Source organism: Bradyrhizobium sediminis (assembly GCF_018736085.1).
Taxonomy (GTDB): domain Bacteria; phylum Pseudomonadota; class Alphaproteobacteria; order Rhizobiales; family Xanthobacteraceae; genus Bradyrhizobium; species Bradyrhizobium sediminis.
Map to the genome: position 1 here is coordinate 3935227 of NZ_CP076134.1, position 455036 is coordinate 4390262.

At 63.5% G+C, this 455036-nt stretch carries 425 protein-coding genes, 2 tRNA genes and 4 pseudogenes (1 of these 431 running past the window's edge); 196 read left to right on the plus strand and 235 right to left on the minus strand.

Annotated elements, in window-relative coordinates:
- Positions 1-38: 38 nt before the first annotated feature.
- On the plus strand, positions 39-1553 hold the full coding sequence (locus KMZ29_RS18935) for an acetyl-CoA acetyltransferase (protein WP_215620649.1): 1515 nt from the start codon (positions 39-41) through the stop codon (positions 1551-1553).
- Between the two features lie 15 nt (positions 1554-1568).
- Here KMZ29_RS18935 and KMZ29_RS18940 read toward each other — a convergent pair whose 3' ends face one another.
- From KMZ29_RS18940 to ltnD, 5 genes are all read right to left on the minus strand, one after another.
- Positions 1569-3596, minus strand: coding sequence for a methyl-accepting chemotaxis protein (locus tag KMZ29_RS18940; protein ID WP_215624334.1), 2028 nt, complete (start codon positions 3594-3596; stop codon positions 1569-1571).
- A gap of 232 nt (positions 3597-3828) precedes the next feature.
- On the minus strand, positions 3829-5856 hold the full coding sequence (locus tag KMZ29_RS18945; RefSeq protein ID WP_215624335.1) for a methyl-accepting chemotaxis protein: 2028 nt from the start codon (positions 5854-5856) through the stop codon (positions 3829-3831).
- Positions 5857-6055: 199 nt separating this feature from the next.
- A complete protein-coding gene (otnK, locus tag KMZ29_RS18950) occupies positions 6056-7333 on the minus strand; it encodes a 3-oxo-tetronate kinase (RefSeq protein WP_215620650.1) in 1278 nt (425 codons plus the stop codon).
- Positions 7330-8112, minus strand: coding sequence for a 2-oxo-tetronate isomerase (gene otnI / locus KMZ29_RS18955; protein WP_215620651.1), 783 nt, complete (start codon positions 8110-8112; stop codon positions 7330-7332). The genes otnK and otnI overlap by 4 nt, the downstream gene beginning before the upstream one ends.
- 21 nt (positions 8113-8133) lie before the next feature.
- The gene (gene ltnD / locus KMZ29_RS18960; RefSeq protein WP_215620652.1) at positions 8134-9048 is read right to left on the minus strand and encodes an L-threonate dehydrogenase; all 915 of its coding nucleotides are present in this window, start codon (positions 9046-9048) and stop codon (positions 8134-8136) included.
- Positions 9049-9163: 115 nt separating this feature from the next.
- Between ltnD and otnC the strand changes: the two genes are divergently transcribed.
- Positions 9164-9823, plus strand: coding sequence for a 3-oxo-tetronate 4-phosphate decarboxylase (otnC, locus tag KMZ29_RS18965; RefSeq protein ID WP_215620653.1), 660 nt, complete (start codon positions 9164-9166; stop codon positions 9821-9823).
- Between the two features lie 317 nt (positions 9824-10140).
- On the opposite strand, the gene KMZ29_RS18970 is transcribed toward otnC, so the two are convergent.
- The 6 genes from KMZ29_RS18970 to KMZ29_RS18995 all read right to left on the minus strand — a co-directional run bounded on the left by KMZ29_RS18970 (position 10141) and on the right by KMZ29_RS18995 (position 15740).
- Positions 10141-10845, minus strand: coding sequence for an ABC transporter ATP-binding protein (locus tag KMZ29_RS18970; RefSeq protein WP_215620654.1), 705 nt, complete (start codon positions 10843-10845; stop codon positions 10141-10143).
- Positions 10829-11560 (minus strand): ABC transporter ATP-binding protein, encoded by a 732-nt coding sequence (locus tag KMZ29_RS18975; protein ID WP_215620655.1) that lies wholly within the window; start codon positions 11558-11560, stop codon positions 10829-10831. Before KMZ29_RS18975 ends, KMZ29_RS18970 begins: the two co-directional genes overlap by 17 nt.
- Positions 11557-12537, minus strand: coding sequence for a branched-chain amino acid ABC transporter permease (locus KMZ29_RS18980; protein ID WP_215620656.1), 981 nt, complete (start codon positions 12535-12537; stop codon positions 11557-11559). The genes KMZ29_RS18975 and KMZ29_RS18980 overlap by 4 nt, the downstream gene beginning before the upstream one ends.
- Positions 12537-13370 (minus strand): branched-chain amino acid ABC transporter permease, encoded by an 834-nt coding sequence (locus KMZ29_RS18985; RefSeq protein WP_249779961.1) that lies wholly within the window; start codon positions 13368-13370, stop codon positions 12537-12539. The genes KMZ29_RS18980 and KMZ29_RS18985 overlap by 1 nt, the downstream gene beginning before the upstream one ends.
- A 216-nt stretch (positions 13371-13586) precedes the next feature.
- Positions 13587-14831 carry an ABC transporter substrate-binding protein gene (locus KMZ29_RS18990; protein ID WP_215620658.1) on the minus strand — a complete coding sequence of 415 codons (1245 nt, stop codon included), beginning with the start codon at positions 14829-14831 and terminating at the stop codon, positions 13587-13589.
- An 84-nt stretch (positions 14832-14915) separates the two neighbouring features.
- Positions 14916-15740, minus strand: coding sequence for a putative hydro-lyase (locus KMZ29_RS18995; RefSeq protein WP_215602737.1), 825 nt, complete (start codon positions 15738-15740; stop codon positions 14916-14918).
- Positions 15741-15858: 118 nt separating this feature from the next.
- Here KMZ29_RS18995 and KMZ29_RS19000 point away from each other — a divergent pair, with 118 nt between their 5' ends.
- From KMZ29_RS19000 to KMZ29_RS19010, 3 genes are read left to right on the plus strand one after another with little or no spacing between them, the layout of a single operon-like run.
- Positions 15859-16776, plus strand: coding sequence for a LysR family transcriptional regulator (locus KMZ29_RS19000; protein WP_215620659.1), 918 nt, complete (start codon positions 15859-15861; stop codon positions 16774-16776).
- Positions 16777-16820: 44 nt separating this feature from the next.
- Positions 16821-18071 carry a Zn-dependent hydrolase gene (locus tag KMZ29_RS19005; RefSeq protein WP_215620660.1) on the plus strand — a complete coding sequence of 417 codons (1251 nt, stop codon included), beginning with the start codon at positions 16821-16823 and terminating at the stop codon, positions 18069-18071.
- Positions 18072-18097: 26 nt separating this feature from the next.
- Positions 18098-19012, plus strand: coding sequence for an NAD(P)-dependent oxidoreductase (locus KMZ29_RS19010; RefSeq protein ID WP_215620661.1), 915 nt, complete (start codon positions 18098-18100; stop codon positions 19010-19012).
- A gap of 56 nt (positions 19013-19068) precedes the next feature.
- Here the strand turns inward: KMZ29_RS19010 and KMZ29_RS19015 are convergent, their stop codons facing one another.
- Positions 19069-19779 carry an OmpW/AlkL family protein gene (locus tag KMZ29_RS19015; protein WP_215620662.1) on the minus strand — a complete coding sequence of 237 codons (711 nt, stop codon included), beginning with the start codon at positions 19777-19779 and terminating at the stop codon, positions 19069-19071.
- Between the two features lie 472 nt (positions 19780-20251).
- Entirely contained in the window at positions 20252-21331 is a 1080-nt protein-coding gene (locus tag KMZ29_RS19020) for a tartrate dehydrogenase (RefSeq protein ID WP_215620663.1), read from the minus strand.
- 184 nt (positions 21332-21515) lie between these two features.
- Between KMZ29_RS19020 and KMZ29_RS19025 the strand changes: the two genes are divergently transcribed.
- Positions 21516-22292, plus strand: a complete 777-nt coding sequence (locus KMZ29_RS19025; protein WP_215620664.1) for an SDR family oxidoreductase — start codon at positions 21516-21518, stop codon at positions 22290-22292.
- 94 nt (positions 22293-22386) lie between these two features.
- Here the strand turns inward: KMZ29_RS19025 and KMZ29_RS19030 are convergent, their stop codons facing one another.
- Positions 22387-23238 carry an alpha/beta hydrolase gene (locus KMZ29_RS19030; protein ID WP_215620665.1) on the minus strand — a complete coding sequence of 284 codons (852 nt, stop codon included), beginning with the start codon at positions 23236-23238 and terminating at the stop codon, positions 22387-22389.
- A 105-nt stretch (positions 23239-23343) separates the two neighbouring features.
- On the opposite strand from KMZ29_RS19030, the gene KMZ29_RS19035 reads away from it, so the two are divergent.
- Positions 23344-24765 (plus strand): amidase, encoded by a 1422-nt coding sequence (locus KMZ29_RS19035; RefSeq protein ID WP_215620666.1) that lies wholly within the window; start codon positions 23344-23346, stop codon positions 24763-24765.
- 136 nt (positions 24766-24901) lie between these two features.
- Here KMZ29_RS19035 and KMZ29_RS19040 read toward each other — a convergent pair whose 3' ends face one another.
- Positions 24902-25549: a TetR/AcrR family transcriptional regulator gene (locus tag KMZ29_RS19040; protein ID WP_215620667.1), complete on the minus strand. Its 648-nt coding sequence runs from the start codon at positions 25547-25549 to the stop codon at positions 24902-24904.
- Between the two features lie 172 nt (positions 25550-25721).
- Here KMZ29_RS19040 and KMZ29_RS19045 point away from each other — a divergent pair, with 172 nt between their 5' ends.
- The 6 genes from KMZ29_RS19045 to KMZ29_RS19070 all read left to right on the plus strand — a co-directional run bounded on the left by KMZ29_RS19045 (position 25722) and on the right by KMZ29_RS19070 (position 31296).
- Positions 25722-25931, plus strand: a complete 210-nt coding sequence (locus tag KMZ29_RS19045; RefSeq protein WP_215620668.1) for a ferredoxin — start codon at positions 25722-25724, stop codon at positions 25929-25931.
- 133 nt (positions 25932-26064) lie between these two features.
- Entirely contained in the window at positions 26065-27264 is a 1200-nt protein-coding gene (locus KMZ29_RS19050) for a cytochrome P450 (protein WP_369810140.1), read from the plus strand.
- Between the two features lie 70 nt (positions 27265-27334).
- Positions 27335-28000 carry a sulfite oxidase-like oxidoreductase gene (locus KMZ29_RS19055; RefSeq protein ID WP_215620670.1) on the plus strand — a complete coding sequence of 222 codons (666 nt, stop codon included), beginning with the start codon at positions 27335-27337 and terminating at the stop codon, positions 27998-28000.
- Positions 28001-28069: 69 nt separating this feature from the next.
- Positions 28070-29293: a bifunctional alpha/beta hydrolase/OsmC family protein gene (locus tag KMZ29_RS19060; protein WP_215620671.1), complete on the plus strand. Its 1224-nt coding sequence runs from the start codon at positions 28070-28072 to the stop codon at positions 29291-29293.
- A gap of 173 nt (positions 29294-29466) precedes the next feature.
- Positions 29467-30420, plus strand: coding sequence for a fatty acid desaturase family protein (locus KMZ29_RS19065; RefSeq protein ID WP_215620672.1), 954 nt, complete (start codon positions 29467-29469; stop codon positions 30418-30420).
- 9 nt (positions 30421-30429) lie between these two features.
- On the plus strand, positions 30430-31296 hold the full coding sequence (locus KMZ29_RS19070) for a hypothetical protein (RefSeq protein ID WP_215620673.1): 867 nt from the start codon (positions 30430-30432) through the stop codon (positions 31294-31296).
- A gap of 52 nt (positions 31297-31348) precedes the next feature.
- On the opposite strand, the gene KMZ29_RS19075 is transcribed toward KMZ29_RS19070, so the two are convergent.
- Together KMZ29_RS19075 and KMZ29_RS19080 are read right to left on the minus strand one after the other, a co-directional pair.
- Positions 31349-32419, minus strand: coding sequence for a YeeE/YedE family protein (locus KMZ29_RS19075; protein ID WP_369810034.1), 1071 nt, complete (start codon positions 32417-32419; stop codon positions 31349-31351).
- Positions 32420-32648: 229 nt separating this feature from the next.
- Positions 32649-33674 carry a quinone oxidoreductase family protein gene (locus tag KMZ29_RS19080; RefSeq protein WP_215620674.1) on the minus strand — a complete coding sequence of 342 codons (1026 nt, stop codon included), beginning with the start codon at positions 33672-33674 and terminating at the stop codon, positions 32649-32651.
- A 193-nt stretch (positions 33675-33867) separates the two neighbouring features.
- On the opposite strand from KMZ29_RS19080, the gene paaI reads away from it, so the two are divergent.
- Both paaI and paaK read left to right on the plus strand, forming a co-directional pair.
- Positions 33868-34332, plus strand: a complete 465-nt coding sequence (gene paaI / locus KMZ29_RS19085) for a hydroxyphenylacetyl-CoA thioesterase PaaI (RefSeq protein ID WP_215620675.1) — start codon at positions 33868-33870, stop codon at positions 34330-34332.
- A gap of 49 nt (positions 34333-34381) precedes the next feature.
- Entirely contained in the window at positions 34382-35710 is a 1329-nt protein-coding gene (gene paaK, locus KMZ29_RS19090) for a phenylacetate--CoA ligase PaaK (RefSeq protein WP_215620676.1), read from the plus strand.
- Positions 35711-35831: 121 nt separating this feature from the next.
- Here paaK and paaE read toward each other — a convergent pair whose 3' ends face one another.
- The 12 genes from paaE to KMZ29_RS19150 all read right to left on the minus strand — a co-directional run bounded on the left by paaE (position 35832) and on the right by KMZ29_RS19150 (position 46057).
- Positions 35832-36935 (minus strand): 1,2-phenylacetyl-CoA epoxidase subunit PaaE, encoded by a 1104-nt coding sequence (paaE, locus tag KMZ29_RS19095; protein ID WP_215620677.1) that lies wholly within the window; start codon positions 36933-36935, stop codon positions 35832-35834.
- On the minus strand, positions 36926-37429 hold the full coding sequence (paaD, locus tag KMZ29_RS19100; protein WP_215620678.1) for a 1,2-phenylacetyl-CoA epoxidase subunit PaaD: 504 nt from the start codon (positions 37427-37429) through the stop codon (positions 36926-36928). The genes paaE and paaD overlap by 10 nt, the downstream gene beginning before the upstream one ends.
- Positions 37423-38199: a 1,2-phenylacetyl-CoA epoxidase subunit PaaC gene (gene paaC / locus KMZ29_RS19105; protein WP_215620679.1), complete on the minus strand. Its 777-nt coding sequence runs from the start codon at positions 38197-38199 to the stop codon at positions 37423-37425. The genes paaD and paaC overlap by 7 nt, the downstream gene beginning before the upstream one ends.
- A gap of 189 nt (positions 38200-38388) precedes the next feature.
- Positions 38389-38676, minus strand: coding sequence for a 1,2-phenylacetyl-CoA epoxidase subunit PaaB (paaB, locus tag KMZ29_RS19110; RefSeq protein ID WP_215602761.1), 288 nt, complete (start codon positions 38674-38676; stop codon positions 38389-38391).
- Between the two features lie 17 nt (positions 38677-38693).
- Positions 38694-39689: a 1,2-phenylacetyl-CoA epoxidase subunit PaaA gene (gene paaA / locus KMZ29_RS19115; protein WP_215620680.1), complete on the minus strand. Its 996-nt coding sequence runs from the start codon at positions 39687-39689 to the stop codon at positions 38694-38696.
- 68 nt (positions 39690-39757) lie between these two features.
- Positions 39758-40627: a phenylacetic acid degradation operon negative regulatory protein PaaX gene (gene paaX / locus KMZ29_RS19120; protein WP_215620681.1), complete on the minus strand. Its 870-nt coding sequence runs from the start codon at positions 40625-40627 to the stop codon at positions 39758-39760.
- Positions 40628-40879: 252 nt separating this feature from the next.
- Positions 40880-41650: an esterase/lipase family protein gene (locus KMZ29_RS19125; protein ID WP_215620682.1), complete on the minus strand. Its 771-nt coding sequence runs from the start codon at positions 41648-41650 to the stop codon at positions 40880-40882.
- Between the two features lie 184 nt (positions 41651-41834).
- Positions 41835-43121, minus strand: coding sequence for a DUF445 domain-containing protein (locus KMZ29_RS19130; RefSeq protein WP_215620683.1), 1287 nt, complete (start codon positions 43119-43121; stop codon positions 41835-41837).
- Between the two features lie 214 nt (positions 43122-43335).
- On the minus strand, positions 43336-43812 hold the full coding sequence (locus tag KMZ29_RS19135) for a phasin (protein ID WP_215620684.1): 477 nt from the start codon (positions 43810-43812) through the stop codon (positions 43336-43338).
- A 171-nt stretch (positions 43813-43983) separates the two neighbouring features.
- Entirely contained in the window at positions 43984-44580 is a 597-nt protein-coding gene (locus KMZ29_RS19140; RefSeq protein WP_215620685.1) for a GNAT family N-acetyltransferase, read from the minus strand.
- Positions 44577-45674 (minus strand): alpha/beta fold hydrolase, encoded by a 1098-nt coding sequence (locus tag KMZ29_RS19145; protein ID WP_215620686.1) that lies wholly within the window; start codon positions 45672-45674, stop codon positions 44577-44579. Before KMZ29_RS19145 ends, KMZ29_RS19140 begins: the two co-directional genes overlap by 4 nt.
- Positions 45671-46057 carry a hypothetical protein gene (locus tag KMZ29_RS19150; RefSeq protein ID WP_215620687.1) on the minus strand — a complete coding sequence of 129 codons (387 nt, stop codon included), beginning with the start codon at positions 46055-46057 and terminating at the stop codon, positions 45671-45673. Before KMZ29_RS19150 ends, KMZ29_RS19145 begins: the two co-directional genes overlap by 4 nt.
- 189 nt (positions 46058-46246) lie before the next feature.
- On the opposite strand from KMZ29_RS19150, the gene KMZ29_RS19155 reads away from it, so the two are divergent.
- The gene (locus KMZ29_RS19155) at positions 46247-47167 is read left to right on the plus strand and encodes an alpha/beta fold hydrolase (RefSeq protein ID WP_215620688.1); all 921 of its coding nucleotides are present in this window, start codon (positions 46247-46249) and stop codon (positions 47165-47167) included.
- Positions 47168-47189: 22 nt separating this feature from the next.
- Here KMZ29_RS19155 and KMZ29_RS19160 read toward each other — a convergent pair whose 3' ends face one another.
- The 6 genes from KMZ29_RS19160 to KMZ29_RS19185 form a co-directional block, all read right to left on the minus strand.
- The gene (locus KMZ29_RS19160) at positions 47190-50423 is read right to left on the minus strand and encodes a bifunctional cytochrome P450/NADPH--P450 reductase (protein ID WP_215620689.1); all 3234 of its coding nucleotides are present in this window, start codon (positions 50421-50423) and stop codon (positions 47190-47192) included.
- Between the two features lie 240 nt (positions 50424-50663).
- The gene (locus KMZ29_RS19165) at positions 50664-51659 is read right to left on the minus strand and encodes an alpha/beta fold hydrolase (RefSeq protein WP_215620690.1); all 996 of its coding nucleotides are present in this window, start codon (positions 51657-51659) and stop codon (positions 50664-50666) included.
- 28 nt (positions 51660-51687) lie between these two features.
- Positions 51688-53235, minus strand: a complete 1548-nt coding sequence (locus tag KMZ29_RS19170) for a WS/DGAT/MGAT family O-acyltransferase (protein WP_215620691.1) — start codon at positions 53233-53235, stop codon at positions 51688-51690.
- A gap of 78 nt (positions 53236-53313) precedes the next feature.
- Positions 53314-54117: an esterase/lipase family protein gene (locus KMZ29_RS19175; RefSeq protein WP_215620692.1), complete on the minus strand. Its 804-nt coding sequence runs from the start codon at positions 54115-54117 to the stop codon at positions 53314-53316.
- Positions 54118-54122: 5 nt separating this feature from the next.
- Positions 54123-54389, minus strand: coding sequence for a DUF6489 family protein (locus tag KMZ29_RS19180; RefSeq protein WP_215602776.1), 267 nt, complete (start codon positions 54387-54389; stop codon positions 54123-54125).
- Positions 54390-54504: 115 nt separating this feature from the next.
- Complete coding sequence (locus tag KMZ29_RS19185; protein ID WP_215620693.1) at positions 54505-55758, minus strand: NAD(P)/FAD-dependent oxidoreductase; 1254 nt, start codon at positions 55756-55758, stop codon at positions 54505-54507.
- Positions 55759-55959: 201 nt separating this feature from the next.
- Here KMZ29_RS19185 and KMZ29_RS19190 point away from each other — a divergent pair, with 201 nt between their 5' ends.
- From KMZ29_RS19190 to KMZ29_RS19245, 12 genes are all read left to right on the plus strand, one after another.
- The gene (locus KMZ29_RS19190) at positions 55960-57555 is read left to right on the plus strand and encodes an ABC transporter substrate-binding protein (protein WP_215620694.1); all 1596 of its coding nucleotides are present in this window, start codon (positions 55960-55962) and stop codon (positions 57553-57555) included.
- Positions 57556-57661: 106 nt separating this feature from the next.
- Positions 57662-58642, plus strand: coding sequence for an ABC transporter permease (locus tag KMZ29_RS19195; RefSeq protein ID WP_215620695.1), 981 nt, complete (start codon positions 57662-57664; stop codon positions 58640-58642).
- A gap of 13 nt (positions 58643-58655) precedes the next feature.
- Positions 58656-59627 (plus strand): ABC transporter permease, encoded by a 972-nt coding sequence (locus KMZ29_RS19200; RefSeq protein ID WP_215620696.1) that lies wholly within the window; start codon positions 58656-58658, stop codon positions 59625-59627.
- A gap of 31 nt (positions 59628-59658) precedes the next feature.
- Positions 59659-60645 carry an ABC transporter ATP-binding protein gene (locus KMZ29_RS19205; RefSeq protein WP_215620697.1) on the plus strand — a complete coding sequence of 329 codons (987 nt, stop codon included), beginning with the start codon at positions 59659-59661 and terminating at the stop codon, positions 60643-60645.
- Positions 60642-61643 carry an ABC transporter ATP-binding protein gene (locus tag KMZ29_RS19210; protein ID WP_215620698.1) on the plus strand — a complete coding sequence of 334 codons (1002 nt, stop codon included), beginning with the start codon at positions 60642-60644 and terminating at the stop codon, positions 61641-61643. The genes KMZ29_RS19205 and KMZ29_RS19210 overlap by 4 nt, the downstream gene beginning before the upstream one ends.
- Positions 61644-61734: 91 nt before the next feature.
- Positions 61735-63540: a gamma-glutamyltransferase family protein gene (locus tag KMZ29_RS19215; protein WP_215620699.1), complete on the plus strand. Its 1806-nt coding sequence runs from the start codon at positions 61735-61737 to the stop codon at positions 63538-63540.
- A gap of 5 nt (positions 63541-63545) precedes the next feature.
- Positions 63546-64256, plus strand: a complete 711-nt coding sequence (locus KMZ29_RS19220) for a DUF1028 domain-containing protein (RefSeq protein ID WP_215620700.1) — start codon at positions 63546-63548, stop codon at positions 64254-64256.
- Positions 64253-65242 (plus strand): ABC transporter ATP-binding protein, encoded by a 990-nt coding sequence (locus KMZ29_RS19225; protein WP_215620701.1) that lies wholly within the window; start codon positions 64253-64255, stop codon positions 65240-65242. Before KMZ29_RS19220 ends, KMZ29_RS19225 begins: the two co-directional genes overlap by 4 nt.
- Complete coding sequence (locus KMZ29_RS19230) at positions 65239-66351, plus strand: ABC transporter ATP-binding protein (RefSeq protein ID WP_215620702.1); 1113 nt, start codon at positions 65239-65241, stop codon at positions 66349-66351. The genes KMZ29_RS19225 and KMZ29_RS19230 overlap by 4 nt, the downstream gene beginning before the upstream one ends.
- 26 nt (positions 66352-66377) lie before the next feature.
- Positions 66378-67889 carry an ABC transporter substrate-binding protein gene (locus tag KMZ29_RS19235; protein ID WP_215620703.1) on the plus strand — a complete coding sequence of 504 codons (1512 nt, stop codon included), beginning with the start codon at positions 66378-66380 and terminating at the stop codon, positions 67887-67889.
- A 28-nt stretch (positions 67890-67917) separates the two neighbouring features.
- Positions 67918-68859 (plus strand): ABC transporter permease, encoded by a 942-nt coding sequence (locus tag KMZ29_RS19240; RefSeq protein WP_215602788.1) that lies wholly within the window; start codon positions 67918-67920, stop codon positions 68857-68859.
- Between the two features lie 5 nt (positions 68860-68864).
- Complete coding sequence (locus tag KMZ29_RS19245; RefSeq protein ID WP_215620704.1) at positions 68865-69749, plus strand: ABC transporter permease; 885 nt, start codon at positions 68865-68867, stop codon at positions 69747-69749.
- Between the two features lie 42 nt (positions 69750-69791).
- Here KMZ29_RS19245 and cnbZ read toward each other — a convergent pair whose 3' ends face one another.
- The 5 genes from cnbZ to KMZ29_RS19270 form a co-directional block, all read right to left on the minus strand.
- The gene (gene cnbZ / locus KMZ29_RS19250; protein WP_215620705.1) at positions 69792-70535 is read right to left on the minus strand and encodes a 2-amino-5-chloromuconate deaminase CnbZ; all 744 of its coding nucleotides are present in this window, start codon (positions 70533-70535) and stop codon (positions 69792-69794) included.
- A 136-nt stretch (positions 70536-70671) separates the two neighbouring features.
- Positions 70672-73767 carry a MexW/MexI family multidrug efflux RND transporter permease subunit gene (locus KMZ29_RS19255; RefSeq protein ID WP_215620706.1) on the minus strand — a complete coding sequence of 1032 codons (3096 nt, stop codon included), beginning with the start codon at positions 73765-73767 and terminating at the stop codon, positions 70672-70674.
- A 17-nt stretch (positions 73768-73784) separates the two neighbouring features.
- Positions 73785-74978, minus strand: coding sequence for an efflux RND transporter periplasmic adaptor subunit (locus tag KMZ29_RS19260; RefSeq protein ID WP_215620707.1), 1194 nt, complete (start codon positions 74976-74978; stop codon positions 73785-73787).
- Position 74979: 1 nt separating this feature from the next.
- Positions 74980-75666 carry a TetR/AcrR family transcriptional regulator gene (locus KMZ29_RS19265; protein ID WP_215620708.1) on the minus strand — a complete coding sequence of 229 codons (687 nt, stop codon included), beginning with the start codon at positions 75664-75666 and terminating at the stop codon, positions 74980-74982.
- A 117-nt stretch (positions 75667-75783) separates the two neighbouring features.
- Complete coding sequence (locus KMZ29_RS19270) at positions 75784-75921, minus strand: hypothetical protein (RefSeq protein WP_249779732.1); 138 nt, start codon at positions 75919-75921, stop codon at positions 75784-75786.
- 57 nt (positions 75922-75978) lie between these two features.
- Between KMZ29_RS19270 and KMZ29_RS19275 the strand changes: the two genes are divergently transcribed.
- Positions 75979-77199 (plus strand): cytochrome P450, encoded by a 1221-nt coding sequence (locus tag KMZ29_RS19275; RefSeq protein ID WP_215620709.1) that lies wholly within the window; start codon positions 75979-75981, stop codon positions 77197-77199.
- On the opposite strand, the gene KMZ29_RS19280 is transcribed toward KMZ29_RS19275, so the two are convergent.
- The 7 genes from KMZ29_RS19280 to KMZ29_RS19310 form a co-directional block, all read right to left on the minus strand.
- Positions 77196-78575: an adenylate/guanylate cyclase domain-containing protein gene (locus KMZ29_RS19280; RefSeq protein ID WP_215620710.1), complete on the minus strand. Its 1380-nt coding sequence runs from the start codon at positions 78573-78575 to the stop codon at positions 77196-77198. The genes KMZ29_RS19275 and KMZ29_RS19280 overlap by 4 nt on opposite strands.
- A 13-nt stretch (positions 78576-78588) precedes the next feature.
- Positions 78589-78846, minus strand: coding sequence for a hypothetical protein (locus KMZ29_RS19285; RefSeq protein WP_215620711.1), 258 nt, complete (start codon positions 78844-78846; stop codon positions 78589-78591).
- A gap of 131 nt (positions 78847-78977) precedes the next feature.
- Positions 78978-79655: a nitroreductase gene (locus KMZ29_RS19290; RefSeq protein WP_215620712.1), complete on the minus strand. Its 678-nt coding sequence runs from the start codon at positions 79653-79655 to the stop codon at positions 78978-78980.
- Between the two features lie 120 nt (positions 79656-79775).
- Positions 79776-80663 (minus strand): glutathione-dependent disulfide-bond oxidoreductase, encoded by an 888-nt coding sequence (gene yghU / locus KMZ29_RS19295; RefSeq protein WP_215620713.1) that lies wholly within the window; start codon positions 80661-80663, stop codon positions 79776-79778.
- A 171-nt stretch (positions 80664-80834) separates the two neighbouring features.
- Positions 80835-82202 (minus strand): vWA domain-containing protein, encoded by a 1368-nt coding sequence (locus KMZ29_RS19300; RefSeq protein WP_215620714.1) that lies wholly within the window; start codon positions 82200-82202, stop codon positions 80835-80837.
- Positions 82203-83235: 1033 nt separating this feature from the next.
- Positions 83236-84081 (minus strand): VOC family protein, encoded by an 846-nt coding sequence (locus KMZ29_RS19305; protein ID WP_215620715.1) that lies wholly within the window; start codon positions 84079-84081, stop codon positions 83236-83238.
- Positions 84078-85337 carry a Glu/Leu/Phe/Val family dehydrogenase gene (locus KMZ29_RS19310; protein WP_215620716.1) on the minus strand — a complete coding sequence of 420 codons (1260 nt, stop codon included), beginning with the start codon at positions 85335-85337 and terminating at the stop codon, positions 84078-84080. Before KMZ29_RS19310 ends, KMZ29_RS19305 begins: the two co-directional genes overlap by 4 nt.
- Before the next feature lie 226 nt (positions 85338-85563).
- Between KMZ29_RS19310 and KMZ29_RS19315 the strand changes: the two genes are divergently transcribed.
- Together KMZ29_RS19315 and KMZ29_RS19320 are read left to right on the plus strand one after the other, a co-directional pair.
- The gene (locus KMZ29_RS19315; RefSeq protein ID WP_215620717.1) at positions 85564-86457 is read left to right on the plus strand and encodes a sugar kinase; all 894 of its coding nucleotides are present in this window, start codon (positions 85564-85566) and stop codon (positions 86455-86457) included.
- 22 nt (positions 86458-86479) lie between these two features.
- A complete protein-coding gene (locus KMZ29_RS19320; RefSeq protein ID WP_215620718.1) occupies positions 86480-87394 on the plus strand; it encodes a ribokinase in 915 nt (304 codons plus the stop codon).
- 1 nt (position 87395) lies between these two features.
- On the opposite strand, the gene KMZ29_RS19325 is transcribed toward KMZ29_RS19320, so the two are convergent.
- From KMZ29_RS19325 to KMZ29_RS19340, 4 genes are all read right to left on the minus strand, one after another.
- Positions 87396-88676, minus strand: a complete 1281-nt coding sequence (locus KMZ29_RS19325) for a TRAP transporter large permease (RefSeq protein ID WP_215620719.1) — start codon at positions 88674-88676, stop codon at positions 87396-87398.
- Between the two features lie 15 nt (positions 88677-88691).
- Entirely contained in the window at positions 88692-89264 is a 573-nt protein-coding gene (locus tag KMZ29_RS19330) for a TRAP transporter small permease (RefSeq protein ID WP_215620720.1), read from the minus strand.
- 168 nt (positions 89265-89432) lie between these two features.
- On the minus strand, positions 89433-90419 hold the full coding sequence (locus tag KMZ29_RS19335) for a sialic acid TRAP transporter substrate-binding protein SiaP (RefSeq protein ID WP_215620721.1): 987 nt from the start codon (positions 90417-90419) through the stop codon (positions 89433-89435).
- A 100-nt stretch (positions 90420-90519) separates the two neighbouring features.
- On the minus strand, positions 90520-91740 hold the full coding sequence (locus tag KMZ29_RS19340; RefSeq protein ID WP_215620722.1) for an NAD(P)/FAD-dependent oxidoreductase: 1221 nt from the start codon (positions 91738-91740) through the stop codon (positions 90520-90522).
- A gap of 275 nt (positions 91741-92015) precedes the next feature.
- On the opposite strand from KMZ29_RS19340, the gene KMZ29_RS19345 reads away from it, so the two are divergent.
- Complete coding sequence (locus KMZ29_RS19345) at positions 92016-92822, plus strand: enoyl-CoA hydratase/isomerase family protein (protein ID WP_215620723.1); 807 nt, start codon at positions 92016-92018, stop codon at positions 92820-92822.
- Positions 92823-92961: 139 nt separating this feature from the next.
- On the opposite strand, the gene KMZ29_RS19350 is transcribed toward KMZ29_RS19345, so the two are convergent.
- Positions 92962-94668, minus strand: a complete 1707-nt coding sequence (locus KMZ29_RS19350) for an IlvD/Edd family dehydratase (protein ID WP_215624337.1) — start codon at positions 94666-94668, stop codon at positions 92962-92964.
- Between the two features lie 170 nt (positions 94669-94838).
- Here KMZ29_RS19350 and KMZ29_RS19355 point away from each other — a divergent pair, with 170 nt between their 5' ends.
- Positions 94839-95531 carry a GntR family transcriptional regulator gene (locus tag KMZ29_RS19355; RefSeq protein WP_215620724.1) on the plus strand — a complete coding sequence of 231 codons (693 nt, stop codon included), beginning with the start codon at positions 94839-94841 and terminating at the stop codon, positions 95529-95531.
- 114 nt (positions 95532-95645) lie between these two features.
- On the opposite strand, the gene KMZ29_RS19360 is transcribed toward KMZ29_RS19355, so the two are convergent.
- Positions 95646-96464 carry an NAD-dependent epimerase/dehydratase family protein gene (locus tag KMZ29_RS19360; protein WP_215620725.1) on the minus strand — a complete coding sequence of 273 codons (819 nt, stop codon included), beginning with the start codon at positions 96462-96464 and terminating at the stop codon, positions 95646-95648.
- A 92-nt stretch (positions 96465-96556) separates the two neighbouring features.
- Between KMZ29_RS19360 and KMZ29_RS19365 the strand changes: the two genes are divergently transcribed.
- Positions 96557-97522 carry an SMP-30/gluconolactonase/LRE family protein gene (locus tag KMZ29_RS19365; protein WP_215620726.1) on the plus strand — a complete coding sequence of 322 codons (966 nt, stop codon included), beginning with the start codon at positions 96557-96559 and terminating at the stop codon, positions 97520-97522.
- 165 nt (positions 97523-97687) lie between these two features.
- Here the strand turns inward: KMZ29_RS19365 and KMZ29_RS19370 are convergent, their stop codons facing one another.
- Both KMZ29_RS19370 and KMZ29_RS19375 read right to left on the minus strand, forming a co-directional pair.
- Complete coding sequence (locus tag KMZ29_RS19370) at positions 97688-99118, minus strand: aldehyde dehydrogenase family protein (RefSeq protein WP_215620727.1); 1431 nt, start codon at positions 99116-99118, stop codon at positions 97688-97690.
- Positions 99119-99437: 319 nt separating this feature from the next.
- A complete protein-coding gene (locus tag KMZ29_RS19375; RefSeq protein ID WP_215620728.1) occupies positions 99438-101804 on the minus strand; it encodes a thiamine pyrophosphate-binding protein in 2367 nt (788 codons plus the stop codon).
- Between the two features lie 138 nt (positions 101805-101942).
- Here KMZ29_RS19375 and KMZ29_RS19380 point away from each other — a divergent pair, with 138 nt between their 5' ends.
- Positions 101943-102404 (plus strand): Lrp/AsnC family transcriptional regulator, encoded by a 462-nt coding sequence (locus tag KMZ29_RS19380; protein WP_215620729.1) that lies wholly within the window; start codon positions 101943-101945, stop codon positions 102402-102404.
- A gap of 261 nt (positions 102405-102665) precedes the next feature.
- Here the strand turns inward: KMZ29_RS19380 and KMZ29_RS19385 are convergent, their stop codons facing one another.
- The 9 genes and pseudogenes from KMZ29_RS19385 to KMZ29_RS19425 form a co-directional block, all read right to left on the minus strand.
- Positions 102666-103364: a class I SAM-dependent methyltransferase gene (locus KMZ29_RS19385; protein WP_215620730.1), complete on the minus strand. Its 699-nt coding sequence runs from the start codon at positions 103362-103364 to the stop codon at positions 102666-102668.
- A gap of 43 nt (positions 103365-103407) precedes the next feature.
- On the minus strand, positions 103408-103995 hold the full coding sequence (locus KMZ29_RS19390) for a zinc-binding dehydrogenase (RefSeq protein ID WP_369810035.1): 588 nt from the start codon (positions 103993-103995) through the stop codon (positions 103408-103410).
- 61 nt (positions 103996-104056) lie between these two features.
- Positions 104057-104578: pseudogene (locus tag KMZ29_RS27025) on the minus strand (hypothetical protein); the annotation flags it as partial.
- 188 nt (positions 104579-104766) lie between these two features.
- Positions 104767-105714, minus strand: coding sequence for a DMT family transporter (locus KMZ29_RS19400; RefSeq protein ID WP_249779963.1), 948 nt, complete (start codon positions 105712-105714; stop codon positions 104767-104769).
- Positions 105715-106067: 353 nt separating this feature from the next.
- Positions 106068-106907 carry an aldo/keto reductase gene (locus KMZ29_RS19405; RefSeq protein ID WP_215620732.1) on the minus strand — a complete coding sequence of 280 codons (840 nt, stop codon included), beginning with the start codon at positions 106905-106907 and terminating at the stop codon, positions 106068-106070.
- A 97-nt stretch (positions 106908-107004) separates the two neighbouring features.
- A complete protein-coding gene (locus tag KMZ29_RS27030; RefSeq protein WP_215620733.1) occupies positions 107005-107343 on the minus strand; it encodes an SDR family NAD(P)-dependent oxidoreductase in 339 nt (112 codons plus the stop codon).
- On the minus strand, positions 107228-107719 hold the full coding sequence (locus KMZ29_RS19415) for an SDR family NAD(P)-dependent oxidoreductase (protein WP_215620734.1): 492 nt from the start codon (positions 107717-107719) through the stop codon (positions 107228-107230). Before KMZ29_RS19415 ends, KMZ29_RS27030 begins: the two co-directional genes overlap by 116 nt.
- 44 nt (positions 107720-107763) lie before the next feature.
- The gene (locus KMZ29_RS19420; RefSeq protein ID WP_215620735.1) at positions 107764-108414 is read right to left on the minus strand and encodes a glutathione S-transferase family protein; all 651 of its coding nucleotides are present in this window, start codon (positions 108412-108414) and stop codon (positions 107764-107766) included.
- 21 nt (positions 108415-108435) lie between these two features.
- Positions 108436-108840, minus strand: coding sequence for an MAPEG family protein (locus KMZ29_RS19425; protein WP_215620736.1), 405 nt, complete (start codon positions 108838-108840; stop codon positions 108436-108438).
- 73 nt (positions 108841-108913) lie between these two features.
- Between KMZ29_RS19425 and KMZ29_RS19430 the strand changes: the two genes are divergently transcribed.
- Positions 108914-109993, plus strand: coding sequence for an AraC family transcriptional regulator (locus tag KMZ29_RS19430; protein ID WP_215620737.1), 1080 nt, complete (start codon positions 108914-108916; stop codon positions 109991-109993).
- A gap of 99 nt (positions 109994-110092) precedes the next feature.
- Here the strand turns inward: KMZ29_RS19430 and KMZ29_RS19435 are convergent, their stop codons facing one another.
- The 8 genes from KMZ29_RS19435 to urtA form a co-directional block, all read right to left on the minus strand.
- Positions 110093-111133, minus strand: a complete 1041-nt coding sequence (locus KMZ29_RS19435) for an aliphatic amidase (RefSeq protein ID WP_215620738.1) — start codon at positions 111131-111133, stop codon at positions 110093-110095.
- Between the two features lie 39 nt (positions 111134-111172).
- The gene (locus KMZ29_RS19440; protein ID WP_215620739.1) at positions 111173-111511 is read right to left on the minus strand and encodes an FmdB family zinc ribbon protein; all 339 of its coding nucleotides are present in this window, start codon (positions 111509-111511) and stop codon (positions 111173-111175) included.
- A 90-nt stretch (positions 111512-111601) separates the two neighbouring features.
- Positions 111602-112831: a formamidase gene (gene fmdA, locus KMZ29_RS19445; RefSeq protein WP_215615430.1), complete on the minus strand. Its 1230-nt coding sequence runs from the start codon at positions 112829-112831 to the stop codon at positions 111602-111604.
- A gap of 32 nt (positions 112832-112863) precedes the next feature.
- Positions 112864-113553 carry an urea ABC transporter ATP-binding subunit UrtE gene (urtE, locus tag KMZ29_RS19450; RefSeq protein ID WP_215620740.1) on the minus strand — a complete coding sequence of 230 codons (690 nt, stop codon included), beginning with the start codon at positions 113551-113553 and terminating at the stop codon, positions 112864-112866.
- A gap of 24 nt (positions 113554-113577) precedes the next feature.
- Positions 113578-114333 (minus strand): urea ABC transporter ATP-binding protein UrtD, encoded by a 756-nt coding sequence (gene urtD, locus KMZ29_RS19455; protein WP_215620741.1) that lies wholly within the window; start codon positions 114331-114333, stop codon positions 113578-113580.
- A 10-nt stretch (positions 114334-114343) separates the two neighbouring features.
- Positions 114344-115498, minus strand: coding sequence for an urea ABC transporter permease subunit UrtC (urtC, locus tag KMZ29_RS19460; protein ID WP_215620742.1), 1155 nt, complete (start codon positions 115496-115498; stop codon positions 114344-114346).
- Between the two features lie 20 nt (positions 115499-115518).
- Positions 115519-116445: an urea ABC transporter permease subunit UrtB gene (gene urtB / locus KMZ29_RS19465; RefSeq protein WP_215620743.1), complete on the minus strand. Its 927-nt coding sequence runs from the start codon at positions 116443-116445 to the stop codon at positions 115519-115521.
- A gap of 124 nt (positions 116446-116569) precedes the next feature.
- A complete protein-coding gene (gene urtA, locus KMZ29_RS19470; RefSeq protein ID WP_215620744.1) occupies positions 116570-117829 on the minus strand; it encodes an urea ABC transporter substrate-binding protein in 1260 nt (419 codons plus the stop codon).
- Between the two features lie 165 nt (positions 117830-117994).
- On the opposite strand from urtA, the gene KMZ29_RS19475 reads away from it, so the two are divergent.
- Positions 117995-121366: a hybrid sensor histidine kinase/response regulator gene (locus KMZ29_RS19475; RefSeq protein ID WP_215620745.1), complete on the plus strand. Its 3372-nt coding sequence runs from the start codon at positions 117995-117997 to the stop codon at positions 121364-121366.
- Positions 121356-122279 carry a response regulator transcription factor gene (locus KMZ29_RS19480; RefSeq protein WP_215620746.1) on the plus strand — a complete coding sequence of 308 codons (924 nt, stop codon included), beginning with the start codon at positions 121356-121358 and terminating at the stop codon, positions 122277-122279. Before KMZ29_RS19475 ends, KMZ29_RS19480 begins: the two co-directional genes overlap by 11 nt.
- Positions 122280-122299: 20 nt before the next feature.
- Here KMZ29_RS19480 and KMZ29_RS19485 read toward each other — a convergent pair whose 3' ends face one another.
- From KMZ29_RS19485 to KMZ29_RS19515, 7 genes are all read right to left on the minus strand, one after another.
- On the minus strand, positions 122300-125044 hold the full coding sequence (locus KMZ29_RS19485) for a nitrate reductase (protein ID WP_215620747.1): 2745 nt from the start codon (positions 125042-125044) through the stop codon (positions 122300-122302).
- Between the two features lie 13 nt (positions 125045-125057).
- On the minus strand, positions 125058-126275 hold the full coding sequence (locus tag KMZ29_RS19490; RefSeq protein WP_215620748.1) for an NAD(P)/FAD-dependent oxidoreductase: 1218 nt from the start codon (positions 126273-126275) through the stop codon (positions 125058-125060).
- Positions 126276-126284: 9 nt separating this feature from the next.
- Positions 126285-126710, minus strand: coding sequence for a globin family protein (locus KMZ29_RS19495; protein ID WP_215620749.1), 426 nt, complete (start codon positions 126708-126710; stop codon positions 126285-126287).
- Between the two features lie 89 nt (positions 126711-126799).
- A complete protein-coding gene (locus tag KMZ29_RS19500; RefSeq protein ID WP_215620750.1) occupies positions 126800-127591 on the minus strand; it encodes an ABC transporter ATP-binding protein in 792 nt (263 codons plus the stop codon).
- Between the two features lie 11 nt (positions 127592-127602).
- A complete protein-coding gene (gene ntrB / locus KMZ29_RS19505) occupies positions 127603-128514 on the minus strand; it encodes a nitrate ABC transporter permease (protein ID WP_215620751.1) in 912 nt (303 codons plus the stop codon).
- A gap of 60 nt (positions 128515-128574) precedes the next feature.
- Complete coding sequence (locus tag KMZ29_RS19510) at positions 128575-129891, minus strand: CmpA/NrtA family ABC transporter substrate-binding protein (RefSeq protein ID WP_215620752.1); 1317 nt, start codon at positions 129889-129891, stop codon at positions 128575-128577.
- Between the two features lie 317 nt (positions 129892-130208).
- Positions 130209-131120 carry an intradiol ring-cleavage dioxygenase gene (locus KMZ29_RS19515; protein WP_215620753.1) on the minus strand — a complete coding sequence of 304 codons (912 nt, stop codon included), beginning with the start codon at positions 131118-131120 and terminating at the stop codon, positions 130209-130211.
- Between the two features lie 142 nt (positions 131121-131262).
- Between KMZ29_RS19515 and KMZ29_RS19520 the strand changes: the two genes are divergently transcribed.
- Both KMZ29_RS19520 and KMZ29_RS19525 read left to right on the plus strand, forming a co-directional pair.
- Entirely contained in the window at positions 131263-132537 is a 1275-nt protein-coding gene (locus KMZ29_RS19520; protein ID WP_215620754.1) for a serine hydrolase domain-containing protein, read from the plus strand.
- Positions 132538-132672: 135 nt separating this feature from the next.
- Complete coding sequence (locus KMZ29_RS19525; RefSeq protein WP_215620755.1) at positions 132673-134181, plus strand: sensor histidine kinase; 1509 nt, start codon at positions 132673-132675, stop codon at positions 134179-134181.
- A 140-nt stretch (positions 134182-134321) separates the two neighbouring features.
- Here KMZ29_RS19525 and KMZ29_RS19530 read toward each other — a convergent pair whose 3' ends face one another.
- The 6 genes from KMZ29_RS19530 to KMZ29_RS19555 all read right to left on the minus strand — a co-directional run bounded on the left by KMZ29_RS19530 (position 134322) and on the right by KMZ29_RS19555 (position 138600).
- Complete coding sequence (locus KMZ29_RS19530; protein WP_215620756.1) at positions 134322-135056, minus strand: cytochrome c biogenesis CcdA family protein; 735 nt, start codon at positions 135054-135056, stop codon at positions 134322-134324.
- Positions 135057-135266: 210 nt separating this feature from the next.
- Entirely contained in the window at positions 135267-136532 is a 1266-nt protein-coding gene (locus tag KMZ29_RS19535; protein ID WP_215620757.1) for an allantoate amidohydrolase, read from the minus strand.
- Entirely contained in the window at positions 136532-137473 is a 942-nt protein-coding gene (gene puuE, locus KMZ29_RS19540) for an allantoinase PuuE (protein ID WP_215620758.1), read from the minus strand. The genes KMZ29_RS19535 and puuE overlap by 1 nt, the downstream gene beginning before the upstream one ends.
- The gene (locus tag KMZ29_RS19545) at positions 137474-137887 is read right to left on the minus strand and encodes a DUF3830 family protein (protein WP_215620759.1); all 414 of its coding nucleotides are present in this window, start codon (positions 137885-137887) and stop codon (positions 137474-137476) included. It lies immediately after the preceding gene.
- Between the two features lie 148 nt (positions 137888-138035).
- On the minus strand, positions 138036-138305 hold the full coding sequence (locus tag KMZ29_RS19550; RefSeq protein ID WP_249779735.1) for a hypothetical protein: 270 nt from the start codon (positions 138303-138305) through the stop codon (positions 138036-138038).
- Entirely contained in the window at positions 138298-138600 is a 303-nt protein-coding gene (locus KMZ29_RS19555; protein WP_215620760.1) for a hypothetical protein, read from the minus strand. The genes KMZ29_RS19550 and KMZ29_RS19555 overlap by 8 nt, the downstream gene beginning before the upstream one ends.
- 163 nt (positions 138601-138763) lie before the next feature.
- Between KMZ29_RS19555 and KMZ29_RS19560 the strand changes: the two genes are divergently transcribed.
- The 4 genes from KMZ29_RS19560 to KMZ29_RS19575 all read left to right on the plus strand — a co-directional run bounded on the left by KMZ29_RS19560 (position 138764) and on the right by KMZ29_RS19575 (position 143221).
- Complete coding sequence (locus KMZ29_RS19560; protein ID WP_215620761.1) at positions 138764-139813, plus strand: LysR family transcriptional regulator; 1050 nt, start codon at positions 138764-138766, stop codon at positions 139811-139813.
- 7 nt (positions 139814-139820) lie between these two features.
- Positions 139821-140216, plus strand: coding sequence for a helix-turn-helix domain-containing protein (locus KMZ29_RS19565; RefSeq protein ID WP_215602850.1), 396 nt, complete (start codon positions 139821-139823; stop codon positions 140214-140216).
- Positions 140217-140661: 445 nt separating this feature from the next.
- Positions 140662-141483, plus strand: a complete 822-nt coding sequence (locus tag KMZ29_RS19570) for an enoyl-CoA hydratase (RefSeq protein ID WP_215620762.1) — start codon at positions 140662-140664, stop codon at positions 141481-141483.
- A gap of 223 nt (positions 141484-141706) precedes the next feature.
- Positions 141707-143221 (plus strand): IS1182 family transposase, encoded by a 1515-nt coding sequence (locus tag KMZ29_RS19575; protein ID WP_215620168.1) that lies wholly within the window; start codon positions 141707-141709, stop codon positions 143219-143221.
- 862 nt (positions 143222-144083) lie between these two features.
- On the opposite strand, the gene KMZ29_RS19580 is transcribed toward KMZ29_RS19575, so the two are convergent.
- From KMZ29_RS19580 to KMZ29_RS19615, 8 genes are all read right to left on the minus strand, one after another.
- The gene (locus tag KMZ29_RS19580) at positions 144084-145163 is read right to left on the minus strand and encodes an isocitrate/isopropylmalate dehydrogenase family protein (protein ID WP_215620763.1); all 1080 of its coding nucleotides are present in this window, start codon (positions 145161-145163) and stop codon (positions 144084-144086) included.
- Between the two features lie 193 nt (positions 145164-145356).
- The gene (locus KMZ29_RS19585) at positions 145357-146421 is read right to left on the minus strand and encodes an alcohol dehydrogenase (RefSeq protein WP_215620764.1); all 1065 of its coding nucleotides are present in this window, start codon (positions 146419-146421) and stop codon (positions 145357-145359) included.
- Positions 146422-146538: 117 nt separating this feature from the next.
- A complete protein-coding gene (locus KMZ29_RS19590; protein WP_215620765.1) occupies positions 146539-147525 on the minus strand; it encodes an ABC transporter ATP-binding protein in 987 nt (328 codons plus the stop codon).
- Positions 147525-148520: an ABC transporter ATP-binding protein gene (locus tag KMZ29_RS19595; RefSeq protein WP_215620766.1), complete on the minus strand. Its 996-nt coding sequence runs from the start codon at positions 148518-148520 to the stop codon at positions 147525-147527. The genes KMZ29_RS19590 and KMZ29_RS19595 overlap by 1 nt, the downstream gene beginning before the upstream one ends.
- On the minus strand, positions 148517-149389 hold the full coding sequence (locus tag KMZ29_RS19600) for an ABC transporter permease (protein WP_215620767.1): 873 nt from the start codon (positions 149387-149389) through the stop codon (positions 148517-148519). Before KMZ29_RS19600 ends, KMZ29_RS19595 begins: the two co-directional genes overlap by 4 nt.
- On the minus strand, positions 149376-150326 hold the full coding sequence (locus KMZ29_RS19605; RefSeq protein WP_215620768.1) for an ABC transporter permease: 951 nt from the start codon (positions 150324-150326) through the stop codon (positions 149376-149378). Before KMZ29_RS19605 ends, KMZ29_RS19600 begins: the two co-directional genes overlap by 14 nt.
- Positions 150327-150332: 6 nt before the next feature.
- Entirely contained in the window at positions 150333-151874 is a 1542-nt protein-coding gene (locus KMZ29_RS19610) for an ABC transporter substrate-binding protein (RefSeq protein ID WP_215620769.1), read from the minus strand.
- A gap of 144 nt (positions 151875-152018) precedes the next feature.
- Positions 152019-153224, minus strand: coding sequence for a CaiB/BaiF CoA transferase family protein (locus KMZ29_RS19615; RefSeq protein ID WP_215620770.1), 1206 nt, complete (start codon positions 153222-153224; stop codon positions 152019-152021).
- 157 nt (positions 153225-153381) lie between these two features.
- Here KMZ29_RS19615 and glgA point away from each other — a divergent pair, with 157 nt between their 5' ends.
- A complete protein-coding gene (gene glgA, locus KMZ29_RS19620; RefSeq protein ID WP_215620771.1) occupies positions 153382-154839 on the plus strand; it encodes a glycogen synthase GlgA in 1458 nt (485 codons plus the stop codon).
- 37 nt (positions 154840-154876) lie between these two features.
- Here glgA and ccoS read toward each other — a convergent pair whose 3' ends face one another.
- From ccoS to KMZ29_RS19670, 10 genes are all read right to left on the minus strand, one after another.
- Complete coding sequence (gene ccoS / locus KMZ29_RS19625; protein WP_215620772.1) at positions 154877-155062, minus strand: cbb3-type cytochrome oxidase assembly protein CcoS; 186 nt, start codon at positions 155060-155062, stop codon at positions 154877-154879.
- Entirely contained in the window at positions 155062-157254 is a 2193-nt protein-coding gene (locus KMZ29_RS19630) for a cation-translocating P-type ATPase (protein WP_215620773.1), read from the minus strand. Before KMZ29_RS19630 ends, ccoS begins: the two co-directional genes overlap by 1 nt.
- A gap of 13 nt (positions 157255-157267) precedes the next feature.
- The gene (locus tag KMZ29_RS19635) at positions 157268-157768 is read right to left on the minus strand and encodes a FixH family protein (protein WP_215620774.1); all 501 of its coding nucleotides are present in this window, start codon (positions 157766-157768) and stop codon (positions 157268-157270) included.
- Between the two features lie 19 nt (positions 157769-157787).
- Positions 157788-159251, minus strand: coding sequence for a cytochrome c oxidase accessory protein CcoG (gene ccoG / locus KMZ29_RS19640; protein ID WP_215620775.1), 1464 nt, complete (start codon positions 159249-159251; stop codon positions 157788-157790).
- Between the two features lie 103 nt (positions 159252-159354).
- Positions 159355-160227: a cytochrome-c oxidase, cbb3-type subunit III gene (ccoP, locus tag KMZ29_RS19645; protein WP_215620776.1), complete on the minus strand. Its 873-nt coding sequence runs from the start codon at positions 160225-160227 to the stop codon at positions 159355-159357.
- A gap of 3 nt (positions 160228-160230) precedes the next feature.
- A complete protein-coding gene (locus KMZ29_RS19650) occupies positions 160231-160395 on the minus strand; it encodes a cbb3-type cytochrome c oxidase subunit 3 (protein ID WP_215602866.1) in 165 nt (54 codons plus the stop codon).
- A gap of 13 nt (positions 160396-160408) precedes the next feature.
- Positions 160409-161143, minus strand: coding sequence for a cytochrome-c oxidase, cbb3-type subunit II (gene ccoO / locus KMZ29_RS19655; RefSeq protein WP_215620777.1), 735 nt, complete (start codon positions 161141-161143; stop codon positions 160409-160411).
- Between the two features lie 11 nt (positions 161144-161154).
- Positions 161155-162774 (minus strand): cytochrome-c oxidase, cbb3-type subunit I, encoded by a 1620-nt coding sequence (ccoN, locus tag KMZ29_RS19660; protein ID WP_369810141.1) that lies wholly within the window; start codon positions 162772-162774, stop codon positions 161155-161157.
- A gap of 250 nt (positions 162775-163024) precedes the next feature.
- Positions 163025-163456 (minus strand): CBS domain-containing protein, encoded by a 432-nt coding sequence (locus KMZ29_RS19665; protein ID WP_215620779.1) that lies wholly within the window; start codon positions 163454-163456, stop codon positions 163025-163027.
- A gap of 40 nt (positions 163457-163496) precedes the next feature.
- On the minus strand, positions 163497-164324 hold the full coding sequence (locus tag KMZ29_RS19670) for a universal stress protein (protein WP_215620780.1): 828 nt from the start codon (positions 164322-164324) through the stop codon (positions 163497-163499).
- A gap of 310 nt (positions 164325-164634) precedes the next feature.
- Between KMZ29_RS19670 and fixL the strand changes: the two genes are divergently transcribed.
- The 4 genes from fixL to KMZ29_RS19690 all read left to right on the plus strand — a co-directional run bounded on the left by fixL (position 164635) and on the right by KMZ29_RS19690 (position 168086).
- On the plus strand, positions 164635-166155 hold the full coding sequence (gene fixL / locus KMZ29_RS19675) for a sensor protein FixL (protein ID WP_215620781.1): 1521 nt from the start codon (positions 164635-164637) through the stop codon (positions 166153-166155).
- Positions 166156-166157: 2 nt separating this feature from the next.
- Positions 166158-166775, plus strand: a complete 618-nt coding sequence (gene fixJ / locus KMZ29_RS19680; RefSeq protein ID WP_215620782.1) for a response regulator FixJ — start codon at positions 166158-166160, stop codon at positions 166773-166775.
- A gap of 112 nt (positions 166776-166887) precedes the next feature.
- Entirely contained in the window at positions 166888-167292 is a 405-nt protein-coding gene (locus tag KMZ29_RS19685; protein WP_215620783.1) for a response regulator, read from the plus strand.
- 104 nt (positions 167293-167396) lie between these two features.
- The gene (locus tag KMZ29_RS19690) at positions 167397-168086 is read left to right on the plus strand and encodes a helix-turn-helix domain-containing protein (protein WP_215620784.1); all 690 of its coding nucleotides are present in this window, start codon (positions 167397-167399) and stop codon (positions 168084-168086) included.
- A 126-nt stretch (positions 168087-168212) separates the two neighbouring features.
- Here the strand turns inward: KMZ29_RS19690 and KMZ29_RS19695 are convergent, their stop codons facing one another.
- Entirely contained in the window at positions 168213-170159 is a 1947-nt protein-coding gene (locus KMZ29_RS19695; RefSeq protein ID WP_215620785.1) for an alkyl/aryl-sulfatase, read from the minus strand.
- A 46-nt stretch (positions 170160-170205) separates the two neighbouring features.
- Complete coding sequence (locus KMZ29_RS19700; RefSeq protein WP_215620786.1) at positions 170206-171468, minus strand: acyl-CoA dehydrogenase family protein; 1263 nt, start codon at positions 171466-171468, stop codon at positions 170206-170208.
- Positions 171469-171617: 149 nt separating this feature from the next.
- On the opposite strand from KMZ29_RS19700, the gene KMZ29_RS19705 reads away from it, so the two are divergent.
- The 3 genes from KMZ29_RS19705 (at position 171618) to KMZ29_RS26895 (ending at position 173455) form a co-directional block, all read left to right on the plus strand.
- Positions 171618-172388: an IclR family transcriptional regulator gene (locus tag KMZ29_RS19705; RefSeq protein WP_215620787.1), complete on the plus strand. Its 771-nt coding sequence runs from the start codon at positions 171618-171620 to the stop codon at positions 172386-172388.
- Between the two features lie 78 nt (positions 172389-172466).
- Positions 172467-173078 (plus strand): Bug family tripartite tricarboxylate transporter substrate binding protein, encoded by a 612-nt coding sequence (locus KMZ29_RS26890; protein ID WP_215620788.1) that lies wholly within the window; start codon positions 172467-172469, stop codon positions 173076-173078.
- Entirely contained in the window at positions 173078-173455 is a 378-nt protein-coding gene (locus tag KMZ29_RS26895; RefSeq protein ID WP_215620789.1) for a Bug family tripartite tricarboxylate transporter substrate binding protein, read from the plus strand. The genes KMZ29_RS26890 and KMZ29_RS26895 overlap by 1 nt, the downstream gene beginning before the upstream one ends.
- A gap of 37 nt (positions 173456-173492) precedes the next feature.
- On the opposite strand, the gene KMZ29_RS19720 is transcribed toward KMZ29_RS26895, so the two are convergent.
- The gene (locus tag KMZ29_RS19720) at positions 173493-174674 is read right to left on the minus strand and encodes a GGDEF domain-containing protein (RefSeq protein ID WP_215620790.1); all 1182 of its coding nucleotides are present in this window, start codon (positions 174672-174674) and stop codon (positions 173493-173495) included.
- A 117-nt stretch (positions 174675-174791) separates the two neighbouring features.
- Between KMZ29_RS19720 and KMZ29_RS19725 the strand changes: the two genes are divergently transcribed.
- Positions 174792-175001 (plus strand): hypothetical protein, encoded by a 210-nt coding sequence (locus KMZ29_RS19725; RefSeq protein WP_215620791.1) that lies wholly within the window; start codon positions 174792-174794, stop codon positions 174999-175001.
- Positions 175002-175156: 155 nt separating this feature from the next.
- Positions 175157-175378: a hypothetical protein gene (locus KMZ29_RS19730; protein ID WP_215620792.1), complete on the plus strand. Its 222-nt coding sequence runs from the start codon at positions 175157-175159 to the stop codon at positions 175376-175378.
- 11 nt (positions 175379-175389) lie between these two features.
- Here the strand turns inward: KMZ29_RS19730 and KMZ29_RS19735 are convergent, their stop codons facing one another.
- From KMZ29_RS19735 to KMZ29_RS19755, 5 genes are read right to left on the minus strand one after another with little or no spacing between them, the layout of a single operon-like run.
- A complete protein-coding gene (locus KMZ29_RS19735) occupies positions 175390-176217 on the minus strand; it encodes a sugar phosphate isomerase/epimerase family protein (protein ID WP_215620793.1) in 828 nt (275 codons plus the stop codon).
- Positions 176214-177938, minus strand: a complete 1725-nt coding sequence (locus tag KMZ29_RS19740) for an FAD-dependent oxidoreductase (RefSeq protein WP_215620794.1) — start codon at positions 177936-177938, stop codon at positions 176214-176216. The genes KMZ29_RS19735 and KMZ29_RS19740 overlap by 4 nt, the downstream gene beginning before the upstream one ends.
- 27 nt (positions 177939-177965) lie before the next feature.
- On the minus strand, positions 177966-178349 hold the full coding sequence (locus tag KMZ29_RS19745) for a cupin domain-containing protein (RefSeq protein ID WP_215620795.1): 384 nt from the start codon (positions 178347-178349) through the stop codon (positions 177966-177968).
- A gap of 22 nt (positions 178350-178371) precedes the next feature.
- Positions 178372-179076 (minus strand): SDR family oxidoreductase, encoded by a 705-nt coding sequence (locus tag KMZ29_RS19750; protein ID WP_215620796.1) that lies wholly within the window; start codon positions 179074-179076, stop codon positions 178372-178374.
- A 60-nt stretch (positions 179077-179136) separates the two neighbouring features.
- On the minus strand, positions 179137-180939 hold the full coding sequence (locus KMZ29_RS19755) for a thiamine pyrophosphate-binding protein (protein WP_215620797.1): 1803 nt from the start codon (positions 180937-180939) through the stop codon (positions 179137-179139).
- 200 nt (positions 180940-181139) lie between these two features.
- Between KMZ29_RS19755 and KMZ29_RS19760 the strand changes: the two genes are divergently transcribed.
- The 5 genes from KMZ29_RS19760 (at position 181140) to hemE (ending at position 188800) form a co-directional block, all read left to right on the plus strand.
- Positions 181140-182045: an IclR family transcriptional regulator gene (locus tag KMZ29_RS19760; RefSeq protein ID WP_249779736.1), complete on the plus strand. Its 906-nt coding sequence runs from the start codon at positions 181140-181142 to the stop codon at positions 182043-182045.
- 147 nt (positions 182046-182192) lie between these two features.
- The gene (locus tag KMZ29_RS19765; protein ID WP_215620799.1) at positions 182193-183437 is read left to right on the plus strand and encodes an ABC transporter substrate-binding protein; all 1245 of its coding nucleotides are present in this window, start codon (positions 182193-182195) and stop codon (positions 183435-183437) included.
- Positions 183438-183622: 185 nt separating this feature from the next.
- Complete coding sequence (locus tag KMZ29_RS19770; RefSeq protein ID WP_215620800.1) at positions 183623-184498, plus strand: branched-chain amino acid ABC transporter permease; 876 nt, start codon at positions 183623-183625, stop codon at positions 184496-184498.
- On the plus strand, positions 184495-187035 hold the full coding sequence (locus KMZ29_RS19775; RefSeq protein ID WP_215620801.1) for a branched-chain amino acid ABC transporter ATP-binding protein/permease: 2541 nt from the start codon (positions 184495-184497) through the stop codon (positions 187033-187035). Before KMZ29_RS19770 ends, KMZ29_RS19775 begins: the two co-directional genes overlap by 4 nt.
- 718 nt (positions 187036-187753) lie before the next feature.
- Complete coding sequence (gene hemE / locus KMZ29_RS19780) at positions 187754-188800, plus strand: uroporphyrinogen decarboxylase (RefSeq protein ID WP_215620802.1); 1047 nt, start codon at positions 187754-187756, stop codon at positions 188798-188800.
- A 42-nt stretch (positions 188801-188842) separates the two neighbouring features.
- Here hemE and hemC read toward each other — a convergent pair whose 3' ends face one another.
- Together hemC and KMZ29_RS19790 are read right to left on the minus strand one after the other, a co-directional pair.
- Complete coding sequence (gene hemC / locus KMZ29_RS19785) at positions 188843-189814, minus strand: hydroxymethylbilane synthase (RefSeq protein WP_369810142.1); 972 nt, start codon at positions 189812-189814, stop codon at positions 188843-188845.
- 102 nt (positions 189815-189916) lie between these two features.
- Positions 189917-191152, minus strand: a complete 1236-nt coding sequence (locus KMZ29_RS19790) for an acyl-CoA dehydrogenase family protein (RefSeq protein ID WP_215620804.1) — start codon at positions 191150-191152, stop codon at positions 189917-189919.
- Positions 191153-191355: 203 nt separating this feature from the next.
- On the opposite strand from KMZ29_RS19790, the gene KMZ29_RS19795 reads away from it, so the two are divergent.
- The 5 genes from KMZ29_RS19795 to KMZ29_RS19815 are packed head-to-tail and all read left to right on the plus strand — an operon-like array spanning position 191356 to position 195882.
- Positions 191356-192600, plus strand: coding sequence for an ABC transporter substrate-binding protein (locus KMZ29_RS19795; protein ID WP_215620805.1), 1245 nt, complete (start codon positions 191356-191358; stop codon positions 192598-192600).
- A 7-nt stretch (positions 192601-192607) separates the two neighbouring features.
- Complete coding sequence (locus KMZ29_RS19800) at positions 192608-193327, plus strand: ABC transporter ATP-binding protein (RefSeq protein WP_215620806.1); 720 nt, start codon at positions 192608-192610, stop codon at positions 193325-193327.
- Complete coding sequence (locus tag KMZ29_RS19805; protein ID WP_215620807.1) at positions 193320-194024, plus strand: ABC transporter ATP-binding protein; 705 nt, start codon at positions 193320-193322, stop codon at positions 194022-194024. The genes KMZ29_RS19800 and KMZ29_RS19805 overlap by 8 nt, the downstream gene beginning before the upstream one ends.
- A 14-nt stretch (positions 194025-194038) precedes the next feature.
- Complete coding sequence (locus tag KMZ29_RS19810; protein ID WP_215620808.1) at positions 194039-194905, plus strand: branched-chain amino acid ABC transporter permease; 867 nt, start codon at positions 194039-194041, stop codon at positions 194903-194905.
- On the plus strand, positions 194902-195882 hold the full coding sequence (locus tag KMZ29_RS19815; RefSeq protein ID WP_215620809.1) for a branched-chain amino acid ABC transporter permease: 981 nt from the start codon (positions 194902-194904) through the stop codon (positions 195880-195882). The genes KMZ29_RS19810 and KMZ29_RS19815 overlap by 4 nt, the downstream gene beginning before the upstream one ends.
- A 30-nt stretch (positions 195883-195912) precedes the next feature.
- On the opposite strand, the gene KMZ29_RS19820 is transcribed toward KMZ29_RS19815, so the two are convergent.
- The 10 genes from KMZ29_RS19820 to KMZ29_RS19865 all read right to left on the minus strand — a co-directional run bounded on the left by KMZ29_RS19820 (position 195913) and on the right by KMZ29_RS19865 (position 205686).
- Positions 195913-196776: an HpcH/HpaI aldolase/citrate lyase family protein gene (locus KMZ29_RS19820; protein ID WP_215620810.1), complete on the minus strand. Its 864-nt coding sequence runs from the start codon at positions 196774-196776 to the stop codon at positions 195913-195915.
- Positions 196777-196780: 4 nt separating this feature from the next.
- Complete coding sequence (locus tag KMZ29_RS19825) at positions 196781-197236, minus strand: MaoC family dehydratase (protein ID WP_215620811.1); 456 nt, start codon at positions 197234-197236, stop codon at positions 196781-196783.
- Positions 197237-197274: 38 nt separating this feature from the next.
- Entirely contained in the window at positions 197275-198051 is a 777-nt protein-coding gene (locus KMZ29_RS19830; protein WP_215620812.1) for an enoyl-CoA hydratase/isomerase family protein, read from the minus strand.
- A gap of 26 nt (positions 198052-198077) precedes the next feature.
- Positions 198078-199283, minus strand: a complete 1206-nt coding sequence (locus tag KMZ29_RS19835) for a CaiB/BaiF CoA transferase family protein (protein ID WP_215620813.1) — start codon at positions 199281-199283, stop codon at positions 198078-198080.
- Between the two features lie 177 nt (positions 199284-199460).
- Positions 199461-200660, minus strand: coding sequence for a mannonate dehydratase (uxuA, locus tag KMZ29_RS19840; protein ID WP_215620814.1), 1200 nt, complete (start codon positions 200658-200660; stop codon positions 199461-199463).
- Positions 200661-200702: 42 nt separating this feature from the next.
- Positions 200703-201752: an L-idonate 5-dehydrogenase gene (locus KMZ29_RS19845; protein ID WP_215620815.1), complete on the minus strand. Its 1050-nt coding sequence runs from the start codon at positions 201750-201752 to the stop codon at positions 200703-200705.
- Positions 201749-203155 (minus strand): TRAP transporter large permease, encoded by a 1407-nt coding sequence (locus KMZ29_RS19850; RefSeq protein ID WP_215620816.1) that lies wholly within the window; start codon positions 203153-203155, stop codon positions 201749-201751. Before KMZ29_RS19850 ends, KMZ29_RS19845 begins: the two co-directional genes overlap by 4 nt.
- 4 nt (positions 203156-203159) lie before the next feature.
- A complete protein-coding gene (locus tag KMZ29_RS19855) occupies positions 203160-203738 on the minus strand; it encodes a TRAP transporter small permease (protein WP_215620817.1) in 579 nt (192 codons plus the stop codon).
- Between the two features lie 112 nt (positions 203739-203850).
- A complete protein-coding gene (locus KMZ29_RS19860) occupies positions 203851-204759 on the minus strand; it encodes a sialic acid TRAP transporter substrate-binding protein SiaP (RefSeq protein ID WP_369810143.1) in 909 nt (302 codons plus the stop codon).
- A 189-nt stretch (positions 204760-204948) separates the two neighbouring features.
- Positions 204949-205686, minus strand: a complete 738-nt coding sequence (locus tag KMZ29_RS19865; RefSeq protein ID WP_215620819.1) for a FadR/GntR family transcriptional regulator — start codon at positions 205684-205686, stop codon at positions 204949-204951.
- A 180-nt stretch (positions 205687-205866) separates the two neighbouring features.
- On the opposite strand from KMZ29_RS19865, the gene KMZ29_RS19870 reads away from it, so the two are divergent.
- The 4 genes from KMZ29_RS19870 to ppsA all read left to right on the plus strand — a co-directional run bounded on the left by KMZ29_RS19870 (position 205867) and on the right by ppsA (position 213303).
- Positions 205867-207324 carry a mannitol dehydrogenase family protein gene (locus KMZ29_RS19870; RefSeq protein WP_215620820.1) on the plus strand — a complete coding sequence of 486 codons (1458 nt, stop codon included), beginning with the start codon at positions 205867-205869 and terminating at the stop codon, positions 207322-207324.
- A 98-nt stretch (positions 207325-207422) separates the two neighbouring features.
- Positions 207423-208685: an efflux RND transporter periplasmic adaptor subunit gene (locus KMZ29_RS19875; protein WP_215620821.1), complete on the plus strand. Its 1263-nt coding sequence runs from the start codon at positions 207423-207425 to the stop codon at positions 208683-208685.
- Positions 208686-208717: 32 nt separating this feature from the next.
- Positions 208718-210835: an ABC transporter permease gene (locus tag KMZ29_RS19880; protein WP_215620822.1), complete on the plus strand. Its 2118-nt coding sequence runs from the start codon at positions 208718-208720 to the stop codon at positions 210833-210835.
- 56 nt (positions 210836-210891) lie between these two features.
- Entirely contained in the window at positions 210892-213303 is a 2412-nt protein-coding gene (gene ppsA / locus KMZ29_RS19885) for a phosphoenolpyruvate synthase (RefSeq protein WP_215620823.1), read from the plus strand.
- A gap of 195 nt (positions 213304-213498) precedes the next feature.
- Here ppsA and KMZ29_RS19890 read toward each other — a convergent pair whose 3' ends face one another.
- Entirely contained in the window at positions 213499-214836 is a 1338-nt protein-coding gene (locus KMZ29_RS19890) for a glycoside hydrolase 5 family protein (protein WP_215620824.1), read from the minus strand.
- A gap of 143 nt (positions 214837-214979) precedes the next feature.
- Here KMZ29_RS19890 and KMZ29_RS19895 point away from each other — a divergent pair, with 143 nt between their 5' ends.
- The 5 genes from KMZ29_RS19895 to KMZ29_RS19915 all read left to right on the plus strand — a co-directional run bounded on the left by KMZ29_RS19895 (position 214980) and on the right by KMZ29_RS19915 (position 219768).
- Positions 214980-216359, plus strand: a complete 1380-nt coding sequence (locus KMZ29_RS19895) for a GH1 family beta-glucosidase (protein ID WP_215620825.1) — start codon at positions 214980-214982, stop codon at positions 216357-216359.
- Entirely contained in the window at positions 216356-217336 is a 981-nt protein-coding gene (glk, locus tag KMZ29_RS19900; protein ID WP_215620826.1) for a glucokinase, read from the plus strand. Before KMZ29_RS19895 ends, glk begins: the two co-directional genes overlap by 4 nt.
- Positions 217329-218285 (plus strand): 1-phosphofructokinase family hexose kinase, encoded by a 957-nt coding sequence (locus tag KMZ29_RS19905; RefSeq protein ID WP_249779737.1) that lies wholly within the window; start codon positions 217329-217331, stop codon positions 218283-218285. The genes glk and KMZ29_RS19905 overlap by 8 nt, the downstream gene beginning before the upstream one ends.
- On the plus strand, positions 218282-219370 hold the full coding sequence (locus tag KMZ29_RS19910) for an SbmA/BacA-like family transporter (RefSeq protein ID WP_215620828.1): 1089 nt from the start codon (positions 218282-218284) through the stop codon (positions 219368-219370). Before KMZ29_RS19905 ends, KMZ29_RS19910 begins: the two co-directional genes overlap by 4 nt.
- Before the next feature lie 113 nt (positions 219371-219483).
- On the plus strand, positions 219484-219768 hold the full coding sequence (locus KMZ29_RS19915; RefSeq protein WP_369810036.1) for a YARHG domain-containing protein: 285 nt from the start codon (positions 219484-219486) through the stop codon (positions 219766-219768).
- A gap of 254 nt (positions 219769-220022) precedes the next feature.
- Here the strand turns inward: KMZ29_RS19915 and KMZ29_RS19920 are convergent, their stop codons facing one another.
- Positions 220023-220220: a hypothetical protein gene (locus tag KMZ29_RS19920; RefSeq protein WP_215620829.1), complete on the minus strand. Its 198-nt coding sequence runs from the start codon at positions 220218-220220 to the stop codon at positions 220023-220025.
- 217 nt (positions 220221-220437) lie between these two features.
- Between KMZ29_RS19920 and KMZ29_RS19925 the strand changes: the two genes are divergently transcribed.
- Entirely contained in the window at positions 220438-221235 is a 798-nt protein-coding gene (locus KMZ29_RS19925; protein ID WP_215620830.1) for an SDR family NAD(P)-dependent oxidoreductase, read from the plus strand.
- A gap of 76 nt (positions 221236-221311) precedes the next feature.
- Here KMZ29_RS19925 and KMZ29_RS19930 read toward each other — a convergent pair whose 3' ends face one another.
- Together KMZ29_RS19930 and KMZ29_RS19935 are read right to left on the minus strand one after the other, a co-directional pair.
- A complete protein-coding gene (locus KMZ29_RS19930) occupies positions 221312-222280 on the minus strand; it encodes an NAD-dependent epimerase/dehydratase family protein (RefSeq protein ID WP_305855113.1) in 969 nt (322 codons plus the stop codon).
- A gap of 228 nt (positions 222281-222508) precedes the next feature.
- Positions 222509-223582 carry a YeiH family protein gene (locus KMZ29_RS19935; protein ID WP_215620832.1) on the minus strand — a complete coding sequence of 358 codons (1074 nt, stop codon included), beginning with the start codon at positions 223580-223582 and terminating at the stop codon, positions 222509-222511.
- Between the two features lie 86 nt (positions 223583-223668).
- Between KMZ29_RS19935 and KMZ29_RS19940 the strand changes: the two genes are divergently transcribed.
- Positions 223669-224598 (plus strand): LysR substrate-binding domain-containing protein, encoded by a 930-nt coding sequence (locus KMZ29_RS19940; protein WP_215620833.1) that lies wholly within the window; start codon positions 223669-223671, stop codon positions 224596-224598.
- Here KMZ29_RS19940 and KMZ29_RS19945 read toward each other — a convergent pair.
- The 4 genes from KMZ29_RS19945 to KMZ29_RS19960 form a co-directional block, all read right to left on the minus strand.
- Positions 224588-224812: a hypothetical protein gene (locus KMZ29_RS19945; protein ID WP_215620834.1), complete on the minus strand. Its 225-nt coding sequence runs from the start codon at positions 224810-224812 to the stop codon at positions 224588-224590. The two genes, KMZ29_RS19940 and KMZ29_RS19945, sit on opposite strands and share 11 nt — an antisense overlap.
- A gap of 236 nt (positions 224813-225048) precedes the next feature.
- Positions 225049-225684: a TetR/AcrR family transcriptional regulator gene (locus KMZ29_RS19950; RefSeq protein ID WP_215620835.1), complete on the minus strand. Its 636-nt coding sequence runs from the start codon at positions 225682-225684 to the stop codon at positions 225049-225051.
- Between the two features lie 198 nt (positions 225685-225882).
- Positions 225883-226458 carry an NAD(P)H-dependent oxidoreductase gene (locus tag KMZ29_RS19955; RefSeq protein ID WP_215620836.1) on the minus strand — a complete coding sequence of 192 codons (576 nt, stop codon included), beginning with the start codon at positions 226456-226458 and terminating at the stop codon, positions 225883-225885.
- Between the two features lie 384 nt (positions 226459-226842).
- Positions 226843-226917 (minus strand) — tRNA-Gln (locus KMZ29_RS19960).
- A gap of 304 nt (positions 226918-227221) precedes the next feature.
- Between KMZ29_RS19960 and KMZ29_RS19965 the strand changes: the two genes are divergently transcribed.
- Entirely contained in the window at positions 227222-229006 is a 1785-nt protein-coding gene (locus KMZ29_RS19965) for an acyl-CoA dehydrogenase family protein (RefSeq protein ID WP_215620837.1), read from the plus strand.
- 873 nt (positions 229007-229879) lie between these two features.
- Here KMZ29_RS19965 and KMZ29_RS19970 read toward each other — a convergent pair.
- Together KMZ29_RS19970 and KMZ29_RS19975 are read right to left on the minus strand one after the other, a co-directional pair.
- The gene (locus KMZ29_RS19970; RefSeq protein ID WP_215620838.1) at positions 229880-230182 is read right to left on the minus strand and encodes a HigA family addiction module antitoxin; all 303 of its coding nucleotides are present in this window, start codon (positions 230180-230182) and stop codon (positions 229880-229882) included.
- A 190-nt stretch (positions 230183-230372) separates the two neighbouring features.
- Entirely contained in the window at positions 230373-230738 is a 366-nt protein-coding gene (locus tag KMZ29_RS19975; protein ID WP_215620839.1) for a hypothetical protein, read from the minus strand.
- A gap of 168 nt (positions 230739-230906) precedes the next feature.
- On the opposite strand from KMZ29_RS19975, the gene KMZ29_RS19980 reads away from it, so the two are divergent.
- Positions 230907-232060 (plus strand): IS3 family transposase gene (locus KMZ29_RS19980; protein WP_215620300.1). Its coding sequence is split into 2 segments (ribosomal slippage): positions 230907-231156 and positions 231156-232060, totalling 1155 coding nucleotides; the frame shifts between segments, so codons are not numbered across the junction.
- 385 nt (positions 232061-232445) lie between these two features.
- On the opposite strand, the gene KMZ29_RS19985 is transcribed toward KMZ29_RS19980, so the two are convergent.
- Entirely contained in the window at positions 232446-232793 is a 348-nt protein-coding gene (locus KMZ29_RS19985) for a hypothetical protein (RefSeq protein ID WP_215620840.1), read from the minus strand.
- A 331-nt stretch (positions 232794-233124) separates the two neighbouring features.
- Between KMZ29_RS19985 and KMZ29_RS19990 the strand changes: the two genes are divergently transcribed.
- From KMZ29_RS19990 to KMZ29_RS20030, 9 genes are all read left to right on the plus strand, one after another.
- A complete protein-coding gene (locus KMZ29_RS19990) occupies positions 233125-234213 on the plus strand; it encodes a TRAP transporter substrate-binding protein (RefSeq protein WP_215624340.1) in 1089 nt (362 codons plus the stop codon).
- Positions 234214-234360: 147 nt separating this feature from the next.
- A complete protein-coding gene (locus KMZ29_RS19995) occupies positions 234361-236031 on the plus strand; it encodes a bifunctional metallophosphatase/5'-nucleotidase (protein ID WP_215620841.1) in 1671 nt (556 codons plus the stop codon).
- A 98-nt stretch (positions 236032-236129) separates the two neighbouring features.
- Positions 236130-237059 carry a histone deacetylase family protein gene (locus KMZ29_RS20000; protein ID WP_215620842.1) on the plus strand — a complete coding sequence of 310 codons (930 nt, stop codon included), beginning with the start codon at positions 236130-236132 and terminating at the stop codon, positions 237057-237059.
- A 72-nt stretch (positions 237060-237131) separates the two neighbouring features.
- Positions 237132-237383: an exodeoxyribonuclease VII small subunit gene (locus tag KMZ29_RS20005; RefSeq protein WP_215602989.1), complete on the plus strand. Its 252-nt coding sequence runs from the start codon at positions 237132-237134 to the stop codon at positions 237381-237383.
- A 148-nt stretch (positions 237384-237531) separates the two neighbouring features.
- Complete coding sequence (locus KMZ29_RS20010) at positions 237532-238830, plus strand: hypothetical protein (protein ID WP_215620843.1); 1299 nt, start codon at positions 237532-237534, stop codon at positions 238828-238830.
- Between the two features lie 326 nt (positions 238831-239156).
- Positions 239157-241082 carry a 1-deoxy-D-xylulose-5-phosphate synthase gene (gene dxs, locus KMZ29_RS20015; protein WP_215620844.1) on the plus strand — a complete coding sequence of 642 codons (1926 nt, stop codon included), beginning with the start codon at positions 239157-239159 and terminating at the stop codon, positions 241080-241082.
- A gap of 133 nt (positions 241083-241215) precedes the next feature.
- Positions 241216-241767 carry a nucleoside 2-deoxyribosyltransferase gene (locus tag KMZ29_RS20020; RefSeq protein WP_215620845.1) on the plus strand — a complete coding sequence of 184 codons (552 nt, stop codon included), beginning with the start codon at positions 241216-241218 and terminating at the stop codon, positions 241765-241767.
- A gap of 50 nt (positions 241768-241817) precedes the next feature.
- Positions 241818-242525 carry a TlyA family RNA methyltransferase gene (locus tag KMZ29_RS20025; protein ID WP_215624341.1) on the plus strand — a complete coding sequence of 236 codons (708 nt, stop codon included), beginning with the start codon at positions 241818-241820 and terminating at the stop codon, positions 242523-242525.
- Positions 242518-243756 (plus strand): class I SAM-dependent RNA methyltransferase, encoded by a 1239-nt coding sequence (locus tag KMZ29_RS20030; protein WP_215620846.1) that lies wholly within the window; start codon positions 242518-242520, stop codon positions 243754-243756. The genes KMZ29_RS20025 and KMZ29_RS20030 overlap by 8 nt, the downstream gene beginning before the upstream one ends.
- Positions 243757-243773: 17 nt before the next feature.
- Here the strand turns inward: KMZ29_RS20030 and KMZ29_RS20035 are convergent, their stop codons facing one another.
- Positions 243774-244625 (minus strand): DUF1194 domain-containing protein, encoded by an 852-nt coding sequence (locus KMZ29_RS20035; protein WP_215620847.1) that lies wholly within the window; start codon positions 244623-244625, stop codon positions 243774-243776.
- A gap of 325 nt (positions 244626-244950) precedes the next feature.
- On the opposite strand from KMZ29_RS20035, the gene clpS reads away from it, so the two are divergent.
- A complete protein-coding gene (gene clpS / locus KMZ29_RS20040; protein ID WP_215620848.1) occupies positions 244951-245256 on the plus strand; it encodes an ATP-dependent Clp protease adapter ClpS in 306 nt (101 codons plus the stop codon).
- Positions 245257-245335: 79 nt separating this feature from the next.
- On the opposite strand, the pseudogene KMZ29_RS20045 reads toward clpS, so the two are convergent.
- Positions 245336-245988: pseudogene (locus tag KMZ29_RS20045) on the minus strand (adenylate/guanylate cyclase domain-containing protein).
- 213 nt (positions 245989-246201) lie between these two features.
- Between KMZ29_RS20045 and KMZ29_RS20050 the strand changes: the two are divergent.
- Positions 246202-246480, plus strand: a complete 279-nt coding sequence (locus tag KMZ29_RS20050) for a hypothetical protein (protein WP_215620849.1) — start codon at positions 246202-246204, stop codon at positions 246478-246480.
- A gap of 131 nt (positions 246481-246611) precedes the next feature.
- A pseudogene (locus KMZ29_RS27035) lies at positions 246612-246710 on the plus strand (VapC toxin family PIN domain ribonuclease); the annotation flags it as partial.
- Here the strand turns inward: KMZ29_RS27035 and aroC are convergent.
- The 3 genes from aroC to fabI all read right to left on the minus strand — a co-directional run bounded on the left by aroC (position 246707) and on the right by fabI (position 249419).
- Complete coding sequence (gene aroC / locus KMZ29_RS20055; RefSeq protein ID WP_215620850.1) at positions 246707-247795, minus strand: chorismate synthase; 1089 nt, start codon at positions 247793-247795, stop codon at positions 246707-246709. The pseudogene KMZ29_RS27035 and the gene aroC sit on opposite strands and share 4 nt — an antisense overlap.
- Before the next feature lie 168 nt (positions 247796-247963).
- Positions 247964-248563 (minus strand): histidine phosphatase family protein, encoded by a 600-nt coding sequence (locus tag KMZ29_RS20060; protein ID WP_215620851.1) that lies wholly within the window; start codon positions 248561-248563, stop codon positions 247964-247966.
- A gap of 13 nt (positions 248564-248576) precedes the next feature.
- On the minus strand, positions 248577-249419 hold the full coding sequence (gene fabI, locus KMZ29_RS20065; RefSeq protein ID WP_215620852.1) for an enoyl-ACP reductase FabI: 843 nt from the start codon (positions 249417-249419) through the stop codon (positions 248577-248579).
- A gap of 198 nt (positions 249420-249617) precedes the next feature.
- Between fabI and KMZ29_RS20070 the strand changes: the two genes are divergently transcribed.
- Positions 249618-250106, plus strand: coding sequence for an RNA polymerase sigma factor (locus KMZ29_RS20070; RefSeq protein ID WP_215603004.1), 489 nt, complete (start codon positions 249618-249620; stop codon positions 250104-250106).
- Positions 250107-250173: 67 nt separating this feature from the next.
- Complete coding sequence (locus tag KMZ29_RS20075; RefSeq protein ID WP_215620853.1) at positions 250174-250944, plus strand: anti-sigma factor family protein; 771 nt, start codon at positions 250174-250176, stop codon at positions 250942-250944.
- Positions 250945-251161: 217 nt separating this feature from the next.
- On the opposite strand, the gene KMZ29_RS20080 is transcribed toward KMZ29_RS20075, so the two are convergent.
- A complete protein-coding gene (locus tag KMZ29_RS20080) occupies positions 251162-252115 on the minus strand; it encodes a DnaJ C-terminal domain-containing protein (protein WP_215620854.1) in 954 nt (317 codons plus the stop codon).
- 199 nt (positions 252116-252314) lie between these two features.
- Positions 252315-252716, minus strand: coding sequence for an RT0821/Lpp0805 family surface protein (locus tag KMZ29_RS20085; protein WP_215603007.1), 402 nt, complete (start codon positions 252714-252716; stop codon positions 252315-252317).
- A 123-nt stretch (positions 252717-252839) separates the two neighbouring features.
- On the opposite strand from KMZ29_RS20085, the gene pdxH reads away from it, so the two are divergent.
- Positions 252840-253481, plus strand: coding sequence for a pyridoxamine 5'-phosphate oxidase (gene pdxH / locus KMZ29_RS20090; RefSeq protein ID WP_215620855.1), 642 nt, complete (start codon positions 252840-252842; stop codon positions 253479-253481).
- 23 nt (positions 253482-253504) lie between these two features.
- Complete coding sequence (locus KMZ29_RS20095; RefSeq protein ID WP_215603009.1) at positions 253505-254260, plus strand: SDR family NAD(P)-dependent oxidoreductase; 756 nt, start codon at positions 253505-253507, stop codon at positions 254258-254260.
- 88 nt (positions 254261-254348) lie between these two features.
- Here KMZ29_RS20095 and KMZ29_RS20100 read toward each other — a convergent pair whose 3' ends face one another.
- On the minus strand, positions 254349-254576 hold the full coding sequence (locus KMZ29_RS20100; protein ID WP_215620856.1) for a hypothetical protein: 228 nt from the start codon (positions 254574-254576) through the stop codon (positions 254349-254351).
- Positions 254577-254737: 161 nt separating this feature from the next.
- Entirely contained in the window at positions 254738-255718 is a 981-nt protein-coding gene (locus KMZ29_RS20105) for a magnesium transporter CorA family protein (protein ID WP_215620857.1), read from the minus strand.
- A 354-nt stretch (positions 255719-256072) separates the two neighbouring features.
- On the opposite strand from KMZ29_RS20105, the gene KMZ29_RS20110 reads away from it, so the two are divergent.
- Together KMZ29_RS20110 and KMZ29_RS20115 are read left to right on the plus strand one after the other, a co-directional pair.
- A complete protein-coding gene (locus KMZ29_RS20110; RefSeq protein WP_215620858.1) occupies positions 256073-256753 on the plus strand; it encodes a L,D-transpeptidase in 681 nt (226 codons plus the stop codon).
- A gap of 318 nt (positions 256754-257071) precedes the next feature.
- On the plus strand, positions 257072-257755 hold the full coding sequence (locus KMZ29_RS20115) for a L,D-transpeptidase (RefSeq protein WP_215620859.1): 684 nt from the start codon (positions 257072-257074) through the stop codon (positions 257753-257755).
- 251 nt (positions 257756-258006) lie between these two features.
- Here KMZ29_RS20115 and KMZ29_RS20120 read toward each other — a convergent pair whose 3' ends face one another.
- On the minus strand, positions 258007-258999 hold the full coding sequence (locus KMZ29_RS20120; RefSeq protein WP_215620860.1) for an extensin family protein: 993 nt from the start codon (positions 258997-258999) through the stop codon (positions 258007-258009).
- A 148-nt stretch (positions 259000-259147) separates the two neighbouring features.
- On the opposite strand from KMZ29_RS20120, the gene KMZ29_RS20125 reads away from it, so the two are divergent.
- Both KMZ29_RS20125 and KMZ29_RS20130 read left to right on the plus strand, forming a co-directional pair.
- Positions 259148-260776, plus strand: a complete 1629-nt coding sequence (locus KMZ29_RS20125) for a fatty-acid--CoA ligase (RefSeq protein ID WP_215620861.1) — start codon at positions 259148-259150, stop codon at positions 260774-260776.
- A gap of 324 nt (positions 260777-261100) precedes the next feature.
- Positions 261101-261949, plus strand: a complete 849-nt coding sequence (locus KMZ29_RS20130; RefSeq protein WP_215620862.1) for a DUF1499 domain-containing protein — start codon at positions 261101-261103, stop codon at positions 261947-261949.
- Between the two features lie 110 nt (positions 261950-262059).
- On the opposite strand, the gene KMZ29_RS20135 is transcribed toward KMZ29_RS20130, so the two are convergent.
- From KMZ29_RS20135 to KMZ29_RS20150, 4 genes are all read right to left on the minus strand, one after another.
- Positions 262060-262977 (minus strand): MBL fold metallo-hydrolase, encoded by a 918-nt coding sequence (locus KMZ29_RS20135; RefSeq protein ID WP_215620863.1) that lies wholly within the window; start codon positions 262975-262977, stop codon positions 262060-262062.
- Positions 262978-263131: 154 nt separating this feature from the next.
- Positions 263132-264346 (minus strand): acyl-CoA dehydrogenase, encoded by a 1215-nt coding sequence (locus tag KMZ29_RS20140; RefSeq protein WP_215620864.1) that lies wholly within the window; start codon positions 264344-264346, stop codon positions 263132-263134.
- A 172-nt stretch (positions 264347-264518) separates the two neighbouring features.
- Positions 264519-265595 carry a 3,4-dihydroxy-2-butanone-4-phosphate synthase gene (gene ribB, locus KMZ29_RS20145; RefSeq protein ID WP_215615289.1) on the minus strand — a complete coding sequence of 359 codons (1077 nt, stop codon included), beginning with the start codon at positions 265593-265595 and terminating at the stop codon, positions 264519-264521.
- Between the two features lie 154 nt (positions 265596-265749).
- Complete coding sequence (locus KMZ29_RS20150) at positions 265750-267480, minus strand: cation:proton antiporter (protein ID WP_215620865.1); 1731 nt, start codon at positions 267478-267480, stop codon at positions 265750-265752.
- Positions 267481-267538: 58 nt separating this feature from the next.
- On the opposite strand from KMZ29_RS20150, the gene KMZ29_RS20155 reads away from it, so the two are divergent.
- The 3 genes from KMZ29_RS20155 to KMZ29_RS20165 all read left to right on the plus strand — a co-directional run bounded on the left by KMZ29_RS20155 (position 267539) and on the right by KMZ29_RS20165 (position 270191).
- Positions 267539-268078, plus strand: coding sequence for a DUF3124 domain-containing protein (locus tag KMZ29_RS20155; protein ID WP_369810144.1), 540 nt, complete (start codon positions 267539-267541; stop codon positions 268076-268078).
- A gap of 63 nt (positions 268079-268141) precedes the next feature.
- On the plus strand, positions 268142-269383 hold the full coding sequence (locus KMZ29_RS20160; RefSeq protein ID WP_215620867.1) for an aminotransferase-like domain-containing protein: 1242 nt from the start codon (positions 268142-268144) through the stop codon (positions 269381-269383).
- A gap of 283 nt (positions 269384-269666) precedes the next feature.
- On the plus strand, positions 269667-270191 hold the full coding sequence (locus KMZ29_RS20165; protein WP_249779740.1) for a PAS domain-containing protein: 525 nt from the start codon (positions 269667-269669) through the stop codon (positions 270189-270191).
- On the opposite strand, the gene hpaD is transcribed toward KMZ29_RS20165, so the two are convergent.
- Both hpaD and KMZ29_RS26800 read right to left on the minus strand, forming a co-directional pair.
- Entirely contained in the window at positions 270176-271030 is an 855-nt protein-coding gene (gene hpaD, locus KMZ29_RS20170; protein WP_215620869.1) for a 3,4-dihydroxyphenylacetate 2,3-dioxygenase, read from the minus strand. The genes KMZ29_RS20165 and hpaD overlap by 16 nt on opposite strands.
- A 20-nt stretch (positions 271031-271050) precedes the next feature.
- On the minus strand, positions 271051-271332 hold the full coding sequence (locus KMZ29_RS26800; RefSeq protein WP_249779741.1) for a helix-turn-helix domain-containing protein: 282 nt from the start codon (positions 271330-271332) through the stop codon (positions 271051-271053).
- A gap of 147 nt (positions 271333-271479) precedes the next feature.
- Between KMZ29_RS26800 and KMZ29_RS20180 the strand changes: the two genes are divergently transcribed.
- Positions 271480-271932 (plus strand): hypothetical protein, encoded by a 453-nt coding sequence (locus tag KMZ29_RS20180; RefSeq protein ID WP_215620870.1) that lies wholly within the window; start codon positions 271480-271482, stop codon positions 271930-271932.
- A gap of 28 nt (positions 271933-271960) precedes the next feature.
- Here the strand turns inward: KMZ29_RS20180 and KMZ29_RS20185 are convergent, their stop codons facing one another.
- A complete protein-coding gene (locus KMZ29_RS20185; RefSeq protein ID WP_215620871.1) occupies positions 271961-272779 on the minus strand; it encodes an aldo/keto reductase in 819 nt (272 codons plus the stop codon).
- Positions 272780-272923: 144 nt separating this feature from the next.
- Between KMZ29_RS20185 and KMZ29_RS26900 the strand changes: the two genes are divergently transcribed.
- Positions 272924-273052 carry a hypothetical protein gene (locus KMZ29_RS26900; protein WP_256442490.1) on the plus strand — a complete coding sequence of 43 codons (129 nt, stop codon included), beginning with the start codon at positions 272924-272926 and terminating at the stop codon, positions 273050-273052.
- 33 nt (positions 273053-273085) lie between these two features.
- Here the strand turns inward: KMZ29_RS26900 and KMZ29_RS20190 are convergent, their stop codons facing one another.
- Complete coding sequence (locus KMZ29_RS20190) at positions 273086-273484, minus strand: hypothetical protein (protein ID WP_215620872.1); 399 nt, start codon at positions 273482-273484, stop codon at positions 273086-273088.
- Positions 273485-273763: 279 nt separating this feature from the next.
- On the opposite strand from KMZ29_RS20190, the gene KMZ29_RS20195 reads away from it, so the two are divergent.
- The 7 genes from KMZ29_RS20195 to KMZ29_RS20225 are packed head-to-tail and all read left to right on the plus strand — an operon-like array spanning position 273764 to position 281205.
- Positions 273764-274057 (plus strand): helix-turn-helix domain-containing protein, encoded by a 294-nt coding sequence (locus KMZ29_RS20195; protein ID WP_215603027.1) that lies wholly within the window; start codon positions 273764-273766, stop codon positions 274055-274057.
- Complete coding sequence (gene hyfB / locus KMZ29_RS20200) at positions 274054-276087, plus strand: hydrogenase 4 subunit B (protein WP_215620873.1); 2034 nt, start codon at positions 274054-274056, stop codon at positions 276085-276087. The genes KMZ29_RS20195 and hyfB overlap by 4 nt, the downstream gene beginning before the upstream one ends.
- Positions 276078-277034 carry a respiratory chain complex I subunit 1 family protein gene (locus KMZ29_RS20205; protein WP_215620874.1) on the plus strand — a complete coding sequence of 319 codons (957 nt, stop codon included), beginning with the start codon at positions 276078-276080 and terminating at the stop codon, positions 277032-277034. The genes hyfB and KMZ29_RS20205 overlap by 10 nt, the downstream gene beginning before the upstream one ends.
- Positions 277034-277696, plus strand: a complete 663-nt coding sequence (locus tag KMZ29_RS20210; RefSeq protein ID WP_215615279.1) for a hydrogenase-4 component E — start codon at positions 277034-277036, stop codon at positions 277694-277696. Before KMZ29_RS20205 ends, KMZ29_RS20210 begins: the two co-directional genes overlap by 1 nt.
- Complete coding sequence (locus KMZ29_RS20215; protein WP_215620875.1) at positions 277693-279144, plus strand: hydrogenase 4 subunit F; 1452 nt, start codon at positions 277693-277695, stop codon at positions 279142-279144. The genes KMZ29_RS20210 and KMZ29_RS20215 overlap by 4 nt, the downstream gene beginning before the upstream one ends.
- 19 nt (positions 279145-279163) lie before the next feature.
- On the plus strand, positions 279164-280675 hold the full coding sequence (locus tag KMZ29_RS20220; protein ID WP_215620876.1) for a hydrogenase large subunit: 1512 nt from the start codon (positions 279164-279166) through the stop codon (positions 280673-280675).
- 2 nt (positions 280676-280677) lie between these two features.
- Positions 280678-281205 (plus strand): NADH-quinone oxidoreductase subunit B family protein, encoded by a 528-nt coding sequence (locus tag KMZ29_RS20225; RefSeq protein WP_215620877.1) that lies wholly within the window; start codon positions 280678-280680, stop codon positions 281203-281205.
- Between the two features lie 62 nt (positions 281206-281267).
- Here the strand turns inward: KMZ29_RS20225 and KMZ29_RS20230 are convergent, their stop codons facing one another.
- The gene (locus KMZ29_RS20230) at positions 281268-281582 is read right to left on the minus strand and encodes a helix-turn-helix domain-containing protein (RefSeq protein ID WP_215620878.1); all 315 of its coding nucleotides are present in this window, start codon (positions 281580-281582) and stop codon (positions 281268-281270) included.
- Between the two features lie 217 nt (positions 281583-281799).
- On the opposite strand from KMZ29_RS20230, the gene KMZ29_RS20235 reads away from it, so the two are divergent.
- Together KMZ29_RS20235 and KMZ29_RS20240 are read left to right on the plus strand one after the other, a co-directional pair.
- Entirely contained in the window at positions 281800-282543 is a 744-nt protein-coding gene (locus KMZ29_RS20235) for a polyamine aminopropyltransferase (protein WP_249779967.1), read from the plus strand.
- Between the two features lie 269 nt (positions 282544-282812).
- A complete protein-coding gene (locus KMZ29_RS20240; RefSeq protein WP_215620880.1) occupies positions 282813-286292 on the plus strand; it encodes an indolepyruvate ferredoxin oxidoreductase family protein in 3480 nt (1159 codons plus the stop codon).
- A gap of 42 nt (positions 286293-286334) precedes the next feature.
- Here the strand turns inward: KMZ29_RS20240 and KMZ29_RS20245 are convergent, their stop codons facing one another.
- The 6 genes from KMZ29_RS20245 to KMZ29_RS20270 form a co-directional block, all read right to left on the minus strand.
- The gene (locus KMZ29_RS20245) at positions 286335-287234 is read right to left on the minus strand and encodes an alpha/beta fold hydrolase (RefSeq protein ID WP_215620881.1); all 900 of its coding nucleotides are present in this window, start codon (positions 287232-287234) and stop codon (positions 286335-286337) included.
- A 115-nt stretch (positions 287235-287349) separates the two neighbouring features.
- Positions 287350-288582 (minus strand): HlyD family secretion protein, encoded by a 1233-nt coding sequence (locus KMZ29_RS20250; RefSeq protein ID WP_215620882.1) that lies wholly within the window; start codon positions 288580-288582, stop codon positions 287350-287352.
- The gene (locus KMZ29_RS20255) at positions 288575-289033 is read right to left on the minus strand and encodes a hypothetical protein (RefSeq protein ID WP_215620883.1); all 459 of its coding nucleotides are present in this window, start codon (positions 289031-289033) and stop codon (positions 288575-288577) included. The genes KMZ29_RS20250 and KMZ29_RS20255 overlap by 8 nt, the downstream gene beginning before the upstream one ends.
- Before the next feature lie 111 nt (positions 289034-289144).
- A complete protein-coding gene (locus KMZ29_RS20260; protein ID WP_215620884.1) occupies positions 289145-289462 on the minus strand; it encodes a DUF1476 domain-containing protein in 318 nt (105 codons plus the stop codon).
- A gap of 67 nt (positions 289463-289529) precedes the next feature.
- Complete coding sequence (locus KMZ29_RS20265; RefSeq protein ID WP_215620885.1) at positions 289530-289940, minus strand: F0F1 ATP synthase subunit epsilon; 411 nt, start codon at positions 289938-289940, stop codon at positions 289530-289532.
- Positions 289941-290063: 123 nt separating this feature from the next.
- Positions 290064-290423, minus strand: a complete 360-nt coding sequence (locus KMZ29_RS20270) for a hypothetical protein (RefSeq protein ID WP_215620886.1) — start codon at positions 290421-290423, stop codon at positions 290064-290066.
- A 160-nt stretch (positions 290424-290583) separates the two neighbouring features.
- Here KMZ29_RS20270 and KMZ29_RS20275 point away from each other — a divergent pair, with 160 nt between their 5' ends.
- Positions 290584-291015, plus strand: coding sequence for a hypothetical protein (locus tag KMZ29_RS20275; protein ID WP_215620887.1), 432 nt, complete (start codon positions 290584-290586; stop codon positions 291013-291015).
- Between the two features lie 50 nt (positions 291016-291065).
- On the opposite strand, the gene KMZ29_RS20280 is transcribed toward KMZ29_RS20275, so the two are convergent.
- Together KMZ29_RS20280 and KMZ29_RS20285 are read right to left on the minus strand one after the other, a co-directional pair.
- Positions 291066-291299, minus strand: a complete 234-nt coding sequence (locus KMZ29_RS20280; RefSeq protein WP_249779968.1) for a hypothetical protein — start codon at positions 291297-291299, stop codon at positions 291066-291068.
- A gap of 110 nt (positions 291300-291409) precedes the next feature.
- Complete coding sequence (locus KMZ29_RS20285; protein WP_215620888.1) at positions 291410-291928, minus strand: MarR family winged helix-turn-helix transcriptional regulator; 519 nt, start codon at positions 291926-291928, stop codon at positions 291410-291412.
- 128 nt (positions 291929-292056) lie between these two features.
- On the opposite strand from KMZ29_RS20285, the gene badH reads away from it, so the two are divergent.
- From badH to KMZ29_RS20305, 4 genes are all read left to right on the plus strand, one after another.
- The gene (gene badH, locus KMZ29_RS20290; protein WP_215624343.1) at positions 292057-292824 is read left to right on the plus strand and encodes a 2-hydroxycyclohexanecarboxyl-CoA dehydrogenase; all 768 of its coding nucleotides are present in this window, start codon (positions 292057-292059) and stop codon (positions 292822-292824) included.
- A 22-nt stretch (positions 292825-292846) separates the two neighbouring features.
- Positions 292847-293629: a 2-ketocyclohexanecarboxyl-CoA hydrolase gene (badI, locus tag KMZ29_RS20295; protein WP_215620889.1), complete on the plus strand. Its 783-nt coding sequence runs from the start codon at positions 292847-292849 to the stop codon at positions 293627-293629.
- Between the two features lie 71 nt (positions 293630-293700).
- Positions 293701-294852 carry a cyclohexanecarboxyl-CoA dehydrogenase gene (aliB, locus tag KMZ29_RS20300; protein WP_215620890.1) on the plus strand — a complete coding sequence of 384 codons (1152 nt, stop codon included), beginning with the start codon at positions 293701-293703 and terminating at the stop codon, positions 294850-294852.
- A gap of 263 nt (positions 294853-295115) precedes the next feature.
- The gene (locus KMZ29_RS20305; RefSeq protein WP_369810037.1) at positions 295116-295277 is read left to right on the plus strand and encodes a hypothetical protein; all 162 of its coding nucleotides are present in this window, start codon (positions 295116-295118) and stop codon (positions 295275-295277) included.
- A 61-nt stretch (positions 295278-295338) separates the two neighbouring features.
- Here the strand turns inward: KMZ29_RS20305 and KMZ29_RS20310 are convergent, their stop codons facing one another.
- Both KMZ29_RS20310 and KMZ29_RS20315 read right to left on the minus strand, forming a co-directional pair.
- On the minus strand, positions 295339-296448 hold the full coding sequence (locus KMZ29_RS20310; protein WP_215620891.1) for a tetratricopeptide repeat protein: 1110 nt from the start codon (positions 296446-296448) through the stop codon (positions 295339-295341).
- A gap of 320 nt (positions 296449-296768) precedes the next feature.
- On the minus strand, positions 296769-297269 hold the full coding sequence (locus KMZ29_RS20315) for an SRPBCC family protein (protein ID WP_215620892.1): 501 nt from the start codon (positions 297267-297269) through the stop codon (positions 296769-296771).
- A 319-nt stretch (positions 297270-297588) separates the two neighbouring features.
- Between KMZ29_RS20315 and KMZ29_RS20320 the strand changes: the two genes are divergently transcribed.
- Entirely contained in the window at positions 297589-297915 is a 327-nt protein-coding gene (locus KMZ29_RS20320) for a DUF1330 domain-containing protein (protein WP_215620893.1), read from the plus strand.
- Positions 297916-298026: 111 nt separating this feature from the next.
- On the opposite strand, the gene KMZ29_RS20325 is transcribed toward KMZ29_RS20320, so the two are convergent.
- Positions 298027-299103, minus strand: a complete 1077-nt coding sequence (locus KMZ29_RS20325) for a tartrate dehydrogenase (RefSeq protein WP_215620894.1) — start codon at positions 299101-299103, stop codon at positions 298027-298029.
- A 67-nt stretch (positions 299104-299170) separates the two neighbouring features.
- Complete coding sequence (locus tag KMZ29_RS20330) at positions 299171-300160, minus strand: tripartite tricarboxylate transporter substrate-binding protein (RefSeq protein ID WP_215620895.1); 990 nt, start codon at positions 300158-300160, stop codon at positions 299171-299173.
- A gap of 146 nt (positions 300161-300306) precedes the next feature.
- Between KMZ29_RS20330 and KMZ29_RS20335 the strand changes: the two genes are divergently transcribed.
- Positions 300307-301212, plus strand: a complete 906-nt coding sequence (locus KMZ29_RS20335) for a LysR family transcriptional regulator (RefSeq protein WP_215620896.1) — start codon at positions 300307-300309, stop codon at positions 301210-301212.
- 698 nt (positions 301213-301910) lie between these two features.
- On the opposite strand, the gene KMZ29_RS20340 is transcribed toward KMZ29_RS20335, so the two are convergent.
- The 11 genes from KMZ29_RS20340 to KMZ29_RS20390 form a co-directional block, all read right to left on the minus strand.
- Complete coding sequence (locus KMZ29_RS20340; RefSeq protein ID WP_215620897.1) at positions 301911-302849, minus strand: hypothetical protein; 939 nt, start codon at positions 302847-302849, stop codon at positions 301911-301913.
- Between the two features lie 40 nt (positions 302850-302889).
- Positions 302890-304350: an MBOAT family O-acyltransferase gene (locus KMZ29_RS20345; RefSeq protein WP_215620898.1), complete on the minus strand. Its 1461-nt coding sequence runs from the start codon at positions 304348-304350 to the stop codon at positions 302890-302892.
- Positions 304351-304380: 30 nt separating this feature from the next.
- A complete protein-coding gene (locus KMZ29_RS20350) occupies positions 304381-304932 on the minus strand; it encodes a hypothetical protein (RefSeq protein WP_215620899.1) in 552 nt (183 codons plus the stop codon).
- A 110-nt stretch (positions 304933-305042) separates the two neighbouring features.
- Positions 305043-305609: a hypothetical protein gene (locus KMZ29_RS20355; RefSeq protein ID WP_215620900.1), complete on the minus strand. Its 567-nt coding sequence runs from the start codon at positions 305607-305609 to the stop codon at positions 305043-305045.
- Entirely contained in the window at positions 305606-305905 is a 300-nt protein-coding gene (locus tag KMZ29_RS20360) for a YgiT-type zinc finger protein (protein ID WP_215620901.1), read from the minus strand. The genes KMZ29_RS20355 and KMZ29_RS20360 overlap by 4 nt, the downstream gene beginning before the upstream one ends.
- A 67-nt stretch (positions 305906-305972) precedes the next feature.
- Entirely contained in the window at positions 305973-306944 is a 972-nt protein-coding gene (locus KMZ29_RS20365; RefSeq protein ID WP_215620902.1) for an alpha-ketoacid dehydrogenase subunit beta, read from the minus strand.
- A 68-nt stretch (positions 306945-307012) separates the two neighbouring features.
- Positions 307013-308230 carry a thiamine pyrophosphate-dependent dehydrogenase E1 component subunit alpha gene (locus KMZ29_RS20370; protein WP_215620903.1) on the minus strand — a complete coding sequence of 406 codons (1218 nt, stop codon included), beginning with the start codon at positions 308228-308230 and terminating at the stop codon, positions 307013-307015.
- A 446-nt stretch (positions 308231-308676) separates the two neighbouring features.
- Positions 308677-309045: a hypothetical protein gene (locus KMZ29_RS20375; RefSeq protein WP_215620904.1), complete on the minus strand. Its 369-nt coding sequence runs from the start codon at positions 309043-309045 to the stop codon at positions 308677-308679.
- A gap of 189 nt (positions 309046-309234) precedes the next feature.
- Positions 309235-309705 carry an aminoacyl-tRNA deacylase gene (locus KMZ29_RS20380; RefSeq protein ID WP_215620905.1) on the minus strand — a complete coding sequence of 157 codons (471 nt, stop codon included), beginning with the start codon at positions 309703-309705 and terminating at the stop codon, positions 309235-309237.
- Between the two features lie 945 nt (positions 309706-310650).
- Positions 310651-311190: a THUMP domain-containing protein gene (locus KMZ29_RS20385; protein WP_215620906.1), complete on the minus strand. Its 540-nt coding sequence runs from the start codon at positions 311188-311190 to the stop codon at positions 310651-310653.
- A gap of 77 nt (positions 311191-311267) precedes the next feature.
- Positions 311268-311747, minus strand: a complete 480-nt coding sequence (locus KMZ29_RS20390; protein ID WP_215620907.1) for a universal stress protein — start codon at positions 311745-311747, stop codon at positions 311268-311270.
- Between the two features lie 393 nt (positions 311748-312140).
- Between KMZ29_RS20390 and KMZ29_RS20395 the strand changes: the two genes are divergently transcribed.
- On the plus strand, positions 312141-312446 hold the full coding sequence (locus tag KMZ29_RS20395) for a CBS domain-containing protein (protein ID WP_215620908.1): 306 nt from the start codon (positions 312141-312143) through the stop codon (positions 312444-312446).
- Between the two features lie 144 nt (positions 312447-312590).
- Here KMZ29_RS20395 and KMZ29_RS20400 read toward each other — a convergent pair whose 3' ends face one another.
- Together KMZ29_RS20400 and KMZ29_RS20405 are read right to left on the minus strand one after the other, a co-directional pair.
- Entirely contained in the window at positions 312591-313412 is an 822-nt protein-coding gene (locus KMZ29_RS20400) for a universal stress protein (RefSeq protein WP_215620909.1), read from the minus strand.
- Between the two features lie 128 nt (positions 313413-313540).
- Positions 313541-314887: a nicotinate phosphoribosyltransferase gene (locus KMZ29_RS20405; RefSeq protein ID WP_215620910.1), complete on the minus strand. Its 1347-nt coding sequence runs from the start codon at positions 314885-314887 to the stop codon at positions 313541-313543.
- A gap of 191 nt (positions 314888-315078) precedes the next feature.
- Between KMZ29_RS20405 and KMZ29_RS20410 the strand changes: the two genes are divergently transcribed.
- Both KMZ29_RS20410 and KMZ29_RS20415 read left to right on the plus strand, forming a co-directional pair.
- Positions 315079-315501, plus strand: a complete 423-nt coding sequence (locus tag KMZ29_RS20410) for a DUF3775 domain-containing protein (protein ID WP_215620911.1) — start codon at positions 315079-315081, stop codon at positions 315499-315501.
- A 36-nt stretch (positions 315502-315537) separates the two neighbouring features.
- On the plus strand, positions 315538-315747 hold the full coding sequence (locus KMZ29_RS20415; RefSeq protein WP_215620912.1) for a ChaB family protein: 210 nt from the start codon (positions 315538-315540) through the stop codon (positions 315745-315747).
- Positions 315748-316054: 307 nt separating this feature from the next.
- Here the strand turns inward: KMZ29_RS20415 and polX are convergent, their stop codons facing one another.
- Positions 316055-317824: a DNA polymerase/3'-5' exonuclease PolX gene (gene polX, locus KMZ29_RS20420; protein WP_215620913.1), complete on the minus strand. Its 1770-nt coding sequence runs from the start codon at positions 317822-317824 to the stop codon at positions 316055-316057.
- 85 nt (positions 317825-317909) lie between these two features.
- Here polX and pncA point away from each other — a divergent pair, with 85 nt between their 5' ends.
- Positions 317910-318548: a bifunctional nicotinamidase/pyrazinamidase gene (pncA, locus tag KMZ29_RS20425; RefSeq protein ID WP_369810145.1), complete on the plus strand. Its 639-nt coding sequence runs from the start codon at positions 317910-317912 to the stop codon at positions 318546-318548.
- Between the two features lie 82 nt (positions 318549-318630).
- Here pncA and KMZ29_RS20430 read toward each other — a convergent pair whose 3' ends face one another.
- Positions 318631-319200: an HPF/RaiA family ribosome-associated protein gene (locus KMZ29_RS20430; RefSeq protein WP_215620914.1), complete on the minus strand. Its 570-nt coding sequence runs from the start codon at positions 319198-319200 to the stop codon at positions 318631-318633.
- 47 nt (positions 319201-319247) lie between these two features.
- Positions 319248-319901, minus strand: coding sequence for a BON domain-containing protein (locus KMZ29_RS20435; RefSeq protein WP_215620915.1), 654 nt, complete (start codon positions 319899-319901; stop codon positions 319248-319250).
- A gap of 779 nt (positions 319902-320680) precedes the next feature.
- Between KMZ29_RS20435 and KMZ29_RS20440 the strand changes: the two genes are divergently transcribed.
- Both KMZ29_RS20440 and KMZ29_RS20445 read left to right on the plus strand, forming a co-directional pair.
- Positions 320681-321133: a DUF2267 domain-containing protein gene (locus KMZ29_RS20440; RefSeq protein WP_215620916.1), complete on the plus strand. Its 453-nt coding sequence runs from the start codon at positions 320681-320683 to the stop codon at positions 321131-321133.
- Positions 321134-321357: 224 nt separating this feature from the next.
- Entirely contained in the window at positions 321358-322749 is a 1392-nt protein-coding gene (locus KMZ29_RS20445) for an MFS transporter (protein WP_215624345.1), read from the plus strand.
- Between the two features lie 368 nt (positions 322750-323117).
- Here the strand turns inward: KMZ29_RS20445 and KMZ29_RS20450 are convergent, their stop codons facing one another.
- Positions 323118-324968 (minus strand): AMP-dependent synthetase/ligase, encoded by a 1851-nt coding sequence (locus tag KMZ29_RS20450; RefSeq protein ID WP_215620917.1) that lies wholly within the window; start codon positions 324966-324968, stop codon positions 323118-323120.
- Positions 324969-325256: 288 nt separating this feature from the next.
- On the opposite strand from KMZ29_RS20450, the gene KMZ29_RS20455 reads away from it, so the two are divergent.
- The 3 genes from KMZ29_RS20455 to KMZ29_RS20465 all read left to right on the plus strand — a co-directional run bounded on the left by KMZ29_RS20455 (position 325257) and on the right by KMZ29_RS20465 (position 327397).
- The gene (locus KMZ29_RS20455; protein ID WP_215620918.1) at positions 325257-325676 is read left to right on the plus strand and encodes a CBS domain-containing protein; all 420 of its coding nucleotides are present in this window, start codon (positions 325257-325259) and stop codon (positions 325674-325676) included.
- A 69-nt stretch (positions 325677-325745) separates the two neighbouring features.
- Entirely contained in the window at positions 325746-326165 is a 420-nt protein-coding gene (locus tag KMZ29_RS20460; RefSeq protein ID WP_215620919.1) for a DUF3775 domain-containing protein, read from the plus strand.
- 146 nt (positions 326166-326311) lie between these two features.
- Entirely contained in the window at positions 326312-327397 is a 1086-nt protein-coding gene (locus KMZ29_RS20465; RefSeq protein ID WP_215620920.1) for an alpha/beta fold hydrolase, read from the plus strand.
- Between the two features lie 168 nt (positions 327398-327565).
- Here the strand turns inward: KMZ29_RS20465 and KMZ29_RS20470 are convergent, their stop codons facing one another.
- The 5 genes from KMZ29_RS20470 to KMZ29_RS20490 all read right to left on the minus strand — a co-directional run bounded on the left by KMZ29_RS20470 (position 327566) and on the right by KMZ29_RS20490 (position 330459).
- Positions 327566-328399: an MBL fold metallo-hydrolase gene (locus KMZ29_RS20470; RefSeq protein WP_215620921.1), complete on the minus strand. Its 834-nt coding sequence runs from the start codon at positions 328397-328399 to the stop codon at positions 327566-327568.
- 56 nt (positions 328400-328455) lie between these two features.
- Positions 328456-328764, minus strand: coding sequence for a GYD domain-containing protein (locus KMZ29_RS20475; RefSeq protein ID WP_215620922.1), 309 nt, complete (start codon positions 328762-328764; stop codon positions 328456-328458).
- Between the two features lie 132 nt (positions 328765-328896).
- The gene (locus tag KMZ29_RS20480; protein ID WP_215620923.1) at positions 328897-329721 is read right to left on the minus strand and encodes a CheR family methyltransferase; all 825 of its coding nucleotides are present in this window, start codon (positions 329719-329721) and stop codon (positions 328897-328899) included.
- A 12-nt stretch (positions 329722-329733) separates the two neighbouring features.
- The gene (locus KMZ29_RS20485) at positions 329734-329913 is read right to left on the minus strand and encodes a hypothetical protein (protein ID WP_215620924.1); all 180 of its coding nucleotides are present in this window, start codon (positions 329911-329913) and stop codon (positions 329734-329736) included.
- A gap of 90 nt (positions 329914-330003) precedes the next feature.
- Entirely contained in the window at positions 330004-330459 is a 456-nt protein-coding gene (locus tag KMZ29_RS20490) for a DUF3775 domain-containing protein (protein ID WP_215620925.1), read from the minus strand.
- A 373-nt stretch (positions 330460-330832) separates the two neighbouring features.
- Between KMZ29_RS20490 and amrS the strand changes: the two genes are divergently transcribed.
- From amrS to KMZ29_RS20515, 5 genes are all read left to right on the plus strand, one after another.
- Positions 330833-332719: an AmmeMemoRadiSam system radical SAM enzyme gene (gene amrS / locus KMZ29_RS20495; protein WP_249779742.1), complete on the plus strand. Its 1887-nt coding sequence runs from the start codon at positions 330833-330835 to the stop codon at positions 332717-332719.
- 88 nt (positions 332720-332807) lie between these two features.
- On the plus strand, positions 332808-333611 hold the full coding sequence (locus tag KMZ29_RS20500; protein WP_215620926.1) for an Fpg/Nei family DNA glycosylase: 804 nt from the start codon (positions 332808-332810) through the stop codon (positions 333609-333611).
- A gap of 101 nt (positions 333612-333712) precedes the next feature.
- Positions 333713-334117, plus strand: a complete 405-nt coding sequence (locus KMZ29_RS27040; protein ID WP_369810146.1) for an Mth938-like domain-containing protein — start codon at positions 333713-333715, stop codon at positions 334115-334117.
- A 345-nt stretch (positions 334118-334462) separates the two neighbouring features.
- Positions 334463-336265, plus strand: coding sequence for an adenosylcobalamin-dependent ribonucleoside-diphosphate reductase (locus tag KMZ29_RS20510; protein ID WP_215620928.1), 1803 nt, complete (start codon positions 334463-334465; stop codon positions 336263-336265).
- Complete coding sequence (locus KMZ29_RS20515; protein ID WP_249779743.1) at positions 336265-339123, plus strand: AMP-binding protein; 2859 nt, start codon at positions 336265-336267, stop codon at positions 339121-339123. The genes KMZ29_RS20510 and KMZ29_RS20515 overlap by 1 nt, the downstream gene beginning before the upstream one ends.
- A 39-nt stretch (positions 339124-339162) precedes the next feature.
- Here the strand turns inward: KMZ29_RS20515 and KMZ29_RS20520 are convergent, their stop codons facing one another.
- Complete coding sequence (locus tag KMZ29_RS20520; RefSeq protein WP_215620929.1) at positions 339163-340188, minus strand: ribonuclease Z; 1026 nt, start codon at positions 340186-340188, stop codon at positions 339163-339165.
- Between the two features lie 185 nt (positions 340189-340373).
- On the opposite strand from KMZ29_RS20520, the gene KMZ29_RS20525 reads away from it, so the two are divergent.
- Together KMZ29_RS20525 and KMZ29_RS20530 are read left to right on the plus strand one after the other, a co-directional pair.
- Positions 340374-340826, plus strand: coding sequence for a YbhB/YbcL family Raf kinase inhibitor-like protein (locus KMZ29_RS20525; protein WP_215620930.1), 453 nt, complete (start codon positions 340374-340376; stop codon positions 340824-340826).
- A gap of 130 nt (positions 340827-340956) precedes the next feature.
- Positions 340957-341385 (plus strand): universal stress protein, encoded by a 429-nt coding sequence (locus tag KMZ29_RS20530; RefSeq protein WP_215620931.1) that lies wholly within the window; start codon positions 340957-340959, stop codon positions 341383-341385.
- A 49-nt stretch (positions 341386-341434) separates the two neighbouring features.
- Here the strand turns inward: KMZ29_RS20530 and KMZ29_RS20535 are convergent, their stop codons facing one another.
- Both KMZ29_RS20535 and KMZ29_RS20540 read right to left on the minus strand, forming a co-directional pair.
- Positions 341435-342865: an RtcB family protein gene (locus KMZ29_RS20535; RefSeq protein ID WP_215620932.1), complete on the minus strand. Its 1431-nt coding sequence runs from the start codon at positions 342863-342865 to the stop codon at positions 341435-341437.
- A 12-nt stretch (positions 342866-342877) separates the two neighbouring features.
- Positions 342878-343324 carry an archease gene (locus tag KMZ29_RS20540; protein ID WP_215620933.1) on the minus strand — a complete coding sequence of 149 codons (447 nt, stop codon included), beginning with the start codon at positions 343322-343324 and terminating at the stop codon, positions 342878-342880.
- A gap of 125 nt (positions 343325-343449) precedes the next feature.
- On the opposite strand from KMZ29_RS20540, the gene KMZ29_RS20545 reads away from it, so the two are divergent.
- The 6 genes from KMZ29_RS20545 to KMZ29_RS20570 all read left to right on the plus strand — a co-directional run bounded on the left by KMZ29_RS20545 (position 343450) and on the right by KMZ29_RS20570 (position 350632).
- Positions 343450-343869, plus strand: coding sequence for a DUF2267 domain-containing protein (locus KMZ29_RS20545; RefSeq protein WP_215620934.1), 420 nt, complete (start codon positions 343450-343452; stop codon positions 343867-343869).
- An 82-nt stretch (positions 343870-343951) separates the two neighbouring features.
- Positions 343952-345043: a CapA family protein gene (locus KMZ29_RS20550; protein WP_249779744.1), complete on the plus strand. Its 1092-nt coding sequence runs from the start codon at positions 343952-343954 to the stop codon at positions 345041-345043.
- 446 nt (positions 345044-345489) lie between these two features.
- Positions 345490-345969, plus strand: coding sequence for a hypothetical protein (locus KMZ29_RS20555; protein ID WP_215620936.1), 480 nt, complete (start codon positions 345490-345492; stop codon positions 345967-345969).
- 144 nt (positions 345970-346113) lie between these two features.
- Positions 346114-347229, plus strand: coding sequence for an alanine dehydrogenase (ald, locus tag KMZ29_RS20560; RefSeq protein ID WP_215620937.1), 1116 nt, complete (start codon positions 346114-346116; stop codon positions 347227-347229).
- Between the two features lie 95 nt (positions 347230-347324).
- Positions 347325-349757, plus strand: coding sequence for a Lon protease family protein (locus tag KMZ29_RS20565; protein ID WP_215620938.1), 2433 nt, complete (start codon positions 347325-347327; stop codon positions 349755-349757).
- Between the two features lie 2 nt (positions 349758-349759).
- Positions 349760-350632, plus strand: a complete 873-nt coding sequence (locus KMZ29_RS20570; protein ID WP_215620939.1) for a hypothetical protein — start codon at positions 349760-349762, stop codon at positions 350630-350632.
- Here the strand turns inward: KMZ29_RS20570 and KMZ29_RS20575 are convergent.
- Positions 350629-351126, minus strand: a complete 498-nt coding sequence (locus tag KMZ29_RS20575; protein WP_215620940.1) for a 2'-5' RNA ligase family protein — start codon at positions 351124-351126, stop codon at positions 350629-350631. The two genes, KMZ29_RS20570 and KMZ29_RS20575, sit on opposite strands and share 4 nt — an antisense overlap.
- 342 nt (positions 351127-351468) lie before the next feature.
- Here KMZ29_RS20575 and KMZ29_RS20580 point away from each other — a divergent pair, with 342 nt between their 5' ends.
- The 5 genes from KMZ29_RS20580 to KMZ29_RS20600 all read left to right on the plus strand — a co-directional run bounded on the left by KMZ29_RS20580 (position 351469) and on the right by KMZ29_RS20600 (position 356440).
- Positions 351469-351726, plus strand: coding sequence for a hypothetical protein (locus KMZ29_RS20580; RefSeq protein ID WP_215620941.1), 258 nt, complete (start codon positions 351469-351471; stop codon positions 351724-351726).
- Positions 351727-351923: 197 nt separating this feature from the next.
- Positions 351924-352349, plus strand: a complete 426-nt coding sequence (locus tag KMZ29_RS20585) for a DUF2267 domain-containing protein (protein WP_215620942.1) — start codon at positions 351924-351926, stop codon at positions 352347-352349.
- 70 nt (positions 352350-352419) lie between these two features.
- Positions 352420-353484 (plus strand): IS630 family transposase, encoded by a 1065-nt coding sequence (locus KMZ29_RS20590; protein ID WP_215620943.1) that lies wholly within the window; start codon positions 352420-352422, stop codon positions 353482-353484.
- A 134-nt stretch (positions 353485-353618) separates the two neighbouring features.
- Positions 353619-355310, plus strand: coding sequence for a DNA topoisomerase VI subunit B (locus KMZ29_RS20595; protein ID WP_215620944.1), 1692 nt, complete (start codon positions 353619-353621; stop codon positions 355308-355310).
- The gene (locus KMZ29_RS20600) at positions 355307-356440 is read left to right on the plus strand and encodes a DNA topoisomerase IV subunit A (protein ID WP_215620945.1); all 1134 of its coding nucleotides are present in this window, start codon (positions 355307-355309) and stop codon (positions 356438-356440) included. Before KMZ29_RS20595 ends, KMZ29_RS20600 begins: the two co-directional genes overlap by 4 nt.
- A gap of 258 nt (positions 356441-356698) precedes the next feature.
- Here the strand turns inward: KMZ29_RS20600 and KMZ29_RS20605 are convergent, their stop codons facing one another.
- Positions 356699-357931 (minus strand): benzoate/H(+) symporter BenE family transporter, encoded by a 1233-nt coding sequence (locus tag KMZ29_RS20605; RefSeq protein ID WP_215624348.1) that lies wholly within the window; start codon positions 357929-357931, stop codon positions 356699-356701.
- A gap of 402 nt (positions 357932-358333) precedes the next feature.
- Between KMZ29_RS20605 and pdhA the strand changes: the two genes are divergently transcribed.
- From pdhA to KMZ29_RS20630, 5 genes are read left to right on the plus strand one after another with little or no spacing between them, the layout of a single operon-like run.
- Entirely contained in the window at positions 358334-359395 is a 1062-nt protein-coding gene (gene pdhA / locus KMZ29_RS20610) for a pyruvate dehydrogenase (acetyl-transferring) E1 component subunit alpha (RefSeq protein WP_215620946.1), read from the plus strand.
- The gene (locus KMZ29_RS20615; RefSeq protein ID WP_215620947.1) at positions 359392-360372 is read left to right on the plus strand and encodes an alpha-ketoacid dehydrogenase subunit beta; all 981 of its coding nucleotides are present in this window, start codon (positions 359392-359394) and stop codon (positions 360370-360372) included. Before pdhA ends, KMZ29_RS20615 begins: the two co-directional genes overlap by 4 nt.
- Entirely contained in the window at positions 360369-361460 is a 1092-nt protein-coding gene (locus KMZ29_RS20620; protein ID WP_215620948.1) for a dihydrolipoamide acetyltransferase family protein, read from the plus strand. The genes KMZ29_RS20615 and KMZ29_RS20620 overlap by 4 nt, the downstream gene beginning before the upstream one ends.
- A 13-nt stretch (positions 361461-361473) precedes the next feature.
- The gene (locus KMZ29_RS20625) at positions 361474-362580 is read left to right on the plus strand and encodes a Glu/Leu/Phe/Val family dehydrogenase (protein WP_215620949.1); all 1107 of its coding nucleotides are present in this window, start codon (positions 361474-361476) and stop codon (positions 362578-362580) included.
- Positions 362581-362608: 28 nt separating this feature from the next.
- Complete coding sequence (locus KMZ29_RS20630) at positions 362609-363199, plus strand: tyrosine-type recombinase/integrase (protein ID WP_369810038.1); 591 nt, start codon at positions 362609-362611, stop codon at positions 363197-363199.
- Position 363200: 1 nt separating this feature from the next.
- Here the strand turns inward: KMZ29_RS20630 and KMZ29_RS20635 are convergent.
- A tRNA-Pro gene (locus KMZ29_RS20635) sits at positions 363201-363277 on the minus strand.
- Positions 363278-363346: 69 nt separating this feature from the next.
- Here KMZ29_RS20635 and KMZ29_RS20640 point away from each other — a divergent pair.
- The 5 genes from KMZ29_RS20640 to KMZ29_RS20660 all read left to right on the plus strand — a co-directional run bounded on the left by KMZ29_RS20640 (position 363347) and on the right by KMZ29_RS20660 (position 367645).
- A complete protein-coding gene (locus KMZ29_RS20640) occupies positions 363347-364339 on the plus strand; it encodes an L-threonylcarbamoyladenylate synthase (protein WP_215620950.1) in 993 nt (330 codons plus the stop codon).
- Between the two features lie 43 nt (positions 364340-364382).
- Positions 364383-365813: an FAD-binding oxidoreductase gene (locus KMZ29_RS20645; protein ID WP_215620951.1), complete on the plus strand. Its 1431-nt coding sequence runs from the start codon at positions 364383-364385 to the stop codon at positions 365811-365813.
- Between the two features lie 2 nt (positions 365814-365815).
- Positions 365816-366271: a GNAT family acetyltransferase gene (locus tag KMZ29_RS20650; RefSeq protein WP_249779745.1), complete on the plus strand. Its 456-nt coding sequence runs from the start codon at positions 365816-365818 to the stop codon at positions 366269-366271.
- Between the two features lie 138 nt (positions 366272-366409).
- Entirely contained in the window at positions 366410-366991 is a 582-nt protein-coding gene (locus KMZ29_RS20655; protein ID WP_215620952.1) for an NUDIX hydrolase, read from the plus strand.
- Between the two features lie 15 nt (positions 366992-367006).
- Positions 367007-367645: an aspartate/glutamate racemase family protein gene (locus KMZ29_RS20660; RefSeq protein WP_215620953.1), complete on the plus strand. Its 639-nt coding sequence runs from the start codon at positions 367007-367009 to the stop codon at positions 367643-367645.
- Positions 367646-367825: 180 nt separating this feature from the next.
- On the opposite strand, the gene KMZ29_RS20665 is transcribed toward KMZ29_RS20660, so the two are convergent.
- Positions 367826-368590: an SOS response-associated peptidase gene (locus KMZ29_RS20665; RefSeq protein WP_215620954.1), complete on the minus strand. Its 765-nt coding sequence runs from the start codon at positions 368588-368590 to the stop codon at positions 367826-367828.
- 62 nt (positions 368591-368652) lie between these two features.
- On the opposite strand from KMZ29_RS20665, the gene KMZ29_RS20670 reads away from it, so the two are divergent.
- From KMZ29_RS20670 to KMZ29_RS20685, 4 genes are all read left to right on the plus strand, one after another.
- A complete protein-coding gene (locus tag KMZ29_RS20670; protein ID WP_215620955.1) occupies positions 368653-369165 on the plus strand; it encodes a hypothetical protein in 513 nt (170 codons plus the stop codon).
- 5 nt (positions 369166-369170) lie between these two features.
- A complete protein-coding gene (locus KMZ29_RS20675) occupies positions 369171-369596 on the plus strand; it encodes an NUDIX hydrolase (protein ID WP_215620956.1) in 426 nt (141 codons plus the stop codon).
- A 67-nt stretch (positions 369597-369663) separates the two neighbouring features.
- Entirely contained in the window at positions 369664-370041 is a 378-nt protein-coding gene (locus KMZ29_RS20680; protein WP_215620957.1) for a TIGR02301 family protein, read from the plus strand.
- 156 nt (positions 370042-370197) lie between these two features.
- Positions 370198-370464, plus strand: coding sequence for a hypothetical protein (locus KMZ29_RS20685; protein WP_215603116.1), 267 nt, complete (start codon positions 370198-370200; stop codon positions 370462-370464).
- A 135-nt stretch (positions 370465-370599) separates the two neighbouring features.
- Here KMZ29_RS20685 and KMZ29_RS20690 read toward each other — a convergent pair whose 3' ends face one another.
- Positions 370600-371934: a dihydroorotase gene (locus tag KMZ29_RS20690; RefSeq protein ID WP_215620958.1), complete on the minus strand. Its 1335-nt coding sequence runs from the start codon at positions 371932-371934 to the stop codon at positions 370600-370602.
- 208 nt (positions 371935-372142) lie between these two features.
- Between KMZ29_RS20690 and ygfZ the strand changes: the two genes are divergently transcribed.
- The 6 genes from ygfZ (at position 372143) to KMZ29_RS20720 (ending at position 378613) form a co-directional block, all read left to right on the plus strand.
- Positions 372143-373024 (plus strand): CAF17-like 4Fe-4S cluster assembly/insertion protein YgfZ, encoded by an 882-nt coding sequence (gene ygfZ / locus KMZ29_RS20695; protein ID WP_215620959.1) that lies wholly within the window; start codon positions 372143-372145, stop codon positions 373022-373024.
- On the plus strand, positions 373021-373647 hold the full coding sequence (locus KMZ29_RS20700; RefSeq protein WP_215620960.1) for a DNA-3-methyladenine glycosylase I: 627 nt from the start codon (positions 373021-373023) through the stop codon (positions 373645-373647). Before ygfZ ends, KMZ29_RS20700 begins: the two co-directional genes overlap by 4 nt.
- On the plus strand, positions 373644-374261 hold the full coding sequence (locus KMZ29_RS20705; protein ID WP_215620961.1) for a YfbR-like 5'-deoxynucleotidase: 618 nt from the start codon (positions 373644-373646) through the stop codon (positions 374259-374261). Before KMZ29_RS20700 ends, KMZ29_RS20705 begins: the two co-directional genes overlap by 4 nt.
- A 72-nt stretch (positions 374262-374333) precedes the next feature.
- Positions 374334-374840, plus strand: coding sequence for a tyrosine phosphatase family protein (locus KMZ29_RS20710; protein WP_215620962.1), 507 nt, complete (start codon positions 374334-374336; stop codon positions 374838-374840).
- A gap of 19 nt (positions 374841-374859) precedes the next feature.
- A complete protein-coding gene (locus KMZ29_RS20715) occupies positions 374860-375837 on the plus strand; it encodes an NUDIX hydrolase (protein ID WP_215620963.1) in 978 nt (325 codons plus the stop codon).
- Between the two features lie 76 nt (positions 375838-375913).
- The gene (locus KMZ29_RS20720; RefSeq protein ID WP_215620964.1) at positions 375914-378613 is read left to right on the plus strand and encodes a DUF2339 domain-containing protein; all 2700 of its coding nucleotides are present in this window, start codon (positions 375914-375916) and stop codon (positions 378611-378613) included.
- A gap of 66 nt (positions 378614-378679) precedes the next feature.
- Here the strand turns inward: KMZ29_RS20720 and KMZ29_RS20725 are convergent, their stop codons facing one another.
- The 6 genes from KMZ29_RS20725 to KMZ29_RS20750 form a co-directional block, all read right to left on the minus strand.
- Complete coding sequence (locus KMZ29_RS20725) at positions 378680-380830, minus strand: methyl-accepting chemotaxis protein (protein ID WP_215624351.1); 2151 nt, start codon at positions 380828-380830, stop codon at positions 378680-378682.
- 173 nt (positions 380831-381003) lie between these two features.
- Positions 381004-383031 carry a methyl-accepting chemotaxis protein gene (locus tag KMZ29_RS20730; RefSeq protein WP_215620965.1) on the minus strand — a complete coding sequence of 676 codons (2028 nt, stop codon included), beginning with the start codon at positions 383029-383031 and terminating at the stop codon, positions 381004-381006.
- Positions 383028-383204 carry a hypothetical protein gene (locus tag KMZ29_RS20735; RefSeq protein ID WP_215620966.1) on the minus strand — a complete coding sequence of 59 codons (177 nt, stop codon included), beginning with the start codon at positions 383202-383204 and terminating at the stop codon, positions 383028-383030. The genes KMZ29_RS20730 and KMZ29_RS20735 overlap by 4 nt, the downstream gene beginning before the upstream one ends.
- A 340-nt stretch (positions 383205-383544) precedes the next feature.
- Positions 383545-384144, minus strand: coding sequence for a hypothetical protein (locus tag KMZ29_RS20740; RefSeq protein ID WP_215620967.1), 600 nt, complete (start codon positions 384142-384144; stop codon positions 383545-383547).
- Positions 384145-384260: 116 nt separating this feature from the next.
- The gene (acuI, locus tag KMZ29_RS20745; RefSeq protein WP_215620968.1) at positions 384261-385247 is read right to left on the minus strand and encodes an acrylyl-CoA reductase (NADPH); all 987 of its coding nucleotides are present in this window, start codon (positions 385245-385247) and stop codon (positions 384261-384263) included.
- A 40-nt stretch (positions 385248-385287) separates the two neighbouring features.
- Positions 385288-386538, minus strand: coding sequence for an MFS transporter (locus tag KMZ29_RS20750; RefSeq protein WP_215620969.1), 1251 nt, complete (start codon positions 386536-386538; stop codon positions 385288-385290).
- A gap of 368 nt (positions 386539-386906) precedes the next feature.
- On the opposite strand from KMZ29_RS20750, the gene nadA reads away from it, so the two are divergent.
- The 3 genes from nadA to nadC are packed head-to-tail and all read left to right on the plus strand — an operon-like array spanning position 386907 to position 390576.
- Complete coding sequence (gene nadA / locus KMZ29_RS20755) at positions 386907-388016, plus strand: quinolinate synthase NadA (RefSeq protein ID WP_215620970.1); 1110 nt, start codon at positions 386907-386909, stop codon at positions 388014-388016.
- A 58-nt stretch (positions 388017-388074) separates the two neighbouring features.
- The gene (locus KMZ29_RS20760; RefSeq protein WP_215620971.1) at positions 388075-389682 is read left to right on the plus strand and encodes an L-aspartate oxidase; all 1608 of its coding nucleotides are present in this window, start codon (positions 388075-388077) and stop codon (positions 389680-389682) included.
- Positions 389683-389697: 15 nt separating this feature from the next.
- Positions 389698-390576: a carboxylating nicotinate-nucleotide diphosphorylase gene (gene nadC, locus KMZ29_RS20765; RefSeq protein ID WP_215620972.1), complete on the plus strand. Its 879-nt coding sequence runs from the start codon at positions 389698-389700 to the stop codon at positions 390574-390576.
- A gap of 7 nt (positions 390577-390583) precedes the next feature.
- Here the strand turns inward: nadC and KMZ29_RS20770 are convergent, their stop codons facing one another.
- The 4 genes from KMZ29_RS20770 to KMZ29_RS20785 form a co-directional block, all read right to left on the minus strand.
- Positions 390584-392035, minus strand: a complete 1452-nt coding sequence (locus tag KMZ29_RS20770) for a cell wall hydrolase (RefSeq protein WP_215620973.1) — start codon at positions 392033-392035, stop codon at positions 390584-390586.
- A 95-nt stretch (positions 392036-392130) separates the two neighbouring features.
- A complete protein-coding gene (locus KMZ29_RS20775; RefSeq protein ID WP_215620974.1) occupies positions 392131-392310 on the minus strand; it encodes a hypothetical protein in 180 nt (59 codons plus the stop codon).
- Between the two features lie 27 nt (positions 392311-392337).
- Positions 392338-395199 (minus strand): pyruvate, phosphate dikinase, encoded by a 2862-nt coding sequence (gene ppdK / locus KMZ29_RS20780; RefSeq protein ID WP_215620975.1) that lies wholly within the window; start codon positions 395197-395199, stop codon positions 392338-392340.
- Positions 395200-395290: 91 nt separating this feature from the next.
- Positions 395291-395446, minus strand: coding sequence for a DUF3096 domain-containing protein (locus KMZ29_RS20785; RefSeq protein WP_215603136.1), 156 nt, complete (start codon positions 395444-395446; stop codon positions 395291-395293).
- 239 nt (positions 395447-395685) lie between these two features.
- On the opposite strand from KMZ29_RS20785, the gene KMZ29_RS20790 reads away from it, so the two are divergent.
- The gene (locus KMZ29_RS20790) at positions 395686-396048 is read left to right on the plus strand and encodes a DUF1236 domain-containing protein (protein ID WP_215620977.1); all 363 of its coding nucleotides are present in this window, start codon (positions 395686-395688) and stop codon (positions 396046-396048) included.
- Between the two features lie 927 nt (positions 396049-396975).
- Here KMZ29_RS20790 and KMZ29_RS20795 read toward each other — a convergent pair.
- From KMZ29_RS20795 to KMZ29_RS20835, 9 genes and pseudogenes are all read right to left on the minus strand, one after another.
- Positions 396976-397447, minus strand: a pseudogene (locus tag KMZ29_RS20795) (DALR anticodon-binding domain-containing protein); the annotation flags it as partial.
- 24 nt (positions 397448-397471) lie between these two features.
- Positions 397472-398029, minus strand: coding sequence for a hypothetical protein (locus KMZ29_RS20800; RefSeq protein ID WP_215620978.1), 558 nt, complete (start codon positions 398027-398029; stop codon positions 397472-397474).
- Between the two features lie 230 nt (positions 398030-398259).
- Positions 398260-400371, minus strand: a complete 2112-nt coding sequence (gene glyS, locus KMZ29_RS20805; RefSeq protein ID WP_215620979.1) for a glycine--tRNA ligase subunit beta — start codon at positions 400369-400371, stop codon at positions 398260-398262.
- 5 nt (positions 400372-400376) lie between these two features.
- Positions 400377-400730, minus strand: coding sequence for an endonuclease domain-containing protein (locus KMZ29_RS20810; protein ID WP_249779746.1), 354 nt, complete (start codon positions 400728-400730; stop codon positions 400377-400379).
- Between the two features lie 155 nt (positions 400731-400885).
- Positions 400886-401818, minus strand: a complete 933-nt coding sequence (locus KMZ29_RS20815; protein WP_215620981.1) for a glycine--tRNA ligase subunit alpha — start codon at positions 401816-401818, stop codon at positions 400886-400888.
- A gap of 121 nt (positions 401819-401939) precedes the next feature.
- Entirely contained in the window at positions 401940-402131 is a 192-nt protein-coding gene (locus KMZ29_RS20820) for a hypothetical protein (RefSeq protein ID WP_215624352.1), read from the minus strand.
- 107 nt (positions 402132-402238) lie between these two features.
- The gene (locus KMZ29_RS20825) at positions 402239-403150 is read right to left on the minus strand and encodes a S49 family peptidase (RefSeq protein ID WP_215620982.1); all 912 of its coding nucleotides are present in this window, start codon (positions 403148-403150) and stop codon (positions 402239-402241) included.
- Positions 403151-403408: 258 nt separating this feature from the next.
- Entirely contained in the window at positions 403409-404176 is a 768-nt protein-coding gene (locus KMZ29_RS20830; protein WP_215620983.1) for a tRNA1(Val) (adenine(37)-N6)-methyltransferase, read from the minus strand.
- Positions 404169-404396, minus strand: a complete 228-nt coding sequence (locus KMZ29_RS20835) for a putative signal transducing protein (RefSeq protein ID WP_215620984.1) — start codon at positions 404394-404396, stop codon at positions 404169-404171. Before KMZ29_RS20835 ends, KMZ29_RS20830 begins: the two co-directional genes overlap by 8 nt.
- 134 nt (positions 404397-404530) lie before the next feature.
- Between KMZ29_RS20835 and KMZ29_RS20840 the strand changes: the two genes are divergently transcribed.
- Positions 404531-405541 carry a polyprenyl synthetase family protein gene (locus KMZ29_RS20840; RefSeq protein WP_215615222.1) on the plus strand — a complete coding sequence of 337 codons (1011 nt, stop codon included), beginning with the start codon at positions 404531-404533 and terminating at the stop codon, positions 405539-405541.
- 4 nt (positions 405542-405545) lie between these two features.
- A complete protein-coding gene (locus KMZ29_RS20845) occupies positions 405546-406178 on the plus strand; it encodes a LysE family translocator (protein ID WP_215620985.1) in 633 nt (210 codons plus the stop codon).
- Here KMZ29_RS20845 and KMZ29_RS20850 read toward each other — a convergent pair.
- From KMZ29_RS20850 to KMZ29_RS20860, 3 genes are all read right to left on the minus strand, one after another.
- The gene (locus tag KMZ29_RS20850) at positions 406175-407053 is read right to left on the minus strand and encodes a 4-(cytidine 5'-diphospho)-2-C-methyl-D-erythritol kinase (RefSeq protein WP_215620986.1); all 879 of its coding nucleotides are present in this window, start codon (positions 407051-407053) and stop codon (positions 406175-406177) included. The genes KMZ29_RS20845 and KMZ29_RS20850 overlap by 4 nt on opposite strands.
- 6 nt (positions 407054-407059) lie before the next feature.
- Entirely contained in the window at positions 407060-408841 is a 1782-nt protein-coding gene (locus tag KMZ29_RS20855; RefSeq protein ID WP_215620987.1) for a tetratricopeptide repeat protein, read from the minus strand.
- Between the two features lie 250 nt (positions 408842-409091).
- Positions 409092-410750: an electron transfer flavoprotein-ubiquinone oxidoreductase gene (locus tag KMZ29_RS20860; RefSeq protein ID WP_215620988.1), complete on the minus strand. Its 1659-nt coding sequence runs from the start codon at positions 410748-410750 to the stop codon at positions 409092-409094.
- A gap of 137 nt (positions 410751-410887) precedes the next feature.
- On the opposite strand from KMZ29_RS20860, the gene KMZ29_RS20865 reads away from it, so the two are divergent.
- A complete protein-coding gene (locus KMZ29_RS20865; protein WP_215624353.1) occupies positions 410888-411715 on the plus strand; it encodes a uracil-DNA glycosylase in 828 nt (275 codons plus the stop codon).
- Positions 411716-411815: 100 nt separating this feature from the next.
- On the opposite strand, the gene KMZ29_RS20870 is transcribed toward KMZ29_RS20865, so the two are convergent.
- From KMZ29_RS20870 to KMZ29_RS20885, 4 genes are all read right to left on the minus strand, one after another.
- Positions 411816-413324, minus strand: a complete 1509-nt coding sequence (locus tag KMZ29_RS20870) for a glycosyltransferase family 39 protein (protein WP_215620989.1) — start codon at positions 413322-413324, stop codon at positions 411816-411818.
- Between the two features lie 83 nt (positions 413325-413407).
- Entirely contained in the window at positions 413408-414151 is a 744-nt protein-coding gene (rnhB, locus tag KMZ29_RS20875; RefSeq protein WP_215620990.1) for a ribonuclease HII, read from the minus strand.
- A 135-nt stretch (positions 414152-414286) separates the two neighbouring features.
- The gene (locus KMZ29_RS20880; RefSeq protein WP_215620991.1) at positions 414287-414742 is read right to left on the minus strand and encodes a VOC family protein; all 456 of its coding nucleotides are present in this window, start codon (positions 414740-414742) and stop codon (positions 414287-414289) included.
- Positions 414743-414870: 128 nt separating this feature from the next.
- Positions 414871-416034 carry a PA0069 family radical SAM protein gene (locus tag KMZ29_RS20885; protein WP_215620992.1) on the minus strand — a complete coding sequence of 388 codons (1164 nt, stop codon included), beginning with the start codon at positions 416032-416034 and terminating at the stop codon, positions 414871-414873.
- A gap of 173 nt (positions 416035-416207) precedes the next feature.
- Here KMZ29_RS20885 and KMZ29_RS20890 point away from each other — a divergent pair, with 173 nt between their 5' ends.
- Both KMZ29_RS20890 and KMZ29_RS20895 read left to right on the plus strand, forming a co-directional pair.
- The gene (locus KMZ29_RS20890; protein ID WP_215620993.1) at positions 416208-416780 is read left to right on the plus strand and encodes a glycosyltransferase family protein; all 573 of its coding nucleotides are present in this window, start codon (positions 416208-416210) and stop codon (positions 416778-416780) included.
- A 137-nt stretch (positions 416781-416917) separates the two neighbouring features.
- Positions 416918-417847, plus strand: a complete 930-nt coding sequence (locus KMZ29_RS20895; RefSeq protein ID WP_215620994.1) for a bifunctional helix-turn-helix transcriptional regulator/GNAT family N-acetyltransferase — start codon at positions 416918-416920, stop codon at positions 417845-417847.
- Positions 417848-417966: 119 nt separating this feature from the next.
- On the opposite strand, the gene moaB is transcribed toward KMZ29_RS20895, so the two are convergent.
- Positions 417967-418530, minus strand: coding sequence for a molybdenum cofactor biosynthesis protein B (moaB, locus tag KMZ29_RS20900; protein WP_215620995.1), 564 nt, complete (start codon positions 418528-418530; stop codon positions 417967-417969).
- Positions 418531-418706: 176 nt separating this feature from the next.
- Complete coding sequence (gene ypfJ / locus KMZ29_RS20905) at positions 418707-419645, minus strand: KPN_02809 family neutral zinc metallopeptidase (RefSeq protein ID WP_215620996.1); 939 nt, start codon at positions 419643-419645, stop codon at positions 418707-418709.
- A gap of 258 nt (positions 419646-419903) precedes the next feature.
- Here ypfJ and KMZ29_RS20910 point away from each other — a divergent pair, with 258 nt between their 5' ends.
- Entirely contained in the window at positions 419904-421037 is a 1134-nt protein-coding gene (locus KMZ29_RS20910; RefSeq protein WP_215620997.1) for a site-specific DNA-methyltransferase, read from the plus strand.
- A 55-nt stretch (positions 421038-421092) separates the two neighbouring features.
- Here the strand turns inward: KMZ29_RS20910 and KMZ29_RS20915 are convergent, their stop codons facing one another.
- A complete protein-coding gene (locus tag KMZ29_RS20915; RefSeq protein ID WP_215620998.1) occupies positions 421093-422424 on the minus strand; it encodes a methyl-accepting chemotaxis protein in 1332 nt (443 codons plus the stop codon).
- Positions 422387-422923 carry a PAS domain-containing protein gene (locus tag KMZ29_RS20920; protein WP_215620999.1) on the minus strand — a complete coding sequence of 179 codons (537 nt, stop codon included), beginning with the start codon at positions 422921-422923 and terminating at the stop codon, positions 422387-422389. Before KMZ29_RS20920 ends, KMZ29_RS20915 begins: the two co-directional genes overlap by 38 nt.
- Before the next feature lie 292 nt (positions 422924-423215).
- Here KMZ29_RS20920 and KMZ29_RS20925 point away from each other — a divergent pair, with 292 nt between their 5' ends.
- Positions 423216-423902 (plus strand): glutathione S-transferase family protein, encoded by a 687-nt coding sequence (locus KMZ29_RS20925; RefSeq protein WP_215621000.1) that lies wholly within the window; start codon positions 423216-423218, stop codon positions 423900-423902.
- Positions 423903-424023: 121 nt separating this feature from the next.
- On the opposite strand, the gene KMZ29_RS20930 is transcribed toward KMZ29_RS20925, so the two are convergent.
- Positions 424024-424452 carry a nuclear transport factor 2 family protein gene (locus tag KMZ29_RS20930; RefSeq protein WP_215621001.1) on the minus strand — a complete coding sequence of 143 codons (429 nt, stop codon included), beginning with the start codon at positions 424450-424452 and terminating at the stop codon, positions 424024-424026.
- Between the two features lie 89 nt (positions 424453-424541).
- On the opposite strand from KMZ29_RS20930, the gene KMZ29_RS20935 reads away from it, so the two are divergent.
- Positions 424542-425465: a LysR family transcriptional regulator gene (locus KMZ29_RS20935; RefSeq protein ID WP_215624354.1), complete on the plus strand. Its 924-nt coding sequence runs from the start codon at positions 424542-424544 to the stop codon at positions 425463-425465.
- A gap of 149 nt (positions 425466-425614) precedes the next feature.
- Here KMZ29_RS20935 and KMZ29_RS20940 read toward each other — a convergent pair whose 3' ends face one another.
- A complete protein-coding gene (locus tag KMZ29_RS20940) occupies positions 425615-426235 on the minus strand; it encodes a glutathione S-transferase family protein (RefSeq protein WP_215621002.1) in 621 nt (206 codons plus the stop codon).
- Between the two features lie 133 nt (positions 426236-426368).
- Here KMZ29_RS20940 and KMZ29_RS20945 point away from each other — a divergent pair, with 133 nt between their 5' ends.
- Positions 426369-427658, plus strand: a complete 1290-nt coding sequence (locus KMZ29_RS20945; RefSeq protein ID WP_215621003.1) for a flavin-dependent oxidoreductase — start codon at positions 426369-426371, stop codon at positions 427656-427658.
- Here KMZ29_RS20945 and KMZ29_RS20950 read toward each other — a convergent pair.
- Entirely contained in the window at positions 427655-428110 is a 456-nt protein-coding gene (locus tag KMZ29_RS20950; protein ID WP_215621004.1) for a PaaI family thioesterase, read from the minus strand. The genes KMZ29_RS20945 and KMZ29_RS20950 overlap by 4 nt on opposite strands.
- A 132-nt stretch (positions 428111-428242) precedes the next feature.
- On the opposite strand from KMZ29_RS20950, the gene KMZ29_RS20955 reads away from it, so the two are divergent.
- Positions 428243-428554 carry a DUF1905 domain-containing protein gene (locus KMZ29_RS20955; RefSeq protein WP_215621005.1) on the plus strand — a complete coding sequence of 104 codons (312 nt, stop codon included), beginning with the start codon at positions 428243-428245 and terminating at the stop codon, positions 428552-428554.
- Here KMZ29_RS20955 and KMZ29_RS20960 read toward each other — a convergent pair.
- Positions 428532-429722, minus strand: a complete 1191-nt coding sequence (locus KMZ29_RS20960; RefSeq protein ID WP_215621006.1) for an A/G-specific adenine glycosylase — start codon at positions 429720-429722, stop codon at positions 428532-428534. The two genes, KMZ29_RS20955 and KMZ29_RS20960, sit on opposite strands and share 23 nt — an antisense overlap.
- Before the next feature lie 198 nt (positions 429723-429920).
- Here KMZ29_RS20960 and KMZ29_RS20965 point away from each other — a divergent pair, with 198 nt between their 5' ends.
- From KMZ29_RS20965 to KMZ29_RS21005, 9 genes are all read left to right on the plus strand, one after another.
- Complete coding sequence (locus KMZ29_RS20965) at positions 429921-430409, plus strand: DUF721 domain-containing protein (protein ID WP_215621007.1); 489 nt, start codon at positions 429921-429923, stop codon at positions 430407-430409.
- Between the two features lie 115 nt (positions 430410-430524).
- The gene (locus KMZ29_RS20970; RefSeq protein WP_215603169.1) at positions 430525-431181 is read left to right on the plus strand and encodes a DsbA family protein; all 657 of its coding nucleotides are present in this window, start codon (positions 430525-430527) and stop codon (positions 431179-431181) included.
- 235 nt (positions 431182-431416) lie between these two features.
- Positions 431417-434881 carry a chromosome segregation protein SMC gene (gene smc, locus KMZ29_RS20975; protein WP_215621008.1) on the plus strand — a complete coding sequence of 1155 codons (3465 nt, stop codon included), beginning with the start codon at positions 431417-431419 and terminating at the stop codon, positions 434879-434881.
- Between the two features lie 127 nt (positions 434882-435008).
- Complete coding sequence (locus KMZ29_RS20980; RefSeq protein WP_215624355.1) at positions 435009-436001, plus strand: small ribosomal subunit Rsm22 family protein; 993 nt, start codon at positions 435009-435011, stop codon at positions 435999-436001.
- Positions 436002-436073: 72 nt separating this feature from the next.
- Positions 436074-436454 carry a COG4315 family predicted lipoprotein gene (locus KMZ29_RS20985; protein ID WP_215621009.1) on the plus strand — a complete coding sequence of 127 codons (381 nt, stop codon included), beginning with the start codon at positions 436074-436076 and terminating at the stop codon, positions 436452-436454.
- Between the two features lie 204 nt (positions 436455-436658).
- Positions 436659-437219: a LemA family protein gene (locus KMZ29_RS20990; RefSeq protein ID WP_215621010.1), complete on the plus strand. Its 561-nt coding sequence runs from the start codon at positions 436659-436661 to the stop codon at positions 437217-437219.
- A gap of 123 nt (positions 437220-437342) precedes the next feature.
- The gene (locus KMZ29_RS20995) at positions 437343-438548 is read left to right on the plus strand and encodes a M48 family metallopeptidase (RefSeq protein ID WP_215621011.1); all 1206 of its coding nucleotides are present in this window, start codon (positions 437343-437345) and stop codon (positions 438546-438548) included.
- 278 nt (positions 438549-438826) lie between these two features.
- Positions 438827-439576 carry a P-loop NTPase family protein gene (locus KMZ29_RS21000; RefSeq protein ID WP_215615197.1) on the plus strand — a complete coding sequence of 250 codons (750 nt, stop codon included), beginning with the start codon at positions 438827-438829 and terminating at the stop codon, positions 439574-439576.
- Positions 439577-439634: 58 nt separating this feature from the next.
- Positions 439635-440303: a hypothetical protein gene (locus tag KMZ29_RS21005; RefSeq protein ID WP_215621012.1), complete on the plus strand. Its 669-nt coding sequence runs from the start codon at positions 439635-439637 to the stop codon at positions 440301-440303.
- Positions 440304-440478: 175 nt separating this feature from the next.
- Here KMZ29_RS21005 and KMZ29_RS21010 read toward each other — a convergent pair whose 3' ends face one another.
- Entirely contained in the window at positions 440479-441018 is a 540-nt protein-coding gene (locus KMZ29_RS21010; RefSeq protein ID WP_215621013.1) for an adenine phosphoribosyltransferase, read from the minus strand.
- A gap of 148 nt (positions 441019-441166) precedes the next feature.
- Positions 441167-443332, minus strand: a complete 2166-nt coding sequence (locus KMZ29_RS21015; protein ID WP_215621014.1) for an anthranilate synthase component I — start codon at positions 443330-443332, stop codon at positions 441167-441169.
- Between the two features lie 331 nt (positions 443333-443663).
- On the opposite strand from KMZ29_RS21015, the gene KMZ29_RS21020 reads away from it, so the two are divergent.
- Positions 443664-444662, plus strand: coding sequence for a VOC family protein (locus KMZ29_RS21020; RefSeq protein ID WP_215621015.1), 999 nt, complete (start codon positions 443664-443666; stop codon positions 444660-444662).
- Between the two features lie 145 nt (positions 444663-444807).
- Here KMZ29_RS21020 and KMZ29_RS21025 read toward each other — a convergent pair whose 3' ends face one another.
- The 3 genes from KMZ29_RS21025 to petA form a co-directional block, all read right to left on the minus strand.
- The gene (locus KMZ29_RS21025) at positions 444808-445482 is read right to left on the minus strand and encodes a dienelactone hydrolase family protein (protein WP_215621016.1); all 675 of its coding nucleotides are present in this window, start codon (positions 445480-445482) and stop codon (positions 444808-444810) included.
- Positions 445483-445713: 231 nt separating this feature from the next.
- A complete protein-coding gene (locus KMZ29_RS21030; protein ID WP_215621017.1) occupies positions 445714-447780 on the minus strand; it encodes a cytochrome c1 in 2067 nt (688 codons plus the stop codon).
- Positions 447781-447845: 65 nt separating this feature from the next.
- Complete coding sequence (petA, locus tag KMZ29_RS21035; protein WP_215603181.1) at positions 447846-448376, minus strand: ubiquinol-cytochrome c reductase iron-sulfur subunit; 531 nt, start codon at positions 448374-448376, stop codon at positions 447846-447848.
- A 277-nt stretch (positions 448377-448653) separates the two neighbouring features.
- Between petA and KMZ29_RS21040 the strand changes: the two genes are divergently transcribed.
- The 4 genes from KMZ29_RS21040 to KMZ29_RS21055 all read left to right on the plus strand — a co-directional run bounded on the left by KMZ29_RS21040 (position 448654) and on the right by KMZ29_RS21055 (position 451618).
- Complete coding sequence (locus KMZ29_RS21040) at positions 448654-449109, plus strand: tRNA (cytidine(34)-2'-O)-methyltransferase (protein WP_215621018.1); 456 nt, start codon at positions 448654-448656, stop codon at positions 449107-449109.
- Positions 449110-449121: 12 nt separating this feature from the next.
- Positions 449122-449754 (plus strand): 7-carboxy-7-deazaguanine synthase, encoded by a 633-nt coding sequence (gene queE, locus KMZ29_RS21045; protein WP_215621019.1) that lies wholly within the window; start codon positions 449122-449124, stop codon positions 449752-449754.
- A gap of 236 nt (positions 449755-449990) precedes the next feature.
- Positions 449991-450878, plus strand: coding sequence for an oxygen-dependent coproporphyrinogen oxidase (gene hemF, locus KMZ29_RS21050; RefSeq protein ID WP_215621020.1), 888 nt, complete (start codon positions 449991-449993; stop codon positions 450876-450878).
- 5 nt (positions 450879-450883) lie between these two features.
- Complete coding sequence (locus KMZ29_RS21055; RefSeq protein ID WP_369810039.1) at positions 450884-451618, plus strand: HAD family hydrolase; 735 nt, start codon at positions 450884-450886, stop codon at positions 451616-451618.
- Between the two features lie 247 nt (positions 451619-451865).
- Here the strand turns inward: KMZ29_RS21055 and KMZ29_RS21060 are convergent, their stop codons facing one another.
- Positions 451866-453380: an IS1182 family transposase gene (locus KMZ29_RS21060; RefSeq protein ID WP_215620168.1), complete on the minus strand. Its 1515-nt coding sequence runs from the start codon at positions 453378-453380 to the stop codon at positions 451866-451868.
- Positions 453381-453548: 168 nt separating this feature from the next.
- Here KMZ29_RS21060 and KMZ29_RS21065 point away from each other — a divergent pair, with 168 nt between their 5' ends.
- The 3 genes from KMZ29_RS21065 to KMZ29_RS21075 form a co-directional block, all read left to right on the plus strand.
- Positions 453549-453845, plus strand: a complete 297-nt coding sequence (locus KMZ29_RS21065) for a hypothetical protein (protein WP_215621022.1) — start codon at positions 453549-453551, stop codon at positions 453843-453845.
- Positions 453835-454407 (plus strand): type II toxin-antitoxin system VapC family toxin, encoded by a 573-nt coding sequence (locus tag KMZ29_RS21070; protein ID WP_215621023.1) that lies wholly within the window; start codon positions 453835-453837, stop codon positions 454405-454407. Before KMZ29_RS21065 ends, KMZ29_RS21070 begins: the two co-directional genes overlap by 11 nt.
- Positions 454408-454700: 293 nt before the next feature.
- The gene (locus KMZ29_RS21075; protein WP_369810016.1) for an IS630 family transposase occupies positions 454701-455036 on the plus strand (it continues 604 nt past the right edge of the window). Within the gene, positions 454701-455036 belong to an annotated coding region; the region does not span the whole gene.

The following is a 455036-nucleotide window of genomic DNA, read 5'->3' on the forward strand; positions in this document are numbered from 1 at the left end:
GATGAGCTCCGCGTTTTAGGAAGGTATCAAGAAGAACAATGGCAAACGCAGCGCAATCCGACGACCGCATCCCCGTCATTGTCGGCGTCGGCGAAATCACCGATCGACCGAAGGAAATCGCCGATGGCCTCGAGCCGCTCGCTTTGCTGGAACAAGCGCTGAAGCGCGCGGAAGCGGACTCAGGCGGCAAACTGCTCGGCGACATCGACTCGCTCGACGTCGTCAATTTCCTGAGCTGGCGCTACCGCGATCCGGAGAAACAGCTCGCCGGCCGTCTCGGCATCAAGCCGGCGCACCTCTATTACGGCCCGGTCGGCGGCGAAAGCCCGATCCGCTATCTGCACGAGGCCGCGCAACGCATCGCACGCGGCGAATGCAGCGTCGCCGCGGTCTGCGGTGCCGAAGCGCAGTCGACCGCAACCAAGGCGGAGCGCGCCAAGATCGAACTGCCGTGGACGCCCTTCGCCCATGACGTGGAAGAGCCGAAGCGCGGCGCCGCGTTCCAGAAACCAATGGCCGTGAAGCTCGGCGTGTTCAGGCCGATCACCGTCTATCCGCTCTACGAGACCGCGACCTCGGCGCATTGGGGCCAGACTCCGCGCGAAGCGATGGCGGAATCGGGCGCGCTCTGGTCGGTCTATTCAAAGGTGGCGGCGGAAAATCCCAATGCCTGGCTGAAGCGGCGTTTCAGCCCTGAGGAGATCACGACGCCGACGCCGGAGAACCGGCTGATCGCCTGGCCCTACAACAAGCTGATGGTGGCCAATCCGACCGTCAATATGGGCGGAGCGGTTCTCCTGACCAGCCTTGCCAAGGCGCGGGCCGCGGGCGTGGCTGAGGACCGCATCGTTCACGTCTGGGGCGGCGCATCGGCGGAGGAGCCGCGGGATTATCTCATCCGCGATCAGTTCTACGAGAGCCATCCGCAGAATGCCGTGCTCAAGGCGGTGATGGATCTGGTCGGCGGCAACGGCAGGACGTTCGACGCGATCGAACTCTACAGCTGCTTTCCCTGCGTGCCGAAAATGGCGCGGCGGACGTTGGGCCTGGGCCCCGACGTACAGCCGACGGTGACCGGCGGTCTCACCTTCTTCGGCGCGCCGCTCAACACCTACATGACGCATGCGGCCTGCGCGATGGTGCGCCGCTTGCGTAACGGCGCCAAACTCGGCCTGCTCTACGGCCAGGGCGGTTTTGTCACCAAGCATCACGGGCTGGTCCTGTCGCGGCAGGCGCTTGGGCACGCACTCGCGCAGGATACCAGCGTGCAGGCGGAAGCCGACCGGCATCGCGGCAAGGTGCCCCAATTCGTCACCGAGGCCAGCGGCAAGGGTAAGGTCGAAAGCTTTACCGTGCTCTATGGCCGCGGCGGCGAAGTCGAGCACGGCGTAGTGATGATGCGGACGGTCAATGATTGCCGCGCGCTGGCGCGGGTGCCCGCCAATGACGGCGCGACGCTGGCGCATCTAACCAACATGGACCGCACGCCGGTAGGCTCGCTTGGCGATATCGCCACGGCCGAAGACGGCGTGCTGGAGTGGCGGCACCCGTAACCGAGGCAAGCTCCGTCAGGCCGCCCGCACCGAGTCGAGGAATCTTCCGACCTCGAGCTTGAGGCGGTTGGAGTCGCCGGACAGCGACTGCGCCGCGGAAAGAACCTGCGAGGACGCCGATCCGGTCTCGCTGGCGCCGCGCTGCACGTCGGTGATGTTCGACGAGACCTGCTGGGTGCCGTGCGCCGCCTGCTGCACGTTGCGGGAAATCTCCTGCGTCGCCGCGCCCTGCTCTTCCACCGCCGCCGCGATGGTCGACGAGATCTCCGACAGTTTCTCGATGGTGCCGCTGATCTCCTTGATAGCGTTGACCGAGTCCTGGGTCGCGGCCTGAATGCCGGCGATCTGCTGGCCGATCTCGCCGGTCGCCTTCGCGGTCTGCTCGGCCAGCGCCTTGACCTCGGAAGCCACGACCGCGAAGCCTCGACCCGCTTCGCCGGCGCGTGCCGCCTCGATGGTGGCGTTGAGCGCCAGCAGGTTGGTCTGTCCGGCGATGGTGTTGATCAGTTCGACCACGTCGCCGATCCGCGCGGCCGCCTTCGACAATTCGCTGACCCGATCGGTCGTGGTGCGCGCCTGGCCGACCGCCTCGTTGGCCATCCGCGCCGATTCCTGGACCTGGCGGCTGATCTCGTTGACGGACGACGCCATTTCCTCAGTCGCGGAAGCCACCGACTGAACATTGGTGGAGGCTTCCTCGGAGGCAGCAGCGACCGCCGTGGTCAGTTCCTGCGCCCGTTCCGCGGTCGAGGTCAGCGTGCCGGCGGAAGCTTCGAGTTCGGTCGAAGCGGAAGACACGGTCTGGACGATCTCGCCGACCGCGCCTTCAAAGTCGTCGGCGAGCTTGATCATGTCGGCCTTGCGCTGTTGCGCTGCGATCTGGTCCTGCTCGATCTTGGCTTCCGCTTCGTCGCGGGCCTTCTGCTCGGCGTTCTCGCGGATGACGGTCACGGTCTTGGCGAGGTCGCCGATTTCGTCGCCGCGATTGGCGCCGGGAATCACCACATCAAGATTGCCGCCGGCCATCTCACCCAGCGCACCGTTCAGCCGCATCATCGGACGCGCAATGCCGAGGAAGGAGAAGATCACCGACGCGATCAGGGACAGGACAACGACGACGGTCATGATCAGGTTGATCCGGTTGGCCTGCACCGTCTCGGCAACGACCGCGTCCTTGGAAGCTTTCGCATCCCTTTGCGCGTTGGCGACCGTCGATTCCATCAACTCAACGGCGTCGGCGACAACCTTGACCGTGCGATTTGCAATGATATCGGCCTTCAATTCCTCGCTCTTGACGACCTCGTCATTGGCGGCCATGAAGCGCTTCACGATCTTGTCCATCGAGCTGATCACGCTCAGCAAGTCCCTGTCGTCGGCCTCGCCCCGCAGCTCGTTGAAATTGGCCTTGAGCGCGGCCTGGGTCTTCGCAATTGAGGCGCTCAAGCTTGAATCGCCGGTCGCCCCCAGCCGCCAGACCATGGCCTGCAGCGCGTTTACCTTGGCGTCGGCCTTATGCAGCAGCTTTTCGATCTCGGTGCGATTGTCCAGCTTGGCCAGCGCCGGCGAAGCCAGTTGGGCATCGATGGCCTTGGTCCATTCGACGGATATCTCCGAGCGCTTGTCAATCTGCGCGAGCAGCGTGGTTTGGGTTTTCGCCATATCTTCCATGGCGGACGCGAAACTGTCGATCAAGGACTTGATTTTCCCCAGTCGCTCCCTGGTTTCCAGCTCCTGAGCGCTCGTCAGCGCGGCATCCAGTTCCTGCGCTTCGGATGCCTTGAAGCGTTGCAGGTCGGCGACGATCTTTTCGACGTCGGCGGAGGTCCTTGCCAACCTGACATCGCGGGCGGTGAGTTGCATCTTCCGCAGGTCCAGATGCGCCCCGAGCGCGTTATCGGCCACCCGTTGCGACCGGTCGGCGCGTTCGGTTGATCCGGCTACCATCGATTCGGTCATCATCTGGTTGGCCGCCATACCGATCGCCAACAATACGCCGACGGCACCGGCCAGACCCAGCTTGTTTCCGATGCGATTGAGCTTGATCATCTCAAGGACCCCCTAGTTTGCCGAAATCCGGAATTGGCGATGGCAAACGGAAACCAGCGACCAACGCATGCAGGTAGCAACGATACCGTGCCTTAACCTAGGGCTGGTTAATTCCGGGTTTCGTGGGACCACGGAGCCATGCACCGAATGGCCGGGCGACATTTGCCCGACATAAAAAAGCCCGGTCCCTTCACGGGCCGGGCTCTTTGATTGCCGTCGGCGGTTGTTGTCAGGCCGCCCGCACCGAATTGAGGAACTTGCCAACCTCGAGCTTGAGGCGGTTGGAGTCGCCGGACAGCGACTGCGCCGCGGAAAGAACCTGCGAGGACGCCGATCCGGTCTCGCTGGCGCCGCGCTGCACGTCGGTGATGTTCGACGAGACCTGCTGGGTGCCGTGCGCCGCCTGCTGCACGTTGCGGGAAATCTCCTGCGTCGCCGCGCCCTGCTCTTCCACCGCCGCCGCGATGGTCGACGATATCTCCGACAGCTTCTCGATGGTGCTGCTGATTTCCTGGATGGCGCCGACCGACTCCTGGGTCGCGGCCTGAATGCCGGCGATCTGCTGGCCGATTTCGCCAGTCGCCTTCGCAGTCTGCTCGGCCAGTGCCTTCACCTCGGAAGCCACGACCGCGAAGCCGCGGCCGGCTTCGCCGGCACGCGCCGCCTCGATGGTGGCGTTGAGCGCCAGCAGGTTGGTCTGTTCCGCGATGGTATTGATCAGTTCGACCACGTCGCCGATCCGGGCCGCGGCCTTCGACAACGCGCTGACGCGGTCGTTGGTCCTGCGCGTCTGGTCGACGGCCTCATTGGCCATCCGCGCCGATTCCTGGACCTGGCGGCTGATCTCGTTGACGGACGACGCCATTTCCTCCGTCGCGGAAGCCACCGACTGCACATTGGTGGAGGCTTCCTCGGAGGCAGCCGCGACCGCCGTAGTCAGCTCCTGCGCCCGTTCCGCGGTCGAGGTCAGCGTGCCGGCGGAGGCTTCGAGTTCGGATGAGGCCGACGACACGGTCTCGACGATCTCGCCGACCGCGCCTTCGAATTCATCGGCGAGCTTGATCATGTCGGCCTTGCGCTGTTGCGCTGCGATCTGATCCTGCGCGATCTTGGCTTCCGCCTCGTCGCGGGCTTTCTGCTCGGCGTTCTCGCGGATGACGGTCACGGTCTTGGCGAGGTCGCCGATTTCGTCGCCGCGGTTGGCGCCGGGAATCATCACATCAAGATTGCCGCCGGCCATCTCACCCAGCGCACCGTTCAGCCGCATCATCGGACGCGCAATGCCGAGGAAGGAGAAGATCACCGACGCGATCAGCGAAATCACCACCACGATCGCCATCGCCATGCTGATCCGGTTGGCCTGCGCAGTCGCTGCCAGGACTTCCTCCTTTGAGGCATTCATATCCTTCTGCGCGCTCGCAACGGCAGCTTCCATCAATTCGCCGGCCTCGTTGACGACCTTGATCGTCCGATTGGTCGTGATCTCGGCCTTCGATTCCTCGGACTTGACGACATCGCCATTGGCGACAAGAAATTTCTTGATCACGGATTCCAGCGAGCTGATCCTGCCGTGGAATTCCTTGTCATCGGTCTGCTTGCGCGCGGCTTTCAAGGCATCCTTGACCGACCCTTCGGCAATCGCGATCGTCCCCAGCTGTTCGACGTCACCAGTGCCCCCGAACCGCCATGCCGCCGCCCGCATCGTATTCACGCTGCCATCCGCCTGATACAGCAGCTTTTCTATTTCCGGACGGTTCGGCAAGTCAGCCAGCGCCGGTGATGCCAATTCGGATTCGATCGCCTTGGTCCACTCATTGGAGATCACCGACCGCTTGCCGATCTGCGCGAGCAGATCGCCTTGGGCTTTCGCAAGCTCCTCGGTGCCGGAGGCGTAGTCGGTCATCAGCGACTTGATGTTCTGTAACCGCTGCCTGGTCTCGGGCCTTTGCGCGCTCGCCAATGCGGCTTCGATCTCCTTCATTTCGACCGCGCCAAACTGGCGCATCTCGGCGACGCCCCTGTCCACTTCGGACTGGGTGCTTGCCAACCTGATGCCGCGGGCGGCGAGTTGCACCTGCCGCATGTTGAGGTGCGCCGCGAGGGTGCTTTCGGCCACGCGTTGGGATCGATCAGCGCGATCGCTCGCTCCGGCCACCGTGGACTCCGTCACCATCTGATTGGCGACCATGCCGATCGCCAGCAAGACGCCGATAGCGCCGGCGAGACCGAGCTTGTTGCCGATGCGATTGAGCTTGATCATTTCATCCAACCTTCTTTTTCTTCTTGGAATCGGGATTTGCCCTGGCGAATCAAATCCCGCGCGCGGCCGGCGCTGTGACGCGAATACCGCTCAAGGTTGTTAGGTCCGGTTAATTTAAATTTCCGTGAAACTAGGGACCATCCGATCGAGCCTCGCCTGATCGGGGCGAACCGCGCGCGGAGCTTCATGTCAGCGCCTAACGCATCAGCTTGAGCGCGTCGGAGAAAAATTCCGTACCGCCGAAATTGCCCGATTTGAGCGCAAGCAGCATGTCGCCGCCCACGGCGCCTACAGCGCGCAAAACCGGCACTCCTGCAGCGATTTCCTCGCCAACCAGGAAGCCGGGAATCCGCAAGCGATCGACCACGGCGCCTGAAGTTTCGCCACCGGCAACGACCAGTCGCCGCACGCCGGACTGGACCAGTCCTTCCGCAAGGTCGGCCATGGCCTGCTCGATGGCATGTCCAGTTGCATCGCGGCCATGACGAGACTGCAGAGCCGCAACCTGATCCGGCGTCGAGCTGCTGGCGATCAGGACCGGGCCGCGAGCGAGACGCTCGCCGGCCCAGGCCAGCGCGCGCCGGACTTCATCCTTGCCCGCGACCACCTGACCGGGATCGAGGCGCAGCACCGGCATGATAGCTTCGGCGCTTGCGATCTGCTGCAGGGTCGCCTGCGAACAACTGCCGGCAAGGCACGCCGCCGGTCCGCCGACCGGTGCACCGGCAACCGCATTCGGCGCGTTCGACTTGACGCGGCCCGAGGCGACCAGCGCGCGGGCGAGGCCGAGCCCGATGCCGGACGCGCCGACGGAGAGCCGGTGGTCCAGCGCCACCGCGCCGATGGTTTCGAGGTCGCGGTCGAATACGGCATCGACGATGACAGCCCCGAGGCCCTTGCCGGCAAGATCGGCCAGCCGCGCCCGGACCGCATCGGGACCACGCGTCAGCACCGCCAATTCGACCAGGCCGATCCTGGTCCTGCTCTGCCGCGCCAGCACCCGCACCAGGTTGGAATCATGCATCGGGTTGAGCGGATGGTCCTTGAGCGGGCTTTCGTTCAGCGGCACGGAGCCCACGAACAGATTGCCCTGATAGACGGTGCGGCCGGTCTCGGGAAACGCCGGCGTCACCAGCACGATCGCGTCGCCGGAATCGGCACGCAGCGCGTCCATGACCGGGCCGATGTTGCCGGCGTCGGTGGAATCGAAGGTCGAGCAGATCTTGAACAGCACATGACCAGCGCCCCGGTCGCGCAGCCATTTTTCGGCGGCGCGCGAGCGCGACACCGCAAGCCCGGCCTCGATCGAGCGGCTCTTCAGCGACACCACCACCGCGTCGACCTCGGGCAATGCCAGATCGTCGGACGGGACGCCGATGGTCTGCACCGTACGCAGGCCGCAGCGGGTCAGCGTGTTGGCGAGATCGGAAGCGCCGGTGTAGTCGTCGGCAATGCAGCCCAGCGCCAGGGTCACGGCTTTGCTCCGGCGTAAAGCCTGAACCAGCCGAGGCCATCCGTCGTCTTGGCCCGCGGGTTGTATTCGCAACCGACAAAACCGCCATAACCGAGCCGGTCGAGCTCGGCGAACAGGAACGGATAGTTCAACTCCTCGCCATCGGGTTCGTTGCGCGACGGGATGCTGGCGATCTGGACATGGCCGATGATCGGCATCATCTCGCGCAGCCGCATGGTGACGTCGCCATGGATGATCTGGCAGTGATAGATATCGAACTGCAGTTTCAGATTGGGAATCTTCAGCTCGTTGATCAGGTCGCGCGCGAACGAGAAATCGTTGAGGAAATAGCCGGGCACGTTGCGCGAATTGATCGGCTCGATCACCACATCGAGGCCATGCGGCGCGAAGAACTCCGCGGTCCAGGCCACGGATTTGTAGAACGCCTCCACCGCCTTGGCATTGCTGCGGCTGGCAATGCCCGCCATCAGATGCAGCCGCTTGACACCGGTCGCCTGGGCGTAGGGCAGCGCGGCGCGCAGGCTCTGCTGCAGATCGTCGAACCGATCCGGCAGCGCCGCAAAACCTTTTTCGCCGGCGTCCCAGTTGCCCGGCGGCAGATTGAACAGCGCCTGGGTCAGGCCATTGGCACGCAGCCGCTTGCCGACCTCTTCGGCCGGATGGTCATAGGGGAACAGGAATTCGACGGCGGTAAATCCCGCTTTCGCCGCCGCCTCGAAGCGGTCGAGGAACGGGACTTCGTTGAACATCATCGAGAGATTGGCGGCGAAGCGGGGCATCGACTGTCCTCTTGTTGAATTCTACTTCGGCTCGCCCGGCAAATGCGTGCCGGTAACGCGGGCATACATCCGCGCCACCGAAGCGTCGTCGTCGCGGCCCATGCCGGAAGCCGATGTCATCAGGAACATCTGCAGCGCGGCGGCCGATACCGGCACCGGAAATTTCGCCGTGCGCGCCATGTCCTGGATGATGCCGAGGTCCTTGACGAAGATGTCGACCGCACTGCGCGGGGTGTAATCGCCGTCGAGCACATGCGGCATGCGGTTCTCGAACATCCAGGAATTTCCGGCCGACGCCGTGATCACTTCATAGACCTTGCGGATATCGAGGCCCTGCTTGGCCGCGAATGCGATCGCCTCCGAGGCGGCGGCGATATGCACGCCGGCCAAGAGCTGGTTGATCATCTTGAACGCGGCGCCCTGGCCGGCGGCATCGCCGAGTTCGTAGAGCTTGGCCGCCATCGCATCGAGCGCCGGCCTTGCTTTGGCGAAGGCGGCGGGACTGCCCGATGCCAGAATCGTGAGTTCGCCCTGCGCCGCGCGCTGCGCGCCGCCCGAGATCGGTGCGTCGAGATAGTGCCGGCCGCTGGCTTCCAACAGCTTGGCCAGCCGCCGCGCGACATCCGGGTCCATGGTGGCGGAGGAGATGAACACGCCACCTTTGGCCAGCGTCTCGGCGACGCCGTCCTTGCCGAACAGGATGGCCTCGGTCTGGGCGGCGTTGACGACGACGCTGACGGCGATGTCGGCGGATTTGGCGGCCTCGGCTGGCGTCTTCGCGCCCTTGCCGCCGTCGGCGACGAACCGCGCCACGCTGTCCGGCGAGACGTCGCAGCCGGTCACATCCAAACCCGCGCGCCGCAGCGAGGTCGCCATGCCAAACCCCATCGAGCCGAGCCCGATGACGGCGATACGCGGTTTTGCGGTTTCAGGCATGCGGCAGTCCCCTCGGCTTCCTCTTTGGCCGGCATCGTTGGCCGGCTTGGCCTCTGCGTATCACGGCTTGGCCGCGCTGCCAAAGCATGAGACAAGGCGGCAAAGAGGTGCTGCCATGACCGAAACCAGGGTTCGCGAGGAAATCTGCCGCCTTGGGCGCTCGCTGTTCGAGCGCGGGCTGACGCCGGGCTCCTCTGGCAATATCAGCGTGCGGCTTGACGACGGCGGCTGGCTGGTGACGCCGACCAATGCCTCGCTCGGCTCCCTGGACCCGGCGCGGCTGTCGCGGCTCGATGCCGACGGCCGGCTCGCCTCCGGCGATGCGCCGACCAAGGAAGTGCCGCTGCATACCGCGCTGTACCAGACCCGCCGCACCGCGCGCGCGGTGGTGCACCTGCATTCGACCCATTCGGTGGCGCTGTCGATGCTGCCGGAGATCGACCCCCGCGCCGCGCTGCCGCCGATGACGGCCTATTACCTGATGAAGTGCGGCTTAACCGCCCTCGTGCCGTATTATCGGCCGGGCGATCCGGCGGTGGCCGACGCGATCAAGGGGCTCGCCGGAAAGTATTCGTCGGTGCTCTTGGCCAATCACGGCCCGGTGGTCGCGGGCGAAACGCTGGAAGCCGCGGTCTATGCGATGGAAGAACTGGAAGAAACCGCAAAGCTCTATCTGCTGCTGCGCGGGCTGAACCCGCGTTTCCTGACGCCGGCGCAGATCGCCGATCTGTCAAAGACCTTCGGGCTGACGCTACCGGAGCACGGGCACGAGTAACTCTCCTTGTCATGGCCGGGCTTGTCCCGGCCATCCACGTCTATGTTGCGCACAACGAAAGAACGTAAGACGTGGATGCCCGGCACAAGGCCGGGCATGACGCGGAAAACCCACCGTGACAGCGAAAAGGATGGCGGAAATACGCTACGTTATTCCGCCTACGGACTGCCGGATATTCACGACCACACCTGGCCGGTCGCCATTGCGAATGAACGCTCCCTCCACGTCATTGCGAGCGAAGCGAAGCAATCCATTGGCACAACGGAAAAAAGGGTGGATTGCTTCGTCGCTACGCTCCTCGCAATGACGACCTCTGGCTACAGCCCCAGATACGCCTTGCGCACGTCGGGATTGCCCTTGATGTCGCTGGCCGTGCCCTGCATCAGCACGCGGCCGGTCTGCAGGATGTAGGCGCGGTCGGCGATGTCGAGGCATTCGGCCATGCGCTGCTCGACGATCAGCACGGTCATGCCGGCGTCGCGGATTCGTTTCACCGCGGCAAAGATCTCATCAACCAGTTTCGGCATGATGCCCTGCGACGGCTCGTCCAGCATCAGCAGCCGCGGCCGCGTCATCAGCGCGCGGCCGATCGCCAGCATCTGCTGCTCGCCGCCGGAGAGCGTTTCGGCGCGCTGCTCCAGTCGCTCCGACAGCCGCGGAAACAGCTGGAACACCAGCGCCAGCGGTTGGTCGCGGTCCGCCTCGTGGCGATAGAGATAGCTGCCGAGCCGCAAATTGTCGCGCACCGATAGCCGCGGAAACAGCCGGCGGTTTTCCGGCACATAGGCGATGCCGCGCGCGGTGATCGCATGCTGCGCCAGGCCGTCGATACGCGCGCCATCGAAGGTGACGGCGCCGGAGCGCGGACGTTCGTCGCCGGCGATGGACTTCAGCAGCGTCGATTTGCCGGCACCGTTGGCGCCGGCGACGCAGACGATTTCGCCCTTGGCGACATCGAGGCTGACGGCCGAGATGGCGACGAGTCCCTGATACGCGGTGGTGACTTCATGCACCGACAGCATGACGATCCCCAAGGTAGGCGCTGATGACTTTCGGATCGCGAACGATGTCGGCAGGCTTGCCTTCGACCAGCACCTTGCCGAGATCGAGCACGATGGCACGGTCGACCAGCGGCATCACGATCTCCATGACGTGCTCGACCATCAACACGGTGACGCCGGTGTCGCGTACCCGGCGCACCAGTTCGACGCCGGTTTGCGCTTCGATCGGGGTCAGGCCCGTGAGCACTTCGTCCAGCAGCAGCAATTTGGGCTCGGTCGCCAGCGCACGCGCGACCTCGAGCCGGCGTTTTTCCGACGGGATCAACTCGCTGGCCATCACATCGGCGCGGGCGGAGAGGCCGGCGAATTCCAGGACCTCATGGGCTTTGCGGCGCGCCTCGCGCATCACCGTGGTGCGGACCAGCGCGCCGACGATGACGTTGTCGATCACGGTCATGGTCTCGAAGCTCTTGACGACCTGGAAGGTGCGGCCGATGCCGCGCACGCAGCGCTCGGCTGCCGGCAGCCTGGTGACGTCCTCGCCGTCAAACCAGATCGAGCCCTGGGTGGGCGGCAGCACGCCCGCGATCAGGTTGAACAGTGTCGACTTGCCGGCGCCATTGGGACCGATCAGTCCGACGATCTCGCCGCGCCCGACGGAAATCGAAATGTCGCTGTTGGCGATCAGGCCGCTGAACCGTTGCCAGACACCGCGGGTTTCCAGCAAGGCTGTCATCGGACCGCTCCCTTGCGACGGCGCGAGAACAGTCCGACCAGGCCCTCCGGCCGCGCCAGCGAGATCAGCACGATCAGGGTGCCGTAGACGATCAGATCGACGCCGCGGCCGGAGCCGCCGATGAAGGAACGCGTCAGCTCGGTGAGCGGGATCAGGATCACGGCGCCGAGCGCCGGTCCCCACAGCGTACCGATGCCGCCTAGCACCGCAGGCAGCGCCATCAGCAGCGAGAACTGGAAACCCATCACGCTCTCGGGATCGATGTAGGATACGAACTGTGCGTAGAAGCTGCCGCCGACCGCGGTCAGGAATGCCGAGACCGCCGCGGCGCCCATCTTGGAATTGAACACCACCACGCCGAGGCTTTCGGCGGCGTCCGGATTGTCCTTTACCGCGCGCCACCAATAGCCCCATTTGGAATCTTCCAGCCACCAGGTGACAAACCAGGCGATGCAGGCCAGCGCCAGCGCGAAGTAGAAGTAAGGCAGCTTGCTGCGGGTGAATTGGAACGTCAGCCAGCTATCCGTGCGGACGGGAATATCGATGCCGAGCGCGGCGCCGGCCCAATCCCAGTTCTGAATCAGCAACAGCGCGATCTCGGCGATGACGATGGTGGCGATGACGAAGTAATGGCCGCGCAGGCGGAAACAGGGATAGCCGAGCGCCATCGCGATCACGGCCGAGATCAGCCCGCCGCCGATCATTCCGAACCACGGCAGCACGCCAAATTTGGTGAAGAGGATCGCGGTCGTGTAGGCGCCGAGCCCGAAATACAGCGCGTGGCCGAGCGAGATCTGCCCGCAATAGCCGGAAAGGATATTCCAGCTCTGCGACAGCGCCGCATACATCAGCGTCAGAACCATGATGTTCTGGACGTAGACGTCCTTGACGAACAGCGGCACCAGCGCCGCGACGAAGGCGAGACAGGCGGCGACGATCAGGTCGCGGCGGCGGCGCTGGGCGAAGGCCGTATCCATCACATCGATCCGAACAGGCCGCGCGGCCGGACAAAGACCACCAGCAGGTAGACCGCGTAGATGCCGACCGATTTCAGTGACGGCGGCATGATCAACGCGGTGGTGGCCTCAACGAGGCCGACGATGATGCCGCCGGCAAAGGCGCCGAACACGCTGCCGAAACCGCCCAATGCCACCGTGACATAGGCGATCAGCGCGAACGAGGCGCCAACGTCGGGATAGATGTAGAAGAACATCGCCATGACAGCGCCGGCCAGGCCGACCAGCGCCGCGCCGAGGCCCCAGCCCAGCGCGAACACCCTGTTCTTGTCGATGCCGACCAGCGCCACCGCGCCGGCGTCCTCACGCGTCGCCTCGAGGGCCCGGCCGAAATCGGTGCGGTTGATGAAGAAATACAGCGCGACGAACGCGGCGATCGCCACCAGCGCGCCGATCAGTTGCGGCTGAGGCAGGAAAATGCCGCCGACCGATATGGTTTTGCCGCCGAACCATGAATGGGTGACGCTGCGATAGTCCGGCGTGAAGAAGAACTGCGCCAGGCCCCGCATGACGATGGCAAGGCCGAAGGTGGAGAAAATCTGCACCATGCCGGCATTGGCTTTCGCCCTGACCGCAAAGCGGACGATCACGAGGTAGACCACCGCCCCGAATACGAACAGGGCGGCCGCGACCAGCGGCGCCGACAGCAAGGGGTCTATCGCGAAGAACGCGAACAGGAAGAACGTCGCATACATCGCGATCATGAGGAACTCGCCGTGGGCGAAATTCACCACGTCCATCAGGCCGAAGATCAGCGCCAGCCCCACGGCGATCAGGCCGTAGAGCAGCCCCATCAGCAGGCCGCTGGCAAGACTCTGGATGATGGTCTCGGCTGTCACCGGGATGTCCCCATCCTATGTCGTCCCTGCGAACGCAGGGACCCATAACCACCGGAATCGCGTTTGAATGAAGGACGTGAGGCCACGATGAAAAAGATACTCCTGGGCGTATGGGTCCCTGCGTTCGCAGGGACGACGATGCGTTTGTGATAAGCCTCCCAAGAAGATGGCTTACTTCATCGGCCAGAGGGCTTCGGCGATAGCCGCCTGCGCCGGGAAGACGGTGACGAACTTGCCGCCGACATATTGCAGCAGCACCGGATCGGCGTCGTTGTTCTGGCCCATGTCGTCGAACTTGACGCGCTTCCACGGCATGATGGTCTGCTCGCCCGGCATGTCGGTGGCCGCCAGCGCCGCACGGATCTTTTCGCCATCGGTGGACTTGGCGCGGTTGATGGCGTCGGCCATCACGATCAGGCCCATGAACTGCCGCGACGTCAGATCGTTGAAATCCTTGCCCGACTTTGCCTTGTACATGGTGTTGATGGTGCCGACGACCGGCCGCTTCTTCGCGAGATCGAGCGAGAAGCTGCCGCGCGAGATCACGCCTTCGAGCTTGTCGCCGACCGCGTCGTACAGCGCCTTTTCGGAGAAGCCGGCGTCCTGCGCGACGATCGCCTTCGGCTTGTAGCCGAGCTCCGCCATGGTCTTCACCAGGAGGATGCCGTCGGTGGTGTAGCTCGAGGGCATCAGCACGTCGGCGTTGGCGGCCTTGAGCTGCTGCACTTCCGCGGACAATGACGGCGAGTTGGAGCGGTATTTGATGTCGGCGACGATCTTGTAGCCGCGCTCCTTGGCGAGCTTGAGCTGGGCGTTGCCGGAATCGGTGCCGAAAATGGTATCCTCATGGAACAGCGACAATGTCTCGATCTTGGTGCCCTTCTTCTTCAGGGCGTCGAAGAAGTCGAACATCGCGGCCGAGAACATTTCGTCATGGGCCGCGGGGCGGAAGTAGAACTTGAGGCCGCGGCGATGCAGGCTGGGCGAGGAATTGTCGGCCGAAATGAAAGGAACCTGGTAACGCTCGCAGATCTGGCTGACGGTGACAGCCACCGAACTCTGGTAGGTGCCGATGACGGCGCAGACCTTTTCCTGCGTGATCAGGCGCTCGGCCTCGGCGCGGCCCTTCTGGGGATCGCCCTGGTGGTCGGCGAATACGAGCCGAACCTTGGCGCCGCCGAGGCCGGGCAACCCAACGCTCTTTGCCAGCGGCAGATCGAAATCATATTTGCTGTTGATGACGTCCGCCGCCGTCCCGTAGGCATGCTGCGCATCGACGCCGATCTGCGCGTTGGAGCCGGACAGCGGATAAGTGACACCGATCACCACTTCGGGCGCTTGCGCGCGACCCGCGATCGGCGCGAGGGCGGCGGCAGCGGTGGCTCCAAGCAATACGTTGCGGCGAGTGATGGTCATTGCAAATACCCCCTGTTGATCGCGGTTATCGATGAAACGGCAGAACGTTGCGGTAAAGCCTCAATGAGCGGCAAAGGCTGCCCATCAAAGCACAGCCAATTGCTTGTTCTTGAGATCGGTCACCAGCATCAATCCCGGCGCATGCGTGATCGCGAACGGCAGCTTCGCCGCTGCGATCACCGCTTGCGGCGTGACGCCGCAGGCCCAGAACACCGGAATCTCATCGGCTTCCACCGGCACCGGATCGCCGTAGTCGGGCCTTGCGATATCGGCGATCCCGATCGAATGCGGATGGCCGAGATGAACCGGCGCGCCATGCACGGAAGGAAACCGCGAGGTGATCTGCACCGCGCGGATCGCATCCGCCGGCTTGAACGGCCGCATCGACACCACCATCGGACCCGCGAACGGCCCTGCCGGGCGGCATGCAATGTTGGTGCGATACATCGGCACGCGCACCTTGCGCTCGATGTGACGGATCGGCAGATCGTCCGCCATCAGCGCCTCTTCGAACGAGAATGAGCAGCCGATCACGAAGGCGACCAGATCGTCGCGCCAATGCGCCATGATCTCGGCCGGCTCTTCCACCACCTCGCCGTCGTGCCAGACCCGGTAGCGCGGCAGATCGGTGCGGATGTCGAGATCGATCCCGAGCGAGGGAATATGGGGGTCGCCGACGTCGGACATGCCGATGATCGGGCAGGGTTTCGGATTGAGCTGGCAGAACCGGTGAAACGAAGCCGCGAGCTTCTCCGGCAGGATCACCAGATTGCCCTGCACGAAACCATTGGCCAGGCCGGCGGTGCTGGTGACGGTGCCGGTGCGGCAGGCCCGCCGGGCCGCCACGCTTGGCGACAGATCGGCCGCCTTGTCGTCCAACAGCCGTTCCGATCCTGCCAAGCCGGTCATCGTCGATCCCGCCCAAATTAGCTCGACAGCAATGGGCCATAGAGCTAACATAATGTCTAATCGTTGTTTTTGATCAAAATCGATAAATTGTATTTATCGATTTGGGAGCTTTGGAAGCATGGTTGATTTCAAGGCAATCGAGACCTTCATGTGGGTGGTGACGCTCGGCAGCTTTCGCGGCGCCGCGCAAAAGCTCAACACCACCCAGCCTGCGATCTCGCAGCGGATCGCGCAGCTCGAGCACGAGGTGGGGGTCAGGCTCCTGCAGCGCGACCGGCGCATGGTGCTGCCGACACCGAGCGGGCGGCAGATGATGGTGTATGCCGAGAAGCTGATCGGGCTGCGCTCGGAGATGCTGGCCGCGGTCGGCGATCGCTCGGCGATGCGTGGCGTGCTGCGGCTCGGCGTCGCCGAGACCATCGTTCACACCTGGCTGTCGCAACTGGTCAAGAGCGTCAATCGCGCCTATCCCAATCTCTCGCTCGAAATCGAGGTCGACATCACCTCGAACCTGCGGACACGGTTGCTGGCGCAGGAAATCGAACTCGCCTTCCTGCTCGGGCCGATAACGGCGCCGACCGTCAGCAACCGGGTGCTGTGCGACTATCCCGTGGGCTTTCTCGCCAGCCCTTCGCTTGGGCTGGGCCAGCGCAGGCTGACGGTGCACGATCTGGCGAAATTCCCCATGATCACGTTTCCGCGCAAGACCCCGCCCTATGAACTGGTGCGCTCGCTGTTCAATCGCCCGGACTTGCCGCCGATGCGCCTGCACGCCAGCGCTTCGATCGCCACCGTCGTACACATGGCCATCGAAGGCCTCGGCATTGCGGTCATTCCCACCGCGATCGTCGAAAACGAAATGGCGGACGGGCGCCTGCAACTGCTGTCGACCAATCTGCAGATGCCGCAGCTGACATTTGCGGCCAGCTGGCTCACTTCCCCCGACACCGTCGCGGTCGAACGCGTGGCCGAACTCGCCGCCAACCTCGCGCAGGGCAGCGCTGTCATTGACGCGCCGCTGCAGGCGCGTCATTGAAAACCCTCGAATATGCGCGGCTCCTGAATTCCGGAAATAGCTCCATGACCAAGATCGCCTCCAACCTGCAGATCGACTCCGCCCGGCTCTGGGACACGATTCACGAAACCGCGAAATTCGGCGGCACGCCCAAGGGCGGGGTGCGGCGGCTGACGCTGGGCCCCGAGGACAAACAGGTGCGCGACTGGTTCCGCAGGGCGTGCGAGGCCGCAGGCCTCGACGTGCATGTCGATGCGCTCGGCTCGATGTTTGGCCTGCGCAAGGGCCGCGACATGTCGAAGCCGCCGGTTGGTCTCGGCTCGCATCTCGATACCCAGCCCACGGGGGGCAAGTTCGACGGCGTGCTCGGCACGCTGGCGGCGCTCGAAGTGGTGCGTACCCTCAACGATGCCGGGATCGAGACCGAGGCGCCGATCTGCATCGTCAACTGGACCAATGAGGAAGGCTCGCGCTTTGCCCCCGCGATGATGGCCTCGGCGGCCTATGTTGGCGACTTCACCACCGACGATATCCTGTCGCGCAAGGACGCCGACGGCGTCACCGTGGCGGAGGCGCTGGACAGCATCGGCTATCGCGGCGAAGCCCCGGTCGGCACGCAGAAATTCGCAAGCTTCGTCGAGCTGCACATCGAACAGGGCCCGATTCTGGAAGCCGAGCACAAGACCATCGGCGTGGTCGATTCCGGCCAGGGCGTGCTGTGGTACGACGGCAAGATCACCGGCTTCGAAAGCCATGCCGGCTCGACGCCGATGCCGCTGCGCCGCGACGCGCTCGCCACCCTGTCGGAAATCGTGCTGGCGATGGAGAGCGTCGCCCGGAAACACGGACCCAAGGCGGTCGGCACCATCGGCGAAGCCGTGATCGCCAACCCCTCCCGCAATGTCATTCCCGGCGAAATCGCCTTCACGGTCGATTGCCGCAGCGCCGACGCCGCGATCATGGACGCGCTCGACAGGGACTTGCGCGCGGCGGTGGCCGAGATCGCCGCCCGCCGCAAGGTCGACGTCAAGCTCGATCTGGTCTGGCGCAAGCCTCCGACCCATTTCGACCCCAAACTGGTCGATGCGGTGGAGAACGCGGCCCAGGCGCTCGGCTATTCCAACCGGCGCATCACCTCGGGCGCGGGCCATGATGCCTGCAACCTCAACACCCGCATTCCCACCGCGATGGTGTTCGTGCCTTGCAAGGATGGCGTCAGCCACAACGAACTCGAGGACGCCACGCAGGCCGATTGCACCGCGGGCGCCAATGTGTTGATGCATACCGTGCTGGCGCTTGCCGGCGTCGCTTCCTGATCGTCAGCCAACAACCGGAGAATTCAGTGCGCGGAGTTTTTGTCGACGCCAACGAATCGCTCGCCGTCATCTTCGAGCGGCTGGAAAGACCGGGCGATCCCAAGGTCCGCATCCATCGCGACCCCGACATCACCCCGGAGCAATACCCCGAGGTGCTCGGCGACGCCGAGATCGCTATCGTCGATCACACTGCGCTGCCGACCGAAATCGCCAGGAAATGCACGGGCTTGAAGCACGTGGTGTTTCTGGGCACCGGCGCGCGCAGTTACATGAATCCGGAGGAACTCGCCGGGCTCGGCATCGAAGTGCACTTGATCAAGGGTTATGGCGACACCGCGGTGGCCGAATGCGCCATCGCGCTGATGTGGGCGGCGGCGCGCGGCATCGCCGAGATGGACCGCGAAATGCGCGCCGGCAACTGGCTGCGCGAGGACGGCATGCAGCTGACCGGCAAGACGCTCGGCCTGATCGGCTTCGGCGGCATTGCCGCGGAAGTGGCGCGGATCGCGCGCGGCAGCGGCATGCGCGTGATCGCCTGGAACCGGACTCCGAAAGAGCATCCCGGCGTCGACTTCGTCACGCTGGAAAAGTTGCTGACCGAAAGCGACGTGGTCTCGCTGCACCTCTTGCTGAACGACGAAACCCGCGGCTTTCTCTCGGCAAAACGCATCGCGGCGATGAAGCCGGGCGTGATCCTCGTCAACACCGCGCGCGGCGCGATGGTGGATGAGCAAGCGATGATCGACGCGCTGAAGTCGGGCCAGATCCGGCATGCCGGGCTCGACGTCTTCAACACCGAGCCGCTGCCGAAGGATCACCCGCTGACAAAACTGCGCAACGTGACGCTGTCGGCGCATTCGGCATTCCGCACGCCGGAGGCGAGCGAGAACCTGATTGGCGCCGCGTGGGAGCATTGCAGGAGGATCGCGGCGGGAGCCTGAGCGGCTTCGCTCAGTCTCCCCCGCCGCATCGGCCCCCGCCGAGATCCGGTCGGAGATCAGAACTTGTAGGTCAGACCGGTTCCGATCAGCCACGGATCGAGATTGACCTTGCCAGTGACCGGCACACCGCCGCCAAGCGTGCCGTCCCAGTTCGGGCGCAGCCAGATCTTCTTGACGTCGACGTTCAGGCCGACATGCTTGTTGATCATGTAGTCGAAGCCGATCTGCGCGGCCGGCGCCCACGTATTCTGCAGGTGGCTGTTGGTGACGATCACGCCCGCATTGTTGAAGGTGTTGCCGGCCGACTGGTTGTAGAACACCGTATAGTTCACGCCGGCGCCGATATAGGGCTTGAACGCGCCGAGATCGGTGAAGTGATATTGCAGCGTCAGCGTCGGCGGCAGCAGCCAGGCCCTGCCCACGTCGAGGCCGGCCGTGGCGGGAACGCCGGTGCCGGTCACTTCATGACGGGTGACGCCGAGAATGAGTTCGGCGGCGATGTTGCGGGTGAAGAAGTAGGAGATGTCCAGCTCCGGAACGATCGCATCCGAGGTCTTCAGGCCCGATCCCGGAACCTGGTCGACCCAGCCCGAATCACGGGTGACGACGCCGAGCGCGCGCAGGCGGATCATCCAGGGATTCCAGGCTTCGACCGCCGGCGCCTTGGTGTAGACCGGCAAATCAGCGGCTGAAGCGGCTGTCGCGAGTCCAAAGATCCCGGCAGCCAAAGCGAGCGACGAGATCGCAGTTCTTGTTCTTGTCTTCATGAAAATCCCCAATATTTGCCGGTACGAATGATTCCGCATCGACTGACCTTCACAAAATGCCTTCGCGCGATCCGAAAAATTGATCTGCGTCAAATCGTGTGTGCTCCGCACAAACCGCGCGCGACTGTTGCCGCGCCGCCACGGCACTCACTAATGCAAGTGAATCGCACGTCCGCGAATGACTGCCATCTGCAGGAGAGCGCGTTCGAGTGAGAACTATTATGAATAGTCAACGCAGTTGGCTGCATTCGGCGTTGCGCTCCGACGAAGCAAGCAAGAACCAAATCGCGGCTGCGTGGAAGCATTGCAACCGGATCGCGGGACAACCGAGACCGCCGCACACGGTGCCTCATCCCGAGGTGCGGCCACTTGGCCGCATCTCGAAGGATGAGGATAAAGGATGAGGATATTGCCCGGCCTCATGGTTCGAGACGGCGCTATCGCGCCTCCTCACCATGAGGGTCCGGCTTCGCTATTCCACCATCTCGGCGACCGCCTTGCCGCACGCCACCGTGTCGGCATTGCCGCCGAGATCGCGGGTCCGCAGCGTCCGTTCGCCGAGCGTGCGTTCGATCGCCGCCACGATCGAGGCCGCCGCCTGCTTCTCGCCGAGGTGCTCCAGCATCATCGCGCCGGACCAGATCATGCCGATCGGGTTGGCGATGCCCTGCCCCGCGATGTCGGGCGCCGAGCCGTGCACCGGCTCGAACACCGACGGGAAATGGCCTTCCGGATTGATGTTGCCCGAGGGCGCGATGCCGATGGTGCCGGTGCAGGCCGGGCCGAGATCGGACAGGATGTCGCCGAACAAATTGGAGCCGACCACGACGTCGAACCAGTCCGGATGCAGCACGAAATTCGCGGTGAGAATGTCGATGTGGTACTTGTCCCACTTCACCTTGGGATAGTTTTTCGCCATCGCCTCCACGCGTTCGTCCCAATACGGCATGGTGATGGAAATGCCGTTGGATTTGGTCGCCGAGGTCAGGTGCTTCTTCTGCCGCGACTGCGCCAGCTCGAAGGCGAATTTCAGGATACGGTCGACGCCGATCCGCGTCATCACGGTCTGCTGGGTGACGAATTCGCGGTCGGTGTCCGGGAACATCCGCCCGCCGACCGATGAATATTCGCCCTCGGTGTTTTCGCGCACCACCCAGAAATCGATATCGCCGGGCTTGCGGTTAGCGAGCGGCGACGGCACCCCCGGCATCAGCCGCACCGGACGCAGGTTGACATACTGGTCGAACTCCCGGCGGAATTTAATCAGCGATCCCCACAGGGAAACGTGATCGGGGATCTTCGCGGGCCAGCCGACCGCGCCGAAATAGATCGCGTCATGCTTGCCGATCCTGGCCTTCCAGTCCTCCGGCATCATCTCGCCGTGCTTCTCGTAATAGTCCCAGGAGGCGAAATCGAAATGATCGAAATGCACCGATACCCCGTGCTTCTTCGCAGCCTGCTCCAGCACCCGCAGCCCTTCCGGCGCCACTTCCTTGCCGATACCGTCGCCGGGAATGACCGCGATCCGGTATTGCTTTTTCTCGTTGCTCATCGGGAATTTCCTTATGGTCTTGAAGGGCCGGTAGCGCCGTTTGCTGGATCGGATTGCAATGGACCAAAGTCGGCTGCGGTGCAACGCTGCAGTGCAATGTTGACCGTCTCAGCGGCGGCGGCCTAACAATCCGGTCCCACCCGATGATCGGCCAGATGTTCCCCCATCACAGAGAGCAATCCCCATGGACCTGCATTTGCGCGGCAAGCGCGTCCTGATCACCGGTGCATCGAAGGGCATCGGTGCGGCCGCCGCCGAAGCCTTCGCCGAAGAAGGCTGCCACCTGCTGCTTGCGGCCCGCAGCGGCGATCAGTTGAAGGCGCTGGCCGAGCGGCTGCGCTCGGCGCATCAGATCGACGCCGCCACTGCCGTCGTCGACCTGCGCAAACCGGAGGACATTGCGAAACTGGTGAAGGACGCCGCCGATATCGACATCCTCGTCAACAATGCCGGCGACATTCCCGGCGGCTCGATCGACAAGATCGACGAAGCGACCTGGCGCCATGCCTGGGAGTTGAAGGTGTTCGGCTACATCAACCTCACCCGCGCCATCTACGCGCAGATGAAAGCGCGCGGCCACGGCGTCATCATCAACGACATCGGCGCCGCCGGCGAAAAAATCGACGCCAATTACATCTGCGGCAGCGCCGGCAATGCGGCGCTGATGGCATTGACCCGCGCGCTCGGGGGCAAGAGCCTTGCCGACAACATCCGCGTGGTCGGCATCAATCCCGGGCCGGTCGGCACCGACCGCCACGTCACGCTCTTGAAGACCCGCGCCAGGAACCAGTTCGGCGACGAAAACCGCTACAAGGAATTTCAGAAGAGCATGCCGCTCGGCCGCCCCGCGCATGCCCGTGAGATCGGCGACCTCATGGCCTTCCTCGCCTCCGACCGCTCCGGCTATACCTCGGGCGTGATCTTCACCGTCGATGGCGGGCATACGTCGGGTTGGGGATAGCCGCGGCCGTCGCCACCGTCATTGCGAGCGAAGCGAAGCAATCCACTCTCTTTGCGGCGCCATGGAATCTTCGCTTCGCTCGCAATGACGGGACTTAAACCGCCGTCCTTTCGAACAATTGCCTGATCAGCGTCGTCACCCTCCCCTTGGGCGACAGCATTTCGTTCATGATCGTAAAGTGATTGGCGCCGGGGATTTCCTCATAGGTCACCGGCAATCCGTATTTGACGCGGTGCCCGGCGAAGTCCGAAGTTTGCTGGCGCAGCAGCGGCAGTTCGGCGTCGCCCACCACCAGCGACAGCGGTTTTAGCGCGCCGCCGGACTGCATCATGGGCGAGTTGCGGCGCGACGTCGCTTCATCGAGCCCGAGCTTGACGTTGAGATAGGAGTGCCGGATCGGCTCAAGATCGTAGACGCCTGATATCGCCATGCCCGCGCTTACATTCGGATTCGACAGCGCCATCGAGGTCAGGTGCCCTCCGGCCGACCAGCCCGACACCACGATCCCGCGCCCGTCGCCGCCAAGCGCGGGCAACTGCCCGGCGAGATAATCGATCCCCTGATGGATTTCGCCGACGATCTGGTCGAGCGTCGCATCGGGCGCCAGCGTGTAACCGATCAGCGCGACATTGATGCCATGCGCCATCGGGCCTTCGGCAAACAGCGAAAAGACTTCCTTCGCCCGGTTCTGCCAATAGCCGCCGTGGATGAACAGCAGCGTCGGCGCCTTCTCCGCGGCCTTGAGGAAATCGATCCGGTTGCGTTCGCGCGGACCGTAGCGGAGGTCGAGATGCGAGGGGTGCCGCTTGCGCATTTCGGCGGAACGCTGCTCCCAGCCGGCGACCATCTCGGCGCTGCCGGCTACCGCAACGCCGTTGTTGAGGCCGAGGTCGCGCTCCTCCTGGCTCATCTTGCGCCAGTCGGGCGTATCTGAAGGCGTCAACATGCGGGAATCTCCGGGACGGCGGCGGGTATTTCCACTTTGCCGGAAAATGTTTTACAGCACTAGGCAATCCGTGGCTTCGAGCCGGAATGAACGGGAGAAATACGAGTGGCTGATCAGGGACTGGTAAAAGCGACGGCGTGCGCCATCGTCGACAAACTCAACAAGGGCGAAGTCACGCCGCTCGATCTGCTCGACGTGCTGGAGAAGCGGATCGCCGAGGTCGACGGCAGGGTGAACGCGCTGCCGACGCTGTGCTTCGACCGCGCCCGGGCGCATGCCAAAGAACTGATGAAGAAGCCGGCCGGGAGCCGCGGCCTGCTGGCCGGCATGCCGGTTCCGATCAAGGACCTCACCAACGTCGCCGGCGTGCTGACGACGCAGGGCTCCCCGATCTACAAGGACTATGTCCCCGCGCGTTCCGATATCCTGGTCGAACATCTCGAAGCCAATGGCGGGGTGATCTACGCCAAATCCAACACGCCGGAATTCGGCGCCGGCGCCAACACGTTCAACGAAGTGTTCGGCGCGACCCGCAATCCCTGGGATACGTCGCGATCGGCCGCCGGCTCCTCCGGGGGGGCTGCGGTGGCGCTCGCCACCGGCATGGCCTGGCTGGCGCATGGTTCCGACATGGGCGGCTCGCTGCGCAATCCCGCCAGCTTCTGCGGCATCGTCGGCTTGAGGCCGAGCATCGGCCGCGTCGCGCATACGCCCGCGGCCGCGATCGACCGCAATCTCGGTGTGCAGGGCCCGATGGCGCGCAATGTCGAGGATCTCGCGCTGCTGCTCGACGCCATGAGCGGCGAGCACCCGGCCGACCCGCTGTCGCTGCCGGTGCTGCCGATCTCGTTCCTGTCGGCCGCCCGTTCCGGCAACAAGCCGAAGCGCATCGCCTATTCGCCCGATCTCGGCATCACCCCTGTCGATCCCGAGGTTGCTGCCATCACCCGCAAAGCGGCGCAGCGTTTTGCCGAAGCCGGCGCCATCGTCGAGGAAGCGCATCCGGACCTGCGCGAGGCCCATGAATGCTTCCACGTGCTGCGCGCCTTCGACTTCGCGCTCAGCAAGGCGGCGCTGCTACGCGAAAAGCGCGATCAGCTCAAGCCCGAGGTAATCTGGAACATCGAGGAAGGCCTCAAGCTCACGGTCGAGCAGCTCGAGCGTGCGGAGGCCCAGCGCGTGGCGATGACCGCGCGCACGCTGGAATTTTTCAACAGCTACGATCTCCTGCTGACGCCGGCGACCATCGTTGCGCCGTTTCCGGTCGAGAACCGCTATGTCGCCGAATGCGCCGGCAAAAAATTCGACAACTACGTCGAATGGCTCGCCATCGTCTATGCGATAACGCTGGTGTGCTGCCCGGCGCTATCTTTGCCCTGCGGGTTCACCGCGTCCGGCCTGCCGGTCGGACTGCAGATGGTGGCGCCGCCGCGCGGCGAGGCAAAGCTTCTCGCCGGCGCCAAAGTGCTGGAGGATATTCTGGGCGTGCGCGGCTCGACGCCGATCGATCCACGGCCGCCCAGATAACATCTCCGTCATGGTGAGGAGGCGCCCTCCCGGCAGCGCGCTCTTGCGCTGTCCGATACGCCGTCTCGAACCATGAGGTCGGAGTGCCTCCGCTCATCCTTCGAGACGCGCGCAGAGCGCGCTCCTCTGGATGAGGCTAGCCCGCCACGCGCGCGCCAGCACCGGCGGCCTTGATGGCGACCGACAGCGCCAGTTTGCTCTGCTCCACGATCTCCTCGACCAGTTCCTCCCGGCTGATCTGGGCAACCTGGCCGGTGAGCAGTCCCTGCTCGGCCAGCATCACCACACCGTGCAGCGCGGCCCAGATTTGCAGGGCCTGCCGCTCGCGCAACAATCCGACGGCGGGCGCTTCCAGCGCTTCCAGCACGAGGCCGAACGTTTCAAAGGCTGCGTTGTGCAGCTCGCTGCCTTTCGACGCACAGGCCATGGTTCGCGACGCGAACATCAAGCGGTAGATCCCGTTGCGGCGCAGACCGAAAGAAAGCGTGGCCTGCGCGAGGCGCGACAGCTTCGATTGTTTCGACGGCCCGCTGATCGACTCCCGCAGCATGGCGGAAAATTGCCGGAAGGCCTCCGCCGTGACCGCCGCCAGCAAGGCCTCGCGGTCGGCGAAATGCCGGTACGGCGCCGGTTGCGAGACGCCGAGCTTTTTTGCGAGCGCCTTGAGGCTGATGGCTTCCGGGCCGCCCTGCTCCGCCTCGGCAAGTGCGGCCTGAACCAGGGCGTCGCGGAGATCGCCGTGGTGATAGGTATTGAGCGGTTTGCGGGCTAACCGAGGCGGCATCTGCGTCCTGATCTCTGACTTTTCACTTGACACCACAACCGCGGCACGAATGTAATATGCTATAATTTAACGGCGCAGCCAATACGGTCAGCGCCGTTAGAATAATAAGACAGCAAGTGGAAACGCAACACGGCAGCAAGGCTGCAGGTGAGTTTGGGGAGAAGCGCGTCAGATGGCCGGAAAACTCAAAATCCACATCGATCAGGATAAGTGTCAGGGCCATGCCCGCTGCAAGGCGCTGGCGCCCGAGCTGTTCGAACTCGACGAGTTCGGCAATGCGCACGAAACCGGCGACGGCTCCGTGCCCGCCGGGTTAGAGGACAAGGCATGGCTCGCCAAGGCCAATTGCCCTGAAATCGCGATTGAAGTCACCGAAGAGTAACTGCTTCACGCCTGTGGCGTCGATTTGAAGCTGCTGACCAATCTTTAGCGCAATCGTTGATCCAGCGAACGAACCAGAGGAATTTACCCTGATGTCCGATCCCGCCCGCGCCATTCCCGATGCCGCCCCCGCCATGCCCGAGCATCCTCCCGTCACCGATTGGGTGCACGATTTCGACCACACCGATCCGCACTGGACGGAAAATCCGTATCCGATCTGGGATGAATTGCGGGCGGCATCGCCGGTGGTTCATACCGACCGCTTCCTCGGCTGCTACATGCCGACCACCTACGAAGCGGTGAGGGAGATCGCCCACGACACCACGCATTTCTCCTCGCGCCGCGTCATCGTCCGCGACGTCCGGCCGCCGATTACCAACACCGCGCCGCCGATCACCTCCGATCCGCCGGAGCACAAGCCCGCCAAGCAGCTGCTGCTGCCGCCGTTCACGCCCGACGCGATGAAGAAGCTCGAGCCCCGGGTTCGCGCGATCTGCAACGAGCTGATCGACGAGTTCATTGCCGAGGGCAAATGCGACGCCGCGGCGCGCTACACCAAGCACATTCCGGTCCGCGCCATCGCCCACATGCTCGGCATCCCGGAAAAGGACAGCGACCAATTCATCAAGTGGATCCACGAAATTCTCGAGCTCGGCATCAAGGACGACGCCACCATGATGCGCGCGGTCCAGGAGATGACCGGCTATTTCCACGGCCATATCGAGGCGCGCAAGAAGAACCCCACCGACGACCTGATCACGACGATGATGAACGCCCGCGACAAGAGCGGCCAGCCGCTATCGGACGGACACGTGCTGGGCTCATTGCGGCTGTTATTGATCGCCGGCATCGACACTACCTGGAGCGCGATCGGCGCTTCATTGTGGCATCTGGCGAAAACGCCAGCGGATCGCGAGCGTCTCATCGCCGAGCCGGAACTGATGCCGACCGCGATCGAGGAACTGCTGCGCGCCTATGCGCCGGTAACGATGGCGCGCGAGGTGATGAAGGATACCGTGATCAGCGGCTGCCCGGTCAAATCGGGCAATATGGTGCTGCTGTCGTTCCCCTCTGCCAACCGCGACCCCGCCATGTTCCCCGACGCCGACAAGGTCGTGATCGATCGCAAGGAGAACCGCCACGCCGCCTTCGGACTCGGCATTCACCGCTGCGTCGGCTCCAACCTCGCGCGCATGGAAATGACGGTCGCGATCGAGGAATGGCTGAAGCGGATCCCGGACTTCGGGCTCGACCCGGCCAGTCAGGTCAGATGGTCGGAAGGCACCGTGCGGGGGCCGCGGCAGCTTCCGGTGCTGTTCGGGAAATCGGCCTGAGGCGTTCGCTTCTCCTCATGGCTCCATGCTAGACTTTCGGTTCCGATCAAAACGGAGCCGAAGGTCCGGTATGGCCGAACAGGACGAACCGCCTCCCGACAGCAAACTGACGCGCAGCAAGCAGCGCTGGGCGCAGGAGGGCCGCTTCCTCACCGGCATGCCTTCCCGTCCCGGGGAACAGCGCCTGCCGCCGGGGCAGCATCTGACCCGGGACTGGCCGACGCTCGACCTCGGCCTGACCCCGAATATCTCCAGGGAGCGCTGGCGCCTCGACGTCTACGGCGCGGTCGAGAATCCGCTGTTCTGGGATTTTGCGGAATTCACCGCGCAGCCGCAGGCGAAATTCGTTTCCGACATCCATTGCGTGACGACCTGGTCGCGTTACGACAACCGGTGGGAGGGGCTTTCGACCCGCGATCTGCTCGACGCCTGCCGGCCGCGCGACGAGGCGCGCTTCGTCGTGCTGCATTCCCACGACGGCTACACTACCAATCTCGCGCTGGAGGATCTCGCCGCCGAGGATGCCCTGCTCGCGCATAGCTGGTCCGACGCGCCGCTGGAAGCCGAACATGGCGGCCCTGTGCGGCTGGTGGTGCCGCATCTCTATTTCTGGAAAAGCGCGAAGTGGCTGCAGAGCATCGAGTTGCTGGCCGAGGATGCACCTGGCTATTGGGAAGTCCGCGGCTACCACAACCGCGGCGATCCCTGGAAGGAAGAGCGCTATTCCGGCGACTAGTTCGACTGCCAGCGTTCAACGACACCTCTCCCATCGGGAGAGGTGAAGACCAGCACATGGAGGCCAACCGTGCCGACTGAACGTTTCCAATTCACGAGTGAGGGCGGCCATCAGTTAGCGGCGTCGCTGGATTTGCCGGAAGGAACGCCGCTCGCCTATGCGCTGTTCGCGCACTGCTTCACGTGCGGCAAGGACGTGCTGGCCGCCAAGCGCATCGCGGCGGCGCTCGCCGCCAAGGGCATCGCGGTGTTGCGCTTCGACTTCACCGGCCTCGGCTCCAGCGAGGGCGATTTTGCCAACTCGACCTTCTCCTCGAACGTCGCCGACCTGGTGCGGGCCGCCGACCACCTGCGCGAAACCAGGAAAGCGCCGGCGATCCTGATCGGCCACAGCCTCGGCGGCGCCGCCATCCTCGCCGCCGCCGGGCAAATTCCCGACGCGAAAGCGGTCGTCACCATCGCAGCACCTTCCGACCCCGCCCACGTCACCGGCCTGTTCAGGGATCGCATCGAGGACATCCGCAAGCACGGCAAGGTGGAAGTCCAGCTCGCCGGCCGGCCGTTCCACATCACCAGCGAGTTTCTCGACGATATCGCCGGGCACAGCCTGATGGCGGAGGTGACGAATTTGCACAAGGCGCTGCTGATCATGCATTCGCCGACCGACGACACCGTCGGCATCGACAACGCCACGCATATCTTCGTGGCGGCCAGGCATCCCAAGAGTTTTGTTTCGCTGGCGGGCGCCGATCACCTGCTTTCCGGCAAGCGCGACGCGTCCTATGTCGCCGGCGTCATCGTCGCCTGGGCGGAACGCTATGTCGATCTCGCCCTGCCCGAGCAGCCTTCCGTTTCAGGCAACACGCCGCGCAGCGTCGTGGTGCGCGAGACCGGCACCGGCAAGTTCCAGCAGACCATTTCGGTCGGGCCGCATCGGATGGTCGCCGACGAACCCATTGCCGCCGGCGGCGACGACACCGGACCGGGACCCTATGATCTCGTGCTGGCCGGCCTTGGCGCCTGCACCTCGATGACCATGCGCATGTATGCCGACCGCAAATCGCTGCCGCTGGAACGCGTCACGGTGACGCTGAACCACAGCAAGATTCATGCGGAAGATTGCGCCGAATGCGAGACCAGGGCCGGCATGCTCGACCGGTTCGACCGGGTGATATCAATGGAAGGCGCGCTCGACGCCGAGCAGCGCGAGAAATTGATGGAAATCGCCGACAAGTGCCCGGTGCACCGCACCCTCACCTCGGAGATCCGTATCGTAACATCAGCGGCGGATTGACGAACAGTCGAGCGGGCGTATCATCAATTCCATGGCCTCGTGGTTCGAAACGCGCGGCGTTGCCGCGCTCCTCACCACGAGGGTCAGAGACCTCATCCTGAGGAGCATCGCGAAAGCGATGCGTCTCGAAGGATGAAGCCCCCGAGCCGAAAATTGCATTGAGAGAACTGCCCATGCCGATGGTGGCCCGCGTCGACCCCAAAACGGTCTTTACGCCGGAGGAGTGGAGCCGGCTGACGTCGCGCAGTTCGCCGCGCGGCATGTGGCTGGTGCTCCACGCCTGGGGCACCATCGCCGCGACCATCGCGCTGGTGATGCTATGGCCGAATCCACTGACCTGGCTGATCGCGGTAATGGTGGTCGGCACCCGCCAGTTGGGCCTCGCCATCCTGATGCATGAGGCCGCGCATGGCGGACTGCACGGCAACAAGGCGATCAATGAATGGGTCGGGCAATGGCTGTGCGCAGTGCCGGTCGGGGCCGACCTCGCCAGCTACCGCTCGTATCACTTGCAGCACCACAAGTTCACCCAGCAGCCGGAAGACCCCGACCTCTCGCTGTCGGCGCCGTTTCCGATCACGAAGGAGAGCTACACTCGCAAGGCGATCCGCGATCTCACCGGGCAAACTTTTGTCAAACAGCGGCTGCCGTTGTTCCTGTCGCTGTTCCGCCGCAAGGACGGCGACGATAAGGTGTCGCACGAAAGCTTCGTCTCCAGCGGTGCCGACAAGATGGCGCGTTTTCTTGGCGTGAACGCCTTGATGTTCGCGCTGTTCTGGCTGGCGGGCGCCGGCATCTGGTACTGGGCCGTGTGGGTGGTCGGGATGGCGACCTGGCTGCCGCTGGTGACGCGGATCCGCAACATCGCCGAGCACGCCTGCACTTCCACGGGAGAAGACCCGTTCAGCCACGCCCGCACCACGCTCGCGAGTCCGCTCGAGCGGTTACTGATCGCGCCCTATTGGGTGAACTATCACGCCGAGCACCATCTGTTCATGTACCTGCCGTGCTACCGGCTGCCGGAAGCGCATCGGCTATTGACCGAGAAGGGTCTGATCAAGCGGATGGAAGTGCGCCCCGGTTATCTCGAGGTGATGCGTCTGGCGACATCACGAGCGCGAGCTTGAGCTCGACCAATGTCACTCGTGATTGCCCATGCGTGCGACGACATCGGATTTATGGTTGGTGACACCCTTCTGAGCCACGAGCGCTTCCAGTTACGTGACGATATCGGCCCCGTGAATGGCGAATTCCACGGCCTGAAAATTCAAGTACTGAACGGAACGATAGCGGTCGCTTACGCTGGGCATTTTCAATCCGCGTACCGGACCATCTGCGACCTTTACGCAACCCTCAAGCGCACTCCGAGCCTCGATCCTGTTCAAGGGATCGTCGATAGGCCAAGCCTTGATCAGTGCGAATTTCTCGTCTTGTTAAACGAGTCCCACAAGAAGCAACTGTTTCGGATCGCTGACCACCAGGCACAACGATGCGAGCGCGCATATATTGGGGACCAAGATGAGTATCATCGATTTTCCGAGATCCGGAGGCCATATGAAGGGCCTCCCGTTCGTCACTCGCAGAACGCAGAGGGATCAGACGCCGCCGTTCCCGTTACCGAGGGAGAAAAAGAATTCGATGTTGTCTCGAATGCACTGGAAGCGTTGACACGTGAGAGGGTGGGACGAAAACATCCGACTGTTGGCGCCATCAGCGGTTGTGTCATTCGGGTTGTCGACGCAAGGATCTCAAGAGACCTTGAATACTTACAAGCAGTCGAGGTTTCTCATTTTCCTTGGGAGCCGCACTCAGGCTATACGCTCCTCGCCTCGAATACGGATCACCGTGGCGTCGGCATCTATTTTCGCTCCGGGCATCGTGGATTTGTGCTCCCCGTTTGTGGAGACGACACGTGTGTTGCCCTCTCAGAGCCGACACTAGACAGCTTTGTCGCGGCAGCGCGGGACCGGTTTGGAATGCATTTGATTGGGGGTACGTGGTAAAAGAGGAGCCGTTACGAACGTCCGGGGCAACTCACCCACGAACTAGAGAACGTCAACTCACATCCTGCGCCGGCACCAGCGGCTGCACGCGTAGCGCGCCGCGCAGGCCCGCTGCCGTCCCTAACAGAATCCCGGCGACTGCGACGAACGACGCCAGCGCCAGCGTCGACAGGCCGGTCAGGCCTTGCCCGATCGAGCAGCCATAGGCCATCGCGCCGCCCGCGCCCATCAGCGCCGCGCCGGCAATCGAGCGCAGCATGTGGCGCGGCGAATTGAAGCCTTCCCAATGGAAGCGACGCGTCGCCAGCGCCGTCAGCAGGCTTCCGGCGAACACGCCAGCCACCATGGCGACGCCGAAATTCAGCGTCAGCCCGGTCGACAGCATGACGTACTGCACGCCATCGGCGATCGGCGCGATGAAGGTCAGCGACGTCACCGCGGCGGGATTGAAATCGTCGGCGCCGAGAAAGCCGGTCGCGAACCATCCCGCGGTGGCCAGCAGGCCGACCGCGAGCCCGGCCGCGATCTGCCCCCAGGCGCGCTGGAACGGCGCATGCGCGAACGCAAAGATGATCAGGGCGCCTGAGATGGCGGACGCCGCCAGCATGCGGGCGAACGTCTCGCTGAGGCCAAACGCCGACAGCAGCGCCGGCAACGAGATGATCTTCGGCGCGGTCTGCGACATCTGCAGCACCGCGACGCGGGGCGGCGCGATCAGGCCTTTCAGCGTCATCTGTGCGGCGATGCCGAGCACGATCACCACCACGAACGAACGCAGATTGCCGCGCCCGAGCAGCACCAGCGCGCGCGAGCCGCAGCCGTTCGACAGCACCATGCCGTAACCGAACAGCAAACCGCCGGCGAACATCAGCGGCGCCGAGAACGACGGCTGCAGATAGATCGTCTTGCCGAGATCGACGACGCCGCCGGCGGCGAGAAGCTGCGTTGCCGCGATCGCGACGCCGAGCGCCAGCGCGTAGGTCCGGACCAGGCGGCTGTCGCCGTCGGCCCACCAGCCGCGCAGGCTACTGAGCAGACAGAAGCCGCTCAACAGGCCGACCGCGCCATAGGCGAGACCGATCGCGAGGCCGCTCACCACGACAATATTGTCCACGCCCTGCACTGGATTTTTCCCTTGGCTTTCGCGGCCAAAGATGGCCGGCACGGCTCAATTAAGCTGCAAAATCAGCCGTGCTATAGCGTCCGCCGCATGGGCCAGTCCACGGCTTGCAAACACAAAGAATGAAGCTGTCGCGTACCTCGCCACAGGGAGAATAAAACCTTCGCTCTCAATCGAAATGCGAATGGTTTCGTCCCCGCTGCGGAAGCGCGAAATGAAGGGATCGGATAGCTTATGCCGGCCGCAGGATAACGCGGTCGCGCGAGGAGCCGGCCACCGCGACATAGGCGGCCTTCGCCTGTTCCAGCGGATAGATCGCACTCGGCAAAATCGGGAACGGCTTCAGATGCCCGCTGGCGAAACCGGGACCGAGCTCCCGCAGCACCGCCCCGGTCGCGATCGATGACAGCGCCAGCGTATCGATGCCGACATAGGTGTGCTGGCCGCGATAGAACTCGAGGATGTTGAACTGCACGATGCGGTCGACCGCGGCGATCAGTATCTGGCGTCCGCGCAAGGCCAGCGATTTGTGCGCCGCCTGGAAATAGGGATCGCCGACGGTGTTGAAGACGATGTCGGCGCCCTTGCCCTCCGTCAGCTCGCGGACGCGCGCGGCAACGTCGCTTGCGGAAGCGTCGATCACTTCGACCTTGCCGTTGGCGTGGCCTTCGTACGGTTCGCTCTTGCGTACCACGCCGATCACATCGGCGCCGTGCCAGCTCGCGATCTGCACTGCGGCCTGGCCGACCTTGCCGTTGACGCCCATCACCAGCACTGTATCGCCCTGCTTCGGCATGCCGGCGCGGCGAAAGCCTTCGATCGCGGTGACGAAGGGTACGCCGATCCCGGCCGCCTCCTCCCACGAGATATTGCGGGGCTTGTCGACCACGGCCTCGGTTTCCACCTGGAGATGCGTGGCATGGGTGCCGTCGCGCCGGATCCCGAGATCGCCCGAGGAGCCGAATACTTCGCGCCCGATCCAGTCGGCCGGCCCGTCGATCACAACGCCGGCGTAATCGCGGCCGGGCGTGCGCGGAAACACCGCGTAAGCCATCAGGCCGGTAGCGGCCTTCACGTCGGAGGGATTGACCGCCGCCGCCTTGACCTCGATCAGCAGCTCGTTCAAGGCCCGCGACAGCGTACGCTGCTCGACCACCGGCGCCAGCGAGGCCGGATTGTCCGCCTTCGCCAGCAGCCGCACGCAGCGCGCCTCGACGGCAACCGGCGGGCCATTTGGTTTTGGGGGGGCGGGTATCATGGGTCTTCCCGATTTGTGGCGATTTCCAGCGATTTGACGCCCGCAGGGATCGTTGACACCATGGTGGCTTCGCATCATGACTAACCGACTGATCGCTGAGTTCAAGAGGCTTGTTGCAACAGGCCCGCAGCGGCCTTGAACCGGCCTTGGGGAGAACGCTCTTGCATCCGATCCTGCTCGCGGGGAACCCGCAGTGAACGTCAAGGCCACGCTGTCGCCGGACGATCTCGCGCGCGCCTGCGCGGACGCGATGTGGAAGGAAGACGACGCCAGCCAGGGTCTCGGCATGGAGATTCTGCGGATCAGGGCCGGCGAAGCCGTCATGTCGATGACGGTCAAGCCGCATATGGTCAACGGCCACGGCATCGCCCATGGCGGCTTCATTTTCCTGCTGGCGGATTCGACCTTCGCCTTTGCCTGCAACTCCCACAACGAGCGCGCCGTGGCGGCGCAGTGCAACATCACCTTCATCCGGCCGGGCAAGCTCGGCGACCGGCTGGTGGCGACAGCGCGGGAGATCTCGCGAACCGGCCGTTCCGGGATCTACGACGTGCGCGTCACCGTCGATGACACAGCGATTGCCGAGTTGCGCGGCCATTCCCGCACCATCGGCGGCGCCTGGGTGCCGGCCGCCGCCACGGACGCCAAGGCGCGATAGAGCGCCGATTTCAGGAAACCTGCCAGGCACAACTCCCAGGAACAATTCGATGGCTTCGACGAACCTTCAATCCAGGGGAAGTTATAGCGCCGAGCTGGACCAGGCCGAGCGGGCATCGCGCGACGAGATCACCGCGCTGCAGACCGGGCGCATGGCGTGGTCGCTGGCGCATGCCTACGATAATGTCGCGCATTACAGACGCGCCTTCGACGAGGCCGGGGTGAAGCCGGCCGATTTCCGGCAATTGTCGGACTTGAAGAATTTCCCGTTCACGGTGAAGACCGACCTGCGCGACAATTACCCGTTCAACATGTTTGCGGTACCGCGCGAGAAACTGGTCCGCGTCCACGCCTCATCCGGCACCACGGGCAAGCCGATCGTAGTCGGCTATACCCAGGCCGACATCGACATGTGGGCGGACGTGATGGCGCGCTCGATCCGCGCCGCGGGCGGCCGCAGCGGCATGATCATCCACAACGCCTATGGCTATGGCCTGTTCACCGGCGGCCTTGGCGTGCACTACGGCGCGGAAAAACTCGGCTGTACCGTGGTGCCGGTGTCCGGCGGCATGACCGAACGGCAGGTGCAGCTGATCAACGATTTCCGGCCCGACATCATCACGGTGACGCCGAGCTACATGCTTGCGATCCTGGACGAGTTCAAGCGCCAGGGACTCGACCCGCGCAAGTCATCCCTGAAGATCGGGATTTTCGGTGCCGAGCCCTGGACCAATGCGATGCGCACCGAGATCGAGCAGTCGTTCGACATGGATGCCACCGACATCTACGGACTGTCCGAGGTGATCGGCCCCGGCGTGGCGCAGGAATGCATCGAGACCAAGGACGGCCTGCACATCTGGGAGGATCATTTCTACCCGGAAGTGATCGACCCGGAGACCGGCGCGGTATTGCCCGACGGCGAAAAGGGCGAACTGGTTTTCACTTCGCTGACCAAGCAAGCGTTCCCGATCATCCGCTATCGCACCCGTGACCTGACCCGGCTGCTGCCGGGCACGGCGCGGCCGGGCATGCGGCGGATGGAGAAGGTCACCGGGCGCTCCGACGACATGATCATCCTGCGCGGCGTCAATGTGTTCCCGACCCAGATCGAGGAAGTGCTGCTCGGCACCGACTGGTGCGGCGGCCACTTCATCATCGAACTGACCCGCGAAGGACGCATGGACGAGATGACGGTGGTGGCGGAGGCGCGGCCGGAACTCTGGGACGAGAGCGGGCTGGTCGAGCACACCGAGCGCGTCACCGCCTATATCAAGAACACCATCGGCATCACCGCCCGGATCCGCGCCGTGCCGCCGGAGACGCTGGAGCGCTCGCTCGGCAAGGCCAGGCGCGTGTTCGACAAGCGGCCGAAGGATTAGTCCACCCACCGCCGTCATTCCGGGGCAGCCCGCAGGGCTGAATCCGGAATCTCGCGGCAATAACTTCCGGATTCCGGGTTCGCGCTAACGCGCGCCCCGGAATGACGGGGATGAGCACACGCTAAACGTGATCGTAATCCACCACGACCTTGTCCGTGGTCGGCCGCGCCTGGCAGGTGAGGATGAACCCTGCCTCGAGCTCCCACGGCTCCAGCGAGTAATTCACTGCCATCTCGGCCTTGCCCTCGACCAGCTTGGCGCGGCAGGTCGAGCACATGCCGCCCTTGCAGGCGAACGGCAGGTCCACGCCGCCGCGCAAGGCGGCGTCGAGAATGGCCTCGCCTTCGGCGACCGGCACCTCGCGGCGCTTGCCGTCGATGATGAGTGCAGCATGGGCCTTCGGCGGCGCGCTCGCCGGCACCACCGTCTTGGGACGCGGCTTGCCGCCGAGTCCGGAGACGAAACGCTCGACGTGGATGCGGTCGGCTGAAATGCCGATGTCGCGGCAGGTCGCCTCGACATCCTCGCTCATGCCGGTGGGACCGCAGATGAAGACGTGATCGACCGACGCCGCCGGGACCAGCGAACGCAGCAGCACCCTCACCTTGTCGCCGTCGAGCCGGCCGTGCAGGATCGGGATGTCCTGCTCTTCGCCCGAGATCACATGGAACACCGATAGCCGCTGCAGATAGCGATCTTTCAGCTCCTCCAGCGCCTCGCGAAACAACATGCCTGATGTCGAGCGGTTGCCGTAGAACAGAAAGAAGCGGCTGTCCGGTTCGCGCGCCAGCACGCCCTTGACGATGGAGAGGATCGGCGTGATGCCGGAGCCGGCGGCGAAGCCGACATAGACCCGTGCCTCGCCGGGCGCCGGCGCCACGCCGAAGCGGCCGGTCGGGGTCATGACATCGAGCTCGTCACCGGCCTTCAATTCGTCGGCGGCCCAACTCGAGAACGCGCCGCCGTCGACCTTCTTCACCGCGATGCGCAGTTCGCCGTCGTCGGGCCCCGAGCAGATCGAATAGGAGCGGCGCACCTCCTCGCCGTCCATCGTCGTGCGCAAGGTCAGATACTGGCCCGGTGAAAAGCTGTAATCGCCGGCGAGCTCCTTCGGAATCGCAAAGGTCAGCGACACCGCATCCGGCGATTCACGGCGCAGATCGTCGACGGCGAGACGGTGAAAACGGGGTGCGTGGGACAATGACGCCTCAACGATCAGTGACATTTGAAATAGTCGAACGGTTCACGGCAGCTCTTGCAGCGCCACAGCGCCTTGCAGGAGGTCGAGCCGAATTCGGACAGCACTTCGGTATTTGCGGAGCCGCATTGCGGGCACGCCACCTGCTGCACCCCGAACAGCGCGCGGCGGGAGCCTGCGGCTTGCGGCGGCGCGATGCCATACTCCCTGAGCTTGCGGCGGCCGTCCTCGCTCATCCAGTCGGTGGTCCAGGCCGGCGACAGCACGGTGCGCACTTTCGAATTGCGGAAACCTTCGCGTTCCAGCGCCATCTCGATTTCGAGCGTGATCATGTTCATCGCGGGGCAGCCGGAATAGGTCAGCGTGATCGCGACTTCGACCTGGCCATCGTTGATCGCGACGTCGCGGAGCACGCCGAGATCGGCGATGGTCAGCACGGGAATTTCGGGATCGACCACGGTCGCCGCGGTATCCCACGCGTGTTGCCGCAACCCGGCATCGCTGAATACAGTGCTCACCATGCGACCCCCGGAAAGGTCCGCTGCATCGATTGCAGCTCGCTGAGCAAATGCCCGAGATGCTCGCTGTGCCGGCCATCGCGGCCGCCCTGCTGCATCCAGTCGTTGCTGGGCAGAACCAGCGTCGCCTCGCCCACGACTCCGGAGACCGTGTCGAGCCATTGCGAACGCAAGCCCGCGGGATCGACGGCAATGCCGGCATCGAACAGGGCACGCTCGCCGGCATCCACCTCGAACATTTCGCCGGTGAAGGCCCAGAGATCGTCGACGGCGGTTTGCGCGCGGGCGTGGCTCTCCTCGGTGCCGTCGCCGAGCCGAACGATCCATTCCGACGAATGCCGCAGATGATAGGCGCTTTCCTTCTCGGACTTTGCCGCGATCGCCGCCAGCGTGGCGTCGCTCGACTTCATCATCGCGCGCCAATAGAGGTCGGCGAAGGCCGAGTAGAAAAGCTGCCGCACCATGGTGCGCGCGAAATCGCCGTTCGGCTGCTCCAGCAGCAGCAGATTGCGGTACTGCCTGACGTCGCGCAGGTAGGCCAGCTTGTCTTCGTCGTTACCCTTGCCTTCGACCTCGGCCGCGTAGGAATAGAGTTCGCGGGCCTGACCGAGCAGATCGAGAGCCATATTGGCGAGCGCCATATCCTCCTCGAGGATCGGCGCATGGCCGCACCATTCCGACAGCCGGTGCCCGAGAATCAGCGCATCGTCGGCACGGCGCAGCGTGTACAGCACCAGCGGGGTTTCGGAGACCTGGATAGAAGCGGTTGCCATATTGTCTAACCTGCTTGCGCTGACAGTATTGTCGTCATTGCGAGGAGCGAAGCGACGAAGCAATCCAGTCTTTCTTGGGCTATGGATTGCTTCGCGGAGCCTGCCATCGGGCGCGCTTTCGCGCGACCCGTTGGCTCGCAATGACGGCTTCAAAATCCGAAAAACGCGCCTCACCATGAGGATCGAAAGTCACATGTGCCCGACTTCCTCGGGCACCTCGTAAAACGTCGGATGGCGGTAGATCTTGGATTCCGCCGGCTCGAACATCATGGCCTTGTCGGCCGGATCGGACGCGGTGATCGCGCTCGACGGCACCACCCAGATCGACAGCCCCTCGCCGCGGCGGGTGTAGAGGTCGCGCGCGGCCTGTACCGCCATCGTGGCGTCGGAGGCATGCAGCGAGCCGACATGCTTGTGCGCGAGCCCATTGCGGCTGCGAATGAAGACTTCCCACAGCGGGGTATTCGGCGTGGACATGACGATCTCCCTCAACTCTATTCGGCGGCTTGCGCGACTTGCCGGCGCTTGCGTTTCTCGGCATAGGCCTGGGCCGCCTCGCGGACCCAGGCGCCGTCGTCATGCGCCTTGCGCCGCGCCGCCATCCGGTCGCGGTTGCAAGGGCCGTTGCCAGCCAGCACCTGCTTGAATTCTTCCCAGTCGATCGCACTGTATTCCCAGTGCCCGGTCGCCGGGTTCTGCTTCATGCCGGGATCGGGAATTGTCAGGCCGAGATACTGCGCCTGCGGCACGGTGGCATCGACGAATTTCTGGCGCAGCTCGTCATTGGAGAAGCGCTTGATCTTCCATCTGGTCGAGGTGTCGCTGTGCTGGCTCACCTGGTCGGGCGGCCCGAACATCATCAGCACCGGCCACCACCAGCGGTTCAGCGCGTCCTGCGCCATCGTCTTCTGCTCCTCGGAGCCGCGCGCCAGCGTCAGCATGATTTCGTAACCCTGCCGCTGGTGAAAGGATTCCTCCTTGCAGACGCGGATCATCGCGCGCGCATAGGGACCGTAGGAGCAGCGGCACAGCGGGATCTGGTTCATGATCGCCGCGCCATCGACCAGCCAGCCGATCACGCCGATGTCGGCCCAGGTCAGGGTCGGATAGTTGAAGATCGAGGAATATTTGGCCTTGCCGGCCAGCATCTGATCGACCAGTTCCTCGCGCGAGGCCCCTAACGTCTCCGCCGCGGCATAGAGATAGAGCCCGTGGCCGCATTCGTCCTGCACCTTGGCGAGCAGGGCTGCCTTGCGGCGCAGCGACGGCGCGCGCGTGATCCAGTTGCCTTCCGGCAGCATGCCGACGATTTCGGAATGGGCGTGTTGGGAAATCTGCCGCGTCAGCGTCTTGCGATAGGCCGCCGGCATCCAGTCGTTCGGCTCGATGCGCTCCTCGGCATCGATGCGCGCCTGAAACGCCGCCGCGTGCGCGGCGTCCTCGATATTGCGGTCATCAGCGTCGGACGTGTTGAGCGCCTGCGTGTACATGGCCGTCTCCCGGAAGATACTTAACATATATCAGAATATGCGGAACTCAAGCAATTCTTGTAACATAATTACACGTCGGTAAAGCGGCGCGCCAGATCCTTGCCGGCGCCGGGCAGCGGTCCGGTCTCGCAGGTTCCGTTCCGCTCAAGCCATTGTTCGGACGCGGGAAGCACCCCCCGATAGATCTCGCCGCAGAGCTTTCGGGCGGCCCGGCCCGGCCAGTCCGCAGGGAGCAACGCCGTCGGCAAGAGCGGGTCGCGCAGCACCACCCGCCGGTAATGATGGATCAGCAGGATCCGCGCGGTGAAGGCGTCAGCCTCCGCGAGGGCCTCGCGGCGGCCGGCCCAGTTCCGCAGCGGCTCGAAGGTCTTGATGAACTTCAGATAGGCGTCGGCGGTGCGATCAAGCGGCCAGCTCTCGCTCAGCAGGCGGCGGCCGCTGTCATCCTCGGCGGACACTTCCAGGCGGATCGCGGTTGCGGCTTCCTCCGGAACGGGAACGCCCGACGGCGCGACCCATACGCCCGGCAGCGGGCTGCCGAAGCCGGCATTCTTCAGCGCCTCGCGCGAGGCGTCGCGATCCTCGCCGTTGCCGATCAAGAGCAGCTCGAAGCGTCCGGTCCAGTTGGATGGCTGCGGATCGTAGATATGCCGGGTCGCGGCGTCGAAGGTCTGACGCCCTTTTCGCGCCAGCCGATAAAAGCTGTTGCGGCCGACCTTGTGGCGCTCGAGCCAGCCGTCGGCGGCGAGCCGCGACATCGCGGTGCGCACCACGCCGCTGTCGATGTCGAGCACCTCGAAGAATTTCAGCAGCGTGCCGAGCCAAACCGATCCGCCGCGCGGCACGATGGCATCGCCGAACACCGTGATGACGATGGAGCCCGTGCGCGACGGTTCGCGCTTGAGCTGAGAGATGATGCGGGCAAGCGGCTGCGGCATGCGTGATGCATAGCGCGATTTATGGAGTGGCGACAACGCTCACGACCCGGACTCTCATGGTTCGAGACGCGTGGCGGTGCCACGCTCCCTCACGAGGGTCAATAGGACTGAGTCAATCTGCGGCCTACGGGACAGCGTAAATTGGCAATGCTCGTCATGGCCGGGCTTGTCCCGGCTTCATCAAATCAAGAAAGACGTAGATGGCCGGGACAAGCCCGGCCATGACGAAAAACACTCGCGCTTGCGCCGATTCTAGCGGTGCGGATCGGGGTAAACGAGGCTGCGCCAGCCGTTGCGGTCGAACGGCGCCCATGTGCCTTCGGGCTGGGCCAGACGATCGGCCACGGCGTAGACCACCGCGGGATGATGGCCCATGCCGCAATGGCTGCTTTCGACCTCGATGCTTTCGGAGGTCGCGGAGGTCTTTTCCATGCAGCCCTGCCACGCGCAGATGCCGTCGGTACGGCTGAAGATCGCGGTGGTCGGCACCGGCGGCGTTTCGGAAAGCGCCCCGCCGAAGCGGTGATCCTCTTCCTCGGCGCTGCGGCCGCTTGCCATCTCGTAGACCCGCCAGGCGTTGGTCGCCTTCGGGCTGCCCGCGAACGGGCTGCCGAGCGTGATCACCGAGCGCACGCGATCGGGCATCATCTTGGCCAGCTGGCGCGCATAGAGACCGCCGAGGCTCCAGCCGACCAGGCTGATCTTGCGGCCGTGGGCATCGTTCAGTTCATGCACCAGGTCGACCATCGCGTGCTGCACGCCATGGCGCAGGCCGAGATTGCGGCCTTGCCGCCAGCCGCTGACGGCATAGCCACGGTTCTTCAGGAAGCTGCGCAAGGGCCGCGTCGAGGTGTCCGAGGCGACCAGGCCGGGCAACACCAGCACCGGATGGCCGTCGCCCTTCGGCGCGAGGCTGAGCAGCGGCAATGCGCCGAGAAACGCACCGAACTCATGGAGGGCGCGCCCTTCCAGAAACATCAGGGTTCTGGACGGCGGGCGCAGCGTCTGGGCAGTGGCGGACATCAGGTTTCCTCTTCAGGGCCGGAATCGACCCAATCGGTCAATTGAAAACGCGGCTCACGCACAATCGTTCCGCAGTGCAGCAATCCCTTGAAGGAAGCTATGGCACCGATTCCTTCATTCAAGCGGCTGCCTGCCGATGGGACAATGGGTCGACGCACTTAATACGGGCGCCGTGATCAAAAAGTCACAGCAGGCGAAGCAGTAATTCCACGGTGTAGAGCCCGAGTCCGGCAAGCCCGCCGATCAGCGCGCCGTTGAAGCGGATGTATTGCAGGTCCTTGCCGATGTTGATTTCGATCAGCGCAATCAGCTGCCCCATGTCCCAGGCCTTGACCTGATCGGAGATGAAGCTCGACACCCCGCTCTTCTGATCGGCGATGAAACTCCTGAGCACGGCGACGAGACCCTGGTTGATCTCGGCGCGCAGCTCGGCATCGGCTGCGAGCGCCTCGCCTGCTTTCACGAACATTCCGGCAAGATGCTGCTGCAGCACCTGGGTTTCACCGCTGGCGCTGCGCTCGATGAAGGATCGCGCGTTCAACCAGATGTTGCGCGCGAGGTCGCCGAGTTCGGGGCGCGCCAGGAGGTCGCGCTTCAATCCGTCGAGGCGATCGGCAAAGGCCTTGTCGCTGCCGAGCCGGTCGACGAACGACAGCAGCATGTGATTGAATTCGCCGCGGAACGGATGCTGCGGATCGTTGCGCACTTCCTCGAAAAACGTGGTCGCGGACGCCACGATTCGCTTCACCAGGAACCTGTCGGCGCGGTAGAGCTTCAGCAGCGTCGGCAATTCGTCGCGGATCTTCTCGCGGATCACGGCCATGGTTTCCGGCTGGGTCAGCGACTGATGCACCACGCGCAGGATGTCATCGAGCAGGCCCTGGTGCCTGCCCTCCTGCACGAAGCCGCGCAGCGTGCCGGCGGCGAGCGGCGCCAGATCGATCCCCTGCAACTGGGTGGTGATGCGCCGGGTGATGAATGTCATCAGGCCCGAGGTCTCCGTCGCCGACACCGCTTCCGGCAGCAGCCGCAGCGCAAAGCGGGCGAGATCGTCGCTGCGCTTGCGGTCGCGCAGCCAGTCGGCGATGAACGAGCCGAAATCGATCTGGCGCAGCTTGGCTTCCACGGGGGCTGCTTCGAGGAAGTGCACCTCGATGAATTCGCCGAGCTTGTCGGCGATGCGGTGCTGGTTGCTCTGGATGATCGCGGTGTGCGGGATCGGCAGTCCCAGCGGCCTCTTGAACAACGCCACCACCGCGTACCAGTCGGCGAGGCCGCCGATGGTGGCGGCCTCCGCGAACGCGGCGACGAAGCCAAAGACCGGATGCACATGCAGCAGCGACTTCGCCGTAATGAACAGCGCCAGCGTGGCCGCCAGCACCAGCGTCGCCAGCGCCTTGACACGCCGCAGCTCGGCCGCGCGTGCGGCGTCGCCGGGAGCGTCGAAAGAAAAGGTGACCGGGACGGTCATGGCGGCTTTCGCGTGTCGGGGCCCGATGATAGCAGCATCCGTCATTGCGAGCGAAGCGAAGCAATCCATCTCGCCGAGCAAGGAAAACTGGATTGCTTCGTCGCTAACGCTCCTCGCAATGACGGAGGATGCAATGATGATCTATTGACATGCCCGTCAAAAAGAAGGCCCGCCTAAGCGGGCCTTCGAACTGACGCTACTGACGCGATCGCGATCAGGCGGTCTTGTTGTAGACCTTGGCGAAGTTGTCCTGGGCGGTCTTGGCGCCGTCGGCGACGAGCTTGCCGAGATATTCGGTCGAGGCCTTCGCCCGCGACACCAGCACTTCGCCGCGCGCACGGACCATGTCGGACTGGATCTGCACCGCCTCGTTGAGCGACTTGGCGGAAGCCAGCTTGTCGATGCCGGCGAAGAACTCCTGGGCGTCCTGGTAGATCGCGTCCTGAATGTTGCGGCTGATCTTGGCGGCCTCGGAGACCGAACCGGCAACGGCGGTCTCGATCGCGGCGGTCACCTTCTCGGAGCCGGCATGAAGGTCGGCGGCGCGCTCCTTGGCGGTCTCGGTCTGCTTCTTCACGAACTCACGGGCGGCTTCCGGAACTTCCATGTTCTGGAGCTTGGTGAACGCCTCGGTGACGGGCGCGAAGGCTTCCTTGACGGTGTTCAGCACGGAATTGGTTTCGATGGTCATGGGGTTTCTCCATCCTCAGGGTTTGAGCTATGGGCTCACCCCGTCCGGATTTGGCCCGGGGCAAAGTCTGTATGACACGGTTAATGGTGCGCCGCAACATCAATGTTGCAGTGCGATATCGCGAATTCGTGATAGGAGCGCTTGCCCGGCAAAGCGGCTCGCCGGCGGTATTTAGTGCTGCACGGCCGCCGGCAGCCCGTAGGCCTCCAGCTGGGCCCGGACCTGGGCAACGTTGTGGCCGAGCACCACGATGTCGTGGGTCTTGCCATCCTTGTCCTTCACATGGTCGCGCAGCAGCGCCTCGGCCTTGAAGCCCAGGCCCTCGAAGATGGCGATGGCGCCGGACTGGTCGACCGTCATCTGCACCACCAGCTTCTCCAGGCCGGCGCTCAGCGCCAGCGCAAAGGTTTCCTGCGACAGCGCCCGGCCCACTCCCCGGCCGCGCACGTCCGAGGAGACCACGTTGCGGATTTCGCCGACATGCGGCGACCACGACCAGGGATCGCGCACCAGGGTGCCGCATCCGACCACCCTGCCCGCCTTCACCGCCAGGATGCTGGTGATGGCGCCGCGCTCGATCTCCTTGATCCAGGCACTTAGCACCTTGGGCTCGCTGATGTTGCGTGGCAGGAACAACAGATCGTGCACCGGCAGCTTCTGCGCAAAGTCGAGCACGGCGGCTTCGTCGGCCTGCGCCATCAGGCGGAATTCGATCTCGCCGGCCTCGGTCTGCACGCGGCGCGGATAGGTTCTGATATCGCTGCTCATATCGATCTCTCGCATAACCATGAATCGAGTTTCGGCCACAGCCGCTTGATGGCGTTGGCGCCGGCGACCAGGCTGACATGGCCGCCCTTCAGGATCACCTCTTCCTTGTCGGTCGAGCCGATCTTCTGAATCAGGGGCTTGGCCGCGTCATAGGGCACGATGTGATCGTGCTCGGCGACCGCGTGCAGGATCGGCACCTTGATTTTCGAAATATCCGCCTTTCGCCCGCCGACCGACATCGCGTCGTTGTAGAGCTTGTTGTCCCACATCAGGTCCCTGGTGATGGTACGGAAATATTCGCCGGCCAGCGGCAGCGTATCGGTCGCCCAGCGGTCGAACATGCGGTACGACTTGACGTATTCGTCGTTCCAGATGTTTTCCCACAACTGCACCTGGCTTGCGGCGCGCGACGCCGGCCGCAGCATCTCGAATGACGACAGGATCATCTCGGGCGGAACGTTGCCGGCGCTGTCGATCAGCCGGTCGACGTCGAAATAGCGCTTGTCGGAGAAATTCTGCAACAGCTTCATCTCGCGGAAGTCGACCGGCGTGGTGAAGCAGATCAGGTTCTTCATCGGCCCTTCGTTGAAGATCGACCCGTACAGCAGCGACAGCACGCCGCCGAAACAATAGCCGATCACGGTGACGTCGGTCTCGCCGGAATCCTGCTGCACGCGGCGGACGCAGTCTGGAATGAAGTCGAGGACGTAGTCCTCCATCCGCAGGCTTTTCTCTTCCGGCTTCGGCGCGCTCCAGTCCAGCATGTAGACGTCGTAGCCGCGCTTCAGGAGAAACTCGATGAAGCTCTGGCCCGGCACCATGTCGAGGATGTAGCCGCGGTTGGTGGTCGCCATCACGATCAGGATCGGCACCCGGTAAATCTCGTCCGCGACGGGGCGATAGTGATAGAGGTTCATGGTGCCGCGGACGGCCAGGATGTCCTTCGGCGTCGAGCCGAGCGACGGCCCCGAGGAGGAAATATATTCGACGCCCTTGATGCTGCGCTGGATCGCGCGCTGCACCTCGGACTGTATCCGGTCCGGGATCGAGGCCAGATCGAGGCCTGCGACATTCAAGCCAGCACTGGCGTTCATTTCTGCTCTCCGCCTGATGACGGCGGGCGTTTGGTGCGCGGCGGCCTGGGCGCCGCCGGATATCCGCTGTCCGGCGCGCCGGAATTGTTGTGGACCTGGTGCAAGAGCGCCTTGATCTCGTTGAGCTGGCCTTCGATCGACTGCAGCCGCTCGGCCATGCTGACCATCTGCGCCCGGCTCGGCAGGTTCATGCTGACGAGATATTTCTCCATGAGGTCGCCGAGCTGCTTCTGCGCCCCCGCCGTGACCCCGCCGACCTGATTGACGACCTTGGAAAATTCCGGCGACGCCATCGCCTGGTTGGCGAAGGAATTGAATCCCTTCTCCATCTCGCCGATCATGTTCTGCCAGATCGCGACCGGATCGTTGCTCTTGTCTGCCATTGGCGCCCTCCAGCATGATCACGAGGGCTTTTGCGCCCCGCTTGTTTTCGGCCATACCACACTGTTGCGACAGCACGGTCAACATCGCGAGGCTGATTTGTAAGTCCTTCTGCCGCACCGGAGCCTTCTGCGGCGCGAAAAACCATGCCATAGAGTTCCCCATTGCATTGCCATTCGAGGATTACGCAGGTGACTTCACTCGCCCACCAGCCGCCGCAGATCGCCCGGGCCAACGGCATCGATATTTGCTACGAGAGTTTCGGCGACGCCGGCGCCGAGCCGATGCTGCTGATCATGGGGCTGGGCGCCCAGATGATCCTGTGGGACGACGAATTCTGCCGTGAGCTTGCAAGCCGCGGATTCCGCGTCATCCGCTTCGACAACCGCGACATCGGCAAATCCAGCCACCTGTCGGGCGGCAAGCGCCTGACCCCGCTCGAGCTGCTCAAGCTACGGTTCCTGAAGATACCGGTTCAGGCGCCCTACAAGCTCCGCGACATGGCCGAGGACACCACCGGGCTAATGGATGCGCTCGGCATCAAGTCGGCCCACCTGGTCGGCGCGTCGATGGGCGGCATGATCGCCCAGGAAATCGCGATCTCGTTTCCGCACCGGGTGGGGTCGCTCACATCGATCATGTCGACGACCGGCAATCCGAAAGTGCCACCGCCGACCCGCGAGGCCGCGGCGATGCTGATGGCGCCACCCCCGACCACCAAGGAAGAATATCTCAAGCGCTTCGCCCAGACCTGGAAGGTGCTGCGCGTCGGCAGCTTCCCGCTCGACGAGGCCAAGGACCTCGAACGCGCCGAACGCACCTTCGCCCGCGGCCTCAATCCCAACGGCGTCGGCCGGCAGCTCCGCGCCATCCTGGCCTCCGGCAGCCGCAAGGAACGGCTACATGCGGTGAAGGCGCCGACGCTGGTCATTCACGGCACCGTCGATCCCCTGGTGCGCCCCGAGGGCGGCAAGGACACTGCGGCCTCGATCCACGGCGCCAGGCTCCTGATGATCGAGGGCATGGGCCACGCGCTGCCGATCCCGATGTGGCCGCAGATCATCGACGCGATCGACAAGCATGCCCATGGCGCGGCCGCGAGGGCGGCGTAAGCGCCGCTTACACCCGCCGAACCTATCCCCCCGCCCAGACGTCGAGCACGTAGCGATTCTTCGCGCCGAGCTCGTCGATCCAGCGCAGCCCCGCATCGGCGTCGACGCCCTTGCGCTCGCGATAGATCGCCACCAGCGCGGCCTTGACGTCCGGCTCCATCTTGCCGCCGTCGCCGCAGACGTAGATGATCGCGCCCTGCTCGATCAAGCTCCAGACGCGTTCCTTCTGCGCCGCCACCAGGTGCTGCACATAGGTCTTCGGACCGTCGGCGCGCGAGAAGGCGGTGTGCAGCTCGGTGATGTCAGCAGCGGCGCACGCCTTCAGCTCGTCGGCGTAGAGAAAGTCCTGGTCGGGATGCCGGCAGCCGAAAAACAGCATCGCCGGGCCGAGGCTGGCGCCCTTGGCTTTGCGCGCCTCGCGCTCCTGCAGGAAGCCGCGGAACGGCGCCAGCCCCGTTCCCGGCCCGATCATGATGATCGGCACACTGGGATCGTCGGGCAGCCGGAATCCGGCCTTGGTCTCGCGCACCGTGGCGTGAACGGTTTCGCCGGGCCGGCGGCTGGCGAGGTAGTTCGAGCAGATGCCCTTGTAGACGCCGCGCCCCGAACTCGCTGGACCTTCGACCACACCGATGGTGACGCTGCAGCGCGCGGGATCGACCGACGGCGACGACGAGATCGAGTAATAGCGCGGCGCCAGCAGCGACAGCATTTCGAGATAGGCGTGGAACGGCAGTTCACAGGCCGGGTGTTCCTCCAGGAGGTCGAACACCGATTTGCGCTTGCCGAGAACGTCGGAACGATAGCGCTCGGTGGCGCCGTCGTCGTCGCCGACATAGGCCAGCAATTTCGGCTTGGTCACCGGGCAGCGCGTGTGCTCGGCCATAATCTGGATCTGCTTGCGGGTCGCGACCTGCTGCAATTCGACGAAATCGGTCAACAGCCGGCCGACCGACACGACGTCGCCGACCGGCAACTGCGCGCGCCGGCCCTCCGCGACCTGTAGCCGGATCTGATCGGCAGGGAGAAAGCCGAAGCGGCGGGCGATGGAATCCACCAGCCCCGGATCGTTGCGCGGCACCACGCTCAAGTGATCGCCGACCCGGTAGCTGACGCCGGGAGGCAGCTCCACCTCGATGTGGCGGGTCGACCTGTCGGATGGATTGGCGCCCGATTTGTTCTGCAATTCGGTGTTGGCCAGCACCTTCATCGGCGCGGCGCCGCCAAGTGCCACGACCGCATTCACCGTGGTCGGCGCCACCGATTCGATCGCGTATAGCGGGGTGTCGTCGGCGCGGCTGAAACTGGAATCGACGCCGAACTCCTTCATCGCCGCCGGTGCGAGTTTTGCAAACCAGCCCTCGAATTCGCCGTCGAGATCGCTGCGGGCGTCGCCCTCGCCGCGCGCATAGACGGGCTTCGCGCCGTGGGCCGCCAGTTGCTCGTCGATCAGGCGCGGGATCGACTGATAGGTCGCGGACCAGTCGCTGTTGCCGCAGCCGAACACCGCATAGCGCAGCTTTGCAAAGGCATCCTTCGGCAGATCACTACCCAGCCATTTGACGAACTGGGCGGCGTTGTCAGGCGGCGCGCCATTATACGAGGCGCAGAAAATCAGTACGCCGCCCTGCTCCGGCAGCTTGCCCACGTACTCGTCGAGCGGCGCGAGTTTGGTCGCAAACCCGTTGACCTCGGCGAGGTCGGCGACGCGGGTCGCCAATTCCTCGGCAGTGCCGAGGTTCGATCCGTAGAGCACCAAGAGCGGCGTGTTGTGTCCCGGGCGCGTCCGCGTCGGCCGCGACGCCGCGGTCGAAGCCGCCATCGTCGTCGTTGCGCGGCCGGCAAAGGCGCCGCGCTCCTTGTCGGTCCGCGGCCGAACCTTGATCTTGAAACCATCCGGCTTGATCGTCAGCGTTTCCTTCAGATGCATCTGGTAGCGGTGGTGGTCGACCAGCTTGAAGCGCTGCAGGATCATGCCGATCGCGAGCGCCGCCTCATGCATGGCAAAGCCGCGGCCGATGCAGGCGCGCTGGCCGTTGCCGAACGGCTTCCAGGCGTTGACGGGACGCGCCGCCTCGGCCTCGCGGCTGAAATTCTCCGGGTCGAAGGCATCGGGATTCGGCCCCCAGACGCTGGGATCGCGATGCAGCGCCAGCACCAGCACGGTGATGAAAGTGTTCTTCTTCAGCTTGTATTTGCCGCCGATGGTCTCATCCTGGAGCGGCGAGATGCCATAGGCCGGCGCCGGCGGCCACAGCCGCAGCGCTTCCTTCAATATTTGCGTGATGTAGGTGAGTTGCGTCACCTGCTGATAGGTCGGCCTGGCGTCAACGTCCGGCCCGAGCACCCGGTCGACCTCCTCATACGCCTTCTTCAGAACCTCGGGATGCTTCAACAGTGCATACAGCGCGCAAGACAACAGGCCGCTGGTGGTCTCATGCCCCGCGATCAGGAAGGTGTTGATCTGGTAGCGGATGTTGACGTCGTCGAGCTGCTCGCCGGTCGAGCGGTCGACGCCGGTCATCATGGCGCCGAGCATGTCCTTCTTACCCTCGGCGGCCTCGGCGTTGCTGCGGCGCTCCGCGACGATTTCGTCGACCATCTTGTTCATGAAGGCGACGTCGCCCGCGAGGTCGCGCCGGCGCTTCTGCATCCAGAGATTTTCCAGCGGCAGGCCGCGGATCATCATGATGGTCTCGAGCGAGCGCACCAGCGACGCCACGAACGGATGGTAGTCGCGCCGGTAGAACGAGTTGAACCGGTAGTCGAAGCCGCACAGCCCGATGGTGTCGAGCGTCAGCGCCGTCATGTCGTGGACGACGTCGATTTCCTCGTCGGCGTTCAGCCGCTCCCACTTCTTCACCAGCTGTTCGGCGATATCGACCATGCTGGTGTGGTAGGACTGCATGGCGCGGTTGCCGAACGGCTGCACCAGGATGTTGTGGGCCTTGCTCCAGTTCGGCTCCGTGGTGTCGGCGGTGAACAGGCCGTCGCCGCCGATCGCGCGCACCCGGCGCAAGGGTCCGCGCACCGCCTTGTCGAAGCGTTTTTCGTTGCTGAGCTCATTGACCAGAGCGTGGCCGGAAACGATGACGATCGGCGCGCCCATCATGTCGAGCCAGAAGATCGGCCCCAGCTCCTTGGCAAGCCGCGCCAGATTCTGCACCGGCGCGGAGGAATCCAGCGACAGCATGTTGCCGACCACCGGTTTGGTCGGCGGATGTGGGATCGGGCTCAGTCGGTTCGTGGACGCCATCGCTTGAATGTCTCCTGCCTAGTCTTAATCCCAGCAACGAGCCCTGCTCTTACCCCGTCATTGCGAGGAGCCCTTGCGACGAAGCAATCCACGACTCGTCATTCCGGGATGGTCCGAAGGACCAGACCTCAGATGTGCACTGCACATCGGGGAATCTCGAGATTCCGGGTTCGATGCTTCGCATCGCCCCGGAATGACGTTTCGAGTCGCTTCGCTCGCAATGACGACAGTGCACGTTCGTCACCCAAACCGCCTTCTACGCCATTCGATCAGCTTGGCGCTGACCTCGTCCGGTTTTTCCTGCTGCGTCCAATGGCCGCTGTCCCGGACCAGATATTTCTCCAGATCGGGGATGATCTTCTCCATGCCGTCGGCCGCGGACGGCGGCAGCACGTGATCGTTTTCGGCCATGATCATCAGCGACGGCACCCGCACGGTGTGGTCGATCCCGGCGGAGCGCTGCCAGTTGCGCGACATGTTGCGGTACCAGTTGATGCCGCCGGTGAAGCCGGATTTTGTGAACGTGTCGACGAAAACCTTTTTCTCTTCCGGCGACAGGATCGGCGTCCGCGGGTCATGCCTGGCGTCGTAGGCGGCAATCATTTGCGGAAATGCCAGATTGAGCCGCGGTGAAGCTCCGACGCCGGCGACCACCTGCTCCGCCGGCGCCGTATCGCTGCGCGGCACCGGCTTGCGCATGAAGGCATCAAAGGTCTGCTCGACACGGCTGCCGAATATTTTGTCCGGCTCGCGCGCCGGGTCCTGGAACTGCACGATATACATGTGCTCGCCGAAGCGCTGCCGGAACAGCTCGATCGGATCGGCCGGCGCACGATTGGTGTGCGGCGTATTGATCCCGACCACACCGGCGACGCGATCGATGTGGCGCAGCGGCATCTGCCAGACGATGAAGCCGCCCCAGTCGTGACCGACGAAGATTGCCTTGTCGATCTTGAGATGGTCGAGCAGGCCGACGAGATCGCCGGTGAGGTGCTCGATGTCGTAGTCTTCGACGGGTTCGGGCCGGTCGGTCGCGCCATAGCCGCGCTGATCCGGCGCGATCACCCGGATGCCGGCTTCGCTCAGCGCCTTGATCTGGTGACGCCAGGAAAACGCGATCTCCGGCCAGCCGTGGCACAGGATCACCGGCGGCTTGTCGGTTTTGGGACCGGCTTCGTAATAGCCCATGCGAATGCCGTTGGTCTGGGCGAACTGCAGCGGCGGCATTTCTATCATCGCAGGTATCTCACTCTCGTCCTGGGCCTCAGCTTGCCGCGCTCGCCAGATCGGCCGGGGGCGCGTAGGCGGCTTCCAGTGCCGCGAATTCCCCCGGCAGCATGTCGCACAGAACCTGCACATGCGGAATGATGTTGGCGCCGGCGATGAATCCGAAATCGAGCTGGTCGCGATAGCTCTGCACGGTGATGTTGAGCGCCATCCCGTGGGTCGAGATCGACACCGGGAAGATGTGCAGCAATTCGGCACCCGCCGCATACAGCGTCTGCCGCGGCCCCGGCACGTTGGACACCGTGACGTTCGCCGCCGGCGGCAGCACGTCCGACAGGTTGGAGCGGCTGTACAGCAGCGCCAGGATCTGGACCAGGATCGGCGCGCCCAGCATCGAGATGTTGGAGACCTGCGGCATCAGGGCCCGCAGCGGATGCGACATCTCCTTCGACTTGGTTGATTGCGCGATGATCGCCTCCAGCCGCGCCTTGGGATCCTCGATATTGGTGGCGATCGAGCAGATCATGCCGAACACCTGGTTGTTGGCGTCGGTATTGCCCTCTTCGCGCAGCGAGATCGGCACCGCGGCCGTCATCGATTTGGTCGGCAGCGCGCCCTGCTCGAGCAGATAGCGCCGGACCACGCCGGAGGCGAGCGCCAGCACCACGTCGTTGAGCTTGCCGCCGGACTGCTTGGCCAGCGCCTTGGCGCGCGAGAGCGAGATCGAAACGCCGGCAAAGCTGCGCTCCGACGAAATCGCCTTGTTCAGGACGGTCGACGGCGACACCATGCTGGCGATGCTGTCGCGCGATTTCGGATCGGAAATCTTGCCTGCCACATCGGAGACGCTCTTCAGCATGGTGGGAATGCTGCCGGCGAACTTCACCGCGCTTTCGATCTGGAACATCGCATTGTCGAACAGGATTGAGCCGAGATCGCTTTTTCCCGAGCGCGGCAGGTCGATGCTCTTCGGCGCCGTCGCACCGTCGAACGGCTGGCGCCAGAGTTGCTGATAGGAATCGATCAGGTTGGCGGCGATGTCGCGCGGCTCCTGCCCGACCTTGGCGCGCGCCGTCGGCGGCTCGATCGTCCGCGGGATCGGCGTCACGTCGTAGATCATGTTGGTCAGCGCCGCACCGGCGCCGCCGTCGATGCAGGCGTGATGCATCTTGGAATAGAGCCCGATCTCGTTGTCCTTCATGCCTTCGAAGACATAGAATTCCCAGAGCGGACGGGCGCGGTTGAGCAGCTTGGCGTGCATCCAGCCGACGATCCGTTCCAGCGTCGCGCGATCGTGCGGTGCCGGCAGGCTGCCGCGGAAGATGTGGCGGTCGATGTCGAACTGGTCGTCCTCGACCCAGGAAGGGTGATCGATGTCCAGCGGCGCCTTTTCCAGGCGGGCCTTGAGGATCGGCGCGATATGCAGCCGCGAGGCGATCATCGCCTTGAAGTCCTCGAAGAAGTCGCCCTTGTAGTCGTCGGGCAGGCGGAAGATCGCCATGCTCCCGACATGCATCGGCATTTCCGGCGTTTCCAGATACAGAAACGACGCGTCCATCGACGACAGTTTCTTGGCGTCACTCATGTTTCCCTCCCGCAGATCACGCGGCGCCTTTCTTGGCGCTTCTTGCCGTTCAGGCGGTCCCTGTTGCCGGGACGCTAGTCAGGATTGTGATTGTGCATTTTCCGGAGGCGCATATGCAATGGCAAACGGCCCCGATCGGTCAAATTGCTTGAATTCGCCCTCGGCCTGGGCCAAACGATCCGCGACTGCCCATAGCGCCGCCGGATTGACGCCGAGTCCGATATGGCTGGCGAAATGGACCTCGATGTTCTCGGCGGTGCCGGAGGGACGCAGCAGGCAGGTTCGCCAGTTCACGATGCCGTCGGTGCGCGAATAGATCGACGTGGCCGGAACCGGAAGATCGCCTGATATCGCGGCGCGAAGCTCCGGGTCGTCCTCGACCCCCTCCCCTGACAACGCCTCATAGAGCCGCGTGGCGTTGGTCGCTGTCACGTCGTTTGCAAACGGGCTTCCCAGCGTCACGACCGATCGCACCATCTCGGGGACCTGCAGCGCCAGATCGCGCGCATAGACGCCGCCAAGGCTCCACCCGACGATGCTGACCTTGCGGCCGGTGGCGGCATGAATTTCGGCGAGCCGGCTGCGCAGCGCGGTTCGCATCCGCGACACGCCGCCGAGGTTACGGCCCATCCGCCAAGCATGGGCGTCGTAGCCGAGTTCCCTGAGATATCGCCGCATCGGCGCCATCGACAGATCGCTGGCGAGGAACCCCGGCAGCAGCAACACCGGATGGCCGTCGCCCCGTGGCGCGCGCATCAACAGCGGCGACAGTATCAGGCTGGCGTTGAGTTCAAAGATCCCTCTCGCCTCGGCCAGCAGCAGGCCGAGCGACGGCGGACGAAGCCGGCCGGTGGGCTGGGATTCGCTGCGGTCAGCCGGCATCGCTACTACTTGTCGCCGGACTTCTTGTCGGCGCCGCGCACACCGCCGAGGCCGGCCATGGTCACGAACATGTCCTGAAACCGCTCGGCGATTTTCGGATCGAAGGTGAACCAGCTCTGCACCAGCGCTTCCGGCGAAACCTTTTCGATGTTGGCCATCATCTGCTTCTGGAGATTCTCCATGACGGCCGTCTGCATCGGCTGCACGTCCGGAAGTCCGAAAAACTGCCGGGCTTCGAGCGGCGTGCAGTCTATCTCAACGTTTATCTTCATGTCGGCTCCTGACTGCTTCTTGACAGCTTGTCGCAGTATCGCCGCGACAGGCCGGGCGAAGCAAGCGGCCTGACCGGACCGAACCGCGTCTTCAGCCTTCATTCGGCGGATATGGTCAACCGAACCGCTCGACCGCAAAGGGCGCGGGATCGGCGAACGGGGTCTCGCCGGTCATCATCTCCGCCAGGAGGCGGCCGGTCGCGGGGCCGAGCGTGAGACCGTGGTGCTGGTGTCCGAAATCGAACCACAGCCCGGCATGGCGAGGCGCCTTCCCGATCACCGGCAGCATGTCCGGCAAACACGGCCGCGCGCCGATCCAGGGTTTCGCGTCGATCGCCTCCCCCAGCGGAAACAGCGCATGGGCCTGCGGCAGCGCGCGCTGCAGCTGAATGGGGGTCGGCGGCGCATCGCGGCGGGCGAACTCCACCCCGGTGGTGAGCCGGATGCCGCGGTTCATCGGCGCCAGCACGAAACCCTGATCCGCATCGAGCACGGGATGATTGAGCACGGCATTGCCGCGCGCCGCCATATGCAAATGATAGCCGCGCTTGACGCTGAGCGGGATCGCATAACCGAGCGGGCGAAATACCAGATCGGACCATGGTCCCATCGCCACCACGACTTCGCGCGCGACGGCAGCACCATTGGAGCCGCCAATGCGCCAACTGCCGGCGGATTGTTCGAGGGTCCTGGCATCGGCGACGAGAAAGCGGCCTCCCTTGCGCTCGAACAGCGCCGCATAGGCCTTGGCCAGTCCGCCTGGATCGGGAACGAATCCGGGCGCAGGAAAATGGATGGCGCCTGAAAACTCCCCGCTCAGATTGGGCTCGCGCGCCGCGATGGCCTTGCCGTCGAGAACATGGCCTGCGACGCCATACTGCCTGGCCCGTTCGAAATCGCTCAACGCATTGGCCAGCGTCGCATCCGAGCGATAGAGCTTGATCCAGCCGTCGCGCCGCAACAATTCCGGAACCCCGGCCTCGGCAATCAGCGCCTCGTGTTCGATGAGGCTGGCCCGGATCAGGGGCAATTCGGCCATCGCGCTGTGCAGCGCCCGCTCCGGCGAGGACGCCAGATAATAGCGCAAGATCCACGGCAGGAAGGCCGGCAGGTCGGCGAGGCTGTAGCGCACCTGCGGCGCGCGGTTCATGGCGTATCGCAGGATCTGGCCGAAATCCCGGGGAAACATGTAGGGAAAGACCGACGCGCATTCGATCAGGCCGGCGTTGCCGAAGCTGGTCCCTTCGCCGGCCAGTTCGTTCCGGTCGACCAGGATGACGTCGCGTCCCCGCTGCTGCAGGTGCAGGGCGGCGCCGACGCCGACCATGCCCGCCCCCAATACGAGAACATCGGCCTTGAGATCCGCCATCCCGGCGCTCCAATAGTTGAATGTTACGTTCCTGTTCCCGCTGCTTACAGTGAAGCTGGTTATTGCGGTAGCGGCGCGCAAACCGACCTGCCCCCGCGGAAATCGCGCTTGCGCGGCGGCCAAACTCTGGCAACAATGGATCAACCATGGCTGCCGTCATTGCAGCGATGAACAACGCGCCACAGCGGAGAACCTTAACAAATGTCGGTACGTCAAACCTTGTTCGCAGCGACCACCGTCACCCTCGTCGCCCTTGCGATGACCCCGGCATCGGCCCAGACCCTGCGCTACGCCAACCAGGGCGACCTCAAATCGCTCGATCCCTATACGCTCAACGAAAGCACCACCCATGGCCATCTCGGACAGGTCTTTGAAGGGCTGATCGCGCGCGACAAGGATCTGAAGATCATTCCCGGCCTTGCCGAAAGCTGGGAAACGCCGGAGCCGACGCGCTGGCGCTTCCACCTGCGCAAGAACGTCAAGTTCCAGAACGGCGACCCCTTCACCGCCGACGACGTGGTGTTCTCGGCCGACCGCGTCCGGGCCGCCGGCTCCAACCTGCAGACCCGCATTGCCAAGGATGCGAAGGTCGTCAAGATCGACGACTACACCGTCGATTTCATCCTGACGTCGCCCAATCCCATTCTGAATTCGCAATGGGATACCTGGTACATCATGAGCAAGAAATGGGCCGAGGCGAACAACGCCGTGGCCCCGACGCCGGCAGCGGCGACCTCGCCGAGTTTTGCCTCGCTCCACGCCAACGGCACCGGCGCCTTCATGATCGAGAGCCATCAGCCCGGCGTCAAAACCGTGTTCAAGGCGAACCCGAACTGGTGGCGCAAGCCCGAGCACAATCTCAAGGAGATCATCTTCACACCGATCAGTTCCGACGCCACGCGCGTGGCGGCCTTGCTTTCGGGCGAAGTCGACGTCATCGAGCCGGTTCCGCTCCAGGATATTTCGCGCGTGGACTCCAGCCCCAATGCGCAGGTCTTGAAGGGCCCGGAACTGCGAACGATCTTCCTCGGCATGGACCAGGTCCGCGACGAATTGCTGTTTTCGAACGTCAAGGGCAAGAATCCGTTCAAGGACGTCAAGGTCCGCGAGGCGTTCTTCAAGGCCATCGATGTCGAGCTGATCAAGAACCGCGTGATGCGCGGCCTCTCGACGCCGTCGGCGCTGATGATCGCGCCGCAGCTGTTCAGGCTCTCGGGTGATTTTACGCGTCCGAAGTTCGATCCCGACGGCGCCAAGAAGCTCTTGACCGAGGCGGGCTATCCCGACGGCTTCGAAGTCACGATGGACTGCCCGAACGATCGCTACGTCAACGACGCGGCGATCTGCCAGGCGGTGGTCGGCATGCTGGCGCGCATCGGGGTCAAGGTGAACCTGCTGGCGCAGCCCAAGGCGCAGTATTTCGCCAAGGTGCTGAAGCCCGGCGGTTACCAGACGTCGTTCTATTTGCTGGGCTGGACACCGGGAACCTCCGATGCCCATAACGTGCTCTACGACATCATGGGCTGCCGCGACGACCCGAAAGTCGCGCGTGGCGAAGCCAATCTCGGCGGCTACTGCAGCAAGAAGGTGGACGAAATCGCCCAGAAAGTGCTGCTGGAGACCGATACGGCCAAGCGCGATCTGCTGATCAAGGAAGCGTTCGGAATCGTCGCCAAGGAATTTGGTTATATCCCGCTGCATCAGCAGGCGCTGGCGTGGGGTGTGTCGAAGAAGGTGAAACTGACGCAGCGCGCTGACAATCAGGTGCTGCTGTATTGGGCGACCAAACAGGAGTAGGCAGCTTCGAGGCTCAGGGTCCCGGTGGCTTGACGCTCCCGGGACCGTTCTTTTTTGGGCTGGCCGCCGCGTCCGCGGCGTCGCAAGGCCACAGTGAAAGGATCACATGCTCGCTTTCACACTTCGCCGGGCCATCCAGGCCATTGGCGTCATGATCGCGGTCGGGATCATCTCGTTCTCGATGTTCCGCTTCGCGGGCGATCCGGTCAACCAGATCGTCTCGCTGGATACGCCGGCCGCCGAACGCGAAGCCGTGCGCAAGTCGCTCGGTCTCGACGATCCGGTGCCGCTGCAGTTTGCCCGCTATTTCGCCAACGCCGCGCAGTTCAAATTCGGCGTCTCCTATCAGTTTCGCCAACCGGTCTCGAGTCTGCTGATGGAGCGGATGCCGGCGACGCTGGAACTCGCCATCTGCGCCACCATTTTCGCGATGGTGTTCGGCATCCTGATGGGGGTCTATTCGGCACTGAAACGCGACACGGTTCTGGCCAAAATATTCCAGGCGGTGTCGCTGATCGGAATCTCGCTGCCGACCTTCCTGATCGGCATTCTCCTGATCTATCTGTTCGCCGTGGTGCTGGGCTGGCTGCCGTCGTTCGGCCGCGGCGACGTGGTGCGGATCGGCTGGTGGACCACCGGCCTGCTCACGGTGTCCGGCCTCAAGGCCCTGATCATGCCTTCGGTCACGCTCGGCCTGTTCCAGATGACGCTGATCATGCGGCTGGTGCGGGCCGAAATGCTCGAGGTGCTGCGCACCGACTATATCCGCTTTGCGCGGGCGCGCGGGCTGACGACACGGGCTATCCATTTCGGGCACGCGCTCAAGAACACGCTCGTACCCGTGATCACGGTCGCCGGCCTGCAATTTGGCTCGGTTATTGCATTTGCAATCATCACCGAAACCGTATTCCAGTGGCCGGGCATGGGACTGTTGTTCGTGCAAGCGGTGCAGAACGTCGATATCCCGATCATGGCCGCCTACCTGCTGATGGTGTCCCTGATTTTCGTCACCATCAATCTGGTGGTGGATATTCTCTATACGGTCGTCGATCCGCGGCTGCGCTCCACCATCAGCCGTCCGGCCTGAACGAGATCCCCCGATGTCCGACGCCGTCATCCCGCACCAGGCCGAACCGAGCGCACCGCGCGCGCATTCCGGCGGCGGCTGGCTTCGGCGCGCCCTCGAAAGCGACGTGTTCTATTCGTTCCGGCGCTCCAGGATGACGATGGTCGCGGCCGCCGTCACCTTGCTGTTCTTCCTGCTGGCGATCCTGGCGCCGCTGCTGGCCGTACAGAACCCGTTCGACCCGGCACAGCTTCAATTGATGAATTCGCGGATTTCGCCGCTGTGGACCGCCGACGGCCAAAGCCCGTTCCTGCTCGGTACCGACGAACAGGGCCGCGACGTGTTTTCCGCCATTCTCTACGGCCTGCGCATTTCGCTGACGGTCGGCATTCTCGGCGTGCTGTTCTCCGGCACGCTCGGCATCGTCCTCGGATTGATCGCCGGCTATGTCGGCGGCGCCGTCGACGGCCTGATCATGCGGATCGCCGACGTGCAGCTGACCTTCCCGGCGATCCTGATCGCGCTCCTGATCAACGGCGTCGTCAAATCGGTGTTCGGCAATCGCCTCGACGCCATGAGCACGCTGGCGGTATTGGTATTCGCGATCGGACTGAGCTTCTGGGTGCAATATGCGCGCACCGTGCGCGGCTCGGTGATGGTGGAAAAGAACAAGGATTACGTCGCGGCGGCGCAGTTGATCGGGCTGCCCGCGCCCGTGATCATGCTGCGCCACGTGCTGCCCAACGCGATGGGACCGATCCTGGTGATCGCCACCATCAACCTCGCGCTCGCCGTGATCACCGAGGCGACGCTGTCGTTTCTGGGCGCCGGCATGCCCGACACCATGCCCTCGCTCGGCACCCTGATCCGGATCGGCAACAATTATCTGTTTGCCGGCGAATGGTGGATCGTGGCCTTTCCTGGCCTCGCGCTGGCGTCGCTGATTCTCTCGATCAATCTGCTGGGCGACTGGCTGCGCGACGCGCTCAATCCGAAACTCCGATGATTGGCGCTGTAACCCCCAAGTATCCGACCGCATGACCGAACCCGTTCTTTCCGTGCGTAACCTTCAGGTGGAATTCGTCACCCGCCGCAGCACGCTGCGCGCCATCGACGGGGTGTCGTTCGACATCGCCAAGGGCGAGGTGCTGGGCGTGGTCGGCGAATCCGGCGCCGGAAAATCCGTCACCGGTCTTGCGGTGATCGGCCTGATCGATCCGCCCGGCCGCATCAGTGGCGGCGAGATCTATCTGTCGGGCATGCGGATCGACAACCTGCCGCCGGAAGAAATGCGCCGGATCCGCGGCAAGCGGATCGGCATGATCTTTCAGGACCCCCTCACCAGCCTCAACCCGCTGTACCGGATCGGCGACCAGATCGTCGAAACGATCAAGACCCACACCAACCTGTCGGAACAGGCCGCGCGCAAGCGCGCCATCGACCTGTTGGCCGAGGTCGGCATTCCCGCCCCGGAAAAGCGCATTGACGCCTATCCGCACGAGTTCTCCGGCGGCATGCGCCAGCGCGTCGTCATCGCGCTGGCGATCTGCGCCGAGCCCGAGCTGATCATCGCCGACGAGCCGACCACGGCGCTCGACGTCTCGGTGCAGGCTCAGATCATCTCCCTGATCAAACGCCTCGGACGCGACCACGGCACCGCGGTGATGCTGGTGACCCACGACATGGGCGTGATCGCCGAAACCTCCGACCGCGTCGCGGTAATGTATTCCGGCCGCGTCGCCGAGATCGGTCCGGTGCGCGATGTCGTGCAGGACCCGCTGCATCCCTATGCCAAGGGCCTGATGGGCGCGATCCCGACGCTCGCGGGCGACGCCGCGCGGCTGGTGCAGATCCCCGGCTCGATGCCGCGGTTGTCGGCGATCCCGCCGGGCTGCTCGTTCAACCCGCGCTGCGCGTTCGCGTTCGACCGCTGCCGGATCGAGCGGCCGGAACCGATCAAGCATGGCACGCAGGCCGTGGCCTGCCATCTCTACGACGCCGCCGCGAAGGATTCCGCGGCATGACCTCAGCGCCCTTCATCGATGTCAGGAATCTGCGCCGGACGTTCGACGTCTCGAAACCATGGCTCAACCGGGTGCTCGAAGGCGGCCATCTGGAATTCCTGAAAGCGGTCGACGGCGTCACCTTCGATATCAAGCGCGGCGAGACTTTTGCCCTCGTCGGCGAGTCCGGCTCCGGCAAGACCACGGTCGCCCGGATGGTGGTCGGTTTGCTGCCGCCGAGCTCGGGCGAAGTGATCATCGACGGCGTCTCGATGAGCGATGCGAGGCAATTGCAGGCGCGCCAGCAGCTTCGCCGGCGCATCCAGATGATCTTCCAGGACCCCTATGCGAGCCTGAACCCGCGCTTCCGGGTCGACGCCATCGTCGCCGAGCCGATCCGCGCCTTCGACCTGATCCAGGGCGAACGCAACATCCAGGCGCGCGTCGGCGAGTTGTTAAGTCTGGTCGGCCTGCACGCCGACGACGGCTGGAAATATCCGCACGAATTTTCCGGCGGGCAGCGGCAGCGGATCGCGATCGCGCGCGCGCTGGCGTCGGAGGCCGAATTCATCGTCTGCGACGAGCCGACCTCTGCGCTCGACGTCTCCGTGCAGGCGCAGATCCTCAACCTGATGCGCGACCTGCAGGACAAGTTCGGCCTCACCTACCTCTTCATCAGCCACAACCTCGCCGTGGTCCGGCACATGGCGAGCCGCATCGGCGTGATGTATCTCGGCCGCATCGTCGAGATCGCGGAGGGCCGCGAACTGTTCAGCAACCCGCGCATGCCCTATACCAGAATGCTGCTGGGCGCGGTGCCGGATCTGGCGATGTCCGGCCGCCAGCGCATTCCGGTCCAGGGCGAAATCCCCAACCCGATCGACCCGCCGCCCGGCTGCGCCTTCAACCCGCGCTGTCCGCTGGTGTTCGACCTCTGCCGCAAACAGGCCCCCGCGCTGATCGACGGCGTCGCCTGCCATGCCGTCAACAAGCCGGCCGATGCCGCCGTATCGGCCTGATCGCAGGCGGCAGCACTGCGTCGGACGCCGGTTGGCAGGCTGCCGTAGCTGTGATCAAGTGCGCGCGGCGTCGCCGCAATGATGGATACCCATGAGCAAAATCAATCCCGATCCCTTCACCACCCGGCCGGAAATCGAAGGCACTTTCGGGGTCGTGACATCCACCCACTGGATCGCCACCGCGGTCGGGATGGCCACGCTTGAGAAGGGCGGCAATGCGTTCGACGCCGGCGTCGCCACCGCGTTCACCCTGCAGGTGGTGGAACCGCATCTGAACGGTCCGGGCGGCGACGTTCCTGTTATCGTGCACGACACCAGGCGCGGCCGCACCGAGGTGATCTGCGGCCAGGGTCCCGCTCCAGCAGGCGCCACCATCGCGCATTATCGCAGCGAGGGCCTCGAAATGGTGCCCGGCACCGGGCTGCTGGCCGCCTGTGTACCCGGCACCTTCGAATCCTGGATGCTGCTGCTGCGCGATTACGGCACGTTGCGGCTGCGCGACGTGTTGGAGCCGGCGATCGCCTACGCCCGTGACGGCTACCCGCTGGTGGAGCGGGCATCGGCAACGATCAAGACGGTCGAGCAATTGTTCAGGAAGCATTGGACCACATCGGCTGCGGTCTATCTGCCCAACAATGAAGTGCCGGTCCCCGGCACGCTCTTCACCAACAAGACGCTTTCGGAGACCTACGCCCGCATACTGAAAGAGGCCGAAAGCGCCGGCTCCGATCGCGTTGCGCAAATCGAGGCGGCGCGAAGGGCGTGGTCGCATGGCTTCGTCGCGGAAGCGATCGACAAATTCTGCCGCACGCAAGACATCATGGACGTCAGCGGCTCGCCGCATCGCGGCGTCCTGCGCGCCGACGACATGGCGCGCTGGCAGGCAACGGTCGAAGCGCCGCTGACCTACGACTATGGCCGCTACACCGTCTGCAAGCCCGGCGTCTGGAGCCAGGGCCCGGTCATGCTGCAGCAGCTTGCGCTGCTCAAGGGGTTCGAACTCGACGGGCTTGATCCCGCGGGGCCCGAATTCATCCACCTGCAGATCGAAGCGGCGAAACTCGCCTTTGCCGACCGCGAGAAGTTTTATGGCGATCCGGACTTCAACGAAATCCCGATCTCTACATTGCTGTCGGACGCCTACAACGACGAGCGCCGCAAGCTGATCTCCAGGGATAAGGCCTCACTCGACTTCGTCCCCGGCTCGGTCGAAGGTTTTGGCTCGGTGGTCAAGCTGCGCCGGGCGGAAGGCCATCGCGAGGCAGTCGGCGCCATGGGCGCGGGCGAACCGACGGTCGGCCGCTTCGGCGAAGTGCGCGGCGACACCGTGCATTTCGACATCATCGACCAGGCCGGCAACATGATTTCGGCGACGCCGTCCGGCGGCTGGCTGCAGTCGTCGCCGGTGATTCCCGAACTCGGCTTCTGCCTCGGTAGCCGCGCGCAGATGTTCTGGCTCGAGGAAGATCACCCGGCCGCATTGGCGCCGGGCAAGCGCCCGCGCACCACCCTCAGCCCGACCATGTGCTTGCGCGACGGCGAGCCGTACATGGCCTGGGGTTCGCCCGGCGGCGACCAGCAGGACCAGTGGACCACGCAGTTCTTCCTGCGGCACGTTCACGCCAACATGAACCTGCAGGAAGCGATCGACGCGCCGGCCTGGCATTCCGAGCATTTCCCGATTTCGTTCTGGCCGCGCACCTCGCGGCCCGGCGTACTTGTGGTCGAGAACCGCGTGCCGACGGCGACCGTCAATACCTTGAAGAACCGCGGCCATATCGTGGAGACCGGCCCCGACTGGTCGGAGGGCCGCCTCACCGCGGCTTCGAAGGTCGGCCGCCGCCGCCGCGCCGCTGCCAATCCGCGGGGCATGCAGGGCTACGCGGCCGGACGGTGAGTCAAATGACCTGGTCAATCATCGCCCGCGACAGCGCCACCAGCCAGTTCGGCATCGCGGTGGCGACGAAATTCTTCGCCGTCGGCGCGCGCGTGCCGCATATCGCTGCCGGCATCGGCGGCGTCGCCACCCAGGCGCTGGTCAATCCCTATTACGGCATCGATGGCGTGAGGTTGCTGCGCGAGGGACGCGAGCCCCGCGAGGTCGTCGACGCCCTGATTGCGGTCGACAACGGCCGCGAGAGCCGGCAGGTTCACATCATGGATGCGAAGGGGCGTATCGCTTCCCATACCGGCCGCGATTGCGTCGACTGGTGCGGGCACGTCGCGGGTGACGGCTTTTCGATTGCCGGCAACATGCTGGCCGGCGCCCGCGTGCTGGACGACACCGCGCAAGCCTATCTCGCCCACCAATCCCTGCCGTTCGCGGAACGCCTGATCGCGGCGATGCGCGCGGGCGAAGCCGCCGGCGGCGACAAGCGCGGCAGGCAGTCGGCGGCGCTTTTGATCCACGCCGGGGAAGAATGGTCCGCGCTCGACCTGCGCGTCGACGACCATGCCGATCCGCTGGCCGAGCTCGAGCGGCTGGAAGCGGTTAGCCGCGAGCGCTGGGTGCATTTTCGCCCGTTCCTCCCCACCCGCGAGAATCCCGCCGGGATCACTGATCGCGCGACCATCGACGCCGGGATCGAAGCGGCGATTGCAGGCCGGAAATGACCGAGGACCCGCTGATCGAAATCAGGGATTTGCGGGTCATTTTCCATGGCGACGGCGGCCGCACCACCCACGCTGTCGACCGCGTCGACCTTGACGTCGCCAATGGCGCGACGCTCGGCCTGGTCGGCGAATCCGGCTGCGGCAAGAGCGTCACCTCGCTCGCGATCATGGGCCTGTTGTCGAAACACTCGGCCGAGGTCTCGGGCTCGATCCGCTTCGACGGCTTCGATCTGCTCGACGTGCCTGACCAGACCCTGCGCGATCTGCGCGGCAATCGCCTCGCAATGATCTTTCAGGAGCCGATGACCTCGCTCAATCCGAGCTTCACCATCGGCGACCAGATCATCGAGACCATCCTGCGCCATCGCGGCGGATCGCGGCGTCAGGCCCGCGAGCGCGCCATCGAACTGCTCCGCCGGGTTCACATTCCTTCGCCGGAACGCCGCATCGACGAATATCCGCACAAGCTTTCGGGCGGCATGCGCCAGCGCGTTATGATCGCGATGGCGCTGGCCTGCGATCCCCGGCTTCTGATCGCCGACGAGCCGACCACCGCCCTCGACGTCACCTTGCAGGCGCAGATCCTGGATCTGATGCGGGAATTGAAGGCGGCGAGCGGGGCTGCGATCATCCTGATCACCCACGATCTCGGTGTGGTTGCCGAAGTCTGCGACGAGGTCGCGGTGATGTATGCCGGCGAGATCGTCGAGCGCGCCCCGGTCGATGAGCTGTTCGCCAGTCCGCAGCACCCCTACACCGTCGGCCTGCTCGGCTCGATCCCGCGGCTCGACCGCCGCGCGTCGCATCTCGCCACCATCGAGGGCATGGTTCCGAACATGGCGAACCCGCCGTCCGGCTGCCGCTTCGCCGCGCGCTGTCCGTTCGCCGTCGAAGGCTGCATGGCGGCGCCGCCGCCGATGGTCGCGGTGAGCCATTCGCACTGGTCGCGCTGCATCAGGACGCCGCTGGAGGGCCTGGTGTCATGACCGCCCTGCTCGAGGTCGAAGGTCTGGTAAAACATTTCGTCGCCGACCGGTCGCTGCTTGGACGGCCGACCGCTTGGATCAAGGCGGTCGACGGCGTCAGCTTCCGCGTCGAAGCCGGCAAGACGCTGGCACTGGTCGGCGAATCCGGTTGCGGCAAGTCCACCGTGAGCCGGCTGGTATTGCGATTAATCGAGCCGGACGCCGGCAGCATCCGCTTCGAGGGCCGCGACCTGCTGGCGCTGGACGCCGACCAGTTGCGCGCTTTCCGCCGGGACGCGCAGATCATCTTCCAGGATCCCTATGCCTCGCTCAATCCGCGCATGACTGTCAGCCAGATCCTGACTGAACCGCTGGCGCTGCATGATCTGGTGCCCTCCGCACGCCGCCGCGAACGGGTCGAGGAACTGCTGCGGCTGGTGGGCCTCGAGCCCCGCTTCGCACGCCGCTATCCGCACGAGTTTTCCGGCGGCCAGCGCCAGCGCATCGCGATCGCCCGGGCGCTGGCGGTCGAGCCCAGGCTGATCATCTGCGACGAGCCGGTATCGGCGCTCGACGTCTCGATCCGCTCGCAAATTCTCAATCTGCTGCGCGACCTGCAGGACCGGCTCGGCCTCGCCTACATCTTCGTCAGCCACGACCTTGCGGTGGTGAAACACATCGCCGACCGCGTCGCGGTGATGAATCTCGGCGTGATCGTCGAGACCGCGGACGCGCAGGCGCTGTTTGCGGCCCCTCGCCACCCCTACAGCCGGGCGCTGCTGTCGGCGATCCCGGTGCCGAAACCGCGGGCCAAGCGCGCCCGCATCCTGCTGCAGGGGGAGATGCCGAGCGCGCTCGATCCGCCCCCGGGCTGCCGCTTCCACACCCGCTGCCCCTACGTGGTCGAGCGCTGCCGCGTCGAGCCGCCGCAACTGCTCGCCGACGGCGCCGGCCATTTCACCGCCTGCCACCGCACGGCGGAACTGCCGCCGGCCGATGCCGTGGTCCCCGCCGACGGCGGGTTTTCGCCGGCGCTGGAACGCCTGGTGGCGGCATTCAGCGGCGGCACGGAAGGTGCAGGCGTCTCCGGGGTTGCTATAGTCGGGGCTGCGCCGCCGGCACCAGTTTGAATTCGTCAGAGATGGAGACCAGTACGATGAGAATCCTGCGTTTGGCGGCCGCTTCGGCGGCGTTGTTGCTGTCGCTGGTGGCGGGCGTTCAGGCCCAGACCACGCTGCGCATCGGCCTGGCCGAAGATCCCGACATTCTCGATCCGACGCTGGCGCGGACCTATGTCGGCCGCATCGTGTTCGCGTCGTTTTGCGACAAGCTGTTCGACATCGACGAAAAGCTCAACATCGCGCCGCAGCTCGCGCTGTCGCACGAGACCTCCACCGACGGCAAGGAGGTCACGATCAAGCTGCGGCCGGGCGTCAAATTCCACGACGGCGAACCGTTCGACGCCGAGGCGGCGAAATTCTCGCTCGACCGCCACCTCACCCTGCCGAGCTCGTTCCGCAAGCCGGAGCTGGCCCAGCTCAACCATGTCGACGTCGTCGATCCCCTCACCATCAAGCTGGTGCTGAAGGCGCCGTTCTCGCCGCTGATCGCCCAGCTCACCGATCGCGCCGGGATGATGGTGTCGCCCAGGGCGGCCAGGGAAGCCGGCGACAAGTTCGGATTGAAACCGGTCTGCGCCGGCCCCTACAAATTCGTCGAACGCGTGCAGCAGGACCGCATCGTGTTCGAGAAGTTCGCCGACTACTGGGACAAGGACAAGATTTTCATCGACCGCATCGTCTACCTGCCGCTGGTGGATGCCACGGTCCGCCTCGCCAACCTCAAGTCCGGCGGGCTCGACCTGATCGAACGCCTGCTGGCCACCGACCTCAAGGAGGTGCAGGCGGACCCGAAGCTGAAGCTGTCGACCGCGATCGAGCTCGGCTATCAGGGCGTGACGCTGAACATCGGCAAGGACAAGGCCAAGGGGCCGCTCAGCCAATCCGCCAAGGTGCGCCAGGCGCTCGACCTCTCGATCGATCGCGAGGCGATCAACCAGGTCGTGTTCAACGGCGAGTTCAAACCTGGCAATCAATGGGTCAATCCGGATCATCCCTATTACCAGAAGGCTTTCCCGGTCCGACCCCGCAACATCGCCAAGGCCAAGGCGCTGATCAAGGAAGCCGGCGTCGCCGCGCCGATCCCCGTCGATTTCATGGTGCCGAAGGGCGCCGAAACCGAAGCTGTCGCGCAGGTGATCCAGTCGATGGCGGCGGAAGCCGGCTTCGACATGAAGATCAGGGTCACCGAATTCGCGACCTCGCTGAAGCAGGCCGAGGCCGGCGAATACCAGGCCTTCATGCTGGCATGGAGCGGACGGATCGATCCGGACGGAAATTCCTACGTCTTCCTGAAGACCGGCGCGCCGCAAAATTACAGCGCCTGGTCCAATCCCGATGCCGACAAGGCGCTCGACGACGCCCGCCTCGTCACCGATCAGGCGCAGCGCAAGGCTATCTATGAAAAGCTGACCAAGCTCGCGCTCGACGAAGAGCCGCTGCTCTACATCTACCACCGCAGGATCTTGATCGCACACAGCATCAGGCTCGAGGGCTACAAACAGATGCCGGACGGTCTGGTGCGCGTGATCGGGCTGAAGCTGAAGTGAGAGCAACCGCGCCCGGAAAACAAAGCCCATGCTGAACTTCCTCGGCAAGCGCATCCTGCAGCTGATCCCGACGCTGTTCTTCGTGTCGATCCTGATCTTCTCGCTGCAGCAATTGCTGCCGGGGGATCCGGCGCTGGTGATGGCCGGCGAGGAACGCGACCCCAACGTGATCGCACAGATCCGCGCGCAGTACCGGCTCGATCAGCCGGTCCCGGTGCAGTATGTCTACTGGGTCAAGGGCGTGCTGTCGGGCGACTTCGGCGAGTCCCTGCGCATCAAGGTGCCAGTGCTCAGCCTGATCAGGCAGAAGCTTCCGGTGACGCTGCAACTGGCATCGATGGCGATCGTGATCGCCTTTTTGATCGGCATTCCCGCCGGGATCGTGTCGGCGGTCAAGAAGGGCACGGCCTGGGACTACGGCGCCAATCTGTTCGCGCTGTGGGGCATTTCGACGCCGAATTTCTGGCTCGGCATCATGCTGATCTTTCTGTTCTCGATCGAACTCGGCTGGCTGCCGGCCTCCGGCTATGTGTCGCTGTCCGAAAACTGGCGCGCCAGCCTCGCCTCCACCATCATGCCGGCCTTCGTGCTCGGCAACGCCATCGCCGCGATCCTGATGCGGCACACCCGCAGCGCCATGCTGCAGGTGCTGGAAAGCGATTATGTCCGCACCGCCCGCGCCAAGGGCCTTTCCGAGCGCTCGGTGATCCTCAAGCACGCCATGCGCAACGCGCTGACGCCGGTGATCACGCTCGGCGCGTTGGAACTCGGCACGCTGCTGTCGGGCGCGGTGCTCACCGAGCAGATTTTTTCCATACCCGGCTTCGGCAAGCTGATCGTCGACGCCGTGTTCAACCGCGATTACGCCGTCGTGCAGGGCGTCGTCCTGGTAACGGCGACCATCTACATCACGCTGAACCTGATCGCCGACATCGCCTATATCCTCGTCAATCCGCGGCTGAGGGCATGAGCCGCATGACCGACGCAACACTCGGCGCCATCCCCATCGCCTCCGACGAGCTGGAAAGTCCGGCACGGCGCGCGCTACGCCGGCTGTTCCGGCGCAAGGGCGCGGTGGTCGGGCTCGCCGTGATCGCAGCCTTCATCGTGCTCGCGGTGTTCGCGCCCTGGATCGTGCCCTATGATCCGATCGCGACCAGCTGGACGGCCGTGCGCAAGGCACCCTCGGCGCTGCACTGGTTCGGCACCGACGACCTCGGCCGCGACATCTTCTCCCGCGTGATCCATGGCGCGCGCGCCTCGCTGATGGCGGGCGCGATCTCGGTCGGCATCGCGCTCGGAATCGGCGTTCCCTTCGGGCTGCTGTCGGGCTATCGCGGCGGCTTCATCGACGGCCTGATCAGCCGGATCACCGACGCCATGCTGGCCTGCCCGTTCCTGATCCTCGCCATTGCGCTGGCGGCGTTTCTCGGCCCGAGCCTCGGCAACGCCATGATCGCGATCGGCATTTCGACGACACCCATCTTCGTGCGCCTGACCCGCGGCCAGGTCCTGAGCGTCAAGGTCGAGGACTATGTCGAGGCCGCCCGCGCGATGGGCAATCCGCGCTGGCGGATCGCGCTGTTCCACATCCTTCCGAACATCATGCCGGCGCTGCTGGTGCAGGCGACATTGTCGATCGCCGCCGCCATTATAGCGGAAGCCGCACTGTCGTTCCTCGGACTCGGCCAGCAGCCGCCGGCGCCGTCCTGGGGCAGCATGCTGAATTCAGCGCAGCGCTTCCTGACCAATGCGCCGTGGATGGCGCTGTGGCCGGGACTGGCGATCTTCCTGGTGGTACTGTCGTTCAACCTGGTCGGCGACGGCCTGCGCGACGCGCTCGACCCACGGGAGAGATAATTGCCGACCGGGAGAGGTGAAAGCCCGTGCCCTTGCAGGCGGCTAAATCACGATCTCCCGCATCACGCGGCGGCAGTCCATCTCGTATTCGAGGTCGACCACCGGCGGCCTGGCAAAGTGCCAGATCAGGCCGGAGCGCATCACGCCGCGGCGGACCAGTTCGTCAGCGATCACCGGATGGAAGTCGTGCACGGTGTAAGCCTGTGCTGCGGTGGTGTCCTTCCAGCCGAACCCGAAGGCGGCGAGTCGGCTCTCCATCGATCCCACGGTGAAGCGGACTTTTTCCTTCAAGCCATCCGGGCTGAGGTCACGGTAGCGCACGGTGCGTTCGGAATAGGTTCCGGGCCCGTCGCGCGATTCGGCGCCGCCGGCGATGACGAAGGTCGGCGTGGTTGTCTTGCTCGGGCGCGTGAAGGAGAAGGCATAGAATGACGGCTCGGCCGGCGGATCGATTTCCGGACAGACATTGCTGCGCGCCACCGGATTGGTTGACCCGTCGAACAGACCCCACTCCCCCAGCGTCTTGACATAGTGCTGGTTGAATTTCAGGAATCCGTCTTCGGTAAATGCCGCCGGCGAGCGCAACTCGCAGGCGCAAAACGATGTCAGCGGCCTTCCCGCCGCCTCGATATACTTTTTGATCAGCGCAAAGCCTTCGGCCAGCGGCGGCATCTTGTCGAAGCGCACGCGCTCGACCTCAAAGCCGGGGTTGGCCGCGGCGCCGCTCGAATATTGAAACACCGCCGGAATGAACCGGTAATTGCCGGCCGGAAAGTCACGCGTCATGTCAGCTCCCCGATTTTCTTATTCTGGTTGCATGCGGACGCCCTTGGCGCCGTTGAGCAGGGAAAATAGCACGAGGTAAAACGAAAGCGACAGCGGCCGTCAGGTCCGCTGTCGCACAACAACCCATGACCTTCGCTCAGGTCGCCTTCAGCGCCTTCGAACCGACATCGAAATCTGCGATCTCCTTGGTCCGCTGCGAGTCGGCCTTGGCCCTGTGGTCGGTGGCGAGCGACACATAGACCGCCGGCAGCACGAACAGGGTGAACAGCGTGCCGATCGACATGCCCGCGACGACCACCAGACCGATCGAGAACCGGCTCGCCGCCCCCGCGCCGGTGGCAGTCAGGAGCGGGATCAAGCCGGTCACCATCGCCGCCGTCGTCATCAGGATCGGCCGCAGCCGAATGCGGGCCGACATTTCAATGGCGGAGCGCCGGTCGAGGCCCTCATTGAGCTGCAGCTCGTTGGCGAACTCGACCATCAGGATGCCGTGCTTGGTAATCAGGCCGACCAGAGTGAGCAATCCGACCTGGGTGTAGATGTTCATGGTCGCCATCCCGAAGAACAGCGGGATCAGCGCGCCGACGATCGCCATGGGCACGCTGATCATGATCACCAGCGGATCCCGCAGGCTCTCGAACTGCGCTGCCAGCACCAGGAAGATGATGATCAGCGCGAAACCGAAGGTGATCGCAAGCTGATTGCCTTCCTGCACATATTGGCGGCTATCGGCGAGGAAGGCGTGGCTGAAGCCGGCCGGCAGCTTCTTCGCCTCACCCTCGAGGAAGTCCACGGCCTGCCCGACCGTCACCCCCGGCATCGGCACCGCCTGGAAGGTCGAGGAATTCAGCTGGTTGTAATGCGTCAGCGAGTTGGGCGTGGTGGCGGTCTCGATCGACACGATGGTCGACAGCGGGACCAACTGACCGGTGTTGGTCGGCACGTAGAAACCGCCGAGCGATTCCGGCGACAGCCGCAGGCCGCGCGGCACCTGCGGGATCACCTGATAGGAACGCCCTTCGAGATTGAAGCGGTTGACGTAATTGCCGCCAAGCAGGGTCGACAGCGTATTGCCGACCTGCTGCATGTTGATGCCGAGATTGCTCGCCTTCGAGCGGTCGATCTTGATCCGCACCGTCGGTTGATTGAAGTCGAGATCGCTGTCGGAGACGATGAACAGGCCGCTCTTGCGCGCGGCGTCCTTCAGCTTCGCCATCTGTTCATAGACGGTCTGGAAGCCGGCGGTGGTGTTGATCACCATCTGGATCGGCAGGCCGCCCGGTCCGCCCGGCAACGGCGGCAGGTTGAACGCAAAGGCGTTGACGCCTTCGATCTTGCTCAATTGCGCCTGCACCAGCGGTTTCAGCTTGATCGAGGAGCGCTCGCGCTCGTCCCACGGCTTCAAGAGCATGCCGGCGATGCCGCCTTGCGGGCCGTTGATTCCGTTCAGCACGAAGCGAAGATCGGTCTCCGGGAAGCTCGCGAACACCTTGTCGAGCTTCTCGCCGTAGAAATCCGTATAGTCGATGTTGGCGTATTTCGGCGCCTTGGTCACCGCGAACACGATGCCCTGATCCTCCTCCGGCGCCAGTTCCTTCGAGGTGTTCGCGTAGAGGAACCCGACCAGCCCGAGGATCGTCAGCGCGAACAGCCCGGTGATCGGGCGATAGTCGAGCGAACGGTCGAGCTTGCGGCCGTACCAGCGCGTCATCGCGCCGAACACCCGGTTCACCTGCTTGGCGAAGCGTCCCTCTTCGGCGCTCTTCAGGAAGACCGAGCACATCATCGGCGACAACGTCAGCGCGATCACGCCGGACACGATCACCGAGCCCGCCAGGGTAAAGGCGAATTCGCGGAACAGCGAACCGGTAAGACCGCCGAGGAATCCGATCGGCGCATAGACCGCAGCCAGCGTGATCGTCATCGAGATCACGGGGCCGACGATTTCGCGCGCGCCCTGCAGCGACGCCTGCACCGGCGTCTTGCCCTCCTCGAGATGGCGATGGATGTTCTCCACCACCACGATGGCGTCGTCGACCACGAGTCCGATCGCCAGCACCATCGCCAGCAGCGTCAGAAGATTGATACTGAAGCCCATCACCAGCATCAGGCTGCAGACGCCGACCAGCGACAGCGGGATCGTCACCACCGGAATCACGACCGAGCGGAACGAGGCCAGGAACAGGAAGATCACCACCACGACGATCAGCACCGCCTCGCCCAGGGTCTTCGCGACCTCGTCGATCGACGACTGGATGAACCGGGTGGAATCGTAGGCCACCTTCATCTTCATCGATGGCGGCAAGTTGCGCTCGAGTTCCGGAAACAGTGCGCGGACGCCCTTGACCAGCGTCAGCGGGTTGCCCTGCGGGGTCGCCTGTACGCCGATGAAGATCGCGTGTTCGCCGTTGAAGGCAACGCTCGCATCCGAACTCTGCGCCGCCAGTTCGACGGTCGCAATATCCTCCAGCCGCACGATACCGCCGTCCCTCGACTTGACGATCATGTTCTTGAACTGGTCGAGACTGCGCAGATCGGTATTGGTCGTAACGTTGGATACGATGAAGTAACCCTTGGCCTGTCCGGCCGCGGCCTGGAAGTTGTTGGCGGCGATCGCCAGCGAAACGTCGCTCGGCGAGATGTTGCGGCCCGCCATCTTGACCGGATCGAGCCACAGCCGCATCGCAAAGGTCTGTCCGCCGAGGATATCGGCGGACGCCACGCCGTCGACCGTCGACAGCACGGGCTGCACGACGCGCGTGAGGTAGTCCGAGATCGCCGATCCCGACAATTCCTCGCTGGAGAAGCCGAGATACATCACGGCCGTGGTCTGGCCGGTGGTCTTGGTGACGATCGGGTCGTTCGATTCCTTCGGGATCAGGTATTTGACCGAGTTCACCTTGGCGAGCACTTCGGTCAGCGCCTGGTTCGGGTCGAAATTCAGCTTGATGAAGACCTGAATCGTGCTGGTGCCCTGCACCGAGGACGAGGTGATGTAGTCGACGCCTTCGGCGGAGGCCACCGCCTGCTCGATCGGCGTGGTGATGAAGCCCTGGATCAAATCCGCCGACGCGCCGGGATAGACGGTCGTGATGTTGACCACCGTATTCGACAGCTTCGGATACTGTCGGATCGGCAGGCTGGTCGCCGCGCGGAAGCCGATCAGGAGGATCAGCAGGCTGACGACGACCGACAGGACCGGCCGCTTGATGAAGATATCGGTTAAGGCCATTGCGATGGTCTCGCTTGTCAGTAGCGCGGCGGCTGCGCGGGCATCGGGGGCACCGGATCGGTGGAGATGGTGACGGCCGATCCGGACTGCAGCTTGAGCTGGCCGACCGCGACGACGCGGTCTCCGGCCTTCAATCCCTTCAGGATCTCGGCCCGGCCGTCCACCCGGTTGCCAACCTGCACGAAGGTGCGCACCGCGCTCAGGCTGGTCTTGCCATCGTCCTCTTTTTTCTCGGTCAGCAGGTACACCGAATCTCCGTACAGCGTGTAGTCGACCGCCGTTTCAGGAACGGTGACGACCGCCGGCTTGTCCGGCAATACGATGGTGGTGGTCGCGAACATGCCGGGCTTCAGGATACGATCGGGATTGGCGATCGTCGCCTGAACGCGGATGTTGCGCGTGTCGGTGGCGATCTGCGGTTCGATGGTCGTGATCTTGCCTTCGAACTTGCGGCCCGGATAGGCATCGACCGCGATACGAACGGTCTGGCCGACCTGCAACTGGGCGCTGTCCTTCTCGGTCACGGTGAAGTTCGCATACAGCGTCGACAGATCGGTCAGTGACACGATCTGGGTGCCCGCGGTGAGGAACTGTCCGACTTCGACCTTGCGGACGCCGAGTTCGCCGTCGAACGGCGCGCGCACCAGCTTCTGCGAGATGATCGCCTGGGTCTTGGCGATGCCGGCGTTGGCCTGGTCATAGGCCGCCTGCGCGGCATCCACCGTCGCCTGCGGGCTGAACTGGCGCGAGGCAAGCTGCTTGGCGCGCTCCAGCGTCAGCTGTGCTACCGTGGCCTGGGCCTTGAAGCTTGCCAGATCGCCCTGATCGGGGCCGTCGAACAACTGCACCAGCGGCGTGCCTGATGTCACGGTCGAGCCGGCGGTGAACAGGATGTCGGTGATGCGGCCGTTGACGTCGGAGGTGACGTTGACCTGATGCACGGCGGCGAGATCGCCGACCGCCGTCAGCAGATTCGGAATGACTTCCGACTTCGCTTCCGCAACGCTGACCGCAACCGGCGGCGGCTTGTTGTTGGCGAAGAACTGCGCGATCATCTTGCTTCGGAAGGCGTTGAAGCCGACGAAGCCGCCGACCAGCAGCGTCAGCAGCAGCCCGACGATGATGAACCAGCGCAGCATCCGCACCGGACGCTTGTGCGGCTTCTCGACAATCGGCTTGCCGGAAATATTGGCTTCGGTCACAACGTTCATTTCATGCACCTTCTGCGGTTACCTTCTGCCCCGGAAGGAGCGACAGCTCGCGGTCCAGATGGGAGGCAATAGCGGTTTCGTTCAGTCCAATTCCACGGAGAATGAATTCGCAGACCTGACGCTCGAGATCGGCGGCGTTGGCATAGGTCAGGCAAGGAACCGTTGGCAGCCGCGACAGCGCCGCCATCAACACGGTGTGATGCGCAAACCAGAACAGGTTGAGCGGCACGCGTCCGATCCGTGTCGCGTCCCCCGCCGCCACTGCCCGCTCCAGCGACGCGGTGAATACGGGTCCGATCAAATCTCCGATCTTCTCATACAGCAGCCGCGCGAATTCTCCGTCGTCGAGTTGGCTGGTCATCATCAGCCTGAGACGCTGGGCTTCCTCCTGGTCGGGAAGGTCCGACGCATGCAGGAAGTGGTGAACCATGCCGCGGATCAGAACGACGAGCGTTTCCGTCGACGGCTCCAGCCCGAGCAGCTCATGCAAGGCGGGATCGGCCTCGCACTCTTCAGCCAGAATCTCCGCATAGAGCGCCGACTTCGTCGGGAAGTGCTTGAACAGCAAACCCTCCGAAATTGAGGCGGCCGCGGCGACGCTCTTGGTCGTGGTTCCGGCAAAGCCATGGCGCGCAAAGCAACGCTTGGCGGCGCTGAGGATCAGCTGCCGCCGCAGGTCGCTGGTCATGCGAAGTGGGGTGCGCAATGGGGTACTCATGGTTGTGAGTAAGCACTCACCCCCGTAAAAGTCAAGCATTTTGCTGCGGTGCACACGGATGCGTGAGATTCCGTTTCAGCCTCGGCTTCAGATCAGGTGGAACCCCAGCCTGCCGCGGACGCGGTTGACGATGAAGGTTCCGTCGCGGCTTGACAGCACCCGCTCCGGATTGGTGCTGTCGATCTTGACGCTGGCAAAGCGCGCGGGCGGGAGAATAGAGGCCACCGGATTTTGCGATAGAGCGAAAACGGCATAACGGGCTCGACCAAAGGGGATGGCAACATGAATGCGGACGCGCGGGAGCTGGCGGCAAGTTTCGATATCGAGAAGCTGACGCCCGAATTCTACGAAAACCCCTACCCGATCTATCGTGCACTGCGGGAGCACGAGCCGATCAAGCGCATGCCCAACGGCTCCTGGTTCCTGACCCGCTATGACGACCTCGTCAGCGCCTACAAGAGCACCAAGGTTTTCTCCTCCGACAAGAAGAAAGAGTTTTTCCCGAAATACGGCGATTCGCTGCTCTACGAGCACCACACCGCCAGCCTCGTCTTCAACGACCCGCCCGCGCACACCCGGGTGCGGCGGCTGATCATGGGCGCGCTGTCGCCGCGCGCCATCGCCTCCATGGAGCCGGACCTGATTGCGCTGGTGAACCGGTTGCTCGATACGATGGCCGGCAAGGGTAACGTCGATCTGATCGACGACTTTGCCTCGGCGATTCCCATCGAGGTGATCGGCAATCTGCTCGACGTGCCGCAGGACGAGCGCGGGCCGTTACGCGACTGGTCGCTGGCCATCCTCGGCGCGCTGGAGCCGGTGATCGGACCCGAGGCCTTTGCGCGCGGCAACAAGGCGGTGAAGGATTTTCTCGCCTATCTCGAAATCCTGGTCGCGCGGCGGCGCTCGAAACCCGGCAATCCCGAGCGAGACGTGCTGACCCGCTTGATCCAGGGCGAGGACAATGGCGAGCGCCTGACCGAGAAGGAGCTGCTGCACAACTGCATCTTCCTGCTCAACGCCGGGCACGAGACCACCACCAACCTGATCGGCAACGGGCTGGTGGCGCTGTCCGGCCATCCGGCCGAGAAAAAGCGGCTGATCGACAATCCAGATCTGATCAAAACCGCGGTCGAGGAAATCCTGCGCTTCGAAAGTTCGAACCAGCTCGGCAACCGCATGACCACCGAAGAGGTCGAACTCGGCGGCGTCACCCTGGCCCCCGACACCTCGGTGACGCTGTGCATCGGGGCTGCCAACCGCGACCCCGCGCAATTCGTCGACCCCGAAACCTTCGACATCGGCCGCGCACCGAACCGGCATCTCGCTTTCGCTACCGGCGCGCATCAATGCGCCGGGATGGCGCTGGCGCGGCTCGAAGGCGCGATCGCGATCTCGCGATTCCTGGCCCGGTTTCCGGATTACGCGCTGGACGGCGCACCGGTGCGCGGCGGCCGCGCTCGGTTTCGTGGATTCCTGCGCGTGCCGTGCGCGGTCGGCTAGGGAAGTTCAGCCGCCGATGCCATCTGCCAGCGCCGAACCTCCAGCCGGCTGCGCCGGCCTTTCACGGAAATGACTTCAGCCGCACCGAATTCCCCATCGCCGGCAGCTGTCACGGTTTCCGCGTCGGCGACGATCTCGCCCCGTGAAGCGGCTGCGCACAGACGCGCAGCGAGGTTCACGGTATCGCCAATGATCGTGAAATCCATCCGGTCGGCAGGCCCGATAGTGCCGGAAATCACCTCGCCCGTATAGATGCCGATGCCGACGCCGCGCGGCAGATTGGCCTGGTCCAGCAGGCCCAGCGCCTCGCGTGCCGCGCTGATGGCGCGCGCCTCTGCCCGCGCACCGTGGAAGCGCGCCAGAACCGCATCGCCGATCAGCTTGTCGACATCGCCGCCTGCGCGCGTGATCGCACCGACCACGATGGTCATCGATTGGTTGAGAAAATGAACCACTTGTTCCGGTCCATTGGCCTCCGCGAATGACGTGAAGTCGCGAATATCGGAATAGAGAATGGTGCAGCGCGTTCGGCTCGAAGCGATGCCGCCGCCCACGCTGACCGCGTCATGCACCGCCTGGGATGCCGCGCCCGATAGCAGCCGTTCGAGACGTGTGCGCAAGTCAGCTACCAGCGCGGCCCGGTTGTTGATGTTTTTCTGCGCCAGCACGACCAGGCGCGTCATCCCAAGCATCAGTACGATCAGAATGACGCTCGGCACGCCGGCGGCAGCGATACTTGCACGCCAGAGCAGCGCATTCAGGTGGCTGACGGGCTCGTATAATTCGAAGATCACCGGTGATCCATCGGGCACGGCAACCAGGACATAGAGCTCATACAGCGCCGATCCGTCCGGGGCTGTCTTATATACTGCCGTGCTGGCCCCGCGCTCTGCGGCCGCTACGAATGCCCGGCTGCGGTCTTCCATTCCAATCTGGCTGCCATCCGTCGAATACTGGATGACTCCGCGGGAAGAATAGATCTTCAGATGCGTGAGGTCGAGTTCGCGTACTTCGCGGGTCAATTCGGCAAGCAGCGTCTGGCCAACGGCCTCGCCATAGACCGACGCTGGCGCCTCGCCGCGCTTGAGGCGGCGCCAATGATCCGGGGCTACTTCGGTCATCGCGCGGTCGATGACCTGCGCACGCCGTGTCGCCTGTTCAAGATAAAGTCCTTCGGCCAGTTGACGCGCGCCAACACCAGTCAGGAAAGCCGACAAGACCAGCAGGATCAGAAGTCCGGGGACGATGTAGCGCAGGAACAGGCGAAGCAGGGGATAAGGCTGATCGAAAGAATGCGTATTCATGACCAGCTGCTGTCCAAGCGATATTTTAATAATTTTCGTGCTCTTGAGCTGCTTTGTCTTGATGCAGATCAACGGCGGGAGCCACTTACGGAGGCGCGATCCTTTTCATCGCTTCCTCAAGACTTGACAATGACAGGAATATGCCTGTCCGAGCCGCCTTCTCCCATCTGGCGGCCGTCATCGTATGCGGTCCGGAGAAGGTGAATTCATCTGACACCGTAAGATTACCCCCGATCATCTCGTTGAAGCTGACGATGAGATTCCTCTCGCGGCTGTCGTCCCAGTCGGAAACAATCACGGCCACGGCTCCCGGCTTTGGCTTGACCGTGAACACCTCGAGCAAGCTGACCGCGAATATTCTCCGCGCTGGCCTCAACTATCATTTCTAGTCACGGCTGGTAGCGACCCAGCCTTACAGGCGTGAGCACGAAAGGCCGCGGGTAACGCACCCGCGGCCTTTCGTGGCGTCCGTGTCTAGTCCTGAAACCCGACATAGCGAACGAAATCGCGGTTCGGCTCGCGGTCGGACCTGACCGCGTTGGCCGCAAAATTGTCATCGGGATATCCCATCGCGACGCAGGTCATGATGACTTCATCCTCGGGAATATCGGCGACCTCGCGCACGATATCCGAGCGCATGATGCCCTGGCCGTTAATGACCGAGCCGAGGCCACGGTCCCAGGCGGCCAGCACGATGCCGTAGCAGAGCGCGCCGAGGTCGAAGTGGCACACCGCGCCGGGATCGAGGATTTTGTCGTAGGTCAGGACCAGCGAGACCGGCGCATCGAACTGCCGGAATCCGCGCAACACCCAGTCCTGCCGCATCGGCTTGTCGTCGCGCGCAATTCCCATCGCGCCGAACAGCTTCTTGGCAATGTCGACCTGCCTGCCGCGGTGCACGCCCTGATATTCGCCATGCGAAACGATGTCGCGCTTTGGCTGGGCGCCGGCCAGCATCTCTTCCATATTGCGCCGGCGGACTACTTCCAGCGGGTCTCCGGTCAGGACATGCACATGCCAGGGCTGGGTGTTCATCGACGACGGCGCGCGCTTGGCGACCTCGATGATTTCCTCGATCACGGCGCGCGGCACCGGCTGATCCCTGAAACCGCGCACACTCCGGCGCGTGTTGACGAGTTCTTCAAAATCCATTTCGGGGTATTCCTGCGTTAGGCGGGGCGGCGGGCGTCTATCTATCGAATACATTTAATCCGGAAAGCGGACATTCCTGCAAGGGCAAGCCCCCCGTCAGACCACCGGGCGGTGTCGCCGCTATGCGCCCGCGGCGGCCTGGCTGGCCGCGAGCTTGTCCTGCGTCCTAGTTTCGAAATCGCCGGCGTCGTGGCGTTCGTGCAACTGGCTCGAGGGCTCGCCCCAGGTGCGGTTGACCATGCGGCCGCGCTGCACGGCCGGGCGTTTGGCGATGGCGTCGGTCCAGCGCTGCACGTTCTTGTACTCCTGCACGGAAAGAAATTCCGCCGCGCCGTAGAGCACGCCCTTCGCCAGACTGCCGTACCAGGGCCAGATGGCGATGTCCGCGATCGTATAATCGCAGCCTGCCACATACTCGTTGTCCGCCAGCCGCCGGTCGAGCACGTCGAGCTGGCGCTTCACCTCCATCGCGAAACGGTCGATGGCGTATTCGATCTTGGTCGGCGCGTAGGCGTAGAAGTGCCCGAACCCGCCGCCGAGATAGGGCGCAGCTCCCATCTGCCAGAACAGCCACGACAGGCATTCGGCGCGGGCCGCAGCATCGGTCGGCAGTAACGCCCCGAACTTCTCCGCGAGGTGCATCAGGATGGCGCCGGACTCGAATACCCGGATCGGCTTGGGCCCGCTGCGGTCCATCAGCGCCGGTATCTTGGAGTTCGGATTGACCGCGACGAACCCGCTGCCGAACTGATTGCCGTCGATCTTGATCAGCCAGGCGTCGTATTCCGCGCCCTTGTGACCGAGCGCCAGCAGCTCTTCCAGCATCACCGTGACCTTGACGCCGTTCGGCGTCGCCAGCGAATAAAGCTGCAGCGGATGGCGCCCGACCGGCAGCTCCTTGTCGTGGGTCGGTCCAGCGATCGGGCGGTTGATGCTGGCGAACCTGCCCCCGCTCTCCTTGTTCCAGGTCCAGACTTTCGGCGGCGTATAGGTGGCGGGATCGGTCATGCAATTGGCTCCGGGGGCGGACGAGGTCGTCAGCGCAACCGATATCACAGAGTTGGGGTTGTTATCGCAAGGGCCGGATGAGGCCCATGGAGACAATACCGGAATGCAGAAGGAGGCCGGCTCAAAACCACCATGCGGTGCGCGCCAATTCGCCGGGAGTGCTCGTCGCGACTATTTGGCGACGCGCAGCTTCGACAGCGATGTCCCGATCGAGTTGAAGGCCGAGACGGTCTGACTGGCTGACGTGACAAGGAAAAATTTGTCGGACGTACTGGCGCAGTATTGCAGAACCGCCGAGGTCGGATCGCCGCCGGTATTGACCTGGACGGTGTAGACCGTGATTCCCGCGGCCTTGGCGTTATCGCACAGGATCTTCTGGCGGACGTCGATCTGCGAGGCGTTGTTATACCAGCGGTTCTGCGTGTTCAGGCCGTCGGACAACAAGATGATGGCATCCTTGTAGGTATAGTTGGGATCCTTGGCGGGCGCATTGAACGGGGCTCCCGTGCCCAGCGTCATCCAGGCCCACGCCATGCCGATGCCCTGGTTGGTGTTGCCGGTCGGCTGCATGTCGTCGATCAGCTTCTTGAGCGCTCTCCAGTCGTAACTCAGCGGCATGACCGGCTGCAGGTAGGGATGATTGCCCTTCTTGCAGTACTTTCTGCCGCCGGAAATGTATTCCTCCGCGGGGAAAAGCGTTGCGCTGTTCGAAATCACCGGTGTGGTATTCATCGTATCGTAATTCTGATCGCGGTCGGTGACGCAGCCGGTCCAGGTATTGTGGTTCGACGGGTTCCAAGTCTTGCCGTGGGATACACACGAGCTTCGTGAATGGTAGTACGGGCTGTTGCAGCTGCCGTTCACCGCCTCCCAGTCGGCCCAGTCGATCCAGTCTCCCGCATAGCTCTTGGCATCGACATTGACGTCCTTGGCGAACGGCACGATGGAGATATAGATATCGCCGTTCGTCTTGGCGAGCGCGCTGAGCTGATCGATCAGGCTCTTGGCCGCGGTCTGCATCGCCGGCATCTTTCCGTCCCACGCCATCGATCCGGTGTTGTCGAGCGCCATCGCCACCCGCATCCGCACACTGCCCCATGCCGAGGTCGAACTGGTGTTGAAGTTGATATTCGGGAAGCCGGCCACCTTCATGAATTCGGTGATCACGGCGCCGGATCCGTTGACCTGGATGGTCGAACCCTGGCTGGAGCTGGCCGTATGGGTCGCACTGATCGCGACGGACCTGGCGTCCGTATTGGTGAAGAGCGCGGCGAAATAGGTCTGCGCCTTCGCATTGATCTCGCTGGTTGTGATTCTTCCGTCGGACAGATCTTTCGCCAGCATCAGCGCCGTTGAATCGAGGGCTACCTGCATCGACGAGCGCGCATTGTTGGCGCGGGTATAGTCGATCGCAGCACCCATGAAGCTGAGCAGGGGTACCAGCGAGATGGCAAAGATCGCCGCGATGTTACCCTTGTCGCATTCAAGGAACCGGGCGGAAGCTCGTCGTGCGGACAATAACAAAGAGGAAAAATTCATGGCGCCAGGGCCTCGACCGGAAAATGCCTGGCCATGTCGTAGCGGGCGGCTGTAAAATTTGCCTAAAAATTGTCCAAAGAGCCTCAATCATGGAAAATGAAACCTTACTCCCCTTACGGGGGAGAGCTAGGGAGGGGGTAGCGGCAACGGCAGCGCTCGTGGCGTGCATCCCAGCGTTCGCGAGGACGACGGAGATCGGGCCGGTTGCTGTGCCGCAGCGCGCAGCCTTGTTCTCAAAGTCGTCATCGCCGCCATCGGGTATTTCGACGGGGGCACCCAGCGCGCACGCCGCCGGCTGCGTGCCCTAATAGCATCGCATGATATTGACGGCTTGCTCTCTGCCGTTGCGTCCCGGAACCGTTACGGTCTCCGCGGAGCAGCTCTGCACATAGGGTCGTTCAGAAGGCGTGACAGCCGGCGGAAATCGATGCGACCAATCCCAGGGAACATCATAGGTGTAGGTGTAACGGATATCGCCCGATATCGGTTGTGTAGCACCTGCCATGGCTTCGCCATTCGATGGCCCGTAGAAGAAGCCCCCTGTTGCCGGCCACAGGGGCGCAATATTGTGTCTGCGGTGATGCCCGACTGACGGACGGGAAAACGAATGCGCCGAAGTAACCCCTCCACGTGGCGCGGCTCCCGACCGGGCGAATGTCTCGGTCGCCGCAAGCATTAGCACTGCTAGGCTGAGGGGGCCGACGAACGCCCTATGCATTCTATACGCCATGGCACGCATCCATTCGTTGGTTGAGCAGCCCCCAAAGGCACGCTAGGCCGGACTTCTCGTGCCCACAAACGCATAATTAATTGTTAGTTAAGGCGTAATATTAACAGAGAGCGCCAATCCGGTTCCCGACGATGTTGCAGCGCGGCGTGTCAGACCGGCGCCGATGCGGATGTAGCACGCGGAAGGCGGCAGGTTGAGAATGAAGCGTGTTCTATCGCCGTCATTGCGAGCGAAGCGAAGCAATCCAAAGGCCGCAAAGCAAGTCTGGATTGCTTCGCTTCGCTCGCAATGACGGGAAGAGCACTACGCCCCCCTCGCCGTCCGTTCGATCAGCAGCGTATGGATGCCGCAGGTGCCGGTGCGCACGCTCACCACCCTGGTGCCGGGCCGGCGGCCGGTGCGCACCTCCGATACGTCGACGCCCGATGCCATGAGCCGCGCGCGCACCGCGTCGACGTCGGCGACGCGCCAGCTCAGGCCCCATAACTTGTCGTGGGTCTGGTCGGCGCCCGCGACCGGCCGGCGCACCACCTCGACGGTGAGATCGCCGCAGCGGAAGAACATCAGCTGTCCCCAGTCCTGATGCGAGCGGTCGAGCGCCATGTCGAGACCCAGCCGCGCGCCGTAGAGCGCCGCGGCGCGCTCGGGATCCTCGGTCGAGACCACGACATGGTCGAGCCCCAGGATCGGCGCCTCCGCTATCGCGGCCGAGTGCGGGCGGTCCTGGGCGAGCTCGAGGAAGAACATCCGGACTCCCCGCGTCAGGTCGGTCGCCGCGCGGGTTCGCTTCCAGCGCAACGTCCCGCCCGTTTCCAGGTCGCGGCTCTCGACCTCGGCCACCGGATCCGGCTTCAGCGCCAGACGATCGAGCCGGCGGTACATCTTCCCGATGTCGCCGACGCGGAAGCAGATGCTGGCAAGCCCCTCGCCCCAGATCCTGATCACGGTGCGGATGCGCTCGGCGGTCTCGGAGCTGCCTGCCGGCGCCATCAGCTCCAGCGACATGTTGTCGAGGGTGAACAGCACGGTCTCGGCGCCGTCGGTCTGGCTTCGCCAGGAAGGCGCACGCCCGAGCAGCAGTTCATAGGCTTTGGCGCCGGCCTTGATATCGGAAAGCAGAACGACGATGTGGTCGAGGCCGGTAATCACGGGAAAAGTCCTCTGATGTTCTTGCCGGCGCGGACCTTCTCCACGCCGATCGCCATCGCGGCGGTCCGATGCGGAATCTTGTCGACCCTGGCGCGCGTTACCATCTGGTCGAAGGCACGGTCGAGGATCTGATATTCACGCCGCGTTACCTCCTCCTCCTCCCAGAACAGCTGCTGCAGGTCCTGCACCCATTCGAAATAGCTGACGATGACGCCGCCGGCGTTGCAGAGGATATCCGGAATCACAAAGACTTCGTCCTGACGCTTTTCCAGCACGAGGTCGGCGTCGGGCGTGGTCGGACCATTGGCGCCTTCCGCCAGCACCCGGCATTTCAGGTTTGCCGCGACCTGCGCATCGATTACCCGTTCCATCGCCGCCGGCACCAGCACATCGCAGGGCAGCGCGAAGATTTGCGCGGGATCGAACTGCAACTGGTTGGAGAAGCCGGCGATGCTGCCATGCGTGCCGGCATGCCGCATCAGCGCGGGAATATCGAGTCCGGAGGGATCGTGCAGCGCGCCGGTGTGATCGCTGACGGCTATTACCTTGAGGCCGAACCTGTGCAACTCCAGTGCCGCATAGGAGCCGACATTGCCGAAACCCTGGATCACCGCGGTGGCGGTGCCGAGATTGATCGAAAGCTCGTTCAACACGCGCTTGGCGATGTGAGCGACGCCGCGCCCGGTGGCTTCCCGCCGTCCCAGCGTGCCGCCCGACGACACCGGCTTGCCGGTGACGATCTCGGTGACGGTGCGGCCCTGATACATCGAATAGGTGTCCATGAACCAGGCCATCACCTGCTCGTTGGTGCCCATGTCGGGCGCCATCACATCTGTGTGCGGACCGACGAACGGGATCATTTCCTGCATGTAGCGGCGCGACAATCCCTCCAGTTCGCGCTTGGAAAGCGTCGTCAGATCGACCCGGACGCCGCCCTTGGCGCCGCCGTAGGGCAAGCCCACCAGCGCACACTTCCAGCTCATCCAGATCGCCAGCGCCGCCACCTCGCCGATATCGACGCTGGGGGCAAAGCGGGTGCCGCCCTTGGTCGGGCCGAGGGTGAGGTGATGCTGCACCCGATAGCCCTCGAACACCGTAATCGAGCCGTCGTCGCGGTGGATCGGACAGGAGATGATGACCGCGCGTTTCGGCAGCAGCAGCCGGTCGCGCTCGTCAAAAGGGATCGACAGATGATTGGCGATCACCCCGAACTGCTCGGCCGCCATGTCGAACACCGGACCGGAATAGACGGACATCGTTTCCCACCCCATTTGTCTTGCCACCGGGAACCCGGAGCCGGCACGGGCCGTTAGCCAGGCTGCACGCCGACGACGCCTGGGGACGGTCGTAGTCCGGCCATATGGTTATCTCAAGCGATTAAGGCGGCAAGCTTGCGAATAATTTCAGCGAATAATCCGCAATAAGCGGTGCTAATGTGTCGATGCCGGCCGGGATCATCCCTTAGCCACCACGGACAGATTTATGCAGGCCCTCTTCATCGGACAGACCTATATCGACGTTACCTTCATCACCGACCATATGCCGACCGGCGACGAGAAGCATGTCGCAAAGGCCTACGCCGTTTCGTTCGGCGGCAACGCCGTCACCGCGGCATTCTGCTGCGCCAAGCTCGGCATCGTGCCGGACCTGATCGCCACCGTGGCCAATGACTGGCTGGGGCGGATGTTCCAGGACATGAGCGCGAAGTACGGAATCTCGATCCATCCGCGCAAGGTCAATTCCTCGTCGCTGTCTTTCATCATGCCGAAGGACGGCAAGCGGGCGATCGTGCGCTGCCGCGACGACGAGCATATCCACCCCTTCCCGCTTCTGAACCTCGGCGGCTGCCGCGCGCTGCATGTCGACGGCCACCAGCCGGACGCCGCGATCCACTACGCCAAACTGTGCCGCGAGGCCGGCATCCTGACCTCGCTCGACGGCGGCGGCCTGCGCGCCAACACCCATGAGCTCCTGGAATTCATCGACGTCGCCATCGTCGCCGAGCGGCTATGCGAGCAGATGGACCTGACGCCGGAAAAGATGCTGGAGTATCTCAAGAGCAGGGGGTGCCGGGTCGGCGGCGTCACCATGGGCGAAAGGGGCCTGCTTTGGTATGACGAGACCGGCACCACGCATACGCTGCCGGCGTTGCCGATTCCGCGCGAACGCGTGCTCGACACCAACGGCGCCGGCGACGTCTTCCATGGCGCTTACGTCTATTCCTATCTCTCCAATCCCGGCAAAAGCTGGCACGATCATTTCGATTTCGCGCGGGCGGCGTCGACCTTCAAAATCCAGCATCTCGGCAACGAGGCCGGCTTGCCGACGCTGCCGGACATCGAAGCCGTCAGGCAGGAGTTTGGCGTCCGGGTCTGACCAATTCTGTTGGGAATAAAGCATGGGGCGCGTCTTCGTCGCCGGCAGCATCAATATGGATGTGGTGACGACGGCCGACCGGCATCCCCGCATCGGCGAGACCGTCGCAGGCCATGCCGTGCTCTATTTTCCCGGCGGCAAGGGCGCCAACCAGGCGGTGTCGGCGGCGAAACTGGGCGCACCGACGACGCTGATCGGCCGGCTCGGCGGCGACGCCTTCGGCCGCGAATTGAGGGCGTTCCTTGCGGCACAGGGGATCGACCTGAGCTTGGTGCGGGAAACCGCGGGCGCCCACAGCGGAACCGCCGTCATCACTATCGCCAATGCCGACAACACCATTGTCGTCATTCCCGGCGCCAATGCGCTGGTGAGCGATGACGACGTCGCCGCATCAGCGCTGGCGAAAGGCGATGTCGCGGTCAGCCAGTTCGAGATACCCCTGCCCGCGATCGACGCCTTCTTCCGGCGCGCCCGCGCCGCCGGCGCGACCACCATCCTCAATCCCGCGCCCGCGATCGAATGCGGCGCCGACCTGCTCGGCCTCGTCGATATCCTCATCCTCAACGAGACCGAACTCGGCTTGCTGGCAAAGACCGAGCTTCGCGACACCGACGATCCCGCCCGCTTCGTCGAAGCCGCGCGTTCGCTGCGGATCGGCAAGGACGGCATCGTCTGCGTCACGCTCGGCAAGCGTGGCGTGCTGGCGCTAGTGGACGGCGAACCGCTGATCGTTCCGGGCCGCCCTGTCAAAGCCGTCGACACCACCGGCGCCGGCGACTGCTTTGTCGGCGCGGTCGCGGCCCAACTCGCCGGCGGCCAATCCATCCGCGAGGCGCTGGCTTACGCCAACGCCGCCGCCTCGCTCTGCGTGCAACGGATGGGCGCCGCGCCGTCGATGCCGACCGCGGCGGAGGTTGCCGCGGTCACCTCCCGTTGAATTACTTCAACATCCCCATGGTGCGCGGCAGCCACAGCGTCAGTTCGGGGATCAGGGTAATCGCGATCAGCGACATCAACAGCGGAACCAGCCACGGCAGGATCGCCATGGTGGTGCGCTCGATCGACAGTTTCGCGATTCTCGACAATACGAACAGCACCATGCCGAGCGGCGGGTGCAACAATCCGATCATCAGGTTGAGCGTCATCACCACGCCGAAATGAACGGGGTGGATGCCGACCTTGAGGATGATCGGCATCAGTACCGGCACCAGAATGCTGATCGAGGCGATCGGCTCCAGGAAACAACCGATCACCAGCAGCAGCACGTTGATCAACAGCAGGATGATGTACTTGTTGTTGGTCAGCTGCAGCAGCGCTTCCGCGCCCGCTTCCGTCAGCCGCGTCGTGGTCAGCACCCAGCCGAACAATGAGGCCGCGGCAACGATCAGCAGCACGCCCGACGTGGTCTCGATGGTGTCCATCGTGACCTTGTAGAACTGCTTCAGCGACAGCGAACGGTACAGAAAGATACCGAGCATCAGCGCCCAGGTGCAGGCTGCGATGGCGGCTTCCGTCGGCGTGAACCAGCCGAAGGTCATGCCGCCGACGATGATGATCGGCGTCATCAGGGCCGGCAGCGCCGCGATGAAAGTCCTGAAGAGAACGTCCCAGCGGAATGCCTGGTCGCGGCCCATGCCGTAGCGGCGCGCGACATAGCTCACATACAGCATCATGAAGAGGGTCATCACGGCTCCGGGGATGAAGCCGCCGAGAAACAGCGCGCCGATCGAGACGTTGCCCATCATGCCGTAGATCACGAACGGCAGCGACGGCGGAATGATCGGACCGAGCGTGGCGGACGCCGCGGTGACGCCGACCGAAAATTCGGTGCTGTAGCCATGGTCCTGCATGGCCTTGATCTCGATGGTGCCGAGGCCGGCGGCGTCCGCGATCGCGGTGCCGGACATGCCGGCGAAGATCACCGAACCGAAGATGTTGACGTGGGCGAGGCCGCCCTTCATCCAGCCGCAGGTCGCCACGGCGAAATCGTAGATCCGGTTAGTGATCCCGGCGGAGTTCATGAGATTGCCGGCGAGAATGAAGAACGGCACCGCCAGCAGCGGGAAACTGTCGAGCCCGCCGGCCATGCGATGCAGGATCACGAAATCCGGAATCCCCGCAATGAAGTGGGTGTAGAGCAGCGACGAGAACGCCAGCGCAATGAACACGGGAATGCCGGCCAGCAGTGTTGCAAAGAATACGAAAATCAGGATCGGCATCGGTCAGCCCAGCTTTCAGTCGGCGTGAATCTGTTCGGTCACTTTGGGCGCCCGCCGCCAGCCGTCGCGCGCATTCTTCCAGACCACCTGGGCCTGGCGCACCAGCATCATGAAGCAGCCGAGACCGACGACGCCGTAAACCAGGCTCATCGGCAGATCGAACACGGTCATGCGCTGCGAATGCATGCGTTCGACGATGGTCACCGAGAAATACGCCAGCAGCCCCACGAAACCGAGCGTGATGAAATCGACCAGCGCCAACAACGCCGACCTCATGGGCCCCGGCCCCATCAGGTTCGACACCAGCTCGACCGCGATATGCGCCTTCTTGCGCGTCACCACCGCGCCGCCGATGAACGCCAGCGACATCAGCCCGTAACGCGCGATCTCCTCGGTCCAGGACAGGCTGTCGTTCAGAATGTAGCGGGTGAAGAACTGCAGGAAGACGATGAAGGCCAGCGCCCAGAACAACACGAAGGCGATCCAGTCCTCCGGATGGTGCTCGATGACGACCTCTTCGTCCTTGGCGACGATCAGGTGAACGTCATCCGACGGAGCAGCGTTGGCGGATTTGGGGCTGGTGTTCATGAACAGTGATCCACTATCTATCGTCGTCCCCGCGAAAGCGGGGACCCATAACCACCGGCGTTCATGGTGGCAAAAGGTGTCTGCCAGATTGCCTTATTGAAAGGACCCCGGCGTATGGGTCCCCGCTCCCGTGCGCAATTGCGCACTAGGCGGGGACGACAGCGTGGTTTACTTCAGCGCCTGCAGCGCGTCGTATTCCGCGCGGCTCCAGCCGGCGCCGGCGGACGCGTCGTTGTGCAGCGGGATCGCCGCCTTGCGGAACGCCTCGCGGTCGACCTCGACCACGGTCTTGCCGAGCTTGCGCAATTGATCCGCGATCTTCTGCTCGGACTCACGAATTTGATCCGACGACTTGGCGGCTGCCTGCACCAGCACCTCCTCGAACACCTTCTTGTCGGCGTCCGACAATTTCGACCAGACATGTGAGCCCGTGATCGTCAACAACGATTCGATGATGTGACCGGTCAGCATGACGTGGCTCTGCACCTCGTAGAACTTCTTGGCCATGATGGTCGGCAGCGGGTTCTCCTGGCCGTCCACGGTACCCTGCTGCAAGGCGAGATACACCTCGGCAAAGGCGATCGGCGTGGCGTTGGCGCCGACCGATTTCGCCAGCATCAGATAGAGCGGCGCCGGCGGCACGCGCAGCTTCATGCCCTTCATGTCCTCGGGCTTCTTGATTTCCTTGTTGGCGGTCACCATGCGCTCGCCGTAATAGGTCAGCGCCATGATCTTGTGCTTGGTCTTGTCCTCGTAGCCCTTGGCGATGTCGCGGAACAGCTTGCTGTCGCGGTAGGACTTCCAGTGATTGAAGTCGCGCACCATGAACGGCGCGCCGGAGATCGCCAGCGGCTTATGGATCGAGCCGGCGAACGAGGTGCCGGTGTAGATGATATCGACGGTGCCGAGGCCGAGCCCCTCATTGATCTGGTTCTCGTTGCCGAGCTGGGACGCCGGAAACACCTGGATTTCATACCGGCCCGAGGTTCGCTTCTTGATTTCCTCAGCGGCCCACAGCGCCTGGGCGTGATAGGGTTCGGCGATCTCGTAGACATGCGCCCATTTCAGCTTGGTCTGGGCCGAGGCCGGACTTCCGATGGCTGCTGCGAAAATGAAGACCGATGATAGCGCCAGACGGCGTGTCCAGACGGACATGATTCTCTCCCTTTAATTCATTGCCTGAGACCTCGTTGATGGGTCTCAGCCGACAACGTCGCCGATATGAAGTGCGGATGCAAGTGGCCCGGGAATCGACTTAAGTCAGGGCCGCCTTGAGGTCGAAGGCGGTATCCGCTGCCTGCTCCGGCGCGATCGATCCCTTCACAGCCAGGATGCGGCGTCCGAACACGTGATCCGACGCACGATTGACGGATTCGATGCCGACGAGCTGCCCGGATTTGTAGCAGAACGCCGAGAACGATCGCTGCGCCGGGTCGCCGCGCACCACGACTTGATCGTATCCGGTGGTCAGACCCGCGATCTGCAGCTTGTCGTCGCCCTGATCGCTCCAGAACCAGGGCAGACCGTCATAGGTCTTGGCGTCGCCGGTCAGCCGCGCCGCAACGCATCGCGCCTGATCGGTGGCGTTCTGCACGGACTCCAGCCGCAGCGACCCGCCAAAGCGCGGGCTTGCAAACAGCGCGCAGTCGCCGATCGCCGAAATATCGGGATCCGATGTCAGTAATTGCTCGTCGACGATGATGCCCGAAGCCACCGGCAGGCCGGCTTCCGCAGCCAGTTCGACATTGGGCAGGACGCCGACGCCGACCACGACGAAGTCTGCCGGTATATGGCGGCCGTCGCTGAGGCTGACCCCGGAGACGTCAGCGCCGTTGCACTCGATGGAGGTCGCCTGCACGCCGAGATGAATGCGGATGCCCGCCGCGGTGTGCCGCGCCTGAAAATATTCCGAGATTTCGGCGGTCACCGCGCGGGCCATCACGCGCGTGCCGAGTTCGACCACATCCACTTCCAGGCCCTTGGCCCGGGCAGTGGCGGCGAATTCCAGCCCGATGAAGCCGGCGCCGATCACGACGACGCGCTGGCCGGAGCCGATCCGCTTTCGCAGCGCCTCGCTCTCATCAAGGATTCGCAAATAGCGCACGTCTTCGAGACGCGCGTTGGGAATATCGAGCAGGCGATTGCGCGCACCGGTCGCCAGCACCAGGTGCCCGTAATCGAGCGCGGAACCGGAGGCGAGCTTCAGCTTGCGCGCGGTCCGGTCGATGGAAACGGCGCGATCGGCGATCAGCTCGATGTTCTGGTCGCGATAGAACTTGTCCGGCCGGAACATCAGGCTGTCCGGCCGTCCCTCGCCCTTCAGATAGGCCTTGGACAGAGGCGGCCGCTGATACGGCAGGTGCGCCTCGTCGTTGATCAGGCAGACGCGCTCGCCGAAGCCATGCTGCCGCAACGATGCTGCGACCTGAAAACCCGCATGACCCGCGCCGACAATGAGGACCGGTCCTTGCGTCATCGGTACAGCCCAACTGGAAGAACACAGGGATTACCCATGTCATCTCCTCTCTTCACCGATTTTGGTGCTTGCTCGCCTCATCCAGAATAACGGCGCTCGTGGCCGCATCTTGCGGGATGGGAGCATCACTTGGCCCCATCGCTCGGGCCCGCGCAAGCGCGTCGCCCAACCATGAGGGATAGGATCTAAGTCTTGCAGACTTCGCCGGGATTGTCACCTGTCCCCTTCTGCGATTTAAATGCCCCGCGCCCTTCCAACCCCCGAGGCCCCTTCCGATGACGACCCCCGATCCGGCTACCGCGCCCCCTTCCGACGAACCGGCACTGCTCAGGATCGAAGGCCCGATCGCCACCATCACGCTCAACCGGCCCGACGCCTTCAACTCGATCAACCTTTCGATCGCGAAGAAGCTCGAACAACTCGGCGCCGAGGTCGAGGCCAATGACGACATCCGGGTGCTTGTGATCGAGGGCGAAGGCCGCGCCTTCAGCGCGGGCGGCGATCTGCAGACCATCGGGGCCGCGGCCGAGGCCGACACCATCGCGCCCGTGGTCGGCGAACTGCTCAAGCACTATCACGCGTTCATCGAGACGGTGCGGCGGATGCCCAAGATCGTGCTGTCGAGCGTCCACGGCTCCGCGGCCGGCGCCGGCATGGGATTGGCGTTCGTCACCGACCTCTGCATATCAGCCGACACCGCCCGCTTCACGCCGGCCTACGCCAAGATCGGCGTGTCGCCGGACGGCGGCTCTACCGTCGGCATGGTCGGTACCGTCGGCACCCGCCGCTCCCTGCAGATATTTCTGGCCGAGGACAGCTTCACCGCCCAGCAGGCCTATGACTGGGGTCTGGTCGCCAGGGTGGTGCCGGCAGTCGAACTGAAAGCCGCGACCCGCGAGTTGGCGCATCGCCTGGCGCAGAATCCGCCGGCCGCCATCGCCGGCACCAAATCGCTGATCTACCAGGCCGCGGCGACCCCGACCAAACAGCAACTCGACGCCGAAGAAGAGAAGATCATCGACGCCATGCATACGGAAGATTTCCGTGCCGCGGTGAAGAAGTTCACGAGCAAGTCGAAGTAAGTCAGCGGAGTCGATCCAATAGTCAGCTGTCATCATCCGCGAAAGCGGATGATCCAGTACGCCGCGGCTTATCGGTTCAATTCACCGCCGCGGATTGCTGGATGCCCCGCTTTCGCGGGGCATGACGACCGGAGGGAAGCTACTCCCTGCCCTCACCGCGCATGAAATCGAAATCGCAGCCTTCGTCGGCCTGCAGGATGGTCTCGTTGAACAGATGGGCGTAGCCGCGCTTCGCCCGATCCGGCGTCGCCGGGAGCGCCAGCGCCGCGCGGCGCTTGTCGAGTTGGGCGGCGTCGACCAGGAGATCGATGCGGCGCCTGGCGACATCGAGCCGGATCATGTCGCCGTTCTTCACCAGCGCCAGCGGACCGCCGACCGCGGATTCCGGCGTGATGTGCAGCACGATGGTGCCGAACGCCGTGCCGCTCATCCGCGCGTCCGATATCCGCACCATGTCCTTGACGCCGCCGCGCGCGAGCTTCCTGGGGATCGGCAGGTAGCCCGCCTCCGGCATACCCGGCGCGCCCTTGGGGCCGGCGTTGCGCAGCACCAGCACATCGTCGGCGTTGACGTCGAGGTCGGGATCGTCGACCCGCAGCGTCATATCCTCGACGGATTCGAACACCACGGCGCGGCCGGTGTGCTGCAGCAGTCTGGGGCTCGCGGCGGAATGCTTGATCACGGCGCCGCGCGGCGCGAGATTGCCGTGCAGCACTGCCATCGCGCCTTCCGGCTTGATCGGGTTGTTGCGCGGACGGATGGCGTCCTGCCCCGGCACGTCTTCCGCGCCGGCGACGACATCGCGCAAGGTCGCACCGGTGATGGTCCTGGCGTCGAGGTCGATGAGATCGCCGAGCTGCGCCATCAGTTTCGGCAGGCCGCCGGCATGATGGAAATGCTCCATGTAATGCTCGCCCGACGGCTTCAGGTCGATCAGCACAGGCACCTCGCGGCCGAGCTTGTCGAAGGCCTCGAGATCGATGCGATGCGAGGTGCGGTTGGCGATCGCGGTGAGATGAATGAGCCCATTGGTCGAACCGCCGATCGCCTGCAGCACCACTTGCGCGTTCTTGAACGATGAGGCCGTCAGCAACTCGCTCGGCTTCGGCCCTTTTGATTTGGCCATTTCGGCGGCCACCCTGCCGCTGGCCTCGGCGGAACGGAAGCGCTCGGCATGCGGCGCCGGGATGGTCGCGCTCATCGGCAGCGACAGGCCGAGGGCTTCGGTGATGCAGGCCATGGTGGAGGCGGTGCCCATCACCATGCAGGTGCCGACGGACGGCGCGAGCCGGCCGTTGACCGCCTCGATTTCCACCTCATCGATTTCGCCGGCGCGGTGTTTCGCCCACAGCCGCCGGCAATCGGTGCAGGCGCCGAGCACCTCGCCCTTGTGATGGCCGACCACCATCGGCCCGACCGGGATCACCACCGTCGGCAGATCGGCTGAGACCGCGGCCATGATCTGCGCCGGCAGCGTCTTGTCGCAGCCGCCGATCACCACGACGGCATCCATCGGCTGCGCCCGGATCATCTCCTCGGTATCCATCGCCATCAGGTTGCGCAGATACATCGAGGTCGGATGCGCAAAACTCTCGGCGATCGAGATGGTCGGAAACACCATCGGCATCGCGCCCGACAGCATCACGCCGCGCTTCACCGCCTCGATGATCTGGGGGACGTTGCCGTGACAGGGATTGTAGTCGCTGTAGGTGTTGGTGATGCCGACGATCGGGCGGTTGAGCGCGTCGTCGGAATAGCCCATCGCCTTGATGAAAGCCTTGCGCAGAAACAGCGAAAACCCGGCGTCGCCGTAACTGGTCAAACCCTTGCGCAGCCCGTCCGCCATCGTGCTCATTCCCTGTCGCCTTGCCTGCTCACTTATGAAGTCCGCAGAATTATTGTCAATATTTGATAATCGCGACCGGGACCTCCCAGAAAACAGAAAGCCGGCGGCCTCATTATTGACAATGGATGCCATGCCGTGCTGACTTCAGCAGCGATCTGAAGCGAGCGCCCATGAAAGCACCGGCTGCATCACCGGAAATCATCCCGCTTTCGCGCGAGGAAGAGCAGGCCGAGGTCATCCGCCGGCTGGAGGAGGACATCATCTTCGGCCGTTTCGCGCCCGGCGCGCGGCTGGTCGAGGACGCGCTGATGGCGCGCTACGGCGCCAGCCGGCATTTCGTGCGCCAGGCGCTGTTTCAGCTCGAGCGCCAGGGCATCGTGCTGCGCGAAAAGAACATCGGCGCCACGGTGCGGTTCTATTCCAGCGAAGAGGTCCGGAAAATCTACGAGGTGCGGGAAATGCTGACGCGGCAGGCGGCGTTGATGATCGCCCTGCCCGCGCCCTCGAGCCTGATCGAACAACTGACCGAGCTGCAGCGGAAATATTGCGCCAGGGCCGACGCACAGGATCTGCGCGGCATCCATGAAGCCAACGACGCGTTTCACGTCGCGCTGTTCTCCGCCTGCGGCAATCCCTATCTGGTGCGCTCGCTGCAGGACTACATGAACCTGACCCTGCCGATGCGGGCGAAAAACCTCGCCGACAGGGAAGGGCTGGCGCAGTCACGGCGCCAGCACGAACTGATGATCGAGCTGCTGAGGGGACGCGACAACTGGGCGTTCGCGCAGCTCTGCGTCGATCACATGCAGTTGAGCAAGTCGGATTATCTCGGACGTATCGCTGGAGATAAGAGCGCGGGCTAGCAACCGTCATTCCGGGGCGCATCGAAGATGCGAACCCGGAATCTCGAGATTCCCCGATGTGCAGCGCACATCTGAGGTCTGGTCCTTCGGACCATCCCGGAATGACGCGTTGCGTCACTTCCAGTCGATAACCCGGCTCTTGTCGCCGCTGAACTCCATGCCGCAGAACGCGCCGCCCTGGTAGAAATCGCTGACCGGATCGGGCGGAAGCTTCGCCTGCTCGGCCATCGCATGTTCGCGAAAATCCTCAGCCCTGCCGGTCGGACGATAGCCGAGGTCGTAAGCGCGGTGATTGTCCCACCACGCCCGCTCGTTGTAGGACGCGCCGTAGAAGATCTCGAAATGGATGTCGGGATGGTCGAGCCCGATCCGGCATAGTTGCACCAGATCTTCCGGCTTGAGCCAGATCGAGAGCCGGCGGTGATCGAGCGGCTTGTCGCCGAAATTGCCGATCCGCAGGCACGTTACGCCGAGCCCGTGCTTGTCGGCATAGAGCGCGCCCACCGCCTCGCCAAAGACCTTGCTGACGCCGTAGCGACTGTCCGGCCGCGCCGTCACGCCGGTGCCGATGCGATGATGGCGCGGATAGAAGCCGACCGCATGGTTCGACGACGCGAACACCACGCGCTTGACGCCGTTTTTCCGCGCCGCCTCGAACAGATTGTAGCAGCCGATGATGTTGGACTGCAGGATGTCGTCCCAGGGGCCTTCGACCGAAAACCCGCCGAAATGCAGGATGCCGTCGACGCCTTCGCAGATCGCCTCGACCTGTGCGAGGTCGGACAAGTCGGCCGCCTTGAATTTTTCGCCGGCGCAGAGATCGGCGGGTGTCTCGACGTCGCTCAGCAACAGGTCGGGATAGATCGGCGGCAGCAATTTGCGAAGGCTGGCGCCGATTCCGCCGGCGGCGCCGGTCATCAATATGCGTGGCATTTCATTCCCTCGATGCTGCGGCCGATTTGCGGTCGTTGACTGACAATGATAGCAAACCAGAACGCGAGGAAACGCAACAACGAGAACAGCAAATGTCCGAGGCCAAACCCCGGGCCGGCTGGCAGCCGGCGACGCACTATCCCGATCCCGCCATTCACGCGCTCGATCCCCGCTTCGAAAAATACTGGCTGAAACTGTCGGCGGTGGAGCGGTTGACCACGGGATTGCGCTGGGCCGAGGGCCCGGTGTGGTTCGGCGACGGCCGCTATCTCCTGTGCAGCGACATTCCCAATCAGCGCATCATCAAGTGGGAAGAGGAAACCGGCGCAGTCTCGATCTTCCGCAAGCCGTCGAACTTCGCCAACGGCAACACCCGCGACCGCCAGGGCCGCCTGGTCACTTGCGAACACGGCGGCCGCCGCGTCATCAGAACCGAATATGACGGCTCCATCACCGTTCTGATGGACTCCTTCGACGGCAGGCGGCTGAACTCGCCGAACGACGTGATCGTGAAATCCGACGGCTCGATCTGGTTCACCGATCCGGTGTTCGGCCTGCTCGGCAATTACGAAGGCTACAAGGCCGAGGCCGAGCTCGACATGAACGTCTACCGGATCGACGGCGCCACCGGAAAGGCCAGCATCGTCGCCGAAGGCATTTTGGGGCCCAACGGGCTGTGCTTCTCGCCCGACGAAGAAATTCTCTACATCATTGAATCGCGCGGCGTGCCGACTCGCAAGATTCTGGCCTACGACGTTTCAGCAAGCGGCGACAGTATCTCCAACAAACGCGTGTTCGTCGACGCCGGGCCCGGCACGCCCGACGGCATGCGCGCCGACATCGACGGCAATCTGTGGTGCGGCTGGGGCATGGGCGATCCCGAACTCGACGGCGTCGTGGTCTTCGCCCCCGACGCCAAAATGATCGGCCGCATCGCGCTGCCCGAGCGTTGCGCCAACCTCTGCTTCGGCGGCCTGAAGCGCAACCGGCTGTTCATGGCCGCGAGCCAGTCGATCTACGCGCTGTACGTCAACACGCAGGGCGCGCCGGGGGGATAGAACCCTGTTCGTCATTGCGAGCGAAGCGAAGCAATCCATAGGTAAGGGAAGCAAGATGGATTGCTTCGTCGCTGACGCTCCTCGCAATGACGACCCGGGGCAAAACGCAAAAACGCCGGAGCGGAATGATCCGCCCCGGCGCTGCAATCTTGTCTCGCGTAAGACTTACGCGGCGTTGTAGCCGGCGACTGCCTTGACCTCGAGATATTCTTCCAGGCCGTATTTGCCCCACTCGCGGCCGTTGCCGGACTGCTTGTAGCCGCCGAACGGCGCGGTGCGTTCGTTCGGCGCGCCCTGCAGGTTGACGTTACCGGCGCGGATGCGGCGGCCGACCTTGCGGGCGTGCTCCACGGTGTCGGCGGAGACGTAACCGGCGAGGCCATACGGGGTGTCGTTGGCGATCTTCACCGCGTCCTCTTCGTCCTTGGCGCCGATGATCGTCAGCACCGGCCCGAAGATTTCCTCGCGCGCGATGGTCATGTCGTTGGTGACGTCGGCGAAGATGGTCGGGCGGACATAGAAGCCCTTGTTGACGCCTTCCGGCAGGCCGGGGCCGCCGGCAACCAGGGTGGCGCCTTCCTCGATGCCCTTCTGGATCAGCTTCTGGATCTTGTCCCACTGGATGCGGGACACGACCGGGCCGATGGTGGTGCCTTCGGCGCGGGGATCGCCGGCCTTGGTCTTGTCGGCCACGCTTTTCGCGATGGCGGCGACTTCCTTCATCTTCGACAGCGGCACGATCATCCGCGACGGGGCGTTGCAGGACTGCCCGGAGTTGTTGAACATGTGCATCACGCCGCCGGTGACGGCTTTGGCGAGATCGGCGCCTTCCAAGATGATGTTCGGCGACTTGCCGCCAAGTTCCTGGCTGACGCGCTTCACCGTCGGGGCGGCGCGCTTGGCGACATCGACGCCGGCGCGGGTCGAGCCGGTGAACGAGATCATGTCGATATCCGGGTGCTCGCTCATGGCGGCGCCGACTTCGGGGCCGAGGCCGTTGATCAGGTTGAACACGCCCTTCGGCACGCCGGCTTCATGGAGGATTTCCGCGAAAATCAGCGCCGACGACGGGGTGAACTCGCTCGGCTTCAGGATCATGGTGCAGCCGGCGGCGAGCGCAGGCGCGACCTTGCAGGCGATCTGGTTCAGCGGCCAGTTCCACGGCGTGATCATGCCGATGACGCCGACCGGCTCGCGCACCACCATGGCGGAGCCCATCGGCTCCTCGAAGGGATAGTTCTTGAGAACTTCCAGCGTGGAGGCGATGTGGCCGAGGCCGGCGCCGGCCTGCAGCCTCTCCGCCATCGGCAGCGGCGCGCCCATCTCGTCGGAAACGGCGGCGCCGATGTCCTTCATGCGGGTCTTGTAGACTTCCACGATTTTGGCGAGCAGAGCGACGCGCTCCTCGCGGCTGGTCTGCGAATAGGTCTCGAAGGCGCGCCTGGCGGCGGCCACCGCCTTGTCGACGTCGGCCTTGGAGCCGAGCGCAACCTCATACATCGCCTCCTCGGTCGCCGGGTTGACGACGGGCGTGGACTTCTTGACGACGGGATCGACCCAGGCGCCATCGATGTAGAATTGCATGCGGTTGACCATCGTAAACCTCTTTATTTCGGAGCAAATGGAGGGGGAACGGAGCGTTCGACAACTATCCTTGCACGAAAGCCGGGGGAATTGAACCCGCCATATGCGGGACGCCGCGATGCGGCAGGCGCGGCATATAAAATTATCGTTGTGAAGCTGGCAAGGCGACGATCAATATTTAGACGTCGTCCCGGCCAAGCGAGCGAAGCGAGCGCGAGCCGGGATCCATAGCCACCGGCGGCAATTGGTGGGCAAACGGTCAGCCACCGTCCAAAGCAACAACCGCCGCGGAGTATGGGCCCCGGCGTTCGCCGGGGCGACGGCTTCAAAACTACACCGCCATCTTGCGATGCCGGACCGGCGCGCCCGAGGTGAGGCTTTCCGCCGCATCGATGATGGCGTTGGCGTCGATGCCGTGATGGCGATAGAGGTCGCCGATGTTGCCGGTCTGGCCGAACTGCTCGACGCCCAGCGCCTCGACCCGGTGGCCGCGCACGCTGCCGAGCCAGCCGAGCGCCGCCGGATGGCCGTCGATCACGGTGACGATGCCGCAATCGCGCGGCAGCGGCGCCAGCAATTGTTCGACATGGCTGAGATACTGCATGCCACGGCGGTCGCGGCGCAGTTGCCGCGCCGCGGTCCAGCCGGCATGCAGCCGGTCCGCCGAAGTAACCGCGAGCAGGCCGACGTCCCTTCGGCTCTCGCCTGATAGCCCGACCGCCTCGATCGCCTCCGGCGCCACAGCGCCGGTATAGGCGATCACCACTTCACAGTTCTCGCCGGGCTTGCGCAGCCAATAGGCGCCGTCGGTGATGCCCTTCTGCAGGTCGGGCGTCATGATCCGCTGCGGCTGCTCCAGCGTGCGGGTCGAAAGCCGCAAATACACCGAACCTCCCTCGCCGCCTTCGCGCTGCATGTGCCGGAACCCCCAGCCCATGATCACGGAGAGTTCATCGACAAAGGCCGGCTCGAACGCGGCCAGGCCATCCTGCGCCATGCCGATCAGGGGCGTCGCGATCGACTGATGCGCGCCGCCCTCCGGCGCCAGCGTAATGCCCGACGGCGTCGCCGCCACCATGAAGCGCGCGTCCTGGTAGCAGGCGTAGTTCAAGGCATCGAGGCCGCGCTGGATGAAGGGATCATACAGCGTTGCAACCGGCAGCAGCCGCTCGCCGTTGATCTGATGCGACAATCCCAGCGCCGACATCAGGATGAACAGGTTCATCTCGGCGATGCCGAGTTCGATATGCTGCCCCTTGGGCGAAAACTCCCAGTTGAAGGTCGAAGGAATCTTCTCGCTGCGGAACAGGTCGGCCTTCTCGGCGCGCGCGAACAGTCCGCGCCGGTTGACCCAGGCGCCGAGATTGGTCGACACCGTGACGTCGGGCGACGCGGTGACGATGCGCGAGGCGAGTTCGCTGTCGCCGCGCGCCAGTTCGTTGAGCACCAGCCCAAAGCCCTGCTGCGTCGACATCACAGGAGACGGTTTGAACGAAAGCCGCTCGGGTACGTCGATCGCAGGCGCGGTCAGCCGGCGGCGGCCGTCGCGGTTGAACGGCGCCTCCGCCAGAAATGCTTCCAGCATCGCCGGTTGTTGCGAAAGCCCCTCGAACTTCTCCCATTCATGGCCGGGCCGGATGTTCTGCGCCGCGCGCCACTTCTCCATCTGCGCGACCGTCATCAGCCCGGCATGGTTGTCCTTGTGGCCCTGGAACGGCAGGCCGATGCCCTTGATGGTGTAGGCGATGAAGCAGACCGGGCGATCGTGATCGATCGCCTCGAAAGCCTCGACCATGCTGACCATGTCGTGTCCGCCGAGGTTGGACATCAGCGCCAGCAGCTCGTCGTCGCTGCGCCGCCCGATCAATTGCGACACCGCACCCTGATCGCCGATCTCGTCCTCGAGATGCTTGCGGAACGCCGCGCCGCCCTGAAAACACAGCGCCGCATACATCGCGTTCGGGCAGGCGTCGATCCAGCGCTTCAGCGCCTCGCCGCCGGGCTCAGCGAACGCCGCCTGCATCAGCCTTCCATATTTCACGATCACGACGTCCCAGCCGAAATTACGGAACATGGATTCGAATTTCTCCCACAGCCCTTCGCGCACGACGGCATCGAGGCTCTGTCGGTTATAATCGACCACCCACCAGGTGTTGCGCAGCCCGTGCTTCCAGCCCTCGAGCAGCGCCTCGAAGATGTTGCCCTCATCCATCTCGGCGTCGCCGACCAGCGCAATCATCCGCCCCTCGGGCCGGTCCTTCATCCAGCCATGCGCCTTGACGTAATCCTGCACCAGCGAGGAGAACAGCGTCTGCGCCACGCCGAGGCCGACTGATCCCGTGGAAAAATCCACATCGTCGGTGTCCTTGGTGCGGGACGGATAGGACTGTGCGCCCTTGAAACCGCGGAAATTTTCCAGCTTGCCGCGGGTCTGCCTGCCGAACAGATACTGGATGGCGTGGAACACCGGGCTCGCATGCGGCTTCACCGCGACGCGATCCTCCGGCTTCAGCACCGAGAAATACAGCGCCGACATGATGGTGGCGAGCGAGGCCGAGGAGGCCTGATGGCCGCCGACTTTCAGGCCGTCGGCGTTGGGCCTGACGTGATTGGCGTGATGGATGGTCCACGACGACAGCCACAGCACCTTGCGAGCCAGCGCGGACAGCAATTCGAGACGTGTGGGTTCGATCGGCATGGCGGTATTCCCCGCACAGTGAATTCTCCGGGAATGTTAACGCCTCGGCCGCCGGCAGAAATCTCAAATTCTCGCGACATACCCGGCATTTTTGGGATATAATTCCAATCTGACACCCTCTAGACCGAGTTTATCCCAATGCACACGCTGGATGCCATCGACCGCAAGATCCTCGCCATTCTGCAGACCGACAGCCGCACCACCATGCAGGAACTCGCCGACAAGGTCGGCCTGTCGGTGTCGCCGTGCCATCGCCGGGTCAAGCTCCTGGAAGAGCGCGGCGTCATCACCCGCTATATCGCGACCGTCGACCAGAAATCGCTCGGCCTGCATGTCAGCGTCTTCATCTCGATCAAGCTGGCGCGGCAGAAGGAGGAAGACCTCAACCGGTTTGCGAAAGCGATCTCGAAATGGGACGAGGTGCTGGAGTGCTATTTGATGACCGGCAACCGCGACTATCTGCTCCGCGTCGTCGCCGCCGATCTGTCGTCCTATGAGGCGTTCCTGAAGAACAAGCTCACGCGCCTCGACGGCATCGCCTCGATCGAATCGAGTTTTGCGCTCAGCCAGGTGAAGTATTCGATCGCGCTGCCGGTGTGAGGAGGCATGGCGGTGCGGCTTCTTCCTTCCCTTCTCCCCTGTGGGAGAAGGGGGCGCGGACCAGAGTGGTCACCAATGCCGACCGGAAGGCGGACGCGCCGGGCCGTTCTGCGGCGTTGCTGCCAGCATCCTGCCGGCGGCTCCTTGTTACTTTGCATGGGGTCGTTTTCGATATTTTGGTGGGAGGCGGGAACCGCGTCCGGCCTGCGGCCGGGAAGCGTGGCTGGCCGGGCCATAGCTCGCGCGGCAAAGCCAACCGTTTCACCTTCCGATCTCCGCCAGCCGCCACGCGCCAAGGCTCTTGTCGCGCCAGCCGCCGCCCGCCTCCGTGCAATTTTCGTTGAGCAATTCAACCGGCGGCCCCCAATCGAACGGCGCTCGCTCGAAATTCAGCGCGCGCCAGTCGCCGTCCTCGCAATCGGCGTTGGTCTGCCATTGCGGGAACGTGGTCGCAATCAGCCACACCGCGCCGGAGCGGCGGAAGTTCGCGACCGCGCGCGCGATGTTGGCAAAGGACAGATGCACGAGGCAGTCGCGGCACAGGATGGCGTCGCAGCGGGGCAGCGCATCGGCGGTGATATCGGCGAGATGGTATTCGCCCTCGATCTCGGCTGCGGCGGCGCGGGCCTGCAGGCGCTCGATCTGCGCGGGCACGATGTCGATCCCCAGATAGCGCACGCCGAGATCGGCGTGTTTGATCCAGCCGGCATCGCCGCAGGGCGCATCGAGCAGCGAGGCCACGCCGAGTCTTTCGAGAAGCCGCGGCAGTTCGGCGCGCAGCACCGAGGTTGCGTCCAATTCCGAGCCCAGCCCGGACCTGGACGCCGCCGCGCCCCACAGATTAGTATCGTGGATACGCCGGAAGCGCTGCGCCAGATCGAGGCCGGCGAAGGAGTCCTTCGCCGCAACGAAGCGCTGATGCGCGAGCACGGGCGGACGATCGGAATCATCAGAGGCCATGGCGCATCATAGCGCTGCCGCCTCGCCCTGAGGAGCCGACAATCTACCGCCACGGCTCGACGATGATCTTGGTGTGCCGCTCCGGATTGGCGAGGTCGGCGAACGCCTGTGCGACGCCGTCGATGCCGACGGTCGCGGTCACCAGCGACGCGGCGTCGACCTCGCCTTCCGCGATCAGGCGCAGCGAATGGGCGAATTCATCCGGCGTGTAGCCCAGCACATATTGAACGTTGAGTTCCTTCATGATCCCGAGCATCGGCTCGGAGCGGTCGGTTTCCATGCAGACGCCGACCACCACGATGCGGGCGTCGCGCGGCGCGCCTTCGAACACCTGCTGGATCAGACCGGGAATGCCGACGCATTCGAAGATCAGCGCAGGCTTAAGCGCCGGCAGCAATGCCTGCAGCGGCGGCCGCCTGGCCTTTTCCTCCGGCGACATCGCGGCGTGCTCGGCCCAGGTCGCGTAGGGCTGCGAGCGCGCGGGATCGACGACGATGTCGGCGCCGAGCTTCTCGGCCAGTGCGCGGCGCGCCGGCGAATAGTCGGCGGCGACGATCGGGTGCAACCCTCTCAGCTTCAGCGCCGCGATGACCGCGAGCCCCACCGGGCCGCAGCCGATCACCAGCGGCACCTCGTCGCCACGGATATTTGTTGTTGGTCACCTGCAGCGTGCCGCCCGAGATGATGGTGCCGCCCGAATAGGTGTTGATGCCCGACAGCGTCAGCAGGCTGTTACCGAGCTGCTGCACCTGAACGCCGGCGACCGTTTCCCCGATATTGTTCGAGATCGAGATCGCCTGACCGGCATTGGCATTGTTGATGATGCCGCCGGTGGGCCCTGCCAGGCTGAAATCAACGTCCGCGCCATTGATGACATAGGATTGCGCGGCGGCATTGAAGGTCCAGGCGTCAGGCGCAACAGGGCCGGCCGTCACGGTGACGGCAATCGAACCCACGGAATCGAAAATGGCCGATTGGCCTCCGATGACCGGCGGCGCGCCGGTGGGCGGATTGGCCCAGTTAGTGCCGAGATTGTAGTCCGTCGTGGCGGTCGAACTACCGGTGCCGCCCCAGATGAAACCCTGGGCCTGCGCAGCCGACAGCGGCGGCAGGATCGCAGCCGCCAGCGCCGCTCCATAGCGTAGCGCAGACACGCAACCGCGCGGCCGGTCTTGCACCAGCAATTGCAAGAGAAAACGCAACGCCAACCCCACAGCCCTGTGTCCAGCGCTCTGCGGCGCCGCCCGGATCCGGCTAGCATGCAAATGTCCCGTAATTTTACGGATCGTTCCGAATCCCTTGATTCGTCACCTAAAAAGGAGGTTTTCCGGGGCCACTGTTGCACACGCGCAACGCTTACGGTCCGGCCGGCCCACGCACGCGGTAGTGCGTCAGCGATCAATCAGGCGTTGGGAGACGGCTCGCCCGGCATCGCCAGAAGCTGCGACCGCCGCACCCGCTCGCGGTGTGCGGTGTAGAGCCCGCTGCCGACGATGAAGGCAGCGCCGACCACGGTCCAGATGTCAGGCACTTCGCCGAACACCAGGAAGCCGAGGATGCTGACCCACAGCAATTGTGTATAGGAAAACGGCGCCAGCACCGAGGCGTCGGCGTAGCGGAACGCCAGCACCACGATCCACTGCCCCGCCGTCGAGGCCACGCCGATGAAAATCCCGAACATAATATCGTGCCAGCTCGGGGTGACCCATACGAACGGCACCAGCAGCGTGAGAATGCAGACGCCTGCGATCGACGAATAGGTCATGGTGGTGAGGACGTGCTCCCGACCGGCCATCATCCGCGTCATGATCAGGGTGCAGGCCCAGGCCAGCGCCGAGACGATCGGAAAAAACGCGGCGGGATGAAACGCCGATGTGCCCGGCCGCAGGATGATCAGCACGCCGACCAAGCCGACCGCGGTCGCGATCCAGCGCCGCACGCCGACCTTCTCGCTGAGAAAGACGATCGACAGCGCAGTGACGAACAGCGGCGCGACGAAACCGGTGGCGGAGGCTTCCGCAATGGGCAGGAACCGCAGGCCGGAGATGAAGAACAGCGACGACCCCAGCAGCGCGGCGCCGCGCAGCAGTTGCAGACCGAGCCGGCCGGTGCGTAGCGCGAATAGCGGCGAGCCCGGCAGCATCGCCGGCGACATGATCAGCGCGAACGTCAGGAACCGGATCCAGGCGATCTCGATCGACGGCAGCGTCGCCGACAGATATTTCGCGGTCACATCCGAGGCGCCGAGAAATACCGTCGAGGCGAGGATCAGCGCGATGCCCTTGAAGGGATGATCGGCGCGCGCCGGCGCCTTGCGCGCGGCCGGCTTCTTTTCTTCGGGCAACGGCAATGATGCGCTGTCCAGCCTGGCGGCTGCGGCGGGTGGCGGGGTCACGATGAAACTCGGCGTGAAATTATCGAATCGGGCGAGTGATCAAAAAACGACAATTGGCCTCAAACGACAAGGTCCGAAAACAGGCAGCCGATATGCGCGATTGCACGCGGCGGCCCGACGCAGCCCCGGCGCGGCTGTTGCCGTCGCCGGCGCGGCCGTTGCCGTCGCCGCCATTGCTTTGCCTCATCCGCGGGATGAGCGCACTTGCCTCACCCTGGAGATGAACGCACTTGCGCGTGTCTCGAAGGATGGCCGCGGGCCTCATGGTTCGAGCCGGCGCAGAGCGCCTCCTCGCCATGCGGGATGCCCTACAGCATCGGCAGGCCGCGCGGCTTCGGCCCGCGCGGAAAGGCCTTGTCGAGCGCGGCGATGTCGCCGTCGCTGAGCTCGAGCTTGCCCGCCCCGGCGTTGTCGGCGGCGTGCTCAGGCGTTCCGGCTTTGGGAATCGCAAACACCGACGGCCGCCGCGTCAGGAACGCCAGCGCGACCTGGCGCGGTGATGCGCCATGTGCATCCGCGATCGTCTGCAGCAGCTCGCCCGCCCGGCTGCGCGGCGACGGGAAATCGTTGTGACCGAACGGCGAATACGCCACCACCGCGACGCCGTGCTGCTCGCACCACGGGATCACCGCGTGCTCGATGGCGCGCTCCTGCAGATGATAGAGCACCTGGTTGCAGGCGATCTTTCCCCTGCCGGCGACTGCGAGCAGCTCATTGAGGTCGTCGGTGTCGAAATTGCTGACGCCCCAGGAGCGGATCTTGCCGGCGCGCGTCAGTTCGTCGAATGCCGCGACGGTCTCATCGAGCGGATACGCGCCGCGCCAATGCAGCAGGTAGCAATCGAGCCGGTCGGTCTTCAGCCGCGCCAGCGAACGCTCGCATGCGGTGATGGTGCCGCGCCTTGAAGCGTTGCTCGGCAGAACCTTCGAGACCAGGAAGACCTCGTCGCGCCGTCCGGCAATCGCTTCGGCGACGACGGGTTCGGCTTCGCCATACATCTCGGCGGTGTCGATGTGAGTCATGCCGAGATCGAGACCATGGCGCAGGGCGGCGACCGCCCGTTTGCGATCGCCTTGGTCGATATACCAGGTGCCCTGCCCTATGACGGGCACCTCAGGGCCGGTGCCGCCAAATTTTTCCGTTCGCAAGATTGCCTCGATCGCCGCTCATGCCCCTCACATCGAGACCTTAGCCGAACCGCCGATCAATGTCCCGAGGGCAGATTTGTTCGAACCGGTCAAGGCTTCACCAGGCCTCGCCGAATGGCCTGGCTTCGAGCTCAAAGCTCCACGCCGAGCGACGCTGACGCGTCAGCATCATCGCAATATCGGAAATGTCGTCCGGCTTGACGAAAAAACTGTCGGGCTTGTCACTGAAGCGAGCGCGCATCAGCGGCTCGTCGACAATTCCGTCGATGACGATGACCGAGACATGCACACCCAGCGGACCATAGGCACGCGCGAGTGATTCAGCGAGTACGCGCTGGCCGGCTTTCGCCGAAGCAAACGCCGCAGCGCGCGCGGCGCCACGCCGCGAGGCCGTAGCTCCAATGAAGATGATGCTGCCCGAGGCGGAGGATATCATCCGCCGGAATGACGGCGCGGGCTGCAAGAAAGGCTCCAAACCCGTTGACCCGCCAGCATTCCTCGAAATCTTCCGGCGAGACATCCGCGGCGGCGCCCCAAACGCCTTTCCCAGCGTTGTAGACCAGGACATCGACCGCGCCGAGTTCGCGGGCCACGCGCGCGAACGTCTCCTGCACGGCGGCGGCGTCGGTCACGTCGCACGGATAGCTCCGTGCCCCCGGCAACTCGGCCGCAAGAGGCTCCGTCAGCGCGGTCGTTCGCGCCAGCATGGCCACCGCATAGCCTTCGGACGCAAAGCGACGAGCCAATGCCGCTCCGTTTCCAGGCCCGACGCCGACAATGGCGCACACAGGCAATCGGTCGCGTGCGTTCACGGGGACACTCCGTTCAGCCATGGGCGGCCTCGCATGGAATTCGGTCACGATTGCCGCCAATGCGGTGGAATCGTTGTGCCGAAATAGGGAAGCCCTTCCATGCGGGACATCCAGTCACGGAGGCCTGCGGGCATCGCCGATCCGACGTCGCTCGCCGGCTGCATCGCGCGGATGCGGCGCAGGATCGCCATCACGGGATAAAGTGTGAAATCAGCAGCGCATGGTTCCGCTCCCGCGGCGAAGGGCCCGACGATGGCTAACTCCATCGCCGCAAGTTCGGACACGAGCGCAGATTTTGCTTCCGCGACTACATCCGCATCAGGCTGGCCGCGCCGCATCAAGAGTTCGACGACCAACCTGCGGACATGCGGGTAGACATAGTTGTCCGACTCGGCGGCGATGCGGCGCGCGATGGCGCGCGCCTTCACATCATGGGGCCACAATGCAGCTCCCGATCTGGAGTACCGGTCTTCAAGATACTCGACGATCGCCGAAGACTCGGCCAGGACGAACCCGTCATCGACAATGACCGGCACCCTTCCGCGCGGATTGATCTGCTTGAACGCCGGCGATCGGAGGTTTCCCGCATCGGCTGAAAGAAGCTTGAGGCCATAAGCCAGATCCTTGCTTTCCAGCGAAAGCCAGACCTTCCACGAGAACGGCGAACCGGACAGGCAGTAGAATGTAAGCGCCATGATACCGAACCCAACTCTCGCCTACGTTACGCCAATGATCCGTGCGAACAGGATCAGCTGGCAGGCGAACCCGATCACGAAGGCAATAGTCCTGAGAAGCGGTATGCCGAAGGTGTAAATGAGTGCGTGGGCAATTCGCGCGATGAAGAATATCAACGCGGCCTTGGCGGTCAGCGGCGACCCTGACTCCAGCACATGGACGATGATGGCCAGCGGCGCGAAGACGATGAGGTTTTCGATCGCGTTGCGGTGAGCGCTCGCGGCGCGGTACGCCCAGTCAGCGTGAGGACGAACATCCGGCTGCGGATTGGTAAGGGCCTTCCAGGGCCCCATCTCGACAAGCCGGTTGAGGATGATCGGCACCCAGATGATCCCCGTGAAGGCGGCCGTCAGGGCGGTGTAGTAGAGTTCGGGTGTGATCTTCATGGTCGTTCCTTCTCAAAGGACGGCGGAGCCTCGCCTCGAGGCGGCGCAAGCGATCGCGACGCCTGAGCTCACAATGAGTGCCAACATCAGTTGCATCAATGTCAGTCCCGACCATTTTCATTGCAGATACGATCATTCCGCCCTATCGTCCGAAACGATGCTTTCACCCGTAACTTCGCCTTTCGAGGACGCCCTGGCCGCCTTGCGGATTTCGGGAAGCGTGTTGCTGCATGAATGCTATCGGCCGCCCTGGGCAATCGAGGTCCCGGACGAAAGGCAGTTGCAGAAGCTGCTCGGCGCAAAGTCCGACGTCCGTGTCTTGCCGTTCCATCTCGTCCGTCACGGCTCCTTCGTCCTGCATCACGACGGTCTTGAGCCCATCGACATCGAAACCAATGATGTTGTCATCTGCACGGGCGGCAAGCGGCATCGCATGGCGTTCGGCGCGACGTCGGAAGCGGTTTCGCTGGCGGACATCCTGAGCAGCCAGGCCAACCAGCGCGAGGTCGCGTCAGTCGCCAGAGACAAGAGAACCACCGAGTTGATCTGCGGCGTATTCCTGCTGAGGAGCGTGCCGCTCAATCCGATGCTGGCCGCACTTCCGCCGGTCCTGAAACTACGGACGGCGGGCGACGATGTTTCGCCTTTACTCATGCGCGTCGCGGAAAGCCTGGGAGAGGAATTGGCGCTGGGGCACCGCAGCAGCTTCATGGCACTGCGCCTTCTGGAAGTATTTTGCGCGGCCGCCATCAGCGAGCACCGACGTGCCGAAGGGCAGCATATGCCCGGATGGTTCAAGGCGCTCGACGACCCGAAGATCGGCAGCGCGATGGCCCGGATACACCAGAACCCGGGGGCGCCATGGACTGTGGCATTGCTTGCGGAGGCCGTCGCGATGTCGCCATCGCGCTTTGCCGCGCGGTTCCGGGAGACCACCAGGCAGAGCGCGATGGCTTACGTCACGCGCTGGCGGATGAGCGTCGCCTGTCGGCTGCTGCGGGAAACGGAACTCGCGCTTCCCGAGATTGCCGCGGAGATCGGCTATCAAGATACCGCCGCCTTCAGCCGCGCATTCAAGGCGCTCGTCGGCCAAAGTCCCTCACCATGGCGGCAGGAGACACGTCTGAGATCAAACACCTTTCCTGCCGCGTAGCCACGGCATCGGCGCCGAATGTGCCGCAGGGCGCGCGGCCGGCGAGCGCCGGCAATTCAAGACCGCCGGCAAGCCGAAAACCGACTCGCGCTCAATGGCTTAGAAATTGGTCGCTGACTTCTCATTCGGGATGCCGTCGATCGGGCATTCGTCAGTCCCTGCGGTCGGGCGGGTCATCGCCTCGACCATTTCGCGCGTGCCATCCGGATCGGCGATCCACTTCTTGTAGAAATCGTAGGGGCAGGCCGCGACGCCGCGCGCGCTTTCGCCGGAATTGATCATGCCGGTATAGCCGCGATGGACCAGTTTGTAGAGATGGTTCTGCGACTGGCCGTTGCGGCGGAAATCGCGGATCAGATTCTTCGACAGCTGGGCATACTGGATGCCGTATTCCTCCTCGCCGGTCTCGCCCAGGGTACGGCCGTCGAAGCCGATGATCGCGGAGTGGCCGAAGTAGGAATAGACGCCGTCAAAGCCGGCTGCATTGGCGACCGCGACATAGACATTGTTGGCCCAGGCCATCGCCTTGGAAATCAGGACCTGCTGTTCCTTGGCCGGATACATGTAGCCCTGGCAGCGCACGATAAGCTCGGCGCCCTTCATGGCACAGTCACGCCAGATTTCCGGAAAGTTGCCGTCGTCGCAGATGATCAGGCTGACCTTCAGGCCTTTCGGACCTTCGGAAACATAGGTGCAATTGCCGGGATACCAGCCTTCGATCGGCACCCACGGCATGATCTTGCGGTATTTCTGAACGATCTCGCCCCTGTCGTTCATCAGGATCAGGGTGTTGTAAGGCGCCTTGTGCGGATGCTCCTCGTGGCGTTCGCCGGTGAGCGAGAACACGCCCCAGACCTTGGCCTTGCGGCAGGCTTCGGCGAAGACGTCGGTCTCGGGACCCGGGACCTGCGAGGCGGTCTCGTACATCTCTTTCGAGTCGTACATGATGCCGTGGGTCGAGTATTCCGGGAAGATCACCAGATCCATGCCCGGCAGGCCGGTCTTCATGCCCACCACCATGTCGGCGATCTTGCGGGCGTTGTCGAGCACCTCGGCCCTGGTGTGCAGGCGCGGCATCTTGTAGTTGACGACGGCTACGCCGACCGTGTCGTTGCTGCTGGAAATGTCACCGTGAAGCATGGGGATGGCCTTCTGTTTTTGGTTTGAGTTTGCCGTCGATCAGTGGCTGATCATCCAGGGACGCGCGGTCGGAAAGCTTTTCGCGCCGCTCCGGGTCTGTTTCACCAGCCGCGACGGCTTGGTCGAACAGCAGCCGCAGCCCGGGCCGTGCGAGGCCTTGTATTCGCCGACGGTCTTCGGCGCGTTGCGGCTGCGCTCGTTGGTGGCGTGGGCCTTGCGCTTGTCGGAGGGCATGCAGAAGAAATTCGGCGCCGTCAGGATGACGCGCGGCGAAGAGCTTTCGCAGTGCGGACAATCCTGCGGCGCGTCGCATTCGGCCATCGGCCGCAGGTCGGTGAACGGGCCGCAATCGTCGCAGAGATATTCATATACAGGCATCGCATTCCCTCGCGCGTTTCAGCAGGAATTCCGCGGCGGCGGATGCGGGGCGGCAGAAACTTGGCCGTCCCGCACCCCGTCGCGCAGGGATCATTTGTCCGGTGACAGCGGCATCTGGATGTCGCCCTTGATGTGCTTGATCGGCCCCGCCGCCGACGGCATGACGTCGAAGTCGAAGATCTCCGTCGGCAGCCACAGCGTCGCGCAGGCATTGGGCACGTCGACCACGCCGGAGATGTGGCCCTGGCACGGCGCGGTGCCCAGGATGGAATAGGCCTGCGCGCCGGAATAGCCGAACTTCTTGAGGTACTCGATCGCGTTCAGGCAGGCCTGCCGGTAGGCGATGTGGACGTCGAGGTAATGCTGCTTGCCAGCCTCGTCGACCGAAATGCCCTCGAAGATCAGGTAGTCCTTGTAGTTCGGCGTCACCGGCGACGGCTTGAACACGGGGTTCTTGATGCCGTATTTCGAGACGCCATCCTTGATGACGTCGACCTTGATGTGCAGCCAGCCCGCCATCTCGATGGCGCCGCAGAAGGTGATCTCGCCGTCGCCCTGGCTGAAATGCAGATCGCCCATCGAGAGCCCGCCGCCGGGCACATAGACCGGGAAGTAGACCTTCGATCCGCGCGACAGGTCCTTGATGTCGCAGTTGCCGCCATGCTCGCGAGGCGGCACCGTGCGTGCGCCTTCCGCCGCCGCCTTCGCCTTGGCATCGCCTTTCAGCCGGCCCATATGCGCGGTCGGGCCGAACGGCGGATTGGCCAGTCCCGGCACGCGGGTCGGATTGGTCGCAATCAGCGCGGTCTCGCGCTCGTTCCACGTCGCCAGCAATTTCGGATCGGGCAGACAGCCGATCAGGCCGGGATGGATGAGCCCTGCGAAATTCACGCCGGGAACGTGCCGGGATGAGGTGTACATGCCCTTGAAGTCCCAGATCGACTTCTGCGCCAGCGGAAAATGATCGGTCAGGAAGCCGCCGCCGTTCTGCTTCGAGAAGAAGCCGTTGAACCCCCACAGGCTTTCCTTCATCGGGCCGACGTCGAGCAAGTCGACCACCAGGAGATCGCCGGGCTCGGCGCCCTTGACCCCGATCGGCCCGGACAGGAAGTGCACGATCGACAGATCGATGTCGCGCACGTCGTCGGCGGAATCGTTGTTCTTGATGAAGCCACCGGTCCAGTCGTAGGTCTCGACGATGAAATCGTCGCCCGGATTGACCCATGCCACCATCGGGACGTCGGGATGCCAGCGATTATGGATCATGTCGTTGTCGTAGGCCGACTGCGTAAGATCGACCTTGATCAGTGTCTCTGGCATCAGAAGCTCTCCTGGTTACAAGTCTTGCGTGGTTAGACTGACAAAAATTTTGCGATCTGCCCGGCATCGATGCCGTCGCGCGCCTCATCGCGGACGATCTCGCCGTTCTCGATGACGAGCACGCGATCGGCGACGTCGAGCGCGAAGCTCAACACCTGCTCGGAGACGATGATCGAAAGGCCGCGGGTGTCACGAATCCGCTTCAGGGTGCGAGCCATCTCCTTGATGATCGACGGCTGTATGCCCTCGGTCGGTTCGTCCAGCAGCAACACCTTGGGTTTGGTTGCCAGCGCCCGCGCGATCGCGAGCTGCTGCTGCTGGCCGCCGGACAGATTCCCGCCGCGGCGATCTTTCATTTCCAGCAGCACCGGGAACAGCTCATAGAGGTCGCCCGGCACCTCTTTTTCGCCGGAGGCAACGAGGCCGGTCTCGATGTTTTCCTTGACCGTCATGGCCGAAAAGATCATGCGGCCCTGCGGTACATAGGCCAGTCCCTTCGCAACGCGCTCATAGCTTTTCAGCTTGCTGAGTTCGGAGCCTTCCATGTTCACCGAGCCGCTCCTGGTCGGCACGATGCCCATCAACGACTTCATCAGCGTGGTCTTGCCCATGCCGTTGCGGCCCATGATCGCGACGATCTCGTTGGGCGCCACCGAGACGTTGAGGCCGTGCAGCACTTCACTCTGGCCGTAGGCGACATGCAGATCGGAGATAGCCAGCATCAAAATGCTCCTTAGTCTTGCGCGCTAGTGCCCGAGATAGACTTCGATGACCTTGGGATCGTTCTTGACGTGCTCCATCGTGCCTTCCGACAGGATCTGGCCCTGATGCAGCACCGTGACCTTGTGAGCGATGTCCTCGACGAACTTCATGTCGTGCTCGATCACCAGCACCGAGCGGTCCTTGATGATACGGTTGAGCAGTTCCGCGGTCTTGACGCGCTCGCTGACGCTCATTCCGGCCACCGGCTCGTCCAGCATCAGCAGTTCGGGATCCTGAATCAGCAACATGCCGATCTCCAGCCATTGTTTCTGGCCGTGGCTGAGCAGCTCGGCGCTCATGTGGAGGCGGTCCTTCAGGAAGATCAGTTCGGCGACCTCCTCGACCCGGTCGCGCACGACGGCGTCGCGCGTGAAGGTCAGCGCGCCGAACACGGTGCGACCGCGTGGATAGGAAATCTCCAGGTTTTCGAGCACCGTGAGGTCGTCATAGATCGACGGCGTCTGGAACTTGCGCCCCACTCCAGCCTGAACGATCTGGTTCTCCTTCATCCTCGTCAGTTCCTGGTTGCGGAACTGGATCGAGCCGGAGGTCGCCTTGGTCTTTCCGCAGATCAGGTCGAGCACGGTGGTCTTGCCGGCGCCGTTGGGGCCGATGATGACGCGGATCTCGTTTTCATCGACATAGAACGACAGGTTGTTGACCGCCTTGAAGCCGTCGAATGAAACCGTCAGCCCCTCGACCGAGAGCAGGAATTCCTTTGGCTGGTGACCTATCAACATGGCTGTCTCCTCACTCGGCCGGCGCGCCGTCGGCGACTGAATTGCCGTTCCAGCCCGCCGCCGCTCCGGACGCGGACTTGCGTGACGGAATCAGCCGGTTCAGCTGCGGCTGGATGTAGTCGCCCCAGATCCCGGCCAGACCGTTCGGGAAAGCGAGAACCACGGCGATGAACAGGCCGCCGAGCCCAAACAGCCACAATTCGGGAAAGGATTCCGACAGGCTGGTCTTGGCGAAATTGACCAGCAGCGTGCCGTAAATCGCGCCCAGGATGGAAAGTCGGCCGCCGACCGCCGTATAGATCACCATTTCGATCGAGGGCACGATGCCGACGAAGGATGGCGACATGAAACCCACGTTGAGCGCGAACATCGCGCCGCCGATCGCGGAGAATATCGCGGCGATGCAGAAGGCGAAGATCTTGAAATTCGCAACGCTGTAGCCGGAGAATCTGACGCGATCCTCCTTCTCACGCATTGCGACCAGGATGCGTCCGAGCTTGGAGTGGCGGATAGACTGCGCAATGAAGATACAACCGAACAGGCACGCCACTTCGAAGAAATAGAGTACGATCTTGGCGTGATCCGGCCGGATGTCCCAACCCTTCAGGGTCCGCAGGTCGGTCATCCCGTTGATGCCGCCGGTGTAGCCCTGCTGGCCGACGATCAGAATGGTGAGAATTGCCGCGACCGCCTGGGTGATGATGGCAAAGTAGGTGCCGCCGACGCGGCGCTTGAACATCGCCGCACCTATGATGAATGCGAAGAATGCCGGCACCAGAATAACGGCAGCAACAGTGAAGGTGAGGCTGTGGAACGGCTGCCAGAACAACGGCAGCTGCGTGATCTGATTCCAGTCCATGAAATCGGGGATGCCGGGCGTGGACTGGATCTTGGTGTTCTCGGGACTGGAAGCCTCCAGCTTGAGGAACATCGCCATGCAGTAGCCGCCAAGCCCGAAGAACACGCCCTGCCCGAGACTCAGGATGCCGCCATAGCCCCAGCAGATGACCAGCCCCAGCGCCACGAAGGCGTAAGTCAGATATTTGGCAACCAGATTGAGACGGAATACGTCGAGGCCGAGCGGCAGAACTACCACCAGGAGGACCGCGAGCAGGAGAATGCCGAGGAGTTCCGATCGATTAGCAAAGCGCGGATTGTCGGTCATGGCTTCAGCCCCTTATTTGCCTATTTGCGAACCTTGAGAGCGAAGAGACCTTGCGGCCGCAGCATCAGAATTCCGACAACGGCGAGCAATGTGAGAACCTTGGCCATCGAGCCGGACATGAAGAATTCCAGGGTCGACTGCGTCTGCGAGATCGAGAAGGCCGAGGCGATAGTGCCGAGCAGACTCGCCGCACCGCCGAACACCACGACCAGGAACGTATCGACGATGTAGAGCTGGCCGGAGGTCGGGCCTGTCGAGCCAATCATGGTGAAGGCACTGCCCGCGACCCCGGCGATGCCACAGCCAAGCGCGAAGGTGTAGCGATCGACTTTTTCGGTGTTGATGCCGACCGCGCCGGCCATCACGCGATTTTGCACCACGGCGCGGACCTGGCGGCCCCAGCGCGACTTGTACATGATCCAGGCCACGCAGACCGTGATCAGCACGGTGAGGCACATCACGAAGATGCCGTTGATCGGGACCTCGATGCTTTCGGTGACGCGCAGCGAACCCAGCATCCATTGCGGCAGTTCGACGCCGACTTCCCGCGCACCGAAAATCGAGCGATAGGCCTGCTGCAGCATCAGGCTGAGGCCCCAGGTCGCCAGCAGCGTATCCAGCGGGCGCTTGTACAGATGGCGGATCAGCGCCCATTCGACCAGCATACCGAGCGAGCCGGAGGCGACGAAGGCCAGCGCCATCGCGATAAAGAAGTATCCGGAAAACAGCGACGGCAAGTAGTGCTGAAAAGCGCTGGAGGTGAGCCAGGTGACATAGGCGCCGAGGATCATGAACTCGCCATGGGCCATGTTGATGACGCCCATCTGGCCGAAGATGATCGCAAGCCCAAGCGCCATCAGCACGTAGACGGAAAACAGGATCAGGCCCGCGAAGCCCTGCATGACGAAAATGGAGCCCAAATCACCAATCGAGTAGTCGCCGAACATCGATGTTTCTCCGTCGGGGAAGTCCCGCGTCGCGAGCAGGTTCGCGACGCGGGGGTGTTGGGCGCGGATTGACGGTCCACGCCAGGGAGAGGCTTGGGAAAGCGCAGGATTTGTGCGCGAGCCCTTACTGATAGCCCTTGGGGAACGGATCCGGCTGGATCAGGTCGGCGGTCTCGAACACCACCTCGAATTGCCCGTCCAGCTTGGCTTTGCCCACGCGGGTCTTCGACCACAGATGGTGGTTTTCGTGGATCCGGACATAGCCTTCCGGCGCACCCTTGAACTCGATGCCGGGCGAAGCCGCCGCAACCTTGTCGACGTCGAAGGAACCCGCCTTCTCGACGGTGGCCTTCCACAGCCACGGGCCGAGATAGGCGGCCTGCGTCACGTCGCCGATCACCGTCTTCTCGCCCCACATCTTCTTGAACGCGGCAACAAACTTTTCGTTGTTCTCGTTCTTCAGCGACTGGAAGTACTTCATGCAGGCGTAGGCGCCGGCAATGTTCTCGCCGCCGATGCCGTCGATCTCGTCCTCGGTGACCGAGATGGTCAGAAGGGTCTGCTTCGACAGGTCGATGCCGGCCGCCTTGAGCTGCTTGTAGAACGCGACGTTGGATCCGCCGACGACGTCGGTGAAGATCACGTCGGGCTTGGTCAGCTTGATCTTGTTGATCACCGAGTTGAACTGGGTATTGCCGAGCGGGTAATATTCTTCACCAACGACTTTGCCCTTCAGCACGTTCTCGACATGCTTGCGCGCGATCTTGTTCGACGTGCGCGGCCAGATGTAGTCCGAGCCGATGAAGAAGAACGATTTCGCGCCCTTCTCCTTGGCGATCCAGTTCAGGCCGGCGAGGATCTGCTGCGTCGCTTCCTGGCCGGTGTAGATCACGTTCTTGGACTGCTCGAGGCCTTCGTAGAAGGTCGGGTAGTACAACATGCCGTTGTACTGCTCCATCACCGGCAGCACCGCCTTGCGCGACGCCGAGGTCCAGCAGCCCATGATCGAGGCCACCTTGTCGTTAACCAGCAACTTCTTGGCCTTCTCCGCGAAAGTCGGCCAGTCAGAGGCGCCGTCTTCCTGAATGATCTTTATCTTGCGGCCAAGCACACCACCCATGGCGTTGATCTGCTCGATGGCGAGCTTTTCGGCCTGGATCGAGCCAGTTTCGGAGATCGCCATCGTGCCGGTGGCCGAATGCAGGATACCGACCGTAACTTCGGTATCGGTGACGGCCAGTCCCGTCGTGTTGACGGCCGAAGTCGCCGGCCCGGCGCCGAATGATACCCGCGGCAGCAGCGCCATGGCTGGCAGAGCTGCCGCTCCCATCAGCAGTTTGCGGCGAAGCGGAGACTGCAGGCCCCGTTTGATCTCGTCTGACATGAGCACCCCATTTTTGTTTGAGAACGCGCTTTTTGGTCAGGCGAGGATTGCTGAATTTGTGCGGTGCACAGATACGCAAGATCGCGTATATTGCACCGCAAAATAGCGACGTAGGTTTTGGACCGGGCCTTGCATGTGCACGGGCTTCGGGTCAGGAGTGCAGAAGTGGCAGGGCGGCAGCGGATAGACCGCGTCAGGCGCCAATATAATCAGTGGGTTGCCAACCAGACGCTGGAAGACTACGCGCTGCGCTTCACGGCCAAGAGCGCGCGGCGCTGGTCCGCCGCCCGGGTCGCCAATACTGCGCTGGGCGCGATCTCGTTCCTGGCGCTGGAAGCGATCGGCGGCACCATCACCCTCAATTACGGCGTCACCAACGCCACCGCCGCGATTCTGGTGGTCAGCGTCATCATCTTCTGCTGCGGCCTGCCGATCGCCTACCACGCCGCCAAATGCGGCATCGACATCGACCTGCTGACGCGCGGCGCCGGCTTCGGTTACATCGGCTCGACCATCACCTCGCTGATCTACGCCTCCTTCACCTTCATCTTCTTCGCGATCGAAGCCGTCATCCTCGCCACCGCGCTCGAGCTTTGTCTCGGAATCCCGCGGCCCATCGGTTATCTCATCAGTGCGATCGTCATCATCCCCCTGGTCACGCACGGCATCACGCTGATCAGCCGCTTCCAGCTGTGGACGCAGCCGGTCTGGTTCGTGCTCAATATCCTGCCGTTCGCCGCCATCGCTTTTGCCAGCCGGCACTCCTTCGTTGAGTGGACCAAATTCCCGGGCGAGCACGGCGATCCCAACGGCCACCTCGACCTGCTGTTGTTTGGAACCGCGGCCTCGGTCGTGTTCTCGCTGATCGCGCAGATCGGCGAGCAGGTTGACTTCCTGCGCTTCCTGCCGCGCGACCGGCGAAGTTCCAGGACATCGTGGTGGATCGCGATGCTCAGCGCCGGTCCCGGTTGGATCGTCGTCGGAGCCATCAAATTGCTGGCGGGATCGTTCCTCGCCTTTTTCGCACTCAGTCACGGCGTATCGGCCGAACATGCCGCTGAACCGGCGCACATGTATCTCGAGGCCTTTCATTACGTGCTGTCGCAGCCGGACCTCGCGCTGGCCCTGACCGGAACGTTCGTGGTGCTGGCGCAGATCAAGATCAACGTCACCAACGCCTATGCCGGTTCGATCGCCTGGTCGAATTTCTTTTCCCGCCTCACCCACAGCCATCCCGGCCGCGTGGTCTGGCTGGTGTTCAACGTGCTGGTCGCGCTGCTCTTGATGGAGATCGGCGTCTACAAGGCGCTGGAGCAGACGCTGGCGCTGTACTCCAACGTCGCCATTGCCTGGGTCGGCGCGCTGGTCGCCGATCTCGTGGTCAACAAGCCGCTCGGCCTGCGGCCGCAGCAGATGGAGTTCAAGCGCGCGCATCTCTACGACATCAATCCGGTCGGCGTCGGCGCCATGAGCATCGCCACCATCGTCTCGATCAGCGCGTTCTACGGCCTGTTCGGACCGACGGCGAAAGCGCTGGCGTCGTTCGTCGCGCTGGCGGTTGCCTTCGTCACAGCTCCCCTGATCGCCTGGGCCACCGACGGCAGGTATTACATCGCGCGCAAGCCGAAGCGGAGCTGGCAGAACATCGAAGCGATCCAGTGCTGTATTTGCGAGCATACCTTCGAGCCGGAGGACATGGCCTCCTGCCCCGCCTATGCCGGCCCGATCTGCTCGCTGTGCTGTTCGCTCGACGCACGCTGCCATGATCTCTGCAAGCCGCATGCGCGGATCCAGGCACAGGTCTCGGAGACGCTGGGCAAGCTGCTGCCGCAGCCGATCTATGCCCGGATCAATTCGCAGCTCGGACACTATCTCGGCGTGTTCGCGGTTTCCGCCGGATTGGTCGGACTGACGCTCGCCCTGATCTATCTGCAGACCTCGGCGACGGTGCACGCCGACAATCTGCAGCTATCCGAGGTGCTGTGGAAAGTGTTCTTTGCGCTGACCATCATCATCGGCGTGGTCGCCTGGCTGTTCGTGCTGGCGCAGCAGAGCCGGCGCGCGGCGGAAGCCGAAACAAGGCGGCAGACCACGCTCTTGATCCAGGAGATCGACGCGCACAAGCGCACCGACGCCGAGCTGCAGCGCGCCAAGGAAGTCGCCGAATCGGCCAACCTTGCGAAAAGCCGCTATGTCGTCGGCCTCAGCCACGAACTGCGCTCGCCGCTGAATGCGATCTCCGGCTACGCCCAGTTGCTGGAACAGGATTCGAGCCTTTTGCCCAAGCCGCGCGATCAGGTACGGGTGGTCCGCCGCAGCGCCGATCACCTGTCCGGGCTGATCGACGGCATTCTCGACATCTCCAAGATCGAGGCCGGCCGGCTGTATCTGTCGCGGGACGAAGTTCGCCTCAGCGAATTTCTCGACCAGCTGGTCGGCATGTTCCGCCTGCAGGCCGCCGCCAAGGGCATCGACTTCGTGTTCAAGCGGCCGACGGTGCTGCCCTTCGTGGTGTTTGCCGACGAGAAGCGCCTGCGCCAGATTCTGATCAACCTGTTGTCGAACGCCATCAAGTTCACGCAAGTGGGCAGCGTGCAGTTCGTTGTGCATTACCGCAGCCCGGTCGCGGAGTTCGAAGTGATCGACACCGGCCCCGGCATCCAGGCTTCCGACCTCGATCGCATCTTTGCGCCGTTCGAGCGCGGCGCGCTCGGCGTTTCGCAGCCGCAGACCGGCACTGGCCTGGGCTTGACGATCAGCCGCTTGCTCGCGGGCGTGATGGGCGGCGACATCCGGGTCACGAGCACGGTCGGCAAGGGCTCTGCCTTCGGCGTCAAATTGCTGTTGTCGGAAGTCACCAACCCGACCCGGATCGCACCGGTCGACGCGCCGATCTTCGGCTATCACGGCCCGCGCAAGACCATCCTTATCACCGACGACGATCCGACCCAGCGCGATCTGTTGCGCGAGGTGCTGACGCCGCTCGGCTTCATCCTGCTGAGCGCGCCGGACGGACCCGCCTGTCTCACGCTCGCCCAGCATTGCCGGCCCGATCTGTTCCTGCTGGATATCTCAATGGCCGGCATGGACGGCTGGACGGTAGCGGAAACGCTGCGCGCCACCGGCCATCACCAGGCCCGCATCCTCATGGTTTCCGCCAGCGCGCTGGAGGCGCACGGCACGCCCTTGGCACAGCCGTTTCATGACGGCTATCTGATGAAGCCGATCGATATTCCAAAGCTGCTGGAATTGATCCGGCAGTTGCTCAAGATCGAATGGCAATATGAGACCGATCAGGTTCCGCTTTCCTGCTGGCAGCCGGACTCGGGATCGCGGCCGCCGCTGCGGCACATCGAGGAGCTCATCAGCCTCGGACAGATGGGCTACATCCGGGCCATTCAGGTCAAGCTCGCCGAAATCGGCGCCGACCACCCCGAGCATGCCGATTTCGTCACCCAGATGCGCGCGCTGATCGATCGCTTCGACCTCGATCAGTACATGGCCACATTGAAGACATTGCACAGCTATGACCACTGACCCCAGCAAACGCGACGTCGCGCTCGTCGTCGACGATTCCCCGGAAACGCTGCGGCTCCTGACCGACGCGCTCGACGGCGCCGGGATGACCGTGATGGTGGCGATGGACGGCGCTGCCGCGATGCGGATCGTCGATCAGATCACGCCGGACATCGTCCTGCTCGACGCCGTGATGCCCGGCATCGACGGTTTTGAAACCTGCCGGCGGCTGAAGCGCGACGCCGGCCTCGCCAACGTGCCGGTGATCTTCATGACCGGGCTCGCCGAAACCGAACACATCGTGCGCGGCCTGGAGGCCGGCGGCGTCGATTACGTGACCAAGCCGATCGTGATCGAGGAAATGCTCGCCCGGATCAGGGTTCACCTCGCCAACGCCAGGATGACGCAGAGCGCGCAGACCGCGCTCGACGTCTCCGGCCGATTCCTGATGGCGGTGAGCCGTCAGGGCAAGATCATGTGGGCGACGCCGCAGGCGCAGAAACTGCTGTCGGACAATCTCGGGGCCGGCGATGAACTGGAATTGCCGCAGCCGATGCTGCAGTGGCTCGATTCTGCGCAAAAGGGCAAAGCCGGGGCGAAGACCCCTGCGCTCGCCTCGTTCCCGAACAACGAGGCGCTGCGGCTGCAGTATATGGGCAAGCTCGGCCCCGATGAATTCCTGTTGCGCCTTGCCAAGGACAACGGCGCCGGCCTGCCGCAGGAATTCAGCAAGGATTTGGGCCTGACTACCCGGGAAGGCGAAGTGCTGTCGTGGCTCAGCAAGGGCAAGACCAACCGCGACATCGCGCAGATCCTGGGCCTGAGCCCGCGAACGGTCGACAAACATCTCGAGCAGATCTACTCGAAACTCGGCGTCGAGAACCGCACCGCGGCCGCCGCCATCGCCGTCAACGCGACGCACCGGAAATCGTGAGGGCCTGACAGGTCTACAGTCTAATTGGCCGCCGCCAACTGACGTTGTTCGGGATCGGCGGAGCCGGCCTGCGCGATCAGCCGTTTCAGTTCCGGAATGCATGAGCCGCAATTGGTGCCGGCCTTCAGCTTGGCGCCGATCTCGGCGGCGGTGCGCGCCCCGCCAGCGATGCTGTCGCAGATCGTGGTGCGGCCGACGCCGAAGCAGGCGCAAACGATCGGTCCGGCGCTGGCCAGCCCGTCGGTCGATTTGCCCGACAGCAGCATGCGGCGCTGCTCGTCGTCGAGTCTGTCGGCCGCGAACAGCTGCTTGACGACGTTCCAGTCGCCGGCGTCCTGCGCCGGCCCGATGAACAGGCAGGCTTCGATACGGTCGGCGGCAAAGCACGCGGCGCGGTAAACGCCGCCGCCGAAATCCTTGTATTCGGCGAGATCGTCGCCGGCCACCGACTTCAGCCAGGACTGCCATCCCCTGAGATCGGCATTGTCGGCGAGCAGATAGCCGTAGCCGCCGGGCACCGCCACCCGCGCCCACCAGGCATGATCGGGCAACGCGAGCGGCGTCCGCGACAGCGCAAAGCCCCGGAATACATATTCGTAAGGCGCGATCGACGCCGGCGTTGCCTTGTTCTCGGGCTGGCCGGAGAATGGATCGGTGAACGGCGCCACCAGCGCGCCGACGCGCGAGCCGGTCGCGGTCGCCTCGCTCCAGTGGATCGGCGCGAACAGCATGCCGCGCTGCTGCCGTTCGCTGACGACGACCTTGAGTGTGCATTGCCCGTGATCGGTGGTGACGCGTGCGAAGCTGCCGTCGGTCACGCCGAATTTCAGCGCGTCGTCGGGATGAACCTCGACGAACGGCTCCGGCAGATGCTGGCCCAGCCGCGGACTGAGGCCGCTGCGGGTCATGGTGTGCCATTGATCCCTGATGCGGCCGGTATTCAGCCGCAGCGGCCGGCCGGCGGTGGTCTCCGTGCGCAGCGCGGGGATCTCCGGCGCAATGAAACGCGCCTTGAAGTCGCTTGAGAAGAAGCCGCCATTGGCAAAAAAGCGCGGCTGTGGCTGGCTGTTGTCCAGGCGCGTCGGCCACTGCACCGGCGCCAGCGCATCGAAGGCTTGGTCCGACAGCGACTGCAAGGCGCCGATGTCGAAATCGCGGCCGCCATTGTTCTCGAACGCCGACAGTGCGGCGTGCTCGCGGAAAACGTCGGCAGCGGAATTGAAATCGAACGCCGCGCCGAAGCCGAGCCGTTTCGCCACTTCGCTGAGGATCCACCAGTCCGGCCTGGCCTCGCCCGCCGGAGCGAGGAAGGCGCGCTGCCGCGAGATCCGGCGTTCCGAATTGGTCACCGTTCCGGACTTCTCGCCCCAGGCCTGCGCCGGCAGCAGCACATGCGCTCCGGCGTTCACGGTGTCGTTGGAACGCACATTCTCCGAAACCACGAACAGCTCGAGTTTCTTCAGCGCGGCGCGGGCGGCGTCGGCGTCCGGCAACGACACCGCCGGATTGGTGCCGATCACCCACAGCGCCTTGATCTCGCCGCGCGCGATCGCCTCGAACATCTGGACCGCCTTCAGTCCCTCATGGGTGGCGATGCGCGGGGCTTTCCAGAACCGGCGCACGCGGTCGATGTCGGGCGGCGAAAAGCCCATATGGGCGGCGAGCTGGTTGGCGAGCCCGCCGACCTCGCGGCCGCCCATCGCATTGGGTTGCCCGGTCAGCGAGAACGGCGACGCGCCCGGCTTGCCGATCCGTCCCGTCGCGAGATGGCAGTTGATGATGGCATTGACCTTGTCGGTGCCCTGCGCCGACTGGTTGACGCCCTGCGAGTACAGCGTCACCACGCGCGGGGTCGCGGCGAAGATCCGGAAGAAATCCGCCACATCCTGTTCGGAAAGCCCGGTCGCCAGGGCCGTCGCGCCGACGCTGCCGGCGATGCTGCGTGCCCGCGCCAGCGCCTCGTCGAAACCGCTGGTGTATCGTTCCATGTAATCTGAATCGAGCGCGCCGCTGTCGGCAAGATGCACCAGCAGGCCGGAGAACAGCGCCGTGTCGGTGCCGGGCTTCAGGCCCAGAAACAGCTCGGCATCGCCGGCCGTATCGGTCCGCCGCGGGTCGATCACGACCATGCGGGCGCCGCGCTTCTGCTTGTTGGCGAGCATGCGCTGGTACAGAACCGGATGGCACCATGCCGCGTTGGAGCCGACCAGCACCAGGAGGTCGGCCTGTTCGAGATCCTCATAGCAGCCGGGCACGGTATCGGCCCCGAACGCGCGGCGGTGACCGGCGACCGAGGAGGACATGCACAGCCGCGAATTGGTATCGACATTGGCGCTGCCGATGAATCCCTTCATCAGCTTGTTGGCGACGTAGTAATCCTCGGTCAGGAGCTGCCCGGAAAGATAGAACGCGACAGCGCCGGGTCCATCGCGCTTGACGATGTGCGCGAAACGATTCGCGACATGGTCGAGCGCGTCGCTCCAGGCCACCTGCTCCATGGTGCCCTTGCTGCAGCGGATCATCGGATAGAGCAGCCGGTCTTCGAGCCCGAGGGTTTCGCCGAGCGCCGAGCCTTTCGAGCACAGCCGGCCGAAATTGGCGGGATGTTCGGGATCGCCCGAGATCGCCGCACCGCCGCGGCCATCGGGCGTCGCCAGCACGCCGCAGCCGACGCCGCAATAGGCGCAGGTGGTGCTGATAGCGCCAACGGGTCCGCGCGGAGCGCGGCCCGATGATAAACTCAGTGTGGGATCGACGGCCGTCATGTCAGCAACCGGGTCACGCCGCCTCCGAGGCAAGCGCCAGCGAGCGCCCGAACATCATGTCGGCACGGATGCCCGCGATGGGTTTGCGGTCCCGGATCAGTTCGAGATACCAGAGCGCATCTCCGACGTCGCCGACCAGCACCGCGCCGGTGAGCCGGCCCGCCGAGATCACCAGCTTCTTGTAGGTGCCGCGCCTGAGGTCCTTGAGCACGATGGCTTCGCTGCCGTCGGCGCCCATGAAATCGCCGGCCGAGAACACGCTGACGCCGGAGACCTTGAGGTTGGTAGCCACCACGCTGCCGTGATAGCTGGCCGCCCGGCCCGCAAGATGCTGCGCCAGCACGCGGGCCTGCTCGTAGGCCGGCTCGACCAGGCCATAGCAAATGCCACGATGCTCGGCGCATTCGCCGATCGCGAACACATCCGCCGCGCCGGTCTGCAGATGATCGTCGACGACGACGCCGCGATTGACCGATATGCCGGCGTCCTTCGCCAGCGCAACGTTCGGCCGGATACCGGCCGCGAAGATCACCGCGTCGGCATCGATCCGGCGGCCGTCCGCCAGTTCGACGCCCTCGACCTGGGTCTCGCCGTGGATACGCGCGGTACTGGCATTGAGCAGGATCTCGATGCCTTTGCGCTCGACCAGCGACTTCAATAATTCCGCCGCCGGCGCATCGAGCTGGCGCTCCATCAGCCGATCCATCAGATGAACCAGGGTCACCGGGGCGCCGGCCTTGGCGAGGCCGTAGGCCGCCTCGAGTCCGAGCAATCCGCCGCCGACCACGACGACGCGTTTCCTGCGGGCCGCCAGCGTCAGCAACAGATCGACGTCGCGGCTGTCGCGAAAGGTATGGACGCCGGCGAGTGCGGCGCCGGGCACGTTGAGCCGCAGCGGCGTCGAGCCGGTGGCGAGCACCAGCTTCGAAAACGCGATACTCTCGTCGCCCGCGATCTTGAGTTCGCGGCGGCCGACGTCGATCCCGGTGGCGACGCAGCCATATTGCAGGGTGACGCCGCGGTTGCGCCACCACGAAGCCGGCCGGAGCTCGATGTCGTGTGAGGCGATCTCGCCCGCGAGCACCGACGACAGCAGCACGCGGTTATAGGCGAGCCGCGGCTCGTCGCCGATCACGGCAATGGCGTAACGTCCGAGTGCGGCCTTCGCCAGTTCGTCGACCAGACGCGCGGCGGCCATTCCATTGCCGACGATGACCAGCGGTTCGCTCACGAGATATCCTTACTCGGCGGCTTGGGCGCTGCCGTAGGCTTCCGAGATCATGTAACCGGACAGCGTCCCGTAGGCCGCGGTCCATGCATCGGCGACTTCAGGCGTCCACGCGGCGCCGAGTCCCTTTTCCAGCGTCCACAGCAGGGCGGCGCCGACCACGGGATAGTGCTCCGCCCTGGCGCCGTAGCCGACATGGCATTTGGCGAGAGCGCTCGCGGCCGGCAAGATCGACTGCAGATTGCCGAGGCCGTTCACGACGGCGGCCAGCATCATCATCAGCTTCTTGCGCTGCTCGGTCATATCGGCGGGAAACATCGCCTTCACTGCCGGCGCGATCTCGAACAGGCGGTCGTAGAACAACACCGCCGCCTGCTCCGATATCGGGACTACCTTGGCGAAACTCTCCTGGACCAGCCTGATTTGCGTCGAATTCATCTCAGCTCTCCTCGCGTGTTGAAACAGAGCCTGTTGGTCGCGAACGGGTAACATTGGTTCAACGTCATGATGTCGGAGCCGTTAAGCGCTTACGCCGCCTCGACAAACCGATGCCGCTCGTAGAGGAATTCAAGCACGCGCTGCCGGCATTTCAGGTAGCCGGCATTGGTGGCGAGCTCGAGCCGCTTGCGCGGCCGCGCCAGCGGCACCTCGAGCACCTCGCCGATCCGCGCGCTCGGCCCGTTGGTCATCATCACGATGCGGTCCGACAGCAGCACCGCCTCGTCGACATCGTGCGTGATCATCAGGATGGTGTTGCCGAGCTTCTGGTGCAGCGCCATCACCGAATCCTGCAGATGCGCGCGGGTCAGCGCGTCGAGCGCGCCGAACGGCTCGTCGAGCAGCAGCACCTTCGGCTCCATCGCCAGCGCCCGCGCGATGCCGACGCGCTGCTTCATGCCGCCGGAAATTTCCGCAGGCCGCTTGTCCCTGGCGTGCGTCATCTGCACCAGGTTGAGATTGTGCATGGTCCAGGCGTCGCGCTCCTCGCGGGTCTTGCTCGATGCGAACACCTTGTCGACGCCGAGCCTCACGTTTTCATAGACCGTGAGCCAGGGCAGCAGGCTGTGGTTCTGGAACACCACCGCGCGATCCGGACCCGGCGAGTTGACCTCGCGGTTTTCCAAGAGCACGCCGCCCATCGTGGCCGAGGTCAGGCCTGCCACGATGTTGAGCAGGGTCGACTTGCCGCAGCCGGAATGTCCGATGATCGAGACGTATTCGCCCTTGTCGATCGTCAGGCTGATGTCCTTCAGCACCTCGGTCGAGGAGTTGCCGCGGGTGAAGACCTTGTCGATGTGATCGAGCTTCAGATAGGTCATGACGGTTCCCTTCAGTTCAGCGCGGTGCCGCGGGTCACGATCTTCGCCAGTCCCGCGATCATGCGGTCGAGCACGAAGCCGATGATGCCGACGTAGAACAGCGCCAGGACGATTTCGCTGATGTGCGAGGAATTCCACGCATCCCAGATGAAGAAGCCGATACCGACGCCGCCGATCAGCATCTCCGCCGCCACGATGGCGAGCCAGGACAGGCCGATGCCGATGCGCAGGCCGGTGAAGATGTAGGGCGCCGCCGCCGGGATCATGATCTTCCAGAAGAACTCCAGCGGGTTGAGCTGAACCACGGCTGCGACGTTGCGGTAGTCCTGCGGGATGTTGCGGATGCCGACCGCGGTGTTGATGATGATCGGCCAGATCGAGGTGATGAAGATCACGAAGATCGCCGAGGGCTGGCCGTCGCGGAATGCCGCCAGCGACAGCGGCAGCCAGGCCAGCGGCGGAATGGTGCGAAGCACCTGGAAGATCGGGTCGAGCCCGCGCATCGCCCAGACTGATTGTCCGACCAGCGTGCCGAGCGCGATGCCGGCGACCGCCGCCAGCGAATAGCCGAGCGCGACGCGCTGCAGGCTGGCGGAGAGATGCCAGAACAGTCCCTTGTCGATGCCGCCGCGATCGAAGAACGGATCGAAGATCAGTTCCTTGGTTTCCTTGAACACCCGCGACGGCGGCGGCAGGGTCGAGCCGGCGCGCCGGCAGACCAGTTCCCAGAACAGCATTCCGAGCGCCAGCACAATCAACGGCGGCACCACGCGCACCGCGGTCTCCTTCGCCATCTTGATGTATTTCTCGGCGCGCGGCGGCTGCTTCGGCGTCATCGCGACGACCGGCGCCGCGGCGACCGGCGCCGCGGTAACCGGAATTGCCGCGGCATCGGGTTCGGTTTTCATGGCATGCATATTCATCGGGAGTGTGTCTCCGTGTTCGATGGGCGGGCCGCACGCAGGCGTGCGGCCCGGTTTGGATCAGACGTCAGCACGCTTGATGGACAGCGACTTCAGGTAGGCCGCCGGATTCTCCGGATCGAACACCTTGCCGTCGAAGAAGGTTTCCTTGCCGCGGGACTTCGAGGCCGGGATATCGGAGGCGGCAACGCCGAGCGCCTTGGCGGCATCGCGCCAGATATCCTCGCGGTTGACCTTGGCGATCAGCGCCCTGGAATCGAACCCGGGTTCGAATTTGCCCCAGCGGATATCCTCGGTCATGAACCAGAGGTCGTGGCTCTGGAATGGATAGGAGGCGAAGTCGCGCCAGTACTTCATGATGTGCGGGCTGTTCTCGACCACCTTGCCGGTGCCGTAGTCGAACTTGCCCTTGGCGCGATCGAGAATGTCCTCGACCGGGCAGTTGATCCACTGCCGCTTGCCCATGATGGTCGCGAGTTCTTCCTTGTTCTCGGCCTTGTCGGCCCACTGCTGGGCTTCCTGGACCGCCATGGTGATGGCCTGCGCAGCCTTCGGATTCTTGTCGACCCAGGCGGCGCGCATGGCGAAGGATTTCTCCGGGTGCTTGCTCCAGATTTCGCCGGTGTTGACCGCGGTGTAGCCGATGCCCTGATGCACGAGCTGGCCTGGCCATGGCTCGCCGACGCAGAAGCAGTCCATGGTGCCGACCTTCATGTTGGCGACCATCTGCGGCGGCGGGACCGTAATGGTTTCAATGTCCTTGTCGGGGTCGATGCCGCCGGCGGCGAGCCAGTAGCGCAGCCACAGATCGTGGGTGCCGCCCGGGAATGTCATCGCCGCCTTGATCGACTTGCCGGCGGCTTTCTTCTTCTCCAGCGCTTCCTTGAACGACTTGACGTCGATGCCAACCTTGAGGTCGGCATATTCCTTGGAGACCGAAATGCACTGCGCATCGAGATTGAGCCGCGCCAGGATGTACATCGGCGTCGGCTGATTGTTCTGCGTCACCTTGCCGGCGGAAATCAGGTACGGCATCGGGGTCAGGATATGCGCGCCGTCGATGCCGTTGCCTTCCGAGCCGAGCACGAGGTTGTCGCGCGTCGTGCCCCAGGAGGCCTGCTTCTGCACTTCGACATCGGGCATGCCGTGTTTGGCGAAGTAGCCCTTGTCCTTGGCGACGAACAGCGGACCGGCATCGCTGAGCGCGATGAAGCCGAGCTTGGCGCCCTTCACTTCCGGACCCGCACCTTGCGCGAAGGCGCCGGCGGGGAAATTCAGCCTGGCGGCGGCGAGCAGCGCTGCCGATCCAGCGGTGGCCTTGAGGATCTGACGGCGGCTGAGGCCGTTGCGGGAGGTCTGGTCAATGCGCTTCGTCATGGGTGCAGGCGTCCTTTGTGAGTATGGCCGTCCGTCCGGTGTCACCGCGCTGAGCGCATAGAGGCACGCTCTGGGGAGGCCCCAGTCCGGCGGTGTCACAATTCGGATGATTGATCTCGAGGGACGGCTTCAATGGCGTCGGCACAAGCTATTCAAGCTTCGTGCCAAGCGGCAGAACAACAAAAAACGTATATTTTTTAGATAGTTACTGAAATTGCATAATTTATGTGCATGCCCAATATTGCATCCGAAATTTGCGTATGGCTCATTTCTTGTGCGACGCACAAGAAATGAGCAGTCGCTTCAGCAACTGTTTTTCAGGCGTCCTCGGACGCCGCCATCAACGGCTTCGGCGCCATTCCCTGGCCGGGCTTGATGTGGAATTCATAGGTCATCAGGTGCCAGGGCGTGGGCGCCGGCTTGCCGTCCGGCATCAGCGGATCGGTCCGCTTTTCGATGTGGGCGACGAGTTCGTCCTTGACCCCGAACACCACGTCGGAGTCCAGATATTTGTCGCCTTCGATGAAGACGTGGGTGATCAGCGGCTCGTAGCCGGGCGCATTGACCAGGAAATGCACATGCGCCGGCCGCATCGCATGGCGGCCGACCTGCAGGATCATTTCCCCGGCCGGGCCGTCGGTCGGGATCGGATAGCTGCACGGCAGGATGGTGCGAAAGAAGAACCGGCCGTCGGCGTCGGTGATGAACCGCGCCCGCGATGACGGGCCCTGCGTCGCATAGGTCGGCTTTTGCGAGTCGTAGAAGCCGTCATCGTCGGCATGCCAGACATCGACCGGGACGCCCGCCAGCGGCTTGCCCTTGAGGTCGGTAACGCGGCTCTGCACGAACATCCGCTCTCCTTCCAGGGTGGCGGAGATGTCGGTGCCGTGCGGCGTCTCCTTGTGTTCGCCGACATAGAACGGGCCGAGCACGGTGGTCTCGGTGGCGCCGTCGCGCTCGCGATGGTTGACGGCATCGACCAGCATGGAAACCCCGAGCACGTCCGACAGCAGGATGAACTCCTGCCGGATCGGGGTGCATTTCTGGCCGGTGCGGGTCAGGAAATCGATCGCATAGTCCCACTCCTCGAAGGTGAGATCGGTCTTGCGCACATATTCGTGCAGCGATTTCACCAGCTCCTGCAGCAGGAATTTGGCGCGCGGATTCGGCGTGTCCTCAAAACTCTTGATCACGGCGGCGGTCAGTTCGGTGTCGTTGAATTGAGGCATTTGGGCTGTCCTGCGGGGGGTACGCGATAGCGGGCAAGAGCCTACACCAGCCGACGGCCCGGGGTAAGCATGCGGGCGGTTGGAACGGGGCGCCCTTTTCGGCTATCAAGGCGGACCGCGACCGCCCCGGAGACCCGCCCCGATGCTAGCCCCGACCCCCGCCTCCCCCGAATCCGCCGGCATGTCCAAGGCCGCCTTCGACCGCGTCGAAGCGCACCTGAAGCACCGCTACGTCGATGCCGGCCGTTTTCCGGGCACGCAACTTCTGGTCTACCGCCGCGGCAAGGTCGTCCACTCGACGGTGCAGGGCTTTGCCGACCTCGAGCGCAAGGTGCCGGTCAGGGACGACACCATCTTCCGCATCTATTCGATGACCAAGCCGATCACATCGGTGGCCTTCATGATGCTGGTGGAGGAAGGCCGCGTCGCGCTCGACGAGCCCGTCCACAAATACATCCCGGAATGGAAGAACCTCGGTGTGTTCCAGGCCGGCGTCGCGCCGGCGTTCCTGACCAGGCCGCCGACACGGCCGATGCTGATCGTCGACCTGCTCCGGCACACTTCCGGACTGACCTACGGCTTCCAGCAGCGCTCCAATGTCGACGCCGCCTACCGTGAAAAGAAGATCGGCGAGGTCGTGACAGCGGGTACGCTGCAATCGATGATCGACGAGCTCGCCGGGATTCCGCTTGAATTTTCCCCAGGCGAGGCCTGGAACTATTCGGTCTCCACCGACGTGATCGGCTACCTCGTCGGCAAGATCAGCGGCATGCCGTTCGAACAGTTCTTGAAGCAACGTATCCTCAATCCGCTCGGCATGAACGACACCGACTTCTTCGTGGCGGCCGACAAGGCGCACCGGTTCGCGGCGTGCTATTCGGCCGACCCGAAGGGCGGCATGACCTTCCACGCCACCGACCGCAAGGGCGGCCTGACGCTGCAGGACGACCCGGCCACCAGCTCGTACCTGTCGCCGCCGTCGTTCATTTCCGGCGGCGGCGGATTGTGCTCGACCGCAGCCGACTATCTCACCTTCTGCCGCGCGCTGCTCAATGGCGGCGAACTCGGCGGCGTCCGGCTGATCGGTCCGAAGACGCTGGCGCTGATGACATCAAATCATCTGCCCGGCGGATGCGACCTGCCGGCGATGTCGCGGTCGATGTTCTCGGAGGCGACCTATAACGGCATCGGCTTCGGCCTCGGCTTCTCGGTCACGATGAACCCGGCGCTGACGCTGATTCCCGGCAGCGCTGGCGAGTATGCCTGGGGCGGCGCCGCCACGACGTCGTTCTGGATCGATCCGGCGGAGGAGCTGATCGCCATTTTCATGACCCAGGTGCTGCCGTCGAGCGCCTATCCGGTGCGGCGCGAACTTCGCACCATGGTGTACTCGGCAATTACCGACAGCAATCTCTGAGATTACGCCGGGTTCCGCTGCGTCTCTCCCCAAGGTGTAACCCGGCGGCAGCCGAAAACCTTGGCGAAGTCGCGAGGCTTCTCCTATGCTCCCCGCATTCGGCGTTACCGCCGGATGCCATGAGCCGGGACCCCCGTGCGAAAACTCTCACTGCCAGTGCGTCTCGCCCTGCTGGTTGCGGGGACCACGCTGCCGCTGATCATTTTCGCGGTCGGGATCGTTTTCAACAATTACGAGCAAGACCGCAGGGACGCCAAGCAGCGCGTGGTCGAGACCGTGCGCAGCATTCGCCTCGTTCTCGATGCCGAGATGCAGCGGATGACCGGCGGGCTTCAGGTGCTGTCGCTGACCAACGCGCTGCGGGACCGCGACTTCGAGGGCTTCCGCCGCATCGCCGCCGGTTTTCTCGAGCAGTATGGCAAGGACGGCGTCGTGCTGGTGGCCGACCGCGAGGGCCGTCAGGTGTTTTCCTCGATCACCGCGGATACCGCCAATTTGCCGCCGCGCAACAATCGCGCCATCGTGGACAAGGTGTTCGCGACCGGGAGCCCGCAGTACTCCAACCTGTTCTTCGGCGCGGTGAAGCAGCAACTGATCGTGACGGTCGAGGTGCCGGTGGTTCGCGACGGCGAGGTGCTGTACGACATTTCCTTCAGCCCACCGGCCGAGATTTTTCAGGCCATCATCGAAAAGCAGCGTCCCAGCCAGGACTGGACGATTTCGATCTTCGACGGCGACGGCGTCAATTTCGCGCGGGTGCCGAACCCGCAGGAGACGGTCGGCAAGCGCGCCTCGCCGACGCTGCACGACGCGATGTCTCGCGCACCGGAAGCCACCTTGCAGACCGTATCGCGCGAAGGGGTACCGCTGATCACGAGCTATGCGCGGTCCTCGCTGACCGGCTGGACGGTGGCCGCCGGGATTGCGGAGAGCTCGCTGGTCGGACCGCTCTGGCGCAACCTCGCCATCACCAGCTTGATCGGCGGCATTCTGCTGCTGATCGGCCTCGCCTTCGCGGTGCGGATGGCAACCGTGATCGCCCGCGGCGAGATGCTGCATGATCTCCTGATCGAGGAACTCAATCACCGCGTCAAGAACACGCTGGCCATCCTGCAGTCGATCGCCACGCAGACATTTCGCAGCGCGAGCCGGACCGAGCGCGAGAAGTTCGAGGGCCGGCTCGGCGCGCTGGCGCAGGCGCACAATCTGCTGAGCCAGGACAAGTGGCAGAGCTCCGAACTCAGAGACGTCATCGGCCGCGTGGTGCAGCCCTATCTGTTCAACACGCCGGAGCGGCTGCGAATGTCCGGACCAGACGTGCCGCTGTCGCCGCGGCTGTCGGTGGTGCTGTCGATGATCCTGCACGAGATCGCAACCAACGCCGCGAAGTACGGCGCGTTGTCCAACGACACCGGCAAGGTCGAGCTGGACTGGGAAGTGATCACGGAAGACGTCAAACCACAGCTACGGTTGATCTGGACCGAGTCCGGCGGTCCTCATGTCACGGCCCCGGAACAGCGCGGCTTCGGATCGCGGCTGATCGAGCGCAGCGCACGCGACCAGCTCGCCGGCGAAGCTACCGTCGAGTTCCTGCCCCACGGCGTGGTCTACACCGTGACCTGCACGCTGGAGGATGTCGGCTAGGCATTGGGTGAGGCCATCTCAGCCGCACATCCGGCAAGATAGAGCGTTTTCAAGCGAAGTGGATACCGGTTCGCATGAAGAAAACGCGTCAAAACAAGAAGGTAGAGCCCCGTTCCGATTCAATCGGAACGGAAAAGGCTCTAGCCAAAACTCTGCAACGCCGGGAACGTCTCCAACAGCCAGATGCTGACGCTGGATACCGCGCCGGTGAGAAAGCCGATACCGGTGACGACCATCAGCACGCCCATCGCGCGCTCGACGGTGGGCAGATGCCGCTTCATCCGCGCAAACAGCGAGGAGAACTGCTCGACCATGAAGGCCGCGATCAGGAAGGGAATTCCGAGGCCCGCGGAATAGATCGCGAGCAGGCCCGCCCCCTTGGTCACCGTCGCCTCGGCGGCGGCGACTGACAGGATGGCGGCGAGGATCGGGCCGATGCAGGGCGTCCAGCCGAACGCGAACGCGAGTCCCATCACGTAGGCGCCCCACAGACCCACCGGCCTCGGAATCGGCAGCCGCCCCTCCCGCATCAAGAATCCGATCCGCGTCAGGCCGAGAAAGTGCAGGCCCATCACCATGATGACGACCCCGGCGACGATGGAGAGCTCCGCCGACCAGGCGCGGATCAGGCCGCCGATCAGTGAGGCGCTGGCGCCGAGCGCCACGAACACGGTGGAGAAGCCGAGCACGAACATGCCGGCCGAAATCATCACCGCGCGCTTCGAGGCCGTTTCCGTCTCGTCATTGGCGACATGCTCGATGGTCGCGCCGGTGAGGTAGATCAGATAGGGCGGCACCAGAGGCAGCACGCAGGGCGACATGAAGCTGACCAGACCGGCGATCAGCGCCGCGGGGATCGTGACATCTTGAATCATGCGGTCATTGCCATCGTTGCTGTCCGGCTGAAGGGAGGTTTTATCAGGTGGAATCGATCGGGAGGCCGGTCCATGTCTAGCATCTCCGTGACCGCCGGAACCGCACGAAAGCCGCTCTGTCGCTCACTTTTCGTTCAGGTCCTGATCGCCCTGCGGCCGGGGACGTGTTGGGCGGGGTGGTGCCCGATTTCGCGGTCGGGCTCGAGATTTTCAGCGACGGGCTGATTCTGGCCGCGGGCGAAAATTCTCGATCAGGCGCAGCAGGACGCGCGCGCCGGCATCCGCGTCGGCCGGATCGACGTGCTCGTCCGGATGATGGCTGATGCCGCCGCGGCAGCGCACGAACAGCATGGCCACGTCCGCGATATCGATCATCGCCATGCCGTCGTGGCCGGCCCCGCTCGGCAGTTCGAACACGCGATAGCCCTCGCCTGCGATGGCCTCGGCCACCTGCTGCCTGAGCCAGGGGGCGCAGGGCGCGGTGCGGTTCTCATGGGTCACATGGATCGCGGCAACCAGAATTCGTCGCCCGGCGATCGTCCTGATGCGACCGGTGATTTCAGCGACCGCGCGTGTGCGCTGCTGGTCCGATACGGCGCGGACGTCGATCGTGAACACGGCCTTTCCGGGAATGACATTGGTCGCTCCCGGCATCGCGCTGATGGAGCCGACGGTGCCGACGAGCCCGGGCTCGGCCCGGCAATACGCCTCGACGGCGAGAATGCATTCGGAGGCGCCCGCCAGCGCATCGCGCCGCAGCGCCATCGGAACCGTGCCGGCGTGGCCGGCCATGCCCGACAGCGCGACCGAAAGCCGGGTCGCGCCCGAGATCGCCGTCACCACCCCGACCGGCAGGCCCTGGTTTTCCAGGACCGGTCCCTGCTCGATATGCAGTTCGAGATAGCCGTGCAGCTCGCCTCGCCTCCGCGCCGCGGCACGGATGCGGCCGGGATCGAGGCCGAACCGCAGCAGGGCGTCGCGCATCGTGATGCCGCCGCTGTCCCTGGCTTCAACCACACTATCGTCGAAAGTGCCGGCCACGGCGCGGCTGCCGAGCAGGGTCGATGCGAAGCGGACACCTTCTTCATCGGCGAAGCCGGTCACCTCGACCGCGAAGGGCAATCGCTTGCCGCGCCGGTAGAGATCTCCGACGCAGGAAATCGCGGTAATGAGCCCGAGCGGCCCGTCCCATTTGCCGGCGTCGCGCACGGTGTCGTAATGCGAGCCCAGCATCAGGCAGGGCAAACCCGCCTGCTCGCCTTCGTAGCGTCCGCAGACATTGCCGATGGCATCGAGCTGAGCGGCCATGCCGGCGTCCTGCATCCACGCCAGCAGCAGATCGGCCGCGGCGCGGTGCTCGGGGGTGAGAAAGATCCGCGTCAGATGATTGGAAGTCTCGGAGATCGCGCCGAGCGCGTCGATGCGGCGGACGATTTCCCGCCCGAGATCGCCGGTAGCATTGGTGCCCCCCGCCATCACAGCGATCCGACAGACGGCGCGCCTTGGGCGAGATGCGCGAGGTTGGCGTGCCAATGCCGCGCGATCTGAAGCCGCGTCGGCACCCAGACCCGGTCATGGCCCGCGACGTAATCGAGAAAGCGCATCAGCGACGCCGCCCGCCCCGGCCGGCCCGCGATCCGGCAATGCAGGCCCACCGACATCATCTTCGGCGAAGTGGCGCCCTCCGCATAAAGCACGTCGAAACTGTCCTTGAGGTAGCTGAAGAACTGATCGCCGCCGCCGAAGCCTTGGCCGTTGATGAAGCGCATGTCGTTGGCGTCGAGACTGTAGGGAATGATCAGATGCGGTCCCGCCGCGCCCCTGACCCAGTACGGCAGATCGTCGGCGTAGGAGTCGCAGGAATACAGAAAACCGCCCGCCTGCGTCACCAGCCGCAAGGTGTTGATCGAGGACCGCCCGGTGTACCAGCCGAACGGCCGCTGCCCCGTCACCTCGGTGTGAATGCGGATGGCCTGCGCAATCGTGTCGCGCTCCTCCGCTTCCGGCATATCCCCGTGTTCGACCCACTTCAGGCCATGGCAGGCGATGTCCCAGCCGGCCTCGTTCATCGCTGCGACGATTTCGGGATTGCGCTGCAGCGCGGTCGCGACCCCGAACACCGTCGGGCGCAGCTTGCGCTCGGTGAAGATGCGCCACAGCCGCCAGAAGCCGGCGCGCGAGCCGTATTCGAACATCGATTCGATATTGGCATGGCGCTGTCCCGGCCAGGGCTGCGCGCCGAGCACGTCGGACAGAAAGGCTTCCGAGGCGGGATCGCCGTGCAGGATGTTGTTCTCGCCGCCCTCTTCGAAGTTGATGACGAACTGCACCGCGATCCGCGCGCCGTCCGGCCAGCGCGGATCGGGCGGCTCTCGGCCATAGCCGCGGAGATCGCGGGGATATGGGGCGTCAGCCATTCAAGCCGCCTCGAACCGGACCTTCTGCGCGCCCTTCCACAGCACGGTCTTGCCGAGCTCCGGCAGCCGATCGAGCCCCGAGGTCAGGGTGATGAAATGGTTGCCGGCGAGCTGACCCATCTTGCTGGCGAAGTGCACCCCGCCATAGGCCAGCAGAATCTCGGTCTCGCTGATGCCGCCGGGATAAAGGATGATCTGGCCCGGCGCGGGATAACTGGTGTGGTTTTCATAGCCGACGCCGAAGTCGAGATCGCCGAGCGGAAGCCAGACCGCCTCACCGCTCCAGCGGACATGGACCATCTGGCTTTCGAAGGGCATCGCGCGGCGAAACGCTGCACAGGTCTTCGGCGCCAATTGTTCCTCGAAACGCGCGTCGAACGTGAAGTCGCCGGCGCGGACAATGAGTTGGCTCATGGGATGGCTTTCCTGCTCCTCGAGGTGAGGATCAGATTGCAGCCACCGCGCAATCAGGCAAGATTATTTTTGTCGCTGCAAATGCCGAAGAGAACGCCGTCCCTGGCGAAACATCGAAAAATCCGGCTGAGGCCTCGAAAGCGCGCGGCTATTTCACCAGCTTCAGCACGGCGCGCCGGCGCTGGCTGCCAGGCGATTTCGGATCGTTCGACCGCTCCGCCGCGTCGTCATCCGGCGTCATCGCATCGCACAGCGCTTTGAGATCCGAATCCGGAATCTTGCTGAGGTCGATCCGTAGGTCGAGAATCGCCAGCGACACCAGTTTGGCCGTCTCCGGACGGCCGCCCTTGACCAGCGCCGCCCGGCACTGTTCGAGCGTTGCAAGAATCGAATGCAGTCGTACTTCCGAATTAGCCACCAGCGTTCTTTCCGTAACCGAGCTTGCGAGGTAGAGTGGAGGCGATCCAGTTGGTCGTTTCATACACCTCTCCATAAAGTCCCGATATTCGCGATACGGCCCGATGGATGTCGTCCGCCGAAATGTCGTCGAGAGCATGACTGGCCGACGCGTCACACAGAAAAGTAACCTCGTGGTTGCGGTGGAAGGCCAGCCGCCGCGGCTTCGCCAGGTCCTCCTGCAGCATATCCACAAAAGCGACGATTGGGACGCTGGAGCAGTTGGCGAAGGTCCGCAGGCTGACGGCTGACGTCATTTGGGGCCCCTTTTGGGGTCGGAAGGCCAGCCTGACGGTATCAGGGGGTTCCGGAGGGAGGTCTGCGGGGTAAGCATAAGCGACAGAATCCGGGGACGGAAACCCGCAGTGGTTGTAGTTTCGGACATACTCTGCCAAGATTAGCGCGCAGAAAGGACGATGTATGCGTCTGGTCGTGGAAAGGGGCGTTCCACAGGAGGAACACCCAAAGGTCGCCATAGGCAGTCTCACCGACTGGGACGCCGCCAGGGTTTTCCTGGAGGTGGTCCGCTGCGGCAGCTTCAGGTCCGCGGCCGAGCGGCTCGACCTGTCCATCAACGTCGTGCGCCGGCGCATCGACGATTTCGAGCGCCAGGTCGGCGCCACCCTGTTCACGCGCGACGTTCACGGCACAAGGCTGACCGACGAAGGCTCGCTGGTCGTTTCCGCGGTGGAGCGCATGGAGGCCGCGTCGTTCGATCTGGTGCGCGCCGGCAATTCCGTCACCAATACGCTATCGGGGGAAGTCCGCGTAGCCGTCACCGAAGGTCTCGGCACCTTCTGGCTGGCCCCGCGCCTGGTCGAATTCCAGCAATCGTTCCCGAATATCCTGGTCGATCTGCACTGCGCGATGCGATCCGCCGACGTATCGCGGCATGAGGCCGACATTGCGATCCACCTGTCGCGGCCGGCCGCGCTCGACGTCAAGCTGGTCCGGCTTGGCCGCATGCACCTGATGTTCTTTGCCGGCGAGAAATACATCGAGAAATTCGGCGCGCCGAAAACCACGGAAGAGCTGGTCAAGCACCGGCTGGTGATGCAGGTCGCCGATGAAATCGCCGCCAAGGAAACGTTCGAAAGCTGGTTTCCCGGCTATTCGCAGCGGGACTTGCTGGTGATGAAAACCAACGTCAGCAGCGCCCACTACTGGGCCGTCGCCAACGGCGCGGGGATCGGCGTGTTTCCGACGTACGGCTACGCACTCGGCGGCAAGATCGTGCCGCTTGAGATTCCGTTGCGCCAGCCGTTCGACATCTGGCTCTCCTACCATCCCGGCAACGGCCGCATCCCCCGGGTGCGGCGGATGATCGACTGGCTGGTGGAGGCTTTCAATCCCGTGAGATTCCCGTGGTTCAAGGACGAATTCGTCCATCCATGCGAATTTGACGCGGTATACAAGGGTGAATCCCTGACCCATTTATTCGGGGGCTTCTCGACCGACGAAGGACGGTAAAGGCAGGATGATGAAATCAGCAGCGAAGAAAATGAAGCAGCGCAGTGCTGGAAAACCGGACATCGAATTGGGCAAGCGAATCCGGCTGCGGCGCGTTGAGCAGAAGATCTCGCAGGCGGAACTTGGCGACAAACTCGGCGTCAGCTTCCAACAGGTGCAGAAGTACGAGAAGGGCGTCAACCGTGTCGGCGCCGCCCGTCTTCAAGCCATCGCCACTGCGCTCGATGTCCCCGTCACCTTCTTCTATGACGGTGACGGCAAGGCGCGGGAGGTCGAAAGCCTGCTGTTCCTCGATAGCGCGTTCAGCCTCCGGTTGCTGCGGGCTTACAGCAAGATCAAGGACCAGACCGTGCAGCGTCAGCTGGTGTCCTTGATGGAATCGATCGCCGCGAACGAAGACTAGCCGTTGCAAACCCTTGGGGTTCCCTTGGAGTTCTCCTTGGGGTTCGCAGCGCGAGCTTTCGGTTCGCAGCACCGCGGATACGTTCGATCGGCGCAAGCGGATCGGCCGGCAGACCATCGACCTGCCAGGCCACAGGCGGGTCCGGGCGCGACAGGACGAGCCCGACGCCATGGCAAGTGGCTGGCCGTTTGACATCGGGGATGCTCAGCGGCTCCCGGTTGCGGGCCGCAGCCTCGAGCAAGCTGATTGCCGATCCCGCGAAGCGTGACAAGCTGACGACGATTGCGCGCTGGAGCCGCTCTCCCCGGTCCGGCCGGGAGAAACACTCCCATACGGCCGAATGCTCGACTAAATTACTGGCGCGTCCGGCTCCCGCACGGGCGACGACCGGTCCCTTCCTCACGTCCTGAGGCGGGGCCACCTGATACCTCACGAAAGCGCACCGATGCTCGACGCCCCCAAGACAACAGAAAAATCCTTTGCCGACGGCAAGATCCTGCAGAGCGTCAGCGACGGCGTCGGCGTCATCACGTTCAACAATCCGGAAAAGCGCAACGCCATGTCGCTCGACATGTGGGAAGGGCTCGGCCACGCGCTGGTCGAATTGCGCGACGATCCCGAGGTGCGCGTGGTGATCATGGTCGGCGCCGGCGACAAGGCGTTCGTCTCGGGCGCCGATATCAGCCAATTCGAGAAGACCCGCCACAACGCCGAGGCAGGGGAAGAATATGCCAAGAAGAGCGCCGCGCAGCGCGCGCTGCTGGCTGATTATCCGAAGCCGACGATCGCCTGCATCCGCGGCTTCTGCCTCGGCGGCGGCATGCAGGTGGCGATGCTGGCCGATATCCGTATCGCGTCCGACTACAGCCAGTTCGGCATTCCCGCCGCCAGGCTCGGCATCGCCTATGGCTATGACGGCCTGAAGCATCTGGTGTCGCTGGTCGGTCCGTCCTGGGCGCGGCTGTTGATGTACACGGGGATGCGGATCGATGCCGCCGAAGGGTTAAGGATCGGCCTGGTCGATCGCTTGGTATCGGACATCGAGCTGTGGGACGCGACTTTGGAAATCGCCCGCACCATCTCCGGCAACGCCCCGCTCGCGATTCAGGCCGCCAAGATCACCATCGCGCAGGTCTTGAAAGACGAAAGCAAGCGCGACATGGACGCGATCAAGGCGATCGGCAACGCCTGCATGGACTCGGAAGATTTCCGCGAAGGAAGGCGCGCATTCATGGAGAAGCGCAAGCCGCAGTTCAAGGGAAGGTAGATTCCAGACGCTGCGTGGGCTGGATTAGCGCCAGCGTAATCCGCCACCTTTCTTTCAAGCGTCGGCGGATTACGCCTTGCGCAGCTGTGTGACTACCCGACGGGCAAATCAGTTCGCCTTGCGATTATGGCGTGTCCAGTCCCTTTGCGAAAAATATTTCGCTTAACCCGTCGAGGCTGAGCAAGAACTCGGCATTTTGAGGAGTTGATGTACGATTCGGTTCATGACGAATCGCACATTCAAGACCGGCGCGAGCCGGGATCAGACCAGCCTGCTTCCTCCACGGATTGAGGATTATGTCGGGCCGAACAACCCGGTGCGGGCGATCGAGAGCTTTGTGTGTGCCCTCGACCTTGCAAAGCTCGGTTTCCTCCATGCGGCGCGCGGGGCGGACGAGATGGGGCAGCCACCGTACGATCCGGCCGATCTGTTGAAGCTGTATCTGTACGGCTACATCAACCAAGTCAGATCATCGCGCCGGCTGGAACGGGAAGCAGGTCGCAATCTGGAGCTGATCTGGCTGTTGAAGAACCTGAGGCCGGGCTATCGGACGATCGCCAACTTCCGCAAGGAGAACTGGGCAGCGCTGAAGGCCGCGAACCGCAGTTTCGTGCTGCTGCTTCGCGAACTCGATCTGATCGGAGGGAGCCTTGTTGCGCTCGACGGCGCCTTGTTCCACGGCAACGCCAGCAAGGGAAGCATCTTCACGCAAAGGAGGCTGACCAAACAGATCGCCGCCTTGGACAAGGAGATCGAGGCCTATGGCAAGGCTCTCGAAGCCAATGATGCGGAAGAGGCCAAGCAGCGAAGCGACGGTTCGCGGGGCGACGGCAAGGGTGGTAGTGGCGACGTCGGCGAGAAGGTGAAGGAGCTGATGGCCCGGCGCGAACGCGCGCAAGCCGACCTCAAGGACTTGGAGACAAGCAACAAGGGGCAACTCTCGAAGACCGATCCCGACGCGAGGCTTCTGAGCAAGGGCGATCAGACCATTGCGGGCTACAACGTGCAGAGCGTTGTCGACGACAAGCACATGCTCATTGTTACCAGCGAGGTCGTCAATCGCAGCGATGCAGGCCACCTTCATGAGATGGCAAACGCGGCAAAAGAGGTTCTCGATGTGGAGACCCTGCGGGTGGCGGCCGATACCGGCTATTACAATAGCGAGGACCTGAAGGCCTGCGAGGATGACGGCATCAAAGCCTATGTGCCGATGCATGAGGGCAATGGCAAGCTCGAGGAGGGTCGCTTTAGCCGCAAGGATTTCCGCTACGATGCGAGCGCCGACGTCTACCGTTGCCCGACCGGAGAACTGCTGCGTCCAACGGAAGGGCGCTGGAAGAATGCGAGCGGCCGCGTCGAGATCCGCTACCTGGGGCGCAAGGCGGCCTGCGCAGCCTGTCCTCTGAGAGCGCAGTGTCTCGCCCCGAAGGCACCTTACCGGAGCATCGCTCGCTGGGAACACGAGGATGTTCTCGAACGTCACCGCGCGAGGATGGAAAGTGAGGAGGCCAAAAAATTGATGCGCCGCCGTTCCGCCATCGTCGAGCATCCCTTTGGAACGCTCAAATGCCGCGCCGGGTATCAGCACTTTCTCGTGCGCGGCTTCGACAAGGTCCGTGGCGAATGGAGCCTGATGGCCCTCTGCTACAATTTCACTCGCGTGCTCAACATTCTCGGCTTCGACCGCTTCGTCGCGTACCTTGAAAAGGCGCCATTGCCCGCGAAAACCTTCCTATAAGCACTCTGCGCGCCCTTCAGCTTGCTTTGCGGCCCTTCCGGACTAGAATCCTGCTGTGGCTCGCAGTCAGTCCTTTCCGCGCCACCCCAGCCTCATAATCAGCATTCTTGCCCAGCCTCGTCGGGCAAATCAGCGCTAACGACTCGCCCGTCTCACCCGACAAGAGGGGCGGCTCGCGATCGTCACGAAACGCGCGGTGGGATGCGGTGGACGCAGATGCGCCTTTGACGAACGGTGCGGATAGCGGACGGCGAAGTCGTGTGGTCCTGACAGCCTCTGGGTTGGCGTCAAGCCGGCGGGCAACCGCCGGCGACGGTGACAAACAAATCCTGATCGCCGGGGAGAGCGCGCTATAAGCCGTAAACCACTGCGCAGGGAAGGCCGGATTGCCTCCGCTGAACCTGTATGCTCGTGTGCGTCTTTCTTCGCACATACTTGCACACGAGACCGCGGGTGCAGCGCGCATCCGGTCTTCCCTGCGCCCTCTAATTAAGAGAGGGGCGTGGAAATTCTACAGCAAACCTCGGGCGAAATCCGCCGCGAGATCGCGAAGGCATGTTTGTGATTGTTCGAAATCCTGAATCCTCTTTCGTCGTCCCTGCGAACGCAGGGACCCATACGCCGCGGCCTATCGGTGAGACGCAGGCATCAGATACTTTCTGCATCAACTAACGCCGGTGGTTATGGGTCCCTGCGTTCGCAGGGACGACGTGGGAGAATCGGCTCTTCAACGCGCTCGCTGCCTGCATCGCGGGACATGACAGCTGTAGTTGACAGCCGCTGTAACGCATCCGAGCCCTCTCACTCATCTTTTTTCTTTTTTAGACAGGGACTCGTTTGCTTCGTTTTCGCCCGCCCCCGCCTACAGCGCCTCGAGCACCGCTTTCGCAATATCCGCAGTGCCGTTGCTGCCGCCGAATTCCATCGGCTTGATGCCGTCGGCATAGACCTTGTCGACTGCGCGCTCGATACGCTCGCCGGCCTCGGCGGCGGCCTCGATGCCGTGCTTGTCGGCGAGCCAGTCCAGCATCATCGCGGTGGAGAGGATCATGCCGGTGGGGTTGGCCTTGCCCTGCCCCATGATGTCGGGCGCGGTGCCGTGGCAGGGCTGGAACACGGCGTGGCGGTCGCCGATGTCGGCCGAGGGCGCCATGCCCATGCCGCCGATCAGGCCAGCGGTCAGGTCGGAGAGAATGTCGCCGAACATGTTTTCCGTCACCATGACGTCGAAATCCCAGGGCCGCTTCACCAGCAGCGCCGAGCAGGCGTCGACATACATGCGATCGGCCTTGACCCCGGGGTGACGCTTGGCGGCTTCGTCGAACATCCCGCGAAAGAAGGCGAACGCCTTGAACACGTTGGCCTTGTCGACGCAGGCCAGTGCGCCGGGCTTGCCGCGCGCCTTGCGGCGTTCGGCGAGGCGGAAGGAAAACTCGAACAACCGTTCCGAGGTTTTTCGCGTGATCACCAGCGTCTCGCGCGCTTCGGTATCGGTGACGATGCCCTTGCCCATCGAGGCGAACAGCCCCTCGGTGGATTCCCGGATGACGATGAGATCGATGCCGCGCGTATCCGCGCCGACGATCGGGCTCGGCACGCCGGGAATGAGCCGCGCCGGCCGCACCCCGGCATAGAGATCGAAATGAACGCGCAGCTCGATCTGCGGCGCGATCTCGGTGTTGTCGGGGTAGCGCACCGACGGCAGGCCGCAGGCGCCGAGCAGGATGGCGTCGGCCTCGTCGCACAGCCGCACGGTAGAGTCCGGCATCGACTTGCCGGTCTCGCGGTAATTGTTGGCGCCGGCCGGCGCGCCGGTGAAGCGGAATTTGAGATCCGAGGTGCTTTCGATCTTGCGCAGGACTTCCAGCGCCGGGGCCATCACTTCAGGGCCGATACCGTCGCCGGCAAGCACGGCGATGTGAAGGGCGTCGTTGGCAGACATGGGGAGGTTCCTTGTGGAAGGCGAAGAGAGCAGTAATGAGTTGAGTTACGTCGTCATTGCGAGCCAACGGGTCGCGCGAATGCGCGCCCGATGACAGGTTCCGCGAGAGCAATCCATGCCACCGCGCGAAGAAGGGCTGGGTTGCTTCGTCGCTTCGCTCCTCGCAATGACGGGAAATGACGACGCAATGTCCCTACGGCGTCAATACCGCGCGGCCGACCAGCCGGCCCTTTTGCAAATCGACCAGCGCGTCATTGGCCCTGGCGAGCGGCATCGGGGTCACCGGGATCGGCGGCACCTTCTTGTCGCGCACGAGATCGAGCAGTTCCTGGGTCTCGCGGAGATTGCCGACATAACTGCCCTGGATCGTGATCGCCTTGATCGGAATCAGCGGCAGTGCAAAGGTGGCGCCGCCGCCGAACAGCCCGACGATCACGAGCTTGCCGCCCTTGCTCAGGCAATCGAAGCCGAGTTGCGTGGTCTTGGCGTTGCCGACGAGATCGATCACCGCGCGGATCGGGCCGCCGGCCTTTTGCGCAAGCTGTTCCAGCGCGTCGGGCGCGCCGCCATCGACGGTCGCGAGCGCGCCGGCCTTCTCGGCGGCTTCGCGCTTGCGCGCATCGATATCGACGACAATGGCGCCCTTGCCGCCCATCGCCTTCAAGAGCGACAGCGCCATCAGGCCGAGACCGCCGGCGCCGATGATGACGATCGGCGTGTTGAAATCCTTCTCCACCTTCTTCAGCGCGCTGTAGGTGGTCACGCCCGAGCAGGCATAGGGCGCCGCGGTGACGGGATCGAGCCCCTTCAGGTTGAGCAGGTATTTCGGATGCGGCACCGTCATGTAGTCGGCATAGCCGCCGTCGCAGTAGACGCCGAGCGAGTTCGGCTTCAGGCACATATTCTCGTCGCCGGCGAGGCAGGTCTCGCATTTGCCGCAGCCGAGCCAGGGATAGACCAGCGCGATATCGCCGACCTTGAGGCCGGCGGTGTCGGCCTTGGCATCCGGCCCGAACGCCACCACCTCGCCGACGGTCTCATGTCCCATCGTGCGCGGCAGCGACACGCCGCGATCCCTGAGCGACAGCGGCTTGCGGCCGTGGCCGAGATCGTAGCCGCCTTCCCAGATGTGCAGGTCGCTGTGGCAGACGCCGGCCGCCTTCACCTTGATCAGGACCTGCGTGCCGGATGGTTGCGGCGTCGGCTGGTCCACTTCCTTCAAGGGGGCGTTGAAATCGGCAACCTGGAAACTCTTCATCGCGTCTCTCCCGATGGTTCTGGCTTTTGGCCGAGCATAGCGTTTTCGAGCGAAGTGGGTACCGGTTCGCGCTGGGAAAACGCGTCAAAACAAAGTGCTTCGACCGTTGTTAGACGCTTAGTCCGCCCCGATCAATGGATGATGGCAGGCGGCGAACTGGCGTGCGGCAACCTCGCGAAGTTCCGGGACCTCGTCGCTGCAGCGCTGGTCCGCGCGCGGGCAGCGGGTGCGAAAACGGCAGCCGGAGGGCGGCGCGATCGGCGACGGCGGCTCGCCGACCGCCACGCTTTCGGCCGGGCGGACGTCGGGATCCGGCACCGGGATCGCTTCGAGCAGCAGCGCTGTATAGGGATGTGCGGGCTGGGCGAACAGTTGCTCGGGCGGGCCCACCTCGCAGAGCCGGCCGAGATACATCACCGCCACCCGGTCGCTGACCGCTTTCACCACCGCGAGATCGTGGGCGATGAACAGCAGTGTCAGCCCGAACCGCGCCTTCATGTCCTCCAGCAGATTGAGGATCTGGGCGCGGATCGACACGTCGAGCGCCGATACCGGCTCGTCGCAGATGATGAATTCGGGATTGAGCACCAGTGCCCGCGCGATGCAGATGCGCTGGCATTGTCCGCCGGAAAATTCGTGCGGCAGCCTCCCCATCACCAGATTGGGATCGAGGCCGACCGCGCCGAGCACGTCGCACACCATCTGGTGGCGCTTCTCCGGATCCTTGACGCCCGCGATCACCAGCGGCTCGGCGACGATATCGCCGATCCGCCGCCGCGGATTGAGCGAGGCGATCGGATCCTGGAAGATCAGCTGTACGCGCTGGCGCATCTTGCGCAGGGCATCGCCATGCATCGCGGTGAGATCATGGCCGTCGAACAGGACGCGGCCGGATTGAGCCCTGCGCAACTGCAGCACCGCGCGGCCGAGCGTCGACTTGCCGCAGCCGGATTCGCCGACCAGGCCGAGCGTCTCGCCGCGCGCGACTTCGAGGCTGACGTCCGACACCGCGTGGACGATGTGGCCGCCGACCGCATATTCGACAACCAGATGCTCGACCTTGAGCAGCGGATCGCGCGAAAGAGAATCCTTGCTTTCCTGCATCACGCGCCAGCTCCTGCCGGCGCCAGAATCGGGTGGAAGCAGGCGAATTGGTGGTCGGGGGTTTCCGCAACCGTGAGCCGGGGCTTCTCCTGATGACAGAGGCCTGCGGCATAGCGGCAGCGCGGCGAAAACGAGCAGCCTTTGATCGGCCGGGTCGGGTCCGGCGGACGTCCGGAAATCGCCGGCAGCGGCGTATGCGGCGCGGTATCGAGCTTCGGGATCGCCGCCAGCAGCGCCTCGGTGTAGGGCATGTGCATCTTCTTGAACAGGTCGGGCGTCGGCGCGCGCTCGACGACGCGGCCGGCATACATCACCGCGACCTCGTCGGTGCGGCCGGCCACCACGCCGAGATCGTGGGTGATGATGATCATCGCCATGTGGCGGCGGCGCTGCTCGCGCGCCAAGAGATCGAGAATCTGCGCCTGGATGGTGACGTCGAGCGCGGTGGTCGGCTCGTCGGCGATCAACAGCTTCGGTTCGCAGGACAGCGCGATCGCGATCGCGACCCGCTGCCGCATGCCGCCGGAGAGCTGATGCGGGTATTGCATCAGTCTTTGTTCCGGCGCGGGGATGCCGACCGCTGCCAGCAACTCGATGCTGCGCATTTTCGCGGCCTGGCCGTCGAGTTCGAGATGCTCCTGCAGCGTCTCGATCAATTGCGTGCCGATGGTCAGCACCGGATTGAGCGAGGTCATCGGGTCCTGGAAAACCACCGCGAGCGACCGTCCGCGCAGCTTGCGCAGGCGTTCGGGATCCATGCCCACGAGGTTCTGCCCATCGAACATCACGCGGCCGGAAAGCTTTGCCTTTTTCGGCAGCAGTTGCAGGATGGCGCGCGACAGCATGGTCTTGCCGCAACCGGATTCGCCGACGATGCCGAGCGTCCGCCCGGCGCCGACCACGAGGTCGACCTGATCCACCGCGCGAAGATTGCCGCGCGGCGTCGGCAGATCGACCGCAACCCCCTCGACCGAAAGCAGCACGGGTCCGGTCACAGCGCGCCCTGCCGCGGATCGGTCAGGGCGCGCAGCGTGTCGCCGATCAGGTTGAAGGCAAGCACGGTCAGGAACATCGCGATCGCGGGAATGAAGGCGAGCCTGGGCGCCATCTCGAGACTTTGGCGCCCCTCCCCGATCATGCTGCCCCAGCTCGATATCGGCGGCGGCACGCCCAGCCCGAGGAACGACAGCGCCCCTTCGACCACGATGGTGACGGCGACACCGAGCAGAAAGAACGCCAGCAGCGGCAGCATGACGTTGGGCAGCAGTTCGCGCAGCAGGATGCGCGCATGCGTCGCGCCGAGCGCCTGCGCCGCGATCACGAATTCGCGCCGCGCCAGCGTGAGCGTGGTGGCGCGCGCCACCCGCATGAAAGCGGGAATGCCGAGCACACCCAGAATAAAGGTGAGGTTCAGGATTGATTGTCCGAGATAGGCGGTCACGGCCAGCGCCAGGATCAACGGCGGAAACGCCAGCAGCACGTCCATGCTGCCGACCACCAGCGACTCGAACCGGCCGCGGAAATAGCCCGCCAGCATCCCGAGCGCGCCGCCGAGCGTTAGCCCGATGATCGGCGCACAAATCCCCACGACCAGCGATATCCGCGCTCCATGGATCACCCGGGACAATTCATCCCGGCCAAGGCCGTCAGTGCCCAACCAGTGGGCCATCGAGAACGGCGCGCGCTTCTCCAGCATGTCCATGTCGGTCGGGCTCGGCAACGGCAGCACATCGGCGCATATCGCCACCGCAAACACGAAGATCACCCAGCCGATCGCGACCCAGAAAAGCGGTCCGAGCCGGCGGCCCCGCCGCGTTGGCGCTTGTGCAACATCCTGGTCGATGCTGAGTTCAAGCGTGGCCATGACGGATCCTTGGATCAAGAGCGGCGTAGAGCATATCGACGATGAAGTTCATCAGCACGAATCCTGCACCGACCAGCAACACCACGCCCTGCAGGATGATTAGGTCGCGCGTGGCGATCGCGCCGACAAGAAGCCGGCCTATTCCAGGCAGCGCAAAAATCGTCTCCACGATCACCGCGCCACCGATCAACCGTCCAATGTTGATTCCGGTGATCGTCACCAGCGTGAGCGACGAGGGCTTCAGCGCATGCACGAACAGGATGCGCGACGCCTTCAATCCCTTGGCCTTGGCCAGCGCGATATAGTCCTCCTGGAGGGTCGCGATCATGTCGGAACGCAGCACGCGCATGATCCCCGGCCACTCGGCAAGCGCCAGCGTCAAGGCCGGCAACACCATGAAGCGCAGATTCGCGGCCGGATCCTCGCCGAACGGCACGTAGCCGGTCGCCGGCAGCCAGCGCAATTCCACCGCGAAAAGATAGATCAGCAGGATGGCCGACAGGAAGGTCGGCACCGACAGCATGCCGAAGGCGGTGCCGGTCATGAAGCGATCGAAAGGGCCGCCGCTGCGCGCCGCGCAAACTATCGCCAGCGGAATGCCGATCGCGAGGCACATGATCTCGGCCAGGATCATCAGTTCGAACGAGATCGGAAGCCGCTCGGACACCGCCTGCAACACGGTTTGTCCGGTGCGGAACGACCGGCCGAAATCGCCCTGCAGGACGTGACCGAGCCAGCCGAAATAACGGATCCAGATCGGTTGATCCAACCCCATGTCGCGGCGCAACGCCGCGACCGTTTCCGGTGTCGCCTGATCGCCGAGGATCGTGTAGGCGAGATCGCCCGGCAAAAGCGAGGCGATCAGGAATGTCAGCAGCGATACCGCGATCAGGACCGGTACCAGGTACAGGAACTTTCGCGCGACAAAGAACAGCATACGGAGTTATTCCAGCCAGACGCGGGATACGTCGATCACTCCGCTGTACATCTTCGGCAGACCCTTAACCTTTGCGTTCGACATCGCGTAATAGGTGTTCTGGAAGGTCCAGAACCAGAGCGCCTGCTGGTTGATGTGCCGGCTGATCGCGCAGTAATCCTCGATCCGCTTGTCCTGATCGGCGGTGACCCGGGCATGCTCCAGCAGCTTGTCGAGCTCCGGATTCGAGTAGTTGGCCAGCGCGACCGGGCTGCCGGTGTGGAAATTGGCATACATCTGGACGTCGGGATCGGCGAGATCGACGATCCGCCACCCTATCACCTGGAACTGGCGCATGAAGGCGCGTGGAGGGAACGTGGCCTGGTCGACCTGTTCGATCTCCATATTGGCGCCGGCCTGCTTCCAGAACTGCTGCAAAACCTGACCGCCGGCACGTCCGCGCGGCGTCGCGGTGAAGAGCATCTTGAAATCGACCGGCTTGCCGTAGTCCTTGATCAACGCCTTGGCCTTTTCAAGATCGTAGGGCAGCGCGCCGTCATCCTTGCACTTCACCCATGAGCCGTCGCCATAGGGGTTGGAGGCCGGCCGGGCGAGGCCATTGGTGAGAGCCTGCGACATCTTTTTGCGATCAAGCGCCATCACCAGCGCCTGGCGCACGCGGACATCGTCTAACGGCGCGACCTTGGTGTTGAAAGCGGCGACCGCGGCGCCGGAGCCCGCATAGGTATGCACCTTCAGCTTCGGATCCTTTTCCGCCCGCTGAATATTGTCCGCGTCGTACTCATCATCCCAGACGATATCGGCCTCACCCGACTGCAGACTGGCGAAGCGCGACTGCGCATCCGGCAGCGGCTTCAGAATGATCCGGTCAAGATAGATACGGCCCTTGTCCCAGTAGTCCGGATTCTTTTCCAGCACCATGCGGTCGCCAGCGATCCATGACTTCGGGATATAGGGACCGGTACCGACGGGATTGCGGTTGTAGTCGGCGCCCTTGGTCTTCCACGCCGTCGGCGACTGGACCACGAAGTTCGCACCGGGAGGCGATACGATCGCGGGCAGATTTACCGACGGATCGTTCAGATTGAATACGACCGTCAGGTCGTCAGGCGCCTGCACATTGTTAATGAACGCGACGTAGAACGCGCATCGGCACTTGTTGGCCGGATCCTTCTGACGGTCGTAATTCTCCTTGACCGCCTGGGCATTGAAAGGCGTGCCGTCGTGAAACTTGACCCCGGGCCGCAGCTTGAACGTCCAGGTCTTGAAATCGTCCGAGTGCGTCCAGGACAGCGCGAGCTTCGGCTGCGCCACGCCCTTGTCGTCGAGATAGGTGAGCGTGTCGAAGATCGCCGCGGCCGCCGTTCCCGCGGCCGTATCAAACACGCCGACCTTCAGCGGATCGAAACCGGAAATATCGAGCTCGAGCCCCACAGTGATGCTGCCGCCCTGCTTCTGGGCGCTGGCGGGGCTTGCAGCCAAGGCAACGCCAAATGCCGCTACATGAAATATCTGCGCAAGCGTGCGCCCGCGGATTGCCGCTGTCATTGGTGCTCCCTCCAAGATGCCGAACGTCCGGTATTCCGGATCGTCGATGACTGTGCGGCAGATTGGCTGGAATCGCAGGCGGCGGCAAGTCCGCATCATGGGCGCCGGGTGAAAAGCCGCAGGTCCGGTCAGCGACGCGTTGCGTCAGCCCGGCGCGGTCATCCGCCGCTTCCCCGTGAAGGCCGCAATTTCGTCTTCCGACAGGCCGGTCTCGCGGAGATAGGCGACCGTGTGTTCGCCCAGGGTCGCCATCCGCTTCGCCGCCGCGACCTTGGCGCCGGACATGCGGAACGGCAGGTTGAGAACCTTGAACGTGCCGCCGGCATCCTGCACCTCGGCCAAAGCACCGCGATGCGCGATCTGCGGATCGCTCAGTGCTTCGTTCACCGTGCGGTAAGCCGAACTGGGAACGCCCTCGCCGTTGAGCGCGGCGAGGCATTTTTCGGTCGTCACCGACTGAGACCAGGCTTCGACGCCGTTCATCAGGTCCGCCCAGTTGTCGCGGCGATCGGCATAGACGGCGAAACGCGGATCGCTGACCCACTCCGGATGGCCGATCACCTTCATCAGGCTCTGAAAGGTCTTCTCGCTGGCGACGGCAACCATCACATAGCCATCCGCGGTGGCGATCGGCCCGAACATCGGACGCTGGGTCGGCTTCACCTCGAATTGCGACCACTGCAATTCATTGAGCGTCAGGCTCAACATCGATTCCAGCATCGAGACGTCGATGTGCTGGCCGTGCTGCGTGAGGTGGCGCTGATACAATGCCGCCGAAATGGCGCCGAAGGCATAGACGCCGGTGAGCACGTCGGCGTGATAGATCCCGCAATAATCCGGCCGGCTACGTCCGGGCTGATAAGCCAGGTGAGCCATGTCGTAACCCGAGGCGGCATGGATCACCGGCGCATAGGCCGGCAGTTCGGCCGATGGCCCGGTCTGGCCGTATCCGGAGATCGAACAATAGATCAGCTTCGGATTGAGCGCTTGCAGCGAGTCGTAATCCAGCTTCAGCCGCCGCATCACGCCGGGACGGAAGTTCTCGACGAGCACGTCGGTGTTCGCGACCAGCCGGCGGATGACCTCGATCCCTTCAGGCGACTTCAGATCGAGCACGAGGCTGTTCTTGCCGATATTGAGCTGGCCGAAGGCGGTGCTGCACATGTTGCGGACCGGCGGACGGGTGCGCATCGTCTCGCCCTCGGCGGTCTCGATCTTGATGACCTCTGCCCCCATGTCGGCCAGCATCCGCGTACAATGCGGGCCGGCAATGGTGGTCGAAAAATCGAGTACGCGCAGGCCCTGGAAGCTCTTTGTCAAATTACCCTCATCGTGCTCAGCTACTGTCATTCCAAATTCCTCCCGGGCGCTGCCCGGCGCGGCGAGACCCTAAATTGCGCCGCCCGGCCTGGGAAGCGTTTCTCCCGGCACCCACAATGCGAGCAGCTGCGGAAAAACTGGAACCGTTCTTGCATAGTCCAAGTTAGTGCTGGTACGAGGGCGTTTCTTGAGAGTCCTGTTCGCTACCACAGAGATGGATGACTTCGTCCGGGTTGGCGGGCTCGCGGCCGTTTCGGCGGCCCTGCCGCGGGCCTTGCGCTCCCTCAGCGACGTCAGGATCATCCTCCCCGGCTACCGGGACGTCGTCGAACAATTCCTGCACATCCAGATCGTCGGTCAATGCGCCGCGCTGGCGGACATGCCGGCCTGCTCGCTGGGCCTGACTTCGACCCGGGATGGGCTGCCGGTCTACGTCCTTCTCTGCCCGCAACTTTATGACCGCCCCGGCAATCCCTATGGCGATATTTCGGGCCGGGACTGGCCGGACAACGACGTGCGGTTCGGGCGGCTTGCCTCCGCCGCTGCACAACTGGCGGCAGGCACGCTGGACAAGAATTGGGCAGCCGACCTGGTTCACGCCAATGACTGGCAGGCCGCGCTCGTACCGGCCTATCTCGCCTGGAACGCGGTCAAGATCCCTACCATTCTGACCATCCACAATCTGGCCTATCAGGGCCTGTTCCCGAAGGAGTCGTTGCGCCGGATCGGCGCTCCCGCAGACTCTTTCCATATCGATGGTCTCGAATTCTACGACAAGCTCTCCTTCCTCAAGGGCGGTCTCGTCTACGCGTCCCATCTGACGACGGTAAGCGAGACCTATGCGAAGGAGATCACCACTTCGGAACTCGGCTGCGGGCTCGAGGGCCTGCTTCGCCGGCGTTCAGAGGCTGCGCAATTGACGGGGATCTTGAACGGCATCGACGAAAGCTGGGATCCCAGGGTTTGCGCGCAACTGGCGCAGCCGTTTGGCGCCGGCGATTGGGACGGCAAGCAGGCGAATGCCGATTACGTCCGCCAGCAGTTCGGCCTGGCGCTGTCGCGCGGTCCGATCTTCGGCCTGGTCGCCCGCCTCGTGCACCAGAAGGGCGTCGATCTCGTGCTGGCGGCGGCGGACGAGATCATCGAGGCCGGCGGCCAGATCATCGTCACCGGCAGCGGCGAGCCCGATATCGAGCAGGCGCTGGTCGATGCGCATCGCCGCCGGCCGGATGCGATCGGCGTCGCCATCGGTTTCAACGACGGACAGGCCCGGCGGATTTTCGCCGGCAGCGATTTCACCCTGATGCCTTCGCGGTTCGAACCCTGCGGCCTGAGCCAGATGTATGCACAGCGGTTCGGATCGCTGCCGATCGGCCACCAGACCGGCGGCCTCGCCGAAACCATCAGGGACGGCGAGACCGGATTTCTGTTCGACCGGCCCTCGACAGAATCCTTTCTCGGCGGCATCAGGCGCGCGTTCGCGGCCTTCATGGCGAAGGACCGCCTCGATGCGATGCGCCGCAGCGCGATGTCGCGGTCGTTCAGCTGGGATATCTCGGCCGCCTGCTACGACGCGCTGTACCGGAAGGCATTGTCGCCTCAGCCGTCATTCCGCGCCGCTGCTGGCAGGAATGGAACGGCATGACGGTCGCGGAGACCAAGTAGCGGCTGGGCAACCGGCTTCAGGCCTTCGAAGGCTTCGCCTCGGCCGGCGGTAGCTCCCGCGCCGGCTCGTCGTCCGCGATGGCGCGCCAGGCCGCGCCATCGAGATCGTCATATTGTCCGCTCTTCAGCGACCAGAGAAAGGCGAGCAACCCGACCAGCCCAAGCGCCAGTGCCAGCGGCACCAGAATCACGAGCACTTCCATCATGACCTCCCGTTCGCGACGCTGCGCGCACGGAGTGCGTTCAGCATGACCAGGATCGAGGAGCCGGACATCGCCGCCGCCGCAATCAGCGGCGTCACCACCCCGCTGATGGCAATCGGCACCGCCAGGAAATTGTAGCCGACCGCGAGCCAGAGGTTCTGCCGCATCAACAGCAGCGCCTTGCGCGAGAAATCGATAGCCGCGACCACCGGGGCCAGCGGTTTGCCTAGGAAAACCAGATCGGCGGTGGCTTGGCTCAGATGCGCGGCACTGATCGGCGACATCGAGACATGGGCGGCTGCCAGCGCCGGCGCATCGTTCAGCCCGTCGCCGACCATCATCACCCTGGAGCCCTGCCCCTTCAGTTCTTCGATGCGTGCGATCTTGTCGCCAGGCGTCACGCCCGCCCGCCAGTCGCTGACGCCGAGCGCGCGCGCCGCCGCCCGAACCGCGGGCTCGCGGTCGCCCGAAACGATCTCGACCTTGACGTTGCGCTTCTGCAGCGCGGAGATCACGGCTTGCGCATCGGGGCGCAGGCCCTGCCGGACGCAGAACACGTATTTTGCATCGCCGTTGCTGAACGCCACGGCAGAGGCTTCCGGATCGAGGCGCAGGCTGTCCTCCGCCAGCTGCTCGGCGCCGCAGAACGAGGGCCGTCCGAGCCTGAGCTCCTTGCCGTTGAGCAGTGCGCGCACGCCCTGACCGGATTCCTCGGCTGCGCCGGCAAGCGGCGCTTTCGCCTCCGAGGCCCGCGCCACTGCTGCTGCGACCGGATGGTGGCTGGCCAGCGCAAGCTGGCCAGCCACCCTGAACACATCGTCAGGAATGCCTGATGCGTTGACGACTTCGAGATCGGGCAGCGTCAGCGTTCCCGTCTTGTCGAAGATGACATGGTCGACATCGGCGAGCCGTTCGATGGAATCGCCGGAATTGAGCAGCACGCCGGCCCGGAACATGGCGCCGGACGCCACCGTCTGCACCGTCGGGATGGCAAGACCAAGCGCACAGGGACAGGTGATGATGAGAACCGCGACCCCGGTGACGATGGCGTCATGCCAGCTCGCGCCCGCCAGAACCCAGCCGAGGATCGTCAGCAGCGCGGTGGCATGCACCACCGGCGCGTAAAGCCGCGACGCCCGGTCGGCGAGGCGCACATAGCGCGAGCGGGCCTGCAGCGCGTTGTCGAGCAGCCGGGTGATCTCCGCCAGCAGCGTGCCTTCCGACGCAGCGGACACGCGAACCCGCAAGGTTCCTGTCATGTTGAGGGAACCCGCATAGACCGCGGTGCCCTGCTCCGCAGCGACGTGGCGGGTCTCTCCGGTAATCAGGCTCTGGTCGATTTCGGACCGGCCCTCGATGACCGTGCCGTCGACCGCGCAGCGCTCGCCCGGGCGCAGCAGCACGATGTCGCCGGGATCGATCGCCGCCACCGGCACGACGGTGATCTCGTCGGCGCCGACGAACTTGGTCGCGGTCTCGGCCTTCAGCGCGGCGAGGTTTCCCGCCACCGCCCGGGTCCGCCGCCGCATGCTCTGATCGAGATAGCGCCCCACCAGCAGGAAGGTCAGCAGCATGATCGCCGCATCGAAATAGGCATGCTCGGCGTGGTTTGCCGTCTCCACCAGCGACATGCCGAGCGCGAGGATAACGCCGATCGAGATCGGCACGTCCATATTGACGTTGCCCGTGCGCAGCGCGCTCCATGCCGATTTGAAGAAGGGCTGGCCGGCATAGGCCGCGGCCGGCAGCGCGATCAGCGCCGACAGCCAATGGAAGAAATCGCGCTGTTCGGGGATCATGTCGCTGACATTGCCGGACCATACCGGTATCGACAACATCATCACGTTCATGGTTGCGAACGCCGCGACGCCGAGGCAGCGCAGCAGGAAGCGCGACTGTTCGGCTTCGGCCGCTTCCGCGCCTGCGGTTTCGAACGGATAGGCCTTGTATCCGAGTTCGGCGAGCCGGTCGATGAAGCGGGCGGGATCGAGCGCGCCCTGCTTCCACTCCAGCGCCACGCGGCGGTCGGTCAGATTGACGCGCGCCAGCGTGACATCGGGTATCGCCGAAAGCCCGCGTTCGATCTTCGACATGCATCCGGCACAGCTGACGCCTTCCACAGCCAAGTCGATATGTGAGAGACCCGAACCGGCGTCCTTCACATAATGCGAAAAATCCCGCGTCGCCTGCATGATGCGGTCTCCTTCAATTCAGCAATACGCGATTCTTCGACAGGAACATCCGCCGTCCCGCAGCGTCGCCTTCGAGCACCAGATCCCATTGGCCGGGCGCAATCGTCGCCGCGTTGCCGCGATAGATGCCGATCCCGGTTTCGGCGAGTTCCACCGGCTGATCGGCGCGGCGGTCGGTCGGCCGCTCGAAGCGCCCCAGGAATTTCAACCCGGTCATCGGCCGGCCATTGTTGTCCCGCGCCTCCACCAGCAGCGTCGCGCCACCGTTCGGACCGCGCTGGATCCGGGCGTCGACCTTCCAGTTGCGCGCGTTCTGGTCGTGGGCGGCAGCGATCTCCTTCTCGTAGGCGAGGCTCGCACTGTAGGCGCTGTCGACCTCGGTGCCGGGCAGCGTCTGGATCGCGAGCCGCATCATGACCATATTGGCACCGATCACGACGCCGAAGAATGCAAGGAGCATGACGAGCACCTTGCCTCCAGTCAGCGGCTTCGGCGAAACGGGCGGTCTGCTCATGGAAAACTTCCTTGCCATCTTACGGAGAGACGAAATTATCGGTCGCCGACGTCACCTCGCCGAGCCCGATATCGGTGACCCGGAACCACACTGGAATCGACTTCTCGGGGTTGTTCTCGGCGGGCGCGGTCACCAGCAGCCGCAGTTCGGTGGTCTGATCCCGTCCGAGGATGATCATGGGCCGGTCCGGGGTCACGGAATCGGCGCCGACGACATGGACGGTGGCATTGGTCGGGCCGTCGATATCGATCGCGATCACCCGGTCGAAGCCCCGCTTGTTCAGCAGCCGAACGGTATAGGCGTTGCGGATCGATCCGTCGCTCAGTTTGATCGCGACCGGATTGCGGTCGTGCAATACGTTGATGTCGAGCAGCGACCGCGTCAGCATGGCATACAGCATGATCGCACCGACCGTAGTGATCAGGGCGCTGTAGACGACGGTGCGCGGCCGGACGAAGCGATAGATCGGCGACTTGCCGGCCTGACGCCGGTGGATGTTGATGTCGTTGTCGTATCCGATCAGACGGGTTTCCCTGCCGATCTTTTTCATCACGGTATCGCAGGCATCGATGCACAGGCCGCACTGGATGCACTCGAGCTGCGCGCCGTCGCGGATATCGATACCGGTGGGGCAGACGGCGACGCATTGATAGCAATCGATGCAGTCGCCGACCTGCTGGCCGAGCGCCCGCAATTCCTTTGCCTTCTTCAGTGAGGTGCGCTTTTCGCCCCGGTCGTATTTGTAAGTAACGTTCAGCGCCCATTCGTCGGTCAGCGCGGCCTGGATCCGCGGCCACGGGCACATGTAGACGCAGACCTGTTCGCGCATGAAACCGGCGAGCACATAGGTCGTCGCCGTCAGGATCGCGATCCAGATATAGGCCAGCATCGGCGCCTGGAAGAAGAAAAGCTGCTTCACCAGCGTCGGCGCGTCGTTGAAATAGAGAACCCAGGCGCCGCCGGTCCACCAGGCGATCACCAGCCAGATCGCGTGTTTCAGCCCGATCTCGGCGAAACGCTGCAGCTTCACGGCGCCGCCCGCGGCGTCCTTGCGCATGCGCTCGCGCCGGTCACCCTCGATCATGCGTTCGACGGCGTAGAACAGGTCGGTCCACACCGTTTGCGGGCAGAGATAGCCGCACCAGATACGGCCGCCGAGCGAATTCATCAGGAACAGCGTCAGCGCGGCGACGATCAGCAGCCCGGTAAAATAGTAGACCTCCTGCGGCCACAGCTCGATGAAGAAGAAATAGAAGCGGCTGTTGGGGAGATCGATCAGCACCGCCTGGTCTGGCGCGCCGAGGCCGCGGTTCCATCGCACGAACGGCAGCAGGTAATAGACCCCGAGGCAGAACGCCATCAGGCCCCATTTGATGCGGCGGAAGGTGCCGGAGACCTTTTGCGGGTAGACCTTCTTCCGCGCCGCATAGAGCGGCGCGTCTTGCTCGTACTGCAACTCGGTCGGTGGAACAGGCTTGTTCATCGCAGGGACTTATCTCGCATTGTCGATTGAAGCTAGACTCAACTCCGCGTGCGGAGTTGATCCAGCTCAAACGATATCCAGGATTTCCCAGCCGAATCCTGGCTTATTGGCCCCCGCCGAGCGAGTGGACGTACACCGCCAGGGCCTTGATCGTGGAGGGGTCGAGACGCCCCACCCATGCGGGCATGACGCCGGCACGGCCGTTGCTGATGGTTTCGACCAAGGTGGCCTCGTCGGACCCATAGAGCCAGATCTTGTCGGTGAGATTCGGCGCACCGAGTTCCTGGTTGCCCTTGCCGGCGTCGCCGTGACAGGCGACACAGTTGTCGGCGAAGATCTTGGCGCCCGCCTTGGCGTCATATCCCTTGCCGGTGGACAGCCCGGACAGAGCGCGGACATAGTTGGCGACGGTGACGATCTCTTCCTTTTTCAGGACGCCGTCCTTGCCAAAGGCAAGCATGGCGCCTTCGTGAGCTTTGGCGTGCCCGGAGCGCGCCCCGTACTGGATCGTCTCCAGGATCTTGTCGAGCGAGCCGCCCCAGATCCATTCGTCGTCGTTCAGGTTGGGATAGCCCTTGGCGCCGGCGCCGCCGCTGCCGTGGCACGGCGCGCAATTGTCGCCGAACACCGTCTTGCCGCGGGCGCGGGCGAGCGCGAGCAACGCCGGATCCTTCTCGATTTCGACCAGCGACGCCGCCCCGAGCTTCACCATCTTGTCGCCGCGGATCTTTTCCAGGTTGGCGAGTTCGACGGCGACATCGGCCCGGGACGAGTACCCGAACAGACCCGTGGTGTGGCTCGCCAGCAGCGGCCACGCCGGATAGACGATCCAGTATCCGATCGACCAGATGATCGTGAGATAGAAGGTTATGACCCACCAGCGCGGCAGCGGGGTGTTTAGTTCCTTGATGCCGTCCCACTGATGACCCGTGGTCGCGGTACCGGTGACTTGGTCGATTTCGTTGTGCTCAGCCATGTTCTATTCCTCCCGCAACGGCATTCTCGCCGCCTCGTCGAAAGTTGCCTTGTTGCGGGGCCAGAGTGCGTAAGTCACGATTGCGAGAAATATCCCGACGAACATCGGCGTCCAGAAGGTCGTGACGAAATCCGAGGTGATATTCTGGACCGTTAGGATTGCTTTCATCGTTTGAGCCTTCTCAGCGAAGATTTGCTTTTTCGTTGTAAAGCTTGAAGTCGACCAGGGTGCCGAGCATCTGCAGGTAGGCGACCAGCGCGTCCATCTCGGTCGGAGCACCGCCCTTGCCGTCGAAGTTTCGCGCGACGGCCTTCGGATAGCGTTTGGTGAACGCTTCCACCCCGGCATTGTCGGGATCGGCCTGCGCCTTCATATCGGCGGCGGCGTTGGCAACCTGGTCATCCGAATAAGGCACGCCGACGATGCGGTTGGTCCGCAGATGGTCCGCAATACCGGTGGCGTCGACTTCGGTCGCGGCCAGATAGGGATATCCGGGCATCACCGACTGCGGCACGATGGCGCGCGGATTGACCAGATGCGTCACATGCCATTCGTCGGAATATTTTGCGCCGACCCGGGCCAGATCGGGGCCGGTTCGCTTCGATCCCCACTGGAACGGATGGTCGTACATGCTCTCGGCCGCCAGCGAGAAGTGACCGTAACGCTCGACCTCGTCGCGTAGCGGGCGGACCATCTGCGAGTGGCAGAGATAGCAGCCCTCGCGGAGGTAGATGTTGCGCCCCGCGAGCTCCAGCGGAGTATACGGCCTGACGCCATCGACCACCTCGATCGTGCTCTTCAGATAGAAGAGCGGGGTAATCTCGACCAGGCCGCCGACCGCGATCATGGCCAGGATGCCTCCGATCAAGATGATCGAGTTCTTTTCGAAAATTTGATGCCGCGTCCAGAAAGACATTTATTCGCTCCTCATTCCGCCGGCTGCAGAGCGACGGGCGACTGCACTTCCGCCTCGCCGGCGCGCACCGTCATCCAGAGATTGTACGCCATGATCAGTGACCCGATCAGGAACAGTGCTCCTCCGGCGGCGCGGATGATGTAGAATGGATGCATCGCTTCCACGGTCTCGATGAAGGAGTATTCGAGGAAGCCCAGCGACGTGTAGGCACGCCACATCAGACCCTGCAAGATCCCGGACACCCACATCGCGGAGATGTAGAGGACGATTCCGATGGTCGCGACCCAGAAGTGCCAGTTCACGAGCTTGAGACTGTAGAGCTTGCGATCCCACAACCAGGGAACCAGGCAGTAGAGCGCGCCGAACGAGACAAACCCAACCCAGCCCAGCGCACCTGAATGGACGTGACCGATGGTCCAATCAGTGTAGTGGCTGAGCGAGTTCACGACCTTGATCGACATCATCGGGCCTTCGAAGGTCGACATGCCGTAGAAGGCGACCGACACCACGAGCATGCGCAGCACGGGATCGGTGCGAAGCTTGTCCCAGGCGCCCGACAGCGTCATCAGACCGTTGATCATGCCGCCCCAGGAGGGCATCCAGAGCATGATCGAGAAGGTCATGCCGAGGGTCTGGGCCCAGTCCGGCAGCGCGGTGTAATGCAGATGATGTGGGCCGGCCCAGATGTAGAGGAAGATCAGCGCCCAGAAGTGGATGATCGACAACCGGTAGGAATAGATCGGCCGCTCGGCGCGCTTCGGAACGAAGTAGTACATAATGGCGAGGAAGCCGGCAGTCAGGAAGAACCCGACGGCGTTGTGGCCGTACCACCACTGGAACATCGCGTCCTGAACGCCGCCCCAGAGGATGTATGATTTCGATCCGAACACCGACACCGGCAGCGGCGGATTGTTGCCGAGGTGGAGCACGGCGATCGTCACGATGAACGCCAGGTAGAACCAGTTGGCGACGAAGATATGCGGTTCCTTGCGCTTGATCAGCGTCACCAGGAACACAAGCAAATACACGACCCAGACGATGGTCAGCCACAGGTCGGCATACCATTCCGGCTCCGCGTACTCCTTGCCCTGCGTGACGCCGAGCAGATAGCCGGTCCCGGCGATCAGGATGAAGAAATTGTAGCCGAGCACCACGAACCACGGCGCGATGTAGCCGGCGAGCCGCACGCGTGAACTCTTCTGCACCACGTAGAAGGAAGTCGCAAGCAGGACGTTGCCGCCGAATGCAAAGATCACCGCTGAGGTATGCAGCGGCCGCAACCGGCCGAAGCTCGTCCATGGCAGATCAAAATTGAGCGCCGGCCACGCCAGCTGGGAGGCGATCAGCAACCCGACGGTGAAACCGGCAATGCCCCAGAACATCGCCATGAACGAGGCGAACTTGATCGGGCCCAGGTTGTAGTTGGGCCGGCCGTTGATTTCCTGCGGCGGCAACTGCGCCGGGCGATCGAAGTACCGGTTCAGAATCGCAAAGACCGCCGCGAGACTGGCAGCGGCACCGAGCGAGGCATGGAATGCGAAGGGAGCATCGAGGGCTTTAGCTGCGCCTATCATGCACAGAAAGGCGGTCGCTGCGAACACGACCGTCAAGCCACTTTCACCAATGGTCATCTTCTTCAAACTAGCGGCTTGGCTCATGTGGAATCTCTTCTTGAGGACACGAATCTAACAACCACAATAGCGCCGGGGACGATTTGATCGAGATCAATTTCGTTAAGTTTGGTGATCTTCATAGAGTCCAGCGACGCGCGGCAGTCGCCTTTCGTCTAACTATCAAGGACCTTGCGAGCGCCCTCGCCTCATCAATAGGCAAGGGTCGTGAGCTGTGGACGCGGTGTTTTCGGATTGAGCGTCCGCTCACTCAAGCGCTGTCGCCGGAGCAGGCCTCGAGCGCCCTGAGAATATCCTCGCGGGAAATTATGCCAGCCAATCGATGGCCGCTGTCGATCGCGGGGACGCTCCTGAAGCGATGCTCGACCATCAGCTGCAGCACCCGCGTCAGTTTGGTGTCGGAGCGCACGTAGATGAACTCCGACGTCATGATGTCGGCGACGGTTCGCTTCATCAGATCGTCGTAGCGCGGCACCATCTGGTTTGGCGTGAACGCAAAGCACTTCAGGAAATCGAACTTGGTGACAAGGCCGATGATCTGCCCGTCCTCCTCGACCGGATAGGCATTGAAATCGTCGCGCTCGAACAGGTCACCTAGCCCACGCACCGTGAGGTCGCGCGTCACCGTCTTGACTTCGCGCGTCATGTGACCGGCGACGGTTTCCTCGAGAAATGTGTACAAGGCGCGATCCTGTCGGTTCTGGCCGTTGCGCTATCGCCATCTAGTGCGACAGCAACACGCAACGGGTGGTCTGGGTAATGAGATGCTGCGTCATGCCGCCGAGAATCAATTCGCGGAATCGCGAATGGCCGTAGGCGCCCGCGACAATGACGCCGGCGCCGACATCGGCAGCTATTTTGTCGAGCTGATCGGTGGCGGCGCCGTGCTTCTCCGGCACTAGTTCGGTGGCGGTGACACCGTGGCGCTCCAGCCATGCCACGACATCGCGAACCCGCAGGACGGCGGCCGGACGGCTGTCGCCCGCTTCCACGATCTCCGCGACGGTGACGTACTTGGCCTTGCGCAGCAACGGCAGCGAATCGGCGATCGCTCGCCGTGCCTCGGTGGTGTCCTTCCACGCCACCAGCACGCTGCGCAAATCGAGCCAGTTGGCGGTGTCGGGGACCACCAGCAGCGGGCGGCCCGCCTGCATCACCAGATCCTTCGGGCTGGCCATCGCAAATGGATCGGAAAGCGCATCGCTGTGCCCGCCGCTGACGATGAGGTCGGCGCAACGCGCCTGCTGCAGGATGAAACGCGCCGGAAAGTCGATGGCGCTGCGCCATTCGACAAATATGGCCCGATTCTTGACCGACCCGCGGAATTGCGCTTCCAGCTCCGATAGGCGCTTTTTCAGCGCCGCCTGACCCTGGTCGATCAGATTCTGGGCCTGCTCTCCCGAGGTGAAATAGAGCGGTGGGCTGAACTGTGACGCCGCAATCCCGACAATCCCTGCGTCAAATTTCTCAGCGATCTGGCCGGCAGCTTCGAGACGAGCCTCGTTGGGCTGGTCAAGCGCCAGATTGACCATGATGGTCGCATAGGTCATTCAATTTCTCCATTCTATTGATAATTTTAGGCCCTGAATCGGGGGCCAGGATGAGATAGATCAAACTGCCTCCAACCGCAGTGAATTTCGCGTGGCGGCGAGCCCGGCCGTCTTCCGGAAGAGGCTCCGGGCAGGCCTTGCGTCTGTATCGCCATCAGGCGAAATTGTCGGCTCGGCACCGCAGTTTTGCAGCCGTCGACCGCCCTCACGGGCGTCAATCTCGTATAGGATCGCCGAACCCGAATCTTGCCGGTTCAGGCTGGCGGGAGACCGGATAGTGAAAGTGAAGGCTTGACGTGAAGGCTTGGACGTGACCGGCACAACTCAATCGTCGCCAGACCACTCCGCCGGAAATGAACATTTCAGGCTCAAAATCGAGGGATTCGGGGTCGGAACCTGGGATCTTGAGCTCGCGACCCGAGATTTGGACTGGTCCGATACCACGCGAAGCTTGTTCGGCATTGCCCGCGGCACGCCGGTTACCTACCAGCTGTTCCTTTCGCTGCTCCAGCCGAAAGACCGCGAGCGCACCGAACTGGCAATAAAGAAGGTTGTCGAGACCGGCGGCAATCTGGACGTCTCCTTCAAGATCGTCGGAACGGCCGGACGCGGCCACTGGCTTCGCATCCGCGGCGGCCTGACCAGGGACGCGGCCGGGGTCGCGCGTCATCTCAGCGGACTGGTTCTCGATCTCGACGAAGAAAAGCAGCTCGAAGAGGCGCTGAAGACGCGAGAAAGCCACCTCCGCTCGATCCTCGATACGGTCCCGGACGCCATGATCGTGATCGACGGACTTGGCATCATCCAGTTCTTCTCCGCCGCGGCCGAGCGCCAGTTCGGCTATTCCGAGCAGGAGGCCGTTGGCCAAAATGTCAGCTTGCTGATGCCTCACCCGGACAGCGCGCGTCACGACAGCTATCTCGCGCGCTACCGGTCGACAGGCGAGCGACACATCGTCGGCATCGGGCGGATCGTGACGGGCAAACGCAAGGACGGCACGACTTTTCCGATGCACCTGTCGATCGGCGAAATGCAGTCCGGCGGCGAACCCTACTTCACCGGTTTCGTGCGCGACCTTACCGAACATCAGCAAACCCAGGCACGGCTGCAGGAATTGCAGTCCGAACTGGTCCATGTCTCGCGGCTGACCGCGATGGGAGAAATGGCCTCCGCGCTCGCCCATGAGCTCAATCAGCCTCTGGCCGCCATCAGCAACTACATGAAGGGCTCGCGCAGGCTGCTCGCCGGCAGTTCCGATCCAAATGCGCCGAAGATCGAAACGGCCATGGACCGCGCCGCGGAGCAGGCGCTTCGCGCCGGCCAGATCATACGCCGTCTGCGCGACTTCGTTTCGCGAGGGGAATCCGAGAAGCGGGTCGAAAGCCTGTCGAAACTGATCGAAGAGGCCGGCGCGCTCGGCCTGGCGGGCGCACGCGAACAGAGCGTCCAGCTTCGCTTCAATCTCGATCCGGAGTGCGATCAGGTGCTGGCGGATCGGGTGCAGATTCAGCAGGTGCTCGTGAATCTGTTTCGCAACGCGCTGGAGGCGATGGCGCAATCGCCGCGACGGGAACTGACCGTAACCAACGCCAAGGTGGCGGACGACATGGTCGAAGTCGAAGTGTCCGATACCGGGTCCGGATTCCACGATGACGTCAAGCCCAACCTGTTCCAGACATTCTTTACGACAAAGGAGACCGGGATGGGGGTGGGACTCTCCATCAGCCGCTCGATCATCGAAGCCCATGGCGGCCGGATGTTGGCCGAAAGCAACGCTGCCGGGGGCGCAACGTTCCGCTTCACGCTGCCCGTAGCGCCAAACGAGAGCTGAATATGCCGAACAAGGGAAAAGTTTATGTCATCGACGACGACGAGGCGATGCGGGATTCGCTGAACTTCCTGCTCGATTCGGCCGGCTTCAGCGTCACGCTGTTCGAAACCGCCCGGAATTTTCTCGATATGCTGCCGGGCCTCGAGTTTGGATGCGTGGTCTCCGACGTGCGCATGCCGGGCATCGACGGCATCGAACTTCTCAAGCGCTTGAAGGCGACCCACAGCACGTTTCCGATTCTGATCATGACCGGGCATGGCGATGTCCCGCTGGCGGTCGAGGCGATGAAACTGGGAGCGGTCGACTTTCTCGAGAAGCCGTTCGAGGACGACCGCCTGGTCGGCATGATCGAGGCAGCCATCCGCCAGGCAGAACCGGCGGCCAAGGGCGAGGCGGTCACTCACGACATTGCGGCGCGCGTCGCGACGCTCAGCCCGCGCGAGCGTCAGGTCATGGAAGGCCTCATCGCGGGCCTTTCCAACAAGCTGATCGCCCGCGACTACGACATCAGTCCCCGCACCATCGAGGTCTACCGGGCCAACGTGATGACCAAGATGCAGGCCAATAGCCTCTCGGAGTTGGTGCGGCTGGCGATGCGGGCCGGTCTGCTCAAGGACTGAACAAAATCCGGCGTACCGGCTATTGAGCTAAATCAAGCCATATTGCCTGGAATGGGTGTTAGCTTATCCAATGCATCAATCAGATTTGCACTCGGGGGGCGGGGATTCCAGGATGTCACCCGCAAAACCTACGGTCTATGTGGTCGACGACGACGCCGATGTCCTCGGCTCGCTGCGCTTTCTTCTTGAAACGGACGGCTTCAACGTTCGCACTTTCAGAAACGGCGCGGCGCTGCTGAATGCTGTCCGTTCGACCGGAGTGGACTGCTTTGTAATCGACTACAAGATGCCCGATATCAACGGCATCGATCTGGCCAGGCGCCTGCGCAACCGCGACATGATGGCGCCGATCATCCTCATTACCGGCTACCCGGACGAGAACATCTCGGCCAGGGCTGCGGCCGCCGGCGTGCGCGATGTGCTGCTGAAGCCCCTGCTCGATGAGAGCCTGGTGACGCGGATTCGAGGGGCGATTCGGGACGGCGGCCCCACCGCCGGCCCCGGAACCGGGCTGTGACCTACGGGAATATACGTAGGTAGACCCCCTTAAGATATCGCACGAAATTTTCAGGCTCGATCATTCCCCTTAGCAATTGGCCATCCGCCGCAAGGAGATGACCAATGCTCACCCAGTCCGTCACCACTTCCGCAGTCGCCAGCCGAGTAAGCCCGCTCCCCTACCCTGCTCTCGACCAGTTTGGCGCGGTCACCGGACATGCCGGCTTGATCGCCACCGAATTCAGCTACAAGAAGGATGAGGAAATCTACGGTGAAGATGAACCTGCGGAATACGTCTACCAAGTGATTTCCGGCGCGGTTCGCAGCTACAAGCTGCTTTCCGACGGACGCCGTCAGATCGGCGCGTTCCATCTGCCGGGTGACGTTTTCGGGCTCGAATCGGGAGCGTCCCATCGGCTCGCCGCAGAAGCCATTATCGATACCACCGTGCGGCTGGTGAAGCGCCGGAGCCTGGAACAGGCTGCAGGCGTTGACGTCAAGGTCGCGCGCAACCTCTGGACCATGACCGCCGGCGACCTGCGCCACGCCGAAGACCATATGCTGCTGCTGGGACGCAAGACCGCGATGGAACGGGTCGCTACCTTCCTCTTGGAAATGGACCGCCGGCTGGCCGTCGCAGGCATGATGGCGCTGCCGATGTGCCGCCGCGACATCGGCGATTACCTTGGCCTGACGCTGGAAACCGTCTCGCGCGCGCTTTCGCAGCTCCACGCCCAAGGCGTGCTCGGATTTTCCGGCGCCCGCCAGATCGTGCTGCGCAACCGCCAGCGCCTACACAATATGGACGCCTGAGCATCTCTCCTCCTCCTCCAAAAAGACATGCCCAGAGACAATATCTCTGGGCATGTTTGTTTCAGTTTCCCCTCGGACGCGCGCGCCGAGGATTTATTGACGCGCCCGTGCGTTTCGGCTTGCAGCCTAGCTCACCGGCGTCCGCTTCGGTTCGACGATCTCGAACATCCGCGGGAATTCGTCCATCAGCCCCATCAGTTCCGCCAGCCGCATCGGATTGCCGCTGACCTTGATCTTGCCGGCAGCCACTGCTTCCGGGAACGACGTGAGCTTGGCAATCACCTCGTCGAGCACGCCGCGAGGCAGCGTGAAGCCGGCGTCCGCGGTCGCCGCCTGCGCCCCCGCAACGTAGGTCAGCGCACTGTTCTCCAGGGTGAGAACGAAAGTCTCGCCGGTATCGGTGAAGTTCCAGTTGAGCACGATGTGCTTGCCTTCGGCCTTGGGGCCGTTGAGCCGGACGCCCAGCACGTCCCACAATTGCTCTGACCGCAAGGCTGCCAGCGTTTCGCGCGGCATCGGCATGCGCGGCGGCACCTTCGGCATGCCCTGCCGCAGCTCCTGCGCCCCGAACAGATAGGCGTTGCGCCAGGTCGCGCTCTCCGCGGCATAGCCGAGTTGCTCGAAGGTATCGGCGAGCAACGCGCGGGCCGATTGATTGTCGGGGTTCGCAAACACCAGATGGCTCAGCGCCTGCGCGACGAAGCGAAATTCGCCCTTGGCAAAGTCCTTGGCCGCGCGCGCCAGGATCGCGTCGGCACCGCCCATGTATTCGACATATTTCCTGCCGGCCTCGACCGGCGGCAGCGGATCGAGGTTGACCGGATTGGCGTCATACCAGCCGAGATATTTCTGGTAGATCGCCTTCACATTGTGCCGGATGTGGCCGTAATACCCCCGCGCATGCCAGGCGCCGTCGAGACTCGCCGGCAGCTTGATGGTCTCGGCGATTTCGGTGGCGGTGAGGCCATGGTTCATCAGGCGGATGGTCTGGTCATGCGCGAATTTATAGAGGTCGCGCTGCTGCCGGATCATGGTGTCGATGCGCTCCCGGCCCCAGACCGGCCAATGGTGCTGGCCGCACATCGCATCCGCCTTGCCGCCCCACATCTGCAAGGCCTCGCCAAGATATTTCGACCAGGCGAGAGCGTCGCGCACGTCGGCGCCGCGGAACGGCAGCAGATTGTGGAAATTGTGCGTGCAGTTCTCGGCCAGGTTCAGGAGCTTGTAGCGCGGAATAAAGAAATGCATTTCCGCCGGCGCCTCGGAGTTCGGCGCCATCTGGAATTCGAATTCGACCCCGTCGATGGTGCGCTTGCCGCCGGTCGCCATGATCAGATCCGAGGGGCGCAACAGCGCGACCGAGCCTGCCGCCATCGACTTGCCGAGGCCGCAATCGATCTGCCCGCGCGAACCCTTGGCCAGAAGCGGCCCGAACTGATACTGCGCCCGCCGCAGCATCGCCGGGCCGGCGATGATGTTTTCCGAAACCGCATGCTCCATGAACAGATTCGGCGCGATGATCGGGACGCTGCCGCTCGCCAGCACGTCTTCTGCAAGTACGCCGCGCGCGCCGCCCCAATGGTCGGTATGGGTGTGGGTGAAGATGACGGCCACCACCGGCCGCAGGCCGCGGTGCTTGAAATAGAGCTCCATCGCGGCCCGCGCGCCTTCGATCGAGGTCAGGGTATCCACCACGATCACGCCGCTGTCGCCTTCGATCAGGGTCATGTTGGCGATGTCGAGGCCGCGCACCTGATAGACGCCGGGCACCACCTCGAACAATCCATGGTGCATGTTGAGGCGCGACTGCCGCCACAGGCTCGGATCGACCGTCGGGGGACTTTGCTCGCTGGAGAGGAAAGCATAGGGCTCGAGGCTCCAGACCACCCTGCCCTGCGCCGAAGCGATCCGCGCGTTCTCCACCGTACCGAGAAAGCCGCGGGCAGCTTCGTCGAAATCGCGCGTATCCGAAAACGGCAGCGCCTTCAGCGTCGCCGCATGCTGCGCCACGACCGGCGCCGAGGCTTCCTTCGGTGTTTCCTTGGGTGTTTCGATGGTGGCCGTCTGGGTCATGTTATTGTCCTCCCTCTCGCGTGGCGAAAATCAGAGTTGGATTTCTCTATGATGGATGCGCCGCGAGATAGGGCGAGTCCGCGATCGACCAGGACGGCATCGCTTCCATCCGAAAAATCTGCCGCAGGTGCACTTCGTCCGGCCCGTCACCGATCCGAAGCAGCCGTCCCCAGGCCAGCGCCTGGTGGATCGGCGCATCGTCGGATCCGCCCATCGCGCCGAACACCTGCAGGGCGCGGTCGGCGATCCGCTGCAGCATCGCGGGGACCGCTACCTTGATCAGCGAGACGTCGCGCCAATTCTTGGTTGAAGAACTTGCGCCGTGATGGCCGGCCAGGTCGAGCCGCCACGCGCAACGATAGGCCAGCAGCCGCGCCTGCTCGAGTTCGACGCGGGATTCGGCGATCCAGCGCTGCACGGTGTCGTACTGAATGACGGTGCGTCCGAACGCGGAGCGCTCGGCCGAGCGCACCATCATCAACTCGATCAGCAGTTCGCACAGCCCGATCGAGCGCATGCAATGATGAATTCGCGCCGGCCCAAGGCGGATCTGCGCCACCTTGAAGCCATCGCCTTCGGCACCGAGCAGGTTCGCCGCGGAAACACGGACATTGTCGAAGGCGAGTTCGCCGATCGGGGCGGTGTGATCCTCGCAGCCCATCCAGCGCAGCCGCCGCACCAGGCGGACGCCGGGCGCATCCATCGGCACGATGATGCAGGAATGGCGGCGGGTGCGGTCGGCGTCGGAATTGGTCACCCCCATCACGATCAGGAAGCTGCAGCGCGGATGCGCAGCACCGGTGATGAACCATTTGCGGCCGTTGATGATGTAGTCGTCGCCGTCGCGCACCATGCGCGTGGCGATATTGGTCGCGTCCGAAGAGGCCACATCGGGCTCGGTCATGCCGAAGGCGGAGCGGGTCCCCGCCTCCAGCAGCGGCCGCAGCCAGCGCGCCTTCTGTTCCGGCGTCGCGCAGTTCTGCAGCGCAATCATGTTGGGCACGTCGGGCGCCTGACAGTTGAAGACCTCGGAGGCCCAGAACAGCCGTCCCATGATCTCGGCGAGCGGCGCATATTCGAGATTTGAAAGCCGTGTTCCCGGCTCATCGGGCGCGAGTTCGGGCAGGCCGAGATTCCACAATCCCGCCGCGCGCGCCTTCTGCTGCAGCTCCGCCATGAACGGTGGAGTTTCGCGGCCGCCGGCGGTGTGTTCGAGCCAGCTGCGATGGCGCGGCAGCACCTCGGAATCGAAGAACGCGGAAAGCCGTTTCCGCCACTGCTCCGACCGCTCGGACAGATCGAAATCCATGCTGCCTCCCAGGTGGGAGCATCTAAACGAATATCAAAACGAATTGCAAATTTGTTTCTATATATTGACAGTATGGCAACTTCTGTCAAATATTCCGCATGACATCGACGTCGTCCTTGAGCCGATCCGCTGCTGCCCGGCCGAAAGCCGTGGCAGATCAAAACGATCCGTCGTTTGCGACAACGCTGGCGCACGGGCTCGACGTGCTCGCGGCCTTCCGCAACAGCACCGGCTCACTGTCGAACGCGGATCTCGCAGCGCGCACGGGCCTGTCGCGACCGACCGTATCGCGGCTGACTCACACGCTGGCGCAGCTCGGCTATCTCAAGCGCGACGCCAAGGGGCGCTTCGAACCCGGCCTCGGAATCCTGGCCGCTGCCTACCCCGTGCTTTCAGCGCTCAAGATCCGGCAACTGGCGCGCCCGCTGATGCGCGATTTTGCGGCCTACGCCGGCGGCACGGTTTCGATCGCGATGCCGTTCGGCCTCGACTTCATCTATGTCGAGACGCTGCGCACCACCGATGCCGTGCCGCATGTTCCCGATGTCGGCTTTACCGGAACGATGGCGACCACCGCGGTCGGCCGCGCGCTGCTGTCGCTGTACGCCAAGGATGAATTGCAGGCCTATTTGCAAACCGTGAAGGCGGAGCGCCCGGAGGAGTTGGAGTACGTCGAGAGGCGGACGCTGCCTGACATCGAATTGTGCAAGGAACGGGGTTTCGCGGTTTCGCTCGGCGAATGGCGGCGGGAAATCTTCGGCGTCGCCGCGCCGCTCTACCGCACCCCTTCCGGCGACTGTCTTTCCGTGAATTGCGGCATTCCCTCGTTTCGTTTCAGCGCCGAGCAGATCGAGCGCGAATGCGGGCCGCGCATCCTCGGCCTCGCCCGCAGCATAAGGTCGCTTGTCACCAACGTTTGAGGAAACGCCGCATCGGTCCAGAGCGCGAGACAATCGCGCCACAACGGCCGGAATGAAATGAAACGATGGGAGGGGAGAATGAGAGGAATCCGGGCCTTCGGCCTTGCCGCTGGCGTAGCCATCATCCTGCTGGGCGCTGGCGCGCAGGCGCAGAGCAATTATCCGAACCGGCCAATCCACATCGTGGTGCCCTACCCCGCCGGCGGCATCGTGGACATCGTCGCCCGCACCGTGACCGAGCAGGTCGGTCGCGACCCGAAGCAGGCGATCGTCGTGGAGGCAAGGCCCGGCGGCAACAGCAACATCGGCACCGCGTCGGTCGCACGCAGCGAGCCTGACGGCTACACTTGGCTGGTCACGGGACCGGCGGTGCTGATCAATCCCACTCTATACAAGGATGCCGGATACAAGGATGCCGGCTGGGACGCGATGCTGGGCTTCAAATGCGTCGGTCTCGCGATCTGGAATCAGAGCGTGGCTGTCGTCAACTCATCGCTGCCGGTCAAGACGCTCGGCGAGTTCGTGGAACTGGCGCGAAGCAAACCCGGCCATTACAATTTCGGCAATCCCGGCACCGGCTCGTCGATCGACCTGACCGCACAAAAACTGTTCCAGACCGCCGGCATCAAGCCGACCAATGTCGGCTACAAGGGCCAGCCGCCGGCGCTGATCGATCTCTCACCAACCTGATGCATTTCGAGATCGTCTCATTGGCGCTCGCGCTGCCGCAGATCAGGCAAGGCACCATCAAACCGCTCGCGGTGTTCACGGAGAAACGCATCGCCGTCTTGCCCGATGTGCCGACGATCGCCGAGGCAGGCTACCCCGGGGCACACTACGTCTCCTGGTATGGGATCTATGTGCCTTCGGCGACGCCGGACGCGCTCGCCGAGCAGATCAATCGGGCCATCAACAAGGCGCTGCTCAATCCCGACGTTCAGCGCCAGCTCGCGGTCGCCGACATCCCGGGCAAGCCGATGTCGCTGAAGGAACTGGCTACCCTGATGAAGGCCGACCACGACAAGCTGACATCCGTCGTCAAGGCCTCCGGCATGACGCCGCAATGAGACGATGTCACGATGTCATCGCAACGCGCGGGCCGTCTCAGGCGGCAAGCTCGCGATTGACGGACTTGGCCGATCCAGCCTTTGCCCTGACCTCGGCAAGCAGCTTGTCGGCAAAGACATAGCCGCCGCGGTTTTCCTTGGCCTGGTAAAGCGCCGCGTCGGAACTCACCAGCAATGCCTCGACCGACTGGCCGTCGTCGGGCGACAGCGCCACGCCGATGCTGGCGCCGATCACGATTTCATGGCCGCCGACACGATATGGCGCGCAAACCGATTCGAAGATTCGCCGCGCCATCGCTTCCGCACCCCCGCGGCTGGGAACATATTTCTGCACCAGGATGAATTCGTCACCGCCCATGCGAACGATCAGATCGCCCGGCTGGGCGATCGACTTCAGCCGTTCCGCCACCTGCTTGAGCAAGGCATCGCCGACGGGATGGCCGAACCGGTCGTTGGCGGCCTTGAAGTGATCGAGATCGATGGCGTGGACTGCTACGCCTGTCTCGCGCCCGGCAACTATTTCGACCAGGTCCGTGTCCAGCACGGACCGGTTGAAAACGCCGGTCATCGGATCGAGCCGCGCGAGCTGTTCGAATTGCTGCTTCAGCGTGATCTGGCTGATGGTGGATTTATAGCTTAGCCGGACCATTTCCAGGCTGCATCCCAGATAGATCGCCAGCAGGACTCCAAGTCCGAAGTGACGAAGATCCGGCACCGTCAAGGTCACGATGATGACGGGCAGACCGGTCGCGAGCAGATCGGCGATGGCGACAGCCGGACGAAGCGACAACCGCGCGACGACGCCGGCGCCAAATCCGAAGGCGACGCCGATCGCCATCACCGAACAAATGGCATCATCGAGCATGAGGCCGCGCGCGGCGGCGAGCCCAACGATCAGCGCCGTGACGACGCTTCCGCCCGCATAGCGCCACTCCCACTTGACGGCTTCGGCCCGATCAATTGAAGGCGCTTCGCCGATGCGCCGCCGGTAGGCGAGGACGTCATAGGTGCGTATGGCAGCAACCATCACGCTAACGGCCGCCAGTGCCGCGGCAACGATGTCTCCGGTCTCCCGCGCGGTGATCATCCCGACAATGGCCTGTGCCACGCCCGCGAACACGATCGGGACCAGCGTGCCATAGAGCGTGGCGATGATCTCCGAATACACCGCATCCGGAACAGGGCCGGCCCGACGACCAAATTTGATGGCGGAAAACATGTAGCCCCCAATCCTGGAGCCGCACGCTAAGGCAAAGCCGTAAAGCTACGGCCTCACAGATCGATCAAATTTTAGCGAAACCGACAATTACGACAATTACTAAATGAGCGTTTATGAATGAGCGTTTACCACATGAGCGGACCGTTGTTGCGGGCGATCTCAACGCCTGATGAGCCACTGCGGCGCAGTAGCGACATTCGCTTGTCGAATTTCGACGATGACCCCGTCGCCGCCGCGACCGCGAACCCGCAGCCCCGCGGAAGGATCAGCGATGGCGTAACAATGGACACCCAGGATGAGGTCGCGAGTTGGCTCTGGGTGATCTGACTCCTTAGACAATTTATTGTGACCGCCGCGTTGCCGCCTATTTGAATTCACAACGATTCTAAACAGCGGCTTGATCGAAATCCGGACTCAATGTCGTCGCATCCCGTTCATGGTGTCTCTGTACGACACGCGGAATAATCTTCTTTGAGGCGATCATGAACGCGGAACTCGACTACGACCTGACGCTGGATCAATGGGAAGCGCTGAAAGCGATTCGCCTGCCTGCGGCGGAACGCCAAATTGTAAACCGGCGGGTCGTCGAGAGCCTCATCGCGCTGCAGCTTGCGGCCATCAGCGGCGATTGCCCGGTCATCACGCCCAAAGGCCGCAGCGTGCTGCTGCGAGGTTCACCGCGGCTTTGGGACGTGGCGGCCTGATATGCCGGGTCTCATGCGTTGGCGCCAAACCCCGCCTGCTGGAGACGCCTGCAGCTATCGGCAATATCGGCATCCGGTGTGTGCGAGATCACTTCCAGCATCGGCAGCTCGGTGCAGCCGATCTCCTTCATGACATCGGCAATGCCCGCCAGCGGAACGTCGCCGCATCCGAGGGGATCGTGCTTGTAGCTCTGCCGGGTCGTATCGGAGAAATGCACGAGGCTGACGCGGTCGCAGACGCGCTGCAATCCTTCCACGGGCGACTCGCCGATGAAATGAGCATTCGCCACGTCGTAGATGACGCGGATGCTGTCGTCCCCGTAACCATCGACGATGTTCATCAACGACTCCGCGTCCGGCAGGAACGCAAACGGCATGTTCTCGATCAGGAGCTTCGTGCCAACCTGCCGCGCCAGCGGCGCAAGCCGGTCCAGCGCGCGATAGAAATGGGAGACCATGCGGTCACGCGGCATCGGAAACAGCGGATTGGGCTTGCCGGGGCCGACAATGATCCCGCCGGCGCCGAGCTCACCGGCGCAGCGGACGAACTGAACCAGGAGATCGAGGGTATAGGCCCGCATTTCCTCCGCGGCCGCGGCGATATTCATGTCGACATTCGGCATGTTGACGGACACCAGCCGCAGCCGCGCTTCGCAGAGATTGCGCAGGCCGCGGAGCGAAGCGGCGTCGAGTTCAGCCGGCCAGAGATGGCCCGGAAAAAACATCAATTCGACGCCGCCGTAACCCTGGTCCGCGAGTCGCGCGACAGTGTCGGCGGCACTGCCGCCAAAGATGTAGGAGTATGTGTTCACGCCAAAGCCCGCGGCTGCGTCGGTCATGCCTGTCCTCCTTGCCGCGCGGACGGCATTGCATCGGTCTGCGCGAGGTGACGCCCGGCGATGTAGCCGAATGTCAGAGCCGGCCCGAGCGTGATGCCGGGCCCTGGATAGTTTCCGTTCATGATCGAACCCATGTCGTTGCCACAAGCATAAAGGCCAGCGATCGGAGCGCCATTCTTGCCCAGGACTCTCGCATGAATATCCGTCTTGAGGCCAACGGCGGTGCCGAGATCCGCCGGATAGATGCGCAGCGCGTAGAATGGCGCTTGCTCGATCGGCGCGACGCAGGAATTGGGCAGGTGGCCGGCGTCGCCCAGATGGCGCTGATAGATCGTGCTGCCGCGCCCGAATTCCGGGTCGAGCCCCTGCCGTGCATCCGCGTTGTACCTGTCCACGGTCCCCGAGAGCGCCGACCTTTCGACGCCGATGGAATCGGCAAGCGCCTCGATGCTTGACGCCTCGATCAATTCGCCGCTCTCGACATATCGCCTGATCGGCCAAGTGAAAGGCCTGGTACGGCCGAGCCCGTAAGTCCAGAGAAACTGGCGGTCGCAGACGAGGTGGAATGGCCGTTCCGCGGTGCCGTTGCCATCGGCAAGCATGGCGCGGACGAACTCGTGGTAGGATAGCGCTTCGTTGACGAAGCGCCTGCCCGACGCGTTGACCGCAATCACGCCGGGCTTCGCCCGGTCGGTAACGGTATGCGGAAAGACACCTTGGCTGCCATCCGCGCGCCGGAACAGCGACGCGGGCACCCAATAGGCCGGATCCGCAACGCATGTGCCAATGTCAGCGCCGCCGGCCATGGCAAGGCGCAGACCGTCGCCGGTCCCGGCCGGCGACGTCGCGGAAATGGAACCCGCGGCTTCAGGAAAGAAACGCTTGCGAAGCTCGGCATCATGGGAAAATCCCCCGGTCGCGAGCACGACGCCTCTGTGCGCGGCGATCGACCGGGCGCCGGATGGGCCTTTGATCCGCACGCCGCAGACGGCATCGCCGTCGATCAGCAACTGCTCGACGCTGGTGCCAAACAGGATGTCGACGTTTCGTGCGAGCAGCGAAACGTAGAGGCGCGCCGCCAGCGCGTTGCCGAGATGCAGCGTGGTGCCCCGGGGGGCGCGGAGCCGCTGCAGGGCATATTGCGAAATCAGGCGCAGCGAACGCAGGGTGGAACGAAGCGAACGCCCGATCTTGCGCAGGTGCGGAATGTCGAGCCGATTGACCATCATGCCGCCGAACAGCGTGAATTCCGGCAATGGCGGACGCAGCCGCCCGAACTTCTCCCCCAGCCTTGCGCCGTCGAAGCTGACGGGCTCGAGCACGCGGCCTCCGGCCGTGGCGCCCGGCTTGTCCGGATAATAGTCGGGATAGACCTTCACCGGCTGCAGCCGGATTTCGGTGTTCGTTTCGAGATATTCGATCGCCTCCGGGCCGCGCGAAAGAAAGGTCTCCCGCAGCTCGGCGTTTTCGATTTCGGGGACGGTGCTGACGAGATAGTCGGCGGCATCGGACCGACTGTCCGGCAAGCCTGCCCGCTTCATCAGGGCATTATCAGGGATCCAGATCATCCCGCCCGACCACGCCGTCGTTCCCCCGACAAATTCGGTCTTCTCGATCAGGAGAACGCTCAGCCCCTCCGCGGCGGCGACAGCCGCGGCCGTCATGCCACCGGCGCCGGCGCCAATAACGATAACATCGTAGGCGTCGGAAGCCGGCATCATGCTTGGACCGCGCAGTTGAAGATGCAGCTAGTCGACCTTGCCTTCGTCGGTGACCGGCGATGTGATCACCAGAAACACCAAATCGACCAGGCCCGAATTCGAGATGGCATGCTCGACGCCGGGCGGCAGGAAGATGAAATCGTGCTTGCGCACGACGTGGTTCTTGCCGGCGATTTCCATCAGCCCTTCGCCTTCGAGCACGTGATAGATCTGCTCCTGAACCCGATGCTTGTGCCTCGCGACATGCGCCATCGGCTGATACATCGAAATCCGGTAGTCGAGGTGACGCGAGCCCGCCGTCTCCGGCATCACCAGAGGCTTCGACAGGGCGCCGCCGAAGTGATTGGGAAATTCGCGCCAGGGTACTTCGGCGATGTTGCGGATGAAGGCGCCGCTACTTTCTGAGGCCATGGTCGTAATTCCTCCTCCAGGATCAGGCGATCAGCGCGCCCCCATCGATATAGACGATCGACCCCGTCGCAAAGCCGATCGTCATGAACGCCAGGATCTGGCGCGCGATATCCTCACCGACGCCGACACGCCCGACCGGCAGGCCGGCCGCCGTCTTCGCAAGCATGTCGCGGCGCGCTTCTTCCGGCATCGCGGCGCGGATCGGCGTATCGATAATCCCCGGCGAGACGGCATTGACCCGCACCGGCGCGAGCTCGAGCGCGAGGCTCCGGGCCAGCGATTCGATCGCGCCATTGGCGGCACCGACAATAGCGGAGTTCGGCCGTGGACGGACACTCAGGAATCCCGAGACCAGCGTCAGCGATCCGCCGGGGCGGATGTCGGCCGATCGAGCCACGCGCCAGGCGCCCCAGAACTTGCCTTCCATGGTGGCGCGCACGTCTTCCATCGCGACCGTTTTGAACGGGCCGGTACGAAGCTGCGCCGCCGTGACGACGACGTGGTCGATCTGGCCGCAGGCGCGGAAAAGGCTGGCGACGCTCTCGTCACTGGTGACATCCGCCGGGATCGCCTTCATCCCTGATTTTTCCGCAACCGCATTGAGGCGGTCGGCATTACGGGAGGCAATGATGACATCGGCGCCTTCCCGCTTGGCGAGTTCGGCGGTCGCAAGACCGATACCGGACGAACCGCCGACGACGACGACCTTCTTGCCTGCAAGTAACATGCTGTTTCCTCGATGTTATGTTGTTGGCGGGATAGAGAGCCGCATCGGCGCGGGTTTCGATCAGGTCGGATCGAATCGCGTCCCGATGCCCGGCTTGCTTCGGCCGAGACCCGGAAGCTCCCAGATACCGGCGCCGGCGGGGTTGATGTCGGCGGCGATATCGACGTCGATCAGATAGGGCTTGTTGGCGGCGATGCCCTTGCGGATGGCTTCGCCGATATCGCCGGCGCGATCGACGCGGACGCCTTCGACGCCGCAGGAGCGCGCCATGGCGGCGAAATCCGGATTGTAACGCGCGCCAGTGGTCGGATCGTGGAAGTCGGTGGCGAGTTCGCGGCCGCCGAGATAGCCGCGCTGCAGGCCACGAATCGAGGCATAGGCGTAGTTGTTCCAGACCACCCAGACCACCGGCAGATTATATTCGACCGCCGTTCCCAGCACATTGGCATGCATGAAAAACGCGCCGTCGCCGCACACCGATACGCAGGGCCGGTCGGGGGCCGCGAACTTCGCGCCCATCACGCCGGCAACGCCAAAGCCCATCGGACCGAACCCCATCGAACCGATCAGCGAGTCCGGCCGTTTCGGCTTGCAGAAACTCAAGAGCCAGTTGTGGTGGACACCGATGTCGGAGACCAGGATCGCGTCTTCCGGCAGCGCCTTGTCGATCTCGAGCGCTGCGCGCTGCGGATTGATCGGCGTGGTGTCGTCGGAAAAACCGGGAGCGACGAACTTGTCCCATTCCTGGCGATAGGTGTCGATCTGCGCCAGCCATTTCTTGCGGGCATCGGCGCGCTTGGCGAGGTCGGCGCGGCGGTCGAGTTCGACATGAACCTGCCGCAAGAAGGTGCGCACATCGGCCATCAGGCCGAGCGCGACCGGATAATTGCGGCCGATCTCGTCGGGATCGATGTCGACGTGGATCAGCCGGGTCGGCGGAATGTTGAAGGAATAACCCGGGATCCAGGAACTCGAGGTGCGATCGTCGAAGCGCATCCCCATCGCCAGCAACACGTCGGCCTGGCGCGTCGCATGATTGGCCTGGTAATGGCCGGCGCGCGCGACGAGACCGAGCGCCAGCGGATGATTGCAGTCGATGGCGCCGAGGCCCGAGGCGGACGCCGCTACCGGAATCTGCAGCCGCTCCGCGAGCTTCAGCAATTCCTCGGCCGCGCCGCCATAGCGCACGCCCTGGCCGACGATCATGACCGGCCGTTCGGCGCCGAGCAGCATGTCGACTGCCTTCACCACGCCTTCGGGATCGGCGCCGCAGCGGCTCGAAATATTGCCGTTCCAGGCCTTCGCATTCGGCGCCTCTTCGGCAGCCGATTCCATGAAGACGTCGAAGGGAACATCCAGCACCACCGGCCCCGGACGGCCCGTCGTCATGGTCTTCCATGCCTGCCGCACAGCGAGCGGCACCATCTCGCCGCGCGTCGGCTGGAACACCTTCTTGCAATAGGACCGCACCGTGGAGGGAAAGTCGGCCTGATAATGCCGGTACAATTCCTGGAACGCGCCGCGGTTGAACTGGCTGGTCGGCACGTTGCCGGTCACCGCCAGGAACGGCACCGAATCGAGAAACGCATTGCCGAGCGAGATCGGCAGGTTCGCCGAGCCGGGGCCGCAGGAGGTGAAGGTGGCGGTCGGCCGGCCCGAAACACGGTAATAGACGTCCGCCATGAAGCCGGCGACGCTCTCGTGATGCACCGAGATGGTCTTGAGTTCGTCGGAGCGCTCATAGAGCGCGTCGATGAACTGGATATTGCCGTGACCGCACAGCCCGAACACCTGCGGCACTTTTTCCTGGATCAGATAATCGACGATAACCTGGGCGCCATTGAGCGTATTACCTGCCGCCATTGCCTTACTCTCCTGCTCGCTCAACTACCCATGCCTGCGGCTCGTCTCCGACATTGCCGCCCGGCGCGCGAAACCTATTTCTCATAATACTGTACGTCAATTGATATTGTGGTATGCTCGCCGTCGACGCTGAAGAGGAAGATCAGGGCGCTGTTCAGCCGTTCCGATGGCCTGATAGAGTGCGGCACCGTCGCGTGGAGATGAAATCTGTGAGACCGCGTACCAAGCCGAAGGCCAATGAAAAGCCAGCAAGCCCGCGCAAGGCTGCGATCGCCAAGCTGGTGAAACCTCCGCAGGCCGATATCGACGACGACGCGGACGACCGCCAGCGCGGCGGTGGCGTTCAGTCGCTCGGCCGCGCCTTCGCCATCCTCGAGGAAGTCGCGCGTCATCGTGACGGGATCGGGCTGGCAGACCTGAGCAAGCTGGTTGGCCTGCACAACTCCACCACGTTTCACCTTGCCAAGACCATGGTGTCGCTCGGCTATATCCGCCAGGAAAAGGATTCCAAACGCTACCGCGTCGGCCGGCCGCTGTTTGCACTGGCGGCGAGCGCGCTCGATGAAATCGAGATGGTGAATGTCGCCACACCGGTGCTCGAAGACCTTTCGCGCGAAACCGAAGAAAGTGCCCATTTTGCGGTGCGAATGGGCGATGCCGTGGTGGTGATCGCCCGCACCAGCGGCCCCGGCGCATTTCAACTGACTGACCGCGTCGGTGTGGTACGCCCTGCCCATTGCACCGCACTCGGCAAGATCATCCTCGCGTCGTTGCGTCCGGAGCAGTTGAAACGATTTCTCGAACGCGTCGACCTGAAACCATCGACCGAGAAATCGATCACCGACGTTCCGGCGCTGATGCGCGAAATCGCGGAGATCAAGCACAGCGGCATCGCCTTCGACGATGGCGAGTTCAATCCGGAAGTGCGGTGCATCGCCGTGCCGGTGATGGATTTTACCGGCCAGACCGTCGGCGCGCTTGGCATATCCGGCCCGATCTGGCGGCTTTCCATTCAGGCGCTGCAAAATCACGCCAAGACGATACGGGCTGCGGCCAATCGGCTGTCCGCCGAATTTGGAGCCAAAGATATCGCGAAATCCACCTGAGGACGAAGCCGGCGCCCGCATTTGGCGTTGACAGGAACCTCCGCGTCCGGAAATATCATCCGACAATAGAAAAACGTCTCTCACATTCTCGCATACGCGGATTGAAGGGGGACATCGCGGAAAACGCCCTTTGGGAGGAGACCAACGATGACCCGCTACAGCCGACGTACACTTTTGAAGGGGGGCGCCGCCTTTGCCGGCGCATCGGCACTTGGCTTTCCGGCGATCGTCCGCGCCCAGGCCAGCACGATCAAGATCGGCCATGTGACGCCGCTGACCGGATTTCTCGGCGCGATCGGCAGCTATGCCCAGCTGGGCGTGAAACTGGCTGCGGAAGAGATCAATCAGGCCGGCGGCATCATGGGCAAGCAGATCGACCTGATGTCGGAAGACTCGGTCAATCCCGCCACCGCCGCTACCAAGGCGCAGCGCATGCTCGAGCAGGACGGCGCCGTGGTGCTGCTTGGCGAAATCTCGTCGGCATCCTCGCTCACCATCATGCAGGTCGCCGAACGCAACAAGAAGGTGTTCTTCTCGACCGGTGCCCGCTCCGACGCATTGCGCGGCAAGAGCTGCAACCGCTACTCCTTCCACTGCGACATCCCGAACACGGTGATGGTCAATGCCGTCGGCACCGCGCTGCTGCAAAAAGGCATGGTGAAGGACAAGAAGTTCTTCACACTCACCGCCGACTACATTTTCGGCCACGACCTGCTGAAGGCGGCCAAGACCTTCTTCGCCGCCAACAATGCCAACCTGATCGGCGACGAATTGATCGCGACCGACGTCACCGACTTCAGCCCCTATCTCCTGAAGATCCGGCAGGCCAAACCGGACGTGGTGTGCTGCAACCTTGCCGGCAATCAGGTGACCAACCTGGTCAAGCAATATGCCGAGTTCGGATTCCCCTACCCGCTGGTCGGCTTCAATCTCAATACCGGCGATGCCTGGGCCGCCGGCGAGGGCAATCTCAGCGGCACCTGGCCGACCGTCTGGTATCACACGCTCGACAATCCCGCCTCCAAGGCCTTTGTCGCCGCCTTCAGCAAGAAATACGGCAAGCCCCCGGAAAACCACGCCTGGATCGACTACATCACGCTGAAGCTGCTGGCGCAGGCGATGAACGAGCTCAAGTCGACCGACAGCGAAGCGCTGATCGCACATTTCGAGAAGCAGACGCAGTTCGACATCATGAAGGCCCGCAAGGGCTATTTCCGCAACTGGGACCACCAACTGGTTCAGGAGGCCTACCCGTTCACGGTGAAGCCGAAGAACGAGATGAAGGACAAGTGGGACATGCTTGTGCTCGGCGACGCCGTACCGGTGCCGAGCGAGCCGCTGGAAAAGATCTACCCGACCAAAGCGCAGAATCCCTGCGAGATGAAGGCATAGCGCACCGCTTCGCGCGCTTGACTTCGTTGGCGTCAACGGCGCCGGCACCAAAGGGCCGGCGCCGCTTTTTCTGGAGCCATTTCCGTTCCGATTGAATCGAAACGAGGCTCTATCTCTCGTTTGACGCGTTTTCCTCACGCGAGCCGGTGCTTCGCTGGAAAACGCTCTAAGGCAGCGGAACACATATGCAGTTCGGGTTTTTGCTGGAGCAGGTGGTGAATGGCCTCGTGCTCGGAGGCTATTATCTGCTGATCGCGCTCGGGCTGTCGCTGATCTTTAGCGTCGGCGGCGTGGTCAACCTGGCGCATGGCGCGTTCTATGCGCTCGGCGCCTATGTCTCGGTCGAAATCACCAAGTATCTCGGCTTCGGGCCCGCCGTGGTGCTGTCGCCGATCGCGGTCGCGATGCTGGGCATCCTGTTCGAACGGTTCATCCTGCGCCGCTTCTATACCGCCGATCCGATCCTCAGCCTGCTGGTGACCTTCGGCCTTGCCATGGTCGCCGAGCAGGCGATCCGCATCGTCTGGGGCGCGCCGCCGCTGTCGGCGTCGATCCCGCCGGTGTTTCGCGGCTCCGTCATCCTCGGTGATTTCCTGTTCTCGCGCTATCGCCTGCTGATCCTTGCCGTGGTCGCGGCGATACTGCTCGCGGTCTGGCTGCTGCTGCACAAGACCTCGTTCGGCCGCGTGGTGCGCGCCGGCATCCAGCGGCCGGACATGGTGGCCGCGCTCGGCATCCGGCTGCAGCCCTACATGACCGCCATCGTCATGCTCGGCGTCGGCATGGCCGCGATGGGCGGCGCGTTCTTTGCACCGATCACCATCGTGCACCCGGCGATGGGCGCCGAGATCATCACCGTCGCCTTTGTCGTTGTCGTGATCGGCGGCCTCGGCAGCTTCTGGGGCGTCGTGCTCGCCGCCATGCTGGTCGGCGTCGTGCGCGGCATCACCATCCATTTCGCACCCGCCGCTGGCGAAGCATCGATCTACATCCTGATGTTCCTGATCCTGCTGGTGCGGCCGCGCGGCCTGCTGGGCGAGCGTATCGAGAAATTCGAATGACCACTGCATCGCCGATGTCGAAATACCGGCAATTGTTACTGGCAACCCTCGCGCTGATCGTGCTGCCATTCGGCCTGCAGGCGCTCGGCCTGTCGCTCAACACCGGAATCATGGTGGTGGTGGTGGCGATCGCCACCATGGGGCTCAACCTCTGCGTCGGCTATACCGGCCTCGTCTCGTTCGGCCACGGCACCTGGTTCGGCATCGGCGCCTATGCCGCGGGCCTGATCCAGCTCCACTGGTTCGGCGGCCAGATCTGGCTGCCGCTGCTGCTGTCGATGGTCGCGGTCGCGATCTCCTCGACCGTCGTCGGCGTCATCATCCTGCGCCGCCGCGGCGTCTACTTCTCGCTGCTGACGCTGGCGCTCGCTGCGTTGACCTACACCACCGCGTTCCGCTGGACCGCCGTCACCGGTGGCGAGGACGGACTCGGCGGATTGAAGCGCGGCAGCATCGGACCGTTCAGCCTCGACAATGCGCTGACCTATTACATCGTCGTCGCGCTGATCGGGCTCGGCGTGCTCTATCTGCTGCTGCGCCTGGTGCGATCGCCGTTCGGCCATGTGCTGGTGGCGATCCGCGAGAACCAGCTGCGCGCCACCTTCCAGGGCTATCCGGTCGAGCGCTACAAGCTCGCCGTGTTCGTGATATCGGCTGCGGTGACCGGACTCGCCGGCGCGCTGGTCGGATTCCAGAACTACCTGGTTTCGGCCGAAGCGGTCTCGGTGCCGTTTTCCGGCGAGTTGCTCGCAATCGTCGTGATCGGCGGCATGCGCAGTATGCTGGGGCCCGCGCTCGGCGCACTGTTCTTCTTCCTGTTCCGCGAGCTGTTTTCGATCTGGACCACGGACTGGCTGCTCTGGTTCGGACTGATCTTCGTTGCCTTCGTGCTGTATTCGCCGGGTGGCCTCGTCGGTATCTGGGCCACGCTGAGCCGGCGCTGGTGGCCGGTACCGGAAGAATCCGCGGCCATGAGCCGGCGCAAGATCTACGAAGGCCTGCCGCTGCCGGATTTCCTGCGACCGGAGAGCCTCAAGGGCACGGTGCTCGAGGTCAAGGGCATCGCCAAGCATTTCGGCGGCATCCGCGCCGTCTCCGGCGCCAGCCTCGAGGTCGGCGCCGGTGAAATCCACGCGCTGATCGGCCCGAACGGCGCCGGCAAAACCACATTGTTCAACCTGGTCTCGGGTCTCTACCCGGCCGATCAGGGAACCGTGCGCCTCAACGGCCGCGAGATCCAGGGCGTGCCGTCCGACCTGATCTGCCATCAGGGCCTAGCACGTTCGTTCCAGATCACCAACCTGTTCAAGGAACTGTCGATCTACGAGAATTTGCGGCTGTCGCTGCAGGCGCAGCACGGTATCGGCTTCAACATCTGGCGCGACATCGACAGCTATCCGCAGGTGCACGCCGAGACTGCCGCGCTCATAAAATTCCTTGGACTGGAAGGCATCGAGGAGATCCAGGGCGGCGAACTGTCCTATGGCGGGCAGCGGCTGGTGGATCTCGGCATCGCACTCGGCTCCAAGCCGCAGGTGCTGTTGCTCGACGAGCCGCTGGCGGGCCTTGCCGCCGCCGAACGCGAGCGCGTCTCCAACCTGGTCAAGAACGTGGCCGCCAACATCCCAGTCTTGATCGTCGAGCACGATATCGATCGCGTGCTCGGCTTCTCGCAGCAAGTCACTGTCATGAACCAGGCCGAAGTGCTGATGACCGGCACGCCCGAAGCGGTGCGCACCAACCGCCGGGTGCAGGAGATCTATACCGGCACCGGCATTCCCGAGGTCGAGCACAGCCGCAGCGACGAGGCCCGCGAAGGCACGGCGTATGTTCTGCGCTTCGAAGCCGTCAACACCTTCTACGGCAAGAGCCATATCCTTCACGACGCCACGCTCGACGTTCGCCAAGGCGAGATCGTCGCGCTGCTGGGGCGCAATGGCGCCGGCAAGTCCACGCTCCTGAAGACGATCGCCGGGCTGGTGCCATTGGCGACCGGCACGATGGAATTCGAGGGCCGCAATATCGCCGGCCTCCCCGCCCCGGACATCGCGCGCGCAGGGATAGGCTACGTGCCGCAGGGGCGCGGATTGTTTGCCGGCATGACGGTGCGGGAAAATCTTTCGCTCGGCCGCCTGGCGCGCAAGACCGACGGCAGCCACGGCGTGGTATGGAGCGAGGAACAGATCCTCGACTATTTCCCGCGCCTGAAAGAGCGGCTCGATGTCGCGGCGGATTACCTGTCCGGCGGCGAGCAGCAGATGGTGGCGGTGGCGCGCGCGATGTCCGGCAACGTCAAACTGCTGCTGCTGGACGAGCCGTTCGAGGGCCTGGCGCCGACCGTGATCCTCGAACTGTTCAAAGTGTTCGACCTGTTGCGCCGGCACACCTCGATCGTGATTGTCGAGCACAATCTCGATCTGGTGCTGGCGCTGGCCGACCGCGTCTTCGCGCTGGAGCGCGGCGCTGTGTTTCACGAGGGGCCGGCGGCTCCGCTGCTGACCGATCTCGATTACCGCAAGAAGATTCTGTGGCTGTGACAGCCACGCATGTGATGTCATTGCGAGCCAGCGGGTCGCGCGCCCGATGACAGGCTCCGCGAAAGCAATCCAACCGTCGACATTACCACCGGCATTGCGAGCGAAGCGACGCAATCCATCTCGCCGCGCAATGAAAAAAGATGGAAGCAGGATTGCTTCGTCGCAAGTGCTCCTCGCAATGACGGCGCCCTATCTCTAGACACGCGTTACCTCCCGCGGCGCATGGCGCCCGAGGCTTTGAAGAATTTTCCGCCCAAAGAGGGCGTGGGGAATGCCGGGTGCCAGCGCACCCACAGCCGCGTGTGCAGCAAAAAGCACACGCGTTAGCAACCACGAGTACGCCGAAACACCCGGCATTCCCGCACGCAATGGTTTTAACGGCTTACTCCGCGCGCTCCCTGGCGACGAATTCGTCTTGTCACCATCGTCGGCGGATTAAAGGTCTTGCCGGACCCGGTCGGGCCGACATCGCCTCCGCCGACTTGACACCAGCAACGGGTGCCAGGACCACACGGCTTCACCGTACACGATAGCATCGTATCTTTCGAAATGGGGCTGGACAGGGTGTTTGAAAAACGACCCGACGGGCAAATCAGATGGGCGGTTCAGCTCGCGGTTGGGGGCGGAGATATCGTCCGCGCGGTTGCCGTGGCCAAGACCGCAGCGGCAGTGTATCAGGGGCGGCAAATTGCACCGTCGAACCCCACGGATAAGCGGCTTGACCCAGAACCCGACCATCAAACCCTTCCTCGAAGTGCTTTCCGGGCGCAGGCAGCCGGTTCCGCCGATCTGGATGATGCGGCAGGCCGGCCGCTATCTGCCGGAGTACCGCGAATTGCGCGCCAAGGCCGGCGGCTTTCTCGACCTCTGCTTCACGCCGGAATATGCCGCCGAGGTGTCGCTGCAGCCGATCCGCCGCTTCAACTTCGACGCCGCGATCATCTTCTCGGATATTCTGGTGATCCCCTACGCGCTCGGCCGCGACGTGCGGTTCGAGGCCGGCGAAGGCCCGCGGCTCGATCCGCTGGATACGCCAGACAAGGTCGGCACGCTGAAATCGTCGGGCGATTTTGCCAAGCTGGAGCCTGTATTCGAGGCGCTGCGCCGCGTGCGCCGCGCACTCGATTCCAAAGTCGCGCTGATCGGTTTCTGCGGCGCGCCGTGGACGGTCGCGACCTACATGGTCGCCGGGCAAGGCACGCCCGACCAGGCGCCGGCACGGATGATGGCCTACCGCCATCCCGAGGCTTTTTCGAAAATCATCGACGTGCTGGTGGAGAATTCGATTCAGTATCTGCTCGGACAGCTCAAGGCCGGCGCCGACGTGCTGCAGATCTTCGACACCTGGGCCGGCGTGCTGCCGCCGCGCGAGTTCCAGCGCTGGTCGGTCGAGCCGACGCGGCGTATCGTCGAGGGCGTCCGCAGGCAGGTTCCGGACGCAAAGATCATCGGCTTTCCCCGCGGCGCCGGCGCGTTGCTGCCCGGCTATGTCGAGGCGACCGGCGTCGACGCCGTCAGCATCGACTGGGCGGCCGAGCCGTCGCTGATCCGCGAGCGCGTGCAAACCAAAGTCGCGGTGCAGGGCAATCTCGATCCGCTGGTGCTGATCGCCGGCGGCGAGGCGCTCGACCGCGCGGTCGACGACGTGCTGGCGAATTTCGCTAGTGGCAGGCTGATCTTCAATCTCGGCCACGGTATCCAGCCGGAAACCCCGATCGCCCATGTCGAGCAGATGGTGAAGCGGGTGCGGGCGTATAAGGGCTGATGACTACTGGATGCCTTCGCGGGCATGACGGTAGTTAATTGATTACACCTTGGGCCGGCTGCGCTCGATGATGTCGGCAGCACCCTTGGCCAGCAGTTCCAGGCCGACGGCGCGACCGAGTTCGCGCGGGCGATCGGCCGGTCCTTGACGCGTGACCTCGATGAACTGGCCGCCGGCTTCATCCAGCACCGAGGCGGTCAGCGACATCTGCGCGCGGTCGATCGAGGAGAAGCCCGCGATCGGAGAATTGCAGTGGCCGTTGAGCACCCACAGCACCTCGCGCTCGGCGTCGCAGCAAAGATGCGCCGCGGCATCGTCGATCAAAGAAAGATAGCGCCGCGTCTGCCAGTCGTTCGCCGCGCATTCCACCGCGACGATGCCCTGCCCCGCCGCCGGCAGCATTTCCTGCGGCGTGAAATCATAGGCGATGCGTTCCGAGAGCCCGACGCGCTCCAGCCCGGAGCGCGCCATGATCAGGGCATCGGCGGGGCCGACCTCGCCGCCGCCCGGCAGCCGCTGCATCTCGCGGTTATCCAGCTTGCGGACGCGGGTGTCGGCGGCGCCGCGAAAGTGCACGACCTCGATCTCCGGAAACAGCCGCCGCGCATAGGCGGCGCGGCGCACGGCGTTGGTGCCGATCTTGAAACCCTTGCCGCGCGAACGCCTGATGTCCTCCAAGGATACGCCTTCGCGCAGCACCAGCGCATCGGTCGGCCGGTCGCGCGACAACGTCGCGCCGATCACCAGCCCCGGCGTGTCCTCGTTGCCCGGCATGTCCTTGAGCGAATGCATCGCGGCGTGCAGCCGGCCGGCCCTGACCGCGGCGCGAATTTCGGCGACGAAGGCGCCGCCCTTGCCGCCATGCATCAACAGTTTGCTGGTCTGGTCGGTATCGCCGACGGTCTCGAACTTAACGATTTCGACGTCGAGATCGGACGCCGCCGCCTTCAGCCGCAGCGCAATCTCCTCGGTCTGGGCAAGCGCCATGGTGCTCTTGCGCGTGCCGATACGCATCGAAACTGCCACCACCGCCGCTCCATTCGCTCCGCCGCCGCGCAAACCCCGGCCAGCCGGCTCTTCTTATAGAGAAATCCCTCTATATAGAAATCCCTTGCGTCACAAATCGAGATCGCCGGCCATCAGCCGCTGGGCGATCATCCGGGTCAGGATTTCGTTGGTGCCATCGGCGATGTTGACGATCCGCAAGTCCTGCCACGCATGAACGAGGCCGACTTCGTTCGTCAGGCCCATGCCGCCATGGGTCTGGATGGCGCGGTCGACCGCGCGGAATCCGGCCTGCACCGAATAGGCCTTGGCCATCGAAAGCTCCTTCAAGGCCTTGTCGCCGCGATCGAGCAGGGTCGCGGCATTCAACCCCATCAGATGCGCCGCATGCAGTTCGGTCGCAGATTCGGCCAACGGGAACGAGACGCCCTGATATTCGGAAATTTTAGCGCCGAACGCCTCGCGCTGCTTGGCATAGTCGAGCGCCATTTCCAGCGCCCACCGGCCCTGCCCGACCGCGCGCGCGGAATTATAGACCCGCCCGAGCGACACGCCGTACAGCGCGATCTTGAAGCCCTGGTCGAGTTCGCCGACGAGCTGCCACGGCTCGACCTCGACGTCTTCCAGCACCAGCGCGCCCTCGTGGCCGCCGGCGTGGCCGAACAGGCGAACCACGCTTTCCACAGTGAATCCGGGCGCATCGGTCGGCACCAGAAACGCGCTGATGCCGCCGGCCTTGCGGGCAGCCTTGTCGGCGTCGGTGATGGCAAAGACGATGCACCATTCCGCGGTCGGCGCGTTGGTAGTCCAGAGCTTGCGGCCGGAGATCTTCCAGCCCCGGGCGGTCCTGACGGCGCGGGTCTTGATCATGCTGGCGTCGGAGCCGGCGCCGGGCTCGGACAGGCCGAAGCACATCGAGGTTTCGCCCGATATCATTCCCGTCAGACATCGTGAACGGGCCTGCTCGGTCGCCTGCGTCAGCAAGCGGCTCGGGCCGAACGCCCAATGCGCGATCACCCAGGGAATGACGACGCCCTGGCCGCCGAGCCGGCGATAGATCGCCTCCCATGCCACGTAATAGGCGAGATGGCCGAGGCCGCCGCCGCCGATTTCGACCGGCGCGCACATCGCGTAGAATCCGGCCTGCGCCGACAGCATCCTGATGTCGCGGATCAGCTTGCGGGCGTCGGACGAATAGCGTCCGCTTTCGTCATAGAGCCGCCGCTGGTCTTCCAGCAGCGCCCGGCTCCGCTCGATCCGCGGCGTCACCTGCGCCTCGACGAAGCGCAGCACGCCGTCGCGCACGTCGACGACATCTTCGGGAAGATCGAACGCGACACCGCCCATCGAGAACACCCAGTCTGATCCACCCTGCGAATTCTCATCACCAAAGCGCAACCCCGCGCCATCGGCAATAGCGGTGACAGGCGGTCATTTCGTGCACAAATGCCGCTTCTGCGATGCGTCCAGCGCAATGCTCCGCCAAATGCCTATTTACAAGCCGCGCACAACGCTGCTTTGCTCCTTTGCAAAAGCAGGGAGAAACAACAATGACCGTCACTCGCCGGACCTTTGGAATTGCGGCCGCCGGAATATTGCTCGGCCCGATCGCCGCGCCCTACATCCGCAAGGCGAGTGCGGCAGGTCCGACAATCCGCATCGGCGTCGTCAATTCGATGAGCGGCGGTCTCGCCGCCTACGCGCAGGAAGGCCAGCCCGCCTTCGAATACGTCATCAAGAAGATCAATGACGCCGGCGGCATCAAGAGCAAGGGCGGCGCCAAGATCGAGTTGGTGCAGGCTGACGACACTAGCCAGCCGGCGCGGACGGCAGCGGAAGCCCGCAGGCTGATCACCGAAGAGAAGGTTCACCTGCTGACCGGCACGATCCTCAGCGCACAGATGCTGGCGCTGACGCCGGTGCTGGACGAACTCAAGATGCCGACGCTGTCGGTCTGGGCCGGCGGCTCGCACTCGAACTACATGTTCACCCTGGGCTACCCCTACGATCGCGGCTATGCGCAGACCATCCATGACTTCGTCATGTTTCTTCGCGACGCGAACAAGTTCAATATCAAGACCGCCGTCATGGGCTATTCGAACTACGAGGCCGGGCAGCAGGTCAACCAGTTCCTGACGCAACGGCTGAAAGCCAGCGGCATCGAGATAACAGGCGAAGCGCCGCTCGATACCCGGGCGCAGGACCAGACCGCGGCCATGATCCGGATTCGCTCGCTGAAGCCCGATATCGTGGTCGGACTGGTGACGCCGCGCGACGGCATCCTGCTGCATCAGGCCCGCTACAATCTCAACTACCACGGCAGCATCTTCTGTGGCGGCACCGGCGGCTATTCGGACCTGTCGCTGTGGAAGGATCTCGGCCCTGAGATCGGCAAGGCGGTGCTGACCAAGAATCTGTACGGCATGACCGGCTTCAGCCCGGGCGCCAAGATCGACTCGATGCAGAAGATCATCGCCGAACTGCGCGACGTCGCCAAACTCAGCAAGATCGGCCAGGGCGCCATTCAATACGCCCAGGCCGCACGCGTGCTGCAGCAAACGCTGGAGAATGCCGCCTCGCTCGAACGCGATGCGCTGCTCGACGCGTTCAAGAAGGTCAGTATTCCGTTCGGCGATCCCAACCTCTACATCTCGAAGCCGAAGGGCCTGCAATTCGCCGACGACCGCCTGCTCAAGGACGGATCGGCGATGTTCATCCAGTGGACGCCCGAGCAGGAACAGCAGGTGATCTTCCCGAAAGAGTTCGCGCAGACCGCGCCGCGACCGCGGGCCTGAGACAACAGTGGCATTTCTCGAAGTAACCAACGTCACCAAGCGCTTCGGCGGCCTGGTGGCGTTGAATGCGATCAGCTTTTCCGTCGCCAAGGGCGAGATCCTGGGGATCATCGGCCCGAACGGCGCCGGCAAGACCACCCTGTTCAGCGTCATTTCCGGCTTCATGCCGCCGAGCGAGGGCGACGTTCATTTCGACGGCGCCGCGATAACAGGCATTTCGCCTGACAGGCTGGTGCGCCGCGGCCTAATCCGCAGCTTCCAGATCGTGCAGACCTTTGCCGACATGACGACGCTCGACGTGGTGACGACGGCCGCACTGGCGCGCCGGCCGATCCGCGAGGCCATCGATTACGCCGCGCATGTGCTTAACCGCGTCGGCCTCGGCGGCAAGGAGAACCTGACGCCCGCAACGCTGTCGCTGCAGGACAAGAAGCTGCTCGAACTCGCCAAATGCGTCGCTACCGATCCACGCTGCATCCTGCTCGACGAAGTGATGGCCGGCCTGACAATGGCGGAAACGGCGGCGCCGATGGCGATCATCCGCGAACTCAATAGCCAGGGCGTCACCATCGTGATGGTCGAGCACGTGATGCCGGTCATCATGCGGCTCGCCACCCGGATCGTCGTCGTCAATTTCGGCGAGAAGATCGCCGAAGCCACGCCCGACGAAATCGTCAAGGACCAGAAAGTCATCGATGCCTACTTCGGGGAGCACCTCGATGCTTGAGATCGACCATCTCGTCGCGGGCTATGGCGGCGTGCCCGTGCTGAACGGAGTCTCGGTCAAGCTTTCGGCGGGCGAATTCGTCGGCCTGCTCGGCGCCAACAATGCCGGCAAGACCACGCTGATCAACAGCCTGTCGGGACTGGTGCCGCCGATGTCCGGCCGCATCCGCTTCGAAGGCCAGGACATCACCAATCTTTCGCCGCGGCAGCGGGTCGAACTCGGCATCGTCCAGGTGCCCGAAGGGCGAATGGTCTTTCCCGAAATGAGCGTACGCGAAAACCTCTTGCTCGGCGGCATCAACGCGCGCGCACGGCCGCACCGGCCGCGCCAGATGGAGCGCGTGCTCGAATTGTTTCCGCGGCTGCAGGAGCGGCTGGCACAGCATGCCGGAACGCTGTCCGGCGGCGAGCAGCAGATGCTCGCGATCGGACGCGGGCTGATGGCAGAAGCCAGACTTCTGATGATGGACGAACCCTCGCTCGGCCTGTCGCCGCTGTTCGTGCAGTACATCTTCGAGATCATCGACAAACTGCACGCCAACGGACTGTCGATCCTCCTGGTCGAGCAGAACCTGATGCTGACATTGCGCCACGCGCAGCGCTGCTACGTGCTCGAGCGCGGGCATATCGCGGTCGAGGGAACGGCCGACGTGGTCCGGGACGATCCGCGGACGCGCAGCGCCTATCTCGGACTTTGACGGGGGCATGACACGTGACTGAACTTTGGCAGGCGCTGGCGCAAGGCGTGTTGATCGGGAGCACTTACGGGCTGCTCGCGCTCGGCATGGGCCTCGTCTACGGCGTGAGCGGCGTGGTCAATTTCTCGCACGGCGATTTCATTTCGCTCGGCATGTTCATGTGCCTTGCGCTGTATTCCGCGCTGTCGCTCGACCCTTACGCGTCGGCGGTCATCACCATTCCCGTGATGACGGCGATCGGCGCGGTGGTTTACCGCTTCCTGATCCGGCCGATGGTCGGGCACCAGTTCCTGATGATCGTACAGCTGACGCTCGGCTTGAGCCTGGTGCTGCAGAACGGCATCCTGATGGTGTTTGGCGGCCAGCCCGCCCGGACGCCCTCGATGGTCGAGTCCAAGCTGATCATTCTCGGCGAGATCGTGCTGCGGGTGCCGCATCTGATCGCCTTTGCCGTATCGTTCGGGCTGGCCATCGGCCTGTACGTGATGCTGCGCTCGACCGATTTCGGCCGCTCGATCCGGGCGGTCCATCAAAACGCGCATGCCGCCGCGCTGATGGGCATCGACGTCGGCCGCGTTCAGGTCCTGACCTTCGCGCTCGGCATCGGCATCCTGGCGCTGGCTGCCGCGCTGCTGTTGCCGGGTACGCCGATCCAGCCCAGCCAGGGGCTTCGCTACACCGTGATCACGCTCCTGGTGGTGGTGCTCGGCGGCATGACCAATTTCGTCGGCATCATGCTCGGCGGTCTCGTGATCGGAATTTCCGAGGCTTTCGGCACCATCTACCTCTCCGGCCCGCTCGGCCACCTGATGCCCTACATCATCTTCGTGGCGATCATGCTGTTCCGCCCGCAGGGACTGACCTGGAGTTCCCAGCGATGAGGGAGGAATTCTACAAGACCCTGATGTCGCCGGTCTGGCTGGGTGCGCTGGTGCTCACCGCGCTGCTGCCGTTCGTGCTGTCGAGCTATTATCTGCACATCGTGACGCTGTCGCTGGTCTATGTGGCGCTGGCCTCGTCCTGGAACATCGTCGGCGGCATGGCCGGCCAGATCTCGATGGCGCACAGCCTGTTCATCGGTATCGGCGCCATGCTGTCGAGCGCACTGCTGCTCAAGCTCGGAATCAACATGTGGCTCGGCATGCTGATCTCGGCGGTGATCTCGGGGGTACTGGGCGCGGCGATCGCCTGGATCGATTTTCGCTTCCAGCTCGGCCATCTCTCCTTCGTCCTGATCACGCTGGCGTTCGCCGAAATGGGCGTCATCATCGTCGAGGGCTGGGATTTCCTCGGCGGCGCCTCGGGCCTGATGCTGCCGCGCGACACCGGGAATTTCCTGGCGTTCCAGTTCGGCGGCGGACACGGCACGTTCTGGGTGATGCTGGCGCTGGCGGCGGTCTGCATCATCGTCAACCTCGCGATCCTGAATACGCCGCTCGGCTATTACCTACGCACCATCCGCGACAACGAGAAGGCGGCGCAGGCGATCGGGGTCAATATTCTCCGCTACAAGATCGCGGCGATGGTGATTTCGGCGGTGCTGGCCTCGGTGGTCGGGACCGCCTATGTGCGCTATCTGACCTTCGCCGATCCGTATCTTTTGATCTCGCCGGTCATCACCATCGAGATCGTGCTGTTCGCCACCGTCGGCGGCCTCGGCCGGGCCTTCGGACCAGCGCTCGGGGCGCTGCTGCTGGTGCCGCTCGGTGAAGTGCTGCGCGGCAAACTCGGCGGCACGCTGCCGGGACTGCACTACTTCATCTACGGAGTTGTCGTGATCGCCGTCATCCTGGTGACGCCGCGCGGGCTGTTGCCGCTGTTCGAGGCGCAATGGGCGCGGTGGCGAGCCCGCGGATAGCGCGACGGGAACGCAGTCCGCTATTGCTTTTCAGGCCCGACGTTTACCCAGCGCCAGGATTTTCTCGGCGGCGCGCAGATGCGGCTTGTCGATCATCTTGCCGTCGATCCTGACCACGCCGGAAGCCGGATTGTCAGCGAATGCCTTGACGATCTTCTGCGACCAGGCGATTTCCTCCTCCGTCGGCATGAAGGCTGCGTTGACGACGTCGACGTGCTTCGGATGAATCACGGCCTTCGACAGGAAGCCGTCATGGCGGGCGGCAATCGCCTCCTCGCGCAGCGCGACCAGATCGTCGATATTGGTGGCGATGGTGTCGATCGCCACCACGCCCGCCGCCGCCGCGCTGATCAGGCAGAGGTCGCGCGCCAGGAGGAACGGCCCGTGATAGCGGCCATTGGTGCGGTTGCGCGAGGCGCCGAGCGAGGCGGCGAGATCCTCGGCGCCCCACATCATGCCCCACAACCGTGGACTGGCGCCCTCGAAGTCGAGCAGCTTTGTCACCGCCCGCGCCGTCTCGGTCGCGACCACGACGATCCGCGTGGTTCCCTGCTCGATCCCGGACGCCGCCTCGAACGCGTCGAGATACAGCGCCAGGTGATTGACGTCGGCAGCGCCGGCGCATTTCGGCAGCACGATGCCGTCAGGCCGGCCCGGCATGACCGCGGCGAGGTCGCCGAGCGTCATCCCGGTGTCGAGCGCGTTGACGCGGATGTAGATCTTCTGGCTGGGGTTGCGCGCATCCAGCATGTCCCGCGTGATGCCGCGCGCCGCCACCTTCTGGTCCGGCGCGATCGAATCCTCGAGATCGAGGATCAGCGCGTCGGCCGCGGTCTTCTTCGCGCTCTCGAATTTCCGGACACTGTCGCCGGGAACGAACAGGAATGATCGCATCGCCTCACGCTTTCGGTTTGCAGTGCATCAGGCCGGTACGGCGGCAGCTTGCCACCACCTCGCCTCGCTGATTGGTCGCGGTGTGCTCGAACTCGACGATGCCCTGGGTCGGCCGCGATTGGCTGATGCGCTTGGAGATGATCTTGGTATGCGCCTTCAGCGTGTCGCCGTGAAACACCGGCTTCGGGAACCTGACGTCGGTCATGCCGAGATTGCCGACGGTGGTGCCGAGCGTGGTGTCGTAGACGCTCATGCCGATCATGATGCCGAGCGTGTAGAGGCTGTTGAACAACCGCTGGCCGTACTCGGTAGTTTCGGAGAAATGGGCGTCGAGATGCAGCGGCTGCGGATTCATCGTCAGCAGGCTGAACATGGTGTTGTCCATCTCGGTGACGGTGCGGCTGAATTCATGATGATATTCGCGGCCGACCTCGAACTCCTCGAAGTATAATCCTGCCATGGTCTCCCCCCTTTTCAAGTTGGTTCAATGACCCAGCGTCAGCGTCCGGTATATTTCGGCGGCCGCTTTTCGGCGAAGGCGTTGAGCCCTTCCTGACAATCTTCCGTGCTCGCGACAAGCGCAAAACTCTCGGCCGCATTCTCGACCGCGCGGCGGTAATCCGCATCGACCGCCCGCATGAAGGCGTCGCGGCCGATCTTCATCACGATCGGCGACTTGGCAGCCAGGCGCTGCGCGATGGCCCGCGCGCGCTCCAGCGCGGTTCCCTTCGGCACCACCTCGCTGATCAGGCCCATGCGAAACGCGGTCGCAGCATCGAAGGGGTCGCCGAGAAACAGCGGACCAAAGGCCTGGTGCTTGCCGACCAGCCGCGGTAATTGCACGAAATGCAGCGCCGGAATCAGCCCGACGTCGATTTCGGGGTAACCGAACGTCGCGCCGTCGCCGGCGATCACCATGTCGCAGGAGATCGCGATCGTCATGCCGCCCGCCCGCGCCGGCCCGTCGACCGCCGCGATGGTCGGCTTGCCCATCCGGTACTGGATGTCGTTGAGCGCGAAATAGAGCCGCTCGAGAAAGCCCTTGGTTTCGGTGGCGCGCTTCCCTCTGACGATATCGAGATCGAGCCCGGCACAGAACACCCTGTGGGCGCTGGCGATGATCACCGCGCGCACTTGCTCGTCTTCCTTTGCCTTCCGCAGCGCTTCCAGCAGCGCGTCGATCAAGGCGATGCTGAGCGCATTGACCGGAGCGCGGTCGAGCGTGATCTCTGCAATCGCATCCGAAACGGCATAGCGAACGAGTTCAGCAGCCATGGCGCCTGATCTCCCTTTGGTCCGGTCTAGCGTTGCGAGGTGCGCACGATGCCGGCGCCGATCAAACTGTCGATGGCAGCTGAATCGAATCCGGCATCGAGCAGCACCTCGCGGCTGTCGGCGCCGATGTCCGGCGCGGGCCGCAAATCATCCTCGGACAGCCCCGCGATGCCCGGCGTGCGCGCGGCATATACCGGCCCGACGCCGGGGGTGTCCTGGCAGACCGCGGCCTTGGTGGCCTCGACATGAACATTGTGCAGCCAGTCGCCGGGGGTGAGGATCCGCTCGGCGAGCACGTCGGCCGCATGAAGCCGGCCGAGCCAGGTCTCGGTGGATTGCGACAGGAAAACTTCGCGAAGCTGCGCCATCAGCGCGTCGGCCGAGTCGGCGCGCTTGGCGAAGTCGGCAAAGCGCGGATCGCTGGCGAGGTCGTCGCGTCCGATCGCCGCGCACAGGCGCTTGTACTGCGGCTCGTTCACCAGCGTGACCATCATCCAGCCGTCGCCGGTCCGATAGGAGCCCGCCGGCACGTTGAGCGCACGCGGGGCGCCGCCTTCCAGCACATATTCGGCGGCCTTGTGGCCGAGCAGCGCGGCAGTTGATTGCGCGAGGTTGACGTCGATCCAGCGGCCGGTCCCGACGCTGGCGCGGGCGAACAGCGCGGTGGCGATGGCCTGGAACGCGTAAACTCCAGTGGCGACGTCGGAGATGGTGGTGCCGACCCGGTGCGGAATGCTGTCGTTGCCGACATTGACCGAGACCAGGCCGGAAAAGGCCTGCGCCACCGAATCCGAACCCGGACGCCTGGCATAGGGGCCGTCCTGCCCGAAGCCAGAGACCGAGAGATAGATCAGGCCCGCATTGTCCTTCGCCAGCGCCTCATAGCCGATCCCGAGCCGGGCGGCGACGCCGGGCCGGAAACCCTCGATCAGGACGTCGCAATCAAGAGCGAGCCGTTTGGCAATGGCGATCCCCTGCTCCGACTTAAGGTCAAGGCACAGGCTCCGCTTGCCGCGGTTATAGACGGCCGACAGCGCCGTATGACTGCCATAGGTCGTGCCGAGGTAGCGCGACCAGTCGCCCTCGGGCGGCTCGACTTTGATGACGTCAGCCCCGTAGACGCCGAGCAGCATCGCGCAATAGGGCGATGCGATGCCCTGCCCGAAGTCCAGAACCCGCAAGCCGCGATAAGGCGCCTCGTGCGTCGGCGTCATCCTGCGTTCGATCGTCATTTTCTTGTTGTTCTCGAGCCCCGGGGATTGCCGTCAAAGCGGGCGGGCAAAGAGAAGAGGATGGCTCCAGATGAGTCAAGCACGTACAGGCCACCGGACGCATGCAAGCGGTCGGGGAATCGGCTTCATCCCGCAGGCCGAAATTTTTCCAAAACGGGATCTATCTGCAAGCGACGGTCAGCCGCGATCGGCATACTCGATGGCGCGGATGGCGCCGCGCAGTTCGGCGAGGCCGCGCAGCCTACCGATCGCGGTATAGCCGGGATTGGTCCGCTTCGACGGGGCGAGATCGTCGAGCATGCGATGGCCGTGATCGGGCCGGAACACGATCTGGTCGGCAACCGTGCGACGCCGGTTTTCCGCGAGCAGCGCCTTCAGCACCGCTATCATGTCGACGTCGCCGTCGAGATGATCGGCCTCGAAGAACGACAGGCCGTCGGCTTCCCGTTTCGTCGCCCGCAGGTGAGCAAAGCCGATGCGCGGTGCGAACCGCTTCGCCATCGCGGGAAGGTCGTTTTCCGCGCGGACGCCGAGCGAGCCGGTGCACAGGCAGATGCCGTTGGCCTTCGAGGGCACGGCATCGAACAGCGCCTGATAGTCCTCCGCGGTCGAAGCGATCCGCGGCAGGCCGAACAACGAGCGCGGCGGATCGTCGGGATGCAGCGTCAGCGTCACGCCGAGCGCTTCGGCAACCGGCGCGACGCGCGCCAGAAATTCGATCAGATGCCGGCGCAGCACCGGCGAGGTGATACCGCGATACTGTTCGAGCCTGTCGCGGAACTGCGGAATCGAGAGCGCATCGGTGGTCGAGCCGGGCAAGGCGCTGGCGATCACCATCACCAGATAATCGATGTCCGCCAGGCTCATCGCCTCATAAACCTGCTTCGCCCGCGCCTGCGCAGCCGGCGAATAGTCCGCGGCCGCGCCCGGCCGTTGCAGAATGTGCAGATCGAAGGCGGCAAACCGGTTCTGATCGAAACGCAGCGCGCGGGCGCCGTTCGCCAGCTCCCATTCGAGGTCGGTGCGGCACCAGTCGACCACCGGCATGAAATTGTAGCAGACGATCCCGATGCCGGCTGCGGCCACCGCCTCCAGGCTGGCGATCCACGCCTCGATCGAGCGCGTGGCCCTGCCGCCGAGCCGCTTGACGTCGTCAGGCACCGGGATCGATTCCACCACCGACCAGACCAGCGGCGTGCGGCCGGGCTGCCCGTTCTCGATGATCTGCTTGCGCTCCGCTACGGCCTGGCGCGTCCAGGCTTCGCCGATCGGCATCTGGTGCAGCGCCGTAACGACATCGGTTGCACCGGCCTGCCGGATGTCATCGAGCGATACGGGATCGTCAGGCCCGTACCAGCGCCATCCCTGCAGCATCATCTGCTATTCTCCTCCATGCTCTCCGGCGGTTCGACCGCGCAATCAATACGCGGTCAGCACCACCTTGACGCTCTGCGAACGATCGAGCGCCAGCCGCATGGCGTCGGGCGCGGCGGCCAGCGGACGCTCGGCCGTCACCAATGCCATCACGTCGACGTTGCCGTCGGAGATCAGCTCGACCGCGGTCATGAATTCGGACCCGAACCGGAACGAGCCTCTGAGATCGATCTCCTTGGCCATCACCGCATTCGCGGGCACCGGGATCTGGCCGCCCGGCAGGTTGCCGATCTGGACCACGATGCCGCCGCGCCGGACAATGCCGATGGCGCCGGCAAGGGCCGCCGCCGTCCCGGAGACTTCGAACGCGACGTCAAACGGGCGCGCCGCGGCCTGCGCCTTCAATCCGTCATCGCCGCCGGAGACATCGACGACATGATCGGCGCCGAGCCGGCTGGCGAATGCCAGCGGCGCCGCCGCAATATCGACGACGGTGACTTCGGCAATCCCGGCGCGACGTGCCGCCAGCATGGTGAGCAGGCCGATCGGGCCCGCGCCGAACAGCACCGCACTCTTGCCGCTGATTTCGCCGGCGCGGGCGACCGCGTGCAGGCAGACCGCTAGAGGCTCGGCAAGCGCCGCAGCTTGGTACGGCACATGATCCGGGATCTTCACGCACTGCTCCGGAACGGCATCGAAGGTGGTGGCGAAACCGCCCTGCATGTGCGGGGTCTTCGACGCCGAGCCCATGAAGAAGATGTTTCCGCAAAGATTGAGTCGGCCCTCGCGGCACGGCGTGCAGTGGCCGCACCAGCGCGACGGGTTGACGGCGACACGGTCGCCGATCTTCAGCCCGGCCGCGCCGCCCGCGATCTCGATGACCTCGCCCGCGATTTCGTGGCCGAGCACGAGCGGCGAAGTGACGACGAAGTCTCCGGTGCGGGCATGGCGGAAGTAATGCATGTCCGATCCGCAAATGCCGCCCGCGCCGAATCGAATGCGCACCATGCCGGGCGTAAGGCGGTCGAGCGGCCGCTCGACCATGCGCAGGTCTTCCGCTCCGAACAAAGTTGCGGCCAAAGCCATCGATGTCATTTTGCAAGCCCCATGTATTTCGGCAACCAAAGCGTCAGGTCCGGGATATAGGTGATGGCGGCCAGCGCCAGCAGCAGCGGCACCAGCCACGGCAGGATCGCCATCGTCGTGCGCTCTACCGAGAGCCTGGCGACGCGCGCAAGCACGAACAACACCATGCCGAGCGGCGGGTGCAGCAGGCCGATCATCAGGTTCAGCGTCATGATCAAACCGAAATGGATCGGATCGATGCCGAGCTTGAGGACGATCGGCAGCAGGATGGGAACCAGGATGGTGATCGCCGCGATGGTGTCGATGAAACATCCGACGACCAGGATGAGAATGTTGGCGAGCAGCAGGAACACCCATTTGTTCTGCGTCAGTCCGAGTATCGCATCGGTCATGATCTGCGCGGCCTGCGAGACGGTCAGAAGCCAGGCAAAGATCGAGGCCGCCGTGACGATGAACAGGACCGATGCCGTCGTCTCGATGGTGTCGAACGTGGCCTTGGCGACCGTCTGCAGGGTCATGGTGCGATAGCGCACCAGCCCGAGAAACAGCGACCAGATCACGGCTGCGACCGCAGCCTCCGTCGGCGTGAACCAGCCGAGCGTCATGCCGCCGATCAGGATGACCGGCGCCATCAGCGCCATCACGGCGGAGAAATCGAAATACCAGTCGATCAGCAGCAACACCGCGAGCCCGACACCGATCGAGACGTTGGTCGAAACCCCGGCGACGGTCAGCAGCCAGACCGCGAGCGGAAAGCTGACGACGATCGCGATCTCGGTAGCCGCCGATCCGAGCTGCGGCCACGAGAACGGCGAGTCGCTGCCCCAGCCGTTCTTGTGAGCGAAATACGCAACCGTCACCATCATGAACAGCGTCATCATGACGCCGGGAATGACGCCCCCGAGGAACAGCGCGCCGATCGAGACGTTCGCCATCATGCCGTAGATCACGAACGGCAGCGACGGCGGAATGATCGGGCCCAGCGTCGCCGAGGCGGCCGTTACACCGACGGAAAACTCCGTGGAGTAGCCGTGATCCTTCATCGCCTTGATTTCGATGGTGCCGAGGCCCGCGGCGTCCGCGATCGCGGTGCCCGACATGCCTGAAAAGATCACCGATCCGATGATGTTGACGTGGCCGAGACCGCCGCGCATCCAGCCCACCAGCGCAACCGCAAACTTGTAGATGCGGCCGGTTACTCCGGCGATGTTCATGAGGTTGCCGGCAAGAATGAAGAACGGCACGGCCAGCAACGGAAAGCTCTCGACGCCGGCGATCATGCGCTGCGCCAGCGTCACATCTGGCGTTATGCCCGTAACGAGAATGTACAGCAGCGACGACGTCGCCATCGCCAACGCGACCGGAAGGCCGACCAGCATCAATATCAGAAACGCCCCGAGCAGAAGCAGCATCGCGTCACCCTTCCGTTCCGTCGAATGCACCGGGGCGCTCCAGGATCGAGTAACCGCGCCGCCAGTTGTCGACGGCGATCTGGATCGATCGCGCAAACATCATCACGAAGCCGAGCAGCACGATGTAGTAGACGAAGCCCTTCGGTAACTTGATCGTCGTCATCCGCTCGTCGGCAACGACCTGGATGAACAGCCAGACCAGCTTGATCGCATACCCGAAGAAGGCGATCCGGATCAGGTCGATTGCGGTCGAGAGAGCGCGCGCCGGCAGCCGCGGCAAATAGCGGAACAAGAGGTCGACCTGGATATGCCGCGACAGGCGCACGCACATGGCCGAGCCGAGAAAGACCACGCCGATCAGGCAATAGGTCGCGATCTCCTCGGTCCAGGCGTAGCTGTCGTTGAGAACATAGCGGGTGAAGAACTGCAGAAAGACGCAGAGCGCCATGATCCAGAAGATCGCCAGCGCCAGCCAGTCCTCGATGGCATATTGCCCAAGATCGACCTTGGGTATCGCCTCTTCCTCGAAGGTATGGGCTATCTCGTCTGCCGTAATCTGCTTGTGCACTTCGGCCGTCGACATGGAGATCTCTTTGTATGATGAAATTCAGCTGACACGGCCGTGCATCGTCCCGGCCTCGCATTCACGCCTCTCCCCGCAGACTGCGGGAAGAGGCGGAAGCGGAATACCGCGATTACTTGATGGCCTGGATCCGATCCCAGTCGGATTTGCGGTAATCGAAGCTCTCGAAGCTCGTCGTCTTGATCACCGTGTCGCGAAACTCGTTCTTGTCGATCTCGGTGACGGTGAGGCCTTTCTGCTTGAAGAAATCGACCAGTTTGGCCTCCTTCTCCTTGATCTCCTGCGTTGCCTTCGCCGCCGCCTCCTGCGCGACGTCGGTGAAGATCCTGCGGTCCTCGTCGGAGAGCTTCTTCCACAGGCCGCCCGCAACCACGGTATTGAGGTGGTCGACGATATGGCCGGTCAGCACGATGTGCTTCTGGACTTCGTAGAATTTCTTCGCCTCGATGGTGGTGAGCGGATTTTCCTGGGCTTCCACGGTGCCGTTCTGCAGGGCGAGATAGACCTCGGCAAAAGCGATCGGGGCGGTGTTGGCGCCGCAGGCGCGCGGCATCGCCAGATAGGCCGGAACATCCGGCACCCGCATCTTGAGACCCTTCATGTCGGCGCAGGTCTTGATCGCGCGGTTCGACGAGGTGTGGCGCACGCCGTAATAGGTGACCGCCACGATGTGATGGCCGCTCTTGTCCTCATAGCCCTTCGTAAGCTCCTTGAAGACGTCGCTCTTGGTGTAGGCCAGAAGATGATCCGCGTCGCGGAAGGTGTAGGGATAATAGGTGACGCCGATCGGCGGGAAACTCTTTGCCGCGAAGCTCGAGCCGGAAATGATGATATCGACCGAGCCAAGCGACAGACCCTGATTGATGTCGGTTTCCTTGCCGAGCTGTGAGGCCGGATAGACGTCGATCTGATAGCGTCCGCTGGTCCGCTTGCCGATCTCCTGCGCGGCCCATACCGAAGCGGTGTGGAACGGCTCCGACGTCTCGTAGACGTGGGCCCATTTCAGTTTGGTCTGGGCCATGCCGACATTGGTCGCCGCCACCAGCGCCGCTGCCGATGCGGCCAATACAGTCACTACTCTCTTCAACACGACAATTTCCTCCGTTGTTACATTTTGCTTTGTTACTCAACCGGTTCGGGATTTCGCCGAACCGCCCGAATGATGTTTTCAACGCGCCCGCCGCTGGTGGCGCGCGTCCGCCACAACTTCTCAGCCGCTCCCGATTGAAGCGCGCGATGGGGAGGCAGTCTCCGCCCCGAAACTCTGGGCAAATCGTTCCTGCGAACGAGCCAGATGGCGGCGCATCGCGATCCGCGCGGCCTCGGGATCGTGTGCCGCAATGGCGTCGCGGATCGCGTGATGCTCGGCGAGCGCGGCCCGCCACGACTCCGGATTCTCGAAATAGTGCGCCAGTTTGGCGAAGTAGGGATTGAGGCGCTGGTCGAACAGTTCGCCGACGACGCGGACCAGCACTGCGTTGTCGAGGCATCCCGTCACCGCAACATGGAAAGCGCGATCATGGATCATCGATCCTTCGCCGGGATGCGGCACCGTCGCCATCGCCGTCAGCGAGGCGTCGATACGCTCGATATCCTCAGGTCTGGCCACCCGCGCAGCCTGCTCGGCGATCGCACCTTCGATGAATTCGCGGGCCCGCAATACTTCGAACGGCCCTTCGATGGTGGCGGACGCCGGCAAAGGTGAAGCGAGTGCCGCCGGTTCGATGACATAAATCCCTGAGCCGACACGGATGCGAACCCTGCCCTCGACTTCCAGCGCAATCAGCGCTTCGCGCACCGTCGGCCGCGACACCTTCAACTGTTCGGCGAGATCCCGTTCGGTCGGCAGCCGGCTCCCGACGGCGTATTCACCGCTGTCGATGAGAGCGCGCAGTTGATCGGCAATCTGGCGATAGAGGCGCCGCGCCTCCACGGCTTCGAGCGGCACGCTGGTCTCCCTGAAACGAGTCCTCTCGGCAGATCCGCGCCGTCCTGCTTTCCAGCTCGGAACACGGCCGGCCTTATTCGGTATATTGGCCTTACCAATTGACCAAAAGATTGACGGGAAAAGCCCTCTGTGTCAAGCCAACGGCGAAAATCCCGGTTTCAACCCCGATAGGAGGCAATTTTGCGCCTCTCGAACGCCAGCCTCGACCGCCTACCAGGCCATGTCCGCCGCCCCGGCTATGACCGCGCGCGGGTCACGCCTGGCATCGTCCATCTGGGCGTGGGCGCCTTCCATCGGGCCCACCAGGCTGTGTTCATCGACGACCTTCTTGCCGGCGGGGCGACCAATTGGGGAATCGTCGGCGCCAGCCTGAGAAATTCAGACACGCACGACGCGCTCGCCCCGCAGGACGGCCTCTACACGGTCGCGATCCAATCCGGCGCGGCCACCGAGCACCGGGTGGTCGGCTCGATCATCAAGACCGAGGTCGCCAAGGCGAACCCCGCGCGCTTGATCGCACGCATGGCCGATCCGGCGACGCGGATCGTGTCGCTCACCATCACCGAGAAAGGATACTGCCACACGCCGCAAACCGGCGAACTGAACGAACGCCATCCCGATATCGTTCACGACCTGGAAAATCCAGATGCGCCGCGGTCGGCCGCCGGATTCATCGTCGCCGCGCTTTCGCGCAGGAAGGCTTCAGGCGCAGCGCCGTTCACCGTGCTGTGCTGCGACAACCTCCCGGCCAACGGCCATACCGTCGGGCGAATTGTGAAGCGGTTCGCCGCCTTGAAGTCGCCGGAACTCGGCAATTGGATTGCCGGCGAGGTCGCCTTCCCTTCAACCATGGTTGACCGGATCGTGCCCGAGACGACCGACGCCGACCGCGCCGACGTCTCCGTTGCGCTTGGCATGGCCGACGCGTGGCCGGTGGTCACGGAACCCTTTACACAATGGATCGTCGAAGACCGCTTTCCGGCCGGCCGGCCGGATTTCGCGGCCGCCGGCGTGCAGCTCGTCGCAGACGTCACGCCGTTCGAGCAGATGAAGCTGCGGCTGCTCAACGGCAGTCACTCGGCGCTGGCCTATCTCGGCTATCTCGCGGGCTACGAGACCATCGCTGCCACCATGGCCGACAGTCGTTTCGCGGCCTATGCCCGACAATTGATGGAAGAAGCGGCGGTGACGCTGACGGTACCGGCCGGAACCGATCTTTCGGCATACAGTGCAACGCTCCTGGAGCGCTTTTCGAATCCAGCCCTGCATCATCATAACGCGCAGATTGCGATGGATGGATCGCAGAAGCTTCCGCAGCGACTGCTCGGAACGTTGCGCGACCGCTTGATGCTGGGCCTGCCGATCGAGACGCATGCACTCGCGGTGGCGGGCTGGATGCGCTACGTCACGGGCGTGGACGAACTAGGGCGGGAGATAGATGTGCGCGACCCGATTGCGCCGGAACTGGCGGCCGCAGCAAGGATGGCCGGTCCGGTTGCAGACCGGCTGGCCCCCGCGCTGCTGGACGTCAGCCCGGTGTTCGGCACGCTGGGAGCCGATCCGCGCGTGCGCAAGGCAGTCACCGATGCACTCGCACGGCTCCACGATTTGGGTGCATCGCGGGCCGTGCAGGCATGACGGCCCGTCGCGGAACTTGATCCCAATCAACAGTCCGGGCCCGGTCGTCGGCTAGCTTTTTGCGCTCAATGCCATGAGCCGCCCGGAGCCAACGCAAAATGAACAAGCAGCTCGGCACTGCTGCAACCGAAGGCAAGGAAGCTTTGCCGCCTCCGCCGGGTGAACAGCCGGTGAGGCAACCGCCGGCGCCACGACGCTTCGCCCGGCACGGCATCGTCATTGCGATCGCAGTGCTGCTGCTGCTTGCTGCTGCCGGCGGCGCCTGGTGGTCGATCGGCAGCGGCGACACGGTCCGGTACGAGACGGCGCCGGTGACGACCGGCAGGATCGCCCGCGGCGTCAATGCCACCGGCACGGTCAATCCGGAACTGACGATCATCGTCGGAACCTATGTCTCCGGCGTCATCCAGGAATTGCACTGCGATTACAACACCGAAGTGAAGCGCGGACAAATCTGCGCCAGGATCGACGGACGCCCGTACCAGAGCATTGTCGATCAGGCGAGGGCCAATCTCGCCGTCGCACGAGCCCAGCTGGAGAAGGACAAGGCATCGCTGGAATACGCCAAGCTGGCGTTCGATCGCATGGCGTCGCTGGTCAAGACCAATGCCGTATCGAAGGATGCCTACGACAACGCCCACAGCACATACGACCAGGCCGTCGCCCAGATCACATTTGACGAAGCCACGATTCAGCAGCGTCAGGCTGTGCTCGACGCGGCGCAGGTCAATCTCGATTACACCAAAATCATCTCGCCGGTGGATGGCACCGTGGTTTCGCGCAACGTCACGATCGGACAGACCGTCGCAGCCAGTTTCCAGACTCCCACCCTGTTCCTGATCGCAACCGACCTGACCAAAATGCAGGTCGACGCCAATGTCAGCGAAAGCGACATCGGCGGCATCAAGCAGGGCAACAAGGCAACGTTCACCGTCGACGCCTATCCCAAACGTGCATTCGACGGCACCGTGACCCAGGTTCGTCAGTCCCCGCAAACCGTGCAGAACGTCGTCACCTACGACGTCGTGGTCAGCGTCAATAATTCGGATCTGGCACTCAAGCCGGGCCTGACTGCCGCAACGCGGATCCTGATCGATCAGCGCAATGACGTGCTCCGCATTCCCAATCAGGCGTTGCGTTATGTCCCGGCTGGAAAAGTTCTGCGCGAGACGGGACCGGCGCGTGTCTGGGTGCTCCGCGACGGGGTTCTGACGCCGGTTCAGGTGACCACCGGTCTCGACGACGACGAATTGACCGAGGTGGTCAAGGGCGACCTCAAGCCGGGCGACAAGGTGATCGTCGGCGAAGTGCGCAATAATTCGGGCAGCACGCGTTCCGGCGTGCCGCGACCGCGACTCTGATTGCAGCGACGACGAAGCGGCGATGGACTGAAATGGCGGAGCCGGTCATCAGGATCGAAGGGGTGTCGCGGACATATCATGTCGGCGATATCGACGTTCATGCGCTTCGCGAGGTCAGCCTGACGGTCGAACGTGGCGAGTTCATCGCCATCATGGGCGCTTCCGGATCGGGCAAGTCGACGCTGATGTCGATCCTCGGCTGCCTCGACCGGCCGAGCGGCGGCCATTACTGGTTCGAAGGCATCGACGTGGCGCAGCTTGCCGAGCCCGACCTCGCGGGCCTGCGCAGCGAGCGGCTGGGTTTCGTATTCCAGAGCTTCAACCTGCTGCCGCGCACCAGCGCCATCGACAACGTCGCCCTGCCGCTGCTGTATGCGATGTCCGCCCAGGGCCATGCGCGGGTGCGCTTCGAGCGGGCGCGCACGGTGCTGGACCAGCTCGGGCTGCGCGACCGCGAGCGCAACACGCCCGGCCAGCTCTCCGGCGGGCAGCAGCAGCGCGTCGCCATCGCGCGGGCGCTGATCAACCGGCCGAGCCTGCTGCTGGCGGACGAGCCGACCGGCAATCTCGATACCGGCAATTCCCATGAGATCATGCAGACGCTGAGTTCGCTCAACCGCGAACAGGGCGTCACCATCATCGTGGTGACCCACGAGTCCGACGTTGCTGCTTTTGCGGATCGCGTGCTGACCATGCGCGACGGCCAGATCATCTCGGACGTGAAGAAGTCGAGGCCGGTGACGGCGTCCGGGCCAGAAGGCGCTGCCGGAGCGGCTGCGGCGAAACCGGCGCTGCCCTCCCCGGCCGCGGCGCCGCCATCCTATGCCGGATCGTCCGGCGCATCATGGCCGTTCGCCTGGATGGTGATGACGGCGGCGGCGGAAGCGATCTGGCGCAACAAGATGCGCTCGGCGCTGACCATGCTCGGGGTCTTCATCGGCGTCGCCGCCCTGATCGTGATGGTGTCGGTCGGCCAGGGCGCCAACGAGGCCGTGCGCAAGGAGATCGCACGACTTGGCACCAACCTCGTGGTGATCGTGCCGGGCGCCGCCACTCGCGGAGGTGCCCGCGGCGGATTCGGAAGCGCATCGACACTGACAGTTGCCGACGTCCGCGCGATCCTGCAGGAAGCGACCGCCGTCGGCGAGGTGGGTTATCTGATCCGCCAGTCCGGCCAGATCCGGTTTGCCAGCCAGAACTGGACCACCGGCATTCAGGGCGTGAGCTTCAACTACCCTCCGATGACGAACTGGCGGATCGCCTCCGGGCGGGCGATCACGGCAGAGGACGAGCGAAGCGCCGGGCTTGTCGTCGTCCTTGGAGAGACCGTGCGCCGGGAATTGTTCGGCGCCTCCCAGAACCCGATCGGCGCCCTGGTTCAGGTCAAGGGCGTCTCGCTGCGGGTGATCGGGGTTCTCGAATCAAAGGGACAGACATCCTTTGGACAGGACCAGGACGATCTGATCATGGTTCCGTTCACGACCGCCGAGCGCAAGATCATCGGCGTTGCGGCGCCGAGCCAGCAAACGCCCATCAACTGGATTTATCCGACGCCGCCCAATCCTTACGGGCTGCAACCGCGCCTGACCGGATTTGTGAATCAGATCTACGTCCAGGCGGTGGACCAGAACGCCATTCAGGCAGCCATCAACCAGTCCACCGACATCCTGGCGCGCCGCCACCGCGTCCGGCCAGGCACGCCGAATGATTTCTCGGTCCGCAATCTCAGCCAGATCGCCGAGACCGCCGAGGGCAGTAGCCGCATCATGGCGCTCCTGCTGGCGGCGGTGGCGTCGATATCGCTTGTCGTCGGCGGCATCGGCATCATGAACATCCTGCTGGTGTCGGTGACGGAGCGAACCCGTGAAATCGGGCTGCGGATGGCGATCGGGGCCCGCCGGCTGCACGTGCTGCTGCAGTTTCTGGCCGAGGCGGTATTCATTAGCGTCAGCGGCGGCATCGTCGGAATTGTCATCGGCGCGGCGCTTTCGGTCGCCGTTTCGGCCATCACCGGATGGCCGGCGCCGATATCGATGACGGCGATTGCCGGCGGATTCCTGTTTTCGGCGGCGGTCGGCATCTTCTTTGGCTATTATCCGGCGCGCAAGGCCGCCCGGCTCGATCCGATCGAGGCGCTGCGATATGAGTGAGGAAGCTGCTTGACCTTGCTCAATACCGGGCAACCCCGGCCTGATTTACTGGCACCATGGCAAACTATATCAGGTCTTTTCTCGAAATCGGACTGGACGACGTCGGGCTGGTCGGCGGCAAGACCGCCTCGCTCGGCGAGTTGTACTCGGCGCTCGCCTCGCAAGGGGTCACCGTGCCCAACGGCTTTGCCATCACGGCCGACGCCTATCGCGATGCGCTGACGCAACCCGGCGTCGCGGACGAGCTGCATCACCTGCTCGACGGCCTCGACAAGCGCAAGATCAAACAGCTGGCAACTACCGCTGCCAAGGCCCGCGCCGTCATCTACCGGGCGATGGATACGGCGCCGATCCGCGAGCAGATCGCGGAAGCCTATCGGCAGCTGGAACGGGAAGCCGGGAAAGGCGTCGCCGTCGCGGTGCGCAGTTCGGCGACGGCGGAAGACCTGCCGACCGCGAGCTTTGCCGGCCAGCATGAAAGCTACCTCAATGTGCGCGGCGCGAAGGAGCTGTTCGAGGCCTGCCGGCGCTGCTTTGCCTCGATTTTCACCGATCGCGCGATTTCCTACCGCATCGACAACGGCTTCGATCACTTCAAGGTCGCCCTCTCCGTTGCCGTGATGAAGATGGTCCGCTCGGATATCGGAGCCAGCGGCGTGATCTTCACGCTCGATACCGAATCCGGATTCCGCGATGTGGTGTTCGTCACCGGCTGTTACGGCCTCGGCGAAACCATCGTCCAGGGTCAGGTCGATCCCGACGAGTTCTATGTTCACAAGCCGACGCTGGCCCAGGGCTTTCGCCGGGTGCTGCGGCGGCGGCTCGGCGGCAAGCAGCTCCGCATGATCTACGGCAAACGCGGCGGCAGCCATGCGACGCTGACCCGGAAAGTACCGGACGCCGAGCGGCGGAAATTCTGCATTAGCGATGCCGAGGTGTTGAATCTGGCCGACTTTGCCGTACGGATCGAGGCGCATTATTCGAAGCATGCCGGCAGGCCGATGCCGATGGATATCGAATGGGCCAAGGACGGCGCCGACGGCAAGCTCTACATCATTCAGGCGCGGCCCGAGACGGTGGCCTCGCAGCGTTCGCCTGACGTCTACGAGACCTATGTGCTGAAGGGACGCGGCGCCGTCGTCGTCACCGGCCGCGCGGTCGGCGAAAAGATCGCCGCCGGCCGCACGCGCCGCATTGCAGGCGCGCGGGACCTCTCCAATTTCAAGCCGGGCGAGATCCTGGTCGCGCCGGCGACCAGTCCGGACTGGGAGCCGATCATGAAGATCGCGGCCGGCATCATCACCGACAAGGGCGGCCGCACCTGCCATGCGGCCATCGTGGCACGCGAGCTCGGCATTCCCGCCGTGGTGGGCGCGACCCACGCCACCGAGAAGCTGAAGACCGGAACCAATGTCACGATCTCCTGCGCCGAGGGCGACATTGGCAGCGTCTATCAGGGGACGGTGGCTTTCGACGTCACGCGCACGCCGGTGAGCGAGCTGAAGCAGCCGCGCACCGCGATCATGGTCAATGTCGGCACCCCCGAAATGGCTTTCCGGACCGCGATGCAGCCGCAAGGCGGCGTCGGCCTTGCCCGCATGGAGTTCATCATCAGCGAGCATATCGGCGTGCACCCGATGGCGCTGCTCAAGCCCGGCAAGATCGCCTCGGCCAAGGCGAAGGCCGCGATCGCCCGCCTGGTCCAGGGTTACAAGACTCCAGCCGATTTCTTCATCGAGAGGCTCTCGGAAGGCGTCGGCACCATTGCCGCGGCGTTCTATCCCAAGCCGGTGATCGTGCGTCTGTCCGACTTCAAGACCAATGAATATGCCAGCCTGCTCGGCGGCGAGGCGTTCGAGCCCAAGGAAGAGAACCCGATGCTGGGGTTCCGAGGTGCTTCCCGTTACAGCCACCCGGCCTACGCGGAAGGGTTTGCGCTGGAATGCGCTGCGCTGCGCCGGGTGCGCGAAGAGATGGGTCTTTCCAATCTGCGCATCATGGTGCCGTTCTGCCGGACTGCCGAGGAAGGCAAGCGCGTGATCGCGACGATGGCGGCCAATGGCCTCAAGCGCGGCGAGAACGAGCTGGAGATCTACGTGATGTGCGAGATTCCGAACAACGTCATTCAGATCGACGCATTCTCGCAATTATTCGACGGCTTTTCGATCGGCTCCAACGATCTTACCCAGCTGACGCTGGGGGTCGACCGCGATTCCGATATCGTCGCCTTCGATTTCGACGAACGCGATCCCGGCATGCTGGAGATGTTCAGACTGGCGGTGACGGGCGCCAAGCGCAACGGGCGGCACGTCGGCATCTGCGGCGAAGCGCCGGCAAATTACCCGGAGATCGCGCGTTACCTGACCCAGCTCGGCATAGATTCGATCAGCGTCAATCCATCGAGCGTGTTTCGCACCATGGCGGCAGTGGTCGAGGCCGAAGCGGGTCCGGCGAAGGCCGGGGTTTGATGGCGTCAGACAGCTTCGCCTTCATCCTTCGAGACGCGGCCAACGGGTCCGCGCGAAGCGCGGCCCTATGATAAACTCCGGCGCCGCTCATCAGGATGAGGTCCTCTACCCCTCGTGGGGAGGAGCGCGGCAACGCCGCACGTCTCGAACCATGGGGCCGTGCGCGAACATGGTTCTACCCAACCGGAAAGAGCTCTAATCGCGCAGGGCGCCTGCGGCGTGGATTTGCTCGGCCGCGGCATTGACCCTGGTCATGGTTTCAGTGAGCTCGGCATAGACGTTGTCTTCGATGGTCACGGTGCCGTAGTTGGAATCTTCACCGTCAAAGCGCCCCTCCGCCGGCTGATCGGCATGCTCGAACCAGTGATAGCCAACCACCGACGGCTTGCGTAGCGCCGTCGTCACGTAGAGCTCGAAGCACTTGGCGCGCTCGGTCTGGCTGGCCACCCGGGGACCGGCGCCGCGGCTGTTGGGCAGGCCGGCATCGTCGCCGCGGAAGGAAAATTCGGAAATCAGGCACGGCTTGCCGGTGGCCGCATAGGCATCGATCAGCGCGCTCGCTTCGATCTCGTAGCAATTGAACGAGATCACGTCGAGGTAGCGGCCGGCCGCCGCGATCACGCGTGAATGCGGCTCATAGCCGAAGCGGGAGCCGATCACGAGATGATTGGGATCGGCGGCCTTGATGGCGGAGACGCAGACGTCGAAATATTGCTCGGCGACCACGGAAACGAAGGCGTCGCAGTCCGCGGAAAATGCCGCACGGACGGGATCGGCGAGGTTAGCCTTGGCCTCAAGCATGTCGTTCAGCCCGCCGGCCGGCAATCGGGTGAACGGCGCTTCGATACGTGCCATCGTGGCAAGTTCCTCCCAGGATCGCGCCGGCGTCCGCCAGATTGAATTGAACTGGGAGAATTCCCGATAGCGCTCCTGTAACCTCTCGGTAGCCGCGGCGCGGCCGGGACGGTGCGACGGCAGGTTGAGAAACAGGGTCAGAACCTCGTCGCCGCCGCGCCAATCGGGCGACCAGTACAACTCATTGTCGATGAAGGTGCCGAGCAACCCGGCTTCGTGACATCGCGTTGAGCAATGATCGTTCGCTCTTTCCCGGATGTGAGCTGAAAACGCGGGATCAAAGACATCGGGAAAGATCTGGTCGCGCCGGTGGCGCTTGAACGAGGCGCCGAGCTCATTGGTCGGCGCGGTCGCGAGCGGCAATGAGCCCGCATGGGCGACGAGTTCGTCCGACCAGCAGCCGAGCGTGTTGAATTTCCAGCTCGCCAGCCGGTCGGCCACCGCCCCGCGCCAGACGTGCTGGCTGCCGTATTTCTTCCGGCACGCATCCGCGTAGGGTATCCGGCCGGTATCCCCGACATGGTCCGCGTCGAGGCGGACATTGTTCACGCCCTTGGACAGAAAGCGGCCGCCGTCCGGATCGACCAGCCAGAACACCCCGTCACGCTCCTCAACGCGGAAGAAGCCGCTTCCGCGGAAGCAGTCATCGGCAATTCCACCCCATCTGGTTCTTTGCAATCCGACACCCCAACGGCACAATAACAGCGAATCATTTGTCGCATCGGCAGCCCGAAAGCGCTTGATATAGCTCAAGATCGTCCGGACGTCGGCCTGCCTAATGCTGCCAGGCCACGCACTCTGCCTGGAGGGAAGGGTTAGCAGTGAATTCGAACGAAAATTCAACCGGCGATCAAGCGAGCCACCCTACGCCGGTAGCGGACCTGCCTTCCACAGCCAGCTTGCGTCCGGATTTCGTCTGGGGGGTCTCCACCTCGAGCTTCCAGATCGAGGGCGCCACGAAAGAAGACGGGCGCGGGCTGAGCATCTGGGACGTCTACTGCCAAAACGGAGAAATCAGGAATCGCGACACCGGCGATGTCGCCTGCGACCACTACCATCGCTACCGGGAGGATGTTGCGCTGATGCAGCGTCTGGGCGTTCAGGCCTACCGGTTTTCGGTAGCCTGGCCGCGCGTGCTGCCGCAGGGCCGAGGGCCGGTCAACGAGCCGGGCCTCGCCTTCTACGAACGGCTGATTGACGAACTCCACGCCGCCGGCATCGAGCCGTGGCTGTGCCTCTATCACTGGGACCTGCCGCAGGCGCTGGAGGATCTTGGCGGCTGGCAGAACCGGGAGGCGGTAAAGTGGTTTGCCGACTACGCGGCGCTGATCGCCGCGCGTCTCGGGGATCGCGTCAAGCGCTTTGCGACGTTCAACGAACCGTCGATCTTCAATCTGTTCAGCCGCTCGCTGGGCAAGGGCGACCGCAGCAGTGAGGACGCGCTTTACCGGGCGACGCATCACGTCAACCTCGCCCATGGCGCAGCGGTGGACGTGCTGCGCGAGGTTCCCGGCGCCTCCATCGGGTGCATTCACAATCTTCAGCCGTGCTGGCCTTCCAGCGCGAGCGAAGCCGATGCGGCCGCGGCGGCGCGCCTCGATCTCTACTGGAACCACGCCTTCCCCGATGTGCAATGCCGCGGCGAGTATCCGCCGGCGATGCGGCCTGCGATCGAGCCGCATATGCAAACGGGCGATCTCAAGCGTATTTGCCGCCCCGTCGACTGGTTCGGCCTCAATCATTACAGCCCGGTCTACACCAAGGCAGACTCCACCGCGATGCTGGGCTACGACTTCGGCGACAAGCCGGCCGGCGTTCCGCTGACGCCGATCGGATGGCCGATCGATCCCGAAGCCTTCGGCGAGACGCTGCGCCTCGCTCATGAGAGCTATCGCCTGCCGATCTATGTTCTTGAAAACGGGCTGGGCAATTTCGACAAGCCTAACGAGACGGGAGCCGTCGTCGATCCGGACCGGGTCGCATTTCTGCGCCGCTATATCGGGGCGATGAATGATACCGCCGCCGCAGGCGTCGATGTGAGGGGTTATTTCGTCTGGTCGCTGCTCGACAATTTCGAATGGATGTCGGGGTACGACGAACGATTCGGAATCACCTACGTCGATTATGGTTCGCAGCGGCGCATTCCAAAATCATCGTTCCACTGGTACGCGGATCTGATCAGGACGGTGCGGCGACGATGAAAGCGGCCTCCACACTCACCGGCCAAGGGGTGTTATTGGCCGACATCGGCGGGACCAATGCGCGCTTCGCGCTGCTGGCCGAAGGAACGATCGGCATGATTGCCCATATGGCGGTCAGCAAGTACGGCAGCTTCCGCGAGGCGCTCGACGCGTATCTCGGCGGTTTGCCGCAACGTGATACGATCAGCGCCGCCATTCTTGCCGCTGCCGGCGTGGTCCGGAACGGGCACTGCGCTCTCACCAACAATTCCTGGGTGGTCGACGCCGCCGAGTTGCGCGCGGCTTACGGATTTTCAAGCGTGCGCCTGCTCAATGATTTCGAGGCCGTGGCGTGGGCCCTGCCCCACCTTCCCCCGGAACAACTGCGCCCGCTGGGCGGCCGGCAACCGCTCGCAGGTGTGCCACTGGCGGCGCTCGGCCCCGGCACCGGCCTCGGCATGGCCGTCACCATACCGCACGCCACCGGGCACCTCGTGCTTTCGAGCGAGGGCGGCCATTCGACCATGGCCGCGAACTCGCCGCGCGAGGACGCCGTCATCGCCTGGCTGCGGCAGCGATCGGGCCATGTCTCGGCCGAACACGTCCTCTCCGGGCATGGCCTGGAAGATCTCCACGAGGCGCTGGCTGCGCTGGACAACATCGCGCTGCCGAGGCGCCGCGCCGCCGAGATCACCCGGGCCGGCATCGAAGGGACCTGCGCGACCAGCCGCGCCGCCGTCGACATGTTCTGCGCGATGCTCGGGACGGTTGCCGGCAATCTCGCGCTGACGTTAGGTGCAAGGGGGGGAATATTCATCGCCGGAGGCATCTTGCGTCACATGCCTGATTATCTTGCCCGCTCGCAGTTTCGCGCGCGCTTCGAGGCCAAGGGCCGGCTTCGCGGCTATCTCGAACCGATACCGGCCTGGCTCATTCTGGATGAGGATGCCGCATTCACCGGCCTGCGTGCATTGGCGGAGGTCGAAGGCATTGGCTGAAATCCCATCGACAGGAATCGTTACCCTCACCATCAATCCCGCCGTCGACGTCTCGACGTCGGTGAAGAAAATGGTGCCTTTCACCAAGATGCGCTGCGCGCAGGCCCAGCGCGATCCCGGCGGCGGCGGCATCAACGTCGCCCGGGTTCTCAAGCGGTTGGGCATCGAGGTCTCGGCCATCTACCCGGCCGGCGGCGCCACCGGAAAACTGCTGGGCACCCTGGTTGAACGCGAGAGTGTGCGGAGCGTCCTGATCCCGGCGGAGAATGAGACGCGTGAGGATCTCACGATTTTCGACGAGGCCACCCGCGAGCAATATCGCCTGGTGTTCCCGGGAGCGCCGCTCAACGATCTCGAGTGGAAGGAATGCCTGGCATCGCTCGCCCGCATCAAGCCGCCGCCGGCCTTCGTCATCGCCAGCGGCAGCCTGCCTGCCGGCGTGCCGGATGATTTCTACGGCCGGGTCGCGCAGGCCTCGAAGGCGCACAGCAAGGTCATCGTGGATACTTCCGGCCCGCTCCTGAAGGCGGCCCTGCAACAGGGAGTCTATCTGATCAAGCCCAACCTTCACGAGTTTCAGGATCTGACCGGGATCGCCGCTTCCGACGATGCCGCGCTGATCGAGGCCGGGCAGCGCCTGATCGCTCTCGGCCAGGTCGAGGTGATTGCGCTCTCTCTGGGGCCGGACGGCGCCCTTCTCATCACCCGTGATCTGGCGATGCGCGCCAACGGTCTTCCGATTAAACCGGTCAGCGTGTCCGGCGCCGGCGACAGCTTTCTGGGGGCCATGGTCTGGAGCCTGGTCAACGATGGCAGTCTGGAAAACGCGCTGCGCTTCGGGGTGGCCGGCGGTTCGGCCGCGCTGCTCAGTCCCGGGACGGAACTGTGCAAGCCGGAGGACATGCATCGGCTGGCTGCGGAAGTGACGGTAAGGCCGATTACCCCATGAACGACGTCAGCTACATAGCGCCCAGCGAAGAGCGCCTGCTTTCCCGCTTCTGGCGAAGCGCGCGCGGCTTCTGGAGCGGCGCGTCGGCGCCGTGGGCCTGGCTGCTGACGGTGCTGCTGATCGCAATCGTGCTGCTGCAACTGTTGACCCAGTACTCGCTGAATTTCTGGAACCGCGATTTCTTCAATGCGGTGGAACGGAAGGATGGCGCCGAGCTGTTGAGGCAGGCCTTGCGGTTCGCGCCGCTGGCCGCGGCCAGCCTGGCGCTCGCGGTGTTCTCGGTCTGGGGCCGCATGACCCTGCAACGGAAATGGCGGGAATGGCTGAGCCACCGCCTCTACGACTATTGGCTGGAAAAGGACCGCTATGCCCGACTGCGGTTCATGCCGGGCGAGCACCAGGCTCCGGAATATCGCATCGCCGAGGACGCCAGGGTCGCAACCGATCTGCCCGTCGACCTCGTGCTCGGACTGTTCTCCTCGCTCATCACCGGAATCACCTTTATCGGCATTCTCTGGACGGTAGGAGGCAATCTGGCCATTGACGGGTTCGGCATCGAAATTCCCGGCTACCTCGTCATTGCGGTCATCGTCTACTCGATACTCGTCGCGGGTGCGATGATGCTGATCGGCCGCCGCTTGACGCATGTGCTGGAGGAAAACAAGCGGACAGAAGCGGAGCTGAGGGCAATTGGAACCCATATCCGCGAGAGCGGCGAAGGCAAGGCGTTGCCGGATGAGACGAAAGACGGGCTTCGCGCCGTCGGCGCGGCGCTGCAGGCGGTGATCGACATATGGCTGGAATATTGCTGGCAACTGATGCGCCTCACCGTGGTCACGCACTCGAATTCACTGCTGGCACCGGTTGTCGGCTTGCTGCTCTGCATGCCGAAATATGTCGCCGGAACGATGCTGCTCGGCGAGGTCGTTCAGGCGGCTGCAGCCTTTGTCGTGGTACAGGGCGCATGCAACTGGTTCACAGACAACTATACGCGCATTGCGGATTGGGCCGCCTCCGCCAACCGCGTCGCATCGCTCCTCCTTGCGCTGGACCAGGTCGACCAATCCGGCCCAACCGCAACCTGATCGTTGGCGGACGGATCGGCCGCGCCAGGTTGCCTCATTGATTCAGCGCAAGGCGGTCCTTGCGATCGCCCCGTAAATGAACGCATCATCTGTTACAGAAAGAGGCGACTGCCATGAAGATCAGGACTCAGCGGTGCATGATTGCCGCACTGGTTGTTGCGGCTTCCGGCGTCGGCACTATCTCGGCTGCAAGCGCCCAGAGCTGTCAGGAGCTGTGGGTCGAGCGCAATTCCTACTACAAGGAAGCCGGCTATTGCTTCAAGACATCGAGGGCGATTTCCTATTTCGGCAATGGTGGCTGCATCTATGACATCGAGGCCAGCGTGCCGCTGCCGCGAGAAATCCGCGCCCGCATCGCCGAGATCACCCGGATCGAACGGCGCATGGGGTGCAATTGATAGTGCCCTGTCTTCGTCGAGGAGCGGGAGCCCTTCTCGTCGTCCTCGCCTGCGCCATCGGCGGCAAGGCCGTCGCTGCGCCGGCCTGGAACAGGCCCGCACTTCCGGCGGCGCTCAGATTTTCGTCATGCAATACGACCAGCGCGACTTCTGCTTCGCGATCGCATGTCCCGGCAACAAGCTGCAGCTCGTCAATATTTCACCCGGCGGCGGCCCCTTCGGTAATCCCGACTTCGGTGCGAACGGCCGCGTCGCTACACTGACCGTGGGCCAGCAAGTATTTTACCCATCGGCGCGGTTGGCACGCCGGGCTTGGCGGAGAGCTTGTAGTTCGCGCAGTAACCGCTTGGACCGATGAAATAGCGCCGGCAATGCGCCTCGTTGCAACCGGGATCGATGGTCTTGAAGATGAAATGGCGGCCGTCCGGGTCGTAATAGAATCCTTCAGGCATGTACGAGACGGCAAGGTAGCCGGACGCGGACCGTTCGCCGCTGCTGCCAAAGATTGTCGTCCTGCATTTTATAAGTCTAGAATGGCATCATGGCCGACCTTGATCCTGGTCAACACCGTCCCTGCCCCTGAACAAATTGCCTCTGAACCCTGTCGAAATAGGCCTACCGGCTCCCAAATTGCCGTCCAGCTCCATCGCCTGAAAGGACGTATCAACCATGAACCTCGACCTCACCGGGAAGCTCGCGCTGGTCACGGGATCGACGCGCGGCATCGGGCTCGCCACGGCCACGGGGCTCGCGCAGATGGGGGCGGAAGTCATCATCAATGGGCGCGAAGCCGCCTCGGTTGTGGGGGCAATGGCCAAAATCAAGCAGGCGGCGCCGGCCGCCAAGGCGCATGCGGCGGCGTTCGATCTCGGCGGCGCCGCGGGCTGCGCCGGGCTGACAGCGCAATTTCCGGAAGTCGACATTCTCGTCAACAATCTCGGCATCTACGAGCCGGGCGCGTTTTTCGACATCGAGGACGACGCCTGGACCAGGATGTTCGAAGTCAACGTCATGAGCGGCGTGCGGCTGACCCGGCACTACCTGAAGCGCATGCTGGAACACAAGGACTGGGGCCGTGTCGTGTTCGTCTCCTCTGAATCCGCGATATTCGTGCCGAAGGAGATGATTCATTACGGCTTCTCGAAAGCTGCCCAGCTCTATGTCGCGCGCGGCGCCGCCGAGCAGACCAAGGCCACCAACATCACGGTCAACTCGGTATTGCCCGGCCCGACCTGGGTCGAGATGGCGCCGGTCCGCCTTGCCGCGCGCGCCGAGGGCATGGGAACCACCATCGACGATCTCGCCGCCAGAACCTTCACCGAACGGCGGCCGGCGTCGCTGCTGCAGCGCTACGCCACGCCGGAAGAAGTGGCCAACCTGATCTGCTACGTCTGCTCGAAGGCGTCAAGCGCGACCAACGGCGCCGCACTGCGCGTCGACGGCGGCATCGTCACCAACCCGTTTTGAGGCTCAGGCGCAGGTAGCCATTGCAGAATGGCGGTCAGACATGCGGCAAGTCATGACACGGCTACCCGCATTTTGTTCAGACGCCGTGATAGCCACGATACCAGTCGACAAAGCGGCGTAGTCCCTCGGATAGCGGTGTTGATGGAGAAAATCCGACATCGCGCTTTAGCGCTGAAATATCGGCACAGGTATCGAGCACGTCGCCAGCCTGCATCGGACGAAAATCGCGGATCGCCGGCTTGCCGATGATACCTTCGAGCGTTGCGACGAAATCCAACAGTTTGACCGGCTGATTATTGCCGATGTTGTAGACGCGGTATGGCGCCGAACTGGTGGCGGCTTCCGGCCGCTCCGGATTCCAGGTCGGATCGGGTGCCGCCGGCCGATCGAGTGTGCGCAGCACGCCTTCGGCGATATCATCCACATAGGTGAAATCGCGCCGCATGTTTCCATTATTGAAAATCCGGATCGGCGTGTTCTCGAAGATCGCGCGCGTAAAGAGATAGACCGCCATATCGGGCCGGCCCCAGGGGCCATAGACCGTGAAGAAACGAAGCCCCGTGACCGGCAGGCCGTGAACATGCGCAAAGGTGTGCGCCATCAACTCGTTCGCCTTCTTGCTGGCCGCGTAGAGACTGACGGGATGATCGACCGGCTGGTGCGTCGCATACGGCAGAGTGCGATTGGCGCCATAGACGGAACTCGATGAAGCATAGACCAGGTGTTTGACTTCATGACGACAGCTGTATTCCAGCACGCAGACGAAGGCGTCGCAGTTGGCGCGAATGCAGGCGAAGGGATCGTCGATCGAGGCGCGCACGCCCGGCTGCGCGGCCAGATGCACCACGCGATCCGGCCTAACGGCATCGAAGATGGCTTCGGTGGCCCTGGGATCGGCGAGATCGGATTCGTAGAAGCCGAAGCCCGCGTGCTGCTTCAGATAATTCAGCCGGGCACGCTTCAGGGCCGGATCGTAATAAGGCGTAAGCGAGTCGACGCCGACCACCGCTTCGCCGCGCGCAAGCAGGCGCTCGCAGACCTGCATGCCGATGAAACCGGCAGCCCCCGTGACAAGAACAGCTTTCGACGCCAACGCCGTCTCCTCTACCGATCTCCTGCTGCAGATGCCAGAGTGCGGAAGCGGAGGCAAGTGAACGTTCACCCGACTCGTCGCTAACGCTCGACCTGCCGATCTATCCCAACTGTATTGGCACGGTTGATCAGCAAACCGTGCCCGGGCGAGAGGAGCATTGCGCCTTTTCAAACCTTTGCATCAGGCCGCGGCAACGAAGCGAACCAGGCAAAGGCTGATGACGAGAAGAAACAACAAGGACAGCGTCACCGCCGCGGTGACCTTGCCTCCGACGCGACCGATGACGCGCAGGTCGACGCCGAGGCCGAGCGCCGCCATCGACATGACGGTCAGGATGCCGGCCGTCTTCTGGATCGGGAAGACCGCCGCGTCCGGCATCCAGGACAGCGAGCGGAATGTCGCCAGCACGAAGAACGCCACAATGAACCACGGCACAGCCTGAAAGAAGCTGTTCCGCCGCGAACCGCCCGGCGCGTGATCGCCGCGGAGGCCTCGCGCTGCGACCGCAATGCATGCGACGACCGGGCCGAGCATCATCACCCGTATCAATTTGACCAGCGTGCCGACTTGCGTGCTCACGAGGCCTGCCGGGACTGTCGCCGCGAGCACCTGCGGCACCGCGTAAACGGCCATTCCGGCCAGAATGCCGTACTGGGTTTCCGAGAGCTGCAGAAGCGGGATCAGCAGCGGCAAGCCCAGCACCACGATGACGCCCAGCACTGCGGTAAAGGAAATCGAGGAGGCGACATCGTCGGTGCTGGCCCCAATCGCCGGCGCGACCGCGGCAATCGCCGAATTGCCGCAAATCGAGTTGCCGCAAGCGATCAGGATCGAAAGCCGAACCGGCAGGCCAAGCGATCGGCTGATGCCGAAGGAGACCACAAGCGAAAGGATCACCAGCGCGACGACCGAAACCAGCAGGGCAAAGCCCGAGGCGCCGACCGCAGCAAAGGTGAGCGAGGCTCCGAGCAGCGCGACGGCGACCTCCAGCAATTGCTTGGCGCTGAAGGCGATCCCGGCGCGCCAGCGGCGGCCCGGTTCCCAGAGTGTGCGGATGGCCGTGCCGAGCAGAATGGCGATCACGATGGCTTCGACGTAGGGGTGCCCAACGAGCCTCTCTTCGACCGCCTGTATCGTCACCGCCGCAAGCGTGACCAAGGCGCAAAGCGCTATCCCCCAAAACAAGGGGACGGCTTTTCCGATCGTTCCGGCAGGGAGCCTGACTTCGTCAGGAGAATCGATCCGATTTGGCACGCCAATTCCTTCAAAGAGAAGGAATTATGCGCTAAGCCAGCCAGAATGGATAATATCGTTTCAGAATAGCCGGATAGAAAGAGGTTATGTCCCTCAACCTTCATCTGCTTCGCATGTTCGCCGCCGTCGTTCGCAGCGGAAGCTTTTCGAAGGCTGCTGAAATACTCAATGTCAGCCAACCCGCGATCTCCAAGGGAGTTCGGGACTTCGAGCTCCAGGTCGGCTGCCGATTGCTCAATCGCTCTCCCAAGGGCGTGGTGCCGACCCCGGAAGGGCTCGCGCTGTCCCAGCGCGCCGAGGCGCTGTTCGCGATCGAGCGCGCGGCCGAGGAAGAGCTGTCCGCCGTGCGGGGGTTGCACAACGGCTCGCTGAGGATCGGCGCCAGCACGACGATCGCCACCTACATGATCCCTCGATATCTCGGCGCATTTCACCGGGCCTATCCGGGCGTCGACCTCCATCTCATCAGCGCCAACACCCGCGACATCGCCGAACAAATGGTTGCGCAGGACATCGACATCGGCCTGGTGGAGGGTCCGGTCGACGACAGGAATCTGATCGCGGAACCCTGGCGTACCGACGTCATGAAGCTCATCGCCGCGCCCGACCATGCATTCTCCGCGGCGACCGGACCGATCGATCCCAAGCAATTGGAAAATGAAGTCTTGATCGTCCGCGAGCCAGGCTCAGGATCCCGCGAGGTGGTGACGCAGGCCCTCGCCGCCCGCGGCATCGAACCGCTCCGGACCCTGGAAATCGGCAGCACCGCGGCGATCAAGCAGGTCGTAGCCGCCGGTCTCGGCATCGCGATCGTATCGGCCGTCACGGTGAAGGATCAGGTGCAGCTCGGGCGCCTGAAAGTGCTCGATCTGCGCGACATGACGATCGAACGCACCTTGTGGCAATTGAAGCAGCCCGGCAGGGTCGCCATGCCCGCGGCCCGCGCCTTTGAAAAAATGCTGCTCGATCGTTCGGCTTTTCCCGACGAAAGATTGAATCAGGCTGCTAGCGCGTGACCGCCTGTTTCACGTCGGTTGCGGTACCGACTTCAAAAGCCGGCGCCGCCGGATAGTAGATGACCCGGACAGACACGATAATGATGACGAGCAGCCAGAACAGGTATTGGCCGACGCGGCTCAGCATCGCCGACGCCGCCTTTGCCGTCTCGGACTTACCACCCGCGGCATCCGGCAACACCTCACCATAAGCGTCGAATTTCTCGGTCAACATCGCTGCTCCGGCATCGTTCCTGCGATGATTTATGTCGCAAGACCGGCCGCCTGAACAATAGTCGGAACTTTCAATGTTCGACCGATAACGACTGCTTTGTTTCGAGTCTTGGACCTCCACAGATAGTTTTGATATCCCGATCCCGGGATCAGCGCGAACAGGCACGGGCGAAACCCGGAGAATCCACCAAGCGCTCCGTCGATGACTAAGCGCGGCCAACTGCTATTCCGATCGGACTAGACCTTCTCGCGCCGGCCGGCCGGAGCGGGCCTGACCGCATCGCCGGGCGCAAACCCGTTCAGGAACAGATTGACCGCGATGTCGGCGAATTCCCTGGGGCCGATGCCGCCCTTGGGGTCGTACCAAGTGTAGGTATAGTTGATGATCCCGAACAGGACCATCGCATAGATCTTTCTGGTGCGCTTGACGATCTTGCCTTCGGCGTCGAGCCTGACCAGGAGATCGGTGACGGTATCGACGAGCTGCCGCTCGAGGTTCTTGATCGTTTGCTGCTCGTCTTCGTTCAGGAACGACAGATCGTGAATCAGGACGCGCTGCTCGTGAGGCGACTTGGCGTTGACCTCGACGATGGTGCGGATGACGTTCCTGAATTGCGTCAGTGTCGGGCCGCCTTCGGCAATCGCGGCATCGACACGCGCAATCATTTCCCGAATGTGCGCATCGAGGATCGCGAACAGGATCGCTTCCTTGGAATCGAAATAGTGATAAAGCGCGCCGCGCGACAGCTTGCAGGCATCGGCAAGGTCGGCGATCGAGCTGCGCATGTATCCCTGCGCTGAAAACAAGGCCGCCGCCTGGGTCAGGATTCCGAGATGAATGCCGTCATAATTCTCAGAGCGTGTTCGCGCCATTCCGGTTCCTTCTGACTTCGTCGTCAGTCGATCCCTTCCAGCAAGGGCCCATCGAAATTTCCCCTCTGGAGAGTCTGACGAATCATCGGGTGAGCAGGTCACGGCGCTCATCCGACGCACCCGTTGTTCGGACCTGGACTCGTCTCACGATTTGGGTGCGCAGAAAACATGCGCGGGGCGAGGCAGAGGACCTACCTTCTACGCTCCGCCGCGCCCCAGTTTTCGCGCCGAGTCCAGAAAGTGAGACTTGCATGCGGCCGATGCATCCTTTGCGCTATACATCGCAAGACGCCTCACGGGGTGAAATCCGCAATGCCCGAGCACCGCGTGAGAGATCCAGCGCCAGAACAGGTCCCCGCGAAAAAGCCAGCCGACGAGCCTCGGCGAGTTCTGGGTGTAAATGACGCGCGCCGACCGCCCGCGCAGGAGCGGTTCCACGTAGGGAAAGCGGGCGTGATAGCGCATCGCGAACTCCGGCAGGAAAACGCGGTCGACGTAGCCCTTGAGAAGGGCAGGCGCTGCCCACCACCAGTTCGGCGATATCACGACAAGATGCTGGCACCAGCTAATGAGTTCTTGTTGTTGCGCGATATCGGGTTCGAGAGGTTTGTTGCTGTGATAACCGCCACGCAACACCAAATCGAACTGCAGCTCACGGAGCATGACGCTCTTCACCTCGTGACCCCTCTCGCCAGCCCCTTCCACATAGGCTGCTGCTACGGCATCACTGAAGCTCCCTTGGTCCGGATGGGCATTGAGGACAAGTATTCGCATGGCAGTATGACTCGTATGGTCGTCATTTTTAGGACAAGCGGTCAAATCGTTCGCGTCGACTTTTTGACACGCGCGCGCCTCGGCGCCGATAGTCGAAACCGAAAAACATGGAAGGGTAAGACCTACCGCGTCATGGCAACAGCCTCCCCAAGTCTAGGCTGAGTCGCGAGAATGCAAGCAAGGTCATCCAGTGCAGATCGAACCCAGTCTCCGGCCGCAGTCTCCCAAGCACGGGAGTTTTTGGATATCCGCCGGAGACTATCGGCAATTTAGCTGAGGGAAGGCGCAGAATTGGAGACCAGAGACGGGGTAGTGAATTCACAAACGCGCGCCATTGGCGGGCCTTTCTGCGAGTAACAAGGTCTTGTTCTCCGGGCGCCTGCCTGGCTGGGGCGGGAGGGATCGAACCTCCGAATGGCGGAATCAAAATCCGCTGCCTTACCGCTTGGCTACGCCCCAACAGGCTGTCCGGAACGCGACGGGACTGGTCTCTCCCGCGGATTCCCTCAGGCCACGCCGGTCTATAGGGGGAGTTGAGCCATTTCAACAGCCTGTGGGACGAATTTCCGGCTGAATCGGAACCGGCGCGCCCCGTCCCATATATAAAGTAATCCGTCAGGTGAGCCGGATGAATTCCGGCCCCAAAACGCATGGCTTCGCCGTGCCTTAGCGTCCGGATTTCATCCCCCGGGAGAGTTGAGAGAAGCCGCTTTTCGTGGGAATACGGCAGCCCTGCCGTTCCCGTACCTAGCGAGACACCGCCATGACCTATCGCGCGCCGATCAACGATATGCTGCTGGCCCTCAACCACGGCGCCGGCCTCGCGGCCGCCGTGAAAGCCGGCCATTACGGCGATTTCGACGGCGACATCACCGCCGCCGTGCTGGAGGAAGCCGGCAAATTCGCCTCCGACGTGCTGGCGCCGCTCAACCGCGTCGGCGACGAACACGGCATCAAGCTCGAGGCAGGCAAGGTCACCACCGCCCCCGGCTGGCCCGATGCCTATCAGCGCTGGTCTGCGGCGGGGTGGAACGCGGTGTCGGGCCCGGAAGCGTTCGGCGGCCAGGGCCTGCCGCTGGCGATCAACGCCGCCTGCACCGAAATCTGGAGCGCGTCGAACATCGCGTTCGGGCTCTGTCCGCTGCTCACGCTGAGCGCGATCGAGGCGCTGGATGCGCATGGCAGCGACGAGCTGAAGAATATCTATCTGGAGAAGATGGTGACCGGCGAATGGACCGGCACCATGCAGCTCACCGAGCCGCAGGCGGGCTCCGACGTCGGTGCGTTGCGCACCCGCGCCGAGCGCGCCGACGACGGCACCTATCGCATCAAGGGCAGCAAGATATTCATCACCTATGGCGACCACGACATGACCGAAAACATCGTGCATTTCGTGCTGGCGCGACTGCCCGATGCACCTGATGGCACCAAGGGCATTTCGCTGTTCCTGGTCCCGAAATTCCTGGTCAATGCCGACGGTTCGCTGGGTAGCCGCAACGATATCTTTCCAAGCGGCGTCGAGCACAAGCTCGGCATGCATGCCTCGCCGACCTGCACCATGACCATGGGCGATCATGGCGGCGCCATCGGCTACCTGATAGGCGAGGAAAACCGCGGCATGGCCTGCATGTTCACCATGATGAACCAGGCCCGGCTCGGCGTCGGCCTCGAAGGCGTCGGCATCGCCGACCGCGCCTATCAGCAGGCGCTGGCCTTTGCGCAGGAACGCCGCCAGGGCCGCGCCGCCGGCAAAGCCGGCAACGGGTCCGACCCCATCATCGTGCATCCCGACGTCAAGCGGATGCTGATGCAGATGCGCGCGCTCACCGCCGCCGCGCGCACCATCTGCTACGCTACCGCGGTCGCGCTCGATATCGCCGCACGCGCGACCGACGCCAAAGTGCGCGGCGAGGCCACCGCGCGCGGCGCGCTGCTGACGCCGATCGCCAAGGCGTTCTCCACCGACATCGGCAACGAGGTGACCTCGCTCGGCGTGCAGATCCACGGCGGCATGGGTTTCATCGAGGAAACCGGCGCCGCGCAGCATTATCGCGATGCGCGCATCACCGCGATCTATGAAGGCACCAACGGCATCCAGTCGATCGACCTGGTCACCCGCAAGCTCGCCGCCAATGGCGGCGCGTCGGTGTGGGCCCTGCTCGACGAACTCTCCGGCATCGTCAAACAGGTCGAAGCCTCGAACGATCCGGCGTTCGGCACCACGGGAATAAAACTGCGCGACGCGCTGGGCTCGCTGGAGCGCACCAGCAAGTGGCTCCTGGAGCGCGTCAGCTCGTCGCCGAACGAGGCGCTGGCGGGCGCGACGCCTTATCTGCGGCTGTTCGGTTCGACGCTCGGCGGCTGCATGCTGGCCAATGAGGCGCTCGCCGCCCGCGATCTCGGCGAAGGCGCCGGCGACCCGCAGCGCTACGTCACGCTGGCAAGGTTTTTTGCCGAGAACATCACGGTGCAGGCAGGCGCGCTGGAGCGCACGGTGATGGACAGCGCCGAAGCGGTCAACGGCGCGGACGCGGTGTTGCTGGGGTAGGCCACTTCGCATTGGAGGTGGGCTGCGCCGTTGCCACGTCATTGCGAGCGAAGCGAAGCAATCCATTCTTAAAGCCGTGCCGGTATGAAAGTTGGATTGCTTCGTCGCAAGAGCTCCCTTGCGCAAACGCTTCGCGTTTGTCGCAGGCAATGACGCTGTGGGAGTTTTGATTCTATTCAGACAGCAGATACACGTCTGCCATCTCGCGGCACGATTTTGCCCGAGGTTTGCGTTTCGTTGTCCCTCGAAAGAAAAGAGGGAGCAGGGAATGCCGGATGCGCGCTGCACCCGCGGTCTCGTGTGCAAAGTTGTGCGAAAGAAAACGCACACGAGCATACAGGTTCAGCGGAGGCAATCCGGCATTCCCTGCGCAATGGCTTTACGGCTTATACTGTGCTCTCCTCGGCGATCAGGATTTGTTTGTCACCGTCGCCCCGCGGATTGACGGCTGGCCCGACGCCCGGTTGGGCCGGCTTCGCCTCCGCGGGACTTGACGCCAACCCAGAGGCTGTCAGGACCACACGACTTCGCCGTACGAAGCAGCGCCGTCGTCAGCGCGTCGCCGATGGTTCACAGGCTTTCGCCCGCCCTGCCATTGCGTTTCACGCCTGACGCTGCCGCGTCCACCGCATCCCCTCCCGCGTTCGTGACGATCGCGATACGCCCCTCTTGACGGGTGAGACGGGCAAACTGATAAATCTGATTTGCCCGACGGGTTAAGCGGAATTTTGCCCGACGGGTTGTTTTGTCGCAGCTGCGGCGCCGTTGCGTTGGCAAAGGCGCACTTGCGGGGCGCCGCCCACCACCATCCGGATCGCGGCTCGAATGGGGTGGGTACTTTGCCCCCCCGAATCGCGCGTGGGCAGAGTCTCTCTAAGCTGCCTTTGTCGCAATCGGTTCGATCTTCGCGAGGTCATTGCCTATTTGCCGTTTCGCGATCTGAACGTCGTAGTCGGTCTGCAGATTCAACCAGAGTTCAGGCGAAGTGCCAAAGGCCTTCGACAAGCGCAACGCTGTATCTGCAGTCACGCCGGTTTCTTCATTTGCCAATCGCTCAATACGCGTCCGCGGAACGCCGCAGACTTTTGCTAACGCGCCGGACGATAGCCCCAGCGGCAGCAAAAATTCTTCCCGAAGAACTTCACCGGGATGCATGGGAGAAAGCTTCCTGGCCATTTACGGCTCTCCTTGGTTTGAGGGCCATGCCCGGCCCCCTCTCTTGGTCATTAGCTCGGATGGGTTGAGCTTTTCGCGAAGCCCATCACCGCTTTTGCGAAACACGATGGGTATCGCTTCGCTCCACCCATCCTACGCGCTACGCGCTGCACATTCGTTCGTCACGCCGGCAGGGCGCCCGCGAAGGCGCTCAGTGGAAGAAATAGATAGCCCCGACCACCCCAAGGATGAGAGTAAAGAGACCAAGAATAGATTTCGTCACCGCGCTCCTCCAGTCGGTGGGTATTCGAGCCAAGTAAAGGACCGCAATTACCGCTATGCAAACGGCCATCCCGACCGCCGGAGCATTCGCCGCTCGCGAAAAGCCCAGCGGAAGCTTTAGTCCGATGTAGACCACGAACGCGCCCATGTAGATCGACCAGGCTACCCAGCAGACCGAGATCACTTCCTCTAACGACAATTTTCGACCGAAGAGGCGTACTGGGCTGAGCGCTATCAACAAGGGCGCACCGAGCACAACGAGAGAGCCCAACGCGAGCGGCTCACTGACCGTCATGGCGCATAGCCGCAAGCGCGAGCCACATTAGGCTCGTCGAATGTAGCCCCTCCATCGATCTAACCAAACGCGTGGCGCAGCTTGATCGCACACCACAGACCGATCATTGAGCTGCTGCCGGTTTGATGGACACCAAGATTGGGTGTTTCATACAGCCGGAGGTGGGTCATGCAGAGACGAAGATTCAGTCGAGAGTTCAAGGTCGAGGCGGTCAAGCTTGTCAGGGAGCGCGGAGTATCGGTAGCGCAAGCCGGCCGAGACCTGGGCATTCATGAGAACGTGCTGCGCAAATGGGTCAAGGAGTTCGGCTCCGATCCCGTGCAGGCCTTCCCCGGCCACGGCCAGATGAAACCCGAGCAGCTGGAGATCGAGCGGCTGCGGCGCGAGGTCAACAAGCTGAAGGCGGAGCGGGATATCCTAAAAAAGGCCGCTGCCTACTTCGCGAAGGAAGCGACATGAAGTTCGGCTTCATCGTGAAGCACCGGAACATCTGGCCGGTGGCATGGCTATGCGAAGCAATGGGCGTGTCGCGGTCGGGCTTCCATGCCTGGCTGAATCGATCTCCCAGCGCCAGATCCCGAAGCGACGAAGCGGTCGGCCAGCAGGTGAAGGCCAGCTTCCTTGCCAGCGACCGGACCTACGGCGCACGGCGCGTCTGGCGAGACCTGCTGGCAGACGGCGTCGAATGCGGTCTTCACCGGATCGAGCGGCTGATGCGCCTGCAGGCCTTGCGGGCGCGGCCACGGCGCCGGCGTCTGCCGAAGGACGAAGGCGATCGCCAGGTTGCGAACGTGCCGGCGAACCTTCTCGATCGTCAGTTTGCGGCCGAGCGGCCGAACCAGAAGTGGATCGCCGACTTCACCTACATCTGGACCGCCGAGGGCTGGCTCTACGTGTCGGCTGTGATCGACCTGTTCTCGCGACGGGTGGTCGGCTGGTCGATGAGCGCCGGCATGACAGCCCAGCTGGTTGCGGACGCCCTGTTGATGGCCGTCTGGCGCCGGGGCAAGCCGGATGCCCTGATGCATCACTCGGATCGGGGCAGCCAATACGCCAGCGAACAGTTCCAGCGCCTGATGGCTGACAGCGGCATCGTCTGCAGCATGAGCCGATCCGGCAACGTCTGGGACAACGCGGCGATGGAGAGCTTCTTCTCGTCGCTAAAGACCGAACGCATCGAGCGCAAAACCTACCGTACCAGGAACGAGGCCAGAGCAGATGTGTTCGACTACATCGAGCGGTTCTACAATGCGACCCGACGTCATTCGACGATCGGATACCTCAGCCCTGTTGAGTTCGAGCGCAAGGTGGGATTAGCTTAACCGGGTGTCCATCAAACCGGCAGCAGCTCACATCATGATAACTACGCGAAGAGCTTGCCGGTAGCCCTTTGGAATTCGCAGCAAATCAACGGCGAAACTTGCCGCCGCTGTTCCCACCACCGCCAAGGCGATAGCCATCTATTAACCTCCGGTTGTATTTAACTTTGGATGTGACCGAACAAACACTAAATGTTCGTTCGCGCGAACCTTTAGAGTGCGGCAGTATGTTGGGCTCAACGCGAGAAGTGATCCCCGCCTTCGATGTCCGCTCAGGGTCATTTGCAGCCATCGGCAGGCGTCGTACCCATGTCCGTTCCTGCCTCGAAAGCAGATCTCGGCTTGCGCAGCACGTCCCGCCCGATGTGACGTTTTCCGTTGCGCCACGTCAAATCCGTCTCATCGTCCTGTCACCAACCACTCGAAGGTCGATCCTGCCGATCAGATCCGAACGGAGCACCTCCGCGGCGCTGATGGCGGCCATCGTCTGTCGCAACGTACTGACGTTCGATCCGAGCGCCACGATTCCGCCCAGCACTGCGGCAATCGATCCGATGGCGGCGACCTGATTGGATCCGAACAGGCCCAGCATCATAACCAGCAGCAATGCGCCGCCGCCGGCGATTGCCGCCTTGGAAACCAGTATAATCTTTCGGCATCGCTCGGAGGCCTCGGCAAGCTCCTCGAGCCGCGCTTCGATCCGTGAAATCTCGTCGATCGGGTTGTCCTCGTCCATCAGATTCAATATCCGCAAAGTTCATTGTCGGAAGTGGCGGCAGGTTGGCTCATGTCCGCGCCCCTAATAACAGTATTGCGATGGGTTTCGCTACGCTCAACCCATCCTACGCGGCCCGCGCTTGTCGCGTGCATCCGCGTCTTGAGTGCTCAATGGCGGCGAAGGCGCGGATGGTCGGTGCATCCTGAGTCGGCCGCCGCAAAATATCCGTCAGGTCACGCAAGGTAGCGCTTCCTTGCATGCCCCAGAGTTCGTTATGATGGGGTCAAATGGTCCCGCAAGGCACCTGCCCCGCGCCAATCGACCTGCAATCCAAGGGAGTGAGCCCATCATGAAACGCCGCACGTTCCTCAAAGGCAGCGCCCTTGCCGGCGCGACGACGCTGGTTGCCGCGCCGGCGATCGCCCAATCGGCGCCCGAGATCAAATGGCGCCTGACCTCGAGCTTTCCGAAGTCGCTAGAGACCATCTACGGCACGGCGCAGACCTTTGCGAAATACGTGGCCGAAGCCACAGACAACAAGTTTCAGATTCAGACCTTTGCGGCAGGCGAGATCGTGCCCGGCTTGCAGGCCCTCGATGCCGTGAGCACCGCTGCCGTCGAGATGGCGCAGACCCCGCTCTATTTCTACATCGGCAAGGAGCCGGCACTCACCTATGCCACGGGCGCGCCGTTCGGCATGAACCATCGCCATCAGCATTCTTGGTGGACGTTCGGCGGCGGCGCCGAACTCTGCAACGAAGCGCTGAAACCTTTCAAGACGCACGCCATCCTGTGCGGTAACTCCGGCACGCAAATGGGCGGCTGGTTCCGCAAGGAGATCAAGACGGTCGATGATCTCAAAGGCCTCAAGTTCCGCATCGCCGGCATGGGCGGCCATGTGCTCGCCAGGCTCGGCATCGTGCCGCAGCAGATCGCGGGCGGCGATGTATATTCAGCACTCGAGAAGGGTTCGATCGATGCCGCGGAGTTCGTCGGTCCCTATGATGACGAGAAGCTCGGCTTCTACAAGGTGGCGAAGTACTACTACTTCCCCGGCTGGTGGGAAGGCGGAGCCATGCTGCACATGATCGTGAACCAGGAGAAGTGGAATGCGCTTCCCAAGCAGTACCAGACGATCCTCAACCAGGCCGGCGCGGCAGCGGGCGCCTGGATGATCGAGAAATATGACAGCGTCAATCCTGCCGCCCTGAAACGCCTTATCGCCGGTGGAGCGGAGTTGCGCGCGTTCCCGCAGCCGGTCCTGGATGCCTGCTACCAGGCCACGCAAGATCACCTCAACGAAATTGCCGAGAAGAGCCCGCTGTTCAAGAAGACCAAAGAGAGCCATGACGCGTACATGAAGGAAGTGCTCTTCTACGCGCAGATCGCGGAAAACTATTACGACAACTACCTGCTCGGCAAAATGCGCAAGGGCTGAGTGTAGACTGGCGAAATGCGCCACGCGCGCGGTCACTCGTTCAAGGATTCATCATGGTCGGACATAATGACCGACGGATATGCCCGCGCGGCCAAGCGGCAAGCGGGGCCTCATGAAATCCGCGTGTCTCCGTTCCATCGCAACGTCATGAGACATTCGCTTTGTCAGATCCTTGCGGCCGTCCTGCTGGCGATGGTGCTCGACCCAATGTCGCGCGCATCGGCGCAAGCCGCGCCGGTCGAGCTGCGCATTCTGGCGATCAACGACTTCCACGGTTATCTGCAACCGCCGCAGGGCGGCATCCGGATCGCCGATCCCGACGACAAATCCAAGAGGATAACGGTCGCGGCCGGCGGCGCCGAGCACATGGCGACGGCGGTCAGGCAACTCCGCGAAAAAGCCAGGAACAACATCTTCGTCGCCGCCGGCGACCTGATCGGCGCGAGCCCGTTCCTGTCGGCAATGTTTCACGACGAGCCCACCATCGAATCGCTCGGCATGATGGGACTGGCGGTTGCCTCCGTCGGCAATCACGAATTCGACGAGGGCAAGGAAGAGCTGCTGCGGATGCAGAATGGCGGCTGTCACGCGATCGACGGATGCCAGGGGCCGCATCCCTTCCTCGGCGCGAAGTTTCGCTATCTGGCCGCCAGCACCTTCGAGAAGAGCACCGGCAAGACGCTGTTTCCACCTTACGCGATCAGGGAGTTCGACGGCGTTCCCATAGCCTTCATCGGCCTGACATTGAAGGGCACGCCGAAGCTGGTCGCGCCGACTGGCGTCGCCGATCTGGAATTCAGGGACGAGGCCGACACCGTGAACGCGCTGGTGCCGGAACTGAAGGCGCGCGGCGTCGAGGCCATCGTCGTGCTGATCCATGAAGGCGGCTTTCCGAGCGGCGATTATAATGAGTGCCCGGGCATCTCCGGCCCCATCGTCGACATCGTCAGGAAGCTCGACAAGGCCGTCGATCTCGTCGTCAGCGGCCACACCCACCAGGCCTATATCTGCGAGATCGACGGCCGGCTGGTCACCTCAGCCGACAAATACAGCACCGTCGTCACCGCAATCGATCTGAAGCTCGATCCCGCCACCCGCGACGTCATCAGCGCCCGCGCCGACAACGTCATCGTCCGCACCGAAGCCTTCGCCAAGGATCCGGAGCAGACCGCGTTGCTCGAGGCTTACGATCGACTGGCCGCCCCGATCGCCGGCCGCCCGGCGGGCTCGATCACCGAAACGCTGTCGCGCATGCCCAACGAGGCCGGCGAGAGCGTGCTCGGCGATATCGTCGCCGACGCCCAGCTGGCCGCGACCCGCCTCGAGGCCAATGGCGGGGCCGTGATCGCCTTCACCAATCCGGGCGGCGTCCGCAGCGATATCCCGAAGAAGGACGGCGGCGCGGTGACCTATGCCGACGTGTTCGCCAGCCAGCCGTTCCGCAACCAGCTGGTGACGCTGACGCTGACGGGAACGCAGATCAGGAACGTGCTCGAGCAGCAGTGGCTCGACCCGAAGCGGCCGCGGATTCTGCAGGTCTCGAAGGGTTTCAGCTACGCGTGGGACGCCGCCAGGCCGATCGGCGACCGCGTGGCCGCCGACAGCCTGACGCTGAACGGGCAACGCATCGATCCGGCGACGGGCTACCGCGTGACGGTGAACAGTTTTCTCGCGGTCGGCGGCGACGGATTTACCGTGTTCATGGAAGGATCAGCGCCGCTGGTCGGCGTCTATGACGTCGACGCCCTGTACCTGTATTTCAAGGCCAACAGCCCGATCGCGCCCGCGACGGGGAATCGCATCGTGCGAATGAACTGAAATGCCGGCGGGATCCGCGGGCTCGGCTCTTTCCCAAGCCGCGCCAACCCCCTAGATTAACGCCTTCTCATAAAGCGCTTGCCGCGCCAGGGTACTGCATGACCACGCTGCTTCTCACTCATCCGGCCTGTCTCGACCACGCCACGCCGCCGGGCCATCCGGAGCGCTCCGACCGGCTGCGCGCGGTCGGCGAGGTGCTCGCCGAGGATCGCTTCAACAGACTGGTGCGCGGCGAAGCGCCGGAGGGCAGTCTGGATTCGGTCACGCTCTGTCACAACGAGCACTATGTCGGAGAACTCCGCCACATCGCGCCGTCGAGCGGGCTGATCTATCTCGACGGCGATACCTCGATGTCGCCCGGCACCTGGGAAGCGGTGATGCGCGGCGTCGGCGGCGCGGTCACCGCCACCGATGCCGTGATGTCGGGCTCGCATGACAATGCCTTCGTCGCGATCCGTCCGCCGGGCCATCACGCCGAGATCAACAAGCCTATGGGGTTCTGCTTCTTCGACAATGCCGCGATCGCCGCACGCCACGCCCAGCGCAAATACGGCATCGCCCGCGCGGCGATCGTCGATTTCGACGTGCATCACGGCAACGGCACCCAGGATATCTTCTGGTCCGATCCGACCGTGATGTATTGCTCGACGCACCAGATGCCGCTGTTTCCCGGCACCGGCGCCAGCGGCGAGCGCGGCGAGCACGACACCATCGTCAACGCGCCGCTCGCCTCCGAAGACGGCGGCGCCAAGTTCCGCGCCGCGTTCGAAAACGTCATCCTGCCGCAACTGCGGAAATTCTCGCCTGAGCTGATCATCGTCTCCGCCGGCTTCGACGCGCACTTCCGCGATCCCTTGGCGTCGCTCAATCTTCACGCCGAGGATTTCGGCTGGGTCACGCGCCAGCTGATGGACGTCGCCTACTCCAGCGCCGGCGGCCGGATCGTCTCGGTGCTCGAGGGCGGCTACGATCTGCAGGGCCTGAAAGAGTCGGTGGCGGCGCACGTCAGCGCATTGATGGGCGCGTGATTTCCCGCCACAATACGCCCGCATAGATGGATTTGAGTCTGCGCCCCGCGAGGGCGCATCCGGGAAAGCAATATGGCCGAAAACACCCAACTGGACGTCAAGAAGCTCTCCTTCGAACGCGCGATCGAGGAACTCGAATCGATCGTCAAGCGGCTCGAGGACGGCAAGGTGCCGCTGGAGGAATCGGTGGCCATCTACGAGCGCGGCGAGGCGCTGAAACGGCGTTGCGAGGAATTGCTGCGGCAGGCCGAAGCGCGGGTCGACAAGATCACCACCGACGCCAGCGGCCAGGTCACTGGTACCGAGCCGCTCGACGTTCAGTAACGGCCATGCGGCCGCACGTCGCTGCCCGGCAACAGATGGGAATATTTGGCGAATTCGGCGCTGACCGGGGCGGCGAGGCCCGAAATAGCTCTTGGCGCGTTACGTAGCCTGATATAGTCGGCGGCACTAGTCCGGGGACCACTGTTTCGTGCGCGTTCAGCACCGCCATATCATCTATGTGCAAGGGTACGATCCGCGCGGGCTCGCGCAGTATTACCGCATGTTCAGGACCGAGCTGCGGAAGTTCGGCCGGCTGTACCAACTCAGCGCCACCATAAGTCGCCCGCAGAGTTCATCCGACGGCGAGACCGCATCCTGGACCATCGAGACCAAGGCCCGCGACTGGCAGACCCGCACCAGGTACGATTTCCTGCGCTTCGAAGACCTGATCCAGCGCGACCTCGCCGCGCCGATCTGGAGTACGGTTTTTCATGCCGTCTGGATCTACTGGCGCCTGGTGTTCCGCGGCACGATTGCACGATTCTGGCGGGCGAACTGGCGGTTCGCGACCTTCATCACCTACCCGCATTTCCTGCTGTTGCTCGAGGCGCTGGGATCGCTCGGCGTTGCCTACGCCTGCGCGAAAGGCCTCGAAGCGCTCGGCGTCCCCAGCCTGTTCAGCATGGCCGCGGCGGCGGCCGTGTTCGTCGCCCTGCTCGGCTCGCTGCTGAAATACACGGAAAACGCGACCTATTTGCTGTATCTGCTGTCCGACACGATCTGGACCTGGGAATTCTCGCACCGCCAGCGGCCGGAATGGGACCAGCGCATCGACCGCTTTGCGCAATACCTCGTCAACATCGCACGCTCCAGCGACGCCGAGGAAATCGTGATCGTCGGCCACAGTTCGGGATCGTTTCTGGGGACCGAGATCCTGGCGCGCGCGCTCAGGCTCGACCCAGGCCTCGGCCGGCATGGCCCGCGCATTGTCCTCTTTACCGTCGGCGGTAATTTCCCGATCGTCGGTTTTCATGCGGCGTCACAGGATTTCCGCGACCATCTGCGGCAACTGGCGGTCGAGCCTTCGATCGACTGGATCGACTGCCAGTCGCGCAAGGACGTGATGAATTTCTTTCCGTTCGATCCGGTCGCCGGCCATGGCATCGACGCCGGTGCCGCCAGACGCAACCCCACCATCGTGGCGGTCCGGTTCCGTGAAATCATCAAACCGGAGCACTACAACGCGTTCCGCTGGAAGTTCTTCCGGGTCCATTTCCAGTTCGTCATGGCCAATGAGCAACCCCACGCCTACGACTTCTTCATGATCGTCTGCGGGCCGATCCCTTTGCGCGAGCGCATGGCGCTGCCCGAGGCGGCCCTGGCGGTCGCCGCCGGCGACGCCGCCGCCCGGGAACAGGCCTGGAAAAGGCTCGAATCCGCCGTCTCCCGTCGCGCGGATGCCGCCGATTTGAGCGGGAAAGAGCCTTCGGCGCGCCGCCGGGGTTGAAATTCGGCCCTTTCCGGACCTGATCCGCCCCGCCTCGCGGCGCCGGCGGGTTGGCTTTGGCCTCGGCTTTAGTGTAAAGCTTGGCGGGCTGTGGGCTATTGAAGGCGGCCAGCCCTCGATTTCCGGCGACGGTAAGCGCTTCAAATAGCAGATAAAATTGACTGGGAAGGGCGAAGCCGCCAAAGGTGATGCATATCACATTGACCGATCCGGAGCGCGTCTAGGCTGTCAAAAGCACCCGGCGCCCGGGTCTTCGCTGCGCTGATATTGCGCAACCCATCTTACGTCGGGCGGTTTGTCCCGACATGCAAAATTGGAATATCGCTGTGACGACATTTAGCAAGACGCCGCTCCTCGACACGATCCGCACCCCGGACGATCTGCGCCGGCTCAAGGTCGAGCAGGTGCGGCAGGTCGCCGACGAACTGCGCCAGGAAACCATCGATGCCGTCTCGGTCACCGGCGGACATTTCGGCGCCGGCCTCGGCGTCGTCGAACTGACCACAGCGATCCATTACATCTTCGACACCCCGCGCGACCGCCTGATCTGGGACGTCGGCCATCAGGCCTATCCGCACAAAATCCTGACCGGACGCAGGGATCGCATCCGCACCCTGCGCACCGGCGGCGGGCTGTCCGGTTTCACCAAGCGCACCGAAAGCGATTACGACCCGTTCGGCGCCGCCCACTCCTCGACCTCGATCTCCGCCGGCCTCGGCATGGCCGTGGCGCGCGACCTCTCCGGCGGCAAGAACAACGTCATCGCCGTAATCGGCGACGGCGCGATGTCCGCGGGCATGGCCTATGAGGCCATGAACAATGCCGGCGCGATGAATTCCCGGCTGATCGTCATCCTCAACGACAACGACATGTCGATTGCACCGCCGGTCGGCGCGATGTCGGCCTATCTGTCGCGGCTCTACTCCGGCAAGACCTATCGCACGCTGCGCGAGGCCGCCAAGCAGCTCGGCAACCATCTGCCGAAAATAATCGCCAACCGCGCCAATCGTGTCGAAGAATATTCCCGTGGCTTCATGATGGACGGCGGCACGCTGTTCGAGGAGCTCGGCTTCTACTATGTCGGCCCGATCGACGGCCACAACCTCGACCATCTGCTTCCGGTGCTGAAGAACGTCCGCGACATGGAGACCGGCCCGATCCTGGTCCATGTCGTGACGCAGAAGGGCAAGGGCTACGGCCCGGCGGAAGCCTCCGCCGACAAGTATCATGCGGTGGTGAAGTTCGACGTCGCGACGGGCACCCAGGCGAAAGCAAAACCGAACGCGCCCGCCTACCAGAACGTGTTCGGCCAGAGCCTCGTCAAGGAAGCTCAAAAGGACGACAAGATCATCGGCATCACCGCGGCGATGCCGTCCGGCACCGGGATCGATATTTTCGCCAAGGCTTTCCCGACCCGCACTTTCGATGTCGGCATCGCCGAGCAGCATGCGGTGACCTTCGCCGCCGGTCTTGCGACCGAGGGCTACAAGCCGTTCTGCGCGATCTATTCGACCTTCCTGCAGCGCGGCTACGACCAGGTCGTCCATGACGTGGCGATCCAGAGCCTGCCGGTGCGCTTCGCCATCGATCGCGCCGGCCTCGTCGGCGCCGACGGCGCCACCCATGCCGGCTCGTTCGACAACGCCTATCTGGGCTGCCTGCCCAACTTCGTCATCATGGCGGCTTCCGACGAGGCCGAGATGGTCCACATGGTCGCGACGCAAGTGGCGATCAACGACCGTCCGAGCGCGCTACGCTATCCGCGCGGCGAAGGCCGCGGCGTCGAAATGCCCGAAGTCGGCATTCCCCTCGAGATCGGCAAGGGCCGTATCGTCCGCGAGGGCTCCAAGATCGCGCTATTGTCGTTCGGCACCCGTCTGGCCGAATGCGAAAAGGCCGCCGACGAACTCGCCGCCCATGGCCTCTCCACCACGATCGCCGATGCGCGCTTCATGAAGCCGCTCGACACCGACATGATTCTGAAACTCGCGCGCGAGCACGAAGTCCTGCTCACCATCGAGGAAGGCTCGATCGGCGGCTTCGGCTCCCACGTCATGCAGTTGCTGGCCGATAACGGCATGCTCGACGGTGGCTTGCGGATGCGGGCGATGGTCCTGCCCGACGTGTTCCTCGACCACGATACGCCGGCCGCGATGTATGGCCGCGCCGGCCTCGACGCCAAGGGCATCGTCGCCAAGGTGTTCGAGACGCTCGGCAAGGACTTCAAGGCCGAAACGGTGAAGCTGGCCTGACGGTCCGGTGACCTCATCCTTCGAGACGCCCGCCACAGCGGGCTCCTCAGGATGAGGTCCTAAACCCTCTTGGTGAGGAGCGCAGCGACGCTGCGCGTCTCGAACCACGAGGCCATCCGCTGCTTCAATCGAAATGAAGATTTACCTCGCCGGTCCCGACGTTTTTCTGCCCGACGCCCTTGATATCGGACGGCGCAAGGCGGAAGTTTGCGCGCGCCATGGCCTGACCGGACTCTATCCGCTGGATAACGCGGTCGACGTGACGGCAGGCGATGCCTCGCTCAATATCTTCAAAGGCAACCAGGCCATGATGATCGAGGCCGACGCCGTTATCGCCAACCTCACGCCGTTCCGCGGGCCGGGCGCGGATGCCGGCACCGTCTACGAGCTCGGCTACATGGCGGGGCGCGGCAAGCTCTGTCTGGGTTACTCCAATCATCCCTCGCCCTACGCCGACCGCGTCCGCGAATTCACCGGCGTGAATTTGCGCGATGGACGCCTGATCGATCGGCACGGCCTGACCGTCGAGGATTTTGGGCTGACCGACAATCTGATGATGATCCATGCGCTCGATCTGTACGGCTGCGCGCTGGTGACGCCACGGCAGGCGCCCGCAGACCTCTGGCGCGATCTCACCGCATTCGAGGCTTGCGTGCGCATGGCGGCCGAGCGGGCATCGAGTTGACCGTGGCCAAGCGCGACCGCAGCCTTCCCCCTGCCCGCAAGCGCGCCGACATGCTGCTGGTCGAGCGCGGCCTGTTCGAGAGCCGGGCGCGGGCGCAGGCCGCAATCGAAGCCGGCCTCGTCACCGCCAACGACAAGCAGGTCGCCAAACCGTCCGAAACCATTCCGGCCGACGCCGTGATAAAGGCGCAGCCCGCGCATCCCTTCGTCTCGCGCGGCGGCGTCAAGCTGGCGGGCGCGCTGGAACAATATCCGATCGAAATCGAGGATCACGTCTGCCTCGACGTCGGAGCATCGACCGGCGGATTCACCGAGGTGCTCCTCGCCAACGGCGCCAGCCTGGTGTTCTCGATCGATGTCGGCCACGGCCAGCTGCATCCTTCGCTGCACGGCCATCCCAGAATCGTCTCCATGGAAGAGACCGACATTCGCAATTTTGAAGGCAAGCGCCTGCCGGCGCGGCCGGACATCGTCGTCATCGATGTCAGCTTCATTTCCTTGAAGGCCGTGCTGCCGGTGGCGCTGTCGCTGGCGGCCGCGCCGATGCATCTGCTGGCATTGATCAAGCCGCAATTCGAGGCGCCGCGAAAACATTCCAAGCGCGGCATCATCCGTGACGCCACGGTGCACAAGCAAGTCTGCGACGACATCGCGGCGTTTGCCGCCTCGCTCGGTTGCACCGATATCCAGGTATTTCCGTCATCGATCGCAGGCGGCGACGGCAACATCGAATTCTTCATCGGCGCGCGCCGTGGTTGAGCATCTCACCATCGACCACGTCGGCCATCACGGCGACGGCGTCGCCGTCGTCGGCGGGCGTTCGATCTATGTGCCGTATGCGCTTCCCGGCGAGACGATCGAGGTGGCGCCGGTGCCGGCCCATCCCGATCGCCGCCGCCTGCTGCAGGTCAACGTCGCGAGCCCGGACCGGATCACGCCATTCTGTCCGCATTTTTCCATCTGCGGCGGCTGCGCGGTCCAGCACTGGCAGGGCGAACGCTACCGCGCCTGGAAGCGCGACATGGTGGTCGAGACGCTGGCGCGCACCAGGCTCGACTGCGAGGTGGATCCGCTGATCGACGCCCATGGCCTCGGCCGCCGGCGGATCACCCTGCACGCCCGGATGGGCACGCACGAGGTGCTCAGGGTGGGCTACACCGCGGCAGGTTCGCACGACGTCATTCCGATCGACCACTGCCCGATTCTAGATCCCGGCCTGAGCGGCGCGCTCGATGCGGCGTGGGCCTTGGCCGAGCCACTGATCGCGGTCGGAAAACCGCTCGACATCCAGATCACCATGACCGACGGCGGCCTCGACGTCGACGTGCGCGGCTCCGGGCCGCTGCCGCCGACCATGATCGCCACGCTGTCGCGCCTGGCCGAGCAACATCGGCTGGCCCGGCTGACGCGCCACGGCGAGCTGGTGCTGATGCGCACCCCGCCGACGATCGCGATCGGGTCCGCACGGGTCACTTTGCCGCCGGGTTCGTTCCTGCAGGCCACCGTTGCCGGCGAGGAAACGCTGGCGGCGCTGGTATCGGAACGCTGCAAACGCGCCAAACATATCGCCGACCTGTTTTGCGGGGTCGGGCCCTTCGCGCTGAGGCTGGCGGCGAAGTCCCGGGTTGCGGCCTTCGACAGCGATGCCGGCGCGGTCACGGCGCTGCAGAAGGCGGCGACCTCGACGCCCGGCCTCAAACCGGTCAAGGCCGAGGCGCGCGACCTGTTCAGGCGGCCGCTGATGCCGCCGGAATTGCGCGACTACGACGCGGTCGTATTCGATCCGCCGCGGCAGGGCGCCGAGGCGCAAGCCAAGCAGCTTGCCGCCAGCAAGATTCCGGTCGTGGTCGCAGTGTCCTGCAACGTCGCGACCTTCGCCCGCGACGCCCGGATCCTGGTCGATGGCGGTTACAAGATGCAGAGCGTAACGCCGGTCGACCAGTTCCGCCACACATCGCATATCGAGCTGGTGGCGAAGTTCACACGCTGAAGTTCACGCGCTAGAAATCACCTTCCCCACCTGTCCTGCCAGATCTTCTCGCCGATCATGCAGTTGACCCGAGGCTCCTTCGAAACCACCGGGACGATCCGGCGCTCGGGCGTGCGGCCGGCGACCTCGAGCACGAGCTTGGTCCGGATCGCCTCCTTGAACTTGTCGCGCTCCTTGATCGTCACCACGAATGAACCCGGGCCGCCGATCACGCAGTCCTCGTAATAGAAATCGAGGTGGTCGATATCCATCGTCGAATAAGACGGCTCCTTCACCATGATCGGCAGGCCGTTGATGATAATCCCCTTCTCCAGCGCGGCATCCCGCGCGGCCGTGACCGGCGAGCCGTTGTTGTTGGGGCCGTCGCCGGAAATATCGATCACGCGCCTCAGGCCCCGATGCGGGTTCTCTTCGAACAGCGGCATCGCGAAATTGATCGCGCCCGAGATCGAGGTGCGCGAGGCCCGGCGGATCGGCGTCTTCATGATCTCGTTGGCGACGGCATCCGCCGTCTCCGGGCCGTCGATCACCCGCCAGGGAATGATGATCTTCTGGTCGCCCGAGGCCGCCCATTCGAAATAGGCCACCGCGATCTTGCCGTTCGGGCCGGTCTTCAGCGCCTGCAGAAATTCCCTGGAGACGATGGCTTGCGCGTAACCCTCGCGTTGAAGCGCAAGCTCGTCCATATCCATCGAATAGGAAACATCGACCGCAAGGATCAGTTCGACATCGACGGACGGATCGGCGTCCTTGCTGGCGAGTTGATGGCCGAGCTGGTTGCCGGGGTTCGGCGCGGCGATCCCCGCGACGTCGCCTCCGGCCATGGCGCCTGCGACAAGTACCGCCCCGATCGAGACACACCAGCGCATCGGCTGTCCTCCCGTCGTATGACGAGATCGTGACACGCAAATCGGCCTCCGAAAAGCGGGAACATCGGTTATCCCTACACAATCAGGTTAGTCGGCGTCCGCCGCCGCAAGCGACCCGGATCGAACGAATCCGGCGCGCTGTTCCTGTCGCCGGACGTGGACGAGCCCGAGCTGAAACTGTCCGACGATGCCCGGTTCCAGGACGGACCGGGAGCCTGTAAACTGATCGAGACGGCCGCGGGCCGCGGCGATCCATGACACCGCGCCTTTCGGAATGCCGCGCCAACTGGTCGCCGCGCACGGCGCCGTCGGGAGGCCTGCCGGAATGATCGACGCCGTCACCAAGCCGAAAACCAAGGTCAAGACCAGGACCGAACGGCCGCGCCTGCACAAGGTCATCCTGGTCAACGACGACTACACGCCCCGCGAATTCGTCGTCACCGTCCTGAAGGCGGAATTCCACATGACCGAGGACCAGGCGCACAAGGTGATGATCACGGCGCACCGGCGCGGCGTATGCGTGGTCGCCGTGTTCACCAGGGACGTCGCCGAAACCAAGGCGACGCGCGCCACCGACGCCGGCCGCGCCAAGGGCTACCCGCTGCTGTTCACCACCGAGCCGGAGGAATAGCGATGGGACTCGCACGGCATTCGGAAACCGCCTTGTCTTCAATTTTGCGGACCGCTCCATCCGGGCCACAGGTGGTTCTCTAATTCTGCGCCGTCTCGTCCACCAGCCCGTAGACCCGCTCGGCCCTGGAAAACCCCGCGATCGGGAACTCGCCGAGATCGGCCCAGCTGCCGGCGCAGATGCCTGCAAATCCGGCCGACGCCACCACGGTGCGGCCGAGCCGGCCTGCGATCTTTTCCAGCCTTGCTGCCAGATTGACGGCGGGACCGATGCAGGTGAAGTCGATCCGGTTGCCGCCGCCGATATTGCCGTAAAGAATTCGCCCGACATGCAGCGCGACGCCGAAGCGGAAGCGCTCGACGGCCTCGCCGGCCGGGTATTGCATCGCCTCGACGCTGGCGCGGGATTCGCGGGCGGCTTCCAGCACGCTTCCGCAGACCTGGTGGACGTCGCCGACATATTCGTCGATCGGAAACACTGCGAGCAGCCCGTCGCCCATGAACTTCAGCACTTCGCCGCCGTGGCCTCGACCTCGGCGCCGGGCCGCCAGATGAAGTTGCGGCCGAAGATATCGGGATGCAGCGTGCGGACGAATACGCCGACGCGCCACAGCGGCAGGCCCGCCTGCACCAGCCGCTCGCAGGTTTCCGCCATCATATGGCTCGGGCTCGCCGCGGACCTCGCGCCGTCGATCAGCCAGTCGGTAATCTTCTGCAGTTCCGATGCGCTCATGAGAAGTCCATTTGCGGCGCAAGTCTTGGGAACGTCAAGGCAACACAACGATAGGCTGTCTTTATGACGAGAGCCTGCCTTGCCGCGCCGGCTGACCGCCGCAAGAAACGGCCGCCGCGACCACCTTTCTGCCGGCTCCGACCTTGAACCCGATCGCGCCAGACGGCGACGAACGGGTTCCAGCGACAAGTTGGCGTCACGAGGAACATTTTCATGTTGAAGAATTTGACGTTGCTTGCCGCCGCTGCATCGATCGGCGCCGCGCTGATCGCGCCGACGGCGGCATCGGCCAGAATGGGCGGCTTCAGCGGCCACAGCCTGTCGACCGCAAACCACATCGGCAGCACAACCGTCCGCGCCGCCCGCATCGATGCGCCGCGCATCGAAGTGCATCCGCGCATCACCCCGAGCCCACCCGTGAAGAAATTGCTGTACTGCAAGATCACCAAAGGCAGCCAGCCACACAACGGCTGCACGCCGTGGAATTCGTGAGAGTCTGACCAGAGATACGGCCAATGGAATGGGCATTTTATCGAAGTCGTCATGCCCGGCCTTGTGCCGCGCATCCACGTCTTGGCCGCACTCAAGGAAAGACGCGGATGGCCGGGACGAAGCCCGGCCACTGGGCAACGGCGCAGGCACACGCGATGCTTCTGGTCACGCGAAATACTAAGGACTTCACAGCCGGAGATCCTGGCGTCCGCATGCCCTACCGGCTCTAACCGCCCACCTGCCCGCGATGCCTTAGAAAATGATCCGCCAGCACGCAGGCCATCATGGCTTCGCCGACCGGCACTGCGCGGATTCCCACACATGGGTCATGGCGGCCCTTGGTCAGGATGTCGGTGTCGGCGCCGCTGCGATCGACGGTGCGGCGCGGCGACAAAATCGACGAGGTCGGCTTCACCGCGAAGCGCGCCACCACCGGCTGGCCGGTGGAGATGCCGCCGAGGACGCCGCCGGCATGGTTGGACATGAAGCTGACGCCCTGGTTGCCCATCCGCATCTCGTCGGCGTTTTCCTCGCCGGACAGTTCGGCAGCACCAAAACCGGCGCCGATCTCGACGCCCTTCACCGCGTTGATGCTCATCAGCGCCGCCGCCAGATCGGAATCGAGCTTGGCGTAGATCGGCGCGCCGAGCCCGGCCGGCACGCCTTCGGCGACCACCTCGATGACGGCGCCGATCGACGAGCCGCTCTTGCGGATGCCGTCGAGATAACCCTCGAAGAACGCGGCCTTGTCCTTGTCCGGGCAGAAGAACGGATTGCGCGCGATCTCTTCCCAGTCCCATTTGTCGCGGTCGATCCTGTGCGGGCCCATCTGCACCAGCGCGCCGCGCACGGTCACGCCGGGCAAAATCTTGCGGGCAATGGCGCCAGCGGCGACGCGGGTCGCGGTCTCGCGCGCGGAAGAACGCCCGCCGCCGCGATAATCGCGCAGGCCGTATTTCGCCTCATAGGTGAAGTCGGCGTGGCCGGGGCGGAATTTGTCCTTGATCTCGGAATAGTCCTTCGAGCGCTGGTCGGTGTTCTCGATCAACAGCGCGATCGGCGTGCCGGTCGTCACCTGCACGCCGGTCTCCGGATGCGCCATCACGCCGGACAGGATCTTCACCGCGTCCGCCTCCTGGCGCTGGGTGGTGAAGCGCGACTGGCCGGGGCGGCGGCGGTCGAGATCCTGCTGGATGTCCTCGTTGGTCAGCGGCAACAGCGGCGGGCAGCCGTCGACCACGCAGCCGATCGCAATCCCGTGGCTCTCGCCGAAGGTCGTGACCCGGAACAGGTAGCCGAAGGTGTTGAAGGACATTTTCGTACAATCCGCAGCTGTGCGGATTGTCGTAACGCGCGGGGTTCGAGGGGTCAAATCTCTCGTTCGTCATGCCCGGCCTTGTGCCGGGCATCCACGTCTTTCTTCCTGGAAAGCAAGGCAAGACGTGGATGGCCGGGACGAGCCCGGCCATGACGGTGAGCGCCCTTAACCATACTTCTGCAGCCCGCCGTCGCTGAACACGTAGACCACGCCCTGGCCGATCGGGATTTCCGAGGCCTCCGACGGCGTCGAAATGCCGAGTGCGACCATCAGCGCGCGCATGGTGCCGCCATGGGCGACCGTGACGGTGTCGCCGGCAAGCGAGTCGAACCACTCGCGCATGCGCAAGGTGACGCTGGCGTAGCTCTCGCCCGCAGGCGCGGCGACGCCCCATTTGTCTTCGCGGCGGGCGGCAAAGGTCGCGGCGTCGTGCTGCGCCATCTCGGGCAGCGTCAGGCCTTCCCACTGGCCATAGCCGATCTCGCGCAGCCTGATGTCGACGGCGTAATCATGATGCGGCAGCTCCATGGCGCCGCGCACCAGCTCCATGGTCATGCGGGCGCGGCCGAGCGGGCTTGCCACGAACGGCAGCGCGGACGCTTGGTGGCCGTTCTGCGCCAAGAGATCGGCGAGGATGCCGCCGGCGGCGACCGCCTGGGTGCGGCCGAGGTCGTTGAGCGGGATATCCCGCGAGCCCTGGAAACGGCCTGCCACATTCCATGCGGTCTCGCCGTGGCGGATGTAGTAGATGACAGGCACGGACATCGAAGGCTTGCGGCTAATCCTTGCTCAGCGAATTGCTCAGCGAGATATCCGGCGCATCCGGACGCTTCATGCCGACGACGTGGTAGCCGGAATCGACGTGATGCACTTCGCCGGTGACGCCGCGCGACATGTCCGAGAGCAGATAGAGCGCGCTGTCGCCGACTTCCTCGATCGAGACGGTGCGGCGCAGCGGCGCGTTGTACTCGTTCCACTTCAGGATGTAGCGGAAATCGCCGATACCCGACGCCGCCAGCGTCTTGATCGGTCCGGCCGAAATCGCGTTGACACGGATGTTCTTCTCGCCGAGATCGGCGGCGAGATAGCGCACGCTCGCTTCCAGCGCGGCTTTCGCAACCCCCATCACGTTGTAATGCGGCATCCACTTCTCGGCGCCGTAATAGGTCAGCGTCACGATCGAGCCGCCGTCGACCAGGAGCTTTTCGGCGCGCTGGGCGATCGCGGTCAACGAGTAGCAGCTGATCAGCATGGTCTTGGAAAAATTGTCGGCGGTGGTTTCGAGATAGCGGCCGTCGAGCTGGTCCTTGTCGGAAAAGGCGATGGCATGCACCACGAAGTCGATCTTGCCCCATTTCTCCGCGAGCACCGCGAATACCGCGTCGATGGTCGAGGGATCGGTGACGTCGCAGTGACCGAGCAGGATACCGCCGAGCTCCTTGGCCAGCGGCTCGACCCGCTTCTTCAGCGCGTCGCCCTGCCAGGTCAGCGCGATCTCGGCGCCCGCCGCCCGGCAGGCCTTGGCGATGCCCCAGGCGATCGAACGGTTATTGGCGACGCCCAGCACCACGCCGCGCTTGCCTTGCATGAGTCCCTGCATCAGACCTGAATTTTGCGACATCTGGGGTTTCCAATCGAGCTTTCCCGGGGGTTTGGAGGTACACCAGCCCTCCCGGCCGGTACAGCCCAAATTCACCCCGGTTCGGGCCGTCGGCGCGCCGCCTTGACAGCCGGAATAGTCCCGTCATCCGGGTGTTATGTTGTGGTAGGCGTTCGCGTTGATCCGGATGCCGGCCGCAGCAACCCGAGACCGATGTCGATGAGCGCATTTCGTCAGAGTGTCGAAGCCATGATTCCGGCCCTGCGCCGCTATGCGCGCGCGCTGGCGCGCGATGCCGATGTCGCCGACGACCTGGTGCAGGACACGCTGGTGCGGGCCCTGCGTTCGGAGCGGCTGTTTCTCGGCGGCGACGTCAGGAGCTGGCTCTACACCATCCTGACCAACCTCAACAAGAACCGGCGGCGGTCGCTGGCGCGGCGGCCGCAATTCGTGCCGCTGCTCGACAACAATCCCGACGCCAGCGGCACCGAGGCCGAAGGCCGCGACATCGCCCGCGCGCTCGCCACGCTGGTCGAGGAGCAGCGCTCGGTGCTGCTTTTGGTGATGCTGGAGGGATTGAGCTATCGCGAGGTCGCCGACATCCAGGGCGTGCCGATCGGCACCGTGATGTCGCGGCTTGCCCGCGCCCGCGCCCATGTCAAGGCCGCGCTCGAGGGCGAGCGGCCGGCGCTGCGGCGGGTGAAATGATGGCGACCCCCATGCGTGAGATTTCCAGAGAAGCCGCGAACCTTTCGCTCCAGAAGAGACAACGACCATGACCGAGCCGAACATTCCCGTCACCGAAGACGAACTGCACGCCTTCGTCGACAACGAACTGCCGCCGGAGCGGCGCGGCGATGTCGAGGCATGGCTCGCGGCGCACCCCGACGATGCCGAGCGCGTGCAATCGTGGCGGGCGATGGCCGAGGCGCTGCATGCGCGCTACGACGCGGTTGCCGACGAGCCGGTGCCGAAGCGGCTCGAGATCGAACGGCTGGTGCAACAGCCGCGCAAATGGATGTACGGCGCGATCGCCGCCACGCTGGTGGCGTTCATCGCCGGCGGCGGCACCGGCTGGCTGGCGCGTGGCGTGGCCGCTTCGCCGTCTGCGTTCCAGAGTTTCACGGTGGATGCGCTGGACGCGCACCGGCTCTACGTCGTCGAGGTACGTCATCCGGTCGAGGTGCCCGGCAGCGAACGCACGCATCTGCAGGCCTGGCTGACCAAGCGCTGCGGCTGGGACGTCCGCGCGCCGGAGCTGGACGCCACCGGGTTGAAACTGGTCGGCGGCAGGCTGCTGCCCGGCCCGACGGGACCAGCGTCGTTCCTGATGTATGAGAGCGCCTCGGGCGAGCGCTTCACGATCTACACCGCCAAGGCCGACGCCGAAACGACGCAGATGCGTTATGCCAGGCAGGATAATGACGGCGCGCTGTTCTGGGCCGACCGCGGCGTGGCCTATGTGGTCAGCGGCAGCAGCGACCGCGAACGCCTGACGCAGGTGGCGCGGATGGTCTACGACCAGAACGAGAAGAGCGGCGGGTAAATTACTGCGGGTAGACTTGGCGTCCCAATTCCGACACCGAAAATCTGGAATCAAGTCATCGCCACGTCTCAAAAACGCACCGGGTGATCACGCGAAATTGAGGTGCGCTCGATCCGCCGATCGACCGCGAAGTCGGCCTCGACTGGGGTTTTTGTACCGCGCTGGTCCCCCGGTCGAGGCCGCACCTTTTTTCAAAGGCGATATATTTTTCCAAACGCTACAGGTCGCTGCGCGGATTGTACGGATGTGCGTCGCGCCACTTCTGCATCAACGTCTCGAGTTCGGAATCGTTCCCGTCCGGCAGCATGATGCGGGTGGTGACGAACAGGTCGCCGGTCGCGCCGGCGGCCGGCTTCGGCAGTCCCTTGCCCTTGAGGCGAAACGTTCTCCCGCTCGAGGTGTTCTTCGGTATCGACAATTCGACCGCGCTGCCCAGCGTCGGCACGCGGACCTTGCCGCCGAGCACCGCTTCATAAAGCGTGATCGGCAGATCGACCCGCAGGTCGCTGCCGTCGACCTTGAAGAAGGCGTGCGGCGCAATGCTGACCGTGATCAGGAGATCGCCGGGCCGGTGGCCGTGCGCGGTCTCGCCCTGCCCCTTGAGCCGGATCTGCTGGCCGGCGGTGACGCCGGCGGGAATCTTGACGTTGAGTTCCTTGCCGGTCGGCAGCCGGACGCGCTTTTCCACGCCCTTGACCGCCTCTTCCAAGGACACCGTCATGGCGACGGAAAGATCGAGATCGAGCCCGATGCCGCCGGTTTCGAACTCGAAGCCGCCGCCCGGCCGCGCGCCGCGCCCGGCACCGCCGAACATGCTGTTGAGGATGTCCTCAAAGCCGCCGCTGCCACCGCTGCGGAAGGTGTGGGTCTCGAAGCCGCCGGGCCCGGCACGGCCGCGCGGGTCACCGCCCCCGGGAAAGCCGCCACCTTGAAAGCCTTGGAAGCGCGGCTTGCCCTCGGCGTCGATCTCGCCGCGGTCGAACTGCTTGCGCTTGGTCTCGTCGCCGATGATCTCGTTGGCCGAGTTCAGCTCGGCAAAGCGCGCCGCGGATTTCGGATCGTTCTTGTTGGCGTCGGGGTGATGCTTCTTGGCGAGCTTGCGATAGGCACTCTTGATCGCCGCAGCGCTGGCGCCCCGCGGCACCCCCAAGACCTCATAGGGGTCGCGCATCCGTCACGTCTCCTCTAAAGCGTTTTCGAGCGAAGTGGATACCGGTTCGCATGAAGAAAACGCGTCCAAACAAAAGACTAGAGCCCGATTCTGATGCAATCAGAACCGAAAGGCTCCAGGGAAACCAGATCATCGATTCCGGGCGATTGGCCCGCTTCAAGCTTCATCTGGGGTGGCCGTTGCATTTCTGCAACGGGATTCAGCCCCGTGTCCACGGCTTTAGCGTATGAATCTCCCATCGGCCATGGCCGGCCTTGCAGGCGGCGCCCTGCAGCCAGCTTTCGGAGCGGCCGTTGACGTAGCTCGCCAGGAAATCCCGGCAGGTGCGTCCCTCGGAGGAATAGGCCTGGGCCAGCGGCGTCACCGAGCCCCGCGCGCCGGTCTCGGGATTTTCCCAGGGCTGGCTGGAATCCTTGTCGCCCTTGGTCAGCACGTCGGAGGCGGCATTGCGGGTGAAGGCGAGGTCGCTCTCGGTCGGCACCGGGGGCTTGGCGGGGCCGATCGAGCCGGTCACCTCATTGTCGTCCATCTTGGCGAAGGCGCCGTCGCCGCGGGACAGGCTGCAGCCACCCGAGCCGATGCCGATTAGAATCGCTGTCATCACCGCGCCCACGGGGCGGATCGCCGATAGGCCAATGCGTTCCCATGTCCTATATAGGGCGAGCCTACACCGGGACTGCAACGCGCTCTCGGACGCGGGCGGACGCAACTCGGAACTCCTGGCATGACCGACACGACCTCCATCAAACACCCGACACCGTTAACATCAGGTGATTTCACCGCGGCGGAGGAGCCGTTCGCGCTGTTCGGCGACTGGTTCGCGGAAGCCGTGAAGGCCGAGCCGAACGATCCCAACGCGATGGCGCTGGCGACCGTCGACGCCGACGGGCTGCCCGACGTGCGGATGGTGCTGATGAAAGGCTACGATGCCGACGGTTTTGTCTTCTACAGCCACATCGCCAGTCAAAAAGGCCGCGAACTCGCCGCAAATCCTAAGGCGGCTTTACTTTTTCACTGGAAGTCGCTGCGCCGGCAGGTCCGCATCCGCGGCAAGGTGTCGCCGGTGACGGAAGCGGAAGCCGACGCCTATTTCGCGACCCGGCCGAGGCAGGCCCAGATCGGCGCCTGGGCCAGCAAGCAGTCGCAGCCGCTGGAAAGCCGCTTTGCCTTCGAGCAGGCGATCGCCAAGGTGGCGGCCAGGCACCTCGTCGGCGAGGTGCCGCGCCCGCCGGGCTGGAGCGGCTGGCGCATCGAGCCGGCGCGGTTCGAATTCTGGCACGACCGGCCGTTCCGGCTGCACGATCGCATCGAATTCGACCGCGCGGCGCCAGGCCAGCCATGGTCCAAGACGCGGCTTTATCCGTGAATTCCAGAGTCTGAAGGACCTCCATGGCCAGTTCGACCAACCACGGCCCGCGGCGCACGCTGCTCCTGACCGGCGCCAGCCGCGGCATCGGGCACGCCACCGTGATCCGCTTTTCCTCAGCCGGCTGGCGCGTCATCACCTGCTCGCGGCATCCGTTCCCCGAAGATTGCCCGTGGGATGCGGGACCCGAGGATCACATCCAGGTCGACCTCGCCGACCACGACGACACCACGCGGGCGATTTCGGAAATCCGCCAACGGCTGGAAGGCGGAGAGCTGCACGCGCTGGTCAACAACGCCGCGATTTCGCCCAAGGCCGCGGGCGGCGCCCGGCTCGGCTCGATCGATACCGACATCGAGACCTGGAGCCACGTATTCAGGGTCAATTTCTTCGCCCCGATCATGATGGCGCGCGGGCTGATCGAGGAACTGAAGGCCGTCAAGGGCTCGGTGGTGAACGTCACCTCGATCGCCGGCTCCCGCGTGCATCCGTTCGCGGGCGCCGCCTATGCGACCTCGAAGGCGGCGCTGGCCTCGCTGACGCGCGAGATGGCGTCGGATTTCGGCCGCCACGGCGTCCGCGTCAATTCGATCGCGCCGGGCGAAATCGACACCTCGATCCTGTCGCCGGGCACCGAGAAGATCGTCGAGCAGCAGATCCCGCTGCGCCGGCTCGGCACACCGGACGAGGTGGCGAAGATCATCTACGTGCTGTGCACGGAAACGTCGTCCTATGTGAACGGCGCCGAGATCCACATCAACGGCGGCCAGCACGTGTAGGGCTCCGGCCTCATCCCCGCGCGAGCGCAGTTGCGCTCGCGCGGGGATGAGGGGTCGGTGGGCGCGGCTGCTCGGTATCGCAGCCCTATCAAATCAATCCGCGCAAAATTTGCGCGGCCTGCCAGCGCAGGCTGGCGTCCTCGACGTTGAAGGCGCTGGAGCATTCATCCTCGCGCTCCCCCTCCGCCAGCGCCGCGCCGCAATAGCGGCAGAGCCGCGCCGAGATCGCCGGCGCCTTGCCCGCGGCGTTGCGGCCAATCCGATAGCGCGCGAAATTCACGACGTTGGGGGGTGACGTTATGACTTTCTCAACCATGGCTGTCCTCGCGGCTTGTGACAGCGTTATTGCAGAAAGCTCTCGCGCAAACGTTCAGCGCAACGCTCAAATTTTAGCGGAGCAAATGAGGCGGGTTCCCTGGTTTTCCGCAAGTGCATGAAAGGCAAGGAAGACGGGCGGACGCCTTAATACCTCGGTGACTACAGCCACTTCTTCCATTTGAAAAAGAAGTACGGCCCGACCGCGGCGAGCAGCATCATGGCCAGCGCCATCGGGTAGCCGTGGACCCATTCCAGCTCCGGCATCATCTTGAAATTCATGCCGTAGACCGAGGCAATCAGGGTCGGCGGCATCAAGACCACCGCCATCACCGAGAACAGCTTGATGATGTTGTTCTGCTCGAGATTGACGACGCCGAGCATGGCATCGAGCACGAAGGTTATCTTGTTGGAGAGGTAGCTGGCATGATCGGTCAGCGAGGTGACGTCGCGCTGCATGGTCTTGAGCTGCTCGCGCATGTCCTTCGACCATTTGACGCCTTCGGTCGCGGCGGCGACGAAGGTCACCACCCGCCCGATCGAGACCAGGCTCTCGCGCACCTTGGAGGTCAAATCGCCCTTGCGGCCGATCGCGATCAGGATGTCGGAATAGCGCTTGGCCTGGCCGGTGCGCGCTCCCCCCTGGGGCTCGAAAACATCGTGGCTGATCGAGTCCATGTCGCCGCCGGCGCGCTCCAGAATGTCGGCATTGCGGTCGATCACGGCGTCCAGCAACTCCATCAGCACTATTTCGCCGGTGATCCCGCCCGGACAGGAACGCGCCAGCTTGTTTTCCACCAGCAGGAACGGCCTCGGCTCGTCATAGCGCACGGTCACGAGAAGATGGTTGGCGAGGATGAAGGTCACCGCCGTGGTACGGGGATTATCGGTGTCGGCCGCGCACATCAGCGTGGCCGTCATGTAGCGCGCGCCGTTCTCGATATAGAGCCGGCTGGAAATCTCGATTTCCTGCATATCCTCCCGGGTCGGCACCGCGATCCCGGCCAGCCGCTCCACCGCCCTGTCCTCCGCCTCGCTCGGCTTCACGAGGTCGATCCAGACCGCGTTCTCAGGCAGCGTCGTGACGTCGGCAGCCGCGACTTTTTTCAGCGAGGATTCGGCAGGAACGAACACCGAGAACATGAGCAACTCCGGAACCGGGCCGCGAGGGCCTGTTTTGGCCCCCACTTTCTATGAGTACCCAACAGGACTTAACTCGATTCTAGCAAGCGCTTCATGACGGGCGGATAACCGCATTTGCGGCGACGGGGTGGCGGCACCGTGGCGAGGATTTGGCAACGGGGCGCCCCTGCCCAAAATTCAGCCGGAAAACGGAAAAGTTGCGGCAAGAAAGACACAGCCCACGCGCTGCAGCGCGGAACAGGCATCCAAGCGCTGGGAATTATGGACGATTTCGCCGATACTGCCCTGAATGGAATCGTGGCGTTTGGGCCGCAATGTTGGCGTTCGGGCGCGAGACTTCGATTGGAACTGCAGATGTCGTCGCTAAGGGCAAAATTGGGAATCCTGGCCGCCGGCCTGATGCTGTCTGGCTGCATGCAGGCCACGACCTACCAGGCCGCCCCGGAGGCCACCCTCAAGCCTGCGGACAAGACCCAACTGGCCAAGGCACGCTACGAGAAGGTCGCGGTCGCCGAGCCGTTCCGCCGCGCCATCGTCGATTACCACCGCCGCGAGCAGCCGGGCTCGATCGTGGTCGATTCCGACAACCACTATCTTTATCTGGTGCAGGACGGCGGCAAGGCGATCCGGTACGGCATCACCGTGGGCGAGGAAGCGCTGGCCTTCTCCGGCATTGCGCGCGTCGGCAACATGGCGGAATGGCCGAAATGGACTCCTACCGCTGACATCCACAAGCGCATCGAAGGCCTGCCCGCGTCGGTGCCCGGCGGCGTCGACAATCCGCTCGGAGCCCGCGCGCTCTATTTGTACCAGGGCAACCGTGACACGCTGTTCCGGATTCATGGCACCAACCAGCCGGAATATATCGGCGCATCGATTTCCTCCGGCTGCATTCGCATGACCAACGAGGACGTCATCGACCTCTACAGCCGGGTCAAGCAAGGCACCATCGTGGTGGTGCTGGACCCGAAGCAGGGCGACTCGCCGCAAAATTCGAAGATGGCGCTGCAGGGCGGCGGCAATAGCGCCTTCTGATCCACCGATCACCTTCAAGCACTGAGCAAGCGCCGGTTTTGCCGGCGCTTTCCTGTTGACGGCGCAGTCCTGGGGTTCCGGCCCGGCTGGCGCGATCGGTCAGCGGCGGGATGACGGCGCCAAGCGGCGACCGTCCGGCGCCAGCCGCCCCTGCAAGATTTGCGGCAGAAAAGACACATCCAGCCTGCCGCAGCGCCGAACAGCCATGTAAATGCTGGAATTATGGTCGATTTCGGCGATAATGCATTTAATGGATTTGTGGCGTTTCAGGCGCAATGTTGGCGCGCGCGATCGCGAGACCTTCGATTGGAACTGCAGATGTCGTCGCTAAGGGCAAAATTGGGGATCCTGGCCGCCGGCCTGATGCTGTCCGGCTGCATGCAGGCCACGACCTACCAGGCCGCCCCGGAGGCCACCCTCAAGCCTGCGGACAAGGCCCAGCTGGCCAAGGCGCGTTACGCCAAGGGGGCGGTCGCCGAGCCGTTCCGCCGCGCCATCGTCGATTACCACCGCCGCGAGCAACCGGGCTCCATCGTGGTCGATTCCGACAACCACTATCTTTACCTGGTGCAGGACGGCGGCAAGGCGATCCGGTACGGCATCACCGTGGGCGAGGAAGCGCTGGCCTTCTCAGGCATTGCGCGCGTCGGCAACATGGCGGAATGGCCGAAATGGACTCCCACCGCTGACATCCACAAGCGCATCGAAGGCCTGCCCGCGTCGGTGCCCGGCGGCGTCGACAATCCGCTCGGAGCCCGCGCACTCTATCTGTACCAGGGCAACCGCGACACGCTGTTCCGGATTCACGGCACCAACCAGCCGGAATATATCGGCGCATCGATTTCCTCAGGCTGCATTCGCATGACCAACGAGGACGTCATCGACCTCTACAGCCGGGTCAAGCAAGGCACCATCGTGGTGGTGCTGGCTCCGAAGCAGGGCGACTCGCCGTACAATTCGAAGATGGCGCTGCAGGGCGGGGGCCAGGCCACGACGCATTAATCGCCCCGTCCATGGCAATACCGAAAGCGCCGGTTCTAGAGCCCCGTTCCGATTGAATCGGAACGGGGCTCCGTCTTTTTGTCTTGACGCGTTTTCTTCACGCGAACCGGTATCCACTTCGCTTGAAAACGCTCTATCGGCGCTTTCTTGTTGGCGGCTTTCTTGGCGAATAGGGAGTGGCGAATAGCGAGTAGAGAATAGTTAGACTCAAAGCAACGTTGGCCGAACCTTCTTTCCCCATTCACTATTCACTACTCGCTATTCGCCCTCCCTTCGCGCGGCGGAGCTTCCTCCGGCCGTTCGGCCGGCAGCAGCGGAGCCACCTGCGGCAGCGGATCCCACACGTTCCACTGGCAGATCCTGTAATTGTTGTTTCGCGCCGCGAGGTCGAGATGGATGTGGTCCTCGTGGTACCAGTCCGAGCCCGGCCCCAGCACGGTGGCGAACCGCGTGCAGACCGAACGCAGCACGTTCTCGCGCAGCTCCCGCGGCACCGTGCGATCGGTCAGCGAGATCGATTGGCCATTGGCCAATTTCAGGGAGCGCACGTCGAGCGCGTTGGCGCGGCCGTGCTCCGACAGCCTGGCGCCAACCACGCGGTTGCGGCCGCGGCACTCGAAGGAGTCGAAATTGTCGAGATCGCTGACCGTGCTGCCGAGGCTGGCCGCCAGCGGCGCCATGTCGGTGCGGATCCAGTCGGCGATCGCCGACGCCATGGGGCAGCGCAGGATCGCCGCGGGCTTCACGGTGACCTTGCGCTTGTCCGGCAGCACCACGGCCTCCAGCCGCACCAGGTCTTCGCCGCCGCAGCCACCGGCGCCGTTGATGTCGGGGATGCTGGGGGCGATCGCGATCGCCTCCGTCAGCGCCAGCCGGCAGGCCGAGGGCGGCGGCGGCGCCGGTGGTTCGGCGGCCTTGTCGGGGCCGGCGGACGCCGGCTTGTCGGCCGCGGGCTGTTCGGGCCCGGGCTTGTCGGTATCTACCTTGTTGGAATCCCTGGGCGCCTCGGCCGGGCGCGGCCGCGGCAGCGGGACGGCGCCGGGGAGCATGGCTCCGCGCAGCTTCGGCTTGCCCTGCCCGAACAGGTCGCCCCATGGGTCCTGCCCGGCCTTGCGGGCCGCCGCCGGCTCGACTGGCGCGCCGAGCAGCAGCAGGACCGCGGCAACGGTAACCATTGCCGCTTCCTTGCCACCAAAGACGCCATAAGGCCATTTGCGGCTTGATTTCTCCGCGCTACAGTTCATGAGAACCCATAGCGCGACCAGCAAACCTGGGAACCGGTTTTGCGTCCGATCGCGCGGTAAAATATGAAGAGCGCAGCAACTTATCGCCAAGCCGCCCGTATCCGGGCAGGTCTCGGGCGAGACAATAACGATCAGGAGGGACGTTCGTATGCTCGGATTGATGCAAGATTGGCCTTTGCTTTGTCACCGGATTATCGAGCATGCGGCGAAGTATCACGGCACACAGGAAGTCGTAACGCGGTCGGTCGAAGGCCCCATTCATCGGACCAATTACGCCGAAATTCATGCCCGTGCGCTGAAAGTCTCGCAACGGCTGGAACACGACGGCATCAAGCTCGGCGACCGGGTCGCCACCATCGCATGGAACACCTGGCGCCATCTGGAAGCCTGGTACGGCATCATGGGCATCGGTGCGATCTGCCATACCGTCAATCCTCGGCTGTTCCCCGACCAGATCGCCTGGATCATCAACCACGCCCAGGACCGCGTGGTGATGACCGACATCACCTTCGTGCCGATCCTAGAAAAGATCGCGGGCCAGCTGCTGAGCGTCGAACGTTACGTCGTGCTGACCGATAAGGCGCACATGCCGCAGACCACGCTGAAGAACGCGGTCGCCTACGAAGACTGGATTGCGCAAGCCGACGGCAAGTTCGAGTGGAAGAATTTCGACGAAAACACCGCCGCCGCGATGTGCTACACTTCGGGCACCACAGGCGATCCCAAGGGCGTGCTGTATTCGCATCGTTCCAACGTGCTGCACGCACTGATGGCCAACAACGGCGACTCGCTGGGCGCCAACGCTGCCGACACCATGCTGCCGGTGGTTCCGCTGTTCCATGCCAACAGCTGGGGCATCGCATTCTCGGCGCCCTCGATGGGCACCAAGCTGGTGATGCCCGGCGCCAAGCTCGACGGCGCCTCGGTCTATGAGCTGCTGGATACCGAGAAGGTGACGCATACCGCCGGCGTTCCGACGGTGTGGCTGATGCTGCTCAACCATATGGCTGCAGGCGATCTCAAGCTGCCTCATCTGCGAATGGTGGTGTGCGGCGGATCGGCAATGCCGCGCACGATGATCAAGTCGTTCGTCGACATGGGCGTGAAGGTACGCCACGCCTGGGGCATGACCGAAATGAGCCCGATCGGCACGCTCGCCACGCTGAAGCCGCCGTTCGACAAACTCACCGGCGAGGAGCGGCTCGATATTCTGCAGACCCAGGGCTACCCGCCGTTCGGCGTCGAGATGAAGATCACCGACGACGCCGGCAAGGAACTGCCGTGGGACGGCAAGACCTTCGGACGGCTCAAGGTCTCCGGTCCCGCGGTGGCGAAAGCCTATTTCCGGCTCGACTCCAGCATCCTCGACGAGGAAGGCTATTTCGACACCGGCGACGTCGCCACCATCGACGCGCACGGCTACATGCGGATCACCGACCGTTCCAAGGACGTGATCAAGTCCGGCGGCGAGTGGATCTCGTCGATCGACCTCGAAAACCTCGCGGTCGGACATCCCGCGGTGGCGGAAGCCGCCGTGATCGGCGTCTATCACCCGAAATGGGATGAGCGTCCGCTGCTGATCGTGCAGCTCAAGCAGGGCCAGACCGCGACGCGCGAGGACATCCTGAAGTTCATGGACGGCAAGATCGCCAAATGGTGGATGCCGGATGACGTCGCCTTCGTCGACGGCATTCCGCACACGGCAACGGGCAAGATCCTGAAGACCGCGCTGCGCGACCAGTTCAAGAGCTACCGTTTCCCCAACGCCGCGGCGTAGGGGATCCTATTTCCTTCTCCCCCTGTGGGAGAAGGTGGCCGTAGGTGGCCTTTGGCCGCCGTCCTTCAGATGGACGCCGATGCTTTGCATCGGCTGTGCGCAGTCCGCGCCCGGATGAGGGGTTTGCATCCGCGGAGACAGACCCCTCACCCGTCCGCAACGCTTTGCGTCGCGTCCACCCTCTCCCACAAGGGGAGAGGGAAGCAAGGGCCCCAGCCCAATCCTCCCTTGAATTTGCCGTTAGTCCGTGGTCTCAAGCGGACCAGTGTGCAGCCCGGCGCGATTTTGCCCGGCAAGGCTTCAAACCCGGCAGATTTCCGAGCCATGGCCCGCAGGTTTTCCGCTCCCTACCAGTCGGAGCCCGTATCCAGCCTCGCCACATGGGCGCGCAACCTTGCGGTGTTCTCGGTCGTCGCGGTGCTGGTTTCGATCCTGATCGTCCGCTTCGGCTTCCTCGAGGTGAGACCGGCGCTGGCGACGTTCTTCGGTGCGCTGGCCTGCGCCGGGCTTTCCATCCTGACGGGCTTCGCCGCCTTCGTCGCGATCTGGCAGAATGGATCGCGCGGCATGAGCCGCATCCTGCTGGCGTTCCTGATCGACGCGCTGGTGCTGGCCTACCCGGCCTATCTCGGCCTGCAATACCGCAAGCTGCCGCCGATCCACGACATCACCACCGATCCGATCGATCCGCCGCGCTTCGAAGCGCTGGCGCGGTTGCGCACCGGCGAAGGCGCCAATACCGCGGTCTATGCCGGTCTCTATTCCGCCGAACAGCAACGGCTGGCCTATCCCGATATCGAGACCGTCGAACTCGAGGTTCCGGCGCAGCGGGCCTTTGAGGTCACGCTGGCGCTCGTCACCAAGCGCAAATGGCTCGTGATCGACGAACGCGCGCCGCAGCCGCCGCGCCGCATCGGCCGCATCGAGGCGGTGGCGCGGACGCCGATCATGGGATTCCGCGAGGACGTCTCGATCCGCATCACCCCCGACGGCGAGGGCTCGCGCGTCGATATCCGCTCCTCGTCGCGCTATTTCGAGAGCGATCTCGGCAGCAACGCCGCGCGCATCGCCAAGCTGATCGAGGACATCAACAGCGCCGTCGACAACGCCAAGCCCGTAGTGAAGAAACCGCAGGCGCCGGCGAAGCCGCAGGGCAAGACGGTGAAGAAGTGAAGGGGCGAATGGCGAATGAGAAGAGGCGAATAGCGAATGGCGAGTAGCGAAAGAGGAGCCACAGACGGGCTCCCTTCCCTATTCGCCACTCGCCATTCGCTATTCGCGCTTCACGCCATCCGATAGCTTCCCCCGATCACCGGGTCGCCGTCGGTCGCGACGATGCCGCGGCCGACCAGATCTTCCAGATGCGCCAGCACGGAATAGCCGGCCGCATTCGTCAGCCGCGGGTCGATGCCGATATAGACCGCGCGCACGATGGTCGGGATGTCGGCCTCGCCCTTGGCGAGGCGATGCAGAATGGAAGCTTCGCGCCCCTGGCGATGCCTGGTCAGGAAACGCACATAGCGCTGGGCTTCCGGGATTTCCGGGCCGTGGCCGGAGAAGTAGAGATCCTCGCTCCGCTCCGCCAGCCGGTCGAGCGAGGCCATGTAATCGATCATCGATCCGTCCGGCGGCGCCACGATCGAGGTCGACCAGCCCATCACGTGATCACCGACGAAATTGATTCCACGCTCCGCCCAGGCGAACGCCAGGTGATTGGCGGTATGGCCCGGCGTCGCTACCGCCTCGAGCTGCCAGCCCGAACCTTCGATCACATCGCGGTCCTTCACCTCGACATCCGGCCGGAAGTCGCGATCGGCGCCGGATTCCGGACTGTGCTTCTCGCTCTCGAAGCGCGGCCGCGAGGCGCGGTGCGGCCCCTCGGCATAGACGGTGGCGCCGGTCGCCGCCTTGATCCTTGCCGTGTTCGGCGAGTGGTCGCGGTGGGTATGGGTGACCAGGATATGCGTCACGGTCTCGTTGCGCACGGCGTCCAGCAGCGCCGCCGCATGGGCTTCGTCGGCGGGGCCGGGATCGATGATCGCGACATTGCCCTTGCCCACGATGTAACTGACGGTGCCGGTGAAGGTGAACGGGCTCGGATTGTCGCAGAGCACGCGGCGCACGCCGGGACGGACTTCCTCGACCACGCCGGGCCTGAGCGGGAAATCGCGGTTGAACGGGATGTCGTCGTTGTCGGCCATGGGGGATGCCTGCTCTCACGTCATTCCGGGATGGCCCGAAGGGCCAGACCTAAGATGTGCAATTGCACATCGGGGAATCTCGACGGGTAGAATGATGCGGCTCGAGATTCCGGGTTCGCGTCTTCGACGCGCCCCGGAATGACGGCAGTTGATCCTACGAAAACGCCTGAATGCCCGTGATCGCGCGGCCCAGGATCAGGGCGTGGACATCGTGGGTGCCTTCATAGGTGTTGACGGTTTCCAGGTTCGCGGTGTGGCGCATCACGTGATATTCGATCTGGATCCCGTTGCCGCCGTGCATGTCGCGGGACATCCTGGCGATGTCGAGCGCCTTGCCGCAATTGTTGCGCTTGACGATCGAGATCATCTCCGGCGCCATCTTGCCTTCGTCCATCAGCCGGCCGACCCGCAGGCTGCCCTGCAGGCCGAGCGCGATCTCGGTCTGCATGTCCGCGAGCTTCTTCTGCACCAGTTGCGTCGCCGCCAAGGGCCGGTTGAACTGCTTGCGGTCGAGCGTGTATTGCCGCGCGCGCGCCATGCAGTCTTCCGCAGCCCCCATCACGCCCCAGGAAATGCCGTAGCGGGCGCGGTTGAGGCAGCCGAACGGCCCCTTCAGGCCCGATACATTGGGCAACAGCGCGCTCTCCGGCACCTCGACGCCTTCCATCACGATCTCGCCGGTGATGGAGGCGCGAAGCGAGAGCTTGCCGCCGATCTTCGGCGCCGACAGGCCCTTCATGCCCTTCTCGAGAATGAAGCCGCGGATCTGGTTGTCGTGGGCGGTCGACTTGGCCCACACCACGAACACGTCGGCGATCGGCGCGTTGGAAATCCACATCTTGGAACCGGTCAGCCGGTAGCCGTCCGAGGTCTTCTCGGCGCGGGTCTTCATGCCGCCGGGATCGGAGCCGGCATCCGGCTCGGTCAGGCCGAAGCAGCCGACCCATTCGCCGGTGGCGAGCTTGGGCAGGTACTTCTTGCGCTGGTTCTCGTCGCCATAGGCGTAGATCGGGTGCATCACCAGCGACGACTGCACGGAGTTCATCGAGCGATAGCCGGAATCGACGCGTTCGATCTCGCGCGCCACCAGGCCATAGGCCACGTAGCTCGCGTTGGCGCAGCCATATTCCTCCGGCAGCGTGATACCGATCAGGCCGAGCTCACCCATCTCGTTGAAAATCTCGCGGTCGGTCTTCTCTTCGAGATAGGCCTTGGTGATGCGCGGCAAGAGCTTGTCCTGCGCATAGGCGCGCGCGGTGTCGCGGATCATGCGCTCGTCTTCGGTGAGCTGCTCGTCGAGCATGAACGGATCGTCCCACTGGAATTCGACCGAAGCCGGCTTGTCCTTGGCCTGGGGGCGCACGCTCATGAAAGTTCCTTTCGATCCTTGCGAATTTGCCAGCCAAAATAGAGCGCTATGGGGTCAAGCGCAATTGGATTGGTCCTTGACGTCATTCCGGGGCGAGCGCAGCGCGAACCCGGAATCTCGAGATTCCGGGTCTGGTCCTTCGGACCATCCCGGAATGACAGCGCGGCCGCGTTTAGCCTTCAAGCTGTTCGTTGGAGAGGATCTCGATCCCGAAACCGGACAGTCCCTTGTAGTCGTGCACCGACGACGTCAGGTGACGGATCGAGGTGACGCCGAGATCGCGCAGGATCTGCGCGCCGACGCCGACCTCGCGCCATTGCCGGTTGCGGTCGGCTTCCGCCGACTTCTCCTCCGGGAGCGGCGAGACCGGAACGCCGGCCGCGCCATCGCGCAGGTAGATCAGCACGCCGCTGCCGTTCTTCCTGAAATGCTCCAGCACCGCCTGCATGCGCTTCGGCCCGGTGAAGATGTCCTTGACGATATTGGGCTTGTGAAACCGCGTCAGCACGTTCTTGCCGTCGCCGACGCCGTTATAGACGAAAGCGACATGGGCGATGGAATCGAACGGCGAGCGATAGGCGTAGCCCTGCAGCGGTCCGATCGGGCTGTCGGTCGTGAAGGTCGAAACCCGCTCGATCAGTTTCTCGCGCGCCTGGCGGTAGGCGATCATGTCGGCGATGGTGACATGCTTGAGCTTGTGGCTGGCTGCGAATTTGGCGACCTGCTCGCCCTTCATGACCGTGCCGTCGTCGTTCATCAGCTCGCTGATGACGCCGACCGGCGGCAGCCCCGAGAGCTTGCACAGGTCGACCGCGGCCTCGGTATGGCCGGAGCGCAGCAGCACGCCGCCGTCGCGGGCGATCAGCGGAAAAATATGGCCGGGCCGGGCAAAATCATTGGCGCCGACGTTCGGATTGGCCAGCGCGCGGCAGCAGGAGGCGCGCTCGTCGGCCGAAATGCCGGTGCCGTTGTCGGGCTTGTAGTCGATCGACACCGTGAACGCGGTGGTGTGGGCGGATTCGTTGTGCGCCACCATCGGATCGAGCCGCAGCCGGCGCGCGTCCTCGGTGGTGATCGGCGCGCAGACGATACCGGAGGTGTGGCGGATGATGAACGCCATCTTGTCGGCGGTGCACAGCGACGCTGCGACGATCAGATCGCCCTCGCCTTCGCGGTCTTCGTCGTCGGTGACGACGACGAGCTCGCCGTGGGCGAAGGCATGCAGTACTTCCTGGATCGGGTCGGCCATATTCTCAAAGTCTCTCACTTCGTGCCGGGCAGCATTAGCCGGACTCGGAACGCCGCGCCAGCATCATTACGCAGGGCAGAACGGCGCTGCAGGGGTGCCGGATAGCGGCGATCCCGGCAGGCCGCGGGCGCCTGATAGCGTAGCACGGAGGCGCTTACGGCAGCACTTCCTTGCGTTCGGCGAGCTGCGCATCGATCTCGGCGCGCTTGTCTTCCAGGAGGCCGGCGTCGGCGGCCTCGATCACCGCGTAGAGTTCGTGGGCATCGGTAATCCGGGTGACGGTCACATAGTCCGCGCCGGCGGCGTAGAGATCCCCGACGTCGGACAACAGATCGGCGGTGGCGACGATCTTGGCGGTCGGGTTGAGCGCACGCACGTGCCGGACCAGCTTTTCGTTGTTGGCGCCCTTCAGGAGCGAGTCGGGCACGCTCAGGATGATGAGTTCCGCCTTGCCGACGCCGGCATGCACCAGGGTATCGACGTTGCTGATATCGCCGTAGATCACGTGCAGGCCGCGATCCGCCAGGGTGCGGAACACATTCGGATTGAAGTCGACCACGCTGATCTGATCGAGCAGGGATTCGTTCTGGCGTCCGATCTCGCTCAAAAGCGCGCTGGCGGCACGAAAAAAGCCGAGGATCACGATCCGCCGCGCCTCGCCGTGGCCGCCGTCGTCGTGGCCGGCGTCGTGCGCATGGCCGTGGTCGAGATCGCGCAGGCCGATCCGCTTCAAGGGGCCGATCGCAAACCGCGTGATCTGGTCGCTGCGCATGATCACGAAGGTGGAGAGCACCGCCAGCACCACGAAGGCGAAAGAGGCCGCGCTCGCGGTCTGGGTCTGGATGTGCCCGGCGGCAACGCCGGTCTGGATCACCACCAACGAGAATTCGCTGATCTGCGCCAAATTGAGCGCCGGCAGCAGGCTGGCGCGCAGGCCCTGCTTCATCAGATAGAGCGGCGCGAACGTCGTCACCACGCGGCTCACCACCGTGAAGGCCGCGATCACCAGCGCCAGCCCGATCACCGACATGTTCGGAATCGGGATCGTCATGCCCAATGCGACGAAGAACAGCGTGATGAAGAAATCGCGCAAGGTCGTGACCTTGGCGGTGACGTCGAGCGCATAGGGAAAGGTCGAGAGCGAGACGCCCGCCACCAGCGATCCCATTTCGCGCGACAAATGCAGTTGCTCGGCGATCTCGCCGATCAGGAAGCACCATGCCAGCGCGCCGAGCAGGATCAGTTCGGGGCGGCGCGCGATCTGGTGGAACAGCCGCGGCAGGACGTAGCGGCTCAGCACCAGCGCGGTCGCCACCAGCACGCCGACCCGGCCGACCGACAGCAGGATCACGCTGACCTGGAGATTGGCGAGGCTCGGCTGCACCGCCAGGAACAGGATGGCGAAGATGTCCTGCAGCACCAGCACGCCGAGCGTGATGCGTCCGGGCAGCGTGTCGAGCTCGCGCTTTTCGTACAGCACCTTGACGATGATGACGGTGGAGGAAAGCGCGCAGGCGATGGTAAGATACAGCGCATCGAAACCGCCGCCGCCCATCGCGAGCCCAATGCCCATGAAGAAGGCGATGCCGAGCACGCAGCCGCCGACCAGCTGCCCGCCGGCGGCGAACAGGATCACCCGGCCGGCGCGCACGATCTTCTTGAGGTCGATTTCCAGCCCGATCATGAACAGCATGAAAATCAGGCCGAGTTCGGAGATGACGGTGATCGATTCCTGCGACTTGACCCAGCCCATCCCGAATGGACCAATGAAGAAGCCGGCGATAAGGTAGGCGAGGATCAGCGGCTGGCGGAAGAAATGGGCGAGAAGCCCGAGCCCCCAGGCGAACAGGATGCATAAGGTGATATCGCGAATAAGCTCATGCATGACTAAGGACCTCCCCTCGCCGCAACCTAAAGGCAGGAGCTTGAAGGTCAAACAAGCAATGTGTCACATCCGGACGGGATACGTTCTTTTGGCGATTCTGGCCTTGCTGTCGATGCCTTGCGCGCCTGCCGCGCACGCCCAGGCGGCCAGCATCGAGCAGACTTTTGCGAGTTCCCTGACCGCGATGCCCACCGAAGGCCTCGTCGTGTCGGGTGCGTTCTATGTTCCGGTCTATTCCAGCGTGTCGATGAGCCAGGGCAAGTTGCGCGCGGATTTCTCGGTGACGCTGAGCATCCACAACGCCTCGGAAACGAGGCCGCTGGTGCTGCGGCGAATCGCCTATTTCGACACCGCGGGCAAGCTGGTGGAAAGCCACCTCAAGGCCCCGGTGGCGCTGAAGCCGTTCTCGACCGTCGAGGTGTTCGTTCCCACCACCGACATCCGCGGCGGCACCGGGGCCAATTTCGTGGTGGACTGGGCCGCGTCCGGCGAGATCGCCGAACCCGTGATCGAGGCGCTGATGGTCGGCAGCATCGGCAGCGGGCATTACGCCTTTACGACCCAGGGCCGGCCTGTAAAGGTGATCGGCAGGAACTAGCCTGCCATCGAAGCCCGGGCATCCGGGCCCCTCAAGCAAGAAAATCAAACGGGGATGACGTCCATGACCGCAGCGCAATTCGACTTCGCACCATTGCTTCCGGCGGGATTGCCGGCGCCGGCCGCGAGGTGGACCGGACTGGCGAAATACAGTTTCGTCGGCGGCAACAACGATCCCGACCAGGTTCCGGTCGAAGGCCTGATCGGCGCCGTCAACGCGGTGCTCAGGCGCGAGGGCCAAACGCTTGCCACCTACGGGCTGGCCAGCGGCCCGCAGGGCTACCGGCCGCTGCGCGAATTCCTCACCAAAAAACTCAAGCGCGACGCCGGCATCGACTGCACCGCCGACGACATCCTGATCGTCTCCGGCTCGCTGCAGGCGCTCGATCTCGTCAACGCCACGCTGCTGGCGCGCGGCGATACCGTCATCATCGAGCAGGACACCTATCAAGGGGCGATCAACCGGCTGACCCGGCTCGGCGTCAACATCGTCGGCATTCCGCTCGACGATCAGGGAATGCGGATGGACGCGCTGGAGAAGGCGCTGGCCGACCTCAAGAGCAAAGGCATCACGCCGAAATACATCTACACCATCCCCACCGTGCAGAACCCGACCGCCACCATCATGCCGGAATCGCGCCGCGCCGAACTTCTCAAACTGTCGCAGCAATATGGCGTGCCGGTTTTCGAGGACGATTGCTACGCCGACCTGGTCTGGGACGGCAAGCGCCCGCCCGCGCTCTACGCCATGAGCAAGACCGGCGGCGTGATTCACATCGGCTCGTTCTCGAAATCGATTGCGCCGGCGCTGCGGGTCGGCTTCATCGTTGCGCCCTGGGCGATCCTGTCGCGGATGCTGGCGCTGAAGACCGACGCCGGTTCCGGCGCGCTCGAGCAGATGGTGCTGGCGGAATATTGCACGCCACATTTCGCCGCGCATGTGCCGAAGCTGGCGCGCGGCCTGCGCGCCAAGCTCGACACGCTGATGGAGGCGCTCAACGAGCAGTTCGGCACCGCGGCTGAATTCGAAGACCCCAAGGGCGGCATCTTCCTGTGGGTGAAACTGCCCGACAACGTCGATACGCTGAAGCTGTACCAGGCCGCACTTGCCGCCGGCGTCGCCATCAATCCCGGGCCGGAATGGTCGACCGACAAGGCCTATGCCGGCAGCCGGTTGCGGCTGTGCTTCGCCAGTCCCTCGCACGAGCAGATCCGCGAGGGCGTAGCGGTGCTGGCCGAAGTCTGCCGCAAGGAATTCGGCGTCCCGGCGCGAATTGCCAATGTGGAGAAGCAGGTTCGCGCCTGATCGGAACACGGTTCCGAGATCGCGCAACTGCGATTGCAGCCTGCCTGCCCCTCAATTTGCGCGCTTGTGCGGCATAGGCCTCCTGAGGCAAAATGTCTTCTTTCGACAAGACGGCGATCGCCGCAGCACTCGGACTGCGGCTTCGGTTGGAGGTCGGAGGATGCAAAGGTTCATTTGCGAACAAAACATCGCTCATTTTCAGAAACTTCTAGCAGAGGCGACGGACCCTGCCCTGCGCCGAACGCTTGACGGCCTGCTGAAGTCCGCGCGGCGCGATCTCGCGATGCTGGAATCGACGGAGTTCGGCGCAGAGGAATCGCCGCTCGAAGCGCGCCGGCGGCGGAACGGCGACGCAAATGGAATCAGACAGCAGTTTCAACCCGAATTTGAAGCGTCGTCGCATCCCTACATGCTGCTCGATCCGGCGCCCGGCCTGCTGATCGTCGACATCAACGACGCCTATGCCCAGGCCACTTTCACCAGACGCGAGGACGTGGTCGGCCGCTCGCTGTTCGAGATCTTTCCGGACAACCCCGACGACGCGCTCGCCGACGGCGTCAGCAATCTCTACACCTCGCTGCGGACGGTGGTGAAGACCGGCCAGGCACACGCCATGGCGATCCAGCGCTACGATATCCGCGATCCCGACGGTGAATTCGTCGAGCGTTACTGGCAACCGGTCAATTCGCCGATTCACGACAGGGATGGCATCCTGATCTTTCTATTGCATCATGTCGAGGACGTGACCGCGGACGTGCTGTCGCCGGCGGGGCGGGCACAGCCCGACCCGGATCATCCGTCGACGTGAAACTCGACGTTGACCTGACCGCTGCCGCTGGACGGAAAGTAGTCGCAGAGCTGCTCGGCGGCGCCGTGAAAACCGTCCCAGCCGAGTGCTGCAAACAGCATGATAGTATCGGCCATGCCGCCCTCGCCGTTGCACTTGACGGCGTAGTCCGGGAGCATGTCGATGAACTCGCGATAGCGGCGCTGCTGCCACAGCTCGAGCACGCGCAGATCGACCTGACGGTTGAATTCGCTCGCCACCGACGTCCACGCCTCCGGCCCGAGCTGCTTGTTGGGCCAGAGCCGGTGCGACAGCGATCCGCTGGCGAGAACCGCCACCCGTTCGCCTGACCGTTCGATCGCGCGCCGCGTCGCCTCACCAAGAAGGCGGCTCTCCTCCAGCGAGGTGAACAGCGGCGAGGCGACCGAGACCACCTTGGCCCAGCCGTCGGGGTTCATGTAGTGCATCGGCACGATGGTGCCGTATTCGAGCCCGAGGCTTGCGACCTTGTGGGCGATGACATTGAGGCCGGCCTCGCCGGCCTCTTTCGCGATCGCCTCGGCGAGCGCGGTATCTCCCGGCAGGTCGTAGCGCAAATCCTGGATCATCTGCGGGGCTTCGTGGCTGGTGAACGACCCCTGATGGTGCGGATTGGCATTGATGTGGTAGCCGAAATTCGACAGCCAGTGCGTATCGAACACCACGAAGGTCGAGACGCGGCGGTCCTTGGCGCGGCGGCCGAGTTCGCGCAGCGCCCGCACCGCGCCCGCCCGCGCCGACTTGAGCGGACTACCCTCGGCCTCGGATAGCATCAGCGACGGGACGTGGCTGACCTTGGCGGCAAGAACGAGCTGTCCCATCGAATTCCTTTCCTCGGCGGCTATTGGCCGCTGCGGAACGCTTGCGCGATCCGGAGCAGCAGCATGATCGACACGTTGCCCTTGCCGACCTCGATCTGGGCAATATACCGCTCGGAAATGCCGGACCTGCGGGCGAGTTCCCGGCGCGACATCCCTCGGAGCATGCGCGTGTCGCGCACGCGTTCGCCGAGCTGGACGAGAAATTCGCTTTCCGAACGCCCGAATGCTTCGCCGGGCGCTGCCGCCTGCGCGGCAAAGCCGGAGGGCGCTTTCGCCCGAATCTGGGGTTCGCTGTTTGCCACGGTTCAGCCCTTACGGCCGGCATGGTCGCCCAGGCGCCCGGGCGGCCGCATTGACGCGGATCAAATCGCCTGCACATGCCATCGGCGCGTTGCGCGGCGACATCGAAGTGTTAAGCTCCCTTGGTCTCACGAAGGCGGGGGCGGAATATGAATCGGCATTGGTGTCGATTGACGCTGGCATTGCTGTTTGGCTTGCCGCTCACATTCAACGCATCCGCGGAATCGGCAGCCCAGGCCGCACGCGAATGGGGATTGATCGGGTCATGGGCGCTGGACTGTTCAGTCCCTCCCGGCCAGGGCCAGGGCACCCTGCTCGTCTATGAAGTCAAGCCGGACGGCCACCTCGTGCACAAGCGCGACTTCGGTGACGCCAAGGATGAAAATAAAGTGCTGAGCGCCATGGTTTCCGACAACGGCATGCTGCATCTGCGGGTTTCATTCTCGAAGCTGAAAGTGACCCGTGAATTCGGCGTGATGAAACAGCCCGACGGGACGATACGGGCGATGTACAACCGCAATGCGAAGGAAGAATACACCATCAAGGACGGCAACTTCACCGCCAACGGCAATCCCAGCCCGGCGCAGCACAAATGCAAGTAGCGGATGCAAGTAGCGAACGCGCCCCGCCCTAATCCCACACCGGCGCGAAGGCGGGATTGACGCAGCGTTTGTCCTTCGGCAACGCCGCGATCGCCTTGATGTCCTCGTCATCGAGCCCGACATGCAGCGCCTCGAGATTGGCCTTCTGACTCTCGCTGCGCGACGCTTTCGGGATCGCGGCCACGCCGTCCTGGTCGAGCAGCCATTTCAGCGCCACCTGCGCCGCGCTGGCGCCGTGCTTGCGGCCGATCGCCATCAGCGTCTCGTCAGACGCCACGCGCCCTTGCGCCAGCGGGCAATAGGCCACCAGCGGGATCGACCTCGCGCCGAGATATCGGCGCAGCGGCGTCTGATCCAGCATGACATGATATTCGACCTGGTTGCAGGCGATCGGCGCCCCGATCTCCTCGACCACGGTCTTCAACAGCGCGAGGTTGAAATTGGCGACCCCGATGGCGCGGGTGCGGCCCTCTTCCTTCAGCTTCATCAGCGTTTCGAAGATCGCCGGCAGGTTCATGTTTCTCGACGGCCAATGCACCAGATAGAGATCGACGCGATCGAGCCCGAGCTCGTTCAGGCTGGCGTCGAACGCCCGGCGGATCGCGTCCGGCGCCAGGTTCTCGTGCCAAACCTTGGTGGTGACGTGCAGATCCCCGCGCGCGACGCCGGAAGCGGCAATCGCCGCGCCGATCGCTTCCTCGTTGCCGTACATCTCCGCGGTGTCGATATGCCGGTAGCCGAGACCGAGCGCGCTTTCCACCGCCGCCCGGCAGGCATCGCCCTGCAGGCGAAAGGTGCCGAGCCCGAGCCGCGGCAGGCTGATGCCCTGGGTTTGCAGAGGTTCCATGGATACTCCTGGGGGCTCGAACCGCCGGACGAGCAGCGGCGATGCGGCGTGAACGGGTTTTTGTTGAGGTGATCGGTGAGAGAGCGTATCAGCGATAGTCTGCCCGCGGCGCCGGGCTCAAATCAAGATCGGGTTAGATAGACGATGGGCAAGGCGTTACGACAATGGCTGGAGAGCCATGAACTGCCCGCGATCGTTGCCGGCGTGGTCGGCGTGCTGGTGGTCCTGTCGCTCCTATTGGTGCTGGGCGGCTATCTGTTCGTGACGCGCTGAACTATATCGCGCCTGATCGCGCCGGCGCCCGGGTCACTTCCAGTTACAGATGCCGCCGGTCCTGCACGGCCAGGCCTGAATCCGCGTATCCGACGCCTGCGCATCGAGCGGATTGCCGTGCCGCCGCGCCAGCTTGGTGCGGGCTGCGCGGCGCGGCTCCTCCGCGCGCTGATGCGCAATGCGAGCCTTGGTCGGCGTGGCGCGTTCGGCGCGGGCCGTCGAGGGCGCGCGATCGGCCCGTGCCTCGATCCGAACCGGCGCGAAGCGGGCGTCAGGCCCCAGCCGCTTCGGCGACAGCGCCGCCCTGGAAAGGTCGAGACCGAGGAACTCATCCGGACGATACTCGTCCGCGACCGAAACGCCGCTCCATGCCAGCAGCATGATGCAGATCATGGCGGCCAAGCCGTCTCGGAAGAGATTTTTGGGGACCATCGAAGGCCTCCTGAAACACTCAAAAAGGGAACACCCATCATCTAGGAAGCAGAACGCGCAATGCCAGCCGATCCTGCCGGCAAGGTTAGCGCGGCGGGTGCTGCAAGCTGTCCCCGCCCCCGTCACTGCTTGGCGCTTTGCTCTCCTGTGGGTAATTCGCCCGGAAGCGCCCCTCAGAATAGATGTCCTATCTATCACTTGTTGACAGTTTAACATCATTAATTACCATGGACCAATGATGTTTGATATCCACCGGGGACCCGCCAGTGAGGCAAACGCATGATCACGGCAGCTCAGTTGCGGGCGGCCCGGGTGCTTCTCGGCATCGACCAACGCCAGCTCGCGGAGCTGTCCGGACTTTCGGTGCCCACCATTCAACGCATGGAGGCAAGTGAAACGATGGTTCGGGGCAACGTCGATTCACTGGTCAAGCTGATCGCCGCATTCGACGCGGCCGGGATCGAGATGATCGACGAAGGAGCCGTCAGTCATTCGCAGGGGCGCGGGGTACGGCTGAGAGCCCCTTCAGGTTCGGCCAAGCCGCTTCCGGGCGCTCGATCGGACAACAAATGATTGCTGCGCTCGCTGTCTCCGCCGTCGTCCTGCAAATGTCCTGCGTCGCGGGGTTGCTCGGGCTCGCGATTCTCGCGATCGCATTGAGCCGCAGCAAGAGCGCCACCGCGGTGATCTACGGCGCGACGTTGGTAATCTGCCTGGCCGCCCTGGCCGGGTCCCTCATTTGGCTGCTTGGCGGCGCGGCCAAAGCCACCGAACTGATCCTGCCGATCGGATTGCCGTGGCTCGGCGCCCATTTTCGCCTCGACGCCCTGGCTGCGTTCTTCCTGATCGTCGTCAACCTGGGCGGCGCGGCGGCAAGCCTCTACGGGCTCGGCTACGGCCACCACGAGCATACGCCGTATCGCGTGCTTCCGTTCTTCCCCGCCTTCCTGGCCGGCATGAACCTCGTGGTGCTGGCGGACGATGCATTCTCCTATCTCCTGTGCTGGGAATTCATGTCGCTCGCATCCTGGGCGCTGGTGATGGCGCACCACCGCGAAGCCGGCAACGCCAAGGCGGGCTACGTCTATCTGGTGATGGCAAGCTTCGGCACGCTGGCGCTGCTGCTGGCGTTCGGCCTGCTGGCCGGAGCGGCCGGAGACTACGGCTTTGCCGCCATTCGCAATGCGCCGCATACGCCGTATGTAGCCGCATTGGTATTGATCCTGATGCTGCTCGGGGCCGGTTCGAAGGCCGGCCTGGTGCCGCTGCATGTCTGGCTGCCGCTCGCGCATCCGGCGGCTCCGAGCCACGTTTCGGCGCTGATGAGCGGCGTCATGACCAAGGTCGCGATCTACGGATTCATCCGCGTCGTCTTCGATCTCCTGGGACAGCCGAGCTGGCCGGCGAGCGTGATCGTTCTCTTCCTCGGCAGCATCACCGCCGTCATGGGCATCCTGTATGCGATGATGGAGAAGGACCTGAAGCGCCTTTTGGCCTACAGCACGATCGAAAACGTCGGCATCATCTTCGTCAGCCTCGGCCTGGCGCTGGCGTTTCAGGCCAACGGCCTGAAGCTGCCCGCCGCACTCGCCTTCACGGCCGCGCTGTTTCATGTGCTCAACCACTCGTTCTTCAAGAGCCTGCTGTTCTTCGGAGCCGGCGCCGTCCTGATGTCGACCGGCGAACGCGACATGGACAAATTGGGCGGCCTGATCCACCGGATGCCATTCACCAGCTTCGTCGTGCTGGTGGGCTGCGTCGCGATCTCGGCGCTGCCGCCCTTCAACGGCTTTGTTTCGGAATGGCTGATGTTCCAGGCCGTGCTGCAAAGTCCGGAACTGCCGCAATGGGCCTTGAAAATCATGGTGCCTGCGGTAGGCGCCATGCTGGCGCTGGCCGCGGCACTGGCAGCCGCCTGCTTCGTCAAGGCATTCGGCGTGACCTTTCTCGGGCGGCCGCGCAGCCCGGCGGCGGAAACCGCCGGCGAAGTCGATCGCTACTCGCTTTCGGCGATGTTCATCCTCGCCGCGCTCTGCCTCTTGGCCGGCATCCTGCCGGGGCCGGTGATGGACGCGCTGTCGCCGGTCGCGGTCGAGATCCTCGGCGGTCGCCTGCCGGTGCAGGCCCATGTGCCGTGGCTGACGATCGTGCCGATCAGCGAAAGCCGGGGCTCCTATAACGGATTGCTGGTGATGGTGTTCATCACGATATCCGCTTCGCTCGCGGTCTACTTCATTCACCGCTTCGCTTCGCATGCGCTGCGGCGGGGACCGGCCTGGGGCTGCGGCTTCACCGATCCGACGCCTTTGGCGCAGTATTCGGGCGCGAGCTTCGCGCAGCCGATCCGCCGGGTGTTCGGCACCATGGTGTTCCACGCCCGCGACCATGTCGACATGCCCGCCCCCGGCGATACCAGGCCGGCGCGGCTCAGGATCGAACTGCACGACCTGGTCTGGGAGGGAATGTACCAGCCGCTCGCAGGCGCGGTCGGCTTCGCCGCCGACCGGCTCAACCGGCTGCAGTTCCTCACCATCCGCCGTTACCTCAGTCTCGTCTTTGCCACCCTCGTCACGCTGCTCCTGGTGCTCGCGATATGGTCGTGATCTCGGACATCCTCGTTCAGGGCATACAGATGCTGCTGGTGCTGCTGCTCGCGCCGCTGCTGACCGGCTTCGTGCGCAAGATCAAGGCCCGGATGGTGCGCCGCCAGGGACCTTCGGTGCTTCAGCCCTATCGCGACCTGCTGCGCCTCTTGCGCAAGGAGGTGGTGCTGGCCGACAACGCCTCGTGGCTGTTCCGCGTCACGCCCTACGTGACCTTTGCGGCGATCTGGGTCGCCGCCGCGCTGGTGCCCACCTTCGCCACCGGCCTGTTGTTCAACTGGACCGCCGACCTGATCGCCATCGTTGCGCTACTCGGAAGCGCCCGCTTCTTCCTGGCGCTGGCCGGCATGGACGTCGGCACCAGTTTCGGCGGCATCGGCTCCAGCCGCGAAGTCATGATCGCCGCACTGGCGGAGCCGGCGATGCTGCTGATCTTCTTCTGCATGGCGCTGGTCGCGGGCTCCACCCAGCTTTCCACGGTCGCCAATTTCATGGGCTCGTCCGGCGTCGGCTTGCGGGTGTCGCTGGGAATGGCGGTGATCGCGCTGATCATGGTGGCGCTGGCCGAGAACGCGCGAATCCCGGTCGATAATCCGGCCACGCATCTGGAACTCACCATGGTGCATGAAGCGATGGTTCTCGAATATTCGGGACGCCATCTCGCCATGATCGAATTCGGCGCGTTCCTCAAGCTCCTGCTCTATATCTCGCTGATCGCCTGCGTATTCTTTCCCTGGAAGATCGCGCTGTTCGGCACCGGACCGCTGGCCTACGCGGTCGGCGCCGGCGTCTACATCGTCAAATTGGCGGTGGCCGGCTTCCTGCTCGCGCTGTTCGAGACCGCCACGGCGAAGATGCGGGTGTTCCGCGTTCCGCAGTTTCTCGGCGCGGCCCTCATGCTGGGCCTGCTCGGTACCCTCCTGCTGTTCGTGTCGAGGAGCCTTTGATGCACAACCTCGCCTTCGACATCTCGCATACGCTGGCCGGCGGCCTCGTCCTGATCAGCTTCATGATGCTGTACCAGGACCGGCTCTATTCGCTGCTCAACGTCTTTGCGCTGCATGCCGTGGTGCTCGCGCTCTCCGTCGCCTGGCAGGCCTATGTCCAGGACGCGCCGCATCTCTACGTCACCGCTGTCATCGCGCTGGTATTCAAGGCGATCGTGATTCCGGTGGGACTGCACCGCATCGTCAAGCAGCTCGGCATTCATCGCGACATCGAGTCGGCGGTGGGCATCGGTCCGACCATGCTGGCCGGGATGGGACTGGTCGCGCTCTCCATGGTGCTGATGCTGCGGGTGACCTCCGAGGCCGACCCGCTGGCGCGCGAGGATCTCGCCTTTGCGCTGTCGGTGGTGCTGCTCGGATTGCTGGTCATGGTGACACGCCGCAACGCCGTCAGTCAGGTCGTCGGATTCATGTCGCTGGAGAACGGACTGGTGCTGGCGGCGACCGGCGCCAAGGGCATGCCGCTGGTGGTCGAGATCAGCGTGGCCTTCTCGATCCTGATCGCTTTCATCGTCATCGGCATCTTCCTGTTCCGGATTCGCGAACGCTTCGATTCCGTCGACGTCTCCGCGCTCGACGACTTCCGGGGCGAACGGCGATGAGCGTGGCTTCCTTCAATCCCGTAACGGCCGTGCTGCTGATTCCGATCGCCTCGGCAGCACTGTTGGCCGTGTTGCCGGGCTACCGGCTGACGGCGCGCCTCAACGTGGTCGCCAGCCTCGCGACATTTCTCTCGGCGCTGTCGCTGTTCGTGATCGACCGTCCGCACCCCGGGCCCTACGTGCTGGTCGACGACCTCAACATCGTCTTCATCGTGCTCAACACCTTCGTCGGTTTCACGACCAGCATCTTCAGCGCCAGCTACATCGGCCACGAACTGGAGACCGGCCGGCTGACCCCGGTATACCTGCGTTTCTACCACGCCATGTACCAGATCATGATGTTCGGCATGAACCTCGCCTTCGTGTCGAACAATATCGGCCTGATGTGGGTCGCGGTAGAAATCGCCACACTGACCACGGTGCTGATGGTCGGCATCTATCGCACCCACGCCGCGCTGGAAGCGGCATGGAAATATTTCATCCTCGGCAGCGTCGGCATCGCGTTCGCGCTGTTCGGCACCATCCTGGTCTACATGGCGGCACGCCCGGTCGTCGGCGAAGGCCAGGACGGCATGGTCTGGACGCTGCTGATCCAGCATGCCGCGACGTTCGACCCTGCCTTGCTCAATGTCGCCTTCGTGTTCCTGTTTCTCGGCTATGGCACTAAGGTCGGCCTGGCACCGCTGCATGCCTGGCTTCCCGACGCGCATGCCGAAGGCCCGACCCCGATATCGGCGGTGCTGTCGGGCCTGCTCCTGAACGTCGCGCTCTATGCGCTGCTGCGCTTCAAGATATTGCTCGCCGCCAATCCGGCCGCGATCGCGCCCGGCCCGCTGATGGTGACGATGGGGCTGGTCTCGCTGATCTTCGCCGCTTTCATGCTCTACCGCCGGCGCGACATCAAACGCCTGTTCGCCTATTCCTCGATCGAGCACATGGGCATCATCGTGTTTGCGTTCGGCATGGGCGGCCCGCTCGCCAACTTCGCCGGGCTCCTGCACATGGTGATGCACAGCCTGACCAAGTCGGCGATCTTCTTCGCCGTCGGCCACATTTCGCAGATCAAGGGCACCCAGCGGATATCCAGGATCCGCGGCCTGACGGTGACCCATCCGGCGCTCGGCTGGGGCCTCGTGGTGGGCGTCGCGGCGATCGCCGGATTGCCGCCGCTCGGCATCTTCATGAGCGAATTTCTCGTCGTGAGTTCCACTTTCGCGCGGCAGCCGCTGCTCGCGATCGCGCTGGTGTTCGGGATCCTGCTGGCCTTCGGCGCATTGATGATGCGCCTGACCAGCGTCGCGTTCGGCGAACCCCGCGGCAGCACGGCGTCGGCCGAGGCCTCCTACGTGCCGATGTTCGCCCATCTCGCGCTGGTCTTGGGCGCGGGCATCTATCTTCCCGCGCCGCTCGTGGTCTGGTTCCAGCATGTCGCTCGCCTGCTAGGATAGGCCAAAGGGATCACAGCAAATGCCGTCACTGATCGATCTCATCCAGGAAGGCCGCAAGGTCGAGCAACACGGTCCGTGGCCGCGCGCCGTGGTGGATGCTTCGGCCTGGCGATTTGCGGCAGGGGAACTGGCGCAGGGAAACTGGAGCCTGCTCGGCCTGTGGGGCGAACCCGCAACCGTGCACATGGCGATCCTGGACGCGCGCACCGCCGACGTCGCCGTGGTCAGCCTGGATTGTCCCGATCGCGCCTTTCCTTCGGTCGGCAGGCAGCACCCGCCGGCGCTTCGGCTGGAGCGCACCGTCAACGATCTGTTCGGACTGGCGGCGGAAGGCTTGCCCGATACCCGCCCCTGGCTCGATCACGTCAGGTGGGGCGTGCGTTTTCCCCTCGGCGACCGCATCGATGCGCTGCCGAAGGCAACGCCCTATCGCTTCCTGCCGGCGGAGGGCGACGGCTTGCACCAGATCGCGGTCGGTCCGGTACATGCAGGAATCATCGAGCCCGGCCATTTCCGCTTCACGGCGAGCGGCGAGACCGTGGTCCGGCTCGAGCAGCGGCTCGGATACGTCCACAAGGGCATCGAGGGACTGATGACCGGCGCCGGTTACGAGCGGGCCGTCCAGCTCGCCGGGCGCGTCTCCGGCGACAGCACCGTCGCCTATTCCTACGCGTTCTCGCGAGCCGTCGAAGCGGCCCTGCAGCTCACCGTGCCCGATCGCGCGGTGTGGCTGCGCGCGCTGCTCGCCGAACTCGAGCGGCTCGCCAATCATCTCGGCGACATCGGCGCCGTCTGCAACGATGCATCCTTCACGCTGATGCACGCGCATTGCAGCGTGCTGCGCGAGAGCGTGCTGCGTGCATCCAATTCCGCGTTCGGTCATCGATTGCTGCGGGATATCATCGTGCCCGGCGGCGTGAGCCGCGACATCGACGAGCAAGGGCCGGAAACCATCCAGGCGACGCTGGACAACATCCGCCTGCGCTTCCCCGATTTGATCGAACTATACGACAACACCGCATCGCTGCAGGATCGCACCGTCGATACCGGCATGCTCAAACCGGCAATGGCCCAACAATATGCCGCGGGAGGCTATGTCGGCCGCGCCGCCGGCCGGTCCTTCGACGCGCGCCGCACGCTTGCCTATGCGCCGTATGACAGTCTGCGCTTCGAGGTGCCGGTCCTGAACGAGGGCGATGTCAACGCGCGGGTCTGGATCCGTATCCGCGAGGTCGAGCAGAGCCTTTCCCTGATCGACCAGATCCTGGAACGGCTCCCCGACGGACCGCTGGGAACCCATGCCGGCCATATCCGCGAAGCGCGGGAAGGCATGGCGATCGTCGAGGGATTCCGCGGCGACGTTCTGGTCTGGCTCCGCCTGCGCGATGGCCGGATCGAACGTTGCCACCTGCGCGACCCCAGCTGGTTTCAATGGCCGCTGCTCGAAGCCGTGATCGAGAACAACATCGTCGCGGACTTTCCGCTCTGCAATAAGTCGTTCAACTGCTCGTATTCGGGCCAGGATCTCTAGCGATGCGCAAGCTGCTGTTTGAAAGCCTGTTTCGCCGGCCGTTCACGGAAACGGCGCCGTCGCCGGACGATGCCGCGCTGAGCGAGCTTGCAGCCGCGGTCGGCCGCGCGGCGCGGCGGCGGCTCGGCCGCAGCCTCTCGATCCGCGAGGTCGACGCCGGGTCCTGCAACGGATGCGAACTGGAAATCCACGCGCTCAACAACGCCTATTACGACGTCGAACGCTTCGGTCTTCGCTTCGTGGCCTCGCCGCGCCATGCCGATGTCCTGATGGTGACCGGTCCCGTCACCAAGAACATGCGCGAGGCGCTGGAGCGCACCTATCATGCGACCCCCAATCCGAAATGGGTGGTCGCGGTCGGAGATTGCGCGCGCGATGGCGGCTGTTTCGCCGGCAGCTATGCGATCGTTGGCGGCGTCGCCGAGGTGATCCCGGTCGACTTGCACATACCGGGCTGCCCCCCCAATCCGATGACCATGCTGCAAGGGCTGCTGGCGCTGCTCGAACGGGTGGATGCCGTTGCGTCCTGAAGCTCGTTTCGATGCCGCTGTCTGCGCTGGTCCCGCGCGAGCCCATCGCGGCAGGCATCAATTCATCGGGCCCGCTCGAGGGCGCGCGCGGAGGACGCCTTGGGTTGCCGCACCGGCTCCGGCTTTGCGACATGTTCCCGGAGCCGGACGCCGCGGCCTCCGGCCATGCTCGGAACGCCCGGATTGATCAGCTCGATGCCCGCGTTTTCGAGCGCCGAAACCAGCTTCATGAGGGAATCGACATTGGCGCGGATGACGCCGTCGCTGGCTTCCATGCGCTGGATCGTCGGCACCGAAAGGCCCGCCAGTTCGGCCGTCTGCCGCTGATCGATGCTCAGGATCGCACGCGCGGCCCTGAGTTGATTGGCGGTAATCATGAAACGTCGCCCCGGTTGCGGCCGAATATATTCGTCCCATGCAAATTACGGCTTCACGCATCAATTTACAAGCGCAGTATATCAGCGAACCTTCGACGGCGCGGGCGGAGCCGCCTCCATATCGGCCGCCGGCCGGATCGGCGTTCCCGCATATTGCATTATAACAGATGTTTCATGCATATTATTTAATGTCTTAACTCGGATGGGGTTGTCGGCAGTGCGGCTGTTGGGGCGCTACCAGGGAAGAAGCGGCGAGATCGAAATCGTCGAATGTTCGTGGGACGGCACCCGCATCTATTTCGAAGAAGGCGTGCGGCAGAGCCAGGCGACGCCCGACGGTGAGAGCGTATTCACCTATGTGAAGCTGATGGACGAGCTGTTGCACCGCTCGGCCAACATCCTCGTGCTCGGCTGCGGCGGCGGCAACCTCGCCACCCGACTGGCCCGCCGCGGCAAGACGCTGACCATCGTCGACAACAATCCGATCAGCTTCGTGATCGCGCACAAGTTTTTCGGGCTGCCCGACGACCTGAACTGCATGGTCTCCGATTTCCGCAGGTTCATCTATCAGGACGACACGCTCTACGACGGCATCGCCATCGACATCGGCGGCCCCGGTTTCCAGTTCAACGACGAGTTCGACGTCGAGACCTGCGAGGCGATCCGCGCCCGGCTGGCGCCGGGCGGCCGCATCGTCATGAACGTCCTGGTGATGAACGATATCGATCCCCTGCCCGACCGGATTGCGGCGCGGCTCGCCGGCGACAGCTTGAAGGTATGGGTCGTCGACGAGCAGGGCATCGAAGACCGCAACGCGATCATCGCCTGCATCCCGGAACGGCAATTGAACGCGCGCCCGGCGCTCGCCGATGCGATGCGCAATAACTACAATGAGCAGTGGTCGATCCGGCGCGGCCGGCTGCGCAGCCGCGACCTCGCTTACGGATCGCGCAACGGCTGAGACAGCCGCATTGCTGCGGCCTGATTTTCCAGAGACTACATGCTTCGTCGGATGCGAACGCAGCAGCAACGTGCGCTGCAATGACGCGCTGCCACCCACACCCGCCGGGTGAGGCCCGCGCAAACCGATATTGACATTGACGGCATATGGTTTTCACTGCCGCACCGGATTTGACCGGCTTGCGGTCGGCCGCCTGCCGGATAACGTCCAATAACGAACAACAAGACTCCTCGCCACGCCCTCTCCCTGACGATTTAACGGAGCACAAGATGACGCTGATGCAGGTCGGGTTGGACGACAAGTACCGGCTCGAGGCCAAGCGGATCTACCTTTCCGGAACCCAGGCGCTGGTGCGGTTGCCGATGCTGCAGCGCGAACGCGACCGCATCCAGGGTCTCAACACCGCCGGATTCATCTCCGGCTACCGCGGCTCGCCGCTCGGCATGTACGACAACGCCTTGTGGCGCGCCAAACCGTTCCTGCAGTCGCACGATATCGCTTTCGTCCCCGGACTAAACGAGGACCTTGCGGCAACAGCGGTCTGGGGCAGCCAGCAGGTCGGACTGTTTCCCGGCGCCAAGGTCGATGGTGTGTTCGGCATCTGGTACGGCAAGGGGCCCGGCGTGGATCGCTCGGCCGATGCGCTGAAGCATGCCAATTCGGCAGGCTCGGCACGGCATGGCGGGGTGCTGGCGCTGGCCGGCGACGATCATGGCTGCCAATCCTCCACGCTCGCGCACCAGAGCGAACAGATCTTTGCCGCAGCCCTGATGCCGATCCTCAATCCGGCGACGCTGCAGGACTACCTCGATCTCGGAACCTACGGCTTTGCGCTGTCCCGCTTCTCCGGCTGCTGGGTCGGCTTCAAGGCGATCTCGGAAACCGTCGAGAGTTCGGCCTCGATCTACAGCGATCCGTCCCGCATTCAGGTCGTATTGCCGACGGACTTCGAAATGCCGCCGGGCGGATTGAACATCCGATGGCCCGATCCACCGCTCGAAGCGGAGCGGCGGCTGCACGGTGCGAAAATGGCGGCCGTCGCAGCCTTTGCGCGCGCCAACCAGCTCGACCGCGTCGTGCTCGACAGCAAGCCGGCACGGCTCGGCATCGTCGCGACCGGCAAAGCCTATCTGGATTTGCGGCAGGCGATGGCCGACCTCGGAATCAGCGAGCGCGACGCCCAGGAGATCGGCCTTCGCATCTACAAGGTCGCGATGACCTGGCCGCTGGAAGAGAGCGGCGCGAAACGTTTTGCCGAAGGCCTGCAGGACGTGCTGGTGGTCGAGGAAAAGCGCGGCTTCATCGAAGATCAGCTGGTGCGCATTCTCTACAACATGGACGCCTCGAGGCGTCCGTCGGTGGTCGGCAAGCGCGACGAATCCGGCGCCGTGCTGCTGCCGAGCGAGGGCGAGCTGACGCCGACCATGGTCGCCGCAGCCCTGGTCTCGCGCCTGCGCCGCCTCGGTCACCAAAGTCCGGCTCTGGAACAGCGGCTGGCGCGGCTCGAAGCCTTCGAACACCCGGCGACGATGCGCGCGCCGCTGGCGCTGCAGCGGACGCCGTATTTCTGTTCGGGTTGCCCGCACAACACCTCCACCAAGGTGCCGGAGGGCAGCCGCGCGATGGCCGGCATCGGCTGTCACGGCATGGCGCTGTCGATTCCGAGCCGCCGCACCGCGACCATCTCGCATATGGGCGCCGAGGGCGTGAACTGGATCGGCCAGGCGCCGTTCACCTCGGAGCCGCACATCTTCCAGAATCTCGGCGACGGCACCTACACCCATTCGGGCCTGCTGGCGCTGCGGGCGGCCTCGGCCTCTGGCGTCAGCATCACCTACAAGATCCTCTACAACGACGCCGTCGCCATGACCGGCGGGCAGCCCGCCGAGGGCGGCCTCACCGTCTCGCAGATCGCCCATCAGGTCTGGGCCGAAGGCGCCAAGCGCGTCGCGGTCGTCTCGGACGATCCGGCGAAATACCCGGGCAGGGATTACTTCCCGCAAGGCGCCACGGTGCACCACCGCCGCGAGCTCGACCAGGTTCAGCGCGAGCTGCGCGAGGTCAAGGGTCTCACCGTTCTGATCTACGACCAGACCTGCGCCGCCGAGAAGCGCCGCCGCCGCAAGCGCGGCCTCTATCCGGATCCGCCGAAGCGGGTCTTCATCAACGATCTCGTCTGCGAGGGCTGCGGCGATTGCTCGCAGACCTCCAATTGCGTGTCGGTGCAGCCGCTCGATACCGAATTCGGGCGCAAGCGGCAGATCGACCAATCGAACTGCAACAAGGACTATTCCTGCGTCGAGGGATTTTGCCCGAGCTTCGTCACCGTCCATGGCGGCACGCTGAAGAAAGCGGAAACCTCCGCGGTCGATTCAGGCCAGCTGTTCGCCGACCTTCCGCTGCCGCCGCGGCGCGAACTGGACGGGCCATACAACATCCTCGTCACCGGCATCGGCGGCACCGGGGTCATCACCATCGGCGCGCTTCTGGGCATGGCCGCCCATCTCGACGGCCGCGGCTGTTCGGCGCTGGACTTCACCGGGCTATCGCAGAAGAACGGCGCCGTGATGAGCCATGTCCGGATCGCACCGGCTCCGGAGGACATCGCCACGGTGCGGATCGCCTCTGGTGGCGCCGACCTCATTCTCGGCTGCGACATCGTGGTTTCCGCCAACGACACCGCGCTCAGCCGTGTCGAACGCGGCGCGACCCGGGCCATCGTCAACGCCGACCTGCAGCCGACCGCAAGCTTCGTGATGAATCCCGATATCGATTTCGAGATGAATGCGATGCAGAGCGCGCTGCGCGAGGCTATCGGCGACAGGAATCTCGACATCCTCGACGCCACCGGCATCGCGTCGGCCCTGATGGGCGACAGCATCGCCACCAATTCGTTCCTGCTCGGCTATGCCTTCCAGAAGGGCACCATTCCGCTTTCGCTGGAAGCTATCCTGCGCGCCATCGAGATCAACGGCGCCGCGATCGAGATGAACAAGCAGGCATTCTCCTGGGGCAGGCTGGCGGCGCACGATCTCGCCCGCGTTCGCAACGTCATCCAGTTCCGGTCTCGCGCCGCGGCGCCGGCAACCCGGACGCTGGATGAATCGATCGCCTACCGGGCCAAGTTCCTGAGCGCGTATCAGGATCAGTCCTACGCCGACCGCTATCTCGCAGCCGTCGCCCGGGTTCGCAACGCTGAAACCAGGGCCGCGCCCGGTTCCAGCGAACTCACCGAGGCGGTGGCGAAAAACCTCTTCAAGCTGATGGCCTACAAGGACGAATACGAGGTGGCGCGACTCTACACCGACGGCTCCTTCGCCGCGAATCTCGGCGAGAAATTCGACGGCAACGTCCGCCTCAAATTTCATCTCGCCCCGCCCGTCTTCGCGCACCGCGACAAGGCAACCGGCCATCTGCTGAAGAAGGAGTATGGTGGCTGGATGATCCACGCGTTCCGGCTGCTGGCGCGGCTCAAATTCCTGCGCGGCACGGCGTTCGATCCGTTCGGCTACACCGCCGAGCGGAAAACCGAACGCAAGCTGATCGACGACTACCTCGCGATGATCGAGCAGCGCTCCGCAAATCTGAAGGGCGAGCAGATTCCGGTGCTGGCCAGACTGGCGCGGCTTCCGGAAACGATCCGCGGCTATGGCCACATCAAGGAACAGAGCATCGGCAAGGCGCTGGCCGAGAAGGCGCGGCTGGAAGCGGAGCTGGAAAACAGCCGCTTTGCGGTCGCCGCCGAATAGTCCCGCGGCGGGCGCGCAACGCCTGCGGCCGTGTGGGCGCGGCTAGCCTTCGGCCGACAACGCCGGTTCGGCCTCGGCGGCAAGAAAGCCCTCGAGGGCCTTCAGGACTTCCTCGGGCTTGTCGTGCTGCAGCCAGTGCGCCGCGCCTTCGATCCGCACCAGTTCGGCCTGCCGGAAATGCCCGAGCACCCCGGCGGTCGCCGGATCGGGCAGGAAGCTCTCGCTGCCCGAGACCAGCAGGGTCGGGCACGCGATGCGCGACCACAGCGCGACGTAGTCTTCCAGCGACAGCCGGTACGGCGCACGGGCGCGCAGATAGGGATCGAACTTCCAGCTGTATCTGCCGTCGGCATCCTGCTTCAGCGCGTGGGTGGCCAGATGCATCGCCTGCTCGCGCGTCAGCCTGGCATTGCGCGCCTGGATTCGATCGGCGCCATCGGCCACCGAAGCGTAGCGATGCGCCTTTCGCTGCGCCGTCTTGTCGAGATCGGATACCCATTCGGCGATCCGCACGTCGATCGGCTTGACTTTTCTCGCCGGAAAATTGGTCACGCCGTCGAGCACGACCAACCGCGATACTTGTTCCGGAAAGGCCCCGGCATAGGCCAGGCTGACCATGCCTCCCATCGAATGGCCGACGAGCGCGAATTTTTCCAGCCCCTCGGACTTCACCAGGCATCTCAGATCGTAGACGTGATCGGCCAGGCTGTAGCTGCTGCCCGTCGCCCACTCGGAATCGCCATGCCCGCGGAGATCGGGAGCGATGACATGAAATCTCCCCCTCAGCGCGCGGGCCAGATGATCCCAGCTGCGGGATTGATCGAGGCCGCCGTGAACGAGGATCAGCGGCGGCGCCGACGGGTTGCCCCAGTCGGTGTAGTGAAGCCGAAGTCCCTGAGACCTGTAATAGCGCGCTTGCGGAGCGTCCGGTGCTGTATCCATGGCGCCTACTTAAAGGCTGGCCCCGCGCAGGTCCAGTATTCCGGAAGCGAGCCCATGCGGGACAACGTCCCTGAGCATGGAGATCGGAAACGCCGGCCTTCCGGTCAAACGGGACTTAGTGTCCGCTCAGAACCAGGGTCTTGACCGGAAGCAGCAGAGCCTGGATGCGTAACAACATCGCATGCACGATGCCGACGGCGTCCACGGCATGCAACACAAAACGCTTGAACGCGCCGGTTTCCTTTGCGGCAATCAGCTCGTGGTTGCTGGTATAGGCATTGACGATGCAACTGCTCCCCGGCGTAACGTCCTCGAGACCGCCTTTATAGATCGGCTCCATGAACGCGAGAATGGTGCCCGGAGCCAACACTTGCCGCGCGTCGAGCAGTTGCTCGCCACCCCTGAACTGGCCCGCGGCGATGTAATTCTGTACGCCCGTCACCACCATCGGAATGACGGTCCACGGCTTTGAAATGCATACCGCCTCGGCGACCATTCCAACCTTCATGACCTGCGCCTCGATTTGTCCAAACCCTGCCGAAAGGGTTCGCTCTCCCGCACCGTCGGGAATGAGAATGCCGGCAGACCGCATCACCGGATTGACGACATCTCCCGCGCGCAAGGTGAACTGCTCGACGCGGCCTGCGACTCCCGCGCGAATATAGGTCTTGTCCAGATCCACCTGGGCTTCGGCGAGCGCCGCCTGCGCGCTTGCTTTCTCAGCGGGCAGAAGTGCGGTCAGGCGGATCGACGCCGATTGCTTCGAAGCCGTTGCGGAATCGAGGGCGCCCTGGCGGCCCGCGAGCAGCACCTCGAGCTTCTCGATGTCACGCTGCGGGACGATGCCGGGACTACGTTTTTGCAGTTCCCGCTTGACGTCGAGCTCATCCGAAGCCTGCTGATAGTCGCCCTTCGCTTGCTGGATCTGTCCGTCCGCCTTGAGAACATCCGCCTGCGCGGCCAGCAGAGCGGCATCCACTTCGGCAATCTTGCGCCGGGCCGTTTCCAGCGCGGCCTCCTGCTTTGTACTGTCCAGCTTGAAGATCACGTCACCCTTCTTGACGGGAGCGCTGAAGTCAACGTGAACCTCCGACACCCGGCCGTTGATCTCGGGAACGATGGGAACGGTCCTGAAGAACAAGGTAGCGGTCGTGGTTGACGGGTGAAAATAGAAGATGACCGTGATCAGGGCGACAGTCAGCATCAAGCAGGCGATGATGCCAAACCTCAGTTCAAACCACACCGAATAGAGCGTGATCTCGTGGCCGAGACGCTTTCCCTGCCGATAACGGCGATAGAGATAGTCCGGAAAGATGGTCAGCAGGGAGCAGAGAAGCAGCTCAAGCATGGCCCTGCACCTCGCTATTGCCGGCGCCGACTTTCGTCTCCGGCCCTTCCGCGGCAACCACGTGAATGGCGCTTTCGCCGACCTTCTCCGCCGCTCCGTCACCGGGCGGTACGCCCGCCATTTTCTCGACCGACCCCGCGATTCTGCGCAGCGGCGTGCCGAAATCGGGCAAATCGATCATGGCAAGAAACAGCCCGATTACCCAAAAAATGTGCATATGCGTGAAGAGCGCGAGCAAGCCCAGTACAGCCACGATTTCGAATTGCAGCTTCTGTGACCTGTGCGCCATCCGCTCCGGCAAAGTGTGCAAATGCAGATAGAAATTGCCGACCGCCAGAACGGCACCGATCAGAACGATACCGACCACTACCATCAGGACATCGGTATCGCCCGGAGCCGTTATGAAGCTCGGGAGATGATGGGTAGCGGTTGGATGAAGCGGCTCGCTCACTCAGTTCTCCATTGCGGGATGCCGTCGCAGAACAGGAGACCGTACTTCTACCAGAAATCCGTACAACGCATCAGGGCCGTCGATCCAGATTTTCCGATACCAGTCGGGTAATCAGTTTCCGGCCTGAACTTGCTCCAGGGCGAAGCGATAGAATTCGTCCATCCTGGCGGCGATCAGCTGTTGCGAAATCCCCTTTGGCGCGAGATCTTTCGACACCTTGAGCAAAGTGTCCTCGTCGCGCTGGTTTGCCAGATCCGCGGTGACCAGCTCACTGGCGTAGGCCCTGGCCGCATCGCCGGCGAGGCCGAGTTGTCCGGCAGCCCAATCGCCGAGCAGCTTGTTGCGCCTTGCCGTCGCCTTGAACCTGATTTCCTCGTCGTGGACGAACTTGTTCTCAAAGCCCTGCTCACGTTTGTCGAAGGTGGTCATGATCGTGGTCCTCGATTGTCTCCAGATCCATCATGCCTTCTCGCGGCTCCCTGCCCCCGCGGTCTGTTCAGAACGCCGCCGTCGTAGCCAGACTCGTGTGGATAGACTTGTAATGGTCTAGCAGCGCGACCGCGCGATCGAGTTCATCGCCGGCCGACTTGCTCGCGAGCCCCTCCTGCATCTCCTCGATCGTCGCCTTGAATCCGGCCAGATCGAAGTCGTCGACTGTTACAGCGCTTTCCGCAAGGATGGTGAGTTCGCCTCGCGAAAATTCGGCGAGGCCTCCCAGCACGACGAAGCTGTCGCGGACGCTTCCGGCGATCGCCGTCACGATCCCCGGACGGAGCGTGGCGACAACAGGTGCGTGGCCGGCAAGGACACCGAAATCGCCCTCCACCCCGGGCAGGTCGACCTGATCGGCCTGGCCTGCGAACAACAGCCTTTCCGGCGATACAAGGCTCAGCTGGAAGGTTGCCACTGCGCGCTCCGCACAACTCCAGGAAAAATCATATTGCTAGCAAGTGTTCAGCGTCGGGGCACCCGTCAAGGGCCAAAATACGCTGTTGCGCCGAATCGGCGGCGGCCGCGCTTGCGAGATGGACTATCTGCGGCGCCGGGCCGGTGGCGGCAGCGGCAGTCCGAGGTCGCGCTGCCAGATCGTCCCGTTATCGAACTGGATCAGCATGCCGTCCGGCGAATAGACCGCGCCCTGGTTCTGGTTCTCGACCCAGATCCGGGTCGCCGGCGCAAACCAGTCGGGCCAAGCACGGGAAGGCTCGCCCGCCTCATTCAACAGATTCAGTTGGGGGCCGTTTTGGGTGATGAAGGCCTGATAGCCGACGAGGCCTTGCCGGCACATCTGGACGCATTTGTAGGTGCCGGTCAGGTTGATCGATTGCGCCGACGCTCCGGTTGCGGCGACAGCGGCCAGCAAACCAAATGCCAATGAAACCGTTCTCATGAACATCACTCCACTGTTGGTCTCGATTTCTTGGTAGCCGCCCCTCCGCCGCCCCCTGTTGATCTGTGTCAAGCGAACCCGCCTCGGCACGGACCGGGCGGGCGACGCGATACTTGATCTGGGTCAGGCCGGCGCAGCCGCACCCCGATACAAAAATGTCATGAGCGCATCGTCCTTTCAGCAGGAAGGCTACGACGAATTCCGCTGGACCATCGCGACCGTGGCGGCGCTGACCTGCTGCGCCGTTCTGCTCGCTGCGGCCATCGTGGTGACCGCCACCGGCGATCGCTTCGAGTACAGACCGGCGGCGTCGGAACTTTCACGCTATGACGATGAACTCGTTCGGTCCTTCGAAGCGCTGCAGGCCACTGAGGCCGCGAGAAATCTTTCGCCGCGCAGCACGGAAAGCCCTCAAACCTCCGGCGCCGCTGTTCCCGAAACAAACGCGAAGTCTGGTCCCGCAGCCGCCGGCAACCGCAAGGCGGCTGACGCGCCCAAACGGCGGCGGATCGCAGTTCGTCTCAAGAGCCCCTGGTGCACGGGCGTGCTGCGTTACCAGCCGTTCCGCAGTTGCCGCCCCCGGCCACGATGAGCGCGGCATGTGCATGGCGAGAACGGTTGATGCCCCTCAAGCAATCCTGCCTAGCGAACCCCGAGCAGCGAGCGGCGATAGCCGTTGCTGCGCACTTCCTCCAGGCACGCGAAGCTGCCGTTGCTGCCCTGCCCGTAGCGCTTCTGACGCTTGGCGTAATAGATACCTTTTCGGAAATCGAGCCACACCACGGTGTCGGCGGGACAATGCCGTTGCGCCTGCGCCTCGTAACGAAACGGCGTCAGCGGCGTCGCGGCAGCACTATTCGCGCCGCATGCAACCATCAGCACCGTCAGCAGCCCGGCCGTGTGCTTGAGAGAATTCCACATCGAGAACACCGCCTAAACCCATCGTGAACCGCCGGTGAGGTTGAGGGGTCAGCCTGACCGCGACTTCAATCCTCGGCGGAGGGCTCACTGTCATCCAATCTCTGCATGTTTTCCAGTATCTTGAGCAGGTAGTGGAGCGCATGCGCAATGTCGTTGATGGAAAAATCCGTGAGTACCTGTTCGTAGTATGCGCGGATTTTCGGCTGAGCCTGAATTTGCCACACGCGACGCCCCGATGCGGTCATCGTCACCATTCTGGAGCGCCGATCCCGCGAAGCGGTAGCGACTGAGATATGACCGTCCCGCTCCATGCGGCTGATCAGCCCGGCCAGGCTCTGCCGGGTCACCATGAGGTACTTCGCGAGATCACCGATGCTTATGCCGCTTTGCGCGCCTTCCCGCGACAGCGCCCCCAGTACCGCCCATTGCTGCGTGGTGAGACCTTCCGCCTCGACCGCCCGGCTCCCCGTTTTATGCAACATATTAGCACATTGATAGAGGCGAAAGAACAGCCTGTTGGCCAATTCCAGCCTGGTCGCAAGCTCTCCTGATGCTGCTAACGTTAGCTGCCGGCTCTTTGCCATCGCGATTTTCGCTCTTGTGCCTGGATGCATACTATGACAATATATTGTCATATAATATGCCGGGATGCAAGGCATTCGGCCTAGACTACGGCTCAGACCGAGAGCCCGGCACAAAAACGGGAGGTGTCATGAAGCGTTTCGCTGGCAAGACGGTCATCGTCACAGGCGGGGGCGGCGGCATCGGCGGTGCGACTTGCCGCAGGTTCGCCCGTGAAGGCGCGCAGGTCGCCGTGTTCGATCTCAATCCTGAAGCGGCAGAAAAAGTGGCTTCGGCTATCCGGAAGGATGGCGGTGCCGCGGAAGCGTTCCGTTGCGACATCACGGAAAGAAAGAGCGTCGATGCTGCGGTCGCCGCCGCGGAATCCAGGTTTGCGCCAATCGACATATTGGTCAACAACGCCGGCTGGGACATCTTTTGTCCTTTCGCCAAAACTGAACCGGCGCAATGGGACAAGCTCATCGCGGTTAACCTGACCGGCGCGTTGCATATGCACCACGCGGTGCTGCCCGGCATGACCGCGCGCAAGTCTGGCCGCATCGTCAACATCTCGTCGGACGCTGCGCGCGTCGGCTCGTCCGGCGAGGCCGTTTATGCCGCCTGCAAGGGCGGCCTCGTGGCGTTCTCGAAGACGATCGCTCGCGAGCACGCCCGTCATGGCATCACCGTGAACGTCGTCTGTCCGGGACCAACCGACACTGCGCTGTTTGCCGATTACAAGGAGGGTGCCGGCAATCCGGAAAAACTGGTGGAAGCGTTCAAGCGGTCGATCCCCCTCGGACGCATCGGCCAGCCCGAGGACCTGCCTGGCGCCATCCTGTTCTTCGCGAGCGACGATGCCGCCTATGTGACGGGCCAGGTGCTGAGCGTATCCGGCGGCCTGACGATGAACGGCTGATCGAGATTTTGGGGAGGAAAAGATGGAATTCGAGGATCTGATTTACGAAATCCGCAACGGCGTGGCCTGGATCATCATCAACCGGCCGGACAAGATGAACGCCTTTCGCGGCAAGACCTGCGACGAGCTGATCAAGGCGCTGTACAAGGCAGGCTATGACAAGAACGTCGGCGCGATCGTTCTCGCCGGCGCAGGCGATCGGGCCTTTTGCACGGGCGGCGACCAGTCGGCCCATGACGGCAACTATGACGGCCGAGGCACGATCGGCCTGCCGATGGAAGAGCTGCATACGGCGATACGCGACGTGCCAAAGGTGGTGATTGCACGCGTGCAGGGTTATGCGATCGGCGGCGGCAACGTGCTGTGCACGATATGCGACCTGACAATCTGTTCGGAGAAGGCCACCTTTGGCCAGGTCGGCCCCAAGATGGGCTCGGTGGATCCCGGCTACGGCACGGCGTTTCTGGCCCGGGTCGTCGGCGAAAAGAAGGCTCGCGAGATGTGGTATATGTGCCGCCGCTACTCCGGGCAGGAGGCAGTCGCCATGGGGCTGGCCAACACCTGCGTTCCGCACGACCAACTCGACGCGGAAGTGCAGAAGTGGGGCGAGGAATTGTGCGAGCGCAGCCCGACAGCGATCGCGATCGCCAAGCGCAGCTTCAACATGGATACCGCCCACCAGGCCGGCATCGCCGGCATGGGCCTGTATGCGCTCAAGCTCTATTACGACACCGAGGAATCCCGCGAAGGCGTCAAGGCGCTGCAGGAGAAGCGCAAGCCCGACTTCCGCAAGTTCTCCAAGTAACGAACCGCATGCAAAACCGCCGTTCAGGCGGCCCGGTGGGGATATGTCTCATATGTCAAGGAGGCGAGTAGGTGAACCCGTATCTCGACGAAGATCTGGTCGCGCTCGGCGATCAGGTCAGGCGGTTCGCGGCCGACCGCATCGCTCCAGGCTTCCAGGAGCGTGACAGGACGCGCCTCCTCGATCGCGGGCTGATGAAGGCGATGGGCGAAATGGGATTCATCGCCCCGGAACTGCCGGAGCGATTCGGTGGCCTGGGAACGGGCTGCCTTGCGGCCGGAGTGATCCACGAAGAGGTCGCACGCGCCGATCTCAGCATTTCCTACGTCAATCTGCTGGCCTGGCTGAATGGTCAGATCCTGTCGCATCACGGCCGGCCGGATGTCGCCAAACCCTGGCTCGCGCGTCTGATCAGCGGCGAGGCGCTTCTGGCCCTCGCACTGACCGAACCGCGTGGCGGTTCCGACGCAGCCAATCTGCGCCTGCAGGTCGAACGGATCGGCGACGAATACGTCGTCAATGGCGAAAAGACATCGATTTCGGCTGCCGATCAGGCGGATGCGGCCGTGGTGTTCGGTCGTACCGGACCGCCGGAATCCGGCGCCCATGGCGTTACGGCACTGCTCATCCCGATGGATCTGCCGGGCATCACGCGGAGCCGCTTCGATTGTCACGGCCAGCGCGCCATCGGACGCGGCTCCCTGTTTTTCGAAAACGTTCGCGTGCCCGTTTCGCATCGCCTCGGCGAGGAGAACAAAGGCTTCGTGCAGGTGATGCAGGGCTTCGATTTCTCGCGTGCCCTGATCGGACTGCAGGTTCTCGCCGTCGCGCGCGTCGCACTGGAGGAGGCCTGGGCCTATGTCGTGGAGCGGCAGGCGTTCGGCCAACCATTGGCTGCCTTTCAGGGCGTGTCGCATCCGCTCGCCGAACTCGACACGCAGCTCGAGGCGGCCCGCCTGCTTTGCCTGCAGACACTGTGGCTGAAAGACAAGGGAGCCCGGCATAGCGCGGAGGCAGCCATGTGCAAATGGTGGGCACCAAAGCTTGCCTATGATGTCGTTCATCAATGCCTGCTGATGTTCGGCCACGGCGGCTACGACCGTGGCCCGATGGAGCAGCGACTGCGCGACGTCCTCGGCTTCCAGATCGGCGACGGCACGGCCCAGATCATGAAGACCATCATCGCCCGTACGCGGGCCGGCCGGGCGGCGGTCCCCGCCTAGAAGAAGCACGTCGCGCGAAGCGAAGCGGGAACCCCGTTCGCCTGACCGCAAAGGGCCGCGCGCCCGCCGAGCGCGCGATGGCCGCCGGTAAGGTTGACAGGTTAGCTTAACCGGCGACTTCAATTGCGGCGCTACCGGTGCGCGCTATCGTGCACTGACCGGGAATTCTCCCGGCGCACGGCCGTCGAGCGATCCAGATCCGCATGACGGCTTGGTTAGCGGAAGGCATGATGCTCGCTGAACGCCGGGAGCGATTTCGAATATTGGGCCTGAGCCCAAAGCCCGCCTGGGCCGAGGTCTGGCATCTCTGGAACGTCGTCATGCCCCGGCGATCGATCACCGGACGCCTGCTGACCGGCCGGGTCTGGCGGCGCCATGACGGCCGGCGCTGGATCTACAAGAAATTCACCGAGCACGAGAGCTGAAACGCAAAGCGAAGCAGGCGCAGCTCAGCGAGACGGATCTGGCCGCCATCTATCGGCTCGGCTATGGCCGCCGCTTCGCGAGGTACCACCAGTTGAATTGGGCTTGCCGCGCCGGGTCCGAAATCTGCACGTGACCGATCAGGTCATTATCGGCGGTGACGACGAAATCCGTGCGTCCGGTCTTGCCGTCTTCGAATTTCCAGTCGTAATAGCCGTGCCTGCCCTGGAGCTTGCCGACACTCTTCCAGACGGATTCGGGTTTGACGACGTCGCTCGGGCTGCCCGCCTGGATGGTGCCGCCGTCACCCGCGGCGATGACCATGCGGCTGGCCGGCGCCGGCAGCTCTCCCGCCGTGCGGAATCGCTTCAGATTGTAGAGATCGTACATACCCACCAGACTTTGCGCGTTGACCGGCAACCCGGTAGGCGACTGCAATCCGAACTGCGCGAAAACGGCCTTGGCCTCGTCATCCCAGTATTCCGCCTCGATATGGGCGGCGGCCTTTTGCAGATCTTCCCGCGCTTTCGCGCGATCGCCTTTCTTGTCGTAACTCGCGCCACGCCGGAAATACGCCCAGTAATAGTCCGCCCGTTGCGCGATAGCTGACGTCATGGCGTCGATGGCTTCGTCGTACCGGCCAAGCAGATACAGGTTCCATCCCAGAAAATAGTAATATGACGGCCCCTGCTGGTCGGGATAGGCCGAACCGGCAGCCTTGATGTCATCGAGCGCCGCCGAAGGGTTACCCGACAGCCGAAAGGAATTGGCGCGCGTCAGGTAGTCCTCGTAACTCGCCTTGCCGCGCAGCTCCATGGCGCGCGTCGTATCGCTGATGGCTCGGGCATAATCGCGTTTTTCCTGAAACACGATACCGCGGTCATTGTAAGCCGCCGTAAACTTGGGATCGAGCCGGATCGCTTCGCTGAGGTCTGCCAGCGCGCGGTCGAAATCACCCTTGACGTACCAGCCGATTCCTCGCCCGTAGTGGGCCTTAGCACGATTGCCAGCCGGCTCCTTGCGATCGTCGATGACACGCGTGCAGCCGGCGATACGCCGATCCTGGTCCTTTGTCTGATTGCAGTCATCATAGTCGCTCTGGCTGGCCGCCCAGCCAGGACTTGCAAGAGTAGATAGCGCCGTCGCGATGAAAGCTGCAATCAGTGACCGCATCGACTGGCTCCCCATTTATGCACGGGCATTTAACTCCCAGGCTGGGCTGAATTGCACTGATCCAGGTCAATTCGACACCGTGCGCGATGCGCATTGGCGGATTGATCCGCCGTCGTCCCGAAACAGCGGGAAGGTGCGCTAGATCAAGGCGCGAGCGAGGGATCAGGGACCAAATGCTGTTTTTATGCGTTGTGTCGCGCGTCGTGGAGGATCCATCCCATGTTGCCACACTCCCGAGGACGGAAAGCGCAGCCCGGATGAGCGACGATATCGCTGCGCACATCCGGGCTACTGCTGTGTAGCCGCTCTCCGCGAGCCGCCTACTTCTTGAACTTGGCCTGGATCGCGGCCAGGCCGGATTCGTAGACGCCGTTCAGGGTGTCCATCGCATCCTTCTCCTTGCCTGAATCGGGCGTGTAGGCGCCGGTCCAGGTCATGACGGAAACGCCGCCACCCTTGGCGGTGACCTTGATGGTCGACCTATAATTGGTGACCGGCAACGGGCTCGATATGAAAGCGTAGGAGTAGCTGCACTCCCTGTCGTTGCGCGAGATCTGCGTCTCGACGAACGAAGCCTTGCCATCCCTGGTGACGAGCGTCCGGGTTGGCGGAGATTTGCCGTCTTCGATGCACATGCCGACCGGCGGCAACCAATCCTTGATGGCGCAGAATGCACCGATCACGGACCACACCGCCGAGGGCGCGCCGTTGACCTCGACGCTGCGGGTCAAGGTGGCCGCGGACGCCGGCATCGCGCCAAAGCCAAGCGTGACGGCGCAAAGCGCCGCGGAACGGACCAATGCGGTGATGTTGTTCTTCATGGAGGATCCTTTTGCATTTTGAGGACTGCAGGCATGCGGTTCGGCGATTGCCGGCGGAACGCCGGTGCAAGGCAAAACACACCTCCCGCAGGCGAGCTCCTGCTCGCAATCCCGGTCGATTATCGATCCTCACTGCGGCCAGCCAGTTCAGGAAGTGAATCGAGGCAGATACAGAAACTGTACTGGCGATACGGCCAGTACAGTCTCTGTATTGGCCTGATCCACTTCCTGAACTGGCACGCAGCGTCGCTCATCTGGCAAGCCGAGGTCAGACCTCCCATTCCCGCGGGGGCTGACATCGAACCAGGAGAGACATGGCATGACGGCGTTTTTGATCACAGACATCAAGGTGACCGACGACAAATGGGTGCCGGACTACGCGGCCTCGGTGCACGACCTCGTGCACAAGCACGGCGGCAAGTATCTGTCGCGCAGCGGCAATGTGAAGACATTGGAAGGCACGCCACTCGATACGTCGCTGATCGCGATCATGGCGTTCCCAACGGCGAAAGCAGCGGAATCCTTCGTCACCGATCCCGCCTACGTCAGTTACGCCGCGGCGCGCCGGGACGGCAGCGAAAGCCGCTTCCAGCTGATCGACGATACCGATCTGGCCGGAACGATTCCGTATCTCGTCAAGGGATGAACGACAGGTCGCGCTTGCGGCAGAGCTGAAGTCGAGACACCAAGCACATCGCAGCGCCGGACACCGGCGCTGCGATTGCGCGCTACAGGCGCCTGGAAAGCAGGACTATCTTCAGTCGTTGGCGCCGTGGATGGAGTCGATGACGGCAGCCGTGACTTCCGCCGTCCGGGCCTTGCCGCCGAGGTCCGGCGTGTGAAAGCGCTTGTCTGCAGTGACACGCTCGATCGCCTGCATCAATCGCGTTGCGGCAGCTGGCTCGCCGAGATGTTCCAGCATCATCACCGCAGACCAGAACGTGCCGATCGGATTGGCGATGCCTTTGCCGATGATGTCGAAGGCCGAGCCATGAATCGGCTCGAACATCGACGGGTAAGTTCGTTCCGGATTGAGGTTCGCCGTCGGCGCGATCCCGAGTGATCCCGCGAGCGCAGCAGCGAGATCCGACAGGACATCGGCATGCAGGTTGGTCGCCACGACCGTATCAAGGGTTTCCGGCTTCATGACCATGCGCATGGTCATGGCGTCGACCAGCATCTTGTCCCAGGCGACGTCACTGAACTCTGCCGCGATCTCGGCGGCGATCTCATCCCACATCACCATCGCGTGGCGCTGGGCGTTGGATTTGGTAACGACAGTCAGCAGCTTGCGCGGCCGAGACTGAGCCAGCTTGAAAGCGAAGCGCATGATGCGCTCGACGCCGGCGCGCGTCAGGATCGACACGTCCGTCGCGACTTCGAGCGGCAGGCCCTTGTGTACGCGGCCACCCACGCCGGCATATTCGCCCTCGGAATTTTCGCGAACGATCACCCAGTCGAGCTCTTTGCCGTGGACATTGCGCAGCGGGCTGGTGATGCCGGGCAGGATTCGGGTCGGCCGGACATTGGCATATTGATCGAACGGCTGGCAGATCGCCAGCCGCAAGCCCCATAGCGTGATGTGATCCGGCACATCAGGCGCGCCGGCCGAGCCGAACAAGATGGCGTCGTGCTTCCTGATCTGGTCGCGGCCGTTCTCCGGCATCATGACGCCGTGTTTCTTGTAGTACGCGGACCCCCAGTCGAAATGGTCTACCCGAAACTGGAAATTGCCGTCGCGGCCGGCCAAGGCGTGCAAGACCTCCACACCTGCGGCAACGACTTCGGTGCCGATCCCGTCGCCCGGGATGGCTGCTATGGCATACGTCTTCATGGAAAGTCTCCGGATCGCGAATGGTCGCTTGTCAGTTATTGGTGATCAGCCGCCTGTGGCGGAGAGTTCAATTCCCTTTCGCGCCTGAAGCCTTGATGACTGCTCCCCACCGCGGCACTTCGGCTGCGAGATGGGCCTTGAGTGCCGCCGGCGTCGCCAAATTCGCCTGGACCGGCTCGGTGCCGAGGTTCGCAAACCGCTCGATGACCTTGGCATCCCTTAGCGCCGCTTGGAGAGCTGCGACAAGCTTGTCGGAAATATCTTTCGGCAATCCCTTCGGGGCCCACATTGCGTGCCAAGCCGACACCTCGAAGCCTTTGATGGCTCCCGCGTCGAGCGGCGGCAGGTCGGGCACTGATGAGACCCTGGATTTGGTCGTGACGGCGAAGCCCTTGATCTTGCCGTCCTTGATCTGATTGGTGGTATTGGTCGTCTGGTCACACATCAAATCGAACTGGTTACCCAGCAGGTCGTTCATAGCCGGCCCGGTGCCGCGATAGGGAATCCCGTTCATTTGCACACCAAGCTCTTTCATCAGCATCAGCATGCAAAGATGCGAGGCGGAGCCGACACCAGCATGCCCATAGGTGGCTTTGTCCTTGTTAGCGCGAATCCACTCCAGAAGCTCGGTCACGTTGTTGGCCGGCAGTGTCGGTTTTGACACGAGGGTCATGGGCACGTCGGTAATGCGACCGAGGTGATCGAAGTCGTTGACGACGTCGTATTTGAGAGATTCGTAGAGCGCCGGAGCGGTTGCGTGCGCGATGTGCCAAACCGCGATCGTGTATCCGTCAGCGGCCGACTTTGACACACGAGCCATGCCGAGTGTCCCGCCTGCTCCGCCGAGATTTTCGACCAGGACCGTCTGACCGAGGGTCCTGCCCATCGATTCCCCAATGAGGCGGGCCACGGTGTCGGTCGGCCCTCCAGACGCGGCCGGAACAATGAGCGTGATCGGCTTGGTCGGAAAGGCGGTCTGCGCCGTGACGGCCTGCGACAGGAAAGTCGACATGACAGTGATGGCGCCGGAAAGGATCGCGCGACGACTGAACCGCATTGGTCACTCCCATCAAAATTTGTTGGTTGGCTGATTCCGCTGTGCGTTCAGCGTTTCCGGGCAAACTACGTCCTGATGTCGCGCCCCTGCAATTGGCGTGCGATTATACAAATATTTGATATAATCTGGTTTGAGGAGGATCGGAGATGGAATTGCACCAGCTTCGCTGTTTCGTTGCCGCGGCCGAGGACCTTCATTTTGGACGCGCAGCCCAACGGCTCGAAATGCTGCCCTCCGCGCTTGGGCGGCACATCCGGCTGCTCGAAGACGATCTCGGCACGAGGCTCATGACGCGCACCACCCGCAGCGTAACGCTGACCGATGACGGCGCCGTCCTTCTCAGGGAAGCCCGCACCTTGCTGGCGCAGGCGGACAGCCTTGCGGTCAAATTCCGCGCGCGCGGCCGGAGGCAGGCCTCGACCATCCGCGTCGGCGCGATCGATAGCGCTGCTGCAGGACTTTTTCCGATGCTGCTTCACGATTTTCGCGAGCGGAGGCCGGATGTCACGGTGAAATTGACAGAGGACAAGACGATCCGCCTGCTGCCCCGGCTGATCTCCGGGCGGCTGGACCTCGCTTTGGTGCGCCCTCCGGACAAACCAGACGGCCGGCTTGAATTTCTGCTTCTCTTTCACGAGACGGCTGTAGTCGCTGTCTCCAGTCGTCACCCGCTCGCATCGAGAAAGCGGGTGACCATCACCGATCTCGCAGAGCAGCCGTTGATCGTACCCGAGCGCCGTTCGCGTCCGCACAGTCACGATCTCACCATGAAGCTATTTGCTCAAGCCGGACTGCATGCACGCATCGCCCAGCTTGCCGATGAAAAGCAGACCATCGTCAATCTTGTCGCCGCCGAACTGGGCGTCGCCATCGTTCCGAGATGGACATCCCGAATGGCGGCGCGCGGTGTTAGATATATCCCGCTTGAGGCGTCCGATATGAACAGGCTGCCGCTTGCCGCGGCTTGGACTCGCGGTACACGCGATCTCATCAGGGACGAAATGCTGGAGATGCTCAAGGCTTCGCTTTCGCGCTATGCGCAGGAGGCCTGAGGCACAGGACGTTACGGGCCTGATTGCGAAGAACGTCCGTGCAATTCCCGAATGCGAACGCGCCACACATTCACATCCTGGATTCCCCGCAGGAGCCTGTCATCGGGCACGCCGAAGGCGAAACCTGGTGGCGGGGAGACGGCCTTGGGGTGGGCTTTGGGTGTTGACCCGTGGCTAGCCTTGAAAGCGCTCGGGAAAGAAGGCAAAACGCCCGAAAATGACTGTCGGAGTGGCAGGATTTGAACCTGCGACCCCTGCGTCCCGAACGTTGCTATCTGTTGGGAAATACCAATAAAAAAAATATCAACGATATTTGAACAGCTTTGACCACCATTATCGCCGTTTGTTCACGGGGATGCCGTAAAGCCTCCACCAATAACGCAAACGTGGCGGTGGATTCTCGCAATCATCTCGAGCAGCTTACAGGGCGAGCATCAAAGGCATTCCTGCACTGACTCGAGCACCGGGGGAGATTGTCAGAGAGAGGCTTGCGAAATGACCCTTGAGTCACCACGGTAGAACGAGAGATCGCAAAGATTTCCCAGTACGAAATCGACGCGCCCCGACCGAATGGAAACAAACGTCAGCAAAGGGCTCGTCGCGTGCCGAGTGTCGATGGTGCAGATGCAGAGGCACGGACTGCAGAATACGACGATCCAGACCGTGGAGTAGCGCAAAGGTAGCGCCGCGAGGTCCGCCTAGTTCGTCGGCGCCGTCAGAATCGCCTTCAGATGACGAGCGAACAATTCCGTGACCCCTAACCTGTTGAGGTGGTCGGTATCGAAATAGAAGCGCGGCTCGTCCAGCTCAAGCGAGAGGTCCTTGAAGCCGATCCCGTGGCTCGCCGCCGTCATCGCTTCGTCAAACGCCGCCTCGTTCGGCAGGAGGGCCCGGAATTGACCGGGCGTTGGCATTTTGATCACGACGACACGGACATTTCGTTGCTTCGCGAGCTCAAGCATCCTCGTGAATTCCGTCAAATAGCGCGCAAGCGCTGCTTCCCGCCCAACATTCGGAAATAGATAGGCGATCCGGCTCATGGTCGCGACTGCCGATGGACGATAGACGCGATCAAACTGCAACTCCCCCTCCCAGGCATCTCTCTTGAAACGATCTCGGTTGTTGATTTTCGAGAATCCAGCGAGGTAATCCGCAGCAGCGCGCGGATCGACTCCTTCGCGGCGGCTGTATTGCCACAGCAGCCACGCGGTACCCGGATCGAACGGTGTGGCTCTGAGCAATTTGGCATCGCCAAAGCGATCCTCGTTCCATGTGCGCGAGTAGAAAGCGAAGGAATCGACGACATAGAGTACATTCCTTGCAGTGTGCTCGCGCAGAAACGCCTCCAGCACAAAGCGATGGTAGAGCGGACCGGTCCCAGGCGATGCGAGGTTGATGATTTTTAGACCGGTCTCGCTCTGCATCTGGCCGTTGAAATCCGCAAAATCGAGCGGCATCGCGTGGGACGCGCCGAGGATCACCCAATCGAATGCCTCCTCCTTGGCGGTTGCGATCTTGAAGAACGGATTGCTGTGACCATTGCGATACATCAGCCGCTCGGCAGCAAAATAGACAGCGGCATAGATCAGCAGACCTATTCCGATGAAAGCAATCGCTGATCTGCCCGGTCGCGTCATGGTTACCTGCTCATGTGCTGCCTGGCCTATCGTTGACCCGTCAAAACTGCATGTAGATGAATTCCTTGGCCTGCCATCGACCAAGGATCAGCAAACCAAAGATCACGAGATAGTAGGAGCCCCAACGCAGGACCGCCGGCGCCGCGGCCAGGCGCAGCACAATCGGCCGGCGTTCGTCGAACGTCTCCACCGCCAGCAGACAGGCAATCAGGCCGAAGCCGATGCCGTGTTCCGAGGTGAAGGGATACTGGATAACCAAAGACGGAATCTCTAGCAGGTTTGTCCCGATCTTCCGAATGACGATCAGCGCGTCGTTAACCGACCTGGCGCGGAAGAAAATCCAGGAAATCGCGATCAGATGAAAGGTCAGGACGATGCGCAGCAGCGTCAGCCCGGCGCTTTGGCGCAGGGCCGGCAGCAATCCGCCGAGCCACTCCCACAATCCACGCGTGGCCAGCCCGGCCCACTGGTACGCGCCGTTGAGCGCGCCCCAGATCACGAACGTCCACCCCACCCCATAGCCGAGGCCTGCGTGCCACAGCCCGCTGACGGTGAACACCAGCATGATGTTGACATACCGGCGCAGTGGCCCCGACCGGCTTCCACCCAGGGGAATGTAGAGATAGTCGCGAAACCAGCGCCCGAGCGAGATGTGCCAGCGCTCCCCCCAGAACTCGGCAGTACTGCGCGACAGATAGGGCCGGCGAAAATTCTCCATCAATTGCAGGCCGAACAGCAGGGAGACGCCGATGGCAATGTCGGTATAGCCGGAGAAATCGCAGTAAATCTGGAATGCGAAAAAATAGACGCTGACCAAAAGCTCGATCGGCGAGGCAAACGCCACAATGCCGAAGTTGCGATCGACCAGCGGTGCCAGATTGTCGGCAATGACGACCTTCTTGAACAGGCCCCAGCCGATCAGTTGAAGCCCCAAAATGGCCCGGCCCGGGTCCGCGCGCAGGCCCGCGACCAGTTGCGGCAGAAATGCCGTCGCGCGTTCGATGGGGCCGGCGAAAATCTTCGGAAAATAGGCGACATAAAGCGCGACACGACCGGGATGATGGCCTCCGCCGAGCCGCCGCGCGTAGACATCGATCAGATAGCTCGAGGCCGAGAAGGCGTAGAAAGAATATCCAACCGGCGTGCTCACGCCCAGTCTCGGCAATGCCATCGGAAATGTCGGGGCCAGCGAACGCTCCAGCTCCCCAGCGATGAAATCATAGAATTTGAAAATGACCAGCGAGCCGAGCAGTGCGACAAGCCCTATGGCCATCCACGCTTTCCTGCCAGCCGGACGCAACGTCCGTTCCAGCGCCCAGCCGCAGCCATAGACCACCAGCGTTACGACGCCGAGATAGACCAGATTGAACGGCTGCCAGATGCCGTAGAAAAGATAGCTGACCAGCAGCAGGACCGCCCATCGCTGGGTAACGGGCATCGCCGAGAACAACAACCAGACCAGAGGCAGGAACGCGAAGAATCCAAGTGATGTGAACAGCATTTGCTCCAGCCTTATGCTGTCTCGATCACCTCAATACGACGCGCCGCCCGCCCGCAGTTCCTCGGGCACGTCATCGATCGGAATCCCGCCGTTGAGCACAAGATAGCTGGCCAACGCCTCGCGCTGCTCAGGTGACAGCTTGATCCGTGCATGGCTGGGCTTGTTCATGGTCCCCAGCCAGGCCGGCACGGGTCGAACCTGGGTAATCACGACCGTGATGATGTGACAGCCCTGACATTTTTCGAGAGCGAAGTCGCGCCCGTCCGGCGGCAGGGCCTTCTCCAGGTCAGCCTTGGCCAGATCCGCAGGCCCCTGCCCCGACGCCAGCGGCATGTTGAACGACAGGTAATCTGCCAGCGTGATCTGCTCTTGCTCACTGAATTTCTGAAGCGCCGGCACGCTCTTCACCTTGCTTCTGAGAAAGGTGAGCCATTCGGCCCGCGTACGTTTGCCGGTCAGGATCGCCTGCAGGTCGTCAGCCGGCGGATGGCTCGCGACCACCTGCGCAAACAGGGTCCTGCCCCCGGCTGGAATGAACGCAAACACATCCTTGGTTTGCGCCAGCAGCGGATTGACCAGCATGGCGCTGCATACGATAAGGGCGCCACAAAGCAATACTCGAATGGACCTCATCGCCTGTCTCCCATTCCTGTCGGGTGCCCGTAGTCTCTTCGATGATTGGTCATGCACCCTCAATAGCGGAGCGCTGCGGGCACGTCGTCGGCCTTCATCGGCATGTTAATGGCTGAGTAACGAGCGAAGGTCTCGCGCTGTCGCGCGGTCATCTTCAGCCCGCGATGAAACGGCGAGAGGAAGGTGCTGCGCCAGCCCTGCACGTCGCGCTGCTGCGTCAGATAGCTGGTAAAGAGCGAATGACAGAACTGGCACTGTGTCCAGGCCAGTTCACGGCCGTCCGCCGGCAGAGCCGAGGTGATGTCGCCGCTGCTCTCGGCTTGCTGAACCGCCCCTTCTGGAAGCGGAAGGTTTACCGCAAGATAGGCTGCGAGTTCGCTGACTTCCCGCTCGGCAAGCTGCTTGTGGCGCTCCAGCAAAAAGCTTCGCCATTCCGCCTCGGTGCGGCTGATACCGGCTATCTCGCGCAGTTCAGCGGCGCGAGGTGTGTCCGCCAACTCGAGAAACAGCGTCTTGCCGCCCCTCGGCATGAATCGCTCGTCCTCTTGTGCTGTCGCCGGCGAAAGCCCGATCGCAAGAACACTCAGAGCGACCAGGAGCCGGCGCGCGCATGCCGGCGCAATCATGTCTCCGCCTCAGTCATAAGGCAGTCGCGAAACGAGAACACCGGAACACGCAGTTCATCGCGCGCGCGCTCCGTTGGGAAACCAGCGCCACGAAGCAGGTCGAGCCAGACGACGGTCCGGTCGTCATAGAACTGCTCGTTGCAGCCCGCGCAGACCAGCGCGGGAATGTCCTCGACGACCACGAGCCGGTCTTCGTGGAAAAATGCGGAACGCACTTGGGCCATGCCGATGTCTGAACCGCCACAGCCCGGGCAAACCGCGCCGGGCTGCTCACCGCTGGATTCTATCGACATCATTCACCTCTGTCACGAAGCTGACGGTTGATCCCGCCGATTCCTCGAATTGCCGGCCGTGCAAATCAAATCAGCTGACGAGTCTTTTCGCCGCGGCGATGATGTGGTCGGCATTGGGCCGCATCCAGTTGAACATCTCAGGAGCGGCCGGAGGCGGCGCATCCGGGAAGGCAATGCGCTTATACTTGGCGCCGTCGACATTCTCCGCCACGCGGGCGATGACCTCGGCGCCAGGGCATAACGTGTAGTAGGATTGATCGAAGGTCAGCAGGCGCTTGGTCTTCTGCACCGACTTGACGAGGGTCTCGGTATCCATGGGCTTGAGGCAGCGCAGATCAATGGCCTCGACCTTCATCCCTGCCTTCTGCAACTTCTCCGTGGCATCGAGCACATCCGGCATGCCGGCGCCGGAGCTGACGATGGTAAGGTCGCTGCCGGTGGTGCGCACAACGGCCTTGTTAAGCGGCGTCAGATATTGTTCATCCGGAACTTCCTCGACCAGTTCGCGCAGGCCCGCTGCATACAGAAACACGACGGGATCGGGGTCGCGGATCGCCGAGGCCATCATACCTTTCGCATCTGCCGGTGTGGACGGAATGACCGTTTTCACGCCGGGAATGTGCGCGTAATAGGTGTCGATCTCGTAGTCGGAATGCTGGCCGGCGAAACCGGCCGTCTGTCCGGTCATCTCCATGATGAACACGACCGGCATTGCAGCATCGCCGCCGGTCATCGACCGCAACTTGCCGGCATGATTCTGGATCATCTGGAAGGGCATGCAGGCGCCCTGATAGGGAATGTAGGTCAGGGCTTTCGAGCCGGCGAGCCCGGCGCCCAGCACGCATCCCGCCATCCAGTTTTCGTCGATGCCGGTGTTGGCCACCCGCAGGCGGCCAAACTCGGTTTCGAGATTGATCACCGGCCGCCCCGGATTGGAGGCAACTGGTGGAGTTAGCTCGAAGATCCAGATCATATTTTTGTCCTGACGCATTTCATATTGAACCGCCTCAAGGACCGAGTACATGAAGCTCTTGCGTGCCATTGTGTCTCTCCAAATTCTAATCCGCTGTGCGAGTCTGCAAACGTCTGGACGAATTGCTGTGCGCTTGCCTAGCCGAACTGGCGGGCGGCGACGCTTCCCTCGACAAAGACGTTCTTGAGGCCGTCCTCCGGCTTGCAGAACGGCTGCTTGTCGGCCCACGCGACCGCATCGAGAACCTCCTGCTTGATCGCAGCCTCCATCGCGGTGGCTTTGGTGGCGTCGATCACCTTCCAGCCGATCAGGGTATTTCGGCAGATGTCGACGGGATCACGAGTCATCCATTCGCGCACCTCCCGCTCGGGCCGGAACGACGATATCGCCAGCGGATCGTAACCGAATGCGCCGAGTTCGCCTGGTTTGGCGCCGGGCGCGCCCCAGTGATTGTAATAGCGGTAAGTCTTGGCCTCGATCAGCGTCGGGCCTTGGCCGGCCCGCGCCCGCTCAACCGCGGTCTTGGCGGCGTTGTAGACCTGCATCACGTCCTGTCCGTCGACCACGACGCCGGGAACGCCGTAAGTTCCCGCGGCTTCCGCGATATCCTTCATCGGACACGACCATGAATAATGCGCATACTGGTGATAAAGGTTGTTTTCGATAACGTAGATGAACGGCAGCTTGAGCAACGCCGCATTATTCATCGCACTGTGAAAATGCGGCGTGGCGTAAGTGCCGTCACCGCCGAAATTGACGACGACCTGTTTGCTGCCGCGGGCACGGATCGCAAAGGCGGAGCCGGTCGCGATTACAGGTCCCGGACCAATCATGCCGTCGGCGCCCATGAACCCGATCGATTTGTCGGAGATATGCATCTCGCCGGCGTATCCCTTGTTCAGGCCGGTGGCTCTGAAGTCATACTCTGCCGCCATCTTCTTGATGTCGGTGCCCTTGGCGATGGCATGGCCGGACGGCCGATGCGTGCTGTAGATGAGATCCGCTTCCATGACGCCGCCGGTGTTTTTCAAGGCAGCGCAAACGCCGGTCGCCACCGCCTCCTGACCGACATAGAAGTGATTGTAACCGCGATAGTTGGAATCGGTCAGCATCTTGTCGACCAATGTTCGCTCGTACCAGCGGATCTTCAGGATCGTGCTGAACATGTTGGTCAGTTGAGCGTCGGAGAGATCCTTGGCCCAATAGCCGATCTCACCCTGCTGCGCGTTGGCAATCCTGCTGCTGAACGAAATCGCGGCGCCTGCGCCTGCGAGCGCCTGAAGGAAGTTACGTCGGCTTGCAGACGGAGACTTTCGTTGCGCATCGTGCGAATGCGCGTCGTTGCGATCAGCCATGGCATTTTCTCCCGATCTGATGAGGTCGCTTTCAGCTGCGCCTAGGTAAAAAGACTGGTCCCGATTCCGACGCGGTCATTGACGCAGATCAACGGCCCATCAAAGCGTCATGACGCAAGCGCGAAAGAGAAACCTCACAGGCCCCACTGCACCGCAAACTGATGGTAGCGAATTGATATTGCGTCCGCCCAAATGGCGCCTAAAGGAAACAGCTGGTATTGAGCGCCTGCCTGTTGTTGGTCCTGACGAGAGCAGGGAGAATGAAGACAGATTGGCCAGGACGCGCTCGTCGAGGCGTACCTTGGTGGAAAGGCAAACTCCACCTCTGCGGCTTTGATGCGGATCAAGCGGTTTGCGGGGTCGACAACTCCCTTACGTCTTGCTCGATCCGAGTTTTGCCGCGATGTAACGCAGCGCTTGCGTCATGAGGCGCCGATAATCGGCGGTCACGGCCTGCCTCCAGCAGCAGCCTTGCGCCCCGCAACAGCGTTCCGAGGTGCTTGCTCGGCAAGTCGGTTTTTGTTGTTCGAGGCCCCCGCCAGCCCCGGCTGATCAATGAGAGTATGCCGCTGTTCTTTGGCGCCAAATACGGTCACATGAAGCTTCGGATACCGCTTTTTGATACCAAGCGCCGCCTTCTCGGCCGCTTCGTAGTTTTGGTGTCCGGACTTCAATTGCCGATCGACTGCAACGTAAAATGGTTCGCTGAGGGGCGGTTTGCTGAGTTTTCGGGGCGAGGCCGTTGTCCTATTGGCAATCGGCATCCTCGCCTGCCTCGTTCGGTTTGAGGATCTCGTTTGTTTGCGCGTGGCCATGTCAGTCTCCTTCGGGGAACATTTTGGCGTTAGTGCGCATGCAAAGTCTGACGCCGAGGCGCCTGCATGACTTTGACCCATGTCAATATGACATAGCAGTCAAGTCGATCGATTTCGCGAGCCAAAGTCTCGAACGGCCGCACTGCAGCGCGGTCGTGCGCTTGGGCGTTCTTCCGCCGCGAGCGACGTCTAAGGCGATTCAGTGAACCGCGCATGCCGGGCATCAGCCAGAAGCTTCTGAAATGCGCTCCCGCTGATATGAACCAGGCTGGCGTGATCTCCGCCCTCGAGATAAATCTCCGGCTCGTTTGCCAAGCTGTCGTCGACAATGACCTTAAGCCCATATGCGGCCCCGATTGCAGGCACGGCGCCCGGCTCACAATCGAGAAACAGCGTTTCAATCTGCTCCTCACTGGCCATATCCACATCGGCTCCGAGCTGCTTGCGGAGTCGGCCGAACTGGATGTGAGCGGAGGCCGGCAATACCGCGAGCATGAAGCCGTCTTCCCCCTTGAGAACCACCGCCTTGGCCAGCCGATTGGGCGGTATATGGCTCGTCTTGGCACTCTCCGAGGCTGTCACCGCATGCGGATGTTCCACCACGTCGTACTTAACGCCTCGTTCGGCGAGGTATTGCGCGAGAGTAATTGCAACGCCCATGGCCCGCCTCCTGCTCAACCGAACTTGAAAATATCAAACCCCTCGATGAGAAGCATGCGCCTAGCGATTAAGTGATACTTGATCGGAAACCGCGCCCGTCCGCATTGATGTGCATCAACGCATGCGGCATGGGCGGGGCGCCGAAGCCCGCGGCGGATGAGCTGGGGCGGAGCGGCGCTCAGAAAACAGGGGTTTGAATTGGCGAACCGATCAATGCTTGGAGGTATTTGAGCCCTATCATAGCTCGGCGCGGATGCGCCGCGGAATCGGCAAGGTATCAATCGCCCAAAGGATAGAGACGAGTAGTTGGATGCAACAAACAGTGCCACCATTGCGTCAAATACCACGTACCAGACAGTCTCGTCCTTTTCGGAACTATCCATTTTGCATGATCCGACGCATCGCAGCACCTGCGCGTCGGATTAGATACGACTATCATCTTCCTCACGCACGACATCATCCTTGGCCTGGCCGCTTCCGCATTCGCCTTGTTTGCGTCGTGACCCAATGCACTCGGCACTGTGTCGAATTTCCCTCCTAAACGGCTGATCTGCCTTTGGTTTTAAAGTCACCAACGGGGATTGATCTCGCACAAGGCCGATGGAAAATGTTGCGATAATGTGTTTTGGCAATCGCAACGGGAGGACAGGAGTGCAAAAATGGAGAGCGCAACGTTCCGAAAATGGTTAGCCGAGCAAGGGTGCCGCTTCGATCGCCATGGTCATGGAGAGCGGGGCAAAGGTCACGTAATGGTCACGGTGCACCGGGAAGGCCGAAAGGCTGAGGTTCCTCTCGGTGGCTCGCAACGTATCCTTGATCCGCGCGTTACGCGCCGGGCTTGCGAAGAACTTGGACTCGATTGGTCACAACTGCCTGGGCCCAAGGACCGCGTTTGAGATCAGGGCGACCACGCCATCGGCATCGAAGCCCTTGTGGCGACCGGCACTAGTCCGGCCTCAGCAAGCGATGGCGAGCGATATCCTCGCGAGCCCACATGGCGAGCCCGGCCCGATCATCGACGGTGTCGATCACTATCACCGCATCCGGGTCCGTGAACGATATCCGACCCGGTCGCCCGGCCTTGGCCGTGGCCTCGATGATGACATCGTTCAAGAACCGTTCGACATCCGGCGTGTGCAGTCCAAGTTTGGGCCCGCGCTGATGCAGGCGCGCGTGAAATGACTTTCCAGCCAGGCTCGGTAGCCATTCGAGCACGATGGATCTCGCATTGTCCTTGAAGTTCTCCGCAGATGAAAAATCGAACGCCCGCATCGCCGGCGCCACCCGCGCGATCGCATCGTAGAGCGCCGGGCGTTCCTCGGTCAGACGCTCGACGGACTCGAGAACCGCCATCGGATCGTCAGCTTTCATCACCAGCACATTGTGGTACGGACCGCGCTCGGCTTGCCCAACGTCCTGCAAGGCGCGGAGCGCCCGCCTGAAACCCTCCTGGTAGATCGTGACAATGATGTTCCAGTCTTTCACGCCCAGCCCCGGAAAGCCTCGATCTGGATTGGATCGCAGCGATGCAGTAGTCCTAGCCCGCTGGTCCAAAATATCCGTCAGGTCAACGACGCCAGCGCCGTGAAGATTCCCTGGTGCGGCGCGCGAAAGACTAGAACCGGGATGGTGCTGTGTGTCAGCACCTTGACGGTTTCGCTCCCAAGCACGATCGCGGAAATCCCGCGCCGGCCATGCGAAGCCATGACAATCAGATCGCACGATCTTCGTGCTGCCGTCTCGATGATGGCCAGGTATGGCTGATCGTGCTCGATGTGCATCGTCTCGCAGCTCACACCGGCTGCCGCTGCGGCCTCCTTCGCGACCTTGAGGTATTTTGCAGCAAGTGTCGCCATGCGCTTCCCGTATTGTTCCGGCGTATCGATGACCATACCCGGCTCAACCGCGAACGTGGGAAATGGCGTCGATACGGTCAGTGCCGTCACTTTGGCATTGACCGACTTCGCTAAAGCCATGCCATAGTCGATTGCATTTTGTGACAGCTCCGAGCCGTCAGTCGGGATCAGAATATGTCGATGCATACATCCTCCAGATTCAGTTGGTCCAGGAGCGGATTTTGGGGTGACTCGGCATACGAAGCGTTGATCTCCCGCGCGAACATTCTCTGCAACGTGCCTTTTTGGCCACGAGAGTTGGCGTCAATAGCCCAGCTTCGATCGTCCGCAACTCCAATATGGTGCGAACCTGCGGACGAAAAGCGGTCCGGCTCTTGCTAGTAACGATCTTATGCATAAGGCAGCTTAAAGCCTGTTCCTATCGAGATGCTTCGTTCTTGACACAGATCAAAGAATGTCGATCTGCGCACGCGATGACGTTTTTTGAGGAGGATGAAATGAAAGACAAAGACGTCATACACAAAAGCACAACCTGCGTCGAACCCTGCACGCTCGTGAGGGAAATCGCGAAGCGCATGCGTGAAAGCGATGTCGGCGCGATCCCCGTCAAGACAGACAGTCGGCTGGGTGGGAGCAATCACCGATCGTGACACTACCTGCCGCGCGCTCGCAGACAGCGGTAATCTGGCCAAAATGACCCGCCAAGAACGTCATGACGAAGGACGTTGCATGTTGCTCCCGGAGGACGACATCAAAGTCGCAGTCGAGACCATGGGAAAGACAGCAACTCCGTGTCTGCCCGTAGCGGATAGCCACAAGACCATGATCGGCATGCTGAACCTCGGCGACATTTCGCACGAGGTCAGCAAAGAGATTTTCGGGTGAAATGTTGCGGGCCGTTTCGGGGCATCACGTCTAGTCGGCCCACCGCGCCTGGGCGAGCTGAGTACAACCCACTCTTTTTCCTTCTTTCGGAGAGCGTTCTTTTTTGCTCTTCCTCTGCCAGCTACTTGAGAGCACAAGCGCCCGTCAATGAGACATCAGGCAGCAGATCGGGCTTGACGCCAGGAGATCGTGGGTCATTCCACCGAAGATCCATTCGTTAAGCCGGCTGTGTCCGTACGCCCCGGTCACAAGCAGGTCAGCTCCCTCGTCCTCGGCGAACCCGATGATCTGATCGGCACTTGATCCCGGCAACTGCTTTTCGACCCGACCTTCGGCCTTTATTCTGTGCCGCGCCAGGTAGAGCACGACATCATCGACATGATGACGCGCAGCCTCCTTTTGATCATTCTCGCAGATTTCGACGACCATTACGCGCTTCGCCTCATGCAGGAATGGCAGCGCGTCCTGAATTGCCCGCCGCGCCTCACGGGTATCCTTCCATCCAACCACTACATGGTCCGCGGTGAGCGATTTCACTGACCCCGGCACTATCAGGAAGGGGCGCCCTGCCCCCAGAATTGCCGCCCCGCTATCGGCTACCCTATAAAAATCTATCGAACGGCTGCTTTTTTCGAACACGATCAGATCCGCACATCGCGCTTCCCTAATCAGGGCATCCGTGGGGATCTCGAGCGCCGATCGCCACTCAACCTCACGGCCAGCTCCCGCAAATGCACGGAACTTGTCTTCGGCCTCAGCCAGTCTTGTCTTCACCTGTGCGACATCGGATTCCGACGCATTGTCGACGATCACCACTCCCTCCGCAACAAATGGCGGCGTGATCGCAAGAGCCGATAATCCGATCAGCTTTGCCGAGAACTTGTCTGTGAGGCCTGCGGCGACGCCGACAAGCGTTTTCGAGACGTGATCGACATTGACGCAAACCATCAGCGTTGCATAGGACATGGTGGCTCCCCGCGTGCGACGATAAAACATTGAGCCACGTCCCGCAGGGACACCTTTGACTCACATCAAGGTTCGAGTCATTCGAAGAGATGGGCGCCTCCAGGTAATGAAGATCGTCGCATCGCTCGTCACATCATGGCTGCACATCGGCGATCGACTTCCTCCGCGAGCGCTATCAGTCCCGGCGCTACAGTGACCGGGAGCATTGTTCCGTCACTCAGGTGGCGCAACGACCAGGGCAACTGGGCAAGGCCTTGCGCCGCCCTCTTCCGGATATCGGCTAGTGTCGAAGGCGCAGCAAGGCGTCGGCCATGACGCATGACGGGTACCAACAGTGGTTCGCCCGCTTGTCGATCATGATCGAGAGCCAATACGTCGCCGGTCATGCATCCGTCGTCACCAAAGCTGCGCCAGACCTGCTTGCGACCAGGCCACGTGGCCTTTCCAACAGATCGTTTGCGTCGCGCTATGCCGGCATATTCCTGAAGCTTGTAGGCGCAATCGAACGCCGGCGCGTCGGAGGATGTCGTCAGGCTGGTACCGATTCCAAAGCCATCAATCGGAGCATTCGCATCCATCATCTTTGCAAGTTCGTCTTCGTCGAGCCCCCCACTCGCAAATATGGTCACGTCATGCAAACCTCCATCGTCCAGAATGCGCCGGACAGCCTTCGACAACACGATCAGATCGCCGCTGTCGAGACGGACTCCGCGCACGGCAATGCCTTCCTTCTTCAGGCGAGGCGCCAGTGTGACGACTTTTCGGGCTGCGGCTTCGGTATCGTAGGTGTCGATCAGCAAGACGAGATTGTCTGGTCGCGAGCGCGCAAACTCCAAAAAGGCCGATGTTTCATCGTCATGTGCCTGGATGAAGGAGTGAGCCATCGTTCCGAAGACCGGAATTCCGAAGTATTCCCGTGCAAGCACGGTGGCCGTTCCGTCAAATCCCGCCAGATAGCTGGCGCGCGCGGCCATCAGCCCGGCCTCCGCTCCATGTGCTCGCCGCAATCCGAAATCGATCAGTTGCTTACCCGGTGCTGCAAGGACCATTCGCGCCGCCTTGGAGGCGACCACCGATTGAAAGTGGAGGATGTTGATAAGACGAGTCTCGACCAATTGCGCCTCCGGAAGCGGCGCGGTCACGCGAATGATTGGTTCGTTGGCGAAGAAAATCGTGCCTTCCGGCATGGCATCGACATCGCCGGTAAAGCGCAGGCGCGCGAGGTAATCAAGGAATCCATCCGTGAACCGATAGTTCTTACGGAGCCAATCAATCTCCTCGCTGGAGAATTGCAGGTTCTCGAGAAAATCGAGGGCCTGCTCCAGCCCTGCCGCCATGAGGAAGCCCCTTCGAGCCGGCAGCCGACGCACGAAGAACTCGAATACAGCTGTATCCATTTGACCATGGTCCAGATACGCCTGAACCATGTTCAGTTGATACAAATCGGTCAGCAGAGGGCTTGTCGCAGGATACATGTGGCCAATCCCATACGAGGTGGCAGCATCAAACGCCGGGTTACTTCATTGTCCTTCCGAAAGGATGGAAGTCCTACTGCGAAGAGTATATTGCCGTGCACCAGGTTCCTGATCACTTGATCTCGCTCAAGCCTGGATTCGTTGGTTGCGCTCATAAGGGGGATGTCTCTTAAATTTTCGTGAGGCGTACGATGGCCGAGCTCCCAGATCTGTCGATTTCGCCGGGAAAAGCGTACTTCATCATCGCCAAGGCTCGCCAATTCGACGCCAAGGACGGCGTCACCGACCCGGACTCCGGCTCCAATGCCAGCGATAACGGCACGCGTTCAGTGCTGGAGAACCGAACGGATGATCCGGTTCGCACTGAACTGGTAAGCTTTATCCACGATTTGAACAACGACGAGCAGACCGATCTTGTTGCCCTCACCTGGCTCGGACGCGGCGACGGAGATATCGAAAGTTGGGACGAACTTCGCGCCGAGGCCGCCCGTGCGCACAATAAGCGAACAGCCGCGTATCCGTTGGGAATGCCGATGCTAGCCGATCATCTGGAAGAAGAGGCGCTCTCGAAATTCGGTCATTCATCAGAAGAAGTCGAAGCAGATCTGTTCTGACAGACACACCTTCGTTGCTTCATTTGGGGGAAACCCATGCCATACCGCGCCAATACCGATCTTCCCGCATCGGTCCGCGACCACCTTCCGCCGCATGCGCAGGACATCTATCGTGCCGCGTTCAACCATGCCTTCGCAGCCCATGCGGGGGACATTCGGCAGGAAGAGATCGCTCACCGCACCGCCTGGGCGGCCGTCAAGCGGACCTACGTCAAGGATGGCGATCGCTGGGTGTCGATAGAATAGAATAGGTCGCGGCTGTTCACCTGGATTCAGGGGATCGAAGCCGGTCGGCTTGGGAAGCACCTCAGAATGGCTCATGGGCGCTGAGGGGACGCGCCAGCAGCTTGCTGATATCGCGCCCGAGATCGTCGGCTCCGTTCAAGACGAATAACCGCAGATGGCGGCGTGCAATCGGTCCGACGGCGGAAGGCGACCAAGTCTGATTTCCCATCACGACGCGCCTCCCTTATTCAAAAAGAGCCTCCTAACCAATTGAATATAATAGATTTTTGACGGGACCCAACACCCTCCCCCGCGCGCGTTCAAAACGTCAACCCCGGACGGAGGCTCGACGCTTCAGCAGCTTGCGCAATTCGGCAAGTGGCCGGGTATTGAGCACATCGTTTACCGTGAGCCAGGCGCGTCGCGCCTGATCGATCCCGAACCGCATGCACTGATATGCATCTACGGAGTGCGCATCCGTCGAGACCGCCAGCTTCACCCCGGCGAGCTTCGCCGCGCGAGCATGCAGATCGTGCAAATCCAGGCGATCCGGCTCCGCATTGATCTCGAGGTAACAGCCGGTCTTGCGCGCCGTCGAAATCACGCGATCCATATCGATGTCGTAAGGCTCGCGCTCGCCGATCAATCGCCCGGTCGGATGCGCCAGAATGGACACATGACGGTTCTCCAGGGCACGGACGACGCGCTCGGTCTGCGCCTGCCGCGGCAGATCGAAATGCGAATGCACCGCGGCCACCACGATGTCCAGCTTCGCCAGGCTTGACTCCGGCAGATCAAGACTACCGTCCCGGAGTATATCGACCTCGATACCCTTGAGAATCGTGAAATTCTTGAGTCTTTCATTGAGCCGGTCGATTTCGTGGATCTGGCGTGCCAGGCGCGCCGGATCGAGACCGTGCGTCATGGCAACCCGGCGGCTGTGGTCGGTCAGGGCGATGTATTCATAACCGCGCGCCTGCGCCGCCGCCGCCATTTCAGCGATGGTGACGGTGCCATCGGTCCAGTCGGAGTGCACGTGAAGGTCACCTCTGACATCGGAAAGCTTCACAAGCCTGGGCAGCTTGCCGGCCTGGGCCGCCGCAATCTCCCCGCGGTCCTCGCGCAACTCCGGCACGATGTATGCGAGCTTGAGCTTCTCGTAGACATCCTCCTCCGTGGCACCGGCAATCCGCCGCTTGCCTGAGAATAATCCGTATTCGTTCAGCTTCCATCCGTGCTGGTTGGCGAGCCCGCGTAGCGCGATGTTGTGGGCTTTCGAACCCGTGAAATACAGAAGTGCTGCGCCATAGCTTTCCTCGCGGACCGCACGGACATCGACCTGCAGGCCGGAGCGCAGCATCACGGTGGTGCGCGTCGGTCCGTGAGCGACGACCTGCGCGACATTTTCATACTTCGCCAGCCTGTCGCCAACCGCGGCACCGTCCTTCGCGGTCACCAGCACGTCAAGATCGCCGACGGTGTCGCGGCGCCGCCGATAGCTTCCGGCGACGACGACGCGTCCGCTACCGCGGAGAAAGCCGACCAAGGCTTCAGCTTCAGCTTCGGCCACCGAAAGCTTGAACCGCCTTGCAGGCTGCGGCTTCTCAAGCGCATCGAGCAGTTTCTTCTCGATCACAGGGCCAAACCCGCGAAGCTCGCGCAACCGTCCTGTTTTGATGGCCTGACGAAGGTCGCTGAGGGTTCGCACTTTCATCTTGTCATAGAGCAGCTTGATACGCTTCGGTCCGAGTCCGGGAAGAGCCGCCATATCGCCGAGTTCGCCGGGGAGTTTCCTTTTCAGCGTGTCGAGCAGGCCGAAATGCCCGGTCTTGACGATATCGGCAATCTTGCCGGCGAGATCCTTGCCGATCCCCGGCAGCTCCGACAGATCGCGTCCGGATTTCAGCAAGCTTCCGGCCGCTTTCGGCAGGCCCTCGATGACGCGCGCGGCGCGGCGGTAGGCGCGCACGCGAAACTGGTTCTCTCCCCCGATCTCAAGGAGTTCGGCGGCCTGGTCGAACATAGCGGCGATTTCCGCGTTCTGCACGGGCATGTCGAAGACCCACAACAGCCGGATTTTGCCAAGGAAATATCGCATGGCTCGACAAGCCGGAATTGATTCAGATCAGGGCCAGTTCCTCAAGGACACCAATAGTCCTACTAGCGAAACTGGAGCCGCAGAGATGGGCGCTCATATGATCGCAGGCGATACCGACGTATTGATCGTGGTCGATGTCCAGAATGATTTTTGTTCCGGAGGTCGCCTTCCAGTGCCAGGCGGCAGCGACGTGGTGCCCGTCATAAATCGGCTTGCCGGGCGCTTTGCAAGCATAGTTGTCACCCAGGACTGGCACCCGCACAACCACTTTTCGTTTGCTTCAATGCATCCGGGAAAGCAACCAAACGACATCATTGCCGCCCCTTATGGTCCTCAGATCCTTTGGCCGGACCATTGCGTGCAGGGAACGTCAGGAGCTCAATTTCACGAATCGCTATGCGTTCCGCAAGCCACGATGATCCTGCGCAAGGGGTTTCATCGCACGATCGATTCATACTCGGCGTTTTACGAGAATGACCGTCAGACACCGACCGGTCTTATCGGATATTTGCGGGAGCGCTCGCTGACACGTGTTTTTCTCGCCGGGCTGGCGTTCGACTTCTGCGTCCGCTACTCAGCCGAGGACGCACAACGCGCCGGCTTTTCCGTCTTCGTGATCGAGGATGCTTGCCGCAGCATCGATGTCGACGGATCGGCGGAAGCAGCGCGATCCGCTTTGCAAAATCTTGGCATCCAGGCCATCGCCGCCGGCGACTTCGCGTAATTGATGATTTCCATCAACGACGGCAGCAGAGCTATTCCTGGGAAAACGGATCTGCATAACGCCGCGCCAGCGAACGAGGCGGTCAGACCCGCAACCCGTGTTTTCCGAGCAGCTTTACTGTGGTCGCCTGTGGGCCCTTTTCGCCGATCTCATCGGCAAACACGACCCGGGAGCCGATGGCCAGTTCGGAAAACGCTCCGTCAAGAACGCTATTGCGATGGAAGTAAATCTCCTCGCCATCGTTTGACCGAAGGAATCCGAATTCGCCGGAGGCGTCCAGTCGTACGACGGTTCCGATGGGTTGCCCTTCGTGGCTTTTGACCATTCCCTCCATGCGCCGCGAGCTATCCTGAAGTTGCCTGCCTGCCCGCTTGAACGCATCGTTAATTGCAAATGGCAAGTCCGAATGTCGCTCGTCTTCCTTCGGCGTCCGCCCGATATCGACTTCACGACCATCCGGTAGCGCCAGTCGAATATTGATTTCATATAAGCCGCCGCTCTTGTGACGTTTCCCGGGACCTTTAACGACGATCCGACATGCTGTAATCCGACCAAAGAGTTGTTCAAGCTTCTTCACATGCTCCGCGAGCATGTCCTGGACCGCAGGGCTGGAAACCATATCCTGAAATTCTACTTCAACTGGCGTTTGCATTACTCTCTCCTCATCGGATGAAGCCGATGTCAGTCAAGACGCTGACGCTAAGACTCTATCGTCAGCCGATCCTTGACGTTCTTCACACCGGGCGCCGACCAAGCCGCGTTCTCGACCGCAAACTTCTCGTCCCAATTGCGAACCCTGCCTTCAAGCAAGACTTCATCATCATCTCGAACGGTGACACGTATGTCCTTGGCTTCGATTTCAGCGTGCCGTTTCAGAGCCGCTTCGATCTTCATTTTTACGTTGTCGGCCTTCGCATGCGGCTCAATTTCGATATTGTTGACGATGCTGCGCACCCCCGACAGCTTGCGAACATCGCGCTCGGCGCTGCTCTTTTGATAGTACCAGTTGACTTTTCCGGTCAAAGTTACCAGCCCGTCCCGCACCGTGACCTGGATTGCATTACTCGGAACGACGCTGTCCCAGGACAGCACGTTGATCGCGCGTCTGGCGATCTCATCGTCAGTCGCCTTCGCATCCGAAGAGTAGCGAACTTCGATCTCGTCCGCGATTCCATGCACGCCCTTTACCCGGCGCACCGCGGATATTGCCGCGAGCTTCTGCGCATAGCTGGCGACGTGTCCGGTAAGCGTTACAACATCCTGATCTACGGCCACGCCGATATGAGCTGCATCAACGATGGGTTCATAACCGAGTTCGTCCAGGATATCGTCACGCAGTTTCAATTCGTTCATGATCTGCCTCCTGAATAGTTATAAGATTGCCTAACCTTGTCGGTGGGCTTGTTGATGCAGATCAATACAGTTCAGGCACGGGAGAGGTGGGCTTGTTCCGGCGAATATTGTGCCTCACAATTTGCGCCGCTGTTGCTCCATGTGATCCGGCGTCACCTTTCCGCGGCGCTTACGTTTCGGGGGGCGCCCGTTCCAGACTTCATCGCCGGCAATGCAATGGCCGAAGGACGGCTTGAAGCGCCTGAAGAATTCGAGCAGCCGGCTTAGTATGCGCGCGAGGGAACCACCGGAGTTGACAAAAATCAGCTCGGCCGCCCGCGCAATCGATGGTCAAAAATGCTCTCAACAGGAGGTAAAAAGATGCCTGCCGGGATCCAGATGTTTCTGGTCGCTCCGATGGGTCTGTAAATGCCGGGCGGGCACTTCACATCGAACCGCAGCAGTCAAAGTGCTCACGGCACCTTGAGGATCGTGACTGGCGATCATGTCGCTGCGACCGACAGTCGCGGACATCGGACAAGCATCAGTGTGGCCCGAAGGCGATGCCGCCGCACCTTCCCGATGGTCCGCTGGGGCTGAAGGCGCTCGACGATCTTGAAAAGCAAGAGGCGCGGACTTTCTGGCCGGACCTCCAGCTGACCGCAATTTCGAATACGGCGTCGCCTCCATCTGCCCCCTCCCCTTCCCCGAAATAGCCCTCCGCACTTGCGCGAGATCAATTGCGGCCCCTCCGTCTCTGTCAGCTTACGTCAACGCGGATGGTCAGTAGGGAGGCGAATATGAGCATTAAGGGGCTCGAAGGCCTGCAGCATACGCTCGAACTCACTCACACCTGGATCAACGACCTTGACGAACGGCTCGAATGGCACAACAAGCCGCGAGCCTATCGGCTGCTGAAGAGCGTTCTTCATGCGTTACGAGATTGGTTACAGCTCAATGAAGCAGCCGACCTCGGTGCCCAACTTCCAACATTGCTCCGCGGCATCTACTATGAACAGTGGCGGCCATCAGGAACTCCCGTGCGGTCACGCAGCAAGGCGGCCTTCTTGGCGCGAATTGATGAAGACTTCGAGCAAGATCCGCCAGCCAACACTGAGCAGGCAGTTATGGCCGTCTTTGAACTCTTATCGAAGAAAGTAACGGCAGGCGAGATCAAGCACGTGCGGCACGCGTTGCCTGATGATCTCCGCACGATCTGGCCGGAACCATACTCCGCACCGGGCGCATGCTGAAGTCGAAGTTGACCCATCATTTACTGCAGTATCGGGACGAAGGCTCGTGCAGCTGAGCTCAGTTGCCTTTACCGACGGCTTAGCGATCCCAGGTCGCATTCACCAGCGACGGCGAAGACGTGTCCCTCCCCCAGATTGGAGCGACGCACCGGCGCGAACTCCAGGCTCTGTCGTTCTCTGCGATGATCCAGATGCGCCAGCGGGGTGATAAGGTCTCTTCGACCATGGCAGTGACAGCAGATTCGGGCCCACACATCGCTGATATGCAGCAGAATTATGCCCCGCGTGCCGCCGTCATTAGCTGGATTCTCTTCGATTGGGCGACGCAGCCTTTCTTCACGCTGATCACAACCTTCGTGTTCGCACCCTATTTCGCAACGCATGTGGCCTCGGACCCAGCAAGCGGACAGGCGCAGTGGGGCTTCGCGACTGCGGCTGCGGGGTTGATGATTGCCCTGATGTCACCTGTTCTGGGCGCAATCGCGGACAGGAGCGGCCGCCGCAAGCCGTGGATCGCGGCGTTCGGTGCGCTACTGGTGATCGGCTCTGGTCTGATGTGGTTTGGAAAGCCCGGCGACACCAGCGTCATTCCACCGCTACTGCTCGCCTATGGGATCGCTACCATCGGCGTCGAATTAGCCACAGTATTCAATAACGCCATGATGCCGTCGCTGGTGCCGCCGGGCATGATTGGCCGGTTGTCCGGCACCGGCTGGGCTACCGGGTATGCCGGCGGAATCCTCAGTCTGGTTCTGGTGCTCGGCTTTCTCGCCGCCAGCCCGGACACGGGGCGCACGCTGTTCGGATTTATCCCGTTGTTCGGTCTTGATCCCGTTACCCATCAGGGTGACCGCATTACCGGCCCGCTGACCGGCATCTGGTTCACCATCTTCGTGCTGCCGATGTTCCTGCTGACGCCCGATTATCCCGCCAGGAGGCGAATAGGCGAAGCATTGCGCGAGGGATTGACAGAGTTACGACAAACGCTCGCCGAATTGCCGAAACGACAATCGATGGCGGCATTTCTGCTCGCCAACATGATCTACACCGACGCTCTGGTATCGCTGTTCACGTTCGGCGGCATCTACGCCGCTGGTACCTTCGGCTGGAACACGATTCAGATCGGCACATTCGGCATTCTGCTCGCGATTGCCGGTACTTTCGGCGCGTGGCTTGGCGGCAAGCTCGACGACAAGCTCGGACCGAAACGGGTGATCGCCGGCAGCATGCTGATCCTGCTGCTTTCGATCGTTGCGATCCTGCTGGTCGACAAGGATCGCATCTTGTTCGTCACGGTCGCGCCGCCGGTGCCTGACGGAGCGCTATTCGCCGCGGCTACGGAACGTATCTATCTCATACTCGGATGTCTGATCGGTGCCGCCGGCGGCCCGCTGCAGGCGGCGTCGCGCACGCTCCTGATCCACCTGGCGCCGAAGGACCACATCGCCCAGTATTTCGGACTGTTCGCACTGACCGGAAAGATCACATCATTCGCCGGGCCACTGCTGATCGGCACGATTACGGCGATCACCGCAAGCCAGAAGGCCGGCATGGCGGTGCTGGTGGTATTCTTCGTGGCGGGCTCGGCGTTGCTGGCGCGAGTGCGGGAGGAATAGCCGTGGCCTGAATCTGGGTCTGCGATCTGCATCAGGTCGCACGATCCACGTGCCGCCGTCTCGATGATGGCCAGATATGGCTGATCGGGCTCGACGTGCATCGTCTCGCAGCTCACACCGGCTGCCCTCCTTCGCGACCTTGAGGTCTTTTGCCGCAAGGGTCGCCATGCGCTTCCCGTAACGCTCCGGCGAATTGGTGATCATACCTTGCTCAACCGCAAACGTATGAAACGGCGTCGATACGGTCAGTACCGCGACTTTGGCGTTGACCGACTTCGCTAAAGGACGTGCCGTAGCCGATTGCATTCCGTGACAGCTCCGAGCCATCAGTCGGGATCAGAATATGTCGGTGCATACATTTTCCAGATTCAGCAGGGCCATGGGCGGCTTTGGGGCAGCTCGGCATACAAAGCGTTGATCTCCCGGGCGAACATTTTCTGCACGACGTCCCTTTTGACCTTGAGGGTTGGCGTCAATAACCCAGCTTCGATCGTCCACGACTCCAGTATCAAGTGCACGGCGCGAACCTGCGCATACCGTGGCAGGGTGGCAAGGAGCGGCGTGACTCTCGCAAGCAACTCGGTCTTGCTGGCGGCGTGATTGGGCCGCTCCGGGTCAAGGCCTTTGTCGGCAGCGAAGCGTCTCCACGCGTCAGGGTCCAGGACGATCACGGCAATCAGGAATGGGCGGCGATCGCCGACCACTACGGCCTGCTTGAACAGGCAATCGCGGGTGAGCTCTGTTTCCACGGTGTTCGGATTGACCTTCTCGCCGATGGATAGAACGATCATCTCCCTAAGGCGGCCGCGGACGAAGATGCGGCCGTCCTTCAGTTCGGCGAAGTCGCCGGTTGAGAGCCACCCCATCGGATCGAGCGCGCGCGCCGTTTCGCCCGGATCCTTCCAGTACCCCGTCATCATGGAAGGCGAGCGCACCAGCAGTTCGCCTTCCGGCGTGAGCTTCACCTCAACTCCTTGCAAGGGACGCCCGACCGAGCCGGGCAAATTGTCATCGAGTCCGTTCGCCGCAACCACCGGCGCTGCTTCGGTGAGACCGTATCCCTCGACCAACGGCAGGCTCAAGCCGATCAATAGCCGAGCGACGTCTTGATCCAGCGGGGCTCCTCCACTGATCGCGGCACGAAGCCGTCCGCCGAACGCCGCCAGCACCGGTGCTGCGATGTAGTGCTTAAGGATCGGCCCAAACAATCGCGCAGCAAGACCTGGACTGGCCCGATGCTGTGCGGCCTCAAAGCGGCGCCAGCCGAGAAGCGCGGCGATTTGCAACAGATTCCGCTTAGCGAAGCTCCCTGCAACATTCGCCCGGATCGCGGCAGACATTCGCTCGTAGAGAAGAGGAACGCCTAGCATCGCCGTTGGGCGGACCGCGATGAGATCGTCGCGCAAGTCTTGTACGGAGCGTGCGTAAGCAACGGTGCTGCCTCCCATCATGGGTAGGTAGTAGCCGACGGTGCGCTCGAATGCATGCGCAAGTGGGAGAACCGACAGAAATACGTCGTCCCGCCGCGGCGGAATGATCGCGGCTGACGCTTCGGCGTTCCACAGCAGGGCGAAGTGTGACAGCATGACGCCTTTGGGCCTGCCGGTGGTGCCGGAGGTGTAAACCAGCGAAGCGAGATCGCTCGGTGCCGCCGGATGCGGCACCGGCGGCTCGGAGGCGTTTGCAAGGACATCGGCGAGATTGCGTACGATGAGTTCGGAAGTTGGCGTGGCAGAGCCTGCACCGACGTCGCGGATCCACATGCGTTCGAGCGATGGGAATTCTGACCGAAACGGCCGGAGTGACTGCCGGCGCGCATCGCTATCGAGAAGAACCAGACGGGCCCCGGAGTGGCCGAGGATGTAGGCGTTGCTTGCTGCGTTGTCGTGCGGGTAAAGCGCCACAACAACCAGGCCCGACGCATGCGCCGCCATGTCGAGACACACCCAATCGATCCCGTTGGGCAGCAGAATCGCTACTCGGTCTCCGGCCTCAAGCTTCTCCTGTGCGAGTGCGGCGCGGAATCGGTCAACGCGCGCGGCAATCGTCTGCCAAGTGTGATCGCACCAATTCCCCGCGACAGGATCGTAGTCTCGGTAGGCAATGCCAACCGGACAGCGCCGGACACACTCGCAGAACAGCCCCCACAACGTGCCCGCTTCACGAGCGGCGACTACGTTGCCATCGGGAACAACGGGCTGCTGGGGTTGCTCGGTCATCGAAAGTCCATCGCGGTCAAACCTCATGAGTGCGGCCGCAGTGACAAGCACGACACGCTCATGCTCTCGACGGCTGACACCGCAAAGGCGGCGTGCGCGAGACCGTCGGCTCACGCACGAAAACCCAGTGATTTGCCTGTGCCATCGATGTGAACGACCTACGGCGGAACCGCCTATTATTCCCGCCGAGGTGCTCCGCTCTTGACACAGATCAATGAGTGCCGGCCTGCGCGCGCGATTATTTTCAACTATCTGGTAGCGTCTTGAATTGGACCGGAGGAGGACGAAATGAAAGTCAAGGACGTCATGCACAAAGGTACAACCTGCGTCGAACCCAGCACGCCTGTGAGGGAAATCGCGAAACGCATGCGTGAAAGCGATGTCGGCGCGATCCCTGTCAAGGCAGACAGTCAGTTGGTGGGAATAGTCACCGATCGTGACATAACCTGCCGCGCACTCGCAGACAGCGGCAACCTGGCCGAGATGACTGCCAAGGACGTCATGACGAAGGACGTCGTATGCTGTTCACTGGATGACGACATCCAGATTGCGATCGAGACCATGGAAGCGAAACAAATCCGCCGCCTGCCCGTGACAGATAGCCACAAGACCATGGTCGGCATGCTCAGCCTCGGCGACATTTCGCACAAGGTCAGCAAAGAGCTTTCGGGTGAAATGTTGCGGGCGGTCTCCGGGCATCATGTCTAGTCGGTCGACCGCGTCGCTCACATTTGGTCGGTCGCCTTGGTTACGACCACTCAGTAGATGAGACCGAATATGCTCAAGGACCTGCACGTGGATCAGGCCCGCTTCATTGCGCTTCTCGCGAACACCGCGCGAGCGCAGCGCGACGCATTGCTCGGCAATGTGGCGGAGAATGATCTTGATGGTGTGACGCCCGGGCGAGGTGAACGCAACCCCACCGTTGAACTTGGAGTCGAACCGCTTCCGGCTGACGCTTCCAAGCCGGCAGCGGCTTTGTCCGAGGCAATCCGCTCGCTGTCCGAACCGGCGCGTCGTGAGCTCTTTGCGCTAATGCGGATCGGTCAGGGGCACCTCGCAGCCAAGAAGTGGCATCAGGGCTTGGCTGAAGCCGAGATGCTCGGCGACGACGCGATCACCGCGGCGATCGTCGACGATCCCGATCTGCACGATCATGTTGCGAAGGGGCTTTATGAGGCCAAGCTTGCCGGATGAAGACGCTACGATTCCACGGCCGTCGACCCGCAGATTGAAGGAGCTTTCGCGACGGCACGTTCGGGGTGCTGACCGCCTGCCATCACGTTCGGACCTACGTGCCGGGTGCTGATGGTTGGTCCTGATCGACGAAGGAGAACACATCTATGGTGGCTTTGGTGGCCCAGAGCATTCCGATCGATGCGGCACTGGACGCCTGCTGGTTTCAGTTCGGTGTCGCCGACATCCTGCGGCGCGCACAAGGGCATGCATTCGGAGCGTTTGGTCTGAACCCGAACGAATGTCCCTATCAGGTCATTGCCTCGGGTCCATTTTGGCGCCTTCGCGACTACACCAAACACGATACGGCACAATCCCTGCTTATTGTTGCGGCTCCAATCAAGCGCCCATACATTTGGGACCTTGCTCCCACGGCGAGCGCGATCCGCTTCTGTCTGGGACAGGATTTGCATGTGCACCTCCTGGAATGGCTGCCGGCCTCTCGAACGACGGGCAACAATGGCCTCACAGAATACACGGAGGCCATCAGCGATTGCGTCGCGAAGATCTCAGGCGAAAGCGCGGGCGTAAAGCCGTTTCTGATCGGTCATTCTCTTGGTGGCACCCTGGCAGCCATATTCGGCGCCCTGGCGCCTACCTCCATCCGCGGTCTTCTGCTGCTTGGTGCACCGCTATGCTTCCGGCCGACAACGAGCCGTTTCCGCGATGGGCTGGTCGCCCTGGTGCCGTCGGGTCTGACCGAAGCGGAGCCGTGTCCGGGCTCGCTTCTGTCTCACGTGAGCGCCCTCGCATCACCCGACACGTTCATATGGTCAAGGCTGACGGACGCAGCATTCAGCATCACCGACAGTCACGCAATGGAAATTCATACACGGGTCGAGCGTTGGGCTCTCGACGAGGTTCCCCTTCCGGGCAAATTGGTCCATCAAATCATCGAGTGGCTCTATCGCGAGAACCTGTTCTGCCAAGGCGCTCTAAGGATTGGCGGCACCTTGGTCGGTCCACAAGGCGTGTCGGTGCCCACGCTTGCAATTATCAACACGGCGGACGATGTCGCACCTCTCGACTCGGTCAAGCCCTTTATAGATGCAATGCCCACGAGCGATGTTCGCATCATCGAATATCCCGGCGAGATCGGCGTCGGCTTGCAGCACCTCGGGATCCTGATCGGGCGTGAGGCGCACGCCCAGGTGTGGCCGGACATCGCCTCCTGGATCAATTCGCACCGCTGAAGAGAACAACAATCAGCGCCCGGTCTGCTTCCGCTGCTGACGCCCTACAAGCCATCTTCGATCCAGCATGGCGAGCCGTTCCGAGATCTTCGGCGCGTGCAAGATGACGTTGAAGACCAGGTCTCAGCGGCCGGTTGGCTGACTCAGATATCTTTTCGGGTACCCTCGTTACCAGCGGCGATATCCACTGTCGGCAAACGACAGCCTGTCGCCATCGCAGGCAAAACGCGCCTCGACGCCATGTTGGCGGCCAATCCGCCGGAGCATTGCATTTAGCTTACGCGCGTCGCCACGCACGATTGGCGATCCGCAATGGGTGAAGATGGCACGCCTAACATTGCCCTTTTCACACCAATCGAGTTGACTGGAGATTGGCGCATGGCCGATTACGGTCCGTCTCTTACGGCGCACCATCGATCGCTTCATCGTCGCACCATCGCCGATGTAGACGTTGATGCTGCGAAGTGCGTGCGCCGCATCGGGAATCCCGGCAACATCGGGCACATAGAAGAAGCACCCGTCGTCTGCCGATACGCGAAACCCGACCGCCGGCGCTCGGACTGAATGCTCGACCGGAAATACCTTGAATCGCACTCCGTCGATCATTATGGACCTTCGCAGCGGCAGCCTGCGCCGACCATCAATGGGGAAGCGACGGATCAAATCCCATGTGACCTTGGTCGCGTAGACCGGACAAGGAGCGCCCTCGGCAAGGCCAGCAGCATGATCCGGATGAGCGTGCGTCAGCACAATGGCCGTCGGCGCGACCGCGTCAAGCCGGCCCAGCCAATCTGTTCCGCAATCAATCATGATGCGCGCCTCGTCGCACTGAACAAGCAGCGAGCTATGGCGTCGATGCCGACGAGAGCGTGCCTCGACTTCACCGCGCGTACCGAGGAACGTCAACTTGAGTGACCCAGCGTATGATTTCACCTTCATCGATGAAGCCAATTTGAGGAACCCCGACGAAGCACAACGGGCTTCGTCCTGGGCGAGATGCACGAGATGCTATCATCAGGTCGTTGCCGAATGCCCCGACCGTCAAACCCCTGATGCGATCAGCCTGGTCCGGGCAACGTGCGGACAATTTCCTTGAACCGGTCCCACTCCGTCGCCGTCCAGATTTCGGTCTGGGCATGGCCGAATGTCCGAAGGAGAGTGGAAACACGGGCCGCGCTCTCGATGTCGTTGGCCTTGAAGACATCGAGATAATCGTACGGCCCCAGCACCGCATAGCTGCTCAGCCACTCGACGTCGGGACATTGCTCCCGAACGCGCTTCATGGCATCGCGCTCGAGTTGCTCAAGCCCTTTCGGCGAGCGCACCGCATCGGGATTCAGTCGCGTCAGCATGATGAAGGTGGGCATGGCATTGCCTCCTATTGGGCAGACAGAGTACCGATATGCGAATAGCGGGGTTTGATTTCAATCAATTGACGGGTGATGCGCGGCAGCCGCCAGGGCGTCATCGCCCGCCCGGCAAGCCAGTGGGCCTTGAGCCTAGGCAGATACTGCTCTTTTCTGGAAGATTTGCGGAACGCTATCGAGCGCAGCCAGCTCGGGAACATCGGTCGGCAATTGCTCGTGGGTTCCGATCACCAACCAGCCCTGAGGCCGGAGCCGTTTCAGCATGTTCGCCAGGACTTTACGCTGGAGCGGCACAGCAAAATAGGTAAAGGCGACATATCGGCAGAGGATGAGGTCGAAGAGGCCTTCCGGCGTCTCCGTCCGGAGATCCTGATCAAGAAACTCGATCCCCTCGCGATGCTCCGGCTTGACGCAGTAGCGAGAGTCCAGCCGGTCAAAGCCCTGTTCGATCAGCGTCTGCGGCAGTTCGTGCAGGCTCGTCGGCTCAAAACAGCCTTCACGGGCGCGTGCAAGCATTGCTTGGTCGACATCCGAGGCGACGATCGACAGCGAAACGCATGGATATGCGGTTGCAACCTCGAAATCCCAGAGCATCTTCAAGGTGTAAGGTTCTTCGCCCGAGGCACATCCGGCCGACCAGAGTTGCGCGCCGCGCCCTTCGAACCTGGCTCGCGCAGCGATATCGGGCAGCAGGCGCCTGCGCACGGCTTCGAATATGCCTCTGTCACGAAAGAACCGTGAAATAGTGATGTGGCAGCATTCATCAAAAACACGCCATTCCGATGGATCATCTTCGAGGCGCGCACGATAAGCTAAATAGCTATGCAGGCCAAGATCGCGCATCCGCTGCCTTAGGCGTTTGCACACCTGGCGCCGGACCTTTCGGAAGCCGGGCCAGCGCAGCTCAAGTTGCGGCAACGCCCATTGAAGGAACGCTGTGCAATCCTTGTCGTTCACGAGACTCCCGGCTTAATCTGATTTATTGCTGATGTCGGACTTCGTACGCGCCGGCTCCGTCACCACCACCGCATCGGAAGCCGGGAAGGTCTCTTCCAGCCCCTCCTGAAGTGCCTCCTCCAGGCGCTGCCGCTCATTTTGCTTCTTCTTTTCGATGTCGGGCCTTGGCTGCCTGCTGTTGCTCCGCGCCATGATTGTCTCCATTACGTATGGGCCACACCCGCGCGTCGAACTCACCGCGGATTCGGATCGTCAACGACGAGACTTCCCCTGTCGGCCAGACTAAAGACGCTCGATTTCGAACTCCTCGCAGGAATAGCCAAGCATCGAAAGACCTTCTTCCAGGAAGTCGCCGACAAGGGGCATGCCGAGAAGGTATTCGGCCGTCCGTTGATTACGCGCACGCGCCGCCTCTTCGCGCACCGCCGGCCAGTCGCTGGCGGAATAATCATCCCGCCCCAGCCATGCCAATGTCACGAGATCGATCTGCTCGTCTTCGGACAGTGAATTGATTAACGACGTAAGCTCCTCCACGACAGGATCGTCTTCGTGGTCCTCGAGAACTGAGACGTCCTTGTCGTCGGACGGATTTGATCCAGGATCAATCTCCGTCACTTCATCCTTGGCGTCATATTCCTTGGCCTTGAAGATGATGAAGCAGACCTTTTCAGGAGAGATCGTCAGCACTTGTGCGCCGTCATCCGCTGGACTTTCGGTCCGTACCGATTTTTTCCGCATGTGCCGTCTCCGTAGCTTGGGGCGATCATGTCCTCTGACAGAACGCCAACATTGGGCAGGGAATTGGGCGGCACCTCGTTGAGACAAGTCAATCCGACCGTGCCCCTTCGTGGTTTCGCCCTCGCAGAGAAGAATAAGATTCACGGACGGAATTGATTAAGATCAAAGTGGCCGCTCAGCCCGTACAATTAACTTATCTTGCTGTCGTGCGGACAAGCACAGCAGGTCAAGCATCTACGGGCGTGGATCTGCCTACGCGATAAACCAACCTACCGATGAAGCATGGCGGTGGGATCCGTAGCCATTCCGGCCGAGCACCCCGGAGGATTTCGGTTCGACCGGCTTGCCATCGTCGCGATAGCAAGCGCGCGCCATGCAGGTCCAGGTCGAGCCCTATGTGGGCCAATGGCACGGCGCCGAATACCGCTACGTTAAACTCAGAGATTGCGAAGGCGGCGATGGGCGAGGTGATGTCATGGCAAAGTCCTTCGACTCCTATCCCGTTCAATACTGGCACAAGCTGGACGATGGGCGCATTCAGTGCGATCTGTGTCCTCGCTTCTGCAGATTGCACGAGGACCAGCGCGCCTTTTGCTTCGTGCGCGCGCGGCAGGGCGACCAGATGGTGCTGACGACCTATGGTCGCTCCAGCGGCTTCTGCGTCGACCCGGTCGAGAAAAAGGCGCTCAACCACTTCCTGCCGGGGTCGCCAGTGCTGTCATTCGGAACCAGCGGTTGCAATCTGGGCTGCAAGTTCTGCCAGAACTGGGACATCAGCAAGGCGCGCGAATACGACGTACTCGCCGAGCGCGCTTATCCCGAGGACATTGCGCGGATGGCGGAACGGCTCGGGTGTCCGAGCGTCGCCTACACTTACAATGATCCGACGATTTTCCACGAATACGCCATCGACACTGCAATTGCCTGTCATGCGCGCGGCATCAAGAGCATCGCGGTGACGGCCGGTTATGTCTGCCCGGAACCGCGGGCCGAGTTCTACCGCCACATGGATGCGGCCAATATTGACCTGAAGGGCTTCACCGACGATTTCTATCACAAGGTCTGCTACGCGCATCTGCAGCCGGTCCTGGATACGCTCGTCTATGTGAAGCGCGAGACGCGGGTCTGGCTTGAAATCACCACTCTGCTCATCCCCGGCCTGAATGATTCGGAGGCAGAGCTCGAACAGATGACGCAATGGGTGGTGGAAAATCTTGGTCCCGACGTGCCGTGGCATTTTACGGCCTTCCATCCGGATTGGCGGATGCGCGATATCCCGCAGACTCCGGCAAAAACGTTGTCTCGCGCTCGTGCCATCGCGACGAAGAACGGCGCTCGTTATGCCTTCACCGGCAATGTCCACGATCCAGCTGGTCAGGCCACCTACTGTCACCAGTGCCAGGCGCTGCTCATCGGCCGCGACTGGTACGAGATCACGGCCTGGCGCCTGACCGACGACGGCAAATGCAAAGATTGCGGCACAGCTTGCGCCGGCAGATTCGCTCCCTCGCCCGGCACCTGGGGATCGAAGCGCATGCCGGTCAGCATGAGCACGGCCCCCGGTGGGCCGGGCGACACGAACGCGCCGCTCTACGCGTGGGGTTCGATGGTCGCCCAATTGCAAGCTCAGCGGTCGGGCCGTTCGCAGCGCAGGCAGCCCACAGACACGACGCGGCGCGCATTGGAGCGCAGCCTGCTTTATTCCGAGGAACTCGGCATTGGTCTGGCCAAGCGGAGCGATGCCGAATATTTCCGCTGGTTTCTCGCCAGCCTGCTATTCGGGGCACGAATTTCCGAGACCACGGCGAAGAACACGTATCGGAGTTTCATTCGCAACGGCCTGACCAATCCGCAAAAAATTCTGGAGGCCGGTTGGGATTTCCTCGTCTATCCAGTGATGCGCGAGGGCGGTTATGTCCGCTATGATGGCCGCAAATCGACTCAGATTCTCCGCGACTGCGAGATGCTTATTGCCGACTACGGTGGCCGCCTGAGCCGGCTGCACGATACGGCACGCGATGCGCGCGATGTTGAGGAACGACTGCTCGCGTTCTACGGCGTTGGCCCGGTTACCTTGAACATCTTCCTGCGCGAGTTGCGGCCGTTCTGGACAAGAGCTGACCCCGCTCCGCTGCCGACGGTCGAACGACTGGCGAAACGTCTCTCGATTGATCTCAACCGTTACAGCCGGAAAAGCCTGGTGTTCGCCAGGGTGGAAGCCGGCCTCATTCGACGACGCCGTGAGATTGCAGCAGCATAGGCTGCTATTTGGTGGAGGCAGCCGAGCCAGCTGGTCTCAGGAGAAAGAGTGCGCTGATCTGTGGGTCACAGAATTGAGGGATGCGGAGATGCCCGAATTGCCCGATGTCGAAGGCTTCAAACGTGTGCTCTCAAAGAACGTCCTGTATAAGACGATCGCTCGGGTCGTGGTGAGCGATGCGCGCATCCTGGGCAAACTCTCTGCCCGGACATTTGCCTCCCGCCTGCAAAACGCCAAGCTCGTTGCCGCTCGCCGCCACGGCAAGCACCTCATGGCGAATATCGATCATGGCGGTTGGCTGACCCTGCATTTCGGCATGACTGGTGCGCTCAAATTTGTCCAGAGCTGCGACGACGAACCGCCTTTTACTCGGGTGCGGCTCGATTTCGCCAGCGATGGCTGTCTTGCCTATACCAACAAGAGGATGATCGGACGCGTCGGATTGGTCGAGGACGCGGCCGATTTCATCGCGGCTGAAAAACTGGGACCGGATGCGCTCGACCGGCGCTTCGATTTCGATGCCTTCAAAACCGCCGTGCTCGGTATCAGACGCGATGTGAAATCGGTCTTGATGGATCAACAAATCCTCGCCGGGATCGGGAACATTTTTTCCGACGAGATCCTGTTTCAGGCGCGCATAAACCCAGCTGAGCGGATTGACAATCTTGCGCCAAGCGAGCTCAAGCGCCTGTTTCTGGAAATGCGCGAGGTCCTCAAGACGGCGATTGTCCGTGGCGCAGGCTCAGAACAGCTCGTCGAGCGAATGCCCAAGGGCTCCTTTCTGCCCGAGCGCAAAAAGGGAGGGCATTGCCCCCGCTGCCGATCCCTCCTGAAGGTCTTCAAAGTTGGCGGCCGCACTGCCTATTGCTGTCCACAGTGTCAGGGTTGCTGACGGGTCGCGATCAACGGTCTGGTGCAGCTCACCGGGCTGACGAAGATCAACGTATCGCCGCCCGAAAATTGGAAACAAATGAGCTTGTTGGACTGCAGATCATGCCAAGACCATCGAAATCACTGGTCAACGCCGAACGTGGGTATCTATCGCCGCGTATTGCCACGCTTGCTTGGGGACGGATCGAGGTCGATGGCGTTGGCACATTCAGGGATGCCAAGGTTTTCCCAGGCGGAGCGCGGGCTTGGAATTGGAACGAGACCGGAACCGCTCACCAACCAGGAATACAGCCCGCTGACGTCACTGAGCTGCTTGATCATGGCGCCACCACGATCGTGTTGTCGCAGGGCATGCTGAATCGACTTCGTGTATGCCCGCAAACCCTGCGACTGCTCGCGGACCGTCGCGTGCGTACACATGTGCTGCCAACCCAGGAAGCGGTCACGCTGTACAATCGGCTGCGCGATCGGGAGCCAGTGGCGGGATTATTTCACACCACGTGCTAGTTGCGGATTTCGGTGACTATCAACTAATGATACCGGCTGCTTTCACACGTCCGAACAGGTATCGCTGCCAAGCTATCCTGGCGGTCTCCCACGCTTTTTGGACTTCTTCCTTCCACCTGCTGCCTTCATCTGTTTGAACGAACGCCGCTGCCGCTCGATTGAGGAATTTCAAGAGGTCTTATCGTCAGGAAATAGCTGTCGCGCTATGCGTAATGGGCATGCAACCGAAAGGTGGTCCCCGCGGCGTTGATACAGATCAGACCAGGAAGAGCGATCTGATCGATAATTTGGTCGGGGCCGGCCCGAAGCCTATTCGATGGCATGGCGGCCGGTCGGAGTTCCCGGATGAACGAACCTATGGCCGATATTTTCCGCCATGTCTGGGAGACCAAGTATCGGTACGCGCGCGAGCGCACGATCACCGACAGCTGGCGTCGGATTGCGCGTGCGCTCGCGGCTGTCGAGCCCAACGATCCCGCCGGCTGGGAAGCGCGGTATTTCCGCATCCTGCAAGACTTCAAGTTTCTACCCGGCGGCCGCATCCAGGCCGGTGCCGGAACGGCGCGAAACGTCACACTTTTCAATTGCTTCGTGATGGGACCGATCGAAGACTCGATCCCCGGCATCTTTAAAGCCTTGCAGGAGGGCGCCGTCACGATGCAGCAGGGTGGCGGCATAGGGCTGGATTTCTCAACCCTGCGGCCCCGTGGCACCCTGGCAAAGGGCGCCGGAACCGTTGCGTCCGGCCCAGTGTCTTTTATGCAGATCTGGGACGCCATGTGTGGGACCATCCTGTCAACTGGCGCCCGACGCGGCGCCATGATGGCGACCCTGCGGTGCGATCATCCCGACATTGAAGAGTTCGCTGCTGCCAAGCAAAAGCCGGGACAATTGCGCCGGTTCAACCTGTCGATCCAGGTGACGGATGCTTTCATGGCGGCGGTGCGCAGCGATGCCGAATGGCCATTGGTATTTCCGGCGGCGGTATTCGACGGAGACGGCGAGACGGTCTTGCGAGAATGGCCGGGCAACGCTCGGGCGGTGCCCTGCCGAATCCTTCGGCGTGTCCCTGCGCGACAGCTTTGGGATCGCATTCTGCAGGCTACCTATGATTATTCCGAACCCGGCGTGCTCTTCATCGACCGTATCAATCAGCTCAATAATCTCTGGTACCGCGAGCGGATCACTGCCACAAATCCTTGCGGTGAAATCCCGCTGCCCCCGTACGGGGCCTGCGATCTCGGCTCGTTGAATCTGACATGCTTTGTGCGATCGCCGTTCATGCCAGACGCACGCATCGATTTTGACGGCCTTACCGAGACCGCGCAGATCGCCGTGCGGCTGCTCGACAATGTCATCGACGCTTCGCGATTTCCACTTCCCGCACAGGCCGAGAATGCGTATCGCTCGCGGCGCATCGGCCTCGGCATCACCGGGCTCGCCGACGCCCTCGTCATGCTCGGCCTCACTTACGGCAGTGATCGCTCGATCTCTCTGGCCATCGACATCATGCGCTGTATTTGTCATGCGGCTTACCGCACGTCGATTGCGCTTGCGAAAGAAAAAGCCAGTTTCCCTTACTTCGAACGCGACAAGTATTTGCAAGGCCATTTCATCCGAAGCCTGCCACAGGATATCCAGGAAGGTATCTCCACATATGGCATCCGCAACAGTCATCTGATTGCGATTGCGCCGACCGGCACAATCAGCCTGCTCGGCGGCAACGTGTCCAGTGGTCTGGAGCCGATCTTCGCCGCCTCCTATAATCGCAAGGTGCTCGGCGAGAACGGAACGGCAAAAGACTTCGTGCTCACCAACTTTGCACTCCACCAATGGCGCGAGAGCAGCGGCCGGCCCAAAGGATTGCCCGTCGGGTTCGTCACCGCCTCGGAACTTTCCGCTCGCACTCACATCGCCATGCAGGCGGCACTGCAGCCATTCGTCGACAATTCGATTTCGAAGACCATCAACGTACCGTCAGATTATCCTCTCAGTGAGTTCAAGCAAATCTATGATCTGGCGTACGACCATGGTTTGAAGGGCTGCACCATTTTTCGCCCCAACTGGATCACAGGAGCAGTGCTGAGCGAAGGAGCGGCTGGCGTCGAGGCTCCGCACTGTTGCGTTCTCGAACGGGAAGCAGATTGATGATGTCGGAACGCCTCACTTCGTCAGATTCGCCTGCCACTGCCACCCGGCAGGATCTGCGAGAACAAGATTTGATCATGGTCGTGGCGGCATTGGTGCGCGAACTGCATCCTCAACGCTTTCGATTTATCGACGTCCGTCCGTCGAGCCGCATAGAGCGCGATCTGGGGATCGACAGCCTGGGCCGAACCGAACTCATCCTGCGAATTGAGCGTGCATTTCGCGTGCGGCTACCTGCTCAGACCATCGGCGAGGCCGAAACCATTCATGATCTTGTGCAGGCGCTGGAACAGGCCAGACCGACGCAAGGACGAATCGCTCTCGAAACACGACAGGCTCCTGCCCTTCCGTCTGTTCCAGCCGCGAGCGAAGCACAGACCCTGGTCGAGGTTCTGGAATGGCATGCGGCCCACCATCCCGACCGCCTGCATCTGACGGTATTGCAAGATGAGACCACGATTCTCGGCACACTGACATATGGCGAACTCGCCACAAGAGCACGCAACGTGGCTCGTGGCTTGATCGCCCGAGATATTGTCCCCGGGGACCGCGTAGCCCTGATGCTGCCCACCAGCATCGATTTTTTCATTGCTTTCTTCGGCATTCTTTACGCCGGCGCTATTCCGGTGCCGATTTACCCTCCGATGCGACTTTCACAGATCGAGGAACACCTGCGCCGCCAGACCGGCATCTTGCGCAACGCCGGTACTCGGCTCCTGATCACGATGGCCGAGGGCCGGCGGCTTGCCGCCCTGCTGCGCGCGCAGGTGGAGACGCTGAATGCAGCCGAGAGCGTCGAGGATCTGGAACGCTCCACGGCGATCCCCGGGCTGCCGCTGGTTGGGGATCCCGATTCGATCGCACTTATCCAATACACATCCGGCAGTACCGGCGATCCGAAAGGAGTGCTGCTCAGCCACGCGAACCTCCTTGCCAACATCCGGGCGATGGGTGCGGTCATGGAGGCCAGCTCGGCCGATATATTTGTCAGCTGGCTGCCCCTCTATCATGACATGGGCTTGATCGGCGCATGGCTCGGATGCCTGCACTTTGGTGCATCGCTCTATGCCATGTCGCCATTGAGCTTCCTCGTGCGACCAGAAAGCTGGCTATGGGCTATCCACCGCTTTCGCGCCACCTTTTCAGCGTCACCGAATTTCGGGTTCGAACTGTGCCTCAACAAAGTAGCCGATGCGGACCTTGAAGGATTGGATCTCAGTTCCTTGCGCATGGTTGCAAACGGTGCAGAGCCCGTCAGCGTGCAGACATTACGCCGATTCATCGACCGATTTGGCCGCTACGGCTTCCCCGCAGAAGCCATGGCGCCTGTCTATGGTCTTGCTGAGAGTTCGGTCGGACTCGCTTTCCCGCCGCTCAACCGACCGCCAATCATCGATCGCGTCAACCGCGAAAGGCTTAGCATGCAGGGGCAGGCTGAGCCGGCAAAGCCGGGCGACCCGAAACCGCTCGAGGTCGTAGCCTGCGGGCAGCCGCTGCCCGGTCACGAGATTCGCATCGTCGATGAGGCAGGTTACGAGCTCGGCGAACGGCGGGAAGGAAGGCTTGAATTTCGCGGCCCCTCCACGACACGCGGCTATTTCCACAACGAGATCAAGACCCGCGAACTCATTCACAACGGCTGGATCGACAGCGCCGACCGCGCATACATGGCCGGCGGCGACGTCTACATCACCGGCCGCATCAAGGACATCATCATTCGCGCGGGCCGTCATCTATATCCTCAGGAGATCGAAGAAGCGGTGGCCGGCATTCCCGGAATCCGAAAGGGTGGCGTCGCCGTCTTTGGCGTGGCCGATCGAGCCTCTGGTACTGAGCGCGTCATCGTTCTCGCCGAGACACGCGAGACTGATCCAGCGATGCGCGCAGCATTACAGGCGCGCGCGCAGGAGGTCACAACAGACATCGCCGGAACCCCACCGGATGAGGTGGTGCTCGCACCACCGAGCACTGTTCCAAAGACATCGAGTGGCAAGATCCGGCGCAGCGCCGCGAAAGAACTCTACGCAAGCGGTCACGTCGGCCCGATGCGGCGTTCCCTGTGGTGGCAGCTTTTGCGTTTGGCGCTTTCCGGGATCGGTCCGCAGATAAGGCGGGTAAGGCTATTGGCGCGCGAAATGCTCTACGCGGCCTGGTGGTGGCTAGTCCTTGCCGGTGCCTTCTTGTTAGGCTCACTTGCTTTGCTCGTTCTACCGCGCATGACTTGGCGGTGGGCTGCCCTCAGGTGGATTTGTCGCGGCACGCTGGCGGCGATGGGGGTTCCGGTTTCGATCATCGGTATCGAACGCATTCCCAGCCGAGGAGCGATGTTCGCGTTCAATCACTCAAGCTACATGGACGCGCTCGTATTGGCTGCGGCTCTCCCCGGCGAACCTGCAATTGTAGCCAAAAAGGAGCTTTCTGGACAGCTTATAGCGGGCTCGCTGCTGCGGCGGCTGGGCATACCGTTTGTCGAACGCTATGATGTGACTGGCAGCCTCACAGGTACCGAGGAGCTGATTGCGTTAGCGCGCCAAGGTCGCGTTCTGGTCTTCTTCCCGGAGGGCACATTCACTCGCCGGGTGGGCCTTTCTGGATTCTATCTAGGTGCATTCAAGGTGGCTGTCGAGGCAAGACTTCCCGTCCTGCCGTGCACTATTTGCGGGACGCGATCTCTGCTGCGTAGCAACCAATGGTTTCCGAGGCGCACTGCCGTCACCGTAGAAATCGGCGAGCCGGTGATGCCATCGGGCACGGATTTCGGTTCGGTATTGCGACTGCGTGATGAGGTGCGCAGGAGCATATTGTCCCGCTGTGGCGAGCCCGACTTGGGAGAATTGGTGAAGCCGACGGTACCGTGAACCCGTCGCTGCGCGGAATTCGAAACGACACACCAAGCACTATGGATCCTTTTTCACCCATGGTTGCCCGGCAAAGGCCGCCATGACCTCATTCTGCATTCGCTCGTCCTTCCCTGTGTAACGGGCGGAGAAGTGAAACGGCTCAACTCTGCGCACTCCCGCCTGGCGAGCGATTTGCCCGGCCGCCTCGGTCGTCAGATGGGCGCGCTCGGTCGCCAAAGCCACATCCGCTCTCGCAAACGCGGATTCAATGAACAGAAGGTCGGCGCCTTTGACCAATTCGACGATCGCTTTGCGATTACCCGCAGTATCTGCGACATCGGTAACGTACCCGATCTTCTGGCCCGGAGTGACAGTCAATACATCACGAAGCTTCCCGAGTGGCATGTCACGATCGTTCGAGCTCGTCATGGAAGAGCCGATCCGAACCGGAAAATCATCCGGTTTGCTCTCGATGACCGCACGCTTAAGGCTGCCCAACCAGGGCCCGACCGGAAGTCCGAGTTTTGCGAGCCGGGTCTTCCAGATATTGAAGTGAGCAGGTTCCTCGATAGCGAACCCCAGGCACGGCGTGCGATGCTCCAACGCTGCGGTTGAAACCCGGAAGGTTGGATCCTTGACCACGATGCCTTCGTCGATCCGGCCCGTACCCATTGCTTCAGCGGCGAACGCTGTCTTGAGGCGAAACCGAGCTGTTTGAGTGGAAAGAGAAGCATCGATTTCTGTCACCACGAAAACCAGATCACCAGGTTCGCGATCAACGAGATTCCAGAGATAGGCCTGGAGCTTGTGGTGGACGTGATTGACGAAGCCATTCGGGCCATAAAGATGGATCTGCTTGTCCCGACCGACGAGCACCCTTAACAGACGATCAAAACCGAAAAAATGGTCGATATGCGCGTGCGAAACGAACACGTGCTCAAGGCGTCGAATCTTTCGCGGCGACAATGACGTGATGTCGCCAAGGTCGAACAGGATCGCCCGCTTCTCGAACAGCGTCTCGATATAGAGCGCCGGATCGCCGGTTCGCCCGTTTATCAGCATTGGATGCAATAGCGGACGCATGTTCTATCTTAATGCATGACAGCAGCAGTTTGGATTGCGCCAAATCATGGTTGGGAGCAAGCAGCAGCTTTCCTCGTAAGGGGCCGAGGAACCTGCTCGAGAGGACCGGACCGTGACGCGCCCTTGATCCTGATCAATCAAGGCTATCCACGACTGAGACAATCTCTCTCGTCTGGAGGTAGCCAATGCAACTTAGCTCAAGTGCCTTTTCTGGCGGCTCAGCGATCCCGCGTCGTTTCACCTGCGATGGAGAAGACCTATCCCCACACTTTGATTGGGAAGCCGCACCTTCGACGACCCGCAGTTTCGCCTTCCTTTGTGACGACCCAGATGCGCCTGCAGGCAAATGGCATCATTGGGCCGCTTACGACATTAATGCTGACCAAACCGGACTTGCCGAAGGCGCCAGCGTTGACGGCGGCAGATTCAAGCAAGCCATCAACGACTTTCACCGGGTGGGCTACAACGGCCCCTGCCCGCCCCGCGGTCATGGACGTCATCGCTATCACTTTCGATTGCTGGCCCTTTCCGTCGACCACCTATCGCTCGGCGCCAAGCCATCCTGCCGTGAGGTCGAGCGAGAAGCACGCAGGCATGTTATTGCCGAGGCAACCCTCGTCGGAATCTATCAGCGATAGTCTCTGGCATTGAGATCCTCGCGTCATTCCGGTTGGGCACGAAGATATGGGCATCTGGAATTTGGTATGAGCTGGATCAGTGCGGAGCCCCGCCAGCACGATGAAGTAAAGCAAAGGTGAGGACAATCTCATGCGACATATTATGGTGGCCACTGACGGATCCAGCGGGGCAGATCGCGCGGTTGACGTGGCGGCGGAGGTCGCCAGAGCCTTATCGGGCGATCTGCTGATTGTGACAGTTGCGGATAGCCTCGCATTTGAGGAAGCGCAGCAACTGGTACGAACCGAACAAAGCATTGGCGACGTGCTGGAAGCATTGACAACACAGACGCTGAAGGCGGCCGAAGCGCGCGCTCGCCACCTTGGCGTATCCCAGATCGAACTGCGGGTCGGCTGGGGTGACGTCACCCGATCATTGATCGATATCGCCACGGGCGGCCCGGTCGAGATGATCGTGGTAGGCCGGCGCGGTCGCGGCCAATTGGCCGGACTGTTGCTTGGCAGTGTATCCCAGAAGCTTGTCAGCCTCGCCCCCCGTGCCGTCGTCGTCGTTCCCTGAATGCAAAATCCGTGCGTTGGCGGCCAGCTTTCGAGCTTCCGGACGGATCCTAGCCTTTGATGCAAATCAGCGGTCGCAGGCGCGCCACACTTCTAGCGAGCCCTGCATGCTCAGCCGCGGCCACGACCGCACCGACGTCCTTATAGGCGCCGGGGGCTTCCTCAGCCACGCCGCGTGTCGACGGCGACCGAATCAGGATCCCCTGTGAGGCGAGATCATCGACGATCTTGCGCCCGCTCCATTGCTTGAGCGCGGCGTGGCGGGAAAGCGCCCGGCCCGCCCCATGACACGCCGAGGAAAACGCCTTCGCCTCGCTCGTCGTTTCGCCGACCAGAACGTATGAGCCTGTGCCCATGCTGCCGCCGATGAGTACCGGCTGGCCGACGGGACGCAGTGCCGCAGGCAGGCTCTCATGTTCAGGTCCAAAGGCTCGGGTTGCGCCCTTGCGATGAACGAACAGATCGCGCCGCTTTCCGTCCACGAGATGACGCTCGACCTTGCAAGTGTTGTGCGAGACATCGAACAAAAGGCGCAGATCATTGTCCGGAAAGAAGTGCGCGAAGACGCGGCGGACGTAGTGCCCGAGAATCTCGCGATTGGCGAGCGCGCAATTGATCGCTGCCCGCATCGCGCCGAGGTAGCGTTGACCGACTTCCGAATCGATCGGCGCGCAGGCGAGTTCGCGGTCAGGAAGGTCAATACCGACCTCCTTCGCAGTCACTACCATCTCTTTCAAAAACTCGGTTCCGATCTGATGGCCGAGGCCGCGCGAACCGCAGTGAATGGTCACGACAACGCCGTCCTGTGCGAGCCCGAAGGCGTCTGCAACCGCCGTATCAAAAATCTCGGCCACCGCTTGGACCTCGAGATAGTGATTGCCTGAGCCAAGCGTTCCCATTTCCCGTCGCTGGCGTTCCTTGGCGCGGTCCGACACGCAATCCGGCCGGGCACCAACCATCCGCCCTTGTTCCTCGATCCGTTCAAGGTCGCGCATTTCCCCCCAGCCGCGCGCAACTGCCCAATGGGCGCCCTTTGCGAGCATGGCGTCCATCTCAGCCGCGTCCAGCGTGATCGCGCTTTCGCTGCCCACTCCGGCCGGGATCTGATGAAACAGTGAATCGGCGAGCTGCTTCTGTACGGGAAGGATATCGGCGACTGACAGTCCCGTCAGCATCGTACGCACGCCACACGATATATCGAAGCCCACGCCGCCGGCAGAGATCACACCACCGCGATCCGGATCGAACGCCGCCACGCCGCCAATCGGGAATCCATAACCCCAATGTGCGTCCGGCATGACATAGGAGGCTTGCACGATCCCGGGCAACCTCGCGACGTTGACCGCCTGCTCGAAAACCTTGTCATCCATGTCCTGGATCAGGTTTTCGTCAGCGTAGATGATCACCGGGACGCGCATCGTTCCCGAGGGCTCGACGCGCCACGTTGTACCGTCGACACGGGTAAATCGAGCAGGGTCCATCGCAGACCTCCATCATACATCGACAATGCAAGCGGCCGACCATCTGCCGTCAGTGTCCTTGGCGACTCTCAGCGCGGTATAGGTCGCGCCCTTCGGTTCACAGGCCGGAGCGTGCCGTTCGACGTCGACTGGCTCGCCCCACAGCGTCCCCTCAAGGCGGTCATTTTCAATTCGGACTAGAAAACGCCCAAATAGCATATTACGAACCGCCATTTCGTAGATGATGGCGTTGAGCCATTCGACGAAGAGCAGCTCGAGATCCGGCGCCTCGCATTTCAGCCGAACGGCGATTTCCGGATTCACTTCCGCTTGTGTGACAATCGCCATCAGGGCTAAAGCCGCCTGCTCGAACGCTTCGGCAGGTGTCGCGCCCCATCCCCGCAGTCCAACGTCAGCATCATGCGGAAAATGTTCCCACTCCCTCCTCTGCTCAGTTGGCAAGGCAGAACTTATGGTCATTCAGCCAAACGCCTCTATCCCGGCCGCAAGATGCTTTGGAGGAAAGCAACAAAACAAGTGGCATCACTTGATCTCGCGCAAATACACCAGGCCGCCTTGGTGGAAAATATTTAAGGGAGATAGTCATGCCAGCCCTTCAGGATCTCCGCGTCGCCGTGTCTGAGACAGAGGCTTGGGTCGATGACGTCACACGCCGTCTCGGCTGGCATGACCGCGAGCGGGCCTATCTGGTTCTGCTGGCAACCCTACATGCGTTGCGCGACAGCCTTCCGCGGGATGCGGCGATATACATCGGAGCGCAACTGCCGCCCTTGTTGCGCGGGCTCTATTATGAGGGATGGCATCCGGGCGCCCACCAGGCCTCGAAGAGTAGAGGTGCCTTCTTTGAGCGTATTCACGATAGCGTCCATCGCGACCCCGGCATCGATGCAGAAGAGGCCGCTCGCGTGGTGTTCGCCGCACTTGCGGCACGTTTGCCTGCCGGCGAACTCGAGGACGCCAAGGTTGCCACGCCGAAGCCGCTGCACAATCTTTGGCCAAGCTGATTTGGCCATGAGCGTTACGGCACAATCATCAACCGATCCTCGGCCAGTGCGATTCGTAAGGCTTTTCCTTTGCGGCGACGTCATGACGGGACGAGGCATTGATCAGGTACTGCTGCATCCCTGCGACCCAACGCTGCACGAAGGCTACGTCGCCTCGGCAAAGGATTATGTTGGTTTAGCCGAGCAAGCGAATGGCCCAATTCCCCGACACGCCGAGCCTTCGTACGTGTGGGGCGCCGCGCTCGATGAATTGAGCCGGATGCAGCCGGACGCGCGTATCATCAACCTGGAAACGGCCATTACCCGTAGCGACGACTACGCCCGAAAGGGCATCAATTACCGCATGAGTCCGGAGAATGCCGACTGCCTCTCCGCCGCAGGGATCGACTGCTGTGTGCTCGCCAACAATCACGTCCTGGATTGGGGACGGAGCGGTCTGTTGCAGACATTAGCGGCACTGGAACACCTGAAGATCAAGGCTGCCGGCGCCGGTCGAAATGCCTCCGAGGCCGCGGCGCCGGCAGCACTGGACCTTGCCAACAAGGCGCGGGTACTTGTCTTTTCTTTCGGCGCTGTGACGAGCGGCATTCCCCGCAGTTGGGCCGCCACAACGGACACTCCCGGTGTCAACCTCCTGACGCGGCTTTCCGAAGTGGACGCACTACGCGCCGCGGAATACATCGTCAGCGTCAAGCAACCGGGCGACTTGGCCGTTGTCTCGCTCCATTGGGGATCAAATTGGGGCTACGAAATCCCCGAAGAGCAACAACTATTCGCGCGCACGCTCATCGACCAAGCGAATGTGTCTGTCGTTCATGGCCATTCATCGCATCATGCCAAGGCCATCGAGGTCTACCATAGGCGGCTTATTCTCTATGGTTGCGGCGACTTCCTCAATGATTATGAAGGGATCTGCGGCTACGAAGAGTTCCGCAGCGACCTGGCGCTGATGTATTTCGTGGATATCGAACCGGCGACCGGAGATCTCGCCGCGTTCGAGATCATCCCTCTTCAAATCAGGAAGTTCCGGCTTGGCCGCCCCTCGAGGCAGGACATCGAGTGGGTGCAACAGACGCTCCAGCGGGAATGTCTGCGGTTCGAGACCGGCATCGTACTCGATCCGGGCGGCCGGCTCGTCCCTTCCCGCCCGATCTCCAACCGACCCGCCACCTGACGTCTCTCGCAAGTTCGTCTCTTTCGATGAAGTCCGTGCCTGACAGGGCGACTGAGCATCCTCCGTTCACGCGACGGGAGCGCTCTGGTGCGGGATAACGTCGCCAACGGTCAGCTTTGATCCAGGTCAAGGCACTCCGCCGGCTCCGGCGCTTGAATAATTTTCTGTTGCGCGGAGGCAAGATTGGCGAAATACGGCAGTGAACCGTCTAAGGGCGTGGATCTGCCTATGTGATGAACCAGTCTGCTGACGAAGCGTGACGGAAGGGCCCGTAGCTGTCCTGTCCGAGCACCCCGGAGGAAACTTCGGTTCGACGGATGAGAGGCGCGGGCCCTGCGCTTTGCAAAACCCAATGCTTTCCCGCTCGCTTCGAACCAGAGCTTTCGCGCGCCCGAACAGAAAACCATCAGAACTAGACGAACGGCAACAGCTCGGAGGATATCCGAATGGAACCCTTTCCCGTAGATATCGATCCCAAGCAGATCGTTCGCTGGATCATTGCCGAGCATCGGATCACCCCCTCGTCTCTGAAGATCGTCGCGCGCCGCACAGCCGAGGAGCGCCAAATCCCCGCTCGCGCAGACCTTCACCTCGGCGATGAGGAGCGCGAGGACCTCAGCGAGATCGCCACTGTTGCAACCCTGGAGATCGCTCCCGCCCACCCGTCCGACGGCTGGCTGATGACCATTGTCGTTGAAGACGAAATCGGTCCGCGCGGGCCCGGCAGGGGCACGATGGTAGAGGATGAGCAGCCGATTGATCTTGACTCCTTCTACAGCCAGTTCATCCGCCCCGAACGAGGAACCGCGACAGTCGTCGCGCAGGCAAACGATTCCGAGGCCGAGGCCCGCCTGTCCAGCCTACTCGCTTCCATCGAGAACGATCGGCACGGCCCCGGTGTTGTCAAGCAAGAGCGGGCAAAATGAACGAAGTCTTCGCTCTGGCTTCGTAATTGGTTCTAAACATGCGGCAGAGGCCGTCGTGAGGACTGCCGGAAACGGCATTGGATGTTGTCGAGGGCAGGAAATTCGACCGTGGCTCTAACGCCTGACCGAGGTTGAGAGACGACAATGTTCATCGGCGTTCCCAAGGAAATCAAAACCGACGAATACCGCGTCGGCCTCACTCCCGCGACGGTCGAGGAACTGACAACGAGGGGGCATCGGGTCGTGGTCGAGACCGTGGCGGGTGCCGGGGCCGGCATTGCCGACCAGGAGTACATCGCCGCCGGCGCCGAGATCGCCACAAGTGCGGATCAGATATTTCAGCGCGCCGAACTGATCGTGAAGGTGAAAGAGCCGCTTGCATCCGAGCGGGAGCAATTGCGCCGCGGCCAGATTATCTTCACCTATTTGCATCTGGCGCCCGATCCCGAGCAGACCCACGACCTGATGGCCTCGGGTGTGACGGCGCTTGCCTACGAAACCGTCACCGACGCGGCGGGCAAGCTGCCGCTGCTCGCCCCGATGTCGAGGGTCGCCGGCCGCATGGCGCCGCAGGTCGCCGCCCATTTCCTACAACGCCCCCAAGGGGGCCGCGGCATCCTGCTCGGAGGGATCGACGGCCTGCCGCCCGCCAGCATCCTCGTTCTTGGCGGCGGCGTCGTCGGGTCCAACGCGGCGGAGATGGCAATCGGGATGGGCGCCAAGGTCAGCATCGCCGCGCGCACCCCCGAGACCTTGCGCCAGCTGTCGCAGCGGTTTGGCGATGGCGTCACGACGGTCACCTCTGATGCGGAGGCAATCGAGGCCCTCTGCTCCTCCGCGGACGTGGTGATCGGGGCCGCTCTGGTCGCGGGCGCCGCTGCGCCCAAGCTTATTCCAGCACGCACCGTCGCCGCCATGAAGCCGGGCTCCGTCATCGTCGATGTTTCGATCGATCAGGGCGGCTGCGCCGAAACGTCTCGCCCAACGACACACTCACAGCCGACCTTCCTGATCGGCGGCGTCGTGCATTATTGCGTCCCGAATATGCCCGGCGCGGTACCGCGGACATCGGCATATGCGCTCGACAATGCCACCCGTCCGTTCGTGCTGGCGCTCGCCGACAAGGGATTCCCGCGGGCGCTGATCGACAATCCGCATCTGCGCAATGGACTCAATGTGCATGACGGCAAGGTCACTTGCCGCGCCGTGGCCGACGCCCTGCGGCTGCCCTTCACCGCCGCGATCGATGTCCTGCACTGAGAACTCAGCGCGCCAATGCGCGCCCGGGGCTTGATGCACGTCAAGGCCAACGCCGCCGTTTGACCTGAAATGCGCCGTCAGATCAGGAGCATCACGTGAACGCTGGCACTGCAGAGACAACCGTTCGGCCGCTGGCGGCCGAACAGCTCTATCGTCCGGCCGATCTGTCGGGCCTGGCGTTTGCGACGACCGCGGAGTTAGAGCCGATCGACGGGCTTGTCGGTCAGGCCCGCGCGGTCGAAGCGATCCGGTTCGGAACGCAAGTCGGCAAGGCCGGCTTCAACCTCTTCGTGATCGGTCCCAACGGCGCCCGCATGCAGGACGCCGTCAAGGCCATGCTGGCCGCAGAGGCGGCGGGAAAGCCCGGTCCTTCCGACTGGGTCTATGTCCACAATTTCGCCAATCCGGAAAAGCCGATCGCCATCGAACTTCCTGCCGGCCGTGCCCGCGATTTTCACAACGCGATGCACAAGCTGATCGACGATCTCAAGTCCGCCCTGCCTGCGGTGTTCCAGAGCGAGGATTATCAGACGCGTCAGGCCGCCATCGACGAGTCATTCCAGAAGCGGCAAGGCGAAGCCTTTTCGGCGCTACGCGACAAGGCCGCCGAAAAGGATATTGCCGTGCTGAGGACGCCGCTCGGCTTCGCGCTGGCGCCCGTCAGGGATGGCAAGGTCGTTCCGCCGGACGAATTCGGCACCTGGCCCGAAGCCAAGCGCCGCGAGGTGCAGGTCGCCATCGAGGCATTGGAGAAAGACCTCGAGCATATCATTCGTCAGGTTCCCCGGTGGGAGACGCAGCGGCGCGACGAGACGCGCCAGCTCGGCCGCGACACGGTAGAATACGCGGTCGATCAGTTGATCGAGGATGCCAAAGCCGCCTTCAGCGACGTTCCCAGGGTCGTGCAGCACATCGAAACGGTCCGCGCCGATCTGGTTGAAAACGTCGGCATGCTCGTCGTCAAGAGCGAAGATGGCGAGAGCGAAGCGGGCCTGTTGAGGAGCGGCAGTCCATTCGACCGCTATGAAGTCAACGTCCTCGTCAGTCAGGACGGCGAGAAGTCGGTTCCGATCGTCGAGGAACTGCATCCCGCGCTCGGCAACCTGATCGGCCGCATCGAGTATATTCCCCTGCAGGGGGCGCTACTGACGAACTTCCGCCTGATCAAGGCCGGCGCCATCCATCGCGCCAACGGCGGCTACCTGCTGCTCGACATCAGGAGTGTTCTGCTCGAACCATTCAGCTGGGCCGCGCTCAAGCGGACGCTGCGGCGGGGCGAGATCGCGATCGAAGACGTCGGCCGGTTTCTGGGGCTGACCAGCACGGTGTCTCTGGAACCAGATCCGATCCCGCTCAAGCTGAAGGTCATCCTGTTCGGCGACCGCCTGCTGTACTTCCTGCTCGCTGCCCTCGACCCCGAAATGGCGGAACATTTCAAGGTTCTCGCCGATTTCGAAAACGATCTTCCGCGAACGCCCGAGAACGAAGCGATCCTCGCGCGGCTGCTGGCGACCCTGGCTCGGCGCGAGGGTTTGAACGCCCTGGAGCGCGATGCAGTGGCCCTCGTGCTCGAACATGCGGCGCGCCTGGCCGAACATTCCGGCAAGCTTTCGCTGGTCGTGGAACAGCTTCGGGAGATCCTGATCGAGGCGGACTATTGCGCGCGCGAAGCTAAGCGGAGCGTGATCTCGGGGGCCGACGTGAATAGTGCCTTGATGGCCCGCATCCGGCGCGCCGCCCGCCTGCGCGACCGGACGCAGGAGGCCATCATCGAGAAGGTGGCGCTGATCGACACTGCGGGAACGCATGTCGGCCAGATCAATGGCCTGAGCGTTACCGAACTCGGCGGATTTTCATTCGGGCGCCCGACCCGCATCACCTGCCAGGCGAGACCAGGCAGCGGCAAAGTCGTCGATATCGAGCGCGAAGTCGAACTCGGCGGCCCGCTCCACTCCAAGGGCGTCCTGATTCTTTCCGGGTTCCTGGCAGGGCAATACGCTCTCGATACCCCGATGTCGCTGTTCGCCAGTCTGGTGTTCGAACAATCCTATGGCGGCGTCGAGGGAGACAGCGCGTCGTCTGCCGAGCTCTATGCGCTGCTGTCGGCCCTCGCGGATGTGCCGCTGCGGCAGGATCTTGCGGTGACCGGATCGGTGAACCAGCACGGCGAAATTCAGGCGATTGGCGGCGTCAACGAAAAGATCGAAGGCTTCTTCGACATTTGCGAAAAGCGCGGATTGACTGGAGCGCAAGGCGTACTGATCCCGCAGGCGAACGTCCAACATCTGATGCTGCGCAAGGACGTGCTCGATGCCTGTGCGGCCGGCCGCTTTGCCGTCTACGCGATCGCTACGCTCAATGAAGGGATCGCGCTCCTGACCGGGCTTGCCGCCGGCGTGCGCGGTTCAGACGGGGCTTATCCGCTCGACAGCATCAATCGGCGAGTGGAAGATCGGCTGCGGGCTTTCGCCAGCATCCGGAGGAATTTCACCAACCAGAGCAACGGCGGCGGAGCACCCGCCAACTAGCCATGACGAAGGACGCTCACAGTTTCAAGCGGCTCGTGCTGGGACTTCAGCCCGGCGCGCATGACCGCACGATGCAGCTGGCCGTCGAACTGGCCGACCTGCTTCATCTCGATCTGCTGGGGCTGTTCCTCGAAGACAGCGGCCTGCGCGACCTCGCCAGCATCCCCTTTTCGCGCGAGTTCAGGCCGCTCGGCGGCGGCTGGCGCGCGATCGACCTGGACCGGCTGTCGCGCGACTTCGAACTTGCCGCACGCAGCATCGAACGGAAATTCATGGACGCGGCAAAACGCCTCCCGACCGGATGCCAGTTCGAGGTCGCGCGGGGTTCGATCGCCCAGACATTCGCTTCGGTCTCGCGAATCGACGACATCGTCATGATCGCCGAGCCCAGAAGCCCCGCCGAGCGGGCCACCCAGCAATTCTCATGGCTGTTGGAAGGGGCCTTCCGGTCGGCGGCCGCTGTCATGCTCGTGCCGCCGCATATCGCGCGAACGAAGGGCCCCGTTGTCGCGATTGCGGCATCGTCCGGCGACCCAAGCATTCTTGCGGCTGCGGCTATCGCGCTCGCGGCAAAGGAAGAGCTGGTCGTCATCGAAACCGACGGCCTCGATGCGGATGATCCGCGCATCCGCAAACTTGCCGACGATACCGGCCTTGTCATCAAACGTATGGCCGCGCCCAACGTCCGACTGGCCGATCCGGCGGCTTGCGCTCAGGCCTTCCGCCAGATCGCGGAGCGGCTGATTGTCGTGACCCGCGACACCCTGGTGGAGGGAGCGGCCTCGGCGATTTCAGCGGCGCGGCGGGTTCCCGTGCTGATCGTCGAGCCACCGGGAATGGCGGCAGTTGAATCCGCACCGCCAACGGGCCGCTAAACACCATTTGGCCCCGTTGCAGGTTCCGGACCGGCGCCGAACGGGAGCGCCGCAAGCAGCTTGTAGCCGCTTTCTCCGGGGGCTGGCGACTGCAGGAGCTCGACCGAGCCAATGCGCTGCGCCATCGCAAGCTCCCGATCGATCGGGCATTTCCGCGCGATGGCGGCTCCATTGCCGCGAAGCCGGGCGAGCGTGACATGCGGCCGAAAGGGCCGCTCGTCCGTTTGCCCAAACGCCTGAAGCAGCGCGGCGCGCAGTTGCGCGAGGTCCGGTCCGGCCGCGCATTCCGCCCACAGAAACCGCGGGCGTCTCGGCTCCGGACCATATCCGACATGGCGAAATTCCAGCACGAATTCGCCGAACCTGCCGGCGACGCTACCAAGCTTCCCGACCGCATCCGATATCGAAGCCTCGTTCCACGGCGGCACCAGCGTGAGATGAATGTCGGCAGCGGCAATCAGACGAACCGGCAAATGCTGCAGTTCGCGCGCCATCCGCGCGAGTTCGTCGGCGATCCCGGGCGCAAACTTGAGTGCGACGAAAACGCGCGCGCGCGGTGGACCGTCTGAGCCTGCAGTCAGGTTTTCTGTTTGGTCCGATCCGCTTTCCGATCCCATCGAGATGCCCCGCGCAATCTGCCGCTCATAAGGACCGATTGACCGGTCTCGGCGCTGGCTGAATCAACGCCGGTTCAATTCACCGCAATCCGACCGGTGAAATTAAGCTTTACCGGGGGCGGTGCACGATTGATCCTGATCAAGACAGCCGATACCCAGTCTGCTCACTTGGCCTGCAAGGGCAGGCCATCCCAACATACGCTGACCGAGGAGGCACCGATGGCAAAAACCGATCCTGGCGCGACTGCATTTGCCACCCCTGACGATATCAAGGGCGTCTTGGGCGATCTCGATCAGGCTCAGATTCTGGCAATCATGTCGCTGCGACCGTCGATTGCGGACCTCGAACAAGCATCGGTGTGGCTTGACGGCGATCCGGACGTGTTCGGCGCCGGAATGGCCTTACAAGGCGTGGCCTCGGAAATTGTCGCGATCCTCACGGAGAACGAAGACGAGGAGCCACCGCGTACGGGATAATGGCGCGCGGGAGGCTGGAGATCGGCGTTCGTTAGGTTCGGTCCAATTCATCCCGGATCGTTGTCGACTCCCTCCCATTGAAGCGCGCTTGACGCATATCAAAATGAGCCAGATTCGCCACGAGTAGATTGCGCTCCTCAAACGAGAGGCGACAGACGTAGATCGATCCTGCCATCTGGAAGCGAACGGAGGGCGTTATGAACACATCAGGCGTCGCCGGACTGGATCACACCGTTCAGGAAACCAATGTCTGGCTCAGGGCAGTCGCTGAGCAGTTGCACTTTGAGGATCGCCACCACGCCTACATGGCGCTGCGGGCCGTGTTGCATGCGTTGCGCGACCGGTTACCCCCGGAGGTCGCGGTGCATCTCGGCGCCCAGCTTCCGACGCTGGTGCGCGGCGTCTACTATGAAGGCTGGCATATGGCTGGAAAGCCGGTGAAGGATCGCAGCGTCCAGGAATTTGCTGACCACGTTTTGCAAGCATTGCCGCCACGATTTCCGATGGATCCGCTAACCGTGGCCCGCGGCGTGTTCGAGACCCTTTGGGAGAAGCTCGATCCGGGCGAGTTTGCAAAGCTCATGGACCACCTGCCGGCTCCCCTCAGAACCTTGCGGTCCTAGTACCCACTATCCGAAGTGACTGAGTCATATTTGCACTATCGTGCGGCGTTGCGGCGTGATTCAAGATGGCATGATAAGCGATGCCATGAAAGTCCGGCTGCGGCCGGGAGATCGCGCGATCCTTGAAGCGCGGTTGCGCGCCGGCAGCACCGAGCAGCGGCAGCTGTTGCGGATACGGATCGTGTTGGAGGCGGCCGGCGGGCACGCGACACGGGAGATCGCCCGCGAGCTGGAGACGACGCCGACCACGGTCAGCTTGTGGCGTATCCGTTACGCGCGCGAAGGCCTTGATGGGCTGGAGGATCGGCTGCGGTCCGGCACCCCGCCGATCTACGACGAGGCGACCGACCAGCGCATTCGCAAGGTTCTCGACCAGCCGCCGCCCAAGGGTTTTGCACGCTGGAACGGGCCACTGATCGCGCGGGCTTTGGGCGACGTCGATGTGCAGTATGTTTGGCGATCGCTGCGCAAGCAGAAGATCGATCTGGCCGGACGCAAAAGCTGGTGCGAGAGCAACGACCCGGATTTTGCGGCAAAGGCCGCCGATGTGGTCGGCCTCTATCTGGCGCCGCCGAAGAACGCGATCGTCCTGTGCGTCGATGAGAAACCGTCGATCCAGGCACTTGAACGGGCGCAGGGTTACTTGAAACTGCCGAACGGGCGCGCCCTGACCGGGCAAAGCCACGACTACAAGCGGCATGGCACGACAACCCTGTTTGCCGCCTTTGAGGTCGCCACTGGCAAGGTCCGGGCCACACACAAGAAACGCCGTCGCCGCAAGGAATTCCTCGACTTCATGGATGACGTCGTCGCCGCCTATCCAAAGGCACGGCTCAAGGTCATCCTCGACAATCTGAATACGCACCAGAAGAACGACGAATGGCTGAAACGCCACCCGCTTGTGACATTCCACTTTACGCCGACACGCGCCTCGTGGCTCAATCAGGTCGAGGGCTGGTTCTCCATCTTGCAGGGCCAGTCGCTGACCGGCGCATCATTCACCTCGGTCGAGCAACTCAAGCAGCACATTAATGCCTTCGTCAAAGCCTACAACAAACATGCGGAGCCGTTCATCTGGACAAAATCCAAAGTCCACCAGCGCCGCGTCAAAGGACGCCGTCTTAGTGACTTATGATTCCGGGTACTAGCCGCGCAAATGAAGCTAACTCGGCTGTTTCTGCGCAACCCTGGGGTAAATGATATTGATCTTGGTCAAGCGCCCCCGCGGGAGCGTTGGATATATATTAATTGCTCTATGGATGATGAGGGATGCACCTTGTGTCTGACAGGCACTCCCCACCCGCCACCGCCCTTGAAATGGCGGGTCGGCAGCGCGAAATTTCCGTTTCGGAGTTCTTTCTCAAGAATCGTCATCTGCTCGGCTTCGATACCCCTGCCAAGGCATTGGTCACTGCTGTCAAAGAGGCGGTCGACAACGCTCTCGATGCTTGTGAGGAAGCAGGGATACTCCCCGATATCAGCGTACAGGTGAGCGATCGCTACGGGAAATCGCGGGTCATCGTCGAGGATAACGGACCCGGAATTGTCGAGAGCCAGATCGCACGCATTTTCGGCAAGCTCCTCTATGGATCGAAATTCCACAAGCTCAGCCAATCGCGTGGCCAGCAGGGGATGGGGATCTCGGCTGCGGGAATGTACGGGCAGCTCACCATCGGCAAGCCGTTGCATATCATCAGCCGCATCAAGGGCGACAAGCTTGCTTCGGAAATGTATGTGTCGATTGATACCGCCAAGAACCAACCGGACATCCACAAGAAGAAGCGGCTGAAGTGGGACCGTCCTCACGGTACCCGAGTCGAGATGGAGATGGAGGGCCACTATCAGAAGGGGGCGCACTCGATCGAGGTCTATCTGAAGCAGACGGCAATCGCCAATCCGCATCTGGCTATCATCTACAAGGACCCGCACGGCGAAGAACTCCGCTTCGCCCGGACTACCAGGAAGCTCCCGCCCCGACCGGTAGAAATCAAGCCACATCCGTATGGCATCGAGCTCGGCCGGCTCATTCAGATGTTGAGTAACAGCAAGAGCCGCACCCTGTTGCGGTTTCTCGAAGACGAGTTTTCCCGCGTGGGGAAGAAGACGGCGCTCAACATCATCGAACTCGCCCGCCAGCATTCCGACAGGAAACTAAGCAATCGCTCCCATCCGAAACACATCGCCCACGCGCAGGCGACCGCGCTGCACAAGGCTATCCAGAAGACGCGAATCCTGGCGCCGCGAACCGACTGCATCGTCCCGATCGGCGAGAAGCAGCTGCTCGACGGCCTGCACAAGGAATTGGAGGCGGACTTCTTTACCGTCACCACCCGGCCGGCTGCGGCCTATCGGGGCAACCCGTTCCAGGTGGAAGTCGCCATCGCCTATGGCCGCCCCGGCGGGGCCGGCGTCGAAGTCGACGAGAGCGGCCACATGCGCAAGAAGGAAGCCCAGGAAACGCGCGCTTCCGAACACCTGATCGCGCAGAAGGACGAGCCGGTTCGTCTGCTGCGTTTTGCCAACCGGGTGCCGCTGCTCTACCAGCAGGCCAGCTGCGCGATCACCAAGGCCGTCATCCAGACGAACTGGCGAGGCTATGGCCTGCACCAGCCGAAGGGCGCCTTGCCGATCGCGCCGATGGCGGTCCTGGTCCATGTCGCCTCGGTCTGGGTGCCCTACACCTCCGAGTCCAAGGAGGCCATCGAGCCCTATCCGGAGATCCTCAGGGAGATCAAATTGGGGCTGCAGGAATGCGCGCGCAAGCTGGCGCATTACCTGCACCACGAGCAGCAGCTCCACCAGGAATACGACAGACGTACCTACATCGAGAAATACCTGCCTCATATCGGCGTCGCCCTGCAGGACATCCTCGCCCTCAGCAACAATGAACGCGACTCCACCTTGAAGAAACTCGACGACGTGCTCCACGAGAGCCGCACGATGCAAAGGCCCGAGCCATGAAGAAGAGCACCGAGGCCGCACACAGCGATCTGGACAACAAGACCATCATGCTGATCGAATCGATCGCCAAACAGGTCCGCGCCAATATCGACGGCGGAAAGCTGCCGGACATCAAGCTTCCGGTCCGCAGTCTTGACAATGTAACGTACGACAAGGCGAAGGGCTATTTCGAGCTTGGCGACGCCCGCAAGGTGCGCACGCTGACGGTGACTACCGCGCGGGCATTCGCGCAGACCCTGCGTTTGATGGCAACCTCACGGACGATGGTCGATCACAACGACTTCGCCACCAAGCGCGAGGTTTATTACATCAGCAAGAACTGGGGCGACTGCCGCTTCGACGAACAGGCCGAATCCGACGCCATCATGGACGACATCGAGGCGATGGCGTCGATGCACGGACTGTCGCGGGAGCAACTGCGCTTCTACCCGGAATCCCACGGCGGTTCGGTGGCCGGCCGGCTCACCGTGGTCGACAGAAATCCCGCCACGGGAGAGCCGATCGAGATCGACTGCGCCAATCTCGGCAGCGGCGCCTACAGCATCCCGCGCTCGGTCGAACATCTGACTTTCCGCACCGACGCACGGTTCATACTCGCGATTGAAACCGGCGGCATGTTTCAGCGACTTAACAATCACCGGTTTTGGGAGACGGCACGATGCATCATCGTTGAGATGGGCGGGGTCCCGACCCGCGCCACACGGCGCTTCGTTCGCCTGCTTTCCGACAGACAGAACCTGCCAGTCTACTGCTTTGTCGATTGCGACCCCTATGGCTTTACCAATATTTACCGCACGCTCAAGGTCGGCTCCGGCAATGCGGCTCATATCAACCGTTTCCTGTGTGTGCCGCGGGCACGTTTCCTCGGCGTCACGCCACAAGACATTGTCGACTTTGGTCTTGAGGATGCGACCCACAAGCTGGCAGCGACCGACATCAAGCGCGCGCAAGACGCCTTGCAGAACGATCCATTCATCATGGCCCATCCCGAGTGGATCGCCGCGATCAAGCAAATGCTTCAAATGGGCGTTCGCGCCGAGCAGCAGGCGCTGGCCAAATGGGGCCTCAACTACGTTATCGACGATTATCTGCCAAGGAAGCTCGCCAACGTGAACAGCTTCCTGCCATAGAGCCTTCCCCGGACATCAAGCTGGCGCTCGTGCTCGCGCGATCACCTTCGCACCGGCATAGGTCCCGCGTTACGCCCCGACCTGCTCGAAGCGCTGGACGGCTGGTCTGCCGTCCATGAGCCGCGCGTCCGGACCAGCCATTCGCTCGGGACAGCAATCTCTTCCGCCGCCATCGGAGTCGGAAAGCTGGTGTTGGCGCACGGCACGACGGGAATATCGAGGCGCTGACCACGCGCAGGCCTTGCACTCCCTTGACGACTACGATCTCGCCTCTGCTTCGAAATCTGACCTCTCCAGCAGCCAGGAGATGGCGAAGCCAGACACGAGGCCCCAGAACGCCGCACCGACGTTCAACAAGGGCACATCGGCCACAGTGACAAGGAAAGCCAGCAGCGCGCCGAGCGAGAAGCGCTCCTTGAACGCGGTGACAAAGGCCGTCTGCAGGACGCGCAGCATCGCGAGTCCTGCCAAGGCCATCACCAGGGGCTTGGGCGAGACGAGCAGCAACCGTGTGAATGTCGGCGCCAGCAGTCCGAACACCAGCGCCAGACAACCAACGAACATAGCGGCGCTATATTGGCGTTTCTGCTCGCCACTTGAGACCACAATGGCATTGGTCGGCCCCGTCAGGCAGGAACTAACTCCACCGACGACGGCACTGATCACCGAGCCGATGCCGCAGGCCATGGTCACGGCGTTGATCGGCGGCGTATGCCCCGCTGCCCTGAGCACCGCAAAGCCCTGGCCATTCTGGACGACGAGGACAGTGATCGCGAGCGGCACCACGAGTTCGACCATGGCCGCGATTGACCAGACTGGAGTCTGGAAGACGGGGCGGATCAGTTCGAATTGAAGCGTTGCAGTGGCGTCGAACCGGCTGAACAGGACCGTCGTCGATGCACCGACCAGAAGAGCCCCGATGATTGGCGGAATGCGCCGGCCAAGGCGCGGGATCGCCGACAGGATGAGCCAAATCGCGACCATCGGTCCGACGATAAAGGTGTCCGCAAAGACCGCACGGACGAGTTCAAGGCCAAAGCGCAGAAAAACGCCGGCGACCATGCCCATGACGATCGGCATCGGAACTAGCTGCATGACGCGCTTGACCCAGCCGCTCGCACCCAACACCAGCATCAGCAGCCCCGTAGCGTAAAACGCACCGACAACCTCCGGAAACGTCAGGTGAGTCAGCGACTGTCCAACTATGACCGTACCGGGAATAGTCCAGAAGAAAACGAACGGCTGACGATACAGCCCGCTGAACAGGAGCGTGATCAGGCCGTTGAAAAAGAAGACGCCGAAGATCCAGGACGCGATCTCTCTTTCGGAGAGCCCTCCGTTCGAGCCGACCGCCAGAATGATCGCCACAGGCCCGGTCACAGCGAACAGCCAGCCAATGAAACCATTCGATGCGTAGAGGACGCCGAAATCCGAAATAATCCGCCCAACACCCGGCGGTCGCTCAGTCGGTCGTTCGATCTGTATGAGCATCAAAGAGGCGGGCGCCAGCCTTCCGAAGCCAGGGGACGTTGATCCGGGCAGAACCGACTCCAAGGATGCCTCATCCTCTGAATACCTTCAACATGCGGCCGGGCGGAATCGAGCATAGCCGTGCCCGGCCCGGTCATCGCGATCTGCCAGGATTTCGAATGGAGCCGCCCCAGCTGACACGCCCACGAGGATCGCGTTTGGCTGTTGATGGCATCTTGGTCCCTTTGGCGGGACCTTTAACGAGCGGCCGGTGGCCGCCTGTATCCATTGCCTCAATAAAATATGCCACGAAAGACCTACGCTGCCTGGCGAAGTCGTGGTCGCATCATCGATTGAGATAGATCAAGAGCACGCCCCTGTTTCTGCGCGACGTTAAATTTATTTTGGGCAAGGGATTAGGCTATGTCGGGCAAACAATTGCTCTGCGTGCTCGATCGTGATGGCAAGCTCGTCGGGCCCATGCCAAAATTTGCGCGCGAACCCGCCGAGCTGCAACGGCTCTATCGGACCCTCGTTCTCACGCGCATATTCGACACCAAGGCCATCGCGCTGCAACGCACCGGCCGCCTCGGCACATACGCATCATCTCTGGGGCAAGAGGCGGTATCAGTCGGCGCAGCCGCTGCCATGGCGAAAAACGATGTCCTTGTTCCAAGCTTCCGCGAGCATGGTGCGCAGCTGTGGCGTGGCGTCACGCTCAAGGAGCTGTTCCTGTATTGGGGCGGAGATGAACGCGGCAACGATTTCGCCGATCCGCGCGAGGATTTTCCGAATTGTGTGCCGGTCGCTTCGCATGCTCCGCATGCCGTCGGCGTGGCGCTGGCCTTTCGTCTGCGCGGCAACAAGCGTGCCGCCGTGTGTGTATTCGGGGACGGCGCGACGTCGAAAGGGGATGTGGCGGAAGCCCTCAACATGGCTGGGGTCTGGAAGGTTCCGGCTGTTTTCGTTATCAATAACAATGCCTGGGCGATCTCGGTCCCGCGCGAAAAGCAGACCGCCGCCGCGACCCTGGCCCAAAAGGCCGTCGCCGCAGGCATTCCCGGCGAGCAAGTCGATGGTAATGACGTCATCGCCGTCCGTGCGGTGACGGAGCGGGCACTCGCGCGGGCCCGGCAGGGACTGGGTCCCACCTTGATCGAGGCGCTCACCTACCGCTTGTGCGACCACACTACCTCCGATGACGCCAGCCGCTATCGCGACAATGCCGAGGTCAGTGGCCATTGGCCGGCTGAGCCGGTGGCGCGTCTGCGCAGTTTCCTGACGAACTGCGGGCACTGGGACAAAAACAAGGAAGAGGCCCTGTTGCATGAGTGCAGCAGCGCCGTCGAAGGTGCGGCCGAGGAGTATCTCGCCACGCCGGCTCAGCCGATCTCAAGCATATTCGATTACATCTATGCCAAAATTCCGGCCGAACTCGCCGAGCAGCGCGAAGCGGCGGCCGTTCAGGCGCAGAGTGACGCATGACCGAACTCAGCTTGGTGCAAGCAGTCAACGCCGCGCTCAGACACGCCATGAACGAGGACGAGCGTGTCTTGGTGCTGGGCGAGGACGTCGGCATTGACGGTGGGGTATTTCGCGCGACCGAAGGGCTGTTCAAGACTTTCGGCGAGCAGCGCGTGCTCGATACGCCACTGGCAGAGGCATCGATCGCTGGAGTATCGATCGGGCTCGCCGTTCAGGGATTTCATCCGGTGGCAGAGATCCAGTTTACCGGCTTCGCCTATGTATGCATCGACCAGATCCTCAATCACGCCTCTCGGCTGCGCGCGCGCACGCGCGGTCGCCTGACCTGTCCCATGGTGCTACGCTCACCGGCGGGCGGCGGGATCAAGGCGGTCGAGCATCATTCCGAAAGTCCCGAGGCCATGTTCGCGCATATCCCGGGCATCAAGGTGGTCATGCCGTCGTCGCCCGCGCTTGCCTACGGCCTGCTGCTGGCGGCCATCCGGGATCCCGATCCGGTCGTGTTCCTGGAACCCACCCGACTTTACCGCGCTGCAAGGGAGGACGTCTTGGATGATGGCGCCGGCATGCCGCTGGGCCAATGCCTCACGCCGCGCACGGGGCGAGACGTCACGATCGTGGCCTGGGGGGCGATGATTAAGGAAGCGCTCGAAGCCGCCGATCAACTGGCCGCGGAAAATATCGAGGCCGAGGTCATTGACGTCGCGACGTTGAAGCCGTTGGACAGTGCAACGATTCTAGCATCGGTGGAGCGCACCGGCCGTCTCGTTATCGCGCATGAGGCACCGATGACGTGTGGATACGGCGCCGAGATCGCCGCTCGCGTCGCCGGTCGGGCAATGACCAGCCTGCTTGCGCCGATCGAGCGGGTGACCGGCTATGATACAATGATGCCTTATGCGCGCATGGAAGCGCAATACCTGCCCAAAGTCGGCGCAATCCTGGCGGCGGCGCGCCGCGCGATGGCTTTCACATGAGCAGGTTCGTACTCCCCGATCTCGGCGAGGGATTGCTGGAAGCTGAGATCGTCAGTTGGCACGTGGCGCAAGGCGATCACGTCGTGGTCGATCAACCATTGCTGGCGGTCGAAACCGAAAAGGCGGTGGTGGAAATTCCATCGCCGCAGGCGGGCCACATCGCGAGGCTGCTGGCTAAGGCTGGCGAACGGGTAAAAGTCGGCGAAGCCTTGCTTGAATTCGAGGAAGGCCCGCATGCCGAAGCCGGCACCGTCGTGGGACAGCTGGCCGAGCCGGCACCGGCAGCCAAGGCCGCAGCCGGTGCGCATGCGCCAGGCACCATACGGGCGACGCCCGCGGTGCGGGCTCGCGCCCGCGAGCTTGGCATCGACCTCGCGCGCGTGACGCCGACGGGTCCAGGCAGCACCGTGACCGTATCCGACGTCCAGGCTGCGGCGGCGGGCGCCGGTCAAGCGTCTGCGCCCTTGCGAGGCGCGCGGGGGACCATGGCCGCCAACATGGCGCGAGCTTGGCGTGAGGTCGTGCATGCGACCATCCAGGACGAAGCCGACATCGAGGCCTGGCCACCAAGCGAAGATATGACAGGCCGGCTGATAAGGGCGCTGATTGCCGGCTGCAAGGCCGAGCCCTTCCTGAACGCCAGCTATGATGCAGCCTCAATGTCGCTGCTAGAAAATCCCGCAATCGATCTCGGGCTCGCGATCGACAGTCCCGACGGGCTGTTTGTCCCGGTGCTGCGGGACACGGCACGCGAAACGCCGCAGGGCTGGCGCCTGCAAGTCGACGCGTTCAAGCGTGGCGTACAGGCGCGGAGCCTGACGCCTGCCGATCTGCGCGGTGCGACCATCACGCTGTCGAATTTCGGTTCGATCGCCGGCCGCCATGCGTCGCTGATCGTGATGCCGCCACAGGTGGCCATCCTTGGCGTCGGCCGGGCCGTCGCGCTGCCGGTCCGGGGCGCCGACGGCGGTGTCGCCCTGCATCGCGCCTTACCGCTGTCGTTGACCTTCGATCACCGCGCCGTCACCGGCGGCATGGCGGCGCGCTTCCTGCGCGCGGTGATCGCCGATCTCGAAAGCAAAATATGAGAGCAGGGTTGCCATGGAAGACATGTTTCGATTCGCGGACGACTTCGGGCCCACCCGAATCATCCATATTTGCCGGCCCAGCCTTGCACTGAAAGCCATTGTCGTCATCGACAATATCGCTTGCGGCACGGCCATAGGTGGCGTCCGAATGGCGCCCGATGTATCGGTCGAGGAATGCTTCCGGCTCGCGCGTGCAATGACATGGAAAAGCGCTGCCGCCGGCCTACCGCACGGTGGGGGCAAGTCGGTCATCTTCGGCAACCCGCACATGGCCGAGGTGGCGAAAGAACAACTGATCCGCGCCTTCGCCGGCCACATCCAGGATATCACCGATTACATCCCCGGGCCGGACATGGGCACGGACGAACAATGCATGGCGTGGGTCAAGGACGAAATCGGTCGAGCCGTCGGCTTGCCAAGCGCTCTCGGTGGAATTCCACTCGATCAGATCGGCGCAACCGGATTCGGGCTGGCAGCATGTGTCGAGGTTGCCAGGGAATTTATCGGTCTCGACTTGAAAGGAGCGCGCATCGCCGTGCAGGGGTTCGGCGCTGTCGGCAAACACGCAGCGCGCTTCCTTGCCCAGAAGGGCGCCCTCCTTGTCGCTACGAGCGACACAGGTGGAACATTGACCGACCCATTGGGGCTCGACGTTGGCGCGCTGATTGCCCTTAAGGAGTCGGGGCGATCGTTGCACTATCATGACACTGGCTCGAAGCTGGCTGCCGATGCAATCCTCGATATTGACTGCGACATATGGATACCGGCGGCGCGACCCGATGTGGTGCGCGCTGACAATGTTTCACGGCTACGGACCCGTTTGATGGTGCAAGGTGCCAATATCCCCTGCACGCCGGAAGCTGAGCGAGCGCTGCATGAGCGCGGAGTGCTGGTGGTTCCAGATTTCATCGCGAACGCCGGTGGTGTGATCTGTGCCTCGGTAGAGCATCGGGGCGGTACGCAGCGCGCGGCCTTTGACTATATCGATGAGCGAATTCGCTCCAATGTCTCGGCGGTCCTGGAAGAAAGTCAACGCCACAAGGCGCTTCCGCGCGCTGCAGCCATCGCGCTTGCCGAGCGCCGAGTGCGAGCAGCCATGAAAACGCGGCGTTGGCGCTGAATACAACCGGTTCGGCAACCACCACGCAGTGGAAGATGAGGGTCGCCGCCCTTTCGGGCAGCAGATGCTTCGCCTTTGCCAAATAAGGTGCTGGCCGACACGCGCGAGCGCGATCGCCACGGCCTCGCCTTACCCGGAACAAGGTCGTTCGTTCGTCGACCTCGATCGCGGCATCTTTTACTGCAAGCAGATCGGCAAGCGGGCTACCAAGAAGCGCCAGACGCCGGCGCCGTCGCGCCTGCCGACCCACATGCGACGCTGGGCTCGGTTGAAATTGATCGCCGAATGCTTCGTCGAGTTCAACGGCAAGCCCGTCAGTTCGGTCAAGAAAGGCTTTAGGAGCGCGGTGGGGCTGGCGGGCCTGAACGGCAATGTGACCCCGCACACCTTGCGCCACACAGCGGCGACCCGGCTCATGCAGCGTGGTGTACCGGTATGGGAGGCCGCTGGCTTTCTTGGCATGTCTGCCGAGGTGCTGCTGGGCACTTATGGGCACCATCATCCCGACTTCCTGCACGGCGCAGCAAACGCCATTACAGCCAAGCACCGGGTTTCGGTGGTTGAATCGGTGGCTAGCCTTGAAAGCGCTCGGGAAAGAAGGCAAAACGCCCGAAAATGACTGGTCGGAGTGGCAGGATTTGAACCTGCGACCCCTGCGTCCCGAACGCAGTGCTCTACCGGGCTGAGCCACACTCCGACAAGATGGGCGGCTTATAGCCTTGGGTTTCGTGCACCGCAAGAAGCCGATGTAAGGATAATTTTCCCTGTGAATGTAGCCCTGAAAACGCGGATTCTGCCCGCCGGCGAGGCCGCCGTGGCCGCGGCGGCATCCTGCCTCGCCGAAGGCGGCCTGGTCGCCTTCCCGACCGAGACCGTCTACGGCCTCGGGGCTGACGCCGCCAACCCCGCCGCCATTGCCCGGCTCTACCAGGCCAAGGGCCGGCCGGCGTTCAATCCCCTGATTGTGCATGTCGGCGATCTCGCCGCCGCCCGGCGGATTGCCCGCTTTGATCCGATGGCCACCCTGCTGGCCGAGGCGTTCTGGCCGGGGCCGCTGACGCTGGTGCTGCCAAAAGCCGGCGATTGCCCGGTCGCCGATCTCGCCACCGCCGGGCTCGAGACCGTCGCGATCCGGGTTCCCGCCCACCCGGTGGCGCTGGCCATCCTGCGCGCCTTCGGCGGGCCGGTAGTGGCGCCGTCGGCCAATCTGTCGGGCCATGTCTCGCCGACCACATCGGCCCATGTGCAGGGCGACCTGACCGGGCGGATCGACCTGATCGTCGACGGCGGACCGGTCGCGGTCGGCGTCGAATCGACCATCGTCGGTTGCTTCGAGCAGCCGATGCTGCTGCGCCCGGGCGGCCTGCCCCGCGCCGAGATCGAGCGCGTGCTCGGCCGGGCGCTGGCGCAGCCGCCCGCCGATCCCGACGCCGACAGCGGACAACCGCTGGCGCCGGGCATGCTGGCCTCGCATTACGCGCCGCGCACGAAGGTCAGGCTCAATGCCGATAGAGTCGAGCCCGGCGAAGCGCTGCTGGCGTTCGGCCCGGCCACGGTGCCGGGCTCGGATGGGGCGGCCGCGATCATGAATCTGTCGCCTCGGAGCAATGTCGATGAGGCCGCCGCCAATCTTTTCGGTTATCTTCGTGCGCTCGACACCAAAGGCGCGCGCGCCATCGCGGTGATGCCGATCCCGCATCACGGCCTCGGCGAAGCCATCAACGACCGGCTGCGCCGCGCCGCGGTGGGACGGGACTGAGGCAACGCGAGCGAACAACGAGCGACAAGAACAAGAGACAGAAATGAACATCCTCCAGCCTTCGACGCCGCCACCGCTTTCGCCCGAACTGATCGGGCGATTCCGTTCGATCGTCGGCGACAAATACGCGGTCACGGATCAGGCCGACATCGCGCCTTACGTCACCGAGGAACGCGACCTGTTTCGCGGACGGTCGCCGCTGGTGTTGCGGCCGGGCTCGACCGCGGAAGTCTCCGCCATCTGCAAGCTCGCCACCGAGCACCGGATCGCGCTGGTGCCGCAGGGCGGCAATACCGGCCTCGTCGGCGGCCAGACCCCGCACAATGGCGAGGTGGTGGTATCATTGCGGCGGATGGACAAGATCCGCGACATCGACACCGCCTCCAACACCATGACCTGCGAGGCCGGCGTAGTGCTGCAGATCGCGCAGCAGCGCGCTTCCGAGGTCGACCGGCTGTTTCCGCTGTCGCTCGGCGCGGAAGGAAGCTGCACCATCGGCGGCAACCTGTCCACCAATGCCGGCGGCACCACGGCGCTGGCCTATGGCGTGGCGCGCGAAATGGCGCTCGGGCTGGAAGTGGTGCTGGCCGACGGCCGCATTCTGAACGGGCTGTCGAAGCTGAAAAAGGACAATACCGGCTACGACCTGCGCAACCTCTTCATCGGCGCCGAAGGCACGCTCGGCATCATCACCGCGGCGACCTTGAAACTGTTTCCGAAGCCGCGCGCGGTGGAAACCGCCTTCGTCGGCCTGAAATCGCCAGCCGACGCGCTGAAGCTGCTGTCGATCTCGCAGAACGAGGCCGCGGGCACGCTCACCAGTTTCGAACTGCTGGCCGACATCGCGGTCGGTTTCAGCGTCCGCCACGGCATCGACGTCCGCCATCCCCTCGCCGGCCAGCATCCCTGGTACGTGCTGATGGAGCTGTCGTCGCCGCGCGACGACGCCCGCGCCACGCTGGAAGCGATCCTGGCCAGGGGTTTCGACGACGGCATCGTCGACGACGCCGTGATCGCGGCGAATCTCAGCCAGCGCTCCGGCTTCTGGAAACTGCGCGACGAAATGTCGGCGGCGCAGAAGCCGGAAGGCGGCTCGATCAAGCACGATATTTCGGTGCCGGTCGCGGCGGTGCCCGCCTTCATCGCGGAAGCCAACGCGGCGGTGGTGAAACTGATTCCGGGCTCGCGGCCGGTGCCGTTCGGCCATCTCGGCGACGGCAACATACACTACAATGTCAGCCAGCCTGTTGGCGGCGACACCGCCGACTTCATGGGCCGCTGGCACGAGGTCAACGCGGTCGTGTTCGACATCGTGCTGCGGATGGGCGGCTCAATTTCCGCCGAGCACGGCATCGGCGTGCTCAAGCGCGACGAACTGCCCGACGTCAAGGACAAGGTCGCGATCGAGTTGATGCGCGGCATCAAGGCGATGCTCGACCCGCTCGGCATCATGAACCCCGGCAAGGTGCTGTAAGCGTGGCGCTGACGGAATCCGCCCCTGCCCTGTCGATCACGGCGATCGAGGACGCCGATATCGCTGAGGTGATCGCGCTATGGCAGCGCTGCAATTTGACGCGGCCGTGGAACGATCCCGCCGCCGATATCGCGCTGGCGCGCAAAGGGAGCAATGCGGCGGTGCTGGTCGGCCGCGACGGCAGCGCCATCGTCGCCACGGCGATGGTCGGCCATGACGGCCACCGCGGCTGGGTCTATTACGTCGCCACCGACCCGGACCGGCGCGGCAAGGGCTATGGCCGCACCATCATGAAGGCGGCCGAGGACTGGCTGCGCGAACGCGGCATTGAAAAACTGATGCTGATGGTACGCGCCGACAACGCCCAGGTTCATGCATTCTACCAGTCGCTCGGTTTTCTCGAGCAGGAACGCGTCATCTACGCCAGATGGCTCGACGGCCGCGAGCCGACGCCGTAATCAGCAGGTACTGCCTGCCGGGCAATGCTCCTCATGGTGAGGAGGCGCGTCAGCGCCGTCTCGAACCATGGGCCTCATCCTTCGAGACGCGGCGAAGACGCCGCTCCTCAGGACGAGGAGAACCAGACAGGAATCGAGATGACCATTTCCGACCGCATCCGCGTCAAGAACGTCCGCGTGCTCTCCGACAACCATTACACGTTGAAGACCACCACCTTCGAATTCCGCCGCGCCAACGGCGAATGGCAGACGCAGCATCGCGAAACCTACGACCGCGGCAATGGCGCGACGCTGCTGCCGTATAATCTGGCACAGCGCACGGTGGTGCTGGTGCGGCAGTTCCGCTATCCGGCCTATGTCAACGGCCACGACGATCTCCTGATCGAGGCTGCCGCCGGCCTGCTCGATAATGAATCGCCGGAGAACCGGATCCGCGCCGAGGCGGAAGAGGAAACCGGCTACCGGCTCGGCGATATCAAGAAGGTGTTCGAAGCCTTCATGAGCCCCGGCTCGGTGACCGAGAAGCTGCACTTCTTCGTCGCTGAGTATCAGCCGCACATGAAGATCGGCAGCGGCGGCGGCATCGCTGACGAAGGCGAGGACATCGAGGTGCTGGAGCTTCCGATCGATCAGGCGCTCGACATGATCGGCGACGGCCGCATTGCGGATGCCAAGACCATCATGCTGCTGCAATATGCGGCGCTGAATATTTTTCGCTGAGGACGGTTGAACACGATGCGTATCGCACTGATCCACGCCCTGAAGCATTCGATTGAGCCGATCGAGGCCTCGTTCGCCCGGCTGTGGCCGCACGCAACTTTGATGAACCTGCTCGACGACAGCCTGTCGGCCGATCTCAAGCGTGACGGGCGCCTCACCGAGGCGATGACGGAGCGCTTCCTGTCGCTCGGGCGCTATGCGGCCTCGACCGGCGTCGACGCGATCCTGTTCACCTGCTCGGCCTTCGGCCCCTGCATCGAGGCGGTGGCGCGCGCGCACGCACCGATGCCGGTGCTCAAGCCCAATGAAGCGATGATCGAGCAGGCCGTTGCGAAGGGCCGCAGGATCGGACTGCTCTCGACGTTTGCGCCGACGCTGGTGTCGATGCCGCCGGAATTTCCAGCTTCCGTGGAGATCGTGCCGAAGCTGGCGGAAGGTGCGCTCGAAGCGCTGGATCACGGCGACCGCGTCGGGCACGATCGCCTGGTCGTGGAAGCCTCACGCGATTTACGGGGCTGCGACCTGATCGCGCTCGCGCAATACAGTATGGCGCCGGCGGCCGAGCTGGTGGCCGCGGCGTCGGGCCGGCCGGTGCTCACCACGCCGGACAGCGCGGTCGCGAAGCTGAAGCAGTTGCTCGGCGTTGCCGGGTGAGCTGCGGGATTGATATTTTGCTGATAGGGCAAACAACCACTCAACGTCGTCCCGGCGCACGCCGGGACCCAAACCGCGTTGTCCTCTCGATCAAGGCGGAATACCTGACGCCGTTCACACCACGAAGGCCGGTGGTTATGGGTCCCGGCGCGCGCTTCGCTTGGCCGGGACGACGAGGATTCAAAACAGACTCCCCTGCCCGTCATCGGACGCCGCCGGCACCGGCTTGCGCGGGGTGGCCTTCTTCGCGGGTTTCGGCGCTTCCGCCGCCCGCTCCTCCGCGGTGATCGGCAGGATCAGTTGCGCGTCGTCATTGGCGACGCGATTGACCCGTGTCGAAACCTCGTGCCAGACGAATTCGCCTTCTTGCGGCGCGACCAAGAGCGCCATCACGCCCTCCGCGCTGTCGTCGCGGCAATCCAGCCAACGCGCGAAATCGGCGGGCGCGATGGTCACCGGCACGCGGTGATGCAGCACCGCAAGATCGGCGCTCGCCGGTGCCGTGACGATCGCCACCGTGTCGAGCTCCTCGCCGTTGGGCCCGGTCCAGGTTTCCGCCAGCCCCGCCAGACCCATCGGCTGCCCGTCGCGGCGATGGATGAAGTGAGGCCGCTTGCACTTCTCGGCCGCCTGCCATTCGTAATAGCCGTCGGCCGGGATCAGGCAGCGCCGCCGCCGGATGGCGTTCTTGAAGGCCGGTTTTTCCGCTGCGGTTTCCGAGCGCGCATTGATCAGCAGCGTGAATTTCCTGGGGTCCTTGACCCAGGCCGGCAGCAGGCCCCAGCGCATCAGCCGGAAATGCCTGATACCGTTTTCGACGATCACGACAGGTATAGGTTGCGTCGGCGCAATATTATGCCTTGGCGGGAAATTGGGCTGCTCGAGGTAGCCGAAAATCTGCCGCACGGCGGCCGGCGGGGAAGTAATGATGAAGCGTCCACACATTCTCTGGCCCAGGCAGGCATCCGTTCAGGTCCTTTTAACCCCAAACGTTAACACTGCACCGGATGACCGCAACGGGCGCCCAAACCGCTAACCCCGATCGCACGGCGCCTGGCAAGGTTGGCGGCGGCGATGCCGCGCGGACTGCGCAACTGCGGGCCGCCAACATCAACCCCCGCACCGGGCTCGCCACCGACTACCTCAATCACTTCAACGAAGCCGTGATGCTGCTCGAGATGATTCCGGACATGCCGGAATGCGCCGAGGATTTCCTCGGCTGGCAACCGCTGTCCTATGCCGAACATTTCACGGCGTCGAATTTCAAGGCCCGCGACCTCGCGATTTCGGCCTATAATTCCGCCGATCCCGTCATCCGCGCCGAGTTCGACAATATCACCAGCGCCATGACCTCGATTCTGACCGCGGTGAGCGACGCCATGCGCGAAGTCAAGCAGGACAAGACCCGCGCCACGCTGGCCGAGCAGGCCACCGGCTGGGTCAAGCCGCTGGTGACGCTGGCCGGCGGCATCATCAATGGAGGCTCCGAGGCCGACGTCGACTACATCATGACGCACTGACCGCCGTGACGTCCCCGGCCCAGCCCTCGCATCCGCAGCTCGCCGTCAGCGCGGCGATCTTCCGCGACGGCAAGATCCTCCTGGTGCGGCGGGCAAAGTCCCCGGCCAAGGGCTTCTATTCCCTGCCCGGCGGCCGGGTCGAATTCGGCGAGACGCTGCACGCGGCGCTGCATCGCGAGGTCAACGAGGAAACCGGGCTGAAAATCGAGATTGCCGGGCTCGCCGGATGGCGCGAAGTGGTGCCGGGAACCTCCGGCGGCGGCCATTATCTCATCATGTCGTTCGCGGCGCGCTGGACCGCGGGCGAGCCGGTCATGAACCACGAACACGACGATTTCAGGTGGCTGGCGCCGGATGCGCTCGGCGATCTCAAGGTCACCGGGGGCCTGGATGAGATCATCCGGTCGGCCAGGGCCCTGCTCGGGGCCTGAACCGGCCTGCCGGCGCCTTGCTTCCAGCGCATTGAAAAGGCATATCGGGCGGGTTCTGGACCCCAAAATGCTCAAGCACATTCTGGCCGCTTTCATCCTTGTCTCGGCGTGCGTTTCCGGCCCTGCGCGGGCCCAGGATGCGGCTGCGCCGTTCGACGGCGACCTGCAGCGGCTGGCCGAGATCCTCGGCACCCTGCACTATCTCAGGGGCATTTGCGGCACCAACGAAGGCCCCAAATGGCGCAACGAGATGCAGGCGCTGATCGACGCCGAAACCCCCTCCGGCGACCGCCGCGCCCGCATGATCGCGGGCTTCAACCGCGGCTATAACGGCTTTCAGCAGACCTACCGGACCTGCACGCCGGCCGCCTCGATCGCGATCCGACGGTATATCGAGGAAGGCTCGAAGATCTCGCGGGACCTGACCGCCCGCTACGCCAACTGAGCGGCGAAAAGCTCGAATATGGAACAATGGAATCATCTTGTTCCGGGGCGTTAACCTTTCCTAAAGAACTGGCCTAGGCGGCCGCGAAGCTCATGCTACACCTCGCGCGTCAGATGCGTTCCGCCCTGGATCGCGCGCCAGTCCCGCCAGAGTTTCATGAGCCCTCCAGTGTCCTTCACAACCGCCCGCGACCCGCTGCCCGATCACGAACAGAAACAGGCGGCGCTGAGCTACCTCAACGAGGCCTGGGCGGAGGCGCGGCACGATGGCGTCGATGGCGACTGCCTGGCGCAGGCCAGCCTGTTCGCAGCCTTTGCCGAACTGGTCGCGACCTATGGCGAGGACGCGGTGGCGAAATTCGTCGAGGGACTGCCGACCCGCGTCCGCAACGGCGAGTTTTCGACCCGGCTGGCGAAGCAGTAGGCCCGGCACAAACTCCGCCGTCGTCACCCGCGAAAGCGGGTGATCCAGTACGCCGCAGCTTCTCGATTCAACCACTGGCTTCGCTGGAATACTGGGTCGCCCGGTCAAGCCGGGCGATGACCGGTTTGCCTGGACTTACGCCCCCAGCGTCTCCAGAAACCGCACCGGTTCGCCGGTCGATGGCGTCACCAGTTCACCCTGCCACATCACGCGGCGGCCCCTGACAAAGGTGCCGACCGGCCAGCCGGTGACGCGCACGCCGTGATACGGCGTCCAGCCGGCGCGCGAGGCCACCCAATCGTCGGTGATGGTTTCGCTGCGCTTGAGATCGACCACCGTGAAGTCGGCATCGTAACCGGCCGCAATGCGGCCCTTGCAGGCGATGTTGAACAGCCGCGCCGGGCCCGCGCTGGTGAGATCGACGAAGCGCTGTAGCGACAATCGCCCGGCGTTGACGTGATCGAGCATCAAGGGCACCAGCGTCTGCACGCCGGTCATGCCCGAGGGCGAAGCCGGATAGGTCTTGGCCTTTTCCTCGAGGGTGTGCGGGGCGTGATCGGAGCCGAGCACGTCGACGATGCCCTGCTCGATGCCGCGCCAGATCCCGGCCCGATGCTCGGCCGAGCGCACCGGCGGATTCATCTGCGCTCGGGTGCCGAGCCGCTCATAGCATTCCGGCGCGGTCAATGTCAGGTGATGCGGCGTCGCCTCGCAGGTGGCGACGTCCTTGTGGTCGCGCAGAAACTCGATCTCCTGCTTGGTGGAGATATGCAGCACGTGAATGCGCTTGCCCGTTTCATGGGCGAGCTGGACCAGCCGCTGGGTCGCCATCAGCGCCGCGGTCTCGTCACGCCAGACCGGATGCGAGCGCGGATCGCCCTCGACGCGCAGTCCCTTGCGATCGTTGAGGCGGTACTCGTCCTCGGCATGAAAGGCGGCTCGGCGTTTGATCACCTGGAAAATCCGGCGCAGGCTTTCGTCATCCTCGACCAGCAGCGCGCCGGTGGACGAGCCGATGAACACCTTGACGCCAGCGCAGCCGGGAGCGCGTTCCAGCTCCGGCAGATCCTGAACGTTTTCCCGGGTGCCGCCGATGAAGAACGCGAAATCGCAATGCATGCGATGGCGGCCGCTCTTCACCTTCCCGGTGAAGGTCGCTTCCGTGATGGTCAGGGGATCGGTATTCGGCATTTCGAACACCGCCGTCACGCCCCCCATCACCGCGCTGCGCGAACCGGTCTCGAGGTCTTCCTTGTGGGTCAGGCCCGGCTCGCGAAAATGCACCTGCGTGTCGATGACGCCGGGCAGGATGTGCAGGCCCTTGCAGTCGATCACTTCGGCAGCCGACGCCTGTCCGAGGGAACCGATTTCAGCGATACGGCCATTGACGACGCCGATGTCGCGCACGCCCTCACCGTCCTGATTGACCACGGTGCCGGACCTCAAAATCACATCAAAACTCTGACTCATCGTTCCTCGTATTCGGCTCAATCCTCATGCTGAGGAGGCCCGCGAGGGCCGTCTCGAAGCATGAGACGCGTTCAGTGCCAATTCCATCCTTCGAGACGCGGGCTGCGCCCGCTCCTCTGGATGGGGTCATCCCACGCCGGGCGCAGGCCTTGTCGTTTATGACTTGGCGGCTTACGTTCCGCAGCAACATGTCACAAGAGATCTTTGCATGAAAGCGGCGTTTCTCCCCGACCGGGGCGTGGTCAAGGTCAGCGGCGACGATGCGCGCAACTTTCTCAACGGCCTGGTCACCACGGATATGACGCTGCTCCGCCCCGGCCTCGGCCGGTTCGGGGCGCTGCTGACCCCGCAGGGCAAGATCACGGTCGATTTCCTGGTCACCGAGGCGCCGGCCGGCCATGGCGGCGGCTTCCTGCTCGATTGCCCGCGGGTGCTGGCGCAAGGCCTCGCCGACAAGCTCGGTTTCTACAAGCTGCGCGCCAAGGTGGCTGTCGAAAACCTCTCGGACAGCCTCGGCGTGCTCGCGGCCTGGGATGGCGAACCCGCCATGAACCCGGATCTCACCTTCGCCGATCCGCGCAATGCCGCGCTGGGCTGGCGGATTCTCGCCCCGCAGGAACTCGCGCAGAAGGTCGCCGACCTGATCGGCGCGGAACTGGTCGACAGCACCGCCTACGATGCGCATCGCATCGCCTCCGGCGTTCCGCGCGGCGGTCTCGACTTCATGTACGGCGACGCATTTCCGCACGAGACCAACATGGACCGCCTGCATGGCGTCGATTTCGACAAGGGCTGCTATGTCGGCCAGGAAGTGGTGTCGCGGATGCAGCATCGCGGCACCGCACGCACCCGCACTGTTCGGATCGTTCTTGAAGGTCCGTCGCCGGAACCGGGCTCGCCTATCCTCGCCGGCGACAAGCCGGTCGGCACCATCGGCTCGACGGCCGGCACCAACGGTCTCGCCCTGATCCGGATGGATCGCGCCGCCGACGCGCTTGCCGCCGGAACGGCGCTGACCTCGGGCGGTCTTGCCCTCCGCCTCGCCGAGCCAAACGATCTTTCTGCCGCACCGAAGCAGACCGTCGGATGAGCAAGTCGGCGCGCCTGCATGCCGATGGCCTGACGCGGTGCCCGTGGCCCGGCGAAGACCCGTTTTACATGGCCTATCACGATACCGAATGGGGCGTTCCGGAATACGACGACCGGGCGCTCTACGAAAAGCTCATCCTCGACGGATTCCAGGCCGGACTGTCGTGGATCACGATCCTGCGCAAGCGCGACAACTTCCGCAAAGCTTTCGACGATTTCCGGCCCGAAAAGATCGCGGGCTACAATGCGAAAAAAGTTCACGCGCTGATGAACGACGCCGGCATCGTCCGCAACCGCGCCAAGATCGAGGGCGCGGTGAATAGCGCCAAATCCTATCTGAAGATCATGGAAGACGGGCCGGGCTTTTCGAAATTCCTCTGGGACTTCGTCGACGGCAGGCCGAAGGTCAACAACTTCAAGACCACCGCCAGCGTGCCGGCATCGACGCCGCTGTCGATCAAGATGTCCAAGGAACTTGCCTCGCGCGGATTCAAATTCGTCGGCCCGACCATCGTCTACGCGTTCATGCAGGCGACCGGCATGGTCAACGATCATCTGGTGACCTGCTTCTGCCACGATACCTGCGCCGGAAAGCACCGCGCGCCCCGCCTCAAAGTCAAATGACGGCAAAAACCACTCCCGCTTCAGCAGCGCCCGCCCGAGTCTGGCAGCGGATGCTGTCGGGGCGGCGGCTCGACCTCCTGGACCCCTCGCCGCTCGATATCGAGATCGCCGATATCGCCCACGGCCTGGCGCGGGTCGCGCGCTGGAACGGGCAGACCAGCGGCGCACATATTTTTTCGGTGGCGCAGCACACGCTGCTGGTCGAAGCCGTGATGCGCGAGCGCGCACCGCGCGTCGACGTCAGGCTGCGCCTTGCGGCATTGCTGCATGACGCGCCGGAATATGTCATCGGCGACATGATCTCGCCGTTCAAGGCGGTGCTCGGCGGCGACTACAAGGCGGTGGAAAAACGGCTGTTGGCCGCCATCCATATCCGCTTCGGACTGCCGCCGGTGCTGCCGGATGAAATCACGCAGGCGATCAAGGCGGCCGACCGGGGCGCGGCCTATCTCGAGGCGACCGAGCTGGCCGGCTTTGCACAGGCCGAGGCGAAACGGCTGTTCGGCCGCGATCCCGGCCTGCTGCCTTCGACCGTGCGGGACTATCTGACGCCATGGACCGCGGCCAGGGCCGAGAAGCGGTTTCTGGAACGGTTCAAGACCTTGCACACCTGAACATCAAGGCCCTGAACCGGCTTTCACGCCCCCGGGTGCGGGCCTATAATCGCCGCGAAAAGAAGGACCGCCATGATTCACGTCTGTTCGCTCGCCGCACTTCCCGATACCGTCAGGGCTACCGGCGCCAGCCATGTCCTGACCGTCATGGCCAATGTCGATCAGGTGCAGCGGCCGGAATCGGTGCTGCCGGCCAACCATCTGAAGGTGCAGATGGACGACATCACCGAGCACATGGACGGCTTCGTCGCGCCGTCGGATTCGCATATCGAGCAGGTTCTGAACTTCGTGCGCGGCTGGGACCGCAACGCGCCGCTGGTGGTCCACTGCTATGCCGGCATCAGCCGCTCGACCGCGAGCGCCTTTGCCGCCGTCTGCCTGCTCAATCCGCATCGCGATGAAATTTCGATTGCCAGGCAGATCCGCGCGGCCTCTCCGATCGCATCGCCGAACCGGCTGATCGTCGGCCTGGCGGACAAGGCGCTGGGGCGCGAAGGCCGGATGCTGCGCGCGCTCGACGAAATGGGCCCGGGCAGCATGATGGTCGAAGGCCGGCCGTTCCGCATCGATCTCGACTGATGCCCATCAACGGCGCCCCATGAGCGAGAAGCTCCTGACGCCGATCGAGATCGGCCTGACCGCCGCCATCGTCGCGATCGAAGGCAACGAGCCGCTGATCCTGACCGCATCCTCCGGCGACGGCGACAAGCCCGCCGGGCTTCCGTTCGGCCCGTTCGACGCGGTCGCGCACCGCACCTTCGAGATCGGCCTGCGCGCCTGGGTGGAAGAACAGGCAGGCTTGCGGCTGGGTTATGTCGAGCAGCTCTATACGTTCGGCGACCGCGGCCGGCATACCCAGGCCGGCGACACCGACGCCCATGTCGCCTCGATCGGCTACCTCGCGCTCACCCGCGCCGCCGACAACGCCTCGCGAGCGCCGGGCGCGACCTTCGAGCCCTGGTACCGGTTTTTTCCATGGGAGGACTGGCGGCAAGCGCAGCCCGACATCATCGAGCGCGCGATCATCCCCCATCTCACGAACTGGGCCGCCGCGAGCGAGCAACCGGACGCCACCCGCGCCCTCAGCCGCAGGGATCGCGTCCGGCTGTATTTCGGCACCGAGGGCGCGCATTGGGACGAGGAGCGCGTGCTCGACCGCTATGAGCTGCTCTACGAAGCCGGACTGGTCGAGGAGGCGCGGCGCGACGGCCGTCCCGCGGCGCTGGCGCGCAAACAGCTTCCCGTCCTCGGCGTGCCGATGCGCTTCGACCACCGCCGAATCCTGGCCACGGCGATCGCCCGGCTGCGCGCCAAGCTGAAATATCGCCCGGTGGTATTTGAACTTTTGCCGCCCGAGTTCACACTCACTGAACTGCAGCGGACCGTGGAAGCGATCTCGGGGCGGCATCTGCACAAGCAGAATTTCCGCCGGCTGGTGGAAGCCGGCGCTTTGGTCGAACCAACCGGCGTGATGTCGACACAGACCGGTGGGCGGCCTGCCGCGCTATTTCGCTTCCGCCGCGAGGTGCTGCAGGAACGGCCGGCGCCGGGCCTGCGGGTGCGCGGAAGACGCTAGATCGTCTGACGGCGCCGAGACACTGAATATCTTAATGCGGTAAGCCCCGACCCCGGGCCGATCGCCTGGAGGCTTGATGTTGGAATTTTTCTCGCTGGTGGTTGCCATCATCGCGCTTATCGTCGCACGCAAGGCGTTCAACCAGACCGCCACCTTGCGTGCGCGGCTGGATGCGATCGAGGCCACCGCGCTGCAGGCGGGAGCTGCTCCGCCACCGCTCGCACCGCTCCAGGAAGTCGAGCAAGGTCTCGCCGCATCGCCATCCGTTGCCGCCGAACAACCGGCAACGGTCGGCGAGATTGAAACGGCCGCGCCTGCCGCGGAAGCGCAAGATGCCGCGCCGGCGGCCGCGACTGACGGCGCAGCTACGCCGCCGCCGCTTCCGCAACCCCAGCCCGGCTTCGAGGAGCGGATCGGCACCCGCTGGGTGGTCTGGGTCGGCGGCCTGACGCTGGCGCTCGGCGGCTTCTTCATGGTGCGCTATTCGATCGAGGCCGGGCTGCTCGGCCCCGGCGTGCGCACCATACTCGGCGGCCTGTTCGCGCTCGCCTTGCTGGCGGCCGGTGAATGGACCCGCCGCAAGGAAAACGTCTCGGCGATCGAACCGCTGCCGATCGCCAATATCCCCGCGATCCTCACCGCCGCCGGCACCGCGGTGGCATTTGCGACCGTCTATGCCGCCTATGCGCTGTATGAATTTCTCGCGCCCGCCACCGCCTTCATCCTGCTCGGGATGGTGGCGCTGGGCACGCTCGCCGCGGCGCTGCTGCACGGGCCGGCACTGGCGGGCCTCGGCATTGCCGCCGCCTTCGTCACTCCGCTGCTGGTCTCTTCCGACAAGCCGGATTACTGGGCGCTCTACCTCTATCTCGCCATCGTCACCGCGGCGGCGTTCGGGCTGGCGCGGATCAGGCTGTGGCGCTGGCTGGCAGTCACCACCATCGCCTTCGCGCTGATCTGGACTTTCCCCTGCCTGGAATGCGGGCCGTCGATGGTCGGACCGCACGCGTTCCACGTCATCGCAGGCTTCGTGCTAGCCGCGTTGCTGGTGGTATGCGGATTCATGTTCGGTCCCGCCGCCGACGATGACCGGATCGAGCCGATCTCCTCCGGCTCGCTCGCGGCCTACCTGCTGGGCGCCACCTTGATCGTGCTTCAGAGTCTCCATGCCGACACCGCCATCATCGTGTTCGCGATCCTGGTCGCCGCCACCTTGCTGGTCGCATGGCGTGCGCCAGCCGCCACGGCCGCGGTCGGCGCCGCCGCCGCTTTGGTCTTCGTGGTGTTTGCCGAATGGGCGGTGCGCGGCAATCCGGACATGCTGGTGCTGCTGCCGGGCGGCCCGCTGCCCGGCATCGGCCCCGCCGCGACCGATGCTTCGGTCACGGTGCACCTGATATCCGCGGCGATCTTCGCCGGCGGTTTCGGCATCGCGGGATTTCTGGCGCAGGGCCGATCCGCCAGCGCCGTTATCCCGGTGGTCTGGTCGGCCGCCGCCGTGTTCACGCCGCTGGCGCTGCTGATCGCGCTCTACGCCCGCATCTCGCATCTCGATCGCTCGATCCCGTTTGCGATCCTGGCGGTGCTGCTGGCGGCGGCGTATGGCGCTGCGACGGAAATTCTCACCAAACGCGACCACCGGCCGGGCCTGCCGATTTCGATCGCGCTGTTCGCCACGGGGTCGCTGGGCGCGCTGGCGCTGGCGCTGACCTTCGCGCTGGAAAAGGGATGGCTCACCATCGCGCTGGCGCTGATGTCGCTCGGCACGGCGTGGATTTCGCTGCAGCGGCCGATACCGTTCCTGCGTTCGCTGGCCGCCATTCTTGCCGGCATCGTGGTGCTGCGGATCGGCTACGAGCCGCGCATCGTCGGCAATGCGGTCGGAACCACACCGATATTCAACTGGCTATTGTGGGGCTATGGCATTCCGGCGCTGTCGTTCTGGGCCGGAAGCTACTTCCTGCGCCGCCGCGCCGACGATGCGCCGCTGCGGGTCGTGGAGTCGGCGGCGATCCTGTTCACGGTGCTGCTGGTGTTCATGGAAATCCGCCATACCGTGAACGGCGGCGATGTCTACCGCGCCACGGCCGGCCTGACCGAAGTGGCGCTGCAGGTCTGCGCAACGCTGGCGATGGCGATCGGCCTGGAGCGGCTGCGGATCCGCACCGGGAGCATCGTCCACAATGTCGGCGCGATCCTGCTCACGGCGTTTGCCGGGATAGCTGCCGCGGCCGGCCTGATGGTGCTGGAGAATCCCCTGCTCTGGCCGATCGACGTTGGAGGCGCGTTCTTCAACCTGCTGCTGCTGGCTTACGCCGGACCCGCAGTGCTGGCGCTGCTGCTGTCCTATGCGGTGGCGGGCCGGCGGGCTGCGAGCTACGCCAACACCGTCGCGGCGGCTGCGCTGATACTCGCCCTGACCTATGTCACGTTCGAGATCCGCAGGCTCTATCACGGCCCGGTCCTGAGCCGCGGCGTGACCACCGGCGCCGAGCAATACACTTACTCGATCGCATGGCTGGTGTTCGGCGTCGTGCTGCTCGGCATCGGCATCCTGTTCAATTCGCAGCGTGCCCGCCTCGCCTCCGCGGTGGTGATCGCGCTCACCATCCTGAAGGCGTTCCTGATCGACATGTCGACGCTGACAGGCGTCTATCGGGCGCTGTCGTTCATGTGCCTCGGTCTGGTGCTGGTGGCGATCGGCTGGCTGTACCAGCGCATCCTGTTCCGCCGGCAGGCGCTGCCGGCCGCGCCTGCCGCGGAGCCGGGCGCGTAGCCGGATGATCCCGCCTGTGTGACGAACACCGGAGGCCGGCTCACATTGAGCCGGCCTTCGCTCGTGTCAGGCCGCCCTTACCGAACTGAGGAACTTGCCGACCTCGAGCTTGAGCCGGCTGGAATCGCCGGACAACGACTGCGCCGCGGAGAGGACCTGCGAGGACGCCGATCCGGTCTCGCCGGCGCCGCGCTGCACGTCGGTGATGTTGGAGCTGACCTGCATCGTACCTTGTGCCGCTTGCTGCACGTTGCGGGAGATCTCCTGCGTCGCCGCACCCTGCTCTTCCACCGCCGCCGCGATGGTCGATGAGATCTCGGACAGCCTTTCGATGGTGCCGCTGATTTCCTTGATGGCGTTCACCGACTCCTGCGTCGCGGCCTGGATCCCGGTGATCTGCTGGCCGATCTCGCCGGTCGCTTTCGCGGTCTGCTCAGCCAGCGCCTTGACCTCGGAGGCCACGACCGCGAACCCGCGGCCGGCCTCGCCGGCGCGGGCGGCCTCGATGGTGGCGTTCAGCGCCAGCAGGTTGGTCTGCCCGGCGATGGTGTTGATCAGTTCGACCACATCGCCGATGCGGCTTGCGGCCTTCGACAACTCGCTGACGCGATCGGTCGTGGTGCGCGCCTGATCAACGGCGTCGCCGGCCATCCGCGCCGAGTCTTGAACCTGACGGCTGATTTCGTTGACCGACGACGACATCTCCTCGGTCGCAGAAGCCACCGACTGCACATTGGTGGACGCTTCTTCGGAGGCCGCCGCGACCGCTGTTGCGAGTTCCTGCGACCGTTCCGCGGACGAGGTGAGCGTACCGGCGGAAGCTTCGAGTTCAGTTGCGGCAGAGGACACGGTCTCGATGATCGCACCGACGGCGCCTTCGAAATCGTCGGCCAGCCGGCTCATATCCGCTTTGCGCCGAATCGCCGAACGCGTTTCGGAATCTTTCAATTCTTCGCGGTCGAAGCGGATGATCGCCTGCAGCGTCTGCAGATTACGCAGCGCCACGCCGGCTTCATCATCGCGCTCGACCAATATGTTGCTGTCGAGTTTGCCTCGCGTGATGCTCCCCATGACATCATTGAGCCGTCCAAGCGGGCGGACGATGGCCCGGATGGTCTGCCTGCCGAGCAATCCACCCAGCAATAGACCCGTGATCAGGATGGCGGCCGCAACCCCGATTACGATGGCATATTGGCGCTCGGCGGCCTCGTATTCCGCCCTGGCTTCCTTGACCTGGATCGCAACCAGCTTATCCAGATCCTGCTTGGCCAGAGCGAACAACTCGCTCGCCTTGCCTGCCAGAAGCGTGCTCGCCTCGTCATATTTGCGATCGGCGAGCAGCGCAAGCGCCGGCCTGATGGCGCTCTCGACATAATTCTTGCGCTTCAGAGTGAAACTGTCGGCGGCGGCCTTCTCCTCCGGCGTAAGGTAGGTCGCCATATATTCGGTCCACATCTTGGAGATGACCTCGATGTTGGTGGCGACCTTGCCGGCGACATCGCCGATCGGCTTGCCGGCGCGGCCGTTGGTGACGGCGTCGTATTGCACGATGGTATTTTTTTCCATGCGATCGTTGATCTCGAACAGCTGCGCCAGCGGCATCGCGCGATCCTCGTAGATCGACTTCATCCGCGCATTGCTGTCCCGTGTCGCCAGAATGCCGGCCAGCCCGATGGTCAGCATGAAAAGTCCCAGGGTCGCAACCAGCGTGATCAGCCTTGCATTCAGTGAGCCGGTGAAGATTGCGAGGAAGTCCAGCGGCGAGCGGCGGCGGATGATGCCGGCATCGATCCTGTAGCCCTGCGCCTTGTTGGCACGCAGCAGCGCGTAGACATGCTCGGCTTCCTGGCGCTGCTCGGCGGGTAACCTGGTTCGGATGGACGTATAGCCGGTGATATGTCCATTCTCCAGGATCGGAGATGCGGTCGCCAGCACCCAATAGAAATCGCCATTCTTGCGGCGGTTCTTCACCGCGCCCACCCACGGCTTGCCGGCCTGGAGCGTGGCCCAGAGATTCTCGAATGCTTCAGGCGGCATGTCCGGATGGCGAACGATATTGTGAGGCTGCCCCATCAACTCCGCTTCGCTGAAGCCCGAGACTTCAACAAAGGCGTCGTTGCAATAGATCAGCCTTCCCTTGGTGTCCGTCTTCGAGACGATGAGGGTAGTATCGGTGATGGGAAATTCGACAGCTGTGACGGGAAGATTGCTGCGCATTGTCGTGCCCCTATTTCCGCAACCCGATTTTTGGATCTTCGGTAACTTTTTCATTGCTGAATTAATGGGCAATGAAGCAACGGACCAGTATGATTACGGAGCGCGCAATGGTTGCAACGAGATCGCGCTGACGCGCTCGCGAAGCGAACTGCCAGGCCCGCTTACTGCCGCCGTCAGGCCGCCCTGACCGAATTGAGGAACTTGCCGACCTCGAGCTTGAGCCGGCTGGAATCGCCGGACAACGACTGCGCGGCGGAGAGAACCTGCGAGGAGGCCGAGCCGGTCTCGCTGGCGCCGCGCTGCACGTCGGCGATGTTGGAGCTGACCTGTACCGTTCCCTGGGCAGCCTGCTGGACGTTGCGGGAAATCTCCTGCGTGGCCGCGCCCTGCTCCTCCACCGCCGCCGCGATGGTCGACGAGATCTCGGACAACCTTTCGATGGTGCCGCTGATTTCCTTGATGGCGTTTACCGACTCCTGCGTCGCGGACTGGATACCGCTGATCTGCAGGCCGATCTCGCCAGTCGCTTTCGCGGTCTGCTCGGCCAGCGCCTTGACCTCGGAGGCCACGACCGCGAATCCGCGGCCGGCCTCGCCGGCGCGGGCGGCCTCGATGGTGGCGTTCAGCGCCAGCAGGTTGGTCTGTCCGGCAATGGTGTTGATCAGCTCGACGACGTCGCCGATGCGGCTTGCGGCCTGCGACAATTCACTGACGCGATCGTTGGTCGTACGTGCCTGATCGACAGCCTCGCTGGCCATTCGCGCCGAGTCCTGAACCTGGCGGCTGATTTCGTTGACCGACGACGACATCTCTTCGGTCGCCGAAGCCACCGACTGCACATTGGTGGAAGCCTCTTCGGAGGCGGCCGCGACCACGGTCGCGAGTTCCTGCGACCGCTCCGCGGTCGTCGTCAGCGTATTGGCGGAGGCCTCCCGCTCGGTCGAAGCCGACGACACCGTCTCGACGATCTCACCCACCGCGCTCTCAAAGGAATCGGCGAGCTTGCGCATGTCCGCCTTGCGCAGTTCGGCAAGGGCCTGATCCTGCCTGACCTTGGCTTCGGCTTCGTCTCGCGCCTTTTGCTCGGCATTGTTGCGGATCACCGCGATGGTCTTGGCCATGTCGCCGATCTCGTCGCCGCGGTTTGCACCGGGGATGACCACATCGAGATGGCCTTCGGCCATCTCGTTCATCGCGCCGTTCAGCCGGGTCATCGGCCGCGCTATGCCGAAGAACGAAAAAGCGCTCGATCCGATCAGCATCACAATGATGGCGCAGCCGAACCCGAGCGCCACCTGACCGGCGCGCCGCATCTTTTCGCTGACATCCGTCGCACTTTCCGTCACCGCCTTCTGCGCGACCGCCACCGCGGAACTCAGTAGTTCGGCGACTGCATTGGCGGTCGGGATGGTTTGCTCCCGGCTGATCTTGTTCTTCAGGAGGTCGGCTTCGATGACTTCATCGGTCAGGGCGACAACCTGTCCCACCAGCGGGCTGAGCACACCGATCGCATCCTGCAGCGGCTTGTCCTCCGCCAGATCGCGCGCCTTCTTCAGCGACTGGGATGAAACGCCGGCCTTGCCGACGAGCTTGCCCTTCTGATCGGTTTCCCCGGTTGCAAAGAAGCGCCAGCCCCCGGCCTGGACGGCGTTCAGGGCGCCGTCGGCATCGCGCAGAAGGTTTTGAATCTCGGCGCGGTTCGAAGCCCCCGCCGAGGCCAGCGCCGCCAGCGATTTGCCGAGCGCGGCGTCCCACTGGTCGAAGACGGCAATTCGCTTTTGATTGAGTTCAAGAACCTTCAGCATCAACTTCGCCTGCTCGTCCGCCCCGACGGCGTAGGCCTCCGTTTTCGTCTTGATGTTGCCGAACAACTCCTTCGACTGGGGCTCGAGGGCGAGCGCGAGGGCGGTATCCAGCAGCTTCGCCTGGGCATCGCGCGCAATCCCAAACTGGCTCCTGCCTTTGGCGACGACTTCCGCCGTCCTTGCCAGGCGCACGCCACGCACGGCAAGCTGCATGTTTCGCATTTCCGATTCCGCCTTCAGCGCAATGGCGGAAATCTGCTGCTGCACCCCGGCGCGCCGATTGGCCTCGAACACCGAGGACTCGGTGGCGGTCTGATTCATCACCATGCCGATCGCCAGCAGGATTCCGGCAACGCCGGCGAGGCCCAATTTATTGCCAATGCGATTGAGGATCATTTTATCGAGCCTTGAATGACTTGAATGAATTTGCAGCCGGGGCGCGCCACGACGAATCGACTCCAGGAAGCGACCGGCGCCTCCACATCCGAGCCATAACTTTCGCGCTGCAAAATCCTGTTAATTTTGGGGCCCGTAAGATTACGGGTCACCGGCCAAAAATGCGCCAGCATTGGTCACTTCGCAGAATGCCCCGGCGGTTGAACTGAAATCAACTTCGCCAGTGACCGCCATCAGCCGAGCAATACTTTCCAGGCTCCATATTGGAGTTAACAGGAACTGAGTACGAATACGGGGAAATGCCCGAAATCGATCCGCGAAGCCATCACGCGGGCGCCCCGGTCTAGCAGATCGACTCCGCGACGAGGCGAACCCGGAACACAGGCTTTTTGGATTGGTCGAGCAAATCCATGCGCCATTCGGCGTGACTGCGGCGCGCCGACGGAATGGTCGCCCCCTCCAGCTTGTCAGTCGGGCGTGGGAAATGCGAGGCGCACCGGCGCCTGTGCCGCATCAGTCGGTCGAGCGGCGAAGTTCCGGCGCACTTTCCGGTTTCGCCGGTTCCGATCGCGCTTCGGATTTGACCGGCTCGAGCCTGGCGCTCTCGACCTTCGGTGTCTCGACGCTCGCCGTGATGTCGTTCCGCGATGCGTCCGCCGAGCGGGAGCGTGCCGGCGCATGCAGCGAACGCGGCCGGGCCACCGCGCGCGCCATCAGCATCTGCGCCGCGCCCTGATGGCGGAAATCGCAATAGGCGAAAGCCATGCCCGAGACCGAGCCGCGGAAGCTGCGCTCGTCCTTCTTGTCGAGATTGAAACAGGGCTGGAACGGAATGCCCTTGATCGACGCGCATACGGCCTGGCCGCGGACTTGCAGCGTATTGCCGGGCAGCCGCATGTGGCGCACCGGACCCGAACCACTGAATTGCACGGCGCCGGCGGCGCCCATGTCATCGAGCACCCGGCCCGCGCCACGAGTACCGTCGAAACAGGTAAATGCGAAAACCTTGCCGATTACGAACCTGCGCGCCTCATCGGCGTTCATCTGCCCGGCCAGGGCGGGCGCGATCACCGCACCGGCCGCGACGACCCCCAACACGTAACGCGCAACCATGCTGCAACTCCGAACTTTACCGAGCGCGGGTAACCGCCTGAGGTCTCTTTACCCGCTGCTTACCATACTAACCGTGGCAACATTGGAGCAGCTTGGTTGGTAAAGTCTGAACGCCGTTAGAGAATTTTTACCACGATTCGCCCTCGAACCTGGCCGGCGAGGATCTTGGCGCCGGCGCCGATGACCTCGTCCAGGCCAATTTCGTGAGTGATTTCAGTAAGTTTTCCAGGAACAAGATCGCTCGCGAGGCGATTCCAGGCGGTCTTTCTGAGCTCGATCGGGCACATCACGGAATCGATGCCGAGAAGGCACACTCCGCGCAAAATAAACGGCGCCACCGAGGACGGCAGGTCCATGCCGGCGGCGAGGCCGCAGGCGGCGATGGCGCCCCGGTATTTCGTCATGGAAAGAACGTTGGCCAGCGTGGTGGAACCGACGCTGTCGACCCCGCCTGCCCAACGCTCCTTCGCCAGCGGCTTGGCCGGGCCCGACAGTTCGGCGCGATCGATCACCTCGGCCGCGCCCAACCCTTTCAGATAGTCCGCCTCCGTCATGCGGCCGGTCGAAGCGATGACGTGATAGCCGAGTTTCGAGAGCACGGCCGTGGCGACCGATCCGACGCCGCCGGCGGCGCCGGTGACCACGACCGGACCGTCCTTCGGGGTGAGGCCGTACTTCTCCAGCGCCAGCACCGACAGCATCGCGGTCAAACCGGCGGTGCCGATCGCCATCGCGTCGCGTGCTGACATGGTCCCGGGCAGGCTCACCAGCCAGTCACCCTTGACGCGGGCCTTTTCGGCATAGGCGCCGAGATGGGTCTCGCCCATGCCCCAGCCGGTGCAGATCACCTTGTCGCCGGCCTTCCAGGCCGGATGCGACGACTGCTCGACGGTGCCCGCAAAGTCGATGCCGGCGATCATCGGGAAACGCCGCACCACCGGCGCCTTGCCGGTGACGGCCAGGCCGTCCTTGTAGTTGAGCGCGGAATATTCGACCCGCACCGTGACGTCGCCCTCCATCAATTCGGCTTCATCGAATTGCGTGAGCGCGGCGGTGGTGCCCTTTTCCGCCTTGTCGATCCTGATCGCCCTGAACGTTCCCAACGTAAACTCCCGATTTTTTCAGCCCGAGATGTTTACCGGATCAGGCCGGTTGCGCAACCGGGCGCGCCACCGGCGCCTCGACGATCGGCAGGTTGATCAGCGCCGACAGCACGCCGAACAGCACCGAAAGCCACCAGATCGGGGTGTAGGACCCGAACTGCTCGAACACGATGCCGCCGAGCCAGACGCCAAGGAAGCCGCCGACCTGATGGCTGACGAAGGCAAAGCCGTACAGCGTCGCAAACCAGCGGGTGCCGAACATCAGGGCCACCAGCGCCGACGTCGGCGGCACCGTCGAGAGCCAGGTCAGGCCGCTGATCGCGCCGAATGCGATTGCAGAGAATGTGGTGATCGGGAATGAGATGAACGCGATAATCGACAGCGCACGCGTGAAATAGATCGCCGACAGGATATGGCGCTTCGGAAAGACATTCTGCAGCCAGCCGACACTCAGCGAACCGATAATATTGAACAGGCCGATGGCGGCGATCACCCAGCCGCCGGTTTGCGCCGATACGCCGCGATCCGACAGAAAGGCCGGCAGATGCACGGTGATGAAGGCGAGCTGAAAGCCGCAGGTGAAGAAGCCCAGCACCAGCAGCACATAGGAGCGATGGCCGAATGCTTCCGCCAGCGCCGTCTTGAACGACTGCTGGTCCGCCGCAGGCACATCGGCCGCTGCCGCGGGCGGCGTCGCCAGCGCGAGCGAAAGCGGGATGATCAGCAGCATCAGTCCCGCGAAGACGGTCAGCGCCGCCTGCCAGCCGAAATTGTCGATCAACGCCACGCCGAACGGCGCGAACAGAAACTGCCCGAACGACCCGGCGGCGGTTCCGGCGCCCAGCGCTATTCCCCGCTTCTCGGGCGGCAAGAGCTTGCTGAACGCCGAGAGCACGAGGTTGAACGAACAGCCGGAAAGCCCGAAACCGATCAGCACGCCGGCGCCGATATCCAGCGAAAGGGGCGTCGCGGCATAGCGCATCATCAACAGGCCGCCGGCGTAAAGCAGCGCGCCGACGCACATCACGCGCAGCACGCCGAACCGGTCGGCGATCGCGCCGGCGATCGGCTGGCCCAGCCCCCACAACAGATTTTGCACGGCAAGCGCGAGCCCGAAGACGTCACGGCCCCAAGAAAACTCCCGGCCCATCGGCTGGACGAAGAAGCCGAGGCTTGACCGGGGCCCAAAGCTCAGCAGCGCGATCGCGCAGCCGCAGACGATGATTACCAGGGGGGTACGCCAGTTGCCGATGGCGGGGGCCGGACGGAGTTCGCTTGCAGCAATCGACATGCAATCCCTCAAGGTTGGTGCAACCGGAAGGTCCGGCGAGCACGTTGCACGGAGTTAATGCATTCGCATGGAAACCCCAATCGGCAACCGGAAAAAAGCACGCTCTGCATTGCAGCCTTGCAATTCATGGCGGACGGAAGCGACGAATTGGCGTCCGAGCGTCTGGCGGAGCGCCCGGAGGGATGTTATAGTTGATTTGCTCGTAATGAGGATAAGTAGATCATCACGGGTCGGGCCACTGCTCTGCTGCGGGTTGGTCCGGATCACAGGTCACGCAGCTCTTCAAAAACGCCGGCCTTCGAGGCCGGATTTCTCAGAACCCAAATATGCTCATAATGAGTATATTTAGACTTCGAAGGGAGGCTCACATGCCGATCGCTGGAATCTATGGTCCCGCCGACTTCGGAAACCCCGTTCACGGCCATCCCCCCGTTCCGGCGCAGAGCATCAGCCCCGCCGATCGCGCGCGTGCGCTGCCGACGCCATCGCTGGAGTGGACGCCCGAGGTCGAGCGCGCCACCGCGCACCTCTATGACCGGGTCAGGAACGTGATCTCGCCGGTCGAGTGGCCGTTCATGGCCCCCTACGTCAAGGCGATCAACGAGCTGAAGAAGACGCGAGGCGCGGTGATCCTGGCACATAACTACCAGACGCCGGAGATCTTCCATTGCGTCGCCGACATCGGCGGCGATTCGCTGCAGCTTGCGATTGAAGCCACCAAGGTGAAGGCCGACATCATCGTGCAATGCGGCGTGCACTTCATGGCGGAGACCTCGAAGATCCTGAACCCGCACAAGACGGTGCTGATCCCGGATTCGCGCGCCGGCTGCTCGCTGGCCTCCAGCATCACCGGCGCCGACGTGCGGCTGTTGCGCGAGCGCTTTCCCGGCGTGCCTGTGGTCGCTTATGTCAACACATCGGCCGACGTGAAGGCGGAGGTCGATATCTGCTGCACTTCGTCAAACGCGGTCGAGGTGGTGGAAAGCCTCAATGCGCCGACCGTGATCTTTGTGCCGGACCAGTATCTGGCGAAGTACGTGGCGTCGAAAACCAGCGTGAAGATCATCGCCTGGAAGGGCGCCTGTGAAGTGCACGAACGCTTTACCGGCGACGAACTGCGCGCCTATCGCGAGGCCGATCCTTCGGTGCAGATCATCGCGCATCCGGAATGCCCGCCCGACGTGCTGGCCGAGGCCGATTTCACCGGCTCGACCGCGCACATGATCAACTGGGTCCGCAGCAAGCATCCGAGGCGCGTGGTGATGATCACCGAATGCTCGATGGCCGACAACGTCCAGGCCGAGCTGCCCGACGTCGAAATGGTGCGGCCGTGCAATCTGTGCCCGCACATGAAGCGGATCACACTGCCCAGGATTCTGGACAGCCTGATCTACCTGCGCGAGGAGGTCACGGTAGATCCCCTGATCGCCGAAAAGGCGCGGCGTTCGGTCGAGCGGATGATCAATCTGAAGAATTGAGTTCAACGGGAGCCGTCGTCCCCGCTTTCGCGGGCACGACGACTGGCGAGAAACTGATATGAGTGATCAAGTTCAAGATCTCACCCGCACCACCGACGATGTCGTCATCGTTGGCGGCGGCCTCGCCGGGCTGTTCTGCGCACTGAAACTGGCGCCGCGTCCGGTCACCGTGATTTCCGCGGCACCGCTCGGCCAGGGCGCCTCGACGGCGTGGGCGCAAGGCGGCATCGCCGCCGCGGTCGCGGAAGGCGACAGCGCGGAAGCGCATGCCGCCGACACCGTCGCCGTCGGCGCCGGCCTGGTCGATGAGGCAATAGCGCTGGGACTGGCGCGCGAAGCCGGCGCGCGCATCCATGACCTCCTGCATTACGGGGTTCCCTTCGACCGCGACCTCGAAGGCCGGCTCGCGGTCGGCCGCGAGGCCGCGCATTCCGCGCGGCGCATCGTGCATGTGCGCGGCGACATGGCCGGCAAGGCCATCATCTCGGCCCTGATCGAAGCCGTGCGCCACATGCCCTCGATCCGGGTGATCGAAGGTACCGTCGCCCAAGCGCTCCTGACCGGTGACGGCGCGGTCACCGGACTGCAGCTGCGTCCAGTCGGCGATGCCCTTGCAAGACCTGTGACGATTACATCCCGCGCGGTGGTGCTGGCGACCGGCGGCATCGGGCATCTCTATGCCGTGACCACCAACCCGGCGGAGGCCAGCGGGCTTGGCCTCGCCATCGCCGCGCGCGCCGGCGCCGTAATCGCCGACCCCGAATTCGTGCAGTTTCACCCGACCGCGATCATGGCCGGCCGCGATCCCGCGCCGCTGGCAACCGAGGCGCTGCGCGGCGAAGGCGCGAGGCTGATCAACGGCAATGGCGAACGTTTCATGCAGGCGCTGCATCCGCTGGCAGAACTGGCGCCGCGAGATATCGTGGCGCGCGGCGTATTCGCGGAAATCACGGCGGGCCGTGGCGCGTTCCTCGACGCGACCAGGGCGCTCGGCGCGCATTTCGCCGAGAAATTTCCGACCGTCCATGCCAGCTGCCGCGCCGCCGGGATCGATCCGGCGACGCAGCCGATACCGGTCGCACCCGCCGCGCATTACCACATGGGCGGCATCGCAGTGGATACGCATGGCCGCACCTCGATCGCGGGCCTGTGGGCCGGCGGCGAGGTGTCATCCACCGGCGCGCACGGCGCCAACCGGCTGGCGTCGAACTCGCTGCTCGAAGCGGTCGTCTATGCCGCACGAATCGCGGAGGATATTGCCGGCAGCGCAATTCCCGCGCCTGCTCGACCGTCCGCGACGTCTATCAGCCAGCACAACGGCGCGATGCCGCCGGGGGCGGAGGCAAATCTCAGGACGATGATGGCCTCGCATATCGGCGTGATCCGCGATGGCGATCGCCTGGCGGAAGCCGTGCGGTCGTTCGCGGCGATCGAGCGCGACACCGGCAACATCGTGCTGCGCAACATGGCCACGACGGCGCTGCTGGTCGCAACCTCGGCCTGGACGCGGCGCGAAAGCCGCGGTGCGCATTACCGCTCCGATCATCCGGCCGAGAAGCCGGCGCTGGCCCGCCGCACCATGACGACCCTTGCCGCGGCACGAGAGGTCGCAGCGTCACTCGCCGAACGTTCCGCGTTACGGACCCCGCAGCCGATGACCGCCTGACCGAAAGCACGCGCCATGACAACTCCAGCCTCGCTCCTGCACCCGGACGCCTTCCTGTCGCCGCTCGCCATTGGCGAAGCGGCGCAGCGCGCGCTCGATGAGGATCTCGGCCGCGCCGGCGACATCACCTCGATCGCCACCATTCCGGAAATGACGCCGGCCCGCGCCGTCCTGATCGCGCGACAGGCCGGCGTGATCGCGGGACTGCCGCTGGCGGTGGCGACGTTCCGAAAACTGTCGCCGGATCTCCACATCCAGCCGCATTGTCGCGATGGCGCCACCGTTGCGTCAGGCGAGCATGTACTGACGATCTCGGGCTCGGCGCGCGCGGTGCTGGCGGGCGAGCGTACTGCGTTGAACTTCGTCGGCCGGCTATCCGGCATTGCTACCCTCACCGCCGATTATGTCCGCCATACCGCCGGCACCAGGATGCGGATCTGCTGCACCCGCAAGACCACGCCGGGGCTGCGCGCGCTGGAGAAATATGCGGTGCGCTGCGGCGGCGGCTTCAACCATCGCTTCGGGCTCGACGATGCGATCCTGATCAAGGACAACCACATCGCGGTCGCCGGCGGCGTGCGGCCGGTGCTGGAACGCGCGCGGGCCCATGTCGGACATCTGGTCAAGGTCGAGATCGAGGTCGATACGCTGGCGCAACTGCGCGAGGTGCTCGACACCGACCTCGCCGACGTCGTGCTATTGGACAACATGGATATCGCCACGCTGACCGAAGCAGTGACGCTCGCAAAGGGCCGCGTCGTGCTGGAGGCGTCCGGCGGCGTCACCTGGGATTCGATTGCGAAGATCGCTGCGACCGGCGTCGACTACGCCTCGGCCGGCGCGCTGACGCATTCGGCGCCGAATTTCGACGTCGCGCTCGACATCGATGCGTGAATAATGGCTAGCGCTTCGCGCTGGCCTGCTCGGCCGAGCTTTGCGCGGCTTCGGCGAGCTTTGCGGAGATTTCCGCGGTCTGAGCGGTCGAACCCCAGCTCGGCGCCTCGCTGCCGTCGCCCCAGGCCCGCGGCCGGTAGAAGGTATGCACGCCGAACTTGTACAGTTTCTTCATCTCGTTGACCCATGACGGGCGCACCCAATAGGCGTGGTAGTGCGTCGACTTGGCGACTTCAGGCAGCCAGAGTTGACCGTCGAGCATCGCCTTGGCGATTTTCTTGGCGCGGTCCCACATGTCGGGCTCGCGCACCACGTCGGCATTGTTGTCGCAGGCGAAGGTGAACTGACAGGCCAGATGCCGGTGCTTGTTCTGGTAGACCACCCCGCACACGGTATCCGGATATTTGCCGGAGAAGGTGCGGTTCATCACCACTTGCGCCACGGCGATCTGGCCGCGCACGGCCTCGCCGCGCGCCTCGAAGTAAACCGCTTCGGCGAGGCATTTTTCCGATTTGGCGCGCGACTTCTCGTCGAACAGGCCGAGCCGCTCGGCCGGGGTCTTGGCGCGCTGGTTGTCGGAATTGACCTCGCCCTTGGGCGCGACGCTCTCGCCGCTCTCGACCGCCTTCGACGGCTCGTCCGCCACCGTCGGCAGCGACGCCATCACCTTCATGTCCGGATCCGGCAGGGCGCCGGGCATCACGATCATCGGTTCCTCGCCGGGCTGCCAGCGCTCGATGCTCTCGGGTGATCCTAGCGACGAACTGCCAAAGAACAGGCTGGAGGTCTTGAACGAGAAAGTGTCGCGCATCGGCGCGGGCACGACGGCGGCAACAGTGCTGGACGGACCCTTCATGTCGTCGAGCGGCTGGGCTTCGAGCGACAGCGCAACATCGTATTGCGGCAGCGGCGGAGCGCTCAGGGCTTCCGCCAGTTCCGGATCGAGCTTCGCCGGTGCCTCGGCCGGAACGGCGTCGGCGGTCTTGGCGCCCATCACGGATGCATTCGAGGTCGACGGATCTTCGTTGGACGGCGCGGCCTCGGCGGGTGCGGGGGCAACGGGCTCGGGCGTGACGGTGACGAGGCGGTCGCCCTTCAGGGTACGGTCGACCCTGGGAAAATCGGAGGCATGATAGCGCGGCGGCGCCACTGCAAGCGGATTGCGCGTCACTGAGCCGGTGATGTCGATGCCCTGGTTGTTGAGACTGGCCAGCCGGTAGGTCGGCGCACGCGGCGCCGAGGTCCCGATCGGACGACCGAAGCTGTAGGTGGCGACCTGGATATTGCTGGCGGCGGAGAAGACGCGCTTCTGCCAGCGCTCGGCGACGCCCGGCTGCCGGGCCAGCAGTGACGCGATGTCCTGATATCCGATTTCATTCGGCAACAATGCGAAGATGCACAGGCCGATTCCGAAGGACGCGAACCGCGCGCCCTTCGGCCGGTTACGCATTACTAACATCGACTACGCTCACGCAACGCTTACACCGATCGAACTTCAGTACATCCGTGCAATTCGATCTTTTTTGGTGGTATCTAATTTAGGTTGCGAGGGAGTTAACCGGCGTTGCAGGCGCGATACATGCAAGAAATCGCTGCGGTTTGTGCAATGACATCGAAAACCTTGGTAAACAGCCGCTCGAACAAAGTGGTAAATATCGCGTCAACGAAAATGGTGAAGAAGGCAGGCATGCAAAACTGCTTCCGCGAGAAAATGGCCAGGAAAATCCCGGCCATTTCCGTCTCAATGGCTGTTGTTGCGTATCACGCCTGGCTGGCGGCAACCTTGCCCAGCGCGGCCTGTGCGGCGGCGAGCCGCGCGATCGGCACGCGGTAGGGCGAGCAGGAAACGTAGTTCAGCCCGATCTCGTGGCAGAACGCGACCGAAGCGGGATCGCCGCCGTGCTCGCCGCAGATGCCGACCTTGATATTCGGGCGGGTCTTGCGGCCGCGCGCCACGCCGATCTTGATCAGTTCGCCGACGCCGGCGCGATCGACCGAGATGAACGGATCGATCTCGAGGATTCCCTTGGCGATGTAGGTGCCGAGAAAGCCCGCGGCGTCGTCGCGGCTGATGCCGTAGGTGGTCTGCGTCAGGTCGTTGGTGCCGAACGAGAAGAACTCCGCGGTCTGCGCGATGTCGCCAGCCATCAGGCAGGCGCGCGGCAGTTCGATCATGGTGCCGACCTGGTAGGCGAGCTTCTTGCCGGTTTCCTTCATCACCGACTGCGCGGTGACGTCGATCCGCGACTTGACCAGGTCGAACTCGGCCTTGGTGGCGATCAAGGGCACCATCACCTCGAGGCCGACCGCCTTGCCGGTGCGCTTTTCCGCCTCGACCGCGGCCTCGAAAATGGCTCGCGCCTGCATCTCGGCGATCTCTGGATAGGCGATGGCAAGCCGGCAGCCGCGGAAGCCGAGCATCGGATTGAATTCGGCGAGATCGCGGGCGCGATCGGCCAGCCGCCGCGGATCGGTGTTCATCGCGCGTGCGACTTCCTCGATCTCGGCCTGGGTATGCGGCAGGAATTCATGCAGCGGCGGATCGAGCAGCCGAATCGTCACCGGCAGGCCCTTCATGATCTCGAACAGTTCGACGAAATCCGCCCGCTGCATCGGCAAGAGCTTGGACAGCGCAGCACGGCGGGTCTGCTCGTCCTCGGCGAGAATCATCTCGCGCACAGTGCGGATCCGGGTTTCCTCGAAGAACATGTGCTCGGTGCGGCAAAGACCGATGCCTTCGGCGCCGAACTTGATCGCGGTGCGCGCGTCGTCCGGCGTGTCGCCGTTGACGCGAACGCCGAGCTTGCGGACCTGGTCGGCCCAGCCCATCAGCGTGCCGAACTCGCCGGAGAGTTTCGGCTCGATCATCGGCATCCGCCCGGCCAGCACCTGGCCCAGCGATCCGTCGATGGTGATGACGTCGCCGGTCTTGAAGGTGCGCGAGCCGATGCTCATGGTGCCGCGGCCATAATCGACGCGGATCGAGCCGCAGCCGGAGACGCAGGGCTTGCCCATGCCGCGCGCGACCACCGCGGCGTGCGAGGTCATGCCGCCACGGGTGGTGAGAATGCCTTCGGCCGCGTGCATGCCGTGAATGTCTTCCGGGCTGGTCTCGACCCGCACCAGAATGACCTTGTGGCCGTCGGCCTGCAGCTTGGCGGCTTCGTCGGAGGAGAACACGATCTCGCCGGCGGCGGCACCCGGAGAAGCCGGCAGGCCGGTGGCGATGACGTCGCGCTTGGCGGCGGGATCGATGGTCGGATGCAGCAACTGGTCGAGCGAGGCCGGATCGATCCGCGTCACCGCTTCCTTCCTGGAGATCAGTCCCTCATTGGCGAGCTCGACGGCGATACGCAGCGCCGCCTTGGCGGTGCGCTTGCCGCCGCGGGTCTGCAACATCCACAGCTTGCCCTGCTCGACCGTGAACTCCATGTCCTGCATGTCGCGGTAGTGCTTTTCCAAGAGCGTGTAGATCCGCGTCAGTTCCTTGAACGCTGCCGGCATCGCGGTTTCCATCGATGCCTTGTCGGAGCCGGACTCCTTGCGCGCATATTCGGTGATGTCCTGCGGCGTGCGAATGCCCGCCACCACGTCCTCGCCCTGGGCGTTGATCAGGAACTCGCCGTACAGCTTGCTCTCGCCGGTCGAGGGATTGCGCGTGAACGCAACGCCGGTCGCCGAGGTCTCGCCCATGTTGCCGAACACCATCGCCTGCACGTTGACCGCGGTGCCCCAGGATTCCGGAATGTCGTGCAGCCGGCGGTAGGTCACCGCGCGCGCATTCATCCAGGACGAAAACACCGCGCCGATCGCGCCCCATAACTGGTCGTGCGGATCCTGCGGGAAATCCTTGCCGGTTTCGCGCGCCACCGCGTCCTTGTAGCGGCCGACCAGATCGACCCAGTCGTCGCCGGTGAGATCGGTGTCGAGCGCGTAGCCCTGGCTGTCCTTGAAGGTATCGAGGATATCCTCGAAGTGATGATGCTCGAAGCCGAGCACAACGTCGGAATACATGGTGATGAAGCGGCGGTAGCTGTCATAGGCGAAGCGGCGATCGCCCGACAGTTCGGCCAGCGCTTCCACCGTCTTGTCGTTGAGACCGAGATTGAGCACGGTATCCATCATGCCCGGCATCGAGGCGCGGCCGCCGGATCGCACCGACACCAGCAGCGGATTCTTCGAATCGCCGAACGCCTTGCCGGTCAGCTTGCCGACATAATCGAGCGCCTTTTCGACCTGCGCCTTCAATTCCTTCGGATAGGATTTGTCGTGCGCGTAGAAATAGGTGCAGACCGAGGTCGGAATGGTGAAGCCGGGAGGCACCGGCAGGCCCAGATTGGCCATCTCGGCGAGGTTGGCGCCCTTGCCGCCGAGCAGATCGCGCAGACCCGCTTTGCCCTCCGCCTTGCCGTCGCCAAAGGTGAACACCCATTTGCCGGCCTTCGGCGCGGATGCCGCGGGCCTGCTTACCGCCGCCTTCCTGGCGGCTTTCGGCGCCGGCTTGACCGGGCTCTTCTTCAGCGCCTTGCGGGCGCGGGCCGGCGGCGCGGCCTTGGCCCGGGTGGGCATGGATGGCTTTGATTTTGCTACGGTTTTCTTGAGCTTCGATGCGGCTTTGGCCATGACTGCAAATAATCCGCGAGAGGAATGGGAGTTGCGCGCCTTACACCACTTTGGGCCGTCCCGCGCAAGCCGCGAGTTCCCGGTTTGAACGCTACATTCGAAGCATCTTGAACAAGCCGAGACCCGCCAAACCGATGAAGATCAGATAGATCGCGACCACGAGATTGAGGAAGCGCGGCATGATCAAAATGAGAATGCCAGCGATCAGCGCCACGATGGGCTGGATATGAGCAGCGGTGATGGTCATTGAAATCTCTCCGGATGGCGGCTGAAGGGGAAAATCGAATCGAGGCGGGGATTTTACCCTGCGGCACGGTTCCACGATAGGAGACGCAGGTTCCTTCAACCGGTTCCGGCGCTCACAAAAAATGCCGAAAATTGCAGCGGTGAACTTCCGTCTTTCTCCGGAACAATGCCGCGCGCGATGAATTGGGTGGGATTGCGCGCTGTGCAAAGCCAGCGTGCATCACGTCGGAAGGAGTTGTCATGCGGAACAAAGTACTTGCCATTGCCGCCATCGCGGGCGCCCTCGGCGCACCGGTCGCGGCGCAGGCGCAGAGCGAAATCACGACGGGCGTCGTTCGCGGCGGCACCGTGATCATCAACGACGCCGACGGCATCGCCGTCGATCGGCGCCCGGCGTTCCGCGAATATGTCATTCGCGAGCGCGTGCCGACCTACACCATCCCGGATCGCGTGGTGGTCGGCGGTATCCTGCCGGAAGCCGGCATCACCTATTACGACGTGCCGCAGACCTATGGCACGACGCGCTATCGCTACACCGTGGTGAACGGCCGGACCGTGCTGGTCGAGCCGCGCAGCCGCCGCATCGTTCAGGTGGTCGATTAGAGTTGGGATCGCCCGAACGACTTGTCCGGAGAGCCGCAGCGGCGCTTTTTCGGACATCAAGGCCCCGTCCGGTCTCCCCCGCCGGACGGGGCTTTTGGTTTTGTGCGTTTCGGCTTGAGCGCGCACATTCCTGAACGATGAGGCTGCCCCCGGATTCCTCAACTGGTGATGCGAGCGCGATAGAGATTCATCGGTCGTCGCCCGGCTTGACCGGGCGATCCAGTACGCCGCGGCCTTTCAGTTGAACACGACTGTCTCTGGAATACTGGGTCGCCCGGTCGACCGGGCGATGACGGTTGGTGGATGAGCGCGTGCCTGCGCAATAAGCGTCAGTGGATTCAAGTTTCAAACAGCGCGTTCACATAAACGCAGCTTCGCGATCTCGCGGCGGATTTCGCCCGAGCTTTGCTTTCGAATTTTCCTCAACCCTCCAATCAGAGGGCGCAGGGAAGACCGGGTGCGCGCTGCACCCGCGGTCTCGCGTGCAAATGCACATAGAGAACACGCACACGAGCATACAGGTTCAGCGGAGGCAATCCGGCCTTCCCTGCGCAATGGCTTTACGGCTTACTCCGCGCTCTTGTGTCCGCAAAATCTGCCAGAATGTGCGAACGGGCGGTTCTCACCAACCGCCCGTCGCTGGATCTGAGCCCGTTCGTGCTCGAAGGCTGTTAGAGCCTGCCGGGGAGCGCTGATGGTATCGCTTTCGCTCCGCCCATCCTAAGCAGTGTCGTCCCTGCGAACGCAGGGACCCATACGCCGCGGCTTCGCATTTTTGCGCAGACTGGTCGACGCCTTTGTCACAATCGGCGACTGGGATTATGGGTCCCTGCGTTCGCAGGGAAGACACCGTGACGCACGAAAGCAGCGCAACGTACAAGCTACAATGCGATGAGCGCAATCGCGTTCACGCGGAGATGACGGGACTCAATCCTGGATCTTGGAAAAATCCGCCACCGCGCGCGTGGCGGCGCGGATCTCATTCAACAGCTTCGGGCGATTTTCGCGAACCTTGGCGTCGTCGTCATTGACCTTGACCTTGTCGAAGAGCGCATCCACCGCCGGCCGCAATTTCGCCATCGCGCTCATCGCAGCGGCGAAGTCTTCTCTTGCAACCGCAGCGCCGGCTTCCGACTTCACCTGACCGATCGCCTTCTCGAGAGCCTTCTCCTCATCGAGAGAGTAGAGAGCAACGATCGGCGCGCCGTCATAGGCCTTGCTGTCCTTCTTCTCCTCGATGCGCAGGATGTTCGCGGCGCGCTTGGTGCCGGCGAGCAGGTTCTTGCCGTCGTCGCTATCGAGAAATTTGCCGAGCGCCTCGACGTGGCGGACTACCCATCAACAGATCGTCCTGGCCTTCGAGAGCGAATACAGCGTCGACGAGATCGTGGCGTGCGCCCTAGTCGTTCTCTCCAGACGCCCATTAACTCGCTAACCCATTGCCGTTTTGAATCGAGCAACTCGATCCCGTCACGGTCAACGACAAGTATTCGCGCACGACCCCATCGAGCCCTTTGCGCTTGATGACACCGCCGTTTTCTCTGCCGTGAGTCACGGCAAGCGTGCAGCTCGAGAAGCTCGGATCGAAGGTCGCGACCGCGCGCATCGCGCCCGATCCTCCAGCGCCGCTGTAGCCCCGATTGGCGACGAGCGCGTTGCCCTCAAATCGCATCCCTCTGGCTTCGCCCATTTTGGTATTCCTCGCATTTGGGTCAGCATCTCCAACTTGCGTCCGGCTGCCCGCCGATCGTGACGAGCGCTCGAACAGTCGGCCCAAAGAGCTGATGTAGATAATGTACCTGATACTGGAGTTTACCTGCCTTTCCTTTCCGTCAGAGCTGCGCTGAACAGATTGCGTGGTCCAACTAAGGGTCACCGTCTTGTTCAGGAGTTGTTGCGGTACGGCGATGGCTGGAGCCGATCCCATCCAAACGGTGCCGACGAAAACGATAACGCCCATGGCTGAACGGGCTGAACTCATTTGAACCTCCCAGTCGCGAACTCGGCAAGCGCCGAGATTGATGTTAGCTGGCTCGTGCCTCGGTCTGGAATCGATAAATGAAAGGTCACCTGAAGACAATCCAATCCCTCATGTCCGTTCCGGGTCAATCGCGTCGGCTTGACCATCTCCCGGTGACTTCCGGGTTACCCCAGAACGCTGACATGGCATTTCTACGTTGTGAACCGGCCTCGCGCGGGATGACGGCCCACCTAATCCTGTATCTTCGAAAAATCCGCCACCGCGCGCGTGGCGGCGCGGATCTCATTCAACAGCTTCAGGCGATTTTCGCGAACCTTGGCGTCGTCGTCATTGACCTTGACCTTGTCGAAGAACGCATCGACCGCCGGCCGCAATTTCGCCATCGCGCTCATCGCCGCGGCGAAGTCTTCTCTTCCAACCGCAGCGCCGGCTTCCGTCTTCACCCGGCCGATCGCTTTCGCCAGCGTCTTCTCTTCGTCGAGAGAATAGAGCGCAGCATCCGGCGCACCGTCATAGGCCTTGCCGTCCTTCTTCTCCTCGATGCGCAGAATGTTCGCCGCACGCTTGGTGCCGGCGAGCAGGTTCTTGCCGTCATCGCTATCGAGAAATCTACCGAGCGCTTCGACGCGACGGACAACGGATAGCAGCCCAACCTCTTTGCCACCAAGCCCAACCACGGCCTCCACAAGATCATGTCGCGCGCCTTGGTCGCGAAGCTGAACGGTAAGGCGATCCTCGAAGAAACGTTGGAATGAATCGCCGATTTCGGAAATCGCTCCATCGGAAAGATCTGCACGAACTCTCTTGATGTGCTTTTCGAGAAGACCGCGAGGATACAAATCAATTCCGCGTTCGATCGCTATTCGGATTACACCCAACGCCGCTCTGCGCAATGCGTATGGGTCCTTACTCCCGGTCGGCTTTTCGTCGATCGCCCAGAAGCCCACCAGCGTGTCGATCTTGTCGGCGAGAGCCACAGCTATCGAAACCGGATCGATTGGCACGCGATCATTCGGCCCCTGCGGCTTGTAATGTTCCTCGCTAGCTGCGGCGACTGAGGCATCCTCTCCTTGCGCCAGCGCATAGTATTTTCCCATTAGCCCCTGTAGTTCGGGAAATTCACCAACCATTTCCGTCAGCAGGTCGGCTTTTGCTAAGTGAGCTGCGCGCTTCGCCTTCTCGGTATCGGCTTTGGCAAACTGTGCCATCTCCACAGCCGCAATCTCGATCCGCTTTATGCGCTCACCCTGCGTTCCCAGCTTCTCATGAAACACGATGCCGTCGAATTTCGGTAGCCGGTTCTCCAGCTTAGTCTTGACGTCGGACTCGTAGAAGAACTTCGCGTCGGACAACCGCGCGCGGATCACGCGCTCGTTGCCGGCGATGATGGCCTTGCCGCCATCGGACGCCTCGATGTTGGCGGTGAGGATAAACTTGTTGGTCAACTTTCCCGTTTTGGGATCGCTGACCACAAAACACTTCTGGTTGTTGCGGATGGTGGCGCGGATCACCTCGCCCGGGATCGACAGGAATTCCTCATCGAACGCCCCCATCAGCACCACGGGCCATTCGACGAGCCCTGCGACCTCGTCGAGAAGCACCTGGTCCTCGACCAGCTCGAAGCCTTGCGCGAACGCCAGTTGGCTGGCGTCGGTCAGGATGGCGTCCTTGCGGCGCTGCGGATCGAGCACGACCTTGGCATCCAACAGCTTCGCCTCGTAATCCTCGAAGCGGCGCACTTCCATCGCCGCCGGCGCCATGAAGCGGTGGCCTGATGTGGTCTGGCCGGCCTCGATGCCGTCGACGGCAAATTTCACGACGTCGGGTGCTTCGGTCTCGAGGCCGAAGGTCGCGACGATTGAATGCAGCGGCCGCACCCAGCTCAGCGCGCCCGATCGCGCCGAACGTTCGCCCCAGCGCATCGATTTCGGCCACGGAAAGGTCCGGATGATGACCGGCAGCATATCGGCGAGCACGTCGAGCGTGGCGCGGCCGGGCTTCTCGATCAGCGCGACGTAGAAATCGCCCTTCTTCGGATCGCGCTGGATCTTGGCTTCGTCGAGCGACTTGAGCCCGGTCGCTTTCAGGAAGCCCTGCACCGCCGCCTCCGGCCCGCCGACGCGCGGGCCCTTGCGCTCTTCTTTCAAGTCCGACTGCCGCGCGGGAATGCCGTGCACCGTCAGCGTCAGCCGCCGCGGCGTCGCGAAGGCTTTTGCACCTTCGTAGACCAGACCTTCGGCGACGAGTTTGTCCGTCACCATGCGGCGCAGGTCTTCGGCCGCCTTCGCCTGCATGCGCGCGGGAATTTCTTCGGAGAACAATTCGAGCAGAAGATCGGGCATTGGCTCTACTCCCCTCCCCCCGCTTGCGGCGGGGAGGGGTCGGGGGTGGGGGGTCTATCCGCGTTGATCGCTGTGTCGATCGCCGCAAGAACGCCCGACATATTTCCCAGCACGTCGTTATTCCAGAACCTCAGAACACGATAGCCTTCGGAGGCTAGACAGGATGTCCGCCGATTATCCGCAATGTTATCGGAATGCTGCCCGCCATCCACTTCAATAACCATTCTGAGCTGATGGCTGGCGAAGTCGGCGAAGTAGGGACCGATCGTCGCCTGACGCCGAAAGTGATGCTGCTTGAAGGGAGGTTGCCGCAAATGTTGCCAGAGCTTCTTTTCGGCTTCGGTCGCATCACGACGCAAAGCTCTCGCACGTGGAACGCGTTTGTCGACGGCACGCGGCGTCCTCTGTGGCATCCACCCCCCACCCCCGACCCCTCCCCGCCACGCGCTTCGCGCGCGGGGGGAGAGGAGCAGGTCCGTGCTCGCTGAAATACTCAATTCCAAAATCGCTTTTCTCACGAAGCCCTGCCCGCTTCGGTATGCACCCAGGCTTCGCCGCAGGCTTTTGCCAGTTCGCGCACGCGCATGATGTAGCTCTGCCGCTCCGTCACTGAAATCACGCCGCGGGCATCGAGCAGGTTGAAGACGTGGCTCGCCTTGATGCACTGGTCATAGGCCGGCAGCGCCATCAAATGCGCCTCGCGCTTGCCGTCCTTCCAGCCCGCATCGAGATATTTCTTGCAGGCTTCCTCGGCCATCTTGAACTGCTCGAACAGCATCACGGTGTCGGCATGTTCGAAGTTGTGCCGCGAATATTCCTGCTCGGCCTGGAAGAACACCTCGCGATAGCTGACTTTCTCGTCGCCCTCGCGGCCGTTGAAGTTGAGGTCCATGATGCGGTCGACACCCTGCAGATAGCAGGCGAGCCGTTCCAGCCCGTAGGTGAGTTCGCCCGCGACCGGCGCGCATTCGACGCCGGCGACCTGCTGGAAATAGGTGAACTGCGACACTTCCATGCCGTCGCACCAGCATTCCCAGCCCAGCCCCCAGGCGCCGAGCGTCGGGCTTTCCCAGTCGTCCTCGACGAAGCGGATGTCGTGCAGCGCGGAGTCGATACCGATCGCTTTCAGCGATTTCAGATAGAGTTCCTGAATGTCTAAAGGCGACGGCTTCAGGATCACCTGGTACTGGTAATAATGCTGCAGCCGGTTGGGATTTTCGCCGTAGCGGCCGTCCTTCGGCCGCCGCGACGGCTGCACATAGGCCGCGTTCCAGCGCTTCGGCCCGAGCGCGCGCAACGTGGTCGCGGGGTGAAAGGTGCCGGCGCCGACCTCCATGTCATAGGGCTGCAGGATCACGCAGCCGTAATCCGCCCAATAGCGCTGCAGCGTCAGGATCAGTCCCTGGAACGAGCGTTCCGGGCGCATGTGGGCAGGTATGGCGTCCATAGGCAGAATCGGTCTCGCGAGGGGGGCTTGAAGCGCGCGGGACCGTATCGGCGGCGGCCAAGGGAATCAAGGCGATGTCGGAGCCCCGACACCGCCAAACCCGGCGAAAAATCAGATCGATTCAGCCCGGGCGGTAGGCGCCGGTGTTGGGGTCCCGCCGCAGCGTCGGAATCTCGTTCGCGCGGGCAGCCTCGGCGACCCGCGCCAGCCGGGCCTCTTCCAATTCCCTGTTGACCCTCTGGGCGGCCTTGTAGGCCCAGCGGACCACGGCCAGCCCACCCAGGGCGCCCGCGAATGCAATCAGCGGCGGCATCGGTCGATCCTTGTCGTTCATACGTCGCGCCCCGCTGATATTGTCGCGCAAGCCGGCCTTTGCCGCAATCGCCTTATCCGGGACCAAATGGCGCGGGGTAGTCGGCCTCAGAACCCAAATTTGGCCCAAATTGCCCTGCTCTCGAGCGCCGAAATCAGTTCGTCCGGCAGGCCCGCAATGGCCTCGAGCGATGCAGCCGTTCCCGCGCCGGCCGATTTGCGGCCGAACAGGCTCGACAGCATCCCGCCCGGAGGCGAGACCACGGGGGTCAGCACCTTGTCGCCGTAGCGGGCGCGCAAGGTCGAGCGCAGGTCGCCGACGGCGTCCGCAAGACCAAGCGACACGGAGGTTTCCCCGGCCCAGTATTCCCCGGTGAACAGCACATCGTCGGAGCCCTTCAACCGGGCGCCCCGGCTTTGTTTCACCAGCGCGATGAAGATGGCGTGGATCTCGCGCTGAAGCGCTTTCAGGCGCGCGACGTCGTCGGGGTTTTCCGGCAGGAACGGATCGAGCATCGCCTTGTGGACGCCGGCGGTATAGAGCCGCCGCTCGACGCCGATCCGCTTGATCAGGTCCTGGAATCCGAAGGAGCCGCCGATCACGCCGATCGAGCCCAGGATCGAGGACGGATCGCAGAAGATCTCGTCGCCCGCGCAGGCGATCATGTAGCCGCCGGAGGCCGCCACGTCCTCGACGAACACCAGCACCGGCAGCTTCTTCTCCGCGGCAAGCTGCCGGATGCGAAGATAGATCTGGCGCGACTGCACCGGCGAACCGCCGGGCGAATTGATCACCAGCGCCACGGCCTTGGCATGCTTCATGGTGAAGGCGCGCTCCAGCACCCGGGCGACACCCGCCAGCGACATCCCCGGCCGCAACGGCGTCACCGCACCGATCAGGCCCGACAGCCGGACCACGGGCACGACGACTGCGCCACGCCGCAGCCGCGCCGGAACGAATTCCATCAGCCGCTCGACGAGGCCCGGCAGTCCCGCGCGATCACTTATTTGTTCACTCATGCCGTTACCTCGAATTAACCATTTTTTATCGCGCCACTGCCAATGAAGGAGTCGAACGCCCGAAGCGGTGGAACGCCTTTTGCTTTGCAGTCGTTATGGCTGCAATCGCGCAGCGGAGAGTGACATGAAAATCTATCTGCTGATGATGCTGATGGGTATCCTTTTGACCGCGGTTCACTTCACTTCGGCACCGGAACGGCAGTCAGAGACGCTCCCGCAATAGCACTTCTGCTCAAATCGTGAGCGGCCGGACACGCCTCACAGTGTCGCAAGCGGCAAGACGCCCTTCCCCGCCAGAATTTCCTGTACCTGTTTATTGGGCACGCCTGACTCATCATTGAGCATCAGGGCGGGATGGATTTGCGTGGGAGCCCGTCCGCCCTTGATCGAACGTATCAGGACGCGGATCGCGGGTGCCTTGGGATCGCCGTGAACCGGCAGAACAGCAAGGCTGCCGAAGCCGCGATCGAGCGCCGCCAGCACCTCCGCAATTCCGTCGGCGCGCCAGATCAGGGTGAGCACGCCGCCGGATTTCAGGATCCGCCGCGCGGCGTGGACCCAGCTCTCCAGCGTCGAAGCCGTTGCGACATGGGCCGAGGCGCGGGCCTGGTCCGGCGAGGCGCGGTGCCGCGCGGCATCATTGAACGGCGGATTCATCAGAACGACGTCGGCGCTGTCGGGAGTGAGGCCCGCAGCGGCAAAGGCGTCGGCGGCAGCCGCAACATCCAGCACGATCGCCTCGGCCGCGATGGCATTCGAGGCGGCGTTGCCGCGCGCGAGCCCGGCCAGCGCCGCATCGATCTCGACCAGAACGAGATCGATCCCGGTCACGCGCCTGGCAACCGCGAGACCGGCGGCGCCGACGCCGGCGCCGAATTCGACCACGCGCTCGCCCGGACCTGCCGGCGTCGCCGCGGCCAGCAGCAGGGCGTCGTGGCCGGCGCGGTGGCCCGACCGCGGCTGACGCAGGCGCAATTGTCCGCCGAGAAAGGCATCCTCGGTGAATTCGGAGGCGGAATCAGTCATCGGCCCGCAGTTCGTGGGCGAGCCCCGCGTCGCTGAGGATCTGTCGCGCTTCGCGGTCGTCGTCCTCATGAACCAGAATACGGCGCGGCAGGATGCCGAGGGAGCCTTCGAGGATGCTCATGTTCTGGTCCAGCACCAGATGGCGAATATTGGCGCCGTCGAGCAGGGCTCCGACCGCCGAAACCAGCACCATATCGTTGGTCCGAACCAGTTCCCGCAACTTTGGCTCTCCTTTGCCGATCCGGGGTGGGGTGCGGGCGCGTGTCAACCGCTACCTGCCCTTGCCGCATTACCCGGCACTTTCTATTGTCAGACCTTAAGGATAGTCCGAATTGGGCAAATGTGGAGACCAGCGTGGCGGTTATTGTACCCTTCGAGAGCCCATCGAATGCTTCGATAGATGAGCTGGTCGGGCTTGTCGCCGCCGACATGGAGCGGGTCAACGCGACGATCCTGTCGCGGACCGGCTCCGAGGTCACCATGATCCCCGAGGTCGCCAACCACCTGATTTCCTCAGGGGGCAAAAGGCTGCGGCCGATGCTGACGCTGGCGATGGCGGGTCTCGCCGGCTATTCCGGCGAGGGCCATATCAAGCTCGCGGCTTCGGTCGAATTCATGCATACCGCCACCCTGCTGCATGACGACGTGGTCGACGAAAGCGAGCTCCGGCGCGGCAAATTGTCCGCGCGCATGCTGTGGGGCAACGAGGCCAGCGTGCTGGTCGGCGATTTCCTGCTCGGCCAGGCCTTCCGGATGATGGTCGAGGTCGGCTCGCTGCGCGCGCTCGACATTCTCTCCTCCGCCGCGGCCACCATCGCCGAGGGCGAAGTGATGCAACTGGCGGCAGCGAAGAATACCGCGACCACGGAAGATGAATATCTCGCCGTGATCCGAGGCAAGACCGCCGAGCTGTTCGCTGCGGCCTGCGAGGTCGGCCCGGTCATCGCCAATCGTCCGAAGGCCGAACAGACCGCGTGCCGCTCGGTCGGCATGAACCTCGGCATCGCGTTCCAACTGGTGGACGACGTGCTGGATTACGGCGGCAAGGCCGCCAAGCTCGGCAAGAACATCGGTGACGATTTCCGCGAAGGCAAGATCACGCTGCCGGTGGTGCTGGCGTTCCGCCGCGGCAATGACTCTGAGCGCGCCTTCTGGGTCAAGGCGCTGGAGCGCGGCGAGATCGGCGACGGCGATCTCGATCACGCCATCGGGCTGATGACCAAGCACCGCGCGCTCGAGGACACCATCAACCGCGCCCAGCACTACGGCGCGATGGCGGTCGATGCGCTGGCGCTGTTTCCGGCCTCGCCGATGAAGACCGCGCTTGAGCAGGTGGTGGCGTTCTGCCTGGCAAGGTCGCACTAGAAAGATGAGCGGTGAGAACCTGTCGCTGTTTCTTGCCGCAGCTTTCATCATTGCCGCAATTCCCGGCCCCGGCATTTTCTATGTGGCGGCGAGGACGCTCTCGGGGGGCAGGAACGCCGGCATCGCGTCCACTCTGGGTACGGCGGTCGGCGGGCTTGTCCATGTTGTTGCCGGGGGCCTCGGCGTCTCCGCAATTATTCTTGCCAGCGCCCAGCTCTTCACCGGGCTGAAGCTGGCCGGTGCGCTCTATCTGGTCTGGCTTGGCATCCGGACGTTTCGCGAGGCAGGCCGCCTGTCGCTGGATCGCGTTGACGCCGGCGGGGCCGAGCACGCCTTTCGGGATGGCGTCCTGGTCGAGGCTTTGAATCCCAAGACCGCGGCCTTCTTTCTGGCGTTCATTCCGCAATTCCTGGAACCGACAGCTACGTCCCCGGCTCTCCAGTTCATGATGCTGGGCCTGATCTCGGTGGCGCTGAACACCTGCGCCGACGTCGTCGTGGTCGCCATGGCCTCCAGGGCACGCGCGACACTCGCGCGCAGGCCACGTTTGTTTCAGCGTCTGAGACAGGGCTCCGGAATCTTCATTGCCGGACTGGGACTCTCGCTCGCGCTGGTGCGGCGGCCGGCGACAAGCTAGCTCAACACGCCCGCATGCACCCACCATTGCGGGTGATCGCGGCCGATCTTCTGCGCCGCGCGCTGGGCGTCCGCGGTATTCTCATAGATCGCAAAGCAGGTCGCGCCTGAGCCCGACATCCGGGCCAGCCATGCCCCGTTGGTGGCGTTGAGCGCGGCGAGCACTTCGCCGATCACGGGCTGGATGCGCATTGCCGGCTCTTCGAGATCGTTGGAAGCGGAGCTGAGTGCTTCAACCCAGTCTTCGACCGACGCCCCCTGCTCCGGCCAGCCCGGCGTCCGGATCACGTCGGTGGCGCCGACCAGCAGCTCGCCGTTGCGCAAGCCCAGTGCGGCAAACACGTCCTTGGTCGCGACCGGAACCCGGGGGTTGACCATCACGCAGGGCATGATCGGCAGGCTCAGCGGCATCAAGGCTTCGCCGACGCCGGTCATGACGCAGGGGCGCGAGGCAAGACAGACCGGCACGTCGGCGCCCGTCAGCCGCGCGACCTCGATCAGGCGCGGATCGTCGAGCGCAAGCCCGTTGGCCTGCGCCAGCAGCCGCAGCGCCGCCGCGGCGTCGGCCGAACCGCCGCCGATGCCGGCAGCGACCGGCAGCTTCTTGTCGAGGACGAAATCGCCGAGCTTGAGATCCGGCACGCGTTCGCTGAGCAGTTGCGCCGCCTTGAACACCAGATTATCCGCGTTCTCGCCGCAGGCCTGCGCCAGCGGCCCGGTGGTCTCGAGATCCAGTTTGGCGCCCGGCGTCAGCGTGATGCGATCGGCGCAATCGGCGAACGCCACCACGCTTTCGAGGTCGTGATAACCATCGACGCGGCGCCCGACCACCCGCAGGGTCAGGTTGACCTTGGCACGCCCCTCTTCCATCAACATCAGCGATCAGCCGCCCTTGCCGCCGTCTTTTTTCTTGTCAGCGGAGGCGGCCGACGAGGTGTCCTCCGGCAGCCCGTTTGCGATCTTGGCCTCGATCTTCGGCAATTCTTCCGGCTCGGGCTTGAGGTCGCGGGCGTGGGCCCACTGGAATTTCGCCTCCAGCGTGCGGCCGACGCGCCAATAGGCGTCGCCGAGATGGTCGTTGATGGTCGGGTCTTCCGGCTTGAGATCGATCGCGCGCTCGAGATTCTTCACCGCCTCCGCATAGTTGCCGATGCGGTAGAACGCCCAGCCCAGCGAGTCCACGATGTAGCCGTCGTCCGGGCGCTGATCGACGGCGCGCTTGATCATCTTCATGCCCTCGTCGAGATTGATGCCCTGATCGATCCACGAGTAGCCAAGATAGTTCAGCACGTGCGGCTGCTCGGGCTGCAGCTCCAGCGCCTTGCGCATGTCGGCTTCCGCCTTGGTCCACTGCTTGGAACGCTCCTCGCAGATGCCGCGGTAATAATAGGTTACCCAGGCGTTCTTTTCGTTGCCCGGCGGCATCACATCGATGCCCTGACTGTAGGTCTGGGCGCAGTCGGCGAACCGCTTGCGGCCGCGCTCGATGTTGCCGAGCGCCATGATGGCTTCGATGTCCTTGGGATCTTCCGCGGTGACGCCCTTCAGTATCTTGATCGCCTCGTCGCTGCGGTCGGCGGCGTCGAGGTTGGTCGCGAGCTGAATCTGCGCATTGCGCTTGAGCGGCGAACTGGCCGGCATCCGCTCATAGACCTTGATCGCCATCTTGGGCTTCTTCACGGTCTCGTAGAGATCGGCCAGCGACAACAGCGCCAGCGGATGATTGGGCGCGAGATAGAGCGAGAGCTGCAGGTAGACCAGCGCGAGGTCTTCGCCGCCGCGCCGCGTCAAGGTGGCGCCGATGCCGTAGAGCGCCTCGGCGGCGCCGGCCTGCGGCGAGTCGACCAGCGGCGACATCTTCTTGCCGGCTTTGGTTTCGCGCAGGCCTTCCTGTACCAGCGGATGCCGCGGCAGCTTCTTGTCGAATGCCGCGTAGACGGCGGTGGCCGCCGCCGGATCCTTGCCGCGCGACAGCCAGCGCCCATAGGCCTCGGCCACGCGCAGCATGGAATCGTCGAGCTTGTGGGCACGCTCCAGACGCATACCAGCGTCTTTTTCCTTGCCCGCGAGTTCGAGGATCATGCCGGAATGCAGATCCTTGAAGATCGGATACCATTCCGGACCGGTCAGCTTGTCGATGTTGGCGACCGCGGCCTTGGTGTCGCCGGCGCCGTAGCTGGCCCAGCCCGACAACAGCGTCGCCACCAGATCCGTGATCGGTCCGCGAATCGACTGATTGATGTTGAGCTGCGCGGTGGAGTATTTCTTCTGCTTGAGATCGCGCACGCCGACCACGAGGCGGGCGACGCGATTGGATTTGTCGATCGTCAGGATGCGGTCGGCGAGCTTTACCGCCTCGTCGATATCGCCGTCCGCGAGCGAGGAAATGAACGCGCGATCGAGCAACTCGTTGTTCTTCGGATCGGTGCGCAGCGCCGAGCGGTAGAACGCCGCCGCCGAAGAGGCGTCACGCTCGACGCTGGCGTGACGGGCGGCCAGATAGCTGCCCGACGTGGTCATCGATTTCAGGTCGCCCTTGGTCGGGAATTGCGCCGAGTTGTCGGCGGTATGATCGGGTGTCTGGGCCGCAACCGAACCGGGCACTGCCAGCGCGGCGAAGGCGAGTGCGGCAAGGGTCCGGCGATTGAAACGAATGGAAAACATCAGGGTTTGCCTAGCTCCAGGGATTTCAAGGATCGTCTCGGATGCGAACCCAGCCGGCGGCATCAAGGCAAGCGACAATGCCGCGTTTGGCGTTGAACCGCAAGGATACGGGGTGGCGAATCGAATGGCAGGACGGCCGATGATCGCCGTTCCAACCGGCTTCCCGGCCGGCCCGGCCTGAAAACGCTTTCAGTGTGGCGGTATCGTGGCCGGCGGCCGCATTGGCGGCTACCGGCTCACGCAATCGTGGTCACATCGCCTCGTAGTTCGGACCGCCGCCGCCCTCCGGCGGAACCCAGGTGATGTTGCCGTTGGGGTCCTTCACGTCGCAGGTTTTGCAATGGACGCAATTCTGGGCGTTGATCTGGAAACGGGGACCTGAGGCCTCCTCGACCCATTCATAGACGCCGGCCGGGCAATAGCGGTTCGACGGACCGGCATAGACGTCGTGCTCGGACGTCTTCTGCAGGTTCATGTCGGCGACCTTGAGGTGAACCGGCTGGTCCTCTTCGTGGTTGGTGTTGGACAGGAACACTGACGAAAGCTTGTCGAACGATATCTTGCCGTCCGGCTTCGGATACGCGATCGGCGCATGCGCTTTTGCGGGATCGAGCGTCTTGCGGTCGGGCTTGGCGTGGGACTGGGTGCCGAACAGCGAGAAGCCGAGCGTGTTGCACCACATGTCGAAGCCGCTGAATGCCATGCCGATGGCGGTGCCGAACTTCGACAAGAACGGCTTGGCATTGCGGACCCGGTAAAGGTCCTTGCCGACCGCGGAGTCGCGCCATGAATTCTCGTAGTCGACCAGTTCGTCGTTGGCCCTGTTGGCACCGAGCGCGGCGGCGACGTGTTCGGCCGCCTGCATGCCGCTGCCCATCGCGTTGTGCACGCCCTTGATGCGCGGGACATTCACAAATCCTGCCGCACAGCCGACCAGCGCACCGCCGGCGAACGTCAGCCGCGGCACCGACTGGTAGCCGCCCTCGGTGATGGCGCGCGCGCCGTAGGCGAGCCGCTTGCCGCCTTCGAACAAGGTGCGGATCGAGGGGTGGGTCTTGAAGCGCTGGAATTCGTCGAACGGCGACAGATAGGGATCGTCGTAGTTCAGATGAACGACGAAACCCACCGCCACCAGATTGTCGTCATAGTGATAGAGGAACGAGCCGCCGCCAGTCGAATTGTTGAGCGGCCAGCCCAGCGTATGCTGGATCAGGCCCTTCCGGTGCTTCGCAGGATCGATCTGCCAGACTTCCTTGAGGCCGATGCCGAATTTAGGCGGCTCGCTGCCCGCGTCGAGCGAGAATTTCGCGATCAATTGCTTGGTCAGGCTGCCGCGGGCGCCTTCGGCGAACAGCGTGTATTTGCCGAGCAGTTCCATGCCACGGGTAAACGAGTCCTTGTGGGTGCCGTCCTTGGCGATGCCCATGTCGCCGGTGGCGATGCCGCGCACCGCGCCCTTGTCGTCGTACAGCACCTCAGTCGCAGCGAAGCCCGGATAGATCTCGACGCCGAGCGCTTCGGCTTTCCGGCCAAGCCAGCGGCAGACATTGCCGAGCGAGCCGATATAGCAATGATGATTGTTCATCAGCGGCGGCATCGCGATCGCCGGCAGCGGGATCGCCGATCCCGCTGTCATCCAGTAGAACTTGTCGGTCTTGACCTGCGTCTTCAGCGGGCAATCGGCATCCTCGCGCCAGTCCGGAACCAGTTTGTCGAGCGACACCGGATCGATCACCGCGCCGGACAGGATATGCGCGCCGACTTCGGAGCCCTTCTCCACCACGACGATACTGAGATCGGCGTTGAGCTGCTTCAGCCGGATCGCGGCCGCCAGGCCGGACGGCCCGGCGCCGACGATCACGACGTCGAATTCCATGGATTCGCGCGGGGGTAATTCTTCGGTGCTCATGATCTGGTCCCGGCCGGTTGAGAACGCCTCTAATTGTCCCCGTTGTTTCCGATTTTTAGCCGGAGAACAACACCCGAAATGCGTTTCACAACGGCGCAAGGCGGCCTAGATTGAGCGAGATGTCGCAGACCCCCGCCATGACGCCCGAGAGCGCACCTACCGTCCAGCAATTGCTGGCCTTTTATCTGGAGGCCGGGGTCGACTGTGCGCTGGCCGACGAGCCGGTCAATCGGCTGTCCGATCCGGATGTTGTGCCGGCCGGCCGCGAGGCGGCGTCGGCGCGGCCTGTCAGGACAATTCCTGCCGCTCCGGCGATGCCGGTGGCACGAACCGATGCGCCGGCCGCGCCGGAGGCCGCCATCCTGTCGGCGCGGGAAGCGGCGCGCACCGCGTCCTCGCTGGAGGCGCTGCGGGCGCTGATGGAGACATTCGACGGCTGCGCGCTGAAGTCGACCGCCACCCGCCTGGTATTCGCCGACGGCAATCCGCAGGCGCGCATCATGTTCGTCGGCGAGGCTCCCGGACGCGAGGAAGACATCGAGGGCCTGCCGTTCGTCGGCCGTTCCGGCAAATTGCTCGACCGCATGATCGCGGCGATCGGGCTCGACCGCTCCAGCGTCTACATCGCCAACGTCATTCCATGGCGGCCGCCCGGCAACCGCACGCCGACGCCGCAGGAAACGCAGATCTGCCTGCCCTTCATCCAGCGGCAAATCGAGCTGGTGAATCCGGACGTACTGGTGACGCTCGGCAATCCCTCGACCCAGACCCTGCTGTCGACGCGCGAGGGCATCATGAAAACCCGCGGGCGCTGGTTCGACTACGACACCGGCACGCGGACGATCCGCGCGCTCGCCACGTTCCATCCGGCCTATCTCCTGCGCTCGCCGTCCTACAAGCGGATGGCGTGGCAGGATTTGCGCGCTATCGCCAAGGCGCTGGAGCAGGCGAAGTCCTCATCCTGAGAAGCACGCGCGAGCGTGCGTCTCGAAGGATGAGAGATCCGGGCTCTCATGGTTCGAGACGGCGCAAGCGCGCCTCCTCACCATGAGGAATTTAGAGTGCTTACGGCCCCTTCGGCCGCACGATGGCCCAGCCGATCCGCAGCAGCGGCTGGCGTCCGGTCACCAGCCATTCGAACGCCCGCGGCACTTCCGGCACCAGGCCGGGAAAGCGTTGCGCGATGTCGGCGGGCGGCGTGCCCGATGTATCGGATGCGCGCCACACCACCACGCCGCCGGTTTCGTTGAATTTCGCCGGTGTCAGCCACGGCGTCCGTTGCGGCGCGGCATCGAGCAGCAGATGCGGACGCCCGGTATCCAGCGAAATCAGCGCCGCCAGTTGCGGATCGCCGGCCACCGCCCGCAGCCGCTGGTTGGTGCGCCGCTCAAAACTGTCGCCGAAAAAATGCGCGATCGCACGCGCAGGCAGCGAGGTCGCCACCTCGGTGCCGCCGGTCCAGGGCAGAAACAGCGTCGTCGCAGTTGCCGCGAACGCGGGCGCGAGGACGGCGAGCGCCCAGACCGTGCGCAGGACGCGCTGACGCCGCAGATGAACCAGGTCGCCGGTCGCGACGATCACGGCCAGTCCCGACATCATCAGCGCGACGCCGGCCCCGCCCGCGACGCCGTCGAGATTGAACAGGCCGGAGATCAGGCTTCCCGCCAGCGCAGGCGCGATGGCGAAGAAGTAAACGAAATTGCGCGCCAGCGGATCGACCGGCGGCCGATAGATGATCGGCGTCTCTTCCGGGTTGCGGTTGAGCCAGCCGGAGTTGAGCACCACCAGGACCAGGATGCCGGAAATCGCCAGCAGCAAGCCGCCGAGCAATTTGCCCCAGTGCAGCGCCCTGCCGCTGAGATCCGCAACCGCCGGCCATGGCGGCAATGCCAGCATGTCGGCGCGGATCAGCCAGACCAGCCAGGGCAGCGCCAGCACGACGATCACCAACAGCGCGAACAGCGGATCGAACGACATCAGCATGCGCCGTCCGCGGACGGTGGCGAGCGCAAAGCCTGCAATCAGCAGCAACAGGCCGATGGCGGCGGAGGTCGTCAGCAGCAAGAGTCCTGCCTCGATCGACCAGGCGAACCACGCGTTGCGCCGGTTCTGGCCGATCAACTGCCAGGAGTGCAGCAGCAGCAGCGCCCAGAGCGGACGCGCCAGCACCAGGGGACCGAACTCGGCGCCGGGCGAACTGAAGGCCGTGACCGTCAGCGTCAGCAAAATCGCGAGCACCGCCTGTTGTCCGCCGACAATGGCGCGCGCCAGCAGGAACAGTATCCAGAATGTCGCGACCGCGCAGAGCTGCGCCAGCAGATAGACGCCGAACATGTGGTTGCCGGCGGCGCGGAACGCGATATCGGCGAGCCAGAACGCCAGCGGCGGACCGAGATCGGTGCCGACCTGGTATTCCCGGCCGAAGGCCAGCATCGTCGCGAGGTCGCCGGGCGGGCTGCGATACAACAGCAGCGGCAGGATCAGCCACAACGCCGCCTGCAGCAGCACCACGAGCCACACCACCAGCCGCGGCCGGGCGCGGATCAGTTCGACAATCAGGGAGGTGAAACGCATGAAACGCCCGAAATGCCCGGCCCGCCGGCCCCGTTCGATCTCAAACGTTTGATAGAGCGCGCAAGGCGCCGACGCAACTGGCGCTAGATGGCGGCCGTAACCTCGGCGTCTGCGGGCGCTTCCCTCGTAAACAGATCGCGTTCGACGGTCGAGGGGTGATGCTTTTCCCGCGCGGCCACGACGGGGGCGAAGAAACGGCGGTGATGGACGCTCGGTCCGAGCCGGTCCAGCGCCTCGAGATGCTCGGGCACGGCATAGCCCTTGTGGGATTCGAAACCATAGCCCGGGCAATCCTGCGCCAGCGCGCACATCAGCCGGTCGCGCGTCACTTTGGCGACGATCGACGCCGCCGCGATCGACAGCACCAGCCCGTCACCGCCGATCACGGCGGAGCATTCGCAGGCGACGTCGAGCCGGTCGCGGCCGTCGACGAATACATGCTGCGGCATCTCCGGCAACGCCTGCACCGCGCGCTTGAGCGCCCACAGCGAGGCGCGCAGGATATTGTCGCGATCAATCCGCGCCGGTGAACCGAACGCGACCGCAATCGATGCGGTGGCGCAAATTTCCTCGAACAGTTCCTCGCGGCGTTCCGCCGTCAGCCGCTTGGAATCGTCGATGCCCTTGGGAATCCGCTTCGGGTCGAGCACCACGGCGGCGGCCACCACCGGGCCCGCCAGCGGGCCGCGCCCGGCCTCGTCGCAGCCGGCGATTGGCCAGACGCCACGCTTGATCAGCGCGCGCTCGCGCCGAAAGCTCGGCGGCGCCACGGCAATCGCGCCCTTCGGCGGCTTAGCCTCGTCTTTCCCGGATTTGTCGCGACTCATGCCGGGATCGTGGCCACAGCGAGCCCGGCGACGCAACCGGGAACTCCGGGAAATTCCCGCTATTCAGTCGCGGCGCCATAGCGTTTTCGGGCGTAGGCACCGGTTCGCGTAAAGAAAACGCGTCAAGACAAAAGTCTAATCCGGCAAATGAACCCGCCGGTCATCACCGACCTCGATGCCGGGCGCGACCACCACTTCCCAGGGATGATTGTCGGGATCGGCAAAATATCCGGAATAACCGCCGTAATCGGTCGCGTGCGCCGGTTTCAGCAGCGAAGCCCCCTTTGAGATCGCGAAATCCAGCACGGCGTCGACCTCTTCGCGCGTACTGCAATTCCATGCCAGCGTCATGCCGCGAAACCCTCGCGGCCGCGGGTCCTGCGGCAGCGTGACGTCCTGCGCCAGCTGATCCCACGGAAACAGCCCGAGCGCGGTACCGCCGGTTTCGAAGAACGCGACGGCTTCGCCTGACGCGCCAAGCTTTCGCGTGAAGCCGAGCGCTTCGTAAAATGCGATGCTGGCGCGCATATGGCTGACGCCGAGGGTGATCATGGTCAGCCGCGGGATCGGGGTCGGTAGTTTCGTATTCATGCCACTTCCTTCTCCGTCATTGCCTGCGACAAACGCGAAGCGTTTGCGCAAGGGAGCAAAGCGACGAAGCAATCCATCCTTGCTTGGCAAGCGATGGATTGCTTCGCTTACGCTCGCAATGACGGCTGCTAAAACAAACTCAATTGCTGCCCGCTGCTCTTCGGCCGCGCGAAATGATCTGATGTCAGTTTCGAGCGCCGCTTGTTGAGCCCGAGCTTCTCGCAGGCTATCTCGAACCGGCGTCCAATCATCCATGCCATCGGCCCGGTGCCCTTCATCCGCGTTCCCCACTGCGAATCGTAATCGCGGCCGCCGCGCATGTCGCGGATCAGCGTGAAGACGTGGCGGTAGCGGTCGGGATAATTCGCCATCAGCCATTCGCGGAACAGGTCGCGCACCTCAAGCGGCAGCCGCAGCAGTATATAGCTCGCTTCCTTGACGCCGGCATGCGCCGCGGCATCGAGAATGCGCTCGATCTCGGAATCGTTCAGCGCGGGGATCACGGGCGCCACCATCACCGTGGTCGGAATTCCCGCCTCCGACAATTGCCGCAGCGCTTCCAGCCGCTTTGCCGGCGTCGAGGCCCGCGGCTCCATGGTGCGCGCGAGCTGGGGATCGAGGCTCGTTACCGACAATGCGACCTTGGCGAGGTTGCGCTTCGCCATCCGCGCCAGAATATCGATGTCGCGGGTCACCAGCGCCGATTTGGTGACGATGCCGACCGGGTGGCCCGCTCGTTCCAGCACTTCGAGAATGCCGCGCATGATCTTCCGTTCGCGCTCGATCGGCTGATAGGGATCGGTGTTGGTGCCGATCGCGATCATGCGCGGTTCGTAGTCCGGCGCCGCCAGTTCCTTTTCCAGCAGCTGCGGCGCGTCGGGCTTGGCGAACAGTTTCGATTCGAAGTCGAGGCCAGGCGACAGGCCGAGATAGGCGTGGGTCGGCCGCGCGAAGCAGTAGACGCAGCCATGCTCGCAACCGCGGTAGGGGTTGATCGAACGGTCGAAGCCGATATCGGGCGAGTCGTTACGTGTGATGACCTTGCGCGCGGTATCGAGCGCAACCGTGGTCTTGAACGGCGGCAATTCATCGAGGCTCTGCCAGCCATCGTCGAAGGCTATCCGCGCCTCGGCCTCGAAGCGGCCGCTGGCGTTGGATTGCGCGCCGCGGCCACGGCGCCGTTCGCGTTCGATCGCGACTGCGAGTTCGGGAAAGGGAGAAGGTGCACCCGCCGGCTCGGAGGGCGCCGTGACCGGCGGGTGCTTGAGGGCATGTGAGGATGCTCGGCTCATGATCGGAACATAGCACGCATTGAGAACAAAGCAAGAACATGAATTTCGAAATCCACAGATGGCGAAACCGCCCGCCCTGCCGCAAAAAACTGCACCGCGAAGGCTGATTTGATTGTGACAAGGTGCTAACAATTCGGCGTTTTTCACCGTTTTGAGCCAGCGAAGCCTCATTCATGCTGAGCGTGATCATTCCGACCGAGGGCGTCGAACAGCAGGCCGTCGCGACCCTTGCGGCGCTGGTGCCCGGCGCCGCCGCAGGCATCGTTCGCGAGGTGCTGCTGGTCGACCGCTCCGGCACCGGCGTGATCGAGCGCGTGGCCGACGTCGCCGGCTGCCGCTTCCTGGCTTTCGAGGGATCCCGCGCAGCGGCGCTGGCCGCAGGCGCCCGGCAGGCCCGCTCGCCCTGGCTGATGTTCCTGCATGCCGGCGCGGTGCTGGACGGAGGCTGGATCGAGGAGACCACCCAGTTCATCCAGGGCGTCTCCTCGAGCGGCCGCCCCCGCGCCGGGATCTTCCGCTATGCGCGCTCGCCCTATGCCGACACCCGCTGGCGCGACGGCTTCAAATTCGTGGCCCGGATGATCACGGGGCCGTCGGCGGAACAGGGGCTGCTGATCGCCCGGGACCATTACGACCGGCTCGGCGGCTACGCGCCGGACGCCCGCCGCTCCGAGGCCCGGCTGTTGCGCCAACTTGGCCGCTCCTCTCGCACCCAGCTGCGTAGCCGGATCATGGTCGTCGCCTGAACATCCTGGACCCGGGAGGGCCCGGACCAAAAATCGCGAAAACAACCCCATGCAAAGTAGAACTGGCAGGGCTGACACCGCGATATACTTGCCAAAGTCAAATAATTAATTGATAATGGCAAGTATCGAGGTGTGTGATGTCCCCAAACGATTTCGACGGCCAGGTCGCTGCGATCCGCGGTTTCAGCCGCTTCTACACCCGCAAGCTCGGCATCATCGAGCCGAAGCTGCTGCATAGTTCTTTCACCCTGCAGGAGGCGCGCATCCTCTACGAGATCGCGCATCGCCCCGCCTGCACCGCAACCGACTTGACCCGCGACCTCGGCCTCGATCCCGGCTTCCTGAGCCGGACCCTGCAGGGGCTGCAGCGCCGTCAGATCGTGACGCGAAAGCCGTCGAAGGATGACGGCCGGGTCAACGAGCTCTCGCTGACCGCCAAGGGCCGCACCGCGCAAGCCGAACTCGAACGCCGCGCGCGCGAGGAGGTCGGCACACTGCTCGCGGGACTGGATGCCGCGCAGCGCGCGGCCATCGTGGGCGCGATGACCACGATCGAGCAGACGCTGGAGCGGCCCGCGGAAAAGCCGGCCGTCTTCATCCTGCGCAGCCACCGTCCCGGCGACATCGGCTGGGTGATCTCCAGCCAGGCACAGGCCTATGCCGAGGAATATGGCTGGGACATCAGTTACGAGGCCCTGGTCGCCGAGATCTGTGCGCAGTTCATCAGGAGCTATGATCCCTCGCGCGAGCATTGCTGGATCGCCGAGGCAAGCGGCGAGCGCCTCGGCTCGGTCTTCCTGGTGAACGGCGGCGATGACGTCGCCAAGCTGCGGCTATTGCTGGTGGAGAAAGAAGCGCGCGGACTCGGCGTCGGCCGCGCGCTCGTCGAGCAATGCGTCCGCTCGGCGCGCGAGAAGGGCTACCAGGAGATGACGCTGTGGACGCAGAGCATCCTGGTCGCCGCGCGCGGCATCTATCAGGCCGTGGGTTTCCGTCGCGTCAAGGAAGAGCCGCACCACAGCTTTGGCGTCGATCTCGTCGGCGAGACCTGGGAGATGAAGCTGTAGCTTCCAACCCGTCATTCCGGGGCGGCTCGCAGAGCCGAACCCGGAATCTCGAGATTCTCCGATGTGCAGTGCACATCTGAGGTCTGATCCTTCGGACCATCCCGGAATGACAGAGCTCGTTAAACCGACGCGCCCTTGGCCTTCGGCCGCCGCAGATGCTCGTCCAGCCGCGGCATGATCTCCACGAAATTGCAAGGACGCGTGCGGTAATCGAGCTGCGGGGCCAATATGCCGTCCCAGCCGTCGCGGCAGGCGCCCGGCGATCCCGGCAGGCAGAAGATATAGGTGGCGCCGGCGACGCCCGCGGTGGCGCGGCTCTGGATCGTCGAGGTGCCGATCTTGGCGTGGCTCAGCATGTGAAAGGCGATGGAAAAGCCATCCATCCGCTTCTCGAACAAGGGCTCGATCGCCTCCGGCGTGACGTCGCGGCCGGTGAAGCCGGTGCCGCCGGTGGTGATGATGACGTCAATGCCGGGATCGGCGATCCATCGCCTGACGATGCCGCGGATCGCCTCGACGTCGTCGGTCGTGATCTCGCGCGCCGCCAGCCTGTGACCGGCCGCGGTCAACCGGTCCGCCAGCGTGGTCCCGGACTTGTCATCCGCCAGCGACCGGGTGTCGGAAACCGTCAGCACCGCGATGTTGAGCGGGATGAATTGTTTTGTTTCGCCGATCGAGGACATTCGCGAGCTCTCATCCGTCATTCCGGACAGGCCACGAAGTGGACTGATCCGGAATCTCTTTAACACCAGATTCCGGGTTCGCGTCATCCAAGTCGGCTGTCGCCGACTTGGACAATGTTATTGCCGAACTCGGGTAGACCCGAGTTCGGTTGGCGCGCCCCGGAATGACGCATCCGTTACAGCGCTCCCGCCGCGAACGTATTGCAGGCCTGCACCGTACCCTGCTGGTAGCCGGTCATGAACCACTTCTTTCGTTGCGCGGCGGAGCCGTGGGTGAAGGAATCCGGCACCACCCTGCCGGTGGCCTGCCGCTGCAGCGTATCGTCGCCGATCGCGGACGCCGTGGTCAGCGCCGCATCGATGTCGCCGGCTTCCAGGAAGCCCGGACGTTTCTTTTCCTCGCGGTTGACCCAGACGCCGGACAGGCAATCGGCCTGCAGCTCGACCTTGACCTGCAGCGCATTGGCTTCCGCCTTGTTGCCGGCCTGGTCCTGCAGCCGCGTCACGCGCGGCAAGATGCCGAGCAGGTTCTGGATGTGGTGTCCCGCTTCATGGGCGACGATGTAGGCCGCGGTGAATTTGCAGGCGTTGCCCGAGCAGCCGCGGAACCTGGTCTCGACCTGGCGGAAGAATGCCGTGTCGAGAAAGATCTGCCTGTCGGGCGGGCAGTAAAACGGCCCCATCGCCGACTGCGCCATGCCGCAGCGCCCGCCATTGGTGGCGTTGCGGAACAGCACGATGCGCGGGCCCTTGTAGGCTTGCCCGCCGGCCTTGAAGATTTCGTCCCAGCGATCGTCGATCTCGCCGAGCACGCCGGCGATCATGCTGCCCATCTCATCGGTCGGCGCGCCGGTTTTCGCCGGACCGGACCTGCGATCGCTTTGATAGCTCGGCGCCTGGCCGCCGCCGGTGAGAATTTCCGCGCCGCCGATCAGTATTCTCGGATCGATACCGAAGGCGTAGCCGAGAAGGCCGAGCACGATGACGGTGCCGATGCCGAGCCCGCCGCCGCCCATCGGCAGGCCGAAGCCGCCGCCACCGCCGCCCATTCCGCCGCCGTCGTCGCCGCGACGGTCCTCGATGTCGTCGCTGCGGCGGAAATCATCGTAACGCATGGCGGTTTTTCCTCATTCCGGCCTGCCGGCGGCGAACCCGCCGGTCCCAGACGCGGCAGACGTAGAATTTCCATTCCGTTAATCAATAACCCGCCCGGCAATTATTGCCTAGTGGGACAGGGCCGCACACCGCCGCTCAATCTCGAGCGAAGCCATTATCGATTAAGTCGATTTTTACTTTGCCCGGTCAATGTATCGCCAGTCGGTTGTTTAGTCCCGCGTCGCCGACAGCGTCGCCTGAGTCAGAGTAATTGAGTCATGGTTGTGTCGCGTCGCGGGGCGTCTGCAAGGGCGCCCCGCACTAAATTCGAGTCCCCGTCGAGTGCTCGTATCGTCGTCGGCGATTGCGTCGCCGAGATGTCGAAGCTTCCGTCAGGCTCCGTCGATCTGGTGTTCGCAGATCCGCCTTACAACCTGCAGCTCAAGGGCGACCTCAAGCGTCCCGACGAGTCGCATGTCGACGCCGTCAACAACGATTGGGACAAGTTCTCCTCCTTCGCCGCCTATGACGATTTCACCCGCGCCTGGCTGCTCGCCTGCCGCCGCGTCATGAAACCGTCGGCGACGCTGTGGGTGATCGGCTCCTACCACAACATTTTCCGCGTCGGCGCGATCATGCAGGACTTGGGATTCTGGGTTCTCAACGACATCGTCTGGCGCAAGACCAATCCGATGCCGAATTTCCGCGGCCGCCGCTTCACCAATGCGCACGAGACCATGATCTGGGCCGCGCGCGACGAGAAGGCCAAGGGCTATACCTTCAACTACGAGGCCCTGAAGGCCGCCAACGAGGACGTGCAGGCGCGTTCCGACTGGCTGATTCCGCTGTGCACCGGCGAGGAACGCCTCAAGGGTTCGGACGGCAAGAAGGTTCACCCGACGCAGAAGCCGGAAGGCCTGCTGGCGCGGGTGCTGCTGTCGTCCTCGAAGCCCGGCGATCTCGTGATCGACCCGTTCAACGGCACCGGCACCACGGGCGCCGTGGCAAAGCGTCTCGGCCGCCGCTACATCGGCTTCGAGCGCGACCAGACCTATGCCACCGCGGCCGAAGCGCGCATTGCCGCCGTCGAACCGCTGCCGGAAGCAACACTGGCGCCATTCATGACCGCGCGCGACGCCCCGCGCGTGGCGTTTTCCGAACTGATCGAGCGCGGCATGATTTCGCCCGGCACCAGACTGGTCGATTCCAAAAAGCGCCACGGTGCGCTGGTCCGCGCCGACGGCGCCATCATGCTGGGCGACAAGGTCGGCTCGATCCACCGCATCGGCGCGGTGGCGCAGGGCTCCGGCGCCTGCAACGGCTGGACCTTCTGGCACGTCGAGACCAACAAGGGCCTCAAGCTGATCGACGAGCTGCGCGCCGAAATCCGCTCCGGGATGGCGGCGGGCTAGTTCGCCCGGACGCCCGATTGGTCCCGCTGCGGCTCAAGCCGCCCGCGCAAGCCCGCTACGCCGCGCGAGACCCGGTCTGATCGACCAGGGTTCCCCTGGCATGATCCAGATAGGTCCTGATCTCCTGCGTCAGCAGGCCGGATTGCGACGAAAGGTTGCCCGACGCGGCCGTGGTCGATGTCGCAAGTTGCTCGGTACTGGCAGCGATCTGCGCCAGCGCCTGAATATTGGCGGCGATCTCGCCGACTACCGCGAACGCGCTGTCGATATTGCGCGCGATGTCGGCCGTCGCATGCGCCTGTGCTTCGGACGTCCCGGCGACCTTGCCGGTAATATCGTTCACTTCCGCGATCACGGAGCCGATTTCGGTGATCGAGACGCCGACGCGGTCGGCGGCGGACTGCACCTGTCCGACCTGCGCCTCGATTTCGGCGGTAAAATTCGCGGTCTGGGTCGCCAGCGCCTTGACCTCGTGGGCGACGACGGCGAAGCCGCGCCCAGCATCGCCCGCCCGCGCCGCCTCGATCGTCGCATTCAGCGCCAGAAGGTTGGTCTGGCTGGCGATCGCGTTGATCGACTTGACCACCTCGCTGATGCGCGCGGCGACATCCTTCAACACATCGACGCTGCCGGCGGCGTCGGCCACGCGCTCGCCGGCGCGTCCGGCGATTTCCACGGAACGCTGAATGTCGGCGCCGACGTCGCGTGCATTCGAGGACAGTCCCGCCGTCGCCGACGCGACCGACTGCATGTTGGAAGCCGCCTGTTCGGACGCCGCGGCAATCGAGGTTATGCGTTCGCGCGTGGTCGATGCGCCGGTGCGCAGATCGCCGGCGGTCCCGCCCATTGCCGCGGCTCCGTCGTCCAGCGCGGAGACGATCGAACTGACGCTGCCTTCCAGCTCGGCGGTCTGGCGCTCGAATTGCCTGATGCGGGCTTCAATGCTGACGGTGGCGCTATTGATGGTGTTGGCGCCCTGCAGCAGCGCACCATGAAGCCCGCCGGGCAGGATACGCCGGAAGTATCTGTTGTGATGCACGGCGTCCATCGCCGCAGTCGCCTCACGGACGAACGCATCGCAGCCGTCGATCATGTCGTTGACCAGCCCGAGCAGCTCGGCCATGCCGTCATTTTCCGGAATCGAAAGAATGCGCGCTTCGAAGTCGCCTGCGGCAATCCGCTCGCAAACCTCCTTCGCCTGCCGCGTCAGGCGCACGGTCCGGACGATCCAGAACATCGCCAGCCCCAAAGCGGCCATCGCGATGGCCTGCACTCCCAGCGCCGCGGCCAGGTAGCCGGACAGATGCAGAGCCGATGCGACGACCGATCCGCAAATCGCAACCGCGATGCTAAGCAGCGCTTTTGAGAGAGAATATAAGTTCTTCATAGGAGACTTTCTGCGAGGCGACGAAATCGGCCAGCGCCTTGTATCCGGCCGCGACCGCGTCTTTTCCGTTCGCGTGAGCGCGCTCGATCTTCAGCACTTCGGCATAGAGCGGCATGATCGCCGTCTCGAGCACCGCGCGGTCGGGAACCCGGCGGTTGGAGTGGTAACCGGTCATCGTGCCCTGGGCGTCGAACGACGGCGTCACATGGGCAAAGACCCAATAGTGATCGCCGTTGCTGGCCATGTTCTTGACGAAGGCGAATATCTCGCGGCGATCCTCGATGGTGTCCCACAGCAGGCGAAACACGCTGCGCGGCATATCGGGATGTCTCACGATGCTGTGCGGCTGACCGATCAACTGGGACGCGCGATAGCCGGCGACCCTGCAGAACACGCTGTTGGCGTAGGTCAGGCGACCCTTCAGATCTGTCTTCGAGACGATCAGCTCGGATGCCGAAAAAAAGATCTCGCGACCGCTCGGACTGACATGATGGGCCATCTTTGGCTTTCGATATCGCAATCATCAATGAATGCGCGCACCAAGAGCCCTAGAAACTTTGCCTGAATATTTCCTTAAGCTTCGGCAGTTCGACGGCAAAATCGCCGCAACCCAGCCATGCATATGCGACTCGATGGCCACGACATGTCGTCACGGCGAAACTTGAACGCAGGGCCAGTTCACGAACTCGTCGGTTGCGCATTCCGGAGAATTTGAGCATGGACACGACGTCCGCGGCATCGTCGCCGCGTTCCGGTCTTTCGCGACTAAAGAGCAACCAAAGGAGTCTTTCATGCTCAAATTCTACTTCAACGGATCGCCGAACCCGACCAAGGTTGCGCTCTTTCTCGAGGAAGCCGGCATCCCCTATCAGCCTGTCCCCGTCGACACCCGTGCCGGCGACCAGTTCAAGCCGGAATACCTCGCCGTCAATCCGAACGCCAAGGTGCCCGCCATCGACGACGGCGGCGTCAAGGTGTTCGACAGCAACGCCATCCTGCTCTATCTCGCCGAAAAGACCGGCAAGTTTCTGCCTGCGAATACGCCGGCCAACCGCGCCGAACTGCTGTCCTGGCTGATGTTTGTTGCCACCGGCGTCGGACCGTTCAGCGGCCAGGCCGTCCACTTCAGGCATTTCGCGCCGGAAAAGGTCGATTACGCCCATAACCGCTATCAGTTCGAGGCGCAGCGGCATTTCTCCATTCTCAACGACCATCTGGTCAAGCGCCGCTATATGGTCGGCGACACCTACACCATCGTCGACATGGACGTATGGGGCTGGGCCCGCATGATCCCGTTCATCATGGGCGAGGAAGCCTTCGCGAAATATCCCAATGTCAAGCGGCTGGTCGATGAAATCTCGGCACGGCCGGCGGCGAAGAAAGCGATCGCCTTGAAGGACAACTTCAAGTTCAAGGCGGAAATGGATGACGAGGCGCGCCGCAACATGTTCAGGCATCTTGCGGTGAAGGCCGCCTGATCGGCATAGCCACTGTCATTCCGGGACACGCGCGCACGCGCGTGGACCCGGAATCCGGAAGATCGAAGCGCGAGATTCCCCAACGCGCCAATTGGCGCGCCGGGGAATGACGCGAGCGAGCTCAACCCGCGGCTAGCTTGCGCTCTGCCGGAAACGGCCCGAGCACGCGTTCGACCAGCGCGGAATCGCAGTATTCCTTGATCTGCCTGATCCTGCCGTTCTCGACGCGCCAGACCATGCAATACTGGTTGTCGTAGCGCGGACCCGCCTTGGTGACGTTGTCGCCGCGGGCCTCGACCACGACATAATCTCCCTCGGCGATGAAATTGAACGCGACCGTCCGCGGCCGCACCGCAAGGAACGAGCGGAGATGGCCCATCAGGCCGTTCAGGATCGCCTCCCGCCCCTTGAATTCATGCGACCATGAATACTGGCCGGTGACGATCCAGCAGGCATCGTCGGCGAGATTGTCCGCGAAGGTGGTCCCGCTGCGATTGGCGGAATCCTCATAGACCTGTTGTACGAGTTTCTTGTTGGCTGCTGCACTCATGACGGCTCTCCATTGGTTGGCTGTGGCCAATCATGGCGCCCCGCATGACATTCTCCCAATCGATACTGAATATGATATATATTCATTTCATGAATTTGAACTCGCTTGACCTCAATCTGCTGGTCGCGCTCGAGGCGCTGCTGAAGGAAGCCAGTGTCAGCCGCGCGGCGATGCGGATCGGGCTGTCGCAGCCGGCCACCAGCCACGCCTTGCAGCGGCTGCGCGACCTCGTGGGCGATCCCCTGCTGGTACGATCGGGCGCGCGCATGGAGCTGACGCCGCGGGCGCAGGCCTTGCGCGGACCATTGGCGCAGGTGCTCGACCAGGTGCGCGGGCTGTTCATCCCGGACGATTTCGATGCCGCCAGCAGCGAGCGACACTTCCGCCTGATGATGCCGGACCTCGCGGTCGAACTGTTGATGCCGCCGCTGATGGAGAAGGTCACCAAGGCCGCGCCGAACGTAACCATCGACGTGGTGCCGTGGCGGGGACCGGCGATCTTCACCGCCGAATTCGCCCGCACCATCGACCTCGTGATCTCGATCGGCGACGCGTTCGGCGGATTTCACCGCCAGCGGCTCTACACCGACAGCGACGCGCTCGCGGTGCGGCGCGGCCACCCTGTTGGAACAAAACTGAAGCGGCGCGACGCGTTCCTGGACGCGCGGCATGTCGCCGTTGTCATCCGCGGCCAGAGCGAAGACCTGATCGACGGCTGGCTGCGGGCCAAGGGCATCGAACGGCGGATCGCGCTGGTGGTATCAGGCTATATCGAGGCGCTGCACGTCACCGCGCGCACCGATCTCGTCGCCTTCGTGCCGCGCCGCCTGATCGGAGCGCTCGCCAAGCAATTGTCGCTGATATCGGTGACGCCGCCGCTCGATCCCGGGATCGACGAGCAGTTCATGTTCTACCCGACCCGCGCCCAGATGGACCCCGGCTCGATCTGGCTGCGCAACATCATGCTCGGGATCGGCCGCGAGATGGAGCGCGAGAAGCGGAAGGCGGCGTAGGGTTCACCGCTTTATCAACGTCATTGCGAGCGAAGCGAAGCAATCCATACTGCAGCCCGCGGAAAAATAGATTGCTTCGTCGCGAGCCTGTCATCGGGCGCGCGTTCGCGCGACCCGTTGGCTCCTCGCAATGACGCAGAATTTCCTGATTAGGCCTTCTCCTCGGCCAGCACTTTTTGCACCGCCGCCCGCTCCGACATCCGCTTGCGGTGATCCGCCACCTTCGGCAGATCAGCGAGATCGACGCTGTCGCCCTCGAGCCACAGCGCGATCGTAAACAGATAGGGATCGCAGATCGTATACTGCTCGCCCATCACCCACGGCCCTTTCAGCATGTCGCGCTCGATCAGCGCGAAACTGGCGCCCATGGTCTCCGGCACCTTGAGCTTCATGTCGGCGAAGGAGGATTCTTCGGTGGCCCAGCGGTGGCCACGCATCTTGTGGGCATGCGCCACATGCACCGTCGAACACAGATAGCTGTTGAAGGACTGCGCCTGGGCAAAGGCGAAGGCGTCATCGAACGGCGCCAGCCTGGCCTGCGGAAAGCTCTGCGCGATGAAGGCGAGCATCGCCGGCGTCTCGGTCAGGATGCCGCGATCCGTCACCAGCGCCGGCACGCGCCCCTTGGGATTGACCTTGAGATATTCCGGGCTGTTCTGCTGGTTGCTTTTGAAATCGAGCCGCTCGGTCGTGTAGGCGGCGCCGGCCTCCTCCAGGGCGATATGCGAAGCGAGCGCGCAAGTGCCGGGGGCATAATAGAGTTTGAACATGTTAATCCTCTTGGCCGGAGCCGGACGTTAGCGGCACGCCGTTGAACGGTCCACCCCGGCCGGCCAGCCTCTTTCGCAGTTGCCCCCTGCCCTCCCGCATGCCATGACGCCCCCCGGTAACAGGGGCGTAATCATGACGGTTCTCATCGCCGGCGGCGGCATCGGCGGGCTGACGCTAGCCCTCAGCCTGCATCAAATCGGCGTTCCCGCCAAAGTCTTCGAGAGCGTGTCCGAACTGAAGCCGCTCGGGGTCGGCATCAACGTGCTGCCACATGCCGTGCGCGAACTGGTCGAACTCGGCCTGCTCGACAAGCTCGATGCGTCAGGCGTGCGCACCAAGGAACTCGCGTATTTTTCCAAGCACGGCAAGCCGATCTGGAGCGAGCCGCGCGGCATCGAGGCCGGCTACAGATGGCCGCAATTCTCGATCCATCGCGGCACGCTGCAGCAGATCCTGCTCGACGCCGCGACCGAACGGTTAGGGCCTGCGAACATCCTCACCAGCCATCATCTCAATGGCTGGACCGAGACGCCGGACGGCGTCCGCGCCGACTTCATCGACAAGGCCACCGGCAAGCCGGCCGGCAGCCATGACGGCGCGATCCTGATCGCAGCCGACGGCATCCACTCCGCGATCCGCGAAAAGCTCTATCCGCAGGAAGGTCCGCCGATCTGGAACGGACGCATCCTGTGGCGCGGCGTCACCGCGTCGGACGCGTTTCTCTCCGGCCGCACCATGATCATGGCCGGCCACGAGATCCTGAAATTCGTCTGCTATCCGATTTCCAAGCAGGCCGACGCATCCGGCAAATACCAGATCAACTGGGTCGCCGAGCGGCACATGCCGCCGACCTACCAATGGCGGCGGGAGGACTACAACCGCACCGCCAGGCTGGAGGAATTCCTGCCGTGGTTTGCGGACTGGAAGTTCGACTGGCTCGACGTGCCCGGCCTGATCCGCAACTGCTCGCACGCCTACGAGTATCCGCTGGTCGACCGCGATCCGATCCCGCAATGGACGTTCGGCCGCGTCACCTTGATGGGCGACGCCGCGCATCCGATGTACCCGATCGGCTCCAACGGCGCCTCGCAGGCGATTCTCGATGCCCGCGTGCTGACCCGCGAAATTCTGGCGCAAGGCCCTACCAACGCCGCGCTGCTCGCCTATGAGGCCGAGCGGCGGCCCGCGACCACCGATCTCGTCCTGCTCAACCGGCGCAACGGGCCCGAGCAGGTGATGCAGCTGGTCGAGGAGCGCGCGCCCGACGGCTACAACGTCGTCACCGACGTATTGTCGCTGAAGGAACTGGAAGACATCGCCGCCAATTACAAGCGCGTCGCCGGCTTCCAGGTCGAGGGCCTCAACGCCAAGCCGCCGATCGTGACGGTGCCCGCCGGGGCGACCCGGGCCAGCGCGGTCTAGACGATTCCACCGGCGGCCACCTCGAGGTGCTCGCGCCTGATGGCCTTGGCGGCCTCGACCAGCCGCGCGCTCGCGGTTGAAGTCGCGAGCACGGTGCCGTCCCCGGCCATCAACCTGCCCTCGACGAACGCGACGGTCTTGCCGAGTTGCGTCACGCTCGCCTCGCCGACGATCGGCCCCGGTTTGGCCGGGGCGAGGAAATTGACGGTCATGGTGATGGTCGCGGTGTAGAGCCTGCCCTCGGTCATGTTGAAGACCGCCGGCCCCATGGTGTCATCGAGCATGGCGGAGAGGATGCCGCCCTGGACGAAACCGGCGGGATTGCAGAACTCTTTCTTGCCGTCAAAGCCGATCCGCACCCACCCCTCGCTGGGGCGCGCATCGAGCAGGTGCCAGCCGAGCAGCTTCGAGGACGGCGGGGCGGTGAGATGGTCGAGTGCGGTTGCGATCATGGGAGCCTCCGTTTGGCTCCGTCCTAACGCAGGCCTGCTGACAGCATGGTGTCAGCAGGATGCACTCTTTAGGTTCGAACCTCGCCTTGTGATCCGTGCCGATGCCAGCCTATCGTTGCGGCCATGGGAAAAATGCCGGCACCAACACCGCATCGATACAAGAACCGAAGCAAGGTCTGGCTCTATGATGGACCAGGCGGCTGGCATTTCGTCACGCTGTCCGGCAAGCAATCAAGCGAGATCGCCTTTCTCGCAGCACATTCCAAGAGCGCGTGGGGCTCGATCCGTGTGATCGCGACGGTCGGCCGAACGAGTTGGAAAACGTCGATCTTCCCGGACAAGAAATGCGGGGCCTACCTCCTCCCTCTCAAGGCCGCGGTCCGGATCAAGGAGAAAATCGCGACGGGCGATACCGTCGCGGTTACGATCGAACTCCAGGCGTAGCACCGCCCCGATGATTGCGATCCGCGTGCGGCGATCGATCGCCCAGCCCGTGCGCGATCACCTTGCGCATGACATTGGGCAGCGCCTCGTCGTCCAGCGTCGCAACCGGCACCCAGCGCATGCCCGCAGGTGCCCGCGCGCGCGCCGGCGCCGCGGCGGTGTAGACCGCCAGTTCCAGCGGAAAATGCGTGAAGACATGGGTGACCACCCCTGCCTTGCGATGCCAGCGCGCGATGCCTTTCAGCTCGGGCGCCTGCTTCAGCGCCGTCCTGTCGTCCTGCGCAGCGCGCCAGTCCGAGCCCGGCACCTCGGTCATGCCGCCGAGCAGGCCTTTTTCGGGGCGGGTGCGGACCAGCAGCCGATCGCCGCGCGTGACGACGAAGGCCGCGCCCCGGCGCAGCGCCCCGGCCTTCTTCGGCGCCTTGCGCGGAAAGCTCTCCTGATCGCCGCGCACACGCGCCGCGCAGTCGTCGTTCAACGGGCATAATGCGCAGGCCGGCTTCTTCGGCGTGCAGATCGAGGAACCGAGATCCATCAGCGCCTGCGCGCTATCCCCGGCACGAGAATTCTCGCCGCCGCCGCGCGACTCCATTTCGTCCGCTCCAAGCAGCGTCGCCGCCAATTTCTGGATCAGCGGCTTGGCCTGCGGCAGCGGCTCCTCGACTGTGAACAGCCGCGACACCACGCGCTCGATATTGCCGTCGACCGGCATGGTCCTGCGGCCGAAGGCGATCGCCGATATCGCCGCCGCGGTGTAAGGCCCGATGCCCGGCAATGATCGCAAACCTTGTTCGGTATCGGGAAACGCACCGCCGTGATCGCGCAGCACCGTCACCGCGCAGGCGTGCAGATTGCGCGCGCGGGAATAATAGCCGAGCCCGGCCCACATCCGCAGCACCTCGTCCAGCGACGCGCTTCCGAGCGCCGCGATATCGGGCCAGCGCGCCAGGAATTTCTCGAAATACGGCCCGACGGTCTTGACGCCGGTCTGCTGCAGCATGATTTCCGACAGCCAGACGGAATAGGGATCGGCGCGCTCGCCCGCCGGCGGCCGCCACGGCAGCCGGCGGCGATGGCGGTCGTACCATTCGAGCAGCCGCATGGGACGGCCGGCTGCCTCATTCGCCACCGGCTGATTTTTCGTTTTCGCGCTGGCCAGGGAATTCATGAGGACAGCTTTAGTACGGAGCCACTGGTTTCTCCACGTCATGCCCGCGCTTGTCGCGGGCATCCACGTCTTTCTTCCTGTCGTCGCTCAAAGACGTGGATGGCCGGGTCATCTAGCGCGAAGACGCGCTTCGCGCTTTTGCCCGGCCATGACGGCGAGTGAGTTCCGCCCCCGCCATTCACGGTGCTATAAGACCCCATGGCACGCCTATCAAAACCCGGCCCGATCAGCGCCAAGCCGTTGTCCGTCCTGCTCAGCGACGTGTTTTCCGACGCCTATGCCAAGCAGGGGTTTGCGGCGCGCGAACTGGTGACGCGCTGGTCGGAAATCGCCGGCCCCGAGGTCGCGGCCCATTCCGAGCCACTGAAAATCCAGTGGCCGCGGCCGGTGGAGGGGCAACCGCAGGAACCGGCGACGCTGGTGCTGCGCGTGGAGGGCCCGATGGCCCTGGAAATCCAGCACGCCTCCGACGTCATCCTGCAGCGGGTCAACCGCTTCTTCGGCTGGAGCGCGGTGGGGCGGCTGGCGCTGCGGCAGGCGCCGTTGTCCCGCCGGGACCGGCCCAGGGCCCCCCGCGCCCCGGACCCCGCGTCGGTGGCGAAAGTCGCGGAAACCCTGGCTTCGGTCGAGGACGAGGAATTGCGGGCCGCACTGGCGCGGCTCGGCGCGTCGATCAAGCGAAATTGAGCCTCTGGTCCGGTCCGGGAATCGCGGCGCGCCATTGCCACAATTGTGGTTTCAAGCTAGCGAACACCTTCCTTTGGTTCTTCGGGCGTGAACGCGCCAATCCGGGAGCAAACCGTTGATCATTACGCGCCGCGCCTTCACCACCGCCCTGTCGCTGACCGGGCTCAGCCTCGTCGCCGGGCTTTCGCCGCTGCACCTGATCAGCGACGCGATGGCGCAAAGCGCCTCGGACGTCGCCAAGCCGCAATCGCTGCCGGACATGGTGCTCGGCCCGGCCACCTCCCCGGTGACGATCACCGAATATGCCTCGATGACCTGTGGGCATTGCGCGAATTTCAACGAAACCGTGTTCCCGAAGATCAAGTCGGAATTCATCGACACCGGCAAGATCCGCTACGTGTTCCGTGAATTCCCGCTCGACATCAAGGCCGCGGCGGGCTCGATGCTGGCGCGCTGCATCGCCAATGGCGACTCCGGGAAATACTTCGCCGTCGTCGACATGCTGTTCAAGCAGCAGAACGATTGGGTGATGAAGAACACCGCCGAAACCCTGACCCGGATCGGCAAGCAGGCCGGGCTCAGCCAGCAGGCGGTCGAGACCTGCCTCAAGGACCAGGCGCTGCTCGACAAGATCGCCGCCGACCAGAAATTCGCCAGCGAGGTGCTGAAGGTCAATTCGACGCCGACCTTCTTCATCAACGGCGAAATGCTCAAGGGCGGGACCTCGTTCGAGGAATTCGACAAGCGGATCAAGTCGCTGCTGAAGAGCTGACTCTTGCGCTACCGCGAGCCACGACCTATCTGGCTCGCATAACCCCTGAAAAGCCGCTAACCCGCTGCAAAACCCTTGGGAAAAGCCCCGGGCGGCGGTTGCCCAAAGGCCCCGGCCTCGCCATTGTTGCGGGGCATAAGAGCCGCAAAAGGCGACTCGCCCACACACCGACATTGCCTTCTATGGTATTGTCACGGCAGGGAGATTCGCGCCCTGCCAACAGAGAATCGCGTCCATGAAACTGACCCGCCTCCGCCTCCACGGTTTCAAGTCGTTCGTTGAACCCACCGACTTCGTGATCGAATCCGGCCTCACCGGCGTAGTCGGACCGAACGGCTGCGGCAAATCGAATCTGGTCGAGGCGCTGCGCTGGGCGATGGGCGAGACCTCGCACAAGTCGCTGCGCGCCGCCGACATGGACGCGGTGATCTTCGCCGGTTCCGGCAACCGTCCGGCGCGCAACCACGCCGAAGTGGTGATGACGATCGACAACACCGATCGCTCGGCGCCCGCGGCCATCAACGACCGCGAGATCCTGGAAGTCTCCCGCCGCATCGAGCGCGAGGCGGGCTCGGTCTATCGCATCAACGGCCGCGACGTCCGCGCCCGCGACGTTCAAATTTTGTTTGCCGACGCCGCTACCGGCGCGCGTTCGCCGGCGCTGGTTCACCAGGGCAAGATCGGCGAGATCATTCAGGCCAAGCCCGAACAGCGCCGCCGGGTGCTGGAGGACGCCGCCGGCGTCGCCGGGCTGCATGCCCGCCGCCATGAGGCCGAATTGCGCCTGAAGGCCGCGGAAACCAATCTCACCCGCGTCGAGGATGTGGTCGGACAGCTGGCCGGCCAGATGGATGGCCTGAAGAAGCAGGCCCGGCAGGCGATCCGCTACCGCGAGGTCGCGGCCAAGGTGCGCAAGGCCGAGGCCATGCTGTTCCATTTGCGCTGGCTCGACGCCAATGCCGGCGTCGCGGAAGCCTCCCAGACCCACGATCTCAGCGTCCGCGAGATGGCCGAGCGGACCCGCGAGCAGGCCGAAGCGGCCCGTATCCAGGCGATCCGCGCCTCCGAACTGCCGGCGCTGCGCGAGGGCGAAGCCCGCGCCGCGGCCGGGCTGCAGCGGCTCACCAATGCCCGCGAGCAGCTCGACCGCGAGGAAGAGCGCGCGAAGGAACGCGTCGCCGAGCTCGACCGCCGGCTGACGCAGTTTTCGGCCGACATCGCCCGCGAACAGCAGCAGACCTCCGACGCGGAAGTGGCGTTGCAGCGGCTCGATGCCGAAGACTCCGAATTGAAGGAAGAGATCAAGTCGCGCGTCGAAAAGCGCAGCGGCGTCGATGAACGCGTATCCGAGGCCGAAGCGACGCTGGCCGCGGCCGAACGGCTGTTCGCCGAACTCACCACCGTGCTCGCCGACCTCACCGCCAAGCGCAACCAGCTCGAGGGGAACGTGCGGACCCATCGCGACCGGCTGGCGCGGCTGGATCAGGAGATCGCCAGCGTCGCGAGCGAGGAGCAGAAGCTCGCGCAGGAAACCAGCGGGCTCGGCGACCTCGCAGAACTCGCCGGCGTCATGGAGACCGCGCAGCAGAGCCTGGCGCAGTCCGAAGCCGCCGCCCAGGGCAGCGAGGCCGCCCATATCGCGGCGCGGCAAAAGCTGGAAGCTTCCCGCGCGCCGCTCAACGAGGCCGACAAGCGCGTGCAGCGGCTCGAGACCGAAGCCCGCACCATCTCGAAACTCGTCAACGGCGAGACCAAGAATCTGTGGCCGCCGATCATCGACGGCGTCACCGTCGCCAAGGGCTATGAAAAGGCGCTCGGCGCCGCGCTGGGCGACGATCTCGATGCGCCGGTCGATCCGTCGGCGCCGATGCGCTGGACCAATTCCGGGGTGACCGAAGGCGATCCGGCGCTGCCTGCGGGCGTCGAACCGCTCGCCGCCCATGTCGACGCGCCTTCCGAGCTGACGCGCCGGCTCGCGCAGATCGGCGTCGTGCCGAAGGAACGCGGCGCGGAACTGGTGTCGCAACTGAAGACCGGCCAGCGGCTGGTGTCGCCGGAAGGCGACGTCTGGCGCTGGGACGGTTTCGTCGCCGCCGCCCACGCCCCGACCGGCGCCGCGCGGCGTCTCGCCGAGCGCGCGCGGCTGGTCGATATCGAGAACGAGCTCGAACAGGCCCGCATCGACGCATCAGCCAAGCGTCAGGCCCTGGAAACCGCCGAAGCCGAGCTGAAGATGGCTTCGTCGGCGGAAGCCGCCGCGCGCGAAGCCTGGCGCGCCGCGCAGCGCGAGGCCGATGCCGCGCGCGAGCGCCATGCCGCGACCGAGCGCGAGATCAACCGCCACGCCGCGCGGAAGTCGGCGCTGACCGAAGCCCACAGCCGCCTCAACGCCGACCGCGCCGAGGCCGAGAGCGCGCATGAGAGCGCCAATGCGGCGCTCAACGAATTGCCGCCAAGCCTCGAGACCGAAACCAGGCTTGCCACGGTGCGCACCGAGATCGAGGGCCACCGCCGCCTCGCGGCGCAGGTCCGGGCCGAGGCGCAGGCGCTGGCGCGCGAGGCGGAACTCGCCGACCGCCGCGTGCAGGCGATCCTTTCCGAACGCAACGAATGGCAGAACCGCAAAGCCAGCGCGGCCACCCACATCGCCACCATCGAAGCCCGCGTCACCGAGGTCACCGCCGAGCGCGCCGAACTCGACAACGCGCCCGCATTGTTCGCGGAAAAACGCCGTGCGCTGATCAGCGAAATCGAGCAGGCCGAAACCGCCCGCCGCGTCGCTGCGGACGCGCTGGCCGCCGCCGAGAGCCTGATGGCGGAAACCGACCGCGCCGCCAAGATTTCGCTGGAGGCGCTGTCGAGCGCGCGCGAGGCCTGCGCCCGCGCCGAAGAGCGCATGGACGGCGCCAGGCGCCGGCTCGCCGATATCGAGCGTGAAATCCACGACATGCTGGAAGTCGAGCCGCACGCCGTGGCCGGTCTCGCCGAGATCGAGCCGGGCGCGGAGTTGCAGCCGCTCCCCGAGATCGAGGAAAACCTCGAAAAGCTGCGCCGCGACCGCGAGCGGCTGGGCGCAGTCAATCTGCGCGCCGAGGAAGAGCTGCGCGAGGTCGAGGCCCAGCACACCGCGCTGACCACCGAGCGCGACGACCTCGTCGAAGCCATCAAGCGGCTGCGCCAGGGCATCCAGAGCCTCAACCGCGAGGCGCGCGAGCGGCTGTTGACCTCGTTCGAGACCGTCAACAGCCATTTCAAGCGGCTGTTCGTGGAACTGTTCGGCGGCGGCGAAGCCGCCCTGCACCTGATCGAGAGCGACGATCCGCTCGAGGCCGGCCTCGAGATCATCGCCAAGCCGCCCGGCAAGAAGCCGCAGACGCTGTCGCTATTGTCCGGCGGCGAGCAGGCGCTGACCGCGCTGGCGCTGATCTTCGCGGTGTTCCTCACCAACCCGTCGCCGATCTGCGTGCTGGACGAAGTCGACGCGCCGCTCGACGACCACAACGTGGAGCGGTTCTGCAACCTGTTGCACGAGATGACGTCCTCGACCGAGACGCGCTTCATCATCATCACGCACAACCCGATCACGATGGCGCGGATGAACCGGCTGTTCGGCGTCACCATGGCCGAGCGCGGCGTGTCGCAGCTGGTCTCGGTCGGCCTCGACGACGCGGTGAAGATCCTCGACCAGAACGTGGCGTGAGCTTTTCGTTTGATTGTCATTCCGGGGCGGCGCACCGCGCCGAACCCGGAATCTCGTTCGTTTAGCTCGAGATTCCGGCTCTCGCGCTTCGCGCGATGCCGGAATGACGTGCATACAACGGCATGCGATGACCGCTCCCGACCTTCCAGCCGAACTGAAAGCCGCGCTCGACGCCAGGCTGCACGGGCTGTCGCGCACCGACGCCGCCGCACGCGCCGGCGTCATCTCGCGCACCTATCGCGACGGTGGCGGCTCCGGCGCGATCCGGTCCGAAACCGATGCGCTTGCCTATGCGCTGGCACGCATGCCCGCGACCTACGCCGCGGTGACGGCGAGCCTGAACGCGCTGCGCGAGATCACGCCTCACTTTGCGCCCAAGAGCCTGCTCGATGTCGGCGCCGGGCCGGGTACGGCGAGCTGGGCCGCGGCGGAAGCGTTTCCGTCGCTGCAGAGTTTTTCCCTGCTCGATGCCAACAACGCACTGCGCGCGCTGGCGCTGGATCTCAGCCGCGGCAGCACCCGCCTGCGCGACATCAATTACCAGCGCGGCGAGGCCGGCGCCGCGCTGGCTGAGGCCGAGGCCGCCGACCTCGTGGTGGCGAGCTATATGATCGGCGAAATCAGCGAAAGCGAACGCAGCGCGCTCGCCATGCGGATGTGGGCAAAGACCCGCGATACGCTAGTGGTGGTCGAGCCCGGCACGCCGGCAGGCTATGCGCGCATCATGACGCTGCGGCAACAACTGATCGCTGCGGGCGCGCATGTCGCGGCGCCCTGCCCGCATGACGGCCAATGTCCGCTGCTGGCGCCGGACTGGTGTCACTTCACCCAGCGCCTGCCGCGCTCGCGCGCGCATAAACAACTCAAATCCGCAGAACTTCCCTATGAGGACGAAAAATTTTCTTACCTGGCGCTGACGCGCGCTGCGGTCGCGCAGCACCCCGCCCGCGTGCTGGCGCAGCCGGATGTCACCAAGATCGCCGTAACGGCAAGACTCTGCACGGATCGCGGCGTTATCAGCGCCGTCGCGCCGCGACGCGACAAGGCCCGCTATGCGCGCTTTCGAAAATACAATTGGGGCGGCGCCGTCTTCGATGACGGCCCGCCCTCGGCGGAATAATCCCAACGCTCCGGCGTTTGTCTAAGCGACGCATCCGCGTCTCCAACACGCTTCATCAGGAGTAGAGCTGCAATGTCCAGGATATCAGCCGCAATAGCGGCTTTGACTTTCATTCTCGCATCATCGGCGGCATCGGCGCAGGCGCTGAAGACGGCCGACACGCCGAAGGGCAGGACGTTCGTCGATGCCAAGGGCATGACGCTCTATACCTTCGACAAGGACGCCGGCGGCAAGTCGATGTGCAACGGTCCCTGCGCCGAGAACTGGCCGCCGCTGGCGGCCGCCGACGACGCCAAGCCGGCCGCCGACATGACCATCGTGGTCCGCGACGACGGCAAGAAGATGTGGGCCTACAAGGGCAAGCCGCTCTACACCTTCAAGAAGGACATGGCCGCCGGCGACACCAACGGCGACGGCTTCCTGAACGGCGCCTGGCACATGGCAAAGCCGTAATCGGGAAAATCGACCGCGATCGACCCTGCCCATGGCAGGGAGGCGATGGCCGCCTCCCTGCCATGCGGCACAAAGCCGTCCCGGCGCTTGAACTTACCCCACTCCCAAAGCGACCAACCCGGGCGGCCCCCTATCGGGGCCGCAGACGTGCGCCCATCTTTCATCTAGGCTGCGCGCCGGTCGTTTCATCAGGAGTCACGGGTCATGTCATCGGGCTGGATTGTTCTCGGCATTATCGTCATCATCGTTCTTTTCGCGCTCGGCGCGTATAACCGCCTGGTCGCGCTCAGCCAGCGCGTCGGCCAGTCCTTTGCCGACATCGACGTGCAGCTCAAGCAGCGCCACGACCTGATCCCGAATCTGGTGGAAACCGTGAAAGGCTATGCCTCGCACGAGCGCGGCACGCTCGACGACGTGATCAAGGCCCGCAACAGCGCGATGGCGGCGCACGGACCGGGACAGGTTGCGGCCGCCGAAAACCAGCTCAGCGGCGCGCTCGGCCGGCTGATCGCGCTGTCGGAGGCCTATCCGGACCTCAAGGCCAACGCCAACTTCCAGCAGCTGTCGGGCGAACTGTCCGACCTCGAAAACAAGATCGCCGCCAGCCGCCGTTTCTTCAACAACGCGGTCCAGGAATACAACACCGGCATCCAGCAGCTGCCCGCGGCACTGTTCGCCGGCATGTTCGGCTTCACCAAAAAGGAATTCTTCGATCTCGGCACCTCCAGGACCGAAGTCGAGGCGGTGCCGACGGTCAAGTTCTGAGGTGACAAGAATCTCTCCCCGTCATTCCGGGGCGTCGCAACGCGACGAACCCGGAATCTCGAGATTCCGGGTTCGATGCTGCGCATCGCCCCGGAATGACACTCTTTAGTGGAATAGCCGGCTATGGCCGCGTACGGTCTTTACACGCACATCGCGTCGAACAAGTTTCGTTCGATGCTGCTGCTCGCCGGGCTGTTCCTGCTGATCTACGTGCTGGTCTATGCCGGCGCGCTGGTCGCGGAAGTGCTGATCGACGGCAACCGGCCGGCCGACTACTACCTGATGGCCGCCTCGCGCGACCTGGTGAAGGCGTTTCCCTATGCCACCGTCGCGGCCGCGCTGTGGATCGTGATCGCCTATTTCTTCCACCAGAACATGATCGACGCCGTCACCGGCGGCGAGGACGTGACGCGGAAGCAGCAGCCCCGGCTCTATAATCTCCTGGAAAACCTCTGCATCTCCCGCGGCATCCCGATGCCGAAACTGAAGATCATGGAAAGCGACGCGCGGAACGCGTTCGCGACCGGGCTCAACCGTCGGCAATATGCCGTCACCGTCACCACGGGGCTGTTGAGGGCGCTGAACGACAAGGAAATCGAGGCCGTGCTCGGCCACGAGCTCACCCATATCCGCAACGGCGACGTGCAGCTGATGGTGGTCGCGGTGATCATCGCCGGCGTGGTCGGCTTCTTCGGCGAGCTGTTCTTCCGGATGTTCACCAACCTGAGCTGGAACTCCTCGGGCGGATCGTCATCCTCGTCGTCCTCATCATCCTCGTCCTCCTCGGACAGCAACAGCAAGGGCGGCGGCGGCGCGGTCATTGTCATCATCATCGCGGTGGTGCTGATCCTGCTGGCCTGGCTGTTGTCGCAGGTGGTGAAGCTGGCGCTATCGCGGTCGCGCGAGCTGCTCGCCGACGCCGGGTCGGTCGAACTGACCAAGAACCCCGACGCCATGATCTCGGCGCTGCGCAAGATCGAGAACCGGGGCGAGCTTCCCGGTGCGACCTCGGCGGTGATGGAATTGTGCATCGACAACCCGCGCGAGGGCTTCGCCGACCTGTTTGCGACCCATCCTTCCGTAGATTCCCGGGTGCAGGCGCTGGTGCAATTCGCCGGTGGCCGCGATCCCGGGCCGCTGGCCCTGCCCTCGGAGGATACCGAAGAGGAGCCGGAGGATCGGCCCGAAGGCCCAGCCAACCGGGAAGCCCCGCCGCCGCTGCCGTCCGGGCCGTGGCGCGATGCCAAGGACCCCGCCGCCGCCGCCTCGCAAGGCGCATCACAGGGCCCTTGGGTCAATCCGGCCGGTCCGTGGGGCCGCCGGCACTGACGGCCGGGCCCTCGCAGCGGGCTAACTGCCCCGGCCAGAGACCGCCCCGCCATGGCGATTAACGACGCCGGCAGGATTTAACCCTAACGGCGGTCTAATGAATTGAATTCCCCCTTGTTTCTGCCATGTTCGCGCCCAAAGCAGGGTGGGACGTACCGATCGCTCCCGCGATCGGGCCATTGGGACATGATCCGGAGCCGGCAGCGGTTTTCCCGAACAGACGGCTTGGTTTGTTCTAGGATCAGGCCCCAATGAAAAATGGCGCGTAAGGGCAGTTCATGACGAAGCCGGTAGTGATCGTGGTAGGTGCGGACAAGGGCGGGGTCGGCAAGACCACGGTGTCGCGGACCTTGCTGGACTATTTTTCCGCCAACAACGTCCTCACCCGGGCCTTCGATACCGAATCGCCGCGCGGCACGCTGAAGCGCTTCCACCCCGACATCACCGAGATCGTCGACATGACGACGACATCGGACCAGATGAAGATCTTCGACACCCTGAACGCGGGCTCCTCCGTGACCGTGATCGACGTCCGCGCCGGCCTGCTGTCGCCGGCGCTGGCCTCGTTGCGCGACATCGGCTTTCTCGATGCCGCCAAGTCCGGCCAGATCACCTTCGCCGTGTTCCATATCCTGGGACCCTCGATCGCCTCGCTGGACGAGATCGCCGAGACCGCCAATTTCATGCAGGGCGCGAAGTACTTCCTGGTGAAGAACTTCATCAACGACACCCAGTTCTTCCAGTGGGACCAGGCGACCTACAATTCCTATTTCCACCGCATCAAGGACGCCACCGAGCTCACCATCCCCAAGCTCAACGAAATGGCCTATGAGCAGGTCGAGGTCGCCTCGGTGCCGTTCCTCAAATTCGTGGCCAACAAGGGCACGCATGACGAGGCCGCGAACTATTCGTTCGTGCTGCGCGGCTATGTCCGCCACTGGCTGGCCAATGTCTGGAGCGAGTTCGACCGCATCAAGCTGACCGACCTGGTCGGCTCCGGCAAAGCCACCGCGCGCGGCGAAAAATAATTGCGCATGGGATGCTATTTGGCTGGATTAGGCGCCGAATTCGCCTGATATAGCGCCAATGCACCGCACGGCCGTCTACATCATCTGCTCGCCCCGTCCGCTGGTCGGCAAGACGCTGATCGCGCGGCTACTGACCGAATACCTGCTGCTGAAGCACGGCGCGGTCGCGGCATTCGACATCAACCTGAAAGAGCCGTCGCTGCTGGAATTCCTTCCCGGGGTCACCGAGACCGCCGAGGTCGACGATACCTTCGGCAAGATGCAGTTGATGGACCGCCTGATCGTCAATGACGGCGTCGCCAAGGTGATCGACCTCGGCTTTCACGCCTTCGACGAGTTCTTCAAGATGACCGGGGAAATCGGCTTCATGAAGGAGGCGGCGCGGCGCGGCGTCTCGCCGGTCATCCTGTTCGTCGCCGATACCGACCGGGTCTCGGCCCGCGCCTTTCCGATATTGCAGCAGCAGATTCCGCCGACCGCGCTGGTGACCGTCGACAACGAGCATGTGGTGCGCGGCGAGCTGCCTGCAGCGATGGCCGGTGGCCGGGTGCTTCGCATCGCCGCGCTGCCGCCGTTCCTGAAGACCTATGTCGACCGGCTGACGTTCTCGTTCACGCAGTACCTGCGTAACGAGAAGGATTCATCGACCGAACTGCATCAATGGATCCGCGAGAACTACTTCAGCTTCCGCGAACTCGAACTGAATTTGTTGCTGCAGGGGTCGTAACTCGTCGCGATTGTTTGGTTACCATGAACCCGTCGTCCCCGCGCAAGCGGGACCCATACGCCGTGCCCCCACGTTAAGGCACGGATGCCGACGCCTTCCTAAACAACAAACGCCCGGGATTGCGGGTCCCTGCTTTCGCAGGGACGACGTAGGGAGAGTCTAGCGCGTTGCTAACTCAATGCCCATCGAACGCCATCAGCGTTCGCACCGGAACATCCATCGCCCGCAGTTTCGCCGCACCGCCGAGATCGGGCAGGTCGATGATGAAACAGGCGGCCACCACATCGGCGCCGATCTGGCGCAGCAGTTTGACAGCGCCCTCCGCGGTGCCGCCGGTGGCGATCAGGTCGTCGACCAGGATCACCCGCTCGCCCGGCTTGATGGCGTCGGCGTGCATTTCCATTTCGTCGATGCCGTATTCCAGCGAATAGGCGATGCGCACCGTGGTATGCGGCAACTTGCCCTTCTTGCGGATCGGCACGAAACCGGCCGAGACCTGATGCGCCACCGCGCCGCCGAGGATGAAGCCGCGCGCCTCGATCCCGGCGACCTTGTCGATCTTCGAACCGGCCCAGGGATCCACCAACTGATCGACCGCGCGGCGAAACGCGCGGGGATCGCCGAGCAGCGTGGTGATGTCGCGAAACAGGATGCCCGGCTTCGGGTAATCCGGAATGGTGCGGACGGTGGCCTTCAAATCGTGTTCAAAAGTCATCGGAGTTTTCTTTCCCTTCCTTCTCTTCCGTCATTGCGAGCCAACGGGTCGGCGCGACGCGCCGCCCGCAGGCTCCGCGAAGCAATCCATAGCGGCAAGCAGGGCTGGATTGCTTCGTCGCAAGTGCTCCTCGCAATGACGGTGTCCTCTAATTGGCCGGCACTCCCAGCCGGAATGCGTTTTCCACGATGCGCAGGCCGACTTCGCCACCCAGCGACATCAGCGATTCCGGGTGGAACTGCACGCCGCCGACCGGCAAGGTCTTGTGCTCGATCGCCATCGCGACGCCGTCCTCGGTGGTCGCCGTCACCTGCAGCACATCCGGCACGCTGTCGCGCTCGACATAGAGCGAGTGATAGCGGCCGATCACGATTTCATTGGGCAGATTTTGCATCAGCCGCCCGCCGCGCACCTGAACGCGCGAAGGCCGTCCATGCGCGGGCTGGGCGAGTTGTCCGAGCTGGCCGCCGAAATACTCGCCGATCGCCTGCACGCCGAGGCAGACGCCGAAGATCGGCAGCTTGCGATCGAGCGCCGTGTCGATGGTCCTGGAAATTCCAAAATCCTCCGGCCGGCCCGGCCCCGGCGACAGCACCAGCAGATCGTAAGCGTTCTGCTTCAGCATCTGCTGGGCGTGAATATGCCGCACCACCGTAACCGTCGCGCCGACCTGCCGGAAATAGTCGGCGAGCATATGAACGAAGCTGTCGTCATGATCGATCAAGAGCACCCGTTTGCCCGATCCGGTGGCATCCGGCGCGAATGCCGACAACGGCTTCGGCGGATCGCCGCGCAGCGCCTGGAACAGCGCCGCCGCCTTGACCTGGCATTCCCTGTCCTCGGCGGCGGGGTCCGAGTCGAACAGACAGGTCGCGCCGACCCGCACTTCGGCGAGGCCGTCCTTCATCCGGATGGTGCGGATGGTCAACCCGGTGTTGATGCTGCCATCGAAATTCACCGCACCAATCGCGCCGGCATACCAGCGCCGCGACGACCGCTCGTTATCCTCGACGAACTGCATCGCCCACAATTTCGGCGCGCCGGTCACCGTCACCGCCCAGGCATGGGTCAGGAAGGCATCGAGCGAGTCGAAGCCCGGCCGCAGAATACCCTCGACATGATCGACGGTGTGAAACAGCTTCGAGTAGGTCTCGATCTGGCGCCGCGCCAGCACCTTGATGGTGCCGGGAACGCAGACCCGCGCCTTGTCGTTGCGGTCGACGTCGGTGCACATGTTGAGTTCGAATTCGTCCTTCTCCGAATTCAGCAGTTGCCTGATCTGCTCGGCGTCGCCGATCGCATCGACGCCGCGCGCGATGGTGCCCGAGATCGGGCAGGTCTCGACCCGCCGCCCGTCGGAGCGCACGAACATCTCGGGCGAGGCCGACACCAGGAATTCGCCGTCGCCGAGATTCATCAGCGCGCCGTAGGGCGACGGGTTGATCCGGCACAGCCGCTGGAACACTTCCGCCGGCGAGCGCTCGCAGGGCTCGGCGAACAGTTGCCCCGGCACCGCCTCGAACAGATCACCGCGGGCAAACGCCGCGCGCGCGGTCTCGACGGTCGCCTGATATTCACCGGGCGCGTGGTCGGCAAATCCCTGCCGCGGCGCCTTGGCGTAGGCGCTCTCGGCAGTCTCGCGCGGCAGGCCCGCGGTGGACTTGCCATTCCAGGCAAAGTCGTAGCTCAGCACCACACCGCGGCCGGTGGCGCGGTCGTAGGCGAGGAGGCGATCCGGCACGTACAGCACGATGTCGCGCTGGTCGTTCTCGCGCGCCCGCTTCTGCACGAGGTCCTCGATCTGGAACACCAGGTCGTAGGCGAAGGCGCCGAACAGGCCGAGCAGCGGATCGTCATTGGCCCCGAGCGCAGCGACCAGGTCGCGCACCAGCGACATCACGCTGGCGCGGCGGGTGCGCTGGTCCTCGTCGACCGGGGCGGCGCCGCGCACGATATGCCCCTTGAGCCGCGTTGCGCTTCTTTGGCTTATTACAATGCAGGGCTCGCGCAGCGCGTCGCCGAGAAATGCGATCAGCACCTCGCCCCGCGCGTTCAGCGCCTGCAGCGAAAATTCTGATCCCACAGTTTCCAGCTGCAACGGCGGATCGGAAAAGCCGAGGTCGAAACTCTCGTAGCGGCCGGGCACCGTGGTCCCCGACGACAGCACCACGCCGCGGCGGCGATCGAGCAGGTCGATCAGGGCATCGAGCCGCTTGGCGTCGCCGGTGAACTGCTCCACCGACCGGGTGACCGCCAGCCCGCCGCGGGTGCGGTATTCGCTATGGGACGGCAGGGAAAAGGCTGTCCTGTTCATGTGATCCTCTTACGAAACTTGCCGAGGGAACGCCACACAGGACAAACGAAAAGGCCGTCGCACTGCGATGACGGCCTCTGACGATTCTGGAAAATGAAATCGCACCGGCCACCTCTTAAGAGGTGCGCCACCAAAGACTGACGTTGCGGACGACGGTGTTCATGGGCGGTTAAACACCATGCCGGAGCTGAAACGTCAAGGGAGGCGCCGGTGGGCCGGGACCGGATTCGGGGCCATCTTTTGGTGTTGCAGGCCGGAAAATATGCGTAGGATTCCGCCCAGGCAGCACCGGGATTGAACGGTCAAGACCTGCCGAAAGCGGAGGCGCGCGATGCCCATTCAGGCGCTGGGATATGCCGGATTCGGCTCGGCCGATCTCGACGACTGGCGGCAGTTCGGCACCGGGCTGGTCGGCCTGCAGGCGGTGGAGCGCGGCAATTCGCTGCTGGCGTTCCGGATGGACGACCGCAAGCAGCGCATCGTGATCGACCGCGCGATGCCGGAAGGCGCGCACTTCTTCGGCTGGGAGGTGGCGGATGCGGTCGACCTCGACGCCCTCGCCGCCCGGCTGGAAAAGGCCGGCGTCGCGGTCACGGCCGAGCCGCAGGCGCTGGCCGATGCGAGGCGGGTGCGCGGGCTGATTTCGTTCAGCGATCCCTCGGGCAACCGGCTGGAGGCGTTCTACGGCGCCGAGACCGACGATACGCCGTTTCGTCCCGGCCGTTCGATTTCCGGTTTCCGCACCGGGCCGCTCGGCCTCGGCCATGCCGTACTGACGGTCGAAAACATCGACGCCATGATGCCGTTCTATGTCGGCCTGCTCGGCTTCGGGCTAAGCGACTACATGCTGAAACCGTTCCGCGCCTATTTCTTCCACATCAACGCGCGGCACCACAGCCTTGCGCTGATCGAGACCGGCAGGAACGGCATACACCATCTGATGGTGGAATTGTTTTCGCTCGACGATGTCGGCCAGTCCTACGACGTCGCCTTGAACGAGGATCGCGTCAACGTCACGCTCGGCCGTCACACCAACGACCTGATGACTTCGTTCTACGCCAAGACGCCGTCGTCGTTCATGGTCGAGTGCGGCTGGGGCGGCCGCCAGATCGATCCTGCCACCTGGCAATCCTGCGAGCTGAAGGACGGCCCCAGCCTGTGGGGACATGAGCGGCTCTGGCTGCCGCCGGAAGACCGCGAAGTCGCGCGCGAGATGCGGATGCGCGCGGCGGCCGAAGGCCGGCGCGCGCCGGTGCAGGTGATGGAAGGCAATTACAAACTGATGCCGGGTACGTGCCCGTGGTGGGACGGGTTGAGCAAGGCGGGCTGATTGCTGGCCAAGCCACCATCGTCATTGCGAGCCAACGGGTCGCGCGAACGCGCGCCCGATGACAGGCTCCGCGAAGCAATCCATACTTCACGCACGAAACATGGATTGCTTCGTCGCTTTGCTCCTCGCAATGACGGAAGCGCCCTCACCCCAGATGCTTCCTGAAAAACTCCGTGGCGCGGCCCCAGGCGAGTTCCGCCGCCTCGCGGTCGTGCACCGATTGCCGCTGCTCGTTGACGAAGGCGTGCTCGGCGTCATAGCGGAACAGCTCGATCGACTTGCCCGCTGCCTTCATCGCCTTCTCGAAGGCGTCGACGGCTGCCGGCGTGCACCAGTCGTCCTTGTTGGCGAAATGCGCCTGCAGCGGAATCTTGACGTCCGCGGGCTTCGCCGCCTGCTCCGGCGGGATGCCGTAGAACACCACGCCCGCGGCCAGCTCCGGAATTTTGGTGGCGCCGATGATGGTCACCGCGCCGCCGAGGCAGAAGCCGGTGAGGCCGACCTTGGCGCCGTTGCGGGCGAGATATTGCGCGGCGCCGCGCACGGTCTGCGTGGTGAGGTCGATGAAATCCAGCGAGTTCATCTCTTTGCCGGCGGCATCGGTGTCGTGATACGGCACCACCTTGCCCTTGTAGAGATCGGGCGCCAGTGCATCGAAGCCGGCCAGTGCGAAGCGGTCGCACATTCCCTTGATCTGCTCGGAAAGCCCCCACCATTCCTGGATCACGACCACGCCCGGCGCGTTGCCGCGCGCGGCGTTGGCGAGATAGCCGCCGGCTTCCTTGCCGTCCGGGCGCTTGAACGTGATGCTGGTACCCATGGGATCCTCCGGTGATTTTCTTTGGGGGACAATTGGCGGCTATTTTGGCCGCTGCGCGGGCAGGAAGCAATCGGGGATAGCCGTCATTGCGAGGAGCAAAGCGACGAAGCAATCCAGTCTTCTTGAAGCTGGCAGTAGGCTGGATTGCTTCGCTTCGCTCGCAATGACGTAACCAACAAAAAAGCCCCCGCAGGGGCTTTTTCGCATTCATGTCGTCGGCGAGCGCCAGGATCAGTGCGCGTCGGCCCAGATCTTCTTCTTGGTGAAGTACAACAGGCCCGTGAGCAGGATCAGGAACACGAACACCTGCAGGCCGAGCCGCTTGCGCGCCTCCATGTGCGGCTCCGCGGCCCACATCAGGAACGTGGTGACGTCCTTGGAGTATTGCGCGACCGTCGCCGGCGAGCCGTCGTCATAGGTGACCTGGCCGTCACTGAGCGGCTTCGGCATCTTGATGGCGTGGCCGGGGAAATACTTGTTGTAGTAGGAGCCTTCCGGCAGCGCGAACCCGGCCGGCGGATTGTCCTCATAGCCCTGCAGCAGCCCGGCGACGTAGTCCGGACCCTGCTCCTGGAACTGGGTAAAGAAGTCCACCAGGAACATCGGGAAGCCGCGCGGGTAGGAGCGCGCCTTGGTGATCAGCGACAGGTCGGGCGGCAAAGCGCCGCCATTGGCTGCCCGCGCCGCGTTGTCGTTCGGGAACGGCGACGGGAAGTAGTCGGCCGGCCGGCCAGCCCGCTCGAACATGTCGCCCTGATCGTTCGGGCCGTCCTTGACCTTGTATTCGGACGCGAACGCTGCCGCCTGCGCCGCCGAATAGCCGGGACCGCCGGCGTCGGCGAGATTGCGGAACGCGATGTAGGACAGGCCGTGGCAGGACGAACAGACTTCCTTGTAGACCTTCAGGCCGCGCTGCAGTGAGCCGCGGTCGAACTTGCCGACGGGACCGGCGAACGACCACTTCAGCGACGGCGGCGTTTCCTGCCCCTCTGCCGCCCGGGCATCCTGCACGCTTCCGGCGAACAGCGCGCCTGCGACCGCAAGCGCGATCACCGAGGACACCACCGCCGACTTGCCGGATTTGGCCAGCACGTCGTCGGCGATCGAATTCGGCACCGGACGCGGCTTTTCGATCCGGCTCAAGAGCGGCAGCACGATCAGGAAATAGGCGAAGTAGCAGAACGTCAGCACGCGGCCGGCAATCACATAGATGCCTTCGGCGGGCTTGGCGCCGAGCCAGCCGAGCAGCAGGCAGACGATGACGAAGATCCAGAAGAACTGCTTGGCCAGCGGGCGATACTTCGAGGACTTGGTCTTGGCGGTGTCGAGCCAGGGCAGGAACGCAAGGATCAGGATCGCGCCGAACATCGCCACCACGCCGGCGAGCTTGTTCGGGATCGAGCGCAGGATCGCGTAGAACGGCAGGTAGTACCATTCCGGCACGATATGCGGCGGCGTCACACCGGGATTGGCCGGGATGTAGTTGTCGGCCTCGCCGAGGTAGTTCGGCATGTAGAAGATGAACCAGGCGAAGAACAGCATGAAGCAGGAAACGCCGAACGCATCCTTCATGGTCGCGTAAGGCGTGAACGGCACGGTGTCCTTTGCCGTCTTCGGCTCGACGCCCGCCGGATTGTTCTGGCCGGCGACATGCAGCGCCCAGACGTGCAGCACGACCACGCCTGCGATCACGAACGGCAGCAGGTAATGCAGCGAGAAGAAGCGGTTCAGGGTCGGATTGCCGACCGAATAGCCGCCCCACAGCAGGGTGACGATGCTGTCGCCGACATAGGGAATGGCGGAGAACAGGTTGGTGATGACGGTGGCGCCCCAGAAGCTCATCTGACCCCAAGGCAGCACGTAACCCATGAAGCCGGTCGCCATCATCAGGAGGTAGATGATGACGCCGAGAATCCACAGGATCTCGCGCGGCTCCTTGTACGACCCGTAATACAGGCCGCGGAACATGTGGACGTAGACCGCGACGAAGAACATCGAGGCGCCGGTGGCGTGCATATTGCGCAGCAACCAGCCGTAATTGACGTCGCGCACGATGCTTTCGACCGACTTGAAGGCCATGTCGACATTCGGCGTGTAGTGCATCGCCAGGACCACGCCCGAGATGATCTGCACCCCGAGCATCATCGAAAGGATGGCGCCGAAGGTCCACCAGTAGTTCAGGTTGCGCGGCGTCGGATAGGCCACGAACGAGGAGTGCATAAGTCCCAAGATCGGGAGACGCCGTTCAATCCACTTCAATGCGGAATTGGTCGGCTGGTAGTCGGATGGTCCGCTCATGATGCGATCCTGAGGAAGTATAAGACGACGCGACAGGCCCAAGTCTCGGATACTGGATCCGAGGCTCAGCCGATCTGGATTTTGGTGTCGGAAACGAATTGATAGGGCGGCACCGGCAGGTTGGTGGGTGCTGGTCCCGAACGGATGCGGCCCGAGGTATCGTATTGCGAACCGTGGCAGGGGCAGAAGAAGCCGTGGTAAGTGCCCTCATGGGCGATCGGGATACAGCCCAGATGGGTGCAGATGCCGATCACGACCAGCCACTGGTCGTGGCCTTCCTTGACCCGGGCCTGATCGCTCTGCGGATCGGGCAGGCTCGAGACGGCGACCGCGCGGGCCTCCTCGATCTGCTTCTTGGTGCGGTGGCTGATGAAGATCGGCTTGCCGCGCCAGAACACCTTGACGTCCTGCCCTTCGGCAATCGGCGTCAGGTCGACTTCGATCGGCGCGCCGGCCGCGATGGTCGAGGCGTCCGGGTTCATTTGGGAAATGAAGGGCCACAAAGTGGCCGCTCCGCCGACCGCAGCGGCGGCTCCCGTTGCAACAAAAAGGAAATCACGGCGTGTGGGATGATCCGCCGAAGACGCTGTCGTCACGATTCCAAGCCCTTTCTTGTCTGCAGCCGGTGGAACCGCCCCAGGGAACGTCACGACGAACCGGAGGAGGCTGCCGGCGCCCGCGACCCCCGCGGCGGCAGAAAGACCACTTTTCCCGGCCAATCGGGCGGAACAAGCAGTCCAGAATCGTTCTATTGGCACCCTTGCCGGACGAGCGCAAGCCCGCTATCGGCTCGCAAACGTGCAATGCACTAATTCCGCGGGAAGCGGCGAATTATTCAGACATTTCATGGAGCCCTCCGGGGGCCGTCACATCATGCAGGTTGCGCTTTTCCAGCCCGACATCCCCCAGAACACCGGGACGATTCTGCGCCTTTGCGCGTGCCTGGACGTGGCGGCCCATATTATCGAGCCGGCCGGCTTTCCGGTGTCCGACCGGCACTTCCGCCGGGCCGGCATGGACTACCTCGACCGGGTAACCATCATGCGCCACGACTCATGGTCAAAATTCGAGCAATGGCGTAGTGAAAAGGGCTATCGCCTGATCCTGTTTACGACCACAAGTCCCGGCTCCTACCTTGATTATCGCTATGGCGCCGACGACATCCTGCTGTTCGGGCGCGAGTCCGCAGGCGTTCCCGACGAGGTGGTCGCCGCGGTCGACGCGCGGGTGGTGATCCCGATCAAGCCCGGTTTGCGCTCGCTCAATGTCGCGGTAGCGGCGGCGATGGCATTGGGCGAAGCCCTGCGGCAGACCAGTTCCGCATCTTGAGGAGACGGCGCGTTGAGTTACGCGGTCAAGGAAATCTTTCTGACTTTGCAGGGCGAAGGCGCGCAAGCCGGCCGCGCGGCGGTGTTTTGCCGGTTCTCCGGCTGCAACCTCTGGAGCGGCCGCGAGCAGGACCGCGCCGCGGCGACGTGCCAGTTCTGCGACACCGACTTTGTCGGCACCGACGGAACGCTGGGCGGCCGCTACGCCACGGCCGACGAACTCGCCGATGCCATTGCCGGCCAATGGGCGGGCGAGCATGGGTATCGCTACGTGGTCTTGACCGGCGGGGAACCGCTGTTGCAGGTGGACGCCGACTTGATCGACGCCCTGCACGCGCGCGGCTTCGCCGTCGGCCTCGAGACCAACGGCACGATCAAGCCGCCCGACGGCGTGGACTGGATCTGCGTCAGCCCCAAGGCGGGCGCCGAACTCGTGGTCCGGCAAGGCGACGAACTCAAGCTGGTCTATCCGCAGGCTGACGCCATGCCCGCGGCCTTCGCCGATCTCGCCTTCGAGCGATTTTCGCTGCAGCCGATGGATGGACCGGACGTCGCCGCCAACACGGAGCGCGCCGTCAGCTATTGCATGCGCCACCCGCAATGGCGGCTCAGCGTGCAGACGCACAAGACACTCGGCATCAGATAGATCTGGATTCTTTGGAAGATGTGGGAATTGACGAAATCGCAGGGCTAATGTCGGAGGTTGCCGTCTTTGCGAGGAGCGTAGCGACGAAGCAATCCAGACGTCGTCATTCCGGGATGGTGCGCTAGCACCAGACCCGGAATCTCGAGATTCCGGGTTCGATGCTTCGCATCGCCCCGGAATGACAGTGTAATAGGAAAGATGATCGGCTACTGATCGGCCCACATCAGGAATATCATATGGACATCTCCGTGATCGAGGATCGCAAGGCGCGCGCGCGGACCTGGTTCGAACGCTTGCGCGACGACATCTGCGCGGCCTTCGAGCAACTCGAAGCCGAAGCGCCGGCATCGCTCCATCCGGGCGCTGTGGGGCGCTTCGTGCGCACCCCCTGGGACCGCACCGACCACACCGGAAAGCCCGGCGGCGGCGGCGTGATGTCGGTCATGCGCGGACGGCTGTTCGAAAAGGTCGGGGTGCATTGCTCCACCGTGCACGGCGAATTCGCGCCGGAATTCTGCGCGCAGATTCCCGGCGCCGCCGATGATCCGCGATTCTGGGCCTCGGGCATTTCGCTGATCGCGCATCTGCACAATCCGAATATCCCGGCCGTGCATATGAACACCCGCTTCGTCGTCACCACCAAGGCGTGGTTCGGCGGCGGCGCCGACCTGACGCCGGTGCTCGACCGGCGGCGGACGCAAGCGGATCCCGACACGGTGGCCTTTCACGCCGCGATGCAGGCCGCCTGCGATGCGCACGCCGCGGTCGCGCCTTACGACAAGTTCAAGAAATGGTGCGACGAGTATTTCTATCTGCCGCATCGCAAGGAAGCGCGCGGCATCGGCGGCATCTTCTACGACTGGCTCGAAAGCGGCGACTGGGACGCCGACTTCGCCTTCACGCAGGATGTCGGCCGCGCATTCCTGAAAATCTATCCCGAACTGGTGCGGCGCAATTTCGCCGCGCCATGGACGGCTGATGATCGCGAGGAACAGTTGATCCGGCGCGGACGCTACGTCGAATTCAACCTGCTCTATGACCGCGGCACCATCTTCGGATTGAAAACCGGCGGCAACGTCGATTCCATCCTGTCGTCGATGCCGCCCGAAGTGAAATGGCCGTGAAGACGATGACGAAGCTGCCCCGCGCGATGCTGATCGATATGGACGACACCATCCTGTCGGCCTATGGCCGCCCCGAAATCGCCTGGAACAACGTCGCGGCGGAATTCGCCGGCGAATTTGCGCCGCTGTCGCCGCAACAGGTTGCCGCCGCGATCGTGGATTCCGGCCGCAAGTTCTGGGCGAAGGCGCAAGCCGAGTGGCGATTGAAACTCGCCGAGGCAAGGCACGAGGTCGTCAGGGGTGGATTTGCGGCACTTGCCGCTGCCGGCCACTCCACCCTGTCGATGGATCTGGCGATCCGGCTCGCCGACCGCTTCACCACCTATCGCGAAGAGGAGATGTTCGTTTTCCCCGGCGCGCATGATGCGATCGATGCCCTGAAAGCGCGCGGCGTGAAACTCGCGCTGGTGACCAACGGCGCCGCCGATGCCCAGCGCGCCAAGGTCGAGCGCTTTGAACTGACGCACCGCTTCGATCATATCCAGATCGAAGGCGAGCATGGTTTCGGCAAGCCGGAGGAGCGCGCCTACCACCATGCCATGCAGGCGCTCGGCGTCACCGCACCCGAGACCTGGATGATCGGCGACAATCTGGAATGGGAAATCGAGGTGCCGCAGCGCCTCGGCATCTATGCGATCTGGATGGATGCGCATGGCGAAGGCCTGCCCGCCGACACCAGCATCAAGCCCGACCGCATCATCCGCTCGCTGACCGAGCTGCTGCCTGACGAAGCAGCATGAAGCTTTTGCCGGTCCAAACCTCGACCCGGTCGCTCCCAACCAAAAATATCGAAAACAACCCCATGCAAAGTAAAAGTAGCGGGGTAGTCGCCGGCATATGCGATGCCAGCGACACCATTTGACCCGTCGAGGCTGGGCAAGAATGCTGATTATGAGGCTGGGGTGGCGCGGAAAGGACTGACTGCGAGCCACAGCAGGATTCTAGTCCGGAAGGGCCGCAAAGCAAGCTGAAGGGCGCGCAGAGTGCTTATAGGAAGGTTTTCGCGGGCAATGGCGCCTTTTCAAGGTACGCGACGAAGCGGTCGAAGCCGAGAATGTTGAGCACGCGAGTGAAATTGTAGCAGAGGGCCATCAGGCTCCATTCGCCACGGACCTTGTCGAAGCCGCGCACGAGAAAGTGCTGATACCCGGCGCGGCATTTGAGCGTTCCAAAGGGATGCTCGACGATGGCGGAACGGCGGCGCATCAATTTTTTGGCCTCCTCACTTTCCATCCTCGCGCGGTGACGTTCGAGAACATCCTCGTGTTCCCAGCGAGCGATGCTCCGGTAAGGTGCCTTCGGGGCGAGACACTGCGCTCTCAGAGGACAGGCTGCGCAGGCCGCCTTGCGCCCCAGGTAGCGGATCTCGACGCGGCCGCTCGCATTCTTCCAGCGCCCTTCCGTTGGACGCAGCAGTTCTCCGGTCGGGCAACGGTAGACGTCGGCGCTCGCATCGTAGCGGAAATCCTTGCGGCTAAAGCGACCCTCCTCGAGCTTGCCATTGCCCTCATGCATCGGCACATAGGCTTTGATGCCGTCATCCTCGCAGGCCTTCAGGTCCTCGCTATTGTAATAGCCGGTATCGGCCGCCACCCGCAGGGTCTCCACATCGAGAACCTCTTTTGCCGCGTTTGCCATCTCATGAAGGTGGCCTGCATCGCTGCGATTGACGACCTCGCTGGTAACAATGAGCATGTGCTTGTCGTCGACAACGCTCTGCACGTTGTAGCCCGCAATGGTCTGATCGCCCTTGCTCAGAAGCCTCGCGTCGGGATCGGTCTTCGAGAGTTGCCCCTTGTTGCTTGTCTCCAAGTCCTTGAGGTCGGCTTGCGCGCGTTCGCGCCGGGCCATCAGCTCCTTCACCTTCTCGCCGACGTCGCCACTACCACCCTTGCCGTCGCCCCGCGAACCGTCGCTTCGCTGCTTGGCCTCTTCCGCATCATTGGCTTCGAGAGCCTTGCCATAGGCCTCGATCTCCTTGTCCAAGGCGGCGATCTGTTTGGTCAGCCTCCTTTGCGTGAAGATGCTTCCCTTGCTGGCGTTGCCGTGGAACAAGGCGCCGTCGAGCGCAACAAGGCTCCCTCCGATCAGATCGAGTTCGCGAAGCAGCAGCACGAAACTGCGGTTCGCGGCCTTCAGCGCTGCCCAGTTCTCCTTGCGGAAGTTGGCGATCGTCCGATAGCCCGGCCTCAGGTTCTTCAACAGCCAGATCAGCTCCAGATTGCGACCTGCTTCCCGTTCCAGCCGGCGCGATGATCTGACTTGGTTGATGTAGCCGTACAGATACAGCTTCAACAGATCGGCCGGATCGTACGGTGGCTGCCCCATCTCGTCCGCCCCGCGCGCCGCATGGAGGAAACCGAGCTTTGCAAGGTCGAGGGCACACACAAAGCTCTCGATCGCCCGCACCGGGTTGTTCGGCCCGACATAATCCTCAATCCGTGGAGGAAGCAGGCTGGTCTGATCCCGGCTCGCGCCGGTCTTGAATGTGCGATTCGTCATGAACCGAATCGTACATCAACTCCTCAAAATGCCGAGTTCTTGCTCAGCCTCGTCGGGCAAATCAGCGGCATTGATTTAGCGTCAGACAAGCCCTTGTTGCCGGTCTTGTTTCCGGCCTTGCAACGACGTTGAACAAATGTTATGTGTTGTTCAACAACGGAGATTGTCATGGCAGTGCGGACCCGCACATCGACAGAGGCCGAGGAGCGCATTGCACTCAAGCGCAACCGGCTCGTGCTCGAGCAGGCGCGCGCCGTCGGGTTGCTCGGTGAGGCCAAGAACACGCGCTTGTCCGGCCGCGTGCCGGCAGGCCTGATCGAAGCGGCAAAGAAGCGGGCCCACGTATCTTCCGATACCGAACTTCTGGAGCTTGCGTTGTCGCGTTTGGCGCTTGAAGACGATTTCGGCGCGCGTCTTGTCCGGCGCAAGGGAAGCGTCCCGGCAGATATCGATCTTGCCGTTTGATCTCCAGGGAACGTTGCGGAGGCTGAAGCCGCACAAGCGTTTGGAGCGGTTGACGCGACGAGCAGATTCCGAGCTTGCCTGGGCATCCGGCGAGCCGCTCATCGGCAGCCCGCTGATTCTCGATACATGCGTTTATCTCGACGTCTTGCAGGGGCGCACGCCGGAGGCCGTCGATGAATTGCTGACCTATCGCGTCTGCCACCACTCGGCCGTCTGCCTTGCCGAACTAACGCATGTGTTCGGGCGGCTCGATCCGGCTCACCCCTCGACGAGTGCGGTTCTGCAAACAATACGGGATGTGATTGAAGACATTCCGCGGCATCGCCTGCAAGCTCCGGATACGGCGATGTGGGGCGAAGCGGGAATGCTTGCGGGCGAGCTCTTTCGTCTCAGCGGTGCGCCGAAGGGTGCGGGTCATGAGCGGAAATACCTCAACGATGCGCTCATCTATCTTCAGGCGCGGGATATCGGTGCCAGCGTATTGACAGGGAATGTCGGCGACTTCGACTTCCTGAACCAACTTGTTCCGGGAGTTCCGATCATTCTGTATCGGCAGGCGTGAGCCAATGCCCGCAGCCGCTCAGAGAATTCCCGCGGTGCCGCAAGAACTCGGGTAGCGAAGGATTGGAAGCTGCCACGGCAGTCAGCTGCACAAGCCACCTCCCATTAAGGCGCGCGGGAATTCACTTCACCTCTCCCCACCTTCTTGCGGGGTGGTAAAGGCATTGGCGGACATCCGCTTTGGTGCGGATTCCGGACTCTAAAGCGGGATGGGGTTAGGTTGAATCGATTTGGGATTCCCAAATCAGCGTGTTTCTGATTCACCATGCAGGCTGGGTTAGGAGGCCAGCATGTATGGGCAAGCCTTACTCTCTGGATTTGCGCAAGCGTGTCGTGACGGCAATTGAGGGAGGGATGTCCCGCAATCAGGCCGCCAAGCGGTTTGGGGTCGCGATCAGCACGGCCATCGGCTGGATGCAGCGGGTCGAGGAGACCGGCAGCGTTGAGCCTGGCCAGATGGGTGGCCACAAGCCGAAAGCAATTTCGGGAGATCACGCGGTCTGGCTGTCGCAGCGGCTCAGGGACAGCGATTTCACCATACGCGGGCTCGTTGCCGAACTCGCCGGACGCGGCCTGAAGGTCGACTACCACTCGGTGTGGGACTTCGTGCATGCCGAGAAGCTCAGCTTC

What these genes read in the sequence shown, in the direction of transcription:
- KMZ29_RS18935 (WP_215620649.1), top strand. Translation starts at nt 39, where the DNA reads ATGGCAAACGCAGCGCAATCCGACGACCGCATCCCCGTCATTGTCGGC.
- otnI (WP_215620651.1), bottom strand. Translation starts at nt 8,112, where the DNA reads ATGCCCCGCTTCGCCGCCAATCTCTCGATGATGTTCAACGAAGTCCCG.
- ltnD (WP_215620652.1), bottom strand. Translation starts at nt 9,048, where the DNA reads ATGCCTGAAACCGCAAAACCGCGTATCGCCGTCATCGGGCTCGGCTCG.
- otnC (WP_215620653.1), top strand. Translation starts at nt 9,164, where the DNA reads ATGACCGAAACCAGGGTTCGCGAGGAAATCTGCCGCCTTGGGCGCTCG.
- KMZ29_RS18970 (WP_215620654.1), bottom strand. Translation starts at nt 10,845, where the DNA reads ATGCTGTCGGTGCATGAAGTCACCACCGCGTATCAGGGACTCGTCGCC.
- KMZ29_RS18975 (WP_215620655.1), bottom strand. Translation starts at nt 11,560, where the DNA reads ATGACAGCCTTGCTGGAAACCCGCGGTGTCTGGCAACGGTTCAGCGGC.
- KMZ29_RS18980 (WP_215620656.1), bottom strand. Translation starts at nt 12,537, where the DNA reads ATGGATACGGCCTTCGCCCAGCGCCGCCGCCGCGACCTGATCGTCGCC.
- KMZ29_RS18985 (WP_249779961.1), bottom strand. Translation starts at nt 13,370, where the DNA reads ATGGGGCTGCTCTACGGCCTGATCGCCGTGGGGCTGGCGCTGATCTTC.
- KMZ29_RS18990 (WP_215620658.1), bottom strand. Translation starts at nt 14,831, where the DNA reads ATGACCATCACTCGCCGCAACGTATTGCTTGGAGCCACCGCTGCCGCC.
- KMZ29_RS18995 (WP_215602737.1), bottom strand. Translation starts at nt 15,740, where the DNA reads ATGACCGGCTTGGCAGGATCGGAACGGCTGTTGGACGACAAGGCGGCC.
- KMZ29_RS19000 (WP_215620659.1), top strand. Translation starts at nt 15,859, where the DNA reads ATGGTTGATTTCAAGGCAATCGAGACCTTCATGTGGGTGGTGACGCTC.
- KMZ29_RS19005 (WP_215620660.1), top strand. Translation starts at nt 16,821, where the DNA reads ATGACCAAGATCGCCTCCAACCTGCAGATCGACTCCGCCCGGCTCTGG.
- KMZ29_RS19015 (WP_215620662.1), bottom strand. Translation starts at nt 19,779, where the DNA reads ATGAAGACAAGAACAAGAACTGCGATCTCGTCGCTCGCTTTGGCTGCC.
- KMZ29_RS19020 (WP_215620663.1), bottom strand. Translation starts at nt 21,331, where the DNA reads ATGAGCAACGAGAAAAAGCAATACCGGATCGCGGTCATTCCCGGCGAC.
- KMZ29_RS19025 (WP_215620664.1), top strand. Translation starts at nt 21,516, where the DNA reads ATGGACCTGCATTTGCGCGGCAAGCGCGTCCTGATCACCGGTGCATCG.
- KMZ29_RS19030 (WP_215620665.1), bottom strand. Translation starts at nt 23,238, where the DNA reads ATGTTGACGCCTTCAGATACGCCCGACTGGCGCAAGATGAGCCAGGAG.
- KMZ29_RS19040 (WP_215620667.1), bottom strand. Translation starts at nt 25,549, where the DNA reads ATGCCGCCTCGGTTAGCCCGCAAACCGCTCAATACCTATCACCACGGC.
- KMZ29_RS19045 (WP_215620668.1), top strand. Translation starts at nt 25,722, where the DNA reads ATGGCCGGAAAACTCAAAATCCACATCGATCAGGATAAGTGTCAGGGC.
- KMZ29_RS19050 (WP_369810140.1), top strand. Translation starts at nt 26,065, where the DNA reads ATGCCCGAGCATCCTCCCGTCACCGATTGGGTGCACGATTTCGACCAC.
- KMZ29_RS19055 (WP_215620670.1), top strand. Translation starts at nt 27,335, where the DNA reads ATGGCCGAACAGGACGAACCGCCTCCCGACAGCAAACTGACGCGCAGC.
- KMZ29_RS19065 (WP_215620672.1), top strand. Translation starts at nt 29,467, where the DNA reads ATGCCGATGGTGGCCCGCGTCGACCCCAAAACGGTCTTTACGCCGGAG.
- KMZ29_RS19070 (WP_215620673.1), top strand. Translation starts at nt 30,430, where the DNA reads ATGTCACTCGTGATTGCCCATGCGTGCGACGACATCGGATTTATGGTT.
- KMZ29_RS19080 (WP_215620674.1), bottom strand. Translation starts at nt 33,674, where the DNA reads ATGATACCCGCCCCCCCAAAACCAAATGGCCCGCCGGTTGCCGTCGAG.
- paaK (WP_215620676.1), top strand. Translation starts at nt 34,382, where the DNA reads ATGGCTTCGACGAACCTTCAATCCAGGGGAAGTTATAGCGCCGAGCTG.
- paaE (WP_215620677.1), bottom strand. Translation starts at nt 36,935, where the DNA reads ATGTCACTGATCGTTGAGGCGTCATTGTCCCACGCACCCCGTTTTCAC.
- paaD (WP_215620678.1), bottom strand. Translation starts at nt 37,429, where the DNA reads ATGGTGAGCACTGTATTCAGCGATGCCGGGTTGCGGCAACACGCGTGG.
- paaC (WP_215620679.1), bottom strand. Translation starts at nt 38,199, where the DNA reads ATGGCAACCGCTTCTATCCAGGTCTCCGAAACCCCGCTGGTGCTGTAC.
- paaB (WP_215602761.1), bottom strand. Translation starts at nt 38,676, where the DNA reads ATGTCCACGCCGAATACCCCGCTGTGGGAAGTCTTCATTCGCAGCCGC.
- paaA (WP_215620680.1), bottom strand. Translation starts at nt 39,689, where the DNA reads ATGTACACGCAGGCGCTCAACACGTCCGACGCTGATGACCGCAATATC.
- paaX (WP_215620681.1), bottom strand. Translation starts at nt 40,627, where the DNA reads ATGCCGCAGCCGCTTGCCCGCATCATCTCTCAGCTCAAGCGCGAACCG.
- KMZ29_RS19125 (WP_215620682.1), bottom strand. Translation starts at nt 41,650, where the DNA reads ATGTCCGCCACTGCCCAGACGCTGCGCCCGCCGTCCAGAACCCTGATG.
- KMZ29_RS19130 (WP_215620683.1), bottom strand. Translation starts at nt 43,121, where the DNA reads ATGACCGTCCCGGTCACCTTTTCTTTCGACGCTCCCGGCGACGCCGCA.
- KMZ29_RS19135 (WP_215620684.1), bottom strand. Translation starts at nt 43,812, where the DNA reads ATGACCATCGAAACCAATTCCGTGCTGAACACCGTCAAGGAAGCCTTC.
- KMZ29_RS19140 (WP_215620685.1), bottom strand. Translation starts at nt 44,580, where the DNA reads ATGAGCAGCGATATCAGAACCTATCCGCGCCGCGTGCAGACCGAGGCC.
- KMZ29_RS19145 (WP_215620686.1), bottom strand. Translation starts at nt 45,674, where the DNA reads ATGAACGCCAGTGCTGGCTTGAATGTCGCAGGCCTCGATCTGGCCTCG.
- KMZ29_RS19150 (WP_215620687.1), bottom strand. Translation starts at nt 46,057, where the DNA reads ATGGCAGACAAGAGCAACGATCCGGTCGCGATCTGGCAGAACATGATC.
- KMZ29_RS19160 (WP_215620689.1), bottom strand. Translation starts at nt 50,423, where the DNA reads ATGGCGTCCACGAACCGACTGAGCCCGATCCCACATCCGCCGACCAAA.
- KMZ29_RS19165 (WP_215620690.1), bottom strand. Translation starts at nt 51,659, where the DNA reads ATGATAGAAATGCCGCCGCTGCAGTTCGCCCAGACCAACGGCATTCGC.
- KMZ29_RS19170 (WP_215620691.1), bottom strand. Translation starts at nt 53,235, where the DNA reads ATGAGTGACGCCAAGAAACTGTCGTCGATGGACGCGTCGTTTCTGTAT.
- KMZ29_RS19175 (WP_215620692.1), bottom strand. Translation starts at nt 54,117, where the DNA reads ATGCCGGCTGACCGCAGCGAATCCCAGCCCACCGGCCGGCTTCGTCCG.
- KMZ29_RS19180 (WP_215602776.1), bottom strand. Translation starts at nt 54,389, where the DNA reads ATGAAGATAAACGTTGAGATAGACTGCACGCCGCTCGAAGCCCGGCAG.
- KMZ29_RS19185 (WP_215620693.1), bottom strand. Translation starts at nt 55,758, where the DNA reads ATGGCGGATCTCAAGGCCGATGTTCTCGTATTGGGGGCGGGCATGGTC.
- KMZ29_RS19190 (WP_215620694.1), top strand. Translation starts at nt 55,960, where the DNA reads ATGTCGGTACGTCAAACCTTGTTCGCAGCGACCACCGTCACCCTCGTC.
- KMZ29_RS19195 (WP_215620695.1), top strand. Translation starts at nt 57,662, where the DNA reads ATGCTCGCTTTCACACTTCGCCGGGCCATCCAGGCCATTGGCGTCATG.
- KMZ29_RS19200 (WP_215620696.1), top strand. Translation starts at nt 58,656, where the DNA reads ATGTCCGACGCCGTCATCCCGCACCAGGCCGAACCGAGCGCACCGCGC.
- KMZ29_RS19205 (WP_215620697.1), top strand. Translation starts at nt 59,659, where the DNA reads ATGACCGAACCCGTTCTTTCCGTGCGTAACCTTCAGGTGGAATTCGTC.
- KMZ29_RS19210 (WP_215620698.1), top strand. Translation starts at nt 60,642, where the DNA reads ATGACCTCAGCGCCCTTCATCGATGTCAGGAATCTGCGCCGGACGTTC.
- KMZ29_RS19215 (WP_215620699.1), top strand. Translation starts at nt 61,735, where the DNA reads ATGAGCAAAATCAATCCCGATCCCTTCACCACCCGGCCGGAAATCGAA.
- KMZ29_RS19220 (WP_215620700.1), top strand. Translation starts at nt 63,546, where the DNA reads ATGACCTGGTCAATCATCGCCCGCGACAGCGCCACCAGCCAGTTCGGC.
- KMZ29_RS19225 (WP_215620701.1), top strand. Translation starts at nt 64,253, where the DNA reads ATGACCGAGGACCCGCTGATCGAAATCAGGGATTTGCGGGTCATTTTC.
- KMZ29_RS19230 (WP_215620702.1), top strand. Translation starts at nt 65,239, where the DNA reads ATGACCGCCCTGCTCGAGGTCGAAGGTCTGGTAAAACATTTCGTCGCC.
- KMZ29_RS19235 (WP_215620703.1), top strand. Translation starts at nt 66,378, where the DNA reads ATGAGAATCCTGCGTTTGGCGGCCGCTTCGGCGGCGTTGTTGCTGTCG.
- KMZ29_RS19240 (WP_215602788.1), top strand. Translation starts at nt 67,918, where the DNA reads ATGCTGAACTTCCTCGGCAAGCGCATCCTGCAGCTGATCCCGACGCTG.
- KMZ29_RS19245 (WP_215620704.1), top strand. Translation starts at nt 68,865, where the DNA reads ATGACCGACGCAACACTCGGCGCCATCCCCATCGCCTCCGACGAGCTG.
- cnbZ (WP_215620705.1), bottom strand. Translation starts at nt 70,535, where the DNA reads ATGACGCGTGACTTTCCGGCCGGCAATTACCGGTTCATTCCGGCGGTG.
- KMZ29_RS19255 (WP_215620706.1), bottom strand. Translation starts at nt 73,767, where the DNA reads ATGGCCTTAACCGATATCTTCATCAAGCGGCCGGTCCTGTCGGTCGTC.
- KMZ29_RS19260 (WP_215620707.1), bottom strand. Translation starts at nt 74,978, where the DNA reads ATGAACGTTGTGACCGAAGCCAATATTTCCGGCAAGCCGATTGTCGAG.
- KMZ29_RS19265 (WP_215620708.1), bottom strand. Translation starts at nt 75,666, where the DNA reads ATGACCAGCGACCTGCGGCGGCAGCTGATCCTCAGCGCCGCCAAGCGT.
- KMZ29_RS19275 (WP_215620709.1), top strand. Translation starts at nt 75,979, where the DNA reads ATGAATGCGGACGCGCGGGAGCTGGCGGCAAGTTTCGATATCGAGAAG.
- KMZ29_RS19290 (WP_215620712.1), bottom strand. Translation starts at nt 79,655, where the DNA reads ATGGATTTTGAAGAACTCGTCAACACGCGCCGGAGTGTGCGCGGTTTC.
- yghU (WP_215620713.1), bottom strand. Translation starts at nt 80,663, where the DNA reads ATGACCGATCCCGCCACCTATACGCCGCCGAAAGTCTGGACCTGGAAC.
- KMZ29_RS19300 (WP_215620714.1), bottom strand. Translation starts at nt 82,202, where the DNA reads ATGAATTTTTCCTCTTTGTTATTGTCCGCACGACGAGCTTCCGCCCGG.
- KMZ29_RS19310 (WP_215620716.1), bottom strand. Translation starts at nt 85,337, where the DNA reads ATGTCCGTCTATTCCGGTCCGGTGTTCGACATGGCGGCCGAGCAGTTC.
- KMZ29_RS19315 (WP_215620717.1), top strand. Translation starts at nt 85,564, where the DNA reads ATGCAGGCCCTCTTCATCGGACAGACCTATATCGACGTTACCTTCATC.
- KMZ29_RS19320 (WP_215620718.1), top strand. Translation starts at nt 86,480, where the DNA reads ATGGGGCGCGTCTTCGTCGCCGGCAGCATCAATATGGATGTGGTGACG.
- KMZ29_RS19325 (WP_215620719.1), bottom strand. Translation starts at nt 88,676, where the DNA reads ATGCCGATCCTGATTTTCGTATTCTTTGCAACACTGCTGGCCGGCATT.
- KMZ29_RS19330 (WP_215620720.1), bottom strand. Translation starts at nt 89,264, where the DNA reads ATGAACACCAGCCCCAAATCCGCCAACGCTGCTCCGTCGGATGACGTT.
- KMZ29_RS19335 (WP_215620721.1), bottom strand. Translation starts at nt 90,419, where the DNA reads ATGTCCGTCTGGACACGCCGTCTGGCGCTATCATCGGTCTTCATTTTC.
- KMZ29_RS19340 (WP_215620722.1), bottom strand. Translation starts at nt 91,740, where the DNA reads ATGACGCAAGGACCGGTCCTCATTGTCGGCGCGGGTCATGCGGGTTTT.
- KMZ29_RS19345 (WP_215620723.1), top strand. Translation starts at nt 92,016, where the DNA reads ATGACGACCCCCGATCCGGCTACCGCGCCCCCTTCCGACGAACCGGCA.
- KMZ29_RS19350 (WP_215624337.1), bottom strand. Translation starts at nt 94,668, where the DNA reads ATGGCGGACGGGCTGCGCAAGGGTTTGACCAGTTACGGCGACGCCGGG.
- KMZ29_RS19355 (WP_215620724.1), top strand. Translation starts at nt 94,839, where the DNA reads ATGAAAGCACCGGCTGCATCACCGGAAATCATCCCGCTTTCGCGCGAG.
- KMZ29_RS19360 (WP_215620725.1), bottom strand. Translation starts at nt 96,464, where the DNA reads ATGCCACGCATATTGATGACCGGCGCCGCCGGCGGAATCGGCGCCAGC.
- KMZ29_RS19365 (WP_215620726.1), top strand. Translation starts at nt 96,557, where the DNA reads ATGTCCGAGGCCAAACCCCGGGCCGGCTGGCAGCCGGCGACGCACTAT.
- KMZ29_RS19370 (WP_215620727.1), bottom strand. Translation starts at nt 99,118, where the DNA reads ATGGTCAACCGCATGCAATTCTACATCGATGGCGCCTGGGTCGATCCC.
- KMZ29_RS19375 (WP_215620728.1), bottom strand. Translation starts at nt 101,804, where the DNA reads ATGCCGATCGAACCCACACGTCTCGAATTGCTGTCCGCGCTGGCTCGC.
- KMZ29_RS19380 (WP_215620729.1), top strand. Translation starts at nt 101,943, where the DNA reads ATGCACACGCTGGATGCCATCGACCGCAAGATCCTCGCCATTCTGCAG.
- KMZ29_RS19385 (WP_215620730.1), bottom strand. Translation starts at nt 103,364, where the DNA reads ATGGCCTCTGATGATTCCGATCGTCCGCCCGTGCTCGCGCATCAGCGC.
- KMZ29_RS27030 (WP_215620733.1), bottom strand. Translation starts at nt 107,343, where the DNA reads ATGATATCCTCCGCCTCGGGCAGCATCATCTTCATTGGAGCTACGGCC.
- KMZ29_RS19420 (WP_215620735.1), bottom strand. Translation starts at nt 108,414, where the DNA reads ATGGCGCTTACATTCTACTGCCTGTCCGGTTCGCCGTTCTCGTGGAAG.
- KMZ29_RS19425 (WP_215620736.1), bottom strand. Translation starts at nt 108,840, where the DNA reads ATGAAGATCACACCCGAACTCTACTACACCGCCCTGACGGCCGCCTTC.
- KMZ29_RS19430 (WP_215620737.1), top strand. Translation starts at nt 108,914, where the DNA reads ATGAGTGCCAACATCAGTTGCATCAATGTCAGTCCCGACCATTTTCAT.
- KMZ29_RS19435 (WP_215620738.1), bottom strand. Translation starts at nt 111,133, where the DNA reads ATGCTTCACGGTGACATTTCCAGCAGCAACGACACGGTCGGCGTAGCC.
- KMZ29_RS19440 (WP_215620739.1), bottom strand. Translation starts at nt 111,511, where the DNA reads ATGCCTGTATATGAATATCTCTGCGACGATTGCGGCCCGTTCACCGAC.
- fmdA (WP_215615430.1), bottom strand. Translation starts at nt 112,831, where the DNA reads ATGCCAGAGACACTGATCAAGGTCGATCTTACGCAGTCGGCCTACGAC.
- urtE (WP_215620740.1), bottom strand. Translation starts at nt 113,553, where the DNA reads ATGCTGGCTATCTCCGATCTGCATGTCGCCTACGGCCAGAGTGAAGTG.
- urtD (WP_215620741.1), bottom strand. Translation starts at nt 114,333, where the DNA reads ATGTTGATAGGTCACCAGCCAAAGGAATTCCTGCTCTCGGTCGAGGGG.
- urtC (WP_215620742.1), bottom strand. Translation starts at nt 115,498, where the DNA reads ATGACCGACAATCCGCGCTTTGCTAATCGATCGGAACTCCTCGGCATT.
- urtB (WP_215620743.1), bottom strand. Translation starts at nt 116,445, where the DNA reads ATGTTCGGCGACTACTCGATTGGTGATTTGGGCTCCATTTTCGTCATG.
- urtA (WP_215620744.1), bottom strand. Translation starts at nt 117,829, where the DNA reads ATGTCAGACGAGATCAAACGGGGCCTGCAGTCTCCGCTTCGCCGCAAA.
- KMZ29_RS19480 (WP_215620746.1), top strand. Translation starts at nt 121,356, where the DNA reads ATGACCACTGACCCCAGCAAACGCGACGTCGCGCTCGTCGTCGACGAT.
- KMZ29_RS19485 (WP_215620747.1), bottom strand. Translation starts at nt 125,044, where the DNA reads ATGACGGCCGTCGATCCCACACTGAGTTTATCATCGGGCCGCGCTCCG.
- KMZ29_RS19495 (WP_215620749.1), bottom strand. Translation starts at nt 126,710, where the DNA reads ATGAATTCGACGCAAATCAGGCTGGTCCAGGAGAGTTTCGCCAAGGTA.
- KMZ29_RS19500 (WP_215620750.1), bottom strand. Translation starts at nt 127,591, where the DNA reads ATGACCTATCTGAAGCTCGATCACATCGACAAGGTCTTCACCCGCGGC.
- ntrB (WP_215620751.1), bottom strand. Translation starts at nt 128,514, where the DNA reads ATGAATATGCATGCCATGAAAACCGAACCCGATGCCGCGGCAATTCCG.
- KMZ29_RS19510 (WP_215620752.1), bottom strand. Translation starts at nt 129,891, where the DNA reads ATGACGAAGCGCATTGACCAGACCTCCCGCAACGGCCTCAGCCGCCGT.
- KMZ29_RS19515 (WP_215620753.1), bottom strand. Translation starts at nt 131,120, where the DNA reads ATGCCTCAATTCAACGACACCGAACTGACCGCCGCCGTGATCAAGAGT.
- KMZ29_RS19520 (WP_215620754.1), top strand. Translation starts at nt 131,263, where the DNA reads ATGCTAGCCCCGACCCCCGCCTCCCCCGAATCCGCCGGCATGTCCAAG.
- KMZ29_RS19530 (WP_215620756.1), bottom strand. Translation starts at nt 135,056, where the DNA reads ATGATTCAAGATGTCACGATCCCCGCGGCGCTGATCGCCGGTCTGGTC.
- KMZ29_RS19535 (WP_215620757.1), bottom strand. Translation starts at nt 136,532, where the DNA reads ATGGCGGGGGGCACCAATGCTACCGGCGATCTCGGGCGGGAAATCGTC.
- puuE (WP_215620758.1), bottom strand. Translation starts at nt 137,473, where the DNA reads ATGGCTGACGCCCCATATCCCCGCGATCTCCGCGGCTATGGCCGAGAG.
- KMZ29_RS19545 (WP_215620759.1), bottom strand. Translation starts at nt 137,887, where the DNA reads ATGAGCCAACTCATTGTCCGCGCCGGCGACTTCACGTTCGACGCGCGT.
- KMZ29_RS19555 (WP_215620760.1), bottom strand. Translation starts at nt 138,600, where the DNA reads ATGACGTCAGCCGTCAGCCTGCGGACCTTCGCCAACTGCTCCAGCGTC.
- KMZ29_RS19560 (WP_215620761.1), top strand. Translation starts at nt 138,764, where the DNA reads ATGCGTCTGGTCGTGGAAAGGGGCGTTCCACAGGAGGAACACCCAAAG.
- KMZ29_RS19565 (WP_215602850.1), top strand. Translation starts at nt 139,821, where the DNA reads ATGATGAAATCAGCAGCGAAGAAAATGAAGCAGCGCAGTGCTGGAAAA.
- KMZ29_RS19570 (WP_215620762.1), top strand. Translation starts at nt 140,662, where the DNA reads ATGCTCGACGCCCCCAAGACAACAGAAAAATCCTTTGCCGACGGCAAG.
- KMZ29_RS19575 (WP_215620168.1), top strand. Translation starts at nt 141,707, where the DNA reads ATGACGAATCGCACATTCAAGACCGGCGCGAGCCGGGATCAGACCAGC.
- KMZ29_RS19580 (WP_215620763.1), bottom strand. Translation starts at nt 145,163, where the DNA reads ATGTCTGCCAACGACGCCCTTCACATCGCCGTGCTTGCCGGCGACGGT.
- KMZ29_RS19585 (WP_215620764.1), bottom strand. Translation starts at nt 146,421, where the DNA reads ATGAAGAGTTTCCAGGTTGCCGATTTCAACGCCCCCTTGAAGGAAGTG.
- KMZ29_RS19590 (WP_215620765.1), bottom strand. Translation starts at nt 147,525, where the DNA reads ATGCAGGAAAGCAAGGATTCTCTTTCGCGCGATCCGCTGCTCAAGGTC.
- KMZ29_RS19600 (WP_215620767.1), bottom strand. Translation starts at nt 149,389, where the DNA reads ATGGCCACGCTTGAACTCAGCATCGACCAGGATGTTGCACAAGCGCCA.
- KMZ29_RS19605 (WP_215620768.1), bottom strand. Translation starts at nt 150,326, where the DNA reads ATGCTGTTCTTTGTCGCGCGAAAGTTCCTGTACCTGGTACCGGTCCTG.
- KMZ29_RS19610 (WP_215620769.1), bottom strand. Translation starts at nt 151,874, where the DNA reads ATGACAGCGGCAATCCGCGGGCGCACGCTTGCGCAGATATTTCATGTA.
- KMZ29_RS19615 (WP_215620770.1), bottom strand. Translation starts at nt 153,224, where the DNA reads ATGACAGTAGCTGAGCACGATGAGGGTAATTTGACAAAGAGCTTCCAG.
- ccoS (WP_215620772.1), bottom strand. Translation starts at nt 155,062, where the DNA reads ATGGAAGTGCTCGTGATTCTGGTGCCGCTGGCACTGGCGCTTGGGCTG.
- KMZ29_RS19630 (WP_215620773.1), bottom strand. Translation starts at nt 157,254, where the DNA reads ATGCAGGCGACGCGGGATTTTTCGCATTATGTGAAGGACGCCGGTTCG.
- KMZ29_RS19635 (WP_215620774.1), bottom strand. Translation starts at nt 157,768, where the DNA reads ATGAGCAGACCGCCCGTTTCGCCGAAGCCGCTGACTGGAGGCAAGGTG.
- ccoG (WP_215620775.1), bottom strand. Translation starts at nt 159,251, where the DNA reads ATGAACAAGCCTGTTCCACCGACCGAGTTGCAGTACGAGCAAGACGCG.
- ccoP (WP_215620776.1), bottom strand. Translation starts at nt 160,227, where the DNA reads ATGGCTGAGCACAACGAAATCGACCAAGTCACCGGTACCGCGACCACG.
- KMZ29_RS19650 (WP_215602866.1), bottom strand. Translation starts at nt 160,395, where the DNA reads ATGAAAGCAATCCTAACGGTCCAGAATATCACCTCGGATTTCGTCACG.
- ccoO (WP_215620777.1), bottom strand. Translation starts at nt 161,143, where the DNA reads ATGTCTTTCTGGACGCGGCATCAAATTTTCGAAAAGAACTCGATCATC.
- ccoN (WP_369810141.1), bottom strand. Translation starts at nt 162,774, where the DNA reads ATGACCATTGGTGAAAGTGGCTTGACGGTCGTGTTCGCAGCGACCGCC.
- KMZ29_RS19670 (WP_215620780.1), bottom strand. Translation starts at nt 164,324, where the DNA reads ATGACCTATGCGACCATCATGGTCAATCTGGCGCTTGACCAGCCCAAC.
- fixJ (WP_215620782.1), top strand. Translation starts at nt 166,158, where the DNA reads ATGCCGAACAAGGGAAAAGTTTATGTCATCGACGACGACGAGGCGATG.
- KMZ29_RS19685 (WP_215620783.1), top strand. Translation starts at nt 166,888, where the DNA reads ATGTCACCCGCAAAACCTACGGTCTATGTGGTCGACGACGACGCCGAT.
- KMZ29_RS19690 (WP_215620784.1), top strand. Translation starts at nt 167,397, where the DNA reads ATGCTCACCCAGTCCGTCACCACTTCCGCAGTCGCCAGCCGAGTAAGC.
- KMZ29_RS19695 (WP_215620785.1), bottom strand. Translation starts at nt 170,159, where the DNA reads ATGACCCAGACGGCCACCATCGAAACACCCAAGGAAACACCGAAGGAA.
- KMZ29_RS19700 (WP_215620786.1), bottom strand. Translation starts at nt 171,468, where the DNA reads ATGGATTTCGATCTGTCCGAGCGGTCGGAGCAGTGGCGGAAACGGCTT.
- KMZ29_RS26890 (WP_215620788.1), top strand. Translation starts at nt 172,467, where the DNA reads ATGAGAGGAATCCGGGCCTTCGGCCTTGCCGCTGGCGTAGCCATCATC.
- KMZ29_RS26895 (WP_215620789.1), top strand. Translation starts at nt 173,078, where the DNA reads ATGCATTTCGAGATCGTCTCATTGGCGCTCGCGCTGCCGCAGATCAGG.
- KMZ29_RS19720 (WP_215620790.1), bottom strand. Translation starts at nt 174,674, where the DNA reads ATGTTTTCCGCCATCAAATTTGGTCGTCGGGCCGGCCCTGTTCCGGAT.
- KMZ29_RS19725 (WP_215620791.1), top strand. Translation starts at nt 174,792, where the DNA reads ATGAGCGTTTACCACATGAGCGGACCGTTGTTGCGGGCGATCTCAACG.
- KMZ29_RS19730 (WP_215620792.1), top strand. Translation starts at nt 175,157, where the DNA reads ATGAACGCGGAACTCGACTACGACCTGACGCTGGATCAATGGGAAGCG.
- KMZ29_RS19735 (WP_215620793.1), bottom strand. Translation starts at nt 176,217, where the DNA reads ATGACCGACGCAGCCGCGGGCTTTGGCGTGAACACATACTCCTACATC.
- KMZ29_RS19740 (WP_215620794.1), bottom strand. Translation starts at nt 177,938, where the DNA reads ATGATGCCGGCTTCCGACGCCTACGATGTTATCGTTATTGGCGCCGGC.
- KMZ29_RS19745 (WP_215620795.1), bottom strand. Translation starts at nt 178,349, where the DNA reads ATGGCCTCAGAAAGTAGCGGCGCCTTCATCCGCAACATCGCCGAAGTA.
- KMZ29_RS19750 (WP_215620796.1), bottom strand. Translation starts at nt 179,076, where the DNA reads ATGTTACTTGCAGGCAAGAAGGTCGTCGTCGTCGGCGGTTCGTCCGGT.
- KMZ29_RS19755 (WP_215620797.1), bottom strand. Translation starts at nt 180,939, where the DNA reads ATGGCGGCAGGTAATACGCTCAATGGCGCCCAGGTTATCGTCGATTAT.
- KMZ29_RS19760 (WP_249779736.1), top strand. Translation starts at nt 181,140, where the DNA reads ATGAAATCTGTGAGACCGCGTACCAAGCCGAAGGCCAATGAAAAGCCA.
- KMZ29_RS19765 (WP_215620799.1), top strand. Translation starts at nt 182,193, where the DNA reads ATGACCCGCTACAGCCGACGTACACTTTTGAAGGGGGGCGCCGCCTTT.
- KMZ29_RS19770 (WP_215620800.1), top strand. Translation starts at nt 183,623, where the DNA reads ATGCAGTTCGGGTTTTTGCTGGAGCAGGTGGTGAATGGCCTCGTGCTC.
- KMZ29_RS19775 (WP_215620801.1), top strand. Translation starts at nt 184,495, where the DNA reads ATGACCACTGCATCGCCGATGTCGAAATACCGGCAATTGTTACTGGCA.
- hemC (WP_369810142.1), bottom strand. Translation starts at nt 189,814, where the DNA reads ATGCGTATCGGCACGCGCAAGAGCACCATGGCGCTTGCCCAGACCGAG.
- KMZ29_RS19790 (WP_215620804.1), bottom strand. Translation starts at nt 191,152, where the DNA reads ATGGGCGGTGTCGCGTTCGATCTTCCCGAAGATGTCGTCGACGTGCGC.
- KMZ29_RS19795 (WP_215620805.1), top strand. Translation starts at nt 191,356, where the DNA reads ATGACCGTCACTCGCCGGACCTTTGGAATTGCGGCCGCCGGAATATTG.
- KMZ29_RS19805 (WP_215620807.1), top strand. Translation starts at nt 193,320, where the DNA reads ATGCTTGAGATCGACCATCTCGTCGCGGGCTATGGCGGCGTGCCCGTG.
- KMZ29_RS19815 (WP_215620809.1), top strand. Translation starts at nt 194,902, where the DNA reads ATGAGGGAGGAATTCTACAAGACCCTGATGTCGCCGGTCTGGCTGGGT.
- KMZ29_RS19820 (WP_215620810.1), bottom strand. Translation starts at nt 196,776, where the DNA reads ATGCGATCATTCCTGTTCGTTCCCGGCGACAGTGTCCGGAAATTCGAG.
- KMZ29_RS19825 (WP_215620811.1), bottom strand. Translation starts at nt 197,236, where the DNA reads ATGGCAGGATTATACTTCGAGGAGTTCGAGGTCGGCCGCGAATATCAT.
- KMZ29_RS19830 (WP_215620812.1), bottom strand. Translation starts at nt 198,051, where the DNA reads ATGGCTGCTGAACTCGTTCGCTATGCCGTTTCGGATGCGATTGCAGAG.
- KMZ29_RS19835 (WP_215620813.1), bottom strand. Translation starts at nt 199,283, where the DNA reads ATGACGATCGAACGCAGGATGACGCCGACGCACGAGGCGCCTTATCGC.
- uxuA (WP_215620814.1), bottom strand. Translation starts at nt 200,660, where the DNA reads ATGATGCTGCAGGGATGGCGCTGGTACGGGCCTGACGATCCCGTATCG.
- KMZ29_RS19845 (WP_215620815.1), bottom strand. Translation starts at nt 201,752, where the DNA reads ATGACATCGATGGCTTTGGCCGCAACTTTGTTCGGAGCGGAAGACCTG.
- KMZ29_RS19850 (WP_215620816.1), bottom strand. Translation starts at nt 203,155, where the DNA reads ATGCTGCTTCTGCTCGGGGCGTTTCTGATATTGATGCTGGTCGGCCTT.
- KMZ29_RS19855 (WP_215620817.1), bottom strand. Translation starts at nt 203,738, where the DNA reads ATGTCGACGGCCGAAGTGCACAAGCAGATTACGGCAGACGAGATAGCC.
- KMZ29_RS19860 (WP_369810143.1), bottom strand. Translation starts at nt 204,759, where the DNA reads ATGGCCCAGACCAAACTGAAATGGGCCCACGTCTACGAGACGTCGGAG.
- KMZ29_RS19875 (WP_215620821.1), top strand. Translation starts at nt 207,423, where the DNA reads ATGAACAAGCAGCTCGGCACTGCTGCAACCGAAGGCAAGGAAGCTTTG.
- KMZ29_RS19880 (WP_215620822.1), top strand. Translation starts at nt 208,718, where the DNA reads ATGGCGGAGCCGGTCATCAGGATCGAAGGGGTGTCGCGGACATATCAT.
- ppsA (WP_215620823.1), top strand. Translation starts at nt 210,892, where the DNA reads ATGGCAAACTATATCAGGTCTTTTCTCGAAATCGGACTGGACGACGTC.
- glk (WP_215620826.1), top strand. Translation starts at nt 216,356, where the DNA reads ATGAAAGCGGCCTCCACACTCACCGGCCAAGGGGTGTTATTGGCCGAC.
- KMZ29_RS19910 (WP_215620828.1), top strand. Translation starts at nt 218,282, where the DNA reads ATGAACGACGTCAGCTACATAGCGCCCAGCGAAGAGCGCCTGCTTTCC.
- KMZ29_RS19915 (WP_369810036.1), top strand. Translation starts at nt 219,484, where the DNA reads ATGAAGATCAGGACTCAGCGGTGCATGATTGCCGCACTGGTTGTTGCG.
- KMZ29_RS19920 (WP_215620829.1), bottom strand. Translation starts at nt 220,220, where the DNA reads ATGCCTGAAGGATTCTATTACGACCCGGACGGCCGCCATTTCATCTTC.
- KMZ29_RS19925 (WP_215620830.1), top strand. Translation starts at nt 220,438, where the DNA reads ATGAACCTCGACCTCACCGGGAAGCTCGCGCTGGTCACGGGATCGACG.
- KMZ29_RS19930 (WP_305855113.1), bottom strand. Translation starts at nt 222,280, where the DNA reads ATGCAGGTCTGCGAGCGCCTGCTTGCGCGCGGCGAAGCGGTGGTCGGC.
- KMZ29_RS19940 (WP_215620833.1), top strand. Translation starts at nt 223,669, where the DNA reads ATGTCCCTCAACCTTCATCTGCTTCGCATGTTCGCCGCCGTCGTTCGC.
- KMZ29_RS19945 (WP_215620834.1), bottom strand. Translation starts at nt 224,812, where the DNA reads ATGTTGACCGAGAAATTCGACGCTTATGGTGAGGTGTTGCCGGATGCC.
- KMZ29_RS19950 (WP_215620835.1), bottom strand. Translation starts at nt 225,684, where the DNA reads ATGGCGCGAACACGCTCTGAGAATTATGACGGCATTCATCTCGGAATC.
- KMZ29_RS19955 (WP_215620836.1), bottom strand. Translation starts at nt 226,458, where the DNA reads ATGCGAATACTTGTCCTCAATGCCCATCCGGACCAAGGGAGCTTCAGT.
- KMZ29_RS19965 (WP_215620837.1), top strand. Translation starts at nt 227,222, where the DNA reads ATGACCTATCGCGCGCCGATCAACGATATGCTGCTGGCCCTCAACCAC.
- KMZ29_RS19970 (WP_215620838.1), bottom strand. Translation starts at nt 230,182, where the DNA reads ATGGCCAGGAAGCTTTCTCCCATGCATCCCGGTGAAGTTCTTCGGGAA.
- KMZ29_RS19975 (WP_215620839.1), bottom strand. Translation starts at nt 230,738, where the DNA reads ATGACGGTCAGTGAGCCGCTCGCGTTGGGCTCTCTCGTTGTGCTCGGT.
- KMZ29_RS19985 (WP_215620840.1), bottom strand. Translation starts at nt 232,793, where the DNA reads ATGGACGAGGACAACCCGATCGACGAGATTTCACGGATCGAAGCGCGG.
- KMZ29_RS19990 (WP_215624340.1), top strand. Translation starts at nt 233,125, where the DNA reads ATGAAACGCCGCACGTTCCTCAAAGGCAGCGCCCTTGCCGGCGCGACG.
- KMZ29_RS19995 (WP_215620841.1), top strand. Translation starts at nt 234,361, where the DNA reads ATGAGACATTCGCTTTGTCAGATCCTTGCGGCCGTCCTGCTGGCGATG.
- KMZ29_RS20000 (WP_215620842.1), top strand. Translation starts at nt 236,130, where the DNA reads ATGACCACGCTGCTTCTCACTCATCCGGCCTGTCTCGACCACGCCACG.
- KMZ29_RS20005 (WP_215602989.1), top strand. Translation starts at nt 237,132, where the DNA reads ATGGCCGAAAACACCCAACTGGACGTCAAGAAGCTCTCCTTCGAACGC.
- KMZ29_RS20020 (WP_215620845.1), top strand. Translation starts at nt 241,216, where the DNA reads ATGAAGATTTACCTCGCCGGTCCCGACGTTTTTCTGCCCGACGCCCTT.
- KMZ29_RS20025 (WP_215624341.1), top strand. Translation starts at nt 241,818, where the DNA reads ATGCTGCTGGTCGAGCGCGGCCTGTTCGAGAGCCGGGCGCGGGCGCAG.
- KMZ29_RS20035 (WP_215620847.1), bottom strand. Translation starts at nt 244,625, where the DNA reads ATGCGCTGGTGTGTCTCGATCGGGGCGGTACTTGTCGCAGGCGCCATG.
- clpS (WP_215620848.1), top strand. Translation starts at nt 244,951, where the DNA reads ATGATCGACGCCGTCACCAAGCCGAAAACCAAGGTCAAGACCAGGACC.
- KMZ29_RS20050 (WP_215620849.1), top strand. Translation starts at nt 246,202, where the DNA reads ATGTTGAAGAATTTGACGTTGCTTGCCGCCGCTGCATCGATCGGCGCC.
- aroC (WP_215620850.1), bottom strand. Translation starts at nt 247,795, where the DNA reads ATGTCCTTCAACACCTTCGGCTACCTGTTCCGGGTCACGACCTTCGGC.
- KMZ29_RS20060 (WP_215620851.1), bottom strand. Translation starts at nt 248,563, where the DNA reads ATGTCCGTGCCTGTCATCTACTACATCCGCCACGGCGAGACCGCATGG.
- fabI (WP_215620852.1), bottom strand. Translation starts at nt 249,419, where the DNA reads ATGTCGCAAAATTCAGGTCTGATGCAGGGACTCATGCAAGGCAAGCGC.
- KMZ29_RS20070 (WP_215603004.1), top strand. Translation starts at nt 249,618, where the DNA reads ATGAGCGCATTTCGTCAGAGTGTCGAAGCCATGATTCCGGCCCTGCGC.
- KMZ29_RS20075 (WP_215620853.1), top strand. Translation starts at nt 250,174, where the DNA reads ATGACCGAGCCGAACATTCCCGTCACCGAAGACGAACTGCACGCCTTC.
- KMZ29_RS20080 (WP_215620854.1), bottom strand. Translation starts at nt 252,115, where the DNA reads ATGCGCGACCCCTATGAGGTCTTGGGGGTGCCGCGGGGCGCCAGCGCT.
- KMZ29_RS20085 (WP_215603007.1), bottom strand. Translation starts at nt 252,716, where the DNA reads ATGACAGCGATTCTAATCGGCATCGGCTCGGGTGGCTGCAGCCTGTCC.
- pdxH (WP_215620855.1), top strand. Translation starts at nt 252,840, where the DNA reads ATGACCGACACGACCTCCATCAAACACCCGACACCGTTAACATCAGGT.
- KMZ29_RS20095 (WP_215603009.1), top strand. Translation starts at nt 253,505, where the DNA reads ATGGCCAGTTCGACCAACCACGGCCCGCGGCGCACGCTGCTCCTGACC.
- KMZ29_RS20100 (WP_215620856.1), bottom strand. Translation starts at nt 254,576, where the DNA reads ATGGTTGAGAAAGTCATAACGTCACCCCCCAACGTCGTGAATTTCGCG.
- KMZ29_RS20105 (WP_215620857.1), bottom strand. Translation starts at nt 255,718, where the DNA reads ATGTTCTCGGTGTTCGTTCCTGCCGAATCCTCGCTGAAAAAAGTCGCG.
- KMZ29_RS20110 (WP_215620858.1), top strand. Translation starts at nt 256,073, where the DNA reads ATGTCGTCGCTAAGGGCAAAATTGGGAATCCTGGCCGCCGGCCTGATG.
- KMZ29_RS20115 (WP_215620859.1), top strand. Translation starts at nt 257,072, where the DNA reads ATGTCGTCGCTAAGGGCAAAATTGGGGATCCTGGCCGCCGGCCTGATG.
- KMZ29_RS20120 (WP_215620860.1), bottom strand. Translation starts at nt 258,999, where the DNA reads ATGAACTGTAGCGCGGAGAAATCAAGCCGCAAATGGCCTTATGGCGTC.
- KMZ29_RS20125 (WP_215620861.1), top strand. Translation starts at nt 259,148, where the DNA reads ATGCTCGGATTGATGCAAGATTGGCCTTTGCTTTGTCACCGGATTATC.
- KMZ29_RS20130 (WP_215620862.1), top strand. Translation starts at nt 261,101, where the DNA reads ATGGCCCGCAGGTTTTCCGCTCCCTACCAGTCGGAGCCCGTATCCAGC.
- KMZ29_RS20135 (WP_215620863.1), bottom strand. Translation starts at nt 262,977, where the DNA reads ATGGCCGACAACGACGACATCCCGTTCAACCGCGATTTCCCGCTCAGG.
- KMZ29_RS20140 (WP_215620864.1), bottom strand. Translation starts at nt 264,346, where the DNA reads ATGAGCGTGCGCCCCCAGGCCAAGGACAAGCCGGCTTCGGTCGAATTC.
- ribB (WP_215615289.1), bottom strand. Translation starts at nt 265,595, where the DNA reads ATGGCCGACCCGATCCAGGAAGTACTGCATGCCTTCGCCCACGGCGAG.
- KMZ29_RS20150 (WP_215620865.1), bottom strand. Translation starts at nt 267,480, where the DNA reads ATGCATGAGCTTATTCGCGATATCACCTTATGCATCCTGTTCGCCTGG.
- KMZ29_RS20155 (WP_369810144.1), top strand. Translation starts at nt 267,539, where the DNA reads ATGTGTCACATCCGGACGGGATACGTTCTTTTGGCGATTCTGGCCTTG.
- KMZ29_RS20160 (WP_215620867.1), top strand. Translation starts at nt 268,142, where the DNA reads ATGACCGCAGCGCAATTCGACTTCGCACCATTGCTTCCGGCGGGATTG.
- KMZ29_RS20165 (WP_249779740.1), top strand. Translation starts at nt 269,667, where the DNA reads ATGCTGGAATCGACGGAGTTCGGCGCAGAGGAATCGCCGCTCGAAGCG.
- hpaD (WP_215620869.1), bottom strand. Translation starts at nt 271,030, where the DNA reads ATGGGACAGCTCGTTCTTGCCGCCAAGGTCAGCCACGTCCCGTCGCTG.
- KMZ29_RS20180 (WP_215620870.1), top strand. Translation starts at nt 271,480, where the DNA reads ATGAATCGGCATTGGTGTCGATTGACGCTGGCATTGCTGTTTGGCTTG.
- KMZ29_RS20185 (WP_215620871.1), bottom strand. Translation starts at nt 272,779, where the DNA reads ATGGAACCTCTGCAAACCCAGGGCATCAGCCTGCCGCGGCTCGGGCTC.
- KMZ29_RS26900 (WP_256442490.1), top strand. Translation starts at nt 272,924, where the DNA reads ATGGGCAAGGCGTTACGACAATGGCTGGAGAGCCATGAACTGCCCGCG.
- KMZ29_RS20190 (WP_215620872.1), bottom strand. Translation starts at nt 273,484, where the DNA reads ATGGTCCCCAAAAATCTCTTCCGAGACGGCTTGGCCGCCATGATCTGC.
- KMZ29_RS20195 (WP_215603027.1), top strand. Translation starts at nt 273,764, where the DNA reads ATGATCACGGCAGCTCAGTTGCGGGCGGCCCGGGTGCTTCTCGGCATC.
- hyfB (WP_215620873.1), top strand. Translation starts at nt 274,054, where the DNA reads ATGATTGCTGCGCTCGCTGTCTCCGCCGTCGTCCTGCAAATGTCCTGC.
- KMZ29_RS20205 (WP_215620874.1), top strand. Translation starts at nt 276,078, where the DNA reads ATGGTCGTGATCTCGGACATCCTCGTTCAGGGCATACAGATGCTGCTG.
- KMZ29_RS20210 (WP_215615279.1), top strand. Translation starts at nt 277,034, where the DNA reads ATGCACAACCTCGCCTTCGACATCTCGCATACGCTGGCCGGCGGCCTC.
- KMZ29_RS20215 (WP_215620875.1), top strand. Translation starts at nt 277,693, where the DNA reads ATGAGCGTGGCTTCCTTCAATCCCGTAACGGCCGTGCTGCTGATTCCG.
- KMZ29_RS20220 (WP_215620876.1), top strand. Translation starts at nt 279,164, where the DNA reads ATGCCGTCACTGATCGATCTCATCCAGGAAGGCCGCAAGGTCGAGCAA.
- KMZ29_RS20225 (WP_215620877.1), top strand. Translation starts at nt 280,678, where the DNA reads ATGCGCAAGCTGCTGTTTGAAAGCCTGTTTCGCCGGCCGTTCACGGAA.
- KMZ29_RS20230 (WP_215620878.1), bottom strand. Translation starts at nt 281,582, where the DNA reads ATGATTACCGCCAATCAACTCAGGGCCGCGCGTGCGATCCTGAGCATC.
- KMZ29_RS20240 (WP_215620880.1), top strand. Translation starts at nt 282,813, where the DNA reads ATGACGCTGATGCAGGTCGGGTTGGACGACAAGTACCGGCTCGAGGCC.
- KMZ29_RS20245 (WP_215620881.1), bottom strand. Translation starts at nt 287,234, where the DNA reads ATGGATACAGCACCGGACGCTCCGCAAGCGCGCTATTACAGGTCTCAG.
- KMZ29_RS20250 (WP_215620882.1), bottom strand. Translation starts at nt 288,582, where the DNA reads ATGCTTGAGCTGCTTCTCTGCTCCCTGCTGACCATCTTTCCGGACTAT.
- KMZ29_RS20260 (WP_215620884.1), bottom strand. Translation starts at nt 289,462, where the DNA reads ATGACCACCTTCGACAAACGTGAGCAGGGCTTTGAGAACAAGTTCGTC.
- KMZ29_RS20270 (WP_215620886.1), bottom strand. Translation starts at nt 290,423, where the DNA reads ATGAGAACGGTTTCATTGGCATTTGGTTTGCTGGCCGCTGTCGCCGCA.
- KMZ29_RS20275 (WP_215620887.1), top strand. Translation starts at nt 290,584, where the DNA reads ATGAGCGCATCGTCCTTTCAGCAGGAAGGCTACGACGAATTCCGCTGG.
- KMZ29_RS20280 (WP_249779968.1), bottom strand. Translation starts at nt 291,299, where the DNA reads ATGGTTGCATGCGGCGCGAATAGTGCTGCCGCGACGCCGCTGACGCCG.
- KMZ29_RS20285 (WP_215620888.1), bottom strand. Translation starts at nt 291,928, where the DNA reads ATGGCAAAGAGCCGGCAGCTAACGTTAGCAGCATCAGGAGAGCTTGCG.
- badH (WP_215624343.1), top strand. Translation starts at nt 292,057, where the DNA reads ATGAAGCGTTTCGCTGGCAAGACGGTCATCGTCACAGGCGGGGGCGGC.
- badI (WP_215620889.1), top strand. Translation starts at nt 292,847, where the DNA reads ATGGAATTCGAGGATCTGATTTACGAAATCCGCAACGGCGTGGCCTGG.
- KMZ29_RS20310 (WP_215620891.1), bottom strand. Translation starts at nt 296,448, where the DNA reads ATGCGGTCACTGATTGCAGCTTTCATCGCGACGGCGCTATCTACTCTT.
- KMZ29_RS20315 (WP_215620892.1), bottom strand. Translation starts at nt 297,269, where the DNA reads ATGAAGAACAACATCACCGCATTGGTCCGTTCCGCGGCGCTTTGCGCC.
- KMZ29_RS20320 (WP_215620893.1), top strand. Translation starts at nt 297,589, where the DNA reads ATGACGGCGTTTTTGATCACAGACATCAAGGTGACCGACGACAAATGG.
- KMZ29_RS20325 (WP_215620894.1), bottom strand. Translation starts at nt 299,103, where the DNA reads ATGAAGACGTATGCCATAGCAGCCATCCCGGGCGACGGGATCGGCACC.
- KMZ29_RS20330 (WP_215620895.1), bottom strand. Translation starts at nt 300,160, where the DNA reads ATGCGGTTCAGTCGTCGCGCGATCCTTTCCGGCGCCATCACTGTCATG.
- KMZ29_RS20335 (WP_215620896.1), top strand. Translation starts at nt 300,307, where the DNA reads ATGGAATTGCACCAGCTTCGCTGTTTCGTTGCCGCGGCCGAGGACCTT.
- KMZ29_RS20340 (WP_215620897.1), bottom strand. Translation starts at nt 302,849, where the DNA reads ATGACGCGACCGGGCAGATCAGCGATTGCTTTCATCGGAATAGGTCTG.
- KMZ29_RS20345 (WP_215620898.1), bottom strand. Translation starts at nt 304,350, where the DNA reads ATGCTGTTCACATCACTTGGATTCTTCGCGTTCCTGCCTCTGGTCTGG.
- KMZ29_RS20350 (WP_215620899.1), bottom strand. Translation starts at nt 304,932, where the DNA reads ATGCTGGTCAATCCGCTGCTGGCGCAAACCAAGGATGTGTTTGCGTTC.
- KMZ29_RS20355 (WP_215620900.1), bottom strand. Translation starts at nt 305,609, where the DNA reads ATGATTGCGCCGGCATGCGCGCGCCGGCTCCTGGTCGCTCTGAGTGTT.
- KMZ29_RS20360 (WP_215620901.1), bottom strand. Translation starts at nt 305,905, where the DNA reads ATGATGTCGATAGAATCCAGCGGTGAGCAGCCCGGCGCGGTTTGCCCG.
- KMZ29_RS20365 (WP_215620902.1), bottom strand. Translation starts at nt 306,944, where the DNA reads ATGGCACGCAAGAGCTTCATGTACTCGGTCCTTGAGGCGGTTCAATAT.
- KMZ29_RS20370 (WP_215620903.1), bottom strand. Translation starts at nt 308,230, where the DNA reads ATGGCTGATCGCAACGACGCGCATTCGCACGATGCGCAACGAAAGTCT.
- KMZ29_RS20375 (WP_215620904.1), bottom strand. Translation starts at nt 309,045, where the DNA reads ATGGCCACGCGCAAACAAACGAGATCCTCAAACCGAACGAGGCAGGCG.
- KMZ29_RS20380 (WP_215620905.1), bottom strand. Translation starts at nt 309,705, where the DNA reads ATGGGCGTTGCAATTACTCTCGCGCAATACCTCGCCGAACGAGGCGTT.
- KMZ29_RS20390 (WP_215620907.1), bottom strand. Translation starts at nt 311,747, where the DNA reads ATGCATCGACATATTCTGATCCCGACTGACGGCTCGGAGCTGTCACAA.
- KMZ29_RS20400 (WP_215620909.1), bottom strand. Translation starts at nt 313,412, where the DNA reads ATGTCCTATGCAACGCTGATGGTTTGCGTCAATGTCGATCACGTCTCG.
- KMZ29_RS20405 (WP_215620910.1), bottom strand. Translation starts at nt 314,887, where the DNA reads ATGTATCCTGCGACAAGCCCTCTGCTGACCGATTTGTATCAACTGAAC.
- KMZ29_RS20410 (WP_215620911.1), top strand. Translation starts at nt 315,079, where the DNA reads ATGGCCGAGCTCCCAGATCTGTCGATTTCGCCGGGAAAAGCGTACTTC.
- KMZ29_RS20415 (WP_215620912.1), top strand. Translation starts at nt 315,538, where the DNA reads ATGCCATACCGCGCCAATACCGATCTTCCCGCATCGGTCCGCGACCAC.
- polX (WP_215620913.1), bottom strand. Translation starts at nt 317,824, where the DNA reads ATGCGATATTTCCTTGGCAAAATCCGGCTGTTGTGGGTCTTCGACATG.
- pncA (WP_369810145.1), top strand. Translation starts at nt 317,910, where the DNA reads ATGGGCGCTCATATGATCGCAGGCGATACCGACGTATTGATCGTGGTC.
- KMZ29_RS20430 (WP_215620914.1), bottom strand. Translation starts at nt 319,200, where the DNA reads ATGCAAACGCCAGTTGAAGTAGAATTTCAGGATATGGTTTCCAGCCCT.
- KMZ29_RS20435 (WP_215620915.1), bottom strand. Translation starts at nt 319,901, where the DNA reads ATGAACGAATTGAAACTGCGTGACGATATCCTGGACGAACTCGGTTAT.
- KMZ29_RS20440 (WP_215620916.1), top strand. Translation starts at nt 320,681, where the DNA reads ATGAGCATTAAGGGGCTCGAAGGCCTGCAGCATACGCTCGAACTCACT.
- KMZ29_RS20445 (WP_215624345.1), top strand. Translation starts at nt 321,358, where the DNA reads ATGGCAGTGACAGCAGATTCGGGCCCACACATCGCTGATATGCAGCAG.
- KMZ29_RS20450 (WP_215620917.1), bottom strand. Translation starts at nt 324,968, where the DNA reads ATGACCGAGCAACCCCAGCAGCCCGTTGTTCCCGATGGCAACGTAGTC.
- KMZ29_RS20455 (WP_215620918.1), top strand. Translation starts at nt 325,257, where the DNA reads ATGAAAGTCAAGGACGTCATGCACAAAGGTACAACCTGCGTCGAACCC.
- KMZ29_RS20460 (WP_215620919.1), top strand. Translation starts at nt 325,746, where the DNA reads ATGCTCAAGGACCTGCACGTGGATCAGGCCCGCTTCATTGCGCTTCTC.
- KMZ29_RS20465 (WP_215620920.1), top strand. Translation starts at nt 326,312, where the DNA reads ATGGTGGCTTTGGTGGCCCAGAGCATTCCGATCGATGCGGCACTGGAC.
- KMZ29_RS20475 (WP_215620922.1), bottom strand. Translation starts at nt 328,764, where the DNA reads ATGCCCACCTTCATCATGCTGACGCGACTGAATCCCGATGCGGTGCGC.
- KMZ29_RS20485 (WP_215620924.1), bottom strand. Translation starts at nt 329,913, where the DNA reads ATGGCGCGGAGCAACAGCAGGCAGCCAAGGCCCGACATCGAAAAGAAG.
- KMZ29_RS20490 (WP_215620925.1), bottom strand. Translation starts at nt 330,459, where the DNA reads ATGCGGAAAAAATCGGTACGGACCGAAAGTCCAGCGGATGACGGCGCA.
- amrS (WP_249779742.1), top strand. Translation starts at nt 330,833, where the DNA reads ATGCAGGTCCAGGTCGAGCCCTATGTGGGCCAATGGCACGGCGCCGAA.
- KMZ29_RS20500 (WP_215620926.1), top strand. Translation starts at nt 332,808, where the DNA reads ATGCCCGAATTGCCCGATGTCGAAGGCTTCAAACGTGTGCTCTCAAAG.
- KMZ29_RS27040 (WP_369810146.1), top strand. Translation starts at nt 333,713, where the DNA reads ATGCCAAGACCATCGAAATCACTGGTCAACGCCGAACGTGGGTATCTA.
- KMZ29_RS20510 (WP_215620928.1), top strand. Translation starts at nt 334,463, where the DNA reads ATGAACGAACCTATGGCCGATATTTTCCGCCATGTCTGGGAGACCAAG.
- KMZ29_RS20515 (WP_249779743.1), top strand. Translation starts at nt 336,265, where the DNA reads ATGATGTCGGAACGCCTCACTTCGTCAGATTCGCCTGCCACTGCCACC.
- KMZ29_RS20520 (WP_215620929.1), bottom strand. Translation starts at nt 340,188, where the DNA reads ATGCGTCCGCTATTGCATCCAATGCTGATAAACGGGCGAACCGGCGAT.
- KMZ29_RS20525 (WP_215620930.1), top strand. Translation starts at nt 340,374, where the DNA reads ATGCAACTTAGCTCAAGTGCCTTTTCTGGCGGCTCAGCGATCCCGCGT.
- KMZ29_RS20530 (WP_215620931.1), top strand. Translation starts at nt 340,957, where the DNA reads ATGCGACATATTATGGTGGCCACTGACGGATCCAGCGGGGCAGATCGC.
- KMZ29_RS20535 (WP_215620932.1), bottom strand. Translation starts at nt 342,865, where the DNA reads ATGGACCCTGCTCGATTTACCCGTGTCGACGGTACAACGTGGCGCGTC.
- KMZ29_RS20540 (WP_215620933.1), bottom strand. Translation starts at nt 343,324, where the DNA reads ATGACCATAAGTTCTGCCTTGCCAACTGAGCAGAGGAGGGAGTGGGAA.
- KMZ29_RS20545 (WP_215620934.1), top strand. Translation starts at nt 343,450, where the DNA reads ATGCCAGCCCTTCAGGATCTCCGCGTCGCCGTGTCTGAGACAGAGGCT.
- KMZ29_RS20550 (WP_249779744.1), top strand. Translation starts at nt 343,952, where the DNA reads ATGACGGGACGAGGCATTGATCAGGTACTGCTGCATCCCTGCGACCCA.
- KMZ29_RS20555 (WP_215620936.1), top strand. Translation starts at nt 345,490, where the DNA reads ATGGAACCCTTTCCCGTAGATATCGATCCCAAGCAGATCGTTCGCTGG.
- ald (WP_215620937.1), top strand. Translation starts at nt 346,114, where the DNA reads ATGTTCATCGGCGTTCCCAAGGAAATCAAAACCGACGAATACCGCGTC.
- KMZ29_RS20570 (WP_215620939.1), top strand. Translation starts at nt 349,760, where the DNA reads ATGACGAAGGACGCTCACAGTTTCAAGCGGCTCGTGCTGGGACTTCAG.
- KMZ29_RS20575 (WP_215620940.1), bottom strand. Translation starts at nt 351,126, where the DNA reads ATGGCGCGCGAACTGCAGCATTTGCCGGTTCGTCTGATTGCCGCTGCC.
- KMZ29_RS20580 (WP_215620941.1), top strand. Translation starts at nt 351,469, where the DNA reads ATGGCAAAAACCGATCCTGGCGCGACTGCATTTGCCACCCCTGACGAT.
- KMZ29_RS20585 (WP_215620942.1), top strand. Translation starts at nt 351,924, where the DNA reads ATGAACACATCAGGCGTCGCCGGACTGGATCACACCGTTCAGGAAACC.
- KMZ29_RS20590 (WP_215620943.1), top strand. Translation starts at nt 352,420, where the DNA reads ATGATAAGCGATGCCATGAAAGTCCGGCTGCGGCCGGGAGATCGCGCG.
- KMZ29_RS20595 (WP_215620944.1), top strand. Translation starts at nt 353,619, where the DNA reads ATGCACCTTGTGTCTGACAGGCACTCCCCACCCGCCACCGCCCTTGAA.
- KMZ29_RS20600 (WP_215620945.1), top strand. Translation starts at nt 355,307, where the DNA reads ATGAAGAAGAGCACCGAGGCCGCACACAGCGATCTGGACAACAAGACC.
- KMZ29_RS20605 (WP_215624348.1), bottom strand. Translation starts at nt 357,931, where the DNA reads ATGCTCATACAGATCGAACGACCGACTGAGCGACCGCCGGGTGTTGGG.
- pdhA (WP_215620946.1), top strand. Translation starts at nt 358,334, where the DNA reads ATGTCGGGCAAACAATTGCTCTGCGTGCTCGATCGTGATGGCAAGCTC.
- KMZ29_RS20615 (WP_215620947.1), top strand. Translation starts at nt 359,392, where the DNA reads ATGACCGAACTCAGCTTGGTGCAAGCAGTCAACGCCGCGCTCAGACAC.
- KMZ29_RS20620 (WP_215620948.1), top strand. Translation starts at nt 360,369, where the DNA reads ATGAGCAGGTTCGTACTCCCCGATCTCGGCGAGGGATTGCTGGAAGCT.
- KMZ29_RS20625 (WP_215620949.1), top strand. Translation starts at nt 361,474, where the DNA reads ATGGAAGACATGTTTCGATTCGCGGACGACTTCGGGCCCACCCGAATC.
- KMZ29_RS20645 (WP_215620951.1), top strand. Translation starts at nt 364,383, where the DNA reads ATGAACATCCTCCAGCCTTCGACGCCGCCACCGCTTTCGCCCGAACTG.
- KMZ29_RS20655 (WP_215620952.1), top strand. Translation starts at nt 366,410, where the DNA reads ATGACCATTTCCGACCGCATCCGCGTCAAGAACGTCCGCGTGCTCTCC.
- KMZ29_RS20660 (WP_215620953.1), top strand. Translation starts at nt 367,007, where the DNA reads ATGCGTATCGCACTGATCCACGCCCTGAAGCATTCGATTGAGCCGATC.
- KMZ29_RS20665 (WP_215620954.1), bottom strand. Translation starts at nt 368,590, where the DNA reads ATGTGTGGACGCTTCATCATTACTTCCCCGCCGGCCGCCGTGCGGCAG.
- KMZ29_RS20670 (WP_215620955.1), top strand. Translation starts at nt 368,653, where the DNA reads ATGACCGCAACGGGCGCCCAAACCGCTAACCCCGATCGCACGGCGCCT.
- KMZ29_RS20680 (WP_215620957.1), top strand. Translation starts at nt 369,664, where the DNA reads ATGCTCAAGCACATTCTGGCCGCTTTCATCCTTGTCTCGGCGTGCGTT.
- KMZ29_RS20685 (WP_215603116.1), top strand. Translation starts at nt 370,198, where the DNA reads ATGAGCCCTCCAGTGTCCTTCACAACCGCCCGCGACCCGCTGCCCGAT.
- KMZ29_RS20690 (WP_215620958.1), bottom strand. Translation starts at nt 371,934, where the DNA reads ATGAGTCAGAGTTTTGATGTGATTTTGAGGTCCGGCACCGTGGTCAAT.
- ygfZ (WP_215620959.1), top strand. Translation starts at nt 372,143, where the DNA reads ATGAAAGCGGCGTTTCTCCCCGACCGGGGCGTGGTCAAGGTCAGCGGC.
- KMZ29_RS20700 (WP_215620960.1), top strand. Translation starts at nt 373,021, where the DNA reads ATGAGCAAGTCGGCGCGCCTGCATGCCGATGGCCTGACGCGGTGCCCG.
- KMZ29_RS20705 (WP_215620961.1), top strand. Translation starts at nt 373,644, where the DNA reads ATGACGGCAAAAACCACTCCCGCTTCAGCAGCGCCCGCCCGAGTCTGG.
- KMZ29_RS20710 (WP_215620962.1), top strand. Translation starts at nt 374,334, where the DNA reads ATGATTCACGTCTGTTCGCTCGCCGCACTTCCCGATACCGTCAGGGCT.
- KMZ29_RS20715 (WP_215620963.1), top strand. Translation starts at nt 374,860, where the DNA reads ATGAGCGAGAAGCTCCTGACGCCGATCGAGATCGGCCTGACCGCCGCC.
- KMZ29_RS20720 (WP_215620964.1), top strand. Translation starts at nt 375,914, where the DNA reads ATGTTGGAATTTTTCTCGCTGGTGGTTGCCATCATCGCGCTTATCGTC.
- KMZ29_RS20725 (WP_215624351.1), bottom strand. Translation starts at nt 380,830, where the DNA reads ATGCGCAGCAATCTTCCCGTCACAGCTGTCGAATTTCCCATCACCGAT.
- KMZ29_RS20730 (WP_215620965.1), bottom strand. Translation starts at nt 383,031, where the DNA reads ATGATCCTCAATCGCATTGGCAATAAATTGGGCCTCGCCGGCGTTGCC.
- KMZ29_RS20735 (WP_215620966.1), bottom strand. Translation starts at nt 383,204, where the DNA reads ATGCTGGCGCATTTTTGGCCGGTGACCCGTAATCTTACGGGCCCCAAA.
- KMZ29_RS20740 (WP_215620967.1), bottom strand. Translation starts at nt 384,144, where the DNA reads ATGGTTGCGCGTTACGTGTTGGGGGTCGTCGCGGCCGGTGCGGTGATC.
- KMZ29_RS20750 (WP_215620969.1), bottom strand. Translation starts at nt 386,538, where the DNA reads ATGTCGATTGCTGCAAGCGAACTCCGTCCGGCCCCCGCCATCGGCAAC.
- nadA (WP_215620970.1), top strand. Translation starts at nt 386,907, where the DNA reads ATGCCGATCGCTGGAATCTATGGTCCCGCCGACTTCGGAAACCCCGTT.
- KMZ29_RS20760 (WP_215620971.1), top strand. Translation starts at nt 388,075, where the DNA reads ATGAGTGATCAAGTTCAAGATCTCACCCGCACCACCGACGATGTCGTC.
- nadC (WP_215620972.1), top strand. Translation starts at nt 389,698, where the DNA reads ATGACAACTCCAGCCTCGCTCCTGCACCCGGACGCCTTCCTGTCGCCG.
- KMZ29_RS20770 (WP_215620973.1), bottom strand. Translation starts at nt 392,035, where the DNA reads ATGTTAGTAATGCGTAACCGGCCGAAGGGCGCGCGGTTCGCGTCCTTC.
- KMZ29_RS20775 (WP_215620974.1), bottom strand. Translation starts at nt 392,310, where the DNA reads ATGGCCGGGATTTTCCTGGCCATTTTCTCGCGGAAGCAGTTTTGCATG.
- ppdK (WP_215620975.1), bottom strand. Translation starts at nt 395,199, where the DNA reads ATGGCCAAAGCCGCATCGAAGCTCAAGAAAACCGTAGCAAAATCAAAG.
- KMZ29_RS20785 (WP_215603136.1), bottom strand. Translation starts at nt 395,446, where the DNA reads ATGACCATCACCGCTGCTCATATCCAGCCCATCGTGGCGCTGATCGCT.
- KMZ29_RS20790 (WP_215620977.1), top strand. Translation starts at nt 395,686, where the DNA reads ATGCGGAACAAAGTACTTGCCATTGCCGCCATCGCGGGCGCCCTCGGC.
- KMZ29_RS20800 (WP_215620978.1), bottom strand. Translation starts at nt 398,029, where the DNA reads ATGAGTTCAGCCCGTTCAGCCATGGGCGTTATCGTTTTCGTCGGCACC.
- glyS (WP_215620979.1), bottom strand. Translation starts at nt 400,371, where the DNA reads ATGCCCGATCTTCTGCTCGAATTGTTCTCCGAAGAAATTCCCGCGCGC.
- KMZ29_RS20815 (WP_215620981.1), bottom strand. Translation starts at nt 401,818, where the DNA reads ATGGACGCCATACCTGCCCACATGCGCCCGGAACGCTCGTTCCAGGGA.
- KMZ29_RS20820 (WP_215624352.1), bottom strand. Translation starts at nt 402,131, where the DNA reads ATGCCGCCGCTGATTGCATTCGCGGGCGCCCTGGGTGGGCTGGCCGTG.
- KMZ29_RS20825 (WP_215620982.1), bottom strand. Translation starts at nt 403,150, where the DNA reads ATGAGTGAACAAATAAGTGATCGCGCGGGACTGCCGGGCCTCGTCGAG.
- KMZ29_RS20830 (WP_215620983.1), bottom strand. Translation starts at nt 404,176, where the DNA reads ATGACTGATTCCGCCTCCGAATTCACCGAGGATGCCTTTCTCGGCGGA.
- KMZ29_RS20845 (WP_215620985.1), top strand. Translation starts at nt 405,546, where the DNA reads ATGAGCGGTGAGAACCTGTCGCTGTTTCTTGCCGCAGCTTTCATCATT.
- KMZ29_RS20850 (WP_215620986.1), bottom strand. Translation starts at nt 407,053, where the DNA reads ATGTTGATGGAAGAGGGGCGTGCCAAGGTCAACCTGACCCTGCGGGTG.
- KMZ29_RS20855 (WP_215620987.1), bottom strand. Translation starts at nt 408,841, where the DNA reads ATGTTTTCCATTCGTTTCAATCGCCGGACCCTTGCCGCACTCGCCTTC.
- KMZ29_RS20860 (WP_215620988.1), bottom strand. Translation starts at nt 410,750, where the DNA reads ATGAGCACCGAAGAATTACCCCCGCGCGAATCCATGGAATTCGACGTC.
- KMZ29_RS20865 (WP_215624353.1), top strand. Translation starts at nt 410,888, where the DNA reads ATGACGCCCGAGAGCGCACCTACCGTCCAGCAATTGCTGGCCTTTTAT.
- KMZ29_RS20870 (WP_215620989.1), bottom strand. Translation starts at nt 413,324, where the DNA reads ATGCGTTTCACCTCCCTGATTGTCGAACTGATCCGCGCCCGGCCGCGG.
- rnhB (WP_215620990.1), bottom strand. Translation starts at nt 414,151, where the DNA reads ATGAGTCGCGACAAATCCGGGAAAGACGAGGCTAAGCCGCCGAAGGGC.
- KMZ29_RS20880 (WP_215620991.1), bottom strand. Translation starts at nt 414,742, where the DNA reads ATGAATACGAAACTACCGACCCCGATCCCGCGGCTGACCATGATCACC.
- KMZ29_RS20885 (WP_215620992.1), bottom strand. Translation starts at nt 416,034, where the DNA reads ATGAGCCGAGCATCCTCACATGCCCTCAAGCACCCGCCGGTCACGGCG.
- KMZ29_RS20890 (WP_215620993.1), top strand. Translation starts at nt 416,208, where the DNA reads ATGCTGAGCGTGATCATTCCGACCGAGGGCGTCGAACAGCAGGCCGTC.
- KMZ29_RS20895 (WP_215620994.1), top strand. Translation starts at nt 416,918, where the DNA reads ATGTCCCCAAACGATTTCGACGGCCAGGTCGCTGCGATCCGCGGTTTC.
- moaB (WP_215620995.1), bottom strand. Translation starts at nt 418,530, where the DNA reads ATGTCCTCGATCGGCGAAACAAAACAATTCATCCCGCTCAACATCGCG.
- ypfJ (WP_215620996.1), bottom strand. Translation starts at nt 419,645, where the DNA reads ATGCGTTACGATGATTTCCGCCGCAGCGACGACATCGAGGACCGTCGC.
- KMZ29_RS20910 (WP_215620997.1), top strand. Translation starts at nt 419,904, where the DNA reads ATGGTTGTGTCGCGTCGCGGGGCGTCTGCAAGGGCGCCCCGCACTAAA.
- KMZ29_RS20915 (WP_215620998.1), bottom strand. Translation starts at nt 422,424, where the DNA reads ATGAAGAACTTATATTCTCTCTCAAAAGCGCTGCTTAGCATCGCGGTT.
- KMZ29_RS20920 (WP_215620999.1), bottom strand. Translation starts at nt 422,923, where the DNA reads ATGGCCCATCATGTCAGTCCGAGCGGTCGCGAGATCTTTTTTTCGGCA.
- KMZ29_RS20925 (WP_215621000.1), top strand. Translation starts at nt 423,216, where the DNA reads ATGCTCAAATTCTACTTCAACGGATCGCCGAACCCGACCAAGGTTGCG.
- KMZ29_RS20930 (WP_215621001.1), bottom strand. Translation starts at nt 424,452, where the DNA reads ATGAGTGCAGCAGCCAACAAGAAACTCGTACAACAGGTCTATGAGGAT.
- KMZ29_RS20935 (WP_215624354.1), top strand. Translation starts at nt 424,542, where the DNA reads ATGAATTTGAACTCGCTTGACCTCAATCTGCTGGTCGCGCTCGAGGCG.
- KMZ29_RS20940 (WP_215621002.1), bottom strand. Translation starts at nt 426,235, where the DNA reads ATGTTCAAACTCTATTATGCCCCCGGCACTTGCGCGCTCGCTTCGCAT.
- KMZ29_RS20945 (WP_215621003.1), top strand. Translation starts at nt 426,369, where the DNA reads ATGACGGTTCTCATCGCCGGCGGCGGCATCGGCGGGCTGACGCTAGCC.
- KMZ29_RS20950 (WP_215621004.1), bottom strand. Translation starts at nt 428,110, where the DNA reads ATGATCGCAACCGCACTCGACCATCTCACCGCCCCGCCGTCCTCGAAG.
- KMZ29_RS20955 (WP_215621005.1), top strand. Translation starts at nt 428,243, where the DNA reads ATGCCGGCACCAACACCGCATCGATACAAGAACCGAAGCAAGGTCTGG.
- KMZ29_RS20960 (WP_215621006.1), bottom strand. Translation starts at nt 429,722, where the DNA reads ATGAATTCCCTGGCCAGCGCGAAAACGAAAAATCAGCCGGTGGCGAAT.
- KMZ29_RS20965 (WP_215621007.1), top strand. Translation starts at nt 429,921, where the DNA reads ATGGCACGCCTATCAAAACCCGGCCCGATCAGCGCCAAGCCGTTGTCC.
- smc (WP_215621008.1), top strand. Translation starts at nt 431,417, where the DNA reads ATGAAACTGACCCGCCTCCGCCTCCACGGTTTCAAGTCGTTCGTTGAA.
- KMZ29_RS20980 (WP_215624355.1), top strand. Translation starts at nt 435,009, where the DNA reads ATGACCGCTCCCGACCTTCCAGCCGAACTGAAAGCCGCGCTCGACGCC.
- KMZ29_RS20985 (WP_215621009.1), top strand. Translation starts at nt 436,074, where the DNA reads ATGTCCAGGATATCAGCCGCAATAGCGGCTTTGACTTTCATTCTCGCA.
- KMZ29_RS20990 (WP_215621010.1), top strand. Translation starts at nt 436,659, where the DNA reads ATGTCATCGGGCTGGATTGTTCTCGGCATTATCGTCATCATCGTTCTT.
- KMZ29_RS20995 (WP_215621011.1), top strand. Translation starts at nt 437,343, where the DNA reads ATGGCCGCGTACGGTCTTTACACGCACATCGCGTCGAACAAGTTTCGT.
- KMZ29_RS21000 (WP_215615197.1), top strand. Translation starts at nt 438,827, where the DNA reads ATGACGAAGCCGGTAGTGATCGTGGTAGGTGCGGACAAGGGCGGGGTC.
- KMZ29_RS21005 (WP_215621012.1), top strand. Translation starts at nt 439,635, where the DNA reads ATGCACCGCACGGCCGTCTACATCATCTGCTCGCCCCGTCCGCTGGTC.
- KMZ29_RS21010 (WP_215621013.1), bottom strand. Translation starts at nt 441,018, where the DNA reads ATGACTTTTGAACACGATTTGAAGGCCACCGTCCGCACCATTCCGGAT.
- KMZ29_RS21015 (WP_215621014.1), bottom strand. Translation starts at nt 443,332, where the DNA reads ATGAACAGGACAGCCTTTTCCCTGCCGTCCCATAGCGAATACCGCACC.
- KMZ29_RS21020 (WP_215621015.1), top strand. Translation starts at nt 443,664, where the DNA reads ATGCCCATTCAGGCGCTGGGATATGCCGGATTCGGCTCGGCCGATCTC.
- KMZ29_RS21025 (WP_215621016.1), bottom strand. Translation starts at nt 445,482, where the DNA reads ATGGGTACCAGCATCACGTTCAAGCGCCCGGACGGCAAGGAAGCCGGC.
- KMZ29_RS21030 (WP_215621017.1), bottom strand. Translation starts at nt 447,780, where the DNA reads ATGAGCGGACCATCCGACTACCAGCCGACCAATTCCGCATTGAAGTGG.
- KMZ29_RS21040 (WP_215621018.1), top strand. Translation starts at nt 448,654, where the DNA reads ATGCAGGTTGCGCTTTTCCAGCCCGACATCCCCCAGAACACCGGGACG.
- hemF (WP_215621020.1), top strand. Translation starts at nt 449,991, where the DNA reads ATGGACATCTCCGTGATCGAGGATCGCAAGGCGCGCGCGCGGACCTGG.
- KMZ29_RS21055 (WP_369810039.1), top strand. Translation starts at nt 450,884, where the DNA reads ATGACGAAGCTGCCCCGCGCGATGCTGATCGATATGGACGACACCATC.
- KMZ29_RS21060 (WP_215620168.1), bottom strand. Translation starts at nt 453,380, where the DNA reads ATGACGAATCGCACATTCAAGACCGGCGCGAGCCGGGATCAGACCAGC.
- KMZ29_RS21065 (WP_215621022.1), top strand. Translation starts at nt 453,549, where the DNA reads ATGGCAGTGCGGACCCGCACATCGACAGAGGCCGAGGAGCGCATTGCA.